Raw genomic sequence first — 456,221 nt, forward strand, 5'->3', positions numbered from 1 at the left:
GCCCTGGCCCGCCCCGACGCGGCGACGCTCGGGGTGGTCGGCTCCGGCGGGCAGGCGTGGACGCAGGTCTGGGCCGCCGCGGCGGTCCGCCCGCTGCGCGAGGTCACCGTGCACAGTCGCTCGGCCGCCCGGCGGGAGGCGTTCGCCGCCCGGGTCCGCGCCGAGCTGGGCGTGCCGGCCCGGGCCGTGGAGACCGCGCGAGCCGCCGTGGCCGGCCGCGACATCGTGGTGCTCGCCACCACCAGCCCCACGCCGGTGCTGGCCGCCGCCGACCTCGCCCCGGGCGCGCACGTCAACACCGTCGGCTTCAAGCAGGTCGACCGGCACGAGTTCGGCCCCGACCTGCTCGACGCCGCCGACGTCCTGGTCACCGACTCGCCGGCCCAGGCCGCCGCGTACGACCCGCCGATGCTCGCCGCGCTGCCTCCGTACGCCGACCGGCTGCGCGACCTGGGCGCGGTGCTGGCCGGCGCGGCGCCCGGCCGCACCCGCGCCGACCAGGTCTCGGTCTTCTGCTCCACCGGCCTGGCCGGCACGGAGGTGTTCCTGCTCGACCGCCTCGTCCGGGTCGCCGCCCGGCTCTGACCGGCGCGGGCGGCGCCCACGCCGGGCGGCGCCAACGGCGCGACGACGGCGGCCACCGCCGTTGCGGGCGGGCCCCGCCGCGCCCGGTACCCTCGGATGGTGTCTGCCACCTTCCCTCGCGACAACTCCAGCGCGGCGCGTCCGACGCCGCGCCGCGACCAGGAGCTGTCGTCCCCCGCCGCCGGCCGCCGCGTCGCCCTGCTGACCCTGGGCTGCGCCCGTAACGAGGTCGACTCGGAGGAGCTGGCCGCCCGGCTGCACGCCGACGGCTGGCAGGTGACCACCGACGGCGAGGGCGCCGACGTGGTCGTCGTCAACACCTGCGGCTTCGTGGAGAAGGCGAAGCAGGACTCGATCCAGACGCTGCTCGCCGCCGCCGACACGGGCGCCAAGGTGGTCGCGGCCGGCTGCATGGCGGAGCGGTACGGCCGGGAGCTGGCCGACAGCCTGCCCGAGGCGCAGGCCGTGCTGAGCTTCGACGACTACCCGGACATCTCGGCCCGGCTGGGCGCGGTCGTCGCCGGCGAGGAGTTCGCCGCGCACACCCCGCGCGACCGGCGGGAGCTGCTGCCGCTGACCCCGGTCGCCCGGCGGGACAGCGCCGTGTCGCTGCCCGGCCACGGCGCCGCGCGGGCGGCCGTCGAGGCCGACGAGCACACCCCCGCCCACCTGCGCCAGGTGCTGCGACACCGGCTCGACACCGGTCCGGTGGCGTCGCTCAAGCTGGCCAGCGGCTGCGACCGGCGCTGCGCGTTCTGCGCGATCCCCGCCTTCCGCGGCGCCTTCGTCTCCCGTACGCCGGACGAGCTGCTCGCCGAGGCGGAGTGGCTGGCCAAGACCGGCGTCCGCGAGCTGGTGCTGGTCAGCGAGAACTCCACGTCGTACGGCAAGGACCTGAGCGACCCCCGGGCGCTGGAGAAGCTGCTGCCCCAGCTCGCCGCGATCGACGGGATCGTCCGGGTGCGCGCCAGCTACCTCCAGCCGGCCGAGACGCGGCCCGGCCTGGTCGAGGTGATCGCCACCACGCCCGGCGTCGCGCCGTACTTCGACCTGTCGTTCCAGCACTCCAGCGAGCCGGTGTTGCGCCGGATGCGCCGCTTCGGCTCCACCGAGCGGTTCCTGGAGCTGCTGGCCTCCGCCCGCGCCCTGGCCCCGGACGCGGGCGCGCGCAGCAACTTCATCGTCGGTTTCCCCGGCGAGACCCGGCAGGACGTGGCCGAGCTGGTCCGTTTCCTGACCGAGGCCCGGCTCGACGCGATCGGCGTGTTCGACTACAGCGACGAGGACGGCACCGAGGCCGCAGGCCTGCCCGGCAAGGTCTCCGCCGCCACGGTCAAGCGCCGGTACGACAAGCTCGGCGCGCTCGCCGACGAGCTGTGCTCGCAGCGGGCCGAGGAGCGGCTCGGCTCGACGGTCGAGGTGCTGGTCGACTCGGTCGACGAGGGCGTGGTCGAGGGGCGGGCGGCCCACCAGGCACCCGAGGTCGACGGCTCGACGACCCTGGTCGCCCCGGCCGGCGGCGGGGTCGACCTGGCCGCGCTGCGCCCCGGCGACCTGGTCCGGGCCACGGTCACGGCCACGGAAGGGGTGGACCTCATCGCGGTCCCGGATGAGATGATCTCGGCCGCGCCCGGCGCGACGCGGTGACGGCGGGCTCTGAGAAGGCGGGGGAGCCACGTGGCGCGGTGTCAGGTACGCCGCGGCGGCCCGAGGAGGGCGCGGCCGTGACCGGGGCGGCGGAGCCGACGCCGGCCCCGGTGGCCGCCCGGGTGCCGGTGCTCAACGCGGCCAACGCGCTGACCCTGCTGCGGCTGGTGCTCGTGCCGGTTTTCGCGGCCTCGGTGGTCGTCTCGGAGATGACCTCCGCCGGCTGGCGGATCGCCGCCTGCCTGATCTTCGCGGTGGCGTCGGCCACCGACCTGGTCGACGGCTGGATCGCCCGCCGGTTCGGTCTGGTGACCTCCGTCGGAAAGGTCGCCGACCCGATCGCCGACAAGGCGCTCACCGGCGCCGCGCTGCTGCTGCTGTCCTGGTACGACGGCCTGCCCTGGTGGGTGACGGCGGTGATCCTCGTCCGCGAGCTGGGCATCACGGCCCTGCGGTTCTGGGTGATCCGGCACGGGGTGATCGCGGCCAGCCGGGGCGGGAAGGCCAAGACGGCGCTCCAGATCCTGGCCATCGCCTGGTACCTGTGGCCGATGCCCGCCAGCGTGGCCGTCGTGGGTCCCTGGATCATGGCCGCCGCGGTCGCCGTGACGGTCGTCACCGGCTTCGACTACCTGGCCCAGGCGTTCCGCCTCCGCCGCAGGCCGTGATCCCGCCGGCGGGGATGAGTACGTCCGGGCGGGGCTGGGAAGGGACACTCGGCATGGACACGGAGACGGACGCGAACGGGCGACGGCCGGTCGGCAACCCGGCCGCCGGGGCGGTGCACGCCCTCGCTGAGCGGCACGAGACACTGGCCACCGTCGAGTCGCTCACCGGCGGCCTGCTCTCGGCCGCGGTGGTGGAGATCGCCGGGGTGAGCGGCGTCTACCGGGGCGGCCTGGTCGTCTACGCCACGGAGCTGAAGTCGGAGCTGGCCGGCGTACCGGCGGACCTGCTGGCCGAGCGCGGGCCGGTCGACCCGGACGTGGCGCTCGCCCTGGCAGAGGGCGGGCGGCGGCGCTGCGGCGCGGACTGGGGGCTGGCCACGACGGGGGTGGCGGGGCCGCAGCCGCAGGACGGCAAGCCCGTCGGGCTGGTCTACGTCGCGGTGGCCGGGCCGGGCGGCGCCGAGGTCCGCCGACTCGACCTCGACGGCGGCCGGGACCACATCCGCTCCGCCGCGGTGATCGAGGCGTTCCGGCTGCTCACCGAGCGGATCGGCGGCGCGGCGCCGGCCCCGGGGCCCGGGACCTCGGCGCGCGCCGAGGACACCGCGTGGCCGGCCGGCACGGGGCGGCGCTGACCGGGCCGCCCAGATGGACGGGCGGGGTGGGATGTCACACGGCCCGGCAACGGGTACGGTTGCGGGAAGGTTCCGACGCGTGACGTCGGCCGGCGCGGTCCACCGCGCCCGGCACGACGGCGGCGGCGGAGAGGAGAGACCCGTCAGGGGAGGTGCGATGGTCCTGCTACGCCGGGTGATCGGTGACGCGCTGCGGGCCCGCCGGCAGGGGCAGCAACGCACCCTGCGCGAGGTCTCCTCCGCGGCGAACGTCAGCCTGGGTTACCTGTCCGAGATCGAGCGCGGCCAGAAGGAGCCCTCCAGCGAGCTGCTGGCCGCCATCTGCGACGCCCTCGGCGCCCGTCTGTCCGAGCTGCTGCGCGAGGTCAGCGACACCGTCGCGCTCGCCGAGCAGATGCCCGGCGTGCTGGTGCCGGTGCAGGGCGAGCCGGCGCAGCCGGCCGAGGCGGCCCCGGTGGCCCGGGCGGCGGTCGCCAAGAGCGCCAACCGGGGGGTCCGCCAGGTCACCTCCGGCGGTCCCGTGGCGATGACCGTCCGGCAGGACTCGCCGCTGAAGGCCACCCTGCGCAGCAAACGGGTCCGCCCCGCGGAGCGCGACGTCGTCTGCGCCGCCTGACCGCCGCCTCCGTCCCCTTTTCCGGCCCCGCGGACGAGGCCGTGGCCGGGATTTCCCGGGCCGCGTACTGTTGATCAGACGGTGGCGTGTGCCGCCCCCGGCGTACGGATGCCGGGGTGGCGCCCGGCTGCGACGATGGGCTCACTGCCGCGCGACCGCCGGCCGGACCGCCCGGCACGGTGGCGGCGGCGCGACTAGCTGAGGGGATACCGCGGAGATGGCGAACCCGTTCGTCAAGGGCTGGAAATACCTGATGGCGCTGTTCGGGGCCCGGATCGACGAGCACGCCGACCCCAAGGTGCAGATCCAGCAGGCCATCGAGGAGGCGCAGCGCCAGCACCAGTCCCTCGTCCAGCAGGCCGCCGCGGTGATCGGCAACCAGCGCCAGCTGGAGATGAAGCTGTCCCGCCAGATGTCCGAGGTCGAGCGGCTCCAGGGCAACGCCCGGCAGGCCCTCGTCCTCGCCGACCAGGCGCGGGCCCGGGGCGACGAGGCGGAGGCCGGCCGGTACGAGCAGTCGGCGCAGCTGCTGGCCACCCAGCTCGTCTCGGCCGAGCAGGCCGCCGAGGACCTGAAGACCCTGCACGACCAGGCGCTCGGCGCCGCCGCCCAGGCCCGCCGGGCCGTGGAGAACAACTCCATGATCCTCCAGCAGAAGCTGGCCGAGCGCACCAAGCTGCTCAGCCAGCTGGAGCAGGCCAAGATGCAGGAGAGCGTGGCCCGCTCGCTGGAGTCGATGTCCGCGCTCACCGCCCCCGGCACCACCCCCTCCCTGGACGAGGTGCGGGACCGGATCGAGAAGCGCTACGCCACCGCGATGGGCCGCGCCGAGCTGGCCGGCAACTCCGTCGAGGGCCGGATGCTGGAGATCCAGAAGGCGGCACTGGACTCGGCCGGCTCGTCCCGGCTGGAGCAGATCCGGGCGAGCATGGCCGGCGAGCAGCTCGCCGGCCGGCAGGACCGCTCGGCGGTCGGGCAGGGCCAGTCCGCGCCGGCCGCCGACCCGGCCGCCGCGGCCCGGCTCGACCAGCTCCGGGCCAGCCTGGGCCAGGAACGCGCGACCGGGGACAGCAGCGCCGCCGGCTGAGCGGCGGCAGACAGGAGGCAGGGGTGGCAGACGAGCGGGCACGGCACTTCCGTCGGCTGCGCCGGCTGCGGCGCTCCGCCCGCCGGTGGAGCGTCATGGCGGGCGGGCTGACCGGAACCGCCGCGGTGCTGACCCCGTACGCCGGGCTGGGCCTGCCGGACGCGGCCTGGGCCGGCGCCGCGGGCAGCGCGCTGGCGCTGGCCGCCTGGCGCTGGGTGGACCTGCGTGCCCTCGCCGCCCGCCCCGCGCCCCCGGCGCTCGACCCGGCCGAGGCCGCCGCCCGGTCCCGGGCCCGCCTCGTCGCGGCCGTCGAACGGCTCCCGGCCGGCCCCGGGGTGCTGGCCGAGCTGCGCCGGGCCCGGTCCCGGCTGGCCCTGCGCGGCACCAGCGCCGCCGAGCCGTGGGCCCGGCTGGACCGGGCCGCCCTCACCCTCGGCGGGCTGGCCGGGCGGCTGAGCGGGCTCGCCGAGCCGGCCGTGCGGGAGGCCGCCGACGCCGACCGGTCCCTGCGCGAGCTGGCCGAGCGGGTGGCCAGCGTCGAGCGGGCCCTGCGGCTCGCCCCGGCCGACGCCCGCGCCCCCCTCGCCGGGGCACACCGCGAGCTGGCCGCCCAGCTGGAGAGCGGGGTGGCCGCGTACGAGCGGCTGGTGGTCGCCGCCGCCGGGTACCTGGCCGAGGATGCCCGCCCCAGCGGCGAGCACGTCGCCGCGTCCCGGCTCGCCGAGGCCACCGACCTGCTGCACGGGGTGGCGTCGGCGCTGGCCGAGCTGCGCGCCGTCGGCGACCCGCTCCGCTCGCCCACCCGCTGACCGCGCTCAGCCGGGGGTGGTCACCGCCACCGCCCGCCCGTACGCCGAGCTGCCCACGACGTTGAACGCCCGCACCCGGTAGTGGTACGTCGCGTCCCGGGCCAGCCCCGTGTTGGTGAAACCGCGCCCGCGCACCGTGAACTCGGCGACGTCCCGGGCGAACGCCGGGTCGAGGGCGCGCTGCACCACGAAGCCGGATCCCGGGCCGCCCGGCGCGTCGGCCGCCCAGGTCAGCGCCACGGTCGCCGTGTCCGGGCCGGGCGCGCCCGCCGTGGCGGCCAGCGCCGTCGGCGGGGTCGGCCGGGGCGGGGTGGTCACCGTGGCGACCGTCGACCACGGCGACGCCGTCCCCAGGTACGTCGTCCGCACCCGGTAGTAGTACGTGGTGTCGGGCGCGACGACGGCGTCCACGTGCTGCTCGTGGACCCCGACGGCGGTGGTGGCCGGTCCGCTGGTGAACGTCGGGTTGGTGGCCCGCTGCACGTCCACGCCGGTGGCGAAGGAGCGGTTGGCCCAGCGCAGCCCCACCCGCAGCGGCGTGGCCGGCGGGATCGCGGCGGCCAGCCCGTGCGGCGCGGCGAGGCGCACCGCCGCGGGCACCCCGTTCGACCAGGCCGAGCAGCCCACCTCGTTCTCCGCCCGGATCCGGTAGTGGTACGTCACCCCGGGGGTGACGCTCGCGTCGGTGTGGCGGGTCGCGGCGGCGGCCACGGTGATCGCGGTGACTCCCTCGGTGAACGCGGCGTCGGTGGCCCGTTGCAGCAGGTGGCTGGCGGCCGGCGGGCGACCGCCGCCGCCGGTCCAGGTCAGCGCGATGGCCGGCAGCACGGTCGCCGAGCCGGGCACGGGCGTGGCGGTCAGCCCGGTCGGGGCCTTCGGGGCGACCCGCAGCACCAGCGGCCGGCTCGCGCCCTGGTCCCGGTGGCCGCCGAGCTGGCTGTGCCAGCGGTACTCCCAGCCCATGTTGACCAGGTGGTTCACCACTGACGCCGGCCGGCCGTCGACCGGGCTCACCGCCGTCGAGCCGATCCGGGCGCCGGCCGGCCGGGTCGGGTCGAGCAGCCGGACGCTGTCGCCGAGCTTGAACGGCAGGACGGGCGCGACCGGCCGCAGGGCGACGATCACGTCCTCCCGGGGGTTGACCCGGACCGTCTCCTTCCAGCCCAGCTCGTTCGGCTCGGGCGGGCGGATGCGGCCGTCCCAGCCGACCCGGTTGACCACCTGCACGTCGCAGCCGCCCACATGCACCGGGTGGGTCTGCCGGGCGTTGCCGCTGATCCGCCAGAGCTGGGTGCCGTCGGTGGGCGCGCCGACCGGCACCGACTCCTCGGCGACCACCAGCGTCTCGGTGGCCGGGTCGACCGGGCCGAGCGGCAGCGTGGCCGGGCCGAGCGGCCCCGCCTGCGGATGGGCGACGCCGAGCCGGCCGGCGACCCGTCCGTACGCCGGCTCGAAGACCTGCTGCACCGCCTTGACGTGCAGCGGCAGGGTGACCGGGACGCTCGCCCCGGCCGGGGTGAACGTGACGGTCGTGGCGTGCGCCGGCACCAGCGTCTCCCGGGCGGTCCGGGTGCCGAACGCCCGGTCGTACGCCGGCTGGGGCACGATCGGCGGGCGCTGGCTGGCCGCGTACGCCCCGGGCAGCCGCTCGGCGAGCCGGGCCACGTCGTACGGCTCGGCCGGCTCGCCGGCGACCCGGAACTGGAGCAGGGTGCGGGTGTTCGGCCCGTACCCGCCGACGGTGCCGGGCAGCCCGCCGACGCCGGTGCGGTCCGGGGCGCCCGAGTACTGGTCGTAGCGTGGGTCGAAGCGGGGCAGCGGGGCGGGGCAGTCGTTGTACAGGATGAGCGTGGCCCCGGGCGGCACGGCCGAGAAGTCGACGATCACGTCGGCCCGCTCCCCGGGGGCGAGCAGCAGGGCGTGCCCGTCGACGTTGAGCACGGTCAAGTCCTGCCGGTCGTACCGGTAGCCCACCGGGCGGCTCGGCAGCACCACGGGTGCCGGCAGCAGCCCGCACTCGTTGCCCACCTGCACGAACGCCGGCCCGGCGGCGCGCGGGTCGGGCACCCCGCCGTCGCGGCCGTCCGTCGGCCAGCCGGGAGGCCGGTCGGGGGAGCGGACGGCGTCCACCATGGGCACCTCGCCCGCGTCGGCGTCGCACAGCCGGCCGTCCGGCCCCCACATCGGCCCGTCGGAGCGGGCCCGGTAGAGCTGGAGGTTGAGGCTGCGGTCCGCGCAGGCGTTCAGGATCCGGAACCGGTACGCCTTCGGCGCCACCGTCAGGTACGGGTACGCCACGCCGTTGACCACCGGCGTGTCCCCGTACGCCTCGGGCACCGCCGACGGGTGCGGCACGCCCGGCGCGAGCGGCGGCTCGTCCGGCGCGGCGACCGGGTCGTGGTGCGGGTTCGGCACCGGCGCGGGCGTCCCCGCCTCGTCGGTCGCCGGGGGACGCACCCACGGGCCGTAGTCCCAGCGGCCGGTCGGGTTCGTGCCCGCGGCCCGGTACGGGTTCTGCCGGGGCTGGTACACGTGCGGGTGCCACAGGCTGCCCCGGGCCCCCCAGCGGTCCCGGTCCCACGTCGGGTCCTGGGCGGCGAGCTGCGTGTCGTCCGGCACGAACGTCTTGTCCTCGATCACCAGCGGGAGCTGCTCGGCGGGGAGCACCCCGTCGGCGACGAGCTGTTCCTCGGCCGGGTCGGTGAGCAGGTAGAGCGCGAGCTGACCGGAGTGGACGGTCAGCCGGGACAGGCCGAGCGTGTTGTCGTGCAGCCACATCAGCCGGCCGCTCTGCGCGTTCGGGTAGTACAGCGTGGTCGCCCCGGGCCCCGGGGACGGCATGTCCGGCACGTGCGCCAACCCCACCCCCGTCGGGTACGGGGTGATCTCCTGCGGCGGGGTGACCCACTGCCAGGGGTTGCCGGCGCTGGTCCAGCCGGTCTGCCCGCCGTACAGGTGCAGGACCGCCCGGTTCTGCGGGTATGGCGCCGGGCCGTCCAGTGGGCCGCCGCCGGCCCCGTCCACGGTCGGGTCGACCGGCAGGAACAGCTCCCCGGCCCGGCCGGTGGGCAGCTGGTTGACGAACTTGATCCGCACCGGCCGGCCGCGCCGGGCCATGATCACCGGGCCCAGGTGGTACGGCCGCTCGGGCGGGCGCACGGTGTTGTGCCCCGAGTCGTCGGTGCCGAGGTTGAGCTGCCGGTAGCCGCGCAGCCGGGTCGCCGGCAGGTCCCGGTGCAGGCGCTGGGCGTACTCCTGCAGGCCGATCTCGTAGTAGTCGCAGCCCGGCCAGGTGATCGTGTCCGGCACCGCCACCGGCAGGTACCCGCCGAGCGGGGTGCGGCCCGCCACACCGGGGCGGGGGAGCGGGTCGACGAACTTGCGGATGCCGGTGCCGGGAACGACCCCGCCCCGCCCGTCCGGCACCGGCAGCGGGCTGCCGGCGAAGTTGGGCACCGGGCCGAAGCAGCGGGGGGCCTCGGCCGGGTCCAGGCTGGCCGGCGCCCGAGCCGCGTCCTCCGCGGTCCGGGCGGTCGGCACCGTCGGACCCGCCTCCCGGCCGGTGCGGACGGCGCGGTCGGTCCAGCTGGAGCGCAGTCTGCGGAACAGGACCATGGCTCTCCCCCGGGGTCGGGGCGCCACGGCCGCCGCCCGAAGCGAGGACGGCCACGCGCCCGGAACGCTTCGACGAACGGTGAGCAGTCAACCACAGCATGCGACGACGGACGGGTGGTTAGGAATTGCCCAATCGTCCCAATCTGGGCTTCACACTGTCCGCTGACCGACAGACCGCCGGTCGACGGGGCGGCCGGGTACGTGGACGCGCGCGGTCAGGACGGTGGGGCGGGCTGGCAGGCCGGGCACCAGAAGGTGACCCGCTCGCCCAGCTCCTCCTTGCGGATCGCCGTGCCGCACCGGCGGCACGGCTGCGCCCGCCGGCCGTACACGTAGCTGGTCCGCCCCCGGTGCAGCGAGCCCGTGGTGCTCTGGGTCCACCGCCCCCGGTTGGCGGCCAGCAGCCGCTGCGCGAGGGCCACCGTGCCGGCCAGGTCGGGCGCGGCGCCAACCGGGGTCCACGGCGAGATCCCGCGCAGGAAGAGCACCTCGCACTTGTACAGGTTGCCCACCCCGGCCAGGTTGCGCTGGTCGAGCAGCGCCTCGCCGATCGGCGTCTCCGGGTGGGCGGCGAGCCGACGGACCGCCTCGGCCGGGTCCCAGTCCGCGCCGAGCAGGTCCGGCCCGAGGTGCCCGACCAGGGTGTCCTCCTCGGCCGTCGGCACCAGGGCCAGCTCGTGCAGGTGATAGCCCACGGCCACCGCGCCGGCCGTGCGCAGCACCGCCCGGATCAGGTGCGCCGGCCTGGCCGCCCAGCGCTCTCCCGGGGCGTACGCGCGCCAGGCGCCGTCCATCCTCAGGTGCGAGTGCAGCGTCCAGTCGGTGACCCCACCGGGGCCGACGGGCGCCGGCGCGGTCAGCCGGAGCAGCAGGTGCTTGCCCCGGCTGGCCGACTCCCGGACCGTCCAGCCCGTCAGGTCGGTGGCGGCCAGCCGCGGCACGCGGAAGTCCGAGCCGGTCAGCCGGGCCCCACCGAGGGCGCGCTCCAGCACGCGGGCGGTGTTCCACACGGTGTCGCCTTCGGGCACCCCGCTATTGTCCCGCCGGACCAGGGCGCCGTGGGTGGCTGACGGGCCGGGTCGGGCGGGCGACCGCCCCGCTCAGGGGCGCTCCTCGGGGCGCGGCGGGCGCACCATGTCCTGGTAACGGGGGTGGCTGGCGCCGTAGACGGCGAAGTTGAGCCGGGCGTGGGACAGGCTCAGATCGCCGTTCGGGCCGCCCCGGACCACGTCGGCGTCGGCGTCGCTCTGGCCGTCGTCCGTCCAGAAGCAGACCGGACATGTGCCGCCGCCGGTCAGGGAGAGACAACAGGGGCAGGCCGAGGGAACCCATTGATCACCCACCCGGCCAAGGATTCCACAGTCCATTGAGCGGCACGTGTCCGGCCCGGCACTGATCCGCGCCGATCGTCCCGGCCCGGCGGTCAGCCGAGCGGCGCGACCGGCACGAGGTCACCCGGGGCCACCGCGAGCACGTCGGCCGCCCGGCCCCCGTTCACCGCCACGGCGACCAGTCCGGCGGAGTCGACGTACACGACCAGCTCACCGGGCGGCGCGTCGCCGAACGTCCGCCCGTGCGCCGCCGGCCGCCCGGCCACCGCGAGCCGGGCCGGCAGCGCCGCCAGAAGGCTCCCGGACGCCGCGAGCTGGACGTTGCCGAAGTGGTCGACGGTCAGCACCTCGGCGGCGAAGCCGTCGGCGGTGGCCCGTACCACGGGCTCGGGAAGCCGGACCAGCGCGGCGGGGTCGACGGCCGGCCCGGCGTCGGCCAGCGGCGCGCCGAGGGCGAGCCGCGCCGCGACCGGGGCGAACACGTCCCGGCCGTGGAAGGTGCGGGACACCTCCGGCGCCAGCCAGGCCGGGTTGGTCAGCTCGACGGCGGCGGTGATCCCGCCGAGCGCGGCGGCGGCGTCCAGCAGCAACCCGTTGTCCGGCCCGACCAGCACGCCGCCGGGCGCGGCCACGGCGATCCCCCGCCGGCTGGTGCCGACGCCGGGGTCCACCACCGCGACGTGTACGCCCGGCGGCAGGTACGGCACGGCCTGGGCGAGCACGGCCGCGCCCCGGCGTACGTCGGCCGGCGGCACCAGGTGGGTCACGTCGATCACCCGGGCGTCCGGCGCGATGCGCCCGATCACCCCGTGGCAGGCCGCCACGAACCCGTCGGTGAGCCCATAGTCAGTCGTGAGCGAGATCCACGCCGTGGCACCCATGCCGGGCACCCTAGACCACCATCAATCCCGGCGGGTGTGGTACTGCTCCACCGCGAGACGGCCACCAACCTGCTCCCATCCGTGCCGACCAGCTCCTGCTGGCCGTAACGGACTTTCATCGACATCCGTTACACAGATCTCCCCTACGGGCCCGTCCACCGCGCCTCCTGGTCCGCTCCGGCTGGCGCCGCCCGGTGCGGTTCGGCCTCGGCTGTGCCACCCAGTCCGACGTAGACGGTGACGAGCGGCCGACCTATCTCCTTGAATCCGATCCAGCTCAGCCGGTTGCTGGCCGCCGGCAAGGCACCGCTGGCCGCGGCCGCGACCGATCGGAACGCCTCGACACCGATACCCAGTCGGGTCAACAGCTCGGTAACCCGTTTCCCGGCCACTGCGTCGTTCGGTAGGTTCGGGTCGAGGGGGCAGTACAGCGTCGTGGTCAGAGCCGTGCCGTCGGCGGCGAAGGCAAGACAGGTCATCGGCGCCTTGACCCACTGCGCCAGCGGCGCCGGATTGAGCGTTCCCAGCAGCTCGGCGTACCGGCCACCGCGATGGCCGGCCCCTAGGCGCGAAACCAGCTCGATATCGTCGATGCCTGCTTGGCTGTGCCGCAGGTACACCTTGACTCGGGCGACAGGCCGATCCACCAGATCCAGCGCGACCAGTGCCGGCTCGTAGCTTGGTGACCCCAGCCGGTCTGCGCCGAGGTGCTCCTCCACCCGCTCCCACGCGGGACCGAGGCCCAGCCTTCCCATCGCCTCCCGCACGACCGCCAAGGGCGGCCGGCCCGATGCCGCCGGGTTCAGATAGACCTTGTGCAACGGCGGCGCGGTCGCGTGCCCGGCTTCCAGCGCATGCAGGAGCAGGAACGGTGACGGATCAGCCGCCGGTCCGAGGAACAGATCGGCCACCGCTTCCAGCCGCCGGGTACCGTCGCCGAGCCGGGCGGCCAGTAGCGCGAGATGTCGCTCTAGCTCCGATCGCGTCGCGGCAGCTCCACCTGGCTCGAACAGGACCCGGGTCCGGACCCCATCGGGAGAGAAGGTGAAGGAGAACTCGACCGGGCTGCCGTCATTACCCACAAAGGACGTCTGCCGTGCCCCGGCACCGATCGGCCGATCCGCCCAGTCGCCCAGAACGCCGGAGACCTCGTCGAACAGCACCTGCAGATCGTGCTGCTGCCCCAGCCGCGCGCGAATGGACGCCAGATGCGCTTCCACAAGCTGCCGGAACGTCGTGGGCCGATGTGTCAATCCGGCCCAGGTTCGGGGTCCTGCATAGTCGGTATCAATCTGGGCCACTCAACGCTCCTATCGAGAGGGTTGTGCTTGAGGCGCGCCGACTCCGGAAAACCTTCAGCGCAGCCGACCAGGGTCCTCCTGCTCGAGCAGGTCCCAAACCTTGCGGACCGCCACAGGTGTTAGAACCCACCCCCCTCCCGCGGTCTTGGCCGAGACAGGCGCGACAACGCGATTGACTTGTTCGGCCGGCTGGTCGCGATCAGCTGCAGATCCGTCGGCCATCTGCAAGCTGAGAAAACGATGCTGGAACGGCCACGATCTATGGCCTACTAGGTAATCCGTCCAAGGGAATTCCTCTCTGCCCATCTATTTCCACGTACCTACGGTGCGCAAGGTTCACGTTGTGGTCTGGGCTACTACCGGCCGGTGCTCGCGGACCTACCGAATACGAGGCTGTGGCGCGTCGATGCCCGCACCGACTACGGCGTGCTGGACAAGACGGCGCGGTGGCCGGGTCGACCTGGACAAGAGCGCCGGCACTGGCCGCACGTGTTGCGGGTGATCGCGTCGGCGCACACCCGCAAGATCTCCGCGCACGACATGATCAGGGTGTTGCAGCATGACGGACGGCTTACCGGCCTCGGGGAGGCGGTCGCGCACTACGGCCGGATCTTCAAGACCCTGCATGTGCTGACGTTCGCCGACGACCCGGACTACTGGCGGAACCCAAAGGGGATGCGCACCTGCAGGAGGGCCGGCACAGCGTCGGCCGGCACGTCTTCCACGGCCGTTACCTGAACTACGCGCTGGACGCGCTACGCGGCCAGGGGCACCCCGCGTTGGAGGCCGACGCCGCCCACCTGTCGGCGTACCAGTACAAACACATCAACGTGCGTTCACCCCCCGCCCGACCTGGACGGCGTCCGCCGGCCGCTGCGCATCCCGCAGCGGGCGATCCGGGTGACGCCCTGGCGCCGCATCGCGAGTCGGGCTGCACGGCTCAGCGGTACAGAGGTTGTTCTTCTGCCGGGTGGGCCGGGACGACGTCCAGTTGTAAATCACCGATGAGCGTGTCGATGGCGGCCTGTTCGGCGCCGATCCCGGCCCAGTGCGGGTCGACGTCGCTGACGAAACACCAGCGGCGGTCGGCCGGCCAGACGAAGGCCGGCGGAGCGATCGGCTGACCACCACCGAGGTCGGCTTCCCAGGCGTCGATGTCGTGCAGGGCGCCGCGTAGCAGCGCATACCGGCGGTGCGGGATCTCGACGAGTGGGCCGTGCCGCACGTTCGGTGGCAGCGGGATATCCGAATACCCCTCCCACACGCAGAAGTAGCAGTCCTGCGGGGTGGAGGTGAACCGAGCGAGCAGGCGCAGCGCTCGACGTGCCTGGGTGGTGTCCGACGGATGCCCGGCGGGAATGTCGGCGTCCGCCTCGTCCTGACCGGGCGCGACGGGATCAGGGATGAAACGGAGCCTGCCGAACGCCTCGAAGCTCGCCGGGCCGAAGGTCGTCAACTGGGTGGCCGGTGTGCCGGACCGGAGGAGCCAGTCCGCCGCGGTTGTGTCTGGACAGTATGTGAGTGTCATCATCACTGCTGCTCACTGTGCCTGCTCGCCGATCGACCGTCGGCTCGGACACTACCCCCCGCCGCGTGCTGGCTCACCCCGGTCGCGACCCGCGTTGCTCAACGCCTGCCCGCCCTGACCGCCGCGATCTGGCCGAGGTGGCCCGGCTGGAGGGCCCGTACGCCGACGCGAGCGGGCGACGCGCGAGGTCAGCCGCGCAGGCGCAGGCCGCGGGGCGTCGGCCGGAACCCGGCGGCGGTCAGCGCGTCGCGCAGCGGGGAGGCCGCGACCGCCTCCCCGTCGGCCCGCTCGACCGACATCGCGCCGAGAGCGCCGGAGTGCACCGCGTCGGCGAGCGCCTTGCCGGCCGAGGCGAGGGCATCCGGGTCGGCGGAGAACGACAGGATCGTCCGCCCGCCCCGCTCGACGTAGAGCACCAGATCGCCGCCGGCCAGCACCACCAGGGCGCCCGCCTTGCGGCCGGCCCGGTGCCCGGTCGCCGGGGCCGCCCCGTCGCCGGAGTCGACCACCCGCTCCGGCCAGGGCAGCGCCCCGCCGTACGGGTTGGCGGGGTCGGTGGCGGCGAGCACCACCGTCGGCCCTCCCCGGCCCCGGCCGGCGTCGGCCGGGTCGGCGAGGGCGCGCAGGCGGTCCACCGCGCCGGGCACCGCGAACTGGGCCGCCCCCAGCCCCTCGACGAAGTAGCCGCGCCGGGCGGCGCCGCGCTCCTCCAGTGCGGCGAGCACCGGATAGACGGCGGCAAACCCGCCGCTCACCTGCTCGGCCGCGACCGCGCCCCGGGTCACCACCCCGTGCCGTTCGAGCAGCACCTCGGCGAGCGCGGCGGCCCGCCGGGTCGGGTCGAGGTCCCGCTCCGGCAGCCGGGACCAGCGGCCGGCCACGGTGGGCGGGCCGCCGCGGCTGGGCAGCGCGACCCGGCCGGGACGGCGGTAGCGGGTACGCGGCGCGGACGGCCGCGACCGGTGCGCCCCGCCACCGCCGAGCGCCGCCCGCAGCGGGGCGAGGGTGTCGTTGGTGAGGTGGCCGGCCCAGACCAGGTCCCAGATCGCGGCGGCGAGGGCGGCGTCGTCGGTCGAGGCGACCCGGTCGGCCAGCGAGCGGAAGAACAGCGCCTGCCCGTCGGCGAGCGCGTCGAGCACCGCCTCGTGCAGCGGGGTGCGGGCGAGGACGTCGTCCGGCGGCGGCAGGAGCAGCGGCGCGGCGTCCGCGTACGCGAGGGTGACCCAGCCGTCCCCGCCGGAGAGCGCCCCCGAGCCGGCCCACACCACCTCGCCGCTGGCGCACAGCTCGTCGAGCTGGGCGGGGGAGTAGTCGGCGACCCGGCCGGGCAGCACCAGGCGTTCCAGCGCGGACGCCGGCACGGCCGCGCCCTGCAACTGCTCGACGGCGGCGGCGACCGCCTCCACGCCCCGGGCCGACGAGCCGACCTGCTGCCAGCGGGGCAGGAACGTCGCCAGCGCCCGGGGCGGCACCGGCTCGATCTCCCGCCGCAGCGCGGCCAGCGAACGACGGCGCAGCAGCCGCAGCACCTCCGCGTCGCACCACTGGGTGCCGACGGTGTCGGGCGCGAACTCGCCGGAGACCACCCGCCCGGTCGCGGCGAGCCGGCGCAGCGCCTGCTCGACGACGGCCACCCCGAGCCCGAACCGGGCGGCGCAGGAGACGGCGGCGAACGGGCCGTGGGTGCGGGCGTACCGGGCGACCAGGTCGCCGAGCGGGTCGGCCACCGGCGCCAGGTACGCCTCGGCCACCCCGACGGGCAGCGCCACGCCGAGCGCGTCGCGCAGCCGGGCGGCGTCCTCGACGACGACCCAGCGCTCCTCGCCGGCGACGCGCACCCGCAGCACCCGCCGGGCGGCCGCCAGCTCGGTGAGCCAGCCGACCGGCGCGCCGCGCTCGGCCAGCTCGGCCTCCGACAGGTCGCCGAGCGTGCGCAGCAGCTCGATCACGTCCTCGGCGTCGCGGGGGCGGCGCCGCTCGGTGAGCCAGCGCAGCTGCCGCTCGGTCTCGGCGAGCACCGCCGGGTCGAGCAGCTCGCGCAGGTCGACCCGGCCGAGCAACTCGCCGAGCAGCGCCGAGTCCAGCGCCAGGGCGGCGGCCCGCCGCTCCGCGAGGGGGGCGTCGCCCTCGTAGAGGAACGCGCCGACGTACCCGAACAGCAGCGAGCGGGCGAACGGCGACGGGCGGTCGGTCTCCACCTCGACCAGGCGCACCCGCCGGGCGGCCAGGTCGCGCATCAGGCCGGCCAGCGCGGGCTGGTCGAAGACGTCCTGAAGGCACTCCCGGGCGGCCTCCAGGGTGACCGGGAAGTCGGCGTACTCGCGGGCGACGTCGAGCAGTTGGGCGGCGCGCTGGCGCTGCTGCCACAGCGGCTGGCGGCGGCGCGGGTCGCGGCGGGGCAGCAGCAGGGACCGGGCCGCGCACTCCCGGAACCGGGCGGCGAACAGCGCGGACGTGCCGACCGACTCCTCGACCAGCTGGGCGACCTCGTCGGGGTCGAAGACGATCACATCGGCGCCGGGCGGCTCCTCGGCCGTGTCCGGCAGCCGCACCACGATGCCGTCGTCGGAGGGCAACACCTGGGCGTCCACGCCGTACCGTTCGGCGAGCCGCCGGCCGATCGCCAGCGCCCACGGGGCGTTCACCCGCGCGCCGAGCACCGAGTGCACGGCGAGCCGCCAGTCGCCCAGCTCGTCGCGGAACCGCTCCACCACCACCGTCCGGTCGTCCGGCAGGGACCGGGTCGCGGCCTGCTGCTCCCGCAGGTACGCCATCAGGTTGCCGGCGGCCCAGTCGTCCAGCCCACCGGAGCGCAGCGCGGCGACCGCCGCCTCGTCGCCCTGGCGGAGCAGGCCGCGCACCCGCGCGCCGATGGCCCGGCCCAGCTCCACCGGCCGGCCGGGCTGGTCGCCCTTCCAGAACGGCATCCGGGCGGCCTGGCCGGGGGCCGGCGACACCAGCACCCGGTCGGGGGTGATGTCCTCGATCCGCCAGGACGACGAGCCGAGCAGGAAGACGTCGCCGACGCGGGACTCGTAGACCATCTCCTCGTCCAGCTCGCCGACCCGGGCGGCCCGCTCCGCGCCGGCCAGGAAGACGCCGAACAGGCCCCGGTCGGGGATGGTGCCGCCGCTGGTCACCGCGAGCCGTTGCGCGCCGGGACGCCCGGTCAGCACGTCGGTGGCGCGGTCCCACACCAGCCGGGGGCGCAGCTCGGCGAACGCGGTCGACGGGTACCGGCCGGAGAGCATGTCCAGCACGGCGTGCAGGGCGGAGTCGGGCAGCTCGGCGAACGGCGCGGCGCGGCGCACCACCGCGGCCAGGTCGCCGACCCGCCACGGCTCCAGGGCGACCATGGCGACGACCTGCTGGGCGAGGACGTCGAGCGGGTTGCGCGGGTAGCTCAGCTCCTCGATGGCGCCGTCGGCCATCCGCTCGGCGACGACCGCGCAGGAGAGCAGGTCGCCCCGGTGCTTGGGGAAGACCACGCCCCGCGAGACGGCGCCGACCTGGTGCCCGGCGCGCCCGACCCGTTGCAGGCCGGCGGCGACGCTGGGCGGCGCCTCGATCTGCACCACCAGGTCGACCGCGCCCATGTCGATGCCCAGCTCCAGGCTGGAGGTGGCCACCACGGCGGGCAGCTGCCCCGACTTCAGCGCCTCCTCGATGTGCCGGCGCTCCTCGCGGGACACGCTGCCGTGGTGGGCGCGGGCGATCACCGGCGCCGCGCCGGCCGCCGCGCCGGACTGGGCCATCAGCTCGGCCGGCGGCCGGCGCGGGGCCGGGGCCGGTGCCCCCGTCAGCTCCTCGGCGGCCAGCTCGTTGAGCCGGGCGCAGAGCCGCTCGGCGCTGCGCCGGGAGTTGGTGAAGACGATGGTCGAGCGGTGCGCCCGGACGAGCGAGTACACCCGCTCCTCGACCGCCGGCCAGATCGAGGCCCGGCGCGGGCCGTCGAGGTCGTCCCCGGGCGGCTCCTGCTCGTCGAGGCGGGTCATGTCCTCCACCGGGACCTGGACGCTGACCTCGATCGTCTTCGGGGTCGCGGGCTGGACCACGTCGACCGGGCGGGCCCCGCCGAGGAACCGGGCGCAGGCGTCGATGGGGCGGACGGTGGCGGACAGGCCGATCCGCTGCGCGGGGGCGGGCAGCAGCTCGTCGAGGCGTTCCAGGGAGAGCGCCAGGTGGGCCCCGCGCTTCGTCCCGGCCACCGCGTGGACCTCGTCGACGATCACCGTCTCCACGCCGCGCAGCGAGTCCCGTGCGGCGGACGTGAGCAGCAGGAACAGCGACTCGGGCGTGGTGATGAGGATGTCCGGCGGGGTGCGCGCGAAGGCGCGCCGCTCGTCGGCGGGAGTGTCCCCGGTACGCATGCCGACCGTGATGTCCGGCGGCGCGACGCCCAGCCGGGTGGCGGCCTGCCGGATGCCCGCGAGGGGAGCGCGCAGGTTGCGCTCGACGTCGACGGCCAGGGCCTTGAGCGGGCTGACGTAGAGCACCCGGCACCGCTGGCGGGCCTCGGCCGGCGGCGGCGCCTGGGCGAGCCGGTCCAGCGACCAGAGGAACGCGGCGAGCGTCTTGCCGGAGCCCGTGGGCGCGACGACCAGGGCGTTCCGCCCGGCCGCCACGGACCGCCAGGCGCCGGCCTGGGCGGCGGTGGGTGCGGCGAACGCCGCGCCGAACCACTCCCGCGTCGCCGCGCCGAACCCGCCCGTCACCTCCGCCATCCGTCAATCCTGCCTCGCACCTACGACACCCACCCGCCAAGAGCTCCCGGCCTGCCCCCGGTCCGTGGGCTCCGCCTCAAGCAAGGAACAAACTCACTGAAAGCGTATGTGACACGCCGAAACAGCAACATTTCCGTGAATCTGCGCCCGCCGCTGGCCGTCGGCGTCGGCGTCGGCGACTGGCGCGTACGGCCGCCCCGGTGGTCTGTCCGAATGATGAGGACCTAGGATGTAAAGAGCGCTATAACCGTTACGTCTCATCTAACAGCTTGCTTGTGGACAGCAACATAAAGTAACTTCACCCGCAGTGTGAGGTGCGGAGGAGGGGCCATGGGCGAGGAGCGAGGCCGTGGGTCCGGCACCGATGTGCTCATCCGCAAGGTCGATGGTCACCTCGCCGCGCTCCGCGCCGGCCTGCAGGGTCCCGAGTTGGAGCTCGCCGAGCGGCTCGCCTTCTGCCTGCGCGAACTGGTCCGGCAGACCGCCCACTCCAGCGCCGCCGATCGTGGTCAGGTCCGCGCCGCGGTGCACTACTTCGTCCTGCGTCGGGAGAGCCGGGGCCGGCTGCTCTCGGTGCGGTCCCTGGCCGCCGCCCAGCGCGTGGTCAACAAGGTGGTGCTCCAGCTGGGTCGCCCCGACCTGCTGGTGGAGACCCGCCGCGACCGCCAGGCGCTGCCGACCGGCGACATCCCGGTGCGCTGACCGACCCGGCTCGCCACCACGGCCCACCCAACCCCACCCCACCCCACCCCACCCCACCCCACCCCCCCCCGCGGCGAGGCGGTGACCAAGAGGTTTGTGTCGGCGCGTCCGCGAGATCCTGACGCAACTCTCTTGATCGACCGCGGGGGGTGGGGGCGACCCGGCCCCGCCCCGCGGTCTCGAGGCGGGGGAGGGGCTAGGGGAGCCGGGGGGAATTCCGGCAAACGCTCACATGTAGTGGCAAACTGGCGTCTGATCGCTCCTAGGCGCTCCCCCGGGGCGCGCACTGCTGCCACCTCGACCGGGAGCGCGGGTGCTCGTACTGCTGATCCTCCACCTCGTGGCCGCGCTCGTCGCGCCGCCGCTGGTCCGGTGGTGGGGGCCCCGCGCCTTCCTCCCGCTGGCGCTCGCGCCTGCTGCCGCGTTCGCCTGGGCCCTGGCCCGTACGCCCGCCGTGGCCGGCGGCGGCGCGGTGACGGAGACATACTCCTGGATCCCGCAGCTGCGGCTGGCGCTGGCGTTCCGGCTGACCACCCTGTCCTGGCTGCTGATCCTGCTGGTCGGCGGCGTCGGCGCGCTGGTGCTGGTCTACTGCGCCCGGTACTTCGCCCCCGGCTCGGTGGGCCTGACCCGGTTCGCCGGGGTGCTGGTCGCCTTCGCCGGCGCGATGCTCGGCCTCGTCCTCGCCGACGACCTGCTGCTGCTCTACGTCTTCTGGGAACTGACGACGATCTTCTCCTACCTGCTGATCGGGCACAGCACCGAGCGCCGGTCCAGCCGGTGGGCGGCGAGGCAGGCGCTGATCGTGACCACGCTCGGCGGGCTGGCCATGCTCGTCGGTTTCCTGATGCTCGGCCGGCACGCGGGGGAGTATCGCTGGTCGGCGCTCGCCTCGGCCGACCTGCCCGGGGGCGGGTACCTGGTCACCGCCGTCCTGCTCGTGCTGGCCGGCGCGCTGGCCAAGTCGGCGGTGCTGCCGTTCAGCTCCTGGCTGCCGGCGGCGATGGCCGCGCCCAGCCCGGTCAGCGCGTACCTGCACGCGGCGGCGATGGTGAAGGCCGGCGTGTACCTGATCGGGCTGCTCGCGCCCGTGCTGGCCGCGGTCGGCCCGTGGCGGCCGGTGGCGGTCACCGCCGGGCTGCTCACCATGCTGGCCGGCGGCTGGGCCGCCCTGCGCCAGACCGACCTGAAGCTGCTGCTGGCGTACGGCACGACCAGCCAGCTCGGCCTGCTGACGGTGGCGCTCGCCTGGGGCACCCCGGACGCCGCGCTGGCCGGGACGGCGATGCTGCTCGCCCACGGGCTGTTCAAGTCCGCGCTGTTCCTCGTCGTCGGGGCCGTCGACCACACCGCCGGCACCCGCGACCTGCGCGAGCTGTCCGGCCTGGGGCGGCGCGCCCCGCTGCTGGCCGCGACCGGGATCCTGGCCGCCGCCTCCATGGCGGGGGTGCCGCCGCTGATCGGGTTCGTGGGCAAGGAGGCGATCCTCGCCGCGTACACCGGTCAGCCGCTGCTCCTCGCCGGGCTGGTCGCCGGCACCGTGCTCACCGTCGCGTACAGCGTCCGCTTCGCCTGGGGCGCGTTCGCCACCCGGCCGGACGTCGAGCCCACCGAGCCGGGGCACGCCCCCGCCGCCCTGCTCGCGCCGCCGGCCCTGCTCGCCGTCGCGGGCTGGCCGCCGGTGTGCTCGCCGGCCCGCTCGGCCGCCTGCTGCGCCCGTACGCCGAGCTCTTCGGCCCGGTCGGGGCGGACCTCGCGCTGTGGCACGGGCCGAGCCTCGCCCTCGGCCTCTCCGCCGCGGCCCTCGCGGGCGGCGCGGCGCTGTTCGCGCTGCGCGGCCCGCTCGCCCCGGTGCTGCACCGGGTCCGCGCGCCGGTGGGCGGCGTCCGCGGGTACGAGTGGCTGACGCGCCGTTTCGACCGGGCCGCCATCGCCGTCACCAGCGTCACCCAGCGCGGCTCGCTGCCGCAGTACCTCGGCACGATCCTGCTGGTCCTGGTGCTCGTGCCCGGCGGGGCGCTGCTGGCCACCGGCCCCTGGGGGCGGCCGGTCCACCTGTGGGACACCCCGCTGCAGCTCGTGGTGGGGCTGGTGACCGCGGCGGCGGCGCTGCTCGCCGTCGGTGCCCGCCGCCGGCTCACCGCGATGCTGCTGGTCGGGGTCACCGGCTACGGCACCGCGATGATGTTCGTCCTGTACGGCGCGCCCGACCTGGCGCTGACCCAGTTCCTGGTGGAGACGGCCACCATCGCGGTGTTCGTGCTGGTGCTGCGCCGGCTGCCGGAGCGGTTCTCCGTCCGCCCCCTGCGCCGCAGCCGGTGGGTGCGCCGGTCGGTGGGCGTCGCGGTCGGCGTGGTGCTCGCCGGGCTCGGCCTGGTGGCGGCCGGTGCCCGGACCGCGCCGTCGATCTCGCGCGACTTCCCGGAGCAGGCGGTCATCCGGGCGTACGGCCGCAACGTGGTCAACGTGACCCTCGTCGACATCCGGGCCTGGGACACCATGGGGGAGCTCTCGGTGCTGGTGGCCACCGCGACCGGCGTGGCCAGCCTCGTCTTCCAGCGTTCCCGCACCGGCCCCCGCCCGCGACGCCCGCCGCGCCCCGTCGGCCGGCGTCCCCGCCCGGGCGGCCGGTGTGGCTGCGCGGCGGTCCCACCCTGCACGCCCGCCGCCGGTCGATCGTCTTCGAGGTGGTCACCCGGCTGATCTTCCACACCGTGGTGCTGCTCTCCCTGTTCCTGCTCTTCTCCGGCCACAACGCCCCCGGCGGCGGCTTCGTCGGCGGCCTGGTCGCCGGCCTCGCCCTGGCCGTGCGCTACCTCGCCGGCGGCCGGTACGAGCTGGCCGAGGCGGCCCCGGTCGGTGCCGGCACGGTGCTCGGCGCCGGCCTGGCCGTGTCGGTGGGCACCGGCGTGGCCTCCCTGCTCGCCGGCCGGTGGGTGCTGGAGAGCGCGCGGCTCGACTTCGCGCTGCCCGGCGTGGGCGAGATCCACCTGGTGACGGCCCTCTTCTTCGACATCGGCGTGTACCTGATCGTGGTCGGCCTCGTGCTGGACATCCTGCGCAGTCTCGGCGCGGAGGTCGACCGGCACATCGAGGCGGCCGGCGGCGGCGGGCGCGGGCTGGCCGTGGACGCGGGGGAGCCGCGATGACCGGGCCCAGCCTGGTGCTGGTGGCCGCCGTCGGGGTGCTTGCCGGCACCGGCGTGACCCTGCTGCTGGAACGCAGCCTGAGCCGGATCCTGCTCGGGGTCATCCTGCTCGGCAACGGGGTCAACCTGCTGATCCTGCTCGGCGGCCGGCCCGGCGCGGCGCCCGTGGTCGGCACGGCGCCGATCGACCGGATGAGCGACATGCTGCCGCAGGCGATGGTGCTCACCGCCATCGTGATCACCTTCGGGCTCACCGCGTTCCTGCTCGCCGTCGCGTACCGCGGCTGGTACCTCGAGGGCAACGACGAGGTGGAGGACGACCTGGAGGACCGCAAGGTCGCCGCGTTGGCCGCCCGCAACGAGCTGCCCGCCCCCGACCTCGGCGGCGAAGGGCCGGGCGACGACCCGGAGCAGGTGGACCCCGAGCCGTTCCCGCGCCGCCCACGCCGTCGCGGGGACACGGCGTGACCGGGTACGCGGCGCTGGTGCCGTTGCCCGTGGTGGTGCCGCTGCTCGGGGCGGCGTTCACCCTCCTGCTCGCGAACCGGCCGCGGGTGCAGCGCACGGTCAGCGTGGTCGGGCTCACCACCACGCTGACGGTCGCCGCGGTGCTGCTCGTCGAGGCGTACCGGCACGGGCCGGTCGTGGTGCGGATCGGCGGGTGGCCCCCGCCGGTGGGGATCGTGCTGGTGGCCGACCAGTTGGCCGCGTTGATGCTGGTGGTCTCGTCGGCCGTCACGCTGTGCGTGCTGCTCTACTCGATCGGCCAGGGCCGGGGCGAGATCGGCGAGGTCGCGCCGGTGACCATCTACCACCCGACGTACCTCGTGCTCACGGCCGGCGTCACCAACGCGTTCCTGGCCGGCGACCTGTTCAACCTCTTCGTCGGCTTCGAGATCCTGCTGGCGGCGAGCTTCGTGCTGATCACGCTGGGCGGGACGGAGACGCGGATCCGGACCGGCCCGACGTACGTGGTGGTGAGCATCCTGTCCTCGATGATCTTCCTGGCCGGGGTCGGCCTCGTCTACGCGGCCACCGGCACCCTCAACATGGCCCAGCTCGCCCACCGGCTCGACGCGCTGCCCGACGCCGTACGGCTCTGCCTCCAGCTGATGCTGCTGCTGGCGTTCGGGATCAAGGCGGCGGTGTTCCCGCTGTCGGCGTGGTTGCCGGACAGCTACCCGACCGCGCCCGCCCCCGTCACCGCCGTCTTCGCCGGCCTGCTCACCAAGGTCGGCGTGTACGCGATCATCCGCACCGAGACCCTGCTCTTCCCCGGCGGCGAGGTCTCCGGCCCGCTGATGGTGGTGGCCGGCCTGACGATGCTGGTCGGCATCCTCGGCGCGGTCGCCCAGCCGGACATGAAGCGGCTGTTCTCGTTCATGCTGGTCAGCCACATCGGGTACATGATCTTCGGGGTGGCGCTCGGCACCGTCGCCGGGCTGGCCGGGGCGATCTTCTACGTGGTCCACCACATCACCGTCCAGACCACCCTGTTCCTGGTCGCCGGGCTGGTCGAGGCGCGGGCCGGCAGCACCGACCTGCGCCGGCTCGGCGGGCTGGCCCGGGTGGCCCCGCTGCTCGCGGTGCTGTTCTTCGTCCCGGCCATGAACCTCGCGGGCATCCCGCCGTTCTCCGGGTTCCTCGGCAAGCTCGGCCTGCTCCAGGCCGGGGTGGCCGTCGGCGGCCCGCTGCCCCTGGCGCTGGTCGCCGCCGGCACGGCCACCAGCCTGTTGACCCTCTACGCCGCGTCCCGGGTGTGGAACGTCGCGTTCTGGCGGGCGCCCCAGCTCGCCACCGCCGAGCCGCCGCTCCGGCTGCCGGCCCTGATGGTCGGCGCCACGACGGCCCTGGTCGCGCTGGGCGTGCTGCTCACCGTCGTCGCCGGGCCGCTGTTCGGGGTCACCACCGACGCCGCGACCGACCTGCGCGCCCGCACCCCGTACGTGCGGGCGGTGCTGCCCGGCGGCGCCCCGTGACCGCCGGACCCGACCGCCCCCGGGCGGACCCGAGGCGGGCGCCGCCGATCCCGGCCGCCGGAGCCGGGTACGCGCCCACGGCCGGCGCTGGCGCGACCAACTGGTGGCCCTCGCCTGGCTGGCACTGATCTGGAACCTGCTCTGGGGACGGTTCTCCTGGGGCAACGTGCTGGCCGGGCTGCTGGTCGCCGCGGCGGTGCTGACGTTCTTCCCGCTGCCGCCGGTCACCTTCGGCGGCCGGGTCCGCCCCTGGGCGCTGCTCGCGCTGGCGGGCCGGTTCGTCGTCGAGCTGGTCGGCGCCAGCGTCCACGTGGCCTGGATCGCCGTCCGGCCCGGCTACCGGCCCCGGGGCGCGATCATCGCCGTGCCGCTGCGGGTGCGTACCGACCTCAACCTCGCGCTCACCGCCGAGGCCGTCTCGCTCGTCCCCGGCACCCTCATCCTCGAGGTCGACCGGGAGCGGGGCCTGCTCTACGTGCACGTGCTCGACGTCCGCGGGCCGCGGGACCTCACCGACAGCCGCGACCGCGTCCTCGCCACCGAGGCCCGGATCGTCCGCGCCGTCGGCTCCGCCGCCGAGCGGGAACTCCTCGCCACCCCCGCCGATCCCGTCCCGTCCGCCGACCGGAGGCCCGACCAGTGACCGCCGTCCTCGCCACCGTGCTCACCGTGCTCTTCTCCGTCACCGCGCTGCTCGCGCTGGCCCGGATGTACCGCGGCCCCTCGCTGCTGGACCGGGTGATCGCCGCCGACGTCCTGTTGAACACCATGGCCGGGGCGGTCGGGGCGGAGGCGGCGGTCAACCGGCACGCCACCACCCTGCCCGTGCTCGTGGTCCTGTCGCTGCTCGGGTTCGTCGGCGCGGTGGCCCTGGTCCGCTTCGCGGTGCAGGAGGAGGCGTGACCTGGGCGGCGGCGGCCGACTGGCTGGGCGGCGCCTGCCTGGTCGCCGGGGGACTGCTCAGCCTCGCCGCCGGGATCGGCGTGCTGCGGTTCCCGGACGTGCTGGACCGGCTGCACGCGGCCACGAAGCCGCAGGTGCTCGGCGTGCTGCTGCTGCTCGCGGGGCTGGCGTTGCGCCTGCGTACCTCGGCCGACCTCGGGATGATCCTCCTGGTGGCGGTGTTCCAGCTGGCGACCGCCCCCGTCGCCGCCCAGATGGTCGGCCGGGCGGCGTACCGGTCGGGGCGGGTCAACCGAGACCTCCTCGACGCCGACGACCTCGCCGGCCGCTGAACCTTCCCTGCTCCTTCAGCGAAAGCACAGCCAGGGCCGATAAAATGGCCGCATGATCGACTCTTCTGCCCAGGAGGGCAGCAGTAGCCAGCCGGGTCAGCCCCGGCATCCCCACGCCCCGACGACCCCGGGAGCCCTGAGCGACCCGTGCTGATCGTCGTCGGACTCGTTCTCATCATCGTTCTCACCGCCGCCACCGGTTACTTCGTGGCCCAGGAGTTCGGTTACGTCGCCGTGGACCGCGGCCGGCTCAAGCAGCTGGCCGACGCCGGCGACCAGGCCGCCGCCCGGGCCCTGGAGGTGACCGGCCGGCTCTCGTTCATGCTCTCCGGCGCGCAGCTCGGCATCACCGTGACCGCGCTGCTGGTCGGTTACGTCGCCGAGCCGTACCTCGGTGCGGGGCTGGCCCCCTGCTCGGCGGGGTCGGGGTCTCCACCGCGGTGGCCCTGCCGCTGTCGGTCGCGCTCGCCCTGGTCATCGCGACCGTCGTGCAGATGGTCCTCGGCGAACTGGCCCCGAAGAACCTGGCCATCGCCCGCGCCGAGCCGCTGGCCCGGGCGCTGGCCCGGTCCACCCTGCTCTACCTGCGGATCGCCGGGCCGGTGATCACGCTGTTCGACAAGGCCGCCGTACGCCTGCTGCGCCGGGTCGGCATCGAGCCGATCGAGGAACTGCCCAGCGGCGCCACCCCGGAGGACCTGGAGCAGATCATCGCCGAGTCCCGCGACGAGGGGCACCTCGACGCGGAGATGTCCACCCTGCTCGACCGTGGGCTCGACTTCCGGGAGCTGACCGCCGGGGAGGCCATGGTGCCCCGGGTCGACGTGCACACCGTCCGGGCGGACGAGCCGCTCAGCCGGGTGGTGGAGCTGCTCGACACCGGGCACTCCCGCTTCCCCGTACGCGGCGCCGAGGGCGTCGACGACCTCGTCGGCGTGGTCGGCATCGCCGACGTGCTGGCCGTGCCGCCGGCGCGGCGCGCGGCCACCCCGGTCAGCGCGGTGGCCGTACCCCCGTTGCTGGTGCCGGAGACCCTGCCGCTGCCGACGGTGCTGGACCGGCTCCGGGTCGGGCACCGGCAGCTCGCCTGCGTGGTCGACGAGTACGGCGGCTTCGCCGGCGTGATCACGCTGGAGGACATCGCCGAGGAGCTGGTCGGCCCGATCCGCGACGAGGACGACCCGCCGGAGCGGGCCCCCGCCCGGCAGGACGACGGATCCTGGGTGGTCCCCGCGCGCTGGCGGATCGACGAGGTCGCCGACAGCACGGGCATCGCCCTGCCCGAGGCGCCCGAGTACGACACCCTGTCCGGCCTGGTGATGCGCGAGCTCGGGCGGGTGCCCGAGGTCGGCGACCGGCTGGAGATCGCGCTGCCGGTCGACGGCGAGGCCCAGGCCGAGCCGCGCGCCCTCGTCGAGGTGCTCGCGGTGGACCGGCACGTGGCCGACTCGGTCCGGCTCCAGCTCACCGGGACCGGCGCGGGCGGGCGGCGCGTGGAGGGGGCAGCGTGAGCGCGAGGAGTGAGCCGGTTTTGCGAGCCCCGCAGTCGCGAACGGAAGGTGGGGCAGCGTGAGCCCGGGTGTGGCGCTGTTCGTGTCCGTGGTGCTGCTCGCGCTGAACGGGTTCTTCGTGGCCGCCGAGTTCGCGCTCGTGGCCAGCAAGCGGTACCGGCTGGAGCACGCCGTCACCAGCGGCGGCGGCCGGGGCGCCCGTGCGGCGCTGGACGGCGTACGCGAGCTGTCGCTGATGCTGGCCGGCGCGCAGCTCGGCATCACGCTGTGCACGCTGGGTCTGGGTGCGCTCGCCGAGCCGGCGATCGAGTACCTGCTCAGCCCGGTGCTGCACGCCGTGGGCCTGCCCGAGGCGGCCAGCCACGTCGTGGCCCTGGTGTTCGCCCTGGCCCTGGTCACCTTCCTGCACCTCGTGGTCGGCGAGATGGCCCCGAAGTCGTGGGCCATCACCGACGCGGAGCGCTCGGCGAGCCTGCTGGCGCTGCCGTTCCGGGCCTTCGCCCGGGTGGCCCGGCCGGTGTTGTCGCTGCTCAACGCGCTGGCCAACGCGATGCTGCGGCTGGTCCGGGTACGCCCGCAGGACCAGCTCGCCCAGGTGCACGGCCCCGACGAGCTGCGCATGCTGCTGGAGCAGTCGCGCGAGCACGGGCTGCTCGGCGCGGAGCAGCACCAGATGCTCACCAGCATGCTGGAGTTGCAGGGCACCACGGTCGCGCAGGTGATGGAGCCCTTCGACCGAATCGTCACGGTCCGCCGGGACGACCCGGCGGAGCGGATCGAGCAGGTGTCCCGGGACAGCGGCCGGTCCCGGCTGGCCGTCCTGGACGACGGTGACGAGGTGTGCGGGCTGGTGCACGTCCGGGAGGCGGTGCGGGCCACCACCACCGGCCGTTCCGCCACCGCGGGCGAGCTGATGAGTGCCGCGTTCACGCTGCCGGCGGCCGCCTCGGTGACCGAGGCGGTGGCCGCGATGCGCGGCCGGCAGGCCCAGCTCGCCCTGGTCCGCAACGGCGGCGGCCCGACCCGCCCGATCGGGTTCGTGGCGCTGGAGGACCTGCTGGAGGAGGTCATCGGCGAGTTCGACGACGAGACCGACCCGGTGCCGCGGGGCCGCCGGATGCGCTGACCCCGTCCCGTTCGTTGCCGCCGGTCCGCCGCCGCCCCACCCGGGCGCCGGCGGGCCGGCGGCCGTCGTTGTCGGCCGGTCAGGACTGTCCGGCCCCTCGCGGGGAACCCGCGGGCGGGAGGGAAGCGGCGTGCGGCTGACGGGGGTCTCGCCCGAGTCCGGCTGGACCGGGCTGTCGGTGCGCACCACGCTGCCCAGCCCAAGCACCTGCCCCGGCCTGCGGCTGCCCGGGCGCGTGACGCTCACCGCCGGCCCGGACGACGTGCCGGTCCGGCACATCCGGCTGGGCCTGGTCAGCCAGGTCGAGCCCGACGACCCGGCGGCGCCCCGCAAGCTCGTCCAGTTCCACCAGGTGGCGATCGCCGGGGCGTTCGTGGTGCCGGCCAACCGGCGGCGGGCGGTGGACTTCGCGTTGCCGCTGCCCTGGGAGACCCCGGTGACGATCTTCGGCGGAATGCCGCTGATGAGCCTGCGGATGGGGCTACGGACCGAGGTGGCGATCGACGTGGACCTGGCGCAGGGGCCCATGGTGCCGGTCTTCGTTCACCCGCTGCCGACCCAGCGGCACGTGCTGGCCGCGCTGGACACGCTCGGCTTCACCATGCGCCAGGCCGGCCTGGTCCAGGGGCGGCTGCCCGGGGTGGAGCAGACCCTGCCGCTGCACCAGCGGCTCGGCTGGTGGGTCGGGCCGCTGTACGCCGGGCCGATCACCGAGCTGGAAGTGATCTTCGTGGCGAACGCGGCCGGCCTGGAGGTGATCCTCTGGGCCGACCGGCGACTCGCCCTGGCCGGGGTCACCCACCAGAGCATCAGCCGGTTCCGGGTCTGGCACACCGGCGCGGACCAGGCCGACTGGGTCGCCGTGGTGGACGGCTGGCTGCGGCAGACAATCAACCGGCACGCCGACCTGGCCTCGGACGCACAGTGGTCGGCCCGGATCACCGAGTCCGCGCACGTCAGCCGCCACCCGGACGAGCCGGTCCACCCCGGGGAGGGCCTCGGCGGCACCGCCGGCGGGCCGGGCATCGGCGGCGGCTCCGGCGACGGCACCTGACCGCCGCCGCCGGTGGGCCGCGTCTACACCGAGGCGGTGGCGAGCTTGATGCTGAAGCCGAGGAAGAGCGCCGCCACGCCCGTCGTCGCGCCGGCCGCGAGCCGGTGCCGGCGGCGGAACTGGGCGGCCAGGAACGTCCCGGCGAAGATCAGCACGGTCAGGTACAGCGCGCTGGTGATCTGCGCGAGCAGCCCGAGCAGCAGGAACGACAGCGCCGGCCAGGCGTACCCGGGGTCGACGAACTGGATGAAGAACGAGATGAAGAACAGGATCGCCTTCGGGTTGAGCAGGCTGACCACCAGCGCCCGCCGGAACGGGCTGCGCAGCTCCGCCGGCTCGGCGGCGTCGATCAGACGCGGCGTCGCCGGGTCGTTGCGGGTGCGCCAGCGCCGCCACGCGCCGCGCAGCATCGTCAGCGCGATGTAGCCCAGGTACGCCGCGCCGGCGTACTTCACCAGGAGGAACAGCGGCGGGTACGCCTTGAGCAGCGACGCCACCCCGGCGGCGGAGAGGAACATCAGCACCCCGTCGCCGACGAAGACCCCGCCGGCGGCCCGGTAGCCGGCCCGTACCCCGCGCTTGGCCGCGGTGGAGAGCACGAACAGCGAGTTGGGGCCGGGGAGGAGCACGATGGCCACGGTCCCCAGCAGGTACGTCCAGATGTCGGTGATACCCAGCACGCCGGACATCATCGCTCCGCCGGGGTCGTGGAGCGAAGCCGGTCCCGGAGCCTGAGCCGTGCGCTCGGCCACTCGTCGACCGTCATCGCGTACTGGACCGTGTTCCGCCACGAGCCGTCGGGCCGCAGCCGGTGCTTGCGCAGCACCCCCTCGCGGCTGGCGCCGAGCCGCTCGATCGCCCGCTGGGAGCGCTCGTTGCGGATGTCGGTGTGCCAGACCACCCGTACGGCGCCCAGCTCGTCGAACGCGCGGGCGAGCAGCAGCAGCTTGGACTCCGTGTTGATTCCCGTCCGCCACCAGGGCAGGCCGAGCCAGGTGTACCCGATCGCGACCGACCGGCGTTCCGGGTCCACCTCGTAGTACGAGGTCATGCCCACCACCGCCCCGGTGACCGCGCAGCGCTGCACCCACGGCACCCGCTCGCCCCGGTGATGCGCGGCCAGCGCCGTCCGGACGATCTCCGCCGTCTCGGCCGGCCCGCCCGGCAGCGGGCTGCTCAGGTGCCGCCAGACCTCCGGGTCGGCGGTGGCGGCGTGCAGCTCGTCGGCGTGGGCGAGGTCGAGCGGTTCGAGGACGACGTGCTCGCCGCGCAGAGTCGCCGGCTCCAGCCACGGCGAGCGGGCCGGCCGCAGGTACGCCGGCAGCGGCGCGGTCACCCCCGCGTCCGGCTCCGGCTGCCCGGCGGTCAGCCGCAGCGGCACCACCCCGGCCCAGTACGGCAGGTCGAGGTCGCTCCCGTCGTCGCCCACGCCGTGGGCGCGGGCGCGCACCGACACCTCGCGCAGCGGCAGCGCCAGCACGGCGGTCTCGGCCAGCTCCCGGCGGCTCGGCGGCCGGCTGTCCGCGGCGCGCCCGGCGCCCACCTTCTCGACCAGGGCGGTCATCGCGGCCGACTTCTCCGCCGGGTCGGTGACCAGGTGGGCGGTGCCGTGGGCCACCACCGACCGGTAGTTGGCGCTGTGGTTGAACTGGGAGCGCGCGTAGACCAGCCCGTCGAGCAGGGTCACCGCCACGCAGACCGGCAGGCCGTCGCCGCGGGCGGCGAGCAGCGGCCGGGCGCCCGTGGAGCCGTGCAGATAGAGGGTGTCGCCGACGCGGACGTGCAGGGTGGGCAGCACGCGCGGCTCGCCGTCGACGATGAACCCGAGCGTGCAGTGGTACGCCTCGTCGAGCACCGCGTGGGCCGCCGCCCGGTCGTAGCTCATCCGGTCCCGCATGCGGGTGGCGGTGGTCCGTGGGGTGGGTGGGTACATGCGACAGGCCGCCTTTGTGCTAGTACAATCTCTGATTTGTGTCAGCACGCTATCAGCTCACCGGCGCGACGGCCGCCGCGATTTCGGCAAGCATCGAGTCGGGCGTCCGGGCCGGGGCGCTCCCGGCCGGCGCGGCCCTGCCGCCGGTCCGGGCCCTCGCCGCCGAGCTGGGCGTCAGCCCGGCCACCGTCGCCCGCGCATACCAGGAGCTGCGCCAGCGCGGCCTGCTAGCCACCGCCGGCCGGCACGGCACCCGCGTGCGACCCCGGCCGCCGGTGGCCACCCGCCGCGCCCGGCGGCCGACCCGGCGCCCGGCGCCCGGGACCTGTCCCTCGGCGGGCCCGACACCCGGCTGCTGCCGCCGCTCGGCCCGCACCTGGCCGCCCTCGCCGCCGACGCCGGCGCCCCCTCGGGTACGCCTCCGTCGGCGTCCTGCCCGAGCTGGCCGACGCCGCCCGGGAGCGGCTCGCCGCCGACGGGGTCCCGGCCGACGAGATCACCGTGACCGGAGGCACGCTGGACGGCATCGAGCGGCTGCTCGCCGCGCACCTGCGCCCCGGCGACGCGGTGGCGGTGGAGGACCCGGGCTGGGCCAACCTGCTCGACCTGGTCGCCGCGCTCGGGCTGCGCCCGATCGGGGTGCCCGTGGACGACGAGGGGCCCGCGCCGGCCGGGGTGACCGCCGCCCTCGCCGCTGGGGCGCGGGCGCTCGTGGTGACCAGCCGGGCGCAGAACCCGACCGGGGCGGCCGTCTCCGCCGACCGTGCCGCCGAGCTGCGCGCGCTCCTCGCCGGCCGGCCCGACCTGCTGCTGATCGAGGACGACCACGTCGCCGAGCTGGCCCGCGTACCGCTGCACCCGCTGGCCGGGGCGACCCCGGCGTGGGCCTTCGTCCGCTCGGTCAGCAAGCCGTACGGGCCGGACCTGCGGCTCGCCGTGCTGGCCGGCGACGAGGCCACGGTCGCCCGGGTCGCCGGCCGCGCCCGGCTCGGCGCCGGCTGGGTCTCCACCGTGCTGCAACGCCTCGTCCTGGCGCTCTGGCGCGACCCGGCCACCGCCGGCCTGGTGCGGCGGGCCGCCGAGAGCTACGACCGGCGGCGCGGGGCCCTGCTCGCCGCCCTCGCCGCGCGCGGCCTGCCCGCACACGGTCGCACCGGCATCAACATCTGGCTCCCGGTGCCGGACGAGACCGGCGCGCTCACCGCCCTGCGCGACGCCGGCTGGGCGGTCGCCCCGGGCGCGCTGTACCGGATCGCCGCCGAGCCCGGCCTGCGGATCACGGTCAGCCCGCTCGACGACGCCGACGTCGGACCCCTCGCGGACGCGGTGGCCGCCGCCGTACGCCCGGACGGCCCGCCCGGCTTCGCCGCCTGACGGCCGGTGCCGTCGGGCGCTGACGCGCGTCGATGCGCCTGGTCCGCCTGCGGCGTGAGTCCCGCGTGCCGCCGTGCGTCGCCGTGCGCCGCCGCGCCGGGCCCGCCTGCGGCGTGAGTCCCGCCGCAACGGGTAGAACATTCGCCATGGCCGAGATCGACACCGCCCCGGGCGCCCAGCAGTTCATCCCGCCGCAGGCCGATACCATCGACGACCTGCGGGCCGCCGCGGACGGCTGTCGGGGCTGCGAGCTGTACCGGGACGCCACCCAGACGGTCTTCGGCCGCGGCGGCGAGGACGCAAGGGTGGTGCTCGTCGGCGAGCAGCCCGGCGACATGGAGGACCAGAAGGGGCTGCCGTTCGTCGGCCCCGCCGGCCGGCTGCTGCGCCAGGCCGTGGACGACGCGGGGCTGAACCCGACCGAGCTGTACTTGACGAACGCCGTCAAGCACTTCCGCTTCGAGTTGCGCGGCAAGCGCCGCATCCACCAGACCCCAGACCGGGTGCACATCACCGCCTGCCGGCCCTGGCTGGTGGCCGAGTTCGCCCGGCTGCGCCCCGAGGTGGTCGTGGTGCTCGGCGCGACCGCCGCCAAGGCGCTGCTCGGCCCGTCGTTCCGGGTCACCCGGCAGCGCGGCACGCTGATGCCGTGGCCGGCGTCAGCCCAGCAGCCGGCGGACTTCGCCCGGGTTCCGGTGGACTCGGCCGGGAAGGTCGCCGACGCCCCGGCGGCCCAACTGCTGGCCACCATCCACCCGTCGGCCGTGCTGCGCGCCGACGACCGGGACACCGCGTACGCCGGCCTGGTCGCCGACCTCACCGTCGCCACCCGCGCCCTGGCCGCCTGACAGCCGCCAATCTTGGACAGTTGTCGTTCGGCCGTGACCAGAACTGTCCAAGATTCCGCAACAGGTTCGCCCCTGGGCGCAGCGGGTGAGCGGTGCCACACTCCTGGGGCATGGAGCAGCATCTCTACGAGCCCGTCCACGAAGAGTTCCGGGACCTGTGCCGACAGTTCCTGGCCCGGGAGGCCGTCCCGCACCACGCCCGGTGGGAGGCCGCCGGCCTCGTCGACCGGGAGGTCTGGCGCTCTGCCGGGGCGGCCGGCCTGCTCGGTATGGACGTCGACGCGGAGTACGGCGGCGGTGGGCAGCGCGACTTCCGGTTCAACGCGGTGCTGGCCGAGGAGATCGTCCGGGCCGGCTGCCCCGGGCTCGGCTTCAGCCTGCACAACGACGTGGTGGCGCCGTACCTGACGGAGCTGACCACCGACGACCAGCGCAAGCGGTGGCTGCCCCGATTCTGCTCCGGCGACCTGGTCACGGCGATCGCGATGAGTGAGCCCGGCGCCGGCTCCGACCTGGCCGGGGTCCGCACCGGCGCCGTACGCGACGGCGACCACTGGGTGCTCGACGGGCAGAAGACGTTCATCACCAACGGCGAGCTGGCCGACCTGGTGATCGTGGTGGTCCGCACCGACCCGGAGCGGGGCGCGCACGGCGTGAGCCTGGTCGCGGTGGAGACCGGCACCCCCGGGCTCAGCCGGGGCCGCCGGCTGGAGAAGGTGGGCCTGAAGGCCAACGACACCGCCGAGCTGTTCTTCGACGACTGCCGGGTGCCGGCGGAGAACCTGATCGGCACCGAGAACCACGGCTTCTACCACCTGATGGCCAACCTGCCCCGGGAGCGGCTGAGCATCGCGGTCTCCGCGGTCGCCGCCGCCGAGCGGCTGCTCGCCCTGACCCTCGACCACGCCCGCACCCGGGAGGCGTTCGGCCGGCCGATCGGCACCTTCCAGCACAACCGGTTCCTGCTGGCCGAGCTGGACACCGAGGTCACCATCGCGCGCGGCTGCGCAACGATGGGACGGCTCGGCGCCCCTTACCGAGCCGCCGTCGCCCCCCCGAGGAGCCCCCGATTGGCCACCGACCTGACCCTGCCGGCCCCGAGCCGGCCCGACGTCGCCCGGATCCAGCGCCGGACCGTGCGGCTGCTCGTCGCCACCCAGATCATCGGCGGGATCGGCGTCACCATCGGCTTCGCGGTGGGCCCCCTGTTCGCCGCCCGGATGGCCGGCACCGCCGTGGCCGGCCTGGCCCAGAGCGCCGGCGTGGTGGGCGCGGGGCTGCTCGCCGTACCGATCACCCGGATCATGAGCGGGCACGGCCGCCGGCCGGGGCTGGTCATGGCGTACCTGGTCGGGGCGGTCGGCGGCGTCCTGGTGGTGCTCGCCGCCGTCACCGGCCGGGTGCCGCTGCTCTTCCTCGGCATCCTCCTCTTCGGCGGCGGATCGGCGGCCAACCTCCAGGCCCGCTACACCGCCGTCGACCTCGCCGAGCCGGGCCGCCGGGGCCGGCAGCTCTCGCTGGTCGTCTGGGCCACCACGATCGGGGCGGTGGCCGCCCCGAACTTCGCCGCGCTCGCCGACCGGACCACCTCCGGCTGGGGGTTGCCGCCGCTGGCCGGCCCGTTCGCGTTCAGCGCCGCGGCGTTCGCGCTCGCCGCCGGCGTACTGCTGGTGGCCCTGCGGCCCGACCCGCTGCTCACCGCGCGCCGGCTGGCGGCGGCAGAGGCCCCGACGCCCGGCGGCGGGTCGGCCGCGACCGGCCGGCGCGGCGCCGGCCTGCGGGCCGCCTGGCGGGTGGTCCGCGAGCGCCCGGCCGCCCGGCTGGGCATCGCGGCCGTCGCGGTCGGCCACCTGGTGATGATCGCGGTGATGTCGATGACCCCGGTACGCCTCGGCGAGTACCACGACGACACCGCCGTGCTGCGCGTGGTGGGGATCGTGCTCAGCCTGCACATCGCCGGCATGTACGCGCTCTCCCCGGTGGTGGGCTGGCTCACCGACCGGGTCGGCCGGCGCCCGGTGATCCTCGGCGGCCTCGCGCTGTTGCTCGCCGCGTGCGCGGTCGCCGGCAGCGCCGGGCACCACACGCCCGGGCTGACGGTCGGCCTGGTCCTGCTCGGGCTGGGCTGGTCCGGCACGATGGTGGCCGGGTCCACCCTGCTGTCCGAGTCGGTGCCCGCCGACGTGCGGCCCGGCGTGCAGGGGCTCTCCGACCTCACCATGGGGCTGGCCGGGGCCGGAGCCGGCGCGCTCAGCGGGTTTGTCATGCAGGTGGCCGGCTATCCGGCACTCACCCTGCTGGCGGCGATCGCGACGGTGCCCCTGCTGGCGCTAGCGTTGCGTCCGGCGCCCGGGCGGGCGCCGGACGAGGAGGACTGATCACGTGCGGCTGACCGACTTCTGGGCCCGGCTGGAGGAGGCGTTCGGGCCGGGGTACGCGGCCAGCATCGCCTCGGACCAGGTGCTGCCCCAGCTCGGCGGGCGGACGATCGCCGAGGCGCTCGCGGCGGGTGAGGAGACCCACGTCGTGTGGCGGGCCGTGGTCGCCGCGTATCCCGACCGGGTGCCCGCGCGGCTACGCTGAGCAGCCTTCTCGACCCTTCCGCGTGTCGCTTGCCGGGTCGTACACCTGTTCGGCTATTGTCCACAGCGGGGTGCTCGTCCACAGCTCGCGGCCCGTCGGCTGGTTTTCTGTCGGACCCAGCGCCTAGCGTGTCCGCGTGACGCGAAGCTCAGGAAAGACGCCGGCGAAGGCAGGGGTGGCGACGATGGCGGCAGGGCCTGACCGGGAGAAGGCGCTCGACCTTGCTCTCGCTCAGATCGACAAGCAGTTCGGCAAGGGTTCGGTGATGCGGCTGGGGGAGCGGCCGGTCGTGCAGACCGCCGTGATCCCGACCAGCTCCATCGCGCTCGACGTCGCGCTCGGCGTGGGCGGCCTGCCCCGCGGCCGGGTCATCGAGATCTACGGCCCGGAGTCCAGCGGTAAGACGACGGTCGCCCTGCACGCGGTGGCCAACGCCCAGCGGGCCGGCGGCATCGCCGCGTTCATCGACGCCGAGCACGCGCTCGACCCGGAGTACGCGAAGGCCCTCGGCGTCGACACCGACGCCCTGCTGGTCTCCCAGCCCGACACGGGCGAGCAGGCGCTGGAGATCGCGGACATGCTGGTCCGCTCCGGCGCGCTCGACATCATCGTGATCGACTCGGTGGCCGCCCTGGTGCCGCGCGCCGAGATCGAGGGCGAGATGGGCGACAGCCACGTCGGCCTCCAGGCCCGGCTGATGAGCCAGGCGCTGCGGAAGATCACCGGTGTGCTCAACAACACCGGCACCACGGCGATCTTCATCAACCAGCTCCGCGAGAAGATCGGGGTCATGTTCGGATGTGGATCTTGGGACACCAAGGTCACCCTTGCGGACGGGTCCCAGGAGCTTCTCGGCAAGATTGTTGCTGAGAAGATGGATGTCGAGGTGCTTTCGTACGACGGGGATTTGGGCTGCCTCGCGCCACGCCGAGTGGTGAACTGGTTCAACAACGGCAGGACTGAGGAGTTTCTGCGCTTCAAAGTCGAACGTGCCGGGGGTGGCGCCGGCCATGGTCAAGCGGTCATGTCGATGACGCGTAATCATCTGATCATGACCCCTGGAGGCTGGCGCGAGGCTGGCGAGTTGCTTCCCGGCGATCGCGTGATGCTTGCTCAACCGCATGTGTTGAGCCCGCAGCAGTGGCAGGTCGTGCTCGGTTCGTTGATGGGCGACGGCAATCTTTCTGCTCCTGTCCGCCGCGACGGAGAGAGCGGTCGGTTCCGGATGGGACACGGCGTGAAGCAGGCGGCATATCTCGACTGGAAGGTGGCTCTGCTCGGCAACATCCGTCACAGCCGCACGTCGAACGACAAGGGAGCGGTCTTCGCCGACTTCACGCCGCTCGCCGAGCTCGGTGAGCTGCGACAGGCGGTCTACCTAGGCGACGGCAAGAAGCACCTGAGCTGGGACTACCTCAAGGAGTTGACCCCGCTGGCCCTTGCCGTCTGGTACATGGACGACGGCTGTTTCACGCTGCGATCGAAGGGGCTGCAGATGCGGACCGAGGGTGGTAGCGGTCGCATCGAGATCTGCGTTGAGGCGATGAGCGAGGGTAGCCGGCAGCGGCTCGTCGAGTATCTGCGCGACGGCTGGCGCCTCGACGTGAAGCTCACGAGCCGGGGGCAGCGTGGGATTAGCGTCCTGCAATTCACCACACCGGCTTCCGAAAGGTTCCAGGAGATCGTCGCGCCGTACATCCCCGAGTGCATGGCGTACAAGCTTCTACCGAAGTTCCATGGTCGGTGTGAGGTCAGCCCGCAGTTCACGGAACCCACGATGTACCCGCTACCCGCCCGGATCCTCGATATCGAGGTCAGGCGCGACTACAAAAACATGGACCGGTTCGATATCGAGATCGAGGGTTCGCACAACTATCTCGCCGACGGGATCCTGGTGCACAACAGCCCAGAGACCACCACCGGTGGTCGGGCGCTGAAGTTCTACGCCTCGGTCCGGCTCGACGTACGCCGCATCGAGAGCCTCAAGGACGGCACCGACGTGGTCGGCAACCGCACCCGGGTCAAGGTGGTGAAGAACAAGGTCGCGGCGCCGTTCAAGCAGGCCGAGTTCGACATCATGTACGGCAAGGGGATCTCCCGCGAGGGGTCGCTCATCGACGTGGGCGTCGAGCAGGCGATCATTCGCAAGTCCGGCGCCTGGTACACGTACGACGGCGACCAGCTCGGCCAGGGCAAGGAGAAGGCCCGCGAGTTCCTCCGGGAGAACCCGGACGTGGCCGCCGAGATCGAGAAGAAGATCCTGGAGAAGCTCGGCGTCGGGGTCGGCGCGGGCGACGCCGCCGGTGGCCCGGAGCTGCCGCCGGTCGACTTCTGACCGGTCGCTGACCCATGGCAGGACGACGCGCCCGTACGGGGCGGGGCTGGGACGCCAGCCCGCCCCGTACGGGCGGTGACACGGGCACCCCGCCCGGCCCCAGGCGCCAGCGCCGTGCCCGGCCCGACGGGGAGCGCGGCGCGGGGCCGACAGCGGGGCGCCGCCCCGGGAGGAGGCGGAGGTCGCCCGGGAGATCTGCCTGCGCCAGCTCGCCGTGCGGCCGTGTACCCGGGCCGAGCTGGCCGGGGCGCTCGCCGGGCGGGGGATCTCCGAGGAGGTCGCCGCGCAGGTCCTGGACCGGTACGACGAGGTCGGCATCATCGACGACGCCGCCTTCGCCCGCGCCTGGGTCGCCAGCCGGCACGCCGGCCGAGGGCTGGCCCGGCGGGCGCTGGCCAACGAGCTGCGCCAGCGCGGCGTGGACGGCGACGTGGCCAGCGAGGCGCTCGGCGAGCTGGACGCGGAGATCGAGGCCGAGACGGCCAGGGCGCTGGTCGAGCGGAAGCTGCGTAGTGCCCGGGGCGAGCCCGAGGCCGTCTTCCGCCGGTTGGTCGGCATGCTTGCCCGCAAGGGCTACCCGCCCGGCGTGGCGATCCGGGCGGTGAAGGACGCGCTCGCGGCGCAGAGCGCGGAGGCGGCCGAGTTCGCCGACCGGATCGACGCGGACGCGCTCACCGAGGCCGAGGCGGATCCGGACCGGGACACCCACCCGCTGACCTGACCCACCGGCCCCCCGCGCCTCCGCCTCCCACCCGCGTTGATCATGGACTTGGCGGCGATCCGGGCTCTCCACGTACCGTCAACGCAATGATCGCTGAGCGTGTGCGGGTGGGTCGGGCGAGGGCGGGTGGCGGTCGTTTCGAGGCGGAGGGATCGCCCCTTTGTCCGCTGGCGTCCGGCTTTGGTTTGGCGCTGGGTGACACGCCAACTTCTCTCCGTTCGGGGGGTTTGATCATGAGTTCTTGACCAGACGGCCCCCGGAGACCTAGCCTCGCCATACAGGCTCACATTGCCCGACCAGCGCAGGCTAAGCGCACAACATAGATCGCGTAACGGAACAGCATCACTTTGGCCGGCTCGCCCGGCCTGCGGCGTCAGTTTCGGACAGGCCGGTCCGGAGCTGGTGTGACAACTGCACCCGGCCGCCGGCGGTGTCCCCTGGGCACCGCCGGCGGAGAGAGCTACCCACGGCCAGCCGCTCAGGTCGGGCGTCTCAGAGCCGCAGCGCGTGCCCACCGGCGCGTCACTGCGGTGCCGACGTTCAGGGGAGGCGGCCATGGCGGGGCAGCACAGGTTGACCGGTGGTCCCCATGGGCCGGGTAGTCCGGCCCGGTCGGGCGCGTGGGCGCGACGAGCCCGGGCGCCCTGGCCGGGCGCCCGCCGGCCCGACCGTCGCCGCCGAGGCCCGCGAGGCCGCCGAGACCTGGTCACGGGGGCGGTCGGAGTGCGCCGGCGAGCCGGGTCGGCGGGGCCGACGGCGGCGGCGCGGCCGGTCGGGGCGGCCCGGCCATGAGCGCCTTCGACGTCGTCATCCTCGCGGTGGTGATGGTCCTCACCCTGGTCGTGGTAGGCGCGGTGCTGGTGGGCCTGCGCACCCTGCGTCGCCTCGGCGCGGCACCCCGGCCGGAGGACCCGGCCTTCATCGCGGAGAAGGACCGCCAGGAGCAGTCCCTGGCCGCCCTGCGCAGCGCCGCCGACGAGGCGAACAGCACCATCGACGTGGCCAGGTCGGCGGCCGCGGCGGCGCGGGCCGAGGCCGCGGCCGCGAAGGCGGAGGCGAAGGCGGCGCGGGCGGAGGCCCGCCGGGTGCTCGACGACGCCCGCGCCGAGGCCGACACGGTCCTGGAACGGGCGCACAAGCAGGCCGAGGCGGACGCCGAGCAGTTGCGTACGGCGGCCCGCCGCAGCGGCGAGCGCGAGGTGGCCGTGCTCGCCGCGACCACCCGGGAGCAGGCCGCCGAGGTGGAACGGCGCGCCGCCCGGATGGACGAGCGGGAGCGGCTGCACACCGAGGAGGTGGAGCGGCTGGCCGAGCGGGAGCGGCAGCTCACCGCCGCCAGCGCCGCGCTGGCCGCCCGCGAGTCCGCGCTGGCCGAGCGGGAGCAGGCGCTCGTCGAGGCGGAGGAGCAGCGGCGGCGCGAGCTGGAGCGCGTGGCCGGGCTGACCGCCGACGCAGCCCGCGCCGAGCTGATCGAGGCGATCGAGACGCAGGCCAAGCGGGAGGCCGCGCTGCTGGTCCGGGACATCGAGGCCGACGCCCGCGGCACGGCCGAGCAGCGGGCCCGGCACATCGTCGTCGACGCCATCCAGCGGGTGGCCAGCGAGCAGACCGCCGAGAGCGTGGTCAGCGTCCTGCACCTGCCCGGCGACGAGATGAAGGGGCGGATCATCGGCCGCGAGGGCCGCAACATCCGCGCCTTCGAGTCCGTCACCGGGGTCAACCTGATCATCGACGACACCCCGGAGGCGGTGCTGCTCTCCTGTTTCGACCCGGTGCGGCGCGAGGTCGGCCGGCTCACGCTGGAGAAGCTGGTGCTCGACGGGCGGATTCATCCGCACCGGATCGAGGAGGTCTACGAACTGGCCCGGCAGGAGGTGGACGCGCTCTGCCACCGGGCCGCCGAGGACGCGCTGGTCGAGGTCGGCATCACCGAGATCCACCCCGAGTTGGTCACCCTGCTCGGCCGGCTGCGCTACCGCACCTCGTACGGGCAGAACGTGCTCAAGCACCTCGTGGAGACCGCGCACATCGCCGGGATCATGGCCGCCGAGCTGCGGCTGGACGTGCCGATCATCAAACGCGCGGCGTTCCTGCACGACATCGGCAAGGCGCTCACCCACGAGGTGGAGGGCAGCCACGCCATCATCGGCGCCGACCTGGCCCGCAAGTACGGCGAGAGCGAGGACGTCGTCCACGCCATCGAGGCGCACCACAACGAGGTGCCCCCGCAGACCATCGAGGCGGTGCTCACCCAGGCGTCGGACGCGTGCTCCGGCGGGCGGCCGGGGGCGCGGCGGGAGAGCCTGGAGGCGTACGTCAAGCGGCTGGAGCGGATCGAGGAGATCGCGGCCGGGAAGGTCGGCGTGGAGAAGGTCTTCGCCATGCAGGCCGGCCGGGAGATCCGGGTGATGGTCAAGCCGGAGGACGTCGACGACATCGGCGCGGCGGTGCTGGCCCGGGACGTGGCGAAGCAGATCGAGGAGGAGCTGACGTACCCGGGGCAGATCCGGGTGACGGTGGTCCGCGAGTCCCGGGTCACCGAGATCGCCCGCTGAGCCACCGAGATCGCCCGCTGAGCCGGCCCGACACGACGACGAGGCGAGGCAGGGAAACGTCGTTCCCTGCCCCGCCTCGTCGTGCGTACGGCCGCGCCGCCGTCAGCCCTGCGGTTCCACCACCGTGGCGTCGGTGGCCGGCCGTGGGGCCCGGAAGGCGCGCCGCTGGGTACGGCCGCTCAACCAGCCGGCGAACGCCGTCAGCAGCGAGTTGATCACGATGTAGATGGCGGCGACCACGATCGCGGCGGCGACGATGTTCCCACGGTTCGCGGCGAGGTCGTTCACGCCACGCTGGAGCAGCTCGGGGTAGGCCACGATGTAGCCGAGCGCGGTGTCCTTGAGCAGGACCACGAGCTGGCTCACGATCACCGGCAGCATCGCGCGCGCGGCCTGCGGGAGCAGGATCAGCTGCATGACCTGGCTCTTGCGCATGCCGATCGCGTACGCGGCCTCGGCCTGGCCGCCGGGCACCGACCGGATGCCGGCGCGGAACGCCTCGGCGAGCACCGAGCCGTTGTAGAGGGTGAGCCCGATGACCACGGCCCAGAACGCCGGCACCGGCCCCTGGATGAGGAACGGCACGCCGTAGAAGACGAAGAAGATCATCAGCAGCAGCGGGACGGCGCGGAAGAACTCGACCACCGCGCCGGCCGGGATGCTGATCCAGCGGTGGTCGGAGAGCCGGGCGACCGCGAAGACGATGCCGAAGGCCAGCGACAGCAGCATGCCGACGGCCGCGGCCTGAAGGGTGGCGCGCAGACCGGGCCAGATGAACTGGGTCCAGGTGGCAGGCTCGGCGAAGGGCTGCCAGAGGCTCGCCTCCCACTGCCCGGCCTCGTCGAACCTGCGGTAGACCCACCACAGCAGGGCGACCAGGCCGACGCCGAAGACCAGCGTCAGGACCGCGTTGCGGGTGCGCGCCCGCGGGCCGGGGTGGTCGTAGAGGACGGAGTTGGTGCTCATCAGCGCTTCACCGCCAAGCGGTTGGCCAGCCAGCCGAAGAGGTAGCCGGTGGGGATCAGGAACGCGGCGAACGTGCCGGCGAAGACCAGGAAGATCGGGATGACCGCGTCGCCGTTGCTGTTGATCAGGTCCTTCATCACGTTGGAGGACTCCATCAGGCCGATCGTGCCGACGATTGTGGCGTTCTTGCAGAGCGCGATCAGGATGCTGCCGAGCGGCGCGACCACGGACCGGGCGGCCTGCGGCAGTACGACGATCCGCAGCGTCTGCGCGAAGGTCAGGCCGATTGCCCGGGCGGCCTCGGCCTGGCCGGCGGGGACCGTGTTGATGCCCGACCGGATCGCCTCGCAGACGAACGCGGCCGTGTAGACCGACAGGCCGATCACGCCGAGCCAGTAGTTGTTGAGGTCGAGGTCCTCGGCGAGGCTCAGCCCCAGGGTGGAGAAGAGGCCGAAGTAGCAGAAGAAGACGACCAGGGTGAGCGGGGTGTTGCGGAAGATGTTGACCCAGGCGGCGCCGAAGCCGCGCAGCACGGGCACCGGCGAGACCCGCATCGCGGCGAGCAGCACGCCGAGCAGCAGCGCGAACACCGCGGACGCGCCGGTCAGCTTGAGGATCCAGAGGAAACCCGACAGGAAGGCGTCGAAGTTCGTCGGATCAGCGAATACGTGCATTCGTCGGCTCCCGGAACGTGGTCGGCGTCGTGACAGGCCAGGGCCGGCATCCCGTGGATGCCGGCCCTGGTGCCGTTCAGCTGCAGTTGGTCAGCTTGGTGGTGTCCAGCTCGGGCGCGGCCTTGCCGCTCTTGCCCAGCGTGTTGTCCCAGGCGGCCTTGTAGCTGCCGTCGGCGGCGGCGGCCTTGAGGATCTCGTTGATCTTCTCGCAGCCGGCCTTGTCGTCCTTCTTCAGGCCGATGCCGTACGGCTCGGTGGAGAAGGGCTTGCCGACGACCTTGAACTTGCCGGCGTACTGGGACTGCGCCGCGTAGCCGGCGAGGATGATGTCGTCGGTGGTCACCGCGTCGACCTTGCCGTTCTCCAGCTGCGGCAGGCACTTCGAGTACGAGTCGAACTGCTGGAGGTGGGCCTTCGGGTAGTCGCTCTGGATCCGCTTGGCCGGGGTGGAGCCGGTCACCGAGCAGACCGTCTTGCCGTCCAGGCCCTCCGGCCCGGCGAGCGTGGAGTCGGCCTTGACCAGCAGGTCCTGGCCGGCGATGTAGTACGGGCCGGCGAAGTTGACCTTCTGCTTGCGCTCGTCGTTGATCGTGTAGGTCGCCACGACGAGGTCGACGGTGCCCTGCTGGATGAACGGCTCACGGTTGGACGACACGGTGGTCTTCCACTCGATGTTGCCGGCGTCGACGCCGAGGCCCTTCGCGATGATCTTGGCGATCTCGACGTCGAAGCCCTCGTACTGGCTGCCGGTCTGCAGGCCGAGGCCCGGCTGGTCGGCCTTCACGCCGATGACGAGCTTCTTCTGGCTCTCGGCCTTGCCGACGATGCCCTTGGCGCCCGAGCTTCCGGACTCGCTGCCGCTGTCGCCGCCACAGGCGGTCATCGCCAGGGACAGGGCGGCGACGGCGGCGACCGCCGCAACGCGCTTGATACGCATACTTTCTCCTTCTTCGACTGGAGCCCGTCGGGGGACGACGCGCTCCGCTGACGGACGCTCAGTGCGTCAGGATCTTCGACAGGAAGTCCCTGGCCCGCTCGCTGCGGGGGTTGGCGAAGAACTCGGCCGGCGGGGCGTCCTCCACGAGCTGCCCGTCGGCCATGAAGATGACCCGGTTCGCGGCGTGCCGGGCGAAGCCCATCTCGTGGGTGACCACGACCATGGTCATGCCGTCGCGGGCCAGCGAGGTCATGACCTCCAGCACCTCGCCGACCATCTCGGGGTCGAGGGCGCTGGTCGGCTCGTCGAAGAGCATCGCCTTGGGCTGCATGGCCAGCGCGCGGGCGATCGCCGCCCGCTGCTGCTGGCCGCCGGAGAGCTGGGCCGGGTACTTCTCGGCCTGGTTGGCGATGCCGACCCGGTCCAGCAGGGCCAGTGCGCGCTCCCGCGCGGCGGCCGGCTTCTCCCTGCGGACCTTGACCGGGCCGAGGGCGACGTTCTCCAGGATGGTCTTGTGCGCGAAGAGGTTGAACGACTGGAACACCATGCCGACCTCGCTGCGCAGCTTGGCCAGCGCCTTCCCCTCGGCCGGCAGCGGCCGGCCGTCGAAGGTGATGCTGCCGGAGCTGATCGGCTCCAGCCGGTTGATGGTGCGGCAGAGCGTGGACTTGCCGGAGCCGGACGGGCCGATGACCACGACCACCTCGCCCCTGCCGATGGAAAGCGAGACGTCGTCCAGCACGTGCAGCGGCCCGAACCACTTGTTGACCGAGTCCAGCACGATGAGCGGTTCGCCCGTCGTCACGTCGTCCACCGTCCCTGTCATCGCCTACGACCGCGGGTCGGATGACCCCCGGTGCGGCAACTTTAGGCGGGCCGACGTGGCAGAACGCAATCTGGTTGGTCACGGAGCTGTAACACCGGTTCCGATCGTCGTCTCGAGTCCGAAAATTCGTCGCGTCGGGGGCGATCCGGGTGGCGAGGTCAACGCAGCCCGGAGATCATGTGGGCATGACCGGACCTGTGCGCCTGACCGAGTACGCCCGGGGCGGCGGCTGCGCGTGCAAGATCCCGCCGGGCGAGTTGGAGGCCATGGTAGCCGGACTCGTCCCGGCCTGCGGCACCGCCGAGCTGCTGGTCGGGCTGGACGACGGCGACGACGCCGCGGTGGTCCGACTGGACGAGCGTACGGGGCTGGTGAGCACCGCCGACTTCTTCACCCCGGTCGTCGACGACCCGTACGACTGGGGCCGGATCGCCGCCGCCAACGCGCTCTCCGACGTGTACGCGATGGGCGGCACCCCGCTCGTGGCGCTGAACCTGCTCTGCTGGCCGCGGGAGAAGCTGCCGCTGGAGCTGGCCCGGGAGGTGCTGCGGGGCGGCCAGGACGTGGCCCGGGAGGCCGGCTGCCATCTGGCCGGCGGGCACAGCGTCGACGACGACGGCCCGAAGTACGGGCTCGCGGTCACCGGCGTCGTCCGCCCGGAGGAGCTGATCACCCTTGATGCCGGGCGGCCCGGGCTGCCGCTGTCGCTGACCAAGCCGCTCGGCGTCGGCGTGCTCAACACCCGGCACAAGGTCACCGGCGAGCGCTTCGGCGAGGCGGTGGCCTCGATGGCCGCGCTGAACCGGGACGCCGCCCGCGCGGCGGTCGCCGCCGGCGTCCGGTGCGGCACCGACGTGACCGGGTTCGGGCTGCTCGGCCACGCCTCGAAGCTGGCCCGGGCCAGTGGTCTCACGGTCGCCGTCGACGCGGCCCGGGTGCCGTACCTGCCGGGCGCGCGCGAGGCCGTCCGGGACGGCTACGTCAGCGGCGGCACCCGCCGCAACCTGGACTGGGTGACCCCGTGGACGGACTTCGGCGCGGCCGGCGAGGCCGAGCGGCTGCTGCTGGCCGACGCGCAGACCTCGGGCGGGCTGCTGGTGGCCGGCGAGCTGCCCGGGGCCACGGTGATCGGGGAACTGCTGCCGCGCGGCGAGCACCTGGTCGTGGTGCGCTGACGCGGCGCGGGTCGCGGGTGCGGCCTGTCGGGGTGTGGAAACGCGCACCATACCCGATAAACTGTCATCTTCCTGTCACTCGGAGCGATGACGCTCCAGGAAATTTTGCCCGGAATGGTCACAGACCGGTAACTTGCCCCCGCCTGGGGCCATATGCACCCCACCATCGTCAGTAAGGCCCGATCCGGAGGCCGGTGGGACGAAACGCAGCGAGGAGGCGGCATGACCGAGCTGTGGAACTGGAGAATCGATCGGGTACCCCCGGTGGAGGTCTACCCGGCGCTCGCCGAGGCGCTGGGGCGGGTGGTGATGCCGCTCGCCGTGGCCGACCCGGCGCGGCTGCCCACGTACGCGGTGATCTGCGACGTCTGGCAGGCGCCGGGCGAGTTCGGCACGGTGGTGGACTGCTACGGGGTGCCCGAGCGCCTGCCCGAGCTGCCCAGCGTCGCCGCGCTCGCCCGGCTGCTCGACCGCGGCTGCGTGCTGCGCGACGACACCCTCGACGCCGGCCGGCACCTGCTCGTCGCGCCCGACGGCACGATCCGTCCCGTGCACTTCGAGGTCACCGAGACCGACGACGGCGAGGTGCTGCGCGGGCAGCGCCTGTGCACGCTGGCCCACCCCGCCTGCCGCGGCTGGTCCCGGTGCCACCGCTCGAAGTGGGCCCCCGACTCGGTCGTCCCGGCTCGGGCCGCGGCCTGACCTGGCCGCGGCCAGGGAGAACCCGCCGCGGGGGAGGCGGCGGGCCCTCAGCTCCGGGCCGCCGGCTGCCGGCCACCGCCCCGGACCACCAACTGCTCCAGCAGGGTCGCGGTGGCCTCCGCGACGGCGGCCACCGCCGCGTCGAACGCCGCCGCGTTGTGCGGGGCGGGCGAGCGGAACCCGGAGATCTTCCGGACGTACTGCAGCGCGGCCGCCTCGATGTCGGCCTGGGTCACCTCGGGCGCGTACGGCTCACGCAGGGTCTTGATGCTTCGGCACACGGCTCCTCCTCGTTCGGTCGGACAGGCGGGGCCCGGATACGCTGTCCGGGTCATGACTACCGCAGCGGCGGGCAGCCCGCGCACCTATCAGGTGCGCACCTACGGCTGCCAGATGAACGTGCACGACTCGGAGCGCATTTCCGGCCTGCTGGAGCAGGCGGGCTACGTGCGCGCGGCCGAGGCCGACGACAGCCCCGACGTGGTGGTGTTCAACACCTGCGCGGTCCGGGAGAACGCCGACAACCGGCTCTACGGCAACCTCGGTCACCTGCGCCCCGTCAAGGACAGGCACCCGGGGATGCAGATCGCCGTCGGCGGCTGCCTCGCCCAGAAGGACCGCGGCGACATCGTCCGCAAGGCCCCCTGGGTGGACGTGGTGTTCGGCACGCACAACATCGGTTCGCTGCCGGTGCTGCTGGAGCGGGCGCGGCACAACGCCGCCGCCGAGGTGGAGATCCTCGAATCCCTCGACGTGTTCCCCTCGACGCTGCCGACCCGCCGCGAGTCGACGTACGCCGGCTGGGTGTCGATCTCGGTGGGCTGCAACAACACCTGCACGTTCTGCATCGTGCCCGCTCTGCGGGGCAAGGAGAAGGACCGCCGCCCGGGCGACATCCTGTCCGAGGTGCGCGCCCTGGTCGACGAGGGCGTGCTGGAGGTGACCCTGCTCGGGCAGAACGTCAACTCCTACGGGGTCGAGTTCGGCGACCGGTACGCCTTCGGCAAGCTGCTGCGCGCCTGCGGGGACATCGACGGGCTGGAGCGGGTCCGGTTCACCAGCCCGCACCCGAAGGACTTCACCGACGACGTGATCGCCGCGATGGCCGAGACGCCCAACGTCTGCCACTCGCTGCACATGCCGCTGCAGTCCGGCTCCGACGACGTGCTGCGGGCGATGCGCCGGTCGTACCGGTCGGACAGGTACCTGGGGATCATCGAGAAGGTCCGGGCGGCGATGCCCGACGCGGCGATCACCACCGACATCATCGTCGGGTTCCCCGGCGAGACGGAGGCGGACTTCCAGCGGACCCTCGACGTGGTGCGCGAGGCCCGGTTCGCCTCGGCCTTCACATTCCAATACTCCAAGCGCCCCGGCACCCCGGCGGCGACCATGCCGGACCAACTGCCCAAGCAGGTCGTGCAGGAGCGCTACGACCGGCTGATCGCCACGGTGGAGGAGATCACCTGGGCGGAGAACAAGAAGCTGGTCGGCGAGACCGTCGAGGTGCTGGTCGCGGTCGGCGAGGGCCGCAAGGACGAGCGCACGGGCCGGATGTCCGGCCGGGCCCGCGACGGCCGCCTCGTCCACTTCGCGACGGGCGCAGCCGGAGCGAACAGCCAGCGCGGTGCGACGGGCGCAGCCGGAGCGAACGGCGACCACGGTGCCACGGGCGCAGCCGGAGCGAACGGCGACCACGGTGCCACGGGCGCAGCCGGAGCGAACAGCCAGCGCGGCGCGACGGGCGCAGCCGGAGCGAACGGCGACCACGGCGCGACCGGGTCGTTGGCCGGGCGGATCCGCCCCGGCGACATCGTGCACACCACCATCACGTACGCGGCCCCGCACCACCTCAACGCCGACGGCGAGCCGCTGTCGCACCGGCGCACCCGGGCCGGCGACGCCGTCGAGGCGGGCCGCTCCCCGCGTACCCCGGGGGTGCTGCTCGGGCTGCCCGCGGTCGGCGCGCCGGCCGCGGCGCCCGCGTCGGCGACCGGCTGCGCCGCCCACTGACGGCGGCGGGTCCCGGGCCGGCCAGGCCGGCGGGGCGGCCTGCTCCGGCGGGTGTGGAGCTGATGGCGGGGACCAGAGCGCGCTCCACGACGCCGGAAGGCCCGGTCCCGCGGGACCGGGCCTTCCGGCGTCGTGCGTGGGCGTCGGCTCAGCCGGCCTGCTCGGCGAGCTGGAGGAACTGCCGCTTCGAGGACAGCGCCTGCTCGGCCTCCTTGATCCGCCGGGCGTCACCGGCGGCCTGGGCCCGGGCCAGCCGCTCCTCGGCCTCGGCGACCTGCGCGCGCATCTGCGCGAGCAGCGGGTTGTCCTCCTTGGTGGTTCGCCGCCACGCCGAGTCCATCACCTCGCGGACCCGCTCGTCGACCACCCGCAGCCGCCGCTCCAGGCCGGCCGCGGTCTCCCGCGGCACCCGGCCCGCCTCGTGCCACTGCGCCTGGATCTCCCGCAGCTTGGCCTGGGCGCCCTTGGGGTCGGCGTCGACGTCCAGCGTCTCCGCCTCGGCCAGCAGCGCCTGCTTGCGCTCCAGGTTGGCCCGCTGCTCGTTGTCGCGGGCCGAGAAGACCTCGCTGCGCTGGGTGAAGAAGTGGTCCTGGGCCGCCCGGAAACGCTCCCAGAGCCGCTGCTCGGCCTCCTTGGAGGCGCGCGGGGCGGCCTTCCACTGGGTCATCAGCTCCTTGAGCTGGTTGGCGGTGGCCGCCCAGTCCGTGGAGTCCTTCAGTTTCTCGGCCTCGGTGACCAGCTCCTCCTTGACCTGCTGCGCCTGCTTGCGCTGCGCGTCAAGGGAGGCGAAGTGGGCGCCCCGGCGGCGGGTGAAGCCGTCCCGCGCGGCGGCGAACCGCTTCCACAGCTCGCCGTCGGTCTTCTTGTCGACCCCGCGGATCGTCTTCCACTCGTCGAGGATCTCCTTCAGCCGGTCCCCGGCGGTCTTCCAGCCGGTCGACTCGGCGGCCAGCTTCTCGGCCTCCTCGACGAGGGACGTCTTGCGGGCCAGCGCCTCGCTCCGTGCGGCATCCCGGGCGGCGCGGGCCTCCCCGGCCTTCTCCTCGGCGACCGCGGCCAGCTTGTCCAGCCGTGCGGCCAGGGCGTCGATGTCCCCGACGACGTGGGCCTCGGCCAGCGAGGCACGGATCCGGCGGACCGTGCTCAAGGAACCGCCGGCGTCCGCCGCGCCCGAGTTGAGCCGTGCCTCGGTCAGGTCAACCTCGGTGACCAGGTCCGCGAAGCGCCGGGCGAAGTGCGCCAGGCCCTCCTCCGGCGACCCCGCCTGCCAGGAACCGACCACCCGCTCGCCCTCGGCGGTCTTGACGTACACGGTGCCGTCCGCGTCCACCCGTCCGAAGGCCGTCCAGTCGCTCATGTGCCCATCCTCGTTCTCCCGGCGTCGACGGGACAGCCCCCTCGATCGCCGCCACGGCGCAGCAAGTTACTCCCGGCATTGTCACAGGTCCGACCCGGTCCGCGTCGAGCGCCTGTCGTCGACCGTGACCATACGGTGTCCTAGGGCCCGGACGGTCGGATCGGAGCGGGGACGCACCGGCGGATACGACTACGGTGGACCCGTGCCTCTGGTTGCCGCCGCCGTCTGCCCCCACCCACCCCTGATCGTGCCCGAGTTGGCCGGCGCCGCCGCCGCTGAGCTGGACGAACTCCGCGCCGCCTGCGACGCCGCGATCGCCCGCCTCCACGCCTCCGGCGCCCGCCGCATCGTGGTGGTCGGCACGGGTGAGCGGACGGCCGACCTTGATTTGCCGTACCGGGGCACCTTCGCGCCGTGGGGACTGCCCCTGGAGGTTCGGCTCGGGCGGCACCCCGACGACGTCGTCGGCACGGATGAACTACCGCTCAGCCTGCTCGTGGGAGCCTGGCTTCTGCGGCGGGTGCGCCCGGGGGCGCCGCTCGGCTGGCGGATGGTCTCGGTCGCGCCCGACGAGTCGGCTGCGCGGTGTGCCGCCGGCGGAGCCAGGATGGGGCCGGCGAACCAGCCGTGGGCGCTGCTGGCGATGGGGGACGGGTCGGCCTGCCGGGGCCGGCAGGCGCCCGGCTACGACGATCCGCGCGCGCCCGCGTACGACGACGGGGTGGCCCGGGCCCTGGCCGACGCGGACGCCGAGGCCCTGCTCGGCCTGGACCCGGCCCTGTCGGCGGAGCTGAGGGTCGCCGGGCGGGCGCCCTGGCAGGTGCTGGCCGGCGCGGTCCGGGCGGCGGGCGGCGACTGGCGCGGCGACCTCGGCTACCACGCGGCTCCCTACGGCGTGTCCTACTTCGTCGCCAACTGGGACCGGTTGTGAGCGCGAGGAGTGAGCTTGCGAGCCCCGCGGTCGCGAACGAAGGGCGGGCTCTGTGAGCGCGAGGAGTGAGCTTGCGAGCCCCGCGGTCGCGAACGAAGGTGGGGCTCTGTGACGGGCACGGTCGTGGCGGTGGTCGGGCCGACCGCCGCCGGCAAGTCCGCGCTGAGCGTGGCGCTCGCCCACGCCCTCGGCGGGGAGGTGGTCAACGCCGACTCGATGCAGCTCTACCGGGGGATGGACATCGGCACCGCGAAGCTCACCCCGGCCGAGCGGCAGGGGGTGCCGCACCACCTGCTGGACATCTGGGAGGTCAGCGAACCGGCCAGCGTCGCCGAGTACCAGCGGCTGGCCCGGGCGGCGGTCGACGACATCCTCGCCCGGGGGAAGGTGCCGCTGCTGGTCGGCGGCTCCGGGCTGTACGTGCGGGCGGTGCTGGAGCGGTTCGAGTTCCCCGGCACCGACCCGGAGCTGCGTCAACGGCTCGAACGGGAGCTGGCGGAGGTGGGCCCGGCCCCGCTGTACGCGCGGCTGCGGGAGGCGGACCCGGCGGCGGCGGCCGGCATCCTGCCCGGCAACGGCCGGCGGATCGTGCGGGCGCTGGAGGTGATCGAGCTGACCGGTGCCCCGTTCACCGCGTCGCTGCCCGAGCCGACCCCGTACTACCCGTCGGTGCAGCTCGGGGTGGACCTGGACGCCGCGCTGCTGGACGAGCGGGTCGCGCTGCGGGTGGACCGGATGTGGGCCGACGGCCTGGTCGCCGAGACCCGGGACCTCGTCGGCCGGGGCCTGCCCGAGGGCCGGACGGCCAGCCGGGCGCTCGGCTACCAGCAGGTGCTGCGCTTCCTGGCCGGCGAGCTTACCGAGGCCGAGGCGCACGACGAGACCGTACGGGCGACCCGGCGCTTCGTGCGCCGGCAGCGCTCCTGGTTCCGCCGCGACCCGCGGATCCACTGGCTGGACTCGGCCGAGCCGGGATTTGTCGAGGCCGCCCTGCACCTGGTCACCGTGGGTGCGGAATGATGGGGGCGTGGAGTTCACCAAGGGCCACGGCACCGGCAACGACTTCGTCCTCCTGCCCGACCCGGACGGCACGCTCGACCTGACCCCCGGCCTGGTGGCCGCGCTCTGCGACCGGCGGCGCGGCCTGGGTGGGGACGGCGTGCTGCGGGTGGTGCGGGCCGCGAAGCACCCCGAGGGCGCCGGGCAGGCCGGCGACGCCGAGTGGTTCATGGACTACTGGAACTCCGACGGCTCGTTCGCCGAGATGTGCGGCAACGGCGCCCGGGTCTTCGTCCGCTACCTGGTGGCGACCGGCCTGGCGGCGCCCGTCGGCGGGCTGCTGACCGTGGCCACCCGGGCCGGCGTCGTGCGGGCGCGGGTCGAGGGGGAGGCCATCGCCGTCGAGATGCGCCGCCCCCGGCTGTACGGCACGGCGACCGCCACCCTGGGCGGGCTGACCCTGCCCGGCACCGCGGTGGACGTCGGCAACCCGCATCTGGTCTGCGCGCTGCCGGCGGGGCTGGAGTTGCCGTCGCTGGACCTCACCCGGGCCCCCGACGTCGATCCGGCGGCCTTCCCGAACGGGGTGAACGTCGAGTTCACGGCCCCCGGTGCCCCGGTGGACGGCGCGGACGGGCACGAGCTCATGCGGGTGTACGAGCGGGGCTCCGCCGAGACCCTGTCCTGCGGCACGGGCGCGTGCGCGGTGGGCGCGGTGGCGCTGCGCGACGCCGGCCTCGACACGGGCACGGTGGCGGTCGACGTTCCCGGCGGCCGGCTCACGGTCACCGTGACGCCCGACACCTGCTGGCTGTCGGGCCCGGCGATCCTGCTGGCCACCGGCCAGGTGGACCCGGCCGCCCTCCCCCCGGCGTAACCGCCCCCCCGGCCCCGCCCCGCCCGGCCCGCGCTCACTCGCCCGCCCCCGCCCCGTTGATCAAGAGGTTTGCGTCGAAATGCGGGCCCCGGATGACGCAAGCCTCTTGATCAACGGGGCGGGGCGGGCCGCGGCGCGCGGCCGGCCGGAGCGCAGGCGGCGTCAGGGGGTGGCCGACGCCTCGGCGGCGATCTCCGGGAGGTCCGCCGGGCCCGGGTCCGCGGCCGGAGGCGGGGTGGCGCCCGGGTTCTGGGCGGCGGCGCGGACGGCCGCGGCGACCGCCGGGGCGACCCGGGAGTCGAAGACGCTCGGGACGATGACCGTCGGGTTGATCTTGTCCTCGCCGACCACGTCCGCGATGGCCCGCGCGGCGGCGATCGCCATCTCCTCGGTGAACTCCTCGGCGTGCGCGTCCAGCATGCCGCGGAAGACGCCCGGGAAGGCGAGCACGTTGTTGATCTGGTTCGGCTGGTCCGAGCGGCCCGTGGCGACCACCGCGGCGTGCTTGCGGGCCTCCCGCGGGTCGACCTCCGGGTCCGGGTTGGCCAGCGCGAAGACGATCGAGTCCTTGGCCATCGTGGCGATGTCCTCGCCGGTGAGCAGGTTCGGCGCGCTCACGCCGATGAACACGTCCGCGTTCCGGACCGCCCCGGGCAGGTCCCCGGAGTAGTTCTCCTTGTTGGTGTTCTCCGCCAGCCACTGCCAGGCCGGGTTCAGGTCGGTCATCCCGCGTTGCAGGGCGCCCCGCCGGTCGTACGCGATGATGTCGCCCACGCCCTGGCGCAGCAGCAGCTTCATGATCGCGGTGCCCGCCGCGCCGGCCCCGGAGACGACCACCCGGACGTCCGCGAGCCGCTTACCCACGACGCGCAGCGCGTTGGTCAGCGCGGCCAGCACGCAGATCGCCGTCCCGTGCTGGTCGTCGTGGAACACCGGGATGTCCAGCGCCTCGCGCAGCCGGGCCTCGATCTCGAAGCAGCGCGGCGCGGCGATGTCCTCCAGGTTGATCCCGCCGTACGCGGGCGCGATCGCCTTGACGATCGCCACGATCTCGTCGGTGTCCTGGGTGTCGAGCACCACCGGCCAGGCGTCCACCCCGCCGAAGCGCTTGAACAGGGCCGCCTTGCCCTCCATCACCGGCAGCGACGCGGCCGGCCCGAGGTTGCCCAGGCCCAGCACGGCCGAGCCGTCGCTGACCACCGCGACCGTGTTGCGCTTGATGGTGAGCCGGCGGGCGTCGGCCGGGTTCTCGGCGATCGCCTGGCACACCCGGGCGACCCCCGGGGTGTACGCGCGGGACAGCTCGTCACGGGTGCGCAGCGCCACCTTCGAGCTGACCTCGATCTTGCCGCCGAGGTGCAGCAGGAACGTCCGGTCCGAGACCTTGCGGACGTCCACGCCGTCGAGCGCGGTCAGCGCCTCGACCACCTGGTCGGCGTGGTTGGCGTCGGCCGTGTCGCAGGTGAGGTCGACCAGCACGTGCGTCGGGTCGGAGTCGACGACGTCCAGCGCGGTGACGATCGCCCCGGCCTCGCCCACGGACGTGGTCAGTCGGCCGATCGAGGACGCGTCGGCGGGTACGGCGATCCGGATGGTGATCGAGAATCCCGCACTTGGAAGTCGGGTGATGGCCACTGGAGATCCCTCCGTCGACGCTGGGCGGCCGGTCGTCATGTCGCCCGCATTTGTACCCGCTCTCCGAGGTCGAGTCGCATTCGCCCCCACTTCTGGTGGCCTAGATGACGGGCATATAGCAGGTGCGTCCGGCGTTGGCACATGTCAGGATTGCTGATACGCGCCGGAAAGACCCCGGTGCGGGACGTAACGGACAGGAGACGCAGCTTGCGAGACCAGGAGACCTACGTTCACCTCGAGGACGACGAGCTCGACGCCACCACCGGCGAGTACGAGCTGTCGGAGCGGCAGGCGTTGCGGCGGGTCCCCGGCCTCTCCACCGAGCTGACGGACATCACCGAGGTCGAGTACCGCCAGCTCCGGCTGGAGCGGGTCGTCCTCGTCGGCGTCTGGACCGAGGGCACCCAGGCCGACGCCGACAACTCCCTCACGGAGCTGGCGGCGCTGGCCGAGACGGCCGGCTCGCAGGTGCTCGAGGGGCTGATCCAGCGCCGCAACCGCCCCGACCCGGCCACGTACATCGGCCGGGGCAAGGTCGACGACCTGGGCGCGGTGGTGCTCGCCACCGGGGCCGACACCGTGATCTGCGACGGCGAGTTGTCGCCGTCCCAGCTGCGCAACCTGGAGCAGCGCACCAGGGTCAAGGTGGTCGACCGCACCGCCCTGATCCTCGACATCTTCGCCCAGCACGCCAAGAGCAAGGAGGGCAAGGCGCAGGTCGAGCTGGCGCAGCTCGAATACCTGCTGCCCCGGCTGCGCGGTTGGGGTGAGACGCTGTCCCGGCAGACGGGTGGTTCCGGCCGTGGCGGCGGCGCCGGCGGCGGCGTGGGCCTGCGCGGTCCCGGTGAGACCAAGCTGGAGACCGACCGGCGCCGGATCCGGCACCGGATCGCGCGGCTGCGCCGCGAGATCAAGGCCATGACGACGGTACGGCAGACGAAGCGCGCCCGCCGTTCCCGCAACGCCGTCCCGGCGGTGGCCATCGCCGGGTACACCAACGCCGGCAAGTCCAGCCTGCTCAACCGGCTGACCGGGGCCGGGGTGCTGGTGGAGAACGCCCTGTTCGCCACCCTCGATCCGACCACCCGTCGGGCCACCGCCGCCGACGGTCGGGTCTACACGCTCTCCGACACCGTCGGGTTCGTCCGGCACCTGCCGCACCAGATCGTCGAGGCGTTCCGCTCGACGCTGGAGGAGGTCGCCGACTCCGACCTGGTGGTGCATGTCGTCGACGGCACCCACCCCGACCCTGAGGAGCAGGTCCGCGCGGTGCGCGAGGTGCTGGCCGAGGTCGGCGCGGACCGGCTGCCCGAGTTGTTGGTGATCAACAAGACCGACGCCGCCGACGAGGAGACGCTGCTGCGGCTCAAGCGGCTCTGGCCGGACGCCGTGTTCGCCTCGGCCCACTCCGGCCAGGGGATCGACGAGGTGCGGGCGGCCATCGAGCAGCGGCTGCCCAGCCCGGCGGTGGAGGTCCGCGCGGTGCTGCCGTACGACCGGGGTGACCTGGTCGCCCGGGTGCACCGGCAGGGCGAGGTGCTCAGCACCGCCCACCTGCCGGAGGGGACGCTGCTGCACGTACGGGTGGGGGAGGCACTCGCCGCCGACCTGGCCCCGTACGTGGCCGACGAACGCCTCGTCGCGCACGCCGGGTGACGCGGCCGGGGATCGGCATCCCGGCGGAGCCTCGCATTCATCCAGGCATGCGACACTGACCCCATGCGCCGTGCTGTTTCCTCGGTCACGGTTGCCCTCGGCCTGCTCGGGGCAACCGTGGCGCTTTCCGGAGCCGCCCTGGCCGCCGCCCCCGCCCCGGGGGCCGCGCCGGAGGCGGCGCCCGGCAAGAAGCGCTGCACGGTGACCGACGAGCGGCTGCGGGAGCTCTCCGGCCTGGTGGCCACGAAGAGCGGCTACATCGTCATCAACGACTCATCCCAGGACGAGGCGCGCAAGCGCGTATTCTTCCTCGACACCAAGTGCAAGCTGGCGAAGGATCCGGTCAGATACTCGGGCAACGGTCCGTTCGACACCGAGGACCTGGCGCTGTCCCCGGACGGCGAGACGCTCTGGATCGCCGACATCGGGGACAACATCACCAGCGCCCAGCGGCGCGAGCGGGTGGCCGTGTGGACCATGCCGGTTGACGGCTCGGAGCGGCCGGTGCTGCACCGCCTCTCGTACCCGGAGGGCAAGCCGCACGACGCCGAGGCGCTGCTGATCGGGGACGACAACAAGCCGTTCATCATCACCAAGGTCGTCGCCGGCAAGGCCGAGATCTTCACCCCCTCGGGAAAGCTGAAGAGCGGCGACACCGACCCGGTCCCGATGACCAAGGTCGGCGAGGTCTCGCTGCCGAAGACGAACACCCCGAACCTGCTCAACACGATCGGCCGGGTCGCCATCACCGGCGCGGCCCGCTCGCCGGATGGCGGCAGGGTGGTGCTGCGGACGTACGCGGACGCCTTCGAGTACGACGTCTCGGGCGGGGACATCGTCGGCGCGCTGACGAAGGGCAAGCCCCGGGTCACCCCGCTGGCGGACCCGTTCGGCGAGGCGATCTCGTACACGCCCGACGGCAAGACGTTCGTCACCGTCTCGGACGGCGGTGAGCTGGCCGAGGACGATCCGATCGAGATTCTCGCCTACACCCCCCTGACCACCGGGGCGGAGGCCCTGACCAGTGGCGACGGCGCCCCGCCGAAGCAGACGGCGGAGAAGTCCTGGATCGAGGGGCTGAGCCTGGACGAGATCACCTACCTGGTCGCGGCCCTCGGGGTGATCGGTGCGCTCATGGTCGGCGCGGGCATCGTCGGCATCGTGCGGGCCCGCAAGCGCCCGGTCGACGAGCCGGAGAACGGCGCCGAGCGGGACGGCCGGGGGCGGGGGGCGCATCCGGACCAGCCGGCCCGCGGCCGCCCCGCCGACGGTTCCCCGCCCGGCCGTGACGGCCAACGCGCCGGCGTCTACGGCGGTGCCGCCGCCGGCGCGGCCTCGGGCGGCATGTACGGCGGCGGGGGGCCCCCGGCGGTGGCCGGCCCCCGGCGGCGGCGGCCCCCAGGGGGCGGCCGGCCCTCGGGTGGCGGGCGTCCTCCCCAGGGCGGCGGCCGTGCCCAGGGTGGAGGCGGAGTCTACGGCGGTGGCCGGCCCGCGGGCGGCGGCGTGTACGGCGGCCAGCCGGCCGCCCGCCCTCCGGCCGATGGCCACCCCGGTCGCGGCGCGCAGCCCGGTCGGGGCGGGCAGCCGGCCCGGGGAGGGCGGCCCGGCGGGGCGGCGGGGTGTACGGCGGTGGCCGGTCCGAGCCGCCGCGCGGGGCGGCCCCCGGGAGCCGCGCCCGGGCGGCCGGGCGACGGCGGATGGGAAGACGGCCGGGGCGGCTACGGCCCACCACCGGGCCGCGGGCACCGCGGCGACCGGTTCTGACAGCCCGGCCGCGCGGGTGTCCCAACGCAATCTCAGGGAGATAGTGGCTAAAACGCGCCGGAAGGCCACAGTCTCCGCGAAAATGTGGCCTTCGGACACGGCCGGGTCGGGCGGGTCGGGGCCCGGCACGGCCCGGCACGGCCCTGCCGGGTCAGGCGAGCCGGGCGGGTCGGCAGGCCGTACCCGGGCGGTCAGATCCGGCGCAGGACGGCGACGACCCTGCCCATGATCGTGGCGTCGTCGCCGGGAATCGGGTCGAAGGCCGGGTTCTGCGGCATCAGCCAGACGTGACCGTCCCGGCGCCGGTAGGTCTTCACGGTCGCCTCGCCGTCGAGCATCGCGGCGACGATCTCGCCCGAGTCGGCGGTCGGCTGCTGCCGGACCACCACCCAGTCGCCGTCGCAGATCGCGGCGTCGAGCATCGAGTCGCCCTTGACCTGGAGCATGAAGACCTCGCCCTCGCCGACCAGCTCGCGGGGCAGGGGGAAGATGTCCTCCACCGCCTGCTCGGCCAGGATCGGCCCACCGGCGGCGATCCGGCCCAGCATCGGCACGTACGCCGGGGTGGGGCGCTGGGAGCGGCTCGCCTCGTCGTCGACGTCGCCGGGAGCCCGGACGTCCACCGCGCGCGGACGGTTGGGGTCGCGGCGCAGGAAGCCCTTCTTCTCCAGTTCCTTGAGCTGGTAGGCGACGCTGGACGGGGAGACCAGGCCGACGGCCTCGCCGATCTCGCGGACGCTCGGCGGGTAACCGTGACGCTCGACCCAGGTGCGGATGAACTCCAGGATGCGCCGCTGGCGGGCGGTCAGGTCGACCGTGGCGGGGTCGGGGTAGGTGCTGACCACCGGGGTGACCGGGCGCACGGCGGGCTGGCCCGTGCGGCTGCGGGCGGCGCGGGGACGTCGAGCGGCCGGCGGACCCGCCTCGGCGCTCTGCTGCGGGTTCTTCGGCCGGCTGGTCCGGTCCTCGGTCACGTCCGTCCTCCCTGGTCGGCGCTCGGGTGCCCCGGCGGCTCGTGGTGCGTACGAAAGGGTGTGGCGACCGTTCCGGCGGTGGCCCGCCGGCGCGGTTGTTCTTGACCGTATAGGCGGGATCGGTCATTTTCAAACATCTGTACGACGTTCGGCGGCGTGTCGGACCCGAAAAGCGGGAATCCGAACGCCTGTTCTGGTAAATGGTACGCGGTTCTCGTACACCAGTTCGAGTTCCGGTGCGTCCTGTCCGGCTCCGATTGGCGGGTCGGCGGGCGTGTCCGGGGCGAGTCGTGCCGCGTTGGGGGTTTCGGCGACGGTCCGGTGGGAGAGGAGCGGACGTGATCCTGACGACTCGCCGGACACGCCGCTCAACTTGACCTCGGTTCGCCGGACGCCTACGGTCAACCCCTAGATGTAGTAGTCACATGGGCGTAAGTCGCCTACAGGTTGGGTTCAACTACCGACCGCACTTCCCGCTGCCGCACCCGGTGGCGATCCCCGCGTGGGGTCGGCGCCGTGGTTCGGCGTGCCCGGGGGCGGTCGGATCGCCCGCCGTCGATGAGGGAGGTCTGGCGATGCGGTGCCCCTACTGCCGGCACGCCGACTCGCGGGTGGTCGACTCGCGGGAGGCCGACGACGGCCAGTTGATCCGCCGGCGACGCGCCTGCCCGGAGTGCGGCAAGCGGTTCACCACCGTCGAGGAGGCGGTGCTCGCGGTGGTCAAGCGCAGCGGGGTGACCGAGCCGTTCAGTCGCATCAAGATCATCGGCGGGGTGCGCAAGGCGTGCCAGGGGCGGCCGGTGGACGAGGACTCGATCGCCCTGCTGGCCCAGAAGGTCGAGGAGACCGTCCGGGCCAAGGGGGCGGCCGAGATCCCCAGCCACGATGTCGGGCTGGCGATCCTCGGCCCGCTGCGGGACCTGGACGAGGTGGCGTACCTGCGCTTCGCCAGCGTCTACCGCTCGTTCGACTCCCTCGCGGACTTCGAGCGCGAGATCGAGACGCTGCGGGCCGCCGCCCGCGCCCGGGAGGGCGCCGGGGCGGAGGATCACGCGGGGGCCGGGGCGGCGGGGGCCGCCGGCCGTACCAATTGATTTTCTCTGGTTTCTGACAGTTGGACGCGCGGTGGGTGACCGTGCAGACGAGGGGGCGGATGAGATGGCGGGGGACGGCGTGACAGCAAGCCGGTCGCGGGCGAAGGCCGGCGCGGGGCTCAAGGTCGAGCGGGTGTGGACGACCGAGGGGGTCCACCCGTACGACGAGGTGACGTGGGAGCGTCGCGACGTCGTGATGACGAACTGGCGGGACGGCTCGATCAACTTCGAGCAGCGCGGGGTGGAGTACCCCGAGAGCTGGAGCGTCAACGCGGCCAACATCGTGACCACGAAGTACTTCCGGGGCGCGGTGGGCACCCCGGAGCGGGAATGGTCGCTCAAGCAGCTGATCGACCGGGTGGTCGGCGCCTACCGCAAGGCCGGTGAGGAGCACGGCTACTTCGCCACCCCGGCCGACGCCGAGGTGTTCGCACACGAGCTGACCTGGATGCTGCTGCACCAGGTGTTCAGCTTCAACTCCCCGGTCTGGTTCAACGTGGGCACGCCCTCGCCGCAGCAGGTCAGCGCGTGCTTCATCCTCGCCGTCGACGATTCGATGGACTCGATCCTCGACTGGTACAAGGAGGAGGGGCTGATCTTCAAGGGCGGCTCCGGCTCCGGGGTGAACCTGTCCCGGATCCGCTCCTCCCGGGAGCTGCTCTCCTCCGGCGGCACCGCCTCCGGCCCGGTCAGCTTCATGCGCGGCGCCGACGCGAGCGCGGGGACCATAAAGTCCGGCGGGGCCACCCGGCGGGCGGCCAAGATGGTCATTCTCGACGTGGACCACCCGGACATCGAGGAGTTCGTGGTCACCAAGGCGCGCGAGGAGGACAAGATCCGCGCGCTGCGGGACGCCGGCTTCGACATGGACCTGGGCGGCGCCGACATCGTCAGCGTGCAGTACCAGAACGCCAACAACTCGGTGCGCGTCTCCGACGAGTTCATGACGGCGGTGGAGAACGGCGGCGGGTTCGACCTGCGCGGCCGGCTCGACGGGCAGACCATCGAGACGATCGACGCCAGGAACCTGTTCCGCGCCATCTCCCAGGCCGCCTGGGAGTGCGCCGACCCCGGCCTGCAGTACGACGACACCATCAACGACTGGCACACCTGCCCGGAGACCGGGCGGATCACCGCGTCGAACCCGTGCTCGGAGTACCTGCACCTGGACAACTCCTCGTGCAACCTGGCCTCGCTCAACCTGATGAAGTTCCTCCGCGCCGACGGGGGCTTCGAGGTGGAGAAGTTCGTCAGGAGCGTCGAGTTCGTCATCACCGCGATGGACATCTCGATCTGCTTCGCCGACTTCCCGACCGAGAAGATCGGCGAGACCACCCGCGCCTACCGGCAGCTCGGCATCGGGTACGCCAACCTCGGCGCGCTGCTGATGGCCTCCGGCCTGCCGTACGACTCGGACCAGGGCCGCTCGCTGGCCGCGGCGATCACCTCGCTGATGACGGGCACGGCGTACCGTCGCTCCGCCGAGCTGGCCGGCATCGTCGGCCCGTACGACGGCTACGCCCGCAACGCCGAGCCGCACAAGCGGGTCATGCGCAAGCACGCCGCCGCCAACGACGCGATCAAGCCGGCCGGCACCGTGGCCACCGCCATCCAGCGGGAGGCCACGAAGCAGTGGACGCAGGGCAACAAGCTCGGTGACAGGAACGGCTGGCGGAACTCCCAGGCCAGCGTGCTCGCCCCGACGGGCACCATCGGCCTGATGATGGACTGCGACACCACCGGCGTCGAGCCGGACCTGGCGCTGGTCAAGTTCAAGAAGCTGGTCGGCGGCGGCTCGATGCAGATCGTCAACCAGACCGTCCCGCGCGCCCTGCGCAGCCTCGGCTACCCCGAGGAGCAGGTCGAGGCGATCGTCGAGCACATCGCCGACCACGGTCACGTCGTGGACGCCCCCGGCCTCAAGCCGGAGCACTACGCGGTCTTCGACTGCGCCATGGGCGAGCGGTCCATCGCGCCGATGGGCCACGTGCGGATGATGGCGGCCGTCCAGCCGTTCATCTCCGGCGCCATCTCCAAGACGGTCAACATGCCGGAGCAGGCGACCGTCGAGGACGTCGAGAAGATCTACTTCGAGGGCTGGAAGCTCGGCCTCAAGGCGCTCGCCATCTACCGGGACAACTGCAAGGTCGGCCAGCCGCTGTCGGCGGCCAAGAAGACCAAGGCCGCCGAGACCCCGGCCGCCGAGGTGGAGAAGGTCGCCGAGAAGGTCGTCGAGTACCGGCCGGTGCGCAAGCGGCTGCCGAAGAAGCGGCCGTCGCAGACGATCTCCTTCTCCGTCGGCGGCGCCGAGGGCTACCTCACCGCCTCGTCGTACCCCGACGACGGCCTCGGCGAGGTCTTCCTCAAGATGTCCAAGCAGGGCTCGACCCTGGCGGGCGTGATGGACGCCTTCTCGGTGGCCATCTCCATCGGTCTCCAGTACGGCGTCCCGCTGGAGACGTACGTCAGCAAGTTCACCAACATGCGCTTCGAGCCGGCCGGCATGACCGACGACCCGGACGTGCGGATGGCCGCCTCGGTGATGGACTACATCTTCCGTCGCCTGGCCCTGGACTTCCTGCCGTACGAGCGCCGTGCGGAGCTGGGCATCTTCACCGCCAAGGAGCGGGCCGCCCAGCTCCAGGCCGAGGCGGAGGCGGAGGCCAACGGCGCGGACCTCGCCGCGATGGCCGCCTCCGCCCCGGTCGAGACCAGGCCGGATGAGCCGAAGGCCGCCGCGGTTGTCCAGCCGGCGCTGGAGGTGGCCAACGCCGCCGCCACCAAGCCGGCCGCCTCGGTCGGTTCCAGCACCGAGCTGCTGGAGGCCGTCCTGGGCAAGGCCGCGGACGCGCCGCTGTGCTTCACCTGCGGTACGAAGATGCGGCCGGCCGGTAGCTGCTACGTCTGTGAGGGCTGCGGCTCCACCAGCGGCTGCAGCTGACCCTCCGCACGACGGCGACCGCCCGCCTGTTTCCCCGGGTCGGGCGGTCGCCGACTTCGGCCGAGGTGTTACGAGGCGAGGCCGGACGCGGTCGATCAAGAGGTTTGCGTCAGATCAGAGATCGACTCTGACGCAAACCTCTTGATCGCAACGGAGGGCCTGAAGGTGGATGATCGGGGCATGGCGGTCAGTGCGGGGTTTGTCGAGTTCGCCAGGCGCGAGGCGCGCGGCGTCTCTCCCGCGTACGAGCGGCTGGCCCTCGCGGTCTCCCGCGACGAGGATCTGCTCGCCCTGCTCGGTACGCTTCCGCCGGCCAAGTGGCAGCCGAACCTGCTGTTCGGCGTCGTCCGGTTCCTCGGCGGCCCGGTCGACGAGCCGGACGCGTTCCGCGACTACACGATCGCCAACTGGCCGGCGGTGGAGGCGCAGCTGCGCGTCCGCGCCACGCAGACCAACGAGGCCGGGCGGTGTGCCGTACTGCTGCCGGTGCTCGCCGCGCTGCCGCAGCCGCTCGCGCTGCTGGAGGTCGGCGCATCCGCCGGCCTGTGCCTGTACCCCGACCGGTACGCGTACCGCTACGGCGATCACCTGGTCGGCACCGGCGAGCCGGTCCTCGAGTGCGCGGCGACGGGGCTGACGCCGCCGGACGGCGTACCGGAGGTGGTGTGGCGGGCCGGCCTCGACCTGAACCCGCTCGACGTGACCGATGCCGCGGACGTCGCGTGGCTCGACGCCCTCATCTGGCCCGAGCACACGCACCGCCGCGCCCGGCTGCGGGCGGCGGCGGCCGTCGCCGCGGCCGAGCCGCCGCTGCTGGTACGCGGTGACCTGGTGGACGACCTGGCGGCGCTCGCGGCGCGGGCACCGGCAGGCGCGACGCTGGTGGTGTTCCACACCTCCGTGCTGTACCTGGTGCCGGCGCCGCGGCGGCGGGCGTTCGCCTCGGTGGTACGCGACCTGCCCGGCCACTGGATCGCGAACGAGGCCCCGGAGGTGCTGCCCTACGAGGGGCTGCCCGAGCAGCCGGGGGAGGCCCTGCACAACGTTCTCGCGCTGGACGGAAGGCCGCTCGCCTGGACCCGGGGACACGGCCAGGCGATCACCTGGTTCGGGTGAGGCCCCTGCCCGGCCGCGTCGCCCGGCCGCGTCGCCCGGCCGCGTCGCCCGGCCGCGTCGATCAAGAGGTTTGCGTCAGATTGTAGATCGACTCCGACGCAAACCTCTTGATCGACAGGCGGTGGGGTGCCGGTCCGCGGGCGGGCGGTGGGTGGGGGTGCGGGCCGGCCCGGGTCAGGCGTTGACGTAGGCCGCGAGGTGCTCGCCGGTGAGGGTGGAGCGGGCGGCGACGAGGTCGGCCGGCGTGCCCTCGAAGACGATCCGGCCGCCGTCGTGGCCGGCGCCGGGGCCGAGGTCGATGATCCAGTCGGCGTGCGCCATGACCGCCTGGTGGTGTTCGATGACGATGACCGACTTGCCGGAGTCGACGAGCCGGTCGAGCAGGCCCAGCAGGTGCTCGACGTCGGCGAGGTGCAGGCCGGTGGTCGGCTCGTCGAGGACGTAGACGCCGCCCTTCTCGGCCATGTGGGTGGCCAGCTTGAGCCGCTGCCGCTCGCCGCCGGACAGTGTGGTGAGCGGCTGGCCCAGGCTCAGGTAGCCGAGCCCGACGTCGGCGAGCCGTTCGAGGATCTTGTGCGCGGCCGGCGTGCGCGCCTCGCCGGCGCCGAAGAACTCCGCGGCCTCGGTCACCGACATCGCGAGCACCTCGCTGATGTCCCGGCCGCCCAGGTGGTATTCCAGCACGGACGCCTGGAACCGCTTCCCCTCGCACTCCTCGCAGGTCGCGGCGACGCCGGCCATCATGGCCAGGTCGGTGTAGATCACTCCCGCGCCGTTGCAGCCGGGGCAGGCGCCCTCGGAGTTGGCGCTGAACAGCGCCGGCTTCACGCCGTTGGCCTTCGCGAACGCCTTGCGGATGGGGTCGAGCAGTCCCGTGTACGTCGCCGGGTTGCTCCGCCGCGAGCCGCGGATCGCGGCCTGGTCCACCGACACCACCCCGTCCCGGCCGGAGACCGAGCCGTGGATCAGCGAGCTCTTGCCGGAGCCGGCGACGCCGGTCACCACGACCAGCACGCCGAGCGGGATGTCGACGTCGACGCCGCGCAGGTTGTGGGTGTGGGCGCCGCGCACCCGCAGCACTCCCGACGGCGTCCGCACCGACGGCTTCAGGGCGGCGCGGTCGTCCAGGTGCCGCCCGGTCAGTGTGCCGCTGGCCCGCAGCCCGTCGACGGTGCCCTCGAAGACCACCTCGCCACCGGCGGTGCCGGCGCGTGGGCCGAGGTCGACGACGTGGTCGGCGACCGCGATCGCCTCCGGCTTGTGCTCCACGACGAGCACCGTGTTGCCCTTGTCGCGCAGCCGCAGCAGCAGGTCGTTCATCCGCTGGATGTCGTGGGGGTGCAGCCCGATCGTCGGCTCGTCGAAGACGTAGGTGACGTCGGTCAGCGACGAGCCGAGGTGGCGGATCATCTTGGTGCGCTGCGCCTCGCCGCCCGAGAGCGTGCCGGACGGCCGGTCGAGGCTGAGGTAGCCCAGCCCGATCTCGACGAACGAGTCGAGGCTGTCCCCCAGCCTCTTGAGCAGGGGAGCCACCGACGGCTCGTCGAGGCCGCGCACCCACGCGGCGAGATCGCTGATCTGCATCGCGCAGGCGTCGGCGATGTTGATCCCCTCGATCTTCGACGACCGGGCCTCCATGCTGAGCCGAGTGCCGTCGCAGTCGGGACAGGTCGTGAACGTCACCGCCCGCTCCACGAAGGCGCGGATGTGCGGCTGCATCGCCTCGACGTCCTTCGACAGGAACGACTTCTGGATCGTCGGGACGAGCCCCGCGTATGTCAGGTTGATCCCGTCGACCTTGATCTTGGTCGGCTCGCGGTAGAGCAGGTCGTGGAGCTCCGTCTTCGTGTACTTGCCGATCGGCTTGTCCGGGTCGAAGTAGCCGCAGCCGCGGAAGATGCGGCCGTACCAGCCGTCCATGCTGTAGCCGGGGATCGTGAGCGCGCCCTCGTTGAGCGACAAGGTGTCGTCGTACAGGGCGGACAGGTCGATGTCGGTGACCGAGCCCATGCCCTCGCAGCGCGGGCACATGCCGCCGAGCCGGTTGAACGTCGCCTTCTCGGTCTTCGTCCGGCCGGCGCCGCGCTCGACGGTGATCGCGCCGCTGGCCCGGACCGAGGGGACGTTGAACGAGTACGCGTTGGGCGGGCCGATGCGCGGCTGCCCGAGCCGGCTGAAGAGGATGCGCAGCATCGCGTTGGCGTCCGTCACGGTGCCGACCGTCGAGCGGGGGTTGGCGCCCAGCCGCTCCTGGTCGACGATGATCGCGGTGGTCAGCCCGTCGAGTACGTCGACCTCGGGCCGCGCCAGCGTCGGCATGAAGCCCTGCACGAAGGCGCTGTAGGTCTCGTTGATCATCCGCTGCGACTCGGCGGCGATCGTGCCGAACACCAGGGAGCTCTTGCCCGAGCCGGAGACGCCGGTGAACACCGTCAGCCGCCGCTTCGGGATCTCGACGCTGACGTCCTTGAGATTGTTCTCCCGGGCGCCGTGCACGCGGATCAGGTCGTGGCTGTCGGCGACGTGCAGCGGAGGCGACTGCGGGTCCGTCCTCGTGGCCGTGCTCATCGTGTCTCCATCTGTGCGGGCTTCGCCGGACGGCTCAGCGCAGCTCGTTGATGCGGATCAGGTTGCCCGCGGGATCGCGGAAGGCACAGTCGCGAACCCCGTACGGCTGTTCGGTCGGCTCCTGGACGACCTCGGCGTCACCGGCCTGCAGCCGCTCGAAGGTGCCGTCGAGGTCCCTGGTGGCCAGGGTCATCATGGCGTAGGTGCCCTTGGCCATCATCTCGGCGATGGTACGTCGCTCGTCGTCGGTGATGCCCGGGTCGGCGCCCGGCGGGTACAGGACGACGGACGTGCCGGGCTGGTCGGGAGGGCCTACCGTGAGCCAGCGCATCCCGCCGTATCCGACGTCGTTGCGGACCTCGAAGCCGAGGGTGTCGCGGTAGAAGGCCAGGGAGGCCTCCGGGTCGGTGTGCGGGAGGAAGGTCGCGTGAATCGTGATGTCCATGGCCGTCACGCTAGCTGCGGCTTCGTGCCCCGTGCTTCTCGATTCCTGATCGGTCTGGTCACCTGTTTCGCCACGCACGCCGGCATCCCCGCCGTCGCGCGCGCCGCCTCACGCCGGTAGGTGCTGGGCGGCACACCGACCAGTTCCGTGAAGCGGGTGCTGAAGGTGCCCAGCGACGAGCAGCCGACCGCGAAACAGACCTCGGTGACGCCGAGGTCGCCGCGCCGCAGCAGCGCCATCGCGCGCTCGACGCGCCGCGTCATCAGGTAGGCGTACGGCGACTCGCCATAGGCGAGCCGGAACTGGCGGCTGAGGTGCCCGGCCGACATGTTCACGGCGCGGGCGAGCGCCTCGACGTCCAGCGGCTGCGCGTACTCCCGGTCGATGCGGTCGCGGACGCGGCGCAGCCGCGCGAGGTCGCGCAGGTGCTCCTCTTCCGTGGATCTGCTGGTCACCTGCCAAATCATGCCACCCCAGCCCACCCGACTAGGGTTGCCGATCAGGGGGGAACCGAGCTGGCTGCGGGAGACCCGGGCGGCGTACGACACGGTGGCGGTCGACTACGCCCGGCTGATCGATCACGTGGAGGGAGCGGGCGGGCCGCTGGACCGGGCGGTGCTGGCCGCGTACGCCGAGACGGTCGGCGACGCCGGGCCGGTCGTCGAGGTCGGCTGCGGCACCGGGCGGATCACCGCACACCTGCGTGACCTGGGCCTCGACGTCGCCGGGATCGACCTGTCCCCGGGGATGGTCGCGGTGGCCCGCGACGCCTGGCCGGGGCTGCGCGTCGCCGTCGGCTCGATGACCGACCTGCCGCTGCCCGACGGCGGCCTCGCCGGCCTGGTCGCCTGGTACTCGATCATCCACCTGCCGCCGGAGCTGCTGCCCGGGGTCTTCGCCGAGTTCCACCGGGTGCTGGCCCCGGGCGGCGAGCTGCTGCTGGCCTTCAAGGCGGGCGACCGGCGCATCCGGCTGGAGCAGGCGTACGGGCACGTCGTCTCCTACGACGTGCACCGGCTGCCGCCGGAGCGGATCGCCGCGCAGCTGGCCGACGCCGGGTTCACGGTGCACGCGCGCCTGGTCCGCGAGCCGGAGGGCTACGAGAAGAGCCCCCAGGCGTTCCTGATGGCGCGCCGCCGGTGAGCGTCGTCCTGTTCACCCTCGGCGGCACGGCCGCGATGGCCGGCAGCGCCGAGGGCGGCCGGCCCGTACGTGTACCGCACCCAGGCGGCGTATTCCTCGCCGGTGAGCGTCGGACGCCGTGAGGTGGCGGGGTCGTAGGGCTCGCTGGTGCCGGTGTCGACGAACAGGATCCCGATGGTCACGCCGGCTCCCCGGTCAGGGCGGTGGTCAGCATCTCGCGCTGGGCGGGGAACACCGTGCCGCCGTAGGCCGTGGCCAGGTGGTCGACCAGAACGTACTACGCCATCGTGCGTGGGTTCTTCGCCCCTGGTCAACCACCCTCACCAGCCGAGCTTGACAACCGCCGCTTACGTTGGTCAGCCCAGTCGGAGGGTGGCCGTGTACATCGGAAACGTGTCGTCCTCGTCGAGGTCGCAGAGCGTCCAGCCGGTGCCTTCGGCCAGTCCGCCCAGCTCCTGGGGGGAGAGCAAGAGCAAGTCGAACCAGTCGCTGCTGACATCCTCGAAGCGGGCCCGCATCCGGTACTGACCAAACATCCGGCCGGCGGCGACGTTGCCTTCGCCGTACCGCTGGTGGGCGGCGTGGGTGAGGCGGTACGGGTTTATTCCGGTCCCGATTATCCGGGCGCCGGACCGTGCCAGCCGGGTCAGCGAGGAGAGGATGTCACGACCCGCGGCGAGGCTGCCCAACAGACCGAGGTTGCCGCCCAGCAACAGGATGGTGTCAAAGGTGCCCAGATCGGCGGGGAGCGCGCCCAGATCGGCGAGTTCGACATCAACGCCGAGGGAGTGGGCCACGGCGACCATACCGGGCGAGTTGTCGACGCCGCGGACGTCGAGTCCCCGCCGCATCAGCGCCCGCGCATGCCGCCCGGCTCCGCAACCGAGGTCGAGGACCATTCCGGTAGCCGCCAGCGGGGCACGCCGCTCGACCTCGGACCAGGTGGTGTCCTCAGACAGGTAGATCGCGGCGTCGTTGACGGTCAGCATCCCGTCGTCGCGCTCGAGCACCGCATGGGCGATCCCGGCACAGGACCCTGCGCGGTGACACGCCTGGACCGCCGCCCCGATGGCGTCACCGCCTGCGGGCGCGACCGTCGTTGTCGTCGTTGTCATGGCAACCTCTCTCAAGCCGGAGTGGAGGTGCCAGGACGCGCTCAGTCGCGCCCTGGCACCAGCGGGCCGCCACGATGCTCAGTGCCCGCACCTTGGCTCGGTTGTCGGACCGGACTCGGATGAGCCGGACTTAGCCGTCGATGAGGTCCTCGACCGAGGCGCTCACCTCGTTGGTCACGTAGTACTTGGCGATCTCCTCGACGCGCCTGTCACCGGAAAAGATCTCGTCGAGTTCGGCGTCCGAGGGCGTACCAGTCGTCTTGATCATGGATCTTCCTTTCGTAGCGGCGGCCGCCGTCCGATTCGGGGCCAACTGTTATGTGGTTACTGCGTGGTGCCGTTTTCGGTAGAACCCGTGGCGGCTGGTTCCCGGCACCAGCCGGGTGACCAGGGCCGGAGTCGTCACCTGTGCGACAGGTGCGCGCCGTGAGTGCCATCGTCGGACCGAAGGGAGGTGCCGTCGCCATACCGGAAGAAGAGGTAGTACGGCTTGGCCGCCGCGATCACGCTGTCGACGGCGCCGAGACCGCGGTCCAGGGCCGCCAGAGGCAAGTCCTCGCGCGTGGTCTCCCAGCAGGTGGCCACCATGTCGAGCACAAGATCGTCGTTGATCGCTGCGATGCTGAGACCGTCCCGCTGTGCGGTGATCCTGTCGTTGATCTCCCAGGCCCGGTCGTTGAGGTCTCCGGCGTTCGCCCAGGCGGGCTGCGTCCGAGCCCAGGCCAGCGCCGCCTCGTCCGGCAGCACTCCCGGGCCCCAGCGATAGCCACGCACCAGGAACCTGACGAGCTGTTCCCGGACGGACAGCCGGGACCTCTCCCCCGCGGTAGTCCACTCTGTGAGGAACGGCAGCTCGGCGGCGCGCCCGGGCCATCGATAGAAGCCCCGGTGCGCACCGTGCCGCAGCGCGGTCTCCGTGGTGTCGCCGGCCGGCTCGGCTCCTCGATCGCCGCACTGTGCACGACATTCTGCCTCGATCCTCTCCAGCACGAGCTCTTCGTAGCGGCGGGGATAGTCCGCCCCCATAAGCTGCATGACTCGCAGCCGGTTGATATCAGCCGTACGCGCGCCCGGGTCGCCCGCCGCGCGGCCGGCCGCGGCGATCTCCCAGACGTGCAGGTAACTCGTCCGTGCGCAGCGCTCCGGCAGCACCGGAGCGGTGGTGTCCCGCTCCGGCATCCCGGTCATAACCTTGATCAGGGCCAAGGCGTCGTCCCGCTTGGGATCCTGGCGGTGGCTTCTGCAGAACCGCATGAGCTCCTCCGCCCGCGCCGCCGGCATCCCTATCGAGGTGGCGAGCGACGGAAGCAGGCCGTAGGACCGATCCGAGAAGTGCCGCCGAGACAACGCACTGACCAGATCGTCGCACTCCGCTTGATCGCACACGCCGTCCCCGACCGCCAGTGCGAGCGTGGCCCTCATCGCCACGAGCGTCTCGGATAGCGGCCGGAAATCCTCCTCAGCCGGGCTGTGCAGGAGGCAGACCTCGTCGTCGGCCTCCAGCTCACCGTCCCGGTACGCGGCGAATATCCCGCCGATCCCGACCATCCCGAAGGGATGCAGCTCCACGGCGCGCAGGGCGCCCATGCTCGACGCGCCGAAGACACGAACGCCGCGGTCGAGCAGTAGCAGAATCTCCTTGTGCCGGACAGCACCGACCTGGTGAAAATAGCCGTCGATAATGCCTACGACGTCGCCGGCGCGCAGGTCGCTCCGGAGCAGATCGCCGGCGGCGACCGGCGGCAGCACTTTTATGCCGGTGTCGCGCAACAGATCGGCCGCGCCGGGCAGGGTAGGCCCGACATGAAGAATACGTTGCACTCTTTCCTCGTCTCCCAACGTTTCGAGACAGTTCAGTGAAGTGCCTTGTATCGCATTCCAGGGCACACCGCCAGCACCACGGGGACACCTATGTCGTCGCGGGTGAGATTCACGTAGACAGGCGGGGCGCCAGTCGAATCCAGGATTCGAGCGGTGACCTCGCGCACCTCTTCGGCGGTGTCAAGAATGCGCACAGATTCCACGGCGGTGAAATCTAGCCGGTCACTCTCGTCTGACCGTCGCGCCGCCGGCGGCGTGCCTGTCGATCGGTAAGGCTTCTTGCCAAGGTCGTCGCGCGATCCGGCTATGGCGGTCGTCCGCGATTGAGCCGCCTCCGTCAGCGCCCGGGAAAGCGCGACCGCGGCGTCGAGATGCGAACCGATCCCACGAAACGATACGGGGAGGGCATCGTCCCAGATAATCGCGTCGAAGGTCGGCACGGCAACCTGACTCGGCAGCCGGCGCACGCTGACGTTCACACCCGCGACGCCGAACAGCTCCAGCGTGGTGCGGACAGACGGCGCATCGACCGTGGACAGGTCCAGCTCTTGTGGCCGCGACCCGTCGCCGCCGAACGCCGCCCGGACGATCGCGTCGCGCTCGATCACCTCGTACATGCCGTGCAGCAGCGCTTCGTCGAGTGTGTTCCCGCTGGCCAGGCCGTTGCTGCTCGGGTAGAACAGGGGTGGCTCCCAGGTCCGGGAAACCCGTCCGTCCAGGACGAGTAGTTGCGCCGGCACATGGGTGGGAGTCCCGGTGTCCACGCTCTGGGCCGGCAGCCACGTCACGCGGCAGTCGTCGTGCAGGAAGTGCCGCTCGGCGAGGGTCAGCTCCTCCGGGTCATAACCGAGCCCCGGGCGCATTTCCCCGACAGTGGCCTCCGTGGACGGCAATGCGGGGCGCTCCGCATGCCATACCTCAATGCCCTCCATGACTGCGGAGATTCGCGCGAGCAGTGGAGTGACGCCTTTTCCCTGAGAAACCGACAGCGACCAACTGTTGGGCCGTATAGCCTGATAGACTGAAATGCCGATGGTATCCAGCCAGGTTACGTCGGAAATCCTGGTGATGCCTACTCTGGGTAGCACCGGCTTAATCCATTCCCAGGTCTCCTCGGGCGCCTGAGTCCGATGAGTTCCGTCTACTATGACCTTTTTTGTTCGCGCAGCCGGAACAAGCAAGTGGCTTCTCCCCCTAGGTCAATGCAAGAACGAAGAGGAGCCTTGCGGCAGATGCGCAAAGACTATTGGCTGCGATGCGAATCCGTCAAGGGGTGTTGCTAGCGAACGTGCGAAAAGAGGCTAAGAAGTCGATCAATGAGCTGTGGTGCGATCCGCACCGCTCTAGCCGACTTGCTCCCTAATCAGCCCGAACGGCCCGCGCCGGCCGCACCCGTTGGCGCAGGCGGTCCGCGTGGAGATCCCCGGCAAGGTCGCAGACCACCTCGCCGCCCGCGCCGACCTCGGCGAAGCCGAGCAGCACGCCCTGCGCCGAGGCCGCACGGTCCGGCGTGGCCAGGGCCACAGCCTGAGAAGGTGCCGCACCCGCGCCCACGTCTCCGTCCGGGCCCGGGCCCGGGCCCGAGCCGCAGCCACCCGCCGCAGTAGCAGGATCACCCCCCGGGCGGATCAGCCGCGACGACAGCAGATAGTCGCAGGCCAACCGGAACAACAGCTTCGGCGAGTCGTGCTCCATCGCCCGAGCGAACAGGAACTCCTCCAGGTCCTTCCACTCCGCCGGGGCGGGTTCGGGCCGGTTGGCCTGCCGGGCGAGGCACACCCGCCGCGGGGTCGTGAACACCACGGCGGTCGCGGGCACCTGCTCGCGGCCGGCGCCGACCGGGCGGCGATCGCGGCGGCCTTCGCCCGCCACGGCTGACCCGTGCCCCTCGCTCTACACTGCGGCCGTGAGTGGAGAACGGCTGCCGCTGGCGGACCGGCCGTTGACCGAGCCGCACCCGTCCCGGCTGCCGCCGGAGCAACCCGGCCGGGAGCGCGTCCTGGCCGCGCACGCCGCCGCCCTGGCCGCGGGCGAGGCCGGCTACCTCGACCCGGACACCGGGCTGTTCGTGCTCACCGCCGGCTTCCTGGCCCGTCGGGGTACGTGCTGCGGGCGCGGCTGCCGGCACTGCCCGTACGTCACCGACTGATCGCCGCCGCGCGGTTCACCGATGGCGGTGCTGTACGAGGCGCTCGCATGCCTGCTGCCACGGGCTCCGTAGCTCGCCGTCACGGCGACAGCCTAGGTGATCGACTGAGGGCTTCCGTCCACCGCGGACACCCCGTACGGTGTGCGACGGACATCCGGCGGAGAACCGCCGACGAGCGCGGAGGTTGGGCGTGCACGGGCGGATCGCTCTCGCCGGCGTGGCGGTGCTGCTGGTGACGGGTTGCGCCGAGGAGGCCGTGCAGGTGGCGGTGCCCCCCGCCCAGCCCGTGTCGGTCGACGTCCCGGCCGCCTCCGCGGGCGGCGCCTGCCGGCTGCTCCACTTCGCGGTGATCGAGGAACACACCGGGGCGCGCTTCGACGTGGCGGCGTCCAGCGAGCGCGGCGACACGCACACCTGTGTGCTGCGGGCCGAGCAGGCGCTGCTGCCCGAGCTGGCCCTCACCGTCACGGAGACGTCGATCGACGTGGCGACCTTCACGGCCGACGTCCAGCCGAGCGGGGCGCGCAAGGTCGGCAAGCTGGGCCAGGTCGCCTACCAGCGGACCACCTCCGCCAGCGGGAAACACGGGCCGGTCGCCGAGGTCGGCTGGCTGGCCAAGGAGGACCGGCTGGCCGTCCTGCGGTGGACCCTGCCGAAGGGTGAGGACCGGGCCGCCGCCGACGAGCTGGCCGGCAAGCTGGTTGCCTTGGCGAAGACGGTCGACACCCCGGCTCTCTGATCCGGCACGGCCCTGCCGAAAGGTCAGCGGGCGGCGACGAAGACCCGGGACGCGACCTCGCGGGGCAGCCGGACCCGGTCGCCGGAGCGGTCGATGGACACGCCGTCCCGCTCCTGGGCCACCGTGACCGTGGCGCCGGGGTCGACCCCGGCGGCGTGCAGCTGCCGCAACACGTCGGAGTTGGTCTGCACGCTCTCGCAGATCCGCCGCACCACCACCGGCCCGGAGAGCCCGGGGAAGGCCAGGTTGCGTTCGCCCTCGCTGCCGTCGGCCTGCTGCCCCCCGTCGCCCAGCTCCGCCAGCCCGGGGATCGGGTTGCCGTACGGGGAGCGGGTCGGGCGGTTGAGCAGCTCGTAGACCCGCTTCTCGACCGCGTCGCTCATCACGTGCTCCCAGCGGCAGGCCTCCTCGTGGGCCTCCTCGTAGGGCATCCCGATGACGTTGACCAGCAGCAGCTCGGCCAGCCGGTGCTTGCGCATCACGGAGACCGCCGTGGCGCGGCCCAGCGGGGTCAGCGCCAGGTGCCGGTCGCCCTCGACGGTGAGCAGGCCGTCGCGCTCCATCCGGGCGACGGTCTGGCTGACGGTGGGGCCGCTCTGGCGCAGCCGCTCGGCGATCCGGGCACGCAGCGGCGGCACACCCTCCTCCTCCAGTTCGAGGATTGTGCGCAGGTACATCTCGGTCGTGTCGACCAGGTCATTCACGTCAGCGACCTCCCAGAGGTCGATGGTACCCCGGCCCCCGGACGCCACCCGGCGCCGAAACGCGAGGTGCCGTACCGGATGGTGTTGACTGGGCGCCATGTCCGGTACCGAGGAACTGTTGGTCGAGGCCGACCGGCTCGCCGCCTGGCTCGACTCCGCCGATCCACCCGCCCTGCTCGACGTCCGGTGGCGGCTCGCCGGCCCGCCCGGCCGGGCGGACTACGCCGCCGGGCATGTGCCCGGCGCGGTCTTCGTCGACCTGGACACCGAGCTGTGCGGGCCGCCGGGCCCCGCCGGGCGGCACCCGCTGCCCGACCCCGCCGCCCTGCAGGCCGCGCTGCGGGCCGCCGGCGTGCGCGCCGGCCACCCCGTCGTCGTGTACGACGGCGGCGACGGGATGGCCGCCGCCCGCGCCTGGTGGACGCTGCGCTGGGCGGGCCACCGGCAGGTACGGCTGCTGCACGGCGGCTTCCCGGACTGGGTGGCCGCCGGACTGCCCGTCTCCACCGAGGCGCCGAGCCCGGCGACCGGCGACGTGACCGTCCGACCGGGGGAGTTGCCGGTGCTCGACACCGCCTCGGCCGCGGCGCTGGCCGCCGCCGGCGACGGGGTGCTGCTCGACGTGCGCGCCGCCCCGCGCTACCGGGGCGAGACCGAGCCGATCGACCCGGTAGCCGGGCACGTGCCGGGCGCGGTGAACCTGCCCGCCGGGGAGTACGTGGGCCCCGACGGCCGCTTCCCGGCCGCCGACGCGCTGCGCGAGCGGTTCGCCGCCGCCGGGGTCGCCGAGGGCGCGCCCGTCGGGGCGTACTGCGGGTCCGGCGTGACCGCCGCGCAGGCCGTGCTGGCCCTGCACCTGGCCGGCCGCCCGGACGCCGCCCTCTACGTCGGCTCCTGGAGCAACTGGGTGGCCGACCCGTCCCGCCCGGTCGCCACCGGCGGCTGACCGTCCGGCCGGGCCGCCCGGGCCGACCAGGCCCGGGGCGCCCGCACCGGGTGAGGGCTGCCAGCGGGCGTGCGACGATGGGGCGCATGTCCGAGGACACGGTGGTGGTGTGGGACGAGGCCCTGCTCGCGTACGACATGGGCGACCATCCGCTCGACCCGGTCCGGGTGGAACTGACCTTCGGGCTCGCCCGCGAACTGGGCGTCCTCGACCGGCCCGGGGTGCGGGTGGTCAAGCCGGAGCCGGCGGACGACGCCCTGCTGACCCGGGTGCACGACCCGCGCTACCTGGACGCGGTCCGGGCCGCCCCGCGCGACCCCCTGTTCGCCGGTTTCGGGCTCGGCACCTCGGACAATCCGGTGTTCGACGGGATGCACGAGTCCAGCGCGCTGATCGCCGGGGCCAGCGTCGCCGCGGCCGAGGCGGTCTGGCGGGGCGAGGCCCGGCGGGCGGTCAACGTGGCCGGCGGGCTGCACCACGCGATGCCGGCCCGGGCCGCCGGCTTCTGCGTCTACAACGACCCGGCGGTGGCCATCGCCCGGCTGCTGGACCTCGGCGCGCAGCGGGTGGCGTACGTGGACGTGGACGTGCACCACGGCGACGGGGTGCAGGACATCTTCTGGCACGACCCGCGGGTGCTCACGATCAGCCTGCACGAGACGCCGCTCGCGTTGTTCCCCGGCACCGGGTTCCCCGACGAGACCGGCGGGCCGGGGGCGGAGGGCAGCGCCGTCAACGTGCCGCTGCCGCCGGGGACGGACGACGCCGGCTGGCAGCGGGCGTTCCACGCGATCGTCCCGTCGGTGCTGCGGGCGTTCCGGCCGCAGATCCTGGTCACCCAGTGCGGCGCGGACGCCCACCGCCTCGACCCGCTCGCCGACCTGCACCTGTCGGTGGACGGGCAGCGCGCCACCTACCTGGCCCTGCGGGCGCTCGCCGACGAGCTGTGCCAGGGCCGCTGGGTCGCCACCGGCGGCGGCGGGTACGCGCTGGTCGAGGTGGTGCCGCGGGCGTGGACGCACCTGCTGGCGGTGGCCACCGGCGCCCCGCTCGACCCGGCGACGCTGACCCCGCCGGGCTGGCGGCAGCTCGCCACCACCCGCCGCCCCGGCCGGCAGGTGCCGCTGCGGTTGACCGACGACGTCCACCCTGGGTACCAGCCGTGGCAGCCGACCGGGGAGCCGAGCTCGGTGGACCGGGCGATCACGGCCACCCGCAGGTCGGTGTTCCCGCTGTTCGGGCTCGACCCGTACGACCCACGCGACTGAGCCGGCCTGGGGAGGGCCGGTGACCACGGTGGACCAGCCGCTGGACGTGCTGCTCAGCGACGGCTCGACCGTCCAACTGCGGCCGATCCGGCCGGCGGACGGGCCGGAGATCGTGGCGATGCACGCCCGCTTCTCCGAGCGCACCCGCTACCTGCGCTACTTCTCGCCGTACCCGCGCATTCCCGACCGGGACCTGGAGCGGTTCGTCAACGTCGACCACCGCGACCGGGAGGCGTTCGTGGTGCTGGCCGGCGGGCGGATCGTCGCCGTCGGCCGGTACGAGCGGCTCGGCCCGAAGGTGCCGGAGGCCGAGGTGGCGTTCGTGGTGGAGGACGCCCACCAGGGGCGGGGGATCGGGTCGGTGCTGCTGGAGCACCTGGCCGACGCCGCCCGGCGGGCCGGGATCGGGCACTTCGTCGCCGAGGTGCTCCCGGCCAACGGGGCGATGCAGCGGGTCTTCGCCGACTTCGGCTACCAGGTCCGGCGCCAGTACGCCGACGGGGTGGTGCACCTGAGCTTCCCGATCGCCCCCACCGAGGCGACGCTGGAGGTGCAGCGCGGCCGGGAGCACCGCACCGAGGCCCGCTCCATCGCCCGGCTGCTCGCCCCCCGGGGCATCGCCGTCTACGGCGCGAGCGCCACCGGGCAGGGCGTCGGCGCGGCGCTGCTCGGGCACCTGCGCGACGCCGGGTTCACCGGGGCGATCGTGCCGGTGCACCCGAGTGCGGCCACGGTGGCCGGGCTGCCGGCGTACCCGTCGGCGGCCGACGCCGGAGGGGCGATCGACCTGGCGGTCGTGGCCGTGGCGCCCGAGGCGGCCGGCGCGGTGGTGGCCGACGCGGCGGCGGCCGGGGCGCACGGCCTCGTGGTGATCTCCGCCGGTTTCGCCGAGGCGGGTCCCGAGGGCGCCGCGGCCCAGCGGGCCCTGGCCCGGGCGGCGCACGCCGCCGGCATGCGGGTGGTCGGCCCGAACTGCCTCGGCGTGGCCAACACCGGCGAGCGGGTACGCCTCAACGCCACCCTCGCGCCGGTGCTGCCGGCCCGCGGCCGGGTCGGGATCTTCAGCCAGTCCGGTGCGTTCGGCACGGCCCTGCTCGCCGAGGCGTCCCGGCGCGGCCTCGGCCTGTCCAGCTTCGTCTCCGCCGGCAACCGGGCCGACGTCTCCGGCAACGACCTGCTCCAGTACTGGCAGGACGATCCGGCCACGGACGTGATCGTGCTGTACCTGGAGACGTTCGGCAACCCGCGCAAGTTCGCCCGGCTGGCTCGGCACATCGGCCGGAGCAAGCCGGTCGTGGCGCTGGCCTCGCCGGCCCGTCCGCCGGGGCTGGGCGGCGACGGGCCCGGCCCGGACGAGGTCGCGGTCCGCGCGCTGTTCGCCCACTCCGGCGTGATCCGGGTGGACACCGTCGCCGAGCTGCTCGACGTCGGCGTGCTGCTGGCCAACCAGCCGCTGCCGCGCGGCCGGCGGGTCGGCGTCGTCGGCAACTCCTCGGCGCTGACCGGGCTGGCCGCCACCGCCTGCGCCGCCCAGGGGCTGACCGTCGCCGCCGGCTACCCGGCGGACGTGGGGCCCCGGGCGGGGGCGGCCGAGTTCGCCGCCGCGCTCGCCGCGGCCGCCGCCGACGACGGCGTGGACGCCCTGGTCGCGGTGTTCGCCCCGCCGCTGCCGGGGCAGCTCACCGACACCGAGGCCGACTTCACCGCCGCCCTGCCCCTGACGGCACGGGTGGACAAGCCGACGGTGGCCACGTTCCTCGCCGGGCGCGTGCCGGCCGGGGTGCCGGCGTACCCGAGCGTGGAGGAGGCGGTGCGGGCCCTGGGCCGGGTCGCCGCGTACGCCGACTGGCTGCGCCGTCCGCCCGGTACGCTGCCCGACCTGCCCCGGATCGACCCCGCCGCCGGGCAGGCCGCGCTGCGGAGCGACGGGACGGATCCGGCGGGGCTGCTCGCGGCGTACGGGATCGACGTGGTGCCCTCCGTGCCGGCGCGCTCCGCCGGCGAGGCGGCCGCCGCCGCGGCGACCCTCGGCTGGCCGGTGGCGCTGAAGGCCGCCGGCCCTGGGCTGCGGCACCGCCTCGACCTCGGGGCGGTACGCCTCGACCTGACCGACGAGCCGGCGCTGCGCCGGGCGTACGCGGAGATGTCGGCGGTGTTCGGCGCGGACGTCCTCGTCCAGCCGATGGTCCCGCCCGGGGTGGCCTGCGTGGTGGAGCTGGTGGAGGATCCGGCGTTCGGACCGGTGGTCGGCTTCGGACTGGGCGGCGTCGCCACCGAACTGCTCGGGGACCGGGCCTGGCGGCCGGTGCCGCTGACCGACACCGACGCCGCCGAGCTGGTCGACGAGCCGCGCGCGGCGCCGCTGCTGCGCGGGCACCGGGGCGGCATCCCGGTGGACCGGGCGGCCCTGGCCGAGCTGCTGGTGCGGGTGGGCCGGCTCGCCGACGACCAGCCCCGGGTCCGCTCGCTCACCCTCAACCCGGTGCTGGCCCGCCCGGACGGCCTGGCCGTCCTGCACGCCACCGTCCGGGTCGGGGCGGACGCGGCCCGCCCCGACACCGGCCCCCGCCGCCTGTAGGGCACCCTGCCCGGGCTCCCCGTGCCCGGCGGGAGCCGTCACGCACGCCGGAAGGCCCCGGCGAACCGCCGGGCCCTCCGGGTGTCCGCCCGCCTCAGCAGGCGTACGCCTCCAGGCGCTGCGCCCGCTCCGGGGCGCGCAGCTTGAGCAGCGTCACCTTCTCGATCTGCCGGATCCGCTCCCGGGACAGGCCGAACTCCCTGCCGACCTCGTCCAGGGTGCGCTGCCGGCCGTCGTCCAGGCCGAAGCGCAGCCGGATCACCGCCTGCTCGCGCTGCGACAGGGTGGCGAGCACGATGCGTACCTCGTTGCGCAGCTCGCCGTCGGCGGCGGCCTCGCCGGGCTCGGCGGCCGAATCCACGGCGGCCACGAAGTCACCGAGGGCGCTCTCGCCGTCCTCGCCGACGGCCTGGTCCAGGCTGACCGGCTCCCGGTCGTACGAGATCAGCTCGATGACCTGGAACTCCGGGACGTCCATCGCCTTGGCGACCTCGGCCACCGTGGGCTCCCGGCCCAGCGTGACCGCCAGCTCGCGGCGGGCGCGGACCATCCGGTTGACCTGCTCGACCATGTGCACCGGGATACGGATGGTGCGGGCCTGGTCGGCCATGGCCCGGGTGATCGCCTGCCGGATCCACCAGGTCGCGTATGTGGAGAACTTGAAACCCTTGGTGTAGTCGAACTTCTCGACCGCCCGGATCAGGCCGAGGTTGCCCTCCTGGATCAGGTCGAGGAACGCCATCCCGCGGCCCGTGTACCGCTTGGCGATGCTGACCACGAGGCGCAGGTTCGCCTCCAGCAGGTGGTCCTTGGCGGTGCGGCCCTCGGCGACGATCAGCTCCAGGTCCGACCGCAGCGCGGCGGAGACCGGCGTGCAGGTGGCGAGCTTCTCCTCGGCGAAGAGTCCCGCCTCGATCCGGCGGGCCAGCTCCACCTCCTGCGCGGCGGTGAGCAGCTTGGTGCGCCCGATGCCGTTGAGGTAGGCCCGGACCAGGTCGGTGGAGACGCCGCGCTCGTCGAAGGCGTCGAGGTCGGCCAGGGTGTCAGTGCCGGGCTCGGCGTCGATGGCGACGGCCGGGCCGAACCGGTTATCGATCATCTGCTGGACCATCTCTGTCTCTCCCCGTTTCCACGTCGGTGCCGTGTCGCCGGCCCAGTGGTGCCGGTGACACACACTCTTCCAAGCGGGACGTGAGACGGGAGTGAGGCGATCGGGGACCCGACAGCGAACAGGGGGCCCGAGTTTGCCGGACCCGGTTACCGTGCCAGCGGTCGGCCGATCCGGTCCGGCCCGCTCGGTCGGCCGCGGTAGGCCGGCCCGCTCAGTCGGCCGGCGGTAGGTCGGCCCGCTCGGTCGGCCGCTCTGCGGGCCGGCCCCGATCAGTCGGCCGAGGTAGGCCGACCCGCACGGCCGGCGCACGCCGGCCCGGACAGGCAAGTGGAGGGTGTCGTGGTCTTCAAGCGGCTCATGCAGGCGATGGGCGTGGGCGGCCCGTCGGTGGAAACGGTGCTGGCCAATCCGAACTGCCGACCGGGCGGGCAGTTGGAGGGCGTGGTCCACGTCGCCGGGGGCGACCACCCGGTGGACGTCAGCTACGTCGCGCTGGGCCTGGTCACGCGGGTCGAGGTGGAGAGCGGCGACAACGAGTACGCGACCGACCAGGAGTTCGGCCGCCGCCAGGTGACCTCGGCGTTCCGGCTGGAGCCGGGGCAGCGGTACGACGTCCCGTTCCGCTTCGACGTCCCCTGGGAGACGCCGCTCACCGAGCTGTACGGGCAGCACCTGCACGGGATGACGATGGGCCTGCGTACGGAGCTGGAGGTCGCCCGGGCCGTCGACAAGGGAGACCTGGACGCGGTGGCGGTGCACCCGCTGCCCGCGCAGGAGCAGCTGCTCGAGGCGCTGCTGCGGCTGGGCTTCCGGTTCGCGCGCGCCGACGTCGAGCGGGGGCACATCTACGGCGTACGGCAGAGCCTGCCGTTCTACCAGGAGATCGAGTTCCACCCGGCGCCCCAGTACGCCCGGGCGATCAACCAGCTGGAGGTCACCTTCGTGACCGACCCGCAGCAGGTGCAGGTGGTGCTGGAGATCGACAAGCGGGGCGGGGTGTTCACCGAGGGCCGGGACGCCTTCGGCCGCTTCACGGTGGACCACGCCATGGCGCGGAACACGGACTGGGCCGCCCAGCTCGACGCCTGGCTCCGCCAGTCCATCCAGCGCCGCGGCCTCTTCTTCTGACCCCCACCCCGCCCGGCCCCCCGCCCCACCCCCGGCCCCACCCCCGGCCCGCCCCTGCCCCCTGCCCCCGGCCCCACCCCGCCCCACCCCGTCCCCCGCCCCGGTGATCAAGAGATTTGTGTCGTGGTTCGCGTTTCCCGGCGACGCAAACTTCTTGATCACCGAAGCGGGGGGCGGGGGCGGGGGCGGGGGCGGGGCGGGGGCAGGGGGCAGGGGGGCAGGGGGACAGGGGGGGCAGGGGGGCGGGGGTCATGTAAGGAACTCCGGTGCTTGATCAGCCCGGTGGTCCTGGGATTGGATGAGCATCCCGGTTGGTCCGGTGGGTGGCGACGAGTTGGGGTCTGAGGGAGAGCCTCGTACCGCTGATTGCTACCGCTGGTCTGGCCACGGATGTCCCGGATGAGGGAAGTGGGCCGGCCCTGCGAGGCCGGGTCCGGTTGCAGCACATGAGTGGGAGCCGTCGTCGGACTGCTCTGCCTCCTTGGGACCGTGGCTGGCGTGCGGTGTTGACCTGCGCGGATCGCCGGAGCAGGTAGATGTTTATGTGCCGGGGAGGCGGTAGATGCAGCGCAGGTTGGTCGGTATCGATTTGGGGATCGCGTCGGCGCACACGGTACGGGTGCGTGACGAGGCCGGACGGGAGGTGTGCCGGCGGCGGTGCGAGCCGACGGTGGACAGCTTGTCGATGATCGAGTCCGCGGCGTTGGCCGGGGCAGCGCCGGGCACGCGGTTGGAGGTGGTGATCGAGCCGACCGGGCCGGCGTGGCTGCCGATCGCGGTGTTCTTCACCGCTCGGGGGCACCTGGTGTTCCGGGTGTCGAGTGCGAAGGCGGCGGATCTGCGCCGGTTCCTGTCGCGGCATGCGAAGTCCAACGGCATTGACGCGGACACCCTGGCCCGCTTGCCGTTGATCGACCCGGACGGGCTACGGCCCCTCGAACTGCCGGATGCGGCAGCGGCGGCGTTGGACCGGCGGGTGCGCGCGTGTGACCGGCTGACCATGGCCGCGTCCGAGCACAAGGTGCGGATCAAGGACCTGGTCCGGCAGGTGATGCCGTGCACCCCGCTGACCGGTGATCTGGGCAAGGCCGACCTGGCGGTGCTGGAACGCTACGCCGACCCGCGTGCCCTGCTGCGGCTGGGCCGGGCCCGGCTGACCGCGCTGATCGTCAAGGCGTCCCACAACCACCAGGGCGCGGCGCGCGCCGAGCAGTGGCTGGTCGCCGCCCAAGCGGCGGTCGACCTCTACGGTGATCACCCGGCGGTCGCGTTCACCGACCTGGCCGCCGAGATCGCCACCGAGGTGCGGCTACTACGCGCCATCACCACCGAGCTGGCCGCGCACGCGGCCGAACGGGAGACCTGTTACCGGTGGGTCGACCCGATGCAGCTGGCCCGTAGCCTGCCCGGCCTGGCCGAGGTCGGCGGACCGGCGATGACCGCGGTCATCGGTGACGCCACCCGGTTCCCCACCGCGGCGCACTTCAAGTCATACCTCGGGCTGGCGCCGCGCGCGTCAGAGACCGGTGACACCGACCGCAAGGGCCAGCCGATGTCCAAGGCCGGCTCCCGGCTGGCCCGGGCCACTCTGATCCGGGCCGCGGACTGGGCTCGCAAGCAGGACCCGCAGCTCGCGCGCATCTACCACCAGCAGATGGTCGAACGCGGTGCCGAACACCTCAAAGCCAGCTGTGTGGTCGCGGCCCGGCTCGCCGAACGGCTCTGGACCGTGATGCGCCGCCGCATGCCGTATGTCATCTGCGACGTCGACGGCACGCCGGTCACCCCACAGCAGGCGAAACAGATCATCGCCCAGCAGTGGACCGTGACCGAGGAGATCCGCCGCAGGCGGCGCAGCACCAAGCGCAGGGCGGGGAAGGCCCCTCACCAAGCCCTCACGGGACATGATCAAAAAGACGCTCGAAGCGTACGAACGAGGCGACCTTCCCCACCCGAATCCTCCGCGACACCGTCACGGACCGTCAAGCAACCCGCCCTCTTGACAACCGATCCTCGATAGGGAATCAGAGGTCCAGGAGGATCGTGCGGGGGCCTACGTTGACGCTCTCGACCAGCATGTGGGCGCGGAAGCGGCCCGTCTCGACCTTCGCGCCGCGCTCGCGCAGCCCCTCGACCACCGCCGTGACCAGGGGCTCCGCCGCCTCGGCGGGGGCGGCAGCCGTCCAGCTGGGCCGCCTGCCCCTGCGGGCGTCGCCGTAGAGGGTGAACTGGCTGACCACGAGGATCGGGGCGCCGGTGTCCGCCGCGCTGCGCTCGTCGTCCAGGATGCGCAGCTCGCGGATCTTGCGGGCCATGGTCCGCGCCGTCTCCGGGGTGTCGGTGTGGGTCACCCCGAGCAGCACCAGCAGGCCGTCGGCGACGGCGCCGACCACCTCGTCGTCGACCGTGACGCTGGCCCGGCCGACCGTCTGCACCACCGCCCGCATCAGTCGGCCACCGGCTCGACGATCCCGCGCTCCACCAGGTGCGCCACGATCGGCCCGGCCGCCTCGGCCAGCTCGTCGACCGCCACCTCGTGCGCCGCCGACAGCAGGGCGAGCTGGTCGCGCAGCGGCAGCCGGCCGTCGGCGCCGCCGACCAGGGCCAGCACCAGGGGGTCGATCTCCTCCGTCCAGCGCAGCCCGTGGGGCATGGCGAGGACCTGCCGGTCCACCGCCCAGCCCTCGTCGCCCATGGTGGCCTCCTGCCGCAGTTGCAGCCCCTCGGCCGCCCGGTAGCGCGCGGCGAGCAGCCCGTCGGTGTCGCGTACCCGCAGCCAGTCCTGGCGGTCGAACCAGGCGGCGATCCGGTCGCCCATCGGCGGCTCCACCCGCTGCCGCAGGTCCTCCACCCGCACCACCGGATCGGCGTGGCCGGCGTTGCGCAGCGACACGATGCCGAAGCCGATCGCCTCGACCTTGTGCGCGTCGAACCAGTCCAGCCAGGCGGCCATCCGCTGCGGGTCGGGCACCTCGCCGACATCGGTCAGCCACAGGTTCACGTACGCCATCGGGTCGGCCACCTCGCGCTGGATGACCCAGGCGTCCAGGCCCGTGCCGGCGAACCAGCCGGCCACCCGCTCGCCCCAGTCCTCGCCGGCGACGTGCACCCAGTTCGCCAGGTACTGCATGGTGCCGTCCTCGGTGAGCAGGCCCGGTGCGGCGGCGGCCAGCTCGGCGCCGATCGCGTCCCCGACCCGGCCGGAGTCGCGGTAGACGTGCGTGGTGGTGCCCGGGCCGACCACGAACGGCGGGTTGCTGACCACCAGGTCGAACCGGCGGCCGGCCACCGGGGCGACCAGGTCGCCGCGCAGCAGCTCCCAGTCCCGGCCGTTGAGCGCGGCGGTGGTGGCGGCGAAGCGCAGCGCCCGCTCGGAGACGTCGGTGGCGGTGACCCGGGTCGCGTGGGTGGACAGGTGCAGCGCCTGCACCCCGGAGCCGGTGCCGAGGTCCAGCGCCGTCTCCGCCGGGCGGCGGACCGTCGCGCCGATCAGGGTCTGCGTCGCCCCGCCGATGCCGAGGACGTGCTCGGCGTGCAGCGGCCGGCCCGGCCGCGCGCTGGCCGGCACGTCGGCGAGCACCCACCAGTCGTCCCCGTACGGCTCCAGGTCGACGCCGGCGCGCAGGCCGTCGCCGTGCCGCTCGACCAGGCCCCCGGCCAGCGCCTCGCCCACGGTCAACGGGGCGAGCGCGGCGGCCACGACGTCCTCGCGCTCGGTCTGGTCGCAGATGAACACGCGGATCAGCGTGCCGAGCGGGTCGCGGTCCTCGGTGGCGCGCAGGGCGGCCCGGAAGTCGTTGCGGGCCACCCCGCCGGTGGCCTGGGGACCGAGCCGGGCGGCGATCCCGTTGGCGGTGTACCCCGCGCCGGCCAGCGCCGTCCGCAACGCCTCGACGCCGGCGGGGGAGAGCAGCATGTCGTGTCCGTCCACGTCGCCATCCTGCCCTCCGCCGCCCGGCGCTCCGCCACCGCCGTGCCGAAATCGGCCGGGGACGCCGGCCCGTACCGGGGAGTCGGCGCGGTCGTCGGGCGGCCGGCGGGCAGGATGGACGGCATGACGCTCTCGCTGCCCATCGATCCCGAGGCCAACCGGTTGTTGGGGCGCGACCCCCTGGCCCTGCTCGTCGGCATGGTGCTCGACCAGCAGGTGCCCATGGAGAAGGCATTCTCCTCGCCGTACGTGCTGGCGGGCCGACTCGGCCACGAGCCGGACGCCCGGGAGCTGGCCGCGTTCGACCCGGAGGCGCTGGTCGAGGTCTTCGCCCGGCCGCCGGCCCTGCACCGGTTCCCAAAGGCGATGGCGGCCCGGGTGCAGGAGGTGTGCCGGGCCCTGGTGGACACCTACGACGGGGACCCCGTCCGGCTGTGGGCCGACGCCGCCGACGGCCGGGAGCTGCTGGCCCGGATCGCCGCCCTGCCCGGCTTCGGCCGGCAGAAGGCGCAGATCTTCGTGGCGCTGCTCGGCAAGCGCTTCGGCGTGACCCCGGAGGGCTGGCGGGAGGCGGCCGGCGGGTACGGCGAGGAGGGCGCGTACCGGTCGGTGGCCGACGTCACCGACCCGGAGTCGCTGCGCCGGGTGCGGGAGTACAAGCAGCGGACGAAGGCGGAGGCGAAGGCCGCCAAGGGCTGACGAGACCGGCACCGCCCGGGCCCGTCGAGCCGGCGGCGACGGCTGACCGGACGGAACTACCGATCAGCGGCCTGACGTGGCATTCTGCAACCAGAGCAGCGGGAATCGGACGACGCCGGTCCCGCCGCAACGGCGCAGCGGGTGGTCGTCCGGCACACGGCGGCACGGGCCTGCCGGCCGGGGTGCGCCCATACCGGGCGTCCCGCCGCTGGTCCCGTTCCTGACGGGCTCCGGCCCGTAGCCGCCCCCGGAGGGCACCATGGCGAACCCCGTCATCCGGTCGATCACCGCCACCCCCGGCACACTCCAGCCCGGCCAGTCGGCCCAGGTGGTCATCGACGCGTACGACCCCGACGCCCGCACCGTGACCGTCACCGGCCGGGTGACCGACGTGGGCGGGCACGTGGCGACCGCCACCACCACCCTGACCGTGGGTGACCCGCTGAAGTACGAGCTGACCAGCACCGACACGGCCGTGACGATCGTCGCCGACCCGGCCGCGCCGGGGCGCTTCTCGGTCCGGGTCTGATGGCCACCCGTACCGTGACCCTGACCGCGCGGGTACGGGACGCGGCGGGGAACGCCACCGCGAGCACGACCACCCTCACGGTCCAGGCGCCCCTGGCCCTGGGCTGGTGCCCGCCGCAGAGCTCGGCCGCGTCGGTGCAGGCGATGCTCGCCCGGTATCCCCGGCCGAGGTCGATACGGGTGTACTCGGGATCGGGCGCCGGGCTGGAGTCCTGGTCGTCGGGCGCCCTCGCCCAGGTGCCGGCCGACTGCGCCGCGCACTACAGCTTCAAGGACTGGTCGTCGGCCACCTCCCCGACCGCGGTCCGGGACTGGCTCTCCGCGCGGCCCGTCGCCCGCCGGCAGGTGGTGGACCTGCTGACCCTCGACCACGAGCCGGAGCAGCAGAACGGCGACGACCCCACCCCGGCGGCGTACCGGCAGGAGTGGCAGGAGCTGGTGGCCGCCCTGGCCGGGCACCCCCGGCGTCGGGAGGTCTGGCTGGTCCCGGTGTTCACCGAGTACTACGCCCGGCGTACCGCCACCTGGTGGGCGGACTTCGGGGTGGTGTCCGGCTACGCCGGGGTCGACGCGGTGGGCTTCGACATCTACGACGCCGGCTACGAGCGGTACCGCACGCCGGTCGAGCGCAACGACTTCGCGCTCGCGCAGGCGCGGCGGGTCGGCCGTCCGCTGGTCGTCCCCGAGTGGGGGATCAAGCGCAAGCCCACGTTGAACAGCGGCGTCGCGTACGACCCGAACGGGACGCTGTGCGCGCAGGCGATGCGGGACAACATGACCCACCTGCGGGCGCAGCCCGACCTGCCGTACGTCGAGTGGTTCTACCGGGGCGACTGCAACCTTGACGCCACGCTGACGTACCCGTCGGGGCAGACGTACGTGCGCGACGCCGAGCGGGCCGCGTTCGTGCAGTTGACGGCGTGAGGACGCCGCCGTCCGGGGGCGACCCCCGGGCGGCGGCCCGGCGCTGGGACCGGGTGACGCGGCGGCCCCCGGCGGCCCGGCGTCGAGGGCTCAGGCGGCGGTCGGGCGGGACAGGGCGGCGAGGGCGCGCCGGACGTCGGCCAGCGACACGGTCGCCGAGTCGTCCAGCTCGGCCAGGCCGGCCTCGATCCACTGCCGCATCAGGGTGGTCACCCCGATGCCCCGGGCGTCGGCGGCCGCCCGCACCCGTTCGTACGTGTCCAGGGACAGCCGGACCGAGCGGCTGACCATCGGCACGTCCGTGTCGGGGGTGGGCAGCTCCACGGGCTGGGTCTCGTCGATCAGCTCCGCGATCCGGTCGCCGCCGCTGTGGAACTGCTTCGTCGCGTCGTTACGGTGCATCGTCACCGCCTCCTCGTCGCCGAGTCCTCCGCACGGCCTCGTCGTAGCGCTTGGCCTCCACGTCGCTCAGCTCGCGGGCGGAGAGGATGTCCCAGTCGTTGTCGGTGCCGTCGACGCCGGATTTTCGCCGATCAACCGCGCGAGGTGACAGGATGGGCCTGATCCCTCTTGGAGGTCCGTGGTGAAACGTCAGGCGTACCAACCGATCCTGATCACCGACGCGGCGCGCAGCCAGGACGACCAGCTGACCAGCCGGCAGCGGCGCTACGTCCTGATGATGGGCATCCGGGTGGCCTGCCTGATCGTCGGCGCGGTCCTGGTGAGCGCGCGGCCGCCCCTGCTCTGGCTCTGGCTGTCGCTGTGCGCCCTCGGCATGGTGCTCATCCCGTGGCTCGCGGTGCTGCTGGCCAACGACCGGCCGCCGAAGGAGCGGCACCGGCTGGCCAACCGGTTCCAGCCCGGCAGCCAGGACGAGGCCCCGCCGATGAGCCTGACGGCCGAGGAGCGTCCGCACCCGGTCATCGACGCCGAGCCCTGACCGGCGGCCGGGCGGTCGCCGGGCAACCGCATACGGGCGCCGGCCGTCACCCGCTCGGACGGGCGCCCACCACCGAGACGGCGAGGGCGCCCAGGTCCCCGGCCCGGTCCAGCGCCGCGCGGGGCTCGGCACCGGCCAGCCAGGCCGTGAGCAACCCGGCGGCGAACGCGTCCCCGGCCCCCGTGACGTCCACCACCGCCACCCGCCGCGCCGGCGCGACGCTGAGCGTGGCCGCCCGGTCCGCCCAGACCGCCCCGGCCGCGCCCCGCTTGACCACCACCCGCCGGGCCGCCGCCGACAGGGCCCGAGCCTGCGCCGCCGGGTCCAGCCCGCCGGCCAGCACTGCCGCCTCGTCGGCGTTGACCAGCAGCAGGTCCACGTCGCGTACCCAGCTCAGGAACGCCGCGGCGCCGACCCGCCGCAGCGGCGCCGCGGACGCCGCGTCGACGCTGGTGGTCAGCCCGGCTCCGCGCGCCGCGGCCAGCGCCCGCAGCCCGGCCTCCCGCGACCCGGCGTCGAGCAGGGGGTACGCGGACAGGTGCAGGTGCCGGGCGTCGGGCGCCCCGGCCAGGGCGGCCTCGACGTGCCCGGCGGTCAACCGCAGGTTCGCCCCGCGCTCGGTGACCATCGTGCGCTCGCCGTCGCCCGTGAGCACGATCACGGTGCCCGTGGCGCAGCGCGAATGGCGCTCGATGGCGCAGTCGACGCCGGCCCGCTCCAGCTCGGCCACCCGGTCGCGCCCCGCGTCGTCGTCGCCGACCGCGCCGACCATCGTCACCGCCGCGCCCTGCGCGGCGAGCCAGGCGGCGGTGTTGGCCGCCTGACCCCCGCCGCTGACCCGGATCGTGGCCGGGGTGTCCGAGCCCGTGGCGAGCGGCCCACCCAGGACGGCCACCACGTCGGTGATCAGGTCGCCGACGACCAGGATCCGGGAGGCACCGGTCATGCGGCGGAGGCGGTGCGCGCCGCCGCGGCGACCGCGATCCGGGCGGCGAGGTCGGCGTTGCGCAGGATGATCCGCACGTTCACCGCGAGGCTGGCGCCCTCCGTGGCGGAGTGGAAGTGCGCCAGCACGTACGGCGTCACGGCCTTGCCGGTAACCCCGTCGCGCTCCAGCAGGGCGAGGCCCTCGGCGAGGGTCCGGTCGTGCAGGGCCGGGTCGAGCTGCTCGTCGACCGGCAGCGGGTTGGCCACGACCAGACCGCCGCCGTGCACCCCGTGGCCGGCCCGGGCGGCCAGCACCTCGGCCACCTGCTCTGGCGAGTCGACCGACCAGTCGAGGTCGAAGCCGGCGTCGGTCAGGTAGAAGCCGGGGAACCGGCGGGTGCGGTAGCCGACCACGGAGACGCCGAGGGTCTCCAGCCGCTCCAGGGTCGCCCCGACGTCGAGGATCGACTTGACCCCGGCGCACACCACCGCGATCGGGGTCCGGGCCAGGGTGACCACGTCGGCCGACTCGTCGAACGTGTGCGCCGCCTCGCGGTGCACCCCGCCGAGGCCGCCGGTGGCGAACACGCCGATGCCGGCGGCGGCGGCCACCGCGCTGGTCGCGGCGACCGTGGTCGCGCCGTCCGCGCCGATGGCGGCGGCCACCGCGAGGTCACGTACGGAGAGCTTGGCGACCTCGTCGACGGTGGCGAGCCGGGTGAGCTCCGCGTCGTCGAGCCCCACCACCAGCCGGCCGCCGACCATGCCGATGGTCGCCGGGACCGCCCCGGCGTCGCGGACGGCCTGCTCGATCTCCCGGGCGACCCGCAGGTTGTCGGGCCGGGGGAGGCCGTGCGAGACGATGGTGCTCTCCAGGGCGACGACCGGGCGCCCGTCGCGCAGGGCGTCGGCCACCTCGGTGCCGAGACGGATGGGAAAGTTGGTCACTTCCGTTACGGTACGGGCCGCCGGGGGCGGACTCGGTTGGACCCTGTTCCGCTGGCCTGCCAAACTGGCATTTTGGAGGTGTAGAAGTGAGCACACAGGTTCTCGAACGCCCGGAGCTGAAGGACGCCGACACCGGCCCCGAGATGTTCCACTACGTGCGCAAGGACAAGATCGCCGAGAGCGCCGTCATGGGCACGTTCGTCGTCGCGCTGTGCGGGGAGACCTTCCCGGTGACCAAGGCGGCGAAGCCCGGCTCCCCGGTCTGCCCCAAGTGCAAGGAGATCTACGACTCCTGGGCCGACTGACCCCCGGCGACCCCCGGGCCGCCCGCGTAACCTGCGGCGGTGACCACCTCCACCGCCCTGCTCCTCGCCGACCTGACCGGGGTGGCCGTGTTCGCCGCCTCCGGCGCCTCCGCGGCGGTGGCCAAGCGGCTCGACCTGTTCGGGGTCGTGTTCGTCGGATTCGTCGCCGCGCTCGGCGGCGGGATCGTCCGCGACCTGGTGATCGACGAGGTGCCCCCGCTGGCCTTCGCCGACTGGCGGTACGCCGTCACCGCCGCCGTCACGGCCGCCGCCGTCTTCTGGCTGCACCCCCAGTTCGCCCGGCTGCGCACCACCGTGCTCGTGCTGGACGCGGCCGGGCTGGGACTGTTCACGGTCACCGGCACGCTGAAGGCGCTCGACGCCCAGGTGCCGGCGGTCGGCGCCTGTCTCATCGGCATGCTCACCGCGATCGGCGGCGGGCTCGGCCGGGACCTGCTCACCGCCGAGATCCCGATCGTGCTGCGCCGGGAGATCTACGCGGTGGCCGCCCTGGCCGGCTCGGTCGCCGTCGCCGTGCTGGACGCGTACGGGCACGCCAACGCGGCCTGGCTGACCGTCGCCGCGGCGTTCGTCTTCGCGGTGCGCCTGGTCTCGCTGCGCCGGCGCTGGTCCGCGCCGGTCCCCGCCCTGCACCCGCCGCACCCCGGCGGCTGACCGATTCGCGGAGGGGTGGCCAGGGTACGGATGTGACCAGCGTGGCGTCGCCTGGGCCGGCCGCCCCGCGCTGGTTATGCTGAGTCGGCCTTCGCGGCACCGGATGCGCGAGGGCATTTTCATGGGCGAGATCCCGCCACCCGGGCGGCCGGCACGACGGCACCCGCGGCCCTCGGCCGGGGTCCGCCCTCGTGCGGTCGGAAAGGAGCCTGACGCGTGGCAGCCCGGACGCCGGTGCTCGAGACGTTCCCGCCCCTGCGCTCCTGGCAACGCAAGGCGCTGGTGGAGTACCTGCGGCGGCGCGCCGAGGACTTCACCGCGGTCGCGACCCCTGGGGCCGGCAAGACCACCTTCGCCCTGCGGATCGCCGCCGAGCTGCTCGCCGACGGCACGGTGGAGGCGGTCACGGTGGTCGCCCCCACCGAGCACCTCAAGACGCAGTGGGCCGAGTCGGCCGCCCGGGTCGGCATCCAGCTCGACGCCGCGTTCCGCAACGCCGACCTGCACTCCGCGGCCGACTTCCACGGCGCCGTGGTCACCTACGCCCAGGTCGGCATGGCGCCGCAGGTGCACCGCCGGCGCACCATGACCCGGCGCACCCTGGTCATCCTCGACGAGATCCACCACGCCGGCGACTCGCGTACCTGGGGCGACGGCGTGAAGGCGGCGTTCGAGCCCGCCGTACGCCGGCTGATGCTCACCGGCACCCCGTTCCGCTCCGACGACAACCCGATCCCGTTCGTCACGTACGAGCGGGGCGGCGACGGCCTGCTGCGGTCCCGCGCCGACGCGGTCTACGGGTACTCCGACGCGCTGCGCGACGGCGTGGTGCGGCCGGTGCTGTTCCTGGCGTACTCCGGGGAGACCCGGTGGCGGACCAACGCCGGCGACGAACTGGCAGCCCGGCTGGGCGAGCCGATGACGCAGGACCTGATCGCCCAGGCGTGGCGTACGGCGCTGGACCCGGCCGGTGACTGGATGCCGCAGGTGCTGCGGGCCGCCGACGCCCGCCTGAGCGTGCTGCGCGAGGCGGGCATGGTCGACGCCGGCGGCCTGGTCATCGCCAGCGACCAGCAGAACGCCCGCTCGTACGCGAAGCTGATCGAGCAGGTGACCGGCGAGAAGGCCGCCGTGGTGCTCTCGGACGACCAGGGCGCCTCCGCCCGGATCGCGGCGTTCGCGGCGTCCGAGCAGCGGTGGCTGGTCGCGGTCCGGATGGTCTCCGAGGGCGTGGACATCCCGCGGCTGGCGGTCGGCGTCTACGCCACGAGCGCCAGCACGCCGCTGTACTTCGCCCAGGCGATCGGCCGGTTCGTCCGGGCGCGCCGCCCGGGGGAGATAGCCTCGGTGTTCCTGCCGAGCGTGCCGCACCTGCTCGGCCTGGCCAGCGAGATGGAGGCCGAGCGCGACCACGTGCTCGGCAAGCCGAAGGACGACGGCTTCGAGGACGGGCTGCTGGAGCGCGCCCAGCGCGACGAGCAGGCCAGCGGCGAGCTGGAGAAGCGGTTCACCGCCCTGTCGGCCACTGCCGAGCTGGACCAGGTGATCTTCGACGGCGCGTCCTTCGGCACGGCCGCGCAGGCCGGCACGCCGGAGGAGCAGGAGTACCTGGGTCTGCCCGGCCTGCTCACCGCCGACGAGGTCTCGCTGCTGCTGAGCAAGCGGCAGGCCGAGCAGTTGGCGGCGCAGCGCCGCCGGGCCGCCCAACGGGCCGCCGAGCCGGCCGCTGCGGCCCCGGCGGCGCCGCCCGCGCCGATGAGTGCCGCGCAGCGCCGGGTGGCGCTCCGGCGCCAACTCAACGCCCTCGTGGCCGCCCGGCACCACCGCACCGGGCTGCCGCACGGCAAGATCCACGCCGAGCTGCGCCGCCTCTGCGGCGGCCCGCCGAGCGCCCAGGCCACGATCGAGCAGCTCGAGGAACGCATCGCCACGGTCCAGACCCTCTGATCCCCCGAGGGCGGCCGCCGATCTTGATCGGCTCGATGTCGGCGACATGGCGGCGCTCGGACACCCATGGCACACCGACGTCGAGGTGCCATACGCCTCGCGCGGTTCCCCGCGGGCCGGTCCGCGCCGCGATGGGGTGATCAAGAGCTTTGTGTCGACGCGGGCGGCGATTCCGACGCAAACCTCTTGATCACCGCGGGCGAGCTGCCGTGGGACCCGCGGACGAGGCCGGGAGGGTGGCCCGGGGCGGGGCGCAAAAGCCGAACGGAGGGCCCCCGTGGGAGCCCTCCGTTCGGCTATGTGTCCGGCGTGACTCAGTTCGCCATCAGGTCGGCGCCACGCCAGTTGAACTCGGGGTCCGTCGCGTACCGTACGGTGATCTTGACGAGATCCTCCGCGTACTTGTTCGCGTGGTGCCCACAGAACACCAGCTCGCTTCCGCCAGCCAGAGTGATACGGAGCTTGCCGGCAGCGTTGCAGCGGTCGCACCGTTCATCGGCGGCCGGGGGGCTCACCGTCTCGGGCGGCGGCGTGAGGGTCGGGGTCATCGCCTTCCTCCTCTGGTCGTCACCGATGAACAATCTCTTCGGTCGTTGCTCACCTATCGTGCAACACCCAACTCGGGCCCTGCCTTCCCTGTGTGCCCGCGGGGGACCGAGGTCACACATGGCAGCAACAGTGTGCCGTGCCCCAAGGGTGCCACGCCAACGATCACAATCGTGCAACCGAGTGATCGCGATGCGGTGTTGCACGCCTGGTGATCAAAGCGACACGTTTGGTTGACGAATCCGGTCAGTCCAGGTAGTCGCGGAGCACCTGCGAACGGGACGGGTGGCGCAGCTTCGACATCGTCTTCGACTCGATCTGCCGGATTCGCTCCCGGGTCACGCCGTAGACCTGGCCGATCTCGTCCAGGGTCCGCGGCTGGCCGTCGGTCAGGCCGAACCGCAGCCGGACCACCCCCGCCTCCCGCTCGGACAGCGTCTGCAGCACCTGCTGGAGCTGGTCCTGCAGCAGCGAGAACGAGACGGCGTCGACCGCGACCACGGCCTCCGAGTCCTCGATGAAGTCGCCGAGCTGGCTGTCGCCCTCGTCGCCGATGGTCTGGTCGAGCGAGATGGGCTCCCGGGCGTACTGCTGGATCTCCAGCACCTTCTCCGGTGTGATGTCCATCTCCTTGGCCAGCTCCTCCGGCGTGGGCTCGCGGCCCAGGTCCTGGAGCAGCTCGCGCTGTATCCGGCCGAGCTTGTTGATCACCTCGACCATGTGCACCGGGATACGGATGGTGCGGGCCTGGTCGGCCATGGCCCGGGTGATCGCCTGCCGGATCCACCAGGTGGCGTACGTGGAGAACTTGTAGCCCTTGGTGTAGTCGAACTTCTCGACCGCCCGGATCAGGCCGAGGTTGCCCTCCTGGATCAGGTCGAGGAACGCCATGCCGCGGCCCGTGTACCGCTTGGCCAGCGACACCACCAGCCGGAGGTTGGCCTCCAACAGGTGGTTCTTCGCCCGCTCGCCGTCCCGGGAGATCCAGAGCAGGTCGCGCTGCATCTCGCGGGTCAGCTTCTCCTCGCCCTCGTCGGCGGCGCGCAGCCGCTCGGCGGCGTAGAGGCCGGCCTCGATCCGCTTTGCCAGCTCCACCTCCTGCTCGGCGTTGAGCAGGGGGACCTTGCCGATCTGCTTCAGGTACGCCCGGACGGAGTCGGCGGACGCGGTCAGCTCGGCGTCGCGGCGCGCCTGCTTGAGCGCCTCGGACTCCTCGTCGTCCCACTCGAAGTCGTTGTCCGTGGCCGAGTTGGCGGCGTCGGCCTCGGCGGCCTGGGTCAGCTCGGCCGGCTCCTCGACCACCACGTCCTCGATCTCGGCGGCCAACTCCTCCGGGTCGATGTCACCCTCGGCGGGGTCGCCGCCCTTGGCCTTCGTGGCGGCCTTGGCGGGCTGCTTGCCCGCGGCGGCGACGGTGGCCTTGGTGGCCCGGGTGGGCTTCGTCGCCTTCGCCGGCACGGCCGCCTTGGCGACCGCGTCGGTCGTGGCCTTGCGCGGGGCGGCCTTCCGCGGCGCCGGGGTGGGAACCTCGTCGACGGCGGGGGCCTGCTTCGGGGCCGGCGGGGCGGCCTTCTTGGTGGTCTTGGCGGTGGTGGCCCGGGACGCCGGGGTTGCGGACCGGGCGGCGGCGACGCGGCGACGCGGGCTGGTCGAGCCGTCCACGACCACGGTCACCCCCGCTTCCGCGAGCGCACGCAGGATCTTCTTGGCCTGGGCCGGAGTCACCTCGGCGGACTCGACGGTGCGCGCGAGCTGAGCCGACGTGAGCTGGCCGCCGGCGCTCTGCGCGTGGGCGATCAGGGTGTCGGTGAGCGAGCGAACGTCGGCGCCGGTCTGGCGGGGTTCTGTCACGAATGACCTTCCGGAGGCGAAGAGCGAGCACGGCCGGATCGTCCGGCGCGGCGTGGGGCGCGGTGCCGGGCGATGTGGTTGAGGGACCCCCGTGTCCCGGGCCGGCCGGTCGTTGGCGGTCCGTGGCGCGTGGGCAGGGGTGAATTGTAACGCCGTCTGCGGCGATCATCCGCCGCCGCACGCGTAACGGCGGCGTGGGCCGCCGATTCGGCGCAGATGTGGACTTTGTAAGGATTATAGGCGCCGCCGCGGTCGGTGGTGGAGACGGCGCAGACGGCGCGCGAAGCGGGACCGCCCGTCCGATCCGTGCACCACGCCAGCCTCGGGCCGCGCCGCACGCCATTTTTCCCCCGCTTCGCGACGTGTGTGGCGAGTTGGAATTCGGATCCCAGCGGGGCGGACCGGCGTCCGCCGTCAGGGCGGGATGGGCAATGATGAGACGGCGGGCACGTTCGGTCAGGGCATCGCCTGACGTCGACAACCGTTGTTCTTCGGGAACCTGCCCGTGTCTCATCCACCCACGGACCGGCATGCGAAAGGGAGCGGACCGTGACCAGTTCGGTGCCGACGCCGCAGGAACTGCTCAAGATCGCGACCGACGTCGCCCGGGACGCGGCGGACACCGCGTACCGGATGCGCGCCGAGGGGGTCTTCGTCGCCGCGACCAAGACCACCGTCACCGACGTGGTCACCGCCGCCGACCGGGCGGTCGAGCGGCAGATCCTCGACGCGCTGGCGACGCTCCGCCCCGACGACTCCGTGCTCGGCGAGGAGTACGGCGGGAGCGCGGCCGGTGAGGCGGGCAGCGGGGTGCGGTGGATCGTCGACCCGATCGACGGCACCGTCAACTACCTGTACGGGCTGCCGCACTGCGCGGTCTCGGTGGCCGCCGAGGTGGACGGCGAGGTGGTCGCCGGGGTGGTGCGCAACCTGTACACCGGCGAGGAGTGGACGGCCACGGCCGGCGGCGGCGCCTGGCGCGCGGGGGAGCGGCTGCGCTGCTCGGGCGAGACCGACCTGGGTCAGGCGCTAGTCGCCACCGGGTTCGGCTACGACCCGCGGCGGCGCGCGCACCAGGCCCGGGTGGTCGCCGAGTTGATCCCGCACGTGCGGGACATCCGCCGGCTCGGCGCCGCCGCCCTGGACCTGTGCCTGGCCGCCGAGGGGCGGGTGGACGTCTACTACGAGAAGGGACTGGCCGCGTGGGACCACGCGGCCGGGGCGCTGGTGGCCACCGAGGCCGGGCTGCGGGTCGCCGGGCTGGGTGGCCTGCCGGCCGGGCCGGAGCTGCTGATCGCCGCGCCGCCGGCGCTGTTCCCGCCGCTGCACGACCGGCTCGCCGCGCTCGACGCCGCCGGCGGGCCCTGACCCGGGCCCGGCGGGGTCACTCTGCTGCGCCGGGCGGGGTCACTTCTTGGCGGGCATCGGGCAGGCGCCGGCGGGCAGGTCCGGGGAGCCCAGGTCGCCGAGGGACTGGTTGACCTCGGTGGTGGTGGCCAACTGCTGGAAGCCGTTGCCCAGCACCACGTCGACGGTGTCGTCCTTGCGTGCCGCGTCGTACACGGGGGTGGCGTTGTCGAGGAAGAAGGCGCGCAGCAGGTGCGCCGAGCCGACACCCTTCGGGCCGTACCGCAGGATGGCGACCTCGTCGACCTGCTTGGCCTCGGTGGCCGTCTTCTTCACCTGGAACTTGCGGTTGCGGAAGTCGTCCGCGACGCTGGCGGCCAGGCCCACCTGGTCGGTGGCGTTGTAGACGTTGATCTTCACGTCCTTGTACTCGCGGAGGCTGAGGTCGGCCAGGGGTGCGCCGTCGGGGCACCCGGCGGCCTGGCCGGCCACGCTCTGGGTGTCGCGGATCACGGCCACGACCACGAAGGTCAGTGCGACGACCGCCAGCAGGCCGACGACAACGAGTGCTCGCACTCGCGCAAAGCTCATCTGGACGCTCCCCGGGCGGTGGTGGGTGGCGGCGGCCGCGAGCGGTCGGGCCACCCGCCGGCCGTCGAGTACGCCGCTGAGGTTAACGGTTGTCCGGCCGTCGCGTGGAAACAGTCCGACATGCCGGCGCGCCGACCGGCAACCGGGTACTACTACCCCTATCTTCGTGTCGCCTGAGTCACATTGGGAACAACTTCGAGTGCTGGGGCGTACATCTGAGCCGCGAGGGCGGTATACATGCCTCGCCCAGAGGGGGGTAAGGTACCGCGCTCGCCGGGGGAGTTTCTCTGGCGGCCCCGGTCCGGCCGGGGTCGGGTCGGGTGACCGACACACATTGGTGGCCGGCCAGCGGAACTGAAACAGCGTCGTCCGGCGTTAAAACCGGAAGCGACCATATCGACATGGGAGAGTGAAACCGATGGCCACCGACTACGACGCCCCGCGTCGCGACGAGGTCGACCTCGGCGAGGACAGCCTGGAAGAGCTCAAGGCACGGCGCGTCGACTCACAGTCGGGTGCCGTGGACGTCGACGAGGCGGAGGTCGCCGAGAGCTTCGAGCTCCCCGGTGCCGACCTGGCCGACGAGGAGCTCACGGTCAAGGTGCTACCGATGCAGCAGGACGAGTTTCGGTGCGCCCGCTGCTTCCTGGTCCACCACCGTAGCCAGTTGGCGGTCGAGCGCAACGGCGAGCTGATCTGCCGCGAGTGCGTCTGAGCATGACGGGGGACACCGGCGGCGGCCTCCTCGGCGGGGCCGCCGCTGTCGCCACCTGCCACCGTTGACCGTCCGACCCCGCCGGCTGACCGCCGCCTCCGCGCCAGTCCGACCGCCCTGGTGGCGCGGCCTCCGCGCCGGTCTGACCGCGCCCTGCTGGCGCGGCCCTGGGGCGGCCCGTCGGCCGGTCCGTCGGCGGGCCCGCCGACGGGGACGTGGACCGCCGACTCCCCGACGGGACGCCGTGCGCCGGTGGCGGCGAACTGCTTGACTCGACTGGGCAGCTTCCACGCCGACGGGTTTCCGGGAGGGCGAGCCATGGGTGAGCGCAGCGACGCGGGCAGGGGCGGGCAGCACGGCACGGGCCCGGGGGGACCGGGCGCCGACCCCGCCCCGGCGCTCGGCGAGTCGACCCACGACGCCGAGGAACTGGGCGCCACGGTCGCCGCGCTGACCGCGGACGACATCGCGCCCGCCCGACGGCGGCAGCTGCTGACCCGGCTGGTCGGCCAGGCCCGGGCCCGTGGCATCGCCGACCTGTTCAAGCCGAGGGCCGCCCTCCGCTGGATGACGGAGACGGTGGCCGAGATCGCCCCGCACGTCCCGATCCGCGACCTGGCCACGCTGCGCCGGCACTTTCCCGGCCTCGACGACGACGCCATCGCCGACCGGCTGGTCCGCAACGCGGCCCGGACGACCGCGGGCATCGGGGCGGCCGGCGGGGGCGTGGCCGCCGTCGAGTGGACGGTCACCCCGGCGCTGCTCTCCGCGCCCGTGCTGCTGGCCGCCGAGACGGTCGCGGTGGTCGCGGTGGAGCTGAAGCTGATCGGCGAGCTGCACGAGGTGTACGGGGTCCCGCTGCCCCCCGGCGGGACCCAGCGCGCGGTGGCCCTGGTGCAGTCCTGGGCCAGCCAGCGGGGAATCAACCCGATGACGCCGGGGGTGGGCGTCGGCGCGGTACTCGGCACGGCGGCCCGCAAGGAGCTGCGCGACACCCTGCTGCGGCGGTTCGGTCGCAACGTGACCACGCTCGGCCCGCTGCTCACCGGGGCGGCCGTGGCCAGCTACCTCAACCGGCGGGCCACCCGGTCGCTGGCCGACCAGCTCCGGAAGGACCTGCGCCGGCAGCGCCGGGCCCTGCCCGGCCCCCCGCCCGCGCTGCCCTGAGTCCCCGGCTCACTCCTCGCGCTTCACGTTGGTTTCGTGGTTCGCGACTGCGGGGCTCGCAAACCCGGCTCACTCCTCGCGCTTCACGTTGCGGGCCGCCACGAGCGCTGAGGCGAGCCGCACCGGGTCGCGGCTGCTGACCACCCAGAACGGCGTCGGGTCGGCGGGGTCGTCCAGCACCACCTGCACCGCGCCGGGAATCCACGGCCGCTGCACCACGAAGGCCAGCGGGTCGGCGCCGACGCCGAGCACCTCGCGCCGGCCGGCGGCGTCCAGCGGGACCGCGTCGGCGACGAACCGCACCGGCAGCCGGGCGTCGTCCACCCGCAGCTCCCCGTCCGTCACGGCGACGCGGATCCGGCCCAGCCACCACAGGGCGGCCACGGCCGCCGGCAGCAGCACCACGAACGGCAGCCAGGCGCGGACGCCGTCCGCGCCCAGCCACAGCTCGACGGCGAGGAAGCCGCCGACGGCCACGCCGGCCAGCCACAGCCACCACGGCAGGTCGAGCCGCTCGGAGTACGCGGTGGTCGCGCCCGGGGACGCCGGCGGGGAGGACGACAGGCTCACTCCTGTCAGGGTACGGCGCGCGACGGGCGGCGGACCCGGCAGGATGGCAGGGTCACCCCGCGAACCGGACGGAAGAGGGAGACCGTGATCGACGTGCCCGTGCCCGTACGACAGTTGGACCCGGAGCTGCCGCTGCCGGCGTACGCCCATCCCGGCGACGCCGGCGCGGACCTGGTGGCCGCCGCGGACGTGGAGCTGCCTCCCGGCGGCCGGGCCCTGGTCCCGACCGGTGTGGCGATCGCCCTCCCCGAGGGGTACGTGGGCCTGGTGCACCCCCGTTCGGGGTTGGCGGCCAGGCTCGGCGTGACGGTGCTCAACGCGCCCGGTACGGTCGACGCCGGCTACCGGGGTGAGATCCTGGTCAACCTGATCAACCACGATCGGACGACATCGGCGAAGATCACCCGTGGCGATCGGATCGCGCAGCTCGTTGTCCAGCGGGTGGAGCGGGTCGATTTCCAGCCGGTGGCCGAGCTGCCGCCGTCCCGGCGGGGTGTCGGCGGGCACGGCTCGACCGGCGGGCACGCCGGGCTCGTCCCGCCGCCTGCGGAGCGGGCGAGCGGGCAGCCGGAAGAGGTGGCAGGGTGAGTGCGAACAGCGGAGGGTGGGCGCAGTGATCTTCTCCCGAAAGCGGGCCGGTGGCGGGCGGCACGCCCGTGACGAGCGGGCCGCGGAGTCCGTCGCCGGGCACGACGCCGAGGAGTCGGCGGTTTCGGCGCGCGGGCCGTACGACGTCTCCGAGGCCCCCGACGGGGTGCAGCGGCTCGACCTGGGCAGCCTGCAGATCCCGGCGGTGCCCGACGTGGAGGTGCGGGTCCAGGCCGACCCGCAGGGCGTGATCCAGCAGGTCGTGCTGGTGCACGGCCAGAGCGCGCTCCAGCTCGGCGTCTTCGCCGCGCCGCGCTCCGAGGGCATCTGGGACGAGGTGCGCGAGGAGATCCGCCAGTCGCTGTTCAACGACGGCGCGGCGGCGCAGGAGCACCAGGGCGAGTACGGCACGGAGCTGCGCGCCCGGGTGCGCACCCCGGACGGCGTGACCGACCTGCGGTTCGTCGGCGTCGACGGGCCGCGCTGGATGGTCCGCGGCGTCTACCAGGGCGAGGCGGCCGCCGACCCGGCCGCCGCCGGCCCGCTGCGCGAGGTTCTGGACGGGCTGGTCGTCGACCGCGGTCAGGAGGCGAAGCCGGTGCGCGAGCCGCTGCCGCTGCGGCTGCCCCGCGAGGTCGCCGAGCAGGCCGGCCCCGACGGCGAGGACGCCGAGGCCGCCCCGGCCCCGCGCCAGGCCTGAGCCGTACCGGCCCGGAACCGGCCCGTCGGCCCAGCGCCGGCGCGGCCGGTCTCCGGCGTGCGGCCGGCCCGGTTGCCGGGCGTGCGGCCGACCCCGCGTCCCGCGCCGCTCGGCGTACGCTGGCGGCACGGCCCCGACACGCCGGGCCGTACGGTGCCGGCGCGGCCGGCCAGCCCCAGGAGAGGGTGACGCGGAGGTCATGACGACCGACGAGGGCAGCAGGGTGTCGCTGCGGCGGCTCCTGCACCGGCTCACCGCGAGCGAGGCGGAGATCGAGGCGCAGGAGTTGCGCCGGGAGAGCGCGGAGTCCGGCGGGATGCCGGCCCGGCAGTGTACGCGCGGTCAGGTGGTCTCCGTCACCGGCCGGCTGCGCACCGTGGTCTACACTCCCAGGACCAACCTGCCCACCCTGGAGGCCGACCTGTACGACGGCAGCGACGTGGTGACGTTGGTCTGGCTCGGGCGGCGGCACATCGCCGGCATCGAGCCGGGGCGGCACCTGACCGCCCGGGGGCGGGTGGCGGTGCGGGACGACCGCAAGGTCATCTACAACCCGTACTACGAGCTGGAGTCGCCGAGGTGACGGCGCGGGCGCCGCGGACGGGAGACACGCGATGACCACGGGACAGGACCGGGCGACGGAGCCGGAGAGCGGCCCCGAGGAGGAACGCCTGCCGACGCTCGCCGAGCAGATGGCCGACCAGCTCGGGGGCTGGCGGGGCCTGGTCGAGTCGAGCATCCCCGTGGTCGTCTTCGTGGTCGCCAACATCGTCGGCGAGCTGCGTCCCGCGATCGTCGCCTCGGTGGCCACGGCGCTGCTCATCGCCGGCCTGCGGCTGGCCCAGCGCCGGCCGGTCCGGCACGCGCTCAACGGCCTGTTCGGCGTCGGCATCGGCGCGTTCATCGCGCTGCGCACGGGCGACGAGCGGGACTTCTACCTCCCCGGCATCCTGTACGGCATCGGCTACGGCCTGGTGCTGCTGCTCTCCGCGGCGATCCGGCAGCCCCTGGTGGGCTGGCTCTGGTCGGTGCTGGTGGCCAAGGGCCGCTCGGACTGGCGCGACGACCCCCGGCTGGTGCGCACCTTCACCCAGCTCACCGTGCTCTGGGGCGTGGTGTGGCTGGCCAAGGTCGGCGTGCAGGCCGGGCTCTACCTCGCCCACCAGGACACGGCGCTGGGCGTCGCCCGGCTGCTGCTCGGCTACCCGCCGTACGCGCTGCTGCTGCTGATCACCGTGTGGACGGTGCGTCGGGTCACCCGCGAGACGCCGGCACCGGAGCCGCTGCCCGGCAGCTGACCCGCTCAGCTCGCGCCGCGGGTGCGCTCCACGCTGTCCGCGCCGAGGATCACCGCGCGGACGTCGTCCTCGACCTCGGCCGTACAGACGAAGATCAGCTCGTCACCGGCCTCGATCGGGTCGTCCGGGCTGGGCACCAGCACCCGCTTGCCGCGCAGGATCGCCACGAGCGCGGCGTCCCGGGGCAGCGGCACGGCGTGGATCGGCTGTCCCACGTACGGGGCGGTGGGCGGCAGGGTGATCTCGACCAGGTTCGCCTCGCCCTGCCGGAACGTCATCAGCCGGACCAGGTCGCCGACCGTCACCGCCTCCTCGACCAGGGCCGCCATCACCCGCGGCTTGCTCACCGCGACGTCGACCCCCCACTGCTCGGTGAACAGCCACTCGTTCTCGGCGCGGTTGACCCGGGCCACCACCCGGGGCACCGCGAACTCGGTCTTGGCCAGCAGCGACACCACCAGGTTGGCCTTGTCGTCCCCGGTCGCGGCGACGACCACGTCGCAGCCGGCGAGGTTGGCCTCCTCCAGGCTGGCCAGCTCGCAGGCGTCCGCGAGCACCCAGTCGGCGGCGGGCACCCGGTCCGGCCGGAGCATCTTGGGCTGGCGTTCGATGAGCATCACCTGGTGGCCGTTGTCGATCAGTTCCTGGGCGATCGAGCGGCCCACGTTTCCGGCGCCGGCGATGGCGATCCGCATCTCTAGTGCGCTCCTTCCGGCGGGCTCCCGGCCGCCGACGTGACCGACGCCATGATGTCGTCGGTGACCAGCATGAAGACCTGGTCGCCCTCCTGCACGACGCTGGACCCGGTGGGCAGCGTGCCGATGCCGAAGCGGGTCAGGTAGGCCACCCGCGCCCCGGCCGTCTCCTCCAGCGCCCGCAGCGGGCGCCCGATCCAGTCCTTGTGTACGGGCACCTCGATGATCGAGACCGTGCTGGTCGGGTCCCGGAAGATCTCGACGTTGCCCTCCGGGACCAGGTGCCGCAGCATCCGGTCGGCGGTCCACCGCACGGTGGCGACGGTCGGGATGCCCAGCCGCTCGTAGACCTGCGCCCGGCGCTGGTCGTAGATCCGGGCGGCCACCCGGGAGACGCCGAACGTCTCGCGGGCCAGCCGGGCGGAGATGATGTTGGAGTTGTCGCCGCTGGAGACCGCGGCGAAGGCGTCCGCCCGCTCGATGCCGGCCTGCCGCAGCACCTCGCCGTCGAAGCCGGCACCGGTGACGGTGATGCCGGCGAAGTCGGGGCTGAGCCGGCGGAAGGCGTCGGCGTCCTGGTCGATCACCGCGACCGAGTGCCCCCGGGACTCCAGGCTGTGGGCGAGGGTCGAGCCGACCCGGCCGCAGCCCATGATCACGACATGCACGGTGTCCCTCCCAAGGTGCGCGCACCCGCTGCACTGCGAGCCTGCCACGTTCCGCACGCCAGCGGGGGACGACGGTACCGCGCCCGGGCCCGGCCCCCGTGATCAGCCACCCCCTCGACCACGCCCCGATGGTCGTACCCTTAGCGCTTGTGGCCAGTCCCACCTCGCTGCTGAAGCGGCTTCTCCTCGGTCGACCGTTCCGGTCCGACCGGCTCCAGCACACCCTCCTGCCGAAGCGCATCGCGCTGCCCGTCTTCGCCTCCGACGCGCTGTCCAGCGTCGCGTACGCCCCCGACGAGATCCTGCTGACGCTGTCCATCGCGGGCGCGTCGGCGTACCTGCTCTCGCCGTGGATCGCCCTGGCCGTGGTCGTGGTGATGCTCACGGTCGTCGCCAGCTACCGGCAGAACGTGCACGCCTACCCCTCCGGCGGCGGCGACTACGAGGTGGCCACGGTCAACCTGGGGCCGCGGGCCGGTGTCGCGGTGGCCAGCGCGCTGCTGGTCGACTACGTGCTCACCGTGGCTGTCTCGGTCTCCTCCGGGGTGGCCAACCTGGGCTCCGTCGTGCCGTTCGTGGCCACCCACAAGGTGCTCATCGCGGTCGTCGCGGTGGTGCTGCTCACCGCGATCAACCTGCGCGGCCTGCGCGAGTCCGGCACCGCGTTCGCCATCCCGACGTACGGCTTCGTCATCGTCATCGGCGGGATGCTGCTCACCGGCCTGGTCCGGATCTTCGTCCTCGGCCACGACCTGCGCGCCCCGAGCGCCGGGCTGGAGATCCAGGCCGAGCACAGCGTCGCCGGGTTCGCCCTGGTCTTCCTGCTGCTGCGCACGTTCTCCTCCGGGTGCGCGGCGCTCACCGGCGTGGAGGCGATCTCCAACGGCGTGCCGGCGTTCAAGGCGCCGAAGAGCCGCAACGCCGCCACCACGCTGCTGCTGCTCGGCTCCATCGCGGTGTCCATGCTGGTCGGGATCATCCTGCTGGCCCATGCCACGGGCCTGCAGTTCGTGGAGGACCCGAAGACCCAGATCGTCTCCGGCCCCGCCGGGTACGTGCAGAAGACCGTCACCACCCAGCTCGGCGAGACGGTCTTCGGCGCCGGGTCGGTGCTGCTGTACGTCGTCGCCGGGATGACCGCGCTGATCCTCTTCCTGGCCGCGAACACCGCGTTCAACGGCTTCCCGGTGCTCGGCTCGATCCTCGCCCAGGACCGCTACCTGCCCCGGCAGCTGCACACCCGGGGCGACCGGCTGGCGTTCTCCAACGGCATCGTGTTCCTCGCCGTCTTCGCGGTGGTGCTGATCGTCGGCTTCCAGGCCGAGGTGACCAGGCTGATCCAGCTCTACATCGTCGGCGTCTTCGTCTCGTTCACCCTCTCCCAGGCCGGCATGATCCGGCACTGGAACCGGCACCTGCGCACCGAGCGGGACCCGGAGGCCCGCCGTCGGATGCACCGGTCGCGGGCGATCAACGGCTTCGGCATGGCGCTCACCGGCACCGTGCTGGTGATCGTCCTGATCACCAAGTTCCTGCTCGGCGCGTGGATCGCCATCGCCGCGATGGCCGTGATCTACCTGCTGATGCTGGCCATCCGCCGGCACTACGACCGGGTCGCCGCCGAGCTGGAGCCGACCGAGGTGCGGGGCGTGCTGCCCGCCCGCAACCACGCCGTCGTGCTGGTCAGCAAGCTGCACCAGCCGACCCTGCGGGCCATCGCGTACGCCCGGGCCACCCGGCCGGACACGCTGACCGCGGTGACGGTCAACGTCGACGAGAAGGACACCCGTGACCTCCAGGACGACTGGGAACGGCGGGAGCTGCCGGTGCCGCTGACCGTGATCGACTCGCCGTACCGGGAGATCACCCGGCCGATCATCGAGTTCGTGGCCAACATCCGCCGGGAGTCGCCGCGCGACGTGGTCACCGTCTTCATCCCCGAGTACGTCGTCGGTCGCTGGTGGGAGAACCTGTTGCACAACCAGAGCGCGCTGAGGTTGAAGGGGCGGCTGCTGTTCGAGCCGGGCGTGATGGTGACCAGCGTGCCGTGGCAGCTCGCGTCGACCGCCGGCAAGGACCTGAGCCGGCTGGACGCGACGCTGAGCCGGGGACCGGCCCGGGGCCCCCGGGTCGCCCCCCGCAGCACCCTGCCGCCGCAGGTGCCGCCGATCGACTCCGCCCCGCGCCGCCGCGAGGACGGCCCGGCCGACGGCGGCCGGCCGTGACGCGCCCGCGCGGCGGGTCCGAGCCGGCGCACCGGGCCGGCGGGGCCGGGCCGGCGTCCTCTGCCGCCGACCCGCTGACGCGTCAGGCCGGCGGGGCCCGGTCGGCGCCGCCGGCCGACGGCGAGCGGCGCGGCCTGGAGGAGGCCGAGCGGGTCGAGCTGACCGTGGACGCGGTCGCCCCCGGCGGGCACTGCGTCGCCCGGGTGGACGGCCAGGTGGTCTTCGTCCGGCACGCGCTGCCGGGTGAGCGGGTGGTGGCCGAGGTGACCGAGGTGCACCGGGGGTTCGTCCGGGCCGACGCGGTCACGGTGCTCGACGCCGCGCCGCAGCGGGTCGAGCCGCCCTGCCCGTACGCGAAGCCGGGCCGCTGCGGCGGCTGCGACCTGCAGCACGTCGCCCCCGAGGCCCAGCTGGACTGGAAGGCGGCGGTGGTCCGCGAGCAGCTCACCCGGCTCGCCGGGCTCACCGAGGCGGAGGTCGACCGGCTCGGGGTCCGGGTCGCGGCGCTGCCCGGCGGCCAGCTGGGCTGGCGGTCCCGGGTCCGCTACGCCGTCGACGCCGCCGGCCGGGCCGGGCTGCTCAAGCACCGCTCGCACGAGGTGGTGCCGATCGACCGCTGCCTGATCGCCCACCCCGCGATCCAGGAGCTGCCGGTGCTTCCCCCGAGCGGGGCCCGCTGGCCCGACGCGGACGCGGTCGAGACGGTCGCCTCCACCGGCGGGGACGTCACCGTCGCCGCGCTCGCCGACGGGGTGCCGACCCCGGTCAGCGGGCCGGCCGCCGTACGCGAGGTGGCCGCCGGCCGCGAGTGGACCGTGCCCGCGTCCGGCTTCTGGCAGGTGCACCCCGCCGCGGCGGACACCCTGGTCGACGCGGTGCTCGACCTGCTCGACCCGCGGCCGGGCGAGTCGGCGTGGGACCTCTACGGCGGGGCGGGGCTGTTCGCCGCCGCGCTCGCCGGCCGGGTCGGCCCGGACGCCCGGATCACCCTGGTCGAGTCCGCCGCGGACGGCGTGGCCGCCGCCCGGGAGAACCTGCGGGACCTGCCGCGGGTCGAGGTGGTGGCGGCCCGGGTGGAGACCGCGCTGGCGCGCCGCCGGGTCACCGGCCCGGTCGACCTGGTGGTGCTGGACCCGCCGCGCACCGGGGCCGGCGCCCGGGTGGTGCGGGACCTGGTCGTGGCGTGCCCGCGCGCGGTGGCGTACGTGGCGTGCGACCCGGCCGCCTTCGCCCGGGACGTCCGGACGTTCGCCGGGGCCGGGTGGCGGCTCGCGGAGCTGCGCGGCTTCGACCTGTTCCCGATGACCCAGCACGTGGAGCTGGTCGGCCTGCTGCTGCCGCCGGCCGGCACGGGGCGGTGAGCCCGTGCGGATCGTCGGGTTGATGTCGGGGACGTCGTACGACGGGGTGGACGTCGTGGCGGCCGAGTTCGCCGTCGAGGGGGAGACGCTGCGGCTGCGGCCGCTCGGCCACGTCAGCCTGGACTACGACGACGGGCTGCGGGCGGAGATCGGGGCGCTGCTGCCGCCCAACCCCACCAGCATCGAGGCGGTCTGCCGGCTGGACAACCGCCTCGGCGAGGTGTTCGCCGAGGCGACGGCGCGCGGCGTCGTGCTGGCCGGCGGGCGGGTCGACGCGGTCGTGTCGCCGGGCCAGACCGTGTTCCACTGGGTGGAGGGCGGGCGGGCGCGGGGCACCCTCCAGCTCGGCGCGCCGGCCCGGGTGGCGGCGCGGGTGGGCGTACCGGTGCTGTCGGACCTGCGCGCGGCCGACGTCGCGGCCGGCGGGCAGGGCGCGCCGCTGGTCCCGGCGTTCGACGCGCTGCTGCTCCAGGCGGGGTCCGGGCCGCCGCGGGCGGCGCTCAACCTGGGTGGCATCGCCAACCTCACCGTGGTCGCCCCGGCCGCCCCCGTCCTCGGGTACGACGTGGGTCCCGCAAACGCGCTGCTCGACGCGGCCGCCCGGCGGTTCCTGGGCCGCCCCTGCGATCTCGACGGGGCCCGCGCGGCGGCCGGTCGGGTCCACCCGGGCCTGCTGGAGCTGCTGCTCGCCGAGCCGTACTACGCCGCGCCGCCGCCGAAGTCCACCGGGAAGGAGCTGTTCCACGCCGGCTACCTGGACGCGAAGCTCGCCGCGCTCGGCGCCCCCGTCGACCCCGACGACGTGCTGGCCACGCTCACCGAGCTGACCGCCCGGACGGTCGCCGCCGAGTGCGACCGGCACGGGGTCGCCGAGGTGGTCGCCGCGGGCGGCGGGGTGCGCAATCCCACCCTGCGGCGGCGGCTGGCCGCCCTCGGCGACGGGCGGTGGCGGCTGCGCGCCAGCGACGAGCTGGGCGTGCCCACCCAGGCCAAGGAGGCGTACGCGTTCGCCCTGCTCGGGTGGCTGTCCTGGCACGGCCTGCCGGGGGCGATCCCGTCGGTGACCGGGGCCCGGGAGGCCGCCGTGCTCGGCTCGTGGACGCCGGCCGGACCGGCCCGGTCCGCCCCGCCGGCGACCCCGCCCCGGCGGCTGGTCATAGCCGTGTGACTGTCCGCCCGATCAGGCGGCGGGAGTCACGGCCAGGCTGCGGGGTGCCGGGCGGCCGATAGACTCTTCGGTCATGAGTGTTGAAGAGGACACGGCCAACCACGGTCGGCTGCTGGCCACGGTGCGCGGTCCGCAGGACGTGAAGAGAATGTCCGGGGAACAACTGGACATCCTCGCCGCCGAGATCCGCGACTTCCTGATCGCCAAGGTCTCCCGCACCGGCGGGCACGTCGGCCCCAACCTGGGCGTGGTCGAGCTGACGCTGGCGATGCACCGGGTCTTCGAGTCGCCGCGGGACCGCTTCCTGTTCGACACCGGGCACCAGGCGTACGTGCACAAGATCATCACCGGGCGGCAGGCCGGCTTCGACCGGCTGCGCCAGCGCGGCGGCCTCTCCGGCTACCCGAGCCAGGCCGAGAGCGAGCACGACGTCATCGAGAACTCGCACGCCTCCACCGCGCTGTCCTACGCCGACGGCCTGGCCAAGGCGTACGCGCTGCGGGGCGAGCAGCGCGGCGTGGTCGCCGTCGTCGGTGACGGCGCGCTGACCGGCGGCATGTGCTGGGAGGCGCTGAACAACATCGCCACCGCCGGCAACCCCCTCGTGATCGTGGTCAACGACAACGGCCGGTCGTACGCCCCGACCATCGGCGGCCTCGCCGACCACCTCTCGGCGCTGCGGCTCAATCCCGGCTACGAGAAGGTGCTCGACACCGTCAAGGAGGCCCTCGGCTCGACCCCGCTGGTCGGCAGGCCGATGTACGAGGTGCTGCACGCGGTCAAGAAGGGCATCAAGGACGCGGTCGCCCCGCAGGCCATGTTCGAGGACCTGGGCATCAAGTACGTCGGCCCGGTCGACGGCCACGACGTGGCCGCCGTCGAGTCGGCGCTGCGCGCGGCGAAGAACTTCGGCGGCCCGGTGATCGTGCACGCCGTCACCCGCAAGGGCTACGGCTACCGCCCCGCCGAGGAGGACGAGGCGGACTGCTTCCACGGCCCCGGCGCCTTCGACATCGCCACCGGCAAGGCGACCGCCGCCCCGTCGGTGAAGTGGACGCACGTCTTCGCCGACGAGCTGGTCGCCATCGCCGACGAGCGGCCCGACGTGGTGGGCATCACCGCCGCGATGGCGGAGCCGACCGGCATCGCGAAGCTGGCCCGCAAGTACCCCAACCGGGTGTACGACGTCGGCATCGCCGAGCAGCACGCCGCCACCTCGGCGGCCGGCCTGGCCCTCGGTGGCCTGCACCCCGTCGTGGCGGTCTACGCGACGTTCCTCAACCGGGCCTTCGACCAGGTCCTGCTGGACGTGGCGATGCACAAGCTGCCGGTGACGTTCGTGCTGGACCGGGCCGGCATCACCGGCCCGGACGGGCCGAGCCACTACGGCATGTGGGACATGTCGGTGTTCGGCGTGGTGCCCGGCCTGCGCATCGCCGCCCCCCGCGACGCCGCCAGCCTCCGCGAGGAGCTGCGTGAGGCGGTCGCCGTGGACGACGGCCCCACGATCGTCCGGTTCCCGACCGGCGGCGTCGCCGCCGACCTGCCGGCCGTGCGCCGGATCGGCACGGTCGACGTGCTGGGCGAGTCGACGCGTACCGACGTGCTGCTGGTCGCGGTCGGCGCGTTCGGCCAACTCGGCATGGAGGTCGCCGCCCGGGTCGCCGAGCAGGGCTACGGCGTGACGGTGGTCGACCCGCGCTGGGTCCGCCCCGTCCCGGCCGAGCTCGTCGGGCTGGCCGCGGAGCACCGCCTCGTCGTCACGGTCGAGGACGGCGTACGCGTCGGCGGCGTCGGGGACGCCCTCGCCCAGGCCATGCGGGACGCCGACGTCCGGGTGCCGCTGCGCGACCTGGGCGTGCCGGCCGCCTGGCATCCGCACGGCACCCGCGCGCAGATCCTCGCCGACCTGCGCCTCACCGCCCAGGACGTCGCCCGCGACGTCACCGGGTGGATCTCCGGCCTGGACGCCCAGCCGGTCGAGCCGGTCCGCCTGTCCGCGGGCGACGCGAACTGAGACACGGGCCCCGTCTCGTCTCGGCGCCTTGGGGGTCGAGGCGGGGCCCGTGTCGCCGATATGGCGGGGTGCAGCCGCTCGGGATGGCCCCGTGTCGCCGACATCGTCGCCCTGGACGGGAGGCCGGCTTCCCGGGTCAGCCGGCCGTGCTGGTCAGCGACCGCCCACCGAGCGGTAGTACGTCTTCTCGGCGCCGGCCAGGCTGAACGTCGACTTGGCCGTCGGCTGCGGCACCACCACCAGCCCGGGCCGGTCCACCAGCCGGGGGGTGCCCGGCGGCACCGACAGCGAGCTGTACCGGTCGGACCGCCAGGTCAGCGCCACCAGCGGCTGGCCCGGCACCGGCAGCGCGTACGCCTGCAGCGGGTTGGCCCGGTCGGCCGGTGAGACCACCGGCGCGCCATCATCGGCCGGCCGGTAGACCACCGCTGTCATCGTGCCGGCGTCGGTCTCCCAGCTCAGCTGCTCCAGGCCGGCCGGGTCGCCGCCGCCCAGGGCCACTTCGCCGAGCGCGCGGACGCTCACCCTGCCCAACGGCCAGGACTCCGGCACGGAGCGGGGCGCGTCGCGGTCGCCGATCCGGCGGGGGATGCTGCCGAAGGGCCCCTGCTCGTCGGCGAGCACGCAGGTGTCCAGGCCGTCCAGGGCCCGCCGGCCGGAGCCGGTCTCGTCCCGGACCAGGGGATAGCGGGGGTCGATGGTGGCCGTACCGAGGTCGAGCAGGCGGTCCGCGGCCCGGCCGCGCGGCAGCGACTGGGTGGCCCGCAGCGTCGCGGTCAGCGGCACCGCCCGGCAGGCCGGCACGTCCGCCGGATCGGTCAGCCCGTCCCGGCTGGCCAGGGCCCGCCCCTTGGGCCCGAGCAGCCGCTCCACCCGCCCCGAGAGCAGGTAGCGCCGGCCCCGGTCGGTCTGCACGGGCAGCACGTCGGAGTAGACGAGGTAACCGGGGTCGGTGTACTCGACGGCCCGGCGAACCGCGTACCGGTCGCCGTCGCGGGTCAGTTGCAGCAGCCAGGAGGCGCTCTCGCCCGGAACGTCCGCGGCGACCAGGGCCAGCGGGACGCCGTCGACCTCGCCGGACCAGAGGATCCCCGACGAGGGCAGGTGGGCCCGGTCGTCGGCGGGGGAGCGCCAGGATCGTACGGCCTCGGTGACCGCCGCCGTCGCGGCCGCCTCGCCGGCCAGCCCGCCCCGGGCGGGCCACACCCGCAGCGATCCGTCCAGGCTGTCGTAGCCGACGGGCAGGACGTCCAGCTTCCGGTCGGCCACGGGGCCGCAGGCCGTCGTGGCCAGCAGCACGGCGAGCAGTGCCGTGGCCGTTCTGCCGCGCCGGCGGACTGCAGCCACCTGATCCGCCCCCGATCGCGTCGCCCGGTCGTGAATTCGCGTCCTACATGGTACGAGACCGTCGGGCGGCACCTGCCGCCGCATCGGCCGGTCGCGCGGGCGGCCGGGGCAGGCCACATAGGACTCACCGGTGGTTTTCCGGCCATTGTCCGGCTCCGGTAGACTCCGCCGACTGTGACCCATGCCGAGCCCCGTGGAGACTCCCCGCTGGTTCCCGACGCTCCCGTGGGCCCCGCGGCCCCGGCCGGCACCGCCCTCGCCGAGCCCCCGGATGTTCCGTCCGCGCCGGTCACCCTGGTCGAGCGGACGTCCCTTGTGGAACCGCCCGTGGGCGGGGCCGACGACACGACGTCCCCGGCCCGGGCCGGCCGGCGGTGGCGGTGGACGAGCCGGCGGCGTGACCTCGCCGTCTACGGCCTGTTCCTGCTCGCCGCGCTCTGGGTGACCAGCCAGATCTGGGCCGACCCGGCCGGCCGGGTCGCGTCGTTCTACAGCAGCGACCCGGCGCAGGTGCAGTTCTTCCTCGCCCACTCGGTCCGGGTGGTGCTGCACGGGGAGTTCCCGTTCTACACCGACCAGTTCAACTACCCGGACGGGGTCAACCTGATGGCCAACACGGCCATCCTGGCGCTCGGCATCCCGATGGTGCCGGTGACCCTCCTGTTCGGACCGGCCGTGTCGTTCGTGGTGCTGGTCACGCTCGGCCTCGCCGGGACGGCCGCCGCCTGGTACCGGGTGCTCTCCCGGCACGTCGTACGCACCCCGTTGGCGGCCGCCGTCGGAGGCTGGTTCTGCGGGTTCTCGCCGGCCATGCTCTCGCACGCCAGCTGGCACCCGAACATCATCTCCCAGTTCCTGCTGCCGTTCATCGTGTGGCGGGTGCTGGTCGTCACCCGGTCGCGGCGGCCCGTCCGCGACGGCGCGCTGCTGGCCCTGCTGGTCACCGCGCAGGCGTTCATCAACGAGGAGATCCTGCTCTTCACCGCGCTGGCCTGCGGGGTCTTCCTGACCGCGATGCTGGTGCAGCGGCCGGCGCTGTGGTCGGCGGCGTGGCGACCGCTGGGCGTCGCGCTGGCGGTCTGCGTCCTGCTGGCCGGGTCGCTGCTGGCGTACCCGCTGTACGTCCAGTTCGCCGGGCCGATGGCATACCACGGGCTCAGCGACGCGGTCCGTGACTACGGCAACGACATCGCCGCGTTCTTCGCCCCCGGCTCGCCGACGCTGGGCGGCCACCAGCGGGCCAACGTCAACCTGGCTCCGAACTACTCCGAGGAGAACGCCTTCTTCGGCTGGACCCTCGCGCTGCTGGCGGTCGGCATCGTGCTCTGGCTGCGCCGGGAGCCGCTGGTCCGGGCGCTCGCGGCGACCGGGGTGTTCTTCGCGGTGCTCTCCCTCGGCGAGCGGGTCTCCTGGTGGGACCGGGAGCTGTTCACCGGCCCGTGGGAGTGGCTGGTGCGGCTGCCGCTGCTCGACGCCGTGGTGCCCACCCGCTTCGGCATGATCACCGCGGTGGTGGTCGGGGTGCTGCTGGCGCTGGCGGTCGACCGGGTCTGGTCGCTGCGGCCGGCCGACGCGCGCACCGTGCGTACGCTCACGGTCGGCACCCTGGTCGCGGCCCTGCTGCCGATCGCGCCGATGCCGCTGAACGTCACCTCGCGTCCGCCGGTGCCGCACTTCATCACCGCCGACCGGTGGCGCGAGTACGTCGGGCCGGACCAGACCCTGGTGCCGATCCCGGTGCCGAGCATGGGCAACACGCACGGGATGCGTTGGGCGGCGTCCACCAACCTCGACTTCAAGATCCCCGGCGGCTACTTCCTCGCCCCGCGCAACGGCAACACCGGCGACCCGGGCCGCTTCGGCGGCCGGCCCAGCGGCCTCGGCGAGCTGCTGGACGAGGTGTCCACCACCGGCCGGACCCCGAAGCTCGACGACCGCCAGCGCCGCCGCTCGCTGGACGAGCTGCGGCACTGGCGGGCCGCCGTCCTGGTGCTCCCGGTGGGCCAGCACAACGCCGAGCCGCTGCGGCGTACGGTCGAGCAGCTCGTCGGCCCGGCGCGCCGGGAACTGGACGTCTGGGTCTGGGACGTCCGGACGTTGACCGACGCCTCCGCGTGATGGCCACCCCGGCCGTTCCCGCGCACGCCGTGGACGCCGGCCCCGCCCCGGCGCCGTCGGGGGCCGCCGGTGGGCGCGCCGGCCGGTGCGCGGCGTCGACGCGGCCGTGGTCGCCGGCTACCTCGGCCTCGCGGTGCTGCTCACGATCGGCCAGTGGGGCCGTCCGGACCGGCTGTTCCACCAGGACAACGACCAGATGCTGTTCGAGTGGATGCTGGCCTGGGCCGCGCGCGCGGTCACCGGCGCGGAGAACCCGCTGCACAGCGCCGCGCTGAACGCCCCGGACGGCGGCGTGAACCTGATGGCCAACACCTCGGTGCTGGGGCTGGGCGTCCCGCTGACCCCCGTGACGCTGGCGTTCGGCACCCAGACGGCCTTCCTGGTGGCCGTGGTCGGCTGCCTCGCCGGCACCGCCACCGCCTGGTACGTCCTGCTCGCCCGCCGGCTGGTGGGCTCCCGGGCCGCCGCGGCGGTCGGCGGGCTGTGCTGCGGGTTCGCCCCGGCATGGTCGCCCAGGCCGGCGCGCACCTGCACATGGCCGCCCAGTTCCTGGTGCCGCCGATCCTCGCGCTGGTCTTCCATCCGGGCCCCGACCGGGTACGCCGGCGCGGGGTCGCGCTCGGGCTGCTGGTGGCGTACCAGGCGTTCCTCGGCGAGGAGGTGCTGGTCTTCCTGGCGCTCGCCGCCGGCACGCTGGCCCTCGCGTACGCCCTCGCCGACCGGGCGACCGCGCGCCGGCTGGCGCCGGCGTTCCTGGGCCGGCTCGGCGTCGGCGCGCTGGTGGCGGCGCCCCTGCTGGCGTACCCGCTGTGGTTCCAGTTCTTCGGGCCGGGGCACTACCGGGGGGTGCCCTTCGACGCGCCGGGGTTCCGGCTCGACGCGGCCTCGTTCGTCGCGTCCGCCCGGCAGACGGTGCTCGGAGACGACCACCTGCCGGGGCTGTTGGCGCCGAACCCCAGCGAGGAGAACTCCTTCTTCGGGCCGGGGCTGCTCGTGCTCGTCGTGGTGATCGTGGTCTGGCTGTGGCGCCGGCCGCTGGTCCGGGCCCTGGCCGTGGTCGGGACGCTGGCCGCCCTGCTCTCGCTCGGCACCACGATCCGGGTGGACGGCACGTCGACGGGGCTGCCCGGCCCGTACCGGCTGGTGTCCGGGCTGCCGCTGCTCGACCTCGCGGTGCCGGCCCGGTTCGCGCTGATCTGCGTACCGGTGCTGGGGGTGCTCGTGGCGCTCTCGCTGGACCGGGTCCGGTCGGGCGCCGGGGCCGCCGCCGGGGCCCGCCGGTGCGGCTGCTGTGGGCGGGGCGGTGGCGGCCGCGCTGCTCCCGCTCGCCCCGACGCCGATCCGCGCGGTGCCGGCGTGGCCGGTGCCCGCGTTCGTCGCCGACGGCGGCTGGCGGCCGTACGTCCCGGCCGGGCGGACGCTGGTGCCCGTGCCCCCGGTCACCGGCGCGGGGGCGAGCCCGGCGACGTTCTGGTCGGCCCGGACCGGGCTGGCCTTCCCGGCGCCGGGCGGCTACTTCATCGGGCCCCGCTCCGCCGGCGACGCGACAGCCCGCTGGGGCGCCCCGGACCGCCCCACCTCGCTGCTGCTGCGCCGGGTGGCCGAGACCGGCGAGGTTCCGGTGGTGACGGATGCGGACCGCCGGCAGGCGGTGGCCGACCTGCGCCACTGGCGGGCCGCGGTGCTCGTCCAGGGCGGCCTGCACCGGGGCGACGCGGTCCGCCGTACGGTCGACCAGCTCGTCGGGCCCGGCCGCGAGGTCGACGGCGCGTGGGTCTGGGACGTGCGCGCCCTGGCGGGCTGACCACCAGGGCGGCGCACCCGTCGCCCCTCGTGCGAGCAGGTGCCCTCCTCACCCGAGGGGGCGGACGTCCCAGAGCCAGACGTCGTCGACCCGCTGGGGCGGTCCGAGCAGCGCGGTCATCAGCTCCCGCAGGACCCCCTCCCTCGGGTGCGCGCCGAGCACCACCACGGACGCCCGCCAGTAGCGCAGGTCGGCCACCGCCTGCCGGCGGTTCTCCTCGGTCAGCGCGGGGAGGGTGCCGGAGTCCATGGTGGAGTAGATCAGCGTGCTGGTCGGCCGGTTCGGCGCGCCGAAGGTGCCCTCGCCGAGCTCGTTCGGGCCGATGAAGTAGCCGCCGGGGACCGGGAACTCGTGCCCCGTCAGGGCGCTCCAGCGCAGGGTGGGCAGGCCGTGCACGTTGCTGGGGATCGGCACCGGCACCAGCGTCCGGCCCTCCGGCACGTACGGCCGCCAGCCGCCGGCCGTGATGAAGTGCGGCGGCGGGTCGACGTGCTGGGCCGGCAGCGGCCGGGGAACCAGCGGCAGCACGGCGAGCGCGAGGGCCGCGTACCCGACCGGGCGCAGCCAGCGGCGGGCGGGCCCGGCGGCGCGGGCCGGCGCGATCGCCGCCTCGGGGGTGCGGGGGGCCGGCACCCGCGGCGCGCCGGTGCGGGCCAGCGCGTCCCAGGCCAGGGCGAGCAGCACGCCGACGGCGGCGGCCACCACCAGGGCCAGCCGGGTGGGCATCATCATCTCGACCAGCGGCAGGTCGTCCGGGATGTGGCTCCACGGCCCGTCGACGTCGGTCTCCACCCCGTCGAACCGCACGACCGGGCCGATCGCGGCGACGCTGAAGACCACGACGAGCACGGCCACGATCCGGGCCGCCAGCGACCGGCGGACCAGCAGCACCAGGGCGACCAGCGCGACCAGCACCAGCGGCCAGCCGAACCAGGTGTTCTGCTCGGTCAGCCCGATGGTCTTCTCCACCGCCTCGTCGCCGGCGATCGTGTCCCGCGGGAACGTGACGAACGCCACCAGGTCCTCGCCCCAGCTGTGGAACACCCCGCCCTGCAGGCCCCGGTAGGACTGCGGGCCGTTGAACTGGAACCAGACCGGGTAGGCCGTCAGCAGCAGGGTGAGCCCGCCGCCGAGGCCGAGCGCGGCCAGGAAGCCCCGGGCGCGGGCCCAGGCCGCGCGCGGCCGCTGCGCCGCGTACGCCAGCACGACCACCAGGCAGGCCAGCGCCGTGAGCAGCAGCATCTCCTCGTTGACGAAGATCTGGTACGCCACCAGCAGCCCGAGCACGATGCCGTCGCGCCGCCAGCTCCGCTCCGGCTCGCCCAGCCGCAGCACCCGGGCCACGATCACCGGCAGCAGGTAGTTCGACACGAAGTTGGGCTGCCCGTTGGCGTGGTGGACGATGCCGGGCGCGAAGCCGAGGAACGCCCCGCCGAGGAACGCCGCCGCGCGCGAGCGCACCAGGTGCCGGGAGAGCATCCAGTACGAGGTGGCGGCGGTCGCGGTGAGGGCCCCGCCCAGGTAGAGGGCGTACGTCACCTGCGGTCCGAACAGGAGGGTCACCGGCGCGAGCGGGATGGTGGCCCCGAGCAGGGACGTGTTCGCCATCATGTTCACCCCGTCGGGGGCGTTCTGGCGGGTGGTGAACAGCGGGTTCTCCAGGTGCAGCACCGAGTACGCGCCGTGCGCGAAGAGCCACTCGAACCAGCTGTGGTCGGTCGGCAGGTGCGACGACACCCGGTGCTGGACGTCCCCCCAGTAGTTCAGGCACACCAGGACGCCGAGGAGCACATAGGCTCCGATGGCCAGAACGTCGGCGCGGGCCGGTCGGCGCCGGGGCGGCCGCGGAGCGGGCGCCGTGTCGGGTCCGGCCGCCGTGGCCGGCGCCGCGACGGGGGCGGGATCGGAGTTCAGCGAGGGTTCATCCACCGGCAGAGCCACGACGCGCCATCGTACAGGCGGGTGCTTGTGGACCCGGCCGGGCCGGTGCGTCCCGCTGCCGTCCGGCCGGTCGGCAGTCCACCAGGCCGCCCCGGCTACCAGTTGGGCTGGGCGGGCGGCGGGGGCAGCGGCACGTCGGGCGGCCGGATCACGTACACGATCCCGCCGCTGCCGCCCTGCCAGGCCGCCTCGAACCGGTGCCGGTCCACGGTCCGGCGGACCCCGGCGTCGTCCGGGGCGTACGGGTCGAGCACGAGCGGCACCCCGGCGGCCACGAACGCGCCCGCCTCGGCGAGCGACCGCAGCCGGGTGACGAACGCGTCCACCCCGTGCCGTGCCGCGTACGGGGTGTTGAACGCCCAGTTGCCCGCCCCGCCGAAGGCCGGGTCGTAGCAGTGCCGGGCGGCGTGCGTCACCGCCGGCCGGGGGCCGGCCGGCGTGACCCACGCGTACCGGTCGGGGGTGGGGCCGGCGCCCCAGCAGTCCAGCACCATGGCGACGCTGGTGGGGCTGCACCAGGAGTCCCCGCCGCCGCCCCAGCGGCGCTCCGGCCCGCCGTGCAGCCGCTGCGAGTACCGGGGCACGTCCAGCACGGTGCCCCAACCGGCCCGGTCCCCGGCGGCGGCGCGCGGCCCAGCTCGTACCAGCCGGTGGCCGGGGCGTCGCCGTGCCAGCCGCGCAGCTCGACCAGGATCCCGCAGCCGCATCCCGTGCCTGAAGGTTTTCTGCAACGCCCGGCGTCGGTGCCCGCCGACGACGGCCCGGTCCGGCCGGGTGGGACGCTGGTTTGGCGGCCGGCACTAGGTTGTCGGGAGGTGCGGGGCGAGGAGGTCGGGTATGCGGGTACTGGTGGTCGAGGACGAGCGCAACCTCGCGGACGCGATCGCGCGGGGGCTGCGCAAGCGCGGCATGGCGGTCGACGTCGCGTACGACGGGGACACCGGCCACGAGATGGCGTTCGTCACCCGGTACGACGTGGTGGTGCTCGACCGCGACCTGCCCGGCATGCACGGCGACCAGATCTGCGCCGAGCTGGCCACCTCCGGCACCCTGACCCGGGTGCTCATGCTCACCGCCAGCGGCACGGTCGCCGACCGGGTCGAGGGGCTGCAGCTCGGCGCGGACGACTACCTGCCCAAGCCGTTCGCGTTCGACGAGCTGGTGGCCCGGGTGCAGGCGCTCGGTCGGCGGGCCACCCCGGCCGCCCCGCCGGTGCTCGCCGTCGCCGACCTGGTGCTGGATCCGGCCCGCCGGGTGGTGACCCGCGGCGGCGCGCCCGTCGACCTGACGAACAAGGAGTTCGGGGTGCTCTGCGAGCTGCTGAAGGCACGCGGGGCGGTGGTCTCCAGCGAGGAGCTGCTGGAGCGGGTCTGGGACGCCAACACCGACCCGTTCACCACGATCGTCCGGGTCACCGTGATGACCCTGCGCAGGAAGCTCGGCGACCCGCCGCTGATCGAGACGGTCGTCGGGGCGGGCTACCGCACCGCCGAGGAATCCCGATGAGTGCGAGGCTGCGGCCCACGCTGCGGCTGCGGCTCACGCTGCTCAACGGGGTGCTGCTGGTGGGCGCCGGGGCGATCATGGTGCTGCTCGCCTGGCTGCTGGTGCGCGACGCGCTGCGCCCCACCGACGAGCTGCTCCCCGGCACCACGGTGGTGCTGGCCGACGGCCGGTCCCTGGACGCCGCGACGTGGCAGCGGCAGCTCGTCGACGCGGCCTCCCGGGAACTGCTGGCCAAGGGCCTCGTGGCGCTGGCGGCGATCAGCGTCGTCGGGGTGGCCGGCGCGTACGCGGTGGCCGGGCGGGCGCTGCGCCCCCTGCACCAGGTCACCGCGACCGCCCAGCGGCTGGGCGAGGCCACTCTCGACCAGCGGATCGGCTGGTCCGGGGCGGACGACGAGGTGGCCGAGCTGGCCAAGACGTTCGACGCCATGCTGGACCGGATCGCCGACGCGTTCGAGGCGCAGAAGCGGTTCGTCGCCAACGCCTCGCACGAGCTGCGGACGCCGCTGGCCGTGATGCGTACCGAGATCGACGTGACACTCAGCGACGACGAGGCGGACGCCGCCGAGTACCGCCGGATGGCCACCGTGGTCCGGGACGCCTCCGAGCGGGCCAACAGCCTGGTCGACGCGCTGCTGGTGCTCGCCCGCAGCGAGGCCCAGGCGGGCCGGCGGCTGGGCCGGCGCACCGAGTGCGACCTCGCCGCCGGCACCGCCAACGCCCTGTCCGCCGTGCGCCGCGAGGTGGAGCGGATCGGGCTGCGGGTGCAGACCGCGCTGGCGCCCGCCCCGGTGGTCGGCGACCCGGGCCTGCTCGACCGGCTGGCCGGCAACCTGATCGAGAACGCCGTCCGCTACAACCACCTGCAGGGCCGGATCTGGGTGCGTACCGGGTCGGACGGCCGCTCGTCCTGGCTGGTGGTCGGGAACACCGGGTTCGAGGTGAACCAGGCGGACGTGCCGGGGCTGTTCGAGCCGTTCCGGCGGGGCGGGCAGGAGCGCACCGGCGCCCGGGGGTCGGGGCTCGGGCTGTCCATCGTCCGGGCGGTCTGCGACGCGCACGGCGGCACCGTACGGGTCGTCGCCCAGCCCGGGGGTGGCCTGGAGGTCACGGTGACCCTGCCCGCCGCCGACGCGGCGCCGGCCGGGACCGCGCCGGCCCACGGCGGGCGCGGCGTGACGGACCGGTAGTTCGCCGTCACGGCAGAAAGGACCGCGCCCCTGGACGCCGGATGCTCCATGGGCGAAGGTGTGGTGGCACCACTGTGCACGACGCGCGCCCCGGGCCGGGCCGGCGGTCACGCCACCCGCGCGGGGTCGTTCCTTCTCGTCCGTATTTGCTCCGGGAGTTGCCCGTGACCCATCCCTCGGCCCAGGTCCGCCGCACGCTGGCGGGGCTCACCGCGGTCGCCCTGACCGCCGTCGGCCTCTCCGTCGCGACGGCGGCGCACGCCGCCCCCGACCACGCCACGGTGGTCTCCGCCGTCCCGTCCGCCGCGTCGCCGGACATCGTCGACGGCACCGTCTTCGCCATCCACGACGCCGGGGCCAAGATCATCGCGGCGGGCTCGTTCACCAAGGTCCAGAACCGCAACTCCGACGTGGACATCACCCGCAACTACGTGCTCGCCTTCGACAAGGCCACCGGCACGGTGGACACGGCGTTCGCGCCGGCCGTCGACGGCGAGGTGTACGACGTGGCCGCCGGCCCGACCGCCGGCACCGTCTACCTGGCCGGCAAGTTCAACACCGTCAACGGGGTCACCCGGCGCAAGGTGGCGGTGGTCGACGTCGCCACCGGCGCCACGGTCACCAGCTTCACCGGGCCCGCGTTCAACGGACTGGTCAACGACGTCGCCGTGGCCGGCAACCGGCTGCTCGTGGGCGGCATCTTCACCACCGCCGGAAACGCGAACCCGCGGGGCGGGCTCGCGTCGCTCAACGCCAGCACCGGCGCGCTCGACGGCTACCTCACCACCGCCCTCACCGAGAACCACAACTGGGACGGCGTCAGCGGGGCCAAGGCCGGCGTCGGCGCCGAGAAGCTGGCGGTCTCCCCGGACGGCACCCAGCTCGTGGTGATCGGCAACTTCCGCAAGGCCGACGGGGTGCTGCACGACCAGATCGTGCGGTTCGACCTCGGCGCGGCGTCGGCCACCGTGGCCGACTGGAACACCAGCCGGTACACCCCACGCTGCTCGTACTGGACGTTCGACACGTACATGCGCGACGTCGCCTTCGCGCCGGACGGCAGCTACTTCGTCGTGGTCACCACCGGCGCGGCGCACGGCGGCACGCTCTGCGACACCGCCACCCGCTGGGAGGCCGCGGCCACCGGCGACGGACAGGAGCCCACCTGGGCCAACTTCTCCGGGGGCGACACGTTCCTCTCCGTGGGGATCAGCGAGCAGGCCGTCTACGTCGGCGGCCACCTGCGCTGGGTCAACAACAGCTTCGGCTCGGACGCCGCGCAGGCCGGCGCGATCGGCCGGGCCAGCATCGCCGCCCTCGACCCGCGCAACGGCCTGCCGCTGTCCTGGAACCCGGGCCGGCACCCGCGCGGCTACGGCGTCGCCGAGCTGCTGGTGACCCCGCAGGGCCTCTGGCTCGGCTCCGACCAGTCCTGGATCGGCAACTTCCAGTACCGCCGCGAGCGGATCGCGTTCTTCCCGCTGACCGGCGGAAAGGCCCCGCACCCGACCACCACCGCCGGCCTGCCCGGCACGGTGTACCAGGCCGGCGTGCCGGTGCCGACGAACGTGCTGTACCGGGTCAACGCGGGCGGACCGGTGGTCGCGGCCAGCGACAACGGGCCCGACTGGAGCGCCGACGACGGCGGCAACCCCAGCCCGTACCACAACACGGGTAGCAGCGTCGCCGGGTTCGCCCCGGTCGGCAGCCTGGACGGCACCGTACCGGCCGGAACCCCGGCCGCGCTGTACAGCGACGAGCGGTACGACGGCGCAGGCGGCCCCGAGATGGAGTGGGACTTCCCGGTTCCCGCGGGCACCGAGGTCGAGGTCCGCCTCTACCTGGCCAACCGGTACGACGGCACGGCCGCCCCCGGCTCCCGCGTGTTCGACGTGACGCTGGACGGCACGCTGGTGCTCGACAACCTCGACCTGTCCGGGAGCGTCGGCCACAACGTCGGCGCGATGCGGTCGTACACGATCGTCAGCGACGGCACGGTCGACATCGATTTCGGGCACGTCGTGGAGAACCCGCTCGTCAACGCGATCGAGATCGTCAAGACCGGCCCGCCGCCGGGCGGCACCGGCGACGAGGTGCAGGCCCGGTCGTACGACGGGGCTGGCGCGGTCGGCGCGGCGACCACGGTGGCCAACCCGGACGCCACCGCCTGGTCCACGGCCAAGGGGGCGTTCTGGGTCGGCGGCACCCTGTTCTACGGGATGAACGGGGCGCTGTGGCGGCGCACCTTCGACGGGTCCGCGTTCGGCGCGCCGAGCCTCGTCGACCCGTACCACGACGCGTACTGGGACACGGTGGTGACGGACTCCGGCCCGCAGGGGCAGACGTACGTCGGCTCGACCGTCAACTTCTACCCGGAGATCCCCAACGTGACCGGCATGTTCTACACCGCCGGCCGGCTCTACTACACCCTGTCCGGTCAGGGCGGCCTGTTCTGGCGCTGGTTCACCCCGGACAGCGGCGCGGTCGGCGCCGAGCGGTTCACCGTCGCGGGGGTCACCGGCTTCGCCGACAGCGGGGGGATCCTCCTCGCCGGCGGCACTCTGTACCGGGTCAGCCGCTCGACCGGGGCGCTCGCCTCGACCGCCTGGGCCGGCGGCGCGCCCACCGGCGCGTTCACCACGGTCAGCGGTCCCGCCGTGGACGGGGTGGACTGGCGGGCGAAGGCGGTCTTCGTCGGCCCGTGACGCCCCGCCCGCACGTCCCGGCCCGGTCCCGCGTCCGCGCGGGCCGGGCCGGCTCCGTTGTGGCGCCCGCGCCGGGCCGGCACTCTTCCGGGTACGCCGGAGAAGCCATTGCCGGGCCGCCGGCGGCCTGACATGATCGCCGCGCGTCAGCCCGGCGACCGGAGGGAGGCAGCCCGACGACCTCCCCGGCGACCCCGAGGCGATGCTGCTCCCGCCCGGCGGGGCGGCGGTGCTGTTCCTCCAGGTGCCCGAGGGCAAGACGGTGAAGAACCGCGTCCACCTGTGCCTGGAGCCGGCCGACCGGAACCGGGACGCCGAGGTGGAGCGGCTGCTCGCGCTCGGCGCCACCGAGGTCGCCGACCACCGGCGGCCGGACGGCACCGGCTGGGTGGTGCTCGCCGACCCGGAGGGCAACGAGTTCTGCGTGCTGCGCAGCGCCGCCGAGCGCGCCGCGACGCCATAGGTCGCCGCGCAGATTCCCGGAGAGTGTGACTGTCCGACGCGGAACAGCCACCCTTTCCGGGAAGTGGCCGCGCCCGTCCGCCGCCGGCCCGGCGGCGGACGGGGAAGCGGGGAGGGTCAGGCGGGGAGGCTGGCCAGCCCGGCGGGCAGGAACCGCCGGCCCGTGACCCGCTCGCTGGTGCCGGTCCGGTCCAGGTACGGCGTGACGCCGCCGAGGTGGAACGGCCAGCCGGCACCGAGGATCATGCACAGGTCGATGTCCTGCGCCTCGGCCACGACGCCCTCGTCCAGCATCAGCCGGACCTCCTGCGCCAGGCCGTCGAGCGCGTTCCGGCGTACCTGCTCGGCGGTCAGCGGCTGGTCGCCGACCACGAGCAGCTTCGCCACCTCGGGGTTGATCTCGTCGTCGACCACGATCGGCTGGCCGGCGTCGGCGATCCGCCTGAGGTTCTCGCTGACGTCGAACCGGTCCGGGAACGCGGCGTGCAGCGTGCCGCCCACGTGGTACGCCACGGCCGGGCCGACGAGCTGGAGCAGGGCCAGCGGCCGCATCGGCAGGCCCAGCGGGTCCAGGGCGCTGTCGGCCACGTCCAGCGGGGTACCGGCGTCGACGGCGGCGAAGACGCTGCCGAGGAAGCGGGTCAGCAGCCGGTTGACCACGAACGCGGGCGCGTCCTTCACCAGCACCGACGACTTCTTCAGCTGCCTGCCGACGGCGAACGCGGTGGCCAGGGTGGCGTCGTCCGTCCGCTCGCCCCGGACGATCTCCAGCAGCGGCAGCACGGCGACCGGGTTGAAGAAGTGGAAACCGACCACCCGCTCCGGGTGCTCCAGCTCGGCCGCCATCGCCGTGACCGACAGGCTGGAGGTGTTCGTCGCGAGCACCGCCTCCGGGGAGACGATCTTCTCCAGCTCGGCCCAGACCTGCTTCTTGACGTTCAGGTCCTCGAACACGGCCTCGATGACGAAGTCACAGTCAGCGAACGAAGTGAGCTGGCCCGGCGCCGACGCCGCGAACGCCTCTGCCTTCGGGGAGCCGCTGATCAGGCCGTACAGCTTGGCCGCCGTGCCCTTGTCCATCCGGCCCTTGGAGACCTGCTTCTCGATCTGGGTGTGCACGTAGCCGACGCCCTTGTCGACGCGGGCCTGGTCCAGGTCGGTCAGCACGACCGGCACCTGGAGGCGGCGGGCGAACAGCAGCGCGAGCTGGCTGGCCATCAGGCCGGCGCCCACGATGCCGACCTTGGTGACCGGGCGGGCCAGGTCCTTGTCCGGCGCGCCGGCCGGCCGCTTGGCCCGCCGCTGCACCAGGTCGAACGCGTACAGGCCGCTGCGTAGCTCCGCGGAGAAGGCCAGGTCCGCGAGGGCCTCGTCCTCGGCGGCGGTGCCGGTCGCGAAGTCCGCGTCCCTGGCCGTCTCCAGCAGGTCCAGCGCCCGGTACGCGGCCGGGACCGCGCCGTGCAGCCGCTGGTCCAGGGTCTGCCGGGCGAAGTAGAGCACGCCCGCCCACATGTCCCGGTCGACCTCGGGCCGGGTCACCGTGATCTGGCCGCGCACCACGCCGGCGGCCCACTCCAGCGAGCGTTCGAGGAAGTCCGCCGGCTCCAGCAGCACGTCCGCGATGCCCATCCCCGCCGCCTGCTTCGGCTTGAGCATCCTGTTCTGCATCAGCGGGTTCTGGATGATCACCTGGGTCGCGGCCGGGATGCCGATCAGGTGCGGCAACAGCTGGGTGCCGCCCCAGCCCGGGACCAGGCCGAGGGAGACCTCGGGCAGCGCGAGCGCGGAGGCCCCGCCGGACAGGGTCCGGTAGTGGCAGTGCAGCGCCAGTTCCAGGCCGCCGCCCATCGCCGCGCCGTTGACGAACGCGAAGGTGGGGACCGGGCTGTCCTTCAGCCGGGCGAAGACCCGGTGGCCGAGCCGGCCGATCTCCAGCGCCTGCTCCCGGTCGGCGAGCTGCGGCAGGCTGGTGAGGTCCGCGCCCACGCAGAAGATGTACGGCTTGCCGGTGACCGCCACGAACGCCGGGTCCCCCGCGAGGGCGGCGGTGATCGCCTCGTCCAGGCTGGTCAGGCCGCCCGGGCCGAACGTGTTCGGCTTGGTGTGGTCGAAGCCGTTGTCCAGGGTGATCAGGGCGGCCGGGCGGTCCAGCCCGGGCACGTGCACCTGGCGCAGCAGCGCCTTCGTGACCACCTCGTTCGGTGCCGCGAGCGTGCTCACTTGTCGCCCTCCCGCTGAGCCGGCTTGCTGGACTCCGTCCAGTGTGGGTTCTCCCAGATCACGGTGCCGCCCATGCCGATGCCGACGCACATGGCGGTGAGGCCGTAGCGGACCTCGGGGTGCTCGGCGAACTGCCGGGCGAGCTGGGTCATCAGCCGCACCCCGGAGGAGGCGAGCGGGTGACCGATGGCGATCGCGCCGCCCCACGGGTTGACCCGCGGGTCGTCGTCGGCGATGCCGAAGTGGTCGAGGAAGGCCAGCACCTGCACGGCGAACGCCTCGTTCAGCTCGAACAGGCCGATGTCGTCGATGGTCAGGCCGGCGATGCGCAGCGCCTTCTCGGTCGACGGGATCGGGCCGACGCCCATCACCTCGGGCTCGACGCCGACGAAGCCGTACGAGACGAGCCGCATGGCCACCGGGAGGCCCAGCTCGCGGGCCGTGGACTCGGCGGCGATCAGGCTCGCGGTCGCGCCGTCGTTCAGGCCGGCGGAGTTGCCCGCGGTGACCCGACCGTGCGGGCGGAACGGGGTCTTCAGGGTGGCGAGCTTCTCCATCGAGGTGTCGCGGGGCGCCTCGTCCACGGTGGCCAGGCCCCAGCCGCCGTCGGAGTCGCGGGTGGCCACCGGCACCAGGTCGCCCTGGAGCTTGCCGTTGGCGTACGCCTTCGCGGTCCGCTGCTGGGAGGCGAGCGCGAACGCGTCCGCGCGCTCCTTGGTGACGTGCGGGACCCGGTCGTGCAGGTTCTCCGCCGTGGCGCCCATGACCAGGGCGGACGGGTCGACCAGCTTCTCGGCGACGATGCGCGGGTTCGGGTCGACGCCCTCGCCCATGGGGTGCCGTCCCATGTGCTCGACGCCGCCGGCGATCGCCACGTCGTACGCGCCCATGGCGATGCCGCCGGCCACGGTCGTGACGGCGGTCATCGCACCGGCGCACATCCGGTCGATGGCGAGGCCGGGCACCGTCCTGGGCAGGCCGGCCAGCAGGGCGGCGGTGCGGCCGATGGTGAGGCCCTGGTCGCCGATCTGGGTGGTGGCGGCGATGGCGACCTCCTCGACGCGCTCCGGCGGCAGCTGCGGGTTGCGGCGCAGCAGCTCGCGGATGCAGCGGATCACGAGGTCGTCGGCGCGGGTGTTGGCGTACATGCCACCCGCCTTGCCGAACGGGGTGCGGACGCCGTCGACGAAGACGACGTCCCGGACTTCACGGGGCACTTGAGCCTCCTTTTCGACCATGGTTCGGCCTTCGGCGCCGACAGGCGGCGCCGCGGACCGAACGACGGTCGCCGGCACGGGCGTGGTCCCTCGGATGCTACTCGCCGGTAACTATCGCCGTGGGTGTCCCCCTGTGTGGCGCGCCCCACATTGAGGCGGTATTTGGCGTCACATAATAGCCGCGAGCTATTATGTGACGCATGACACCGGGCGTCGGATCCGAGGGCCGCGACCGCCACACCCAACTGCTCAGAGGCGTGCTCGACATATGCATGCTGGCGCTGCTCGACCGGGAGCCCGCCCACGGCTACGAGCTGGTCCGCCGGCTGAACGCCGCCGGGCTGGACGCTGTCGGCTACGGCACGGTCTATCCGCTGCTCACCCGGATGCGCCGGCTCGGGCTGGTCGCCGACGTGGTCGAGGAGAGCCCGACCGGCCCGCCCCGCAAGGTGTACGCGCTCACCCGCGACGGGCGGCAACAGCTCGCCACCTGGAAACGGCAGTGGTGGACCTTCACCGACACGATCAACGCCACGATCACCGACGCGGGGTCCGCCGCGTCCACCACCGGGAGGTAGCCGTGCAGGACGCCGACGACGTCATCGCCACCGCCGAGCGCGAGTGGCGGGCCATGGGGGTCGTGCCCCGCGACCGGGCGGCGCTCGCCGCGGACCTGCGGCGGGAACTGGAGGCGGCCGCTGCCGACGGCATCACCCCGCGGCAGCTGCTGGGCGGCGCCGACGTCAGGGCGTTCGCCCGCCGGCTCGCCGCCGAGTCCGGCGCCGAACGTCTGACGTACGAGACGGAACGGCTGTTGCGCACCGCGCTGGCCGGGGCGGCGCCCGGGCTCGTCCTCTCCTGGCTGCTGCTCTGGGAACAGGTGCCGTTCGGGGTCGACATGCCAGGCGCCCTTCTGGTGGCCCGGCACGCGATCTGCGCCGCGGCCGTGCTCGTGGGCGCGCTGCTCGCCGTCCGGCTCAGGATGCGCGACGTGCCGGGGATCGACCGGACGGTGTGGGCGATGGCCCTGCTCGTGCCGCTGGCCGGGGCGCTGGTCACCCCGCTCACCATGGCCTTCGCCTGGACGACCGGCTACAGCACCGCCCTGCCCGTGCTGCTGTTCGAGGCGGCGATGGTGGGCGCGGCGTTGGCCGGGGCGACCCTGCTGGCCCGCTGGTGGGCGCTGACACCCGCGCTCCGCGACGCGCAGCCGGTCGCCCCCGGTCACTGAACCGCCCCAGGTCACCGAACCGCCCCCGGCCGGCGGAATCCGCCGCCGGCCGGAGCCACCGGCTCGGTCAGGAGCCGGTGGCCGGCTCCCCGAGCGCGGGGGTGAGGTCCGGGACCAGCAGGGTCAGCTGCCACTCGCGGGCACCGTGGCCGCGCAGCGTCTCGGCGACGGTGTCCTCGGTGACCTCGTCCGGCGGGGTCCAGGCGAGGCGGCGGATCGAGTCCGGCGCGATCAGATTCTCCGGCGGCAGCGTGTGCGCCCCGGCGATCCGGATCACCACCTCCCGGCACCGGGCCAGCCGGCCCGCCGCCACCGGGTCCCGCTCCGCCCACCGGTGCGGCGGGGGCGGCCCCTCCACCACCGGGGCGACCGGCAGCGCGTCGTCCGGCAGTTGCCGGGCGTCGTCCAGCGCCGCCAGCCACGTACGGGCCAGCCGGCGCACCGAGCGGCCGCCGAACCCGGGCAGGGTGAGCAGGGTCTTCTCGTCCCTCGGGTCCAGCTCGGCCGCGGCGACGATCGCCGAGTCCGGCAGCACCCGGCCCGGCGCGGCGTCACGGCGGGCGGCGATCTGGTCCCGCGCGTACCACAGGGAACGGACCCGGGCCTGGGCCCGGGCGCCGCGCACCCGGTGGATGCCGGAGGTGCGCCGCCAGGGCTCCGCCCGCACCCGGGGCGGGCGCGCGCCGGCGCGGATCAGCGCGGCGAACTCCTCCGCCGCCCACGCCGACTTGCCCTGCCGGGTCAGCTCCTCGTCGAGCGCGTCGCGCAGGTCGACCAGCAGCTCGACGTCGAGGGCGGCGTAGGTGAGCCAGGACTCCGGCAGCGGACGGCTCGACCAGTCGGCCGCCGAGTGGTGCTTCTCCAGGCTGAACCCGAGTAGCTGCTCGGTCAGCGCGGCCAGGCCGACCCGCTCGAATCCGGCCAGCCGAGCGGCCAGTTCCGTGTCGAAGAGGCGGCGCGGGCGTAGCCCCAACTCGGTCAGGCAGGGCAGGTCCTGGCTCGCGGCGTGCAGCACCCACTCGGCGTCCGCGATCGCCGCGTCGAGGGCGCTGAGGTCGGGCAGCGGGAGCGGGTCGATCAGCACGGTGCCGGCGCCGGCCCGGCGCAACTGCACCAGGTACGCGCGCTGGCTGTAGCGGTACCCCGAGGCGCGCTCGGCGTCCAGGGCGACGGGGCCGGTGCCGGCCGCGAAGCGGGCCACGACCTCGGCGAGCTCGGCCTCGGCGGCCACCGGCTGGGGGGTGCCCTCGCGTGGGGCGGTCAGCGGCACGGGCGCGCCGCCGGTCGGTTCGGGCCCCGCGCCCGCCGGCTCCAGGGTGGCCGAGGGGGCGTCGTGCGGCTCGTCTCCCGTTCGGCTCTCGGCGGCCCGACGGCGCAGGGGTGGTTCGTCGGTCACCTGACAACCCTAGTGCGCCCGGCCGACAGACGCGCGCAGCCGGGTAGGGCCGTGTCGGTGCCGGCGACTTGACGCGACATGGCAGGGTCGGACATCGGGGGAGACAAAGCGCTTTCGTGCAGGTACGTTCCTCCGGGCCGTTCGTCCGGGATCGCACCGGCGGGCGGCGCAGGCACCGGGGCGGCTACGGGGAGGGCGTTGGCCATGACGACGGCTGGGTACGGTCCGACGGGCGGGAGGCAGGTCCCGGGCGACGGGGACGGCTGGCGGGATGCCGCCGCACCTCCCGCTTCCGCTCCTCCCGCTTCGGTTCCTCCCGCTTCGGTTCCTCCCGCTGCCTCCGCCCCTCCCGCCGCGCCTGGCGCTGCCTTCGCCGCTCCCGGCGTTGCCGCCGCCCCCGGCGAGGCCCGGGACACCGGCACCCGCCCAGGCCCGCTGCCGCCGCGGATGGAGCCTCCGCGCGGCACGGCCAGCCCGTACCCGCCGCCCACCGTCCCCGGTCAGGCGACGGTCCCCGGCCAGTGGGCCGGCGGCTCGGCCCCCGCCGGCTGGCCCGCGGCCGGGCAGCACCCCGCCGCGCCCGTCGCCCCGCCGGTGGCCGGCCCGGCGCATCCGCAGGCGTCGCCCGTCAACCCGGCGCCCCCGCAGGCGTCGCCCGGCGGTCCGGCGTTCCCGCAGGCGTCCCCGGTCGTCGGCCCCACGCACGCGCACGGTCCCGCCGCGTCCGGGGCGGCGTATCCGCAGGGCGGGCCGTCCCCGGTCCCCGGGCCGGCGTGGCCGACCCAGGCCGGCGTGCCCGCCCCAGCCGCTGGCCCCGCCCGCCCGCCCCCGCGCGGGGGCGGGCGCTCGGGCTGGTCGCGCTCGGGCTGGCCGTGGTCCTGGCCGTGGCGGCGGGCGTGCAGGCGTACCAGATCAACCGGCTCTCCGACCGGCTCGCCGACACGAACCGGCGGCTGACCGCCGCGCAGGAGGGCGACAACACGCGGCTCGACGGTCTGGACCAGCGGACGCAGGCACTGGAGAAGCAGGCCGGCGCCCAGTTCAACCCGGAGGCGGTGGCCAGCGCGGTGCTGCCCAGCGTGTTCCGGGTCCGGGCCGGGCAGTTCACCGGCACCGCGTTCGCGGTCGGCAAGCCGGCCGACCGCGGCGGGACGAACCTGTTCACGAACTTCCACGTCGTCGAGTCGGTCTGGGAGGGCGGCGGCCGACAGGTTTTCCTGGAGCGCACCGACCAGCGCTTCCCGGCCACCATCGTCAAGGTCGACAAGGAGAACGACGTCGCGCACCTGCGCACGTCCGGTCGGTTCACCGGCCTCGTGACGGCGTCCACCCCGGTCAAGTCCGGGCAGCAGATCGTCGTCGTCGGCGCCCCGCTCGGGCTGGAGGACAGCGTCACGACCGGTGTGGTCAGCGCCTTCCGCGAGGCCGACCAGGGCTCCGGGCCGGTCATCCAGTTCGACGCCCCGATCAACCCCGGCAACTCGGGCGGTCCGGTCATCAACGGCCAGAAGCAGGTGGTCGGGATCGCCACCGCCAAGGCCCGCGACGCGGAGGGCATCGGCCTCGCCGTACCCATCAAGATCGCCTGCGACGGCTTCCGGATCTGCTGACCGCCGCCGCCTTCGTACCAACCGATCCGCTGGCCCCGCCGGCCGCCGGGCCCGTCACCTGGAGGAAGAAGAGACAATGACCCAGCCACCGACCGGGCCGGGGGGCCAGCCGCCGTACCCGCCGCCGGGCGGCGCCGGCTACGGCCCCGGCCAGCCCGTTCCCCAGCAGTACGGCCCGACCGGTCAGCCGAACGAGCCGACCCGGCAGTTCACCCCCGGCCAGTACGGACCCCCCCAGCCGGCCGAGCCGACGCAGCAGATGCCCACCCAGCAGATGCCGCAGTACCCGGCACCGCAGCCGGGCCAGCCGGCCGTCCCGCCGCCCGTTCCGCCCGCCGCCCCGCCCGTCCCGCCGCCGGCACCGGCCTTCGGGCAGCAGCCGCCGTCCGCGCCGCCGGCACCGCCCTTCGGGCAACAGCCGCAGTCCGCGCCGCCGTTCGGGCAGCCCGTCTCCACTCCGCCGGTCTCCGGGCCCGGGTACCCACAGCCGATGTCGGTGCCGCCGGCCTCCGGCCCGGGCTTCGGCCAGCCCATGTCGGGCCCGCCCGGCTCCGCGCCGCCCTACGGCGCGCCCGGCACCGGGGGCAAGGGCAAGCGCACCGCGCTCGTCCTGGGCCTGGTGGCGGCGCTGCTCCTCGTCCTCGGCGGGGTGATGACGGGCCTGTACGTGACCAAGAGCAGCGAGCTGAACCGTACCGAGCAGCGGCTGACCGCCCAGGTCAGCGAGCGGGACGGGACGATCGCGGCGAACAAGACCGAGATCGAGAAGCTGAAGGCCGACCTCCAGAGCGTTCGGGACAAGCTGTCCGACACCGAACAGGACCTCACGGGCACCCGCAACGACCGGGACGAGCAGGCCCGGCAGAAGAAGGTCATCGCGACCTGCCTGGACAAGCTCACCTCGGCGCTGGCCGCCGCCGCGGCGAACAACAAGGCCGCGTACGACAAGGCCACCCAGGGGATGAACAAGATCTGCGACGAGGCCGAGAACTACCTCTGACGGGTCCGCCGTACCGCGGGCCGCGCCACCGGAACCCGGCGGCGTGGCCCGCGCCGGTCCGGTCAGGCCACGCCACCGGACACCGTTGCGCTGGCGCGGCCCGCGCTGGACCGTCAGGCCGCGCCGGCCGGGCGGCGCTCCGGCAGCGCGGTCACCCCGGGCGGGGCAGCCCCGCCGTCGAGGAGAGCAGCGCGCACCAGGCGAGCAGGTGCGGGGTCAGGTCCTCCCCGAGCGGCGTCCAGGAGGCGCGGATCTCGATGTCGCCGGCGGTCGGCGGACCGGCCAGGTCGCCGAAGCGGGTCGACATGGTCTGGGTGACCGTGCCGCCGATCGCCCGGTGCCGGGCGTCCTGCGCGTCGAGGGCGTCCGTCAGCCAGGTCCAGCCGACCCCGGGCAGCAGCGGGTCGGCGGCCAGGTCGACCTCCAACTCCGCCGTCACGTAGGTGACCAGCCGCAGCGTGCCCTGCCATGCCTCGTGCCCGGCCGGGTCGTGCAGCAGGATGAGCCGCCCGGTGGCCACCTCGTCGCCGTCGCGCAGCACGGTCGCGGAGAGCGCGAACGCGTACGGCGCGAGCCGCTGCGGCGCGCCGACCTCCTCCAGGATGATCTCCGACCGGGGCGCGGCCGACCGGAGCCCGGCGACCGCGCGGGCGAAGGTCTCCGGGAGCGCGATCGGGGGGCCATGTCCGGCAGCCTATGCCGCCCGCCCGCCGGGCGCCGGAAACGGCGCGCCGACGGCCGGCCCACCCGCCCGGTACACGTCACAAAGGCGGCGGGGGCGGCGGGAGCGAGCCGGGGCGCATGGCACGATTGCCGCGATGAGCACCGACACCACGGGCACTGCCGCCCGAGACGGAGAACCCCGCCGCGGCGGGCCGGCCGACTCCCCGTTCGTCCGGGCCTGTCGTCGCCAGCAGGCCACGCACACCCCGGTCTGGTTCATGCGACAGGCGGGCCGGTCGCTGCCGGAGTACCGCGCGATCCGGGCGAACGTGGGGATGCTGGACTCCTGCCGCCGCCCCGACCTGGTCGCCGAGATCACCCTCCAGCCGGTGCGCCGGCACGGGGTCGACGCGGCGATCCTGTTCAGCGACATCGTGATCCCGGTGGCCGCCGCCGGGGTGGACCTGGACATCGTCGCGGGCACCGGGCCGGTGGTGGCCGAGCCGGTGCGCACCCTCGCCGACGTCGAGCGGATCCGCCCGATCACCCGCGAGGACGTCTCCTACGTGGACGAGGCGGTGCGGCTGCTCGTCGCCGAGCTGGGCGCCACCCCGCTGATCGGCTTCGCCGGTGCGCCGTTCACCCTGGCCAGCTACCTGGTCGAGGGCGGGCCGTCGCGCACCCACGCCAAGACCAAGGCGCTGATGTACGGCGAGCCGGAGCTGTGGCACGCGCTCTGCGCCCGGCTGGCCGAGGTGACCCTCGCCTTCCTGCGGGTGCAGATCGACGCCGGGGTGTCCGCGGTGCAGCTCTTCGACTCCTGGGCCGGCGCGCTCTCCGAGGCCGACTACCGGCGGTACGTCCTGCCGCACTCGACGACCGTGCTGTCCGGGCTGGCCGACGCGGGGGTGCCCCGCATCCACTTCGGGGTGGGCACCGCCGAGCTGCTCGGCGCGATGGGCGAGGCCGGCGCCGACGTGGTCGGCGTGGACTGGCGTACGCCGCTGGACGTGGCGACCCGGCGGATCGGCCCGGACAAGGCCGTGCAGGGCAACCTCGACCCGTCCGTGCTGCTCGCCCCCTGGCCGGTGGTCGAGGCCGAGGTGCGCCGGATCCTCGGCCAGGGCCGGGCCGCTCCCGGCCACGTGTTCAACCTCGGTCACGGCGTGCTGCCGGAGACCGACCCGGACGTGCTGACCCGGGTGGTCGCGCTGGTACACGAGGTGTCCGCGCGCCGGGCCGGGTGAGGCGGTGACCATGCGGCAGCCGTGGCGGGTGGCGGTGGTCGGGGGCGGGATCGCCGGCCTGGCCGCCGCCGTCCGGCTGCGCGACCGCGCCCCCGCCGGCACCGAGATCACCGTGTACGAGCGGTCCGGCGCGCTCGGCGGCAAGCTGCGCACCGGCGCCCTCGCGGGCCGGCAGGTGGAGTTCGGCGCGGAGTCGTTCCTGATGCGCGACCCGGCCGGCGGGGAGTCCGCCGCGGTGGCCCTGGTGCGCCGGCTCGGGCTGGGCGGCGACGTGGTCCACCCGAGTGTCGGGCAGGCCGCGCTGGCCGTCGACGGCGGGCTGCGCCCGATCCCGGGCGGGACGCTGGTGGGCGTACCCGGGGATCTGGACTCGGTGGCGGCGGTCGCCGAGCCGGCCGCGGACGCCGACCGCGACGAGGGCCGCCCGCTGCTCGCCCCCGGCGCGGACGTCGCCGTCGGGGCGCTGGTCCGGGCCCGGCTCGGCGACCAGGTGGTCGACCGGCTGGTCGACCCGATGCTCGGCGGCGTGTACGCCGGCCGGGCCGACGACCTGTCCCTGGTCACCACCATGCCGGCGCTGGCCCGCGCGGCCCGCGTCGAGCACACCCTCGTCGGCGCCGTACGCGCGGCGCAGGCCGCCGCGCCCCGCGCGCCCGGCGCGCCGGTCTTCGGGACCCTCGCGGGCGGCCTGGGCCGGCTGGTCGAGGCGGCGGCCACCGCCAGCGGGGCGACGATCCGCCGGGACGCGACCGTGCGCGAGCTGACCCCGGCGGGCGCCGGCTGGCGACTGACGGTCGGCCCGACCCGCGACCCGGAGCTGGCCGCCGCCGACGCGGTGCTGCTGGCCGTGCCGGCCCGCCCGGCCGCCCGGCTGCTCGCCGGGGTCGCGCCCGAGGCCGCCGCCACGGTCGGCGGGCTGGACTACGCCAGCGTCGCGCTGGTCAGCCTGGCCCTGCCCGAGCCGGACCTGCCGGCGCTGTCCGGGTTCCTGGTGCCGGCCACCGAGGGGCTGCTGGTCAAGGCGTCGACGTTCTTCACCACGAAGTGGGGGCACCTGGCCGGCCCGGACGGGCTCGCCCTGGTCCGTGCCTCGGTCGGCCGGTACGGCGAGGAGGCGTCCCTGCAGCTCACCGACGCCGACCTGGTCGCCGCCGTGCACCGGGAGCTGTCGGCGGTGCTGGGCGTCGCGCTGCCCGCGCCCGTCGCGAGTCACGTCCAGCGCTGGGGCGGCGCGCTGCCGCAGTACGCCCCGGGGCACCTCGACCGGGTGGCCGCCGTCCGGGCGGCGCTGCGCGGCGCGCACCCCACCCTCGCGCTGGCCGGCGCCGGCTACGACGGCGTCGGCATCCCGGTCTGCGTCCGCTCCGGCGAGACCGCGGCCGAAGAGATCATCACAGCACTGGGAGGATCGGCACGATGACCGAGCAGACCAACGCGGCCCGGCTGCGCGAGCTCAACGCCAGCATCCGCTACACCATGTGGTCGGTGTACCGGGCCACGAGCCCGCTCCCGTCGCTGCGCGAGAACGTCACCGGCGAGGTCGAGGCGCTCTTCGGGGAGCTGGCCGGCAAGGACGTGACGATCCGCGGCACGTACGACGTGGCCGGGCTGCGCGCCGACGTCGACCTGATGATCTGGTGGCACTCCTCGTCCAGCGACGCCCTCCAGGACGCGTACCTGCGGTTCCGTCGGACCACGCTCGGCCGGTCGATGACCCCGGTCTGGTCGCAGCTGGCGCTGCACCGGCCGGCGGAATTCAACAAGAGCCACATCCCGGCGTTCCTGGCGGGCGAGGAGGCGCGGCAGTACCTGTGCGTCTACCCGTTCGTCCGCTCCTACGAGTGGTACCTGCTGCCGGACGCCGAGCGGCGCGAGCTGCTGGCCGAGCACGGCCGGCTGGCCCGCGGCTACCCGGACGTGCGGGCCAACACCGTGGCCTCGTTCGCCCTCGGCGACTACGAGTGGATGCTGGCCTTCGAGGCCGACGAGCTGCACCGGATCGTCGACCTGATGCGCGACCTGCGGGCCTCGGGCGCGCGCCGGCACGTCCGGGAGGAGATCCCGTTCTACACCGGCCGCCGCCGCCCGATCGCCGACATCGTCACCTGCCTGCCGTGAGCCAGGCCTGACGCGCTCCCTGCCGTGCGTGAGCCAGGCCTGACGCGCTCCCTGCCGTGAGCCGGGGCTGACGCGCTCCCTGCCGTGAGCCGGGGCTGACGCGCTCCCTGCCGTGACGGCTGGCCGTCTCCGCCCCCGGCCCGCGCCCGGGGGCGGTCAGCCGGTGGTGGGTTCCCGGCGCATCGGGGTGTGCGGGATGCCGTCCTCCACGTACTCCGCCCCGCTGACCGTGAACCCGTGCCGGGCGTAGAAGCCGGCCAGGTGCGACTGCGCCTCCAGCACGCACGGCCGGTCGCCCACCACGGCCAGCGCCTCGGCCATCAGCCGGCCCGCGTACCCGCCGCGCCGGGCCCGCGGCGCCACCACCACCCGCCCGATCCGCGCCACGCCGCCCCGGTCGGCGAGAATCCGCAGGTACGCCACGACGTCGCCGTCGCGGGTCAGCCAGAGGTGCCGGGTGCCGGGCTCCACGTCCCGCCCGTCGAGCTCCGGATACGGGCACGCCTGCTCGACCACGAACACGTCGATGCGCAGCCTCAGCAGGTCGTGGAAGGTACGGGCGTCCAACTCGGCGAACGAGGCGATCCGGGTCACGAGGGTCTGCGCGGGCACCCGGCGATGGTAGCCGGGCGGGCTGGGCACCCAATCGGGCCACGTCGACGTCTCGGGCGTTCGGACCACGGCGGCCACTCGTGAGGCGCACCGTCGACCGCTCCTCGCCGGTGGGCGTGCGGGCCGTCCACACGCGGGCCGACAGATTGGCTGTGCGATGACGGTCCTGACCGGGGCCATGGGTCAGGACCGTCATCGCGGCTCAGTGCTGGGGATTCGGGACCGCGGTCAGGCGGCGGAGCCGCGCGAGCAGCGTCGGGCTGGGGTACTTGGAGTCGTAGACCTTGCCGACCAGCGCGGCGACGTAGTCCGGGTACAACTCGGGCGGGACGCCCTGCTCGATCATGTCGAGCATCGTGGGGCTGGGGTAGCGGTCGTCGGCCACCTTGTCGATCAGTTCCCGGTAGAAGTCGAGCCGGGTCTGCCACACATCCGATACCAGGCCGTGCAGCCATTCCCGCTCTCGGTCCTCGCGGTCCGCCTCGTCGGGGCCAGCGGAGCGATCCAACCTACGCCTACTCTCGGTCACCGTCGCCTCCTTAACCATCGGGTGCCGGTGTCGGTCGCATGTGCATACCCGCGATCAGGAGCCGGTACGCGCCCTGTGCCGGTTCGCCGCCGGTCCATCGAGCCGTCGGGCCACGTGTCGCCCGCGACCGTCCACGTGGAACGGCGGCGGCCGACGGCCATGTTGGACCGTGTGCCAGCGGACGCGGGATTCGCGAAACATGAGGCTGGGTACAGCATGGACCATGACGGCAGAACCCCAAGCGCCGGACGACCTTGTCCGTGATCAGTCCAGCTCTGGCCGCCGCAGCCTGATGGACTCGGCGCGCGTCGCCCTGCTCGAGTTCCACGAGCTGACCGGGCTCACCCCGGAAGGCATCAGCGGGGCGAGGCCGGAGGACGACGGTTGGTCATTCCTCGTCGATGTCACGGAGCTGGAGCGGATTCCGGCCAGCAGCAGCGTGATGGCGACCTACCGGGTCGACAGCGACAACGATGGGCACGTCAGGCAGTACGAGCGCCTGCGACGTTATCCGAGGAACGCGACGGACCCGACCTGACGGCCGACCCGTTCCCCAGTCGGGCTCCCGGTACGCCGTCCGCTTCCCCAGGTCCCGGTGTGCGTCGCGCACCCCGACTCCCTCGTGGGCATTTCCCGAGCGGGTTCGCGCGAGCGCCAGTTCGGGCCGGACCAAGCAGGGACCGGAGCGGCAACGACAGGTTGACCTGCGTACCGGATGACGCGCCGGTCCAGCGCGAGGCGGGCCCGCGCCAACGCGTTGACGGCCGTCGAGTGGCCACCAACTGAGAGAGGCGGTAACTATGACTGTGACATCCACTGGAGCGAACCGCGCTCCGCGCCCGAGCAGCCTCGCCGACGTCCTGGACCTGATCCTGGACAAGGGCATCGTGATCGACGCCTACGTGCGCGTGTCGCTGGTCGGCATCGAGCTCCTGACGATCGATGCTCGGGTCGTCATCGCCAGTGTCGACACGTACCTGCGTTTCGCCGAGGCGGTCAACCGGTTGGATCTGCAACCAGAGGGTCAGGTCACCGGCCTGCCCGGACTGATCCAGTCGGTGACCGAGGGCGGCGCCCGAGCCAAGACGCGCGGTGCGCTCGGCGGAGTCAGGGACACGGTTTCCGAGATCAAGCAGAAAATCCGCGGCGACGACGACGCGGAGGACGACGACGGCGGCCATCGCCGTCGCCGCCTACCGGTTGGGCGTCAGGCCAGCGGGCGGCAGCCGTCGGCCCGCTCCAACTCGGGCGACGAGGAGAGCTGACCGTGCCGGTTGTCGTCTACGGACTGGTTCGCTCCGCACATCAGGCGCCCGAGGGGCTCGCCGGCGTCGGTGAGCCCCCGGGCCCGGTGCGGCTGATCCGCAACGAGCACGTGGCCGTCGCGGTCAGCGACGTCATCGACGAGGCGTTGCGGGACGACGACGCTGTCGCCTTCCTGGACGTGCTCCGGACACTGCTGGAGGGCGGACCGGTGCTCCCCGTGCGCTTCGGCACGGTCGCCCCCGACGACGACGCGGTGGCCACCGAGATCCTGGAGCCGCTCGCGGACGAGGGCGCCGACCGTCTGGATCAACTCGACGGGCTCGTGGAGGTCCAGCTCATTCTCACCGCCGACGAGGACGCGGAGTTGCGCGAGCTGCTCGCGTCCTCGCCCGAGTTGCGCCGCATGGTCGCCGAGTCCCGACAGGGGGCTGCGGACCTCAACCTCCGGATCAGTGTCGGCGAACAGGTGAGCGAGGCACTCGGGGAGCGACGCGCGGAACTGTCCGAGGACCTGGTCGGCCGGCTGGGACCGCTCGCGGTGGACCACGGCGCGCGCGTGCGCGACGAGGTGACCACCCTGACCCAGTTCTACCTGGTTCGCGCTCAGGACCTCGGCCAGTTCGACGACGCGGTGCAGCAGCTGCGCGACGACCTGGGCGATCGCTACGACATCGAGTACGTCGGTCCTCTGCCACCGCTGGACTTCGCCAGCGGCCAAGTCCAGGTCCCCCAACCGCGGCCCAGGGAAAGTACGTCCGGCCGCTGGGGATGGTGACGAACCCTGATGAGAGGAGCGTGGATCGTGAACGATACTGCCAGGCTCGCCGCGGCCTTCGCCGGTGGATACCTGTTAGGCAGAACGAAGATGGGCAAGGTTGCCATCGGTCTGGCCCTCTTCACCGCCGGTCGAAAGTCCGGCCCGATGGGCAGCCTGCCCGGGCTGGTGTCCAAGAGTGGGGTGGGCAGGATCGCCGGCCCGCTGGTCGGCCCCCTGGCGGTGGCCGCGCAGCGCGCCGCGATCACCGTCGTGGAGTCGAAGGTGAACAATCTGGCCGACGGGCTGCAGGAGCGCACCACGCGCCTGGTCGGCGGACACAGCCGGGTCACCAAGGCCCTCGGCGGCGATAGGACGGACGAGGCCGAGGAACGGCGGAATGATTCGGCCGAGGACGCCCAGCGATCTGAGGACTCCGACGAGGAGAAGCAGAGGTCGGCTCCCGTCCGTAGCGCCCGGAAGGTCGCCAAGACGGCCAGCCGGGCGGTATCCCAGCGCGCCCCGAGCCGGACCCGTGCGTCCAGCCGCGCCGGGAAGTAGCAGGCGCGAACGAAGGAGGACAGCATGAGCGGAAATGCCGGTGCCCCCACCGGGGGCATCCTGGCCGGCATGGCTCAGACGGTTCGCGGCAACCCGGCGTTTGCGCGCTTGGGCGACGAGGCGAAAAGGTACGCGTTCGCGAAGGCAGAGCAGATGGTGGATAACCTGACCGGTCGCATCGAGGAGACCGGGAAGAGTGGGAGCCTCAGGGCAGGGCTTGTCGGAGCGAAGGCTGTGGCGGAGGGCAAGTCGCCCGCGAGGGCCAGTGTCCAGGCAGGGATGGCGATGCTCAAAGAAAAGGTCAAGTCCGTTTTCCGCCGTGGCAAGAAGGGCGGCGGCGGCAAGATCAAAGTGACAAACATCGAGGAGAACATCGATATCGGGCTCCCGGTGGACCAGGTCTACAACCACTGGACGGAGTTCGAGGAGTTCAACAAGTTCATGAAGGGTGTCGAGGGTGTGGAGCGCACCGGCGACACCGAGGCGAACTGGCGCGTGAGGGTGTTCAAGTCCCGCCGCACCTGGAAGGCGACCATCCAGGAGATGGTTCCGGACCGCCGGATCGTCTGGACCAGCGAGGGCGCCAAGGGCTCGACCAGGGGCGTGGTCACGTTCCACCCGCTGGCCGACGACCTGACCCGCGTGCTTCTGGTGATGGAGTACTACCCGGCTGGTCTGTTCGAGAAGGTCGGCAACATCTGGCGTGCCGGCGGCCGACGAGCCCGGCTCGATCTCAAGCACTTCCGCCGCCACACGATGATGGCGCAGGGCGAGCCACCTGAGGGCTGGCGCGGTGAGATCCGGAACGCCCAGCTGGTTCGGCGGTCGGACGAGGAACCTCAGGACGAGGACGCGCAGGGACAGGAGCGGCAGGGCGGCGAGGACGAGAACCCGCAGAAGCAGCAGCAGGCCCGGCGTGACGAGCGGGCGGACGAGATCCTCGACCGTGGCTCGCGGGACGACCGCGAGGACGACGAGGAACGACCCCGGGGCGACGAAGTCGAGCCGGGTGACGACTAGCCCTACGAGGTGGCAGACGAGTACCCGGAAGGCGAGTACGAGGACCGGGACGCGGAAGGCGAGTACGAGGAATCGGACCGGAGGCAGGACTTGGACGAGCCTGCGGACGACGAGACCGACCGCCCACGGCGGCGCCGAAAGCCAGTGGGTCAGCGGTAATAGCGGCGCCTCTCCGATCGTCCCGGGCAGCCGAATCTCGCTGGGCCCGCCTGCTTCGGCAGTCGGGCCCAGCAGCCTGACCGGCCCCGGTGAACGGTGCGTGTCACCGTCCTGCCCCCGCCGATGGATGTTCCGCCCCGGAGCCGACCGTGTGCCGCCCGTGCCGCTCGGCCCGGCGTCGGCGTGCTCGCGGAAGTGAGGTCTGGGGCACCCCGCCCCGCTGGTTTCACTTCTGGTCACCGCCGGGTACTGAGCGGGTTCGGTGGACCGCGGTCGGGAGATGTGAGGAGGAGAGGGTGATGCCATCGTGAGGCAGTCGTTGCAGCCACAACGCAGTCGCGAGGGGACGCTCGTACACGTGGTGGAGACGCTGCTGGACCGGGGCCTCGTCCTCAACGCGGACATCATGGTGTCGGTCGCCGGCGTGGAGCTTCTCGGCATCCGGATCCGGGCCGCGCTGGCGTCCTTCGAGACGGCGGCACGCTACGGCCTGGAGTTCCCGGCCGGTACGAACATCGACACAAGGGCCGGCCGGGAGGCGCTCGAGTCCAACGAGACCTGCCTCGGCTGCGGGAAGCGCGTTCCCACCCAGGAACTGTTGGAAAGGTCCTGCCCCTGGTGCGGCTGGCGCAGTGCGCGGTCCTTGGCGCTGGAGAAGTCGCAGGGCGAGATCGAGGCCGGCAGCACGGACCGGCGGGAACCGGCCGGCCAGGCGTCGGCGCAACCAGCGCAGGAGGTCCGCCCCGATGCGTGAGTCCGCGCCGCTGCAGCCGGTACGCGACCCGCAGGTGACGTTGCCGGATCTCCTGGCGGTGCTGCTCAACAAAGGGGTCTACCTCAACCTGGATCTGATCATCTCGGTGGCCGAGATCCCACTGATCGGCGTGAACCTCCGCGCCACCCTCGCCGGCATGGAGACGATGCTGGAGTACGGAATGATGCAGCAGTGGGACAAGCAGACCCGAGCCTCGGTGCAGCGCTCCATCGCCCGGCAGGTTCCGCTGCTGCCCGAAGAAGAAGTGGTGGCCCGGATGGCCGGCGGGGTGTACGCCGAGGAGGTCCACCGCTCCTGGCGTCCCGGCACGGTCTATCTCACCGACCGTCGCCTGCTCGTCTTCCGGCGTGATCCTGCCGAGGTGCTGTGGCAGACCCCGTGGGAGAGCATCCGTGCGGTCACCTTGCCCGACGAGCGAACCGTGGGTGGAGAGCACCGGCACCGCATGCTGGTGGAACTGGTCGATGGCTCGTCCCGTCTGCTCTCTGCTCGCGACCCGGAGCGGCTGCTGTCCCTCGTGGCGGCCCGCGTGCCGGGTGGGGGCCTCACGCAGACTCCAAGGGCGGTCGGGTCTCGTCCGGGCTCGGCGACGCTGACCGAGGCGCTGCACGCCGAGCTGTCCCCCGACGTGCTGCGGGAATCGCGCGCCTGGTACCAGGAGACGCGGTCCGGCTCGGCGCTGTGGCGCGAGGGCACCGCGCGGCTCGACAGGCGAGCGGGACTGACGTGGCGATCACCGTCGGACGCCCGCGCGGCCGTGAACCTGGTCCCGCAGGACATCGCGGGGGTGGAGGTCCGGCGGAGCAGCACGCCCAGCGGAGAGGCGGACGTCTTGGCGGTGGCAACCGGTCATGGCGTGGTCCTGCTCGCCGTGGAGGACGCGGCGAGGTGGGCTGAGCTCATCCGGAGGATCACCGAGGAATCCACGTCGCACCATGTCAGGGAGGTGGACAGTGCCGCTCACCGTTGACGAGCGGAGCCTCAAGCACGGCATCCTGACGCTCGTCGTCACCCTCGTGGAGATCATCGAGGAGGCGCTGGAGACGCAGGCCGTGCGGCGGCTGGAGGGTGGAGACCTCACCGAGGAGGAGCAGAACCGGCTGGGAGAGGCCCTCATGGAGATCGACGAGGCGATGGAGGAGATCAAGGCCGAACACGGGATCACGGAATCGGTCAGGGATCTGCGCCGCGGCCTGGACGACGTGGTTGACGACGTGATCAACAAGTTGATCAATCCGTCCCGCTGGACCGACGAGGTGGGAAGGGGACCGGCGTGATCGCTGACAGGCCCGCCGAGGGAGGCGACCGCGAAACGGTGGCGGCCAGGGCTCTGTACGTCTACGCCGTTCTACCGTGGCCCCTGGAGCTTCCCCCCGACGCGACGGGTACCGGGATCGACGCTGCCGTCCTGGACGTGGTGGATGCGGACGGGGGCGTCGCGGCGCTCGTCCATGAGACGACGGCAGGGCCCTACCAGGGAGCCGACGAGGATGCCAGACGGTGGGTCCTGGAACACAGCGCCGTCGTGGAACGTGCTTGGAAGGTTGCCGGAACCGCCCTGCCGGTGACGTTCAACGTGCTCGTCCGTGGGGACGACGAGAGCACCGCCCGCGACAGGCTCCGCGGCTGGCTGCGGGACACCGCCGAGGAGCTGCGCGCCCGGCTCGACGCCCTCAGGGACCGGGTCGAGCTTCGGGTGGACATCACGCTGGACCGGGTCCAGGCAGCGGCGGACGATCCCGAGGTGCGGAAGCTGACGGCCGAGCTGAACCACAAGCCGGCGGGTGTCCGCCGGCTGCTGGCGAAGAAGCTGCAGATGGTGGAGCGAAATGCCGCCGACACGCTGGCCGACCGGATCTACCCGGAGTACCGCCGGCGCCTGGTGAGCCTGGTAGAGGACATCTCGGAGCGCCACCGCGGCGAGCGGGAGGAGGGGCAGGTGCCGGTGCTGGCCGCCGCTGTCCTGGTGCACCGTGCCCGGATGGAGGAACTCGGTGCCGAACTGGCACGTATCCAGGACGAGCAGCCGGCGGCGCGGATCCGCTACCTGGGTCCGTGGCCCCCGTACTCCTTCAGTGAGTTGACCGTCGAGACCGGGCCAGCTCGACGCCTCGGCGACGAACCCGACCAGAAGTAGCTGTCCGGGTCGCCAACACGTTCGCTCAGGCGGGGCGGGCGCCGACCGCGTCGCGGACCTCGGCCCCCTGCTGGCCCTCCGCCGCCCTGGCGCAGTGGGCGCAGCAGAAGAAGCGCCCGGAGACCTCCACCCCGTGGCCGAGGATCTTGACCTGGCAGTGCTCGCAGATCGGCGCCAGCCGGTGCGCCGCGCACTCCAGGCTGTCGAAGGTGTGCACGTCGCCGCTGACCGTCCGTACCTCGAACGCCATCCAGTAGTCGTTGCCGCAGACCTCGCACGTCGCCATGACCGAAACCCCCCCGCAGATAAGGACGACAGTTGTCCCCCTCAGCGTGCGGCAGCGCCCGTGCCCCGGGCGGGGGAAACGGCGGATCCGCCCCGCCGCGGCGGCGCGTCGCGGTCGGTGTGTCGCGGGGTCGACCCAGGGCCCTGGTACGAATCGGCCCCTTCGAGGGGCGATTCGTACCAGGAGCGCCGGGAGTCGCGCTCAGCCCTGCGCCGGCTCCAGCCGGATGGAGACCGAGTTGACGCAGTGCCGGGCGTTCTTCGGGGTGAAGCCCTCGCCGCGGAAGACGTGGCCGAGGTGGCTGTCGCAGCGGGCGCAGCGGATCTCGGTGCGCCGCATGCCGTGGCTGTTGTCCTCGATCTCCTTCACCGTGCCGGGAATGGTGTCGTCGAAGCTCGGCCAGCCGCAGTGGGAGTCGAACTTCGCGTCGCTGCGGTACAGCTGGAGCCCGCAGGCCCGGCAGTGGTAGACGCCGGGCGTCTTCGTGTCGACGTACTCGCCCGTCCACGGGCGCTCGGTGCCCGCCTGGCGCAGCACCCGGAACTCCTCCGGGCTCAGCCGGACCCGCCACTCTTCCTCGGTGCGGGGCAGTTCGCTCTCGTCAAGACTCACCCGACAACGGTACGACGAGTGTCGGCGGGGTGGAATATGGTCGCGGGATGGGTGGTACGACGAAGGCCGCGGCCGAGATCGAGGTGGCCGGGCACACCGTCCGGCTGACCAGCCCGGATCGGGTGATCTTCCCCGAACGGGGCTTCACGAAGGCGGACGTCTTCAACTACTACCTGGCGGTCGGCGACGGGATCATGCGGGCCCTGCGGGACCGCCCGACCACGCTGCAACGCTTCCCCGAGGGCATCGGTGGGGAGATGTTCTTCCAGAAGCGGGTGCCGAGCCGGGGCGTGCCGCCGTGGGTGCGTACGGCCCGGATCAGCTTCCCCAGCGGCCGGACGGCCGACGAGCTGTGCCCGGCCGACCTCGCCCACGTGGCCTGGGCCGCCCAGATGGGCACCGTCGTGTTCCACCCCTGGCCGGTCCGCGCCGTCGACGTCGACCGCCCCGACGAGCTGCGCATCGACCTCGACCCGCAGCCCGGCACGGACTTCGTCGACGCGGTGGCCGCCGCCGGCGAGGTGCGCGCCCTGCTCGACGAGCTGGGCACGACCGGCTGGCCGAAGACGTCCGGCGGCCGGGGCGTGCACGTCTACCTGCGCATCCAGCCACGGTGGACGTTCGTCGAGGTGCGCCGCGCCACCATCGCGCTGGCCCGCGAGCTGGAGCGCCGCCGCCCGGAGCTGGTCACCACCGCCTGGTGGAAGGAGCAGCGGGGCGCCCGGGTATTCGTCGACTACAACCAGATGGCCCGCGACCGCACGATCGCCTGCGCGTACTCGCTGCGGGCCAACGCCAGGGCCACCGTCTCGGCCCCCGTCACCTGGGACGAGCTGTCCGACGTCGACCCGGACGACCTGCACCTGGGCAGCGTGCCGGCGCGGCTGGCCGAGCGGGGCGACCCGCACGCCGGCATCGACGACGCCCCGTGGGACATCACCCCGCTGCTGGAGTGGGCCGACCGGGACGCCGCGGGCGGCTCGGGTGACCTGCCGTACCCGCCGGAGTACCCGAAGATGCCGGGCGAGCCGAAGCGGGTGCAGCCCAGCCGCGCGAAGCGCCCCACCAGCTAACACGCCGGTCTGTCGGGCCCGGACGGGGGTGGCATAGCGCTGACTCGCCCGTTGATCTGCCGGGCATGTCGCCGCCCCAACTCTCTGACCTCGTTGCATCATTCCGACGATCGTTGCGCGCCGCCGGCAAGGCCGCGCGCACCCAGATCTTTCACGGACAGTCGATCCGGTCTTTCTGCGACTGGCTCACCGCCCAGGGTCGACCCACCACACTCGGCCAGCTCAACCGCCACTCGATCTCGGTGTGGCTGGCCGACCTCAGCCACAGGGGCCGCATCGGTATGTGTGGACGTAAGGCCCGGCCCTGGCACCCGTGCTTCGGGGAGGTGCTCGGCGGGCCCATCGTGCGGACCTGACTTTCCGACCCCTTGCCAGGTGTTGATCGACATTGAGTGAGTGGGAAGCCTTGGCTGAACCTGGTGACAGACTCAAGTCGCCCCTACGGGGAACTGGGTGAACGGGGCGCGACGCACGCGCGTATGTCAGATGAGGCGCCGGGAGCGACGCAGGGCCAGCTTCGCCAACCGATAGGTGTCGATCCTGAGCTGGGCGCCAGCCAGTCGAGGACAGCCGTCGTCGGTGCACTTGGAGCAGGTGTTCCGGGTGTGGAACTCGATGCAGTAGCTCGCCAGGATCACCGAGAACGGCGCCTCCTGTCGTTCGGGCGTCATTGCCGTCCCCTGCCTCTGTGTCGCTGTCCTCGGGTGAGCAGGGGCGCTTGTTGGTACTCCATCGTGGGCTCGCTTGCCCAGTAGGTCCCGCTTCGCCGCTGAGGCCGGACAGGGCCCGGGCTGCGTGCGACGTACGCCCCGGTGTGGCCGGAGTAGGCGGTCGCGGGTCGGCAGGTTGGTTCCGGTGGAGTCTTTCGGCGACGGAATGGCCACAGTCTCATGGAGTTTCTCCAGGCATGGACGGATGCGGGGACTCCGCCGCCGGTCGCTGGTTGCAGACCGGAGTTGACCGGTGACGGAGTCACCTCAAAGTTAGTGCACTAAATCGCAAGGGGCAATGGCTCCCGCAAAGATTTGATGCACTAACTGGGGTGTGGTCGACTGGGCAGCGCAGACCGGAAAGGAGGGCAGGTTCGCCATGCCCGAGACCCCCGCGTACCTGCGCATCGTCGCAGAGCTACGCGCCCAGATCACCGACGGAACGCTCGCCCCGGGAGCCAAACTCCCCACCGAGGCGCAGCTACGCCAGCGTTTCGACGTGTCGACCACCGTCGTCAAGAACGCCCTGGGCATCCTGCAGAGTGAAGGGCTCATTGAGGGCCGGCGCGGCTCCGGCAACTACGTCCGTGAGGTGCGGCGCATCACCCGAAATGTCATGGCCCGCGCGTCCCGCACCCGGTCTCCGTTCGCGCAAGACGCGGATCAGGCCGGGACGCAGCCGACATGGGAACACGACAGCCGGCACGCCGCTGCCGACCGGGCCGTAGCCGCCCGTCTGGGCATCGAGCCAGGTGACCCGGTCATGTGCACCCGTTACCGGTTCTTGGCCGACGGGGAGCCGGTGCAGTTGTCGGTGTCGTGGGAGCCGCTGGCGGTCACCGGCGGCACGGACGTGGAGTGGCCGGAGGGCGGGGCGGCGGTCGGCGTGGTACCCCGCATGGACCGCATCGGGGTCCGCATCGACGAGTTCGAGGAACGGGTGACCTCCCGGCCGGCGACGGGGGAGGAGATCGAGGCTCTGAACTTGTCGCCACGTGGCGCGTACGTGCTGGTGGTGGCCCGGACGTACCTGGCCGGGGGAACGCCCGTGGAGACGGCGGACATCGTGTTCCCGGGGCACAGGTACGAGTTCGTCTACCGGGTGCCGGTGGACTGATCCGAACGAGGTGGGGGCCTGGGCGGCGACCGTCAACCGGGCCGCGGTCATCGCCTTCACAGCCGCCTTGGCCGTCACGAGGTCCACCCCGGTCGCCTCCCGGTACGCCTTGATCGCCTTGATCTAGCGAAGGCGATCTCACGCCGCGTCAAACCTGCCCCGCCCATCCACGCGCCTCTGGATGACCCGGCCGCCCACCCGCCGCAAGATCCGGACAACTTCACGGAAACTGCTGCCTCCGACGGCACCGGAGGCCACAACTTCCGTGAAGTTGCACCTACGGCCGGGGCCACCCGCGAGGTCAGCGTGCGGGCGCGGGGCGGCGGAGCCGCCAGCGACGGGTAACGATCATGTAACGGGCGCGAACCTTTTCTCGTCCGTCGCGACTCTTCCTGGTCGTCGGCCCCGTGGGGGCCCGGGGAGGGGTCGGATGAGACTGGTGTGGAGGCGCACCCGCGAGGCACGGGGGCTGCTGCTCGCCGGGGTGGCCGCGGCGCTGGTCGCCGTCGCCCTGGTGACCGGGCTGTCCGACTACAACGGCCGGGCCGTCGACGCCGGCCAGCGGGCCATGCTGCGCGCCGCGCCGGCCGAGGAACGCAGCGTGCTGCTCAGCGGCACCGGGGGGCGGGACGCCGCCGAGTTCGCCACTCGGGACCGGGCGGTCCGGGAGCGGTTCGCCGCCGGCCTCGGCGGCGTACCGACCTGGGTGGCCGGCGCCCGGTACGGGACCGGGCGGGAGCTGACCGGCGACCTCGGCGCGGCCCGCACCGGCGAGGATCCCGTCTTCGCCAACCTGGTGGACCTCGCCGAGGTGGCCGCCCACGCCGAGCTGACCAGCGGGGCCTGGGCCGTACCCGGCGCCACCCCGACCCAGGTGACCCTGCCGGAGCGGGTCGCCACCACGCTCGGCCTGGCGGCCGGGGACCGTGTGCCGCTGCTGGACCGCGGCTCGGATCGGCGGGGCGAGGTGCTGGTGGCGGGCGTCTGGCGGCCACGGGACCCGGCCGAGGCGTACTGGCGGCTCGCCCCGGGGGCCGGCGGGGCCGACGGCGCCGCCACCTCGTACGGGCCGTTCGTGCTGGACCCCGCCGACTTCACCCGGACCTTCCCCGGCTCGGTCTCGGCGTCCTGGCTGGTGGAGCCGGACCTGGCGAGCGTTCCCCCGAGCCGGCTCGGCGCGGTGAAGCAGGCCCTGGCGGTCGCCGCCGAGCGGGTGCCGGAGGAGGCCGGCCTCGGCTCGTCCGCGCAGACCGTCACCGGCATGGACCGCCTCATCGACCGGCTGGGCCGGGCCGACCTGGTGGGCCGCTCGGCGCTGCTCACCCCGCTGCTGCTGATCCTCGTCCTCGGCGGCTACGCGCTGGTGCTGGTCGCCGCGCTGCTCAACGAGGACCGGCGGGCGCAGACGGCGCTGCTGCGGGCCCGGGGCGCGGCGCGCGGCCAGCTCGCCGGGCTGGCCGTGCGGGAGGCGACGCTGGTGGTGCTGCCGGCCGCGCTGCTCGCGCCCCCGCTGGCCGGGGAGGCGCTGCGCCGCGTCGGCGGCTCCGGCCTGCCGCTCGACGCGGGCGGCGGCCGTACGGCCTGGGCGGTGGCCCTGGCCGCGGCGCTCGGCTGCCTGCTGGCGATGGTGCTGCCGGCGCTGCGCCGGGCCGGCACCTACGTCGCCGACATGGCCGCCCGGTCCCGCCCCACCCGGGGCGCGGCGGTGCAGCGGGCCAGCGTCGACCTCGCGCTGGTGCTGCTCGCCGTGCTCGCCTGGGCGCAGCTGCGGCAGTACTCCTCGCCGCTGGCCGGCGCGGGCGGCCGGCTCGGCATCGACCCGCTGCTCGCGGCCGCGCCGATCGTCGGCGTGCTGGCGGGCGCGGTGCTGGCGCTGCGGCTGCTGCCCCCCGCCACCCGGTACGCCGAGCGGTTCGTCGACCGCAGGCCGTGGACGGCCACCATGTTCGGCATGTGGCAGGCCGGCCGCCGCCCGCACGCCGGCCCGGTGCTGCTGCTCGCACTGGCCGTCGGCGGCAGCACCCTCGCCTGGTCCCTGGTGACCACCTGGGAGCGGTCGCACGTCGACCAGGCCGACTACGCGGTCGGCGCGGACCTGCGGGCCGTCGAGCGCACCGGGGCCGCCCCGCGGGACCGGGCCGCCCGGCTCGCGGCGGTGCTCGGGCTGGCCGGGGCGCTGCCGGCCTGGCGGGACGAGGTCCGGCTCGGCCGTGACGACCTGCCGACCACCGTGGTCGCCCTGGACGCCGCCGCCGCGCCGCAGGTCGTCCGGCTCGACGAGCGGCTCGCCGACGAGCCGGTGCGCGGCCTGCTGGACCGGATGGTGGCGGCCCGCGGCGCGCCCGCCGGGGTAGCACTGTCGGCCACCGCGCGCCGGCTCACCGGCATCCTGCGCACCCCGGTCAGCGACGAGATCGCCCCGCACCGGGTCGACGTCGTCGCACTGCTGGCCGGCCCGGGCGGGCTGACCTGGCGGGTGCCGCTGGCCAGCGGTGAAAGCGACGGGCGGCCCGTCCCGTTCGGCGTCGAGCTGCCCGCCACCGCCGGCGGGCAGCTGCGGCTCGTCGGGTTCGGCGCGGACGCCGGCGACGCCCAGGGGCGGGCGTACCGGCTGGTGGTCGGCGACCTGGCGCAGGTCGACGCGGACGGCGCGAGCGGCCCCGTCCCGCTGTCCGGTCGATGGGCGCTGGCCGACACCGTCCAGCACCCCAAGCCCACCCTCGGGGTGAGCACGGCCGGCGTCGACGTCACGTACGAGGTTGATTTTCGCGCGGGCGGCCGGTTCGCGTACCAGCCGCCGGCCCGGTTCGCCGTGGTCCCGGGCGACCCGAACCCGCCGGTGCCGGCCCTGCTCACGCCGGCCGTCCGGGAGGCGTTGAGCCTCCGGCTCGGCGACACCGTCACGGTGTCGCTGTCCGGGCTGTCGGTGCCGGTCACCGTCGTCGGCGAGCTGGACGCGGTGCCCACCACCAGCGCCGCCGGCATGCTGCTCGACCTGCCCGCCGCCGCGGACTGGCTGCTCCGCCACCGGGGCGGGGACCGGCCGCCGACGGAGTGGTGGCTGCGCGCCGACGGCGGCGACCCGGCCGGGGTGGCCGACGCCGTCCGGAAGCTGCCGGGGGTGAGCGTGCTCGACCGGCGGGAGACCGCCGAGGCGGCCGCGGGCGACCCGTACTGGCTGGGCGCGCGGACCGGGCTGCTCGCCGCCGCGCTCGGCGCGGTCCTGCTCGCCCTCGTCGGCCTCGGCGTGGACGTCTGGGCCACCGCCCGGCACCGGCTCGGCGAGTTCGCCGTGCTGCACACCCTCGGCGGTTCGCCCCGGCTGCTGGCCCGGGCGCTGCTGGCCGAGCAGACGTTCCTGGCCGGCATCGGGGTGACGGTCGGGCTGCTGGTCGGGGCCGGCGTCGCGGCGACGACGGCGCCGCTGGTGATCCTCACCCCGGCCGCCGGCCGCCCGGTGCCCGAGGCCGCCTTCGTGTTGCCCTGGGCGCCGGTCGGGCTGACCGCCGTCGGCCTGCTCCTGGTCGCGCTGGCGTTCAGCGCGGCCATCGCCACCGGCCTCCGGCAGCGGGTGGCCGCCCTGCAACTGCGGATCGGGGGAGACCGGTGAACGTCGCGGAGGCCGCCCGCCGGGTGCGGGCGTACGGGGGACACTTCCTGCTGCTCGGGCTGCTGACGCTGGTCGCGGCCCTGCTGCTCACCGGGGTGCCCCGGGTCGTCGACCGGCTCGGCGGCCAGGGGCTGCGGGAGCAGGTGGCCGCCGAGCCGCCCGCGCAGCGGGACCTGCTCTACACCGCGCCGGAGGACGTGGTGCCCCAGCCGGGCCCGCACGCCCGGCTCGCGGCGGCGCGGCTGACGCAGCTGGAGGCGGCGATGCCGCCGGCCGTGCGGGACACCGTCGGCCAGCGCTGGTACGTCGCCCAGACCGCCCTCGCCCGACTCGGCGGGCCGGCCCTCGACCCCGGCAAGGGCCTGATCGACCTGACCGCCCGCACCGCGAGCGGGGTGCGGGACGCCGCGACGCTGGCCGACGGCCGGTGGCCGACCGACGCCGCGCCCGACGACGACGGGCCGGTCGAGCTGGCCCTCGCCGAGCCGGTCGCCGCCCAGCTCGGGTTGCGGGTCGGCGACCGGCTCCGGCTGACGCCACCCACCAGGCCCGGCAGCGCGCCCCCGGCAACCCGGTGGTGGTGGTCGGGGTCTTCCGGCCGAACGACCCCGCCGACGGGGTCTGGGCGCCCCTGCCGTCGGCGCTGCGGCTGGCCGAGCCCGAGGGCGACGGCGAGCCGTTCCTGACCGCCGGGGTGACCGGGGCGGGCGGCTTCGAGGCCCTCGCCGACAAGGGCTGGGACGTCAGCTTCGCCTGGCGCTACCGGGTGGACCCGCAGCGGCTCGACGCGCGGCGGCTCACCGAGACGATCGACGGGCTCGCGGCGATGGACCGCACCCGCCCGAGCGGGCTGACCCTCACCCAGGGCCTGGACATCCCGCTGCGGCAGTTCGCCGCCTCGCTTCGCGCCGCCCGTATGCTGCTCGCGGTCATCGTGGCCGGGATGCTGGCCACCCTGGCCGGCCTCGCCGTCCTCGCCGCCGGCCTGGCGGTACGCCGCCGCCGCGCCGAGTTCGTGCTGCTGCGCGCCCGGGGCGGCGCGGCGCGTACCGTGCTCGCCCGCGGGCTGGCCGAGTCGCTGCTGGTGCTGCCGGCGGCCGCCGTGCTCGGCTGGTACCTCGGCGGCCGACTGCCCGGCGCGGGCCCGGCGGGCCCGCTCGCCGCCCTGCCCGCCGCGGTGGCCGCCACGCTCGTGCTGCCCCTCGCCGTGCTGGTCGCCCAGCGGGCCGGCGGTGGCCGCCGCGACCTCGGGTCCCGGTCCCCGGCCGGTCGACTCACGGCCGAGCTGACCCTGCTGCTGCTCGCCGGGGTCGGCGCGTTCCTGCTGCGCCGGCGCGGGCTGGGTACCGGCGACGCGGTGGACCCACTGCTGGTCTCCGTGCCGGTGCTGCTCGCGGTCGCCGTGGCCGTGCTGGCGCTGCGCCTGTACCCGTGGCCGCTGCGGCTGGCCAGCCGGGTGGCCGCCCGCGCCCGGGGCAGCGTCGCGTTCCTCGGCACCGCCCGGGCCGGCCGGGCCGGGGTGGGCGCACCCCTGGTCGTGGTGGTGCTGGCCGTCGCCACCGCGGCGTTCTGCGGCGTGGTCGCCGCCGGCATCGAGGGCAGCCGGGACCGCGCCGCCACCCGGGCGGTGCCGGGCGACGCCCTGGTGACCGGCATCCGCTTCGCCCCCGACACGGCGGCCGAGCTGGCCGCGCTGGCCGGCGTGGGCGCCGTCACCCCGGTGCTGGCCGAGCCCCGGCAGCCGGTGCTCGGCGACGCCGCCGGCCGGCCCACCGACATCCGGAACGTGCACGTGCTGCTCGTCGACGGCGCTGGGCTCGCCGACGTGGCCCGCCGCGCCGGGGTCGACGTGTCCGTCCCGCCGGCGCTGGCGGGCGGCGGCACCCCGCCGACGGCCGCTGGTCCGGGAGCGCCGGCCACGGCCGCGGGTCCGGGAGCGCCGGCCACGGCCGCTGGTCCGGGAGCGCCGGCTACGGCCGCTGGTCCGGGAGCGCCGGCCACGGCCGCTGGTCCGGGAGCGCCGGCCACGGCCGCGGGTCCGGGAGCGCCGGCCACGGCCGGCCCGGGCGCCGCTGGTCCGGGCGCGCCGGGCACCGCTGGTCCGGCCGCCCCGGGCGGGGCGGCGGGCAGCCGTTGCCCGCGCTGGTCTCCCCGGCCCTCGCCGCCGACCTCGCCGCCGCCGACCTCGGTGCGGCGGCCGGGCGGCCGGCGTTCGTGGACGTGCAGGGCAACCGGCTGCCGCTGCGGGTGGCGGCGACGGTGGAGGAGTTCCCGCTGGTGGACCGGGGTACCGAGCGGTTCGTGGTGCTGCCCTGGCCGGACCTCGCCGGCGGGCCGCACCCGCTGGCGCCGACCGGCTTCGTGCTCGCCGCCGACCCGCCCGCAGCGGACGCGGACCGGGCGGCCCGGGTGGACGAGGCCGCGCTGTACCGGATCGCCGCGGAGGGACAACGCCGCTACCAGCGACAGGGGGCGGTGACCGGCGGCGAGCCCCCGCTCCCGCCACGGGTGTCCACCTGGTCGGCCCGCCGGGCGCAGCTCGGCGGCGCCGGGGTGAACGGCGTGCTGGTCTTCGGCTTCGCCACCGGGGCGGCCGGCGGTGCCGCGCTGGGCCTGCTGGCGCTGGCGTTCGTCGTGCTCGCCGGGGCCCGGGACCGGGGGCAGGCGCTGTCCCGGCTGCGCACCATGGGGCTGTCCCGCCGGCAGTGGCGGGGCCTGGTGCTGGTCGAGTTGGCGCCGCTGGTGCTGGTGTCGGTGCTCACCGGGGCGCTGGTGGGCGCGCTGCTGCCGGTGCTGCTGACCCCCGTGCTCGGCCTGGGCGCGTTCACCGGGGGTGCGCCCGTGGCCATCCGGTTCGAACCCGGCCTGGTCACCGCCGGTCTCGGACTGGCCGTGCTGGCCCTCGGCTTCGCGGTCACCGTCGAGACCCTGAACAACCGTCGGTTGCGCCTCGGTGAGGTGCTGCGGCTCGGAGAGGAGAGCTGAGATGACAGCCACCGTGGAGGCTTCCGTCGTACCGGACCTGGCCGCCCTGCAGGAGCGGGCCGCGCAGCGCGCGGCCGACCGGGCCGGCGGGCACGACCGGCTGCGCGGGCACATCGTCTGCGACGGACTGGTCCGGATCTTCAAGACCGAGGGCGTCGAGGTGGTCGCCCTGCAGGGGCTCGACCTGGTCATCGACCGGGGCGAGCTGGTCGCGATCGTGGGCGCGTCCGGGTCCGGCAAGTCGACCCTGCTGAACATCCTCTCCGGCCTGGACACCCCGACCGCCGGGATCGCCCGGGTGGCCGAGTACGACCTGCTCGCCCTCTCCGCCCGGCGCCGGCTGAGCTACCGCCGGCACCTGGTCGGCTTCGTCTGGCAGCAGACCGGGCGCAACCTGCTGCCGTACCTGACCGCGCTGGAGAACGTCGAGCTGCCGATGAAGCTGGCCGGCCGGCGCGGGCGGCGGGCGCGCCGGGAGCGGGCGCGGGAGCTGCTCGACCTGGTCGGCGTGGGGTACTGCGCCGACCGGCGGCCGGGCCAGCTCAGCGGCGGTGAGCAGCAGCGCTGCGCGGTGGCGGTGGCGGTGGCCAACGACCCGGAGGTGCTGTTCGCCGACGAGCCGACCGGCGAGCTGGACGAGGCCACCGGCGCGGAGGTCTTCGCCGCCCTGCGGCAGATCAACGCCGAGCTGGGCGTGACCGTCGTCGTGGTCACCCATGACCAGGCGGTGGCCACCCAGGTCCGCCGGACCGTCGCGATCCGCGACGGCCGGACCTCCTCCGAGGTACGCCGCACCGCGCGCGTCGGCGCGGACGGCAGCACGGAGCTGGTCAGCGAGGAGTACGCGGTGCTCGACCGCACCGGCCGGGTGCAGCTGCCGGCGTCGTTCGTCGACGCGCTGGCCCTGCGCGACCGGGTGCGCCTCAACCTGGAAACCGACCACGTCGAGGTGCGGCCGGGCGACCGGGCCGACGCCGAACGGAGCGAGAATGACTGAACAGTCGCCCGCGGGCCCCGCCGTCACCACCACCCTCGACGAGGTGGTGCGGGTGGACGGGGTCAGCCGCACCTTCGGCCGGGGCGAACACGCCGTGCACGCCGTCCGGGACGTCTCGTTCACCGCCGGGCGCGGCGAGCTGGTCGCCGTCCGGGGCCGCTCCGGCGCCGGCAAGACGACCCTGTTGAACCTGGTCGGCGGCCTGGACCGCCCCGACTCCGGCCGGGTCCGGGTGGCCGGGCACGACCTCGGCGCGGCCGGCGAGCGGGAGCTGCTGCGGCTGCGCCGGGGCACGGTCGGGTTCGTCTTCCAGACGTTCGGGCTGATCCCGATTCTGTCGGCCGCCGAGAACGTCGGGGTGCCGCTGCGGCTGGCCCGGGTGCCCGCCGCGGAGCGGGAGGAGCGGGTGGCCGTGCTGCTGGAGCTGGTCGGGTTGGGCGGGCACGCGGCGCAGCGGCCGTACGAGCTGTCGGGCGGGCAGCAGCAGCGGGTGGCGGTGGCCCGCGCCCTGGCCAACGAGCCGGACCTGCTGATCGCCGACGAGCCCACCGGCCAGCTCGACTCGGAGACCGGACGGGCGATCATGGATTTGCTGCGGGCGGTGGTGCACGCGCGCGGGATGACCGCGCTCGTCGCCACGCACGACCCGGCCCTGATCGAGCTGGCCGACCGAACCCTGACCCTGCGCGACGGCCGCCTGACCGACGCCTGACCCCCACCCCGCGCTTCCGACCCCCGCCACCTCACCCCGTCCGGCCGCCCGTCCGGCCGCCCGTCCGCCCGCCCGTCCGCCCGCCCGTCCGGCCGCCCGGCCGCCCGCCCGTCCGGCCGCCCGGCCGCCCGTCCGTCCGGCCGCCCGGCCGCCCGGCCGCCCGGCCATCCGGCCGCCCGGCCGCCCGGCCGCGTTGATCAAGAGGTTTGCGTCGGCCCGGGGCCGGATTCCGACGCAAACCTCTTGATCAACGTCCGGGACGGGGCGGCCGGGGCGGGGCGGCCGGCCTGGGCGGGGCGGCCGGGTGGGGCGGCCTCGGCGGCTCGGGGTGCCCGTCAGAGGGGGAGTTTCATGCCCTCGTGGCTGGCCACGAAGCCGAGACCCAGGTAGAAGCGGTGCGCGTCCGTCCTCGTCTTGTCCGTGGTGAGCTGCACCAGCGCGCAGCCGCGCCGGCTCGCCTGCTCGATCGCCCAGGCCATCATCTGCCGGCCCAGCCCCTGTCCCCGCAGGTCGGAGCGCACCCGCACCGACTCGATCAGCGAGCGCTCGGCCCCGTGCCGGCCCAGCCCTGGGATGTAGGTGACCTGCATGCAGCCGACCAGGGCGCCGTCCCGCTCGGCCACCACCAGGTGGTTGCGCGGGTCGGCCGTGATGTCCGAGAACGCCCGCTCGTACGCCTCGTCGACCTCGGTGCAGTCGCGGGCCTTGCCCAGCACGTCGTCGGCCAGCAGGCCGATGATTGCGGGCAGGTCGGCCCGGATCGCCTCGCGGAAGATCACGTCGCTCATGCCGGCCAGCCTGTCACAGTGGCATTGAACCTTGGGTGGGCGCGCCTCTCGCCCCCACCGTGCAGCCTGGTTCGGCATGGACGGCTGCTGCCCTCCGCAAGATCTACCGCGGGCTGGTCTGGTTAGCCAACTCACCCCGGACGCTGATCGCGTCGTACCTGCTGATGATCGTGGTGGCCGGGATCCTCTACAGCCAGGCCGAGCGCAGGAGCGCCGGTGACTCGGTGTGGTGGGCCGTGGTGACCGCCTCCACGGTCGGCTACGGGGACATCTCCCCGACCACCTGGCAGGGGAGTACCCTCGCCGCGCCGCTCGTCTCGACCATGGTGCTGCTGGTCGTCCCGCTGATCACCGCGCACTTCGCCAGGCGGCTCATCGTGGACGACGACGCCTTCGAGCACGCCGAGCAGGAGGAGCTGAAGGCTGACGTGCGGCGGATGCGGGTGCTGCTGGAGGAGTTGGCGGCCCGGCAGGGGATCGCGTTGCCGGCCGAGCTCGCCTCGGCTGCGGCGGAGGGACCGGCTGACGGGCCAGGCCGGTGGGTGGGCTGACGGGCCGGGCCGGTGGCTCAGCGGGCCGGGCAGCGCAGGCCCTCGCGCGGCACCCGCAGCGAGATCAGGTACGCGTCCACCGCGTCCGTGACGCAGGTGGTCTGCGGGTACGCCGTGTGCCCCTCGCCCTCCCATGTCAGGACCCGACCCACGCCGAGCATCGCGGCCAGCTTCGGCGTCTGCTCGTACGGCGTCGCCGGGTCGCCCGTGGTGCCCACCACCACGATCGGCGGCGCGCCGGCCGCCCTGCCGGTCGGGTACGGGTCGCTCGCGCCAGGCCACTCCTGGCAGCTCAGCATCCCGACCGCCAGCGCCGGGCCGAACAGCGGGTACTTGCGCCGCCACTCCGACTGCAGCTCGCGGATCCGCTGCACGCTCGGCTTCTCGGCCTCGTCCGTGCAGTTGACCGCGAGGTTGGCGTCGAAGAGGTTCGAGTAGCGCCCGTCGTCGCCCCGGCCGGCGTACGCGTCGGCCAGCCGGAACACCTCCGTCGGGTCGCCGCCGTCCAGCCGGTCGATCGCCCGGGCCAGCTCCTGCCAGCCCGACTCCGTGTAAAGCGAGGAGATGACCGCGTAGAAGACCCAGCCCGCCGTGGCCTCGCGGCCGCCTGAGCCGCGGGCCGGGGAGACCCGGGCCTTGTCGATCGCCGAGTTGACCGCGGCCCGGGCGTCGGGGGCGAGGGGGCAGCGCCCGGCGTTGGCCGCGCACCACCGGGTGAAGTTGTCGAAGGCGCGCTCGAAGCCCTTCGCCTGGCTCTCCGAGCTGTCGACCAGCTTCTGCGTCGGGTCGACCGCGCCGTCGAGCACCAGGGCCCGGACGCGCTGCGGGTAGAGCTGGGCGTAGGTGGCGCCGAGCAGCGTCCCGTACGAGTAGCCGAGGTAGGTCAACTTCTCGTCGCCGACCGCCGCGCGGACCGCGTCCATGTCCCGGGCGGCCTGCTCGGTGCCGTAGAGCGCGAGCTGGTCGCCGTACCTGTCGCCGCAGCCCCCGCCGATGCGCCGGTTGAGAGCCTGGTAGCCGTCGAAGGACTCCTGCGAGCGCGGGTCGGGGTCGTAGCCGAAGCTGGCGTCCAGGTCGGCGTCCGGGATGCACTTGACCGGGCTGGACCGGGAGACCCCGCGCGGGTCGAAACCCACGATGTCGAACCGCTCGGTGACCGACGGGGGCAGGCCCCCGAACGGCGGGCCGAAGGAGAGGTAGACCGCCGTGTCCACCCCGGAGCCGCCGGGGCCGCCCGGGTTGATCACCAGGGTGCCGATCCGATCCCGCTGCTTCGTCGAACGGGCCCGCAACAGGGCGATCTCGAACGTCTGCCCGGCACCCGGGCCGGCCGTCGCGCCGTTGCCGCCGCCCCAGTTGCGCGGCACGGCGATCCGCGCGCACTCGTAACGCATGTCGGGCGCGCCGCGGCCCACCAGGTCCTCGGCGACCTCCGGGCAGGCCCGCCAGGTCGGTGCGGTGCCCGGCGCCGCCGCCTCGCCGTCGCCCTCGGTGCGCGGCGCCAGGGCCGGCAGCGTGCAGCCGGCGGTGACCACCGCCGCCGCGACGAGCCCGGTCAGGGTCAGCCGGACCCGGCGGATCCGGTCGGGTAAGCGCGTCACCAGTGGGCCCCCATGATCGTGTCGACGCCCCAGGCTACGCCCGGGCCGGGCCGGGCTTCGCCGTCGCCGCCGGGTCGCCGCGCAGCACCTGGTCGACGTCGTAGCGCACCGGGCGGTCGAGCTGGTCGTAGCCGCACGAGCGCGGGTCGCGGTCCGGCCGCCAGCGGACGAACTGGGCGGTGTGCCGCAGCCGGTCGCCCTCCATCGCGTCGTACGCCACCTCGGCCACCAGCTCCGGGCGCAGCGGCTCCCACTCCAGGTTCTTCGTGCCCGTCCACCGGCTGACCCCGCCGGGGATGCGCTGCCCGCGCTCGTGGTCGCCGTGCACCCACGGGTGGTCGGGCCCGACGTCCCGGTAGGGCTCCAGCTCGTCCAGCAGCTCCTTGCGCCGCGCCGCCGTGAACGACGAGCTGACGCCGATGTGGTGCAGCACCCCGGCGTCGTCGTACAGGCCGAGCAGCAGCGAGCCCACCACCGGGCCGGACTTGTGCCAGCGGAAGCCCGCCACCACCACGTCGGCCGTGCGGGCGTGCTTGACCTTGAACATCAGCCGCTTGCCCGGCTCGTACGGCAGGTCGGCCGGCTTGACGATCAGCCCGTCGAGCCCGGCGCCCTCGAAGACGTCGAACCAGCGGCGGGCCGTGTCGGGGTCGGTGGTGACCTGGGTGACGTGCACGGGTGGGCGAACCCCGGCGAGGGCGCGCTCCAGCCGGGCCCGGCGCTGCGGGTACGGCTGGTCGGTGAGCAACTCGTCGTCGATGGCGAGCAGGTCGAACGCGACGAAGTCGGCCGGGGTGGTCTCGGCGAGCAGCCGCACCCGGGAGGCGGCGGGATGGATGCGCTGGGCGAGCAGCTCGAAGTCGAGCCGCGGCTGGCCGTCCGGGCCGTCGCGGCGGATGACGATCAGCTCACCGTCGACCGCGCAGCGCTCCGGCAGCTGCCGGAGCGCCTGCTCGACCACCTCGGGGAAGTAGCGCGTCATCGTCTTGCCGCCCCGGCTGGCCAGCTCCACCTCGTCGCCGTCGCGGAACACGATGCAGCGGAAGCCGTCCCACTTCGGCTCGTACGTCATCCCGGGCTCGGTGGGCAGCCGGGCCACGGCCTTGGCCAGCATCGGTTCGACCGGCGGGTTGATCGGCAGGTCCACGGCGACAGTCAACCAGACCCCACCGACAGCCGTGAGGCACATCACCGCCGGTGCGGGTGCGGCGTGTCCCGCCCCGTTCCCCTCGTCCCCGCCATCCGGATGGCGTAACCGCAGGTCAGAGCTACCTTCGCCGGGTGCGTGAGTGGGTCTGCGGCTGCTGTGGGCGCTGGCGGGTCAGCGTCGAGCTGATCCACGGCCGGTACCGCTACCGGTTGGTGCGCCGCTACCCGGCGCGCTTCGGCGGCGGCAAGAACGTCCTGGGCGAAGTCGCCACGGTCGCCGAGCTGGAGGACCTGCTGCGCCGCCGTACCCCGGTCACCCTCGCCGATCTCCACGAGGCCGCCTGAATCCGGCCCAGGACTGCTCGCCCCGACGGTGTCGGCGAGGCGGCGAGCGCGGGTACCGATGCCGGCGTGCTCACCCATGCCTGCCTGCTCGCCCGTGCCGGCCTGGTCGCATGCGCCGGGCGGCCTGCTCGCCCCGTGCCGGCCTGGTCGCATGCGCTGCGGCCTGGCCCTGGCACAGGATTTCGGATTCTTGGACACTTACCGTTCCGCCCGAACGACAACTGTCCAAGATCGCGGCGGGCGCGACCAGCGCGGCGCGCGACCAGCGCGGCCTGCGCGCGGCGCGCGGCCTGCGCCGGCCCGCGGCGGCCTGCGCGCCGGCCCGCGGCGGCCTGCGCGCCGCCCGCGGCGGCCTGCGCGCCGGCGCGGCGGCCACCGCGCCGGGTCGCCGGCGGCGGCGACGCCCGGCGCCGCGACGCCCGGCGGCCGCGACGCCCCGGCGGCCGCCCGCGGCCGCGACGGTGGCGACGGCGGCCCTCGGCGGGCCGGGACGGCGCCGGCACCGTTGGCGGCGTCGTTGCCGTGGGAGTGGTCCGGGCGTCCGATGGTGGGGACGCGGCCCGGTGCGCAGACTCGTCAGGGCCAGCTGACACCGGCCGCCGGGCGTGGCCGCGACGGCCCGCGGTCGGTCGGTGCGAGAGCGGGGGAGGACGAAGATGCGCTTCGAGGTGGCCACGGAGATATCCGCCGACGTCGAGCGGGTGTGGGCGGTCCTCGCCGACGTCGAGCGGTGGCCGGAGTGGACCGCCTCGGTGCGGTCGGCGCGACGGCTGGAGCCCGGGCCGCTGACCGTCGGCTCGACCGCCCGGCTGGAGCAGCCCCGGCTGCGTACCGCCGTGTGGCGGGTCGTGGCGGCCGAGCCGCCACACGGCTTCGTCTGGGTCTCCCGGGCACCGGGCGTGCGCACCCGGGGCGGTCACCGGATCGTTCCGCTGGGCGACGGCCGGGTCCGGGTCGAGCTGACCCTGGAGCAGTCCGGCCTGCTGGCGCGGCCGGTGGGCTGGCGCTACGGCGAGCTGGTGCGACGCTACCTCGGAATGGAGGCCGAGGGCCTCAGGCGCCGCTGCGAGCAGGGCTGACCGCGGCACGGCCGGCTGCGGCTGCCACGGCACCCGGCACGTCCCGGCACCCGGCACGTCTCGGCACCCGGCACGTCTCGGCACCCGGCACGTCTCGGCACCCGGCACGTCTCGGCACCCGGCACGTCTCGGCACCAGCGCCACCCACCCGGTCCGCCGCCGGTCGTACGCTCGCGTTGTGCCCCGGGCGGCGAGGAGGTGGGCGCCGACGTGTCCGAGCTGACGTACCCGGAGGTGGGCGCCACCCGGGCGGGACCGCTGCCCGCCGGCTACCACCACCTGCGCCACCGGCGCCGGCTGCCGGACGGCTGCTTCGCCGGCGCGGCGGAGGCCGTGCTGAGCTGGCGGCTGCACCGGGCGGCGGGCGTGCGGATGCGCAGCGACGCGCCCCGGGCGGCGAGCGGGGTGGCGGTCACGCCCGGCCTGGGGCTGGGGCCGCTGCGGATCTGGGGGCCGTGCGAGGTTGTCTGGGTGGAGCAGGGCGACCGGCGGGCCGGTTTCGGGTACGGCACCCTGCCCGGGCACCCGGAGCGCGGCGAGGAGGCGTTCGTGGTCTCCCGCGACGACTCCGGCGCGGTCTGGTTCGAGGTGTGCGCGTTCAGCCGGCCGGACCGCTGGTCGATGCGGGCCGCCGGGCCGATCGGCCGGGCCGTCCAGCACGGGTACGCCTGGTGGCTCGGTAGAACCCTGAGCCGGCTCTGCGCCCGGCGCTGACCCGGTCGCCACTCGATCCGAGCCCGGCGCTGACCCGGTCGCCACCCGGCCCGCGCCCGGCGCTGACCAGGTTGCCACCCGATCCGAGCCCGGCGCTGACCCGGTCGCCACCCGGCCCGCGCCCCGGGGAGTCCGGCGGGCCGGCGCCGCCGGGGTCGGGGCGGGCACCCGCGTCAGTAGCCGGCGAACGAGCGGATCGGCATCCGCGGCCCGTGCCGCGGGGCGTGCACGCCGTCGGCCTCGAGCAGCCGGCAGACCCGCCCCCGGTGTCCCCGGAACGGCTCCAGCAGCGCGAGCATCCGGGCGTCGTCGCCGCGCGGCTCGCCGGCCAGCGCCCACGCCACCGTGTTCGGTACGTGGTAGTCGCCGACGCTGACGGCGTCCGGGTCCCCGTACGCGATCCGCACCACCTCGGCGGCGGTCCACGGGCCGATCCCGGGTACGGCGGTGAGTCGGCGGGTGGCCTCGGCGGAGTCGGCGCAGCGTTCCAGCCGGTCGGCCTCGGCGGCGGCCCGGCGCAGGGTGTCGGCCCGCCGCTGCTCCACGCCGAACGGGTGGAAGACCCAGTACGGCGCGGCGGCCACCGCGGCCGGCGCGGGCGGCAGGAGCAGCCGCATCGGGCCCGGCGCGGGCTCGGCGAAGTGCCGCACCGTCGCCGCGTACGCCCGGTACGCCTCCTTGCCGGTGACCTTCTGCTCCAGGACCGCCCGCAGCACGCGCGGGAAGACCAGACCGGTCGCGGGCATCCGCAGCCCGGAGTGCCGGGCGGCCAGCTCGGCGACCAGCGGGTGCGCGGCGGCCAGCTCGGCGAACCCGGTGAGGTCGTCGCGCAGCCCGGCGACCGCGTCGGCCCGCTCGACGACCCAGCCGGCGCCCGGGCCGTACCCCTCGGCGAGCAGCTCCCCGCCGGTGGGGCGCAGCGCGAGGGTGGCCGGGCCGGCCGGGGTGCGGGTCGCCCACCAGAACTCCCCGGCGGCGATCCGGGCGCACGGGTCGTACGGGCTGAAGGTCAGCGGTCGGACCGACGCGGCCATCCGGTAGCCGGCGGGCGGGCGCAGCACCCGGCGGGCGGCGGGAGAGGTCACGCCGTCACTCTGCCAGGTGGAGGGGAGTGCCTGCGGCTCGGTGTGGCGTGCCCGCGCGAACGGCGGCGGCCGGAACGGGGGCACTCGGTCGATCCGGTGGCCGCCCCTCATCCATACAGACTCGTTTGTCGAAAGTGGATATTCTCTATTGCCTCAAATGCCGCAAAATGGTCGGGACATGGCGTGGATTGGGTGAAGGGCGGATGTTTCCGCGGTAAAGCACTGCTAATGTCTCGCCTGCCGCCCCCGTGGACACCATCAGTTTCGGCGCTGCGACATGTCGCTGCGGCGGAACCCCGGCTGCCCAGGCGGTCAACGGGGATGAAGTCAGAAGGGCTGTCAGCGATGTGTGCTGATTCGATGTGTGTCCGGACACCTGGTCCGGTCTTGCCGGCCTCGCCAGACCGGCCCTGACCCGTGGTGGGGATCGCCGATACCACCAGCACCGGCGGGCCGGTCGCATGATCGTGCTCAAGCTGTACCGCGCCCTGCCGCAGGGAGTGCGGCGCCGACTGATCGACCTGCTGCCCCGGCACCGGCGGCTCAGCCTCGTCCGCAGCCTCACCCGGCCGAACGGCGGCGACAGGGTGTACCCGGTGGGCGCCCGCGTGACGGTCGACGACGACGGCGCGCGCACCGAGGCCGAGGTGGTGACCGCGGCGACGCCGCTGGAGCTGTGGCACCGCAACCTGACCGCGGTGACCGGCGTCCTGGAGGCGGCCGGAATCGACCACCACTGCCTGCGCAACGACGACTACCTGCGCAGCTCCGTGGCGGTGCTCGAGGACCGGCGGGCGGAGGTGCTGCGCCTGGTCCGCTCCGCGCGGGCGCTCTCCGGCGCGCACGTCCGCGTCGTCGAGGTACGACCCGGACGGAACCAGCCCGGCCTGGCGCCCACCGAGGTGATCCAGGTCTGGTTCCCGGTGACCGACACACGGGCGATCGTGACCCTCGGCGCCCAGTTCGCGTGTGAGATCGAGTTCTGGACCCAGGTGGGCGACGTCGTCCGCGCCCCCCGGCACAACGCGGTGGTCGACGAGGCGCCGGCCCGGGCGGAACCGGTCCGGGTCGCCGCCGCGCTGCTCAGCCACTTCGTCCCCGAGGCGGACGACCACACGTACCGTACCCGCCGGGATCTGGCCGTCCGTGCCCCGGACCGCGTCGGCTTCGCGATCGACGCCGTCTTCACCTGGGTGGACGGCTCCGACCCGGAGTGGCAGCGGCGCAAGACGGCCGCGCTGGGCTCGCCCGAGGCGCGGCACGCCGTGGCCGCCAACTCCTCCCGCTACCACAACCGCGACGAACTGCGGTACGCGATGCGGTCGCTGCACAGCTTCGCGCCATGGCTGCGGAAGATCTTCCTGGTCACCGACGGTCAGCTGCCGAGCTGGCTGGACCCGACCCATCCCATGGTCACCGTGGTCACCCACGCCGAGCTCTTCGCGGACCTCGGCGGCCGGTCGTCCTTCAACTCGCACGCCATCGAGTCCCGGCTGCATCGGATCCCCGGGCTCGCCGAGCACTTCCTGTACTTCAACGACGACGTCTTCCTGGGCCGGCCGCTGCTGCCGACCCACTTCTTCCACGCCAACGGGATCGCCAAGTTCTTCCCCTCCCCGGCCCAGTTCGGGCTGGGCGAGGCGCGGCCGGGCGACCTGCCCGTGAACGCCGCCGGCAAGAACAACCGCCGGCACATCCAGCGGCAGTTCGGCGTGACCATCACGCAGAAGATGAAGCACACGCCGTTCGCGCTGCGGCGCAGCATCATGCACCAGATCGAGGAGGTGCTGCAGGCGGAGGTGACGGAGACGGCCGGGCACCTGTTCCGACACCAGGGCGACCTGTCGATTCCGTCGTCGCTGCACCAGTACTGGTCCTACCTGACGGGCCAGGCGGTGCCGGGCGACATCGAGTACGAGTACGCCGACCTGGGGCACCCGTCGACGCCCGCCCGTCTCGCCGAGCTGCTGGCCCGCCGGGACCGCGACGTGTTCTGCCTCAACGACACCGACTCCGACCCCGAGGCCTTCGCCGAGCAGGAGCGGATGCTGGCGGACTTCCTGCCGCGCTACCTGCCCTTCCCCGCGCCGTTCGAGCTGCCTGACGGCGTGGTCGCCGAGCGCCGGAAGATGGGTGCCAGCGCCCTGTGGCGGCAGTCGCGCGGCGCGGACCGGCACCGCCGGCAGGTGGACGCCCCGACCATGCCCGCCCTCGGCGTCGGCCGGCAGGTGGACGCGCAGACGGTGCCCGCGCTGCGCGTCGGCCCGCGGCTGGACGCGCCCACGCTGCCCTCGATGCGCATCGCGGCCGCCAGGGCGGCGGAGCAGGGCACGGTGCCGCCCGGGTGGGGCACCTATCCAGCCGATCAGCCGGGAGAGCGGCGGGATGCCTGACCAGGTGCCGCCCCGGGTCCGGCCCGGGCCGGACCTACGCTTCGACCAGTTCGTCAACGTCTTCGCGAACCCTTAGTGGAGCCCAGTGTGGTAAGCCCGTCCCCCCAGGTCACGATCATCGTCCCGGTCTTCAACGTCGCGGACTACCTACCCGAGACGCTGGAGTCGATCGCGGCCCAGACCGTCTTCGACCGGTGCCACGTCATCCTGGTGGACGACGGCAGCACAGACGGCTCCGACACGATCGCCAAGCAGTTCGCCGCCGAGCACCCCAACGTGACCGCGCTCCAGCAGGAGAACGCCGGCCCGGGCGCGGCCCGCAACCGGGCGCTGGACATGGCGGAGACGCCGTACGTCTCCTTCGTCGACTCGGACGACATCCTGCCGCCGCGCGCCGTCGAGTTGCTGCTCAAGGCGATCGTGCAGCACCAGGCGAGCATCGCCGTCGGAGACATGGACACCTTCCCCAAGCCCACCGCCTTCCTCTGGAAGAAGCCGTTCGGCAAGGGCGACCGCCTCCTGCAGAGCGTGGTCGACGCCCCCGACCTGATCTTCGACGCCGGCCCGTGCCACAAGCTGTACGACCTCGCCCAGCTCCGGCAGCACGGCCTACGCTTCCAGGAGGGCGTCCACTTCGAGGACGCCTTCCTGGCGCTGCCCATGCTGCTCAGGGCGGAACGCATCGCCCTCGTCGACGAGGTGGTCTACCAGTACCGCAAGCGGGACGCGGGCACCTCGATCATGGACAACCTGTTCACCCGGGAACAGAACTTCTGGGACCACCTGTTGCTCTGCGACACCATCGCGGCGCTCCGTCCCGAACTGGACGTGTTCCGCCGGGAGGTGCTCGACCGGTGGCTGGTGCGCAGCTACCAGGGCTTCGCCATGCGCGCGCACACCCTGTTCGAGGACGCGGACCTGTGGAAGATCTTCGAGACGTGCAGCCGCATCTACCAGGACGTCGACCCCTCGTTCATTGCCCGGTGGACGCTGGACACCCGGCACCGCGTGCCCTACCTGGCCTTCAAGTCGTACGACTTCGAGCTGTTCGCGCGTCCCTGGGAGCGGCTGCGCACGGTCGTCGCGTGCGGCGGCGAGCTGCACCTCGACTACCCGGTCACGCCGGCGTTGCTTCCGCTGACGCAGGTCACCAGCGTGGGCGCGCGGGTCGAGCAGGTGCGGCTCTCGGGCTCCGGCGACACCCTCAGGGTCTCCGGGCACATGGTGATCAACGGGCTGCCCATGCGCGCTCCGATCAGCATCTCCCTCGGGTTGCGGGTGCGCGGCAGCAGCCTGACCGTGCCGGTCACCGTGCAGCGGCGCATCGACATGAAGGCCAGTGACGAGGACCGCGAGTGGTGCGGATTCTCGGCGGAGATTCCCGTCAGCCAGCTGCGCAACGGGCAGCACAGCCTCCGGCTCGTGTTCGACACCGAGACGGGCCAGGCGTCCCGCCAGTGCCTCATCACGGCGGCGTACCTCCGGGACGCCACCATGAAGCGGAGCGGGGACGTCCGCATCCTGCCCACCCACAGCGGGCGGGAGAGCGCTGAGCTGCTGGTCCGGCGCCAGGGCGGCGTCGCCGGGCGCCGCCGGTGGCACCGGATGCTGGTGCGCAAGGATCTGCGGCATGTCGCCTCCCGGGCCCCGTTCTGGAAATGGCGACTGCTCCGGCTGCTCACCGAGCCGATCATGCGTCGCCGGAACGTGTGGCTGATCGGTGAGCGCACGGACACCGCCCAGGACAACTCCTCGCACCTGTTCCGCTACCTACGGAAGGTGGAGCGCCGGCGCAACGTCTACTACCTGCTGACCAAGGACAGCCCGGACCGCGAGCGGCTGCGCGGGCTCGGCAACGTCGTCACGTACGACTCGTTCCGGCACAGGTTTCTGATGCTGCACGCCACCAAGCTGATCAACTCGTACGACATCGACTCGTACATGCTCCCGTCCCGGTGGGAACGGTCGCGCTTCCTGAAGCACCTGAACTGGCGCATCGGTCCCGCCCGGGTATTCCTGGACCACGGGGTCATCGAGAAGGACGTCAGCGCCGGCGTGCACCGCGGTCGGGCATCCTTCGACCTCTTCGTCACCTCCGCCGACCGCGAGGCGGAGTACGTGTCGAACGACCTCGACTACGGCGACATGGTGGCGAACACCTGCCTCCCGCGCTTCGACGCCCTGGTGCCCGACCGGGGCGGGCGGCGCATCCTGTTCATGCCCACCTGGCGCACGTACCTGGTGGCCCCGTCGTACAACCCCAAGGCCCGGCCGCGGATCGCCTTCGACGGGTCGGCGTACCAGACCTTCGTGTCCGAGCTGTTCGGCAGCGAGCGGCTGCGGGAGTCGCTGCGCCGGTACGGCTACAAGCTGGAGCTGCTTCCGCACTACGAGATGCGCAAGGTGCTGGCCGGTTTCGTCCCTGAGGACGACTGCTTCGCCATGGCGGACCAGACGAAGCGGACCGTGCAGGACGCCCTGCGCCAGTGCGACCTCTTCATCACCGACTACTCCTCGACCGCCGTCGACGTCGCGTATCTGGGCACGCCGTTGATCTACGCCCAGTTCGACAGCGAGGAGTTCTGGAAGATCGGCGGATACCGGAAGGGCTACTTCGAGCACCGCGAGGACGGATTCGGCCCGGTGTGCGAGACGGCCGACGAGACCGTGGACGCCATCATCCGGTACCTGGAGAACGGGTGCGTCCGGGAGGAGGAGTACTCCCGCCGGGCGGCCGAGTTCTTCGCCTTCCAGGACCGGAACAACTGTCAGCGGGTCGCCGCCGCCATCGCTGCCCTGCCGGGCCCGCAGCGATGACGGACGGGCCGAGCCGCGACACCGCCCGGGCCGTCGCCGAGCCGTCGGTGTTCGTCGACACCTACCGCCGGGTGCTCAGCCCGCGGGCCCGTAGGGCCATCGCCAAGCGGCTCAGCCCGCACACCCGCCACCAGGTTAAGCAGTGGGTGGCCCAGATGACGGGCGGCCAGCAGCCGTCGGCGCGGCTGGCCCGCCGCCAGCCGGAGCTGCTGGCGGGCGGCGACCGGGTTCTGGTGACGGTGGAGCGCAAGACCCGGATCGCCCTGGTCCGCCCGGACGTGTCGCCCTGGTCGGCGCGCGCGGGCAACCTGGCCGCGGTCACCGAGGCGCTCACCGAGGCGGGCGTGGAGCACTTCTGCGTACGCGGGCTGTCCGACCGCAACGCGGTGGTCGCCGTCGACGCGGGCGACCGGGAGCGGGTGCACGCGGCGCTCGCCGAGGCGTGCCGCCGGGCACCCGGGTACGTCGCCGAGGTCACGGGCGGCCAGGCCCGCTCGTCGGTGCCGGGCTTCGAGCCGCAGGCGTGGCGACGGCTGCGCGACGCGAACGTGCTCCGGCTGACCTGGTACTGGACGGACCCCCGGCACCGGCTGGTGCTGGGCGTGCCGTACGGCTGCGAGGTGGAGTTCTGGAACCGGCAGGAGGACCGGCTGGTCGCCCCGCGCCGGAACCTGGTCGCCAACGAGCTGCCGGCGGCCGCCGAGGTGGTCGACGCGCCGGCCGATCTGTTCACCGCGCTGGGGCCGGCCACCCCGGCGGTGGCCGTCCGGACCCGGCCGGAGTTCGCGATCCGGCGCCCCGACGACGTGACGTTCCCGGTCGACGTCGTCTACACCTGGGTGGACGGCACGGACCCGGCGTGGCTGCGCCGGCGCGCCGAGGTCGCGGGGACGCCGTACCACGCCGAGTCGGCGAGCGCGGCACGGTTCCTCAGCCGGGACGAGCTCCGCTACTCGCTGCGGTCCCTGCACACCTACGCGCCCTGGGTGCGGACCGTGTACCTGGTCACCGACGACCAGGTGCCACCCTGGCTGGACCCTGCCGTTCCGGGGTTGCGGGTGGTCAGCCACCGGGAGATCTTCCGCGACCCGGCGGCGCTGCCGACGTTCAACTCGCACGCCATCGAGAGCCAACTGCACCACATCGACGGACTGTCGGAGCACTTCCTCTACTTCAACGACGACGTCTTCCTCGGCCGCGACGTCACTCCCCGGGACTTCTTCCTGGCCAACGGCATCACCAGGTTCTTCCCGTCGCCGGCGCTGGTGCCGCCCGGCCCGCCCGCGGCCGACGACATCCCGGCATCGGCGGCCGGCAAGAACAACCGGGCGCTGATCGCCGAGCGGTTCGGCACGGTGCTGACGCAGAAGATGAAGCACATGCCGCACGCGTTGCGACGCAGCGTGCTGTACGAGATCGAGGAGACCTTCGCGGAGCGGCACCGAAGCACCGCCGGCAGCCAGTTCCGCAGCGTCACGGACGTCTCGGTCGCCTCGTCACTGCACCACTACTACGCGTTCCACACCGGCCGGGCGGTGCCGGGCGAGCTGGAGTACAGCATCGCCGAGCTGTCCCACCCGGACACGCCCGCGCGCCTGGCGCACCTGCTCGCCAAGCGGGACCGGCACGTGTTCTGCCTCAACGACGCGTTCTCCACGGAGGAGGACCTGGCGGCCCAGGTGGCGCTCCTCACCCCGTTCCTGGACACCTACTTCCCGGTGCCCAGCCGATGGGAGAAGGGCTGACTCCCGCGGACGCGGATCCGCCCCCCCGGGCACGGTAGGCCGGCAGCGGCCGTCCCCGCCCGGGTCAGCCCCGAACCGGGCGACCGCCTCCGATGCCGGCGCCGGCGTCCGCCGTCCGGACGCTCGTGGGCGGATCAGGCGTCGGTGGGTAGACGTGGTAGTGCGCGGTCAGGATCCGGTGGTCGGAGAGTGCGGTCTGGCTCACCGTGCAGTCGAGCGGTGTGACGCCGGGCCCGCTGAACAGGTAGTCGATCTTGACCGTGCCGAACGTCGGCCGCATCCTGCCCAGGTCACAGTCGACGCCCTGGTCGTACAGCGGCGCCAGGATCGGCCGACGGCTGCCGCTGACCGTCGTGGCGGGGGTGGTGTTGAGATCGCCGCCGACGATGGTCCGGTAGCCCCGTTCGCGGCCGCGACGGGCTTCGGCGGCGAGTCGTGCAGCCTGCGCGGCCCGAACCCTCCCGTCCGGATCCTGCTGCGGGGTCGACAGGTGGGCGCCGCAGACCTGGAGCCGGGGGGCGCCCAACCGGACGCAGACCGCCAACCGCCGCTCCATCCACCTGCTGCCCACCGGCCTCGGCGACGGGAGCTCGACGAGCCACGACGCGTGGACGGCCGGCGCCCTGCCGGCGCCCGGCGCGGGAAGCGTCCGCACCGCTACCGCCTGGCCGTACCGGTCCCCGCCGGCTCCACAGGTGGCCGGGCGGGTCACCAGCGTGCCGTTCCTGACGGCAGCCGTCGAGGCTTGGCGGAAGTACACCTGCCAGCCGGCGCCGAGGCTGCTCCCCAGCGCGGGCAGCAGGCCCGCGCACATCTCCTGCAGCAGCAGCACGTCCGCCGAGGCGGTCCGTGCCGCCGCACCGATGGCGGCGGCGAGCTGCGGGTGCTGGTGGCCGGCGAGGCAGCGCAACTTGCCGTTGGCGCACACGTTCCAGGTGAGCACCGTCAGCGGAACCGGCGCGGGAGTCGGCGGGGTGGACGCCGCGGGTGGCGCCGGACCCGGCGAGGTGGACGCCGCGGGTGGCGCCGGACCCGGCGAGGTGGACTCGGCGGTCGCGGATCGGCCGATCGGGGGCCAGCCCGCGGCCGCCGTCGCACCGACGGCGGCGATGAGGCAACCGGCCAGGGCGAACGCCACCGGCAGAGGACTCCGGCTCCGCCTCGGCGGCGCGCCGCTCCGCTCCCTCATGTCGGCGTGCCGCCGACGGAGAAGATTCCCGGCGGCGGCGGGGTGGAGTCGGTGGCGTCGGCGTCGCGGACCACCCGCGCGCCCCCGGCGAAACGGTCGAGTTCCTCGCCGGCCAGCACCCGGCCGGGGAACCAGTCCCCGGCGGCCCGCCGGGTCAGCTCCGGCACCGGCGGCTCCGCCCGGCCCGCCACCAGCACCAGGTTGCCGTAGCGCCGGCCGCGCAGCACGGCCGCGTCGGCCACCAGGCAGGCCCGGGGCAGCACCGTGCGGACCGTGGCCACCTGGGCACGGGCGTGCCGCAGCGGCGGGCCGTCGGCGACGTTCGCCAGGTACCAGCCGCCGGGGCGCAGCACGCGGGCCACCTCCGCGGCGTACTCCACGCTGGTCAGCTGGGCCGGGGTGCGGGCGCCGGCGAAGACGTCGGCGACCACCACGTCGTAGGCGGCGTCCCGGCCGGCGGTCAGGGCGGCCCTGGCGTCGCCGATCCGCACCCGCAGCCGGGGGTCGACGGGCCAGGGCAGCTCCCGCCGGACCAGGTCGACCAGGGCGGCGTCCACCTCCACCACCCGCTGGGTGGAGCCGCGCCGGGTGGCCTGCACGTACCGGGGCAGCGTCAGCGCCCCGCCGCCCAGGTGCAGCACCCGCAGCGGCGCGCCGGCCGCGGCGACGAGGTCGAGGGCGGCGGCCAGCCGCCGGACGTACTCGAACTCCAGGTGGGTCGGGTCGGCGAGGTCCACGTGCGACTGCGGCGCGCCGTCGAGCAGCAGCGTCCACGAGCCCGGCCGGTCGGCGTCCGGGACCAGCTCCGCCTCGCCGGTGTCGACCCGTGCCACGATCCGGCCCGTGTCGCGTCGGCGGCCCATCAGCGGCGGTGCCCGCGGCCCGCCCGGGCCGCGGCGGTCAGCGCCCGGTGCAGCAGGCGGGCGTCGCCCAGCAGGGCCCGCAGGCGGCGCTCCAGGCCGGCGATCGGGATCAGGTTCTGCGGCGCGCGCGGGTCCTTGTACGGGGTGGACGCGAACCGGGGCAGGGTGACCAGCGACAGGTCGGCCAGCCCGATCGCCTCCGGCTCGCTCAGCTCCGCCGAGCACTCCACCCGCACGATGCCGGCCCACGGCGCGCCGCTCGCCACCGGCAGCCGCAGGTACCACGAGTATCCGCCCCAGGCCGTGCCGAGCCGGAACACCGGGCACCGCTGCCCGGCGCGCAGCCCGGTCACCACCGCGGTCAGCCTCGCGTCCAGGTACTGGCTGTGCTGCGTCTTGACGTAGCCGAGGGCGCGGGGAAGCTGGCGGCGGTTGCGCAGCGGGCCGTCGACCACCAGCAGGTCCCCGTCGATCCGGGCGGCCCCGGAGACCTCCACCTCCAGGGCGGTCAGCGGCCCCTGCACCGCCGCCTGGAGCTTGTTCAGCTCGCCGGTGCCGCCGACGCGGTGCACCGGGTAGCGGACCGTCCCGGCCCGCACGTCCCGCGCCGACGGGCTGGCCGTGAACAGGCCCCGCCCGACCTTCGCCCCGGCCAGCGCCGCCACGCCCCGCTCCAGGTCGCAGCGCACCACCCCGGCCGCGTACGAGGCGGCCACCCCCGGGTACGACCCGCCGTCCGCCTCGGCCGTCCAGACGCTGGCGTCGATCCGGCGCACCCCGTCGACGAGCAGCACCACGTCGGGTGCCCGCACCCCGCGCCGGACGTCGATCGCCCGCCAGTCCACCGCCGGCAGCTCGACGTTGGCGTCGACCTGCTGGCTGCTCGGCGCGGCCGGCCCCGCCGGGGCGGCCTCGAAGGACGCCCCGAACCCCGGGTCCCAGGCGTCGACGAACAGCTCCGGGCCCGCTACCTCCTCCGCCCCGCTCACGGGACCCGCCTTTCGTTCGCGACCGCGGGACTTCCTCGCTTCGCTCGGGCGTTCCTCGCGCTCACAGGACCCGCCTTTCGTTCGCGACTGCGGGACTTCCTCGCTTCGCTCGGGCGTTCCTCGCGCTCACAGGACCCGCCTTTCGTTCGCGACTGCGGGACTTCCTCGCTTCGCTCGGGCGTTCCTCGCGCTCACAGGACCCGCCTTTCGTTCGCGACTGCGGGACTTCCTCGCTTCGCTCGGGCGTTCCTCGCGCTCACAAGCCCGTCCGTTCCACGCGGGCCGTACGCGCGTTCTTGCGCACCTCGAACCGCACGGGGATGCGCTCGGCCAGGGCCGGCACGTGGGTGACCACGCCGACCATCCGGTCGCCCCGGGCGGCGAGGCTCTCCAGCGTGGCGGCCACCGTGTCCAGGGTGGCCGCGTCGAGCGTGCCGAAGCCCTCGTCCAGGACGATCGACTCCAGGCTCGCCGCCGTGGTCGACATGCCGGCGAGCTGCTCCGACAGCGCCAGCGCCAGCGCGAGCGACGCCTGGAACGTCTCCCCGCCCGACAGGGTGCGCACCCCGCGCCGCAGGCCCGCGTCGTGGTGGTCGACGACGAAGAACTCGCCCTTGTCGTGCACCAGGTCGTACTGGCCGCCGGAGAGCTCCCGCAGGATCCGGGACGCGCCGTCGACGAGCAGGTCCAGCGCCTCGGCCAGCAGCCAGCGCTCGAAGTTGTTGGCCCGCAGGTGCCCCGCGAGGGTCCGGGCCACCCGCGCGTCCCGTTCGTGCCCGGCCCGCTGCTCGCGCAGCTCCGCCGCCTGCTCGCGGCGCTCCAGCAGCCGGCGGTGGGCCGCCTCCGCCCGCTCCACCGCGACCGCGGCCGCGCGCACCGGCTCGTCGTCGACCGGCAGCCCGGCGCTGGCGAAGATCCCGGCGATCCGCTTGTCCACGCCCGCCGCGGCCGTCTCCGCCTCGGCGACCGTTGCGGCGAGCCCCGCCCGCTCCGCGCGCCGCCGCTGCGCCTCCCCGCCGGCCCAGCCGGTCAGCGCGGACCACGCGGCGGCGACATCCTCCCGGTCGGCGGCCGGCGGACCGAACCGCGCCAGCCCGTCCCGGATGGCGTCGAAGTCCCGCCACGCGGCCCGCAGCCGCTCCTCGGCCGCGTCCAGCGCCCCCGGGCCCGCCGGGCCGCGTCCCGGCCCGCCCGGACGGCGCCGGCCGCCTCCTCCAACTCCCGCCGCAGCCGGGCGTGCTCGGCCAGGTCGTGCCGCAGCGCCTCCGGGGCGGCGGCCCCGGCGAGCTGCCCGTCCAGCTCGGCCAGCCGCGCCGCGAGCTGGTCGTGCTCGGCGCGCGCGTGCAGCAGCACCCGCTCCAGGTCGCGCGCCGCCGCGTCGCGCTCCTGCACCACGCGCTTGGCCGCGTCGCTGGCCGTCCGGGCCGCCTTCCCGGCGGCGACGGCCTCCGTCACCGCCGAGCCGGCCGGCACCGGCGGCACCCGCGGCACCACCTGCTCGCACACCGGGCAGGCCGCGCCGTCGACCAGGTGCGCCCGCAGCGCCACCGCCTGGTCGGTGGCCTTCGCCTCCTCGTGCGCGCGGAACGCGGCCTCCAGTGCGGCATCGGCCCGCTCCGCCGCCGACCGGGCCTCGGCCAGCGCGGCCACCGCCGCGCCGTGCTCGCCCTCCGCCGCGCCCAGCGCCGCACGCACCGACTCGGCCTCGCCGGCCAGCCGATCCCGGTCCGCGTACGCCTTCAGCAGCAGCCGCAGCACGCTCTCGTCGCCCGCGCCCGCCAGCTCGCCGCGCAGCTTCTCCTCGCGCTCCTCGGCCAGCGCCACCGCCGTGGCCGCCGCGTCCGCGCCGGCCCGCGCGGCCGCCACGGCCCGGGCCACCTCCGCCACCCCGTCCGGCGGGCGCACGCCGCCCAGCACGGCCAGCTCGGCGTCCAGCGCCGTCAGCGCCGCGCGCGCGTCCCGCGCCGCCGCCCGCGCCAGCTCCCGCTCCGGTACGGCCGCCGCGACCGCCTCCGCCAGCTCGCGCGCCCGGGCCACCCCCGTCTCCGCGTCGGCCAGCGCCGCGTCGTCGACATCGGCGAGCCCGCCGAGCATCCGGTCGACCGCCTCCAGCCTCGCCTCGGCCTGCCCGGCCCGCTCGGTGGCGCGCTTCTGCACCTCCTCGTAGACACCGAGGCCGAGCAGGTTCACCAGGATCTGCTGCCGGGTCGCCGGCTTGGCGTGCAGGAAGTCCGCGAACTGCCCCTGCGGCAGCACCACGCAGCTGGTGAACTGCTCGTACGGCAGCCCCACCGCCTCCAGGACGGCGCGCTCCATCTCGGCCGGGGTGCCGGCGACCACCTCGCCGAGGTCCTCCGGGCTCAGCCCGGTGTCCAGCTTCGTCACGTCGAACCCGGCCGGCATGAGCTGCAGCCCGGCGTTCGCCGTCTTCACGTTGCCCCGGCTGTCGCGGCGCACCACCCGCGTCGCCACGTACCGGGCGCCGGCCGACTCGAAGACCAGCCGGACGCGCGCCTCGCCGGCGGACGGGGCCAGCGCGTTGGACAGCCCCCGCGCGCCGCCCCAGCGGGGCACCGTGCCGTAGAGGGCGAAGCAGATCGCGTCCAGGACCGTGGACTTGCCGGAGCCCGTCGGGCCGACCAGCGCGAAGAAGTCCGCGTCGGTGAAGTCGACGGTGGTCTCGTCGCGGAAGACGGTGAACCCCGCCATGTCGAGCCGCATCGGGCGCATCAGCCGTCGACCTCCTCGAGCAGCTCGTCGAACAGCTCCCGGACGCCGTCGTCGGCGTGCCCCCGGCTGTCCAGGTAGTCGGCGAACAGCTCACGCGGCGACCGGCCGGCCCGCTGCGCCCGTGCCCCGCCGCCCGGGGCCGGCACCAGCTCCGGATCGATCCGGATCTCCAGGGCCCGGGGGAGCAGCTCCTGCACCTCCTCGCGCAGCCCGGCCCGGGGCTGCTCGCGGACGTACACCCGCAGCCAGCCGTCGGGCGGGGCGAGCTCGGCGAGCTGGGCCAGGGTGCCCCGCACCGTGCGCAGCGGCACCGCCGCCGGCACCGGCACCTCGCGGACGCGGGCCGCGGTCGTCGCGGTCACCTCCACCACGGTCACCGACGGGACGTTCTCCTGCTCGCCGAAGTCCACCGCGAGCGGGCTGCCGCTGTACCGGATCGGGCAGGGGCCGTTCACCCGCTGCGAGCGGTGCAGGTGGCCGAGCGCCACGTAGTGGGCGGTGCCGGGGAACACGGTCGCCGGGACGGCGTACCCGAGGACGGTGTGCGCGTCCCGCTCGCCGCCGCCGGTCGCCGCGCCCACCACGGTGAGGTGGGCGGTGACCAGGTGCACCCGGTCCGGCTCGGTGAAGCCCTCGGTGAGCCGGCCGAGCAGTCGGCCCAGGTGGTCGGCGTACGTCTGGTTGGCCTCGGCGGCGGTCAGCTCGTACATCTCCACCGCGCGGACGGCGTACCGCTGGGACAGGAACGGCAGGGCCGCCAGCCGCCACCGCTCGCCGCCCGCGGTCGTCCCGTCGACGACGTGCTCGTCGGGGTTGTCGCGTACGCCGCCGCGCAGCGTGATCCCGGCGGCCTCGGCCCACGGCCGCAGCGCGTCGAGCGCCTGACCGTTGTCGTGGTTGCCGCCGATCGCCACCACGTCGGCGCCGGTGCGGCGCAGTGCCGTCAGCGCCCGGGTGACCAGCCGGGTCGCCTCGGGGGTGGGCGCGGCCGTGTCGTACAGGTCCCCGGCGACGATCACCAGGTCGGGCCGCTCGGCACGGGCGACGTCGATCACCCCGGCGAGGACCTGCTTGTGCTCGTCGGCCCGGGACTGCCCCTTGAGTACCTTGCCGACGTGCCAGTCCGAGGTGTGCAGGATCTTCACGCCTCATACACCCCCTCTCAGAACGGGATGTCGTCGTCCGCGCCGCCGGCCGAGCCGACCACGGCGAACGGGTCGGCCGCCCCGGTGATCGAGCGCAGCGTCTGCGACGGCACCCGGCCGGCCTCGGAGACCCGGGTCGCCCAGGCCGGGAACGGGAACTCCAGGCAGAGCGGCACCGGGATGTCGGGCTGGTTGACGAACATCGTGCCGGGCTTGGCCAGCAGCGCCCGCTGCCGCTGGGCCGGCGGCAGGAAGCCGTACTCGGGGCGGGACGCCTCGGCCGGGTCGAGCCGGCCGACCACCCGGATCGCCGAGTTGGTGACGATCCGCCGCTCCACCTCGCTCGCGGTCTGCTGCGCGCCGACCAGGATCACCCCGAGCGAGCGGCCCCGCTCGGCGATGTCGAGCAGCACCTCCTTGATCGGCGAGGAGCCCTCGCGGGGTGCGTACTTGTTCAGCTCGTCGAGCACCACGAACAGCAGCGGCTTGGCGGTGCCGGCCTTCTCCTTGCGCTCGAACTCGCTCTTGAGCGTCACGCCGACCACGAACCGCTGGGCGCGGTCCGGCAGGTTGTGCAGGTCGACGACGGTGACCTGGGCGCTCTCGGCGGTGTTGATGCTGTGCGGGCGGCGGGTGGCCAGGTCGCCCCGGATGAGCCGGCCCAGGTCCTTCTTGCTGCCGATCAGCCGCCGGGCGAACGCGTTGACCGTGCCCAGCCCGACCGCGCTGCCGGCCCAGTCGCCCCGGGTCTCGTCGTCGTTGAGCTGCGCGACGACGTGGTCCACCAGGTCGGCGTACGACCCCAGCCGGACCCCGTCGACGCTCACCCCGCCGTCGGCGGGCTGGGCGTACCGGGCCAGGTGGGCGGCGACCGAGTGGACCACCATCGTGTACTGCTGGCGCTCGTCGTCGGCGTCGGCGAACACGTACGGCAGCAGCCGGTCGGCGCAGAACTCGCTCAGCGTCCAGTAGAAGCTGTCCACGCCGGTGAGCCGGCTGCTCACGTCGGGCGTGCCGGAGGAGTCGCCGACCCGGGGCGGCGCGTACACCCGCACGTCGGGGAAGGCGCCCGCGTCCAGCCCGAGCCTCGCGTAACCGGCCCGGGTCGCGTCGTCCAGCCTGGCGTTCGGATGGTCGAGGAAGAGCAGGTCCTCGCCCTTGACGTTGAAGATCAGCGCCTTGGCGTTGACCGCGTCGCCGCCGAGCACCCCCGACCGGAAGACGGAGTAGAGCAGGAACGTGGCGAAGCTGGTCTTGGTGGCCACGCCGGAGATGCCGGAGATGGAGACGTGGGCGCCGCGGGTGCCGTCGAGGAAGTCGGCGTTGAGGTAGACCGGCACCCCGTCGCGGCCCATCCCCATCGGGATGCGCCGCTCCATCCGGTCGAAGTGCAGCGCCCGGGCCCGGGCGTCGCCCTCGGCCCGGTGTACGACCGCGCCGGGCGTGGGCGGCACGTAGAACTCGGGGTCGACCCGGGTGGTCGTCACCTCGGCCGCCTCCTGCACCTGGGCGGGCAGCGTGCCGTCGGCGATGGCGAACACGTCGGAGTCGAACTGGGCGCCCTCGTGCCGGGCGCGCACCTGGGTCACCACGCCGGCGATCGTCACCGGCTCCCGGTCGGGCAGCTCCCGCCGGGTCACCACCACGTCGTCGAGTTGCAGGTAGCTGCCGGGGGAGACGGCCGTCCAGAACTGCAGGGGGGTGGCGTCGGCGGTGCCGAGCACCCGGCCCACGCCCTCGCCCGGGCCGTCGAACCCGTCGTCGGCGATTCCGTCGTCGGCGATCGGCACGCTGTCGGTCATCAGCGCACTCCGGTCAGTCGGTCGTCTCGAGGGCACAACACGAGGAGCATCCTGCCCGAGGGATGCGACAGGTTGCCACGCGACGCGGCGGACGCCACCGCCCGACTGTCCCGCCGTGTCGGTCAGTGTGCGGCCGGATGCGCAGCGTCGCCGGGTCGGTCGCGGGCGTACCGGAGCATGAGCGTGCCGTCGGCGGCGGCCAGGACGTGCCGCAGCGGCAGGTGGCGGGGGGCGCTGGCGGCTCCGGCGGTGATCCGGCCGGGCCCGGCGCCGGCGAGCAGCGGCGACACCGTCAGGCAGACCTCGTCGACCAGGTCGGCGGCGGTGAGCGCGCCGAACAGGTGCGGCCCGCCCTCGCAGAGCAGTTGCCCGAGGCCGCGCCGGCGCAGCTCGGCGAGCCCGGCCGCCAGGTCCACCCGGTCGGCGCCGCAGCGCACCAGCTCGGCGACCTCCGTCAGGCCGGGCGGCGCCTCGGCGGCGGCGGAGGTGAGCACGACCGGCCGCACCGGCGCGTCCGCGAAGGCGGCCTGGGCCGGGTCCAGGTCCAGGGAGCCGGAGACCACGACCAGGATCGGGTACTCCGCCAGCCCCTGCGCGCGCCGCCAGGCGCGGCGCGGCTCGCTGAGCCGTACGGCCCGGTAGCCCTCGTGGCGCAGCGTGCCGGCGGCCACGACGAGGCCGTCGCAGAGCATCCGTAGCAGGCCGAACACCCGTTTGTCGGGCTCGCCCGACAGCCCGGCGGAGTAGCCGTCCAGGGCGACCGCGCCGTCGACGCTGGTCACGAAGTTGACCCGCAGCCGGGGACGATCCGTGCGGCCGTACAGCGCCGCCAGCTCGGTGTCGTCGAGGGGCGCGGCGGACGGGGCCGGCCAGAGCCGGGAAATCGGCGTCGTGACGCTCATTCGCCCGCCGGACCGGTGACCGGAGGGGTGGGTTCGGGGGTACGGTGCTGGCAGTCGCACCACTTCCGGCCCGGACAGTCGTCGTGCCGCCGTTCTCGGCAGGCTCGGCAGATCATTCCGGCAGCCTATGCCGTGGAGGGAGGGGACAGCACATGCCGCGTCAGATCTACCAGGTGAAGATGTCCCTCAGCGGGGTCCGCCCGCCGGTCTGGCGGCGGGTGCTCGTCCCCGGCGGATACACGCTCGACCGGCTGCACCGCGTGGTGCAGCACGCCATGGGCTGGCGGGACTGCCACCTGCACTCGTTCGAGATCGACGGCAGGCAGTACGGCGCTCCCGACCCCGACGGGGAGTTGGCCCTGCGCGACGAGCTGGACGTCCGGCTCGACGCGGTGCTCGGCAAGGGCAGCCGGTTCCAGTACGTCTACGACTTCGGCGACTGGTGGGAGCACGACCTCGTGGTCGAGGACGTCTTCGCGGCGGACCCGGACGACCGGTACCCGACCTGTCTGGCGGGGGAGCGTTCCTGCCCGCCCGAGGGCATCGGCGGCCCGCCCGGGCACCAGGTGCTGCTGGCCGCGCTGGCCGACCCGGCCCACCCGGAGCACCGCTCCATGCGCGACTGGGTGGGCGACCGGTACGACCCGGAGGTCTTCGACCCGGGCCGTGCCGCCACCCTCCTGCGTCACCTCTGCTAGAGCGCGCGCTGGCCGGGTCCCCGGTACGGGGACCCGGCCAGCGGATCGTGCTTCTGTCAGCTGTTCCAGTGCTGGGCGACCAGGTCGGCGGCCTGCTGCTCCCACTGCGCGTACGCGTCCGGGTAGGCCGACACCTGCACCGTCTGCGCGGCCTGGGTCAGCGGCATGTCCTGCCACCCGTCGACCTGCCGCAGGCCCTTCAGGAACGCGGTCGTCGAGTACTCGGGGTCGGTGATCTGCTCCGGGGTGCCCCAACCCGACGACGGGCGCTGCTGGAACAGGCCCAGCGAGTCGTGGTCGTTGGCGTCACCCAGATGGCGGAGGTTCTCCAGCTTCGACTCCTGCAGGCTGGTGGCGATCGAGATCACCGCCGCCCGCTCCGGCAGACCGGCCTTCTTCGTCGCCGCGATGATCGCCTTCGCGTTCGCGGTCTGCTCGTCGTTCAGGGCGATGTGCGACTGCTGGCCCTGCACATGCACGGTCACCGCGACGGGCTTCGCCTCGGCCGGGGCGGCGTGGGCGGCGGTGGCGTGCAGCGGACCGGCGGCCAGCCCACCGGCGAACGCCAGACCAGCAATACCGAGAACGCTCTTACGCAGCAGCATCGTCTTCATGATCAAAGCTCCATTCGGGGGTCGGCGCACACCAAGGGGGACGGCGTGCGCAAGCACCGCCAGGCGCTCGAAGGGGGAAAGTCTCTGTCCGGTGCGACCGCGGGCCGGGGGTGCCTCGTCGCGGCGGGGTGCCTCGCCGGGGCGGGGGCCCCGGCGCGGGCGGGGCTGCCTCGTCGCGGTGCCGGGAACCATGTCCAACGACCGGCGGCCCACCATCATTCCGGGCCCGGCCACCCCGCCTCCCTGAGGGCGGGTGGCCTTTCTCGGTCGTGCACCGGTGTTCAACGCCCCCGCCCCGCCGCCCATTCCGCCCCGAGAGACGCCCCACCCACCCAAAAACCGGACACCCCACCCCACACCCCCGGGGGGCGTGGGGGCACCCCCAAGATCCGGACAGATTCACGGAAACAGTGGCCTTGACGCGCCGAATGGGCACTCTTTCCGTGAACCTGCCTCGGCGAACCGCTCCCGCATCGGCGTCGGGAAGTAGCGAATTCCGGACGCGGGGCAGCGCCGCGTACCCGTGCAGGGACGGCGCAGGGCGGCGCATCCGGGCGGTGTCGGCGCACGGCGGGCCTCCGACCGCAGCCGCCCGACGGAGCGGACGCCCGACAGCAGTTGCGGGGCTACTTCGCCTGAACGTTGATGGATAATCCGACCGGGCGGTGTTACGTCGACCATGACAGCCGGGCCCGGGTTCCCAAGTCCAGCGCCAGGTGGTACGCCGAGGTGATCCGACGCAACGGTCTGGCCGCACAATAAGCCGAAGGTCAGCACGTGCCGGGCGGGCCCGGCGGCCACCCCGGGCGGGGCGTGCCGGGCCGCCCGCTGTCGGAGGAGCAGACGATGACGACGCAGCGCACCCGGTCGCTCGGGCGTCCGACCCTCGACGCGGTCGCCGCCCGCGCCGGGGTCGGCCGCGGCACGGTCTCCCGGGTGGTCAACGGGTCGCCGCAGGTGAGCCCCGAGGCCCGGGCCGCGGTGCAGCGGGCCATCGCGGAGCTGGGGTACGTGCCGAACCGGGCGGCCCGGGCGCTGGTCACCCAGCGGACCGACTCGGTGGCGCTGGTCGTCTCCGAGCCCGGGGACCGGGTCTTCGCGGAGCCGTTCTTCGCCGCGGTCGTCCGGGGCATCAGCTCGGCGCTGCTGGAGACGCCGATGCAGCTCTGGCTGGCCATGGCGCAGTCCCCCGTGCAGCGGGAGCGGGTCGAGCACCACCTGACCAGCCAGCACGTCGACGGCGTGCTGCTGTTGTCGCTGCACGACGCCGACCCGCTGCCCGCCCTGCTGGAGGAGCGCGGGCTGCCGACCGTACTCGGCGGCCGGCCGGCCCGGATGCTCCAGCCGGGCGCGCAGCCGGCGTACTTCGTGGACGTGGACAACGTCGGCGGCGCCCGGAACGCGACGCGGTACCTGTTCGACCGGGGCCGGCGGCGGGTCGCCACCATCGCCGGCACCCAGGACGTGGGCCCCGGGCTGGCACGGTTGACCGGCTACCGGGAGGCCGTCGAGGCCACGGGGGTGGGGCTCGACCCGAACCTGATCGCGTACGGCGACTTCAGCGAGGAGAGCGGGGCGGCCTGCATGCGCCACCTGCTGGAGACCAGTCCCGACCTCGACGCGGTCTTCGTCGCCTCCGACCTGATGGCGTTCGGCGCACTGCGTACGCTGCGCGGGGCCGGCCGGCGGGTGCCCGAGGACGTCGCGGTGGTCGGCTTCGACGACGCGCCGGTGGCCCGGCAGGCCGAGCCGCCGCTGACCACCGTCTTCCAGCCGATCGAGGAGATGGGCCGGCAGATGGTCCAGCTGCTCGTCGCCCGCATCCGCGGCGACGAGCTGCCCGCTCCGTGCGTCCTGCTGGACACCCGCCTGGTGCCCCGCGCCTCCACCTGACCCGCCGCCCCGCCCGCCCCGCCCGCCCCGCCCCGCCCGCCCGCCCCGCCCGCCCGCCCCGCCCCGCCCCGCCCCGCCCGCCCGCCCCGCCCGCCCGCCCGCCCCGCCCCGCCCCGCCCCGCGATCTTGCACTTTGTGCCCGGGCATGAGGGGCAAAAGCCGCGAAGTGTGGGCCGAAAGTGCAAGATCGGCGCGGAACCCGGCCCGTCGCGGGGAGGGGGGGGGACCGGCGTCGCGGGGAGGGGCGGGGTGGAATCCGGCCCGTCGCGGGGAGGGGCGGGTGGGGTCGGGGAGGGGCGGGGGGGGTCAGGGCCAGCGGGCCAGTTCGCGGCGGGCGAGGGATGCGCGGTGCACCTCGTCGGGGCCGTCGGCGAGGCGCAGCGTGCGGGCCTGCGCCCAGAGGGCGGCCAGCGGGGTGTCCTGGCTGACGCCCGCGCCGCCGTACCCCTGGACGGCCTTGTCGATCACCCACTCCGCCATCCCGGGAGTGGCGATCTTGATGGCCTGGACACGGTGTGCGCGCCCCTGTTGCCCACCGTGTCCATCAGCCAGGCGGTCTTCAGCACCATCAGCCGGGCCTGCTCGATGCGGACCCGGGACTCGGCGATCCACTCCCGGACCACGCCCTGCTCGGCGAGCGGCCGGCCGAACGCCACCCGGTCCAGCGCCCGCCGGCACAGCAGCTCCAGGGCCCGCTCGGCCATGCCGACCAGCCGCATGCAGTGGTGGATGCGCCCGGTCCGAGCCGGGCCTGGGCGATGGCGAACCCGGCGCCCTCCGCACCGACCAGGTTCTCCGCCGGCACCCGTACGTCGGTGAAGTCGATCTCGGCGTGCCCGCCGTACGGGGCGTCGGTGTAGCCGTAGACGGTCATGCCGCGGCGCACGGTCACGCCCGGCGTGTCCCGGGGCACCAGGATCATGCTCTGCTGCCGGTGCCGGTGCCGGTGCCGGTGCCGGTGCCGGTCCGCGCCGGGGTCGGTCTTGCCCATCACGATGAAGACCTCGCAGCGCGGGTCCATCGCCCCGGACGACCACCACTTGCGCCCGTTGATCACGTACGAGTCCCCGTCGCGCACGATGCGGGTGGCGATGTTGGTGGCGTCGGAGGAGGCCACCTCGGGCTCGGTCATGCAGAACGCCGAGCGGATCTCGCCGTCGAGCAGGGGCTTCAGCCAGCGCTCCCGCTGCGCCTCCGAGCCGAACTCGGCCAGCAGCTCCATGTTGCCGGTGTCCGGGGCGGCGCAGTTGATCGCCTCCGGGGCCAGGTGCGGGCTGCGGCCCGTCAGTTCGGCCAGCGGCGCGTACTGGAGGTTGGTCAGGCCGGCGCCGTAGCGCGGGTCGGGGAGGAAGAGGTTCCACAGGCCACGCCGGCGCGCCTCGGCCTTCAGCTCCGCCAGCACCGGCGGGCGGGCCCACGGGTCGCCGGCCGCGGCCACCTGCTCGGCGTGCACCGGCTCGGCCGGGTACACGCACTCGTCCAGGAACGCGGACAGCTTCTCCCGCAGCTCCTGCGTGCGGGCGTCGTACCGGAAGTCCATCACTTCTCCCTGACTGCGCGCAGACCGTGCGCGACCAGCGGCGCGACCAGGTCGCCGATCCGGTCGAACCCCCCCCGCCGAGCGTCTGCCCGAGGGTGTGCCGGTAGTGGATGCCCTCGCAGATCACCGCGAGCTTGAAGCAGCCCAGGGCGACGTGCCAGTGCAGCGGCCCGACGTCGACGTCGGCGCGCCCGGCGTACCGGGCGATCAGCTCGGGCCCGGCGGGGAAGCCGGCGCGCGCGCCGAGCCCGTCGGCGACCGGGTTGCCGGCGGCGGCGTCACTGTCGCCGAGCACGTCCCAGTACGTCAGCAGCAGCCCGAGATCGGCCAGCGGATCGCCCAGCGTGGCCATCTCCCAGTCGAGCACCGCCCGCACCGCCACCGGGTCGACGGTGGCCAGGAGGTTGTCGAGCCGGAAGTCGCCGTGCACGATCCGTCCCGCGTTCGTCCCCTCGGGCACGGAGGCGGCGAGCGCGTCGCGCAGCTCGTCGATGCCCGGCAGCGGGCGGCTGCGGGACTGGTCGAGCTGCGCGGCCCAGCGGCGGACCTGCCGGCCGAGGAAGCCGTCGGGGCGGCCGAAGTCGGCCAGCCCGACCGACGCGGGGTCGACCGCGTGCAGGGCGGCGAGCGCGTCCATCATGGCCAGGGCCAGCTCGCGGCACTGCCCGGCGGTCAGCGGGTCGGTCTGCGACCGGCTGCGGAACACCTCGCCGGTCACCCGCTCCATGAGGTAGAACGGGGCGCCGATCACGTCGGGGTCGGCGCAGTACAGCAGCGCCGCGGGCACCGGCACGGCGGTGGGGGCCAGGGCCGAGATGACCCGGTGCTCCCGGGCCATGTCGTGCGCGGTGGCCAGCACGTGCCCGAGCGGGGGGCGGCGCAGCACCACCTCGTGATCGCCGGAGCGCAGCAGGTACGTCAGGTTCGACTTGCCTCTGGCGATCAGCCGGGCCCGCAGCGGCGCGGCGGCCAGCTCCGGGCGGCGCCCGGTCAGGTACGCGGCGAGCCGGTCGAGGTCCAGCCCCCGTGGGGACGCCTCCTCCGGGCCGGGCGCGGCCGGCCGGTGCGCCTCGACGGCCGGATCGCTCATCCGAATAGTTGATGGCGCCCCCGCCGGGGTGTCAAGGCCGGTTTTCCCGGCGGGACATGCCGCGGCAACAGGGGCGAAATGGTCAACCGGCAGCCTGGACCCAGCCTGCCGGACGCCATGAGCGCCGGCCCACGGAGCGGAGGGACGATCATGTTGCTGAGAGTTCGGGTGACCCTGCCGGACCGCCCCGGCACCCTCGGCCAGGTGGCCCGCACGCTGGGCGTCGCGGGCGCCGACATCGTCCAGGTGGTCGTCCTGGAGCGGCTCGGCGGGCGGGCGGTCGACGACTTCACGGTCGTCTGGCCGGGCGCCGACCGGGTGGAGCGGCTGCTGGCCGGCCTGGCCGCCATTCCCGGCGTACGGGTCGACGGGGTCTGGCGGGCGATCGGCGCCCCGACCGCCACCGGCCAGGACGCCGAACTGCTGGCCCAGGTCGCCGGCAACCCGGCAGACGGGCTGGCCACCGTCGTCGACGCGGTCCCCGGGCTGCTCGGCGCCGACTGGGCGGTCGCGGCGGTGGTGCCGGTGGACTGGGCGTCGCGGACGGGCGGCGGCGCCGACCCCACCGTGGCGCACGCGAGCTGGCGGGCGCCCGTACCGCCCCGGCTGCCCGAGATCACCCCGCTGCGCGCCCGCGCGCTGACCGGCGCCGACGGCCGCCACTACGCGGTCGCGCCGTTCGGCCGGGCCGGGCTGGTGCTGGTGGTGGCCCGCGAGCACGACGAGCCGCTGACCGCCGCCGCGTTCCACGCCACGGAGGTGGACCGGCTCGCCCAGCTCGTCCGGGCCTGCGCCGTGATCCTCGGGGGCCGGCTGGACCTGGTCGGCCCGCCGCCGCCGGTGGTGGCCGGCGGATGAGCACGCCACCGACGCCTCACCAGCTCCCGTCCAGGTAAGACGATCACCCGAAGGGAGGGAGCGGCGTTTCTCCTCGCCTGACGGCGAGGGCGCCGACGCCGCGATTCCGATGACGCTGTGGCGGATCCGGGCCACCGTGGACGACCGGCCGGGTTACCTGTCGGTGCTCACGGCGAGCCTCGCGTTGCGCGGGGTCAACATCCTCGCCGTGCAGGTGCACACCACCGAGGCCGGCGCCGTGGACGATTTCCTGGTCGACGCGCCGGACACCCTGGACGAGGCGGAACTGGTCGCCGCCGTGGAGCGGGGCCGGGGGCGGGACTGCTGGGTGGCGCGCAGCGAGGCGCGCGGTCTGGCCGACCAGCCCACCCGGGCGCTCGGCCTGGCCACCCGGCTGGTCCGGGACCCGGAGGACACGGGCGGCGCGCTGCGGGCGCTGCTCGGCGCCGACGAGGTCGCCTGGCTGCCCACCCGGGTCGCCGGCGGTATCGACGGGACCACCATGCAGCTGCCGGACCCGGCCGGGGGGTCGTACCGGCTGCGCCGGGCCGCGCCGAGCTACACCCCCGCCGAGTACGCCCGCGCGCAGGCGCTCGTCGAGCTCGCGGCGACCGCGGCCCGCCGGGCCGCCGACCACGTCACCCTGGTCCTGCCCGACGGGGCCGAGCTGCTGGTCCGACCCGCCACCGCCGACGACCTCGCGGGCGTACGCGAGCTGCACGAGGGCTGCTCGGCGCGGACCCGGCAGCGACGCTACTTCGTCGGGGCGGCGCTGCCGTCGCCGGCGCGGCTGCGCCGGCTGCTGGAGCCGGCCGAGGGCTGACCCTGCTCGCCACGACGACCGCCGGGCCGGGCGGCCGGCCGGGCGGGTCGTGGCGATGGCGAACCTGGTCGCCGAGGGGGACGAGGCCGAGGTGGCCCTGCTGGTGCGGGACGACTGGCAGCGGCGCGGGCTCGGCACCGCCCTGCTCCGCCGCCTGCTCGGCCAGGCCGAGCGGGCCGGTGTCGCGGCCGTGCTGCTGCACGTCCAGGCGGAGAACGGCCCGATGCTGCGTACGCTGCGCCGGCTCGACCGCCCCGCGACCCTGGAGCGGGACGGCTCCGTGGTGACGGTGACGGTGCCCGTCACCCCGGCCGCCGCCCCGCCCGCGCCGCCGACCCCGTCGCCTCCGCGGCCGCGCCCCGCCCCGGCGGTCCCGGTGACCCTGCCGTGCCGAAGGCGCCGGGCAGGGGCCCTCCTTACACCGCCGGGTAGCTGTTGTAGTCGGGGAAGTTGCCGTAGAGGCGGTCGTCGCCGCCGACCGTGACGGCCTGCACCAGCAGGTCACCGCCGACGAAGGCGCCCTTCCAGGAGGCGCCCCGGCCGCCGAACGGCTCCTCCCGGTCGCCCCGGGAGCGCGGCTTGTTGATGCCCACCTTGAACGCCTGGAGGTCGACCGCGAGCTTGCCGGCCAGCTCCTCGTCGTCGCAGGCCAGCGAGGCGACCAGCGCGCCGTTGGAGGCGTTCATCTGGGCCAGCAGCTCGTCGGTGGTGTCCACCACGACGATGGTGTCGACCGGGCCGAACGGCTCGGCGTGCATGAGCCGGGACCGGCCGGGCGGGGCGAGCAGCACCGACGGGGCCACGTACGCCGAGGTGTCCTGCCCGTCGAGGAACGGCGCCCCGGCCAGCTTGCCCCGGTGCAGCGGGATGGCGCCGCCGCGTACCGCCTCCTCGACCTTGCGGCGCAGCTCGTCGGCCTTGGCCGCGCTGATCAGCGGGCCGAAGTCCAGCTCGGGCAGCGGGTCGCCGGCCTGCCAGGTCTCGTCCACCGCAAGCGGGTGGCCGAGGCGGACCGAGCGGACCACCGGCAGGTACATGTCGAGGAACTCGTCGACGAGGTCCCGCTGCACCACGAACCGCGGGTACGCGGTGCAGCGCTGCTTGCCGTACTCGAAGCCCTTCTTCAGGTGCCCGGCGAGCAGGTCCCACTGGGAGAAGTTCCAGATGCCCCAGGCGTTGAGGCCCTCCTGCTCGATGAAGTGCCGCTTGTCGGTGTCGAGCAGCGCGGCGGCCACCTTTCCGCCGTTGGACCGCCCGCCGACGAACGCCACCGCGCCGATCTCCGGGGCCCGGACCAGGACCTCGGAAAGCTCCTCGCCGCCGCCGGAGACCAGGGTCGCGGGCAGCCCGGCGCGGCGCATCAGCGCGTGCGCGACGGTGAGGCAGACCGCCCCGCCCTGGGAGGGGGTCTTCGCGATGACCGCGTTGCCGGCGAGCAGCTGCACCAGCTCGGCGTGCACCAGGACGCTCATCGGGTAGTTCCAGCTCGCGATGTTGCTGACCGGCCCGGGCAGCGGCTCCCGGCCGTCGGCGAGCATCCGGTCGATCTCCCCGACGTACCAGCGGACGCCGTCGAGGGCCCGGTCCACGTCGGCGCAGGCCAGCCGCCACGGCTTGCCGATCTCCCAGACCAGCAGCAGGGCGAGCAGGTCGCGGTGCGCGGTGAGGGCGTCGAGGGCGTCGACGACCCGGGCCTTCCGGTCGGCCAGCGGGGTCCGGGCCCACTCGCGGTGCGCCGCCGCGGCGTACGCGACGGCCGCGTGGGCGGTCTCGGCGTCCAGCCGGGGCAGGTTGACCAGCAGGGTGTTGTCGACCGGCGTGCGTACCGGGCTGGGCGAGCCGACGCTGCGCCAGTCGCCCTCGACGAGGTTGCGCAGGGTGGCCACGCCGTCGGCCTCGGGGCCGAATGCCTCGGGCGCGGCGGCCACGGCGCGGGCGAGGGTGTCGGCCCAGGCGGTGCCGTCGGCGAGTCGTAGTGCCATCGCGGATCTCCTCAGGATCGACCGGGGAGCGGCGGCGTCGATGGCACCGCTGGTGTGGGCGTACTGTCCCGCGCTGCCGCGACGGGCGGCAACAGTACGTTCGTATGTCAGGACGCGAGGCCGCCTCCTGGCCGCCCCCTCGCGCGCCCGCCGGGTGGCTCCAGTCGACGTTGACCAGCTAAGTCGTGGGCGCTATATCGGCTTGCGCCGATCATGTGATCCGCGTCGGAGCATCCGGCGCTCCCCCTGCGCCGTGCCCGGCAACGGGGAACCGGCCGCCGGAGGGGTGGCCCGGCGGCCGGTTCGGAGGCGTCGTCGGTTCAGCTGGTGAAGGTGACCCTGTCCCGACGGCGCCGCAGCAGCACCAGGGTGGCGCCGCCGCCGATCAGCGCCAAGCCGGTCAGCGCCATGCCGGTCAGCGCCATGCCGGTCAGCGCCATGCCGGTGCGGCCACGCCGGTCACTGGCAGGCCGCCCCCGCTGCCGCCGTTCTCGCTGTCGGCACCCGTGCCCGACGCGGGCGACGGCGCCGTTTCGCCGCCCGAGGCCGGCTGGGACGGGTCGGCGGACGGCGCACCCGGGATGCCGGGGTTCGGGGCGGGCGACTCGGGCTCGGTGGAGTCCGCGCAGGGCTTGAGCCAGAAGACCTTGGACTTGGTGCCCGAGGACCCGCCGCCGACCAGGTCCACGTCGAGCTTGAGGTGGTAGCCCTGCTTGTCGTGCGCCTCGACGCCGGCCAGGTCGAGGTCCCGGGCCGAGAGCCGGATGACCTCGTCGTGGTCGTTCTCGGCGCCACTGGCCGGGTCGGTGCTGATGACCCTGTTCCGAACGGACCAGACGACCTTCTTCGGCTTGCTCGGCGGCTGGCTGGTGAGTGTAGCCACACCGACCGTGTGGTGCGGCTGGCCCCTCCCCTGGCGGGGCGCTGCGCCGGGGTACGTGATGCCGGCCCGCTGGTCCGCGTCGAAGTTGAAGAACTCCAGCTCGAACTCGCAGGTGACGTGGGGCTCGTTGTCGACCGAGTCCGTGTACGACGGACCGTCGATCTTCACGGTGCCGTTGTCGCCCTTGGGGTTGTGGCCGTTGCCGGGGGCGAGCTGGTTGAGCGGCGCGCTGGCCCAGGCCGGGGCGGCGAGGGCTAGGCAGGCCGTGGCGGCGGTCGCGGTCAGGGTCGCGCGCGCCACGCGCCGAAGTTGTGGCATGAAAAGTCCTCCGGGGAAAGGGACCGAGGGGACGAGTCATGATCGCATGCGACGCGTCCCTTTTGAACCCTGGAGGGTGGTCTGAGCTGGGATGCTGGGGTGGCAAATCCCATCGCCGTAGGGGAGATGTCGGCCACTCGACGGGGTGTCCGCGTAACGTTTCTACCCCCGTTGACGCCCGCGCACCCCCGGCGTTCTTGGACAGTTGCTGTTGCGTCGCCGTGACCGGAACTGTCCAGGGTCCAACTGTTCCGGGCGCCAGCCGGCGGCGAGCAGGGCGCGGCGGAGGGTGCGTCCGCCTCGTCGACGGAAACCGCCGGCACCACATTCCCCGACCCCCGCTCCGCACACCACCCGCCCCGCCACCCGACCCCGCCCCCGACCCCGCCCCCGCCACCCGACCCCGCCACCCGACCCCGCCCCGCCCCGCCCCCGCCCCCGACCCGCCGACCGCCACCCCGGCGGCGTCCCGACCGATCTTGGACACTTGCCGTTCGCGCCGAACGGTAAGTGTCCAAGAATCGGGGCAAGCTGGGTGGGTGTTGCTGACCGTGGGGCACGGGACGGCCGACCGGGAGCGGCTGGGGGAGCTGTTGGCCGGCGCCGGCGTCGCGCTGGTGGTGGACGTGCGGCGGTACCCGGCCAGCCGGACCAACCCGGACGTGCGGCGCGCGGAGTTGGAACGCTGGCTGCCGGAGCGCGGCATCGACTACCGCTGGGAGCCTCGGCTCGGCGGCCGCCGGCGCCTCCGTGCCGGGGATCCGGAGCCCGACACCTGGTGGACGGTCGCGGCGTTCCGGGCGTACGCCGCGTACACCCGGACGGCCGAGTTCGACGAGGCGCTGGACGTGGTGCTGGCCGACGCGGCGCGACGAACCGCTGCGGTGATGTGCAGCGAGAGCGTCTGGTGGCGCTGCCACCGCCGGCTGATCGCCGACGTCGCGGCACTCGGTCGCGGGGTGCCGGTGCGGCACCTCATGCCGGACGGCCGGCTCGGTGCGCACCGGCCCGCCGAGGGTGCCCGCCGCCTGCCCGACGGGCACCTGATCTGGGACGGCTGAGTCAGCCCCGGACCTCGCCGTGCTCGACGCAGACCGCCGACCAGCCCACCGGCAGCACCTGCACCTTCATCCGACGCCGGCAGTGGGTGCAGTACCGCGGGGGCTCCAGGGCCCGGGCCGCCGCGCATGCCGCGTGTGGGCCGGCTGCGGCGTCGACGCCGCAGCGGTCGCACCACGGCCCCGGAACGGGGACGTCCACACCGTCGCCCCGTGCCCCGCCCGGCGCGGTGGGCTCGACAAGCTCGGTCCTCCACAGGGCCGTCGTCCTCCACAGGGCCGTCGTCCTCCACAGGGCCGTCGTCCTCCACAGGGCCGTCGTCCTCCACAGGGCCGTCGTCCTCCACAGGGCCGTCGTCCTCCACAGGGTCACGGAAGAGCCCACCGGCTCGCGGAGCGCTCACAGGGTCGCCGAGAGCGCCTTCACCGGCATCTTCAGGTCCTCCAGCAGCGCCAGGTCCGCCGTCGCCGGCCGCCCGAGGGTGGTGAGGTAGTTGCCGACGATGACGGCGTTGATGCCGCCGAGCAGGCCGTCCCGGGTGCCCAGGTCGCCGAGGGTGATCTCCCGGCCGCCCGCGTACCGGAGAATGGTGCGAGGCATCGCCAACCGGAACGCGGCGATGGCCCGCAGCGCGTCCCTGCCCTCGACGATCGGGCGGTCGCCGAGCGGGGTGCCGGGGCGGGGGTTGAGAAAGTTCAGCGGCACCTCGTGCGGGTCCAGCTCGGCGAGCTGCGCGGCGAACTCGGCCCGCTGCTCCACGGTCTCGCCCAGGCCGAGGATGCCGCCGCAGCAGACCTCCATGCCGGACTCGCGGACCATCCGCAGCGTCTCCCAGCGCTCCTCCCACGAGTGGGTGGTGACGACGTGGGGGAAGTAGGAGCGGCAGGTCTCCAGGTTGTGGTTGTACCGGTGTACGCCCATGTCGACCAGCTCGTCGACCTGCTCCTGGGTGAGCATGCCCAGCGAGGCGGCGACCTGGATGTCCACCTCCGCCCGGATGGCGGCGACGCCCTCGCGCAGCTGCCTCATCAGCCGGGCGTCCGGGCCGCGTACGGCCGCCACGATGCAGAACTCCGTCGCCCCGGTCGCCGCCGTCTGCTTCGCCGCCTCCACCAGGGAGGGGATGTCCAGCCAGACCGAGCGCACCGGCGACGCGAACAGGCCGGACTGGGAGCAGAAGTGGCAGTCCTCCGGGCAGCCGCCGGTCTTCAGCGAGACGATGCCCTCGACCTCGACCTCGGGGCCGCACCAGCGCATCCGTACCTCGTGGGCGAGCTGGAGGGCGGCGGGCAGGTGCTCGTCGGGCAGGTTCAGCACGGCGAGGACACCCGCCTCGTCGAGGCCGACGCCGTTCTCCAGTACCTGGGTGCGGGCCTGGTCGAGGATCTCTGGCATGGCACGTACCCTACAAGCCCCTCCGGCGACGGGAAACGGGCCGTTGACCAGCGTGATCGCGGCCGGCGGTGGCGGCGACGGCCGGGGCGGATCCCGTCGGGACCCGGCGGGCGGGTGGTAGCTTCGCCCCGCGGATCAGGTCGACCGAGGGATCCTGTCCCGCGGAGGCGGGGCCGACGAGGAGGGATCCGTCCCGCGGAGGCGGGGCCGACGAGGAGGGATCCGTCCCGCGGAGGCGGGGCCGACAAGGAGGTAGGGGCGGTGGCGGACTGGCTGGCGGCGCTGCACCGCCGCGCCGAGCTGCGGGCGAAGGCCGGGCTGACCCGCCGGCTGCGACCCCGGGCGGCCGGCGACGCGATGGTCGACCTGGCCGGCAACGACTACCTCGGCCTGGCCACCCACCCCGAGGTCACCGCCGCGGCCGCGCGGGCCCTGTCGGCGTACGGACTGGGGGCGACCGGCTCCCGGCTGGTCCGCGGGTCCACCGACGCCCACCACGGGCTGGAGGTGGCCCTCGCCGACTGGCTCGGCGCCGACGGCGCCCTGGTCTTCTCCTCCGGCTACCTGGCCAATCTCGGCGCGGTCCGGGCGCTGGTCCAGCCCCGTACGCTGCTCGTCTCCGACGCGCACAACCACGCCTCCCTGATCGACGGCTGCCGGATCTCCGGCGCCCAGACCGTGGTCACCCCGCACGCCGACGTGGCCGCGGTGGCCGACGCGCTGGCCGCCGTCCCCGGCCGCCCGGCCGTGGTGGTCACCGAGTCCGTCTTCTCCGTCGACGGCGACCTCGCCCCGCTGGCGGAGCTGCACGCGGTGGCCCGCCGGCACGGCGCGCTGCTGCTGGTCGACGACGCGCACGCGCTCGGCGTGACCGGCCCGGCCGGGGCCGGCGGGGTGGCCGCCGCCGGGCTGGCCGGCGAGCCGGACGTGGTGGTCACCGCCACCCTCTCCAAGGCGCTGGGCGGCGCGGGCGGCGTGGTCGCCGGGCCGGCCGAGTTCGTCCGGCACCTCGTAGAGACGGGCCGCACGTTCATTTTCGACACCGCCCTGCCGCCGGCGGTGGCCGCCGGGGTGCGGGCCGCCGTCGACCTGGCCCGCGCGGGCGACGACCTGCGCGCCGAGCTGACCGAACGCGCCGCCCTCGCGGTGCGCCGGCTGCGGGCCGCCGGGCTGACCGTCTCCGCGCCGGACGCCGCCGTGGTGTCGGTGACGGCCCCCGGTCCCGAGGCGGCGACCGCCTGGGCGGCCGACTGCGCCGACCGGGGGGTGACCGTGGGCTGCTTCCGTCCGCCGTCGACGCCGGACAGCCGGTCCCGGCTGCGGCTGACCCTCAGCGCGGCGGTCTCCCGGGCGGACTTCGAGCGGGCGCTGGACGTGATCGTGGAGTGCGCGCCGTGAGGCAACTGCACCGCGCCGTCGCGGGCGGCGTATCGTGCCGCCCCGTGAGTGGGGCGCGGCACGGCGGCGCGGGGCGCGGGCGGGCCCCGCGGGAACGGCGGGAGGTGGCGTGGTGAGCGCGGCGTGGACCGGACCGGTGCTGGTCACCGGCACCGACACCGAGATCGGCAAGACGGTGGCGACCGCGGCCGTGACGGCCGCCGCGCAGGCCGCCGGGCTGCGGGTCGCGGTGGTCAAGCCCGGCCAGACCGGTACGGCCACCGGCGACCCCGGCGACGTCGACACGGTGACCCGGCTGGCCGCGCCGCTCACCGGCCGGACGCTGGCCAGCTACCCCGATCCGCTCGCCCCGCTGGCCGCGGCCCGGGTGGCGCAGCTGGAGCCGCTGGAGCTGTACACCGCCGTCGACGCGATCCGCGAGGAGATCGACAAGCACGACCTGGTGCTGATCGAGGGAGCGGGCGGACTGCTCGTACCGATGGGGTTGCGCCCCTCGGGCGAGCCCTGGACGGTGGCGGACCTGGCGGTGGCGCTGGACGCGCGGGCCGTGGTCGTGGCCCGGGCCGGGCTCGGCACGCTCAACCACACCGCCCTGACCCTGGAGGCCCTCGAACGGCGCGCGGTCCCGGCCGGCGTGGTGATCGGCGCGTGGCCGGCCGAGCCCGAGCTGGTGCACTGGGCCAACCTGACCGACCTGGTGCCCAACCTGCTCGGCGCGCTGCCGGCGGGCGCCGGGTCGATGGACCCGGGGGTGTTCCGGCGGTCCGCGCCGGGCTGGCTCACCCCCACCCTGTACGGGGTGCTCGACGACTGGCGGGCCTGGGCCGAGGACGCGGGCTGACCACCTGACTTTCGTCGGTGCCCCGCCCCGGCGGGCGTCGGTAGCCTGGCCGGCGTGCGGTGGGTGCGACGGTACGGCGACGGGCGGGGCGGGCTGCTCCGCGACGGGCTGCTCTGGGCGGTGGTGGCCGCCCCGATCGGGTTTCCCCGGCTCACGCCCCCGTACGGCCGGTACGCCCTGCCGCTCGGCGCCGGCGCCCTGGCGCTGCTGGCCGTGGCGGTGTGGCTGAGCCACCGCCGGCCGCTGCCGGCGCTGGTGCTGGTGGTGCTGGGCTCGCTGGTCGACGGCAACTTCGTCTTCGCGATCCCGGTGTTCAGCTACCTGACCGGGCGGCGCAGCTCCGGCGCGGCCCCGACCGCCGTCGTCTTCGGGCTGATCGCCGCGGGCGGCACCGCGCTGAACGTCGGGCTGCTCGGCGCCGGCGCGGCCACCTGGTTCCTGCTCGCCTCGGTGCTGCTCTTCGCCGGGGTGTTCCCCTGGCTGGTGGGCCGGTACCGGCGGCAGCAGGAGGAGTTGGTCGTCGCCGGGTCACGGCACGCCGAGGCGGTCGAGCGGGAGCGGCGCGGCGCGGCGGAGCGGATCCGGCTGCGGGAGCGGGCCCGGATCGCCCAGGAGATGCACGACTCCCTCGGCCACGAGCTGAGCCTGATCGCGCTGCGCGCCGCCGCGCTGGAGCTGGCCGGCGACCTGCCCGCCCGGCACCGGGCGGCGGCCGGCGAGCTGCGGGCCAGCGTCGCCGGGGCCACCGAGCGGCTGCACGAGATCATCGGGGTGCTCCGGGAGGAGGGCGGGACGGTGTCCACACGCCCGGCCGGCGAGAGCGTCGCGGAGCTGGTGGGCCGCGCCCGGGAGGCCGGGATGGCCGTACGGCTCGACGGCGACCCCGGCGGCCTGCCCGCCATGGTGGGGCGCGCGGCGCACGGGATGGTCCGCGAGGCGCTCACCAACGCGGCCCGGTACGCCCCGGGCGCGCCGGTCACCGTGACCGTCGCCCGCGCCGGGGACCGGGTTGAGGTCGGCGTGGTCAACGCCGCGCCGCCGGCGGGCCCGCTGCCGGGTCCGCCGTCGACCGGCTCCGGCCTGCTCGCGCTGGCCGAACGGGTCCGCCTGGCCGGCGGTACGCTGCGCGCCGGGCCCCGCGACGGCGGCGGCTTCGCGGTCGGCGCCCGCCTCCCCCTGCCCTCGACGGCCGACCCGGACGCGTTGGCCCCGGGGGCGGCTCCCGACGCGCCACCCGTCGCCCCTTCCGACACGCCACCCTCCAGAGCCTTCGCCGACGGGCTCGACGGCACCCGGCCCGACGTGCCCGGCCGGCCCGGGTCGTACGCCGAGCGGTTCGTGCTTGCGGGGAAGTCTGTACGGTTGACGCAGGCGGTGGACCCGTCCGGGCTCGACCCGGACTGGGCGGACGGGCCGTCCGCCCGCCCCGCGGAGGCGGAACGGCGGCTGCGGGAGGCCCGGCGTCGGGTCCGGCGCAGCCTCGCCGCGGCCCTCGGCGCCCCGGCGATCCTGGGGCTGGTGCTGACCCTGGTCTACTACCCGTTCGCCACGGCCGGGGCGGTGCTCGACGCCCCGACGTTCGAGCGGCTGCCGCTCGGCGCCGCCCGGCAGGAACTGACCGGGCTGCCGCGCCGCCAGGCGGACCCGCCGACGACGGGGGACAGCCCCGGCTGTGAGTACTACACCGACGGCAACTTCCCGTTCGCGCAGGCGACCTGGCGGCTCTGCTTCGCGGACGGGCGACTGGTCAGCAAGGAGCGGGTAGCCGGATGACGTACGAGGGGGACGACGTGCCGCGCGGCGGCGCCGGTGGGGGAGCGGTCGACGGCCACGACCCGACGGCGCCCGGCGCCCGGCCGGTGCGCGTGGTGCTGGCCGACGACGAGGCGATGATCCGGGCCGGGGTCCGGGCGATCCTCGGCTCCGATCCCGGGATCGAGGTGGTCGGCGAGGCCGGGGACGGCGCGGCGGCCGTCGAGCTGGTCCGGGCGCACCGGCCGGACGTGGCGCTGCTGGACATCCGGATGCCCCGGCTGGACGGGCTCGCCGCGGCGGCCGAGATCCGCAGGCTCGTGCCGGAGACGGCGACGGTCATGCTCACCACGTTCGGCGAGGACGACCACGTGGCCCGGGCGCTCGGCCACGGCGCGAGCGGCTTCCTGCTCAAGGCGGGCGACCCCCGGGAGTTGATCGCCGGCGTACGGGCGGTCGCCGACGGCGGGGCGTACCTGTCGCCGCGGATCGCCCGGCGGGTGATCGAGCTGAACGGCGCCCGGCTGGCCCGGCGCCCGGCGGCGCGGGAGCGCACCGCCGGGCTGACCGAGCGCGAGCGGGAGGTGCTCGCCCTGGTCGGGGCAGGCCTGTCCAACGGCGAGATCGCCCGCCGCCTGCACCTCGTCGAGGGCACCGTGAAGAGCTACCTGACCAGCATCTTCACCCGGCTGGAGGTGCGCAACCGGGTGCAGGCCGCCATCCTCGCCCACGAGGCCGGCCTGGTCGGGATGTGAGGAAGGGCCCCCGCTGACAAGAGGCCCTTCCTCACCCGTCAGGCGTCGCGGCGGCGCAGGGCGGCGCGGCCGGCGGCCAGGGCGGCGGCGGCCCAGCCGGCGAGCAGCAGCAGGCCGACCACCGGCGGGTACGGGGCGGCGTCGCCGGCCAGGAAGTGCCCGCCGGCCACCCCGGGAAACGCGTCGGCGATCCGGGTCAGCACGGTGATGCCCGGCTCCTGGAGGGACAACGGGACGATCATCAGCACGGCGAGCAGGACGATCACCGTGAGCACCGCGCTGCGCAGCACCGCGCCGAGGCCGAGCGCCAGCACCGAGACCAGGGCCAGGTACGCGGCCGACGCCACGACGTCGCGCAGCGTCCCGCCGGCCGGCGCGGCGCCCCACTCGCCGAGCACCGGGGCGGCGACCAGCGCGCCGACCGCGCCGAGCAGCAGCCCCAGCCCGAAGGCCACCGCCGCGGTCACCGCGGCCTTGGCCAGCAGTACGCGCCCCCGCGACGGCGTGCACCGCAGGGTGGTGCGCAGCGTGCCGGTGCCGAACTCGGCGGTGATCGCGAGCAGGCCGAGCGCCAGCACGGCGTACTGGGTCAGCTCCAAAGAGTCGATCACCAGGCTGCCGAGGGTGACGATGCCCCGGTCGTCGGCCGGGTCGTCGTTGGTGTTCGCGTTGTCGGCGTAGATCGCGAGCTGACCGGCGGTGGCCGCCGTCAGCAGCACCGCGGACAGCATCGTCCACCAGGTGGACCGGACGGACCAGAGCTTGGTCCACTCGGCGGCGACCGCCCCGGCGAGGGCACCGGGGCGCGGGGCCGGGCGGGTCCCGGCGGCGGACGCGCTCACCGGGCCGTCTCCGGGGAGCCGTTGGCGGCGTACTCGACGCTGCCGCCGGTGAGCGCCATGAACGCCTGCTCCAGCGACGGCGCCACGGTGGTCAGCTCGTGCAGCCGCACGCCCAGGTCGTACGCGAGGTCGCCGACGCGCTCGGCGGTGAGCCCGGTGACGGTCAGCGCGTCCGGCCCGTCGGCCTCGACGGTGACCGCCTCGGCGGCCAGCCGGGCGGCGAGCGCGGCCAGCCCGGACGGCTGCGGGACGCGGACCCGGACCGCGGCGGCGGCGCCGCCCGCGAGCACCTCGGCGACGGGCGCGTCGGTGATCAGCCGGCCCCGGCCGATAACCACGAGCTGGTCGGCGGTCTGCTGCATCTCGCTCATCAGGTGGCTGGACACCAGCACGGTCCGCCCCTGGCCGGCGAGCGACCGGGCGAGCTGCCGGATCCAGCGCACCCCGTCCGGGTCGAGGCCGTTGACAGGTTCGTCGAACAGCAGCACCGGCGGATCGCCGAGCAGCGCCCCGGCGATGCCGAGCCGCTGGCCCATGCCGAGCGACAGCGTCCGGCCGGGCTTCGCAGCGGCCCGCTCGTCCAGGCCGACCAGGGCGAGCACCTCGTCCACGCGACGGCGCGGGATGCCGTTGCTGCGGGCGGTCGCCAGCAGGTGGGCCCGGCCGGACCGCGCCGGGTGGATCGCGCCCGCGTCCAGCAGCGCGCCGACGGTGTGCAGCGGGTGGCGCAACTCCCGGTACGGCCGCCCGTCGACCAGGGCCCGGCCGGCGGTGGGCCGGTCCAGGCCGAGGATCATCCGCATCGTGGTGGACTTGCCCGCGCCGTTCGGGCCGAGGAAGCCGGTGACCCGGCCGGGGAGGATGTCGACGGTCAGGTCGTCGACGGCGGTCGCCGGGCCGAACCGTTTGGTCAGCCCACGTAGTGTGATCATGGCTTGACGGTAGGGATCGAGCGGGGTGTGGCACCGCTGCCGATCGCCGTCGACCGGACCTGACCTTCGTCAGGTCACCGGCCCGCCCCGGGGCTCAGCGCCGCCCGCTCCGGGAGTCAGCGCCGGCCGCTCCGGGGCTCAGGGCCGCACGCTCCGGGAGTCAGCGCCGCCCGCTCCGGGGCTCAGGGCCGCCCGCTCCGGGAGTCAGCGCCGCCCGCTCCGGGATTCAGGGCCGGCCGCTCCGGCTCAGGGCCGGCCGCTCCGGCTCAGCGCCGCCCGCTCCGGCTCAGGGCCGGGCGATGACGAAGGCGTCCGGCATCCGGAAGGTGAGATTGTCGGGGCACCAGGGCGCCCGGACCACCCGTACGCCGTCGAGTAGGGGGGCGGCCTCGGCGACCACCACCGCCGCCTCCAGCCGGGCCAGTTGGGCGCCGACGCAGCGGTGCGCCCCCGCCCCGAACGCCAGGTGTCGGCGCGAGCCGCGCTGCCCGGGCGCGAACGCGGCGGGCTCCGGCACCACCTCGGGGTCCCGCCCGGCGCGGGCCAGCCAGAGCACGAGACTGGTGCCCGCCGGCACCGAGGTCCCGCCCAGCGTGGTGTCGACGGCGGCGACCCGCCGCCAGGTGACGATCGGGGGCTCCAGCCGCAGCCCCTCCTCCACCACGTCGGCGACGGAGACGCTGCCGTCCCGCAGCCCGGCGCGCACCCCGGGCTCGCCGGCGAGCCGGTGCAGCAGCAGGGTGAGGAACTGCGAGGTGGTCTCCTGGCCGGCGACCAGCAGGAAGAACAGCGCGCCGACCACCACGTCGGGGGAGTGCCCGGCGGCCCGCAGCCGGGCGGCGAGGCCGCCGCCGGTGGCGGCGAACGCCCGCAGCACCCGGTGGAACCGCCCCACCTCGGCGGCGAGCGCCCGCTGGCGTTGCTCGTCCAGCGGGGCCCAGAACAGCTCCAGCGCCGCGCGGGCGAACTCCTTCACCGCCCCGACCGGCGCGTCGGGCAGGTCGACGAGCCGAGCCAGCGCCAGCAGCGGCAGGTCGGCGGCGAGGCCGGCGTACAGGTCGACGGGTACGCCGGCGTCGAGCGCCGCGCGCAGCCGGGCGACCCGCTCGCGGACGAGGCCGGTCAGCCACGGCCGCTGGGCGGCGACCCGGTCGGGGTGCAGCGCGTCGGCGACGATGCCCCGGATCTCGGGATGGCTGGCGCCGGAGTTGTTGGCCAGGGTGGGCGGCAGTCGGAACCGGTGCCCGGCGAGCACCCGCAGGGCGGACACCGGGATCGGGGTGACCGCGTCGAGGGCGTTGTCCGGCCGGAACGTCGCCGGGTCGGCGAGCACCCGCCGGACCAGTGCGTGCCGGGTCACCACGAGGTGCCCGACGCCGACGTGGTCGACGACGGTCGCCACGTCCGGCCACCGCCCGTCGACGGCCTCCCCCCACCCCCGGAACAGCACGCCGTCACGCTAACGGGCGGCCCCCGGCGGGGCCGGGTCCAGCTCCCACACGGTGGTGTGCTTCACCCGTACGCTCTCCAGCGCCTCGGACACCGGCACGTCGTACCCGGCCAGCTCGCGGAACCGCTCCCGGGGCAGGAACGCCCGGCCCGGGTCGCCGACCAGCACCCGGGCGCCCGCCCGGGCGACCCGGAGCAGGAAGCGCAGCATCCGGCGCGCCATCGCCTCGCTGTAGAAGACGTCCCCGGCGAGCACCACCTCGGCGTCGCCCGCGTCACCGTCGAGGATGTCGCCCAGCTCGGCGTCGACGCGTACGCCGTTGGCGCCGGCGTTGAGCGCGACCGCGGCCACGGCGCGCTCGTCCACCTCGACGGCGCGGACGGCCACCGCGCCGGCGCGGGCGGCGGCGACGGCGACCAGGCCGGAGCCGGAGGCCAGGTCGAGCACCCGGCGGCCGGCGACGACCTCCGGGTGGTCCAGGACGTAGCGGGCGAGGCCCTGCCCGCCCGCCCACGCGAAGGCCCAGAACGGCGGCGGCTGGGAGCTGCGGAACTCGCCCTCGGTCAGCTCCCACAGGCCGATCGGCTCGTCGGCCTGGTGCAGCCGGACCTCGGGTACGAAGGGCACCGGGGCGAGCCGCGCGTGCAGCCGGACGAAGGCCGTGGAGAGTTCGGACACCCGGTGATTCTGCCCGCCGGGCTGTCTCGCCGCCGTGCCGACCCACCGCCGTGCCGACCCACCGCCGTGCCGACCCACCGCCGTGCCGCCGTGCCGGTCCGCCGCGGTGCCGTTGTGCCGGTCCGCCGCGGTGCCGTTGTGCCGGTCCGCCGCGGTGCCGTTGTGCCGGTCCGCCGCGGTGCCGTTGTGCCGGTCCGCCGCGGTGCCGTTGTGCCGGTCCGCCGCGGTGCCGTCGTGCCGGTCCGCCGCGGTTCCCGCCCGCCACCGTGCCGGCCCACCGCCCGTGCCGGCCCACCGCCCGTGCCGACCCACCGCCCGTGCCGGTCCGCCGCCGTGCCGGCCCGCCACCGTCCCCGCCGCCACCGTGCCGGCCCGCCGGAGTGCCGCCCCGGCACGGCGGCGACCGGGAGCCGGTCGACGTCCACCCGCCGGCCCGGGCCCGGCCGCGCGCGGCTCACTCCAGCTGGGCCGGCTCCAGCCCCAGCTCGCGGGCGGTGACGAGGCGGATCCACTCGGCGAACTGCCGGCGGGAGATGACCCGGTCGTGCACCGCCAGCTGCACGGCGAGGCCGTCCATCACCGCGTTGATCCGCCAGGCGGCGCCGGCCGGGTCGGCGCACTCGAAGGTGCCCTCGCGCACCCCGTCGGCGATCACCGCGGCGAGATCCTCCCGCCAGCGCAGGTCCAGCCGGCGGGAGAGGCGTTCCAGCTCCGGCGTGCGCAACGACTCCGACCACCCGTCGATCCACATGGACCAGGAGGTGGAGCGGCCCGAGGGGGTGTAGAGCCGGAGCAGCCGCCGGAGCTTGGCCAGGGGCGGCGCGGAGGAGCGGACCACGGCGTCGAGGCGGGCCAACTCCTGCTCGACGGCGTACCCGAAGGCCTGCGCGAGCAGCCTCTCCTTGGTGGCGAAGTGGTAGAAGACCAGGGCCTGGCTCACCCCGGCGGCCTCGGCCACGTCGGCCGTCCGGGTGTTGGACAGCCCTCGCTGGGAGATCACGTCACAGGCCGTGCGCAGCAGGGCATCCAGGCGGATCTCGGCGGCACGTCTCGTCACGCCGCTACCGTAACCTATCCGTTCGTGCACAAACAGTCACCGCTCCGGCCGATCGGGTACGTCGGAGTCGGAAGCCGGACACTTCTCGGGCCTACCTCGACCCCGCGTTCGGGGTCGGATACCGCCCTCTCGCCGACATGGCGGGATCCATGCAGCCCGGAAGCCCCCATGTCGCCGACATGGCGGCCCGACTATGTCCGGGACGCGCCGGATGAGGCCCCGATTTGGCAACCGTTCCCGGCCTCGGCTAGAGTTCTCATCCGTCACCGGGAAACGCCGGGGGCACGCGGACGTAGCGCAGCTGGTAGCGCATCACCTTGCCAAGGTGAGGGTCGCGGGTTCGAATCCCGTCGTCCGCTCGGAGATGCCGCCACGCATGTCGGGGGCAACCTCGGTGGAGTGGCCGAGAGGCGAGGCAACGGCCTGCAAAGCCGTCTACACGGGTTCAAATCCCGTCTCCACCTCGGCATTTGGCGAGGGCGATTGGCGCAGTGGGAGCGCGCTTCCTTGACACGGAAGAGGTCACTGGTTCAAACCCAGTATCGCCCACCAGGGAGAAGTAGCCCGGCACCTGACAAGGTGCCGGGCTACTTCGCGTTCGCCGCGGGAACACCGCCATCTCGGCGCGCTCGTCGTCGTGGATCCACCTCCGCCTGTACCGCGACATCGCGGCGTTGGCGGAAGCCGGACACCGCCGTATCGGCGACATCGCGGCGTTGGCGGGAGCCGGACACCGCCGCGTCGGCGACATCGCGGCATCACGACTCCGGTCGGGCCGGTCACAGCGGCGGGGCGACGTCCCGGCGTTCCTCGACCCGCCGGTACTCCACCGGCTCGCTGGTGGTCACCACCTCACGGCGGCGGCCCCAGACCAGCGTGGTCATGATGAGGCCGAGCACGCCGGCCGCCATCAGGATCCAGCCGACGACGTCGAGGTCGACGCCGCCGATGCTCGCGTCGAGCGCGAAGGTGAGGATCGCGCCGACCGCGATCAGGAAGATGCTCGTACCGATACCCACGACAGCCTCCTTCCGGGGGGTGTGGTGCTGTCGGAGAGGGTCAGTACCCAGCCGGTCACCTGCGCAACCACCGGGCCGCGGGGGGACGTGCGGGGCGATCTTGTCATCGGGTAGAGTTTCGGCGTCACCGGGGAACGCCGGGGGCACGCGGACGTAGCGCAGCTGGTAGCGCATCACCTTGCCAAGGTGAGGGTCGCGGGTTCGAATCCCGTCGTCCGCTCGCGATCCGCCCCTGTCGGGGCCGACCGTCGCCGGGAGTCGCGGCCATGCCGCCTCCGGCACCCACGGGCGATTGGCGCAGTGGGAGCGCGCTTCCTTGACACGGAAGAGGTCACTGGTTCAAACCCAGTATCGCCCACCATCGACGTACCGGTCGGCGGCCGCCGTGCCGGGCGGTGTCGGTGACGCCCCGTAGACTCCGCGGGTGACTTCCGGCACCGACATGATCGCCTCCGGCACCGACACCCTCGCCTCCGGCACCGACACCCTCGCCTCCGGCACCGACACCCTCCCCGAGACCCCCCTCGCCGTGCTGCGTCGGGTCTTCGGCTACGACGACTTCCGGGGCGAGCAGCGGGAGATCATCGAGCACGTGGTCGGCGGCGGCGACGCCCTGGTCCTGATGCCGACCGGCGGCGGCAAGTCGCTGTGCTACCAGATCCCGGCGCTGGTGCGCGACGGCGTCGCCGTGGTCGTGTCGCCGCTGATCGCACTGATGCAGGACCAGGTCGACGCGTTGACCGCCGTCGGGGTGCGCGCCGGATTCCTCAACTCCACCCTCGACTTCGACGCCCGGCGGCGGGTCGAGGCGGCGTTCCTCGGCGGCGAGCTGGACCTGCTCTACCTGGCGCCGGAGGCGTTGGGCAGCCGGGCCACCGTCGGGCTGCTCGACCGGGGGCGGATCGCCCTGTTCGCCATCGACGAGGCGCACTGCGTGGCGGAGTGGGGCCACGACTTCCGCCCGGACTACCTGGCGCTGTCGATGCTGCACGAGCGCTGGCCGGCCGTGCCGCGGATCGCGCTGACCGCCACCGCGACCGCCGAGACCGCCCGGGAGATCGCCGCCCGGCTCGACCTCACCGGGGCCCGGCACTTCGTCGCCAGCTTCGACCGGCCCAACATCCAGTACCGGATCGTGTCGAAGCGGGAGCCGCGTCGGCAACTGCTCGACCTGATCCGCACCGAGCACCCGGGCGACGCGGGGATCGTCTACTGCCTGTCCCGGGCGTCCGTGGACCGGACGGCCGAGTTCCTCGTCGCCAACGGCGTACCCGCGCTGCCTTATCACGCGGGGCTCGACGCGGCCACCCGCGCCGCCCACCAGCAGCGGTTCCTGCGGGAGGACGGCCTCGTCATGGTCGCCACCATCGCGTTCGGGATGGGCATCGACAAGCCGGACGTGCGGTTCGTCGCCCACCTCGACCTGCCCCGCTCGGTGGAGGGCTACTACCAGGAGACCGGGCGCGCCGGCCGGGACGGCCTGCCGTCGACGGCGTGGCTGGCGTACGGGCTGCAGGACGTGGTGCAGCAGCGCAAGATGATCGACTCGGGTGAGGGGGACGCGGCGCACCGGCGGGTGCTCGCGGCCCACCTCGACGCCATGCTGGCCCTCTGCGAGACCGTGGAGTGCCGCCGGGTGCGCCTGCTGAGCTACTTCGGGCAGGCCAGCGAGCCCTGCGGCAACTGCGACACGTGCCTGGAGCCGCCGGAGTCGTGGGACGGCACGATCGCCGCGCAGAAGCTGCTGTCGACGGTGCTGCGGCTGCACCGGGAGCGCAACCAGAAGTTCGGCGCGGGGCAGTGCATCGACATCCTGCTCGGCCGGCGGACGGAGAAGATCGCCCAGCACCGCCACGACTCGCTGAGCGTGTTCGGGGTCGGTACCGAGCTGAGCGAGGCCGAGTGGCGGGGCGTGGTCCGGCAGTTGCTCGCCCAGGGCCTGCTCGCGGTCGAGGGTGACTACGGCACCCTGGTCCTGACCGAGACCAGCGGCGAGGTGCTGGGCCGCCGCCGGTCGGTGCCGATGCGCCGGGAGACGACCCGGCCGGCGAAGGCGAAGGCGGCGAAGCCGGCGCGCGCGTCCGGGGCCGGCGCCGTGGAGCTGCCCCCGTCTGCCGAGCCGGTGTTCGAGCGGCTGCGCGCCTGGCGGGCGGCCACCGCCCGGGAGCAGGGGGTGCCCGCGTACGTGGTGTTCCACGACGCGACGCTGCGCCAGATCGCCGCCGACCCGCCGTCGTCGCTGGACGACCTGTCCCGGGTCAGCGGGGTGGGGGAGGCCAAGCTGGCCCGGTACGGCGAGCAGCTCCTCGCGGCCCTGGCGGAGTGAGCTTCTGCCGTCGGCAGATCCGCTGCCCGTGAACACGGTCGTCCCCGGGCCCGCCTCGGCGGCACAGTGGGATGCATGAGACTCCTGGTGCTGGGCGGTACGGGCTTCGTGGGCGGGGCCACGGTCGGCGAGGCGGTGCGTCGCGGCTGGTCGGTGACGGTGTTCAACCGGGGGCTGCACGGTAGCCCGCCGGAGGGCGTACGCCGGTTGCGGGGCGACCGGACGGCGCCCGGCGGTCTCGCGGCGCTGGCCGGCGGCGAGTGGGACCTGGTGGTCGACACCTGGGACGGGGCGCCGCGGGCGGTGCGGGACGCGGCGCGGGCCCTGGCCGGCTCGGCCGGCTGGTACGGGTACGTCTCCAGCGGCTCCGTCTACGCGCCGCCCGTCCCGCTCGGGGTGACGGAGGACGCCGCCACCGTGGCGGCCGCGCCGGACGCCGACGACGGCGTGGGCCTGGCCCCGGAGCGGGAGGCGGCGCTGCTGGCGGCGGCCGCCGCCGGGTAGCGGCTTCGGTCGCGTGGTGGGTCCGCCCGGTGCGGTCAGGCGCCGGCGCCGGGCACGGCGGAGGTGTCGACGACCTGCCCGGTGGGCAGCCGCGGGGTGTGCGGCGGTGCGGGCTGCTGCGGGTTCGCGATCCCCATCCGCAGCGCCAGGTACGGGTGCCCGAGCCCGGCGAGCAGTTGCCGCAGGGTCTGCCGGATGCCCTCCACCTCCACGACGCCGCTCAGCGGCACCATCGACACGCCCAGCCGGGTGGCGGTCAGCCACGCCGCCGAGAGCGCCTCGCCGGCCCGTAGCCAGCTGTCGGGCTCGTCCTCGTCGCCGAAGAGCAGCCCGTACGTCGCCGCGCGGTCGTGGCCCGGCCCGACCGGCAGGGTGCCGGCGCGCCCGAAGTCCCGGCCGGGACGGTGGTCTGCGGCGCCTGCGCGGGCAGCACCTCCGGCGGCAGGCCCGTGCCGGTGCCGGCCCGGCTGGTCCAGTACGCCAGCTCCTCCCGCAGTTGCGGGTCAGTCGCCTCCACCGCACCGGCGTGCCCGGCCGCCGAGGCCAGCGCCAGCACCTGGTCTGGGCCGAGGATCTGCAGCCGGGCGCCCTCCGCTGCCGCCGCCCCGGTGATCTCGTCGATCGCGGCGGGCGGCACCGGCTCGTCGCTGACCGGTCGCCGGTCGGTGTGCCGGGCCTGGACGCACTGCACGAGGCGCATCGCGTCCGGGTCCCCGCCGGAGTGCCGCATGCTGGTGAGGCGGGCCAGCAGCTCCGGCTCGGCCGGGTCGGGCAGCCGCTCGACGACGGGCGTCCAGCCCCCGGCCGCCAGCGCCGTCCGGGCGTGGTGCAGCGCCGCGCCGCAGCTCAGCGTCAGCAGCCGGCCCTCCGGGTCGGTGACGGCCAGCTTCGGGTACCGCACCATTCGCAGCTCCAGGGCGTCGGGCAGGACCCGCCAGCGCCACGGCTGCGTGTTGTGCACCGACGGGGCGCGGCCGGCCGTGGCGGCGGCCTCCGCGAGGGCGGTGGTCAGCGGGCGGTCCGTAGCTGGCGTCTCGTGGCTCATCGTCCAGACCTTTCGTCTCTGCCCATCGTGCCCCAGCCCGGCGCCGCCGCGGGCTCGGATGGTTTCCCCCGGTTGTCCTCCCGGTCCCGGCCGGCGTTGAGAGGATCCGCGGGTGGGGACGCAGCCGGAGTGCCTGCCGGAGCGGCCGGTGCGGCGGCGCCGGGCGTTCAGGCGGGAGTTCGCGCCGCTGACCGCGCTGACCGGGCTGGTGCTGGCCGGGGCGGGGCTGTGGCTGACCGGGTGGCGGGCCGCGGCGGACGCCGTGTGGGCGGTCGCCACGGTGGGTGCGCTGATCCCGGCCGCCTGGTCGGTGCTGCGTCGGCTGTGGCGCCGCCAGTTCGGGGTGGACGTGATCGCCGTCCTCGCGCTGGTCGGGGCGCTGGCCGTCGGCGAGTACCTGGCCGGCGCGGTGGTCGCGCTGATGGCGGGTACGGGCCGGTCGCTGGAGGCGTACGCCCAGCGGCGCGCGACCCGCGACCTGCGTGCCCTGCTGGAGCGGGCCCCCCGCTCGGCGCGGCGGCGCCGCCCCGACGGCGGCATCGAGGTGGTGCCGCTGGACCGGGTCGCGGCGGGCGACCGGCTGCTGGTCGGCCCCGGCGACGTGGTGCCGGTCGACGGCGCCGTCGAGGAGGCGGCCACCCTGGACGAGTCGGCGGTCACCGGCGAGTCCCGGCTCGTCGAGCGGGCGGCGGGGGAGCGGGTGGCCAGCGGCGTGGTCAACGCCGGGGCGGCCTTCGGGCTGCGCGCGACGAGGAACGCGGCGGAGAGCACGTACGCGGGGATCGTCCGGCTCGCCGAGCAGGCGACCGCGCGCAAGGCCCCGATGGTCCGGCTGGCCGACCGGTACGCCGCCGCGTTCGTGCCGTTCACCCTGGTTCTGGCGGGCCTCGGCTGGGCGCTGTCCGGTCAGTTCGTGCGGGCGGTGGCGGTGCTGGTGGTGGCCACCCCCTGCCCGCTGCTGCTGGCCACCCCGATCGCGGTCGTCTCCGGGCTGTCCCGGGCGGCCCGGCGCGGGGTGCTGGTCCGCGACGGCGGCTCGCTGGAGCTGCTCGGCCGGGCCCGCACCCTGCTGATGGACAAGACCGGCACCCTCACGGCCGGCCGGCCGCGCGCCGCCGAGACCGTCGTCGCCCCCGGCGGGGACAGGGACGAGGTGCTGCGGCTGGCCGCGTCGGTGGAGCAGTTGTCCCCGCACGTGCTGGCCGCCGCTCTCGTCGGGCAGGCGCGGGAGCGGGGCCTGGCGCTGGGCGAGCCGACCGACGTGACGGAGGAGCCGGGGCGGGGCGTCACCGGCCGGGTCGACGGGCGGCTGGTCCGGGTCGGCCAGCTCGCCGGGGAGCCGCCGGAGTGGGCGCGGCGGGCGCGGGACCGCGCCGAGCTGGCCGGCCGGTCGGTGGTGCGGGTCGCCGACGAGCGGGGGCCGCTCGGGGCGGTCATGCTGGAGGACCCGGTACGCCCGGACGCCGGCGGACCGTCCGGCGGCTGCGCGGGGCCGGGCTGACCCGGCTGGTGATGGTCACCGGGGACCTGCCGGCCACCGCGGAGCAGGTGGCCCGGGTAGTCGGCGTGGACGACCTGCTGGCCCGGTGCGCGCCGGCGGAGAAGGTGGCCCGAGTCCGCGACGAGTCCCGCCGGGCGGTCACCGTGATGGTCGGCGACGGGGTCAACGACGCCCCGGCGCTGGCCGAGGCACACGTCGGGGTGGCGATGGGCGCCACGGGGGCGAGCGCGTCCGCCGACGTCGCCGACGCGGTGCTCACCGTCGACCGCCTGGACCGGCTCGCCGACGTCGTGGAGATCGCCCGGTACGCCCGCCGGATCGCCAGCCAGAGCGCGGTGGTGGGAATGGGGCTGGCCGTGGTGGCGATGGGCTTCGCCGCGGCCGGGAGGCTGCCCCCGGTGGCCGGCGCGTTCCTGCAGGAGGGCATCGACGTGGTGGTGATCGTCAACGCGCTGCGGGCGCTGCGCGGGGGGCTACGCCGCGCGGACGTCCCGCCGGCCCAGGAAGAGGAGGCGGAGAACGAAGAGGAGGCGGAGGACGAAGAGGAGGCGGAGGACCACTACTCGCCGCGCGGGTGAGGTAGTTCGCGGACCACCGCCACCGGGCAGCGGGCGTGCTGGATGAGCTGCTGGCCGACCGAGCCGAGCAGCATGCCGCGCAGCCCGCCCCGCCCCCGGCTGCCGACCACCACCAGCCGCGCGTCCCCGCTGGCCTCCACCAGGACGGCGGCCGGGCGGCCCGGCACCACCTCGGCGGCCATCTCCACGTGCGGGAACGTGTCCCGCCACCGGGCCAGCGGCTCGTCGAGGGCGGCCCGTTCGGCCGCCGTCGCCGCGTCCGGGTCGGCGCCGCCGTCGGCCGCCGGCTCCCAGGCCCGCAGCACACGCAGGGGCGCCCGGTATCCGGCGGCGCGCTCCACGGCGAAGCCGAGGGCCAGCAGGGAGGCGTCCGAGCCGTCGACCCCGACCACGACCGGCCCGGAGCGGGCCGTGGCGGCGCCGTCGGCGCGGACCACCACCACCGGGCAGTGGGCGTGCGCGGTCACCGCCACCGCGGTCGAGCCGACGAGCAGGCCGGCGAAGCCGCCATGGCCGCGGCTGCCGAGCACCAGCAGGCCGGCCTCGGCCGAGCGCTCCTGGAGCACCAGCGCCGGCGGGCCGTCGTACACCTCGCCGCGCACCGGCACGGCGGGACGGCGGGCGGCGGCGTCGGCGGCGGCGCGGCGGACCAGCTCCTCGACCTGGCGCCGGGCGTTCTCGTCGGGCCAGATCCCGGGGGCCACGCCGGGCCCGACCCAGCCGGCGACCGTCAGCCACTCGAAGACGTACGCCAGGCGGACCGGCCGGCCGCTGCGCTCCGCCTCGTCCAGGGCCCAGTCGAGGGCCACCGCGGCGTCGGCGGAGCCGTCGTAGCCGACGATGATCTCCTCGGCGCTCACGGTGCCGCCCTTTCGTTCGCGACTGCGGGGCTCGCAAGCTCACTCCTCGCGCTCACTGTGCCGCCCTTTCGTTCGCGACTGCGGGGCTCGCAAGCTCACTCCTCGCGCTCACTGTGCCGCCCTTTCGTTCGCGACTGCGGGGCTCGCAAGCTCACTCCTCGCGCTCACGGGTTCCCGCTCCTCAGCTCGGGTTCCGTCTCGCGGACCCAGCGCCACTCCGCGACCCGGGGGTCGTCCTCGCCGAAGCGGCGGGTGTGGTCGCGGCAGGCAGCCCGGGTGTCGACCATCTCCTGACGCAGGTGGGCGGCGCGGGGCGACAGCCCGGGCACCCGGTCGATCACGTCGATGACCAGGTGGAAGCGGTCCAGGTCGTTGAGCATCACCATGTCGAACGGCGTGGTGGTGGTGCCCTCCTCCCGGTACCCGCGCACGTGCAGGTTGGGGTGGTTGGTGCGGCGGTAGCTCAACCGGTGGATCAGCCAGGGATAGCCGTGGTACGCGAAGATGATCGGCCTGTCGCGGGTGAAGATGGTGTCGAACTCCCGGTCCGGCAGGCCGTGCGGGTGCTCCGAGGGCGGCTGCAGCCGCATCAGGTCGACGACGTTGACCACCCGCACCTTCAGTTCGGGCAGGTGCCGGCGCAGCAGGTCGGCGGCGGCGAGGGTCTCCAGCGTCGGCACGTCTCCGGCGCAGGCGAGCACCACGTCCGGCTCGCTGCCGTCGTCGGTGCTGGCCCAGTCCCAGATGCCCAGGCCGCGGCGGCAGTGCTGGATCGCCTCGTCCAGGGTCAGCCAGTTCGGCGCGGGCTGCTTGCCGGCCACCACCACGTTGATGTAGTGCCGGCTGCGCAGGCAGTGGTCCATGGTGGAGAGCAGGGTGTTGCCGTCCGGCGGCAGGTAGACCCGCACCACCTCGGCCTTCTTGTTCACGACGTGGTCGATGAAGCCCGGGTCCTGGTGGGAGAAGCCGTTGTGGTCCTGCCGCCAGACGTGGCTGGACAGCAGGTAGTTCAGCGAGGCCAGCGGCTGCCGCCAGGGGATGCCCCGGGTGACCTTCAGCCACTTCGCGTGCTGGTTGACCATCGAGTCGACGATGTGGATGAACGCCTCGTAGCTGGTGAAGATGCCGTGCCGGCCGGTCAGCAGGTAGCCCTCCAGCCAGCCCTGGCACAGGTGCTCGGAGAGCACCTCCATCACCCGGCCGTCGGGCGAGAGGTGGTCGTCGCCGGACGCGGTGCCGGCGACGAACGCCCGGTCGGTGACCTCGAAGGCGGCACCGAGGCGGTTGGAGGCGACCTCGTCGGGGCCGAAGAGGCGGAACGTCTGCGGGTTCGCGGCGATCACGTCGCGTACCCAGGGGCCGAGCACGCCGGTGGCGCCGGCCATCGGCTTGCCCGGCTGCGGCACGTCGACGGCGTACCCGCGGAAGTCGGGCAGGTCCAGGTCGCGCAGCACGCGGCCGCCGTTGGCCACCGGGTTCGCGCTCATCCGCAGGTCGCCCTTCGGCGGCAGCGCGGTCAGCTCGGCGACGGGGGCGCCGGTGGCGTCGAACAGTTCCTCGGGGCGGTAGCTGCGCAGCCAGCGCTCCAGCTCGGCCAGGTGCTCCGGGTCGTCGCGTACCCGGTCGACCGGCACCTGGTGGGCGCGCCACGTCCCCTCCACCGGCTTGCCGTCGATCTCGCGGGGGCCCGTCCAGCCCTTCGGCGTGCGCAGGACGATCATCGGCCAGCGGGGGCGCTCGACGGTGCCGCCCGCGCGGGCCCGGCGCTGGATGTCGGCGATCTCGTCGAGCACCGTGTCGAGGGTGGCGGCCAGGAGTTGGTGCACGGTCGCGGGGTCGTCGCCCTCGACGAGGTACGGCCGGTGGCCGTAGCCGCGCATGAGGCCGAGCAGGTCGTCGGTGGGGATCCGGCTCAGCACCGTCGGGCCGGCGATCTTGTAGCCGTTGAGGTGCAGGATGGGCAGCACCGCGCCGTCGCGGGCGGGATTGAGGAAGACGTTGGACAGCCAGCTCCCCGCCAGCGGGCCGGTCTCCGCCTCGCCGTCGCCGATCACGCAGGCGACCAGCAGGTCGGGATTGTCGAACGCGGCGCCGTACGCGTGGCTGAGCGCGTACCCGAGCTCGCCGCCCTCGTGGATCGAGCCCGGCACCTCCGGGGCGACGTGGCTGGGGATGCCGCCGGGGAAGGAGAACTGGCGGAACAGCCGCGCCATGCCCGTCTCGTCGCGGCCGACCGAGTGGTACAGCTCGCTGTACGTGCCCTCCAGCCAGGTGTTCGCCACGACGGCGGGGCCGCCGTGCCCGGGGCCGGTGACGAAGATGGTGGACTGCCCGCGGGCGGCGACGACCCGGTTGAGGTGGGCGTAGAGCAGGTTCAGCCCGGGGCCGGTGCCCCAGTGGCCGAGCAGCCGGGGCTTGACGTGCTCGGGCCGCAGCGGTTCCCGCAGCAGCGGGTTGTCCAGCAGGTAGATCTGCCCGACGGTCAGGTAGTTTGCCGCCCGCCAGTACGCGTCCAGCCGGCGCAGCTCGTCCTCGGTCAGGGGGCCGTGCAGGTCTAGAGCGGTATCCATGCTGTCTGAGCCTCTCGCGGGTCGGGGAAGAACGCATCCGCTGTGGTCCAGCCTCGGCGGCCGCCGCGGGGCGGGCAGGGCCGGTCCCGGCGCGTCGGGGCGTCATGACCTGCCGTGCGTCGGGGCGTCATGACCCGTCCCCGGCGGCGGTGACCAGTCCACGCACGACGATGACCGGGGCCGGGGAGCGGTAGAGCAGGGACTGGCTCACCGAGCCGAGCATGCCGCGCCACGGGTCCTCGCCGAGGGCGGCGACGACGGCGAGCTGCGCCGAGCGGGAGCGGTCGACCAGGGCGGGGCCGGGGTCCCCGGCGACGGTGTCGCACCGGGCGCGTACCGCCGGGTGCCGGCGCCCGCAGCGGGCCACCGCCTCCGCCAGTTCGGCGCGCGCGGCGGCGTCGGCGTCCGCGCTGGCGGCCCCGTCGACGGGCTCGGTGACCCGGACGGCGAGCAGCGGGGCGGACCGTCGGGCGGCGCAGTCGAAGGCGAACTCCAGCGCGGCGTGGGAGCTGGGCGATCCGTCCACGCCGACCAGGATCGGGCCCCGCGGCGGCGGCTCGGGGCGGACCACCAGCACCGGGCAGCCGGCCTGGGCGGCGAGCTGCACGGCCGGGGCGTCGGCGGGGACGCAGTCGACGCAGTGCATCCCGCCGTCGCCGATGGCGACCAGGAACGCGGTCTCGGAGCGGCGGAGCAGCGCCGCGACGGCGGCGCCCTCGACGATCTCGTTGCCGACCGGAATGGCCGGCTCGACCTCGCCGGCAACTGCGGCGGCGCGTTCGAGCAGGTGCTCCGCCTCCTCGTGCGGGGCGGTCCCGGGGGGCGCCTGCGGAGCCGCCGCCCAGTTGAAGGCGTGCAGCAGGCGCAGCGGCCGGTCGTGGTCGGCGGCTTCGCGGGCGGCCAGCCGGACGACCTGGAGGGTCTGTTCCGACGGGCCGACCGCGGCCACCACCGGCGCGTCGGCGGGTGCCGTCATCGGCCTCACCTCCCGGCGCCGCCACGGCCCGACCGCAATTTCCTCACCGAGCGTAGTTGGGCCGGCGTTGCGGCGGGGCTGGATGCGGGAAGGGCCGTCAACCTTTGCGGCGGCGGCCGGGCGGCCGGCGACCCTGCCCGGCGGCGGCCGGGCGGCCGGCGACCCTGCCCGGCGGCGGCCGGGCGGCCGGCCACCCTGCCCGGCGGCGGCCGCCGGCAAACCTGATTCCGGTGCGCACAACCTCACCCGGCGCCGGGTCGCCGCCCGGTCGCCCGTGCTGCACACTGGCGCCGTGGACGGTGAGCGGGACGACAAGCCGGCCCCCGGCGGCGGGCCGCGCTCGGCGGTGGTGGTGAACCCGGTGAAGGTGGCCGATCTCGCCGGGCTGCGGGAGACCGTGAACGCCGCCCTCGCCGCCGCCGGCTGGCCCGAGCCGCTGTGGTTCGAGACCACCCCGGAGGACCCGGGGCGGGGCCAGACCCGGGCGGCGGTCGAGGCCGGCGTGGAGGTCGTCTTCGCCTGCGGCGGCGACGGCACCGTGATGTCCTGCGTCGGCGGGCTCGTCGGCACCGACGTGGCGCTCGCCGTCCTGCCCCAGGGCACCGGCAACCTGCTGGCCGCCAACCTCGGCCTCTCCGACGACCTGGCCGCCGGGCTGGAGGTGGCCGTCGAGCGCGGCCGCCGACAGCTCGACGTCGGCGCCGTCGAGGACCACCACTTCACGGTCATGGCCGGGATGGGCTTCGACGCGCAGATGCTCGCCGACACCTCCGAGGCCACCAAGGCGCGAATCGGCTGGCCCGCGTACGTGATGGGGGCCGCGCGGCACCTGCGGGACCGGCCCATGCGGGTGGTCATCCGGCTCGACGACCGGCCGCCGCTGCGCCGCCGGGCCCGCTCCGTGCTGGTCGCCAACGTCGGCCGGCTACAGGGCGGGGTCACCCTGCTCACCGACGCCGAGCCGGACGACGGTTGGCTCGACGTCGCGGTGCTCACCCCGCGTACGCTGCGGCACTGGCTGGCCATGGCGTGGGCGCTGGTGCGCCGACGCGGCAGCGTGCCCCGGATGGAGGTCTTCCGCTGCCGGCGGGTGCGGATCACCAGCAACCGGCCCCAGCCCCGGGAGCTCGACGGCGACCTCATCGAGCCGGGCCGGCAGCTCAGGGCGGAGATCCGACCCCGCGCGCTCTGGCTGTGCGTGCCGCAGCCGGAGGAGGCCCCGACCTCGCCGTCGACGCCGACGCCGCGGGGGAGCGGGGCGAGGAACTGGTCGAGGAGGCCCGCCGTGAGTAGCACCAGGATGGTCCCCGAGACGCGGCTGATGTCCGACGAGGAGCTGTCCGCCGACGACGCCTGGCACACGCTGCGCAGGCAGGGCGGCTGGTGCCTGCTGCGGGACGCCTTCGTCCGGTTCCGCTACGGCGACGGGTTCAGCCACGCGCGGGCGTTGGCCTTCCAGCTCTGCCTCGCCGTCGTCCCGTTCATGATCGCGTTCACCGGCCTGATCACCGACCTGGGCGCCGACGAGGGCGGCCGGGTGGTGGCCGACACGGTGCTCGCCCTCACCCCCGGGCAGAGCGAGCAGGTGGTGCAGGAACTGCTCGTCGACAGCGAGCGCACCGAGGACGCCGGCGAGCTGGCGCTGACCCTGGGCCTGCTGACCGGCCTGGTCGCGCTGACCATGACGATGGCCCAGATCGAGCGCGGCGCGAACCGGATCTACGGGGTGGAGCGCGACCGCCCGGCGCTGTGGAAGTACCTGCGCGCCACCGTTCTCGCGTTGACCGCCGGCGTGCCGGCGCTGGCCGGGTTCCTGATCCTGGTCGGCGGCGGCGCCATGGGCGAGTCCGTACGGCGGCACTACGCCTGGGGCCCGCTCGCCCACGGCGTGTGGGAGGTGGTCCGCTGGCCGCTGAGCCTCGGGCTGACCGTGCTCGCCGTGGCGCTGCTGTTTCGGCACGCGCCCCGGCGTCGGCAGCCCGGCCTGTCCTGGCTGCTGTTCGGCGCGGGCACCGCGACCGTGCTGTGGTGGCTGGCCAGCCTGCTGCTCGCCGGGTACGTGCGGTTCAGCGACGGCTTCGGGCAGACGTACGGGGCGCTGACCGGGATGATGGCGCTGCTGCTCTGGGCCAACCTCACCGGCGTGGCGCTCTTCGGCGGGCTGGCCTTCGCCGCCCAGCTGGAGGCGATGCGGGTCGGCGTACCCGAGCCGGCCGAACCGGACCTGTGGCAGCCCGAGGCGGAGCGCGCCGACACCCACTGACCCGCCCCCGGTGCCGTCCCCGGTGTACGCGAGAACCCGATCGGGTAAAGCGCCACGCCAGGGGACACGAGGGAGGTGCGGGGTGACTGCGGTGAAGGAGGCGGCCCGTCGCCCGCTCGGCCACTTCGCCGAGCGGAGCGTGGCCGGGCTGCTGGCCGTCGCCGGCGCGGGGGCGGGGTTCGGCCTGCTGCTGATTCTCGTCCGGTTCCACTGGAGTCCGCTGTACCACGCCGACCGCGAGGCCGCCGAGTGGTTCAACGCCCTCGTGGCGCCGCGCCACGCCCTGGTCACCGTCCTGCAGGCGGTCACCGACCTGGGTGGGCGGCCGGTGCTGATCTGGCTGGTCAGCGTCGCCGTCGTCGGCCTGCTGATCCGGCGGCAGGCCCGGCTCGCGGTCTACCTCATCGTCACCGGCGTCGGCGGGCTGGTCCTCGACCCGTCGCTGAAGGCCCTCGTCGGCCGGCTCCGCCCCGTCGTGGACGTGCCGGTAGCCAGCGCGCCCGGCAACAGCTTCCCCAGCGGTCACGCCCTCGGCTCGTTCGTCGCGTACGGGGCGCTGCTGCTGGTGTTCCTGCCGGCCATGGCGCCCCGCTGGCGCAGGCCGGCGATCGCCCTGGTCGCGCTGCTGGTGACGCTGGTCGGGCTGACCCGGATCGCGCTGGGCGTGCACTACGTCTCCGACGTGGTCGGCGGCTGGCTGCTCGGCGCGGCGTGGCTGGGCGTCACCGCGTACGCCTTCCGGCTGTGGCGGCGCGAGCGCGGCCGGCCGGTTCCCCCGCTGACCGAGGGCCTGGAACCGGAGGCGGGGCACGACATCGCCCCCGCCCCGGCCGAGGAGCACGTCCTGGAGCATCCGCGGTCCGCCGTCGCCGAGCTGCTGGTCGGCTGGGTGCTCGTGTTCGGCGCCCTGTACGCCTTCGGCGTCTACGTCACTCGGTACGCCGAGGGCACCGTGTTCGGCGCCCTGGACACCGCGGTACCGCGCTGGTTCGCCGAGCGGCACACCGCCGGCCTCGACGAGCTGAGCTGGTGGTGGAGCAAGTTCGGCGACACCCACGCCATCCTGCTCGTCTCGCTGGTCTTCTGCCCGGTCGTGCTGGCGGTGTGGCGGCGCTGGCGGCCGGTGCTGTTCGTGGCGCTGGCGATGTTCGGCGAGCTGACCCTCTTCCTCGCCGCCGCCGCCGCGGTCGACCGGCCCCGCCCATCGGTGGAGAATCTGGACGGGCCGATGCCGACCTCGTCGTTCCCGTCCGGCCACATCGCCGCCACCATCTGCCTCTGGACGGCGATCGCGCTGCTCGTGTTCCCCCGCACCGCCCGCTGGTGGCGCTGGGTGTTCGTGGCGCTGGCCGTGCTCATGCCGGTCGGCGTGGCCGTCTCCCGGATGTACCGGGGCATGCACCACCCGACCGACTTCATGGGCGCGATCCTGCTCGGCGCCCCCTGGCTGGGGCTGCTGTACTGGGCGATCCGCCCGAACGCCGACGTGCGCGCGGGCAACCGGCCCGCCATCCGGCCCGCCCAGGTGAGCGAGCTGGACGACGAGCTGGCCAAGGCCGCCCGCCCGGACTGACCCGCCGCCATGCGCCGCCCGTCGCCCGCCGGTGCCCGCCGTCCCGTGCCGCCCGCCGGTGCCCGCGGTCCCGTGCCGCCCGCCGGTGCCCGCCGCCCCGCGTCGCCCACGGACCGGGGGCGTGCCGGGCCGCGCCCGACCATCCGGAGCAGGCCGTGCTGCGCGTAATGACCTGGAACATCAAGACCGGCGGCCGGGACCGGGCCGGTCCGGGCCGGCTGGACCGGGTGGCCCGGGTCGTCGCCGCACACCGGCCGGACCTGCTCGCCGTGCAGGAGCTGCGGGGCTTCGACGCGGGCGGCGTGTCGGCCGGCTTCGCCGCCGAGCTTGGCATGCGCCCGTACCTGGCCCGGTCCTGCTTCGGCCAGCCGGTCGCCGTGCTCGTCCGCCCGCCGCTGCGGGTGCTCGCGGCGGGCCCGGTGCGCCGCCCGTTCCACCACGCCGCCCAGCGGGTGACGGTGGCCACCGACGCGGGGCCGCTCACCGTGATCGCCAGCCACCTGCACCCGTACTGCGGGCTGCGGCGCCGGGTCGAGGCCGGCTGGCTGGCCGCCGCCGTACGCCGGTCGCCCGGCCCGCTGGCCCTGGTGGCCGGGGACCTTAACACCCTCGACCCGGACACCGACCACACCGCGCGGATCGCCCGGCTGCCGCCCGCGTACCGGCGTCGCCACCTGCGCCGGGACGGCCGCACGCCGGACATCCGGGCCGTCGCCCGGCTCGCCGCCGCCGGTCTGGTCGACCTGTCCGCGCCCGCCCCCGGCGACCCGCCCGACGAGGGCCTGACCGCGCCCACCCGGTACGGCGGCGGTGCGGAGTTCTCCGGCATGCGCCTGGACTACCTGTTCGCCACCCCGGCCCTGGCCCGCCTGGTCCGTGTGCACGCCGTCGCGCGCGGTGGCGAGATCGAGTACGCCTCCGACCACTACCCGCTGCTGGCGGACCTCGACCTTAGCCCGGCCTGACCTGCTTGTCGCCTCCCGCTACCCTCTGCCGCGTGAGCGGCACCCTTGAGCAGCAGGGCGGCGTCGACGCGGCTCGCATCCGCCAACCGGAGCCACCCCCGCTGGTCGCCGCGGTCGCCCGGGGCGTGGCCCTGGTCGTGGTGCTGCCCGTCCGGCTGGCCTGGGAGTTGCTGGTCGTGACCGCCGGGTGGCTGAGACGCCGGGTGCTCGGCCCGCTCGGCCGGGTCCTGAGCGACTGGGTACTGCGCCCGCTCGGCTGGTTCCTGCACCGGGTGCTGTGGGTCCCGCTGGCCTGGGCGGCCCTGCACCTGCTCTGGCGTCCGCTGATGTGGGCAGCCGTGCACCTGCTCTGGCGTCCGCTGGTCTGGGTGGCCGTGCACCTGCTCTGGCGTCCGCTGGTCTGGGTGGCCGTGCACCTGCTCTGGCGTCCGCTGGTCTGGCTGGTCCGGGTGCTGGCGTGGCCGGCGCTGCGGTGGCTGGGGACGGCGGTGGCCTGGACGGTCCGCGTCCTGCTCGGGCTTCCGCTCCTCTGGCTGGCCCGCCACCTGTTGGTACGCCCGGCGCGCTGGCTGTGGCGGGCACTCGCCCCGGCGTTCGCCGCCGTCGGGCGCGGCCTGTGGTGGCTCGTCCGGCTGCTGGTCGGCGCGCTCGCGTACGGCTGGCGACTGGCCGGCCGTCTCCTCAACCTTTTGTACCGCGCGGTGCTGCGCCCGGTCGGCCGCGCCCTGCGCTGGGCGGCCTCCCTCCTCGTCGGCGCGACCCGCTGGGCCTGGCGGCACACGGTCGTCCCGGTGGGCAGGTCGCTGGGCTGGGCCTGGCGGCACACGGCCCTCTCCGTCGGCCGGGCGCTGCGCGCCGCCTGGCGGGCCACGGTCACCCCGGCGGCCCGGTGGGTGCGCGACTCGGTCCTCGCCCCGGCCCGCCGCACCACCCGCGACCTGCTGTCCGCCCTCTCCCCCCGTCGCTAACCCCGCGCGCCCGCCCCGCGCGCCCGCCCCGCGCGCCCGCCCCGCGCGCCCGCCCCGCGCGCCCGCCCCGCGCGCCCGCCCCGCGCGCCCGCCCCGCGCGCCCGCCCCGCGCGCCCGCCCGCGCGCCCGCCCCGCGCGCCCGCCCCGCGCGCCCGCCCCGCGCGCCCGCCCCGCGCGCCCGCCCCGCGCGCCCGCCCCGCGCGCCCGCCCCGCGCGCCCGCCCCGCGCGCCCGCCCCGCGCGCCGCCCCGCGCGCCCGCCCCCGCCCCCCCCGCCCCCGCCCCCCGCCCCCCCCGCCCCCCCGCCCCCGCGATCTGACCGGTAAATGACCTGTACCACGACGGGTTTTGGGCGCGGTGGGCTGGCCCGGTGTTGATGGCCAGCCCGGGCGGGGTGGGGGTGTGGGGTCAGGTTGTCGGTTGCAGGGTGACGGTGTGGCCGAGGGCTTCGAGTTGCCGGACCAGGCTGTTGATCTTCCGGGTGGTGTTGATACGGCGTTCGTGGAAGTCGGCGCCGAGATCGTGGTAACGGGCGGTTGGGTCGTTGAGCAGGTGCCAGATGATCACGAGGATGGAGCGGGCGACGGCGACCTTGGCCTTGCCTTTGCCTCGACGTGTGACCAGACGCCGGTAGCGTTCGGACAGGAACGTTCCCTTGCCGCGGGCGACGGTGGCTGCGGCCATACCGAGGGCGCCTTTGAGGTACGGATTGCCTTTGCCTGTCTTGCCCGCGGTGAGGCTGGTACCGGACTGGATGGTGCGCGGACACAGCTTCGCCCAGGACACCAGGTGCGCCGCGGTGGGGAACCGTGTCATGTCCAGACCGATCTCGGCGATGATCAGTTGCGCGGACTCGGTGCTGATGCCCGGGATCTCGGCCAGGCGCCGCCGGGCGTCTGGCGCCGGGGTGTCGCCGTCGCCGCCGCCCGGCTGGGACGGTGGGTCGATGTCGTCGAGTATCTGCCCGATCCGTGTGGTGAGTTTCGCGATCTCGGTGTCGAGGCGGTCGATCTGGTCGAGCAGGATCCGGGCCAACTCGCCGTGATGGTCGTCGAAGCGGCCGGTGAGTGCCTCGATGAGGGCGTTGCGTTTGCGGCGCAGCGCTCCGTGGGCCAGCGAGGCGAGGGTCGCCGGATCACGTTGACCGGCGATCAACGCCTCAACCATGTCCCGCGTCGACACCGTCCGCAGGGTGGAGGCCACCGACGACACCTTGATCAGGGCGTCTTCAAGCAGTTTCTCCAACCTCGACCAGTAGCGGGTCCGGTCCCGGACCAGATCCACCCGCATCCGGGTGTAGTCACGCAACACCCGCACCGGAGCCGCAGGCACGAACGAGGGCCGCAACAGGCCCTTCTCGGTGAGCTTGGCCAACCACACCGCGTCCAGCTTGTCGGTCTTCGGCCGCCCGGGCACGTTCTTGACGTCACGGGCGTTGACCAACTGCACGTCCAACCCGGCTGCCTCGAACAGGTAGAACCAGATCCGCCAGTAGTCCGACGTGCTTTCCACGGTGACCTTCTCCACCCCCGCCGCCACCAGATCGGCGGCAAGGTCACTGACCGCGTTCGTGGTCGCCGTCACCTGCCACACCCGGCTCACCCGCCGCCCACCCGCGGCGGGTAGCCGGGTACACACCATCCCCGACTCCTTGGCCACATCGACCGCACACACCCGCTCCCAGACCTTCTCGCTGTCAGCGTCCGGGATCTCTTCGGGTAACCCGCGCATCCGCCCGCGTCCCTCCTCACCGTGATCGACCAGTGGGTAGGTCGCCCGGGGGCCTCGGTCGGGAACCGAAAATCTGACCGGCGTGCTCGAAGCAACAGTGCGTGACCCACAAGAGTCCGGGCCCCGGCGCCAGACTTGCAGACGGCCTCAACTAGACCAAGATCGATCGGCGTCGGCGGGCGACCTGTCCACCATTTTCACGCCTGCGAGGCGTCCCGAAAAGACCGGGTGACTTGCAGTTTCGGCCCGGTCAAAGGGTGCGAAACGCCCGGATCGGGGGCCACAAGTGCAAGATCGCGGAGGTGAAGGGGGCGGGGCGGTCAGAGGTCGCGGAGGCGGGGGAGGAGCGCGTCCCGGGCCCAGTCGAGGAACATCGGCTGGGTGCCACCGCCGACCTGGACGAGCGCCACGTGGGTGAAGCCGGCGTCGACGAACTTCTTGAACGCCTCGACGTGCCGGTCGACGTCCGGGCCGCAGGAGATGCCCTGGGCCACGTCCTCCTCCCGGACGAACTGGGTGGCGGCGGCGAACGAGTCCGGCCCCGGCAGTTCGGCGTTGACCTTCCAGCCCAGGCCGAACCAGCGGAACTGGTCATGCACGATCTTGCGGCACTCCGCCTCGTCGGGGCCGTAGCAGATGGCCACCTGCCCGTACCGGGGCTGGCCGGCGCCGCCCGCGTCCTCGTACAGCCGCACGAGGTGCGCGTCCGGCTCGGTGGCGATGACGCCGTCGGCGTACTCGGCGGCGAGGGCCGCCGACTGTGGGCCGGACGCGGCGACGGCCATCGGCACCGGCCGCTCCGGGCGGTCCCAGACGTACGCGTCCGGCACGTCGAAGTGGTTGCCGGAGAAAGTCAGCGTCTCGCCGGCCAGCAGCGGCCGGATGATCTGCAACGCCTCCTCGAACATCTCGTGCCGCTGCTCCACGTGCGGCCAGCCGCCGACGACGTGCTCGTTGAGGTTCTCCCCGGCGCCGAGCCCGAGGGTGAACCGGCCGTCGGAGAGCACCCCGACCGTGCTGGCCTTCTGCGCCACCACCGCCGGGTGGTAGCGGCGGATCGGGCAGGTCACGAACGACATCAGCCCGGCCCGGCTGGTGGCGTGGGCGACCGCGCCGAGCACCGACCAGGCGTACGGGGAATGGCCCTGCGAGTCCAGCCAGGGGTAGTAGTGGTCGGAGACGACCAGGTGGTCGAAGCCGGCCGCCTCGGCGCGTACCGCGTAGTCGACCAGCTGCTTCGGGCCGGCCTGCTCGCACAACAGGGTGTAGCCGACGTTGACCATCGTGGCATCTCCTTCCTCCCGATCGTCCCCGGATACCCCGGTCGGGGCGGGTCAATCCCCTCGCGTCCGCTTCGGGCCCCGGGCCGGCCGACCCGTCGGGCCCGCCGGGGGTCCGGTCGCCTCGGGTACGCGTCGGGCGGCTCAGGCGTCCGCGTCGGCGAGGCGGGCGGCGCGCATCCGCAGGTAGTGCTGCTCCGGAAGGCTCGTCGTCCGGTCGGCGGCGGCCCGGTAGTGGGTCATGGCCCGCGGCGCGTCGCCCGCCATCTCGTACAGGTGCGCCCGCGCCGCGTGCAGCCGGTGGTGCCCGGCCAGCCGCGGGTCGGCGTCCAGCGCGGCCAGGGCGTCGAGCCCGACGGCCGGGCCGTGCGCCATCGCGGTCGCCACCGCCCGGTTCAGCGACACCACCGGGTTGGCGGACAGCTTCTCCAGCACCTCGTAGAGCGCGAGGATCTGCGGCCAGTCCGTCCGCTCGGCCGTGGGCGCCTCGTCGTGCAGGGCGGCGATGGCGGCCTGGAGCTGGTACGGGCCGACCGGGCCACGGGCTATCGCCGCCGTGACCAGCGCCGTCCCCTCGGCGATCGCCGCCGCGTCCCAGCGGTCGCGGTCCTGGTCGGCCAGCGAGATCAGCTCGCCCGACGGGCCGGTGCGCGCGGCTGCGCGGGCCTCGGTGAGCAGCATCAGCGCGAGCAGGCCGGTCACCTCGCTGTCGTGGGGCAGCAGCGCGTGCATCGCCCGGGTCAGCCGGATCGCCTCCTCGGACAGGTCCACCCGGCGCAGGTCCGCACCGAGGCTGGCGGTGTGGCCCTCGGTGAAGATCAGGTAGAGCACGTGCAGCACGGCGGCGAGCCGTTGCTCCCGCTCCGCCGGCTCCGGCATCCGGAACGGGACGCCCGAGCCGCGGATGCTCTGCTTCGCCCGGCTGATCCGCTGCGCCATGGTGGCCTCGGGCACGAGGAACGCGCGGGCGATCTCGGCCGTGCTGAGCCCGCCGACCGCCCGCAGGGTCAGCGCGATGGCGGATCCCGTCGACAGGCTGGGATGGCAGCACAGGAACAGCAGGACGAGCGTGTCGTCGCGGTCCGCGGGCAGCTCCTCGTCGGCCGCCGGGGCCGCACGACGGTGGTCCGGCTCGCGCCGGGCCGCGCGCTGCTCGCGCTCGCGGCGGGCCGTCTCGCCGCGCACCAGCTCGATCATCCGCCGGTACGCGACCTGCACCAGCCAGCCCCGCGGGTTGTCCGGCAGCCCCTCGTCGGGCCACTGGGTGGCCGCGGCCAGCAGTGCCTCCTGCACCGCGTCCTCGGCGGTGGCGAAGTCACCGAACCGACGGGCGAGCACGCCGAGGACCTGCGGCGCCAGCTCGCGCAGCAGGTCCTCGACGGTCGGCTCCCGGGCGTCCAGGGGTCACATCTCCTGCGGCGGCGCCGACATGACGGGGTGCACCTCGATCGGCATGTTCAGCGGCCGGCCGCCGGGGCCGGGCGCCGTCGAGATGTGCGCCGCGATCTTCACCGCCCGCTCCGGGCTCTCGCAGTCGACGATCCAGTACCCGGCGAGGAACTCCTTGGTCTCGGCGAACGGGCCCTCGGTGACGACCGGCGCGCCGTTGGCGCCCGCCCGCACGACCCGGGCCTGCTGCGGGCCGCCCAGCCCCTGGGCGTCCACCCACTCCCCGTCGGCGCGGAGCTTGGCGTTGACATCCTGCATGAAGCCGATGTGCGCCCGGATCTCCTCCGGCGACCAGGTGTCGATCGACGGGAAGTCGGTGTTGGCGGCGCTGAACTGCATCAACAGCATGTACTTCACGGCTGGCTCCTCACGGCTGCGCACCGATTCTCGGTGCTTTCGCCCGTAGGTAGAAGCCGCCACCCCGCCCTCGACATCCGCGGCCGGGAAATTTCCCGGAGTTCCCCACCAGCCAGCGCGGAAGGGGACGCGGCAGCCGCCGACGCGAGGTGCCGCGTCGGGCAGCACCAGGAGGCAATGGCCGCGCTCGACTCGCCGCTCCAGCGCTTCGCCGCCGACCACGCCGAACGACTGGAGGCGCTCGGCGACAGGCCGGGTGAACTGCGGCAGCAGGCCAGGACAGCGGCGGCGCGGATCGACCTCGCCGTGACGTGGCTGTAGCGGCTCAACAGCTTCACAGGCACTTCACAGCGGCTACGGTTAGGCTCCCCGGTTGAGTGGCGGCGTTCCAGGGTGGGACGCGCGCCTCCGTCAGCGGGAGTGACGATGGTCTTCAAGAAGATGTTGAGCGCGTTCGGCGTGGGCGGCCCCAGCGTGGACACGGTGCTGGCCAACCCGAACACCCGGCCCGGCCTCGCGCTCGAGGGCCAGGTCAACCTGGTCGGCGGCGACAGCCCGGCGGCCATCGAGCACATCGCCGTCAGCCTGGTCACCCGGGTCGAGATCGAGGGCGGCGACCACGAGTACGCGGGCATCATGGAGTTTTACCGGATGCCGGTCAGCGGTGCCTTCGAGCTGGCGCCGAAGCAGCAGCTGTCGATCCCGTTCCAGCTGCCGGTGCCGTGGGAGACCCCGATCACCGACGTGTACGGCCAGCGCCTGCACGGCATGACAATGGGCCTGCGGACCGAGGTGGCGGTGGCCCGGGCGGTCGACAAGAGCGACCTCGACCAGGTGGCGGTCCACCCGCTGCCGGTGCACGAGCGCATCCTGGACGCGTTCGCCCGGCTCGGCTTCCGGTTCAAGGGCGCCGACCTGGAGCGCGGCCACATCTACGGCGTGCAGCAGACGCTGCCGTTCTACCAGGAGATCGAGTACTTCGCCGCGCCGCAGTACGCGGCGCAGGGCGTCAACGAGGTCGAGCTGACCTTCGTCACCAGCCAGAGCGGCATCGACGTGGTGCTCGAGTGCGACAAGCGGGGCGGCTTCCTCACCCCCGGCCACGACGTGTTCGGCCGGTACACGGTGGCGCACGCCGACGCCGACCGCGTCGACTGGGTGCAGGTGGTCGACGGCTGGCTGCGGGAGACCACCGGGCGCTACGGGCAGCTGCGCGGCCAGGCGGGCTTCGGCGCCCCGCACGGCTACCACGCGCCGCACGGCCACCACGGCCACGGCCGGGGCCCGGGGATGGGCGGGGTCGTGGCCGGCGCCGCGCTGGGCGCGGTCGGCGGCCTGGTCGCCGGGGAGATGATCGAGGACGCCATCGAGGGCGACTTCGCCGAGGACTGGGGCTTCGGCGACGACTGACCGTCGACACACGACGGCGGCCTCCGGGAGTGCTCCCGGAGGCCGCCGTTCCGCTCGGGGCGGATCACCGCCCGGTCAGTGCCGGGCCTTGCGCTCGGTGGCGCTGCGGTAGTTGCTCCCCGCCTTGGCCAGGCCCCGGCTGCCCAGGTAGCCGATCGTCAGCAGGGTGATGAAGAACCAGGCCTGCGGCGCGCGGAAGATGTCCACGCCGACCGAGTTCTTGCCGACCAGGTACGAGGCGATCAGCACCGCCGCGACCGAGGCGGCGTAGACCCAGAACTCGGTGGTCTTGAACGCGTTCTTGGTCTCGGTGCCGGGCGCCTGCATCGCCTCCCGGTGCCCGTCGTACATCGCCGGCATCGGCCGGGTGGGCGCCTCCTGCATCGGGCGGTTCGGCGCCTCCTGCGCCGTCGGCCGGTTCATGGGCCTGGTGGATGCGGCCTGCGTGCTCATCTGGTCCTCCTCAGGATTTGATGAGTCTTACCTCGCCCCCGCCCCGCTACCGCGTGTCGGCCACGGCACGGTTCGCGTTCCCGGCGGGGGCACCCCCCGTCTACCCGGAGGCCCGGCGGGGTAACGCCCGGCGGGCCCCTGATGACAGCCGTCAGCGCAGGCCGTTGCCCAGCGACGCTCACCGGCACGTCCGGGTCCGAGTGACGACGCCGTCCCCGCCCAGTTCTATCCCGCGCTGCATGACCGTCGCGTCGCCGGCCGGGTGCGGGGCGACCTTCAGCCCGTACCGCGGCTGGAGGGTCCGCACGTCCGGTCCGTGGAGGTACGCCGGGTTCTCCCGGGATACCAGTACGGTGCGGGCGGCCGGCGGGCGAAGCCCGGATGAACCGGGGCGGGCGTCCCCCGGGCGTGGGTTTGGCCGGCGGGTCTCCGGGCACGCAGGACGATCCGGAAACCTGCGAGGTGATGGACGTGCGTGAGGACGACAGGATGCGGGAGTCCGCCCGCAAGGCCGAGGACCGGATCGCCCGCGGCGTGTACGGCGCGGGAGCGATCGACGAGGTCACCGTCCCGCCGACCGACGAGCTACGGGTCATCCAGGAGGAGGACCCGTACGACCCGGCGCATCAGCCGGTGGACCAGGGGACGCTACGCGACGGCGGGCCCACACGCGGGCAGGGCGCGGTCACCACGACCGGCGGCACGGCCGGCCCGGCGAGCACCCGGCGGCTGGCCCGGCAGCCGGAGCGGCACCGGGGGAAGGTGGCGCCGACCACCACCGGGGACGCCACGACCGGCGGCCTGAGCACGCCAGCGGGCGGCTCCACCAGCGACAAGTCGAGCACCGGCGGCCAGGTGGGCAACTTCACCGACGAGTGAGGCCCCGGCGGCGATCGTGGACCGTCCACGATCGCCGCCAGCCCCGATCGGCGCGCGGTTGGTCACCGGCGGGGCGTCGACCAAGCGGGCCGGCGGCGGCCTCAGCCGGCGCGGAGCACGCCGAGGCGCTGGGTGGCGCGGGTGAGGGCCACGTACAGATCGCTGTGCCCGCGCGGCGACTCGGCCACGATGCGTTCCGGGTCGGCCACCAGGACGGAGTCGAACTCCAGCCCCTTGGCCTGCCCGACGGTGAGCACCACCACCCGGCTCTCCAACTCGGGTTGCTCGCCGACCGCCGCCTCCGGCAGCGTCGCCACGACGGCGGCGCCCAGCTCGTCGACCCGGCCCGCCGGCACGATCACCCCGAGGCGGCCGTCGGTCAGCGCGGCGGCCTCGGCCACCGCGGCGTCGGTCAGCGCGGCGGCCAGCCGGCCGGCCGGCACCGTACGGTCCCAGGGCGGCACCCCGCTCTCCCGCACCGAGCGCGGCGGGCTCAGGTGCGGGTCGATCTCGGCCAGCACCCGGGCCGCCACCGCCATGATCTCGGCGGGGGTGCGGTAACTGACGGTCAGCTCCTCCAGCCGCCAGCGCTGCGCCACGTACGGCTCCAGCGCGTCCGCCCAGGAGCCGGTGCCCGCCAGCGCCCCGGTCTGCGCCACGTCCCCGACGATCGTCATCGACCGGCTCGGGCACCGGCGCATCAGCAGCCGCCAGGCCATCGGCGACAGCTCCTGCGCCTCGTCGACGATGACGTGCCCGAACGCCCAGCGCCGGTCGGCGGCGGCCCGCTGGGCGGTGGTCAGCCGGTCGCCCTCCTCCTGGCGTTCCAGCAGCCGGTCGGCGTCCAGCAGGTCGGTGACGCCGAGGATCTCGCCGCCGTCCGCCTCGTCCTCCACGTCGATGGAGCGGGAACCACGGGCGATCTCCAGCACGCCCTCGGCGTACTCGCGCTGGAGGGCACGGACGCGGGCCCGGCGCGCCTCGGCGGCCCGCTCGTCCTCGCCGAGCAGCTCGGCGGCCTCGTCCAGCAGCGGCACGTCGGCCGGGGTCCAGCCGCCGCCCGGCGCGCGGTGCAGCAGGGCCCGCTCGGCGTCGGTCAACCCGGGCGCGGCGACGGCGATCCGGGCCGGGTCGGCGTACAGGTCGGCGAGCAGGCGCTGCGGGGTGAGCACCGGCCAGAGCTGGTCCAGGGTGGCGCGGACCTCGGCCTCCTCGCGCAGCTCGCGGCGGATCTCCGCGCGGTCGGCCTCCTCCAGCAGGTTCTCCCCGCCCAGCGGGTCGGCGCCGATCCGCTCGGCGACCTGGTCGGCGAGCGCGTGCACGATCTCGACGTCGAACAGGGCACGGGCCAGGTTGTGCGGCCGGCCCGCGCGGCGGACCCGGTCCCGGGCCGCCCGTACGGTCTCCGGGTCCAGCCGCAGCACCTCCCGCTCGACCTCGATCTCCAGCGGCTCGTCGGGCACCCACTGCCGGTCCCGCACGGCCGCCGCCAGCACCTCGGCCAGCTCCGCCCGCCCCTTGAGGGCGGCGACCTCCGCCGGCTCCGCGCGCCGGGCGTTCACCCCGGGGAACAGGTCGCCCTGGGTACGCAGCAGCACGCCGGTCTCGGCCAGCGCCGGGAGCACCTGCGAGATGTAGCGCAGGAACGTCTCGTTCGGGCCGACCAGCAGCACGCCCCGGCTGGACAGCACCTGGCGGTGGGTGTAGAGCAGGTACGCCGCGCGGTGCAGCGCGACGGCGGTCTTCCCGGTGCCCGGGCCGCCCTGGACCACCAGCACCCCGGGCAGGTCGGCGCGGATGATGCGGTCCTGCTCGGCCTGGATGGTCTCGACGATGTCGCGCATCCGGCCGGTGCGGCCGGCGTTGAGCGCGGCGAGCAGGGACGCCTCGCCGGTCAGCTCCTCGTGCGCGGTGGGGGAGGCGGCGGCCAGGTCGAGCACCTCGTCGTTGACCGCGGTCACCTTCCGCTGCCGGGTACGCAGGTGCCGGCGCCGCCGTAGGCCCTGCGGGTTGGCGGCGGTGGCCAGGTAGAAGGCTCGGGCGGCGGGGGCCCGCCAGTCCATCAGCAGCGGGTCGTAGTCGCCGCCGGTGTCGAAGATCCCGATCCGGCCGACGTAGCGGCGGGCGCCGTCGTCGGTGTCCAGCCGGCCGAAGCAGAGCCCGTTCTCCACCGCCGAGTACTGCTCGACCTGTTCGGCGTACATCCGGACGGTGTCGTCGCGCTGGGACTGCGCCTGCCTGGTGCCGCCGGTGGCGCGCAGTTCCGCGGTGAGCCGCTCGGCGGCCTGCTCCCGCATTCCGTCGAGCCGCGCGTAGAGCATGGAGACGTACTCCTGCTCGTGGCCGATCTCGTCGTCGTGCCGCAGCTCGCCGGGACCGTCCGAGTGCCTTGACAAGCCTTCTCCCTAGTGATTAGAATTGCTTGGGAACGGCATTATTCGCCGTTCTTTTTTTGTGCCTGAATTGCAGAAGATACCGCGCGTCGACCCCTTCCACCAAGCAATCCGGGCGGGGCACGCCGCCGGGTCGGGGAACGGGGGTCGCGGGTTGCTGCTGGGTGCCGGTCAACGGATCGTCTTCATCGGGGACAGCATCACCGACTGCGGTCGCCGCGACGGCGCCGCCCCGTACGGCGACGGCTATGTCAGCCTGGTCCACGCCTTCGTCACCGCCCGGCACCCGGAGCTGGGGTTGACCTGGGTCAACCGGGGGATCAGCGGGAACACCGTCCGGGACCTGGCGGCCCGCTGGGAGTCCGACGCGATCGGCGAGCGCCCCGACTGGCTGTCCGTGATGATCGGGATCAACGACATCTGGCGGGCGTTCACCCCGGGTCGGGGGGCCGAGGCGGTGCCGATCGACGAGTACGAGCGGACGTTGCGCGTCCTGCTCCGCCGGGCCGTGGACGCGACGGGCTGCCGGTTGGTGCTCGCCGACCCGTTCCTCATCGAACCGGACGTCGACGAGCCGCAGCGCGCGCAGACCGACCGGTACGCGGCCGTGGTCGCCGCCCTGGCCAAGGACTTCGAGGCCGTGCATGTGCCCACCCAGGCGGCCTTCGACCGGGTGTTGGCGCACACCCCGCCCGGCCACTGGGCCCCAGACCGGGTCCACCCGGCCCTGCCCGGCCACGCGGTCATCGCCGACGCCTTCCTGTCCACCCTAACCCCCTAACCGCCCCCCGCCCCGCCCCGCCCCCGCCCCCCGCCCCCGCCCCCGCCCCCCGCCCCCGCCCCCCGCGCCCCCCGCCCCCCGCCCTCCCGCCCCCCGCCCCCGCGATCTTGCACTTTCGGCCCCGACAAACCGGGCGAACAGCTCATATCGAGGGCAGAAAGTGCAAGATCGCGGGGAACAGGGGCGGGGGCGGGGGGCGGGCGGTCGGTCAGCGGCGGCGGGTGCAGATCTGGTCGGTCTGGCCGACCGTGTCGACCGACCAGACGACGGCGACCGTGAAGCAGTAGTCGTCGCTGCCGTTCAGGCCGTAGACCAGGTAGCTCGTGCTGCCCGCCGGCAGGGTCTCGAACGCGCGCGGCTGCTGCCCCGACGGGCCGCCCGCGATCACCACCGGCCCGCTCGCCCCGGGCGGGTACGTCCAACGCAGCGCGATGTTGTCCCGGTTGTCCCGCAGGGTGATCCCGCCGGGAGGCGTGCCCGGCGAGGCGGCGGCCTGCGGGCTGCCTGTCGGGCCGGGATTCGGCGCCGAGCCCGACGGCCGGGGCCTGCCGGAGCGGTCGCCGACGGCCCCGGACCGGTTCGCGGGCTGTCGACCCGGGCGACCCCGGCGACCACCGCCGCCGTGCCGAGCACCACCACGGCCACGCCGCCGACCAGCACGAGCGGGGTGAGTCGGCGCGGGGGCGGCGCGGGCGGGCGGGGGACCAGCACCGGGAGCAGCCGCGACGGCTCCGGCGGAGCCGCGGACGGGCGCACGGCCCGTACCCCCGTGCGCTCCGCGGCGCCGCCGGTCGGGGGCTGCCCGCCCCTGGCGGCAAGGCCGACCACCCCGGGCGGCACCGCCCCCTCCGCGGGCCACCCGGGCCGGGACGCCCACCGGTCGTCGTCCGGCGCGTCGGGGCCATCCGGTGCGCCGTGCCGCCGCAGCCACGGGTCGCCGTCCTCGGCCGGCGCCGGGGCCTCCGGTGCGTCGTGCCGCCGCAGCCACGCGTCGTCGCCCCCGACGGCCGACGGGTCGTGCGCCGGCGGCCACGCGTCGTTGTCCCGCTCGGGCGTCGGATCGCCGGGCGTCGCCGGTGACCGCGGCCACGCCTCGTCGTCCCAGGCCGGCGCCGAGCCGTCGGGTGCCGGGTGCGACCGCGGCCACGCCTCGTCGTCCTGCCCGGTGGCCGGGTCGTCCGGGTCGGTGTGCCGCCCGAGCCGCGCGTCGTCCTCGCCGGTCCCGGGCGGGTCGTCCGCGCCGCCGTGCCCCGCCGAGGCCTCCGGGGGCAGGCGGGGCGTGGGGACTCCGGGCGGGTGCGGGTCGTCGTCCGCCGGCCACGTCGGCTGGTACGTCGGCGGTCCCTCGGCCGGCGGCGGCACCCGGGCCGCCGGCACCACGGGCGGTTCGCGCTCCGGCGGTACGGGCGGCGCCTCCGTTTCGGCCGGCCCGGGCCCGGCGCACACGTGGGCGGGGTTGGCCGCCGCCCGGGCCAGGGCCGACACCTGCACCGCGAGCGGGTCGTCCGGGGCGAGGTGCCGCCGGCACAGCTCCCGGGCCAGGGCCAGGTTGTCGTGCGCCTCGGCGAACTCGCCGCAGTCGCGCCGCATCGACCCGAGCCGGGCCAGCATCTTGATCCCGCTGGGGTGCCCGTCGCCGTACACCTCGCGGTGCAGCTCCCAGGCGTCCTGCAGGCGATCCCGGGCCACCCGGCACTGGCCCCGGGCGTACTCCACGGTGGCCAGGTCGGCGTGGGCGGCGAGCACCCGCAGCGACTCCGGCCCGTCCGACGCGGTCAGCTCGATGATGACGTCGGCGTAGAGCCGGGCGGCGCGAGCGTAGCTGCCGACCCGGTGCAGCACCGCTGCCAGGGTCGCCGCCGCCGACACCGTACGCGGGTCGGCCCGCCCGTGCAGGCGGGTCGCCGCCGCGTACGCGAAGGCGGCCCAGCCCCGTGCGGAGTGCGGCTCGCCGAGCGCGACCAGGACCCGGGCCTGGAGCCCGGCGGCGTCGGCCAGCTCGGGCGAGGCGCGCTCGGGGCGCGGGTCGGCGTCGCTGAGCGCGTCGGAGAGCAGCTGCTGCGCGCCGGCGAGGTCGCCGGCGGACACCAGGTGGCTCGCCTGGACAGTCAGATCACCGAAGCCGGAGGGCACGCCCCATCGTGGCCGTCCCGCGACGATAAGTACAAGACCCGGACGATCGCGATTCGGTCGTCAACCGGTCAGGTGGTCCACCATGGTCTCGCTGATTCGGCGCAGCTGGTCGACCTGGGCCGGGCTGAGCGCGTCGAACAGGTGCCGGCGTACCCCCTCGACGTGGCCGGGCGCGGCGGCGGCGAGCGCGGCGAAGCCGGCGTCGGTCAGTACGGCCACCTGCCCGCGCCGGTCGGTCGGACACGCCTCGCGCCGGACCCACCCGGACGCCTCCAGCCGGGTCGCCGCGTGCGAGAGCCGGCTGCGCGAGGAGCCGGTGGCGTCGGCGAGCTCGCTCATCCGCAGGCGCCGCCCGGGCGCCTCGGAGAGGCGGACCAGGACCTCGTAGTACGCGTGCGGCATCCCCGCGTCGCGCTGCAGCTCGCGGTCGAGGGTCTCCATGAGCGCACGGGTGGCGGTGAGGTACGCGCGCCAGGTGTGCTGCTCGTCGGCGTCCAGCCAGCGGGTCATGACCGCCATCATAGGACAAGTGGTTGAGCGTTCAACCAGACCACGCTAGCGTGGACGCCATGGGAATCCACCGCCTCAACCACGCCGTCCTCTACGTCGGTGACCTGGCCCGCAGCATCACCTTCTACCGTGACGTGCTCGGCTTCCGCGTGGTGCCGATGACCCCGGACGGGTTCCGCGGCGCCGCCTTCCTCCAGGCCCCCGGCTCCACCAACGACCACGACCTCGGCCTGTTCGAGGTCGGCCGGGGCGCCGGGCGCTCCACCGCCGGCCGGGCCACCGTCGGCCTCTACCACCTGGCCTGGGAGGTCGACACCCTCGACGAGCTGGCCGCCACCGCCGAGCGGCTGGCCGCTGCCGGCGCCCTGGTCGGCAGCTCCGACCACGGCACCACGAAGAGCCTCTACGGGCAGGACCCGGACGGGCTGGAGTTCGAGGTCGTCTGGCTGGTCCCCGCCGACCGGCTCGACGACGCCGCGCTGGCCGCCCGCAAGCGCATCGGCCGGCTCGACCTCGACCGCGAGCGGCAGCGCTACGGCGGCCAGACCCGCGGCGGCATCGGGATCTCCGTACCGGCCTGACCGGCACGCGCCGGCGCGGCGACCGGGGTGCGGCGACCGGGGTGCGGCGCTGGCCCGGCGGATCGGGGGTGTGGCGACCGGGGTGCGGCGCTGGCCCGGCGGATCGGGGGTGCGCCGTGCCCGGGCGCGCGCCGGTGCGGTAGAACGTCAGGATGCCGACCGACGCCGTTGTCCGCGAGCTGCTCGTCCGCCAGCTCGACGCCTGGTTGCCGGCCGCGCGGCAGCGCGCCCGGCGGGCCACCCTCGCCCTGGCGTACGCCGGCAGCGACGACGGCGGCGCGGACGCTGCGCTGCGGGCGGTGGCGGCGTACGCCGACCGGCTGCACGGGTTCCGCCTGACCGTGCTGGTGCTCGCCCAGGGCACCGAGGACCTGCCCGCCCGGCTCGGCGCGGTCGAGGCGGCCCTCCCCGCCGAGGTGGCGGTGCATGTGATGCCCGGCGATCCGGCGCGGCTGCCGGTGGCGCTCAAGGCCGCCGGGGCGGCCGCCGCGCCGCTGCTCACCGTGGCCCACGGGGCGGCCCGGTGCCGGCCCTGCTCGCCGCCGCCCGCACCGGCCGCCCGGCTGACCTGCTGCTGGTGGCCGAGCCCGGCGCACCCCTGCGGCCGCGGCTGTCGGCGGCGGGCTTCCCGCTGGTCGCCGAGGCCGACCTGGTGGTGGGCCCCGCCTCGGACGCGGTCGTGCCGGCCCCGGAAACGCACGGCGCGCCGCCCGGTGGGTCCGTGCTGCGGCTCGCGTTCGCGACCGGGTCGGACCGGAGCCTGACGGCGTTCAAGGACGCGCTCTGGGTGGCCGGCGAGGTCGCTTCGGCCCGCTACCGGGACCCGGCCGACCCGGGCGGACCCGCCGTCGAGGTCTCGGCCGAGCCGGACGCGGATCCGCTCGGCCGGGAACTGCTCGCCGAACTGGTCCGCACCGGTCCCCGTACGCTGACCGAGCTGCGCCGGCACACCCTCACCGAGACCCTCTACCGGGCGACGGACGCGACCCGGGCGGTAACCGCCCTGCTGGCCGCCGGTGCGGTGGCCCGAGACCCCGAGCACGGCCGGCTCGGCGGTGACGTGCTGATCATCGCCCGCCCGGGCGCCGGGTCAGCTGCCTGACCACGAGGGAGACGCCGGTGGTGATCACCCCGATGCTGAACACCATCTGGAGGCTGACGACCACGCGGGCGAACTGCCCGTGGGCGTACACGTCGCCGTACCCGACGGTGGTCAGGGTGGCCAGCGCGAAGTAGAGCGCGTCGACCCGGGTGGCCAGGCCCACGAACTGGCCCGGCGCGGTCTGCGCGATGACGTAGTCGGCGAGCGCGAAGGTGAGCAGCCCGGCGACCAGGGCCACGGCGAGGTGGACCAGCGCGCGGACCGGCACCGTACCCGGGATCTCGGGCGCGGCGAGCTGTCGGCGTACCTGGGCCGTGACCAGCCAGGCGACGGTGAGCACCAGCGCGGCCGTCCCCGCCGCGCGCAGCATCAGCCGCAGCCCGTTCGGGTCCGACCGCACCGGCACCGCAAAGTAGGCCACCACCAGCAGCGCGCACGCCAGCGACGCCCGGCGGCGCTCACGTCGGTAGGGCCGCTGCGGGGTCATGGGGCGATTGTGCGCCCGGCCGCCGCGGCGGGCCGGCCCTTCGGCCGACCCTGCTTGGGGCCGCCCTTCGGCGCGGGGGGAGGGGGGCGTCCGGCCCGGCCGGCCGGCGTCGGCGCGCAGGGCGCGCCAATACGTCGGGGCGGGGCCGAAGGGCCGGGGCCGGACCGTGGGGCGCGCCAATATGTCGGGGCGGGGCCGAAGGGCCGGGGCCGGACCGTGGGCGCGCCAATATGTCGGGGCGGGGCCGAAAGGCCGAGGCCGGACCGTGGGGCGGACCGTGGGGCGGGGCCGGACCGTGGGCGGGGCGGAATGGGGCGGGCCGGAACGTGGGGCGGGGCGGGTCGACCAACCGGCGCCCGCCCCACGTTCCGGGCGTCACGCCCGGGACTTGTCCTGCTTCCACGACAGCGGACCCGGCAGGTCGACGCGGTGCGCCCGGGTCCGCGAGTTCCAGGACCATCTGCCGATCTTCACGCTCCACGAGGAGAACCCGTTCTCGGTGAAGTTCAGGACGAGCGGGCCGAACTTCTGACGCTTGCGGAACATCAGGCCCATCGCCGGGCCTCCCTTCGTCACCTTTTCCCTGTCGTGTCGGGATCGGACATGCCCGGAACGGCGATTCGTGAAACTCGCGGGCGTCCGCACTGGACCGCGGCGCCGCCCAGGCCGCAGAATCCTACTTATCAGGTAGGTTTTACCGGATGCTGGGTGCTGGTGAGGTGGTTCCCGGTATCGCGCAGGGCGGTCGGTCGATCGGAGGAGCATCGGATGGACAGTCGCACGGTTGCCGGCGGCCGTAACGGTCAGCCGTGCCGGAGCGCTGACAGAGACAGCGGGGTGCGGCCAGGCCGCCCCCCGTCCCGCCGCAGCCCCGGGCGGTCCGCACCTGGAGAGGAAGACACATGACCGTGGTCGAGTTGCGCCCCGTCGACCGGGAGCTGTTTCGCGCCCTGTTGGCCCGGCAGGCGGCCACGGTCACAGTGGTCACCGCGCCGGGGTCGGCCGGCGGCCGGGGCTGGCCCCCGCTGCCCCGGTGGCGTGCACCGCCACCGCGCTGACCGCGGCGTCGCTGGAGCCGCCGCTGCTGTCGCTCTGCCTCGACCGGCAGCCGTCGAGCCGGCAGGCGATCGGACGCGCCGAGCACCTGGCGGTGCACCTGCTCCCCGCCGGGCAGCGCGGGGCGACCCGGCCCGTCGCCGCCGGTCACCTCGACCCGTTCGCCGCCGACCCGGGCTGGCAGCCGGGCCCGTTCGGCGTCCCACTGCTCGACGGGGCGCTCGCCGTGCTGCTCTGCCGGGCCGTGCAACAGGTGCCGGCGGGCGACCACACGCTGGTCCTCGCCGAGCCGCTCGCCCTCGGGACGGAGCAGAGGGAGGCGCGGGACCAGGCCTACGCCGCCGCGGTCGGCCGGTCGGACCGCTGACCGCCGCCATCCGCGGCGGCCGGGCCCGGCCGGGCGGGTCACTCGGTCATGCCGAGCGGTTTGGTGCACGGCGGGGCACCGGTCACCGGGGCTCCCAGGCGTCCGGGCGGGCGATCAGGCGGCGGATGTGCCCGGGCAGCCGGCCGCTGGCCAGCTCCGCGAGGCTCACCTCGTCGACCACCTGTCGCACCGCCGCCCGCACGGCCACCCAGAGCTGCGGCAGGTTCTCCGCCGCCCCCTCGTAGCTGGTCTCCTCGGGGCGCAGCCCGCGCACCCCGGCGAGCGGGCCGTCGACGGCACGCAGGACCGTCCCGATCGTGATCTCCCTCGGCGGTCGGGCCAGCGTGTAGCCGCCCTCGGCGCCCCGCTGCGCCCGCACGATCCCGGCCCGGCGCAGGTCAGCCAGGACCGCCTCCAGGAACTTGCGAGGCATGTCCTGCTCGCTGGCGATGGCCTGGGTGGACAGCAGTGAGGGGTACGCGGTGGCAAGGCTCAGCACTGCCCGTACCGCGTACTCGCCGCGCGCGGAGATCTGCACGCTCTCATTCTGCCCGGCGGGCCCGCTCCGGCGGATCGGCGGGAGGCCGTGGCCGTACCATCCGGGCGGCCGACCCGGCCCCCGGCCCGCCGCCGGCCCCCGGTGCCCAGCTGCGCCCGTTCTGCGTCTTCCCGGCCGGCTGCGGCTCCCGCGCCCCGTGCGCCGGCCCGGCTGCCCTGTCCCGACCGTTGTTCGCCGCCCCTGCCGCCCCTGCCGCCCCTGCCGGCCCTGCCGCCCCTGCCGCCCCTGCCCGGCGGTCCCGGGCGGCCCGGAACGCGCCCGGGCTCACCCCCACCTCCCGGGTGAAGAACCGGCCGAAGTTCGTCGGTTCCGGGAAGCCGAGCCGGCGGCCGATCCGGGCGATCGGCTCGTCGGTGGCCGCGAGCAGGCGGCGGGCCTCGAGGGCCACCCGCTCGTCGATCACCTGCTTGGCGCTGCGGCCGGTCACCGCCAGGCAGGCCCGGGTCAGGGTACGGACGGAGGAGCCCAGCCGGGCCGCGTAGTCCTCGACCCGCCGGGTGCGCTGGTAGCCGCGCTCGACCTCCCGGCACAGCCGCTCGAAGGTGTGGCTCTCAGCCCGCCGGCCGTCCCCGGGCGCGTCGGCCGGGTCGGGCGCAAGTAGCGCCAGCCGCAGCAGCAGCACGGCGAGCTGGTGGCGCAGCAGGGCGCGGGCGGCGGGCGCGTCCGGGTGCCGCCGGCAGTCCACCACCAGCTGGGTCACCTCGTTGATCATCGCGTCCTCGTCCTCGCCGGCCAGCTGCCGGTACGCCGGCAGGTCGTCCGCGTTCACCCCGAGGCCGCGCAGCGCGGCGGCCCGCCAGCGGACCACCACGGCGTCGAGCTGTGGCCCGACGCAGCGCAGCGCCTGACCGGGGCGGACCCGCAGCAGCGTGCCGGGCCGGCAGGGCAGCGGCCGGAAGTCCAGCTCGGCGGTGCCGTGGCCGCCGGTGACGAGAATCAGCAGGTCCGCGTCGAGCAGGACCGGCCGCCGCCAGCCGGCCGCCCCGGCGAGGTCGCCGAGGGCCAGGGTGTCGAGATCCGCCGACCGGCACGCCAGGTCGTCGCCCGACGGCGGCGCGGCGTGGCTCGGCCGTTCGGCGGGGGTCGCCAGGTCGGGACGGGTTGCCGGGGAGAGCTGACCGGTGGAGACCATCGTCTGCGACGGTAGCCCGGGTCCGGCGCACTCGCATTTCGGCCGAGCGGGCGGCCGGGAGCGGGCGTCTTGCGACCGCGCCTTGTGGGGCCGCCGCGACCCGGTTACGTTACCGATCGGTAGCGTCCGGGCCGGGCGGAGCGCCGCCGGCGCGGCGCGGGAGGCGGCGATGGGATGGGCATGACGGATCTGTTCTCGGTCGAAGGCAAGACGGTCCTGGTCACGGGCGGCTCGCGGGGGATCGGCCTGATGATCGCCCAGGGCTTCGTGCGGGCCGGCGCGCGCGTGATCATCTCGTCCCGCACGGCGGACGTCTGCGCCAAGGTGGCCGACGAACTGTCGGCCGAGGGTCGGTGCGAGGCGATCCCCGCCGACCTGAGCGGCGACGCCGGCGCCGAGGGCCTGGCCGCCGCCGTACGCGAGCGGGTCGACCGGCTCGACGTGCTGGTCAACAACGCGGGCGCCACGTGGGGCGCGCCGCTGGAGGCGTACCCGGAGAGCGCGTTCGACAAGCTGTGGGCGGTCAACGTCAAGGCCGCCTTCCGGCTCACCACAGCCCTGCTGCCGGCGCTGCGCGTGGCGGCCACCGCCGACGACCCGGCCCGAGTGATCAACATCGGCTCGATCGACGGCATCCGCGTGCCGTGGATGGAGGTGTACGCGTACTCGGCCACGAAGGCCGCCGTGCACATGCTCACCCGCAGCCTCGCCCACCAACTCGCCGGCGAGCAGATCACGGTCAACGCGATCGCCCCCGGCCCGTTCGAGAGCAAGATGATGGCCTTCGCGCTGGACGACCCGGCGTCCCGGGCGGCGATCGAGCAGCAGGTGCCGCTCGGCCGGATCGGGCGCCCCGAGGACATGGCCGGCACGGCGATCTACCTGTCGTCCCGCGCGGGGGCGTACCTGACCGGGGCGGTGATCCCGGTCGACGGCGGGATCACCACCCACGGCTGAGCGCGTACGGGAAGTGTGCGGGGCCGGGGCCCGCGCGGACTCGGCAGATCCGCGCGGGCCCCGGCCCGTGCCGTGTCAGCGCCCGGCGAGCAGCCGGTTCACCGCCGTGTCGACGTCCAGGTGTTCGGCCTCCCGGCCACGCGGGACGACGACGTACGTTCGCCGCAGGAAGCGCACCAGGACGCTGCGCGGCACCTCGAACAGGGCGTTGCCGTCCGGGGACGACAGCGCCAGCGCGACGAAGTCGCCGCGCGGAGTGGCCCAGGGCCACACCCGGACGTCGCCGATGCCGGCCGGCTCGTCCAGGCCGGTGACCAGCAGTTCGCGCGCGAACGACCAGCTCACCGCCTCCCCGCCGGCTGATTCGGCGTGGAACAGGACATGGACCGCATACGGGTCAGCAGGGTCGTAGCGCAGACTGGCACGCACCGGCAAGGCGGTGGCGTCAGGTGCGACGAGCCTTAGCGACGTCTCGACCTCTACGGTCGTCGGTCGGATGACACTCATGGACGTTCTCCCCCCGGCACCGCTGCGGAACGCGCGTGTCCCGCTTTTCCCATACTCAGCCGCTACTCCCGGCTACGCTCCGCCATACGCTGACTTCACCCAGTGGTGGGAAGGTGGTCGGAAACGCCGATAGAATGTGAAAATTCTTGTACGATATCCGGTTCTGCCCAGTGCTCGATCCCGCCCGGCATCGGGGTCGTTCAGACGTCGACTTACTCCGGTAACGTCCAGTGGTCCAATGGAGTGACGGGCCCGGGGCACACTGGGGGTGCAAATGGTTACGAACCGATCCTCAGTGGATCCGGTCGCTCGGCCCGGGCGTCCGAAAGTAGGGCCCCGAGCAGCCGAGAGGCGGGGGTACGCGGTGCCGATTGATCAGTACGACCGGCCCGGTCGGGGCGGGCCGGACGACCGCGCGCGCGGGGGCGGCGTGGCCGTCGCCGAGCGGCGCCGCGGGCGCTGGCGGCACCGGCTCCGCACCACCCTCGACCTGATCCGCGCCAACCCCACCGGGCGGATCGCCCTCAAGATCTTCATCTCCGTCCTCGGGGCGATCATCGTCACTGTCGGTATCGCCCTCATTCCATTGCCCGGTCCCGGCTGGCTGCTGGTGATCGCCGGGCTGGGCGTCTGGGCGGTCGAGTTCCACTGGGCCCGCCGGCTGCTCAACTTCACCCGCCGGCACGTCCAACGCTGGACCCGGTGGGCCACCAGCCGGTCCCTGCCGGTGCGGCTCGTGCTCGGCTCCGTGGGCCTGATCTTCGTCGCCGTGGTGCTCTGGCTCTCGCTCAAGTACAGCCTTGGCATCGACCTCCTGGCCCGGCTGCTGCACCACCTTGCGACGCACTGACCCCGGATTCGCCGTCCAGTCCCTCGATCGGGTAGAGTCATCGGCGCTGAGGGCGATTAGCTCAGCGGGAGAGCGCTTCGTTCACACCGAAGAGGTCACTGGTTCGATCCCAGTATCGCCCACGCAGGTCCAAGGCCACTTCCCATGATCGGGAAGTGGCCTTTCTGCTTCTGTACGGCAGCTAAGTACAGCAACCGTCAGCGGCCGAGGGAATCGCCGAGGCGCTCCAATGCGCCGCGGGTGGCCTTGGACGAGACCTGGGTGTAGATCTCCATCGTCACGGAGAAGCGGGCGTGCCGGAGCACCTGCATGGCGACTCGCGGGTGGACGTCGAGGTCGGCCAGGAGCGTGGCGCAGGTACGCCTGGCGTCGTGGACGGTGATCCCCTTGACGCCTGCTCTTTCGCACCGGGTCTACCAGGAGCGCTGAAAGTTGCGCGGTTCGATGGGTGTGCCATAGCGGTGTGCTCGACGAGCGCCAGAGTGACACCGGGTACCGACACGTCAACCCACCGTGACCCGGGAGGCTGTGGTGGGACGGCCGGCTACCGGCCGGTGTGGGAGGACTTTCTGTACGTCTATGAACCGCGCCGAACGCCCGGCGGCTGGCGCGGAGAGCGGTGAGCCCGAGCGGGCCGCAGCAGAACGAAAGACCTTTGACCGGTGAGGGGTGGGGCCGGCAGCCGGCCGGGCCGTGCAGCCAGCAGCCCGCGCGGCGTAGGGGAGGGCACGCCGGCGGCGTCGGCGAACTGGCCGCGGTCGCGAGGTTGCGGTCAGAGCGCCTCCGGCGGGGGCGCTCCGGCTCCAGGATGGCTAGGACTCCGCCGGCGGGCCACGGTCCGTGGGTGGTTGCGATAGGCCATCCCGTCTGCCATCGACCCGGGCGAGCCGAGCAGGCCACCGCCCGACCCGCCAGCGTCCGTACGAGCCGTCAAGGGCCGCTTGACGTGGTGGGCCGGGCGGCGGCCCGCTCCCCAGGAGGGGCGGGTCGAGGGCAGACGGGATGGCCTGTTCATCCTTCTCGGCTTCTCGTGTCGACATGCGCAAATTTACACCCTTCCTGCTGGCTGGCCTGCCGCGTTTTGGTGGTTTCTGAACGGGTAGGCCGTGGCGGCTCGCCAGCGAGGTCAGGAGGAGCACATGGCGATTAATACGACGCGTGACCTGTTCATCTATGAGCTAGGCATACTAGGTGAAATGGAGATATCCGGGCGGCGCATTCTCGACTTCTTGGCCCATCGAGTTAGTGGCGATCTCAGGCAAATCGTGCGGCGCAAGCAACAGGAATGCGTGCAGTGGAATCACAACATCAACTCCTGCGCCAAGGCATTCGGAACCTCCCTGCTTTCAACGCGGTCCGACACTGTTGAAGGCATGTATGGGCGATTTGAAACCTTCGTACGCACAAACCCCTCAGCGGACATGGCTGATCAATTCGCAGTCGATACTCTGATCCGGTTCCTATACCTCACCATTGCGGCACACAAGACCCTTTTTGATTGGGCGGTTCTTATGAGTGAGGGCCAGTGTGTCCAGCATCTACACACCAACCTCGTCCAGAAGCAGGAGAGTGTGGCCGAAATCGAACGGTACGGCCACGAATTGGGCGTACGACTCCTAGCTCCCGTCGCCCGGCCCGCGTGAGCTTATATCGGGCACCCACAGGGGCTATGCGGCCGACGAGGGCCAGGTCCAGGCCGTCACCAGGCCGTCGGAGGTCGATCGAGAGCGACCAACGACGAGAGATGGTGACGACGTCTGACCAGGTGGCAAGGCGTGGCCGGCGCCGATGACCAGGCCGGCCGGGGTCGCCTTACCTGTAGTTGGTAAACTGAGGGTAGGCGGAAGGGGCCTCTCAGGCTCGTATCCAGAACTGCCAGTCATCAGGCGCAGGAGGCCACGACGGATCGGGACGCCAGCCCTGGGCCGGGACCCAACCTGCGGGCGGGGGTGGCCATCCCGGCGGAACCACGAACCGCCATTGCTGCATTGGGGCAACATCGCGTCCGGGGCTCTCTGCGGTCGCCTGCTGTGCTGGCCGGGCTCCCTCAGCCGCTGGCGGCGCATCCAACCACGCATCAGTCAGCGAACTGGCCTTGCACACGTTCAGCGTGACGTCGGCCTTGACCCCGGTTGCCCTTCAGGACTGCATGGGCGGCCGTCAACATGCCGAGTTCCGAGAGGTGGGCGAGCACCGGCAGCATCTCGGCTGACGTCGCAAGGCTCAAAGTGCCAGCAGGCTCCCCGTTGACTCGAACCTCTACCAGCGTTCGCGTCGATCGGTACGGTGGGGCGGTGACGACTGACAGGGCTGGGCTGAGCAGCACCCGATCCGCTGAGGCGTAGGGCTCCGTGGTCATGACGTGCTCGACCAGGCGGGCGAACGGGACCAGCCCGGTGGAGGGCTCACAGCGGCCGAACACCCTGCCGGGGTGCACGAGATGGGCAACTTCTGACCCTGATAGCGTCGTCGGTCGTGGGTGGCGCTGATGACTTGCGACTCGCGCTCGACACGTCGGATCTGGCGGCTGACCTCGCGCTCGCTTACTTCGAGTCTGGCGTTTCCGCAACGCTGAAGGCCGACGGCACACCAGTCACGGAAGCCGACCGGGCGGTCGAACGATTGTTTCGCGAGATGTTGTCTGCGGCGGGGCCAGGGGATGGTCTCCTCGGCGAGGAACTTGGTCAACTCGGTGAGTCCGATCGGGTCTGGATCATCGACCCGGTCGACGGCACGTCGTTCTTCAGCCGGCGTGACCCGAATTGGCGAGGCCCGCGCACCGGCAAGCCCCCTCCCGCTCGTCGAGCTTGTTCGTGGTGAAATCGATGCCTTCCTGGTCGAGCGCTACCACATCTGGGATCACACGCCATGGATCCTTCTCGTCGAGGAAGCGGGCGGCCGTTTCACCGATCGAACCGGGGGACATGCGGGCGATCGGGGCGGTGGCCTGTACTCCAACGCCAACTTGCACAGTCAGTTGCTCACCGCGCTTCACTACCCGGCGCGGTCAGAGGCGGCTGTCGACCGCTCCTAGCCGGGACGAGGACAGCCGCCAGGAACATCCCGTCCGGCGGCGACGGCCGCCCGGGTTCAACCGGCGGGCCGCCGCGCGGGGACGGGGGGTGTCGATCCGTGATCAGCAGCCGGCGGTACGCGTGTAGTTCCTCGTCCCGAAGTAGAGGGCAAGGTTGCCGCTGAACCGCACCTTGATGTCGCTGCCGTTCAGCCGCTGCTCGTAGTGCAGGTGCGAGCCGGAGGAGCCGCCGCTGTTGCCCACGTATCCGATGGTGGTGCTGTAGCCGACGGACTGGCCGACCGAGACGTTGAACCCGCTGAGGTGGGCGTAGTAGGTGGTGTACCCGTTGCCGTGGTTGATCCGCACGTACCGGCCGTAGCTGGTGTCACCGAGGTTGGCGACCACGTCCACGGTGCCCGGGGCGCTGGCCTTGACCGGATCGCCGTGGTCGTCGGTCCGGTTGAAGTCGATCGCGTACTGCGGGCTGTGCGTGGTGCGGGTCTGACCGGACCACGTCTGGTTGCACGGGAACGGCGTCCGGAACGACGGCGCGGCGGCGGCGGGCGACGCTGGAACCAGGAACGCGGCGGTCGCCAGCACGGCGACGCTGAGGAAACTCGTCAGGTGGGAACGCATCCCACACCTCCACGGTCATAGTCTTCGATCTTTCCGTTGGATGATGTCAGAAGTTTCATCGATCGAATGGCATCCGCCGATCCGTCGACAGCGGAAGCGGAGGGGAGACAACCGTGGCGGTACGGCGCCCGGAGCGCGCGCAACCCTGGTGGTAGGCCCATTGGCAACTCCGGCATGACGACTCGTGACCACACCCGTACATACGCTGCCGCCTGTACTCGTCATGCGAGCGAAGGGATCCTCGATGTACGTCCGTCACCTGCTTGCCGCCGCCGGAGCCGCCCTGCTCGGGGGGTTCGGACTTGCCGCGCCGGCAGCCGCGCACGTCGCGAACCAGCCGATCGCCGCCAGTGTCTACACCATGAGCGCCGGGCGACTCGGGGCCATCGCCGCCGGCGTGCTCGGGCTGACCGGCGTGGTCATGGGTGTGCGGGCGCTGATCCGCCCCGCCAGCCGTGTCGGCACCGGCTCCGGACGCCTCGGAGCCACCGTAGCCCTGGTGGCGGGGCTGATCGGCATGTCCCTCGGTGGGCTGGTCGTGGCCACCTCCGACGGTGGTATCGGCACCGGCAACGGGCGAGGCGGTGCCTACGTGGCCCTGGTGGTGGGACTGATTGCCGTCGTCCTCGGCGGGTTGGCCCTGGTTCGCTTCCGCCGCACCGCCTGACCGGCCGAGCCGGCCATGCCGCCGGGTCGGCGGGCGTACCCGGAGGCCGGGTCAGGAGCGGGCGAGCCAGCCGGGTACGGCCAGGCCGGACTCGTACGCGAGGATCACCAACTGGGCCCGGTCCCGGACCCGGGTCTTGGTCATGATCCGGCTGACGTGCGTCTTCGCGGTGGCCGGGCTCAGCACCAGCCGCGCCGCGATCTCGTCGTTGGACAGCCCGGCGGCGACCAGCGCCATCACCTCACGCTCCCGCTCGGTGAGCACGTTCAGTCGCGGCCCTGGGTCGGGATACGCGGCGCGGGCGCCGAACTCGGATATCAGTCGGCGGGTGATCGACGGCGCGATCAGCGCGTCACCGCGGGCCACCACCCGTACCCCGTGGATCAGCTCCGCCGGCTCGGTGTCCTTCACCAGGAAACCGCTCGCGCCGGCCCGCAGCGCGCCATAGACGTAGTCGTCGAGGTCGAACGTCGTCAGGATGATCACGCGGACATCGGAACTCGCGGCGATCTGCCGGGTGGCGGCCAGGCCGTCCAGCCCGGGCATCCGGATGTCCATGAGGACGACATCCGGCCGCAGCTGCCGGGCGAGCCGCACCGCCTCGGCACCGTCGGCGGCCTCGCCGACGACCTCGATGCCGTCCTCACCGTCGAGGATGGACCGGAACCCGGCGCGTACCAGGTTCTGGTCGTCGGCGAGCAACACCCGGATCATGCTGGCACCCCCGCTTTCACCGGGCGGGGTTGGAGCGGGAGGCGGGCGCGGACCCGGAAGCCGCCGTCGGGGCCGGGGCCCGTGGTCAGCGAACCGCTCAGCGCCCGGACCCGCTCACCCATGCCGCGGATCCCGTTGCCGGGCGGGCCCGGCGCGCCACTGCCGTCGTCCTCGACCTCCACCAGCACGTCGTCGCGGTCGGGCCGAATCCGGATCACCGCCGTGGTCGCGGCGGCGTGCCGGGTCACGTTGGTGAGCGCCTCCTGGACGATCCGGTACGCCGCCAGGTCGACGTCCGGCGGCAGCGGCCGGGTTTCGGTCAGCTCGGTGCGGATCTCCAACCCGGACCGGCCGGCTGTCGTGACCAGCTCGTAGAGGCGGTTCAGCCCGGGCGGGGGAGCGGCCGGTGCCTCGTCCTCCTGCCGCAGCATGCCGAGCGTCGTACGCAACTCGCGCAGCGTCTCCTTGCTCGTCTGTTTGATCGCGGTGAGCGCCTGCGTGGACCGGGCGGGGTCCGGGCGGTGCAGTGCGGCGCTGGCCTGCACGTTGATCAGCGAGAGGTGATGGCCGAGCGCGTCGTGCAGCTCGCGGGCGATGCGCAGCCGCTCCTCCGTGGCTCGGCGCCGGGCCTCCTCCGCCGTGCGCTGCTCCGCGGCGAGCACCCGGGCCTGCGCCTCGGCGAGGTAGGCCCGGCGGTTGCGGGTCACGCCGACGATGACGGCGATGAGCCAACCGGCGTGCAGCAGGGTCGCCCCGTTCACGCTCGCGGCTGTCCGGTTGTAGCTGTCCGCGACGGCGAAGGCGACCACCGAGGCGAGACCGAGCCCGATGGCGACGGCGAGGTGCCCCTCGTCGACGACGGTGTAGAGCGCGACGACGAACACCAGCATGATCGGCCCGGGCCGGTGCAGCAACGCTCCGTAGGCGCCGACGGCCGCCAGCGCCGCCACACCCACCGGCAGCGGATGGCGACGGCGGACGTACAGCGCACCGGAGGAGGCCAGCACGGCCAGCAGCGCCGCCCATTCGGCGGCGGTGTCGATGCCGCCCGACTGCACCACGAGGCCGGCGAGGGCGACCAGGCCGACGACGAGCACCAGGGCCATGTTCGCGGCCCGGCCGTGCCATCGCCACGTCAACATGAGCCGAAGCCTAATCTCCCGCAACTCGCCGGGAGAAGGGTCGGCCGTCAGTGTGTCGGGCGAGGACGACGCCCAGGTGGGCGCGTGTGGTGGACCTCGAACGTGCCAGCTGGGCGCGCCGCACCCTCACGGCGTTCGTCGCCCTCGTCGCCGCCACCGCCCTGACAGGGTGCGGTGGCTGCTGGAGCAGCTGCTCGCCACCGACGGCAAGGAGTACTGCGACAACGACAACGGGCGCCAGGGCCTGGCGACGAAGGTGCAGTTCGACCAGGAGACCGCCGTGCGCGTCGCGCAGTGGTGGACGGACCTGGTGAAGGGCGGCTACGCGACCAACACCCTCGCTGTGGATCAACGGGGTCGGCCACAGCGCCAAGGAGAAGCGGGCCGCCTGGGAGTTCGCGAAGTTCGCCGCCGGCCCGGTCGAGCAGGCCAAGTGGCACACCGGCACGGGGTACGTGCCGATCAACGCCGTGGACCAGCTGCACGCGCCGCCGCCGTCGGTCGCGTCCGCCGGCTGCCTGCTGGGCGTGATGCCGCAGGCCCGTAAGGCGTCCGAGGACGGTCTGGAGGCGGCGATCGTCGGTAGCAAGCCGGCCGACCAGGCCATGAAGGACGCCGCGGCGAGCGTGCAGGGCGCCATCGACAGTTACAACAAGTCGGTCGGCTGACCGCCGCGCCGGCGCGAACGAGCCGGATGCCGAGAAGGGCCAGCTCCGTCGGGGCTGGCCCTTCTCCCGTGCGGACCGTCGCTGGCCGCCACCACGCCGACCGGGCGGCGCGGCGACTGCGGCCGGGTCGAAAATGGGTACGCCTGCGCCGGTTTCTCCGCGCGCCGAAGCGGCGGATGGCAGTGTGGGGCTTCGACGACGTGGCCGGACGGCGGGCGGGTTCAGCGACGATGGCAGGCGGCACTGACCTGATCAGAAGGGGTGGAAGCCCGCAGCAGGCGACCTTCCTGGAGCTCTTCTTCGATCTGGCCTTCGTCTTCGTCATCGAGCGGGTCGCGTTGCGGATCACCGACCTGCTGGCCCGTCCCGGCATCGCCGAGGGGTGGATCGCCTTCCCGGCGGTGGGCAGGACCCTGCTGCTGCTTCTGCCGCTGACCTGGGTCTGGACCCTGACGGCTTGGACCACGGCCAGGTTCGACCCACGCCGCCTCCCGGTGCAGGCCGTGGTCATCGTGACCATGTTCGGCATTCTGATCATGTCAGCCGCGCTGCCCAGCGCGTTCGACGGCGGCGGCCCGGCCTTCGTCGCGGCGTACGTCGGCATTCAGGTCGGCCGGTCCGTCGCCTTCGTCGTCATCCTGCGCGGACACGATCAGCGGCCGACCTTCGTCCGCGAGCTCGTCTGGTTCACGCTGGCCGGCGTCCTGTGGGTGGCAGGGGCGCTGACCCACGACGGGACCCGGGTCTGGCTGTGGTTCTCCGCCGCGGCCCTGGACTATCTCGCGGCCAGGTTCGGGTGGCCGGTACCCGGGCTCGGCCGGCTCCGTGTCACCGTGTGGGCGGCCGCCGGCACGCACCTGGCCGACCGCTACCGGCAGTTCCTCCTCATCGCCCTCGGTGAATCCGTACTGGCGCTCGCGGTTTCCTACACCACGGGCCTGTACGACGTGGAATCCACCGCGGCGTTCGTGATCTGCTTCGTCACGACCGTCCTGCTCTGGCGGATCTACTTCTACCGAGCCGGGCAGATCCTCACCGACGCCATCGCCGCGTCCAGGAACCCGACCCACCTCGGCCGCGTGGCCGCCTTCACCCACGGAGTCATGGTCCTCGGCATCATCATGACCGCCGTCGGCTACGAACTCGTCATCCCGCATCCACTCGGCCACACCGAGGACGCCTGGATAGTGGTCATGTTCGGCGGCCCCGCCCTGTTCACCGCCGGGCGTGCCCACTTCGAGTACGTGGTGTTCGCCCGGGTCTCCCGCCCCCGGCTGATCGGGATTCTCGTCCTCGCCCTCGCGGCCCCGCTGATGACCCTTCTGCCACCCCTCGCCGTCGCGCTCACCGTCGCACTGGTCCTGGCCGGGATCGCCGCCGCCGACGCCGCCCGGGCCAGGGGACGCCCGCTGGAAGCCCCGTCGCCACCCCGCTGAGCGTGCCCGGGACCGCCGCGGTCAGGTCCTGCTGACCGGGCCGCAGAACCGGGTCGGCGTGAAGGGCCGGCCGGGTGCCGCGGCGGGCCGCCACACCGGATTCACCCGGACCGCCAGGGCGGGCGCATGCCAGGCGTCCCCCAGCCGTTGGAGCAGGCCGAACTCGGGCTGGCGCCGGTTGATGTCGGCACCGGCGAGGAAGTCGATCAAGTCGGCGTCCGCGGCCGGCTTGCCGATGACCCCGCCGTGGAAGGTCGGCACCTCGACCACCGGGATCCTGATCGGCTGGCCGGGTGGGGCCTCGCCCGCGGTCACGGTCGGCAGGAAGGCGATCACCCGTACTCCCGGGACGGGGCAGAGCGTCTGGTAGCGGTAGAAGGGGGCGCCCTCCAGTAGCGAGCGGACGAACGGCTCGTCGGGCGTGCTGGCCGTCCTGTTGCCGATGTCCGTCACCTGGAACATCAACCGCAGCAGCCAACCGGGGGCCAGCCCCCAGCCGCTGCGGGCGTCCGGGGGCGGGTAGTACGTGCGTCCGGCGCGGACCAGCGGACTGAACATCGCCAGCGCCCGCACCGGAGAGCCGGGCCGGTCGCGCAGGTAGGTGCGCGCCACCATTACCCCCTCGCTCTGTGCCACCAGGGCGATCGGCCGGCCGGTCCGCCGGTGCACGGCCTCGACCTGCGCCGCGAGCAGGCGGGAACTGGACTCCAGTGACCGGTGGGTGGCCTCCGACCGGTACGGCAGCGGGCGGCCACCTGAGTCCAGGCCCAGATACGAGAACCGCTCCACGTTCGGGTCCGCCGCGGGTCGGCCGTCGTACGCGGAGTTGTGCCCGGCGAGCAGGAGCACCGCGTAGGGCACCTGCGGCGGCAGCGGCTGGTTGAAGATCGGCGGTGTGAAGGTGTTCGCCTGTTCGCGGGGCTGGGAGAGCGCCTGCACCGTCAGTGGAACGGCCAGGGCCAGCACCGCGACGACCGGCACGACCGGCACCCGCCGCCAGCGTGTCCGGGTCTGGAGGACGGCGGCCCGCACCGTGCGATTCCACAGCAGGCCGTTGACCGCGCCGGTGACCGCGGTGACGAGTGGCGTCCACGCTTCGGGGGTGCTCCAGACCAGCCCGCCGGCCACGGTGATCACGACGAAGTTCAGCAGCGCCCAGCCGACCATCTCGGCCGACGGCAGTCCCCGCCACAGGCTCAGACCCACCGACATCCGTTGCAGGAAGGGGGCGAGCAGCAGCATCGGGATCAGCGCGGCGAACAGGAACCAGGACAGCGAGACCGCCGACGCGCCGACCGCGTACGCGGCGAAGGGCAGGACGAGGACCGCGCCGATCGCCGCCACCCCGACGTTACGCAGCACCAGCGTCCGGTACGGCGGCCGTGGCGCGCGAGCGGGCCAGGCCAGGCTGACTATCGCCGCGCAGAGCACCCCACGCAGTGCGATCAGGACCAGCAGACCGGACCAGAACAGCCACCAGGAGTCGTGGTAGACCAGCAGCCACCGCATGTCGTGGTAGGCAGCCGGCACCGCCCCGCCCCGCTGGTCGGGGCGGGGCGGATACCTGCTCAGACGCGGGTGATGCGGATCGCGTCGGCGACGACGTACCCGGTACCGCTGGTCCACCGGCTCACGCCCACCTTGTCGCCGTCGCCGGCGGCCAGCGTGAACACGCCGAGGGACACCCACCGGCCGCCGTTGACGCGCTGGTTCACCGGAGGAGCCGCTGGAGTACATGCCGGAGAGGTAGCCGAGCGCGTGCAGTCGTTCGGTCCAGCCGGAGAGGTACGAGAGCACGGCGGCCTTGCAGGACTCGCTCGACGGGTAGTGCTCGATGTCGTTGTAGAGCCCGCTCCCGGCGGGGATGCCCAGCGCCTGGGCGGCGCTCACCGCGCTGGTGGCCCGGGTTGCGCCCTGGCTCCTGGCGGTGGCCAGCCGGGACCGCCCCGGCCGGACCCGCTGTCGGGCGCGGTCAGCAGATCCGCGGCGCCGGGTCGCACGACCGGATCGTTCCGGTCCGCAGGGGTCGCTGCGGTCGCAGTCCCGGCCCAGGTCCGACAGCGCCCGCCACACCGGTCGCGCCGATGGGTCCTGCCATCCGTTCCACAAGACGTCCTCTCCTCGAAGCCCCTCCGGGCCGCCACCACGATCCACTTCCCGCTGTCCCGACGGCAACGGGCAGGTGTCCCGACCTGGCCGGGATTCGTCCCGGGACATCGGCCGGGTCGGCGGGGCGCTCGCGCCGGCTGCTCGTCCGGCGTGGGTCGACCCCGCGTACCCCAGACCGGCGTCACCGGGGCGCGACGGCACCCGTCGCCCGCGGCGCGGCGTCGTCGCGTACCCGTCGGGTGTCGAGCCCCGCCGCGACGGCGCGCGACAGTCCGAACAGGCCGGCGGCCATGAGCACGCTTACCGCGAGCTTCGGCGCGGCGCTGGCCGAGAGGAGGTCGAGGACCTGACCGGCGGCCAGCGCGAGCGGCACCCAGACCGGCACCAGACGGGCCCGCCACGCGCCGAAGGCCAGCACCAGCAGGCCGACCAGCCAGCCCAGGATCCAGAATGCGAACGACGCGATGACCATCGGATCGCGATCGAGCGCGTCGACGACCGGCCGCACCGCCCCCGGCTCGACGCCCGCCGCCGCGAGCGCGCCGAAGAACGCGTTGTAGTGCCACAGGTGGACCGTGGCGCGGTAGAGCGCGGGCACGACGAGGAACCCGCCGATCGTGGCGACCACCGGCCGGCGCCGGCCGAGCGCGCGGCGGGCTGTCTATGTTGGACGGAGCAAGCATGGCCCTGCGTCGGTCGAAGCGTCGTCCCCCGCCACAGCGACAGCAGTCCCGCTCCCGGAAGCCCGCCCAGGGACGGTGGTGGCAGGGCTGGGGGGTCAAGGCGGCCGTCATCTCCGCGCTCGTCCCGCTCGTGATCGGCGCCGTGTGGGCGCAGGGCGTCGGATGGGTGCGCGCCTGGTCCGCCGCGGGCCCGTTTCGGACGCGCAGGCCGCCGGCACCGCCACGCCGCCGACCGAGCCGGCGGTGATCACCGCGCCCGTGCGGCGCACCGGGACGCTGGTCATGGCCGACTACACGGCGTACGACCTGGACTCGACGGCCGCCAACTGGAGCCCGACCAAGGACGACTGGGGGCCCACCCGCGACGTCGGCTACGCCTCGTGGTGGCCGGATGCCAGCAACGACGCCCTGGTCAGCCGCGAGGACCCGAGGTATGCGGCCTCGCTGCCGGGCGACGGCCCCTGGCAGCGCGCCGACTGTGTCCGTGCCGAGTACGGGAGGCCGTCCGCGCGCCCGGTCGGGGACCGGCTCCTGGAGGGGCGCGGGATCTGCGTCGCGCGCTGCTCGTGGTGACCAGGTCGGTCCAGGGGCAGTTGACCGTCCGGGTCACCGTCTGGGAGTGATGCCCGGGCCCGGGACGCCCCCCGATAGCTTCGCCGTATGGAGCACATGCTGGTCACCGGCGGTGCCGGGTTCGTCGGCGCCAACTTCGTCCGCCGCGCGCTGGCCACCCGGCCCGGTCAGCGGCTGACCGTCCTCGACGCGCTCACCTACGCCGGGAGCCGGGCCAGCCTCGCGGAGGTCGCCGACCGGATCACGTTCGTCCAGGGCGACGTCCGCGACGCGGACCTGGTCGACGCTCTGGTCTCCGACTGCGACACCGTGGTCCACTTCGCGGCCGAGTCGCACGTGGACAACTCGCTGCGCGATCCCGCCCCGTTCCTGCGCGCCAACGTGGAGGGCACCTTCGTGCTGCTGGAGGCGGTCCGCCGGCACGACCGGCGGCTGCACCACGTGTCCACGGACGAGGTGTTCGGCAGCCTCCCGTTGCACGGCGGGGGCCTGTTCACCGAGGAGAGCCGGTACGACCCGTCGAGCCCGTACGCGGCCACGAAGGCCGCCTCGGACCTGCTGGTCCGGGCCTGGGCCCGGTCGTACGGGGTGCGGGCGACGCTGTCGAACTGCGCCAACAACTACGGGCCGTACCAGAACGTGGAGAAGTTCCTGCCCCGGCAGATCACCAACGTCCTGCGCGGGCAGCGGCCGAAGCTCTACGGCAGCGGGGAGAACGTGCGGGAGTGGACGCACGTCGACGACCACAACGACGCGGTCCTGCTGATCCTCGAGGCGGGGACGGTCGGGGAGACGTACCTGATCGGCTCCGGCGCCCAGTGGAGCAACCGCGACCTGCTGGAGCTGGCCCTGTCGCTGCTCGGCCGGCCGCCCGGCGAGTTCGACAGCGTGCCGGACCGGCCGGCCCACGACCTCCGCTACGCCTGCGACAGCTCCCGGCTCCGGAAGGAGTTGGGCTGGCGCCCCCGCTACCCGGACCTGCCCGAGGGGCTGGCGGGGACCATCGACTGGTACCGGGCCAACGAGTGGTGGTGGGGGCCGCAGAAGGCCGAGACGGAGGCCCGCTACGCCGCCCTCGGTCGGTAGCCTGCGCGGCGGGCCGTATCGCCTACCGTATGTTGTACGCTAGCCTCCTCGGGAGGGAGTCACATGACAGCGGACAACCACGCGATAGTTGTCGAGGGGCTGCGCAAGCGGTACGGGGACAGGCCCGTTCTGGAGGGCTTCGACCTGCGGGTCCGCCCCGGCACGGTCTGCGGCCTGCTCGGCCCCAACGGCGCCGGCAAGACCACCGCCGTGCGGATCCTGTCCACCCTGCTGCGCTTCGACTCCGGTCGGGCCGAGGTCGCCGGCTTCGACGTGGCCCGCCGGCCCGACCAGGTGCGCCACCGCATCGGCCTGGTCGGGCAGCACGCGGCCGTGGACGAGGTGCTCAGCGGCCACCAGAACCTGGTCCTCTTCGGCCGGTTGCACCACCTGGGCGCGACGGGGGCGCGACGGCGCGCCGCCGAACTACTGGACCGGTTCGGGCTGGCCGACGCGGGCGACAAGCCAATCAAGACGTACTCGGGTGGCATGCGGCGGCCGTGGCCTGGCCGCTCGTCCTGCTGGCCGTCTTCGTGCCGCTGGCCGTCGCCCGGTACCGGGCCCTGAGCCGGTGAGCCGGCGGACGACGAGTGAATCCGGAGGCACCGTGCGACTAGAGCCGTTCGCGGCCGTCTTCCTCCCCGCCGATCCGCCCCGCAGCGGCACGGTCGGCCTCTACGACCGGTCCGGGGCGACGCTGCCGGAACAGTTGGACGGACTGGGCGAGCGCGGCGAACTGGAGCTGGCCCTGCCCGGCGACGGGGCGGTGAGGCTGCGGGCGGTCCCGGCCTGCGCCGTCCCGGTCGGCGACGCGGTCCGCCGTCTCGTCGCGCTGGCCGACGCCGACTCCGTGGACCCGGCCGCCGCGTTCTGGTCGGCGGTGGCGGTCACCGGGCTGCACCTCGTCGCCCGGGGGCGGCTCCTGCCCGGGGTCTCCCCGGGCGGGTACGACGCCTGGCGGGCGGGCCCGTTCGACGCCGCCGACGTGGAGCGCGTCCGGGCCCTGGCCGCGGCGATGCCGGCCGAGGCCCGCGCGGTACCGGTCGACCCGGGCGCCGGGCGGCTGGTGCTGCCCGACCCGGAGGCGCTGGTCCGCGCCTTCCTCGACGCGGTGGCCGACACGCTGCCGCGCACCCCGGCGGCGACCTGGCTGACCGGCGACGCCCGGTTCACCGGCCTGGCACCCGAGCCGGCGGAGGAACTGCGCGACTGGGCCGCGGCGGTCTCCGCCGGGGTCGACACGGGCCTGCGCGTGGCGCTGCGGCTGGAGGGCCGGGGCGACCTCGACACCACCCCGCTCACCGCCGTGGTACGGCTGCGCAGCCTCGCCGATCCCACGGTGGTCAGCGACGCGGCGGCGCTGTGGGAGGGCGACGAGCACGGCCTCGGCGAGGGGGCCACGTTCGAGGCGATGCTCGCCGTGCGGCGGGCCGCCGCCGTGTGGCCGCCGCTGGAGCGGCTGCTCGACGTGGCCGCACCCGTCGAGCTTGAGCTGCTCGACGAGGACCTGGCCGACCTGCTCGGTGGCGCCGAGCGCCGGCTGGCCGACGCCGGCATCGAGTTCGAGTGGCCGTCGCGGCTTTCGCGTGAGCTGACCGCCCGGGTGCTGGTCGGCTCGCCGCCCGAGCGGCCCGCGGCGGTGGCGGAGTTCTTCCGCTCGGCCGCGCCGATGCCGCTGAGCTGGCAGCTCACCCTGGCCGGCGAACCGCTGACCGACGCGGAGACGGAGCTGGTCGCGAAGTCCCGACCGATCGTCCGGCTGGGGGAGCGGTGGGTGGCGGTCGAGCCGGAGCTGGCCCGCAAGGCCCGCGAGCGGCAGCTCGCGCCGTTGCCGGCGTACGACGCGCTGGCCGCGACGCTGATCGCGAGCGTCGAGGTCGAGGGCGAGCGGGTCGAGGTGGTGGCCGACGGCTGGCTGGGCGCGCTGCGCGAGCGGGTCGCCGAGCCCGACGGCGGCCCGGAGCCGCTGGCGGCGCCGGCCGCGCTGCGCGGCACCCTGCGCGAGTACCAGCTGCGCGGGCTGCGCTGGCTGGAGCGGATGACCGCGCTCGGCTTCGGCGGCTGCCTCGCCGACGACATGGGCCTCGGCAAGACGGTCACCGTCGTCGCGCTGCACCTGCGCCGCCAGCTCGACCCGGCGACCGCGGGCACCACCCTGGTCGTCTGCCCCGCGTCCGTGCTCGGCAACTGGGAGCGGGAGATCGCCCGGTTCGCCCCCGGCACGCCGGTCCGCCGGTACCACGGCACGGCCCGCTCGCTGGACGGGGCGGCCGGCGGGTTCGTGCTGACCAGCTACGGCACCATGCGCGTCGACGCCGGCACCCTGGCCGCCCACCCGTGGGGGATGGTCGTCGCCGACGAGGCGCAGTACGTCAAGAACCGGCTCAGCGGCACCGCGAGGGCACTGCGCGACATCCCGGCCCGGGCGCGGGTGGCGCTCACCGGCACCCCCGTGGAGAACAACCTCTCCGAGCTGTGGGCGATCCTCGACTGGACCACCCCCGGCCTGCTCGACCGGGTCGGGGCCTTCCGGGCGAGGTGGGCCCGGCCGATCGAGGTGGACCGGGATTCGGCCGCCGTGGACCGGCTGTCCCGGCTGGTCCGCCCGTTCCTGCTGCGGCGCCGGAAGTCGGACCCGGGCATCGCCCCCGAGCTGCCGCCGAAGACCGTCACCGACCACCTCGTGTCGCTGACGGGCGAGCAGGTTACCCTCTACCGGCAGGTGGTCGGCGAGGTGATGGCCGAAATCCGGGCCGGCGGCGCCGGTATCGCCCGGCGCGGGCTGGTGCTCAAGCTGCTGGTCGGCCTCAAGCAGGTCTGCAACCACCCGGCGCACTACCTCGGGGAGTCGACCGGCCGGCTGGCCGGCCGGTCGGAGAAGCTCCAGCTCCTCGACGACCTGCTGGCGACGATCCTCGCCGAGGGCGGCGCCGCGCTGGTCTTCACCCAGTACGTCCGGATGGCGCGGCTGCTCCAGCGGCACCTGGCCGAGCGGGGTGTGCCGGCCCAGCTGCTGCACGGCGGCACGCCCGTGGCCCAGCGCGAGGAGATGGTGCGCCGGTTCCAGGCCGGCGAGGTGCCCGTCTTCCTGCTCTCGCTCAGGGCGGCCGGCACCGGCCTCAACCTGACCCGGGCCGATCACGTCGTCCACTACGACCGGTGGTGGAACCCGGCGGTGGAGGAGCAGGCCACCGACCGCGCGTACCGGATCGGGCAGACCAGGCCGGTGCAGGTGCACCGGCTGATCGCCCAGGGCACCCTGGAGGACCGGATCGCCGCCCTGCTGGAGGCGAAGCGGGAGCTGGCCGACGCGCTGCTGACCGGTGGCGAGACCGCGCTGACCGAACTGTCCGACGCCGAGCTGCTGCGGCTCGTGCGGCTGGACGACGAGGCATGAGGAGCCGGGACGTGGACTTCGACTTCGAGTTCGCCGACCTCGACGACGAGCCGGCCGACGACGACCGGCGGGCCCGCAGCTTCCCGGCCTTCGGCCCGGGGAGGCGGATCGGCCGGAAATTCGCCGACACCTGGTGGGGCAACGCGTGGATCGAGGCGATGGAACGCACGGCGCTCGACGCGGAGCAGCTCCGCAAGGGCCGCCGGTACGCGTTCGCCGGCCAGGTGGGGGCCATCACCGTCAGCCCCGGCCGGATCTCCGCCGGGGTCCACGACGGCGACCAGTACGCCGCGTACCGGACCGTGGTGCGCGTCGGCACCCTCACCGCCGCCGAGTGGGACCGGCTGCTCGACCGGGTCGCCGCGCGGGCCGGGCACATCGCCGCGCTGCTCGACCGGGACATGCCGCGGGAGCTGGTCGACACGGCCGACGACGCGGGGGTACGCCTGCTGCCCGGCTACGGCGACCTGGAACCGGAGTGCGACTGCCCGTCCTGGGACCACCCCTGCCGGCACGCCGCCGCCCTGTCGTACCAGGCGTCGTGGCTGCTCGACCGGGATCCGTTCGTGCTGCTGCTCATGCGCGGACGGGCCGAGGCGGAGCTGGTCGAGGAGCTGCGGCGCCGAAACACCCGCCGGTCCGTCCTCTCGACGGGGGACGACGGCCCGGCGGGTAGCCCGGCCGAGCAGGCGTACGCGAGCGCGCCGGCACCGCCGCCGGGGCCGCCCCCGCCGGTGCGGGGCGAGCCGATGGCGCTCGCCCCACTGCTCGCCGGGCACGGGGCGCCCGGCGTCGACGCCGAGGCGCTCGGGCTGCTCGCCGCCGACGCCGCGTCCCGGGCCCGGCAGCTGCTGGCCGCCACCCCGGCCGAGCTGCTGGCACCCGAGCACGACGCCTGGCGCGACGCCGTGCGGCTGGCCGCCCGGATGCCGCGCTCATCCGCCGCGCGGCGCCTCGGCGAGGCCAGCGGCCGGGCCGGCGAGCTGCCCCGGGCCGTGCGGGCCTGGCAGTACGCGGGCGCGGCGGGCGTGGACGCCGTCGACGCGGTGTTCACCCCGCAGAGGGAGGTCGCGGCCCGCGCCACGGAGGCGCTGCGCGAGGCCGGCGAGGGGGAGGTCCGCCTCTGGCGTAACCGGTGGACCGTCGGCCGCGACGTCCAGGTCCGGTACGGCCGCGACGGCCGCTGGTACCCGTTCCGGCGGCGCTCGGGCCAGTGGTGGCCGGCCGGCCCGCCCAGCCCGGACCCGGCCGACGCCCTGCTCGACCTGTCCCGCGACTGACCTAGGATGGCGGCACTATGGCGAGTGAGCGCAAGGGCAAGGTCGACCCGGCCCGCAGCCTGGCCATCCTCTGGCGCACCCGGGAGCCGGCCAGCCGCAGCGCCGGCCCGGGCCTCAGCGTCGACCGGATCGTCCGGGCGGCCATCGAGATCGCCGACGCCGAGGGGATCGACGCGCTCACCATGCGCCGGGTCGGCGAGGCGCTGGGCGTCGGAACGATGTCGGTCTACACGTACGTGCCCGGAAAGGCCGAGCTGCTCGACGTCATGGTCGACACGCTGTACGGCGAGATGCGCCGCCCGGCGGACGTCCCGGGCGGCTGGCGGGGCCGGCTGGAGCAGATCGCCCGGGAGAACCTGGCGCTCTACCAGGCGCACCCCTGGCTGCTGCGCGCCGAGACCACCCGGCCGGTGCTCGGCCCCAACCTGCTCGCCAAGTACGACTACGAGCTGGGCGCCGTGGCCGACATCGGGCTCGACGACGTGGAGATGGACGCCGTGCTCACCCTGCTCCTCGGGCACGTCAAGAGCGCGGCGCGGGCGGCTCTCGAGGTGACCGAGTTGGAGCGCGAGACCGGCATGACGGACGGCCAGTGGTGGCAGTCGCACGCCCCCTGGCTGGAGAAGTTCATGAAGTCGGGCAGCTACCCGACGGCCGCCCGGGTCGGCGCGGCCGCCGGCGAGGCGCACGGCGCCGCGTACGGCCCGGAGTACGCCTTCGAGTTCGGACTGCAGCGGGTGCTCGACGGCATCTCGGTGGTGGTCGCCGAGCGCTCGCCGGGCGCCGGGTAGCCCCGGCGCTTGAACCCGGCGGGCCCGGCGCGGATGCTGTACCGCCTGGACCGTGGACCCGGCCACCGGCCGGACCACCGTCGCGGTCGACGACGCCGTGAGCGAGAGCCTGCTGGCCGCCCTGCGCGCCAGGCTGGCCGGCACCGACGCCGTGGTCCGCCGCGAGCCCGGCCGGCTGAGCACCCTGATCGCCGGCGGCCAGGCGATCTACGCCGGCGGCGGGGGCCGCTGCTCGCTCGGCGCCAACGTGCGCAGCGGCACCACCTACTACTTCGTCACCGCCGGCCACTGCACGTCGGTCGGCAGCACCTGGTACGCCGACAGCGCCGGCACCAGCGTGCTCGGCACCCGCACCGGCAGCAGCTTCCCCGGCAACGACTTCGGCATCGTCCGCTACACCTCGTCGGTCAGTCACCCGAGCGCCGTCTACACGTACCCGGGCCTGCTGGCCATCAACGGCGCCAGCGTGACCATCCCATGAGCCGGCGGGCCGGTCGGCCTCACCCGGCGAAGTGCGGGTTTCCCGCGGTGAGCCGCAGCGTGAAGCCGTCCGGCCCCCGGTGCGACGTGACGTGGTTGCAGGACTGGTACGCGATCCACAGGCCGAGCCCGCCCACCGCGCCGTTGCCGGTCGGCAGTAGCCCCGCGAACGGGTCCGTCGGCCCCTGACCGCCGTCGCTGACCGTCACCACGATCCGGTCCGGCCCGGCCCACAGCCGCATCCGCACGGGCGGCCGGCCGTGGCGCAGCGCGTTGCTCACCGTCTCGCTGACCGCGACCACCAGATCCTGGACGTCGTCGGCGGGCAGCCGCCCCCGGGCCGCGCCCTGCACCGCGGCGCGGGCCTGCGCCGCCGTGGGGGAGGTCAGGTCCACCTGCGGCGGCGTCGCCTGGAGCGGGTCGGCCGGCGCCGGCGGGCTCTCCCGCAGGTACGTCGCCGGCTCGACGTACGTCGGGCTGGGCAGGTGCCGGCCGTCCGGGGTGGTGTGCCGGGGGTGGGTGCGGGCGACCTCGGCGAGCACGTGCGCCGGCGTCGTCCGGGTGTCGTACGCGCACATGCTCCACAGCGGGAACTCGTCGTACGCGTGGTTGACGGCCGACTCGTACCGGGCCCACCAGTCCCAGGTCACGCCCAGCGCGGCCGGCGGCAGCTCGCCGATGATCCGGATCTGTCGCGCCCCCTGCCTGACGTACGCGGCCAGCAGGTCCCGGTACGACCGGATCGCCGAGGTCGGCCGCGGGTACATCCCGTCGCCGGGCAGGAAGGTGACCCCGGAGTCGGGCGGCAGGGCGGCGCGGACCAGGGCGGCGTTGCGCGTGCCGAGGGCGACGACGGTCGGCTCGCCGGCGGCGACCCCGCCGAGCAGGAACGGCGTGGCGACGGCGAGCAGTTCGTCGTCGGAGCCATAGCAGACGGCCTCGTGGTAGTAGCCCCGGTGGCCGGCGGCGGCGCCTGTCCTCATCGCGCCCCGACGGCCGCGCACGCCCGCGGGCCGGCTTGACCGGCGGGCAGGGCGGAACGCGGACTGGTCACGCGCTCTGCCTCCATACCCGCAGTCTATTCCCGTCCCGACCGGCCGCCCGCCCCGCCCGGCCCCCCGCGTCAGCTCATCCGCCCTGGTAGAACCGGGACGCCCCGGGGTGCAGCGGCACCGGGTCGGTGTTGGTCGCACTGCCCCGGTCGAAGTTGCGCCCGGCGGGGTGCACCGCACCCAGGTCGGTCTGGTGCGCGAACAGCAGCGCTGTCAGGTCGTGCGCCAGTTTGTCCGGCATGTCCTCGTTGACCAGGAGGAGGTTCGCCACGGTGACCGTCGGCACATCCGTGCCACGGCGCCGGCTCCGGCGCGGCGCCCCCGCCGCAGCGGGCGGCCAGCAGCGCCGTCACGAGCGCGAGCACGAGCGCCACCCGACGCGGCGCGGCGCGGTCGGAGCCCGGACGAGATCCGACCGTGGCGACGGGGATTGGGAACGGATTCACGGCGGTGTCGGAGCGAGCCAACACCGCCGCGCCGCCGGCAGGGGCCGGCCGGGATCAGCGGGCGCGAAGCGTCCGCAGTGCGCCGCCCCAGGCGACCACCTGGTCGAGCATCTCGGCGACGGCCTTCGCCTGCGCCGGGGCCGGCCGGAAGTCGCGGAAGTCGACGAAGTCGGTGACCAGGGAGAGCGCCACGTGGGCGCGGACGTGGGCGACCTCGACCTGGGACAGCACCAGGCGCAGGTGCTCGGCCGCCCGGGTGCCGCCGTGCACGCCGTAGCTGCGGCCCGGGCGGGTGCTGCCGACGACGATCCCGATCCTGATCATGCTGGCTCCTCTCCAGTGGACGGTGGGGCCCGGCGTCGCCGGGCTCAGGAGGTCACGGGCCCGGACAGGGTCCGGGCCAGGGCCACCGCGCCGTGCAGCGAGGAGAGCCCGCCCAGGGCGGCGGCCCGCACGGCCGGCGCCGGACGGCCCGGCCGGGCCAGCCGGGCCACGTCCCGCTCGACGAGCCCGACGAGGCCGGGCAGCCCGGCGGCGAAACCGCCGCCCAGCACCACCACCGCAGGGTCGACCAGCTCGCCGAGGCTGACCACGGCCGCCGCGAGCGCGGTCACGCCGGGGCGTACCGCCTCGCGGGCCCACGCGACGTTCTGCCGCAGCCCGTCGCGCAGCTCCGCGAAGCCCACCTCGGCGCCCCGCGCGGCGCGGGCGCGGCGCAGCGTGGCCGGGCCGGAGGCGATGGCCTGGAGGCAGCCGGTGCGGCCGCAGTCGCAGCGCGGCCCGTCGAGGTCGATCACCATGTGGCCGATCTCGGGGGTGGCCAGGCCCGCCGCGGGCAGCGGCCGGCCGCCGAGCACCACGCCCCCGCCCACGCCCGTGCCGACCCCGAGGTAGACGACGTCCTCCGCGCCGACGTGCCGCGCCTCGGCCAGCGCCGCGAGGTCGCCGTCGTCGGCCCAGGCCGTCCGGCTGCCCGGGAACAGCCGCCGCAGCGTCTCGTCGAGCCGCAGGCCCGCCCAGCTCGGGCGGCCCGGCCAGACGGTCACCCGGCCGGCCGGGTCGGGGGTGGCGGGCATCGCCACCCCGACCGCCGCGATCGGCAGCCCGGACTCCGCGCGCAGCGCCGCGACCGCCGCGGCCAGCGCCGCCACGTCGGCGTCCGCGCCGCCGTCGCCGGGCCAGGTCAGGGTCCGCCCGCCCGCCCGCCCGCCGGCCTCCGCGACGCCGCTCCCGCCTACCGCGACCTCCTCGGCGCGCAGGCTCCCGGCTACGGCGACCTCGGCGCGCAGGGCGACCTTCGTGCCGCCGACGTCGACCCCGAGGACAGCCGCGGGCCCGGCCAGGGCGCTCAGCCGTTCAGCACGTGCAGCAGCGCGACCGCGGCGGACGCGGCCGCGAACGCCACCGGCAGGGCCACCACGTTGCCCGGGTCCTTCGCGCGCAGGTGGTAGGTCACCGCGCCGATCATCAGGATGGTGAGGCCGACCGCCGCCGCGATCCCGGCGGGCGCCCAGTACAGGCCGAGCACCAGGCCGACGACGCCGGCCAACTCCAGCGCACCGATGACCTTGGTGAGCCCCGTGGAGACGCCGAGGTGGCTCATCCGGTCGTCCATCTTGCCGAGGAGCTTGGGTACGGCCGTCGCCGCGAAGACGACGGCCAGGATGACGCTGAGGGCGATGAGGGGAACCTGCACGATATTCCTTCGGTGCCGGGGCAGCCTCGGGGGCCGCCTGGGTTTCGCGCTGTCGCTGGGCTTCGGACTGTCTCTTGTGGTGGTGACGCGTCCCTGCGTGGTGCTGCGGTCGTTTGGGGTGACCCGGTCAGGCGACGGTGGCGACCAGGGCGCGGGCGGCCAGCCGGTAGCCCAGCGAGCCGAGCCCGACGATGACCCCGCTGGCCAGCGGGGCGAGCACCGACTCGTGCCGGAAGCTCTCCCGGGCCCAGACGTTGGACAGGTGCACCTCCATCCACGGTCGCGGATAGTTTGCCAGGGCGTCCCGCAGGCTCCAACCCGCGATCATCAGGGCCCCCGGATTGACGATCGCCCCACGGTGTCGTAGTGCTCCTGCCATTGACGCTGAGCTGGGTAGCGCACGAGCGGTGGTCCGCCCGACATCTTCCGAAACTCTGCTGCGGCGGGGCGTGACGATCTTGCCACCCGGAGTACCGTCATCTGCGGCGGCCCGCCGGAGTAGCGGCCGGCGGCCCGCCGCCCAGACCGCTACCTGGGAGACGACGATGACCGATCCCCAGACCTTCGGTGCGCGCCTACGCGCCCACCGCGAACGCGCAGGGAAGACCCGCCCCGTCCTCGGTGGACTCGTCGGCCGTAGCGCCGAATGGGTCAAGGCCCTGGAGAACGGCCGTCTTCTCCCGCCCCGGCTACCCATGCTGCTCCGCCTGGCCGAGGTGCTGGACATCTCCGACCTCGCGGACCTGACCGGCGGCCAGTCCCTGCCGGTGGCATCCGTAACCCGCGCCGGCCACGCCGACGTGGACAACGTCGCCGCCTCCATGCAGCGCACCACCGTGCCCGTCGGCGAGCCGGCATCTGTCGACACCCTGCGTGGCCTGGTCGATCAGGCATGGGCGCTGTGGCATCGGTCCACCACTGAGCGCACGGCCGTCGCCGCAGTGCTTCCCGGGCTGCTGGCCGAGGCGCAACGCAGCGCCCGCCGGCTGGACGGCCTGGCCCGCCGGCAGGCGCTGGTCGAGTTGGCGCGCGTCTACCACCTCGCGCAGTTGTACGTCGCCCACCAGCCGCATCCAGAGTTGGTGTGGCTCGCCGCTGACCGGGCGATGCTTGCCGCTCAGGACGCCGACGCCCCGGCCGCGATCGCCGTAGCCGCCTGGTACTACGCCCACGTCTACCGCGGCGCGAACCAGGTAGACGCCGCCGAGCAGGTGCTCGTCGATGCCGCCGGCCTGGTTGACCCAGCCGCGGGTGGGGAGCAGTTGGCGCGGTGGGGGCAGGTGCAGCTCGGCATTGCGCTGGGGCACAGCAAGGCCGGCCGGGCTGGGCAGGCGTGGCGTGCGTGGGACGCCGCCGACGAGGCCGCGAACCGGCTCGGCAGCGGGTACGCGCACCCCTGGCTGATGTTCGGGCCGGCCGCCTGCACGGCGTACGCGGTCACCATCGAGACGGACCTGTGTCGGCCGGGTGAGGCCGTCCGGCGGGCCGATACGGCGAACTACCGGGCATTGCCCTCGCAGACGCGTCGGGCTGCCGCCCTGATCGATGCCGCTCGGGCGCACATGCTGGATCGAGGTGAGGTCGCCACGATGCATCTGCTCGGCCGCGCGCTGCGAGAGAGCGTCGACACGGTGCGGCACAACCCATACGCCCGCACGGTCGCGCTGGAACTGTCGAACCGGCCGGGCACGGTCGGAGAGGATGCGCGGGAGTTGGCGCTTGCGATCGGGGTGATGGGGTAGTCCTCCCTCGGGTACAAACTCTCCCCGCCGCTGCCCGTGACCGCTCGTAGCGTCCAGGTCACTGGCGGCGGCGGGGCTCTTCCCACGCCTGACACCCGATAGGGACCGACGAGACTTCGCCGCCGCCTCCGACGCTCAACGAGGAGGCGACCCGGTGACGATCTGGTTCAGGCTGCGCGACATTGTGCGGTGGCTGCTGCGGCGGTCCGATCCGCCCCCGCCGCCCGGGACCGGCCAGCGTCACCAGGCGGCCGAGCAGGCAGCCGCGCGGCGACGCCTGCTTGACCAGGCGCAGCGGCTGCGGGACACCCGCTGGTACTGCGAGCCGACGCAGATCGTCCCGAACGTGCCGATGACGCTGGGCCAAATCACCGCCTATGGCACGAGGGCCGAGCGGTGAGCCGGGTCGAGGACCGCCTGAACCCGAACGACGTGCTGTTCGGCGCCAGCCTCGTCGCAGGCGACCATGAGGCCGGTTGGTTCGCCGCACGGCTGTGACCTGTTCGTCTGGGCGAGGTCCCTGGTCGATTTGGCCGCCGCCGACATGGCGCAGTTCCGGGCGTTGGTGCAGGCGTGGTGATCGGGCACCCGGACCGTGGGGTTGGGCGGGTGCGGGCGCTTCCGGCCGTGCCGTCGGACACGACGCTGTCGTTGCGGGCCGGCGAGTGGGCGACCGGCGGGAACGTGGTCGGTGTGACCCAGGTTGACGTGCGGACGGTCCGCGTTGGGGGCAGCCCGGAGGGCGTGGCCGGCTGGGTCTGGGTGCGCGGCCACAACCTGGAGTGCCGGTGGCCGTGGGTCGCGTGCGCGCGGGAGTGGTGCGTCAGGGTGGCGGTGCGGGCCGAGGCCCTGTACGACGCGTTGGCGCGGTGATCGGCTGTGTCCGGGCGGGTCTCGTACGAGGAGTACCTGCTCGCCGTCGCCTTGACGCTCGCGCGGCGGCATCGGCCGGTGTGGTGCTGGTGGAGGTGGCGGCGGGTGTGCCGGTGCGGTGCCGAGCTGCCCTGCCATGTTCGGCACCGGATTCCGGTCAACCGTGGTCACTGGCCGGACGGGGCGGCGGGGTGAGCGACGGGCAGGAGCGGGTGATCCTCGCCGTACACCTGCGGGGGCTGGACGGGATGTGTACGGGGTGTCGGGTGTGGTGGGGGCGACTCACGCCGTACCCGTGCTGGCAGGTGGAGTGGGCGACCGGCCGGCAGGCGCGGGCGATCATGGCGCGCTATCTGGGGGTGCGGGCGTGACGGCCCATGGGCCGGTGCTGCCGGTTTGGAGCTGCGGCGGCTGCGGCGCGCCCTGGCCCTGCCGGACCCGCCGCCAGGAACTGCGAGCGGAGTACGCGGACGCGCCCATGTCGCTGGCGCTGTACATGGGGGCGCAGTTCGCCCGCGCCGCCGAGGACCTGACCTGGGCGCCCGCCGGCAGCCTGCACCGGCGCTTCCTGGGCTGGCTGCGGTGAGCGCCCGACTCGGCCGCGCTGCGGGCCGCGTGCGGTCGCTGCTCGACATCCTCGGGGTGCTGGGGCTGTTCGACCACGTCATCGGGTCGGACGAGGTGGCCCGCCCGAAGCCGGCGCCGGACATCGTGTTGCAGGCGCTGCGGCTGATGGACGTGCCACCGTCGCAGGCCATGATGGTCGGGGACGCGGTGACCGACCTGATGAGTGGTCGGGAGGCGGGGGCCACGACGGTGGCCACGACGTGGCACGGCGGGGATGTGGGTGCGTTGTTGGCAGCTGGGCCGGATCTGGTGGCGCATGCGCCGGGGGATCTGCTCGTGCACTGCCCGGCGGCGCTCGTCTCCTGACTTCCACTCACCTGCAGGGGACGGCCTTCACTCCGACAACCCCCGGCCGCTGACCCAAGGGGATGACAGCGAGTCACGCCGGTTTTGTGAGCGGCGGCTTCAAGGCCAGAGGGTCTTCCCTGGCGCAACCCACCAGGTTGAGGCTATGATCACATTCGTAACACACCCGTAACATTATGAACTTGTACCTCAGTGAGCTCCCATCCCATCCCACGTGATCGAGACTCTGCGCGCGTTCGCGTACGAGGTGACGATCAGAATCTCCCGGCCGACGGCGGGCCCCTCCGGGCCGCCCTCACCCATCCGACACTTCGCTGCATGAGGCGGTGATGGTTGCCATGGCGCGCGAATCCGACCGCGCAGTGATCCGCTCGGGCTCCCCCATACCCGAGGCTCCGGGGGCGTACCCCCTGGTGGGGCACGCGCCCTACCTGGCGAGGAATCCGCCGCCCTGGCTGGCTGCCTGCCGGCAGGCCGGCCCCATCGTGCGAGTTCGCCTCGGCCCACGACCCGCTTACCTCGTCTGTGCCCCGGAACTGGTGCACCGCATGCTGGTGATTGATGTCGAGGCGTTCGACAAGGGCGGCCCCATCCTGGACAACGCGCGGCCGTTCGTCGGCAACGGGCTGGTGACCTCGGCACACGCGGACCACCGAAGGCAGCGGAGAATCATGCAGTCGGCCTTCAGTCCCGACCGCATCGACGGTTACGCCTCTGTGTTCCAGCAGGAGAGCGACGCCATGATCTCGTCCTGGGCAGCAGGAAAAGAGATCGACTTTCTCGTCGAGGCCCACGCATTGGTCGCGCGGACACTCGCGCGGACCCTGCTGCCCGAAGCCGAGCTGCCCGAGTCCAGCTGGCTCGCGGACAAGATCGCTGACTTCCAGGCCGGACTGCTGATCCGCACCGCCCTGCCTCATCCCTGGATCCGCCGGCTCCCGCTCCCCGCCAACCGGCGCTTCGAGCAGGCCCGAAGCCAACTGCAGGCCTCGGCACGCCGGGCCATCGCAGCGGCTCGCACCCGGCCGACCGCGGGAAGCCTGGTGGACAACCTCATGGCAGCCCGCGATACCGACGGGGACGCCCTCAGCGACCAAGAGTTGGTCGACCAGATCATCACCCTCCTCCTCGGCGGAACGGAACCCACGGCCTGCACCCTTGCCTGGGCCGTACACCTCCTCACCCAGCACCCCGACATCCAAATGCGCCTCCAGGACGAAATGGACAGCGTCCTGAACGGGCGCGCGGTCGGCCCGGAGGACTTCAGAAAGCTCCGGCTGACCCGCAACGTGCTACAGGAGACCCTGCGGCTGTACCCCATCGTCTGGATGATGACCCGGGTCAACACACAAGAGGTCACCCTCGGCGGCCACCGCTTCCCCGCCGGGACCGATTTCCTCTTCAGCGCCTACCAGCTTCAACACGATCCCGCTCACTTTCCCCAACCCGAGCGGTTCGACCCTGACCGCTGGGACACACCCGTCAGCGCCTCCACACGGCAGGCGCACATACCCTTCGGCCAAGGGCGCCGAAAGTGCATCGGCGACACCTTCGGTATGGCAGAAGCAACCATCGCGCTGAGTACGATTTTGACCCGGTGGCATCTCCGTCCGGCGTCCAACAGCCGTGTACGCAAACGCTTCCGCTCAGATCTGAGCCCCACCGAACTACGGATCACTCCACACCCCAGGAATTCCAGGACCTGATTCTCCGGCTCGGTTCTCCGTCGTCATCAGAAGTTTCGTTGAGGGCAGCATGAAGCCGACCGGGTCAAGGAATTAAACAATGAAGACTTGACGGACTTCGACAGATTTGTGTAGCCAGCTGTATTCAGCGGCCAATTGGTGCGCGCGCTGGTGCGCATTATGGAACAGGGCGTGGCCTGCTGAGCCAAGTCCGCTCTTCATGCGAGGAGTTCGATGAGCGATCGGCTGAAGGAAGTCCCCTATCTGCCGAGGAAACTGCCGTTCCTGGGGCACCTGCCGGGAATGGCCCGCGACCCCTTCGGTTTCTTCGACAGAGCAGCTCGGCACGGCCCTCTGGTCCGCGTCAGACTCGGCCCCAAGGCCGCCTGGGTAGTAAATGACCCCGCCCTGCTACGGCACATGCTGGTCGCCGGTCACGGCGACTTCGACAAAGGGGGCGGGGTCGTCGAGGCGTTTATCAAGCTGTGGGGCGGAAACGGCGGCCTCGCGGCGTGCCCGCACGAGGCGCACCGGGTCGCAAGGCCGCTGATGCAGCCCGCTTTCCACCCCAGCCGAATACCGGGTTACAACCGGCAGATGGTGCGCAACGCGACGGAAATCGTCGGGCGGTGGCGACCGGGTCAGGTAGTCGACATCGACCGGGAAATGACGCGCCTGACCACGAAAACGCTGACGAACTCGCTGTTCACCGATCCCGTCTCGGTCCGGTGTGTCGATCAGTTCCAGCACGACCTGCCGATCATCAGCTCCGGTCTCCTTGCCAGGACGATCCTGCCGGCCTATGGCCGACTGCCGCTGCCAGCCAATCGCCGATATCGCGAGGCGCAAGCGCGGACGCGCTCGGCCATCGACTCGATGATCCGCCACCGCCGGGAGGATCCAGGTGACTACGGAGACCTGTTCAGCCTGCTTCTGGTACGTGGACCGGACGGCACCGTCGCGCTGAGCGACGAAGAGGTCCAGGGCCACATCTGGAGCTTCATGATCGGAGGCATCGACACCACGGCCGCGCTGCTGGCCTGGACCCTCAGCCTTCTGGTCCGCCATCCGCACTGGTACACCCGGGTGGAGAAGGAGATCGACACGGTGCTCGACGGAGCACCGCCCTCCCATGCCGACCTGGCACGACTGCCCCAGCTACAGCGTGTCCTGACCGAGACACTGCGTCTGTACCCACCGGGCTGGGTGGTCAGCCGGGTGACCCGCGCACGGACCGCGTTGGGCGGCTACCGGATTCCCGAGGGCGCGGAACTCTACTTCAGCATTCGTACGTTGCTCCGTGATCCGACGATCTACGCCGATCCTGACCGGTTCGACCCCGACCGTTGGCTGCAGGAGCGCTGTACACGCGAACAGCGCGAGGCGTACCTCCCCTTCGGAGCCGGAGCCCGCAAGTGCATCGGTGACACCTTTGCCCTGGCCGAGGCCGCCTCGACCCTGGCCGTGCTCTTGCAGCGCTGGCGGGTTGAACCGGTGGCCGGATCGCAGGCCACGCTGAAGGTCGGCGTGGTGCTGCATCCCAAGGGGCTGCGCCTGCGCGTCACCCCAAGAACGCCGACCCGTCCCCTTCGCTCCGAGACCGAGGATCCCGTGCCCGCGCGGGGGCAGGAGGGATCGGCCGGCACCCCGCATGAGACCGGCCAGGGCTCGTGACGCTCTCGCTGACCGAGTGCTCCAGGTGCCCTGGCGCGCGCACCATCAGAACGCTTGAGGGGACGTGAAGTGTGTTATGAGCGAGCAGAAACCGTTGGGCAGACTGCAGGGTCAGAGTTTTGATCTGCCGGAACATGTGGCCGTCATCCTCGACGGCAATCGGCGCTGGGCGCAGCGTCACGGGCTGCCCGCTGTCGAGGGGTACCGGCGGGGCGCGGTGCAAGTCGGTAACTTGTGGGACTGGTGCGAGGAGTTGGGCATCGGTTATGTGACCGTGTGGGCGTTTTCGTTGGACAATCTGCGCCGGTCCGATGAGGCGGTGCGGGCGCTTCTTGAGGTCATCGCAACTGGGCTTCGGGAACTTGCCGATCAGCGGCGTTGGCGGATCCGACCCATCGGCGCACTGGAGGCCCTGCCCGATCGCACCCAGGAACTGCTGTCCGAAATAGCGGCCGATACCGCTGACATACAAGGCGTGGTGGCGAATGTGGCAATCGCCTACGACGGACGCCAGGAGATCGCGCAGGCGGCCCGCGCCCTGATGAATGAGCACTCTTCCGGTGCCGTGTCACCGGGGAGGGCCGTGCCCGGTCCGGTGGTGGACGAATCGGGGCTGGCCCGGCACCTGTATACGGCGGGGCAGCCGGACCCCGATCTGGTCATACGCACGTCGGGGGAGCAACGGCTGTCCGGCTTCATGCCCTGGCAGACGGCGTATGCGGAATACCACTTCGTACCCGTGTGCTGGCCCGACTTCACCCGAGGGGACTTCGACGACGCTCTGTCCGTGTATGCCAAACGCCAGCGCCGCAGCGGTCTGTGACCGGCAAGGAGACTAAAATGTCCGTTCCGCCCAGCCCCGATGTCTTCGGACGCCCTTTCGTCGTACCGGAACTGCTTACCGGGCTGGAGCCGCAGTTCCACCCCCAAACCGCCGAGATGGAGCGGAGGATCGACGCGTGGACTCGCCCCTATCTGGAACGAATGGGGTTCGATGAGCAGGCGATCGCCGCATTTCTCGCGCGACGCCAGCCCTGGTGGCTGATCCTCATATACCCTCACGGCGTTCCCGACCGTCTGGTCGCCATGGCCAGGCTCATCCAGTTCATGTGTGCCTTCGACGACCTGACCGACCGGTTGGACGCCGAGGAGGTGTCGGAGCGCACCGCCAGCCTCGCAAAGCGGTTGGTCTCCCTTTCGTCCAGCTCGTCGACCCCGGACCTGGACCCCCTTACCGGGATGCTGGCCGATGCGTGGACGTCCGTCACCTCGGACATGACCGCAGGGCAGATGGCCCGGCTCACAGCCGCCCTGAAGGAGTTCGTCGAAGCCGAACTGCGCGGCATCGAAATGGCAGACGCCGGCGACATCTTCCGGTTCGAAGACTACCGACGCTTCAGACGGTTCAATGTCGGCACACCGGTCTATGTGCGAGTGGCGGATTTCGTTCTCGGGTTGCCGTTCCCGGAGGAGTTCTTCACGGACCCTGACGTCGTTGAAGCGCTGGCGCTCGTCTCGGAGCACACCGCGTTCGTCAACGACCTGCTGTCCTTCGGCAAGGAGATTGCCTGTGGCCACTGGCAGACCAACGCGCTGGCCGTGTGGCACGTGGCCGAGGGACTCGACCTCCAGGCGTCCGTGGACCAGCTTGCAGCACATCTGCGCAAGCTCCAACAGGAGTTGGCACTACGCTCGAACCGCATCCGCGAGGGGCGGTGGGCGGGCCTCGAAGGGCTGGAGAGTTACCTCACCGAACTCAGCCTGATGGTCGCCGGCGACGTCCTCTTCGAGTTCGCCACATCCCGCTACCGGGGAGACGGCTTCGTCTGGGACGGAATCACCTCCGGCATTGCGACCTACCATCGCAGCCACTTCGATATCAGAAAACTTCCGCAGGCCGAACAGCAGGATCCACTGCCCGCACGCGTACTTTGAACGGCAGTCAACCCCGTTGCGACCGTCTGAGCCAGGTCCGGGTGATCCGCCTGGTACGTCCTTCGCCGCGAGCTGCCACAACTTGCTCCGCGCCGCCGGCACGCTGACCGGCGCCTTGACCGGCCCATCCGACGACGGCGGCTTCGACGACGTCCGTGAATCCCTACGCAGCTTCGCCTCCAACTCCGCGACCCGCTGCGTCAACACCTCAATCCGCGCGTCCCGCTCGGCCAGAGCCCGCTCTCCAACCGGGCAAGCCGCTGCAGCGGCCGCACAACCGCCGGCGAGTCGGACGCGACGGCCAGGATGACTCAGGCAGCCACCAAGATCAAGCCAGGCGGCCCAAAATCGGCCGAGAAGTTGGTCTTGTGAGCAACTCCGAGGGCGGTGTACGGTGACACAGAACACAAAGGACCAAGTAGTTTAATGTCCATGACGGACGGCGACCAGATGCGTTGCTGCGCAGCGTTCGCTGACCCTCAAGTCGCTCGTTACTGCCCGCTTGTCGGTGCTGTTGGCGGCTAGTCGCCACCTCGGTGGTGCTTGGTTTGTGGTCTCTCTCCCAATGTCACTGCCGGAATTAGAATTCGCCTCTGTCTCGGGATTCTTTCTCTCATCGCGATTGAATGCACTGTCGTTCCGCCCGACGAAATGTGTCCTTCCGTGGGGAGGTCGCGGCTCGTGCGCCAACTACTACCCCTGGCCCGACTGATGCCTGATTCAACAAGTTGGGCCGAGGCGCTGTACGACATCGAAAGGAGGAGGGGGCGCGGACCAGCAAGTGCCGTGCTCTGTACCGAAGATGACGACAATGAATGATCTGGATCTGACTCCCCTGCCGTTGATGCAGCTGAGTAGTGGTTTCTCGAGCTTCAAGACCTTCGCCGCCGCAGTGGAGTTGAGTCTGTTCACCCGGCTCGCCGACGGTCGGACGATGAGCGTGTCGGAGGCGGCTGCCGAGTTCGGACTACCGCATCGTCCGGCGGATCTGCTGCTCACCGCTTGCGCCTCGCTGGGATTGCTGGAGAGGCGCGGTGACGGGTACGGAAACACCGCACTCGCCGAGAAGTTCCTGGTCGAAGGACGCCCCTACTATTTCGGTGGGTTGGTACGGTTCTACGACAAGCGCGAGTACCCGGCGTGGGATCGTGTTCTCGATGCGCTTCGGACGGACAAGCCGACCGCCTGGGACCCGGAGGTCCAAGACTCTCCGTTCGTGGCCGAGGACGCGCAGATGCTGCAGTTGTTCTGGGACGCGATGCACTGCATCTCGACATTCACCGCCCGTACTCTCGGTGAGGTCTACGACTTCGGCAGGCACTCCCGTCTGCTGGATGTTGGGGGCGGCTCCGGAGCGTTCCCGATCGAGCTGTGCCGCCATTACGCGCACCTGTCGGCGACGGTGTACGACCTGCCCCACGTGTGCCCGATCGCTGATTCGAAGATCGCCGATGCCGGACTGAGTGGACGGATCACCACGGTTGCCGGGGATTTCCTGCGCGACGCCGCGCTGCCTACGGGCTACGACGTGATCCTGTACAGCATGATCATGCACGACTGGGGCGAGGACACCGACCGGGAACTGCTGCGCCGCGCTTACGAGGCACTGGCACCCGGCGGTGTGGTCATCATCAGCGAACTGATGCTCAGTGCCGACCGCACCGGCCCCGCCGAGGCCGCCCTGATGGGTATGAACATGCTCATCGAGACCACGGCCGGCAAGAACTACTCCGAAACCGAGTACATGAACTGGCTACAGGATGCCAAGTTCTCCGACATCCGTACCCTGCCGTTCGTCGCGGCCGGCGCGAACGGGGTCGTCATCGGCGTCAAGGACTGACCGGACCGTGACGACAGTCGGGGCGGCGGGCGGCAACGGGTCGCCTGGTGCAACGCCGCCGCCCTGTTCCGCCTCGACGTCACCGGCTGAGCGCCGCGCCTCCGAAGGCGGCCTGACGTGGCAGCGTGTGTGATCGAGCGGCGTGCCGCATGGTCAGTCGGGGGGTCCAACCACGCGTTGTGAGCGACGAGGAAATCGACGCGGACATAGTCGCCACGACACGCGGGGTCGCTCATCGGGATATGCGAGGGCCCTTTCCCTGGGTGGGAAAGGGGCCCTGGTGGCCGGCGACATGGCGCAGTCCCGAATGGCGCCGGCCGGGGCCGGCGCCACGTTGGAGAGCAGCTGAACAACGGTGAGAAGGTCAGCGGCTCTCATCTACCAGTTGCAGTTGGCGGCCGGGATCCAGCCGTCCTGCCACGGCGCCTCGGCCCCGTGGCCGTAGTACCAGGTCCCAATGTCACTGCCGCCGTAAATCGAGTGCACGCGGAAGCCTCGCCCGGGGCTCAAGGTGCGTAGGACGTTGCCCCAGGGCTGGTCGCGCAGCCAGGTGGACTGGTTGGTCACGCAGATGTCACCAGGGGCATCGCTGGCAGCGGCGGGCGCGGACGCCACCGCCGATCCAGCGACGACGACGGCCATGACCGCCAGCGCGCGTACAACCTTGCGCTTCATGCACTTCCTCTCGATCGAATGCCCTACGAGCCAACCGATTATGCCCAATCGCCGCCGGCGCGGTCGTAGCCAACCTGCCGGCAGTTCGTCAGGTGTACTCCTGGCTGGACATGGTCCGCGCTGGTAACTGGCAAGCGAGCGCGAGACGCGGTGCGGGTGCTGCTGGCGGCCGAGTACGTCGGTCCGCAGTACGCCCGGTCGTCCGCGGCGGCGCGAGGAATCGCGTGTGGGCTGGTGCCTCGGGGGATCGCGTCTCACAGTTACGGGACCTGCGCGAGCGCATGGGATCTCCACGTCGAAGACGGCATGGACCTGACAGACGGGGACCGGGGAAGGCCACGTTCTGCTGTGTGGGTGCGGTGTTTTGGGGTCTGCGGATCATCACCAGCCAGTAGTACGGTCGGTGGCGGCGAGGTTGCCCCTCGTCATGCTTGAGTGCCCGCCGCTCGTACCGCTGTCGGGAGATCACTGTGCCTCGCCGAGCCATACCTGCTGACCCGTCCGTAGGTGACCGCATTAGGGCCCGCCGTGAGCTGCGCGGTTGGAGCATTCGGTACGCCGCCAGTCGCGCCGGCACCTCGCATACAACCTGGTCGCGTATCGAGCGTGGCATCCAGCGCACCGACCGGTACATGGTGGTGGACCTGGCCGCCGCACTGGAGTGCTCGGTGATCGACCTGACCGGGCAGCCATACACGCCCGCCGATCGGCAGCTTGATGGTGCGCGTAGCGACGCTGAACGGGTGTGGCGGGGCATGATGGCGCGCCCGTTCGGCTCGCCGCCGGATGTCGGGGCCGCCACTGTGGATCAGGTAGCCCGGGAATCTGCGCTGGTGCGGGATCTGTACGGCCGGTGTGACTATGCCGGCGCCCTGCATCGGCTCGTGGACCTGCTTCCCGCCCTGCACGGCGTGACCGACCAACGGGCGGCGTACCGGCTGATGGTGCCGGTGTACGGAGTGGCGATGGGCTCGTTGCTGAACGTCGGCTATCCAGCTCACGCCTGGTTGGCCGCCGAGCGGTGCGCCGAGGCGGCAAACCTGCTCGACGACCCGGTGCCGGTGGGGGTGGCGGCGGCCAACCGCGCGCGAGTTTCGGCGTACACCGGGGCCTACGGTCCCGCCCGCGACCTCTGTGACCGGGCCGGCGCGGACCTGGAGGGGAGCGGTGCAGACAAGGCGTTGGACGTGCTCGGGTTCCTGCACCTGGCCCGCGCACACCACTTTGCCGGCATGAAGGACCAGGCCGCGGCCGAGGAACACCTAGCCGAGGCGGCCCGCATCGCCGCGCACACGGGAGAGACGGCGAGCTGGGACCTGGCGTGGGGGCCGCGCAACGTGGCGTTGTGGCGGATGGCCTACCAGCTCGATACCGGGCGCCCAGAGGAAGCGCTGCGGACTGCTACCGGCGTGGTCGTAGCCGACCTGCCGGCAGTGCGCCAGGTGTACTTCTGGCTGGACATGGCCCGCGCAATGACGGCCGCCGGGCGGGAGCGAGACGCGGTACGGATGCTGCTGGCGGCCGAGCGCGTCGGCCCGCAGCACGCCCGGTCGTCCACCGCAGCGCGGGAGATTGCCCGTGGGCTACTGCGCCGGGGGATCGTGTCCACGGAGTTGCGGGGCCTGTGCGAGCGCATGGGGATCCCCGCGCAGTAGTGGTGCGTAGGTGTTCCACCACTTTCCGTGCCGTCCATAGCGTTCTCATCAGGACGCGACGGCAGGAAACAGGCACTTCGCCGCCACGTCCGAGGGTGGCGGCGGTGCTGACCCGAGCCTGACGCTGACGTCTGAGCGCCCGCCGCCACCCTCCCACGAGACAAGGGAGGCGGAACCTGTGGCGATCTGGTCCGAGCTGCGCAATCTGGTGCGGTGGCTGCTGCGGCGGTCCGATCCGCCCCCGCCGCCCGGGAGCGGCCAGCGGCACCAGGCGGCCGAGCAGGCAGCCGCGCGGCGACGCCTGCTCGACCAGGCGCAGCGGTTGCGGGACAGCCGTTGGTACTGCGAGCCGACGCAGATCGTGCCGGACGTGCCGATGACTCTGGGCCAGCTCACCGGTTACGGGACGAGGGGCGAGCGGTGAGCCGGGTCGAGGACCGCCTGAATCCGAACGACGTGCTGTTCGGCGCCAGCCTCGTCGCAGGCGACCATGAGGCCGGTTGGTTCTGCCGACAGTGCACCCCGCACGGCTGTGACCTGTTCGTCTGGGCGAGGTCCCTGGTCGATTTGGCCGCCGCCGACATGGCGCAGTTCCGGGCGTTGGTGCAGACGTGGTGATCGGGCACCCGGACCGTGGGGCTGGGCGGGTGCGGGCGCTTCCGGCCGTGCCGTCGGACACGACGCTGTCGTTGCGGGCCGGCGAGTGGGCGACCGGCGGGAACGTGGTCGGTGTGACCCAGGTTGACGTGCGGACGGTCCGCGTGGGCGGCAGCCCGGAGGGCATGGCCGGCTGGGTCTGGGTGCGCGGCCACAACCTGGAGTGCCGGTGGCCGTGGGTCGCGTGCGCCCGGGAGTGGTGCGTCAGGGTGGCGGTGCGGGCCGAGGCCCTGTACGACGCGTTGGCGCGGTGATCGGCTGTGTCCGGGCGCGTCTCGTACGAGGAGTACCTGCTCGCCGTCGCCTTGACGCTCGCGCGGTGGCATCGGCCGGTGTGGTGCTGGTGGAGGTGGCGGCGGGTGTGCCGGTGCGGTGCCGAGCTGCCCTGCCATGTTCGGCACCGGATTCCGGTCAACCGTGGTCACTGGCCGGACGGGGCGGCGGGGTGAGCGACGGGCAGGAGCGGGTGATCCTCGCCGTACACAGAAGTTACAGGCGGAGTACGCGGACGCGCCGGTGTCCCTCGCGTTGTACATGGGAGCGCAGTTCGCCCGCGCCGCCGAGGACCTGACCTGGGCGCCCGCCGGCACCCTGCACCGCCGCTTCCTGGGCTGGCTGCGATGAGCGGCGAGCGTGGCGGTGCCTTGGTCAGGCGCGCGACACACTTGGTTGTGGTCGTCGCACACACTGTTTCTGTGGCGTTCGTCAATCCGGATCAGGCAGTGCGCGCAAGGCCGACGCGCTGGCGCAGCTACGCCGCCGCCGTCTGCGTGGGTGCCCTGGTGGGCGCGGTGGGCGTCGTCGTCTTCCAGGGAGATCCAGACGAACCCCTCTCGACGGTCACCACCGTGGCCGCCATCCCGCGCGCAGCAAATTTCTATCACGGGGATGCTTCCGTTCGCTGCCCTGTTGGAGGTGGGACGGCCTTGACGTCGCAGCGAATTGGACGGAATGACCGATTCTTCCGTCACTGCTTGTGAGTGAGTCGCCACAAGGCCCTGGTCTTGGTGCGCGGGTGAGTCACTCACTGTAGGCGCCATCGAGGTGAAGATTTAGGACGGTCGGTGGTGCCACCGATACAGCCGGAGCCGTGGCGACCGTCACCGGCTCGGCGAAACGTGACCGCAACACGGTCCCGGCAGCATGCCACCATGCAGTTGGGTATCCAGCGTGCCGACTTCACCGACCCCGACCTCGGCGCGTTCCTTCAGGCGCATCTCGACGACCTCGCGCCCACAGCCCCCGCGGAGAGCCGGCATGCACTGGATCTCCGTGGGCTGCAGACGCCGGACGTTCGCCTGTGGGTCGCCTCCGCCGGCGGGCGGATCGTGGGGACCGGCGCTCTCGCCCGACTGGAGCCGGGGCACGAGGAACTCAAGAGCATGCGGACGGATCCGGAGCGACGAGGTCAGGGAATCGCCACCCGGATCCTCGATCACCTCCTCCAGGATGCGCGAGGACGCCACGTCCGCCGGATCTCCCTGGAAACCGGCAGCATGGAGTTCTTCGCCCCGGCGAGAGCGCTGTACGCCAGGGCAGGATTCTTCCCCTGCTCTCCGTTCGGTTCCTGTACGGAAGATCCCAACAGCGTTTTCATGACGAAGACCCTGTAGCGCTTCTGTCCAGGATCGGTCGGGACACCGCCGGTTGGCGGGACGGGGCAGGCGGCGGGCGGTGCGCGGGGCGAGGGTCCAGGAATGGTGCCGACGATTCCCGCCGACGAGGCGGACGAGCTGGAGTGGCTGGCGTTCGAGCAGGCGGGGGTGCTGACCACGGCGCAGGCGACCCGGCTGCTGACTCCCGGGGTCGTACGCGGGTTCGTCCGCTCCGGCCGGTGGCGGTCGATCTGCAGGGGCGTCCTGCTGTGCGGCAACGGTCGCCTCACCCGGGACCAGCAGCTGTGGGCGGCCGTGCTGGCCACCGGCCCGCGCGCCGTGCTGGCCGGTCCGACCGCCGCCGCCGAAGCCGGCGTACGAGGGCTGCGGGCCGAGCCCCTGCACGTGCTCGTACCGGCAAGCCGACGCGCGGGCCGGACGGCGCTGCGGCGGCTGCCCGTCGACATGCCGGCGGTCGTCGTGCACCGCACCGCCGTGCTACCCGCGGCGCACCTGCAACTCGCCCGGCCGCCCCGTACGACGACCGCCCGCGCGGTGGTGGACGCCGCCGGATGGGCCCGCACGGTGGACGAGGCCCAGACGGTGCTGGCCGCCTCCTGCCAGCAACGGCGGGTCCTGCCCGGCGAGGTCCTCGCGGTCGTCGACGCGCTGCCGCGGGCCCGTCGACGGCATCTCATCCGGCAGACCATGGCCGACGTCGCGGGCGGCGCACAGGCGCTGTCCGAGCTCGACTTCCTCGCGCTGTGCCGACGGCACGGCCTGCCCCGGCCCGACCTGCAGCAGCGGCGCACCGACGCGGGCGGCCGGATCCGCTGGCTGGACGCGTACTGGCGACGGTGGCGGCTGCATGTGGAGGTCGACGGGGCCCACCACATGGACGTGCGGCACTGGGCCGCCGACATGCGCCGGCAGAACGACATCTGGACGACCGGCGACCGGATCCTCCGCTTTCCCGCCTGGGTGGTCCGGGCCCGTCCCGACGAGGTCGCCGCCACCCTCCGCCGCGCCCTGCTCGCCGCCGGCTGGTGCCCGGAACGGTGAACCTTGGACAGTTGCCGTTAGTCATGAACGGCAACTGTCCAAGATTGCCTCGAGCCGGGGGGAGGTGGAGGTGGAGGTGGGGCTGTGGAGGGTGGAGGGGGAGGGGAGGTGGAGGGGGAGGGGAGGGGAGGTGGAGGTGGAGGGGGAGGGGGAGGGGAGGTGGAGGTGGAGGGGGAGGGGGAGGGGAGGTGGAGGGGGAGGGGAGGGAGGTGGAGGGGGAGGGGAGGTGGAGGGGGAGGGGGAGGGGGATGTGGAGGGGGGGTAGTTGGCCGCGAGGCGGTGCGGACGGCGGTTTCCGGTACGTCGGCGACCAGGTCCGGGCCCGTCGGGCCGTCCAGCACGAAGGACAGTCCCGACGTCGCCTTCTTGTTCCGCCGCATGAGGGCGACCAGTTCGTCGTGGTCCACTCCGGCCGGCAGGGTCGTGTCGAGGCCGTACCCGGCCACCACCGACCGGTGCTCCGCGACCCGGTCAGGGCCGATGCGGCCCAGCACCCCGGCCAGCCGGCCCGCGAACACCGTGCCGATGCCGACCGCCCGGCCCGGCCGGCCCCGCGTCGAGGGCTCCTGCGGGCAGCCCGTGGACGGCGTCGAGGTGCGGCTGGTCAGCCCCGAGACCGGGCTCGACGTGCCGGTCGGCGCCGAGGGCGAGGTCTGGGTACGCGGCCCGAGCGTCATGCTCGGCTACCACGGGCTGCCCGAGGTCACCGCCGCCGCGCTGCGCGACGGCTGTTACCGCACCGGCGACCTGGCCCGCTTCGACGCCGACGGCAACCTGTTCGTCACCGGGCGGCACCGTGAGCTGGTCATCCGGGGCGGGGAGAAGATCCACCCGGCCGAGGTGGAGGACGTGCTGCGGGCGGTGCCCGGCGTCGCCGACGTGGCGGTGACCGGCCGCCCGCACGACGTGCTCGGCGAGCTGCCGGTGGCGTTCGTCGTCCCCGGACCGGAGGGCTTCGACCCCCGGGCCGCGTACGCGGCCTGCCGGGGACCGGCTCGCGTACCACAAGGTGCCCGAGGAACTGTACGAGATCGCGGCGGTGCCCCGGACGGCGTCCGGCAAGGTGACCCGGCGGCTGCTGCTGGAGCGGCCCGCCCGGCTGCGCGCCGTCAACGGCAGCCACCACGAGGCGCTGAGCCGCGTCGCCTGGCGCCCGCTGGACGCGCCGGCCCCGGCTGAGGAAGTCGGGGCGGAGGCGCCGCGCTGGGCGGTGGTGCGCGCGGGCGGCGAGGCAGCAGCCGACGCGCTGCGGGCCGCCGGGGCGGCCGTGGAGACGTACCCGGATCTCGCCACGCTGGCGGCGGAGGCCGAGCGGCCCGACGTGACCGTGCTGGCGGTCGGGGCAGCCGAGGACGCGGCGGGCCTCGCCGAGGGGGCGCGCGGCTGGCTGGACGACGACCGCTGCGGCGGCGGCCGGCTGGTGCTGCTGACCACCGGGGCCGTGGACGCGTCCACCACCGACCGGGCCGACGACCCCGACCTCGTCCCGCCGGCCGCCGTGGCGTGGGCGGTGGGCCGCTGCCTCCAGGCCGCGTACCCGGACCGGGTGGTGCTGGTCGACGGCTGTTCGCGATCAGCCCCCGCGAGGCGCTGGCCACGGACCCGCAGCAGCGGCTGCTGCTGGAGACGTCCTGGGAGCTGTTCGAGCGGGCCGGCATCGACCCGACCTCGCTGCGCGGCAGCGCCACCGGCGTGTTCGCGCGCCCGCCGCGGCAGGAGCCGCCGGGCGGCCGCTGCCCGGGGTGGAGACCCGGGTACTGGACCGGGAGGACCGGCTGGTCCCGGCCGACGGCGAGTCGGTCGGCCTGCTGAGCATCCGGCGGCCGACGCTGTTCAGCGGGTACGTCGACGAGCCGGGCCGGGACGCGACCGCGGGGGAGTGGCACGCCACGGGCGACCTGGCGACGGTGGCGGCGGACGGCTCGTACCGGATCATCGGGCGGCGGCGGACCGACGTCGTGCACGATCGGGGCCGCTGCATCCACGCGGGCCAGGTCGAGGAGGTGCTGCTCAGCTACCCCGGGGTGCGCGACGCGGCCGTGGTGGGCACGCCCCACCGCGTCCTGGGCGAGCAGGTCACCGCGTACGTCGTCGCCGCCGAGGGGCTCACCGCCCAGGTGCTGATCGACCATGTGGGACGGTACCTGTCGGCCGGCCAGCGGCCCCGCCGGGTGCACTTCGTCGACGAGTTGCCGCGCAGCGCGCAGGGCCGGATCAGGAAGTCACTGCTGATCGCCGCCCGCTGACCGGCGGGTCAGCCCTCCACCCAGCCGTGCCCCCGGGCCAGGGCGAGGATCCGCGAGCGCACCGCGACGATCTGCGCCCCCGTGAGGTCCGGCACGCCCGTCAGCAGCGCCTCCGTGGTCTCGGCGCTGAACGCCCGCTCGGAGAGCACGTCGCACAGGCCCTCCTCGTCGTCGGGCCCACCGACCTGCCCGGGCTCGCGGCCGCGTGCCGCCGCGGGCGTGCCGACGCGCGCCGACGAACCCGCCCGCTCACCGGCGCCGAGCACCCGCACCGTCAGGGCCTTCGGGCCGCGGTCGCTGTCGACCGCCTCGTACTCCACCGGGACGCCGGGCGTCATCGCCCACTTGTCACCGTCCACCGTGTTCGCGTGCACGAACACGTCGTCGCCACCGTCGTCCGGGGTGATGAAGCCGTAGCCCCGCACCTCGTCGAACCGAACCACCCTGCCAGTCAACATCACTTTTCCCGCATCCGTCCGACCACTCCGCGCGCCCCGGCCCGCCGGGTCGGTGCACCCCTCAGCGTGGCAGCCCGACCCCGCCGCCCGGCACCCGTACGTTACCCCTATCGGCGCCGCCGGAGCGAACGGCCGCTCGGCGTCCTGCCGTCCGCCGCCTAACATCGGCGGACGTGATCGAGCAGATCCTGCCTTCCGCCGTGGCGGTGGCCGAGTCCTTCACCGACCCCGCCGGCCTGACGCCGCTTCCCGAGGAGGAGCCGCTCGTCGCGGCGGCGGTGGAGAAGCGGCGCCGGGAGTTCACGACCGTGCGGCACTGCGCCCGCCGGGCGCTGGCCGAGCTGGGCGTCGCCCCGGTGCCGATCCTCAGCGGTACGCGCGGCGCCCCGGTCTGGCCCGACGGGATCGTGGGCAGCATGACGCACTGCGACGGCTACCGGGGCGCGGTCCTGGGCCGCGCGGCGGCGTTCGCCACCCTGGGCGTGGACGCCGAGCCGCACGCGCCGCTGCCGGAGGGGGTGCTCGAGGCCATCGCCCTGCCGGCCGAGCAGGCCCGCACCGCCGCCCTGGCCGCCGGCCACCCCGGCGTGTGCTGGGACCGCCTGCTGTTCAGCGCCAAGGAGTCCGTCTACAAGGCGTGGTTCCCGCTGACCCGGCGGTGGCTGGACTTCTCCGAGGCGGACATCTCCCTCGACCCCGCCGGGACGTTCGTCGCCCGCCTGCTGGTGTCCGGCCCGGTCCTCGGCGGCGTGCCGGTCACCGCGTTCACCGGCCGGTTCCTCGTCGACGGCGGCCTGGTGCTGACCGCCATCGCCGTCCCCGCCGTCCCCGCCGTCGCCGACTGAGCCCGGCCCGCGGTCGCCCGCCCGGACCCGGCCCCGCGTACGGCCCGCCCGTCAGCCCCCGGCCAGCCGCGTCTTCTGCACCTTGCCCATCGCGTTGCGCGGCAGGGCGTCGACCAGGCGCACCTCCCGGGGGCGTTTGTGCGCCGACAACTGCCGGGCCACGAAGTCGATCAGCTCCGGCCCGTCCACCCCGTCGCCCACCACGTACGCGGTGACCTGCTGTCCGAGGTCCGGGTGCGGGGTGCCGACCACAGCCGCCTCGCGTACGCCGGGGTGCGCCAGCAGGGCGTCCTCCACCTCGCCGGCCCCGATCCGGTAGCCGCCGCTCTTGATCAGGTCGGTGGCGGCGCGCCCGACGATCCGGTGGCAGCCGTCCGGCTCGACCGTGGCGACATCCCCGGTGCGGAACCAGCCGTCCGCGGTGCGGGTCGCCGCGTCGGCGTCCGGGCGGTTCAGGTAGCCGTCGAAGAGGGTCGCGCCACACACCTGGAGTTCGCCCATGGCCGTCCCGTCGGCGGGCAGCGGGGCGCCGTGCTCGTCGACCAGCCGGGTCCGCACCCCGGGCAGCGGCACCCCGACGGTGCCCGGCCGGCGCGGTGCGTCCGCGCGGGCGCTCACGGTGATCAGGGTCTCCGTCATCCCGTACCGCTCCACGACGCGGTGACCGGTCAGGGCGGCGAGGTCGGCGAAGACCGCCGCCGGCAGGGCCGCGCTGCCCGAGACGAGCAGCCGCGCCGAGCGCAGCGCCCGCGCCGAGTCGGGGTCCGCCGCGACCCGGGACCAGACCGTGGGCACGCCGAAGTAGACCGAGCCGCGGGCGGCGGCGTACCGGTCGGGGCGCGGCCGCCCGACGTGGTGCAGCCGGCTGCCCAGGCGCAGCGGCCCGAGGACGCCCAGCACCAGGCCGTGCACGTGGAACAACGGCAGGCCGTGCACCAGCAGGTCCTCGGGCGTCCAGGCCCAGGCGTCGGCGAGCCCGTCCAGGCAGGCCGCCGCCGCCCGGCGCGAGATCACCGCGCCCTTCGGGGCCCCGGTGGTGCCGCTGGTGTACAGGATCAGGGCCGTGCGGTCCGGGTCCGGTTCGGCGTGGACGGTGTCCGAACGGCGGGCCAGGTCGACCGGGATCCTCGGCGGCCCGGCATCGGCCGGGTGCTGTTCACCCGCCGGGACGAGCAGCGCGACGGCGCCGGAGTCGCGCAGGATGTGGCCGCGCTCCATCGGCCCGGCGTCCGGCGGCACGGGCACGACCGCCGCGCCGGCCAGCAGCGCGCCGACCACGCCGACCACGGTCTCCAGGCTGGCGGTGGCCTCGACCGCGACCCGGTCCACGCCGCGCAGGTCGTCGGCCACGGCCGCGGCGAGCCGCCGCAGCTCCACCCAGGACGCCGCCCGGTCGTCCACCCGGATCGCGTCGGGGCGCTCGTCGGTCGACTCGGACAGCCAGCTCAGCAGCGGCATGATGGGGCCTCTCTCCAGCGGCTCGGACCCGGCCCCGACCGTAGCGGGGGCGCCCCCGGCCCGGCCACCCCTACCGCCGCGGCGCGGACGCCCGGCGGGTGGCACCCGCGCGGGCCGGGCCGCCCGCCCCGATCCCCGCTGGTAGGGGGTCGGTAAGGGTACTCGGCGACTGTGACGCGGATTACGTTCGAGGGGAACGGCGGCCGTCGCCGGACGGCGGGAGAGCCTCTCCCGCCGCCCGTCCCGTGCCGGTCCGTTCGGTAATCCGCGCCGCGATCAGCGACCGGCGCGTCCGGGTACGGCACCACGGGGGCTACGAGCACTTCGAGCGGGATCCCGCCGGGTCCGCCGCCGGCGCGCCCGTGGTCTTCCGCTGGACCGGCCCCGGGCATCGGCTGACGGTCAGCGAGTGGTACGAGGATCCGGAGGCGGTCGACCCGGCCGAGGGCCCGGCCGTGCTGACCATCCACCCGGCCGACCCGCAGCTGCTGCTCAGCCGGGCGCTGGCGGCCGGGGCGGAGCTGGAGCCGGCCGCCGGCGACACGCCGGCGGTGGTCCTGCGTGATCCGGCCGGGCAGCGGTGGGCGGTCGTGGGGGCCACCCGGAGCCAGTAGGAGCCGGGCGGCCCGGCCCGCCCGGCTCAGCGCCGGTCGGCGGCGAGCCGGTGGGTCAGCGCGGTGTGCCGGCGGCCGGTGCCGGCCGTGCGGACCGCGATGGCGAGCGCCCTGCGCGAACCGGCCAGCACGACCAGGCGGCGGGCCCGGGTGACCGCCGTGTAGAGCAGGTTCCGCTGCAACATCGTGTACGCGGACATGGTCACCGGGACGACCACCGCCGGATACTCGCTGCCCTGGGAGCGGTGCACCGTGATGGCGTACGCGTGCTGCAGCTCGTCCAGCTCGTGGAACTCGTAGCTGATGTCCTCGTCCTCGTCGGTGCGGACCACGAGGGTCTGCTCGTCGGGATCCAGGGCGGTGACCACGCCGACGGTGCCGTTGAACACCCCGGCCGCGCCCTTGTCGTAGTTGTTGCGGACCTGGATCACCTTGTCCCCGACCCGGAACACCCGCGCGCCGTGCCGCCGCTCCGGCGTGCCCTCGCGCTGCGGGGCGATCGCCTGCTGGAGCAGGGTGTTCAGGTTCGCCGCGCCGGCCGGGCCGCGCAGCATCGGGGTGAGCACCTGCACGTCGCGGGGCCGCAGGCCGAACCGGCGGGGGATGCGCCGGGCCACGATGTCGACGACCTGCTCGGCGGTGACCTCCGGGTCGTCGCTGGGGAAGAGGAAGAAGTCCGGGTGCTCGCCGAACAGCGGCGCCTGCCCGGCGTTGATCCGGTGCGCGTTGACCACCACGCCCGACTCCTGCGCCTGCCGGAAGATCCGGGTAAGCCGGATCCGGGGCACGCCGTCGGCCGCGAGGACGTCGCGCAGCACCTCCCCGGCGCCCACCGACGGCAACTGGTCGACGTCGCCGACCAGCAGCAGGTGCGCGCCGGGCGGCACCGCCTTGACCAGCTTGTTGGCCAGGATCAGGTCCAGCATGGACGCCTCGTCGACCACCACCAGGTCGGCGTCGACAGGATTGTCCCGGTCGAAGGTGGCGTCCCCGCCGGGACGTAGCTGAAGCAGCCGGTGCACGGTCGTCGCGGGGTGGCCGGTCAGCTCCGTCAGCCGCTTGGCCGCCCGGCCGGTCGGCGCGGCCAGCACGATCTTCGCCTTCTTCGCCGCGGCCAGCTCGACGACCGACCGCACGGTGAACGACTTGCCGCAGCCCGGGCCGCCGGTCAGCACCGCCACCCGGGAGGTCAGCGCCAGCCGTACCGCCTGTTCCTGCTCCGGCGCCAGCTCCGCGCCCGTGCGGGCCTTCAGCCAGCCCAGCGCGCGCCCCCAGTCCACGTCCGCGAACGCCGGCATCCGGTCGACCGGGTCCCGCAGCAGCCGCAGCAGGCTCGCGGCCAGCGCCGACTCGGCCCGGTGGAACGGGACCAGGTACACCGCCGGGATGACGCCACCCTCGCTGCTCGGGTTCGGCACCGCCTCGCGGACCACGCCCTCCTCCGCGGCGACCAGCTCGGCCAGTCCGGCGGCGACCAGCTCCGCCGGCACCTCCAGGATCGTCGCCGCGTCGGCGACCAGGTTCGGCTCCGGCAGGTAGCAGTGCCCGGAGTCGGCGGCCTCCGAGAGCGTGTACCGGATGCCGGCGCGCACCCGCTGCGGGCTGTCGTGCGGGATGCCGACCGCCCGGGCGATGCCGTCGGCCGTCCGGAACCCGATGCCCCACACGTCGGCGGCGAGCCGGTACGGATCCTCGCGCACCACCTTGACGGACTCGTCGCCGTACTGCTTGAAGATGCGGACCGCGTGCGAGGTCGAGACGCCGACGCCCTGGAGGAAGACCATGACCTCCTTGATGGCCTTCTGCTCCTGCCAGGCCGCGCCGATCGCCGCCGTGCGCTTCTTCCCGAGGCCGTGCACCTCGACGAGCCGGCCGGGCTCCTCCTCGATCACCCGGAGCGTGTCGACGCCGAAGGCGGCCACGATGCGGGCGGCCATCTTCGGGCCGATCCCCTTGATCAGGCCGGAGCCCAGGTAGCGTTCGATGCCCTGCACCGTCGCGGGCAGCACCGTGGTGCAGCTGTGCACCTCGAACTGCCGGCCGTACCGCGGGTGCGACCCCCACCGGCCCACCAGCCGCAGCCGCTCGCCGGGCTGGGCGCCGGGCAGCGGCCCGACCACGGTGAGCAGGTCGTCGCCGGACCGGTCGGTGGCGACCCGGGCGATCGTGTACCCGGTCTCCTCGTTGACGTACGTGACGCGTTCCAGCACCGCCTCCAGCACGGCGCCCCAGGCGGGGGCGCTCTGCGCGGCCGGCGCGGTCGGGTTCGCGGACATCGGGACGATGATGGCAGATCCCCCTGTCGCGCCCGCGTGCGGGAGGATCAGCGGCGGCCGCTGGTCACCAGGCCGCCGAACTCCGGCTCCAGCCGCCACGCCATCAGGTCGTTCCACCGGTGCGGCAGCCGCAGCCAGGTGCCGTACGTGGCGTAGTTGAGGGCGTCCTGGTCCGGGTAGCGGGACTCGTGCGCGTGCCGGGCGAGGTAGGCCAGCGACTTCCCGGTCACCTCGCACTCCTTCCACCGCGCGACGTCGATCAGCAGCACGCCGGAGTTGTAGTAGAGCGCGTACGGGTCCAGGTCATGGTACTGCGCCAGGCCCGGGATGCCGCCCATGTCCAGCAGCCGCCGGTTGAACGGGTCCCGGACGGCGCCCAGCGGCGCGCCGCCCATGTCCAGCTCGAACAGCGGTGTGAGCGAGTTCGTGCACAACGTGTCGCAGTCCAGGTAGAGCACCCGCTCCACCTCGGCCGGCAGGGCGCCGGGGACCAGCAGGCGCAGATACATGGCCGGCGACAGGTACCCCATGATGGGGTATGGAATTTGGCGGGAGAGAATGTCGAGATTCGGTGCCCGGCATTCTGGCCGCTGTCCTGGCCCGACGCAATTGACCCCAGAATCGACCCCTCAACCCAGCCCCGGCGCCGGACTTGAGGTGTGGAATCCGTTCCGTGACGGGCTGCCGACTCCCGGCTGCCCTTCCCGCCGGCAATCCGGTGGCGTTCCGGGTGGCGCCCGGGCGCCACCCGGCAGGTCTGACCCGCCGCTCAGGGCAGCGGACGGCAGATGCCCCGGGCGTGGTCCGTGACGGCCGCGCCCACCACCGTGGCCTCCAGCGGCAGCATCTCCAGGCAGCGCCGCACCGCGGCGGCCATCAGCGCGTTGGGCACCCGCATGGACAGGGTGCAGTGCGGCACCCAGCGTCCCGGCTGGTAGTGCTCGACCAGCCCGACGCCGGCCCGGGCCAGCCGGTCGTGCACGAGGGCCTGGTGGGCCAGCAGCTCGGCCGTGGGAGCCGGCCCGAGCCACAGCACCCGCCCCACGAACTGCCCGGCGTGCTGGAACGACAGCCGCAGCGGCGCCGCCACCACCGTGCCGGCCAGCGCGGCGGCGACCCGGTCGGGGTCCAGGCGCGGGGCCACCGCCAGGGAGACGTGCGGCCGGTGCCGCTGCTCCAGCAGGGACCGCATGCTCTGCACACCCTCGGACTCCAGCGCGTCCCACAGCACCCGGATCCGCCGGGTGGCGTCGGTGTCCAGATACAGCTCCAGTGCCGCGACCACGTCGATCACCCTAGGGCCCGAGGTTTGCCCGGTCGGCCCTGCGGTACTGCGGCGGGGAGAGCGACGCCAGGGAGGACCGCGTGGACGTGCACGACGTGCTGACCGAGACCTACGGCCGGCTGCCCGGGCTGGTGCGGGCGGCCGTCGAGGGGCTGTCGCCGGAGCAGCTGTGCCGCCCGCCGCTGCCCGGGGCGAACCCGGTGGGCTGGCTGGTGTGGCACCTGACCCGGATCCAGGACCAGCACGTCGCCGACCTGCTGGGCGCCGAGCAGGTCTGGGTCATCGGCGACCGGGCGGGCCGCTTCGGGCTGCCCGCCGACCCGGACGACACCGGGTACGGGCACGACCGGGAGCGGGTGGCCGCGGTGCGGCCGGAGAGCGCCGAGGCGCTGGTCGACTACTACGACGCGGTCGCGGAGCGTACCCGCGCGTTCCTGGCCGGGCTGCGGCCGGCGGACCTGGACCGGATCGTCGACGAGGCGTGGGACCCGCCGGTGACGCTGGGGGTGCGGCTGGTCAGCGTGGCCGAGGACGACCTGCAGCACGCCGGCCAGGCCGCGTACGCGCGCGGCCTGCTCGGCGCGGCCTGAAAGCGCGCCGGCCCGCCCTCGTACCCGGATTTCACCCGGTCCGGGTGAGCCCGGCCCACCCGGACCCCGGGAACGCTGCGGGGACCGAGGGGCACGCGCGGAGGAGGCGGGACATGGCGGTATCGGCGGCGGACTACCTGGCCGGTCACGTCCCGGGCCGGAAGGACGACCTGCCGGAGAACACCAGCGGCACCGTCCGGCTGGACCTCCGTGACGACGGCAGCACGGACCACTGGTACCTCACCATCCGCGACCAGCGGGTCGAGGTGACCCGCTCGGCGGCGGCGGCCGAACTGGTCGTCGCCGGGGACCGGGAGTCGTTCGACCGGCTCGCCGCCGGGCGGGCCCACATCTTCTCCGCGCTGCTGCGCAACGACATCCAGGCGCAGGGGAACCTGCGGCTGCTGATGACCCTGCGGCGGCTGTTCCCGGGGCCGCCGGACGCCCGCCATCCCCGCCAGGCCGCCCTCGAGCTGACCAGGGGCGCGGGGGCGTGGGGCGGTGATCGGCGGTGAAGCAGGAGACGGTCCACGTGATGGCCGGCAACACGTTCGCGGTCAGCGACGCGCAGGGCGACATGACGCCCGACCCGCTCACGCTGGTGGGTCTCTTCTCGTTCGACACGCGGTTCCTGTCCCGCTGGGTGCTGACCGTGGACGGGCAGCGGCTCAACTCCCTGTCGCGCGACGAGACGACCTACTTCGAGGCCAAGTTCGTGCTGGTGCCCGGGGCCGCCAGCCACTACGTCGACGCGGACGTGTCGGTGATCCGGTACCGCGCCATCTCCGAGAGCCTGTACGAGCAGGTCACCGTGCTCAACCACGCCACCGAGCCGGCCCGGCTGACCGTGCGGTTGGAGATCGCCTCCGACTTCGCCGACACCGCCGAGATCCAGCGGCCCAGGCCGCGGAACGTCCAGGTCACCCCGCTGTCCGACGAGCGGGAGCTGCGGCTGTGCTACCAGCGCGGCCGCTTCGCCCGGGAGACGATCGTGTCGTCCACCGCCCCCGTCGAGGTGGACGCGGCTGGGATGACGTTCCGGATCGAGCTACCGCCGAACGGATCCTGGTCGACCGACCTGCACGTCCGGACGCTCGTCCGGGGAGCCGGCGGCCGGGACCTGCGGGAGAGCGTGACCGCGCACCGCGAGCCGGACCTGCGGGACATGCGGGACGACCTGCGGCGCTGGCGGGAGTCCGCCCCTCGGTTGATCGCCGAGCACGACGTCCTGGCCGACGCGTACGACGCGGCCCTGGTCAACCTCCTCGCGCTGCAGTACGCGCCGCTGGCCCACAGCGAGCGGTTGCCCATCGGTGGGATGCCGTGGGCGATGACGTTGTACGGCCGGGACGCCCTGATCACCTGCCTGGAGACGCTGCCGTTCACCCCCGACGTGGCCGCGGCCACCCTGCGGACGCTGGCGTACGTGCAGGGCGGCCAGCTCGACGACCACCACGACGAGGAGCCGGGCAAGATCCTGGCCGAGTCGCGGTACGGCGAGACGGCCGTCTTCGGCGAGCTGGCGGGCTCGGTGTACTTCGGCGCGGCCGACACCACGCCGCTCTTCGTGATCCTGCTCGACGAGTACGAGCGCTGGTCCGGCGACTCCGCGCTGGTGCACGAGCTGCGCCATCCGGCCCGGATGGCGCTGGACTGGATCGACCGGTACGGCGACCTGACCGGCGACGGCTACCTGCGCTACCTGCGCCGCAGCCCCAGCGGCGTGGAGAACCAGTGCTGGAAGAACTCGCCGGGCGCGATCGTCGACCGGCACGGCCGGGTGCCGGACGCGCCCCGGGCCACCTGCGAGCTGCAGGGCTACGTGTACGACGCGAAGCTGCGCGGCGCGCGGCTGGCCCGCCAGTTCTTGGGCGACGCGGCGTACGCCGACCGGCTGGAACGGGACGCCGCGGAGCTGAAGGAACGGTTCAACCGGGACTTCTGGCTGCCGGACCGGGGCTACTACGCCCTCGCCCTCACCCCCGACGGGGAGCCGGTCGACGCGCTGGCCTCCAACATGGGCCACCTGTTGTGGAGCCACATCGTCCCGGCGGACCGCGCGGCGGCGGTGGCGGAGCACCTGATGGGGCCGAGGCTGTTCTCCGGCTGGGGGGTGCGCACCCTGGCCAAGGGGCAGCGGCCGTACAACCCGGTCGGTGCGCACGTCGGCGCGGTCTGGCCGTCGGACAACGCCATCATCGCGGCCGGGCTCCGCCGCTACGGCTACGACGAGGCGGCGGCCCGGATCGCCGCCGGCATCTACGGCGTGGTGGAGGCGATGGGCACCCCGACGCCGGAGATGATCGCCGGGTACGACCGGGACCTGACCGGCTACCCGGTGCGGCTGCCGAACGCCGGCCGGCCGCAGTCCTGGTCGTCGGGGGCGCTGCTGATGCTGCTGTCGACGATGCTCGGGCTGGGGCCGTGCGGGGACAACCTGCTGGTCGACCCGGCGCTGCCGCGCGGGTTCGGGCGGATCGAGCTGCTCGGCGTGCCGGGCCGCTGGGGACGTGCGGACGCCTACGGGCGGGACCACGCGCTGGCCGACCGGGGCCGCCGCGTCAGCCTGCGCTGAGCCGACAGCGGGTGCCGGGCCGCGCCGCGCTATGCCGCCGGGCCGGACCGGCCGAGCAGCGGCGCGTCCGCCGCGACGGGTCCCGCCGGGGCGAACGACAGCGGGGCGACTGCCGGCCGCGACGGGCGCACCGACGGCACCGGGGCGGCCGGCGTACGCCGACCGGCGTGGGTCGCGGGCGGCGCGGGCGATCGCTCGCGGGCGGCCCGGTAGGCGTCGAGCGCGGCGCTCTCGCCGCGCAGCTCCGCGGGACGGGCGGCGGCGCGCAGGGCGGCCAGCAGCCGGAGGAGCGCGCCCGCGCCGTTGCCTGAATCGACGGCGCGACCGGCGAGCAGGCGCTCGACGGCCTCCTGGTCCATCCGCTGTGCGTTCATCTCGTGTCCCTCAGCGCCGCCGTCCGTCACGACGTCACATCGGAAACCGCCCGCAGGGGGAACGCGCGGGCCGGGCGGGCCGCGCGGCCCGGTGAAACGCCCGCGTCAGCCCATCGTCTTCGCGCCGTCGATCGCCTCGCGCAGGATGTCGGCGTGCCCGGCGTGCTGGGAGGTCTCGGCGATCACGTGCAGCAGCACCCGCCGCACCGACCAGCTCGCCCCCGGCTCGAACCACGGCGCGACCGGCAGCGGGTGGGACGCGTCCAGGTCGAGCGTGGCGACCAGCTCGTCGGCCGCGGCGGCGACCCGCGCGTACTCGTCGAGGAGGCCGGCCAGCGTCTCGCCCTCGGTCATCCGGAACATGCCGGCCCAGTCGACCGGCTCCGCCTCCATCGCCTCCGCGCCGCCCACCGCGAACCGCATCCACCGCTGCTCCACGATCGTGACGTGCTTGATCAGGCCGCCGAGGCACAGCTCGCTGACCGTGCTGCGCAGGGCGGCCTGCTCGTCGGTGAGGCCGTCGACGGTCTGCCGGAGGAACCCGCGCTGCTCGCGCAGGGTCTGCAGCAGGTCGCCCCGCTCGCCGGTGAGAACAGTCGTGCTGGTCATGGCGCCCGCCCTTCGTCGTGAGTCGCGGCCAGGATAGGAGGGGGCACCGACAACGCCGGCCACTCTCCACCGTCGCGGACGGCCGGCGGGCGCTCCGGTTGCCGATCCGGCCGGGGCGCGGTCCACTGAATCACATGGGTGTGATTCGGGTGGGAACGGCCTCCTGGGCCGATCGGATGCTGCTCTCCTCCGGCTGGTACCCCCGGGCGGTCAACACCCCCGCCGGCCGGCTCGGCTACTACGCGGAGCGGTTCGGGCTGGTCGAGGTCGACACCTCGTACTACGCCGTGCCGGCGCCGGAGACGACCGCGGGGTGGGTCGACGCCACCCCGCCCGGTTTCACCTTCGACGTCAAGGCGTTCAGCCTCTTCACCGGCCACCCCACCCCGGTGGCCGCGCTGCCCAAGGACCTGCGGCCGGCCGCCGGCCCGGACCGGATCCGGTGGCGGGACCTGCCCGCCGGGGCGTACGACGAGCTGTGGGACCGGTTCCGGGCGGCGCTGGCGCCGATCGCGGCGGCCGGCCGGCTCGGCGCCGTGTTGCTGCAGTTCCCGCCGTGGCTGGCACGCGGCGCCGCCGCCGAGCGGCGCATCGTCGAACTGGCGCGCCGGCTGCGGCCGTGGCGGGTGGCCGTGGAACTGCGGCACGGCTCCTGGTTCGCCGGCGACACCGCCCTGCGCACGCTGGCGCTCCTGCGCGAGCACGGGCTCTCCTACGTCTGCGTGGACATGCCGCAGGGGTTCGCGTCGTCGGTACCGCCGATCCCGGTGGCCACCGCCGGCCTCGCCGTGGTCCGGTTCCACGGCCACAGCGACGCCTGGGAGAGCGGGGACAAGCAGGACCGTTTCCGGTACGCCTACGGCGAACGGGAGCTGCGGCACTGGGCGCAGCTGCTGGTCGAGCTGGCCGGACGCTCCGCCGAGCTGCACGTGCTGTTCAACAACTGCTGCGGCGACCAGGCGCAGCGGGACGCCGCCCGCCTCGCCGGCATCCTCGCCGAGCGGGGCGCCCCGGTCGGCGCGGCGGCAGGGTCGGCCGGCCGCCCCTGATCCGGCTCGCGGTCGCCGGCACCCGTCAGGCCGGGTGGCCGACCTCGACCACGACCGCGCCCTGCCCGAACAGCGTGCCGCGCACCGGCTCGGGGATCGCCCCGTGCCGGCGGACGTGCCGCTCGTCGTAGAAGAAGCGGGCGGCCTCCGGGCCGCGCAGCGCGACCGTCCGCAGGCCGAACAGCCGGGTGACCAGCACGTCGCCGCCGGAGCGGCGCAGCCGGTCGGGCAGCCAGGCGTACCCCCGCAGGGCCAGCGGGAGGGTGTCGTCGAGGAGGAGCCGACGGTGACCGGGCATGGCATCCTCGTGCCCCGGTCGCCGGCCGGCAAACGTCCGCGGCCGCGTCACCGGCCCGAGTCGTCGCGGCTCACACCCTCGGGGCGCATCCGGGTCGCCTCCTCCAGGGCGTTGTCGGGCAGGTCGCCGTCCGCGTCCTCGGTCGGGAAGCTCCGCCGGGCCGGCGCGGGGTCGGGCGGCGCTCCGGGGCCGGCCTCCGGCACCCGCGAGGGCTCGACCGTGCCGAAGCCGTGCCGCCCCGCCGGTGGGGTCGGCGCCGACGGCTCGCCGGCCCGCTGGTCGCCCCGGCCACCGGGCGCCACGGCGGTCTGCTCGCTGCCCTCGTCCATCGGCGAGTCCTCGCCGGCGCCCCACGGCGGACCGGCGTCGAAGTCGTCTCCGCTGGTGCCGTACGGGCCGGGGGCCTGGGGCCCGGGCGTGATCCCGCCGCTGGTCGATCCGTCCCTGCTCGTCATGGCCACCTCGCTGGTCGGGTCTGCCGTACCGGTGCTGGTTGCCCGCCCCGGCGCCGCTCATGCCCCGAACCGGGGCATGAGCGGCCCGGCGGTCAGCGGCCGGACCCGGCCATCCGGCGCTTGGCCATGCCGAGCGCCGCCACCTTTCCCATGGTCTTCGGCATGCTGGACGGGCCGCCCCTCATGGCCATGCGGCGCGTCGCCATGCTGATCGCCGCCATCTTGCCCATGGTCCTCGGCGCGCCGCCCAGCATGCCCACCCGGGCCAGCATCCCCCGGAACACCCGGCCGGGCTTCTGCTGCTCGCCCATGTACGCGGTCACCACGACCAGCGCGCCGGTGAGCACCGGTACGGCCCACTGGAGCAGCTTCATCTGCCGCTGGCAGGAGGCGACGTTCGCCGGGGTGTGGGAGTTCGGTTCCGTCGTCCCATCGACCGGCGGTCCGCCCGCCTTCTCCAGCCGCATCCCGAGCAGCCGGCTGTACCCGGTGACCGCGAGCGCGCCGAGCGTCAGGCCGGTCTTCAGCGTGCTGGCCCGGCCCACCCCGCGCTGGACGGCCATCCGGGGGCTCTCCGTGACCAGCTCGCCGACCGCGCCCGTCAGATGGGCGCCGATCGCGGCGGCGTTGACCGGGGTCCACCGGGCCCAGCCGGCCGAGGCGACCGGAAGCCGTTGGGACGGGTCGTTGACCTTGGTCGCCGCGCTGTTGACGCCCAGCGCCCCCATCAGCGAGCCGCCGAACCAGGCGGCCAGCCCGAGGTCGTGCATCGAACGCAGTGCCGTGTGCGTTTCGGACATCTGATCCCCTTCCACCGTACGGGCGGTGCCGCATACCCGCCGTACGCGTGAGTACGCGTCGCACCGCGGGGCTTCCCGCGAGTGGTCGTCGGGTCCGGGCAGGAGTCGACCGGGCCCGTGCGGGTAGGCCACGGTCGGAACGACGAGCGGGAGGAGACCGGAATGTCGGCCCGCCCGGTCAGGCCACGGCGGGTACGGGCCGGGCGACGCCCGCGACCGCCCCGTAAACGGCGCCGAGCTGCTCCGCGCAACGCTTCCAGGAGTACCGGCTGCGGATCCGGTCCAGCGCCGCCGTGGCGTACGCGAAGCGACGGACGTTGTCGCCGAGCAGGCGGCGGATCGCGGTGCCCAGCGCCCGCGGGTCGCGCGGCGGGACGAGGTCGCCGGTGAGGCCGTCGACGACGGTGTCGGCGATGCCGCCGACGTTCGTGCCGACCACCGGCACCCCGCACGCCATCGACTCCAGGGGGGCCAGGCCGAACGGCTCGTACCAGGGGGCGGCGACCAGCAGGTCGGCGGAGCGGTACCAGGCCGGCATCTCCTCGCGCGCCACCGCGCCGACCAGCCGTACCCGGTCGGCGACGCCGCACGACCGGGCGAGCGCGTCGAGCCGGCGGGCGAACGCGTCGGCGGGCAGCCGCGCGGCCGGCGGGCCGCCGACGACCACGCACTCGGCGTCCGGCACGGCGGGCAGCGCCCGGATCACGTCCGCGAAGCCCTTGCGCTCCACCATCCGGCCGACCGTCAGGAGCCTGGGGCGGTCCGGATCGCGCGGGACGGCCGGGCCGTCCGGGCGGAAGATCCGCTCGTCCACCCCGCCCGGGACCAGCGCCATCCGGGACCGGGGCACGCCGAGGCGCACCAGCTCACCCACCTCGTCCTGGCACTGCGCGACCACCCGGTCCACGGCCCGGCCCAACGCGCGCTCGTAGCCGACCCGGCCCGGCGGGCCGGCGTCCCGGCCGCCGTGGTGCCGCCGCCGCACCGCGCCCAGCCCGTGGTACGTCAGCACCACCGGCACCCCCGCGCGGCGGCCGGCGTGTACGCCGGCCAGCCCGCCCGTCCAGTAGTGGGCGTGCGCCACGTCGGGCAGCCACACCCCGTCGCGCCACTGACCGGCCAGCCACCGGCCGAACTCGCCGAGGTGGGGCAGCAGTTGGTCCACCGGCACCTGGTCCGGTGGGCCGGCGGGCACGTGCACCACCTGGTAGCCGTCCGCCGTGGACACCGTCTCCGGCAGCGCGGGGGAGTCCCGGCGGGTGTAGACCCGCACGTCGTGGCCCGCGCCGGCCAGCGCCGCCGCCAGGTCCGCCAGGTGGGTGCCGCGCGCGGCGGCGTCGTCCCCGCCTCCCACCGCGAGGGGACTGGGGTGTACTGAGATCATCCCGATCCGCATGCTTCTCCTCCTCCATCAGGCGCGGGGCACCCATCCGTCCGTACCCTCGGCTCCGCCGGCTAACCGGCGGGAGGGGAAGGGCACCTTGTCGTCGAGAGGTCACCCCTCGCACACCCCCCCGGTTCGGGAGGCCCGCCGCCCGGCCACGGCGGTCGGGATGAATCGGCGGCCCGGCGGCGTTGACGCCTTCCGTACGCGCCCTCCGGCCGCCCCGGCGGCCCGCTCCCGCCAGCGATGCGCGGCCCTGACTGCGGGGCGCCGACGTCCTGTCCCACCTGCCGGTTAGGCTCGCTGCGGCGCGCCGCGCGAGGTGATCGCGCGCCCCGGGGCGCCGCCCGCGTCCCCGGCCCGGCCGCCGGTGAGCGGCACCACACCGCCGAGACCTGGGAGTACGACCAGTTGACCGCACAGCCTGAGACCCTCTACGGGGCCGACGACCTGACGCACCTGGAGGGGCTGGACGCCGTCCGCAAGCGCCCCGGTATGTACATCGGCTCCACCGACAGCCGTGGCGTGGGTCACCTCGTCAACGAGATCCTGGACAACTCGACGGACGAGGGTGTCGCGGGTCACGCCACCCGGATCGCGGTGATTCTGCACGCCGACGGCTCGGTGCAGGTCGACGACGACGGCCGGGGCATCCCGACCGACGTGCACGCGAAGTCGGGCATCTCGGGCGTCGAGCTGGTGCTCACCCGGCTGCACGCGGGCGGCAAGTTCGGCGGCTCCGGATACAAGACCTCGGGCGGCCTGCACGGCGTCGGCGCGTCCGCCGTCAACGCGCTCTCCCGGCGCTTCGACGTGACGGTCCGCCGGGGCGGCAAGGTGCACGCGATGTCGTTCCGGCACGGCGTACCGGGAATCTTCGACGGCCCCGGCCCGGACGCCCCCTTCACCGCCGGTCCCGGCCTCCAGGTCGTGGGCGCGATGAAGCGCGGCGAGCGGACGGGCACCTCGATCCGCTACTGGCACGACGCCCGCTACTTCGAGACCGGCGCCGCGCTGGACGCCGAGGCCGTCCGGCTCAAGCTGCGCAACACGGCGTTCCTCGTCCCCGGCGTCCGCTACCTGCTGCGCGACGAGACCGGCGAGGAGCCGGCCGAGGAGACCTTCCACTTCCCCGACGGCCTGACCGACATGGTGGAGTTCCTGGCCCCGGCCGGCGACCGGCCGGTCTCCGGCACCCTGCTCGTCACCGGCGAGGGCACCTACCGGGAGAACGCCGCCGACGCCAACGGCGTCATGCAGTCCAACGTGCAGCGGCGGGCCGAGGTCGAGATCGCGTTCCGCTGGGGCACCGGCTACGAACGCACCGTCGAGTGCTTCACCAACACCATCCGCAACGCCCACGGCGGCACCCACCGCAAGGGCTTCGAGCGGGCCCTGGCCCGTACGCTGGCCGAGGCGGCCCGTAACGCGCGGGGCCTGCTGCGCCCCAAGGAGGACGCGCCCACCCTGGACGACGTCCTGGAGGGGATGACGGCCGTGGTGCACGTGCGCATCCCGGAGCCGCAGTTCACCTCCCAGACCAAGGACGAGCTGTCCACGGCCGGCATCACGAAGGTGCTCCAGGGGCTGGTCGAGGCGCACCTCAAGGCGTGGCTGGAGGACCGCCGCACCAAGGCCGAGGCGCGCACGGTGCTGCAGAAGATCGTCGACGCGGCCCGCGTCCGGCTGACCCAGAAGCAGCAGAAGGACGCCGCCCGGCGCAAGACCGCCCTGGAGGGCGCGGCCATGCCGGCCAAGCTCGTCGACTGCCGCTCGGCGGGCATCGACCGCAGCGAGCTGTTCATCGTCGAGGGCGACAGCGCCCTGGGTACGGGCCGGCTCGCCCGCTCGTCGGAGTACCAGGCCCTGCTGCCGATCCGGGGCAAGATCCTCAACGTCCAGAAGGCGACCCTCCAGCAGGTGCTGGACAATGCCGAATGCGCCGCGATCGTCCAGGTGCTCGGGGCCGGCTCCGGCCGCACCTTCGACCTGTCCGCGCTGCGGTACGGCCGGGTGCTGATCATGGCGGACGCCGACGTCGACGGCGCGCACATCCGTACGCTGCTGATCACGCTGTTCGCCCGGTACATGCGCCCGCTCATCGAGGCCGGCCGGCTCTACGCGGCGATGCCGCCCCTGCACAAGATCACGACGAAGGGGCGCAATCCGCAGACGGTCTACACGTACACGCAGGCGGAGATGGAGTCGACGGTCCGCCGCCTGGAGAAGGCCGGCAAGCAGGTCGTCACCCCGATCCCGCGGTTCAAGGGCCTCGGCGAGATGGACGCCGACGAGCTGTGGGAGACCACGATGAACCCGGCCACGCGGGCGGTCCGCCGGATCACCCTCGACGACGTCGAGGCCGCCGAGCGGATCCTGGAGCTGCTGATGGGGGAGAAGGTCGAGCCCCGCCGCAACTGGCTGATCGACTCCGCCGACCGGGTCGACCGCGAGGCGATCGACGCATGACCACGCTGACCACGCTGACCGCGCTGGCCGCGCGCCGGGAAGGACGCTGAACGATGGCACGCCGCAAGGAATCCGTTGCGAAGGTCGAGCTGTCGGCCTTCGACCAGGCCGGCGCCCGGGTCTTCGACAACCCGCTGGTCACCGAGGTCTCCGACTCCTACTTGGAGTACGCGTTCTCGGTCATCCACTCCCGCGCCCTGCCCGACGCCCGCGACGGGCTCAAGCCCGTGCACCGGCGCATCCTCTACTCGATGCACGAGTCGGGCTACCGCCCCGACCGGGCGTACGTGAAGTCGGCCCGCGTGGTCGGCGACGTGATGGGCCGCTACCACCCGCACGGCGACACCGCCATCTACGACGCCCTGGTCCGGCTCGCGCAGGACTTCTCGCTCAACGTGCCGCTCATCGACGGGCACGGCAACTTCGGCAGCCCGGACGACGGCCCGGCCGCCGCGCGCTACACCGAGTCCCGGATGTCCCGGGAGGCGATGCTGCTCGTCGGCGAGCTGGGCGAGGACACCGTCGACGTCGAGCCGAACTACGACGGCTCGCTCACCCAGCCGACGGTGCTGCCGGCCGCCTTCCCCAACCTGCTGGTCAACGGCGCGTCCGGGATCGCGGTCGGGATGGCCACCAACATGATCCCGCACAACCTGGGCGAGGTCGTCTCGGCGGCCCGCTGGCTGATCAACCACCCGGACGCCACGCTCGACAAGCTGATGGAGTTCGTGCCCGGCCCGGACCTGCCCACCGGCGGCCTGCTGCTCGGCCTCGACGAGGTGCGCCGGGCCTACGAGACCGGGCGCGGCGTGGTGCGGATGCGCGCCCGCGTGGAGATCGGCCCGCTGGAGGGCAGCCGGGGCCGGCAGGCGATCACGGTCGTGGAGCTGCCGTACGGCGTCGGCGCGGAGAAGGTCATCGCGGCGATCACCAACGAGGTCAACAAGACCAAGCGGCTCACCGGCATCGCCGACGTCAAGGACCTCACCGACCGGGAGAACGGCACCCGGCTCGTCGTCGAGTGCAAGGTCGGCGTCAACCCGCAGGCGCTGCTGGCCGACCTCTACCGGCTCACCCCGCTGGAGCAGTCCTTCGGCGTCAACAACCTGGTCCTGGTCGACGGGCAGCCGCAGACGCTCGGGCTGAAGGCGCTGCTGGAGGTCTTCCTGCGGCACCGCTACGAGGTGGTGACCCGGCGCAGCGCGTACCGGAGGCGCAAGCGCGAGGAGCGGCTGCACCTGGTCGACGGCCTGCTGATCGCGCTGCTCGACATCGACAAGGTGGTCAAGCTGATCCGGGCCAGCGAGGACGCCCAGGACGCCAGGGACGGCCTGATGCGCCGGTTCAAGCTCTCCGAGATCCAGGCCGGCTACATCCTGGACACCCCGCTGCGCCGGCTGACCAAGTACGACCGGCTGGAGCTGGAGGCCGAGCAGGAGCAGCTGCGCGCCGAGATCGCCCAGCTGTCGACGATCCTCGACGACGAGAAGGTGCTGCGGAAGGTCGTCTCGGACGAGCTGGCCTCGGTGGTGAAGCAGTTCGGCGCGCCGCGGCGCACCACGCTGGTCGACGGCGACCTCAAGGAGGTGCTGGCCGCGTCCGCGCCGGCCGGCCCGCTGGAGGTGGCCGACGACCCGTGCCAGGTGATCCTCTCCGCCACCGGCCTGGTGGCCCGCACCGCGGCCGAGTCGGAGGAGACCGCCGAGGGGCGCCGCCGCAACGGCCGGGTCCGGCACGACGCGGTACGCGCGGTCGTCCACTCCACCGCGCGTGGCCGGGTGCTGCTGGTGACCAGCGCCGGCCGGGCGTTCAAGATCGACGTACTGCCGCTGCCGGTGCTGCCCGAGCAGGCCGGCACGGTGTCGCTGCGCGGCGGCATGTCCGCCGCCGAGCTGGTGCCGCTGGAGTCCGGCGAGACGGTGGTCGGCCTGGCCCCGCTCGGCCCGACGGCCGAGGGCTCGCCCGGGCTGGCTCTGGGCACCCGGCAGGGCGTGGTGAAGGTGTGCGCCCCGGACTGGCCGGTCCGCTCGGACGAGTTCGAGGTGATCGGCCTGCGCGAGGGCGACGCGGTGGTCGGGGCGACCTGGCTCACCGACGGGAGCGAGGCCCTGGCGTTCGTCTCGTCCGAGGCGTCGCTGCTGCGCTTCGACGCGTCCCTGGTGCGGCCGCAGGGCGTCAAGGGCGGCGGGATGGCCGGCATCAACCTGCCGGCCGGGGAGCGGGTCGTCTTCTTCGGCGCGGTCCGCACCGACGCCTCGGGGCAGGGCGAGCCGATGGTGGTCACCTCGACGGGCGCGACGGTCAAGGTCACGCCGTTCGGGGCGTACCCGGCGAAGGGGCGGGCGACCGGCGGGGTGCGCGCGCAGCGGTTCCTCAAGGGCGAGACGGGCCTGGTGGTCGCCTGGGTCGGCCTGCGGCCGGTCGGCTGCACGCAGAACGGCGAGCCGGTGGAGCTGCCGCCGGCCGACCCCCGCCGCGACGGCTCCGGCTTCGCGGTCATGCTCGGCCCGACGGTGATCGGCCACCTCATCGAGCGCGACTGACCCGGATCCCTGTGTCGATCAAGAGGTTTGCGTCGCCCGAGGGCTTCCCGGCGACGCGAACCTCTTGATCGTGAGACGGTCAGAGTTCGGGTTCCGGGCCCCGGCGGGAATCCGGTGAGGTGCCGCGGAGGTGGGTGACCAGGCGCATGCCGTGGTAGATCACCAGGGCGGCGGCGGTGCCCAGGGCGATGCCGTTGAAGGAGAGGTCGCCGGCCGTCAGGGTGTAGTTCGCCGCCCCGACGATGAGCGCGACGGCTGCGGTCATCAGGTTCACCGGGTCGTGGAAGTCCACCCGGCTCTCGATCCAGATCCGCGCGCCGAGGATCGCGATGAGGCCGTACAGGGCGGTGGTCGCGCCGCCGAGCACCCCGGCCGGCACGGTCAGGATCAGCGCGCCGAACTTCGGGCTGAGCCCGAGCAGCACCGCCGCCACCCCGGCCACCCAGTACGCGGCCGTCGAGTAGACCCGGGTCGCCGCCATCACGCCGATGTTCTCCGCGTACGTGGTGGTGCCGGAGCCGCCGCCGGAGCCGGCCAGGACGGTGGCCACGCCGTCGCCGAGGAGGGCCCGCCCCATGTCCCGGTCCAGGTTGCGGCCGGTCATCGCGGCGACCGCCTTGACGTGGCCGGCGTTCTCCGCGACGAGCACCAGGATCACCGGGATGACCAGCACGACCGCCCGCACGCTGAACTGCGGCGCGTGGAACTGGGGCAGACCCACCCAGTCCGCCTCGCGCAGCCCGTCGACCGCCTTCGGGTCGAGTTGGCCGAGCACGGCGGCGAGCACCCAGCCGACCACCACGCCGAGCAGGATGGACAGCCGGGCCAGGAAGCCCCGGAACACGACCGTGGCGAGCAGGATCGCCAGCAGGGTCACCACGGCGATCAGCGGCTGGGCCCTGACGCCGGTGCCGCTGCCGCCGCCGTCCCAGGCGACCGGGGCGAGGTTCAGCCCGATCAGCGCCACGATCGCGCCGGTGACCACCGGCGGCATCAGCGCGTCGATCCAGCGGGCCCCGGCGACCTGGACGACCAGGCCGACCAGGGCCAGCGCCGCGCCGGCCACCACGATCCCGCCGAGCGCGGGACCGATGTCCCCGCCGGCCTTCGCGGCGAGCACCGGCGCGATGAACGCGAACGACGATCCGAGGTACGACGGCAGCCGGTTGCCGGTGACCAGCAGGAACAGCAGGGTGCCGAGGCCGGAGAAGAACAGCGTGGTCGCCGGCGGGAAGCCGGTGATCAGCGGCACGGTGAACGTGGCGCCGAACATCGCCACCACGTGCTGCACGCCCACCCCGAGGGTGCGCGGCCAGGAGAGCCGTTCGTCGGGGTGGACCACGTCGCCGGGATGGACGGACCGGCCGTCGCCGTGCAGGGACCACGGGGACCAGCGGGAGCGCGGCCCGGTCGGGCTCTGGGTCAAGGTGGATCGCCCTTCGCGTCGTCGTGCCAGGTGACGGGGGCGTGATCGACCCTGGGAGTCGTTTCTAGCACCAGGGCCGGGTTGGTTCGCGGCGGGCCGGACGACGGTGGCGTGCGGGCCCCTCGGCCGGCCCCGGAGCGGCGTGGCCGCTTACCCGCCGGTCAGCGCCCGGTCCCGGTCGTCGGGGCGGGGCTGTCGCACGATCGCCGGGGACGGGTGCGCCGGGCGGAGTGTCAGCAGGCTGGCGACCAGGCCGGAGAAGAGCACCACCACGCCGAGCGCGACGGCGGTGGCCGACGGCAGCACCACCCGGAGGGTGTCGTTCGGGTTCAGGTCGCCGAAGCCGTCCAGCCCCCAGTACGACACGGCGCCGACGGTGCCCGCGACACCGAGGGTGAGCAGGGCCAGGCCGACGGCGGCGCTGGTCTCCAGCCGCAGCAGCCGGATCCACCGGTCCGACGCGCGCTGCGGGACCAGCCGTTCCTGCCGGCCGTAGATCTCGGCGAGGCCGCCGAAGAGGACGAGCTGCATCCCGACGAGCGCCATCAGGCACGCGTAGGCGAGCGTGCTGACGTCGAGCCGGACCGACCCGAGACTGAGCGGGCCGGGAGTGAGCGCGCCCGCGCCGACCAGCCCGCTGAGGGCCAGCGCGGCCCCTGGCCGGACCAGGGTCTTGCCCGGGGCGAACACGAGCAGGAGGCGCAGGTGTCGCCACCCGTCCCGCCAGGTGCGCAGGTGCGGCGGGCGGGACCGGCCGTCGGGCGACAGGGTGGTGGGCACCTCGACGATGTCGTATCCGGCCAGCGCGGCACGGACCACCAGCTCGGAGGCGAACTCCATGCCGGGCATGCACAGCCCGAGAGCGCGGATCCGCTCGGCGTGGAAACCGCGCATGCCGCAGTGGAAGTCCCGCACCCGGGACAGCCCGAACAACATCCGGCCGAGCCAGCTGAGCGCCGGGTTGCCCAGGTACCGGTGCAGCGGCGGCATCGCGCCGGGCGCGATCCCGCCCCGGAACCGGTTGCCCATCACGACGTCGTGGCCGGCGCGCAGCGCCTCGACGAACGGGCCGAGGTCCGACAGCGCGTACGAGTCGTCCGCGTCGGCCATGATGACGTACCGGCCGCGGGCCTGCTCGATGCCGCCCAGCAGGGCGCCGCCGTAGCCGCGGATCGGGGCGTGCACCACTCGGGCGCCGGCCGCCTCCGCGAGCGCCTGCGACCCGTCGGTGGAGCCGTTGTCGGAGACGAGGACCTCGCCGACGACCCCGCACTCCTCCAGTGAGCGGAGCGCCTTGCGAACGCAGCTCTCCAGCGTCTCAGCCTCGTTGAGGCACGGCAACAACACCGTGACCTCGATCTCCGGTTGCTTCGTCATGCTTCCCGTTGCTTTCTGCGGTGGGCGCGAGCCGTTCCGATCCGCTGTCGACCGGCGGGGGCCGGTCCGTCCAGGCGGACCGCAGCCGCTGCCAGCCGACGGCCGCGGCGATCGGCAGGAACGCCAGGGCGGGCAGCCCGTAGCGGAGGTCGAACATCGAGGTGGCGACCGAGAAGACCATGATCCCGGCGCCGATCGCCGCGTAGAGCAGGGCGATCATGCTCAGCCGCAGCCCGCCCCGGCGCGGCCACGCCGCCCCGAGCAGGGCGATCAGCGTCGCCGCGGCCAGCACGGGGGGCGGGGTGACGGCGTACCGGCCGTACGCCTGCATGATCCGGCTCGCGGCGTTGGGCTCGACGTCCCGGGACGGGGTCGGCTGCCACCGGTAGTCGGCGCCGGCGGTGCGCGGCGTGCAGTCGTAGTCGGCCGCCCAGTTGGTCGGGGCGAGACGCGGCCGCCACAGGCTGGCCAGGCACGCCTCCGCCGGGCCCAACCGGGTCGGCCAGAAGTACCGGGCGGTGTCGGACGCCACCTTCGCCAGGTAGTCGCCGGGCTGTTGCCGGATCACCTCCCGGGCGAACTCGTCGAGGTCGGCGGGCCGCTCGGCGTTGCGGATCGGGCTGTCCCGGGTCCAGATGAACCAGTCCGGCCGCTCGGGCCGCTGGTCCAGCGGCTGCGTCGGGCAGAGCTTGCGCAGGCCGGGGCGCAGCTCCAGCCGATCGCAGTCGGCGATCTGCGCGGTCCGGCCGTAGAGGAACTTCCCGCCCTCCAGGCCGAGCGCGTCGCGGACCGTGCCGGTGCCGACGAACACCGCGCCGAAGAACGCGACGATGCCCAGCAGGTACGCCACCGGCGGCGGCCAGCCGCGCCACGGCAGCGCGAGGAACACCAGCAGCGGGGCGACGGCGACGATGCCGGTCGGCCGGGTGGCCATGCCGAGCGCGACCGCCACCCCGGCGCCGAGGCAGGTCGCCGGGCCGGGCCGTTCCCGCCGGACCAGCAGCAGGGCGGCGACGGCCACCGCCGCGGTGAACAGGGTCTCGGTGAGCAGGTAGTGCTCCAGCGTCAGCTGGGTGGCGTCGAGCAGCAGGGGCGCCGCGGCGAGTGCGGCCAGCCACGGCCCCACCCCGAGCCGGCGCAGCAGCAGGTACGCCGCGACGCCCAGGGCGAGCCCGGCGAGGTGCTGCACCGCCGCCACCGAGGCGAGCGTGCCGGTCCACTCGAACGCCTTGATCAGCCACGGGAACGGCCAGCGGGGCTCCAGCTCGGGCCACTGCTGCGACCTGCGGATGTATCCGCCCGAGTCGCCCTGGAACCAGAGCGCCGGCCGGTACGCGACCATCATCGCGACGCGCAGCGCGAGCCCTGCGGCCAGCAGCAGGACCAGTCCGAGGTGCCGACGCGGCAGGTCGGCGAGGGCGCGACCGGCCCGCCGGGCGGTCAGGCGTCCAGCAGGCACGAACGCTCCTCTAACGGACAAAACGGACGGTCTGATGCGCAGTGACCGTAACACGACGGGCGACTGGCTGTAGTCCACTCCGGAGAGCTGACCCCCCGGCGGTTCCGCGCCGCGGCGGCTGTCGGCTGTGGGGTCCGGCCCGAACGGCCGCACCGCCGCGTCGGACGCTCGCTCGCGCCGCCCCCGCGAGCCGACCGCCGCCCGCCCCCGGGCTCAGGCGACGCCGGCGGGACGGAACTGGACACTGACCCGCGGGCCCACCGCGCGGGTCGTCTTCGGGATCGCGTGCTCCCAGGTGCGCTGGCAGGAGCCGCCCAGCACGACGAGATCGCCGTGGCCGAGCGGGAAGCGCAGGCTCGGCCCGCCGCCGCGCGGGCGCAGCAGCAGCGGCCGGGGCGAACCGAACGAGACGATGGCCACCATGGTGTCGGTGTGCGCGGAGCGACCGAGAGTGTCCCCGTGCCAGGCGACGCTGTCGCGGCCGTCCCGGTACAGGCACATCCCGGCGGTCACGAACGGCTCGCCCAGCTCGGGCGCGTAGTGCGCGGTCAGCGCCGCCCGGGCCCGCGTGAGCACCGGGTGGGGCAGCGGCCGGTGGGCGGCGTACCAGCACAGCAGCCGGGGCACGTCGACCTCGGTGTCGTACATGGTGCGGCGCTCGGCCCGCCAGGGCACCTCGGCGAGCAGCGCCTCCAGCACCCGGTCGGAGCCGAGCACCCAGCCGGGGAGGTGGTCGACCCAGGCGCCCCGGCTCAGCGGGTGCCGGCGCAGGCCGGCGAGGGCGCCGAGGGACGGCTCGTCGACGGCGAGGTCGAGCATCGACGGCTGGTAGGCGGCACCGGACACGCGCCCACCCTACCGTCCGTTCGTACAGGCGTGCGACTCCTGGGGATCCGTCACCTGCCGGTCACCTGCGGCACAACTGCGCGTCGCCGCCCGTAGCCGGGACGGCCCTAGCGTGGTTCCGCTCCGTCCGGCACCGGGCGGATTCCCCGGTGCCGCGAGGAGACCGTCCGTGCAGAGCCCGCCCGCCGCCGCCCCGGTGGCCGCCCCGCCGGAGCGGGTCACGCCGCCCGCCGCGCCGCCCGCGGCTGGTCGGCTGGCTCGCCGCCCGCGGCTGGTCGGCTGGCTCGCCGCCGCGTGGCTGGGGCCCCTGCTCGCGTACGCCCTGGGGGTCGCCGCGGTGCTGCCGGTGGTGGTGCTCGGGCTGACCGCCGCCCTGCTGCGCGGCGGCCGGACGCTGCTGGACCGGCTGGTGCTGGCCGGGGCGCTGCTGCTCGGCGCGACCTGTGCCGCCGGGCTGCTCTTCTCCGCCTGGCCGTGGGGGCTGCACCCGGTACCGGTGTCCGGCACGGCGCTGACCGTCCTGCTCGGCGTCGCGGCGGCCACCGGCCGCCGGCCCCGGCTGCCCCGCCCGGCCCCGCCGACCTGCTCCCGGTCGCCGCCGCGCTGCTGGCCACCGGGGCGCTGGCCTGGCCGTACCTGCGCGCGGGCGACCTCGCGGGACGGCTCGCGTACGCGATGACCGGCGAGGACAACAGCCGGCACCTGGCCACGGTGGAGGGCATCCGCGCGGCCGGCGGGTACCTGTTCGCCGACCCGTCGGCGGCGGCCCGGATCGCGCCGGAGGGGATGGTCTGGTACCCGCAGGGCTTCCACCTCACCGCGGCGCTGCTGGACGGCTTCCTGCGCTCCTCGACCGCGCCCGCCGGCCCGGCCGGCACGCTCGACCACTACCTCGGCTGGTCGCTGGGCGCGTGGGGGCTGCTCGTGCTCGCCGTCACCTGGGCGGCGAACCGGCTCGCCGGCCGGCGCCTCGACCTGCCCCGCGCGGTCGCCCTGACCGGCGCGGTCACCGCCGCCTGCCTCGGCTCCGAACTCGCCCGCTTCGTCGTGTACGGCTACCCCGGCGAGAGCCTCGGGCTCGCCGCGACGGTGCTGCTGGTGGCGCTGACCTGCCGGCCGGTGGCGCGTACCGGCACCCAGTTGGCGGTGGTCGGTGCGCTCTGCGTCGCGGTCGGCTTCGCGTACCTGATGTTCCTGCCGGTGGTCGCGGTCCTCGCGCTGGCCTGGCTGGTGCGCGACCGGCGTCGGTTGCGCCGCCGCCCGGTGGCGCTGGCGGTGGTCGCCCTGCTGACCGCCGCCCTGACCCCGCTGCCGGCGGTCGCCGGCCTGCTGCGCACCGACCAGGTGGACAACGTGGCCACCGGCGGCGGCGTGTTCCCCCGCTACGACGCCTTCCTGGCGCTGGCGGGCCTGGTCGCCGCGGGCCTGCTCGCGGGCGGGCTGCGGCTGCCGGTCTGGCGGCGCTACGCGGGCGCGCTCGCCGCGGCGCTCGCCTTCGCCGGCGGCTTCCTGCTCTACTTCCGCGCGCTCGGCACCGACCCGCGCTACTACTACGGCAAGACCCTGCACCTGCTGCTGGTCGTGCTGCTCGTCGGCGCGGGCGCGGCGACCCTGCTGCTGCCCGCCCCGCGGCGCGCCACGGGGGAGCGGCGCGGGGGCGGGCCGGGCCGGGCGCTCGTCGCGGCGGCGGTGGTGCTGGCCTGCGCCGGGCTGGCCGGGCTGCCGCGCGGCACCGGGATCTTCGCCCAGCCGTTCGGCGAGCGCACCACGACCTGGGCGGCGGCCTGGTGGTCGGGCGCGCTGGCCCGCCCCGGCGCGGCCGACCTGACGGTCCGCGTGTTGACCCGGGCGCCGGCCGACGCGGACGCGGTGACCGTGGTGGTCAGCGGCCGCCGCCGCGAGGGCTACCTCGCCACCCTGTTCGTCGCCACCCTCCAGGACACACACGGGGCGTCCGGGCCGGCCGTGTACCAGCTTCCGCTGGCCGAGCCGGCCCGCTCCGCCGCCGTGGTGGAGAAGGTGCCCGGCCGGATCCGGTTCGTCGCCGCGGACGCGGCCGCCGCCGGGACCGTCGAGGCGCTGCTCGCCGCCCGCCCCGACCTCGCCGGACGGGTCACCCTCCAGCGCCTCGAATAGCCCCGGGTCGGCCGGGGGCCCGCGCACGTCGGCGGGGGCCGGCCGACCCGACCGGGGCAGCCGCTCAGCCGCGGGCCGGCGCGCCGACCAGGGCGAGCACCTCGTCGGCCACCCGGGCCCGGCCCCGACCGTCCACCGTCGACCAGGCCCGGGCGGCCAGGGCGGCCCGCCGCCGCGGGGACTCCAGCAGCGCGCGCAGCGTCCGCGCGGCCTCGGCCCGGGCCGCCCGGCCGGCCAGGCCGGCGGCGGCCAGCGCGGGCAGCTCGCCCAGGCCGGCCGCGACGCCCTCGGCCACCACCCGGTGGTACGACTCCCGCTGGTTGTCCACCACGCAGACCAGCGCCGCCGCCGCGCCCAGGCAGCACAGCTCCCAGGTGGACGTGCCCGCCGCGCTGACCACCAGGTCGGCGGCGGCGATCAGGGCGGGCAACTCGTCGGTGGGCGGGACGGGCCGCACGGCCTGCCCCCGGCCCGGGACCAGCGCCGCCAGCCCCGCCGCGACGTCGGGCCGGCCGACGACGACCGTGAGGTCCATCGGGTGCCCGGTGGCGAGCAGCACCCGGGCCAGCACCGGCGCCGCCCCGAACGCGTCCGTGCCGCCGAAGAAGGCGAGCACCCGGGCCGGGCGACCGCCGCCGCCGGGCGCGGCGCCGCCGGCCGCGCGGCCAGCACGGAGTCGCGCAGCAGGGGGTACGCCGTCCCGGCGAGCAGCCGCCCGGGCAGCGGCCCGTGCGCGGCGCCGAGGTTCTGGTCCAGGTAGACGTCGGCGTCCTGCCCCCGGGTGTCGCCGTCGACGACCGCGAGGGTCACCACCCCCGCCGCCCGCAGCGCCCCCGCCCCGGCAGGGTCCAGCTCGTACGAGTCGAGCACCATCATGTCCAGCCCGTGCCGATGGGCCGCGGCGACCAGCTCCTCGGGGCGCTCGGGCCCCGGGTGCAGCGGCACGCCCCGGTCGGCGAGCTGGCGGACCGCCCAGGCGACCCCCTCGACCGTGCCGAAGAACTCGACCCGGGCGCCCCGGGCGAGGAACTCCTCGGCCAGGGCGAGGCAGCGGACCAGATGGCCGACGCCGCGGGTCGGCCCGGCGTCGCAGCGCACCCCGACGCGTACCGTGCTCAGGACTCCTCCAGCCGCTTCTGCCGCACCGAGGCGTTCAGGGCGCGCAGCGCCGGCTGACCGTCCAGCCAGTCGGCGAGCGTGGCCAGCGGCACGCTGACGTCGCCGAAGTGGTCGGTCGCCGCCCGGACCAGCGCCCAGTCCTCCTCGGTGTCGAGGGTGAGCCGCAGGGCGGAACGGTCCGGCGTGAGCGTCACCCCGAGCACCCGGAACAGCTCCGGGTGGGTGTACGCGTACGACGTCACGTGCACCCGGTGGTGGTCGGTGGCGATCCGCTGCAGCGTACGCAGCGTGTCGGCCCGGATGATCTCCGCGTCCAGCCCGCGGGGCAGCGTACGCGCGATCGAGGTGCTGACGTAGTCGAGCCCCGGCACCGCCCGGTACACGTCGGCGACCAGCCGGACGATCTCCGGGTCCAGCAGCGGGCAGTCGGCGGTGAACCGCATGACCGCGTCGGCGGGGTGCCGGTCCAGCGCGCCGACGAACCGGTCGAGCACGTCGTCGACCGGTCCCCGGTGGCAGGCCACGGCGAGCCGGGCGCACTCCGCGACCACGGCGTCGTCCGCCGGGTCGGTGCTGGTGGCGACCACCAGGTCGGCGAGCACCCCGCCCTCGGCGGCGGCGCGGACCACCCGCCCGAGCACCGAGCGGCCGGCCAGCGGCCGCAGCACCTTGCCGGGCAGCCGGGACGAGCCCATCCGCGCCTGCACGACCCCGACGATCCTGGTCACTGCCGCTCCTCGCCGGCCCTGACAGGCTGATCCCCGGCCGCGCGGCGCTGCTCCAGCGCCGTCCTCGCCCGCCGCTTCGCCGCCCGGGCGCCCCGCTTCGCCAGCCGAGCCGGGGCGATGGCGAGCCGGCCGACCCGGTAGCTGAGCGAGCCGCTGAGCAGGTTGATCGTGGCCTCGGCCCGGCGCAGCGCCCGCTCCCGCGAGGTCAGCAGGTCCTCGGTCCAGCGCAGCAGGGCCGCCAGCCGGGTCAGCTCGTCCTTCTGCCGCAGCCACGCCTCGCGCAGCTGCTGGTGGCTGTCCAGCCCGGGCGGCGGCGCGGTCGGCTCGACCGCCCGCAGTTCCTCGGCGAGGGCGTGCCGCGCCGTACCGTCGAGCCCGCGCAGCGCCGCCGTGACGGCGACCTCCGCGTCGACGGCCGCCGCCACGGCCACCCGGTCCAGCTCCCGGCCGGCCGCCCCGCCGAGCACCACCGTCAGCCCGGCCACGTCCAGCGTGGACGGCCAGGGGTGGGCGTACCCGCCGGTGGTCAGGGCGGCGGCGAACCGCCACAGACCCCGGGCCAGCGCCACGTCGACCGGCCACCCGTCGGCGGCCCGCCAGCTCGGGTCGAGCACCGCGAAGACCGGCGCCGGGCCGGCGGCGTCGGCCACCACGACGTTGTCGGGCGAGGCCAGGGCCATCGCGCCGCCGAGCCGGCCGGCGTGGTCGGCGTGCCCGGCGAGCCAGTCCGCGTACCCGCGCAGCAGCCGGCGCAGGGCGTCGAGGTCCCGGCGCAGGCAGGTGTCGAGCAGCACCGTACGCAGCAGCCGTCCCTCGGGCACCGGCCCGGTCAGCGCGGACGGGTCGCGCCAGGCCGCCTCGCGGGTGGCGAACGGCGCGTCCGGCGTCGCCGTCACCGGCCCGCCGACCCGCCACCGCCAGCCCACGGCCGACGCCACCACCTCGACCACGCCGATCCCGGGCGGCCCGGTCTGCACGAGCGCCACCGGCAGCCCCGTCGCGGTCCCCGCGGGCAGCCCCTCCGGGGCGTCGTTCCCGCGCCGCGCCAGCACCAGCCACCCGGGCGCGAGCGCGGCGCCGAGGCCGGCGTGCAGCGCGTCGACCGCCAGCCGCGCCGGGTCCCGGAGCACCGGCCGGCCGGCGAAGCCGCCGGCGCACGCGCCGTGCAGCACCGCGTCGAACAGCCCCGACGTGCCGCGGCCGGCGAGCGCGGCGGCGTCCACCAGCGCCGTCGGCGCGGCCGCGCCGGGGTACGCGGCGAAGCATCCGGCCGTGGCCAGCCCTGCCCCGGCCAGCCGGTCCCGGAGCTGGTCGAGGTTGGCCGGCCGCCCCGCGTCCAGCGCCCCGCCGAGCACCCAGTCGGCGTCGTCGCGCCCGGCGTACCAGGGGGTGGCGGCGACCAGCCGGTCCAGCCCGGCGGGATTGTCCAGCCGCAGCAGCAGGGCCCCGCCCGGGGCGAGCGCGCCGGCCAGCCGCTCCAGCAGGCCGTCCCAGCCGACCCGGGTCCCCTCCACCGACTCGATCGCGTCCAGCCCGCAGGCGGCGATCACCACGTCGAAAGCCTCGCCGGCGGGCAGCCCACCGGGGCCGCCGACCACGACGGAGACCCCGCCGCCGGCCCGGTCGGCCAGGGCCACCCCGTCCGGCCAGCTGCGCAGCAGGCAGGTCACCCGCGCGTGGGCCAGCCGCTCGACCAGGGCCGGATCGTGCGGGCCGGCCAGCAGCACCCGCGCGCCCGCCGGCACCACCCGCTCGGCGAGCGCCGCGAGTGGCCCGCCGCCGGGCAGCCGCTGCTCGGGCAGGTCCGACCAGGCCAGCATCTCCCCGCCGGGCAGGGCGATCCGGGGCGCGGTCTCAGTCGTCAACTCGTTCCTCCTGGAGGTTCGCCCAGCCCAGCAGCTCCCGCAGCTCGGCCGGCACGCAGCGGTGGTCGGTGCCCAGCTCGGCGCGGGCGACCTCGACGGCGGTGGGCAGGTGCACCGACTCGCCGTGCAGCTCCGGCCACTGCCGCCGGATCCGGGCGGTGCCCCCGAACGTCGGGTCCTCGTCGGCCAGCACCATCGGGTCGCCGTAGACGGCGGGCTCGCAGCCGGCCGCGATGCCGTAGAAGATGGCGCTGGTCAACCGGTTGGAGGCCACCCGCCGGTGCCGGCGCAGCTCGGTGAGCTGCCTGTCGAGGAACAGCGGGTCGGTGTCCCTCCACCAGTGGCCCCGGTAGCCGTGGCAGATCACCCGGAATCCGGCCCGCTCGTAGCGCCGGCGCACCCGGCGCATCCCGTACTCGTGCCAGTACAGGCAGACGGTGACGGGGCCGGGCTCGGTGTCGCGGATCCGGGCGATCAGCGCGCGGTGGTCGCCGCGCACGTGCTGGCCCTCCCAGCCGTGGAACGGGTACCAGATGGTGCCCTCCCGCTCCTCGGCGGGCGGGTCGTCGGGGCGCAGCGCCAGCAGGTACGCGAACGGCGCGCCGATCACCACCACGTTGCGCCGCCCCACCGACCAGGCCCGCCGCCGGGTCTGCTCGGACCACAGCAGGCTCGGCGTCCCCGCCACGTACGGGTGGCCGGGGGCGAGGCCGTCGCCGATGTTCCAGCCGTGCTGGACGTACCCGTTGATCCGCGGTGGGTGCCCGTCGCCCAGCCCGCAGTAGCGGGCCAGCACGTGCGCGTGGCCGTAGAAGTGGTTCGCGTGGTGCATGCGTGGCCCCTCAGACGGCGGCGCGGGCCGGGGCGGCGTGCAGCGCGGCGGCCAGCGCGTCGACGACCCGCTCCTGGTCGGCGTCGGTGAGGTCGGGGAACAGCGGCAGGGAGAGCTGCTCGGCGTAGAACGCCTCGGCCACCGGGCAGGAGCCGCGCCGGTAGCCCAGGTCGGCGAAGGCGGGATGCCAGTGCGCGGGGATGTAGTTGACCTGCACCCCGATCCCGGCGGCCCGCATCGCGTCGTACACCGCGCGGCGGCGGCCCTCGTGGACCCGGATCGGGTACAGGTGCCAGGCCGGCCTCGCCCAGTCCCGCCGGCCCGGAATCGACATCCCGGGCAGGTCGGCCAGGGCCTCGTCGTACCGGGCGACCAGTTCGGCGCGGCGGGCGAGGAAGCCGCCCAGCCGGCGCAGCTGGCTGCGGCCCAGCGCGCAGAGCACGTCGGGCAGCCGGTAGTTGAGCCCGAACCCGTGCACCTCCTGGTGCCAGCCGCCCTCGTCCGGCCAGCGCTGCTCGGCGCGGTCGCGGACCAGGCCGTGGTTGCGGAACCGGCGGCCCGGCCCAGCAGCGCCGGGTCCGCGGCGGAGACCGCGCCGCCCTCGGCGGTGGTCAGGTTCTTGGTCGGGAAGAACGAGAACGTGGTCAGGTCGGCCAGCGAACCCACCGGCCGGCCGTGGTAGGTGGCGCCGATCGAGTGCGCCGCGTCGGCGAGCAGCAGCGTGTCCGTGCCGGCCAGGGCCGCGCGCAGGGCGTCGTAGTCGGCCGGGTGACCGGCGTAGTCGACCGCCGCCACCACCCGCGTCCGGTCGGTGAGCGCGGCGGACAGGGCCGCCGGGTCCAGCGTGAACGTCTCCGGCTCCACGTCGGCGAAGACCACCTTCGCGCCCAGCGCCACGGCCGTGCTGGCCGTCGCCACGAACGTCATCGGCGGCACCACCACCTCGTCGCCGGGGCCGACCCCGGCCGCCGCGTACCCGACGTGCAGCGCCGCGGTGCCGTTGGACACGGCCGCGCAGCCGGCCCCGCCGGTCCAGGCCGCGAGGTCGGTCTCGAACGCGTCGACCTGCGGGCCGGTGGTGAGCCAGTCGCTGCGCAGGGCCGCCACCACGGCGGCGACGTCGTCGTCGGTGACGGACTGCCGCCCGTACGGCAGCGGCGCCGTCACGCCGCGACCCCGAGCATGTCGCGCAGCCCCTCCACGCTGAGCCACTCGTCGTTGCTGTCCGACTGGTACGCGAACCCGTCCGGCACCGGCTCGCAGTCGGCGGGCGGCTGGTAGCCCCAGCCGGCGATCGTCGGCTGCACGATGAACCGGTCCGGCAGGCGCACGGTCCGGCGGCTGTCGTCCGGCGCGATCATCTCCTCGTGCAGCTTCTCGCCCGGCCGGATGCCGACCTCGTGGGTCGTCGCGTCCGGGGCGACCGCCGCCACCAGGTCCATGATCCGCATGCTCGGGATGCGCGGCACGAACAGCTCGCCGCCGCGCATCTGGTCGAACGAGTCGACGACGAACCGGACCGCCTGGTCGAGCGTGATCCAGAACCGGGTCATCCGCTTGTCGGTGACCGGCAGGCTGCGGCCCTCGGCGGCGAGCCGGCGGAACAACGGCACCACCGAGCCGCGGCTGCCGACGACGTTGCCGTAGCGCACCACCGCGAACCGGGTCGGGTGGTGGGCGGCGTAGTGGTTGGCCGAGACGAAGAGCTTGTCGCCGACGAGCTTCGTGGCGCCGTACAGGTTGATCGGGCTGGACGCCTTGTCGGTGGAGAGCGCGATGACCTTCCGCACGCCGGCGTCGATCGCCGCGTCGACCACGTTCTGGGAGCCGGTGATGTTGGTGGCGATGAACTCCGAGGGGTTGTACTCGGCGGTGTCCACCTGCTTGAGGGCGGCGGCGTGCACCACGTACTCGACCCCGTGCATCGCCCGGGTGAGCCGCTGCCGGTCCCGGACGTCGCCGACGAACCAGCGCAGCCGCGGGTCGTCGCCGAGCTGTTGGCGCAGCTCGTACTGCTTGAGCTCGTCCCGGGAGAACACCACCACGCGGGCCGGGTCGGCCTCGGCCAGGATGTGCCGCAGGAACGTGCGGCCGAAGGAGCCGGTTCCGCCGGTGATCAGAATGGACGACCCGTTCAACTCGCTCAACTGGTGCTCCGATGGTCGTGGTTCTCGGCCTGCCGGCCGGCGGACGGTTCGTGACGCTAGGCGGGGCGGGTTAACGGGCCCACGCCACCCGGTGAACGCGTACGACGCTCGCGGTGAACTGGGCCGAACCCCGTCAGATCAGGTCCCAGCCCAGCGGGGTGCCCCGGGGCACGTCACGGCGGAACGTGCGGCCGAGCACCCGGTCGAGGTCGGCCGGCGGCAGCCCGCCCGCCGGCCGGATCGAGCGGACGTTCTCGGCCGTCACCGGGTCGCCGGCCCGCACGTCGGCCACCACGTACAGGGAGCGGCGGAAGCGCAGTCCCTCCCGCTCGGTCGGGGTGGGGCCGACGGCCGTGGTGCCCAGCGCCGCCCAGGCCCGCTCGGACTCCACCCGCAACTCGGCCAGCTCGGCCGGCTCCAGCGAGAAGTCCGAGTCCACGCCGCCGTCGGCCCGGCGCAGCGTGACGTGCTTCTCGATCAGGCAGGCCCCGAGCGCGACCGCGGCGACCGGCACCCCGATGCCGGGGGTGTGGTCGGAGAGCCCGACCGGCACGCCGAACGCGTCGGCGAGCACCGGCAGCCGGCGCAGGTTGCTGTCCTGCGGCGGCGCCGGGTAGGAGGCCGTGCAGGCCAGCAGGACGATGCCGCCGGCGCCGCCGTCGCGCGCGGCCCGGACCGCCGCGTCGATCTCGCCGATCGTGGCCATCCCGGTGGAGACGACCAGCGGCCTGCCGGTGCTGGCCACCAGCCGGATCAGCGGCAGGTCCACCAGTTCCGACGAGGCGATCTTGTACGCCGGGACGTCCAACTCCTCCAGCAGCCGCACCGCCGTGGCGTCGAACGGCGAGGAGAAGACCGTGAGACCGTGGCGCCGGGCCCGCTCGAAGATCGGCTCGTGCCACTCGTACGGGGTGTGCGCCCGCTCGAAGAGCTGGTAGAGCCGCTCGCCGCCCCACAGTTCGTGCCCGCCGGAGATCCGGAAATCCGGCGCGTCCACGTCGATGGTGATCGTGTCCGGCGTGAACGTCTGAAGCTTGAGCGCGTGCGCCCCGCTCGCCGCGACCGCGTCCACGATCGCCAGGGCCCGGTCCAGGTCGCCGTTGTGGTTGCCCGACATCTCGGCCACCACGAAGGGCCGCTGCCCGGCGCCGACCGCGTGCGGCCCGATCCTCACTGTCGCCGTCATGGTCTCCTGCTCAGTTCCGTCCACACCACCCGGTGCGGAGTGCCGTCGACGTCCCGCTCGTAGCGCCGGACGATCTCGAATCCGAAGCGCCGGTGCAGTGCCAGCACCGGTCGGTTGGTGGCCAGCGTCTCCCCGCCGAGGGTCCGCGCGCCGAGGCTGTCGAAGGCGTACGCGATGGCCGCCCGCTCCAGCGACAGCCACGCCGGCATGAGCCGCCCGCGCGCGTCCAGCCCCTCGACGTCGAGGTAGAAGCCCCAGGTCAGCGCCTTTTCCCGGCTGGCCACCCCGGAGAAGGTGACCACTCCGCAGGGCTCGCCCCGGTGCTCGTGCACCAGCAGCCGCCGGTCCGGGTCGGCGCGTACCACCGCCCACCAGGCGGCGTGCTCGGCCGGGCTGATCTCGTGCCGGGTGAGGCTGACCTCGCGGACCCGCGGGTGGTTGCGCCAGCGCAGGATCGTCGCCAGGTCGGCGTCCCCGGCCGGGCGGAGGCGGTCGGCGGCCCGGGTCGCGGTCGCGCTCATCCCCGGCCCACCAGGGCGGTGGGCTGCTCGGCGGCGGCGGGCTCGCCGGCGGGCCCACCGTCGGGGCCGCCCCGGCGGGCGCGGGCTCGGCGGCGCGGGCGGGACGCAGCCGGCCGGCCAGCCGGTGGGCGCGCCGCAGCATGCTGTACGCGAGGTAGCTGTCCCGGGCGACCAGCCGGTGCTTCAGCCCGGCCACCCCGTCGGGGCGGGGATATCCGCCCGTCGGCAGGTACCGGCGGTAGTGTGCGGCCACCCGGCGGAAGAAGGCGCGCCGCAGCCGCGGGTGCACGCGGCCCTCGTTGCCCACCACGACGAGGTAGTGGTTGACCATCAGGGCGAACAGGTCGGTGCGGATCCACTCCTGCGTGACGTTCCGGGCCACCCACTCGTGCAGCCGCTCGTACTGGGTGAAGGCCTCGAAGTGCCGGCGGCTGCGGGTGGAGGTGATCGCGCCGAGGCGGCCCTGCCGGTAGCGGTAGCAGACCTCGTCCAGCACCGCGATGCGCTCGGCGGCGATCAGCAGCGGGTGGCTGAACGGGATGTCCTCGTACCAGCCGGGGTGGAAGCGCAGGCCCAGCTCGTCGAGGAACGCCCGCCGGATTACCTTGTTCCACGCCGTGTGCTGCACCCGGAGCAGCTCGGGCCGGTCGGCCAGCCGGACGCACCCGGCGACCCCGCGCAGCAGGTGGCTGCTCGCGTCGACCTCCAGCCGGCCGTTCTCGTGCACCCGCAGGTGGTCCAGGAGCAGCACGTCCGGCTCGTCGCGGCGCAGCCGGTCCAGCACGGCCGGCACGCTGCCCGGGGGCAGCCAGTCGTCGCTGTCGACGAACCAGACGTACCGCCCGGTCGCCAGCTCCAGCCCGGCGTTGCGGGCGAGGCCGAGCCCGACGTTGCGGGTCAGCTCGACCACCCGGACCCGGGGCCGCCCGGCCGCGTACGACCGCAGCATCTCCCCGCACCGGTCCGGGGAGGCGTCGTCGACCGCGACCAGCTCGACGTCGTCGGCCTCGGCGGCGGGCAGGCCACCCAGGACGGACTCCAGGCACTGGTACAGGTACGCCTCGACGCCGTGCACGGGCACGACGATGCTCAGCAGTGGGCTTCGCGTCGGCTCATTGACCACGCCCGACACCTTCGACCGCCCGGGTGGACGGCCTCGGAACCTGGCGTATCCGCCGGGCGTGGGGTGACTGAACAGCCGCCGGACGGAGAGTTAACGGTTGAGGATCCGGCGCACCGGACCGCCGACCGCCGCCCGCACCCGGACCCGCAGCCGCCGCCCGTCCAGCTCGGTGACGGTCTCCTTCAGTTCGTCGTTCCGGTCGCGCAGCCACTGGATGCGGGCGATCAGCTCCGCCGGGTCGGTGGCGGTCTGCGCCCGTACGGCCGGGGGATACGTCGTCGCGGCGACCTGCCGGTCGAAGCGGGTGGCGCTGTCGCCGTCGGCGAAGGAGTTGCCGAGGTCGTGCCTGGCCAGGAACTCCATCATCGTCTCGAACCGGGCCTTGTGCCCGTTGTTCAGCGCGGTGTAGTCGGCCTCGTCGTGCAACTCGATGGCGTCGACGTCGGCCGGCACCTCCTTCATGATCCGGTGCGGGATGTCGAAGTACCGGGCCAGCTCGAGGGTGCGCGAGTCGTGCGCGAACAGGTAGCCCGGGGTGCCGGCGATCAGCGCCGTGATGGTGCCGTGGATGCGGGTGCCGAAGTTGAAGTCGAACCCGGACAGGTAGTCCATCCAGGTCCACGGGTCGACGAACATCCGCACCTTGTCCTCGACGAACAGCGGGTGCGAGGTGTGGATCGGGATGGCCGCGCTCTTGCCCCGGTCCTCCGGCGCGTCGCCGAAGAGCAGCGTGCCGAGGGTCTTCAGGTCCTGCGGGATGTACCGCAGGTTCGGGTAGCGCCGGTGGTGCGAGGCGATCACCTTCGCCATCGACTTGACGTACGGGGAGATCGTCAGCGCCACCCGGTCCTCGACCGTGAGCGTGGCCTTCTTCTTCTCCACGCGCAGGTTGTCGCCGTGTAGGAACATCGACGGGCAGCCGATCACCTCGACCGCGGAGAAGCCCAGCGCACGCAGGTAGCTCTCGGTGATCTCGCCGCGCACGCCGATGGTGTGCGACCGGTCGAGCACCGCCTTGACGAATCTCTTCACCCCGTCGTCGATCGGGCGCAGGTACTCCCGGTCGCCCTTGACGTCGGTCTGCACGCCGACGCCCAGCACCACCACCGGGATCTTGAGCCGCTCGATGAGTCGGGTCATGTTGACGAGCCGGTGGGCGTAGCTGCGCCGGAACGCGTTCGCCAGCGGCACCACGAACACGTCGTACCGCTCGTTGATCTCGTCCGCGTCGTGCGGGTTGGCCCGGAACTCCGACGAGGTGATCTCCGCCGTCGCCGTCCGCAGGATCTTGTGCGCCGCGTGGCTGAACACGAGGTTGCCCGCGTTCTCGCCGATCCAGTTGCGCTCGAACGTCTCCTCCGGAGAATAGACGTCGAACGGCCCCTTCTTGGCCCGCAGCAGGATCCGCTTGTGCATCGGGGGCTTCCCTCTCGTCGTGTCCGCGCCGTCGCCGCCGGAACCGGAATAGTAGGCCATCGAAGGCGTCCGGTCGGGTAGGCAACGGCCGCCCGGTAGGGTGCCCGGCATGACCAGCGCCCCCGCCGTCCGCGCCGACGCGCCGGCCCGCCCGGCGAACCGGCTACCCTCGTTGACCGGGCTGCGCTGGGTCGCGGCCCTGCTGGTCTTCGGCTACCACGTCGGCACGATGCGGGTCGTCGCCGAGCCCGAGCACCAGGCCGTCGTCGACTGGGCGTTCACCCTCGGCCTGTCCGGGGTGGAGTTCTTCTTCATCCTCAGCGGCTTCGTGCTGGTCTGGTCGGCCCGGGACGGGGAGCGCCGACGGGACTTCTGGCGCCGCCGGCTCGCCAAGGTCTACCCCAACCACCTGCTGATGTGGGCGGTGGTGCTGTTGACCGGGGTCTGGCTGTTCGCCGAGCCGGTGAACGTCCGCGCCGCCGTGGAGAACCTGCTGCTCGTCCAGGCCTGGGACCCGACCCCGGGGTACTTCTACAGCGTCAACTCGGTGAGCTGGTCGCTCTCCTGCGAGCTGTTCTTCTACCTCTGCCTGCCGTTCGCGTTGCCGCTGGTGCGGCGGGCGCGCACCGGGGCGCTGTGGGCGGTGGTCGTCGCGGTGCCCCTGCTGATCCTGGCGCTCTGGCCCGGCCAGCGCCTGGTGCCGCAGGAGAGCACCTGGTGGTTCACCCAGATCTTCCCGGTCGTGCGCTCGCTGGAGTTCTGGATGGGCGTCGCCGCGGCCGAGCTGCTGCGCCGGGGCCGCTGGCGGGGCCCCGGGCTCACGGCGGCCAGCCTGATCTTCGCGGCCACCTGGGTCGTCGCCGCCCAGTGGGTCCGCGCCGAGCTCTGGGCGGCGCTGCTCGCCGCGGCGTACCTGCTGGTCATCACGGCCGCGGCCGACGCGGACGTGCGCGGCGCGCGGACGCCCTGGCGCACCCGCCCGATGGTCTGGCTCGGCGAGGTCTCCTTCGCCTTCTACCTGGTGCACGTCTTCGTCATGATCACCGTCCTGCGGCTCGCCGGCCGGCTCGGCGCGGGCCTGCCCGGCTGGTGGGGGCCGCTGGCCGCGGTCGGGTTCCTGCTGGTGAACCTGGGGCTGGCCGCGCTGCTGCACCGCTTCGTCGAGGTGCCCCTGACCCGCCGGCTCGGCCGGCCCCGGCGGCCCCGGCCCCCGAGCGCCGGGCCCGCGGGCCCGCCGTCGCGCCGCCGCCGGTCCCGCGCCCGCGCGAGCGCCCCCGCGAGTACGTCGCCCTCCCGGAGCGCTGACCGCCCCCGTCCCGCCGAGCGTCCACGCGTGCCGGCCCACCGACCGTCGGTGCTGTGGAGCTGCCCCGTCTGTGCGCCCGGAGACGGTTCGGCGCCCGGACGGTGCCCCCGGGGGCTGCGCCGGCCCGCCGCTGCGCCCGGGCGCTGCCCCGCTTGTGCGGGCAGCTCCATATGCGGCCGAGGTGGCCCGTCCGGGGTTGGACTGACAACCGTCGAGCCGCGACGGGCGGGACACGCCGACGCGCCCGGCGTCCGTGCGCCGCACGGTCGGCGACGGTAGCGTGGACGGGTGCTGCCCGACTCGCCGAGCTGTCCTCTGTGGTGGGTCGCGCGCTGGGCCGCCCGGATGCTGGCCAGCCTCGCGGTCGCCGTCGCCTTCTCGCTCGGGGCCGGATCGCTGCCGTTCGACGCGGTGGCCCCGTCGCCGCCCCCGTCGCCGCCCCCGCGTCCGCCGCGGCCTGGTCCCCGGCCGCCGGCCTCCCCGTCGCCGCCGTCAGCGTCGCGGAGCGCGTCGCCGCCGTCGGTCACCCCAGCGTCGGCGACCGGCCCGCCGGCCCGGCGACGGCGAGCACCGACCCCGGTGTCGCACTGCCGGCCGAGGCGCTCCCGCCGCCGAGCCGCGCCGGGCATGCCGTGACCCGGGCGACCGCGCCCGGCCGGGTGCCGCGCGGGCTCGCCCCCGCCGCGTCCGGTCCCCGCGCGCCCCCGCGCGCCTGACGCCCCGCGGGCGGAGCCCGCGCCCACCACGCTCCAGCAGCACCCGTTTCCCGCGCCGGCCCGGCCTTCGGCCGGGTCGCCGGGCCACCCGGTCCGGCGGCGCGGAACCCGCTACCGCATCCATCCCCCGTGAGGTGCCGCGATGGACATCGTCCTCTACCAGTTCCTGATCGAGGTGCCGCAGGCCGCCGCCATCTGGTTGGTTCTGCTCGCGTTGGCGCTGACCGTGCTCACCGTCCTGGTCGCCCGCCCGCATCGGGACCGGCCGGCGGAGGACCTCGTCCCGTCCGCCGCCGACCTCGCCGCCGCCGAGGAGCGCGCCGACCTGCGCCGGTACGCCGAGGAGGTGGCGGTGGCCGCCGCCGGGGCCGCCCGGACCGCCCGCCGCCGCCGTGACGCGTGGCTCGCCGCCCAGGAGGCCGTCGAGCGGGCCTGGCAGGCGTACGACGCGGCGGAGACCGTCGCCCGCCGGTTCGCGGGCGCGGGCGCCCTGCCCACGCCGCGCACCCCCCGCACCCCCGCCGAGTACGCGGCCCGCGAGCGCTGGCTGCACCATGCCGCCACGGCCGCCCACGTGCGGGGCGAGCTGTCGATCGGGCAACTCTGCGACGTCTTCGCCGGACGCGGTTGCTGGGATCCTCGACGGCACCCGGTCGAGCAGGAGGTCCTGCTGGCCCGTGCCGTACGGGACGGCAGGCGGGCCGGTTACCTGGCGGCGGCAGACCGGGAGCGGGCCGCCTGGCGCGACGCCGAGCTGGCCGCCGAGGCCGCCCGGGTGCTGGCGGCGGAGGCGTCCACCGCGGCCGAGCGGGCGCGTCCCGCCCCGGAGTTCGCCGCCCCTGCGGCGGCTGCGGCCCGGCGACCCGCCCGGGCGGCGTGGTGGCGGCCGGCCCGCGTCGGCTGACCCGCCCCCCCCTGCCCGCTCCCTGGGCCGAGCGGCCGATTCGCCGCGTGAGCCCGGTCACGTCGCCCCGGAAACGGGCGCCGGGCACCATTCGGTGCGCCCGCCGACCGCAATTCCCCGACGATCGGTACCGGTTGTCCGATTATCGACCGTCGGCGTCGGAATGGCTGCCTATCCCATTGAGTCACGTCAGTTCCCAGATGTGCCGCAAAAAAGTCGGCCGGCAAATGTTTAAGCAGGTGGGGTGGGGTTGGCAGGCCAGCGACCGGCCAGTAGTGTCGGCCCGTCCGGCGCGGTAACCGATCGCAAGAGGCGACGCCGCGCCGACCCGCTCAATCGTGATCATCACGAACCGGGGACCCAGTGCACGTGTGGGGTGAATCCACGGGCCGCGGCCCGTGGTAGGGCGATCTTCCCGCCCGAATCCGTCAGCTAACCCGGTCGGCGGTGTCGGAAGGAGTTCCATCCTCGTGCAGCACCATCACACCTCCTGGTTGTCCGTCCCGTGGAGGAACGCGTGAACGACAACCTGAAGCGGCAGCTGCGCCGTCTCGCCACCGAGCGGCCGTACCAGTTCGTCGCCGGCTCGGCCGCGGCGCTCGTGCTGGCCTCCGGCACCGGGGCCCTGCTCGCCAACGGCGACGACGCCGCCGCCCCCCGGCAGACCACGACGGCCGTCGCCGAGATCGCCCCCCGCCTCGACGACACGGCGACCCGGAGCCAGGCACGGGCCGCGGCCGAGGTGGCGCCCAGCGCCTCGCCGAGCGCCACCTCGGCCGCGCCGAACCCGGACCTGACTGCCGCGGCGGCCCCCAAGCCGACCGCGTCGAAGCCGGCCGCCCCGAAGCCGCCGTCGTCCAAGGTCCTCGACTACGACTACCAGGCGCAGACGACCTACTACAACTGCGGTCCCGCCGCCGTGCGCAACGCGCTCTCGGCCACCGGCATCGACAGCGACCAGGGCACGTTGGGCGCCAAGCTCGGCACCACCGAGATGGGCACCAACTCGGCCGAGGACACCACCCGGGTGCTCAACCAGATGGTCAAGGGCAACCCGTACAAGACCCGGATGATCCCGGGCAACGCCGCCACCCCGGCGCAGATGGACCAGCTCCAGTCCGACGTGGTCAACGCGATCTCGGCCGGGCGGGGCGTCGTGGTGAACATCGCCGGCGACGCCACCGACGTCGACGGGGGCTGGCACTCGTTCCCCGGCGGCCACTACATCGCCGTCGTCGGGTACGAGGACCAGGGCCGCACGGTGAAGATCGCCGACTCGGCCAACCCGGCCGTGCCGTCGTACTGGATCAGCACGATCGCCCTGGCGAACTGGGCCGCCACCCGCGGCTACTCGGCCTGACACCCTCCTCCCCACACCGGGCGCCGGCTCCCCCGAGCCGGCGCCCGGTGTCGTCTCCCGGTCCGGGCCCTCGCCCCCGACGACCCGGCGGTGGACGCCGGGCTGCGCCGCGAGGACGGCCGGTGGCGGCTGAGGGCGCCGGGTCAGGCCGTCGGGGACAGGGGGAGCCCTCGTGGGCGACGGACTCGGCGGCACGCGGCGCGGGCGCCGCGTTCCGCTCGCCCGGCTCCAGCTCCCGCCGGGCCGCCGCGAGGAACGCCTCGGCGTACGCCTCGGCCGGGAAGTCGCCCAGGTACCGGGCCCGCGTCGTCCACCGGGCCGCCGCCGCCGGGTCGGTGTCCAGCAGCCGCCCGAGCACCTCGTCGAGGTTGCCCGCGTCCCGGTGCAGCACGTAGCCCGCCCCGGCCAGCGGGAACCGCTCGACGAACCGGTCGCCGTCGCCGCCCATGTCCGTCACCGCGTACGGCTTGGCGGAGTAGAGGTAGTCGGAGATCACCCCGGACACGTCCGAGACGAGCGCGTCGGAGCGGTTGACGCAGTCGACCAGGGACAACCCCCGGCTGGCCGCCGCGCCCCAGACGTGCTGGCGGCCGGTCCGCGCGTGGTCGGCGGCGAGCAGCTCCTCCAGCCGGGCGAGCTGCCGGGCCGACGCCGGGTTCTGCGAGGTGTACGGGTGGGCGCGCAGGATCACCGTGGCGCCCCGGGCCAGCAGCCCCCGGACGATCGTCTCGCCGACCGGCAGCGAGCAGTAGTTCGCGTCGGCGTGGTGCCCGGTCCACGTCGGGGTGTACAGCACGATCGGGTTCGGCAGGCCGGTGGCGGGCGTCGGGCGTACCTCGATCGACTCGACCTGGGGGCGGCCGACCACGACGAACTTCTCGGCCGGGATCTCCACGCCGGCGCGGGCGTACCGGTCGACGGCGGCCGGGCCGGCCACGAAGATCCGGTCGAAGACCGCCGAGACCGGGTTGGCGCTCGGCGCCTTGTCGCTGTCGCCGTGGTGGATCTGGATGTGGGTGAGCTGGGAGAACCGGATGCAGTGGCTGTTCTTCGCCCCGTGGTTGACGTAGAACGCCACCTTCAGGCTCGGCACCAGCGCCTCGTCCATCGACTTGAGGGTCGGGCAGTAGACCACGGGGGCCGTGGTGGCCGCCGCGATCGGGGCGAGGAACTCCGGCTCCCGGACCATCACCAGGAACGGCCGACCGATCCGCTCCAGGTACGGCAGCCACATGGTGACCTGGTACTCCGAGCCGGGCGGGGCGGAGAAGTGCAGCAGGAACTCCGGCTGGTGGCGGCGCAGCGCCCGGGTCACCGCCCCGCCACCCGCCGGCGGGCGGAACCGCCGGAGGGCCAGGTTCAGGGCGACCGCCCCGGCGGCGCCGCCGACGAGCAGGGCCGCCACCAGCGGGACCACGGCGGGCAGCGTGAGCGCGGCGGCCAGGGCGGTGCCGGCGAGCAGCCCCAGCAGGACGTCGCCCAGGCGGGCGGCGACCAGCGGGGTCCACGACCGCACCGGCAGGTTGGCCGCCCGGGTCTCCAGGTTGCCGGCCTGCCGCAGCGGGCCGACGAGCAGCACGAGCCCCAGCAGGACGAGCGCGGTGACGGCCAGGGCCGGGTCGAACCCGGCGTCGAGCCGGCGGGCGTATCCGACCAGGATGCCGGCGGCGAGCAGCACGGCCTCGGCGGTGCTGTCGGCCGCCGCCCGGACCCGGCGCTCCCAGCCGGCGGCGGCGAGGGCGGCCACCGCGAGCGCCAGCCCCCAGCCGGTCGCGCCGGTGAGCGCGAGGACGAGGAACGCCAGCACCGCCAGGCCGGTGGCCGCCGCCCGGGCGGTGAGCTTCCTGACCAGGTCACCACGCATGTCGCTACCCGCTTCTCCCGCCAGAGACCCGCCAGCGGCTCAGCCGGCCGCCGCCGGGGTCGCCGGCTTGCCGGCCTGGCCGGGGATGCCCGCCGCGGGCGCCTCGCCCGGCGCCCGGCGTACGTCGATGACCTGGCCGGTGAGCTCCGAGATCAGCACGTCCAGCGACGACTGGGCGACCGTCTCGGCGGCGAGCAGGGTGTGCTCCGGCTCCTCGCCGAACGCCTTGGTGCGCATCGGGGTGGCGGTGCGCTCCGGGTTGATGCAGTTGACCCGTACGCCGTAGTCGGCCCACTCGTCGGCGAGGGCCTGGGTCAGGTTGACCAGGGCGGCCTTGGTCGCCGAGTAGAGCGCGTAGCGGGCCCGGCCCCGGGTGTACGAGCTGGAGGTGTACAGCAGCAGCTGACCCTTGGTCTGCTGCAGGTAGGGCAGGGACTGCCGGGCGATGGTGACCGGGCCCACGAAGTTGACGTTCAGGACCCGGTCCATCGTCTCCTGGTCCATCTCGGTCAGCTCGCCCTTCTCCAGGATGCCGGCGGTGACGACCACGTGGTCGATCCGGCCGGTGGCCTCGAAGGCGGATTTCAGCGCGGCCTCGACGTCCTCGGCGCGCTCGACGTGGGTGCCGGTGGTGGAGCGGCTGAACGGGAAGACCTGCGCGCCGTAGCCGCGGGCCAGCTCGGTCAGCTCGTGGCCGATGCCGTAGCTGCCGCCGAAGACGACGACGGTCCGGCCGGTCAGCTCCTCGGTGTAGGCGCGCTGGTCGGTGAGCCGGGGCGCCTGCGCGGCGGCGAGCTGGAACAGCTTGTCGGCCAGGTGCACGTCGACCGGGTGGGTGACCTTGATGTTCTCGTCCGAGCCGTCGATCACCTTGATCGGGGTGCCGGGCAGGTAGCGCAGCACCACGCCGCAGTCGTCGGTGGCGGCGAAGTCCGGGTCGCCCGCCGCGATCCGGTACGCCTCCCGGATCGTGCCCGAGCGGAACGCCTGCGGGGTCTGGCCGCGGCGCAGGGTGGAGCGCACCGGGATGTCGGTGATGCAGTCGTTCTCGTCGACCTGGATGATCGTGTCGGCCGACGGGATGGCCACGTCGACGGCCGAGTACGTCCAGAGCGCGTTGACGCACTCGCGCACGATGCGGGCGCTCACCAGTGGCCGCACGGCGTCGTGGAAGAGGATGTTGACGTCGCCCTCGCCGACGGCGTCCAGGGCGATCCGGGTGGTGGCGTTACGGGTGTCGCCGCCCTCGATGACCTTGCTGACCTTGCGGAAGCCGGCCTTGTCGACGATCTGCTGGGCCTCGTCGACGTGCCCGGCGGCCATCAGCACGATGATCTCGTCGATCTCGGGCGCCGCCTCGAAGACCGCCAGGGTGTGCTCGATGATCGGCTTGCCGGCGATCTTCAGCAGCTGCTTCGGGATGCCGAGGCCCAGCCGGGTCCCCGTGCCGCCGGCCAGCACCACCGCCACTGTGCGCGCGGGCCGCCACGGGGTCTCCGGTGCGGCGTCCGGGCCAGTGGTGTGGTCCTGCGTCATTGCCGATCCTCACTTCCAGGGATGCTCAACGGTGGGTTACGGCCGCTCGACGGCCCGGTGAACGATAACGCGTGTACCGCGCCGCCCCCAGGGACGACGCGGTGGCTCGACATCCGCACGAAACCGTACGGTTGACGCGACCCTACTTCTTGTTGGTGAAATCTTCGTAGGCGCGCAGCACCTCGTCGGTCGGGCCGTCCATCCGCAGCACGCCCGATTCCAGCCAGATCGTCCGTTCGCAGGTGTCCCGGACGGACGAGAGCTGGTGGCTGACCAGGAACACCGTCCCGGCGCTCTCCCGCAACTCGCGCACCCGCTGCTCGCTGCGCTTGCGGAAGCCCTTGTCGCCGGTCGCGAGCGCCTCGTCGATCAGCAGCACGTCGTGCTTCTTCGCCGCCGCGATCGAGAACCGCAGCCGGGCGGACATGCCGGAGGAGTACGTCCGCATCGGCAGCGAGGCGAAGTCCCCGCGCTCGTTGATGCCGGAGAACTCGATGACCTCGGGCGTGATCCGGGCGACGTCGTCGGGGTGCATGCCCATGGCCAGGCAACCCAGTGTGACGTTCCGCTCACCGGAGAGGTCGTTGAGCAGGGCGGCGTTGACGCCGAGCAGCGACGGCTGGCCCTGCGTGTAGACCGCGCCCCGGTTCACCGGCAGCAGGCCGGCGATGGCCCGCAGCAGGGTCGACTTGCCGGAGCCGTTGGTGCCGATCAGCCCGATCGCCTCGCCCCGGTACGCGGTGAAGCTGACGCCCTTGACCGCGTGCACCTCGCGGACGTTCGGCGCGGACGTGCGGGACACGATCCGCCTCAGGGCGGCCACCGGGCTGGTGCCGCCCGTGGCGCCCTTGTGCACCCGGTAGATCACGTGCGCGTCGTCGACCACCACGGTCGGGACGCGCTCGGTGATCCTCGGCAGGGTCACCGTGACGTCGTTGGACGCCTCGATGTGCTCAACCACGGCCGTACTCCTGTTCGCCCCGCCAGAAGTAGATGAAACCCCCGACGCCCATCACGACCGCCCAGCCCACCGCGTACGACCACGCCTGAAGCATCGACGAGCTGAGCAGCGGCGCGCCCTCCAGCAGCGCGTGCCGGGCCAGCTCGATGTAGACCAGCATCGGGTTCGCCTCGACCAGGCGGGTGGCCCAGCCCGGCAGCCTCTCCTCGAACAGGGCGACGCTGTAGAGCACGCCGGAGCCGTACATCCAGGTGCGCATGACGAACGGCATGACCTGCTTGAGGTCGGCGATCTTCGCGCCCATCCGGGCGACCGCCATGGTCAGCCCCGCGTTGAACACGGCCTGGAGCAGTACCGCCGGGACCAGCAGCAGCCACTCGACGGTGAGCGGCTCGCCGGTCACCAGCACGATGCCGACGAGCACCAGCAGCGAGGCCAGCAGCTGCTGGAACTGGGTGAGCATGACGGCCAGCGGCAGGCAGGCCCGGGGGAAGTGCAGCGCCCGGATCAGCCCGAGGTTGCCCGTGATCGACTGGGTGCCGTTCTGCACCGTGGTCTGGGTGAAGTTGAAGATGAACAGCCCGGTGGTGAGGTACGCGATGAAGTTCGGGATGCTCTTCTGGTCCAGTACCAGGCCGAAGATCAGGTAGTAGACCGCGGCGTTGGTCAGCGGGGTGAGCACCTGCCACAGCTGCCCGAGCCGGGCGTTGCTGAACGAGGCGACCAGCTTGGCGTTGGAGTACGCGGCGATGAAGTGCCGGTACGCCCACAGTCGGCGGGCGTACTCCGCCAGGGGCGGCCGCTCGCCGGCGACCCGCAGCCCGTACCGGGCGGCCAGCTGCGCCTGGGGCAGGCCGGCGTCGGGGTCGGCCAGCGCGGTGTTGGCCATGGGATGGGCGCTCCGATCTTGTGGGGCAACGGGATGCGCGTGAACGATATCGAGCGTGGCCGGTGCCTGGAGCGCCGCCTCGTCGCTGCGTGGAAGGTAGTCCAAAACACGTCGGGACGCAACCGTACCGTCGTTGCGCTACATTGTTCCACGTGACAGCCGAGAAGAGCCACGTGACCAGCGGGAAGCGGCGCCGGCCGGCGGGCGCGGCGGTGCTCCGGGGGGAGATCACCACGGCCATCCGGCGCGCGTTGATGCAGGAGCTCGCCGCCGTCGGCTACGGCCGGCTCTCCATCGAGGCGGTCGCCCGCCGGGCCGGGGTCGGCAAGACGGCGATCTACCGGCGGTGGAGCTCGAAGCTGGAGCTGGTGCTGGAGGTCGTGGCCGCCGCCGCCGGCAGCAAGCTGCCCGCGCTGGACACCGGCACGCTGCGCGGCGACCTCACCCTGCTGTTCCAGGTGCTGGCGCACGCCCTGCGCCACCCGCTCGCCTCGCAGATCATCCCGGACCTGCTCGCCGAGGCGGCCCGCAACCCGGAGATCGACGAGACCCTGCAGGCGCTGCTGCGCGCCAAGCAGCAGGAGATCGGCGGCTCGCTCGTCGCCCGGGCCGTCCGGCGCGGCGAGCTGCCGGCCGACACCGATCCCGACGCGGCCGTGGACCTGATCGTCGGGCCGCTGTACTGGCGGCTGGCCATCGCCCGCACCGCGCCGACCGAGGCGTACCTCGACGCGCTGGTCGAGGCGGTGGCGGCCGGGCTCGGCGCCGCCCCGACCCCGCCCCGGCAGCGCGCCGTCCTGCCCGCCGCCCCCGCCTGAGCCGGTCCGCCTCCGCGCGGCCGCGCCGCCGACCCCACCCCCGAGGGGCCCGGCCACGGCCGCCGCGCGACGTGCCCGGCCCCCGGCCCCGGCTACCGCCGGGCCGCGGGCGTCAGCGCGGCGCGTCCAGCGGCAGCCGGGAGACGATGTGCCGGGCGATCTCCAGCGAGCTGGTCGCGGCGGGGGAGGGCGCGTTGAGCACGTGCACCTGCCGGTCCGCCTCGACGATCAGGAAGTCGTCCACGAGGCCGCCGTCGGGCCGGATCGCCTGGGCGCGCACCCCCGCGCCGGCCCGGACGATGTCGTCCGTGGTCAGTTCCGGGACCAGCCGGGCCAGGCTGGCGGCGAACCGTTTCCTCGACAGCGACCGGGCCACCTCGGTCAGGCCGTACCGGTAGTGCCGGCGGCCCAGCGCCCACAGGCCCCGGTAGGTCAGCTCGTCCCAGACGTCGCGCGGGCTGAACCGCCCCCACGAGTAGCCCTCCCGGGCCGTGGCCAGCACGGCGTTCGGGCCGGCGTGCACGCTGCCGTCGATCATCTTGGTCAGGTGCACCCCGAGGAACGGGAACTGCGGATCCGGCACCGGGTAGATCAGCCCGCGCACCAGACCGCGACGCTGGGGGGTCAGCTCGTAGTACTCGCCCCGGAACGGCACGATCCGCACCGGCGTCGGCACCCCGGCCAGCCGGGAGATCCGATCGGCGTGCAGGCCCGCGCAGTTGATCAGCACGTCGCCGACCACGTCGCCGCCGGTGGTGTTCACCACCACGCCCTCGGGCCGGCTGGCGACCCCGGTCACCTCGGTGCGCGTACGCAGGTCGGCGCCCCCGGCGGCGAGCAGCCCGGCGAGCGTGCGGCAGACCGCCCCGAAGTCGACGATGCCGGTCGAGGCGACGTGCAGCGCGGCCACCGCCGCGACGTGCGGCTCGTACTCGGCGGCCTCCGCCGCCTCGATCAGCCGCACCGGCAGGCCGTTGGCCACCGCCCGTTCGTGCAGCGCGTGCAGCCGCGGCAACTCCGCCGGGTCCGTGGCCACGATCAGCTTGCCGCAGATGTCGTACGACAGCCCGTGTTCGGCGCAGAACTCGACCATCGACGCGCTGCCGGCCCTGCACAGGGTCGCCTTGAGGCTGCCCGGCTTGTAGTAGACCCCGGCGTGGATCACGCCCGAGTTGTGGCCGGTCTGGTGGGCCGCCCAGCCGGCCTCCTTCTCCAGCACGGTCACCGAGTCGCCGGGTCGGTCGGTCATCAGCCGGTGCGCCACGGCCAGGCCGACGATGCCGCCACCCACGACCACGAACCTCGTCATCTCGTCTCCCCTGCCGGCGCCGACACAGATCGTAACCGCCTCCCCGGGCACGCCCGATTCGCGCCCGTCCCATGCAGGTGGCCTAGACTGCTGCGGGTCCAATTTCCCGGGGAGACACATGTCTGAGGTCATCGCGCTCGGTCAACCCACGGTCGGTGACGCCGAACTCGCCGCCATCGCCGAGGTCTTCGCCTCCGGCTGGCTCGCGGGGTCCGGTCCCACCAGCCGCCGGTTCGAGGAGCGGTTCGCCGCCGCCGTCGGCACCCGCCACGCCCTCGCCACCAGCAACTGCGGCTCGGCGCTGCACCTCGCGCTGCTCACCCTCGGAGTCAACCCGGGTGACGAGGTGATCGTCGGGGACTACACGTTCCCCGCCACCGGCCACTCGGTGCTGTGGACGGGGGCCAAGCCCGTCTTCGCCGACGTCCGTCCGGACACCTGGACCGTCGACCCGGCCGCGGTCGAGGCGGCGGTCACCCCGCGCACGGTCGGCATCATCGCCGTGGACGCGTTCGGCCAGCCGGCCGACTACGACGAGCTGCGGGCCATCGCCGACCGGCACGGGCTGTTCCTGGTCGAGGACGCCGCCTGCTCGGCGGGCGCGACGTACAAGGGGCGCCCCGCCGGCAGCCTGGCCGACGTGGCCACGTTCAGCTTCCACGGCCGCAAGGGGATCACGGCGGGGGAGGGCGGCGCGTACGTCACGGACCGCGACGATCTCGCCGCGCACGCCCGCAAGCTGCACACCTACGGGGTGGAGGGGGCGCTCACCCGGGCCGAGCTGTCCCACCTGCCGATCCCGACCTTCACCGAGCTGGGCTACAACTACCGGCTCTCCGACGTGGCGGCGGCCATCATGATCGCGCAGCTCGACCGCCTGCCGGACCTGCTCGTGGCGAAGCGGCGCACCGCCGCCCGCTACGGCGAGCTGCTCAAGGACCACGAGCTGATCACCACGCCGTACGAGGCGCCCGACCGCGAGCACCCGTGGCAGTCGTACGTGGTCACTATCGATCCCTCGGTGGACCGCGGCGCGGTCGCCCTCGAGTTGCGTCAGCGCGGCGTGCAGTGCACCTTCGGGACGTACGCCTCGCACGTCCAGCCGCTCTACGGCCAGACGGCGCCCTGCCCGGTGTCCGCGGACCTGTTCGCCCGGCACCTGGCCATCCCGATGCACGCCAACCTCACCGACGCCCAGGTCGAGACCGTCGCCGCCACCCTGGTCGACGTCGTCAACAGCGCGGCCACCGGCCGCTGATCCCCCAGGAAGGACACTGTCCGACATGTCGAAGCAGACCGTCTTCATCACCGGAGGCGCGGGCTTCATCGGCCTGCACGTGGTGCCGTTGCTGTTGGAGAAGGGCTACCGGGTCCGCATCTTCGACAACATGTTCCGCGGCGACCGGGACCGGGTCGCCGAGCTGGTGGCCACCGGCGACGTGGAGCTGATCGACCAGGACGTCCGCTACGGCGGCGCCGTGCACGCGGCCATGAAGGGCTGCGAGTACGTCATCCACCTCGCCGCCGTCTCGATCAACAAGAGCCAGGCCGACCCGTACGAGTCGATCGACATCAACATGGTCGGCAACCACAACGTCTTCGCGGCCGCCGCCGACCACGGCGTAAAGCGGCTGGTGTTCGCGTCCTCCGCCTCGGTGTACGGCGACCCGAAGAAGCTGCCGATGCACGAGGACGACCGCCTCGACCCGCTCACCCCGTACTGCATCTCGAAGCGGGCCGGCGAGGACCTGCTCGGCTTCTACCAGCGCAGCAAGGGCCTGAACTGGATCGCCCTGCGCTTCTTCAACGTGTACGGCCCGGGCCAGAAGCCGACCGCGTACTACACCTCAGTGATCAACCACTTCGTGAAGCGGCTGAAGAACGGCGAGCCGCCGGTCATCGACGGCAAGGGCGAGCAGTCGATGGACTTCATCCACGTGCACGACATCGCGCGCTCGGTCGTCGCCGCGCTGGAGGCGGAGCAGGGCAACGTGCCGGTCAACATCGGCACGGGCATCGACACCTCCGTCGCCACCCTGGCCGAGATCCTGATCAAGGCGGTCGGGGTCGACGTCGAGCCGCAGTTCAACCCGCGTGAGGTGCTGGTCAGCCGCCGGGCGGCGGACATCACCCGGGCCCGCGAGGTGCTCGGGTGGGAGCCGACCATCGCGGTCGAGGACGGGATGACCGACCTGATCAAGACCGAGGTGGCGTGACCCAGCCGCCGTCCGCCGGGGGCCCGTCGTCGCACGGGCTCCCGGCGAACCCGTTTCTCCGGCAGGGCCGGGCCCCGCGTCGGTCACGCACGGTTGGAGCCGTTCACCGGTCGCCGCAGCGCTGAGGTAGCGTAGGCCCCCGTCGCCATCCGGCAGATCCACCGGCCTGCCCGTACGATCCAGCGGTGGGCCCGGGCCACGCCCCCACACCGACCCGACAGGAGTTACCGCTGTGCGGATCGCGGTCGTCAACAACTTCTTCCCACCACGTCCCGGTGGGAGTTCGCACCTGGCCGCCGCCCTGGCGGAGCGGTACGCCGCGGCCGGTCACGAGGTCCTCGTCCTGACCGCCGCCTACGAGGGCGCGCCGGCGGAGGAGCAGCGGAGCGGTTACCGCGTCGTCCGGCTGCCGGCCATGCCGATGCCGAAGCTGGGCCTGTCCATCGACTTCGACATGGCCTTCGCGCTGGCCCGACCCGGCAACCTGCGCCGGGTCTCCCGGCTGCTGGCCGAGTTCAGGCCCGACGTGATCCACCAGCACGGCCAGTTCTTCGACCTGAGCTGGATCTCCGGCTGGTACGCGCGTCGCCACCGGGTGCCGGTGCTGCTGTCCATCCACACCCGGCTGGAGAGCCCCGACCCGAAGTACGCCGCGCTGTTCCGGACGCTGGACCGGTTCCTGGTCAAGCCGATCATCACGCGGTTCCGCCCCCGGTATGTGATCATGGACGAGTTGGCGGCCCACTACTGCGCGGAGCGCTACGGCGCGACCACGGCGGACTTCGACTACATCCCGGTCGCCGTCGAGCCGAGCCGATTCGAGGGCACCCCGGAGACCGACGTGCGCGCCCGGCACGGCGTCGGCGACGGCCCGCTGATCGTGTCGCTGGGCCATGTGATCCCGCTGCGGGACCGGCTGGCCCTGGTCGAGGCGCTGCCGGCCGTCCTGGCGAAGCACCCGGACACCAAGGTGATGATCATCGGCCGGGTCTACTACGACGCGTTCGCCAAGCGGGCCGCGGAGCTGGGCGTCGGCCACGCGATCATCACCACCGGCGTCGTGCCGCCGGCCGACGTGCCGGCCTACTTCGCCGCCGCCGACGTGGTGGCCCACGACCTGCAGGGCGGCGGCTTCGGCACCGCCAGCCTGGAGGCGATGGCCGCCGGGCGGGCGACGATCGGCACGGTCACCGAGACGAACTTCCCGGCCGTGCGGCTGCGCAACTGGGAGAACTTCGTGCTGGTCCGGCCGAACGCCCCGGCCGACCTCGCGGACGCGGTGATCCGGCTGCTGGACGAGCCGGAGGAGCGGGAGTGGATCGCCAAGCGGCAGCGCGATCTCGTGTACTCGCACTTCACCCTCGACGTGGTCACCCGCCAGCATCTGGACGTCTTCGCCCGGATGGTGGGGGAGCGGGCGTGAGCATGTTCTCCGACGACGAGCGCAGCAACCGGCTGCGTGCCGGCATCGTGAACGACTTCGTCGGCGGCTTCCTCAACGACGTCGAGCGGGCCCGCTTCCTCGGCCTGCCCGAGACCACCCGGATCCGGGAGCGTACGAAGATCGTCAGCCCGGAGAACCTGGTCATGGGCGAGCACTGCTGGATCGGGGAGAACACCGTCCTGGACGCGAGCGGCGGCCTGGAGATCGGCGACCACACCAGCATCGGGCTGAACTGCCTGGTGTTCACGCACTCCAGCTGGCTGGCGAACATGACGCTGGAGAACTACTCCGGCAGCGACCTCATCGAGCGCAAGCCGGTCAAGATCGGCAAGGGTTGCTTCATCGGGGGCAACAGCGTGATCATGATGGGTGTCACCATCGGTGACTGCGCGACCGTCAGCCCCCTGTCGGTGGTGACCAAGGACGTTCCCGCCTACAGTCTGGTGTCGGGCAACCCCGCCCGCGTGTTCCAGCGCTACGACCAGGAGCACATCAAGGCCGAGGCGGAGCGGGTCCGCGCCGAGAACGCCGCCCGGCGGGCCGCGGCACAGGCGCGCGGAGAGGCACCCGTCTGGGGCTCGCCCGCGGTGCGCCGTGACGGGCAGTGACCATCCCTTAGCGATCAACGGAGTAAATGCGATCATGACTCTCACCGACCGCCTGCGTACCGTCTTCGTGGACGCCCTGGAGCTGCCCGAGGGCACCGACGTGGAGAGCCTCACCTACCGCGGCATCGAGCAGTGGGACTCCCTCGGCCACATGACCCTGGTCGGCGCGATCGAGGACGAGTTCGACGTCCAGCTGGAGACCGAGCAGGTCATCGACATGAGCAGCTTCAAGGTCGCCCTCGACATGCTGCGAGGTCTCGGCGTCGATGAGTGAGCTGACCGGTCGGGTGGCGCTCGTCACGGGCGGCACCCGGGGCATCGGCCTGGCCACCGCCCGCGCCCTCGTCGAGGCCGGTGCCACGGTCGTCGTCACGGGCCGCGACGCCGACCGGGCCGAGGCCGTGGCCAAGGAGTTCGGCGGGCACGGCCTGGGCCTGGAGGCGGCGGACTTCGACTCGGTCGGCGCGGCGGTCAAGCAGGTGGCCGCCGAGCACGGCGGGTTGGACGTGCTGGTCGCCAACGCGGGAATCATGGAGAGCGGTCTGCTCGGCATGGTCCGCGCGGACGACGTCCGCCGCACCCTGGACGTCAACGTGGCGGGCGCGGTCGCGGCCGTCCAGGCGGCGAGCCGGGCGATGGCCCGCAGGCGCAGGGCGGCCGACGGCACCGAGCGGCGGGGCGGCTCGATCGTGCTGCTCGCCTCGGTCGTCGGCACGTACGGCGCGGCCGGCCAGTCCGTGTACGCGGCGTCGAAGGCCGCCGTGGCCGCGCTGGCCCGCTCCGCCGCCCGCGAGCTGGGCCCCCGGGGCATCCGGGTCAACGCCGTGGCGCCCGGGGTCATCCGCACCGACCTCACCGCCGGGCTGCCGGCCGAGGTGCTGGACCGGCAGGCGGCGGCCGCCGCGCTCGGTCGTCTCGGTGACCCCGAGGAGGTGGCGGACGTGATCCGGTTCCTGGCCGGCGACGCGGCCAGGTACGTGACGGGCCAGGTGCTCGGCGTCGACGGAGGGCTGGTTCCGTGAACCTGGTGGCCCCGTCCGCCCGGCTGATCGACGCCGCCACCGGCGAGGTCCTCGGCGGCGCCGACCTGGCCGCCGAGGTGGAACGGCACGCCGCCGCGTACGGCGCGGTGCCACCCGGGGTGGTCTTCGCCCGCAGCGGTACCTCGGTGCCCGCCGTGCTGCGGTACGCCGGCGCGCTGGCCGCCGACCGCCCGGTGGCCCTGCTCGACCCGGGCCTGGAGCCGGGCGTGCTCGCCGACTTCGTGCGTCGGTTCGAGCCGGCCGTCGTGGTCGGCCTCGCCGAGGGCGGCGCCGGGGCCAGCCCGGGGGAGCGGCCGAAGCAGTACCGCGAGGTCGACGACCCGGCCCTGGGCCCGGTCTGGGTCCGCGAGCGCCCCTCGGCGGATCAGCCGCACCCGGACCTCGCGGTGCTGCTGGCCACCTCCGGCTCCACCGGCGACCCCAAGTTCGTCCGGCTCTCCCGCACGGCCGTCGGGTCGAACGCCGCCGCGATCGCGCGGGCGCTGGCCATCGGGCCGGACGAGATCGCCCCGACCAGCCTGCCGCTGTACTACAGCTTCGGCATGTCCGTGCTGAACAGCCACCTGGCCGCCGGGGCGACCGTGCTGGTGGTCGACGGCGGGGTGCTGGCCCGCGAGTTCTGGCAGGCCGTGCAGGCCCACGGCGCGACGTCGCTGGCCGGGGTGCCGTACAACTACGAGATGCTGCACCGGATCCGGTGGAGCCCGGCGAAGTACCCGTCGCTGCGCACGCTGACCCAGGCGGGCGGCAAGTTGCGCGACGAGATGGTCCTCGCCTTCCACGAGAAGATCGCCGCGGTGGGCGGCCGGTTCCACGTCATGTGGGGCTGCACCGAGGCGGCACCCCGGATGAGCACACTGCCGGCCGACGCGCTGCCCGAGCGGGTCGGCTCGGTCGGCCCGGCGCTGGACGGCGGGTCGTTCACCGTCCTCGGCCCCGACGGGGCGGAGACCGACCGTCCCGGCGTGGTCGGCGAGCTGGTCTACCGCGGCCCGAACGTGATGATGGGGTACGCCGAGAGCTCGGCCGACCTGACCCGCGGCGACGAGCAGGGCGGGGTGTTGCGCACCGGCGACCTCGGCCACCTCGACTCCGACGGCTTCGTCTGGCTGCGCGGCCGGCTCAAGCGGTTCGGCAAGATCTTCGGCATCCGGGTGAACCTGCACGACATCGAGGAGATGGCCCGCGACCAGGGGCCGGTCGTGGCGGTCTCCGGCCCGGACAGGGTCGTCGTGTTCGTCGAGGGGATCACCGACGACGACGCGAAGGCGCTCGCCGGTCGGCTGTCGGAGCGGCTCAAGCTGCACCGGTCCGGCTTCGACGTCCGTACCGTCGAGCGGTTGCCGCAGCTGCCGAACGGCAAGATCGATTACCGCTCCCTGGAGGCGCTGGTATGACCCTGTTCACCCTCGACCAGGCGGCGCGCGAGGCGAAGCTGCTGCCCGAGCTGGTCGAGCTGACGGAGCACCACCGGGCCAACAGCCCGGAGTACGCCCGGCTCCTCGCCTCCCTGGGGCACCTGCCCGGCCGCCGGTACGACCGGGTCGCCGACCTGCCCTGGCTGCCGGTGCGCCTGTTCAAGCACCATGCCCTCAAGAGCATCGGAGCCGACGAGGTCTTCAAGGTGCTCACCTCCTCGGGCACCACCGGTGACGTGAGCCGGATCTTCCTCGACAAGGAAGCCGCCGGCGTCCAGCAGAAGATGCTCTCCGCCACGCTGGGCACGGTGATCGGGTCGAAGCGGCTGCCGATGCTGCTGGTCGACACGAAGGCGCTGTTCAAGAACCGGCAGTCGTTCTCCGCGCGGGGCGCCGGGGTGCTCGGCCTGATGAACTTCGGCCGCGACCACACCTTCGTCCTCGACGAGCACGACCAGCCCGACCCGGACGCGGTGCGCGCCTTCCTCGACAAGCACGGCGACCAGCCGTTCCTGATCTTCGGCTTCACGTTCATGACCTGGCTCTACCTCTACGAGCTGGCCCGGGACCACAAGCTCGACCTGAGCAACGGCATCCTGATCCACAGCGGCGGCTGGAAGAAGCTGGTCGACCGGGCGGTGGACAACGCCGAGTTCCGCCGCCGGTTCAGCGAGGACACCGGGCTGACCCGGATCCACAACTTCTACGGGATGGTCGAGCAGATCGGCCTGACCTTCCTGGAGGGGTCCGACGGCGGCGGCCTCTACTGCCCCGACTTCTCCGACGTCATCGTCCGGGACCCGCGTACGTGGGAGGAGGTGCCGGTCGGCACCCCGGGCGTGGTGCAGGTGATCAGCACCCTGCCCCGGTCGTACCCCGGGCACATCCTGCTCACCGAGGACCGGGGCGTCATCCACGGCGTCGACGACGGCGTCTGGCCCGGCAAGCGGTTCTCCATCCTGGGCCGGCTGCCCCGGGCCGAGGCGCGCGGGTGCAGCGACACGTTCGCGGAGGCGGCGGCATGAGCGAGCGCAGCGAGCGAATCATCGGGCACAGCGCCGAGGTGGCTCATGCCGGTGCCGAGCGCAGGGAGGCGGCGGCATGAGCGGCAAGGTGATCGAGCGGTTCCCGGCGGGCGGCGCGATCGGCGTCGACGACCTGGTCGCCGCGCTGCGCGCGGCCCCGGCCGGCGGGCCGCTGACCGTCGGCGACGACCGGGTGGTGGAGTTCCTCGTGGCGTTCGCCCGGCGGCTGCTGCGGCCGGCGGTCGCCCGCCGGTACCCGGAGCTGGCCTCCCTCGGGTTCTTCCTCCGCCGGGGCGAGATCGCCAAGACGCTCGACCGGGTCGGTGACGAGCCGGGGCAGCTCCGCTTCCCCCGGGGGCTGGTCTTCCACGTCCCGCCGGCCAACGTCGACACCATCTTCGTGTACTCCTGGGCGCTGTCCGCGCTGGCCGGCAACGCCAACGTGGTCCGGATCTCGTCCCGGTCGGCCGGCGCGGCCGACGCGGTGCTGGACGCGCTCAACGACACCCTCGCCGACGCCGACGAGGCGGTGCGGCAGAGCCAGCGGCTGGTCACGTACGGCCGGGACGACGCGGTGACCGCCGCGCTGTCGGCCGCCGCCGACCTGCGGGTGATCTGGGGCGGCGACCGGTCCGTCACCGAGATCCGCCGGCACCCGCTCGCGCCGCACGCCCGGGACCTGACGTTCCCGGACCGCTCCTCGTTCACGGTGATCAGCGTGGCCGGCTGGCTGGCCGCCGACGAGCGGGACCGCGACGCCGCCGCGCTCGGCTTCTACAACGACTCGTACTGGTTCGACCAGGCGGCCTGCGCCTCGCCCCGTACGGTGTACTGGGTCGGCGACGCGGCCGCGGCCGAGACGGCCCGCGCGGACCTGATGGCCCGGCTCCGGGCGGTGCTGGACGCCAAGCGGCCCGAGATCGACGCCGCCATGGCGGTCGAGAAGCGGGTCGCCACGTACGGCCTGGCCATCGAGGGAGCGGCCACCGCCATCCACTTCGACGGCAACGACCTGGCGACGGTCGACCTGGCCGAGCCGGGCGGCATCCCGCGTCGCTGGCTCGGCGTCGGGACGTTCCCGCAGGCCCGGGTCGACACGCTCGCGGACCTCGCGCCGGTGGTGGTCCGCCGGGACCAGACCGTGACGCACTTCGGGTTCTCCGCCGACGACCTGGTGGCCTTCGCCCGCACGCTCGGCGGCCGGGGGGTGGACCGGATCGTTCCGGTCGGCGACGCGCTCAACTTCGCCGCCACCTGGGACGGGTACGACCTGATGCGCGAGTTCACCCGGATCACCACCGTGACCACCCGCTGACGGCCGCACGCGGAAGGGGCCCGGTCAAACCGACCGGGCCCCTTCCGCGTTTCCGCTACCCGGCGGCGGGGGACGCCTGGGCTCCGCCCTCCCGGCGCAGTTGCCGCAGCCCCGACAGGGCGGCCAGGCCGGCGGCGGCGACGTCGGCGATCGTGAAGATCAACCGGGACGCCAGCGCGATGCCCATCGCCGCGCCGACGCCGCCGTTGCCCTCCAGGAACGGGGCCAGCGCGGCCACCAGCACGGCCTCCCGTACGCCGAGCCCGGACGGGGAGAGGAAGGCGAACATGCCCACGGTCATCGCGATGGCGAACGAGCCGACGCTGCGCAGCAGGCCCTCCATGCCGGGGGCGGCCTGGGCGTTCGCCAGCAGCCACAGGTGCACGCCGAACAGGCCGTAGCCCAGGGCGCTCCAGCCGACCACCCGCAGCACGCCGGGCCAGGTCAGCCGGTGCTCCAGCGGCGGGCGGCGGAGCACCTTCAGGGTGAGCTGGACGAGCGCCGTGAGCACCCGCGGCAGGGCGCAGACCAGCGCGATCGGGAACAGCACCGCCACGATCCAGAGCGCCACCCGCACCGAGTCGGCGTACGTGGAGTCGTCGCCGGCCGCCGCCTCCCGCAGCGCGGGCAGGCTCAGCAGGCCCAGGCCCAGCGCGGCGGTCACACCGAGGCCGAGGGAGACCAGGGTGGCCAGGAAGGCCCGGGCGCGCGGCAGGCCCGCGCGCCTGCTCAGCTCGACCTGGAGCACGTACGCCCACACGCTGCCGGGGATGTACTTGCCCAACTGGCCGACGAGGCAGATGCGCAGGGCGGCGGTGACCGACACCCGGTGCTCCAGGTCACCCACGGCGGCCCGCCAGGCCATCGTGTTGGCGACCATCCCGAGCAGCGCCGCCAGCACCGACAGGGCCACCGACTGCCAGGCCAGGCCGAGCCACGTCGACCGGACCTGGGGCCACTGGCTGACGACGCTCCAGACCATCCCGGCGGCGATGGCGACGATGACGACCACCCGTACGCCCAGCGACAGCCACCGCCGCAGCGGGCTGGCCGGGGCCGGCGGGGCGTCGGTCGGGGCCGGCGCCGCGGCGGGGGCGGTCTTCCGCGTGGCCGTCTCTACCATGCGATACCTGCCTCCGCGTCGTGTTTCGCCCGTCGCCGGGCTGGGGTGGTCGGAGCAACGCACTACACTAGCCCAGGCCCCGCGCCCGGACGTACCCCGGCGCGCTCCGAGTGGAACCTCCCGACGGCGGACCACCCGTGTCGTCGAAGGCCGCCGCTGTTACCGTCGGCTCGCTGCCACCGACCCCCGAGGAGAGACGCTGTGATCCCCATTTCCGTGGTCAGACTCGACGAGGCGGCCGAACAGTTGGCGGTCGAGGTGATCCGCTCCGGAGTGCTGGCGCAGGGTCCGATGGTCGCGCGGCTGGAGCGGGAGTTCGCCGACCTGGTCGGGGTGGAGCACGCGGTCGCCGTCAACAACGGCACGACCGCGCTGGTCGCCGCCCTGGAGGTGCTGGACCTGCAGCCGGGCGACGAGGTCGTCACCAGTCCGTTCACGTTCGTCGCCACGCTGAACGCGATCCTCGAGGCCGGCGCGACCGCCCGGTTCGCCGACATCCGCGAGGACGACTTCTGCATCGACCCGGAGGCGCTGGCCGCCGCGGTCGGGCCGCGGACGAGGGTGGTCATGCCGGTGCACCTGTACGGCCAGCCGGCCGACATGGGCGCGATCGTCCCGCTGGTCGAGCGGCACGGGCTCGGCCTGGTGGAGGACACCGCGCAGTCGCTGGGCGCGACCGTCGACGGGCGCGGCGCCGGCAGCTTCGGCCTCGGCACGTTCTCCCTCTACGCCACCAAGAACCTCACCACGGGCGAGGGTGGCATGATCACCACCAACGACGCCGCGCTCGCCGACCGGCTGCGGGTGCTGCGCAACCAGGGCATGCGGCAGCGCTACCAGTACGAGGTCGCCGGCCACAACTACCGGCTCACCGACCTCCAGGCCGCCCTCGGCATCCCGCAGCTCGCCAGCTACCCCGACAACGTCAAGCGGCGCAAGGACAACGCGGCCCGCCTCTCCGCCGGCCTGGCCGACGTCCCCGGCCTGCGCCTGCCGACCGAGCTCCCCGGCCGCTCGCACGTCTGGCACCAGTACACGGTGCTGGTCACCGACGCCGCCCCGGTCAGCCGCGACGAGGTGATCGCCCGGCTGACCGAGCAGGGCGTCGGCTGCGGCATCTACTACCCGAAGACGGTCTACGACTACGACTGCTACCGCGAGCACCCCCGCGTGGTCGCCGACCCGGCCCCGGTGACCGACCGGGTGGTCCGGCAGTGCGTCTCCCTCCCGGTGCACCACCACCTCGCCGACGGCGACGTGGACCGGGTGGTCGAGGCCGTGCGCAAGGCGGTGGGCGCGTGACCGCCCCGGTGCGCTTCGCCCTGGTCGGCACGGGCGTGATGGGCTCCCTGCACGCCCGGGTCGTCTCCCAGTCCGACCGGGCCCGGCTGGTCCGGGTGATCGAGCCCCGCGAGTCCGTGGGCCGGGAGGTCGCCGACCGGTACGGCGCGCAGTGGGCGCCCGACCTGGCGGACCTCGCCGACGTCGACGCGGTGGTCCTCGCCGCGCCGACGGAGCTGCACCACGACCTCGCCGGTCAGGTGCTCGCGGCGGACAAGCCGCTGTTGATCGAGAAGCCGGTCTGCGGCAGCCTCGGCGAGACCGAGGACGTGGTGGCGACGGCCGAGAAGCGGGGCGTGCCGCTGCTGTGCGGGCTGCTGGAGCGGTTCAACCCGGCGGTGCTGACCGCGTTCGCGCTGGTCGACCGGCCCGTCCACCTGACCGTCACCCGGCACTCCCCGTACGCGCCGCGGATCCGTACGGGTGTGGCGTGGGATCTGCTGGTGCACGACGTCGACCTGGCGATCCAGGCGTTCGGCGGGCAGGAGCCGACCTCGGTGCGGGGGGCGCTCGGCTACTTCCACCCGGACTCGGTGCCCGGTGCCGAGGACGTCGCCGAGGCGGTGCTGACGTTCGGCAACCGGGCCCTGGCCAACGTCTCCGCGAGCCGGATCGGCCAGCGCAAGGTCCGCACGCTGGTGATCAGCGAGGTGGACCGGCTGATCGAGGCGGACCTCATCCGTCGGGACGTCACCATCTACCGGCACGTGTCGCTGGACGCGGCGACCCCGGACGGCCGTGGTTACCGGCAGCAGTCCATCATGGAGGTGCCGGAGCTGATCTCGAACCGGGAGCCGCTGGCCGCCCAGCTCGACCACTTCCTCGACATCCTCGACGGACGGGCCGACGCGGACGTGGCGCGCCAGGCGATCCTCCCGGCGCACCGGGCGGTCGGCCAGCTCTTCGCCGGCGACTCCCACTGAGTCCCGCGGGCCGGGCCCGGCCCCGTGTCGCCGGGCCGGCCCGGTGAACGCGTTCGGGTACGCTGCCGTCGTGCGGCGGGCCGGCCATCACCGGCCCGCGGCGGGGTGGGGCCCGCCCCGAGAGCGAATCTTCCCACTCGACCAAGAACAAGGACACCCTGTGTCGACCGTCGCAAACGACGCTCTGCCTGCGGAGGACCAGCGAGTGCCGGACGAGCAGCGCACCGGCGTCCACGACGCCGGGCGGCGGTTCGGGGCCCTCGTGGCGTCCCTGCCGCGCCGGATAACCGATGCGTCCGTGCTGGCCTTCGCGCTGTTCACGATCCTCTACCACGCGGCGTTCCTGGTCGCCCTGCGGCCGTCGGTGACGTTCCTGGTCTGGCTCGTCTGCTGTGCCGGGCTCGGCGTGCTGGCGCTGGTCCGCGCGCTACGGCGACGGGCGACCGCGGCCCGCCGCCCGCCGCGGTCGACCCCGCGCCGGGCGGGTCGCGCTGGTGGTGGATCGCCGGCGGTGTCGGCGTCCTCGCCGCCGGCACCGCGGCCGTGGGCGGGTGGATGCCATGGTGGGTGCCGGCTGCGCTCGGGTTGTTCGCCTCCGTGGTCGTGGTGCTGCAGGCCCGCCGGGCGTGGCTGGTCCGCGCCGACGCGGCGGAGCCGGCGGCGGGCGGCTGGCAGGCGACGTACGCGCTGCTCGTGTCCGTCGGGGTCGCCGTCTCCTCGCTGTTCATGGCCCGCAACACCAAGGACGACGTCTTCTACGTCGGTAAGTCGGTGTGGGTGGCGGAGCGGGACATCGTCCCGCTGCGGGACTTCCTGTTCACCGAGAACGTCGCCGCCCCGCTGAGCTCCCAGCCGCCGATCTCCTCGATCGAGGTGTTCGCCGGGGCGCTCGGGCGGTTCCTGGGCATCCACGCGGCCTCCGCCACGTGGTACGTGCTGCTGCCGGTGCTCGCCGTGCTCGCGGTGCTCGCCCTGTGGCGGCTGGTCCACCGGTGGGCGCCCCGCCGGCCCGTGCTGGCCTTCACGGTGGCCGTCGCCTACCTGTACCTCGTGGCCGGCTCGGACGCCGCGCTCGGCACGTTCCACCTGCCCCGGCTCTACGAGGGCAAGGGCATGTTCGTCTCGGCGGTGGTCCCGCTCATGTGGGTCTACCTGACCGACTGGTTCGAGTCGCGGTCGAGGTGGAAGCTGTTCCTGGTGGGCGCGCTCTCGGTGGTGGCGACCGGGCTGACGTCGACGTCCGCGATGATCCTGCCGCTGCTGGTCGGTGCGGCCGGCCTGGCCATGCTCCTGGTCGGCCGCTGGCGGGACGCGCTGACCGTCGGGGTCGTCGCGCTGGTCTATCCGATCGGCGCGGTGGTCGTGTCGCGGCTGGCGCTCGGGCCCGTCGCCGCCGCCGGCGAGGCTCAGTTCTTCGACGCCGAGGGCACCTACCGCCGCACCCTGCTGGTCGGCGTGCTGGGGGTCGTCGGCGGGCTCGCCCTCTGGTGTGCGCCCATGCTCGTCCGGCGGCGGACACCGAGGCTGCTCGCGGCGAGCGCGGCGGTGACGATGAGCGTCCTGTTCGTGCCCGGGGTGCTGGAGGCGCTCGGCGCGGCCAGCGGCATTTCGGCCGTTCTCTGGCGGGTGCCCTGGATCCTCGCCCTGCCCGGCCTGGTCGGGATCCTCTGCACCCTCGAGCTGCCGAGGGTGTCCCGGCTGGCCAGCGGTGCCGTCGCCGCGGCGCTGGTCGCGTCCTTCGCGTTCTTCGGCACGCCGATGTGGTCCAAGGACAGCTTCGTCGAGGTGGCGCCGCACCCGATCTGGAAGCTGCCGCAGCAGCGTCAGAAGATCGTCTTCTGGATCGACGGGCTGGACCGTCAGCCCGGCCTGCTGCTCGCCCCGTCGACCCTGATGCGCATCTCGCCGATCATCAGCAGCCGGCTGCGGGTGGTGCTGCCCCGCGACGGCTACCTGATCGAGTACGACCAGAACTCCGACTTCGTGCGGGACCGCCTCCGGCTGGCCAAGTTCGCCGACGGCACGGAGATCGCCCCGCTGCCGGAGCTGGCGGCGTCGATCGAGCGACTGGACGTCACGACCATCTGCGTCTACTCCGTCAACCGGGCCGCCCGCGACGCCGTGGTGCAGCTCGGCTTCGAGGAGTTCGCGAGACGCAAGGCCCCGGGCGCGGTGCGGTGCTTCCGGCAGAACGGATGACCGTGCCGAGCGGGACGGTGGGGGACTGACCCGCCCGCAACGGGAAGAAGCCCCCAATACCCCAATAGAACGGCCTCAGCGTCTCGCGTTAAGGTCTGAAAGCGAATGGGGCCGTGTACGACGAACGGGTGGACCCCGCTGCTAGCCGTACTGAACGTCGAGGCCGGCCCCGGTGGGGTCGGCCCCGTCGCCGATCGCGTCTGGGGAGAGTGACCGTTGTTCGGCAAGTTGATGGGACCGGCGGGAGTGGCCGCTCGCGGGGCCGTGCTGCTGCTGTTCTATTTGATCGCCCTCGTCGCGGGGGCGCTGGGCGCGGTCTGGTTGTTCGCGGTGGCCGCGGTCGTCGCCGTCGCCGGTGAGTTCACCCTGTCCCGGTGGTCGGCGCCCACCATGACGCTGCTGGAGAAGGTCGGCCTCGGCCGGGGCTACCGCCAGTTGACCCGCGACCTCTCTGCCGTCCTGCTCGTCGTCGCGACCCTCCGTCCCACTCCGGTGCAGCTGACCGCGGTCCTGCTGCTGCCCGCCGTGGTCTGGGTGATCTCGGCCTTCGCCGGCGCGCTGGACAAGATGATCGAACGGCGCAACCCGCTCTCCGCGATGGTGCGCAACATCGAGCTCGGCCGGCTGCGCTCCGCGCCCCGCCCGCCGGAGTGGGCGTCCGGCGTCGCCGGCGAGCAGCTCGCCATGGTCAACGTGCTGCTGGTGCCGGCGGTGGTGCTCGCGGCGGTGCGGGGCGACGTCGCCCCGGTGCTGGCGGCCGGCGCCGCCGCCGTGCTGTCCGCCGCGGTGACGGGCGCCATCGTCGCGCTGACCTGGCTCCGCGGGCGGGGCATGGGCCAGAGCCCCCTGCTGCCGGCGGTGCAGCGGTGGCTGGACACCTACCGGCCGGAGGTCGCCCTCTACTTCGCCGGCCCCGCGAAGGACGTCTACCAGGCCAACATGTGGCTGGCGCCGACCGAGGCCCTGGAGCGGCGGGCCGTGGTGCTGATGCGCAGTCGGGAGGCGTTCCAGGAGTTGGCCGACACGCGGCTGCCGGTGATCTGCGTGCCGGCCGGCCCGGACTTCATGAACCTGGAACTGGGCAGCGTCCGCGCCGCGCTCTACGCGGCGAACGTCGGCGCGAACATCCACATGCTCCGCGAGCCGGGCACGAAGCACGTGTTCGTCGGGCACGGCGACAGCGACAAGCAGGCCAGCGTCAACCCGTACAGCAAGGTGTACGACGAGGTCTGGGTGGCCGGGCTCGCCGGGCGCGAGCGGTACGCCCGGGCCGGCGTGGGCGTGCTGGACGCCGACATCGTCGAGATCGGACGGCCGCAGCTGGCCGGGGTGCACACGTTCGGCTCCGAGGCGGCCGACCGCCCCTTCACCGTGCTGTACGCCCCGACCTGGGAGGGCTGGCTCGACGACGACCCGTACCACACCTCCCTGGTGCTGATGGGGGAGCGGATCGTCAAGGGCCTGCTCGCCACCCGGCCGTCGCTGCGGCTGATCTACAAGCCGCACCCGCTGACCGGCACCCGCTCCAAGGCGGCCCTGGCGGTGCACCAGCGGGTGACGGAGCTGATCCGGGCGGCCGGCGGCGACACCGACGCCACCTCGCTCGACGGCCCCGGCCACCGGGTGGTCACCGGCCGGGTCCCGGCCCTGTTCGACTGCTTCAACCAGACCGACCTGCTGATCAGCGACATCTCCAGCGTCGTGTCCGACTTCGTGCAGAGCCAGCGGCCGTACGTGGTGGCGAACCCGAGCGGGCTGCCCGAGGACGAGTTCCGCCGCACCTTCCCGACCGCCCGGGCGGCGTACCTGCTCCCCGCCGACTGCGGCGAGCTGGAGAAGATCCTCGCCGTCACCCGGGCCGGCGACGACCCGATGACCGAGGCGCGCCGCGAGCTCAAGGTCTACCTGCTCGGCCCGGACGAGCCGAACCCGATGGAGCGGTTCCGCCAGGAGATCGGGCGGCTCTGCGGCTGACTCCGCGCACCCGACGCGGACAGGGGGACGGCGAGAGCCGTCCCCCTGTCGTCGTTCGACTCTCAGCCGTGCCGCGGCGGGCTGGCCACGTCCCGCGAGACGACCTCGCCCTTCTCGTCCACCCAGCCCTTCGGCCGGGCCGGGTTGCCCGCAACGAGCTGGTAGGGCGCCACGTCTCGGGTGACGACCGCACCGGCGGCGATCATGGCGTACTCGCCGACCTCGATCCCGCAGACCAGGGTGGCGTTCGCGCCGATGGAGGCGCCACGGCGGACGAGCGTCGGCGTGATGGTCCAGTCCGGGTTCTGCGCCCGGGGGCGGAAGTCGTTGGTGAAGACGGCGCAGGGGCCCACGAAAACCTCGTCCTCGATGGTCACGCCCTGGTAGACCGAGACGTTGTTCTGGATCTTCACCCGGTCGCCGACGGTCACGTTCGCGTCGACGTACACGTTGCGACCGATCACGCAGCCGGCGCCGACCTGCGCGCTGGACCGGATGTGGGCCAGGTGCCAGACCTTGGTGCCGTCGCCCACCCGGGCGCCCTCCTCCACGTCGGCGGTGGGGTGGACGAAAACCGGGACGGACCGGTCGGGGGTGTCAGTCATCCTTCAACTCGCATGGGTCGGGGCGCCTCGCGCCAACGGGAGACGCGTCGGACGCGCGGCGGGTGGGCCGTCGCCCGCGCGGGTGTGCTGCCGCGCCGCCAGCGAACCGTGACCGGCCGCCCGGACGGGCTCGGTCGAGCATAACGGTCCGTTCAGGGCAGCAGGCGCGCCACGGCGTCGGCGGCCGGGGTGTCCGCCGGCAGCGCGTGGGCCTCGACCACGGCGGCCACCGGCAGCGCCCCGTACAGGTGGGGGAAGAGGTCCCCGCCCCGCGACGGCTCCCAGCGCAGCCGCCCGCCGAGCGCGTCCGGGTCGACGGCGAGCAGGGTCAGGCCGGTGGCGCCGGCGAAGTGCCGGCGGGCGGTCTCCACGACCTGACCGGCGGCGGAGAGGTGGATGAAGCCGTCCTGGTGGTCCACCGCCGAGCCGGCGAAGTGTCCGGCGTCGCGGGCGGCGTCCCACTCGGCGGTGGTCAGCAGTTTGTAGATCACCCGGGAAGCGTACGGCGGGCCCCGCCCGGTGGTCAGGAGACCGGCCGCGGGGCCGCCGGGACGGCCCGGCGCGCGCCCGTCCCGGCGGCCGACGGCCGGGTGGCCCTCCCGCCCCGCGTCGGCTTCTGGGACGATGCGCCGGGTCGGTACGAGGAACGGGGGTCCGGGTTGCGCATCCTGCTGGTCGAGGACGACCGTCGGGTGGCCGCCGCCCTGTCGTCAGCCCTCACCCGTCGCGGCTACGAGGTGGAGCACGCGGCGACCGTCGCGGCGGCCCTCTCCGCGGCGCCCTGCGACCTGGTGCTGCTCGACCTGACCCTGCCCGACGGCGACGGCACGGACCTGTGCCGCGCCCTGCGTCGGCGCAGCGCCCAGCTCGGCATCATCGCCGTCACCGCCCGGGGCGAGGAACGCGACCGGGTCCTCGGCCTGCGGCTGGGCGCCGACGACTACGTCGTGAAGCCGTTCTCGATGGTGGAACTCCAGGCGCGGATCGAGGCGGTGCTGCGGCGCGCCGCGCACGCCGCGCCCGAGCGGAACGGCGCCGTCAACGGATCCGCCTGTTTCCGGGCTGTTACAGCTGGGTCACCACGACGTCCACCGCCCGGGGGCGGCCGGCAACCGGCGGCTGCACCAGCACCGTGTACTTGAGGTCCCGCAGTGCGGTCACCAGCCCGCCCGCGTCGCTGGGGCGGGCGCCCGCGGTGAGCAGGTCGCGGACCAGCCGCCCCTTCGTCGCCTTGTTGAAGTGGCTGACGACCGACCGGACCGGCCCCTGCGGGGTGTCCCGTTCGTGCAGCACCCGTACCGTGACCGTCCGCTCGGCCAGCTCGCCACGGGGGGTCCAGGTGGCCGCGTACGCGCCGGAGCGCAGGTCCAGCACCGGCCCGCCGCCGGCCGCGGCCTCCATGGCGGGGGCCAGCGCCCGCCGCCAGTACGCCGACAACGCCCCCACACCGGGCAGCCGCGCCCCGATGGGGCAGCGGTACGGCGGGATCCGGTCGGTGAGCCGCACCGCCCCCCACAGGCCCGAGCTGACCAGCACCGACCGGCGGGCCGCCCGTTGCGCCGCCGGGGGCAGCGAGGTCAGGTCCAGGGCCTCGTACAGCACCCCGGTGTAGATGCGGCCGGCCGGCGCGGTGGCCGCCCGCTCCAGCCGGGCGTTGCGGCGCAGCTCCCCGGCGAGCCCCGGCGTGAGCCCCAGCGCGTCGAGGGCCGCCGCCTCGTCCCCGGCCCCGCAGAGCCCGACCAGCTCGGCGAGCACCACCGACCGGGCCGGGTTCAGCTCCGGCAGGGACAGCCGGGCGAGGTCCAACCGCCGGCCGGTGCCGGACTCGGCCTTTCCCTCAGACGGCGGCAGCAGGATGAGCATCGGCGACTCCTCGGTGCGGCGGTGGCGCTCGGGCCAGCGTACGGCCCACGGTCAGCGCCACGGCCGCACGGCCGTCTCCGGGTGGTACACGCGATAGCCGCCCACCTCGGCGACCAGGGCCCGGCCGGCGCGGCCCCCGAGCAGCCCGCGCAGCCGGCGGTCGGCCGGGCCGTCCGCGGCGAACACGTACCCGGGCCGGTCGGCGCGGGCCACCTCCCGCCAGTACGGCTGGTACCGGTTCTGGCCCGGCGTCAGCTGCGTGTCGAGCACCCCGCACACCACGGCCTCGGCCGTGTCGAAGACCAGCCGGTTGCAGGTCCAGTACTCCGCGTACACGGCGCGCAGCCCCGCCCGCCGGACGGTCTCGGCCAGCTCCCGGGCGCGCTGCTCCTCGCCCCGCAGCGGCCCGATCATGGCCACGAAGTCGCCGGTGGTCACCAGCACGGCGGCGGTCAGCCCCGCCAGCGCGGCGGCGGCCGACGCACCGGCCAGCCGGCGGAAGACGCCCGCGGTGCCCCGCCAGGCGCTCGCCGCCGCCGTCCACAGTGGCCACACCACCATCGGCAGCGAGAGCTGCAGCACCGACAGGTAGCGGGCGTTGCCCAGCGGCTCGGTGGCGGCCAGCGGGCTGCGGACGTACGCCGCCAGGGTCAGCGCGGCCCCGCCGACGAGGGCGAGCTGCGCGACCGGCCCGACCCGCTCCGCGCGGCCCGCGGCCCGCCGGTACGCGACCAGCGCGAGCGCGGCGGCGGCCGCCAGCAGCAGCGGGTAGAGCAGTCCGAACCACTGCGGCCCCCGGTCGCACCCGGTCATGGGGCACAGGCCGCTGGCCAGCGGCACGCCCTGTAGCAGCCCGCCCCGCAGCCGGTCGGCCAGCGGCGGGGCCGGCCCGGTGGTCGCGCTGATCGTCCGCAGCACCGACAGCGAGTCCTGGCCGGGCGGGGCGGTCAGGTTGTACTGGATCAGCGGCGCGCCGCCGAGGGCGACCCCGCCCAGCAGCAGCGCCGCCGACCGGCCGAGCAACTCCCGGCGCAGCGCCCAGGCCAGCACCAGCCCGGCCACCGCCAGGTACGGCACGATCAGCCAGTCCGACCAGATCGCCAGCCCGGCGAGCAGGCCGGCGGCGCCGACGGCCAGCCGCCGGGCCGCGATCCGCCCGTCGGCCAGCCCCACGGCGATCAGCAGCACCAGCACCACCGCCGGCTTCGCCTCGGCCCGCCCCCCGACCGCGGTGAGGTGGTCCCGGACGACGCGCTCGGGGCCCAGCGCGAGCAGGCCCACGACGAGCGCGGCGAACCACGGCGTGCAGATCCGGCGGGTCAGCCGGTACATCGCCCAGGCGAACAGCGCCCAGAGCGGAAGCAGCGGCAGCCGCAGGACGACCCAGCTCGGCCCGGTCACGGCGAACAGCGGCGCCGCCAGGTAGGACTCCAGCATGCCCATGTAGTGCTGGCCGTACAGGAAGACCGGGCGCTCCCGACCGGCGGCGATGTGCATCGCGGCCAACCCGAAGGTGGCCTCGTCGCTGTTGGAGGCGGGCACGGTGAGCAGCGCGAGCGCCAGCCGGTAGCCGAACCCGGCCAGCCCGAGCACGAGCGCGACGAGCGCCGGCCGGTCGAGCGCCGGGCGCCACCGGCGGCGGTGTTCCACAGTTGTCGACACGACCAACGCCCCCGTCGTCGTAACGAACGGAGTGCGCCAGGCGTTCCGGGTGGTTCTTCGCAAACCAGATGGAAGTGGCCTCCGCTCGCGTGGCCGCTCCCGTCGACGTGTGGCAGGGTTGCAGCGTGCCGCCGACACCCGCTGGCCAGTTGGCCGTACCGCACCTGCACCGGGCCGCGCGGATCGAGGACGCCGTGCACAACCTGGTGGAACGCCGGCTGCGGCGCACCGGGTGGAAGATCAACATCGTCGCGTACGCCGGCTACGGCGCCCCGGGCTGGGCGCGGGTGCTGTGCCGGGTGCTGCTCGGCCGCCCCGACACCCGCGCCCGCAAGCGGCCCGAGAAGGTCCGCGGCTGGCGCAGCTTCACCACCCTGCCCGCCAAGTACGCGACGGTCACGATCGAGGCCGGCGGGGTGCGACACGAGACGCGGGCCGACCGCAGCGGGTTCGTCGACACCGTGGTCGAGGCCGACCTGACCCCCGGCTGGGCGTCGGTACGGCTGAGCGTGCCCGACGCCGAGCCGGTCGAGGCGCTGATCCGGGTGCTCGACCCGAGCGTGCGGTTCGGCATCCTCAGCGACATCGACGACACGGTCATGGTGACCGCGCTGCCCCGGCCCCTGCTGGCCGCCTGGAACACCTTCGTCCTCGACGAGCACGCCCGGGCCGCCGTGCCCGGGATGGCGGTGCTGTACGAGCGGCTGGTCACCGCCCACCCCGGCGCGCCGGTGTTCTACCTGTCCACCGGGGCCTGGAACGTGGCGCCGACCCTGACCCGGTTCCTGTCCCGGCACCTCTACCCGGCCGGGCCGCTGCTGCTCACCGACTGGGGGCCGACGAACGACCGCTGGTTCCGCAGCGGCCGCGAGCACAAGCGGGCCACCCTCGCCCGGCTGGCCCGGGAGTTCCCGCACGTCCGCTGGCTGCTGATCGGCGACGACGGCCAGCACGACCAGGAGGTCTACCGGGAGTTCGCCGCCGGCCACCCGGACAACGTCGCGGGGGTGGCCATCCGCCGGCTCTCGCCGACGCAGGCGGTGCTGGCCGGCACCCTGCCCGCCCCGGCCGGGCGTCCCTCGTCCGGCCCGGTGGGGCAGAAGTGGCTCTCCGCGCCGGACGGCGCCGGGCTGTGGAAGCTGTTGCGCGAGGCCGGCCTGGTCTGACGCGGCCGGCCCGTCCGGCCGGGCGGCGACTCACCCCGGGCGGAGCCAGAGGACGCCCAGCGGCGGCACCCGCAGCGCCGCTGACGCCGGCATCCCGTGCCGCGGCACGCCCTCGGCCTCCACCGTCCCGAGGTTGCCCACCCCGGACCCGCCGTAGTGGTGGGAGTCGGTGTTCAGCACCTCCGTCCACCTGCCGGCCGCCGGCAGCCCGATCCGGTAGCCCTCCAGCGGGACGGCGGAGAGGTTCGCCACGCAGACCAGCGTCGCGCCGTCCGGGGCGATCCGGACGAACGAGACCGTGTTGTTGGCGACGTCGTCGGCGGCGATCCAGCGGAACCCGGCCGGGTCGGTGTCCTGCGCCCACAGCGCGGGGGTGTCCCGGTAGACGCGGTTGAGGTCGCCGACGAGGCGCTGCACGCCGGCCCGCGCGGGGTCGTGCGGCAGGTACCAGTCGAGCCCGCGCTCCTCGCTCCACTCCCGGTCGTCGGCCAGCTCGCAGCCCATGAACAGCAGCTGCTTGCCGGGGTGCGCCCACATGTACGCCAGCAGCGCCCGCACGTTGGCCAGCCGCTGCCAGGTGTCCCCGGGCATCTTGCCCGCGAGCGAGCCCTTGCCGTGCACCACCTCGTCGTGGCTGATCGGCAGCACGTAGTTCTCGCTCCACGCGTACGCCAGGGAGAAGGTGAGCTGATGGTGGTGGTGCTGCCGGTAGATCGGGTCCTTCGAGACGTACAGCAGGGTGTCGTGCATCCAGCCCATGTTCCACTTGAACCCGAAGCCGAGCCCGCCCTCGGAGGTGGGCCGGGTGACGCCGGGCCAGGCGGTGGACTCCTCGGCCACCATCACCACCCCCGGGTGGTGCTTGTAGACGGTGGCGTTGACCTCCTGGAGGAGCGCGATGGCCTCCAGGTTCTCCCGGCCGCCGTGCACGTTGGGCGCCCACTGCCCCTCGGCCCGGGAGTAGTCCAGGTAGAGCATCGAGGCGACCGCGTCCACCCGCAGGCCGTCGACGTGGAACTCCTCCAGCCAGTACAGCGCGTTGGCGACCAGGAAGTTGCGCACCTCCCGCCGGCCGAAGTCGAAGACGTACGTGCCCCAGTCGGGGTGCTCGCCGCGGCGCGGGTCGGGGTGCTCGTACAGCGGGGTGCCGTCGAACCGGGCCAGGGCCCACTCGTCCTTCGGGAAGTGCGCGGGCACCCAGTCCAGGATCACCCCGACGCCCGCCGCGTGCAGCCGGTCCACCAGGTGCCGGAACCCGTCCGGGTCGCCGAACCGGGAGGTGGGGGCGTAGTAGCCGGTGACCTGGTAGCCCCAGGAGCCGCCGAACGGGTGCTCCATCACCGGCAGGAACTCCACGTGCGTGAAGCCCAGCTCCGTCACGTACGCGGTCAGCTGCTCGGCCAGCTCCCGGTAGCCGAGGCCCGGCCGCCACGAGCCGAGGTGCACCTCGTACACGCTCATCGGCTCCCGGTGCGGCGCGCGCCGCGCGCGCCGCACCAGCCAGTCGGCGTCGGACCACTCGTACGTCGAGTGGTGCACGACCGACGCGGTGGCCGGCGGCACCTCGGCGCACCTGGCCAGGGGGTCGGCCTTGTCCCGCCAGCGTTCGTCGGCGCCGAGGACCCGGTACTTGTACGTCGCCCCGGCACCGACGCCCGGAACGAACAGCTCCCACACCCCGCTGGCCCCCAGCGAGCGCATCGGCCAGCCGTCGTGCGGGCCCCAGCCGGTGAAGTCGCCGACGACCCGCACGCCGCGCGCGTTCGGCGCCCACACGGCGAACGCCACGCCGCCGTCGAGCACCCGGGCGCCCAGGGCCTCCCAGAGCCGCTCGTGCCGGCCCTCGCCGATGAGGTGCAGGTCCAGCTCGCCGAGGGTGGGCGGGTGCCGGTACGGGTCGTCGTGTACCGCGCCGTCGACCTCGACCCGGTAGTCGAGCACGGTGCCCGGCACGGTGGCCTCGAAGACGCCCACCTCGTGCACCCGCGTCGTCGGCTGCCGCTCGCCGTTCACCAGCACCGACACCTCGCCGGCGCCCCGGCGCAGCGTGCGGATCGTCGTACGGCCGTCGGCGGGGTGCGCGCCGAGCACGGCGTGCGGGTCGTGCGCCCGGCCGGCGATCAGCTCGTCCACAGTTCCTCGTCCTTTCCGGCCGGGGAGGTCGGGGCGGTGCCGCCGGAGAGGTCGGCGGGGACGTCCTCGACCGTCAGGTCGGGCGACGCCGGCACGGCCGGCGGGGCGGTGGGCGGGGGAGCCGGCCGGCGCACGGTGAACACGTGCGCGGGTTGCAGGTACGGGTCGAGCCGGACGGCGTTGCGCTGCCCCCAGTCGTAGCTGGTGCCGGTCAGCTCGTCGTGCACCGTGAACCGCTCGTGCCAGTCGAGACCCAGCGCCGGCATGTCCAGCGTGGTGTTGCCCCACTGCACCGCCCGGGAGTCGAACGAGCAGACCACGACCACCGTGTTGCCGGTGTCCGGGTCGTGCTTGGACCAGCACAGCAGCGCCGGGTTGTCGATCTCGTGGAAGACCAGGTTGCGCAGCCGGTGCAGGGCCGGATTCTCGCGCCGTACCCGGTTGAGGGTGGCGATGAACGGGGCCAGCGAGCGGCCCTGCTCCTGCGCGCCGGCCCAGTCGCGGGGCCGCAGCTCGTACTTCTCGTTGTCCAGGTACTCCTCCGCGCCGGGGCGGGCCTCGTGCTCGAACAGCTCGAAGCCGGCGTACATGCCCCAGGAGGGGGAGAGCAGGGCGGCCAGCACCGCGCGGATCTTGAACATCGGCGGGCCGCCGTGCTGGAGGGACTCGTGCAGGATGTCCGGCGTGTTGGGCCAGAAGTTCGGCCGCATGTAGTCGGCCGCGGCGACCAGCTCCTCGCAGTACGTCCGCATCTCGGCGGCGCTCGTGCGCCAGGTGAAGTACGTGTACGACTGGGTGAAGCCGATCTTGCCGAGGCCGTGCATGACGGCCGGCCGGGTGAACGCCTCCGCCAGGAACAGCACGTCCGGCTCGACCTTCTTGACCTCCCGGATCAGCCAGTGCCAGAAGTCGAGCGGCTTGGTGTGCGGGTTGTCGACCCGGAAGATCCGGATGCCCTCGCCGACCCAGTGCAGCACCACCCGCAGAATCTCCGCCCGGATGCCCTCGGGATCGTCGTCGAAGTTCAGCGGGTAGATGTCCTGGTACTTCTTCGGCGGGTTCTCCGCGTACGCGATCGTGCCGTCGGCCCGGGTGGTGAACCACTCCGGGTGCTCGGTCACCCAGGGGTGGTCCGGGGCGCACTGCAACGCCAGGTCCATCGCCACCTCCAGGCCCTGCTCGGCGGCGGCGGCGACGAAGTCCCGGAAGTCCTCCGCCGTGCCCAGGTCGGGGTGGATGGCGTCGTGGCCACCCTCGGCGGCGCCGATGGCCCAGGGCGAGCCGACGTCGTCCGGCCCGGCGCTGAGCGCGTTGTTGGGGCCCTTGCGGTTGACCCGGCCGATCGGGTGGATCGGGGGCAGGTAGAGCACGTCGAAGCCCATCGCGGCGACCCCCGGCAGCCGCTGGATCGCCGTGGCGAAGGTGCCGGAGCGCGCCGGCGCGTCGACGGTCGCCGGGATCGCCCCCTCGGAGCGGGGGAAGAACTCGTACCAGGCGGAGAAGAGCGCCCGGGGGCGGTCCACCCAGAGCCGGCGCTCCTCGCCCGTGGTGACCAGCTCGCGGACCGGGTGCTCCCAGAGCAGCCCGGCCAGGCCGAGCGCCGGGGCGACCCGCCGTTCCAACGGCTGCCGCTCGTCGCCGAGCGCGGCCACGGCCGCGCGTACCCGGTCGGCGTCGGCGGCGGGGACCAGCTCCAGGGCGGCGGTCAGCACCCGGGCGCCCTCGGCCAGGTCGTTGGCCAGCTCCGCCGGCCCCTGCCCCGCGGCGACCTTCTTCGTCACCGCGTTCTGCCAGGTCAGGTACGGGTCCTGGAACGCCTCCACGGTGAAAATCCACTCGCCGACCGCGTCGGGCCGGATGGTGGCGTGCCAGCGGTCCTGGCCGGGCTCGCCCGGGCGCATCCGGGTGAACGGCCGGGCCCCGCCGTCGGGGCCCAGCCAGACGACGTTGCAGCCCAGGGCGTCGTGCCCCTCCCGGTAGGCGCGCGCCGACACCGGCACCGGCTCGCCGACCACCGCCTTCGCGGGATAGCGACCGCACGAGACGACGGGGGTGACGTCCTCGATGGGGAAGCGACCTGTCACCGGTTCAACGTACTGCGCGAGATCGCTTCGCGCTCGGCCAAGGTTCCCCCCGACTACCCCCGGGGCCCGCCGCGCGTCGCCCGCCACTCACCGGCCAGGACGGCGAACACGAGCTGGTCGGCCCACTCTCCCCGGAACAGGTAGCTCTCGACGTGACGTGCCTCCTGACGCATGCCGAGGCGGGCCATCAGGCGGGCGGACGCCTCATTGCGGCCATGGCATCGGCCGTAGACGCGATGCAGCCCGAGATCGTCGAACCCCCAGTCGAGAAGCGCGGTGGCCGCTTCGGTGGCCAGCCCGCCACGGACTTCCTCCGTGAGGAGCTGCCGTACCCCGCGGGCTTCCTGGCGGGCAAGGCTTACGCGCGGTACCGCGCTCGAGGGGGCACCAGGCGTTCGCCGATCGCCGATCTCTACATCGGCGCGCACGCTGCGGTGTGCCGCTACCGCCTGGTCACGCGCGACAGTAGCCGCTACCGCACGTACTTCCCCACGCTGACACTGATCGCGCCCGAGGTGTAGCCGCAGCTCGACGCGCCGTCCGGCCCCCGGTGGTGCGAGGTGCTCTTCCGTGCCGGAAGCGTTGACGGGGCCCTTCCTCACGCCAGCAGCGAGCGGTAGATGTCGAGGGTTCGCGCGGCGATGGCGTCCCAGGAGAAGTGCTCGACCGCCCGGCGCCGCCCCGCCCGGCCGAACCCGGCGGCCCGCGCCGGGTCGCCCAGCAGCTCGTTGATCCGCGTCGCCAGGTCGGCCACGAAGCGCTCCGGGGCCAGCGGCCGGCCGCTGCCGTCGGTCGCCTGCTCGATCGGGACCAGCAGCCCCGTCTCGCCGTCGGCGACCACCTCGGGGATGCCGCCGGTGGCGGTGGCCACCACCGCTGTCTCGCACGCCATCGCCTCCAGGTTGACGATGCCCATCGGCTCGTAGACGGACGGGCAGACGAAGACCGTGGCGTGGGTGAGCACCTGGATCACCTCGTGCTTCGGCAGCATCTCGGCCACCCAGACCACCCCGGAGCGGTTGGCCCGCAACTCGGCCACCAGGCCCGCCACCTCGGCGGCGATCTCCGGGGTGTCTGGCGCGCCGGCCAGCAGCACGAGCTGGGCGTCGGCCGGCAGCTCCCGGGCGGCCCGCAGCAGGTACGGCAGGCCCTTCTGCCGGGTGATCCGACCCACGTACACCACGCTGGGCCGGGACGGGTCGACGCCGAGCCGGTCGAGCACGTCCGTGTCCGGGTCGGGGGCGTACTGCGCGGTGTCGATGCCGTTGTGGACGACCCGCACCCGGTCCGGGTTCACCGCCGGGTACGCCGTCAGCACGTCGTCGCGCATCCCCGCGCTCACCGCGATCACCGCGTCGGCCGCCTCCACGGCCGTGCGCTCGCACCAGGACGAGAGCGCGTACCCGCCGCCGAGCTGCTCGGCCTTCCACGGCCGCAGCGGCTCCAGGCTGTGCACCGTGACCACGTGCGGCACGCCGTGCAGCAGCTTCGCGGTGTGCCCGGCCAGGTTGGCGTACCAGGTGTGGCTGTGCACCACGTCGGTGCCGGCGCAGCCGGCGGCCATCTCCAGGTCGACACCCATCGTCCGCAGCGCGGCGTTCGCGCCGGCCAGGCCGGGCGGCTCGGCGTACGCGGTGACGCCTGGCTCGGTGCGCGGCGCGCCGAAGCAGTGCACGCGTACGTCGGCGAGCCGGCGCAGCTCCCGGGCGAGGTACTCGACGTGTACGCCGGCCCCGCCGTACACCTCCGGCGGGTACTCGCGGGTCAGCAGGTCGACGCGCAGCCGTGCGGATTCCGTCATGCCCGGGACCCTAGTGCAGAAGCCCGCCGCGCACCCGGCGCGCGACTGTGCCCGTCCGAGTGGTGAAGTCGAGGCCGGGTGGATAGCGTCTGTGCATGGCTGACAAGGTGCTCGCGATCGTCCTGGCCGGTGGGGAGGGCAAGCGCCTGATGCCGCTCACCGCGGACCGGGCCAAGCCGGCCGTCCCGTTCGGCGGCATGTACCGGATGGTCGACTTCGTGCTGTCCAACCTCGCCAACGCCGGCTTCCTGAAGATCGTGGTGCTGACCCAGTACAAGTCGCACTCGCTGGACCGGCACATCACGAAGACGTGGCGGATGTCCACGCTGCTCGGCAACTACGTCACGCCCGTGCCGGCCCAGCAGCGCCGCGGCCCCTGGTGGTTCGCCGGCTCCGCCGACGCGATCTACCAGAGCTTCAACCTGATCAACGACGAGCAGCCGGACTACGTGATCGTCTTCGGCGCCGACCACATCTACCGGATGGACCCGCGGCAGATGGTGGAGGACCACATCGCCTCCGGCGCCGGGGTGACCGTCGCGGGCATCCGGCAGCCGCTGTCGACGGCCGACCAGTTCGGCGTGATCGAGGTCGCCGAGGACGGCAAGCGCATCCGGGCGTTCCGCGAGAAGCCCACCGACGCGGTCGGCCTGCCGGACGCCCCGGACGAGATCTACGCCTCGATGGGCAACTACGTGTTCACCACGAAGGTGCTGTGCGAGGCGGTCGAGCGCGACGCGGAGGACAAGACCAGCAAACACGACATGGGTGGCAGCATCATCCCGATGCTGGTCGAGCGCGGCGAGGCCAACGTCTACGACTTCCGCGACAACGACGTGCCGGGCAGCACCGACCGGGACCGCGGCTACTGGCGGGACGTGGGGACGCTCGACTCGTTCTACGACGCGCACATGGATCTCATCAACGTGCACCCCGTGTTCAACCTCTACAACTTCGAGTGGCCCATCTACACCGGGTTGATGCCGTACCCGCCGGCCAAGTTCGTCCACCAGTGGGGCGAGCGCATCGGCCGCGCCGTCGGCTCGATGATCTCGCCCGGCGCGGTGATCTCCGGGTCGCTGGTGGAGAACTCGGTCGTCTCGCCGAAGGTCCGGGTCCACTCGTGGGCGCACGTCGACGGCGCGGTGCTCATGGAGGGCGTCGAGATCGGCCGGCACGCCGTGGTCCGCCGGGCCATCCTCGACAAGAACGTGTACGTGCCGGAGGGCGCGGAGATCGGCGTCGACCTCGAACGGGACCGGCAGCGCTTCACGGTCTCCGACAACGGCATCGTGGTGATCGGCAAGGGGCAGCGCGTGGAACGATGAGCCACGTGTGACGCCCGCGCCGGCGGGAAAGAGTGAGGGTCCGTACCGTCCTGGAGGTTGCAGCAGTGGTCCACCCCCGTGCCGGCCAGCCTGCCGAGCCCGTCGACCTGGTCGACGTGCCCCGCCTGGTGACCGCCTACTACGCCGAGCATCCCGACCCGGCCGACCCGGCGCAGCAGGTCTCCTTCGGCACGTCGGGGCACCGCGGGTCGAGCCTGCGTAACGCGTTCAACTCCGACCACATCCTCGCGGTCACCCAGGCGCTCTGCGACTACCGGCGGGAGCGGGGGCTGGACGGGCCGCTGTTCCTCGGCCGGGACACCCACGCCCTGTCCGCCCCGGCGGCCGTCGACGCGCTGGAGGTGCTCGCCGCCAACGGCGTCACCGTGCTGCTGGACAGCCGGGACGGCTACACCCCCACCCCGGCGGTGTCGCACGCCATCCTGACCCACAACCGGGGCCGCACGAGCGGGCTCGCCGACGGCATCGTGATCACCCCGTCGCACAACCCGCCCGACGACGGCGGGTTCAAGTACAACCCGACCCACGGCGGGCCGGCCGACACCGACGTCACGAGGTGGATCCAGGACCGGGCCAACGCGATCCTCGCCGCCGGCCTGACGGAGGTGCGGCGGATCCCGTACGCGCGGGCCCGCGCCGCCGACACCACCGGCGCGTACGACTTCCTCGGCCGGTACGTCGACGACCTGCCCGCCGCCCTCGACCTGGACGCGGTCCGGGCCGCCGGGGTGCGCGTCGGCGCGGACCCCCTCGGCGGGGCCAGCGTGGCGTACTGGGGGGAGATCGCCGACCGGCACCGGCTCGACCTCACCGTGATCAACCCGACCGTCGACCCGACCTGGCGCTTCATGACCCTCGACGGCGACGGCAGGATCCGGATGGACTGCTCCTCGCCGAACGCGATGGCGTCGCTGATCGCGGCCCGCGCCGACTACCAGGTCTCCACCGGCAACGACGCCGACGCCGACCGGCACGGCATCGTCACCCCCGACGGCGGCCTGATGAACCCGAACCACTACCTCGCGGTGGCCATCGCGCACCTGTTCCGCACCCGCGACCGATGGGGGCCGGCCGCCGCCGTGGGCAAGACCCTCGTCTCCAGCTCGATGATCGACCGGGTGGCCGCCGACCTCGGCCGGCCGCTGCTCGAGGTGCCGGTGGGGTTCAAGTGGTTCGTGCCGGGCCTGCTCGACGGCGCGGTCGGCTTCGGCGGCGAGGAGAGCGCGGGGGCGTCCTTCCTGCGCCGCGACGGCGGCGTCTGGACCACCGACAAGGACGGCATCCTGCTCTGCCTGCTCGCCGCCGAGATCGTCGCGACCACCGGGCGGACGCCGAGCCAGCACTGGACGGAGCTGGCCGAGCGGTTCGGCGCCCCCGCGTACGCGCGCATCGACGCCCCGGCCAGCCGGGAGGAGAAGGCCGTGCTGGGCCGCCTCTCCCCGGACCAGGTGACCGCGAGCGAGCTGGCGGGCGAGCCGATCCGGGCCACGCTGACCACGGCGCCGGGCAACGGGGCCCCGATCGGCGGGCTCAAGGTGACCACGGACTCCGGCTGGTTCGCCGCCCGCCCCTCCGGCACGGAGGACGTCTACAAGATCTACGCCGAGTCGTTCCAGGGCCCGGAGCACCTGGCCCGCATCCAGGAGGAGGCCCGGGAACTGGTGACGCAGGTGCTCAAGCAGGCCTGACCGCCAGCGGGCCCGCGGCGGCGTCGTCACCGCTCGGGGTGCCGCCGGCGGCGGTCGAACTTTTCGCGCAGCGGGCCGGGCAGCAGCTCGCGGAGCTGGTCGGGCGGCAGCGGCAGGTCCACCAGCTCACCACACCCGGCCCGCGCCGGCGGTCGGACACTGGGCACGTTCATCCCTTTTGCGTCACTTCGCTGGCGGCGCCGTCGTTGTGTCGAGGGAGTGGGTAGCGGCAACCGAGCGCGGTGCGGAGGGGTGCGTGCACGTAGTCATCATGGCCGGCGGCAGGGGCGTACGGCTGCGCCCCTACACCTCGACGCTGCCCAAGCCGCTCGTGCCGATCGGCGACAGCTACGCGATTCTGGAGATCATCCTGCACCAGCTCGCGGCCCACGGGTGCAGCCGGGTGACCCTCGCGATCAACCACCTCGGCTCGCTGATCCGGGCGTTCGTCGGGGACGGCTCGCGGTTCGGGCTGACCGTGGACTACCTGGAGGAGCGCACGCCGCTGTCGACGATCGGGCCGCTGTTCGGCATGCGCGACCGGCTGCCGGAGCAGTTCCTGGTGATGAACGGCGACGTGCTCACCGACCTCGACTACGCCGACCTGCTCGCCGTCCACTCCCGCTCGGGCGCCCCGCTGACCGTGGCCACGTACCGGCGCAGCGTGAAGATCGACTTCGGGGTGCTGGAGGCCGAGGGCGACAAGATCGTCTCCTTCGCGGAGAAGCCGGTGCTGCGCTACCGGGTGAGCATGGGGGTGTACGGGCTCTCCCGGCGGGCGATCGCGGACTACCCCGAGGGGCTCTGCTTCGGCTTCGACGAGCTGGTGCTGGACCTGCTGCGCCAGGGCGAGCCACCGGCCAGCTACGACTTCGAGGGCTTCTGGCTGGACATCGGCCGCCCGGAGGACTACGACGAGGCCAACAGCCGCTTCGGCGAGGTGGAGTCGATCCTGCTGCCGGCCGGCGTCCTCGCCCCGACATGAGGTCCGGCATGCGCCCCGACACCCGGCCGGTGTTGCTGTTCGGCGCCACCGGCTTCCTCGGCGGCCACGTCCGGGCCGCCCTGGCCGCGGAGCTGCCGCTGGTCTGCCCGTCGCGCCCCGAGTGCGACCTCGAGGGCGCCACGTCCGACGAGCTGGCCGCCCTGATCCGGGCCGTGCGGCCGGCCGCCGTGGTGAACTGCGCCGGTCGGGCGACCGGCACCGCCGAGGAGCTGCTGCGCGCCAACGCCCTGGTCGCGGCGAAGCTGGTCGACGCGGTCGCCGAGGCCGCCCCGGCGGCGCGCCTGGTCCGCCTCGGCTCGGCCGCCGAGTACGGCCGCGTACCGCTCGGGAGCGCCGTCGGCGAGGACTGTCCGGCGGACCCGGTCGCCGCGTACGGGGTCAGCCAGCTCGCCGCCACCCGGCTGGTCGAGCTGGCCGCCCGGGACCGCCGGGTCGACGCCGTGGTGCTGCGGGTGTTCAACCCGGTCGGCCCCGGGACGCCCCGGTCCACCCTGCTCGGCGGGGTCGCCGCCCAGCTCGCGCGCTGCCCGGCCGGCGGCGTGCTGCGCACCGGACCGCTGGACGTCCGCCGCGACTTCGTCGACGTCCGGGACGTCGCCGCCGCCGTCGCCGCGGCGCTGCGGGTCCCGCCGTCCGGCCCGCGCGTGTTCAACGTCGCGAGCGGGCGGGCGGTGCCGGTGCGCGACGCCGTGCGGCTGCTCGCGGACGCGGCCGGCTTCACCGGGTGGGTGCGGGAGGACGGCCGGCCGCCGGCCCGGTCGGCGACCGTCGGGTGGATGTGCGGGGACGTCCGCCGGGCCGCGGCGCACCTGGGCTGGACGCCCCGGCACGACCTGGCCGACTCGATCAAGGCCCTGTGGGCGGGGGCGTCGTCCCCGGCCCGCGCCGCGGACCCCGGCCCCGGCCCGTCCCGGCCAGCAGACGATCCGTCCGGTCCCGGCCGGGACCGGCAGACGAGGAGTGGATGACATGCGGGATTCCTCAACCGGCGACCTGGTGGCGGTGACGGGCGCGGGCGGCTTCATCGGCTCGCACCTCGTCGAGGCGCTCGTCGGCCGGGGCCACCGGGTGCGCGCGTTCGCGCACTACAACGGCGCGGGCACGTACGGCTGGCTGGACACGCTGCACGCGGACCAGCTCGCGCGGGTGGAGATCCTGGCCGGCGACATCCGGGACCGGACGATGGTGGACCGACTCGTCGAGGGCGCGTCCGTGGTGTACCACCTGGCCGCGCTCGGCGGCATCCCGTACTCGTACCTCGCACCGCAGTCGTACGTCGAGACCAACGTCGTGGGCACGCTCAACGTGCTGGAGAGCGCCCGCCGCGCCGGCACCGGCCGGGTGGTCGTGACGTCCACCAGCGAGGTGTACGGCACCGCGACGACGGTGCCCATGACGGAGGCGCACCGGCTGCGGGGGCAGTCCCCGTACGCGGCGTCGAAGATCGGCGCGGACAAGCTGGCGGAGAGCTTCCAGCTCAGCTTCGGGCTGCCCGTGGTCACGCTGCGCCCGTTCAACACGTACGGGCCCCGGCAGTCCACCCGCGCGGTCATCCCGACCATCGTCAGCCAGCTGGCGAAGGGCTCCCGCACGGTCGAGCTGGGGGCGGTGGACACCACCCGCGACCTGCTGTTCGTGGCGGACACGGTGGCGGCGTTCGTGGCCGTGGGCACCGCGCCCGCCGACCGGGTCGTCGGCCAGGTGTTCCAGGCCGCCACCGGGCGCGAGACCGCCGTCGGCGAGCTGGTGCGCCGGATCGCGGCCATCTTCGGCGTCGAGCCGGAGATCCGGGTCTCCGACGCCCGGCTGCGCCCCGAGGGCTCGGAGGTGGAACGGCTCGTCGGCGACGCCGGCCTGCTGCGGTCCGCGACGGGCTGGCAGTCGGCCGTCCCGCTCGACGACGGCCTCAAGGCGACCGTCGAGTGGTTCCTCGACCCCGCCAACCTCGGCCGCTACCGCGCCGACCGGGCCGTCTGACCGGAGGGAACAGCTGTGAAGATCGTGGTCACCGGCGGTGCCGGGTTCATCGGCTCCAACCTGGTCGGCGCGCTGGGCGAGACGCTGGGCATCAGCGAGATCGTCGTGGTGGACGACCTGTCCACCGGGTCGCTGGACAACCTCGACGGACTGCCCGCCCGGCTGCTGGTCGGCACCGTGCTGGACCCGGACCTGCTCGACGAGGCGATGGTCGGCGCTGCCAGCGTCGTGCACCTGGGCGCGCTCGGGTCCGTACCCCGCTCCATCGACGATCCGATGCGCAGCCACCACGCCAACGCCACCGGCACCCTCACCGTGCTGGAGGCGGCGCGCCGGCACCGCGTACCGCAGGTCGTGGTCGCCTCCTCCTCGTCGGTGTACGGCGCCAACCCGGTCCTGCCCCGGCGGGAGACCCTGCGGCCGATGCCGGTGAGCCCGTACGCGGTGTCCAAGCTGGCCACCGAGGCGTACGCGCTCGCGCACGCCGCCTGCTACGGCACGAACGTCCTGCCGTTGCGCTTCTTCAACGTGTACGGGCCGCGGCAGGCCGCCAACCACGCGTACGCGGCGGTGGTGCCGCGCTTCGTGACCGCGGCCCTGGAGGGCAGCCCGTTGCAGGTCTTCGGCGACGGCACGCAGAGCCGCGACTTCACCTACGTCGGCAGCGTCACCACCACGATCGTGGACGCGATCCGGCGCCGCGTCGGCGCCCCGGACGCGGTGAACCTCGCCTTCGGCGCGCGGATCTCGCTGCTCGAGCTCATCGCCGAGCTGGAACTCGTGCTGGGCCGGCGGCTGGAGGCCGAGTACCACCCGCCCCGGCCCGGCGACGTCCAGGACTCGCAGGCCGACTGCGCCCGGTTCCGGGAGCTGTTCCCGGCGGCCCGCCGGTGGCCGCTGCGCGCCGGCCTGGAGGCCACCGTCGCCTGGATGTCCGGCCGCGTTCCCGCCGGCCGCTGACCGCGGCGGTGCCGCCCGCTACGTCCGGGCCCGCTCGAGCCCCTGCTGCGGGCGGGGGACCCCGGCTGGGCGGGCGGCCGCGCGCGACCGCAGCCGGCGACGCAGGACGATCGTCGACGCGGTGGAGAGGCCGCCGTAGAGCAGGACGGACGCCCACGCCGCGCCGTACGCCCCCCACTGCCAGGCGGCCGAGCCGAACAGCAGCAGCGCGGCGACCGCCCCGGCCGCACCGACGAGTCCCGCGCTGCCCATCCAACCGCCGCCCAACAGGGCCCGGCTGGCCACCGCGAACGGCGCGAAGAGGAGCTCGGCGAGGAGCAGTACGAGGAGGAGGGGCCTGGCCTCGGCGAACGAGGCGCCGAAGACGGGCGTGATGAGGAGCCAGCCCGTCACCGCCACGGCCAGACCCGTTCCCGCCGAGGCCAGGACGGCGTACCGTTGCGCCCGCTCCACCTCCGCCGCCCCGAAGCCGAGGGTCACCTTCCGATAGGTCGTCTGGCCGATGGCCGCCGGGATCACCCGTGGCGCCTCGCTCAGCGTCGCGGCGGTCGAGTAGACGCCGACCATCGCGGCGCCGGCGACGCCGCCCAGAATGAACCGATCGGCCCGGAGCGCGAGCGCCAGGCCCATGGTGAGACCGAGGGACTGGATCCCCGAGCGCAGCAGCCAGGCCGCTTCGCGTCGGTCGGGCACGCCGAGCAGGAGCAGCCTCGCCGCACGCAGGTGGAAGGCCTGGGCGACCGCCACGGCCGTCATGCCCGCGCCCTGGCCGAGCAGCAGCCCCCAGGCGGTCGGGGTGAGCACCAGAGCGGGCAGCACCAGGCCGACCGTGCCGCCCGCGGCGACCGCCGCGGCCCAGGAGCTGCCGGCCGTGAAGCGCCCAGCCGCGTACCAGGTGTCGGGAAACTGCACCAGCGCGGTCTGCCCCAATGTCGCCACCAGGGCCGCGAGCAGGAACCTCGGCGTTGCGAGCCCCCGGTCGATCGTGCTGGCGCAGACCCAGCACGCGAGCATCGCGAGGGCGCTCGCAAGGCCCGCGGCCAGTGCCGAGACCCAGGTGTAGGTGGCGAGCAGCCGCGTACGCCCTGATTCGTCGTCGAGCGCGGGCAGCCGCGCCCTGAGGGCGTGGGAGGTCCCGAGGCCGGCCACCAGCGCGGCGATGCTGCCGCTCGTCGCCCCCAGCACCATCAGGCCCCGGTCGTGCGGCCCGAGCAGACGGCTGGCCACGACGGCGGCAAGCGCGAGGTTGCCCGCCTGCGCCAGGCTCGCCCCCGTCATCGAGGTGAGCGTCCGCCTCATCCGCGCCGGCCGCAACCCGACCGCACCCGTCGGAGCGCACTCACGGCAATTTCCTCCCGCTGCTTGCCCGCGGCGTGTCGTCTTTTCCTTCCAACGAATTGCGCGGGAAATGGATGCGGCGTGCGAGAACCCCGGACCCAGGTGAGCGTCGATCACAATTCGTGGTTTCCGCCCGAAATCCGCGAATGTTCACCGATTTCTGGTACAACAATCGTGCGATCAATCGATGAAGGGATTGGACCATGGTCCTCGCCATGCCGACGACCTCGCGAGCGGCGATCCCCCGGCACCGACGACGGAGGGCCGCGAAGGCCCCCGGCGCCATCCCGGGGCGGTCGGGCGTCGCACCGCCGGCCGCGGCGGCGGTCGCGGCAGGCCAACTGGTCGTCGTCGCCATGTCCTACCAGGCGTTGGCCGCCTCGCCGAGGCTGGCGGCGTCCGCGGCGGTGGTCGTGGCCGTCGTGAACGTCACGCTGATGATGCGGCTCCGCGGCAACCGGCAGATCTCCCTCGGTTCGATGTTTCTCGCGATCTATGCCGTGTTCCACGTGGGCCTGGCCCCCTACCTCATTGCCGGTGTCGTGCCGGACCTGTTGACGAGGGTGACCGGCGATCCGTTGACGTGGCTGATGTCGCCACAGATCACCGCCGCGGTGATGTTGGTCGTGATCAGCATGTCGACATACCTGCTCGGCTACTCACTCGTGGCGTGCTGGCGAAGGTCTGGCGGCAGAAGACGGGTCGGCCCGCCGGCGCCTGACCGACCCGCGACGTCCGTCATGGCGTCGGCGGGCCCGCTCCTGGTGCTCCTGGGCGGGCTGCTGCTCCTCGGGGTCGTCCTGTCCGAGGGGGTCGGCTCGCTCGGCGCGGACAACTACGCGTTGTTCCGGACCGAGCAGCACAAACCCCAGTTGGCCTGGGCGTTCCTGTTTCTGGGCATCGGCATGGCGGTGGTCGGCTCCGGCGGCTCACGGTGGTGGGTCCTGGCCTTCCTGCCGTTGATCGTCATCCCGCTCACCATCGGGTGGCGCAGTGGCACCATCTTTCCGTTGGCGGCCTTCCTCGTCGCCTGGAGCCGCCGACGCCAGGTGCGGGTGCGGCTGTGGCACGGCGCGGTGGTCCTCGCGCTGCTGTCGCTGGGATCGGTCGTGCGTCAGGCACGGGAAGGGGGCCCCGGCGGCTTTCGTCTGGCGGATGCCTCGCTCAACCCGCTGGACGGTCTCGCCGAACTGAGCGCGACCCTGCGTACCGTGGTCGTCGTGCGGGAGTGGCGCATGGTCGAACACCAGCCCTTCGCCGGCTGGGACGTGTACTGGGCGCCCGTGGAACGTCTTGTCGGCCGCCTCCTGGGGCTGGACGTCACGCCCGCCGCGCTGGACCAGCGGAACCTGTCGACCGCCTTCCTGGACCGTCCGGAACTCGGCGCCATCGGTGGTTCGCCCACCGCCGAGGCGTACCGGGCCGCGGGAATCGTCGGAGTGATCGTGGTCATGGCCCTGATCGGAGCGGTCATCGCCTGGCTGGACGGCACGCGGCCCGGGTCGATCTGGGAGTACGGGGTCGGAATGATCGGCTACGTGCTGCTGGTCTGGAGCCGCAACAACTTCACTCCGGTCGTGGCGCAGGCCGGGCTCTGCCTGACGATCCTGCTGGTGGCCCGATGGGTGGACACCCAACGGGCGATGCGTTCCGACCGGTCGTCACCCGCCACAGATCGCGCCACTCCCGCGTCGCGTGCTCGAGGGTGAAGGGGGACGAGCGCAGGGACAGGCTCAGTTCGCGGCGCTCGTCGGCGTCCATCTCGGCCTGCCGTAGGGCGACTGTGGCCCAGGCGTCCGCGCCGGCCGAGAGGGACACCGGCACGACCCCGCGGACGAGTGTGGCCAGTTCCCTGAGGGTGGGCAGGTCGGTTGCCACCACTGGCACGCCGGCCGCCAGGGCCTCGAGAATCACGCCGGGCAGTCCCTCCCGTACGGAGGGCAGCAGCAGGACGTCGCAGGCCGCCAGCACGGAGGCGATCTCGTCGACCTCGCCCGCCAGCACCACCCGCCCGTCCGCGCCGACCTGCGGGTGCGGGCCGGTGATGTCGTCGCTGCCGCCCGGTCCGGCCACGAGCAGTCGCGCGTCCGGCCGTAGCGCGCGGGCGGCCCGGTGTATCTCGACGAGGAAGGCGCGGTTCTTCTCCGGCGCCGCCCTGCCGAGGTAGCCGAGCACCGGCGCGTCCGGAGGCAGACCCCAGTGCCGTCGGGCGGTCTCCCGGTCCCAGCCGTCGACGCGACTGATCGCCACGCCGTTGGGCAGCACACGGTAGCGCGGGTCGCCCGGGCGTACCCCGGCGAAGTCCCGCGCCGCGGCCGTCACCCCCAGGACATCCGTGGCGACGTGCGGCAGCAGGCGCCTGAGCAGCGCCCGTTGTGCTCTGCGCCCGCGCGTGTCCGGTCGTCCGTCGCCCTCGCTCGACAGCCGCGCCACCCGCACGGGAACCCCGCCGGCCCGCGCCGCCAGCAGCACGAGAGCGCTCGTCAGACTGATGTGGGAGACCACGACGTCGGGCCGCAGCGATTGCAGGCACTGCCACATGCGCAGCGGAAAGGAACGCCTCGGTCGCACCGGGAGCTGCCGGACGGCGGCGCCGGCGGCCCGGAAGTCCGCGGCGAGGGCCCCCTCCCAGCCGGCGACGGTGACGAAGGTCTGCTGGACCTCGTCCGGTGGAATCGCGCGGCAGACGTCCAGTGCCGACGTCTCGATGCCGCCGCGGTCGAGGCAGCCCATGACGTGCACGACCCGGACGGGCCGACGCCAGGTTTCGAGGAAGTCCAATGTCCCCTGCTGGGGCGCGACGGGGCCTCCGGTGGTCATGACGCGGTGCTCCTCGGAAGTGTCGGACAGGGTCGGCCGGCGCGGCCGGGTCAGCGGGAGCGGACCAGGCCCTTGCGTGTGGTCGCGTCCCGCACGCTGCGGTAGAACGCCTCGCGCCGGGGTTGCAGGACGTCCCGGGAGTACGCCCGTGCCCGCGCCAGGTTCCGGCCCGAGGCGGCGGTCAGGCGCTCCGGGTCGCCCAGCATCGCGGCGACCGCGTCGGCCAGCGCCGCCGGGTCGCCCGGCGGTACGAGGTCCTCCGGCGCGAGCAGCTCCGGTATGCCGCCCACGCTGGTGCCCAGGGCCGGCAGCCCGCGGGCCATCGCCTCGATCAGCGCCCGGGGCAGGCCCTCGGTGCGCGACGGCATGACGAACAGGTCGGCCGCGTCCAGCCGCCGGTGCAGCGGCTCGCCGGGCGGGCACCAGCCCAGGAACGTCACCCGGTCGGCGACGCCGGCCCGCCGGGCCAGGTCCGCCAGGCGCGGCTGGTAGCGGCCGGTCCCCACGTGCGCGAGCCGCACCGGGCGGCCGGCGGCGGTCAGCCGGGCCAGCGCGTCGATCAGCACGTCCACGCCCTTGTACAGCTGGTCCATCGTGCCGACCGTGACGAGCGTGGCCTCGGTCCCCACCGGCACGGCGCCGCGCCGCGGCTGCGCGACGAAGGCGGTGGGCGGCAGGTCGATGCTGGACGCGGCCGTCGTCGGTACGCCGGGCCGGGCCGGGTAGCGCGACTGCAGATGCGCGCGGGTCACGTAGGACACCGCGACGGCGGCGGCGCACTCGTCGCGCAGCCGGGCGGCGAAGCGCCGGCGCAGCAGGGGCCGCAGCGGGTGACCGACGACCCCGGGCGCGAACACGTCGTACGGGTCGGCGACCACCTCCAGCCCGTACGGCAGGCGCCGGCGGTCGCGCCCGGCGGCCAGCAGGGTGCCGATCGCGGACGGGACGCGCAGGATCACCGCGTCCCGGTCGTCCGCGGCCTCGGCGACGGCCTCGGCGACCGCCCGCCGCGCCGCCAGGTACTGCCGCGGCCCGACGTAGTACGGCAGCGGCCACACCCCGACCCGGTCCCCGTCGACCCGGCGCGCGGTCTCGCCGGCGCGGTCGGTGTCCTGCACCCGGGCCACCACCCGCACCTCGTCGAACACGCTGAGGTAGCGGGTCCAGAACCCGTGGTCGGGCCCGTCGGGCGTCCACACCGCCCCGTCCGGGGTGCGGCGGAAGCGGGCCTCGGAGGTGACGACGACCCTCATCCGCGCCACCCGCCGGCCGCGACGTCCTCGATGATGTCCGCCACCCGGACGGCCGAGTCGCGGTTGTCGAACCGCTCCACCATCAGCCGGCGGGCCGCCCGCCCCCGCTCCGGCAGCCGGCCGGCCGTGAACTCCCGGTACGCGGCCGACAGCGCGTCGGTCAGCGCCGCCACGTCGTCCGTCGGGACGACCCAGCCGCAGCGCTCGTCGACGGTCTCGGGCAGGCCGCCGGCCTCGCTGACGATGCTCGGCACCGCCATCGCGCCCGCCTCGACGGCCGCCCCGTGGCTCTCGCCCAGCGACGGGCTCACGCTGACGTCGGCCGCGGCGTACCACGGCCGGACGTCCTCGATAGTCTCCAGCCAGGTGATGCCGGGGTCGCCGGCGACGCGGAACCGGTCGATCAGCTCGCGGCGGTGGGCCGCGCCCGCCTCGCCCCAGCCTCCGCCGACCACCAGCAGGTGCGCCCGCGGGTGCCGCTCGCGGAACCGGCGCCACGCCGGGAACAGCACGTCGTGGCCCTTGATCCCGCGGCCGGCGTTGATCAGCCGGATCGGCGGGTAGACGTAGGCGACCAGCACGGCCAGGAACGTGTCGTCGCCGATGCCCAGCTCGGCCCGGGCCTTCGCCCGCGCGTCCGCGTGCGCCCGCCGGTCGAAGTCGACGCCGTCGCCGGGTTCCGCCGGGACCGTCCAGTCCGGCCGGTGCCGGTCGGTGTTCACCCCGTACGTGGCCACCGGGCGCCGCCGGGGCGGGCAGCCCAGCTCCCCGTACCGCTCCGACGCGTGCCGGCAGCCGCAGATGACCACGTCGTCGAGGCGCCACAGCAGGCGCTCGAAGGGGCGGATCAGCGGGGACTCCAGGTACAGCGGCCCGGCGACCATGTGCACCCGGCGCAGCGCCATGCCGAGGGTGGCGAACCGGCCCGCGAACGCGGAGGCGAGCAGGTGGTAGTGCAGCACGTCCGGGGCGAGCCGGCGCAGCAGCCGCCGCAGGCCCAGCAGACCGCGCAGGCTGCCCGGGCCGACCCGGAAGTCGAACGGCGACTCCTCGACAGGTACGCCCCGCCGCCGCAACTCGGCCGTGAGCCGGCCCTCGCCGCCAGGCAGCACGACCACCACCTGGTGCCCGCGTCCGATCAGCTCCTGGACCTGCGGCAGGATCCACATTCCGCCGCTGTTGGTCTTGAGCAGCACGGCGACCCGCAGCCGCCGCGCGGCGGTGGGGCCGCCCCCGACGGCCGGCGTTCGCTCCGGCGTGGCGCGTCGTCGTGGCCGTCCTGTGGCGTCGGCGATCATCGAGCGGGTACCCCCTTCACAACGGTGTGCGGTGGGACGTCCCGGACGACGCAGGCGGCGGCGCCGACCGTGGCGTGGGCGCCGACGCGGCGGCCCTCCAGCACCACGGCCCCGGCGCCGACCAGCGCGCCGCTGTCGATGCGGCAGTTGCCCGAGACGGCGGCGAGGGGGTTGACCGAGACGAGGTCGCCGAGCACGCAGTCGTGCCCGACGGTGACGTTCTGGTTGAGGTGCACGTGCCGGCCCATGGTCACGTTCGTGGTGACCCGCGCCCCGGGGAAGACCAGCAGGCCCTCGCCGTGGCGGGCGTCGGGGCCGACCGTGGCGTCCGGGTGCACCAGGTCCGCCGCCGGCAGGCCGTACGCGTCGAGCCGCTCGACGACCGCGCGCCGGGCCGCCGGGGCCCCGATGCCCACCGCGACGTGGGTACGCGGCGGCAGCGCCGCGAGCACCGTCGTGGGGCCGAGGTACGCGTGCCCGAGCCGGGCGACCCGCTTGCGGTTGACGTCGCTGGGCGCGTCGTCGACGAAGCCGAGCACCCGCCAGGCCGGCCCGGCGGCGGACGCCCGGTTGACCGCCTCGATGATGCCGAGCACCTCCCGGCCGTGGCCGCCGCAACCGACCACGACGACGTCCGCGCTCATGCGGTACGCCCCTCGCCGGCCCCGACCCCGGCGCCGACCACGGCGGGCGCCCTGCTGCCGCGGAACTCGTGGGCCGTCACGCTGCCCGGCGCCGTGATGCCCTCCCGGCGCAGCACCACCACCACGGTCCGGGCGAGGATGCCTAGGTCCAGCAGGAAGCCGCGGTTGTCGACGTACCAGACGTCGTAGGCGAAGCGGCGGTCCCAGGTCAGCGCGTTGCGGCCGTTCACCTGCTGCAGGCCGGTCACGCCGGGGCGCACCTCGTGCCGGCGGAACTGCTGCGGGGTGTAGCGGTCGAGATAGGACGGCAGCAGCGGGCGCGGCCCGACCAGGCTCATGTCGCCGCGCAGCACGTTCCACAGGGTCGGCAGCTCGTCGAGGCTCGTCGCCCGCAGCCACGCGCCCAGCGGCGTGAGCCGGGCGGCGTCGGTGGCCGGCCCGTCGGTGTGTCCGGGAACCGTCATGGACCGGAACTTGACCAGGTCGAACAGCCGCGCGTGGCGGCCCGGGCGCGGCTGCCGAAACAGCACGGGCCGGCCCATCGTCACCATGATCGCGACGGCGACGGCGAGTATGACGGGCGTGGCCAGCACGAGGCACACGGCGGCGACGACGACGTCGAGGACGCGCTTGGCGCCCTCGTACGCGCGGCAAGCCGTCATCGGCGCCCCTCCAGGAACTCCTCGACGGCGGTGAACAGGCGGTCGGCGTCGCCGCCTGCCAACCCGGAGCCGCTGGGCAGCGAGACGCTCGTGGCGAAGAGCCGGTCGGCCGCCCCGGTGAGCGCGGCCGGCCGCCCCGCGTACACGGGCTGCCGGTGCATCGGCTTCCACATCGGACGGGTCTCGATGTCCCGGGCGGCCAGGTGCCGGCCGAGCTGCGCGGCGTCCCACCCGGCGGCGTCCGGGTCCACGACGAGCGAGGTGAGCCAGCAGTTGGAGCCGGCGTCGCCGTCGCCGAGGATCCGGGCGCCGGGCACGGCGGCGAACAGCTTCGCGTACCGCTCCCGGAGCGCGCGCCGCCGGTCGATCATCTGGTCGAGCCGGCGCAACTGGGCCCGCCCGAGCGCGGCCAGCACGTTGCTCAGCCGGTAGTTGTAGCCGACATCGCGGTGCTCGTAGTGGGCGACCGGCTCGCGGGCCTGCGAGGAGAGGTGCCGGCACCGGGCGACGAGGTCGGCGTCCTCCGAGACCACCATGCCGCCGCAGGACGTCGTCATGATCTTGTTGTGGCTGAACGAGAAGATGCCGACCCGGCCGAACGACCCCGCCGCGCGTCCCCGCCGCGTGGCGCCGAGGGCCTGCGCCGCGTCCTCCACCATCGGTACGCCGGCGTCCGCGCAGATCGGCAGCAGCCGCTCGTAGTCGGCGCACGACCCGTTGATGTCCACCGTCATGACGGCGGCGACGCGTTCACCCGCGGCGCGCAGCCGGTCGAGCAGCGCCGGCAGCAGTTCCACGTCGAGGTTGCCGGAGGCGGGCTCGCAGTCGACGAAGACCGGGCTGGCCCCCGTGTACGCCACGGCGTTGGCCGTGGCCGCGAACGTCAGGGTCGGCACCACCACGACCGTGCCCGGGCCCGCGCCCACCGCGAGGAGGGCGAGGTGCAGCGCGGCGGTTCCCGAGCTGACCGCCAGAGCGTGGGCGGTGCCGACCCGCCCGGCCACCTCCCGTTCGAAGTGCCGGATCTCCGGCCCGTCCGGGTCGAACCGTCCGGAGCGGACGGCGCGCAGCACGTATGCCTCCTCCAGAGGGCTCAGGTCGGGCGGGGACAGAAAGATGGTTCCGCTCATGTGGGGGACACCCTCCGGTCGGCGGGCCGTCGGTCTGCGGCCCGGGGACGGCAGGACCGCGACACGTTCCTGGCTCTCCGGGCTGATCGCGTGATAAATCGACAAATGGGTTCTATCAGAGGTTGAACGACCGGATGACCGTTTTGGACGCTCCTGCCTCGCGCACGCGGTCGCGTCCGGGGCGTTAGAGTGCTGCGGGCCACACCGACGACGGGCGAGGGGAGCCGGTCCGTGCTGCACCTGAGGGTGATCGCCCCGCCCGACCAGTCAGCGGCGGTGGCCGACCTGCTGGGCGCGCCGACCCGGGGGTCACCCACCTGGTGGTGCTTCCCGGCGCGGCCCGGCTACCCCGGGGCGACCTGATCCTCTGCGACGTGGTCCGCGAGCGGGCCGACAACGTGCTGCGCGGGCTGCAGGAACTGGGCGTGGAGGCGCGCGGCGGGATCGCCGCCGACGACGTGGAGCTCACCCTCTCCACCGCCGCCGAGCGGGCCGCCGAGGAGGCGCCGGGCAGCGGCGCGGACGCCGTGGTCTGGGACGAGGTCGCGGCGAAGACGGGCGAGCAGACGGAGCTGTCCGCCACCTATCTGGTGCTCATCGTGGTGGCGACCATGATCGCCGGTATCGGGGTGCTGCTCGACCAGCCCATCCTGATCGTCGGCGCCATGGTGGTCGGCCCCGAGTTCGGCCCGCTCGCCGCGCTCTGCGTGGCGCTGCTGCGGCGTAAGCCGGCGACCGTCGTCCGGTCGGTGCAGGCCCTCGTGGCGGGTTTCCTGGCCGCCATGCTCGCCACGGTGGTCAGCACCTGGGCGCTCACCGCCGCCGGCCTGGTCCACCGGGGCATGCTGCTGGCCGAGCGGCCGCTGACCGACTTCATCTGGCGCCCGGACGCGCTGTCCTGGGTGGTCGGCCTGCTGGCCGGGGTCGCCGGGATGCTCTCGCTGACCTCCAAGAAGTCCGGCGCCCTGGTCGGGGTCCTGATCTCGGTCACCACCGTGCCGGCCGCCGCGAACGTCGCCGTCGCCGCCGCGTACGGGGTGTGGCACGAGGCGGGCGGCTCGGCGGTCCAGTTGCTGATCAACCTGTGCGCGATCGTGCTCGCCGGGCTGGCCACCCTCGCGGTGCAGCAGGTCTGGTGGTGGCACGTGGGCCGGCGGGTCAGGCGCCGGGCCCCGGCCGAGGTCGCCGTGCGCTGAACTCGTCCAGCCGGCGGGCGAGCATCTCGCGCAGCGGCAGGGACTCGCCGTCCCGGCCGCCCTCGCCGACGACCAGGGGCGCGGGGCCGGGCGGCGGGTCGGCCCCGAGGACGCGGGCGCGCAGGCTGGCCGGCACGGTCAGCTGGTACCACCGGCCGGCCGTGTCCACGGCACGGGTGCGGGCCCGGTCGACGTACCAGCCCGTGAGCCTGGTGCGGTAGCGGCCGCGGCCCGCGTACGGCACGGCGGTGAGCCGGGTGGGCCGCAGCCCGCGCCGGGTCGCCTCCGCCACGAACCACGCCACGAGCCGCGCGGCCTCGGCGTGCTCGGCCGCCCGCCGCCGCTCGTCGGCCTCGGCGTGCGCCCGCACCGCCCGCCGCTGCCGCTCCCGCCACGCGGGGCCGTCGTCCGCACCCATACCCGCGACGGTACGCCCACCCGGCCCCCTCGACACCGGAGGCGAGGCACCACCGCAAGGGCGCCGCCCATGGGCCACCACGGGCAGCGACCGCGCCCGGGAGGCGCCACGGGCAGCGACCGCGCCCGGGAGGCGCCACGGGCAGCGACCGCGCCCGGGAGGCGCCACCGGCAGCGACCGCGCCCGGGAGCCGAGCGCGTCGCTGCCGGAGGACGCCGCGCCGCCGTCAGGCGAGGCCGGCGCGGCGCAGCGCGTCCGCCATCGCCCCGTTGGCCGGCGGCGGGGTTCCGCCGCCCCGGCCCGGCCGCTGCTGCGGGCCGCCCCGCGAGCCGCCGCGCGCCTGGCCGCCCCGGCCGCCGCCCCGCTCGCCGGGCTGCTCGCCGCGGGGCCGCCGCGCTCGCGCCGGCCGCCGTCGCCGCCCCGGCCGGCACCGGGCTCGGCGTCGTCCTCCAGCCGCAGGGTCAGCGAGATCCGCTTGCGCGGCACGTCGACGTCGAGCACCTTGACCCGGACCACGTCGCCGGACTTCACCACGTCGCGCGGATCCTTGACGAACGTCCGCGACATCGCCGAGACGTGGACCAGGCCGTCCTGGTGCACGCCCACGTCCACGAACGCGCCGAACGCCGCGACGTTGGTGACCACGCCCTCCAGGATCATGCCGGGGGTCAGGTCACCGATCGTCTCCACGCCCTCGACGAACGTCGCCGTCCGGAACTCCGGGCGCGGGTCGCGGCCCGGCTTCTCCAACTCGGCCAGGATGTCGGTCACGGTGGGCAGGCCGAACGTGTCGTCGACGAAGTCGGTGGCCCGCAGCCCGCGCAGGATGGCGCTCTGCCCGATCAGCGCGCGCACGTCCCGCCCGGTGTGGGCCAGGATCCGCCGCACCACCGGGTACGCCTCGGGGTGCACGCTCGACGAGTCGAGCGGGTCGTCGCCGCCGGGGATGCGCAGGAAGCCCGCGCACTGCTCGAACGCCTTCGGGCCGAGCCGGGGCACCTTGCGCAGGTCGGCCCGGGTGCGGAACGGGCCGTTGGCGTCCCGGTGCAGCACGATGTTCTCCGCCAGCCCCGCGCCGATGCCCGACACCCGGGTCAGCAGCGGCGCCGACGCCGTGTTGACGTCCACCCCGACGGCGTTCACGCAGTCCTCGACCACCGCGTCCAGTGAGCGGGAGAGCTTCACCTCGGACAGGTCGTGCTGGTACTGCCCCACGCCGATCGAGCGGGGGTCGATCTTGACCAGCTCGGCGAGCGGGTCCTGGAGCCGGCGGGCGATGGAGACCGCGCCGCGCAGCGACACGTCCAGGCCCGGCAGCTCCTGGGAGGCGTACGCGGAGGCGGAGTAGACCGAGGCGCCGGCCTCGGAGACCACCACCTTCGTCAGCTTCAGCTCCGGGTGCCGCTTGATCAGGTCGCCGGCCAGCTTGTCCGTCTCCCGGCTGGCGGTGCCGTTGCCGATGGCGACCAGCTCGACCCCGTGCGCCGCGGCCAGCCTCGCCAGCGTGCTTATCGAGGCGTCCCACTGCCGGCGCGGCTCGTGCGGGTAGATCGTGTCGGTGGCCACCACCTTGCCGGTCGCGTCGACCACGGCGACCTTGACCCCGGTACGCAGGCCCGGGTCCAGCCCCATCGTCGGCCGGGCGCCGGCCGGCGCGGCGAGCAGCAGGTCGCGCAGGTTCGTGGCGAACACCCGCACCGCCTCCTCCTCGGCCGCCTGCCACAGCCGCATCCGCAGGTCGGCGCCGAGGTGGATGAGGATGCGCGTGCGCCAGGCCCAGCGCACGGTGTCGGCCAGCCACCTGTCGGCCGGGCGGCCCTGGTCGGCGACGCCGAACCGGCCGGCGACGGCCGCCTCGTACCGGCTCGGCCCGGCGGCGACCGCGTCGGAGTCGCCCTCGGCCTCCGGGTCCATCGTCAGGTCGAGCACGCCCTCCTTCTCGCCCCGGAGCATCGCCAGGATCCGGTGCGAGGGGAGCTTCGGGTACGGCTCGGCGAAGTCGAAGTAGTCGGCGAACTTGGCCCCGGCCGACTCCTGGCCCTCGCGTACCCGCGACACCAGCCGGCCGCGCGACCACATCTGCTCGCGCAGCGTGCCGATCAGGTCGGCGTCCTCGGCGAAGCGCTCGATGAGGATCGCCCGCGCGCCGTCCAGCGCGGCGGCGGCGTCGGCCACCCCCCTGTCCGCGTCGACGTACCCGGCGGCGGCCGCCTTCGGCTCCTGCGTCGGGTCGGCCAGCAGCGCGTCGGCCAGCGGCTCCAGCCCGGCCTCGCGGGCGATCTGCGCCCGGGTCCGCCGCTTCGGCTTGTACGGCAGGTAGATGTCCTCCAGCCGGGACTTCGAGTCGGCCGCCATGATCTGCGCTTCGAGGGCCTCGTCCAGCTTGCCCTGGCTGCGGATGGACTCCAGCACCGCGGCGCGGCGTTCGTCCAGCTCGCGCAGGTAGCGCAGCCGCTCCTCGAGGGTGCGCAGCTGGGCGTCGTCGAGCAGGCCGGTGGCCTCCTTGCGATAGCGGGCGATGAACGGCACGGTGGCGCCGCCGTCGAGCAGCTCCACGGCCGCCCGGACCTGACGTTCGGCGACGCCGAGCTCGTCGGCGATCCGCTGGTGCACAGACTGGGTCACGACTTGATCCGCCTTCTCGGGTGGGTTCCGTCCTGCATTGTGCCGTCCGCCCCCGACGCCGCCGCCCTGACCCGCCCCCCGGCGCGTCGCCGCCCCGGGGCGCCGGAGACCGCGGCGAGGTCGGTCAGGGTAGCGGGTCGGCGGTTCCGAGCGGCACCCGCGGCCGGCAACGGCGCAGCCGGGCCGCCGCGAGTCGCCCGCCGACGGCCAGCCCGTACCGGTCGACGGCGGCAAGCCCGTACGCGCTGCAGGTCGGGGCGTACCGGCACTGCCCCGGCCAGCGGTGCGACAGCCAGCGGCGGTAGCCGCGGATCGCGGCGAGACCGGCCCGGTCCAGCGGTCCCGGCCGGCTGCCGGCCGTCCGCTCCGGGCTGCCGGCCGTCCGCTCCGGGCTGCCGGCCGTCCGCTCCGGGCTGCCGGGCGCTCGGCCGCCGGCGGCGCCCGCCGCGACGGCGCCGAGCGTGAGCAGGGTGGCGAAGAGCCCCAGGTCGCAGCAGCCCGGGCTGCTGCACGGGTCGTCGCCACAGGAGTCCAGGGCCCCCTTGCGGCCCTTGCAGCCGGGTCCCTGCCGACGCGCGCCGACCTCGCTGTGGCAGTGACCCGCGGCATGGCAGTGGGTCGGCTTGCGGCAGCGGCAGCGCCCCCGGCCGCCGGAGTGGCCGGCGCTGGTGATCTTCATGGTCGACATGATGCCCGGTCCGGGCCAGGCGTCCGGCCGGCCGGCGCGCTGTCAGGGAGAGATCCTAGGGTGACGGCATGGACCTTCCCGCTGACCCGCGGGCGCGGCGGCTGTTCGGCGGCAGCGCCCGGGCCCTCGGTGACCTCGCCGGCAGCCCGTTCCGCGCCGACCGGGACCGCATCGTCGCCTCGCCCTTCTTCGCCCGGCTCGGCGGGGTCACCCAGGTGGTCAGCCCCGGCGGGTCCGGCCTGCTCGTGCACAACCGGCTCACCCACAGCCTCAAGGTGGCCCAGGTGGCCCGGGCGATAGCCGAGCGGCTCACCGCCGACACGCGGTGGCGGGACCTGCTGGAGAAGCTCGGCGGCTGTGACCCGGACGTGGTGGAGGCCGCCGCGCTCGCCCACGACCTCGGGCACCCGCCGTTCGGGCACCTGGGGGAGCGGGTGCTCGACCGGCTGGCCCGGCAGCGGCTCGGCCTGGCCGACGGCTTCGAGGGCAACGCCCAGTCGTACCGGATCGTCACCAGCACGGAGATCCGCGGCGCGGCCACCACCGGGCTGGACCTGACCGCGGCGGTCCGGGCGGCCATGCTGAAGTACCCGTGGACGCGGCTGGACCACCCCGACCCCCACCCGCGCCACCTCGACCCGCCGCCGCGCGGCGCGGCCGCCCCGCCGGACGACCCCGACAGCGGCTCGGCGAAGTTCGGCGCGTACCGAACGGAGCTGACCGACCTGCGGCAGGCCCGGGAGCCGTTCGCCGGCCGGATCGCCGACTGGCAGCAGACCGTCGAGGCGTCGGTGATGGACACCGCCGACGACATCGCGTACGCCATCCACGACGTGGAGGACTTCTATCGGGTCGGGGTGCTCCAGCAGGGCGCGGTGGCCGCCGAGCTGATGGCCTGGCAGCGGGAGAACGGGCACTTCCGCGCGGTCACCGAGCCGGCCCTGGCCGGGGTCGCCCGCCGCCCCGGGGCGGCCATCGAGCGGCTGCGCCGGCAGCTGCACCGCAAGGACGGCTGGATCGCCGACGACGAGGCGTTCGCCGCCGCCGTCGAGCACGTCCGGCAGGAGCTGGTCGAGGGGCTGTTGGCGGTGCCGTTCGACGGCTCGATCGAGGCCGAGCAGTACGTGGCCCGGTTCTCCGCCCGGTGGACCACCCGGTTCGTGGACGCGATCACCGTCACCGACGCGCCGTCGGTGCGCTCCGGGCACGTGCTGCTCGCCCCGGCGCAGTGGCACGAGGTGCAGGTGCTCAAGTTCGTCCACCACCGGTTCGTGCTGGCCCGGCCGGACCTCGCCCTGCACCAGCGCGGGCAGGCCCGGCTGCTGGGCGCGCTGGTCGAGGCGCTGTGGGAGTGGCTGCTCGACCCGGAGGAGGAGTCCCGGCTGCCGCGCCGGCTGCACGACCTGGTGGAGCTGGCCGAGGCGGAGCTGCACCCGCGTACGCCGGACCGGATCGGCCGGGCGCGGGGGCGGGCGATCGTCGACTTCGTCGCCCAGCTCACCGACGGGCAGGCGGTGGCCATGCTCGACGCGCTCTCCGGTCGCTCCGGCGCGCTCTGGACGGACGCGTTCGTGCTCTGAGGAATGCTCAGGCGACCGCCTGCCACCAGCCGTCGACCGGGGGCGGGTCGTCCACCACGACCCGCTCGCCGGGGCGCGGCACGGCGAGCCGCACGTCGCGGGCCTTCGCCTCGGCCCACAGCCGGTCCACCGGCTCCGACCAGTCGTGCAGGGCCAGGTTGAACGTCGCCCAGTGCACCGGGACGAACAGACCGCCGCGCAGGTCGAGGTGGGCGGCGACGGCCTCCTCCGGGAACATGTGGATGCCCGGCCACGCGCGGTCGTACGCGCCGATCTGCATCAGCGTGACGTCGAACGGGCCGTGCTCCGCGCCGATCTCGGCGTACCCGTCGAAGTAGCCCGAGTCGCCGGTGTAGAAGACCCGCCGGTGCGGGCCGGCCACCACCCAGGAGCTCCACAGCGTGCCGTCGCGGCGCAGCCCCCGGCCGGAGAAGTGCTGGGCGGCGGTGGCGGTGATCGTCAGCCCGCCCAGCCGGTGGCTCTCCGACCAGTCCAGCTCGACGACCCGGTGCTCCGGCACGCCCCACCGGTCCAGGTGCGCCCCGACGCCCAGCGGCACCACGAAGGGCGCGGACTGCCGGGCCGTCAACTCCCGCACGGTGGCCATGTCGAGGTGGTCGTAGTGGTCGTGGGAGATCAGGATGGCATCGACGGCGGGCAGTTCGTGCAGGCCCACCGGCGGCTCGTGCAGCCGGCGCGGCCCGACCAGCGGCGACGGGGAGCACCGCTGGCTCCACACCGGGTCGAGCAGCACCCGGCGCCCCTCGATCTCGATCAGCGTGGAGGCGTGGCCGTACCAGACGACGTTGAGCTCGCGGCCGTCGTCGGCGGCGGGCGCGTCGGCCGGGCGCAGCAGCGGCACCGCCGTGCTCGGCCGGCGCTTCTGCTTGCCGAAGATCAGCTCCCGGACCAGGTCGCGGCCAGCCACGCCCGGCATCGAGCGGGAACCGGGCCGGTTGTGGAAGGTGCCGCCGCGGAACTGGGGCGAGCGGGCCGCCCGCTCGGCGCGGGCCCCGGTGAGCCGGCCGCCCAGCGCCGCCGGCACGTCCCGGGCCACCCAGGCCAGGCCGGCGACCGCGGCCAGCCCGGCCACCCCGCGCAGCCGCCGCGTGAGCGCCCGTTGCCCGCCCCGCCCCGCTGGTTCCGCCATGGTCGCGCGCCCCCTTCAGCCGGTCGTCCGCCAGTACACGGTAGGCCACCGGCGCACCCGTCGGGCCGTCCCCGCCCGGGCCGGCGTCGGGAGCCGGCCCGGGCGGGTGCGACGCGGGCCCGGGTCAGCCGCCGTTGCTGGGGCGGTGCGCCGGCGCGCGATGGGTGCGCCCCGTGCCGGCGAGCCCGTCGACCGCGGTCAGGAAGCGGCGGCCCATCCGGGCCCGGGCCTGCACGGCGGGATGGGTCGCGCCGAAGTCGTCCGCGCGGGCCTGGCCGTCGGCGAACAGGGCGTACGTGAGCACCGGCGCGCCGGCCGCGTCGAACATCACCCCGGCCTCCTGCCGGGCGCTGCCGAACCAGCCCGCCTTGGTGCCGATCCGGGCGCGCTCGGCCGAGGACATCTCGCGCCGGATGCCGTCGGTGAACGCGATGGGGGAGCGCAGCAGGTTGAGCAGGAACGACGTCGAGGCGGGCGAGAGCAGCGTGCCGGCCACCAGCGCGCGGAGCAGGTCGTGGGTCTCCCGCGGGGTGCTGGTGCCCAGATAGAACCGGTTGGGATTGGCGACCGGCTCCACCTGCGTGTTCGGGAAGCCCTTCGCCACGAGGATCTGGTTCAGCTCGGCGGCCGGGCAGACCAGGCCGCAGAGCCGCACGGCGGTGTCGTCGGAGACGGTGAGCAGGGCCGCCAGCGCGTGCCCGAGGGTGACGCTGCTCGGGTACGCGCCGTCGAGGCTGAAGATGCCGTCTCCGCCCGGCACCACGATCGAGGCCGTGACGTCGACCCGTTGGCTGAGCGTCAGCAGCCCCCGGTCCACCTTGTCCAGCACCGCCGTGGCCACCGCGACCTTGTTGACGCTGTATGCCTGGAGCACGACGTTCGACTCGTCGGCGACGGCCACCTGCGGCGGGCCCGCCGGGTCGGCGACACTGACGTACGCCCGCCAGCTGCCCCCCGCGAGCGCTGTCTCCTGGGCGTACGCGGCGGCCACCTGGTCGGCGGCCTGCCGGGGTGTGGTGGCGGTCGCGGCGGCGGACGCCGGCCCGGCGGTGCCGAGCACCGCCCCGGCCGTGGCCACCGTTCCGAATCCCAGCGCGGTCCTGCGGTTCACCCGGATGGTCAATCGTCTCTCCCGTCGATGGATGCGGATCACTGTTCCCGCCACCCTAGGCGAAGAGACTGCGGTGCGTGTGCCCCCGACCTCACGGAGCGAGCACCACCTTGACACAGCCGTCCTGCTTCTTCTGGAACATCTCGTACGCCTCCGGCGCGCGCGCCAGCGGCACCCGGTGGGTACGGAGGTCCGCCACGCCCAGCGGGTCGTCGTCGCCGGAGAGCAGCGGCATGATCTCGTCGGTCCACCGCCGCACGTGGCACTGCCCCATCCGCACCTGCACGCCCCGGTCGAACATCTCCATCAGCGGCAGCGGGTCGACCTCCCCGCCGTACACCCCGGAGATCGAGACCGTGCCGCCGCGCCGGACCGCCTTGAGCGCGGCCTTGAGCACGGTGAGCCGGTCCACCCCGGCCCTGTCGACCATCGTCTGGGCCAGCCTGTCCGGCAGCAGGCCGGCGGCGGCCTGGGCGACCTTCCCGGCGGGGGACCCGTGCGCCTCCATGCCGACCGCGTCGATCACCGCGTCCGGGCCGCGCCCGTCCACCAGGTCGAGCAGCGCGCCCGGCACGTCGTCGAGCTGACCGACGTCCAGCGTCTCGATCCCGTGCCGGCGAGCCATCTCCAGCCGCTCCGGCACCAGGTCCAGACCGATCACCCGGCCCGCGCCGAGGTGCCGGCCGATGCGGGCGCTGAACTGCCCGACCGGTCCCAGCCCGAAGACGGCGAGGGTGCCGCCCGGCGGGGTGTCGGCGTATTTCACCGCCTGCCAGGCGGTGGGGAGGATGTCGGACAGGTACAGCCACTGCTCGTCCGGGCCGGTCTCCGGGACCTTGACCGGCCCGAACTCGGCGTGCGGCACCCGCAGGTACTCGGCCTGCCCGCCCGGGACGGAGCCGTACAGCGAGGTGTAGCCGAACAGCGCCGCCCCCTTGCCCTCGGCGCGGACCTGGGTGGTCTCGCACTGGGCGTAGAGCCGCCGGTCGCACATCCAGCACGAGCCGCAGGCGATGTTGAAGGGGACCACCACCCGGTCGCCGGGCCGCAGCCGGGTCACCCCCGGGCCGACCTCCTCGACGATCCCCATCGGCTCGTGCCCGAGGACGTCGCCGGGCTTCAGGTACGGCCCGAGCACCTCGTACAGGTGCAGGTCGGAACCGCAGATCGCGGTGGAGGTGATCCGGACGATGGCGTCCGTCGGCTCCTCGATGCGCGGGTCCGGTACCTCCTCGACGCGGACGTCGCGCCTGCCCTGCCACGTCACTGCCTTCATGCCCGCACGCCCCCTCTCCGCTGCCGCCCAGACACTGCTACCCCCGAAAGACCCGCCAAACCCGCCCACCCCACCCCGCCCCACCCCCACCCCGCCTCCCGCCCCGCCCCACCCCGCCCCGCCCCGCCCGCCCCGCCCGCCCGCCCCGCCCCGCCCGCCCCGCCCCGCCCCGCCCCGCCCCCGCCCCCGCCCCCGCCCCCCGCGATCTGACCGGTAAATGACCTGTACCACGACGGGTTTTGGGCGCGGTGGGCTGGCCCGGTGTTGATGGCCAGCCCGGGCGGGGTGGGGGTGTGGGGTCAGGTTGTCGGTTGCAGGGTGACGGTGTGGCCGAGGGCTTCGAGTTGCCGGACCAGGCTGTTGATCTTCCGGGTGGTGTTGATACGGCGTTCGTGGAAGTCGGCGCCGAGATCGTGGTAACGGGCGGTTGGGTCGTTGAGCAGGTGCCAGATGATCACGAGGATGGAGCGGGCGACGGCGACCTTGGCCTTGCCTTTGCCTCGACGTGTGACCAGACGCCGGTAGCGTTCGGACAGGAACGTTCCCTTGCCGCGGGCGACGGTGGCTGCGGCCATACCGAGGGCGCCTTTGAGGTACGGATTGCCTTTGCCTGTCTTGCCCGCGGTGAGGCTGGTACCGGACTGGATGGTGCGCGGACACAGCTTCGCCCAGGACACCAGGTGCGCCGCGGTGGGGAACCGTGTCATGTCCAGACCGATCTCGGCGATGATCAGTTGCGCGGACTCGGTGCTGATGCCCGGGATCTCGGCCAGGCGCCGCCGGGCGTCTGGCGCCGGGGTGTCGCCGTCGCCGCCGCCCGGCTGGGACGGTGGGTCGATGTCGTCGAGTATCTGCCCGATCCGTGTGGTGAGTTTCGCGATCTCGGTGTCGAGGCGGTCGATCTGGTCGAGCAGGATCCGGGCCAACTCGCCGTGATGGTCGTCGAAGCGGCCGGTGAGTGCCTCGATGAGGGCGTTGCGTTTGCGGCGCAGCGCTCCGTGGGCCAGCGAGGCGAGGGTCGCCGGATCACGTTGACCGGCGATCAACGCCTCAACCATGTCCCGCGTCGACACCGTCCGCAGGGTGGAGGCCACCGACGACACCTTGATCAGGGCGTCTTCAAGCAGTTTCTCCAACCTCGACCAGTAGCGGGTCCGGTCCCGGACCAGATCCACCCGCATCCGGGTGTAGTCACGCAACACCCGCACCGGAGCCGCAGGCACGAACGAGGGCCGCAACAGGCCCTTCTCGGTGAGCTTGGCCAACCACACCGCGTCCAGCTTGTCGGTCTTCGGCCGCCCGGGCACGTTCTTGACGTCACGGGCGTTGACCAACTGCACGTCCAACCCGGCTGCCTCGAACAGGTAGAACCAGATCCGCCAGTAGTCCGACGTGCTTTCCACGGTGACCTTCTCCACCCCCGCCGCCACCAGATCGGCGGCAAGGTCACTGACCGCGTTCGTGGTCGCCGTCACCTGCCACACCCGGCTCACCCGCCGCCCACCCGCGGCGGGTAGCCGGGTACACACCATCCCCGACTCCTTGGCCACATCGACCGCACACACCCGCTCCCAGACCTTCTCGCTGTCAGCGTCCGGGATCTCTTCGGGTAACCCGCGCATCCGCCCGCGTCCCTCCTCACCGTGATCGACCAGTGGGTAGGTCGCCCGGGGGCCTCGGTCGGGAACCGAAAATCTGACCGGCGTGCTCGAAGCAACAGTGCGTGACCCACAAGAGTCCGGGCCCCGGCGCCAGACTTGCAGACGGCCTCAACTAGACCAAGATCGATCGGCGTCGGCGGGCGACCTGTCCACCATTTTCACGCCTGCGAGGCGTCCCGAAAAGACCGGGTGACTTGCAGTTACTGCCCCGGCAAAAGGGATTAACGGCGCGGATCAAGGGCCGAAAGTGCAAGATCGGCGCGGCGGTGTGGGCGCCGCGGCGCGGCGGGGCGGGGCGGTGTGAACGGGCGTGGTGTGGGCGGGGCGGTGTGGTGGGGCGGTGGGGCGGTGTGGGCGGGGCGGTCTGGTGGGGCGGTGGGGCCGCGTGGGCGGGAACGGGCGGGGCCGGCGCGGGCGGGAAAGCGGGCGGGGAAGCGGGCGGGAACGGGCGGGGCCGGCGCGGGCGGGAAAGCGGGCGGGAAGCGGGCGGGAACGGGCGGGCCGGCGCGGGCGGGAAAGCGGGCGGGAAGCGGGCGGGAACGGGCGGGGCCGGCGCGGGCGGGGAACGGGCGGGGAAGCGGGCGGGAAAGGCCGAGCGCCGCGTCCCTGGAGGGCGCGGCGCTCGGTGGCGGGACGGCGGCCGGGTCAGCTGCCCGGGGTGTCCCCGCGGACGGCCGTCGCCTTGAGATAGTCGCGGTTGAGCCGGCCGATGGTGCTCAGCGGGATGCCCTTGGGGCAGACCGCGGTGCACTCGCCGGCGTTGGTGCAGCCGCCGAAGCCGGCCTCGTCGTGCGCGTCCACCATGCCGATCACCCGCGTGTAGCGCTCGGGCTGGCCCTGCGGCAGCAGCGAGAGCTGGGTGACCTTGGCGGCGGTGAACAGCATCCCGGAGCCGTTCGGGCAGGCCGCCACGCACGCGCCGCAGCCGATGCAGGCGGCCGACTCGAAGGCGGCGTCCGCGTTGGCCTTGGCCACCGGCACCGAGTGCGCCTCGGGGGCGCTGCCGGTCGGCGCGGTGATGTACCCGCCGGCCGCGATGATCCTGTCGAACGCGCCGCGGTTGACCACCAGGTCCTTGATGACCGGGAACGCCCGGGCCCGCCACGGCTCGATGTCGATCGTGTCGCCGTCGGAGAACTGCCGCATGTGCAGCTGGCAGGCCGTGGTGCCGCGCTGCGGCCCGTGCGCCTCACCGTTGATCATCATGCCGCACATGCCGCAGATGCCCTCCCGGCAGTCGTGGTCGAACGCGACCGGCTCCTCGCCGGCGAGGATCAGCCGCTCGTTGAGCACGTCGAGCATCTCCAGGAACGACATGTCGGGGGAGACGTCGTCGACCTGGTAGGTCACCATCCGACCCTTGTCCTCAGGGCCCTTCTGGCGCCAGATGCGCAGGGTCAGATTCACTTGTAGCTCCGCTGCGTGGGGTGGACGTATTCGAACTTCAGGTCTTCCTTGTGCAGCACCGACGGCTGGCCGGTCGCGGTGAACTCCCAGGCGGCGACGTACGAGAACCGGTCGTCGTCGCGCTGCGCCTCCCCGTCCTCCGTCTGGTGCTCGGCCCGGAAGTGGCCGCCGCAGGACTCCTCGCGGTGCAGGGCGTCGATGCACATGAGCTCGGCCAGCTCGAAGAAGTCGGCCACCCGGCCGGCCTTCTCCAGCGACTGGTTGAGCCCCTCGCCGTCACCGAGCACGCGCACCCGCGTCCAGAACTGCTCGCGCAGCGCCCGGATCTCGTCGATCGCCTTGCGCAGCCCGGCGTCGGTGCGCTCCATGCCGCAGTGTTCCCACATGATCTGGCCCAGCTCGCGGTGGAACGAGTCGACCGTCCGGTCGCCGTCGACCGCCAGCAGCCGCCGGATCCGGTCCTCGACGTCGGCGCGCGCCTCGACCGCCGCCGGGTGGCTGGCGTCGACCTTCTCGAAGGGGCCGCCGGCCAGGTAGTTGGCGATGGTGTTGGGCAGCACGAAGTAGCCGTCCGCGAGGCCCTGCATGAGCGCCGAGGCGCCGAGCCGGTTCGCGCCGTGGTCGGAGAAGTTCGCCTCGCCGATCACGAACAGGCCCGGGATGGTCGACTGGAGGTCGTAGTCGACCCACAGTCCGCCCATCGTGTAGTGCACGGCGGGGTAGATCCGCATCGGGACCTCGTACGGGTCCTCGCCGGTGATCCGCTCGTACATCTCGAAGAGGTTGCCGTACTTCGCCTCGACGGCCCTGCGGCCCAGGCGCTCGATGGCGTCGGCGAAGTCGAGGTAGACGCCCAGCCCGCCCGGGCCGACGCCGCGCCCCTGGTCGCAGACGGCCTTGGCGGCCCGGGAGGCGATGTCCCGGGGCACCAGGTTGCCGAAGGAGGGGTAGATCCGCTCCAGGTAGTAGTCCCGCTCGTCCTCGGGGATGTCCTTCGGGTTGCGGTCGTCGCCCTTGGCCTTCGGCACCCACACCCGGCCGTCGTTGCGCAGCGACTCGCTCATCAGGGTCAGCTTCGACTGGTGGTCCCCGGAGACCGGGATGCAGGTCGGGTGGATCTGGGTGTAGCAGGGGTTGGCGAAGTACGCGCCCTTGCGGTGCGCCCGCCAGGTGGCGGTGACGTTGCAGCCCTTGGCGTTGGTGGAGAGGTAGAAGACGTTGCCGTAGCCGCCGGAGGCGAGCACGACGGCGTCGGCGAACTCGGTGGTGATCTCGCCGGTGACCAGGTCGCGGACCACGATGCCGCGGGCCCGGCCGTCGACCACGATCAGCTCCAGCATCTCGTGCCGGGCGTTCATCTCCACGTTGCCCAGGCCGATCTGCCGTTCGAGGGCCTGGTACGCCCCGAGCAGCAGTTGCTGGCCCGTCTGGCCCCGCGCGTAGAAGGTGCGCTGCACCTGCGCGCCGCCGAACGAGCGGGTGTCGAGCAGGCCGCCGTACTCGCGGGCGAACGGGACGCCCTGCGCCACGCACTGGTCGATGATGTTGACCGACACCTCGGCCAGCCGGTGCACGTTCGACTCCCGGGAGCGGAAGTCGCCGCCCTTGACGGTGTCGTAGAACAGCCGGTGCACCGAGTCGCCGTCGTTGCGGTAGTTCTTCGCGGCGTTGATGCCGCCCTGCGCGGCGATGGAGTGGGCCCGGCGCGGGCTGTCCTGGTAGCAGTACGACTTGACCTGGTAGCCCTGCTCGCCCAGCGTGGCCGCGGCCGAGCCGCCGGCCAGGCCGGTGCCGACCACGATCACCGTCAGCTTGCGGCGGTTGGCCGGGTTGACCAGCTTGGCGGAGAAGCGGCGGCGGTCCCAGCGGGTCTCGATCGGGCCGTCGGGAGCCTTGCTGTCGGCGATCGGGTCGCCCTCGGTGTAGAGATCCATGGTCAGGCCACCAATCCGGTGAGTACGGCGAACGGGACCACCAGGTAGCCGGCGCTGAGCGCGACGGCGAGGACCAGCGCGGCGGCGCGCGCCCGGCGCTCACCCTTCGGGGTCTGCTGGCCGAGGCTGCGGAACGCGCTGAAGGCGCCGTGGCGCAGGTGGAAGCCGAGCGCCACGATCGCCAGGGTGTAGAAGAGCGTGACGTACCAGCGCTCCGGGGCGAAGTCCGCGACCACGTTGCCGTACGGGTTGCCGGCGTCGCCCTGGGGGTTCAGGTGGCCGGTGGTCAGGTCCAGGATGTGGTAGATCACGAAGAGCAGGATGATCACCCCACCCCAGCGCATCGTGCGGGCGGCGTAGCTGCCCTTCACGGCCTTGCGGTGGGCGTACCGGACCGGCCTGGCGGCCCGGGCGCGCAGGGCGAGCGCGGTCGCCGCGCCGATGTGGGCCAGCACGGCCACGAGCAGGACCGTGCGCTGGAGCCACAGGTACCCGGCCGGGGGCAGCAGCGGACTGCCGATCTCGCGCAGCCAGTGCGCGTAGTGGTCGAACGAGGTCTCCCCCGTGAACACCTTCAGGTTGCCGAGCATGTGCGCGACGAGGAACAGCACCAGGAGGATGCCCGTCACCGCCATGACGGCCTTGAGGCCGACGCTGGAGCGGATGGGCGACCGAGTTTTCGTGATTACCACACGCCCGACGCTAGGAGCCCTTCGATCAGTCGTCCAATGCATCGACCTCGCAGCCTTGATAGCTCTAGGCTATGTAGATGCAGCTCCATCAGCTCCGGTACTTCGTTGCGGTCGCAGAAGTACGACATTTCACCCACGCGGCCGACCTCGTCGGTATCACCCAGCCCTCGTTGAGTAAGCAAATTCACGCCCTGGAGAACGATCTCGGGGCCCCGCTGTTCGAGCGGGTAAGGGGCAACATCGCCCTCACGGCCGCCGGCGAGGTGCTGCTACCGCTGGCCAAGCGGATCCTCGCCGACGTGGAGACGGCGACCCGGGAGGTGCAGGAGCTGGTCGGGCTGCGGCGCGGCAGGGTCCGCCTCGGCGCCACCCCGAGCCTGGCCACCTCGCTGGCCCCGCCGGTGCTGCGCCGGTTCCGCGATGCCCACCCGAACGTCGACCTGCGGGTCGAGGAGGGCGGCTCGCAGGACCTGGTCCGCGACCTGCTCCGGGGTGACCTCGACCTGGCCCTGATCATCATGCCCGCCCAGGGCGCCGACCCCGGGCTGCGTGCCGACCCGATCCTGCGGGAGAGCCTGGTGGTGGCCTCCCTGGACCGGCTGCCGGGCACCCTGCCGACCGGCGAGCTGCGCGTCACCGACCTGCGCGACCAGCCCCTCGTCATGTTCCGCGAGGGGTACGACCTGCGCGACGCCACGCTCCAGGCGTGCCGGGAGGCCGGCTTCGAGCCCACCGTCTCGGTGGACGGCGGCGAGATGGACGCCGTGCTCAGCTTCGTCGAGGCCGGCCTCGGGGCGGCGCTGGTGCCGGGCATCGTGATGGCCCGCCGTCCCGGCATCCGGGTCACCCGCCTGGCCTCGCCCGGGGTGCGCCGGACCATCGCGGTGGCCCGCCGCCGCGACGTCGTGCCCACCCACGCCGGGCGCGAGCTGCGGCGCATCCTCATGGAGTACGTCCTCACCGCGATCGAGCGGGACGACCTCCCTCCCGGCGTGGAGCCGCGCTGAGGCCCGTGCCCCGCTATAGCCTCGTTGGGTAAATCACCCTCAACCGGGCAGTATCGTCATCCTTGCGCCTATTTGTCCCTTATGGTGGAGCCTTGCACGGGGGCAGAACGCCCACTGCTCGCAGTGCCGCCGACGCTCGGGGGGCCTCGGCCGGCCGGTGAGCGGGCGGACCACACGGCGACGTCGTGTGGAGGAGTCGATGCGCGCTTCGCGTGGCAGGGAGGCCACCATATGAGGATCCTGGTTACCGGCGGTGCCGGCTTCATCGGGTCGCACTTCACCCGGTGCCTGCTGAACGGGCGGTACGTCGGGTTCGAGGACTGTCAAGTCACGGTGATCGACAAGCTGACCTACGCCAGCGACCGGCACAACCTGCCCGCCAGCCACCCCCGGCTGGCCTTCGTGCACGGCGACATCTGCGACCGCGAACTGCTCGCGGACCTCGTCCCCGGGCACGACGCGGTCGTGCACTTCGCGGCCGAGTCCCACGTGGACCGGTCGATCGACGACCCGGCGCCGTTCTTCGAGACGAACGTGATGGGCTCGCACCACCTGCTGGCCGCCTGCGCCCGCGCGGGCGTGGGCCGGGTGGTGCACGTCTCCACCGACGAGGTGTACGGGTCGATCACCGACGGCTCGTGGACGGAGCGCTGCCTGCTGGAGCCCAACTCCCCGTACGCGGCGTCGAAGGCGGCCAGCGACTGCGTGGTCCGCTCCTACTGGCGCACGTACGACGTCGACGTGTCGATCACCCGCTGCGCCAACAACTACGGGCCGTACCAGCACGTCGAGAAGGTCATCCCGCGCTTCGTCACCAGCCTGCTCACCGGCGGCGACATCACCCTGCACGGCGACGGCGGCGCGGTCCGCGAGTGGCTGCACGTCGACGACCACTGCCGGGCGATCTCGCTGGTGCTGGCCAAGGGACGCGCCGGTGAGGTCTACAACATCGGCGGCGACGTCGAGCTGACCAACCGGGCGTTGGCCGAGCGGATCCTGCTGGTGGCCGGCGCGGGCTGGGACCGGGTCCGGCACGTCACCGACCGCAAGGTGCAGGACCAGCGGTACTCCCTCGACTACACCAAGATCCAGGACGAGCTCGGCTTCGAGCCGCGGATCCGGTTCGCCGACGGGCTGACCGAGGTCTTCCACTGGTACCGGGAGAACCGAGCCTGGTGGGCGCACGCCTGTCCGGAGACCCGCTCCGGCACCCCGCGTACCAACTCGGTCCGGGGCCTGCCGGCCGGTCGCGGGGTGCCCGCCCCGGTGCACTGATCCGCGACCGCCCGCCGGCCCGCCCCCGTCCGCCGCCCGAGCGCAGGCGGGGGCGGGCCGGCCCGGGTTCATCCCTCGGCGTCGTCCATCGCCCGGTAGATCCGCTGCTCCGAAACCGGGTACGGAGTGCCCAGCGCCTGGGCGAACACGTTCACCCGCAGCTCCTCGATCATCCAGCGGATCTGCCGGACCGCCGCCGAGCGGCGGCGGCTCGGCGGCAGCGCGGCGAGCATGTCGTCGTACTCCCGCTGGACGGCCGCGATCCGGTCCTGCTGCTGGCGGTCCCGCTGCGGGTTGCCGGGCAGCCGGTCCAGCCGCCGCTCGATCGCCGTCAGGTAGCGCAGCAGGTCGGGCAGGCGCGCGTACCCGGCCTCGGTGACGAACCCGGCGTGCACCAGGCCGGACAGCTGCGCCCGGATGTCGGCCAGGGCGCTCACGATCGCCAGGTTCTGGGTGCGGGCGAGCCGCTGCTCGACCGCGTACGCGGCGGTGAGCACCTGGCGGACCCGGCCCATCACCTCCACCACGGTGTCCACCAGGTCGGCGCGGACGGCCTCGCGCAGCGCGGCGAAGCCCTCGGCGTCCCAGGCCGGGCCCCGGCGTCGGCGACGAGCCTGTCGATCGCCGCCCGGTCGCGTCGGAGATGAGCTGCTGCACGCCGCCGTGCGGGTTGCGGCTCAGCGCCAGCTTCGCCTCGTTGGACAGCCGCCCCTGCAGGAACTTCGCCGGCGACGGCAGGGCCAGCCGCAGCAGCCGCCGGGTGCCCGCCCAGTGGGCGGCGGCCTGCTCGGCCTCGGTGTCGAACACCTTCACCCCGACCGTGGCGCCCTCGTCCACCAGCGCCGGGTACGCGGTCACCGCGTACCCGGCGCGGACCTGCTCGAGGCTGCGCGGCAGCGCGCCGATGCTCCACTCCGTCAGGCCGCTGCGGGCCACGTCCGGCGCGGCGGCGGCCACCACCTGGCGTACCTCCTGGCGGAGCTGGCGTTGCAGCGCCGGCAGGTCCTTGCCCTCGGCGACCGGCTTGTTCTCCTCGTCGGTGACCCGGAAGGTGACCCGCAGGTGCGGCGGCAGCCGGTCCACGTCCCACGCGTCCCGGGGCACGGTCACCCCGGTCATCCGGCGCAGCTGCCGGGTGAGCGCGTCCAGCAGCGGCTCCTGGCCCGCGGGCATGGCCGCGAGCGCCGCGCGGGCGTAGTCGGGCACCGGGACGAAGTTGCGCCGGATCGCCTTGGGCAGCGACCGGATCAGCGCGACCACCAGCTCCTCGCGCAGGCCGGGCACCTGCCAGTCGAAGCTCTCCGCCGGCACCTGGTTGAGCAGCGGCAGCGGGATGTCCACGGTCACCCCGTCGGTGGGGGTGCCCGGGTCGAACGTGTACGTCAGCGGCAGCGTCACCCCGTCGGCCGACCACTCGTCCGGGTAGTCGGCCCCGTCGACCCCGCCGCGGCCCGCGTTGACCAGTAGCTCGCGGGTGAAGGTGAGCAGGTCGGGCCGCTCCCGCCGGGCCTTCTTCCACCACGCGTCGAAGTGCCGGCCCGAGACCACGTCGGCGGGGATCCGCTCGTCGTAGAACTGGAAGATCGTCTCGTCGTCGACCAGGATGTCCCGGCGCCGGGCCCGGCTCTCCAGCTCCTCGACGTCGGCGAGCAGCTTCCGGTTGTCCCGCCAGAACTGGTGGTGGGTGGACCAGTCGCCCTCCACCAGGGCGTGCCGGATGAACAGCTCCCGGGACAGCGCCGGGTCGATCCGGCCGAAGTTGACCCTGCGGGAGGTGACGATCGGAACGCCGTACAGGGTGACCTTCTCGTACGCCATCACCGCCGCCTGCTTCTTCTCCCAGTGCGGCTCGCTGTAGCTGCGTTTGACCAGGTGCTGGGCGAGCGGTTCGACCCATTCGGGCTCGATGCGCCCGTTCACCCGGCCCCAGAGCCGGGAGGTCTCCACCAGCTCGGCCGACATCACCCAGCGCGGCGGCTTCTTGAACAGCGCCGAGCCGGGGAACAGGGCGAACTTCGCGCCCCGGGCGCCCAGGTACTCGTGCTTCTGGGCGTCCTTGAGCCCGATGTGCGAGAGCAGCCCGGCCAGCAGCGACTGGTGCACCCGCGGGGTGTCGATCTCCTCCGGCAGGTCGGCGCCGCCCCGGCGGCCGTCGGCCTGCTCCGAGGTACGCAGCACCTGGCGGAGCTGGCTGACGATGTCCTGCCACTCGCGCACCCGCAGGTAGTTCAGGTACTCCGCCCGGCACATCCGCCGGAACGCGCTGGACGACAGCGCCCGCTGCTGCTCGCGCAGGTACCGCCACAGGTTGAGCAGCGCGACGAAGTCGGACTCCTTGTCGGTGAACCGGGCGTGCGCCTGGTCGGCCTGGGCCTGCTTCTCCGCCGGCCGCTCCCGCGGGTCCTGGATGGAGAGGGCGGCGGCGATCACCATCACCTCGGTGGCGCAGCCGTTGGCCTCGCCCTCGACGACCATCCGGGCCAGCCGGGGGTCGACGGGGAGCTGCGCCAGCCGCCGGCCCAGCGGGGTGAGCCGCTTCGCCGGGTCGGTCTCGGCCGGGTCGAGGGCGCCCAGCTCGTGCAGCAGGTTGACGCCGTCGGCGATGTTGCGCCGGTCCGGCGGGTCGATGAACGGGAACGCGGCGACGTCGCCCAGCCCGATCGAGGTCATCTGGAGGATGACCGAGGCCAGGTTGGTGCGCAGGACCTCCGGGTCGGTGAACTCGGGGCGGGACAGGAAGTCCTGCTCGTCGTACAGCCGGATGCAGATGCCGTCCGAGGTGCGCCCGCAGCGACCCTTGCGCTGGTTGGCCGAGGCCTGGGAGACCGGCTCGATCGGCAGCCGCTGCACCTTCAGCCGGCTGGAGTAGCGGGAGATCCGGGCGGTCCCCGGGTCCACCACGTACTTGATGCCGGGCACGGTCAGCGAGGTCTCCGCGACGTTGGTGGCGAGCACCACCCGGCGCCCGGCGTGCGGGGCGAACACCCGGTGCTGCTCGGCGGCCGACAGCCGCGCGTACAGCGGCAGGATCTCGGTGCCGCGCAGCGCCGGCTTCCGCTCCGCCAGCCTGCCCAGTGCGTCGGCGGTGTCCCGGATCTCCCGCTCGCCGCTGAGGAAGACCAGGATGTCGCCCGGCCCCTCGGCGGCCAGCTCCTCGACCGCGTCGCCGATCGCCTGGATCTGGTCGCGGACGTTCTCCTCGTCCCCGTCGTCCTCGGCCTCGACGACCTCGACGACCTCGACCAACGGCCGGTACCGCACCTCCACCGGGTACGTCCGCCCGGACACCTCGACGATCGGCGCCGGCTCGCCCGCGGCGTCGGCGAAGTGCCGCGCGAACCGCTCCGTCTCGATGGTCGCCGAGGTGATGATCACCTTCAGGTCGGGCCGGCGGGGGAGGAGCTGCCTCAGGTAGCCCAGGATGAAGTCGATGTTGAGGCTGCGCTCGTGCGCCTCGTCGATGATCAGGGTGTCGTACTGGCGCAGCATCCGGTCGGTCTGCAGCTCGGCCAGCAGGATGCCGTCGGTCATCAGCTTGACCAGGCTGCGGTCGCCGACCTGGTCGGTGAAGCGGACCTTGTAGCCGACCACGTCGCCCAGCTCCGTGCCGAGCTCCTCGGCGATCCGGTCGGCGACAGTGCGGGCGGCCAGCCGGCGGGGCTGGGTGTGCCCGATCAGCCCGTGCACCCCACGCCCCAGCTCCAGGCAGATCTTGGGCAGCTGGGTGGTCTTGCCGGAGCCGGTCTCACCGGCCACGATCACCACCTGGTGGGCGCGGATCGCCGCCGCGATGTCGTCCTTGCGCTCGCTGACCGGCAGCCCCACCGGGTACGTGATCCGCGGCACCGCCGCCCGGCGCTCCGCCAGGCGTTGCTCGCCCCGGGCGACGTCGGCGGCGATCTCGGCGAGCGCGGCCTCGCGCCGCTGCGGATCCCGCAGCCGGCGGACCCCGTCGAGGCGGCGCTGGAGCCGGCGCTGGTCGCGGAACATCAGGGCGGGCAGGCGGCGGTGCAGCTCGCGGACGGTGTCGGGCGCGGCGGGTGTGGCTGGATTCTGCATGTCGTCGCCAAGGATAGGCAGCCGCGCGCCCGGCCGCCCCCGGGTTACCGGGCGCCCGCGGACCGGGCCTACCGGGCGGTCGCGGGCCCGGCCGCCCCCGGGGCGCCGCGGTCTAGAGTTGACCGCCGACCGACACCGACCACGGGGGCCGAGGATGACCATGCGGGACACGGACCGGGCCCTGGTGCAGGCCGCGACGGCGGTCGCCAAGCTGCGCTGCCGCAGCGACAACCACACCGTCGCCGCCGCGGCCCGCACCGCCGACGGCCGCGTCTTCACCGGCGTCAACGTCTACCACTTCACCGGCGGCCCGTGCGCCGAGATCGTCGCCGTCGGAGCCGCCGCCACCCAGGGCGCGGGGGAACTGGAGACCATCGTCGCGGTGGGCGACCGGGGGCGGGGCGTGCTCCCGCCGTGCGGCCGGTGCCGGCAGGTGCTGCTGGACTACTTCCCGCCGATCCGGGTCATCGTCGGTTCAATGGACGCGCTGCGCGCGGTGCCGCTCGCCGACCTGCTGCCCGACACGTACGTCTGGGCGGACCACCAGGTGGCGGAGCCGCGCGCCGAGGCGCGTCCGGTGCCGGCGGTGCCGCGCGCCGAGGCGCGTCCGGTGCAGGCGGTGCCGCGCGCCGAGGCGCGTCCGGTGCCGGCGGTGCCGGACAGCCGCCAGGCCGCCGAGGACTGACCGCTCCCGGGAGGGGAGTCCGGCTGGTCTTGCAGCGCCTCTACAACGTTGTAATACTCGGGTCCTCCGCCGACGAGGAGGCCCGATGGCGCCGCACGCCGCCCCGGCCACCGCACACCCCGCCAGCACCGCCCCGGACGACGAGGTCCCCGTCGAGGCCCTCGGCGACCTGTACCGCGACGGCATCACCGCCTGCCGGGGCGCCTTCGGCGTGGACTGGGTCGAGCGGGTCGCCGAGGACGTCGACGCGGCGTTCCGGGAGGCCCGCGCCCGGCCCGGCGGCGCGGTCGGACGCGGCCCCGAGCGGTGGTACGTGGAGATCCACCCCGAGCAGCTGGCGTTCCTCGTCCGCCGCGCGAGGGTGGTGACGGCGTGACCGCCCCGACTCTCGTCCCCGCCGCGCCGGCCGGGCGGTCGCTGCTGCGCCTCGGGCCGGTCAGCGTGCCGGTGCGCCGCCGCCCCGTCCTGCTCGCCGCCGCCCTGGTGGTCCTGCTCGCCGCGGCGGGGGTGCTCAGCCTCTCCCTCGGCACCCCGTACGTCGCGCCGGCGGACGTGCTGCGCGCGCTCTCCGTCGCCGGCACCCCGTACGACCTGGTGGTGCTGGACCTGCGGCTGCCCCGGCTGGCGCTCGCGGCGGTGGCCGGCGCGGCGTTCGGCGTCGCCGGCACGCTGATCCAGAGCGTGGCCCGCAACCCGCTGGCCAGCCCCGACGTCATCGGCATCACCCAGGGCGCCGGGCTGGCCGCCACGGTTGCCCTGACCAGCGGCGCCGCCGCCGTCCTGGTGGCGCCGGCGGCGCTGCTCGGCGGGCTCGCCGCGGCGGCCGTGGTGCTCGCCCTCGGCGCCCGGCACGGGCTGGCCGCGCAGCGGTTCGTCCTTGCCGGGGTGGCGGTGGCCTTCGCCCTGCGGGCGCTGATCGAGGTGGTCATGCTCACCGCCGACCCGATCGACGGGCTGCGCGCGCAGGTCTGGCTCATCGGCACCCTCGCCGGCAACGGCTGGGCCGAGGCGGCGTGGATCGCCGGCACCCTGCTGGCGCTGCTGCCCGTGCTGCTCTGGGCGGGCTGGGCGCTGAACAGCAGCTCCCTCGACGACGACACCGCCCGGGGGATCGGGGCGCGCCCGGTGGCCCGGCGGGTCGGGCTGGCCGGCACCGGCGTGCTCGCCGCCGCGATGGTCACCGCCCAGGTCGGCGCCGTCGACTTCGTCGCGCTGGTCGCCCCCCAGTTGGCCCGCCGGCTGGTCCGGGCCGAGCGCCCCCCGCTGCTCTGCTCCGCCCTGGTCGGCGCGCTGCTGCTGGTCCTCGCCGACCTCGCCGGCCGCCGGCTGTTCGCGCCCACCCAGCTGCCGGCCGGGGTGCTGACCGCCGCGATCGGCGGGCCGTACCTCATGTTCCTGCTGCTGCGTGGCCGGCGACGGGCGTCCTGATGCCCGCGTCCGCCGACCCCACCACCCGAGGAGCCGCGATGCTCTCCACCCGCGACCTGGTCGTCGGCTACGACGAGCGGACCGTGCTGGACGGCCTGGACGTCGACCTGCCCGCCGACGCGTTCACCGTCATCGTCGGGCCCAACGCCTGCGGCAAGTCCACGCTGCTGCGCACCATGGCCCGCCTGCTCACCCCGCGCCGGGGCGCGGTGCTGCTCGACGGCGCCGCGATCCGTGACCTGCCGACCCGCCAGGTCGCCCAGCGGCTCGGGGTGCTGCCGCAGAGCCCGCTGGTCCCCGAGGGGGTCACCGTCGCCGACCTGGTGGGCCGGGGGCGGCAGCCGTACCAGCGGTGGTGGCGGCAGTGGTCGGCGCGGGACGCCGAGGCGGTCGCCGAGGCGATGGCCCTCGCCGACGTGGCGGAGCTCGCCGACCGCCCGGTGGACACCCTCTCCGGCGGCCAGCGGCAGCGGGTCTGGATCGCCATGACCCTCGCCCAGGACACCGAGGCGCTGCTGCTGGACGAGCCGACGACCTTCCTCGACCTGGCCCACCAGGTGGAGGTGCTGGACCTGCTGCACCGGCTGCGCGCCGAGCGGGGCCGGACGGTGGTCGCCGTGCTGCACGACCTGAACCAGGCCGCCCGGTACGCCGACCACCTGGTAGCCATGCGCGCCGGCCGGGTGGTGGCCGCCGGCCCGCCCCGCGAGATCCTCACCGCCGAACTCGTCCGCGACGTCTTCGGGCTCGACTGCGTCGTCGTGCCCTGCCCGGTGACCCGCGCGCCCCTCGTGGTGCCCGCCCTCACCTCCCCGTCCCTGACCGCCGCGCCCGCGCCGGCCGCGGCCGGCTGAGCCATCGGAGCCGCCGGCCAGCTCGGCAGCTGCACCATCGGAGTCGCCGGCCTGCTCGCCGGCTGAGCCATCGGAGTCGCCGGCCTGCTCGCCGGCTGAGCCATCGGAGTCGCCGGCCTGCTCGCCGGCTGAGCCATCGGAGCCGCCGGCCTGCTCGCCGGCTGAGCCATCGGAGCCGCCGGTCTGCTCGCCGGCTGAGCCATGGGAGCCGCCGGTCTGCTCGCCGGCTGCACCATCGGAAAGGGAACACATGCGTCGTCTCGCCGCCGCGCTCGTCGCGGCCGTCGCCCTCGGCGTCGGACTCACCGCCTGCGGTGAGAGCGACCCCGTCGCCGGCACCACCACCGGGGAGACCCGGGAGATCACCCACGCCATGGGCACCACGAGAGTGCCGGCCGACCCGAAGCGCGTCGTCGTCCTCGACACCGACAAGATCGACACGGCGCTCTCGCTCGGCGTCACGCCGGTCGGCGCGGCCACCGCCGGTGAGGCCAAGAGCTGGCCGACGTACTTCGGCGCGGACAAGCTGGCCGGGATCAAGGAGGTCGGGGTGCTCACCGAGCCCGACCTGGAGGCGATCAACGCGCTGCACCCCGACCTGATCCTCGGCAGCAAGTTCCGCCAGGAGAAGTTCTACGACGAGCTGAAGGCCATCGCCCCGACGGTCTTCACCGACAAGGTGGGCATCACCTGGAAGGAGAACTTCCTCCTCGACGGCAGGGCGCTCGGCAAGGAACAGCAGGCCAAGGACCTGCTCGCCACGTACGAGAAGCGGGCCGAGGAGTTCGGCGCGAAGCTGGGCGACGCGGCGAACCGGAAGATCTCCATCGTCCGCTTCATCCCCGGCGCGATCCGGGTGTACTGGCCGGACTCGTTCTCCGGCATCGTCGTCGGCGACACCGGGCTGGGCCGCCCCGAGCGGCAGCAGCTCGCCGGCAAGGAGGACAAGCGCTTCGATGTGGTCAGCGCCGAGCGGGTCAACGAGGTCGACGGCGACGTCATCTTCGTGACCGCGTACGGCGAGAAGGCCGCCGCGGAGCAGGTCGGCGTCACCGGCGGCACCCTGTGGAAGGGCCTGTCCGCGGTCAGGGCCGGCAGGGCGTACGTGGTCTCCGACGAGGTCTGGATGACCGGCATCGGCGTCGGCGCCGCCAACAGGATCCTCGACGACCTGGCCGAGTACCTGACCCCCGCCTGACCCGCCCGCTCCTGTGCGGGACGCTCAAGATCCGCGCAACTTCCGGGAAGATGCCCCCTCCACACCTCGTGAGGCAGCAGCTTCCGGGAAGTTGCGCGGATCTTCGCGTCAGGGCAAGCGAGCGGTGCGGGAGGACAAGGCGCGGCGGAGCTCCGTCAGGAAGCCGTCGAAGTCCTCGCGGAAGCGTTTCGCCGTGAGGTGCAGGACGATCCACTCCTCGCCGAGCAGACGGTTGAGGCGCTGCCGGTCCCGGTGGAACTGCTCGGGGTCGTGGTGCCAGAGGCCGTCGTACTCGACCGCGACCTTCAACCCCGGCCAGGCGAGATCGACCCGGGCGATGAAGCGGCCGCCCCGCTCCACGACGAACTGGGTCACCGGCCGCGGAAGGCCGGCGAGCACGAGCCGGACCCGCAGCCGCGACTCCTGCGGTGACTCGGCCCCTCCGTCGGCCAACTCGGCCACGCGGAGCATGCGCTTCCACCCCCGGACGCCCACGCGGGCCCGGGCGCGATCCCGCAGCTGACCGGGGTGGACCAGTCCATGCCGGACGAGGCAGTCCACCAGCGCCACCGCCTCCTCGACCCCGAGCCACTGCGCCAGATCCCAGCAGGTGCGCTCCGGCGTGGTCACCGGGATTCCGTCGCGCTGCCGGACGTCGCCCTCCGCCAGCGCCGCCGTGTGCACGGCGAGGCCGGCGACGGGCCCGAATCGCCGACCGGTGGGCACCAGGACGTCGAGGGGGCCGGTGGCATCGACGGTCCCCGCGCCGAACAGGGCGGCCGCGCTGCGCCCGGCAATCGCGATCCCGTCGGGGAGCAGACACCGGGCGGCGGCGACGCACCGGAGCCGGTGCGAAATCGGAACGTCCGCATCGACGTAGACGTCCTTGAACAGCGGTCGCCAGGCCCTGCTGCGCAGCTCGGACCGGGTCAGCAGCCCGCGGGCGACGACCTGTGAACCCCGGAACACGCGCCCCCGCAACTGCTCCGGCCGCCGAGGAGTAACCGCCATCCACCAACCCTGACCGCCCCCGCCCCCTCCCCGCGACCCCTGTGGATAACCCCGAAAACTGCAAGATCCGCGCAACTTCGGGGAAGATGCCGGGTCGCGGCGCCGCGAGGCAGCATGTTCACCGAAGTTGCGCGGATCTTGGGGGCGGTGGGTGGGTCAGGCGGCGGTGGACCAGATGGCGCGGAAGGCGGCCGCCTCGCCGGCCAGCCACTGCTCGATCTGCTCGGGCTTGGCGCCATCCGGCATGCGGTGGACCTCGCCGCGGCGGACGTCGACCAGGACCGGCTCGGCGTGCGGGAGCACCGCGTCCATGTGCCGGGCCATCAGATGAAGGGCGGCCAGGGTGGCCTCCTCGCTCGGCGGGGCCTCGTCGAAGTGCAGCCGGACGGCCTCCGCCCGGCCGTCGGAGTAGCGGATGCCGAAGTGTGGGTTGATCTTGACGGGCAGGTCGCCGAGCATGGCCAGGGCGTCGCGGGTCTGCGCCAGGTCGACGGCGGTCGGCTCGCCGAGGGTGTGCAGCCAGGCCGTCGCCCCGGGGGTGAGGGCCTGGTAGAGCGGGCGCCAGCGCGGCTTGACGAGGTCGGCCACCTGGGCGAGGTGGGTGCCGCCGGTGTGGAAGGCGATGTCGGCCTTGAGCGCCTTGACGAACTGGCCGTGCGGGTTGAACCCGTGCTTGCTGGCCCGCTGCCTGCGCAGGCCGCCGACGAAGCTGGCCTTGGTGGGCCCGGTGCGGTCGACGTACCGGGTGAAGCCGAGGAGGGTGGCGTAGGGCGGGAGGGTGCTGGAGGTGGGCGCGGTCACGGACGTCCTCCCAGGTCAGGACTTCGATTAGTACATACATTCTAATCGACGGGGCTGACATCGCCCAGGGAACGAAAGGGGCCGTCCGGGCATCCCGGACGGCCCCTGGAAGACCTTTTCTACAGCTGCCCGACGTCGGTGATCCGGACGACGGCGGCGCCCGCCTCGTCGGAGGCGGCGAGGTCGATCTCGGCGCTGATGCCCCAGTCGTGGTCGCCGTCCGGGTCGTCGAGGATCTGCCGGACCGTCCACCGCTGCGGGCCCTGCTCGATCATCAGCAGCGCCGGGCCGCGGGCGTCCGGGCCGGTCCCGATCCCGTCGTACGCCTCGAAGTACGGCTCCAGCGCGTCGGCCCACGCGTCGGCGTTCCAGCCCGCCTCGGCGTCCAGCTCACCGAGGAGGTCCCAGCGGCGCAGGGCGGCCAGCTCGACCCGGCGGAACAGCGCGTTGCGGACGAGGACCCGGAACGCGCGGGCGTTGCGGGTGACCGCCGGCGGCCGGTCGTCCAGGGCGGCGTGCGCCTCGGCGACGTCGGACGGGTTGCGCAGCCGCTCCCACTCGTCGATCAGGCTGGAGTCGACCTGGCGCACCAGCTCCCCGAGCCACTCGATGAGGTCGACCAGCTCGTCGGTCTTGGCGTCCTCGGGGACGGTCTGCCGCAGCGTCTTGTACGCGTCGGCGAGGTAGCGCAGCACCAGGCCCTCGGACCGGGACAGGCCGTAGAACTGCACGTACTCGGTGAAGGTCATCGCCCGCTCGTACATGTCCCGGACGACGGACTTGGGGGAGAGCTGGTGGTCGGCCACCCACGGGTGCCCCTGCCGGTACATCTCGTACGCGCCCTCCAGCAGCTCGGCGAGCGGCTTCGGCCAGGTCACCTCGTCGAGCAGTTCGAGGCGGGCCTCGTACTCGATGCCCTCGGCCTTCATCGCGGCGACCGCCTCGCCGCGGGCCTTGAACTGCTGCGCGGACAGCACCTGGCGGGGATCGTCGAGGATCGACTCGATCACGCTCAGCACGTCGAGGGCGTACGCGGGGGACTCCCGGTCCAGCAGCTCGATGGCGGCCAGGGCGAGGGGCGACAACGGCTGGTTGAGCGCGAAGTCGAGCTGGAGGTCGACGGTGAGCCGGACCCGGCGGCCGGTCTCGTCCGGCTCGGGCAGCTCCTCGACCACGCCGCCCGCCCGCAGTGCCCGGTAGATGGCGATGGCCCGGCGGATGTGCCGGCGCTGGGCGGCCCGGTCCTCGTGGTTGTCGGTGAGCAGGTGCCGCATCGCGGCGAACGCGTCGCCGGGCCGGCCGATGACGTTGAGCAGCATCGAGTGGCTGACCTGGAAGCTGGAGGTCAGCGGCTCCGGCTCGGCCTCGACGAGGCGGTCGAAGGTGGGCTTGCCCCAGCCGACCGAGCCCTCCGGCGGCTTCTTCTTGACGACCTTGCGCCGCTTCTTGGGGTCGTCGCCGGCCTTCGCCAGGGCCTTCTCGTTCTCGATGACGTGCTCGGGCGCCTGCACCACCACCCGGCCGAGGGTGTCGAAGCCGGCCCGGCCGGCGCGGCCGGCGATCTGGTGGAACTCGCGGGCCTTGAGCAGCCGGGTACGCGTGCCGTCGTACTTCGACAGGCCGGTGAACAGGACGGTGCGGATCGGCACGTTGATGCCCACGCCGAGGGTGTCGGTGCCGCAGATGACCTTGAGCAGGCCGGCCTGGGCCAGGGTCTCCACCAGGCGGCGGTACTTGGGCAGCATGCCGGCGTGGTGCACGCCGATGCCGTGCCGGACCAGCCGGGACAGCGTCTTGCCGAAGCCCGAGGTGAAGCGGAAGCCGCCGATCGCGGACGCGATCATGTCCTTCTCGGCGCGGGTGCAGACGTTCACGCTCATCAGCGCCTGCGCCCGCTCCAGCGCCGCGGCCTGGGTGAAGTGCACGACGTACACCGGGGCCTGCTTCGTCTCCAGCAGCTCCTCCAGGGTCTCGTGCAGCGGCGTCATCGCGTACGAGAAGAGGAGCGGGACCGGCCGTTCGGCCGAGCGGACGACGGCGGTCGGCCGGCCGGTGCGCCGGGTGAGGTCGTCGACGAAGCGGGTGGTGTCGCCGAGCGTGGCGGACATCAGGACGAACTGCGCCTGCGGCAGCTCGATCAGCGGCACCTGCCAGGCCCAGCCGCGGTCGGGCTCGGCGTAGAAGTGGAACTCGTCCATGATCACCTGGCCGACGTCGGCGCGGGCGCCCTCGCGCAGGGCGAGGTTCGCCAGGATCTCGGCGGTGCAGCAGATGACCGGGGCGTCCGGGTTGACGCTGGCGTCGCCGGTGAGCATGCCGACGTTGTCGGCGCCGAAGACCTCGCAGAGGGCGAAGAACTTCTCCGACACCAGGGCCTTGATCGGCGCGGTGTAGAAGGTGGTCCGGTCGTCGGCCAGGGAGGCGAAGTGCGCGGCGACGGCGACCAGGCTCTTGCCCGAGCCGGTCGGCGTGTTCATGATCACGTTCGCGCCGGAGACGATCTCGATGACCGCCTCCTCCTGGTGGGGGTAGAGGTCGAGGCCGCGCTCCGACGCCCAGCCGGCGAACGCGTCGTAGAGGGTGTCGGGATCGGCGGACGCGGGCAGCGCGGCGGTGAGGGTCATAGCGGGTCCATGGTGCCTGGATCATGCCCTTCCGCGCCAACCGGGTCACCCCCGCGCCGAATCCGGGTCACCCCCGGCGCCGTCCCCGCCTCGCACATGGACCAGATCGAAGACCGGTCGGCCGGCCGTGCGGGCGCGGCGCTCGAACCGGGTGACCGGGCGGTGGGCGGGCCGCGGGGCGTACCCGCCGTGCGGGTCGGTCAGCCTCGGGTCGGCCGTCAGCGTCTCGCGCATCGACTCGGCGTACTCGGCCCAGTCGGTGGCGCAGTGCAGGGTGCCGCCGGGCGCCAGCCGGGAGCGCAGCAGCGCGACGTGCGCCGGCTGGATGATCCGCCGCTTGTGGTGGCGCGCCTTCGGCCACGGGTCGGGGAAGAACACGTGCACCGCGTCGAGGGAGTCCTCCGGCAGGGCCCGGACCAGGTCCAGGGCGTCGCCCCGGGCCACCCGCACGTTGTGCAGGCCCCGGCGCTCCACCAGGTCGAGCAGGTTGCCGATTCCCGGCGTGTGCACCTCGACCGCCAGATAGTCTCGGTCCGGGTCGTCGGCGGCCATCGCGGCCGTCGCGTCGCCCATGCCGGAACCGATCTCCAACACGACGGGGGCCCGGCGGCCGAACAGCGACGCCAGCTCCACCGGAGCGGCGAGGCCGTCGTCGATCGTCAGGCCGTACGCCGGCCAGAGCCGGTCGAGGGCGTCGGCCTGCCGGCCGCTCATCCGGCCACGGCGGGGATGGAAGGTGCGGATCCGGGCCAGGTGGTGGGGCGCGGTTCCGGTGGGGTTCTGGTCGGTGGCAGTCACAGCGACCCGAGCGTACGCGACGGCCGCGCCGGATCGGATGTGAGGTACGACCGGGGATGAGATGATTCATCCCGTACGGCAGGCCGGGCGGCCGCCCGGCGTCGCGAACCCGCGCCGGGAGGGGTCATGGGGTCACCAGCTCGCCTCGGCGCCGCTCTGGCGGTCGCGGTCACCGCGCTCGCCGGGCCGCTCGCGGCGGGCGCACGCGCCGCCGAGGTGCCCGCCGTCGCCCCCGCCCGGGGCCAGCCCGACCCCGGCGGCGAGCAGGCCGAACCCGGCGCTCCTCCGCCGGGACGGGTCTTCGTCCAGGTCAGCCCCGGCACCGTGGAGGCCGGCTTCCTCGTCGGCGTCCGGGCGAGCTGCCGGGACAACTCCGTGCCCGCCATCGTGGTCTCCGACGCGTTCGGCCGCATCGCCGTGCAGCCCCAGTGGGGGCTGCTCACCGCGTCCCCGATGGTGCGCGAGCGCACCCGCCCGGGCAACTACCCGGTCAAGCTGGAGTGCCGGGACGGGGAGACCGCGTCCACGATGCTCCAGGTCGTCAAGCGGATGCCCACGCCGACCCACCAGCCGACCCACCGGCCCAGCCGGGGCCCCGCCACCGGATTCGGGGGCACCGCCCGGGACGCCACCGGCGGGCTGCTGCTTCCCGGCGGCCTGGCGCTGACCGTGGCCGGCGTGACGATCGGCGTGTTCGCGGCGTGCCGGCCCAGGGCCGGCAGCCGGAAGCGGTGAGGAGGGCGCCGTGGCGTCCGCGCGCGTACCCGGATCGGCCCGCCCGGCGGCGGGCCGGCGGCGCCCCTGGTCGGCGCCGGCGGCCGTGATCCTGGTGCTGGTCGGCGTCTTCGCCACCGGCGCGGGGCTCGGGCGCACAGCCGGGCCGTTCGACTGGGCCACCAGCGGCGGGACGGCCTCCGCAGACGGGGCCGCCCGGCTCACCGCCAGCCGACCGGTCAGCGTGGCCGTGCCGGCCATCCGGGTCGCGGCGCCCGTGGAGCCGGTCGGTGAGGCCCCGGACGGGTCGATCGCCGTCCCGCCGCTGAGCAAGCACGACCAGACCGGCTGGTACGACCGGGGCCCGACCCCGGGCGAGCCGGGCCGGGCGATCATCGTGGGGCACGTCGACACGAAGGCCGGCCCGGCGGTCTTCTACGACCTGGGCCGCCTGAAGGCCGGCGACCGGATCGAGGTGACCCGGGCCGACCGCACCGTGGTGGTCTTCGCGGTGGACTCCGTCGAGCACTTCGGCAAGGACGACCTGCCCGCCGACCGGGTGTACGGCGCCGACGGCCCGCCCGCGCTGCGGCTGATCACCTGCGGCGGGGACTGGGTCGGCGGGCGGACCGGCTACGCCGACAACGTCATCGCCTTCGCCTCGTTGGTCGACACGCGGCTCCCGTGACCACCGGCCGCCCTGCCGGCCGCGCGATGTCGGCCGCCCTGCCGGCCGCGCGATGTCGGCGACATTGCGGCGTCCCGTCGCGCGGAAGACCGCGATGTCGGCGACATGGCGCCCGCCCCGCCCCGGCCCGCCCCGGCCCGCCCCGCTCGGCCCGCCCGCTCGGCCGGCGGCCCGCCCGGTCGGCCCGGCGGCCCGCCCGGTCGGCCCGCCGGCCCGCCCGGTCGCGGGTCAGGCCCGGCCTGGTACCTGCTGGACGACCTCGAACTCCAGCAGGGTCGCGCCCGAGGCGACCGGGCGGCGCTGCTCGCCGCCCTCGCCGCCCGCGTGCGCGGCGCGCGCCGGCCCGGACGCCCACGCCTGATAGGCCTCCTCCGACTCCCAGCGCGTGTACACGAAGTACCGGCGCTCCCCGGCGACCGGGCGGAGCAGCTCGAAGCCGAGGAAGCCGGGAGAGTTCTCCACCGCGCCGGCGCGGGCCGCGAACCGCCGCTCCAGTTCCTCGCCCGCGCCCTCGGGGACGTCGATCGCGTTGATCTTCACGACTGCCATGGCTCCACACTAGTGGTCAGAGCGGCTCGACCGCCGGGACCAGCTCGGCGTCGACCACGATCGGCGCGTGGTCGGAGGGGCCCTTGCCCTTGCGGGCCTCCCGATCCACGTACGCGGAGCGAACCGCGCGGGCGAACGGCGCCGAGGCGTACACCAGGTCGATCCGCATGCCCTTGTTCTGGTGGAACATCCCGGCCCGGTAGTCCCAGTACGTGTACGGGTGCGGGCCCTTCATCGGGGTGGGCACCACGTCGCTGAGCCCGAGGTCGCGCAGCGCCGCCAGGGCCGCCCGTTCGGCGGGGGTGACGTGGGTGGAGGCGACGAACAGCGCCGGGTCCCAGATGTCGGCGTCGGTCGGGGCGACGTTGAAGTCACCGCAGACCGCCAGCGGCAGGGGACTGGTCAGCTCCCGCTCCAGCGCGTCGCGCAGCGCCGCGAACCAGGCGAGCTTGTACGCGTAGTGCGGGTCGCCGGGGGAGCGGCCGTTCGGCACGTACACCGACCAGACCCGCAGCCCGTCGCAGGTGGCCGAGATGGCCCGGGCCTCCGGCTCCGGGAAGCCCGGCTCGCCGGGGAAGCCCACCGCCACGTCGGCGAGGCCGACCCGGGACAGGACGGCCACCCCGTTCCACCGGCCGTCACTGTGGCTGGCCACCTCGTAGCCCAGCGCGCCGACCTCGGCCACCGGGAACGCCCCGTCGGGGCACTTCGTCTCCTGGAGGCAGACGACGTCGGGCCCGGTGGTGGCCAGCCAGTCGAGCAGCCGGGGCAGGCGGGCCTTCACCGAGTTCACGTTCCAGGTGGCCAGGCGCATGCCCCCTAGCCTGCCCCATCCCGGGCCCGCCCGCCGGATCAGCTCCCCGGGGTGTCGCCCGGCCGGCCCTGCTCGGCCAGGAACCGCTCCAGCTCGGCGCCGAGTTCGTCGGCGGTCGGCAGCGGGCCGGTCTCGGCGGCCAGCAGGTTCTTCTCGCCCCGGCCCCGGGCGAACGCGTCGTACTGCTCCTCGAGGGCCTGGACGAGCACGGCGGCCTCGTCGGTCTGGGCGACCTGCCGGTCGATCTCGACCCGGACGACCTCGGCGGCGGAGCGCAGGCCGTCGCGGGGCAGCAGCAGGCCGGTGCTGCGCGACACGGAGGCGAGCAGCACCTCCGCCGCCGCCGGGTACTCGGTCTGCGCCACGTAGTGCGGCACGTGGGCGGCGAAGCCGAGCGCGTCGCGGCCCTGCTCGCCGAGGCGGTACTCCAGCAGGTGGCCCACGCTGCCCGGAACCTGGACGCGTTGCAGCCACGGCTCGTAGCCGGCGATCAGGTCGCGCCGGGTGGCGTGCGCGGTCACCCCGGTCGGGCGGGTGTGCGGCACGGCCATCGGGATGGAGTTGAGCCCGACGGTGAGCCGGACGTCGAGGCGGGCGGCGAGCCCGGCGACGGCGGCCACGAACCGCTCCCACTGCAGGTCCGGCTCGGGCCGGTGAGCAGCAGGAACGGGGTCTCGTCGTCGTCGCGCAGCAGGTGCATCTCGAGCTGGGGGCCTCGTAGTCGGCCCAGTGGTCCTCGACGAAGGTCATCGGCGGGCGCCGCGCCCGGTAGTCGAAGAGTTGGTCGACGTCGAAGCGGGCGACCGGTCGCGGGTCGAGCGAGGTGAGCAGCTGCTCACGGGCGAGCCGGGTGGCGTTTCCGGCGTCGACGAAGCCGGTGAGGGCCTGGATGAGGACCGGCTGTCCGAGGTCGGGCAGGTCGTCGGTGAGCTCGTAGAGCTCGTGTGGGTCGAGCACCGCTGCGGAACCTCCCTGGGGATGGGCGTGCGAAAGCCGTGGCACGCACGGCTCCCGGTTCGGGGAACGTACCCGACATCCTCGTGCATTCCTCGGGTGGGCGATCCGGCGGAAGGCCCCGGGCCGCGACCTCCGGAAGGGCCGGATGGGCGAGCCGCAGCCGTCTGCATGGATGAGTCCGCGTCGTCCGAATGGTGGATGGGTGCGAGAGGGCGTGGCGCGGGGGCGGTACCTGCCCCGGGCGGCCCGCCGCTGCCGGGACGGAGGTCCGTCCGGATCGCCCGGGACGACCTCGGGTGCCCCACCGCTCCGCTGTCTGCCGGAATTATCCGACAAAAACTGTGGGAACAGCCACTCCGTGCGCCTGGGTCTCGGGCACCGGGCCTGCCTAGCCTCGTCAGATGCGTGACGACGGCACCCTCGACGACCAGTACGGCCCGAATGGCACGGCTGGCCGTTCGGACGTTACCCCCTCGTCCGAACGGCCAACCACCACCACTACCGACGGCGCGTCCCCCGACGCCCCTGGAGTTCCCTCGCTGACCTGTCCGGTACCCGCTCCGGCCCGCTCCGTAACCTCCTCTTTCCCGGTCGCCCGGGAGTCGGCCCGCGCCGGGCCGGGTGGCGCTGGCCGCCGGCGTGGTGTGCTGCCTCGGCCTGGCCGCCTTCGCCCAGTCGCAGGGCGCGGCGGTCCGGCCCGCGCCCCGGGCCGACGCCGCGGCCGACGCGGCCGACGTGGCCGAGCGTGCCGCCGGGGACGCCGCGTCCCGGTCGCTGGCCCGCACCCCGCCGCCACCCTTGCCGCCACCCCCTCCGCCTCGCCCTCCGCCGACCCGGACACCACCGGAAAGCCGACGCCCGCAAGCCCGCGCCCCGCAGGTCGCCCGCCCGCCCGCCGACCCGGCCCCGTGGCCGGCCTCACCCGGGCCCAGATGGCCAACGCGAAGACGATCGTGACGACCGGCCGGAAGATGGGCGTGCCCCGGCGCGGCCTCGTCATCGCCGTGGCGACCGCGATGCAGGAGAGCACCCTGCTCAACTACGCCAGCGGCGTGCTGCCCGAGTCGCAGAACTACCCGCACCAGGCCGTCGGCTGGGACCACGACTCCGTCGGGCTGTTCCAACAGCGGCCCAGCAGCGGGTGGGGCGAGGTGGGGCAGCTCATGGACCCGGCCTTCGCCACCCGGCAGTTCCTCACCGCGCTGCGGGATGTTCCCGGCTGGCAGGACATGGCCCTCACCGACGCGGCCCAGGCCGTGCAGGTCTCCGGGCTCCCCTGGGCGTACGCCCAGCACGAGTGGCAGGCCACCGAGGTGGTCGACGCGTTCCTCGGCGGCTGACCGGCACCGGCCCGGGCCCGCGCCCGGGCGGCCGGCGGCCCGCTATCGCCCACAGTGGAAGCGTGACGGTTGCCGGGTCCGGGTACACATGATGGGGAGCGACCGACAGGAGGGCGACATGTCACTGGTGCAGCGGATCAGCAGGTTCCTCCGATCCCCGAAGGGGCAGCAACTCGTCGAGCGGGGCCGCCGCGAGCTGGCCAAACCCGAGACCCAGCGCAAGCTGAGACAGCTCGCCACGCGGCTGTCCAGCCGCCGGCGCTGACCCGGCGCCGCGCCGTCGTGCCCGCACGTCACCGACCACCGGGAGCCTCCGTGACCGACCCCGCCCCCGCCGACGGCCAGCCCACCGCCCCCGGTCCCCAGCCGGCGCCGCAGCCGCCGGCGGTGGTCCCGGACGCCCCGGAGGGCCCGCCGGCCCCACTGTGGGACCGGATGCGCCAGGACCCGCAGTACGCCCCGGAGCACCTGGCCCTGGAGGCGGTGCGCCGGCTCGGGCCGGAGGCGGCGCAGTGGGGGCGCGGGTCCGGGCGGAACGGCCGGGCGCGTCTGCCGACGAACTGGCCGACCAGGCCGTCCGCCGGTTCGTCAACCTGGCGCGACTGTCCGGCGCGGTCTCCGGCGCCGCCGGCCTGCCCGGCGCGGTGATCGACGTCGGGGTGCTCGCCTGGACGCAGGCCCGGATGGTGCTGCACGCCGCGGCGGCGTACGGGGTCGATCCGACGCATCCCGACCGGGCCACCGACCTGCTGGTGCTCCAACGGGTGCACAGGGTCGCCGAGACCGCCCGGCTCGCGCTGGGGGTGGCCGCCGGGCGGGAGCGGGCCGGGGCGCTCTTCGGCACCGGCGGGCAGCCCGCGCTGGGCCGGGTCATGCTCCGGCTGAGCGTACGACTGGCCCGGATGGCCGGGGTGCGCGCGGCGAAGCGGGTCTTCGCCAAGATCGTGCCGGGGGCCGCGATCGTCCTCGGCACCTGGGCCAACTCGTCGGCCACCAGGGACCTCGCCGACCGGTCCCGGCAGCTCTACCGCGCGACGGGCCCGGGTGGCGTGCCGCGGCCCCGCCACCCGGAGCCCGCCGACTAGTCGAAGCCCGCGGCGCGCCAGGTCACGTCGGCGAGCCGGCCCTGCCCGGCCACGTTGGGGTGGAACCAGTCCAGGGCGTTGACCAGGTCGAGGGTGAGCCGTACCCGGTGCACCGCCCCGCCGTCGTGCCGGCACCGCGAGCCGTACGCCCGGCAGGCCGCCCTCAACTCGTCGTTGTACGCGTCGATGCGCTTGCGGACGGCGGCCCGCCGGGCCACGTCGTCCGGGGCGGTGGAGGTCGCGTCGGCCAGCAGGGCGGGGCAGACGCCGTGCCGCCACGCCCGCACGGCCCGGGAGTCGGTGTGCCCGACCTGCCACAGCCGGTACAGGTCGGGGATGCTCACCACCAGCACCCGCGCCTTCGGCCGGCCCCGGCGTAGCACCCGCAGGCCGCGGTCCACCTCGGCGCGGAACGTCGCCACCGGCGTCATCGCCTCGACGCCGCCCCGGCACACGTCGTTCGCCCCGATCAGCACGGTGACGTAGTCGGCGCGGTCGCGTACGGCCGCCTCGGCCTGCTCGGCGAGGGCGGCGGCGCGGGCGCCCGGCGCGGCGTGGTTGTACGCCTTCCCGCGGATCCGCGGGTCGCGGTCGAGCAGCCGCCGGTAGTGGCTGTCCACCCGCAGCCCGTCGCCCGTCGACCAGGAGTTGCGCTCGCAGGAGTTGAGAAAGAGGCAGGAGCCGAAGCCGGTGCTGATCGAGTCGCCGAGGGCGGCCAGCACCGCCGGGGAACCGGTCGGGGCCGGGTCGCCGGACGGGCGGGGTGAGGCGGACCCGCCGCTCTCGCAGGCGAGCGCGACGAGGGCCAGTAGGCAGGCGACGGCGGCGACCCAGCGTCGAGGCATGACTCCCCAGTCCGGCGGCGGAGGGCGGCGGCGCGGTAACCGTACGCGGCGGGAGGGGGCTGGTGGTCGCTTGCTGTCGGATTTCCGGCAAAACCGGCCGGTGGTCGTCGTAATGTGCTAAGGCCCGCGTACCGGTCGCTCCGGGACGAGCCGGTTAAGCCGGGCGAACCGGGGTAGCTCGCAGGGATGACGAGATCGCAGCCCCGGCGCGCCCGCGGCACGGTGGGCCACGCGTACAGCGCGCTCAACCTCCGCCTCGTGCTCGCCGGCTTCGGGCTGGTGACGATGGTGATCTTCGCCGTGCTGGCCTTCTGGGCCGGCCTGGCCTGGCTGGGCGTGCTCTGCGCGATCTTCGCCGCCGTCGCCGTGGTCGACCTGGTCGTCATCCAGCGCCGCCGGGCCGCGCGCCGCCGGGAGCAGCCGGGCGCGCGGCACTCGCTGTTCGAGTGACAGGAGTACGAAGATGCCCATCGCCACCACCAACCCGGCCACCGGACAGGTGCTCAAGACGTACGACCCGATGTCGGACGAGCAGCTCGACGCCGCGCTCGGGCGGGCGGACCTGGCCTTCCGGGACCTGCGACGTACCTCGATCGCCCAGCGCGGGCGGTGGCTGTCCGCGGCGGCCGACCTGCTCGACGCCGAGCGGGACGACACCGCCCGGCTGATGACCACGGAGATGGGCAAGACGTACGCGGCCGCGCGGGCCGAGGTGACCAAGTGCGCCGCCGCGTGCCGGTTCTACGCGGCGCACGCCGAGCGGATGCTGGCCGACGAGCCGGCCGACGCGCGGGCGGTCAAGGCCCGGCGGGCGTTCGTGCGGTACCAGCCGCTCGGGCCGGTGCTCGCCGTGATGCCGTGGAACTTCCCGCTCTGGCAGGTCATGCGGTTCGCCGCGCCGGCCCTGATGGCCGGCAACACCGGCCTGCTCAAGCACGCCTCCAACGTCCCGCAGACCGCCCTGTACCTGGAGGACCTGTTCCGCCGGGCCGGCTTCCCCGAGGGCGCGCTCACCACCCTGCTCGTCGGCTCGGAGGCCGTGGACCGCATCCTCGCCGACCCGCGGGTCCGCGCCGCCACCCTCACCGGCAGCGAGGGCGCCGGCCGGTCCATCGCCGCCAGCGCCGGCCGGCACCTGAAGAAGACCGTGCTGGAACTCGGCGGCAGCGACCCGTTCGTGGTGATGCCCTCAGCCGACCTGGACCGGGCCGCCGAGGTCGCCACCACCGCCCGCTGCCAGAACAACGGCCAGTCCTGCATCGCCGCGAAGCGGTTCATCGTCCACGCCGACGTGTACGACGCGTTCGCCGAGCGGTTCGTGGCGAACATGGCCGCCCTGCGGGTCGGCGACCCGATGGACGCCGCCACCGACGTCGGCCCGCTGGCCACCGAGCGGGGCCGGGGCGAGGTCGACGAGCAGGTGCGGGACGCGGTGGACAGGGGGGCGACGGTGCGCTGCGGCGGCGGGCGGCCGGCCGGGGACGGCTGGTTCTACCCGCCCACCGTCGTCACCGACCTGCGGCCGGAGATGCGGATGTGGTCGGAGGAGGTGTTCGGGCCGGTCGCCGGCCTGTTCCGGGTGTCGTCGTACGACGAGGCGGTCGAGGTGGCCAACGGCACCGCGTACGGCCTGGGCGCCAACGCCTGGACCACCGACCCGGCCGAGCAGGAGCGCTTCGCCGACGACCTGGACGCGGGCAGCGTCTTCGTCAACGGCATGACCACCTCGTTTCCCGAGCTGCCGTTCGGCGGCGTGCGCAACTCCGGGTACGGCCGCGAGTTGTCCGCGCTGGGCATGCGCGAGTTCTGCAACACCAAGACCGTCTGGGTCGGCGAGGGCGCGCCGTCGGCGGGGGCGGGCGCGCACGCCGAATAGCGGAGGCGCCGCCTGGGTACGAAGTGGCCCCATGACGGTGTTCGCCCTCCACGCCTCGCACGAGCAGATCCACCCGGGCCGGCTGTTGGAGACGGTCGTCCACGCCGAGCGCGCCGGCTTCGACGCCGCCATGTGCTCCGACCACTTCTCCCCGTGGAGCGCCCGCCAGGGTCACTCCGGGTACGCCTGGTCCTGGCTCGGGGCCGCGCTCCAGGCCACCGGGCTCCCCTTCGGCGTGGTCACCGCGCCGGGCCAGCGGTACCACCCGGCCATCGTCGCGCAGAAGATCGGCACCCTCGCCGCGATGTACCCGGGGCGGTTCTGGGCCGCCCTCGGCACCGGCGAGGCGAGCAACGAGCACATCACCGGCGACGGCTGGCCGCGCAAGGACGTCCGCGCCGCCCGGCTGCGCGAGTGCGTGGACGTGATCCGGGCGCTGCTGGCCGGCGAGGAGGTCAGCCACGACGGCCTGGTCCGGGTCGACCGGGCGCGGTTGTGGACCCGCCCCGAGCAGCCGCCCGCGCTGGTCGGCGCGGCCGTCAGCGTCGCCACCGCCCGCTGGTGCGGCGAGTGGGCCGACGGCCTGATCACCGTCAACGCCCCGGCCGCGCACCTGCGGCGGATGATCGACGCCTACCGGGGCGCCGGGGGCCGCGGGCCGCTGCACCTCCAGGTGCACCTGAGCTGGGCGCCCGACCAGGCCGAGGCCGAGGCGCTCGCGTACGACCAGTGGCGCAGCAACGTCTTCGCCCCGCCGGTCTGCTGGGACCTGGAGACGGCCGAGCTGTTCGACGCCGTCTCCGAGCAGGTGCCGATGGAGCGGGTCACCTCGGTGGTCAACGTCTCCGCCGACCTCGGCCGGCACGTCGGCTGGCTCGCGGAGTACGTGGAGCTGGGTTTCGACCAGATCGCTCTGCACCACGTCGGGCAGGAGCAGCGCGCGTTCGTCGACGCGTTCGGCGCCGAGGTGCTGCCCAGGCTGCGGGAGGCGTGAGCAGGTCGGACGGGGTGGCAGCCTAGGCTCGTACCCCATGGAGGGACTGTTCGAGGCCGTCGTCTTCCTCGCGATCGCGACGGTCGGCGCGGCGCTGGCCCGCAGGCTCGGCCTGCTCGCCCCGATCCTGCTCGTGGTGCTGGGCCTGCTGCTGTCGTTCCTGCCGGGCTTCCCCCACGTCCGGCTCGACCCGGAGCTGGTGCTGGTGGGCATCCTGCCGCCGCTGCTGTACGTGGCGGCCCTGGAGACGTCGGTGCCGGCGTTCCGGCTGAACCTGCGGCCGATCCTGCTGCTGGCCGTGGGGCTCGTGCTGTTCACCGCGTTCGTCGTCGGCACCGTGGTGCACCTGTTCCTGCCCCACCTGCCGTACGCGATCTGCCTGGCCCTCGGCGCGATCGTCGCCCCGCCCGACGCGGTCGCCGCGACGGCGGTGGCCCGGCGGGTCGGGCTGCCCCGGCGGGTGGTCACCATCCTGGAGGGCGAGAGCCTGCTCAACGACGCGACCGCGCTGGTGCTGCTGCGGGTCTCGATCGTGGCGGTCACCACGACCGGCGGCGGCGTCGGGGCCGGGGACGTGGCGCGGGAGGTGCTGGTCGCGGCCGGCGGCGGCGTCCTGATCGGCCTGCTCGGCGTGGTGGTCTTCAGCTTCCTGCACCGGCGGATCTCCGACGCGGTGCTGGACAACGCGCTGTCGCTGATCATCCCGTTCGCGGTGGTCTTCGCCGCCGAGAGCGTCCACGCCTCCGGGGTGGTGGCCGTGGTGGTCACCGGGCTGGGCATCGGCCACCGGCTGCCGCTGCTGATGTCGGCCGCCTCCCGGCTCCAGGTCGCCGCGTTCTGGCGGCTGGCCCGGTTCCTGCTGGAGGGGCTGGTCTTCCTGCTGGTCGGGCTGCAACTGCGGGAGGTGGTCCGCGACCTGGACGAGCCCCTGAGTCTGCTGGTCGGGATCACCGCGGCGGTGCTGCTGACGGTCTTCCTGACCCGGTTCGTCTGGCTGTTCCCCGCGACCTACCTGGCCCGACTCGTGCCCCGGGTGCGGCAGCGGGAGCAGACGCCGTCGGTGAAGTTCCCCGTCGTCATCGGCTGGGCCGGGATGCGGGGCGTGGTCACGCTGGCGGCCGCCCTGGCCCTCCCGCTGACGCTCGCGGGGGACCGGCCGTACCAGCGGGCGCTGCTCATCTGGCTGGCGTTCGCGGTGATCGTGGTGAGCCTGGTGGTGCAGGGCGCCACGCTGCCGATGGTCGCGCGCCGGCTGCGGCTGCCGCCCGACGACCCGGTGCAGGACGCGCTCTCCGCCGCGGGGGTGCAGCAGCAGGCCAGCCGGGCGGCCCGGGAGCGCCTGGACGAGCTGGCCGACACGGTCCCCAGGTCGGTCGCCGACCGGGCCCGGCGGGTGCTGGAGGACCGCACCAACCTGGCCTGGGAGCGGCTGGGCGGCGCCGAGCGGGAAACCCCGTCCCAGGCGTACGCGCGGCTGCGGCAGGAGATGATCGACGCGGAGCGGGAGGTGTTCCGGGCGGCCCGCGACGCCGGCCGGATTCCGGAGGAGGTGCTGGTGCGGGCGTACCGTGACCTGGACCTGGAGGAGTCGTTGCTGCGACGGGAGGTCGACGAGTGAGCTGCGAGCACCTGACGGAGGCGGGCACCGCGGAGCCGCGGACCACGGAGGAGTGCCCGGACTGCGTGGCCGTCGGCAATCCCGACTGGGTACACCTGCGCTCCTGCCTCACCTGCGGGCACGTCGGCTGCTGCGACTCGTCGCCCCAGCAGCACGCGACGCGGCACTTCGAGGCCACCGGGCACCCGGTGATGCGCTCCATCCAGCCGGGCGAGCAGTGGCGCTGGTGCTTCGTCGACGAGGAGATCGGCTGACGGGCAGGTTCCGCTCGTACCGCAACGCCGAGCGGGCGCCCCGACCCGGCCCGTCGCCGCGCTGTGGAGCTGCCCACACGGACGGGGCAGGCGGCGGGCGCGGGAAACGGATTGCGGCCACCGCGGTCGCGCTGGTGGGGTGTCGCGTGTGGATTCCGTACGGGTGCGGGCCGCCGGGCCCGACGAGCTGACGACGATTCAGCGGATCGAGGTGGCCTCGGGCGAACTGTTCCGGGGGATCGGCATGACGGCCATCGCCGACATGCCGCCGCTGCCCCTGGACGCCCTGTCCCGGTTCCAGCGCGCCGGGCGGGCGTGGGTGGCGGTCGACCCGGCCGACGCCCCGGTCGCCTTCGCCGTCGTCGACCCGCTGGACGGGGCCGCCCACGTGCAGCAGCTCAGCGTGCGCCCCGACTTCGCCCGCCGCCGCATCGGCCGGACGCTGCTCGACCACGTCGGCGCGTGGGCCGGCGGGCAGGGGCTGGCGGCGCTGACCCTCACCACGTTCCGTGAGGTGCCCTGGAACGCCCCGTACTACGCCCGCTGCGGCTTCCGTCCGTTGGCGCCGGCGGAGCTGACGCCCGGCCTGGCCGCGGTGCTGATCGCCGAGGCGGAGTTGGGTCTGCATCCCGCGTCCCGGCTGGCGATGCGCCGCCCCGCACCACCGGTGAGCTGAGGGCAGCGCCGTCACAGGGAGCGCAGGTATCCGGCGACGCTTCCCGCGTCCGCCGGGTCGGCGACCAGCCCGATGTGTCCGTCCGGTCGGACGAGGACCAGGGCGTCGCCGCCGTACGCGCGTGCCGCGTGCCCCTCGTCGTCCAGAAGGCCGCCAGGCCCGACGAGGTAGGGCTTGACGATGTCGGATTCGCCGTCGCCGAGGGCTGCGGCGCAGCGTTCGCCGAGGCCGAGCAGGGTGAAGTGCGGGCCGCGGTAAAGATCGAAGAGGCGAGTCGGCGAGCCGGTGACGGCGTCGCGCAGCGGCGCGTCCGGCGCACGGTCGCCCGCCCGGGGCCCGGTGGGTCGGCCGCCGAACGCAGGACCACCTGGATGATCGTCCGCGTCTGGGCGAGCGGCGTCGCGGGAGAGCCGGCTCCAGGGGTACGCGAGCATGAGCTGGGTGAGGTCGCGCGAGGCCGCGGCGTCCACGCCGCCGCCCGTTTCCCTGATCGCGGCGAGGACGGCGTCGAGCGCTTTCGAGGTGATGTCGAGCAGCCAACCCGCGATCGGCAGCCGTTCCTCCTCGTACGTGTCGAGCAGACCGGACGTGGCGGCGCCGCCCAACACGAGGCCCAGCTTCCAGCCGAGGTTGTAGGCGTCCTGGATCCCGGTGTTCATGCCGAGGCCACCCGCGATCGGGTGTACGTGCGCGGCGTCCCCGGCGAGGAACACGCGACCCACCCGCAGCTGGTCGACCATGCGGACGTTGACCCGGTAGCTTGAGCGCCAGGTCAGGCTGTGCAGTCGCACGCCCGGGACGCCGGCGACCCGGTCGAAGGTCTGCTGGAACCGTTCCAGCGTTGGTTCCAGCGGTGAACCGTCCCGGTCGACCTCGTGTGACGCCTGCACCTGGAAGGCGTCGGTGCCGGGGAGCGGGCACAGCATGATCGCGCCGTCGCCGGTGAACCACTGGTGCCAGGCGTCGCGGCCGAGTCCGTCGACCTCGACGTCGCCGACGGCCATGAGCTGGACGTCCGGCGTGTGGCCGCGCAGGCTCAGGCCGAGCCCCTTGCGGACGGTGCTGCGACCGCCGTCGCACCCGACCAGGTACCGCGCCCGGATCTGGGCCTCGCCGACCGTGGCGGTCACGCCGTCGGCGTGTTGGCTGAAGCGGCGTAGCTCGGCGCCCAGTTCGACGGCGACGCCGAAGTCGGCCAGTCGCTCGCGCAGGATCTGCTCCACCCGCCACTGCGGGACCAGCAGGCCGGTCGGGTACGGGACGTCCGGCGTGGGCACCCGTCCGGCCTCGGGGTCGATCTCGGCGACCACCTCCGCGCCCCGGTACTTACGGTGCGGCAGGTGCGTGACCCCGGTGGCCAGCAGTCGGCCGATCACCCCGAGGTCGTCGAACACCTCCAGGCTGCGTGGGCTCAACCCCTTGCCGCGCGAACCGGCCGGATGATCCCGCGCCCGGTCGACGACGCGCACCGCCACGCCGCGTCGGGCGAGATCACACGCGAGCGTCAAGCCGGTCGGACCGGCGCCGACCACGAGGACATCCGTCTGCGTCACGCCCTCATCAAAACGTTACCGAGTTAAAAAAGCAACCCGGTCACTAATGTTACGCTGGCCAGGTGATCGAGCCGACCGGGCTGCGGGCCCGCAAGAAGGCCCGAACCCACGACACCATCGCCGACGCCGCGATCTCGCTGTTCCTCGCGCACGGCTTCGACCGGGTCTCGGTCAACGACATCGCCGCGGCGGCCGAGGTCTCCAAGCCGACCCTCTTTCGGTACTTCGCCACCAAGGAGGACCTGGTGCTGCACCGGTTCGCGGATCACCAGGGCGAGGCCGCGCGCGTCGTGCGTGACCGCCAGCCCGGCGTCCCGCCGTTGACCGCGCTGCACCGACACTTCCGGGACGGTCTCGACCGGTACGACCCCGTCACCGGCCTCAACGACCATCCCGAGGTGGTGGCGTTCCATCGGCTGGTGTTCGGCACGCCGAGCCTGGCGGGACGGCTGACGCGGTACCTGCTCGACGACGAGGAGGCCCTGGCGGCCGCCCTCGGCCCGGGTGTCGAGGCGCGGCTGCGGGCCGCCCAGGTGCTCGCGGTCCAGCGGGTGCTCGCGCGAACCAACTGGCAGAAGATCGCCGACGGGCGAACCGCCCGCGACGTCCACCCCGAGGCTGTCGCCGACGCCGACCAGGCGTTCGCCCAGCTGCGCTCTGGCCTCGGCGCCCCCACCCAGCACTAACCCGCTCCGCTCCCGGCCCGCTCCCGCAACCCGCGATCTTGCGCTTTCGGCCCCGACAAACGGGGCGAGCCGACCATTTCGGGGGCACAAACCGCAAGATCGCCGACGGGTGTCGCGCGGCGGTCAGGCGCGGTGGGGCGGGTGGGCGACGAACGCGCGCCAGGCGGTGGGGTGGAAGGTGAGGGTGCCGGCGGCGCGGTCCTTCGAGTCGCGGACGAGGACGACGCCGGGCAGGTTGTCGGCCACCTCGACGCAGTCGCCGCCGTTGGAGCTGCTGCGGGCGCTGGTGCGCCACCGGGCCTCGGTCATCTCAGCCATTCTCGCGCCTTCAGGAACTGGATCGACTGGTCGCGCGGCAGCGCCACCGACCTCACAGTGTCCCAGACCCGCCACAGTGGGGCAACGTCCCTGGTGATCTTGCCCTCAGCCTGGTCGTCGATGTAGCCGAGGTCGGCGGCGCCGTCGCGGCTGGCGATGACGAACGCCCCGGCCTGGCCGGGGTGGAAGCCGGCGCGCAGCGGCAGCACGTGCACCATGACGCAGGGCCGCCCGGCCATGGCGATCAGGTGGTCGAGCTGCGGGTGCATCACCTCCGGGTCGCCCCGGCGCAGCGCCGCCTCGTCGACGACGAAGACGGCCAGCGGCGGGCGGGCCCGCCCGAACACGGCGGCCTGCCGCTCCAGCCGGGCCGCGACGTAGCCCTCCACCTCGTCGCCCGCGAGCGGGCCGCTGCTCAGCACCGCGTGAGCGTACTCGGGGGTCTGCAACAGCCCCGGCACGACGGACGCCTGGAACGAGCGCAGCGAGGTCGCGTCCCGCTCGGTCTGCGCCCACGGCCGGAACCAGTCCGGCTCGCGCGGACGCACCACCTCCGGCCACAGGTCGCCGACCTCCCGCCCGAGCACCCGGGCCACCGCGATCCGGTGCCGGGCGTGCGGGACGCGGCCCGGCGTCACCCACCGGCCGGCCGTCTTCGGGTCGACGCCGACCTTCCCGGCCAGCGACTCCGCCGTCTCGCCCGTCTCCGCCATCGCCACCCGGAGCAGCTCGTTTCCCGTCGCTCGTGCGTCGTGCACAGCTGCCTCCACGTAGGACGTCCGAAACGTCTGGCGACTCTATCGGCACGGAGTGTGCGCGTCTCGCGACGCGCGGAAGGCTGCCGTACATGCGGGACCGCCGCCGTGGCCCGAACCGTCGGCGGCACCGCCGGGCCGCCCCGCCAACGGCGTCGGGGCGGCCCCTCCATCGCGTACCCGAACAGGAGGTCTCCCGTGCGTTTCCGTTTCTGGCACCGCCCGTCCGACCCGGCACCCACCCCGCCGCCGGCGCGCGTCCCCCGGCCCCGACAGTCCTGGGAGAACGGGCCGACCGAGGTCTTTCCCACCCTGGACCCCGGGCGGGCCGGCAACCTCACCCGCGGGCAGCGGTGGCGGGCCGGCGGCCGGCGCAACGACCGGAGCGGCTGGTGAGAGCCGAGGGCCGGCGGTCCGCCGAGCGGAGCCGGACGGACACCCGCCGGTGCCGGACCTGGCCCCGGCGGGCGAGCCGGTGACGGCTTGCGGCGGACGGCTCGGTCGCCCGCACCTGCCGATGCGCCCGCTGTGGCGGTGCCGGGCCTGCGGCGCGGAGTGGCCCTGCCAGCCCGCGCGGCTGTCGCTGCTGGTCGAGTACCGCGACGACCGGGTCGCCCTGCTGGTCTACCTGGCCACCCTGATGAACGAGGCAGGCGACCAGCTCGCCCAGCTCACCGCCCAGCCCCGGGTGGACCTCACGGACCGCTTCCTCACCTGGGCCCGCCCGCGATGACCGACGCGCCTCGTGCACGCGCCGGAACGTGGAAGTAGTGGCCTCCCGCACCTCGGGAGGCCACTACTTCCAGGAACGTGCGCGTTCTTGTCCGACGGATGCGCGATCCCGCAGGATATGCGACCGACCCGTCCGGGAGCGGGCCGCTGGGCGGTCAGCCGGCTCCGCGTATGGCAATCGGTGCGGCTGGATGGGATCCGGGGCGGTTTCGCGGTGAGATTCGCCGCGCCACGCGGCGCGGTTGGCGATCTCCTAGAGACAACCGAGCCCTCCAACTGGCAGGCTGCGTGCCATGACCCTGAAGCTGCGTTCCGTGGGGGCGAGTGACCGCGGGCTGATCCGCAGCGGCAACCAGGACGCCCTGCACGCCGGCACCTGGCTCGTCGCCGTCGCCGACGGCATGGGCGGGATGGCCGCCGGTGACCTGGCCAGCCGGATAGCGATCGACGCGATCGGGCCCCTGGACCTGGAGACACCCGAGGACGCACTCGTCGCCGCGCTGCAGAGCGGGATCGAGCTGGCCACCGCGCGGATCCGCCAGGCGGTGCAGGAGGACCCGGAGCGGCAGGGCATGGGCACCACGCTGACCGCCCTGCTGTTCGCCCGTACCGGCAGCGTCCTCGCCCTGGCCCACATCGGAGACTCGCGCGCCTACCTCTACCGGGAGGGCGTGCTCAAGCAGATCACCCGCGACGACACCTTCGTGCAGATGCTCGTCGACCAGGGCCTGATCACCCCCGACCAGGCCGCCAGCCACCCCCGCCGGGCCGTGGTCACCCAGGCGTTGCAGGGCGACGAGGTCTCCCCGGCGTACGCCACGATGGTGCCCCGGGCCGGCGACCGGTGGCTGCTGTGCAGCGACGGCCTGTCCAACGTCGTCCGCTCCGACACCCTCGCCGAGGTGCTCGCCGGTTATCCGGACCGGGGCGAGTGCGCCCGCAAGCTGATCGACCTGGCGCTGCGCGCGGGCGGCCCCGACAACGTCACCGTGGTCATCGCCGACGTGGTCGCCGAGGGCTGACCGTCGATGGGCCGGCAATCCTGGCCGTCGGGCACCGCCATGTCGGCGACATCGGGCTGATCCCGGCCGTCGGATACCGCCATGTCGGCGACATGGCGGCCGCCCGGCCGGCCGCCGGCCCCGCGGCCGCCCGGCCGGCGGGTCAGCGGCGGCGGGCGTTCGTTCGGCGGGTCGGCTCGGCCGTCGTCGGGTCCTCCGGCCACGGGTGCCGGGGGTAGCGACCCCGCAGCTCGGCGCGGACCTGCGGGTACCCGACCCGCCAGAACGACGCCAGATCGGCGGTCACCGCCACCGGCCGCCCCGCCGGGGAGAGCAGGTGCAGCAGCACCGGCACCCGGCCGTCGGCGATCCGCGGCGCGTCGGCCCAGCCGAAGGTCTCCTGGAGCTTCACCGCGAGCACCGGGGCGGCCGGGTCGGCGTAGTCCACCCGGACCCGGGACCCGCTGGGTACGGCGAGCCGCTCCGGGGCGAGCTCGTCGAGCCGGGCCGCCTGCGGCCAGGGCAGCAGCCGGCGCAGCGCGGCGGCCACGTCGACCCGGGCCAGGTTGGCGCGGCGGCGGGCGGCGGCCAGCTCGGGGCCCAGCCAGTCGTCCACTTCGGCCAGCAGCGCCGCGTCGCCCACGTCCGGCCAGTCGGGGCCGAGCGCGTGCCGACAGAATGCCATCCGCTCGCGCAGCGCGTGCGCGGCCGGGGTCCAGGTCAGCAGCGCCAGGCCGTCGCGGCGCAGCCCGTCGCGCAGGGCCTCGGCGACCAGCGCCGGGTCGGGCCGGGTCAGGGGCCGCGAGACCAGCTCGATCGCGCCGAGCCGGACCACCTCCCGGGCCACCACGTCCCCGCCGGACCAGGCCACCTCGCGCGCGGAGCGCAGCAGCGGGCCGGCGGCCTCCCGGGCGGTCGCCTCGTCCAGCGGGCGGCGAGCCGGACCCGGGCGGTCGGCGCGCCGGGGGAGCGGTCGGCCACCGCGACCGCCAGCCACGCCGACCCGGCGAGCCCGGAGCCGGGCGCCAGCTCCGCGGCGGTCCCGCCCGTCATCAGGTACGCCGACCCGCCGGCCCGGCGCGCCCGGGCCAGCCGCTCCGGGTATGCCAGCCCGACGAGCAGCGCGGCGGCGAGATCGTCGGGCAGGTGGCCCGCGTCGTCGCGCCGCGGCTCGGCCGGTCGCCCAGGCGCGGGCGGAGGAGCCGGGGCGTGGCCCGGGGCGGCGCCCCCGCTGACCGATGCGTCGCCCCCGCTGACCGATGCGTCGCCCCCGCTGACCAGTGCGTCGCTCCACGCATCGCCCGTGCCCGGGGCGTCGTCCAGCGCCGCGCGCAGGCGGCGTACCTCGGCACGCCAGCGGGCCGTGGCCGCCGGGTCCGCGCCCGCGCGTAGCCGCCGCCACCCGGCGGTCAGGTCGTCGCCCGGCCCGGCGACGGCCTCCTCGGCCAGCAGCGCCACCACCTCGGCGGCCCGCTCGGCCCCCACCCGCCCGGCACCGTCGAGCAGCGCCCGGGCCAGCCGGGGATGCGCGCCGGCCTTCGCGATCGCCCGCCCCCGGGCGGTGATCCGGCCGTCGGCGTCGACCGCGCCGAGCCCGCGCAGGGTGTCCCGGGCGACGGTCAGCGCGGCCGCCGGCGGCGGGTCGGGCAGGGCCAGCCCCGCGCCGTCCGGGTCGCCCCAGGCGGCCAACTCCAGGGCGAACCCGGTCAGGTCGGCCGTGGCGATCTCCGGCTCCGGCTGCGCGGCGAGCCGCGCGTGGGTCGCCTCCGACCAGCACCGGTAGACGTGCCCGGGGGCCTCCCGGCCGGCGCGGCCGGCCCGCTGGGTCGCCGCGGCCCGGGACACCGGCACGGTGACCAGCGCGCCCAGCCCCCGGGCCAGGTCCACCCGGGGCACCCGGGCGAGCCCGGCGTCCACCACCACCCGTACCCCGGGCACCGTCAGGCTGCTCTCCGCCACGGCGGTGGCGAGCACCACCCGCCGCCGGTCGGCCGGGCGCAGCGCGGCGTCCTGCTCGGCGCCGCGCAGCCGGCCGTGCAGCGGCAGCAGGGCCACCTCGTCGCGCAGGTCGGCCAGCCGGCCGGCGACCGCCGCGATCTCGCCCACGCCGGGCAGGAAGACCAGCAGGTCCCCGGCGCGCTCGCGCAGCGCCCGGCGGACGGTGGCCGCCACGTGGTCCAGCAGCGCCGGGTCGACCCGGCCGGACGCGGTCACCGGGGCCGGCCGGGGCGGTGGGGACCAGATCCGGGTCACCGGGTGCAGCGCCGCCGGGGCCTGGACCACCGGGGCCGGTACGCCGTCCGCGCCGAGCAGCGCCGCGAACCGGTCCGCGTCCGGGGTCGCCGACATGGCCAGCAGCCACAGGTCGGGGCGCAGCGTGGCCCGCGCCTCCGCCGTGAACGCGAGCGCCAGGTCGGCGTCGAGTTGCCGCTCGTGGCACTCGTCGAGCAGAACCGCGCCGACGCCGGGCAGTTCCGGGTCGTGGTGCAGGCGGCGCACCAGCAGGCCGGTGGTGACCACCTCGATCCGGGTGGCGGGGCCGACGCGTCGCTCGCCGCGCACCGCGTACCCGATCCGCTCGCCGACCCGCTCGCCGAGCAGGTCGGCCATCCGGCGCGCCGCCGCGCGGGCGGCCACCCGGCGGGGCTGGGCGATCACCACCCGGCCGGGAACCTCCCCGGCCACGGCCAGCGGGGCGAGGGTGGTCTTGCCGGTGCCGGGCGGCGCGACGAGAACCCCGCCACCGGCCGCGCGCAGCGCGTCGAGCAGCGCGGGCAGGGCGGGCCGGACCGGCAGGTCGAGGGGTACGTCGGCGAGCACCGTCCTACTCTCGCACCGCGCCCCGGGGCGTCTTCTGCTGGCGTGCCGTGAGGCGTCACGCAAAGTGACGAGAAGCATCCTCCAGGCGGGCCAACGAGTCCGCCGGAGACAGCGCCATGGCGCACAGCTTCTCGTGCAACAGGCTATACCCGCGCACGTGGTCAACTTCCTCCAGTGCCAGCCCCATCGTGAGTTTATCCAGGTAAACCACGGACGCGTCGGCGACGTCGGCGAAGTTGAGGATGACGTACGGGGTGGTCATGGCCGGGTGGCCGCCGGCCGAGAACGGAAGTACCTGCACCGTCACGTTCGGTAGTTGAGGCGGCCGGAACCCCCGACCGTGCCGGACGCCGTGCTGCTCGGCCTGGTCTCCGCGGCCGGCCTGACGCACGAGCTGCTGTGGGACGCCGGCCCGCGCGCCCAGCACCGGCTCGGCCTGGTCGTGCCGGCGTTGCCCCCGCCGCTGCGGGAGCTGGTCGCCCACACCGAGGCCGCGGTCGGCGCCGCGGTCCTGTGCGGCGTCGCCTGACCGGCCCGGCGTCGCCCGCAACCCCGACCATCGGAGCCGCCCCATGCCACCCACGGCGACAACCGGAAGACCCGGCACCGTCCCGGCCGCCCTGGCGGGCGGCCTGCGCCGGGACGGCGGCGGCCCCCGGCGTCCGTCGGGACGCGGGGCCGCCGCGCGTGGTGCCGGTCAGTACGTGCCGTCGAGCTGCCCGCGCAGCTTCGTCAGCGCCCGGGCCAGCAGCCGGGAGACGTGCATCTGCGAGACGCCGATCTGCTCGGCGATCTGCGACTGGGTCAGGTTGCCGTAGAAGCGCAGGGTGAGGATCTTCTGCTCGCGCTCGTCGAGCGTGGCCAGCGCCGGGCCGAGGGCGACCCGCAGCTCGGCCAGCTCGAACTCGCCGTCCTCGCCACCGAGCATGTCGCCCAGCTCCGTCGCGCGGTCGCCGTCGCCGGTCGGCGTGGACAGCGACACCGCGTTGTACGCGCGGGCGCCCTCCAGGCCCTCCAGCACCTCCTCCTCGGTGATCTTGAGGTGGGCGGCGATGTCGGCGACCGTCGGGGAACGGCCCAGCGTCTGCAGCAGCGAGCTGTTCGCGTCCGAGATGGCCAGCCGCAGCTCCTGGAGGCGGCGGGGCACCCGGATGTCCCAGGTGCGGTCGCGGAAGTGGCGCTTCAGCTCGCCGATGATGGTCGGGATCGCGTAGCCGGCGAAGTCGACGCCGCGGGCCGGGTCGAACTTGTCGATCGCCTTGATCAGACCAACGGCGGCGGTCTGGGCGAGGTCGTCGGTCGGCTCGCCCCGCCCGCTGTAGCGGTGGGCCAGATGGTTGGCCAGCGGCAGCCAGGCCTCGATCGCCCGGTCCCGCAGCGCGGGGCGCGACGGGTGGTTGGCGGGCAGCGCGGCCATCGCGTTGAGGAGGTCGGTGGCGCTGTCGCTGAGGGCCCGCGGGTCGAGCTTCTCGGTGGTGGACGGCGCTGTGGCCGCCCGCTCGCTGATGGTGTGCGCGGTCATGGGTGGTCCTCCCTGCACCTCGTCCGCGAAGAAAGACGTGACGCTTTGGTTTAGCTTCGTATTGGCCGTTCGTGACTCACCTTAGCCCTGTCGGTCGTAGGAAATCTAGCCGAAAGTACGATGCACTTAAGGTTCTTTGGCTCACAAAACGCCTAGATCGGGCGCGAAAAGCGGAACTTGTGATCGTGATTACGGCTTCGCGTGGCCGGTCGTACCCCGCGGGAAACCCGACAGGCAAGCTCACTGTCGGCTTTCCGTCGTTGTCCCGCCGACGGGACGTTCCGTACCGTGCCTGGGTATCTCCCCAGGCCCGGAGGCATCGTGCTGGACCCAGCCGACCCGCATCTCGTGGTGCACAGCCGCATGCTCTACGTCCGCTGGCTGCCGGCCGACCCCGACGCGGTCGCCGCCCTGCTGCCGCCCGGACTGCGCGCCCGCGCCGACGGCGAGGTCTTCATGAACCAGTACGTGGTCGACGACGACGCCCAGACCTCCGGCGTCGGGGCGTACTCACTGACGTACCTCGGGGTGTCGCTGGCCGGCGCGGACGCCCCCGGCGGCGCGGTGCCCGGTGGCTGGTGGACCCACTACCTCTGCTCCGACCCGCGCGTGGGCCGGTACGCCGCCGCCCGGGGCGCCCCGGCCACCGACGGCCACACCCGGCTGACGGAGCGCGGCGGCACGCTGGTGGCGCAGACCGAGGTGAACGGCGGGCCGCTGATCCGCGCGCAGGTCCACGTCGGCGACACCGGCCACGTCGTCCTCAGCGGCCACCATCGTTACCTGACCGCCCGCGGCGAGTGCCTGGTCAGCGGCGTCTACCCGTACGTGGCCGAGCCGGTGAGCCCGTTCGAGGTCGAGGCGGTCACCTTCCTCGACCGGGACCACCCGGTCTATCCGCTCCGTCCGGCCAACCCGCTGGTCATCACGGCTGGCTTCTACTCCCCGCGCGCCTCGTTCGCGTACCCCGGCGGGGAGAGCCCCGTGGCCCCGTTGCCCGTCGGCCACCGCGCCACCGGCGGCCAGCCCGGTCACCAGGCGCCGGCCCGCCGCGCCCGCAGCGGCCGCCCGTCCGGGTCGTAGACGAGCCGGTACGCGGGCAGCGCCCACGCGCGGGTATACCAGGGCAGGCGCTCCGGGCGGTGCGGGCGCAGCCGGCCCGGCGGACGGGGCCCCGTCCGGCCCGAGTGGTGCCAGCGCTGGAGCGCCTCCGCGGCGGCCGTGACCGCCCGCACCGCCGCGACCGGGTCCAGCAGGTCGTCGTCCCCGTCGCCGTGCGGGTCCCGGTCCAGGTGTTCACGCCACAGCCGCAGCCGCAGCTCCCGGGCGAAGCGTCGGGCGCCGTCGCCCAGCCCCGCCGGGTCCCGGGGGGCCCGCCCGTCGCGCGTGTCGTCGAGCACCGCGCAGGACAGCTCGCTGTCGTGCGTCCAGGACCGGCGGTTGAAGTTGTCGCTGCCCACGGAGGCCCACACGTCGTCCACCACGCAGACCTTGGCGTGTACGTAGACCGGGTCGCCCGCGTGATTCTCCAGGTCGAAGACGTGTACCCGGTCAGGGGCGGCCCTGCCGCACAGCGCCAGCGCCTGCTCCCGGCCGACCAGGTTCGGCGGCAGCGCGAACCGGCCGTCGACGTCGGGGTGCCGGGGGACCACGGCCACCAGGTGCAGCCCCGGATTGTCGCGCAGGGCCCGGGCGAACAGGTCGGCCACCTCCGTCGACCAGAGGTACTGGTCCTCCAGGTAGATCAGCCGGCGGGCCCGGCTGATCGCCTTGGCGTACCCCCGGGCCACCGTCCGCTCGCCGTCGGGGGCGAACGGGTAGCGCGGGCGCACCGCCGGGTACGTGCGCAGCACCTGGACGTGGTGCGGCCCGCACGGCGGGGGATCGGCCGGCTGCTCGGGCAGCGGGTCGGGGCGCAGGTCCGCGCCGCGCAGCCGGTCCCGCAGATACGCCAGCGGGTTCTCCGAGTCCAGCGGCGTCGGATCGGTCCACCGCTCCCGGAACGTGGTGTCCAGCGCGCCGACCACCGGCCCGCGCAGCGCGAGCTGCACGTCGTGCCAGGGCGGGCGGTCGCCGTACCGGGGCGACATCCGCACGGCCTGCGGGTCGCCGCGGTGCTCGGCGTCGTCGCGGCGGCTGTGGCACAGGTCGATCCCGCCGGCGAAGGCGACGTCCCGCTCCGGCGCGCGGGGGTGGCGCAGCACCACCAGCTTCTGGTGGTGCGAGCCGCCCCGGCGGATCCGCTGGTCGAGCAGGACCTCGCCGCCGGCCGCGGAGACGGCCTCGCTGAGGCTGCGGTTCTCCACCTCGCTGAACGACAGGGCGTCGAGGTGGGAGCGCCAGATCAGGCCCTTGACGACCACGCCCCGCTGGGCGGCCCGGCTGAACAGCTGGGCCACGGTCGGGCCGTCGGGGCGCATCCGCTGGTCCGGGTCGCCCCGCCAGTCGGTGAAGAACAGGTGGTCGCCCGGGCCCAGCGCCTCCACCTCGTCGACGAGCCGGTCGAAGTACGCGGCGCCGTGAATCAGTGGCTCGGCGAGGTTTCCGGACGTCCAGACGGGTAACTCAGAGGCCGGGTTGGCGCGTTCCGGTGCGGTGAGAAACCAGTCCCGCATGGGCACGTTCCACCCCTCCCGAGGTCGGCAACGTCCTCACGGTATGACCCCCGCGCACGGTCCGCACGGCGGCCGGCACCTGCCGGTGACCGGGCCCACGGCCCGAGCGCGGCAGCCCACCCGACCCCGACGCGCACACCGAGGAGGCCGCACGATGCCCGCCGAGACGACCGACGCCCTGACCGAGTACCGCCAACAACCGGTCGAGAGCGAGCGCGGCGCGCTGGTGGCGGTGCTGGTGATGGTGCTGCTGGGGGTTGCCGGGATCTTCGCCGTCTCCTGACCCGACGCGCCCGGGTAGCCCGCGAGGCGAGCACGTCCTCGGCCCCGGGGCGCCCCGCCGGCAGGTCGCGCGGCGGGACGCCCGGGCCCCGGGTCGGACGGTCAGGCGGACTTGCCCTGCCCGCCGGTGTGCGGCATCCGCTCGGCCGGGATCACCCCGAGCCGGCCGGCCTGGAAGTCCTCGACCGCCTGGATCAGCTCCTCGCGGGTGTTCATCACGAACGGCCCGTAGTGGGCCACGGGCTCCCGGATCGGCTGCCCGCCCATGACGTAGAGCTCCAGGGCGGGGGCGTTCGAGTCCTGCCGCGCGTCGGCGGTGACCCGCAGCGCGTCGCCCGGGCCGTGCACCGCGAGCTGACCGGTGTGGATCGGCCGGCGGTCGGTGCCGACCGTGCCACGCCCGGCGAGCACGTAGACCAGCGCGTTGAAGTCCGGCTGCCAGGGCAGGCTCAGCTCGGCGCCGGGCTGCACCGTGACGTGGGCGATGGTGATCGGGGTGTGGGTCGAGCCCGGTCCCCGGTGCCCGGCGACCTCGCCCGCGATGACCCGGATCAGCGCGCCGCCGTCCGGCGTGGTGAGCAGCGCCGACTCCCGGCCGCGGATGTCCTGGTAACGCGGCGGCTTCATCTTCGCCGCGCGGGGCAGGTTGACCCAGAGCTGGAGGCCGTGGAACAGGCCGCCGCTGACCACGAGGTGCTCCGGCGGGGCCTCGATGTGCAGCAGGCCGCTGCCCGCCGTCATCCACTGGGTGTCGCCGTCGGTGATGGTGCCGCCCCCGCCGGTCGAGTCCTGGTGGTCCATGATCCCGTCGATCATGTAGGTGACCGTCTCGAAGCCGCGGTGCGGATGCCACGCCGTGCCCTTCGGCTCGCCCGGGGCGTAGTCGACCTCGCCCATCTGGTCGAGGTGGATGAACGGGTCCAGCTCCTGCATCGGCACGCCGGCGAACGCCCGGCGCACCGGGAAACCCTCGCCCTCGTACCCGCTCGGCGCGGTCGTCAGCCGGCGGACCGGCCGGTAGGTGGTGGACTCGTCGAGCTGGGGCAGGCGGGGCAGGACGAGGACGTCGTCGACGGTGATGGCGGGCATCTCGGGACTCCTTACTCGGGGCGGGTGGACGAGGCGTCGCGGTCGGCGCGCAGCCGCCGGCCGAGGCGTTCGAAGACCCGGGTCAGGCAGGCGACCTCGGCGTCGTCGAGGTCGTCCATCAGGTTGGCGCGCACCGACCGCAGGTGGTGCGGCGCGGCCTCGCGCAGGGCCAGCAGCCCGGCGGCGGTGAGCACCGCCTCGCTGCCGCGGCGGTCCTGCGGGCAGGACTGCCGGGCCACCAGGCCCCGCCGCTGCATCGACGAGACCTGGTACGTCAGCCGGCTGGGCGAGAAGACCAGCCGGCCGGCCAGCTCGCCCATGCGCAGCCGCTGGCCCGGCGCCTCGGAGAGCAGGACCAGCACGTGGTAGTCGGCGAAGCTGAGCTCGCTGTCGGCCCGCAGGTCGTCCTCCAGCCGGGTGAACAGCCGCTGGCTCGACTCGATGTACGCGCGCCAGCAGGCCATCCGCTCCGCGTCCAGGCTCTCGGTCACGCGGCGACAGTAGCACTTTTTCAAAATTTAACTAGTTTCCGGAGGGTGGGAGTGACCGACGCGACAGTCCTGTGACGGAGGCGGAGATTCGGATTTGAAGCACGCGACCCGGAAATCCGGGGGCGGGCCCGTCGCCGGCGTGCCACACTGCTGCCTCGTGGACCCGTTCGAGCTCGTCGCCCCCGGCCTGCTGCTGCGCCCCTGGCGGAACACGGACGCCCCCGCCGTGCTGACGGCCCTGCGCGACCCGGCGGTCGTCCGGTGGAACCCGTCGCCCGGCGGGGCCGACCTGCCCGGTGCGCGGGACTGGGTCCGCCGACGGGCCGACTGGTCCGGCGGCGACCACGTCTCGCTCGCGGCCACCGACCCGGCCGGGGACGCGCTGCTCGGCTCGGTCTCCCTGCACCGCATCCGCGCACCCGAGGGCGATGCCGCCATCGGCTACTGGACGGTCCCGGCGGCGCGCGGCCGGGGCGTCGCCACGCTGGCCGTCCGGCTGCTCACCGAGTGGGCGTTCGCGCGGCTCGGCCTGCACCGGATCGAGCTGTGCCACGCCGTGCCCAACGTGGCGTCCTGCCGGGTGGCCCTGCGCGCCGGCTACGCCACCGAGGGCACGCTGCGCGAGTCGTACCGCTACGGCGACGGCGCCCGGTACGACGAGCACCTGCACGCCCGCCTCGCCACCGACCGCTGATCCGCGCGCCGGGCGGGGCCGCCGGCCGCCGGTCCGTGGCGCAGGTACCGGCCGCTCCGCGCCGTTCGGTGACACCTGGGCGCCCTCGGCCGCGCGTGCGCCGCAGCGGCGGCCGTCAGCGGGAGGTCGCGCCGGACGGCGCCAGCCGCATCCGGCCCAGTAGCTGCCGGGCCTGGTCGGCCAGCTCGGCCTCGACGATCACGGCGTACTGGCCGGCGCGCAGGGCGCTGGCCGAGGTGAAGTCCCGCTGGCCACCGGTCATGGCGTGGGCCACGGCACCGAACACGGCGCCCCAGATCGCGCCGATCGCCAGGCCGACCAGGATCACCGCGATCCAGTTGCCGGCGGTGAAGATGCCGAAGAGCAGCCCGATGAACAGGCCGAACCAGGCCCCGGTGCCCGCTCCGATGAGGGCCGCCCGGCCCGTGGTCATCCGCCCGAGCACCGTCTCGACCAGGGTGAGGTTCGTCCCCACGATGGCGCTGCGCTCCACCGGGAACCCGTTGTCGGCGAGGAAGTCGACCACACGCTGCGCGGACGGGTAGTCCGGGTACGACCCGATCGTCACCGTGGGCGGCCCGGCCTCCGGCCCGTGACCGTCGGCGCTCGGTGGGGCCGGCTGCCCCCCAGGACCGGGCGGGAGGTTGTCGCGGCCCGGCATCCCGGGACGCCAGGCGGCGGTCTGGCTCGAGGGTCTGTCCATGAGCATCCTCCTTCGTCAGCCGCCCGGGTTCCCGGCCTCGCCGGGGCGCTAACGCACCGCCCGGACCCCGCCACCCCTCCTCCGCGCCGTCGATCAAGAGGTTTGCGTCGGACTTGATCTCCGATCTGACGTGAACCTCTTGATCGACGGCGGGTACCTCCGCGGGCCGCGTCCGGTGGATTGCGTGACCCGGGGGTCGGCGGGCGAATGCCGGTCGGCGCCGCCGGGTAGGCACACCCGTGGACAGCGGACGGATCGCCGAGCACGGCTTCCTCGCCGACGGCCGCAGCGCGGCCCTGGTGGACCGCGCCGGCTCGGTCAACTGGTGGTGCCCGGCCCGGTTCGACTCGCCGTCGGTGTTCGGGCGGCTGCTCGACGACGACGCGGGGCACTGGTCGATCCGGCCCGAGGACGACTTCGGCACCGAGCGCGCGTACCTGGACGACACGCTGGTGCTGCGTACCGTGCTCACCACCCGGACGGGGTCGGTGGCGGTGACGGACGCGCTCGCGCTGGAGCCCAACGCGCGCGGCCACGACATCGGGCTGCGCTCGCCCCGGGTCCTCGCCCGGGTGGTGGAGGGCGTCTCCGGGACGGTGCCGATGCGGCTCCGTTACCGGCCGCGCTTCTCCTACGGCCGGGTGACCGCGTACCTGGTCGACGGCGACGGCGGGATCGACGCCACGGCCGGGGCGGAGCGGCTGCGGCTGCGCGGCGACGTGCCCGTGGAGTGCGGCGACGGGGAGGCGACCGCCCGGTTCACCGTCCGGGCCGGCGAGTCGTACGGCTTCACCCTGGGCTACGCCCCGATGTACGACGCCGGCCCGCCGCAGGTCCCGGACGCGGCGCGGACGATCGCCGAGACGGCGGAGTGCTGGCGGTCGTGGGCGGGGCTGCACCCGTACCACGGCCGGTACCCGGATCCGGTGCGGCGCAGCGCGCTGGTGGTCCAGGGCATGACGTACCAGCCCAGCGGCGCGATCGTCGCGGCGGCGACCACCTCCCTGCCCGAGGAGCTGGGCGGCGACCGCAACTACGACTACCGCTTCGTCTGGGTCCGGGACTTCAGCCTCACCCTCCAGGCGCTGTGGCGGGCGGCCTGCCCCGACGAGGCCAACCGCCAGTTCGCCTGGGTGGCCCGGGCGATGGGCCGGATCGGCGACGAGCCGGTGCCGATCATGTACGGCGTCGAGGGGGAGCGTGACCTCACCGAGCACCGCCTCGACCACCTCTCCGGGTACGCCGACAGCCGGCCGGTCTTCGTCGGCAACGACGCCTGGCGGCAGCGGCAGACCGACGTGCTCGGCGAGATCCTCGACGCGGCCTGGCTGATGCGCCACTACCTCGACCCGATGGCGCCGGAGGTGCGCCAACTGCTGCGGGACCTGGCCGACCAGGCGGTGACCGACTGGCGCCGGCCCGACGCGGGCATGTGGGAGGCGCGGGACGCCGAGCGGCACTACCTGTCGTCGAAGGTGCAGTGCTGGACCGCGCTCGACCGGGCGGTGCGCTTCGGTCCGCGCATCGGCGACCCGACGGACGTGGCCCGCTGGGCGGCGGCCCGCGACGCCGTCCGCGAGGCGGTGCTGACCCGGGGCTGGAACGACCGGCTCGGCGCGTACACGGGGGCCTTCGACTCCGACGAGCTGGACGCCTCCGTCCTGATCATGCCGCTGGTCGGTTTCCTGCCGGCCGACGACCCGCGGATGCGCGCGACGATGGACGTGGTCGAGGCCGGACTGTCCCGCGACGGCCTGCTGCGCCGCTGGGACACGGACCCGGCCGGCTTCGTCATCTGCTCGTTCTGGCTGGTCGGCTGCCTGGCGCTGGCCGGCGAGCTGGAGCGCGCCGACCGCCTGTTCGGGCAGCTCGCGGCGCGGGTCAACGACCTCGGCCTGTACGCCGAGCAGATCGACCAGGCCACCGGGGAGCAACTGGGCAACTTCCCGCAGGCGTTCTCGCACATCGGACTGATCAACGCCGCCGGGCTGCTGACCGACGCGGCGGAGCGGCGACGTCAGGGCGCGGACCGTCCGCGCCGGCCCGTGCCCGCCGGCGCGGGACGAACGGAGGGAGCACAGCGATGACCGGACGGCTCGCGGGGAAGACCGCACTGATCACCGGCTCGGACTCGGGCATCGGCCAGGCGACCGCGATCGAGTTCGCCCGCGAGGGCGCCGACGTGGTGGTGCACTACCTGCACGATCACGCCGGCGCCAACCACACCCGGGACAGGGTGGCCGACGCGGGCCGGCGGGCGGTGGTCGTGCAGGGCGACATCAGCGACGAGCGGCAGGTCGAGGCGATGTTCGACGAGGCCCTGGCGGAGTTCGGCACCCTCGACGTGCTGATGAACGACGCCGGCGTGGACGCCTCCGGCATCCCCGTCGCCGACCTGGACACCGAGACCTGGGACCGGGCGATCCGCACCAACGTCTACGGCGCGTTCTTCTGCTCCCGCCGCTTCGTGCGGCACCGCCGGGACCAGGGCGGCCGGGGGAAGATCATCAACATCACGTCGATCCACCAGGAGGTGGCCCGGGCCGGCGGCGCCGACTACGACGCCAGCAAGGGGGCGCTGCTCGAGTTCGCCAAGAGCCTCGCCCTGGAGGTGGCGCCGATGCACCTCAACGTCAACAACATCGGCCCCGGGATGGTGCTCACCCCGTTCAACCAGGAGGCCATCGACAACCCGAAGTACCTGGAGGAGCAGGTGCAGAGCATCCCCTGGAAGCGGGCCGCCGAGCCGGAGGAGATCGGCAAGCTCGCCGTCTTCCTGGCCAGCGACGACGCCGACTACGTCACCGGGTCGACGTACTTCATGGACGGCGGCCTCATGCAGAACCAGGGCCAGGGCGCGTAGGTACCGTCGGCGCAGACTCACGGAAAGAGTGGCTATGCGGGGTCGAATGGCCACTCTTTCCGTGAATCAGTCTGCTCACCGCGGCCGCAGGCGCGCAGGCGCGCCGACGGCGGGCGGGTGGGCCCCGGGGCGGCCGGCGGGGGGCGAGAATGGCGGAGTGCGCCTGGTCATCACGGCCGACACCCACGTTCCGAAGCGGGCCCGCGACCTGCCCGGAGAGCTCTGGGCGGCGATCGACGCCGCCGACGTGGTGCTGCACGCCGGGGACTGGGTCGACGTCGCGCTGCTGGACGCGCTGGAGCGCCGGGCGCGCCGGCTCGTCGGGGTGTACGGCAACAACGACGGGCCCGAGTTGCGGGCCCGGCTGCCCGAGGTGGCCCGGGTGGAGCTCGCCGGCGTCCGAGTGGCGGTGGTGCACGAGACCGGCCCGAGCGCCCGCCGGGAGGAGCGCTGCGCCGCCGCGTACGGGGACTGCGACCTGCTCGTCTTCGGCCACTCGCACATCCCCTGGGACAGCGTCGCCCCGGGCGGCCTGCGCCTGCTCAACCCCGGCTCGCCGACCGACCGGCGCCGGCAGCCGTACGCCACCTACCTGACGGCGGAGGCGGCGGCGGGGCGGCTTGACCGCGTCGAGCTGCACCGCCTGCCACCGCGCCGCTGACGCACCGGCTTCGACCGCTCGCGCCCGGCCGCTAACGCCCCGGCCGCCCCGGGGCTGCTCACGCTCCGGCCGCCCGGGGCTGCTCACGCTCCGGCCGCCCCGGGGCCGCTCACGCTCCGGCCGCCCCGGGGCCGCTCACGCCCAGGGCCGCTCACGCCCAGGGCCGCTTACGCCCCGGCTGCTCACTGTCCCCGGCCGGTCTCCGCCTGGAGTTCGTCGATGCGCTTCGCCGCCTCGGCCTTGGTCAGGTCGGCGGGCACGTCCGCCCCGGCCTCCCGCGCGAGCGTGTGCAGGTACGACTCCTGCGCGGCGGTCGGCGGCTCGTCGCCCGTGACCCAGTCGTCCGGATCCTTGATGGCCCGGTTGGCGTTGCTGCTGTCGCGGTCCGTCATGCTGTCACCCCTTCCACCCCTTCTCGAACGGGTGTGCTGATACCCCGGGGCCCGCCGTCCCATGCCGGCCGCCGCCGTCCGGCTTCCGGTCGGCGCCCCTCGGCGAGGCCCGGCGCGCATACCATCGCCCGGTGGATGCGGAGCGGGCGCGCGTCGTGGTGGTCGGGGCGGGGATCGCCGGCGTGGCGTGCGCCGTCGAGCTGGTGCGGGCCGGGGTGCCCGTGGAGATCCGGGAGCGGGCCCGGGTGTCCGGTGGTCGGATGGCCAGCAGGCGGTTCGAGGGGCGCCCCGCCGACATCGGGGCGGCGTACTTCACCGTCAGCGATCCCGACTTCGCGGAGGTGGTGCGCGGCTGGGCGGACGCCGGGCTGGCCCGGGAGTGGACGGACACGTTCGTGGCGTACTCCGCGCAGGGCCGACGGGAGGTCCGGGGCCCGATGCGCTGGGCGGCGCCGCGCGGACTGCGCTCACTGGTCGAGCACCTGGCCGCTGGGCTGCCGGTCACGGTCGACCGGCTCGTGTCCGGCGTGGAGCCGGGCCCGACGGCCGACGGGGAGCCCTGCGCCGCCGTGGTACTGGCCATGCCGGGGCCCCAGGCGGCCCTGCTGCTCGACCCGTCCCTGGCGGCGGCCACCGCCGCGGTGCGGGCTCAGCGGTGGTCCCCGTCGCTCGCCGGGGTGCTGCGCTTCCCGGCCCGGCGCTGGCCCGACTTCCGGGGCGCGTTCGTCAACGACCACCCGCTGCTGAGCGTCGTGTGTGACGACGGCGACCGGCGCGGCGACCGCGCGCCCGTGCTCGTCGCGCACACCACGCCGGAGTTCGCCGCCGGGCACCTCGCCCAGCCGGCCGGGGCCGGGCCGGCGATCGAGCAGGCGGTCCGGGACCTGTTCGGCCTGCCCGAGCCGGCCGAGCACGTGCACGTGCACCGCTGGACGTACGCGAAGCCGGCCGGCGGCGGCAGCGGGACGTACCACCTCGACGCCGACGGCATCGGCCTGGCGGGCGACGCCTTCGGCGTCACCCCCCGCGTCCAGACGGCCTGGCTCTCCGGCCGAAACCTGGGCCGCGCCCTGACCAGCTCCCTCCGCGCCTGACCCGCGCCCCACCCCGGCGATCTTGCACTTGTGGCCCCTTGTTCGCGGTGTTCGCCCCGTTTGTCCGGGCCATAAGTGCAAGATCGCGGGGGTCAGGCGGGGGTGGGGGTGCGGGGGGTGGGGTGGGGGTGGGGGTGGGAGGGGTGGGAGGGGTGGGAGGGGTGGGGGTGAGGGGGTGTGGGGGGTGGGGGTGGGGGTGTCGTCCAGGAGTTGCATGACCGGGGTGGCGGCCACCCCGTGCGCCACCACCGAGACCAGCACCACCAGCCCGACGGTGGCCCAGACCAGGTCGGCCTGCGGGAAGTCCAGCCTGGTCGTCGCGTACGCCACGTAGAAGAACGAACCGACGCCCCGGATGCCGAACAGGGCGATCACCCAGTGCTCCGCCGGCCGGCCCGGCGCGCCCCGCAGCGACAGCCACGCCGTCAGGGGCCGGACCACCAGGACGAGGGCCAGCCCGACCAGCGCCGCCGGCCAGGTCAACGGCGCGAGCAGGCCGCCGACCACGGCCCCGCCGAAGAGCAGCAGCAACAGGACGGTGAGCAGCCGCTCGGTCTGCTCGGCGAAGTCGTGCAGCACGGTGTGGAACTCGTGGGTACGCTCCGCGGCCCGGATCGCCCGCGCCGCCACGAAAACGGCCAGGAAGCCGTACCCGCCGGCGACCTCGACCAGCCCGTACGCCAGGAACGTGGCGGCCAGGGCCAGGAAGCCCTCGGCGTGCCGGGCCAGCCGCAGGTCGCGGGGGGCCCGGAAGAACAGCTTGCCGAGCAGCCAGCCCACCAGCAGCCCGCCGCCGACGCCGACGGCCAGCCTGTACAGCACGTCGACGGTGAGCCACCGGCCCAGCCAGTCGGCCGGGGCGGGCCCGGCGGCGGCGAGCGCGATCGCCGCGGACACGAAGGGGAAGGCCAGGCCGTCGTTGAGGCCGGCCTCCGAGGTGAGCGCGAAACGCACCTCGTCCTCGGAGTCCTCCACGTCGGTCGGCTCGCCGACCTGCACGTCGGAGGCGAGCACCGGGTCGGTCGGGGCGAGCGCCGCGCCGAGCAGCAGCGCGGCGGCCGGGACCAGCCCGGCCCACCACCAGCCGAGCAACGCCACCGCCGCGATGCACAGCGGCATAGCGACCCCCAGCAGCCGCCAGGTGGACGACCACCGCGCCCAGCTCAGCGGCCGGTCGATCTTCAGACCCGCCCCCATCAGCGCGACGATCACGCCCACCTCGGTGAGGTGCGTGGCGAGCTCCGGGTACGCCAGCGGATCGGGCCGGGGGAGCCCGATGGGGAGCAGGAAGATCACCATGCCCAAGCCGAGGAACGCGATCGGCATCGACAACGGCCGGCGTTCGAGCACCCGGGGCAGGACCCCGGCGAGCAGGGCACCCAGGCCCACCACCGCGAACGCGACGTCTACCGGCTCCACGACACCACCCTTCGGCCTCGCCCGCGCCGCCGCGGGCAGGTGGTGACGGACCTTGCCCCGTCCGCCGTCGCGGTATGCGCCGGTGTCCGGAATCGATCTTCCGACCGGGCGCTCAGGTCAGCTTGGCGATCGGAGAGTCCTCCAGCGCGTCCAGCAGCGCGGCCGGGTCGTCGTAGACGGCCACCGCGCCGGCCCCGGCAAGCTCGCCCCGGCTGGTGCCGCCGCAGGTCAGGCCGACGCAGGGGATGTCCAGCTTGCCGGCGGCGGCGACGTCCCAGACCGAGTCGCCGACGAAGACCACCCGGGACGACTCCAGGCCGGACTGCTCCAGCGCCGCGACCAGGATGTCCGGCGCGGGCTTGCTGCGGTCCGCGTCCGCCGAGGAGGTGACCTCGTCGATCACGTCGTCGGCGGCGAGCGCCCGGCGCAGCGCGCCGACCTCGTGCTCGGCGGCGGAGGTGGCGAGCACCACCCGCAGCCCCCGGGCGGCCAGCGTCCGCAGCAGGTCGGTGGCGCGGGGCAGCGGGGTCAGCCGCTCCCAGTACTCGGCGTACAGGCAGTCGTGGGCGTCGCGCAGCCGGCCGTCGGCGCTCCGGTCCCGCTCCGGTCCGAGCAGGTGGTCGAGGAGCTTGTCCGAGCCCATGCCGACGGACCGGTGGATCAGCGCCATCGGCACCGGCTGGTTGGCCTGGCGCAGGGCCTCCCACCAGCTGACCGTGTGCAGGTAGGTGGTGTCGACGAGGGTGCCGTCGACGTCGAGGAGGACTCCGCGGGGCTTCTCCGTGCTCATGCGTCCCCTCCTACCCGGTCGGCGTCGCGGCGACGCGTGCCTACGCCGGCGGAATGAGGATCTCGAACCAGACCGTCGAGCCGCGCACGGTCGGGTCGGTACCCCAGGCGTCGCTGAGCTGCTCGATCAGGCCGAGCCCGCGGCCCCGGCTGCTCAGCGTGTCCGTCTGTGGCCGGGTCACCGTGCCCCGGGTGCCGGAGTCGGCCACGGACACCAGCAGCCGCTCCGGGCTGAGGTCGATGTCGACCCGGGCGGCCGTGCCGGCGTGCAGCAACGCGTTGGTGGTCAGCTCGCTGGTGCACAGCACGGCGGCACCCACCACCGACTCGGGCACCTGCCAGTCGGTGAGCTGCGCCGTCATCCAGTGCCGCACCCGGCTCGGTGCGGTCGGCTCCGCCGGCACCTCCATGCTCGCCGAGCGGCTGGGCATCAGCGCGTGCTCCACGGCGAGGACGGCGACGTCGTCCTCGGTCGCGCCCTCGACGGCGGCGGTGGCCACCGCGCACAGCGCCCGCGGGTCGCCGCTGGCCGCGCCGGCCACCGCGGCGGCGAGCCCGTCGAGCCCGGCGGTGAGGCCCAGCCGGCGCCGCTCCACCACCCCGTCGCTGAACAGCAGCAGCGTGTCGCCGGGGGCGAAGCGGACGGTGGCGGTGCGCGGGGCGCAGCCCAGCCCCAGGGGGGCTCCGGGCGGCACGTCGACGTACTCGGCCACCGGCTCGCCGCCGGGCGCGCACCGCCGCACCAGCGGCGCGGGATGCCCCGCGCTGGCCAGCGTGAGCAGTTCGCGGTCGGCGTCGATCACGCCGAACACCACGGTCACGAACAGCTCGTGGGTGCCGGTCTCGGTGCCGAGGCTGTCCACCAGGCGGTCGAGGCCGGCGAGTACGGCATCCGGGCGGGGGTCGGTCAGCGCCAACGCGCGCAGCGCCGCCCGGACCTGGCCCATCCGGGCGGCGGCCTGGACGTCGTGGCCGGCCACGTCGCCGAGGACGACGCCGAGCTGCCCGGTGGGCAGCAGGAACGCGTCGTAGAAGTCGCCGCCCGCGGCGTTGCCGTCGACGCCGGGATCGTACCGGGCGGCGATGCGCAGCCGGGCAGGTCGGGCAGCCGCGCCGGGAGCATGCTGCGCTGGAGCAGCTGGGCGGTGCCGTGCTGGGTCTCGAACCGGCGGGCGCGCTCGGCCGCCTGGCCGACCAGCTCGGCCGAGGCCGCCAGCAGGGCCCGCTCGGCGGCCGACCACGAATGCGTCCGGTGATGGCCGACGGTCAGCGCGCCGCGCAGCGCCGACGTGCGCAGCGGCTGGGCCGCCAGCGCCCGCACCTTCTGGTCGTGCCGGTCCGCGGCGATCTCGCGCAGCGGCTGGCCGTCACCGACGTACTGGGGCACGCCGCTGCGCGCGGCCGCGACCAGCGGGCCCGCGGCGTCGGCGGGCGACCGCCGCCACAGCGGAGGCAGCCGCTCGTCGGCCTCGTCGAGCAGCTCTCCGCGTACCCGGCGGACCATCCGCCACCCCGCGCCCTCGTCCACCCCGAAGGCGACCCGGTCGGCGTCGAACGAGGCGAGCGCGTAGCGCAGGGTCACGCGGGCGACGTCGTCGAGGGTGAGGGTGCCGGCCAGCGCGGCGGCGAACTCGCCCAGGCTCTGCAACTGCTCGGTGACCTGGCTGGTCTCGGCGGCGATGGTCAGCACCCCGACGACGCGTCCGGCGCCGTCGCGCACGGGGGAGTGACCCCGGGTGAAGGCGGCCTGCTGCCGGGCGTCGGGGCGGCGCTGGTCGTGCGGGAGGACGGCCTCCCGGTCCAGGAACGACTCGCCGTGCCGGTACGCGCGCGTGAGCACGTCGCCGACGCCCGGCTCGTGCCAGGAGTCGGCGAACACCTCCGCCGCCGGCCGGCCCATCGCCGCCGGGTGCCGGTCGCCGATCAGCGCCGCGTACCCGTCGTTGTACAGCAGCAGGAGGTCCTCGCCGTAGGCGAACGCCATCGGCACCGGGGAGGCGAGCACCAGGTCCACGACCGCGCGCACCGCCGGGTCCCAGCCCTGCCGCGGGCCGAGCGCGGTGCCGGCCCAGCCGGGACCGGGAACGACGCCGGCCGCGTCGGAGCCGGTGGCCTCCCCGGCGGGCGTGGTGGGCGTGGGGACGCGCCCGACGGTGCCTGGCATGTCCGCAGCCTAGCCGGAGCGTGCGCCGAACGGTCCGAGCGCGTCGCCGACCGGTGTGGGACGGCCACCGGCCCGGTCGGGTGCCGGTGACGCCAGGGCAGGTCAGCACCACTTTCGGAGGAGATGTCGGGAAATTCGGACGGATCGGGCCGCGTGTCGTCCGACGGGCCGGGTATGCGCCCGCCGAAGTCCATGCGACAGGAGGGACACCATGCCGACAACCCTCGCGGTCGGGCAGGTCAACATCGGGGCCGCCCTGACCGACTTCTGGAGATCAGTGCTGCTGTTCGTCCCGAGGGCCGTTGCCTTCATCGTGATCCTCGTGGTGGGCTGGCTCGTCGCCAGAGCGGTGCTCAAGATCGTGGACAAGGTGCTGGAACGGGTCGGGTTCGACCGGTGGGTGGAGCGCGGTGGCGTCAAGCGGGCGCTGGAGCGCACCAAGTACGACGCCAGCAGCATCCTGGCGCGGTTGGCGTACTACGCCGTGCTGCTGTTCACCCTGCAGTTCGCCTTCGGCGTGTGGGGTCCGAACGCGATCAGCGACCTGATCCGGGGCGTCGTCTCCTGGCTGCCGCGGGCGTTCGTCGCGATCGTCATCGTGGTGATCGCCGCCGCCATCGCCAACGCCGTACGCGACCTGGTCACCGGCGCGCTCGGCGGGCTGTCCTACGGGCGGTTCCTGGCCGACGTGACGGCGATCTTCATCCTGGCGCTCGGCATCATCGCGGCCCTGAACCAGGTGGGCATCGCCACCACCGTGACCACCCCGGTGCTGATCGCGGTGCTCGCCACGGTGGCCGGCATCCTGGTCGTCGGCGTGGGCGGCGGCCTGGTGAAGCCGATGCAGAGCAGGTGGGAGAACTGGCTGAACCGCGCCGCCGAGGAGTCCCGGGCGATCCGGGAGCGCCGGGAGGCCGAGGCCGCCGGGCGGGGCGACGTGGAGCGGCAGATGGCCGACCGGGCGGCGGCCGAGCGCGCCCGCGCCATGTCGCACCCGGAGTCGATGTCCGGGGCCCGGGGCGGCCGGGGCGAGGAGACCCAGCAGTTCCCGCGCCCGACCGGCTGAGCCGGAGCGGGAGCAGGGGAGGGTGTCCGCGCGGGGGCGCGGGCGCCCTCCCGCCGTACGGGCGGGACGGGTCGGGGACCGAGGGACCGGCGCGGGCTCGGCGGGACGGGTCGGGAACGCCGGCGGGCGACCCGCCGGTCGGCGCGGGGCTCAGCGGGGCGGCGCGGCCGGGGGACGGGCGGGCAGGGACTCCGCCAGCGCGCAGACCGCCAGCAGCCGGGTGAGCAGCCAGTCCGGCTCGGACCAGTCGGTCGGCCCCTGCGGGGCGCGCCAGCCGTGCTCCCGGGCGGCCGACCGCACGCCCTCGACGTACCCGGCGAGCGCGGCGCGGGTCAGCGGCCGGGCGTCCCCGTCGAGGCTGTCGCGTACGGCCGCCGCGTGCTGGTCGACCTCGGCGAGCAGCCCGGGGCGGGCCGCCGCGGCGGCGAGCCCGGCGGTGCCGAGGGAGGCGGCCAGCGCGGCGAGGACGGCGTCGGCGGAGTCCGTGACGGCGGGGGTCGCCACCCGGTTGAACGGCACACGCATGAGGATCGAGGCTAACCGGCCGCCGGCGGGTGCCGCCTCGGCCCTCCGGCCGGTACCGGGTCCTCCACCCATCGGTCCGACCCCCGGCCGAGGGGATTGACCCGGTCGCGGCGGGGCAGAAGGGAAACCGTGGCGCAGGAGGGGAAACGCGAACCGCGCAGCCGACACGGGTGGAGGTACGGATGGGACGGCAGGACGGACCCGACGAGCGGCACCGCCGGCCGGCGGGGGTGAGCGACGCCACGGTGACCGCCCTGGGCAAACTCAGCGAGGCGCTGGAGGCGATCGAGCGGGCGCGCGGGCACCTGTACTCGCTGCACCAACTGGTCGGCCACGCCGACCTCATGCTCGACGACGCGGTGGCACGGTTCCGCGAGGCCGGGCACGACGCGATCGCCGAGCGGATCTCGACCGACCTGCTGGGCCGCAACGTGATCGCCGGCCGGTGGACGTTCCAGATCGTCGAGGACTTCGACGACGGCTACTACGCGTTGTTCCGGGACGTCGACCGGCAGGCCCGCGAGGAGTTGGTGGGCGGCCGGCGCCACCTGTACGAGGCGGAGATGAAGGAGCGGCGGCGCACCCGGGGCCGCCCGGGCCACGAGGCGCGCCCGGGCGCGGCGGGCTGAGCCCGATCCGGGGCGCTGCCGCCGCAGGTCAGTCCGAGGAGCGCGCGCCGGCCGTGCGGCGCCGGGCGGCGTCGTCCGCGATGATCAGGGTGGCCACCATCAGGGCGACGCAGAGGCTGAACAGCCACGAGTCGTCGGAGACCAGCTTGGCGGCGATCGGCGCCTGGACGGCGGCGAGCAGGAAGCCGAGCCAGGCGAGGCGGCGCTGACGAAGGGTGAGGAAGCCGGAGCCCTGTTGCATCCCGAAAGTCTTACGCGGCGGCCCCTGATCGCCGTCAGCCCATCTGGCGATTCTGGCTGACCTGTCCGTTCTTCTGACCGTTCAGCCCGCGATTCTTGTCGTTTCGGGGAGGCGGCTATCGGGGCGGAGCCTCCTGCCAGAACTGGGGCAGGATGGTGCCCCGTGGCCCCCTCCCAGCCCTGTGCCTCCCCGCCCCGGGCCTCCCGCCCCGGGCCTCCCCGCCCGGGCCTCCCCGCCCCGGGCCTCCCCGCCCCGGGCCTCCCCGCCCCGTGCCGCCCTGCTCCTGCTCGCCTACCTCGCGTTCGCGAGCCTCGGCCTGCCCGACGGGCTGCTCGGCGTCGGCTGGCCGTCCATCCGCGCGGACCTGGGCGTGCCGATCGAGGCCGTGGGTCTGCTGCTCACCGCGGGGAGCACCGGCTACCTGACCTCCAGCGTGCTGGCCGGGTTCACCCTGGCCCGCCTCGGCGTCGGCGCGCTGCTCGCCGGCAGCACCCTGCTGACCAGCCTCGCCCTCACCGGCTACGCCACCAGCCCCGCGATGGCCGTCACGACCGGCTGCGCGCTGCTGCTCGGCCTGGGCTCCGGCGCGATCGATTCCGGACTCAACGCGTACGCGGCCGGGGCGTTCGGCGCGCGGCACATGAACTGGATGCACGCGTTCTTCGGCCTCGGCGTGGCCGCCGGCCCGCTGATCCTGACGGGGGTGCTCAACGCCGGCCTCGACTGGCGCTGGGGGTACGGCGTGGTCGCCGCCGCCCAGCTCGCCCTCGCGGCCGCGTTCGCCCGGACCGTGCGGGCCTGGCGGAACGGCCCTCTACGCCGCCCGGCTGCAGCCCGGACAGAGTGGGCAACTGCCGAGGGCGCCGTTCCTGCAGCTGCTCGTCCCGCGCGGCACCGTCACCCCCGGTGGCGCCGGGACGCTCGGCACCGGGGACGCCGTCCGCTTCCTCGCCACCGGTGGGCAGCGGGTCACCGGGCGCCGGCGGGGCCGTACGGGGACCCACCTGCACCCGCGGCCACCCCGGCCCGGGCCCGCGACACGCTGCGTCTGCCGACGGTCTGGCTGGGCGCGGTCGCCTTCGTCGTGTACGTGGCGATCGAGATCGGCACCGGACTGTGGGCGTTCCTGCTGCTCACCGAAGGGCGAGGGCTGACCGCCGGGGCGGCCGGCGTGGCCCTGTCCGGCTACTGGGCCAGCCTGTTCGTGGGGCGGGTCGTGCAGGGGATCGGGGCCGAGCGGCTCGGGCCCGGGCGGGTACTGCGCGGCAGCCTGCTCGGGATGGCCGCCGGGGCGGCGCTGGTCGCCCTGCCCGCGCCCGCCTGGGTCGCGGTGAGCGGACTGCTGGTGCTGGGCTTCGCCGCCGCCCCGGTCTACCCGCTGCTCACCCTCAACACGGCCGAGCGGGTGGGCGCCGCGCACGCGGACCGGACCATCGGCGTGCAGACCGCCGCCGCCGGGCTGGGCGGATCGGTGGTGCCCACCGGGATCGGGGTACTGCTCGGGCGCACCTCGGTCGAGGCGCTCGGGCCCGCGCTGCTGGTGCTCGCCGTGGCCCTGGTCGCCCTGCACCGGGTGGCGTCCCGCCCGCTGGCCTGAGCCCCCGGGCGTACCGCGCCTCCCGTCCGCCTGTCCGCGGGCGGACAGGTTCACACGTCCGGGCCGGTCCGTCCCGTCGTCGACGGCCGGTACGCCCGGTCGGCGTCGGTCCGCTCACGCTCCCGCTCCGGGGGCGCCGCGCCCCGGTCCACCGCCTCCGGGCCGTGCCCGAACGCCGACTCCCCGCCCGCGTCGCCGGCGGTCACGTCGTCGGCCTGCCCGTCGGGCGTCGACCGGGCGATCGCCCGGTCGAGCTGCTCCAGGGGAAGGTCGGCCTCGTCGCGCCACACGTGGCTGTCGCTGTCCGTCATGCTCTCGCGGTACCCCGGCCCGGTGATCGCAAACGGCCGGGATACCCCAGCCGGTGATCGCAACCGGCCGTCCGCCCGCCCGTGTCCGGCGCGGACGCGGCGGTGGCCGCCGGACGCCGGCGGCCACCTTCGGCTCGGGTCGGGGGGATCAGGGCTGGGGGCGGGCGACGGTGCCCCGCCAGGCGCCGGTCTCCTGACCGCGGCGCTCGATGAACTGCTTGAACCGCTCGAGGTCGCCCCTGGCCCGGCGGTCGACCAGGCCGAGCTTGTCGCCGGCCTGCTCCAGCACGCCGTGCGCCTCGAACTCCAGCTGGAGGGTGACCCGCGTGTTGCCCTCGTCGAGGCGGTGGAAGGTCACCACCCCGGCCTGCCGGGTGCCGCCGGTGGAGTGCCAGGCGACCCGTTCGTCCGGGAGCTGCTCGGTGATCTCGGCGTCGAACTCCCGCTTGACCCCGGCGATCTCGACCGTCCAGTGGGTCATCGTGTCGGTCACCTGCCGGACCTCCTGCACCCCCTCCATGAAATGCGGGAACTCCTCGAACTGGGTCCACTGGTCGTACGCCGTCCGGATCGGGACGGCCACGTCCACGTGCTCGGTGACACCGCTCATCGGCACTGCTCCCTCCTGCGTCGGTGCTCCGTTCGGGTCGGGGGCGACCCGGGTCACCAGCGCGTCGTCTCGTTCTTGTTTCCGAGCGCGGCCCACACCTCCGACACCGTCTGGTAGACCGTGTCCGGCGGCAGGCCCCGCAGGCCGGCGACCACGTCGTCCGGCGCGTCGTTGGCGAGCGCGTTCGCGACCAGCATCTCCCGGTCGCCCGGCAGGGCCGCCATCGTGATGAACCGCCCGAGCCGGCTGCGCTCCTCCACGTCCCGGGAGCTCATCCCCTTCGGGGCGCCGCTGCGCAGCTCGCCCGCCGGCGCCGTGGTGGCCTCCGGCTGGTCCTCGCCCGCCGGCTCCGGCACACGGGACTCGTCGACCCGGGAACCGCCGGTCCCCGGCCCCTGCACGAGGCCGCTGACCTCCTGGCTCATCTGCTCGTCCACCCTGGGGGCGTGCTTGCTGCTGCCACGTTCCATGCCTTCTGCGCTACCCGAGGGGGCCGCCGGTAAACCGGACCGCGAGGCCGGGCGAATGGCTGGGGAGTGGCCGGGGCCTGATCGGGATGGCGCGGCTGCCGCTGGCGGGGTGGTCAGGAGGCGGCCGGGGCCTGATCGGGATGGCGCGGCTGCCGCTGGCGGGGTGGTCAGGAGGCGGCCGGGGCCTGATCGGGATGGCGCGGCTGCCGCTGGCGGGGTGGTCAGGAGGCGGCCGGGGCTCGGGGCGGCAGCACGGGCTCCGTCGGGTCGGGGTCGCCGGCCTGGAGCGCCCGCCCCCGCTGCAGCTCGGCGTTGATCTGCACGCCGAGCATCAGCGCCGAGTTGGACAGGTAGAGCCAGACCAGGAACGCGATCACCGCGCCGAGGCTGCCGTAGGTCACGTCGTACGAGCCGAAGTTGGCCACGTACAGGCCGAAACCGAAGGAGGCGAGCGCCCAGGCGAGCAGGGCCACCGCCCCTCCGGGGGTGAGCCAGCGGAACCGCGGCTGCCGCACGTTCGGGGCGATCCAGAACAGCAGCGACAGCAGCACCATCATCACCGCGGCCAGCGCCGGCCACTTCGCGACGCTCCACGCCGTACGGGCCAGGCCCCCGGCGTGCAGCAGGTCGCCCACCGCGTCGGTGACCGGGCCGCTGACGATCAGCCCGGTGGCCACCACGGCGAGCAGCACCAGCGACACGGCGGCCAGGCCGATCTGCAGCGGCCGCAGCCGCCAGAACGGCCGGCCCTCCTCGACGCCGTAGATGGCGTTGGAGGCCCGGGTGAACGCGCCGATGAACCCGGACGCCGACCACAGCGCCCCGAGCAGGCCGAAGCTGAGCAGGGCCGACGTGCCGCCGCGCTGGTCCACCACGCCCCGCACCACGCCGACGAACGCGTCGTTGCCGACCACCGACCCGGCGCCGAGGTCCCGGGCCAGGCCGATGACGGTGTCCACCGTCCGCTCGCCGTCGGAAACCAGCCCGACCAGGGCGACCACCACGATCGCGGACGGGAAGAGCGCGAGCACCCCGTAGTAGGTGAGCGCGGCGGCCCAGTCCGCGCAGTTGTCCTTGACGAAGTTGCGCCCGCCGCGCACCAGCACGCCGCGCCAGGTGCGCCAGCTCAACTGGCGCACCCGCCGGGGGAGTCGTACCCGTGGCCCGCCGGGCGCGGTGCCCGGTTCCGTCGTCGTCGCCATGCCCGCCCCCTGAAACCCCGGTCGCCCGCTCGTCGGCGGCGCGCTCGCCCGGCCCGGCCGGTACCCGGCGGCCCAGCCGCCCGCCTCGCCTGGCCCGGCCGGTACCCGGCCCCGGAAACCGACAAACCCGCGAACGGGCCGGGGCGTCCGGTTTGCCGGTGCGGCCTGGGGGAACGGTGAATCCGAAGAGACGTCGGACGACAGGAGGAGACATGCCTGGGCGCGAGGTACTGCCCAGCACGCTGCGCCGCTCCCCGGAGAAGGCGCAGCGCACCTGGGCGAAGACGCACGACTCGGCGGTGGAGACCTACGGCGAGGGGCAGCGGGCGCACCGCACCGCGTTCGCCGCGTTGAAGCACGAGTTCGAGAAGGTGGGCGACCACTGGGAGCCCAAGGGACGCAAGGGCCCCAGCGACCGTCAGGCGGCCGGCGGCGGCCCGGCCCGGCGGGCCCCCACGGCGGCGGGCGTGGACGCCAACGCGCCGAAGGAGCACCTGATGAAGGTGGCCCGCAGGCTCGACGTCCGCGGCCGCTCGAAGATGAACAAGCCGGAGCTGGTCAAGGCCATCCAGAAGGCCAACGACCGGCAGACCCGCAAGGCCCGGGGCGACTGACCGAGGCTCGCCCGGCGCGGGGTCGTCACCAGTGACCCCCGCCGGGGGCCTCGACGTGCACCGCCTTCGTGGCGGTGAACTCGTCGAGCAGCTCCGGCCCGTAGCCGTAGCCGTGGCCGCTGGCCCGGCGCGGGTGGGCGGCCCCGCCGGGGGCCCCGCCGAACACGGCGTTGACCTTGACGGTGCCGACCGGCAGCTCCCGCCAGGCCCGCTGCGCGTGGCTCATCGAGCCGGTGAGGACCGTCGCGGCCAGCCCGTACGGGGAGTCGGCCGCGCACCGCAGCGCCTCGCTGAACGAGTCGACCACGATCACCGGGGCGACCGGCCCGAAGGTCTCCTCCCGGGCGAGGGCCATCTCGTGCCGGCACTCGGTCACCACGGTCGCCGGGTAGAACGCGCCGGGGCCGTCCGGCAGCGTGCCGCCGGTGCGGAGCCTGGCCCCCTCGGCCACCGCCGCCGTCACCTGGCCGTGCACGTGGTCGCGGTGCCGCCGGTCCACCAGCGGCCCGAGCTGCGTCTCCGGGGCCCGGCCCGGGCCCGTCCGCAGCGACTCGGCCCGCCCCACCAGCGCCGCCACGAAGTCCTCGGCCACGTCCCGGTGCGCGTAGATCCGCTCCACCGCCACGCAGATCTGCCCCGCGTTGGCGAACGCGCCCAGCGCCGCCTGCTCGGCGGCCCAGACCGGGTCCACGTCGGCGTCGACGATCAGCGGGTCGCTGCCGCCGTTCTCCAGCAGCGCCTTCGCTCCGGTGCGGGCCGCCGCCGCGGCGATCGCGCGGCCGGTCGTCGTCGAACCGACGTGCGCCACCACGTCGACCTCGCTCCCGGCGAGCGCCGCCCCCACCTCGCCGCCGCCGGTGAGCAGCGACAGCACCCCGGCGGGCAGGGCCGCGTCCAGCGCCCGGGCCAGCAGCCAGCCCGTCGCCGGAGTCCGCTCGCTCGGCTTGTACAGCACGACGTTGCCGGTGACCAGGGCCGCGCCGAGCAGCCCGCAGGAGACCGCCACCGGGTCGTTCCAGGGGGTGATGGCGGCGACCACGCCGCGCGGCTGCGGGGTCATGAAGTCGATCGCGTCGCCCGCGCCGAGCAGGGTCCGGCCGCCGCGCACCGGGGCCAGCTCGGCGTACTGGCGCAGGGTGCCGAGGCCCGCCGCGACGCCGCCCCGGGCGTCCGCGAGGGGCTTGCCCATCTCGGCGGTGACCGCCTCGGCCAGTTCCTCGGCGACGGCCGCCACCGCGTCCACGGCCCGCGCCAGGGCGGCGGCCCGCTCCGCCGGGTCCGTCGCGGCCCACTCCGCCGCCGCGTCCCGCGCGGCCTCCACCGCCTTGCCGACCTCATCCGCCGTCGCCACCGGCACGGTGCTGACCGGGGTGCCGTCGGCCGGGTCGTGTACCACCAGTTCGCCGCCCTGGCCGCCCGCGCCCCACACTCCGCCGATGAGCTGCGCCACGTTGTACATGCGGCGGGGATGCCCCGGCGTCCGCCCGGCAAACGCGTTTCGCCGGGTGACCGGCAGGGTAGCCGGATCGGATGAACTCGACCGGCGCCCCGACCGGCGCGGAGAGCGCGGACGCCGTCGTCGTCGGGGCGGGGCACAACGGGCTGGTCGCCGCCAACCTGCTGGCCGACGCCGGCTGGGACGTGCTGGTGCTGGAGGCCACGGGCGCGCCGGGCGGGGCGGTGCGCTCGGCCGAGGTGACCGCCCCCGGTTACCTCAGCGACCTGTACAGCTCCTTCTACCCCCTCGGGTACGCCTCCCCGGTGCTGGCCGCCCTGGACCTCGACCGGTACGGCCTGACCTGGACCCACGCGCCCGACGTGCTGGCCCACCTGCTGCCCGACGGGCGGGCGGCGGTGCTCAACCGGGACCCCGACGCCACCGCCGCCTCGCTGGCGGAGTTCGCCCCGGCCGACGGCGAGCACTGGCACCACGCGTACGCCGAGTGGTGCCGGGTGGCCGGGCCCCTGCTGTCGGCCGTCACCAGTCCGTTCCCGCCCGTACGGGGCGGGGTCGGCCTGCTGCGCCGGCTGCGGGTCGGCGGGGCGCTGCGGCTGGCCCGCCGGCTGCTGGTTCCGGCGCGCAGGCTCGGCGACGAACTCTTCGACGGCGAGGGCGGCCCGCTGCTGCTGGCGGGCTGCGCCCTGCACACCGACCTCTCCCCTGAGGAGGCCGGCTCCGGGGTGTACGGCTGGCTGCTGGCCATGCTCGGCCAGCAGGTCGGCTGGCCGGTGCCCGTCGGCGGGGCCCAGCGGATCACCGACGCGCTGGTGGCCCGGCTCGCCGAGCGGGGCGGGCGGATCCGGTACGGCGCGCGGGTCGAGCGGGTGCTCACCGCCCGCGGCCGGGCCATGGGCGTCCGCACCGTCGGCGGCGCCGCCTGGCGGGCCCGCAGGGCGGTGCTCGCCGACATCCCGGCGCCGGCGCTCTACCTGGACCTGGTGGGCCCGGCCGCGTTGCCGCCCCGGCTGGTGGAGGACCTGGCGCACTTCCGGTGGGACGGTTCGACGCTCAAGGTCGACTGGGCGCTGTCCGGGCCGGTGCCCTGGACGAACCCGGCGGTGGCCGGCGCCGGCACGGTGCACGTCGGTGCGGACCTCGACGGCCTGACCACGTACGCCGCCGGGCTGGCCCGTGGCGAGGTGCCGGAGCACCCGTTCCTGCTGGTGGGGCAGATGACCGTGGCGGACCCGAGCCACTCGCCGGCCGGCACCGAGTCGCTCTGGTCGTACACCCACCTGCCGTTCCGTCGCACCTGGCGGGCGGAGGAGGTCGGCGCGCACGTCGAGCGGATGGAGGAGGTGCTGGAGGCCGCCGCCCCCGGCTTCCGCGACCGGATCGTCGGGCGGCACGTCGCCGGTCCGGCCGACCTGGAACGGGGCGACCCGAGCCTGGTCGGTGGGGCGATCGGCGGCGGCACCGCCGCCGCGTACCAGCAGTTGTTCCTGCGGCCGATCCCCGGCCTGGGCCGCGCGGACACCCCGGTCGACCGGCTGTACCTCGCCAGTTCGTCGGCGCACCCGGGCGGCGGCGTGCACGGAGCGCCGGGCGCGAACGCCGCGCGGGCCGCGCTGGCCCGCGCCCGCCCCGTCACGGGCCCCCTGTACGCCCGCACGATCGCCGCCGCCCACGACGCGATCTACCGCTGACGCCACCGCGATCTTGCACTTTCCGCCCCGGCAAACCGGGCGAACAGCCCATATCGGGGGCCGAAAGTGCA

General features: G+C 74.3%; 399 protein-coding genes, 6 tRNA genes, 45 pseudogenes and 1 riboswitch (1 of these 451 only partly in view). Of the genes and pseudogenes, 249 read left to right on the forward strand and 201 right to left on the reverse strand.

Translation table 11 applies throughout. The features are described from left to right. The 7 genes from JD77_RS19585 to pspM all read left to right on the forward strand — a co-directional run. On the forward strand, positions 1 to 585 hold the 3' portion of the coding sequence (locus JD77_RS19585) for an ornithine cyclodeaminase family protein (RefSeq protein WP_145775628.1). It extends 336 nt beyond the left edge of the window; only the last 585 of its 921 coding nucleotides appear in the window; its start codon lies off the left edge, out of view; it ends in the stop codon at positions 583 to 585. Between the two features lie 165 nt (positions 586 to 750). Next, a complete protein-coding gene (gene rimO / locus JD77_RS19590) occupies positions 751 to 2,232 on the forward strand; it encodes a 30S ribosomal protein S12 methylthiotransferase RimO (RefSeq protein WP_145777670.1) in 1,482 nt (493 codons plus the stop codon). Between the two features lie 77 nt (positions 2,233 to 2,309). Next, complete coding sequence (pgsA, locus tag JD77_RS19595; protein WP_145775629.1) at positions 2,310 to 2,900, forward strand: CDP-diacylglycerol--glycerol-3-phosphate 3-phosphatidyltransferase; 591 nt, start codon at positions 2,310 to 2,312, stop codon at positions 2,898 to 2,900. 53 nt (positions 2,901 to 2,953) lie between these two features. Further along, the gene (locus JD77_RS19600; RefSeq protein WP_145775630.1) at positions 2,954 to 3,535 is read left to right on the forward strand and encodes a CinA family protein; all 582 of its coding nucleotides are present in this window, start codon (positions 2,954 to 2,956) and stop codon (positions 3,533 to 3,535) included. A 157-nt stretch (positions 3,536 to 3,692) separates the two neighbouring features. Then, positions 3,693 to 4,151, forward strand: a complete 459-nt coding sequence (locus JD77_RS19605) for a helix-turn-helix domain-containing protein (protein ID WP_145775631.1) — start codon at positions 3,693 to 3,695, stop codon at positions 4,149 to 4,151. Between the two features lie 217 nt (positions 4,152 to 4,368). Beyond that, positions 4,369 to 5,238, forward strand: coding sequence for a PspA/IM30 family protein (locus JD77_RS19610; RefSeq protein ID WP_145775632.1), 870 nt, complete (start codon positions 4,369 to 4,371; stop codon positions 5,236 to 5,238). 23 nt (positions 5,239 to 5,261) lie between these two features. Continuing rightward, complete coding sequence (gene pspM, locus JD77_RS19615; RefSeq protein WP_145775633.1) at positions 5,262 to 6,047, forward strand: phage shock envelope stress response protein PspM; 786 nt, start codon at positions 5,262 to 5,264, stop codon at positions 6,045 to 6,047. A gap of 6 nt (positions 6,048 to 6,053) precedes the next feature. Here pspM and JD77_RS19620 read toward each other — a convergent pair whose 3' ends face one another. The 5 genes from JD77_RS19620 to JD77_RS19640 all read right to left on the reverse strand — a co-directional run bounded on the left by JD77_RS19620 (position 6,054) and on the right by JD77_RS19640 (position 13,175). Next, complete coding sequence (locus JD77_RS19620; protein WP_145775634.1) at positions 6,054 to 9,662, reverse strand: multicopper oxidase domain-containing protein; 3,609 nt, start codon at positions 9,660 to 9,662, stop codon at positions 6,054 to 6,056. Positions 9,663 to 9,877: 215 nt separating this feature from the next. Further along, positions 9,878 to 10,690, reverse strand: coding sequence for a DNA-formamidopyrimidine glycosylase family protein (locus JD77_RS19625; RefSeq protein WP_145775635.1), 813 nt, complete (start codon positions 10,688 to 10,690; stop codon positions 9,878 to 9,880). 72 nt (positions 10,691 to 10,762) lie between these two features. Beyond that, positions 10,763 to 11,005 carry a CPCC family cysteine-rich protein gene (locus JD77_RS19630; RefSeq protein ID WP_145775636.1) on the reverse strand — a complete coding sequence of 81 codons (243 nt, stop codon included), beginning with the start codon at positions 11,003 to 11,005 and terminating at the stop codon, positions 10,763 to 10,765. An 80-nt stretch (positions 11,006 to 11,085) separates the two neighbouring features. After that, positions 11,086 to 11,874, reverse strand: a complete 789-nt coding sequence (locus JD77_RS19635) for an SAM hydrolase/SAM-dependent halogenase family protein (RefSeq protein ID WP_145775637.1) — start codon at positions 11,872 to 11,874, stop codon at positions 11,086 to 11,088. Positions 11,875 to 12,017: 143 nt separating this feature from the next. After that, positions 12,018 to 13,175: a tryptophan dimethylallyltransferase family protein gene (locus tag JD77_RS19640; protein ID WP_145775638.1), complete on the reverse strand. Its 1,158-nt coding sequence runs from the start codon at positions 13,173 to 13,175 to the stop codon at positions 12,018 to 12,020. A gap of 366 nt (positions 13,176 to 13,541) precedes the next feature. Here JD77_RS19640 and JD77_RS19645 point away from each other — a divergent pair, with 366 nt between their 5' ends. Continuing rightward, a complete protein-coding gene (locus JD77_RS19645; protein WP_170286484.1) occupies positions 13,542 to 13,913 on the forward strand; it encodes a Tn3 family transposase in 372 nt (123 codons plus the stop codon). 202 nt (positions 13,914 to 14,115) lie between these two features. Here JD77_RS19645 and JD77_RS19650 read toward each other — a convergent pair whose 3' ends face one another. Both JD77_RS19650 and JD77_RS19655 read right to left on the reverse strand, forming a co-directional pair. After that, on the reverse strand, positions 14,116 to 14,631 hold the full coding sequence (locus JD77_RS19650) for a hypothetical protein (RefSeq protein WP_211372610.1): 516 nt from the start codon (positions 14,629 to 14,631) through the stop codon (positions 14,116 to 14,118). A gap of 260 nt (positions 14,632 to 14,891) precedes the next feature. Beyond that, positions 14,892 to 19,427 (reverse strand): ATP-dependent helicase, encoded by a 4,536-nt coding sequence (locus tag JD77_RS19655; RefSeq protein WP_145775640.1) that lies wholly within the window; start codon positions 19,425 to 19,427, stop codon positions 14,892 to 14,894. A gap of 330 nt (positions 19,428 to 19,757) precedes the next feature. Between JD77_RS19655 and JD77_RS19660 the strand changes: the two genes are divergently transcribed. The 12 genes and pseudogenes from JD77_RS19660 to JD77_RS19705 all read left to right on the forward strand — a co-directional run bounded on the left by JD77_RS19660 (position 19,758) and on the right by JD77_RS19705 (position 30,182). Continuing rightward, complete coding sequence (locus JD77_RS19660; protein WP_145775641.1) at positions 19,758 to 20,129, forward strand: hypothetical protein; 372 nt, start codon at positions 19,758 to 19,760, stop codon at positions 20,127 to 20,129. A gap of 313 nt (positions 20,130 to 20,442) precedes the next feature. Beyond that, the gene (locus tag JD77_RS33785) at positions 20,443 to 22,035 is read left to right on the forward strand and encodes a proton-conducting transporter transmembrane domain-containing protein (protein ID WP_246140764.1); all 1,593 of its coding nucleotides are present in this window, start codon (positions 20,443 to 20,445) and stop codon (positions 22,033 to 22,035) included. Further along, on the forward strand, positions 21,981 to 22,832 hold the full coding sequence (gene mbhE, locus JD77_RS33790) for a hydrogen gas-evolving membrane-bound hydrogenase subunit E (protein ID WP_246140765.1): 852 nt from the start codon (positions 21,981 to 21,983) through the stop codon (positions 22,830 to 22,832). The genes JD77_RS33785 and mbhE overlap by 55 nt, the downstream gene beginning before the upstream one ends. Then, complete coding sequence (locus JD77_RS33795) at positions 22,817 to 23,278, forward strand: MnhB domain-containing protein (protein WP_246140766.1); 462 nt, start codon at positions 22,817 to 22,819, stop codon at positions 23,276 to 23,278. Before mbhE ends, JD77_RS33795 begins: the two co-directional genes overlap by 16 nt. Next, complete coding sequence (locus JD77_RS19670; RefSeq protein ID WP_145775642.1) at positions 23,275 to 23,745, forward strand: Na(+)/H(+) antiporter subunit C; 471 nt, start codon at positions 23,275 to 23,277, stop codon at positions 23,743 to 23,745. Before JD77_RS33795 ends, JD77_RS19670 begins: the two co-directional genes overlap by 4 nt. Then, positions 23,742 to 25,256 carry a Na+/H+ antiporter subunit D gene (locus JD77_RS19675; RefSeq protein ID WP_145775643.1) on the forward strand — a complete coding sequence of 505 codons (1,515 nt, stop codon included), beginning with the start codon at positions 23,742 to 23,744 and terminating at the stop codon, positions 25,254 to 25,256. Before JD77_RS19670 ends, JD77_RS19675 begins: the two co-directional genes overlap by 4 nt. A gap of 70 nt (positions 25,257 to 25,326) precedes the next feature. Next, positions 25,327 to 25,899 (forward strand): annotated as a pseudogene (locus tag JD77_RS19680) (Na+/H+ antiporter subunit E); the annotation flags it as partial. Continuing rightward, positions 25,896 to 26,159, forward strand: coding sequence for an MrpF/PhaF family protein (locus JD77_RS19685; RefSeq protein WP_145775645.1), 264 nt, complete (start codon positions 25,896 to 25,898; stop codon positions 26,157 to 26,159). The pseudogene JD77_RS19680 and the gene JD77_RS19685, both read left to right, overlap by 4 nt. Continuing rightward, positions 26,156 to 26,491 (forward strand): monovalent cation/H(+) antiporter subunit G, encoded by a 336-nt coding sequence (gene mnhG, locus JD77_RS19690; protein WP_145775646.1) that lies wholly within the window; start codon positions 26,156 to 26,158, stop codon positions 26,489 to 26,491. Before JD77_RS19685 ends, mnhG begins: the two co-directional genes overlap by 4 nt. 147 nt (positions 26,492 to 26,638) lie before the next feature. Beyond that, positions 26,639 to 28,002 (forward strand): annotated as a pseudogene (locus tag JD77_RS19695) (hemolysin family protein). A 58-nt stretch (positions 28,003 to 28,060) separates the two neighbouring features. Next, positions 28,061 to 29,128: a hemolysin family protein gene (locus JD77_RS19700; RefSeq protein ID WP_145775647.1), complete on the forward strand. Its 1,068-nt coding sequence runs from the start codon at positions 28,061 to 28,063 to the stop codon at positions 29,126 to 29,128. Between the two features lie 130 nt (positions 29,129 to 29,258). Continuing rightward, positions 29,259 to 30,182 carry a sporulation protein gene (locus JD77_RS19705; protein ID WP_145775648.1) on the forward strand — a complete coding sequence of 308 codons (924 nt, stop codon included), beginning with the start codon at positions 29,259 to 29,261 and terminating at the stop codon, positions 30,180 to 30,182. Positions 30,183 to 30,205: 23 nt separating this feature from the next. Here the strand turns inward: JD77_RS19705 and leuE are convergent, their stop codons facing one another. Both leuE and JD77_RS19715 read right to left on the reverse strand, forming a co-directional pair. Next, complete coding sequence (gene leuE / locus JD77_RS19710; RefSeq protein ID WP_145775649.1) at positions 30,206 to 30,874, reverse strand: leucine efflux protein LeuE; 669 nt, start codon at positions 30,872 to 30,874, stop codon at positions 30,206 to 30,208. Beyond that, a complete protein-coding gene (locus JD77_RS19715) occupies positions 30,871 to 32,115 on the reverse strand; it encodes a bifunctional pyridoxamine 5'-phosphate oxidase family protein/GNAT family N-acetyltransferase (protein WP_145775650.1) in 1,245 nt (414 codons plus the stop codon). The genes leuE and JD77_RS19715 overlap by 4 nt, the downstream gene beginning before the upstream one ends. A gap of 38 nt (positions 32,116 to 32,153) precedes the next feature. Between JD77_RS19715 and JD77_RS19720 the strand changes: the two are divergent. The 10 genes and pseudogenes from JD77_RS19720 to rny all read left to right on the forward strand — a co-directional run bounded on the left by JD77_RS19720 (position 32,154) and on the right by rny (position 42,531). Further along, a pseudogene (locus tag JD77_RS19720) lies at positions 32,154 to 33,489 on the forward strand (aminotransferase class I/II-fold pyridoxal phosphate-dependent enzyme). Between the two features lie 146 nt (positions 33,490 to 33,635). Beyond that, on the forward strand, positions 33,636 to 34,337 hold the full coding sequence (locus tag JD77_RS19725; protein ID WP_145775651.1) for a UdgX family uracil-DNA binding protein: 702 nt from the start codon (positions 33,636 to 33,638) through the stop codon (positions 34,335 to 34,337). A gap of 110 nt (positions 34,338 to 34,447) precedes the next feature. Next, positions 34,448 to 35,326, forward strand: a pseudogene (locus JD77_RS19730) (acyl-CoA dehydrogenase family protein); the annotation flags it as partial. Positions 35,327 to 35,407: 81 nt separating this feature from the next. After that, positions 35,408 to 36,715: an MFS transporter gene (locus JD77_RS19735; RefSeq protein WP_145777672.1), complete on the forward strand. Its 1,308-nt coding sequence runs from the start codon at positions 35,408 to 35,410 to the stop codon at positions 36,713 to 36,715. 4 nt (positions 36,716 to 36,719) lie between these two features. After that, positions 36,720 to 36,920: a DUF3046 domain-containing protein gene (locus JD77_RS19740; RefSeq protein ID WP_145775652.1), complete on the forward strand. Its 201-nt coding sequence runs from the start codon at positions 36,720 to 36,722 to the stop codon at positions 36,918 to 36,920. 184 nt (positions 36,921 to 37,104) lie between these two features. After that, positions 37,105 to 37,719, forward strand: a pseudogene (recA, locus tag JD77_RS34765) (recombinase RecA); the annotation flags it as partial. Positions 37,720 to 38,025: 306 nt separating this feature from the next. Beyond that, positions 38,026 to 38,583 (forward strand): annotated as a pseudogene (locus tag JD77_RS34770) (LAGLIDADG endonuclease); the annotation flags it as partial. A 171-nt stretch (positions 38,584 to 38,754) separates the two neighbouring features. After that, positions 38,755 to 39,255, forward strand: coding sequence for a hypothetical protein (locus JD77_RS34775; protein WP_387227047.1), 501 nt, complete (start codon positions 38,755 to 38,757; stop codon positions 39,253 to 39,255). Between the two features lie 214 nt (positions 39,256 to 39,469). Beyond that, a complete protein-coding gene (locus JD77_RS19750) occupies positions 39,470 to 39,976 on the forward strand; it encodes a regulatory protein RecX (RefSeq protein WP_246140768.1) in 507 nt (168 codons plus the stop codon). A gap of 788 nt (positions 39,977 to 40,764) precedes the next feature. Further along, positions 40,765 to 42,531, forward strand: a complete 1,767-nt coding sequence (gene rny / locus JD77_RS19755) for a ribonuclease Y (RefSeq protein ID WP_145775655.1) — start codon at positions 40,765 to 40,767, stop codon at positions 42,529 to 42,531. 102 nt (positions 42,532 to 42,633) lie between these two features. On the opposite strand, the gene JD77_RS19760 is transcribed toward rny, so the two are convergent. From JD77_RS19760 to JD77_RS19775, 4 genes are all read right to left on the reverse strand, one after another. Next, complete coding sequence (locus JD77_RS19760; protein ID WP_145775656.1) at positions 42,634 to 43,497, reverse strand: amino acid ABC transporter permease; 864 nt, start codon at positions 43,495 to 43,497, stop codon at positions 42,634 to 42,636. Next, complete coding sequence (locus JD77_RS19765) at positions 43,497 to 44,171, reverse strand: amino acid ABC transporter permease (RefSeq protein ID WP_145775657.1); 675 nt, start codon at positions 44,169 to 44,171, stop codon at positions 43,497 to 43,499. The genes JD77_RS19760 and JD77_RS19765 overlap by 1 nt, the downstream gene beginning before the upstream one ends. Positions 44,172 to 44,247: 76 nt before the next feature. Then, positions 44,248 to 45,108: a glutamate ABC transporter substrate-binding protein gene (locus JD77_RS19770; RefSeq protein WP_145775658.1), complete on the reverse strand. Its 861-nt coding sequence runs from the start codon at positions 45,106 to 45,108 to the stop codon at positions 44,248 to 44,250. 58 nt (positions 45,109 to 45,166) lie between these two features. Further along, positions 45,167 to 45,922 (reverse strand): amino acid ABC transporter ATP-binding protein, encoded by a 756-nt coding sequence (locus tag JD77_RS19775; RefSeq protein WP_145777673.1) that lies wholly within the window; start codon positions 45,920 to 45,922, stop codon positions 45,167 to 45,169. Between the two features lie 197 nt (positions 45,923 to 46,119). Between JD77_RS19775 and selD the strand changes: the two genes are divergently transcribed. Beyond that, on the forward strand, positions 46,120 to 47,109 hold the full coding sequence (gene selD / locus JD77_RS19780; RefSeq protein ID WP_145775659.1) for a selenide, water dikinase SelD: 990 nt from the start codon (positions 46,120 to 46,122) through the stop codon (positions 47,107 to 47,109). Between the two features lie 222 nt (positions 47,110 to 47,331). Next, positions 47,332 to 47,811, forward strand: coding sequence for a hypothetical protein (locus JD77_RS19785; RefSeq protein ID WP_145775660.1), 480 nt, complete (start codon positions 47,332 to 47,334; stop codon positions 47,809 to 47,811). Positions 47,812 to 47,858: 47 nt separating this feature from the next. On the opposite strand, the gene JD77_RS19790 is transcribed toward JD77_RS19785, so the two are convergent. Beyond that, positions 47,859 to 48,092, reverse strand: a complete 234-nt coding sequence (locus JD77_RS19790) for a DUF2277 family protein (protein WP_145775661.1) — start codon at positions 48,090 to 48,092, stop codon at positions 47,859 to 47,861. A 52-nt stretch (positions 48,093 to 48,144) separates the two neighbouring features. Between JD77_RS19790 and miaB the strand changes: the two are divergent. After that, positions 48,145 to 49,404, forward strand: a pseudogene (gene miaB, locus JD77_RS19795) (tRNA (N6-isopentenyl adenosine(37)-C2)-methylthiotransferase MiaB); the annotation flags it as partial. Between the two features lie 180 nt (positions 49,405 to 49,584). Beyond that, positions 49,585 to 49,824: pseudogene (locus JD77_RS35200) on the forward strand (tRNA (N6-isopentenyl adenosine(37)-C2)-methylthiotransferase MiaB); the annotation flags it as partial. Between the two features lie 148 nt (positions 49,825 to 49,972). Here JD77_RS35200 and JD77_RS19800 read toward each other — a convergent pair. Next, on the reverse strand, positions 49,973 to 51,181 hold the full coding sequence (locus tag JD77_RS19800) for a DUF349 domain-containing protein (protein ID WP_145775663.1): 1,209 nt from the start codon (positions 51,179 to 51,181) through the stop codon (positions 49,973 to 49,975). A 202-nt stretch (positions 51,182 to 51,383) separates the two neighbouring features. On the opposite strand from JD77_RS19800, the gene JD77_RS19805 reads away from it, so the two are divergent. The 3 genes from JD77_RS19805 to dapF all read left to right on the forward strand — a co-directional run bounded on the left by JD77_RS19805 (position 51,384) and on the right by dapF (position 53,988). Then, a complete protein-coding gene (locus JD77_RS19805) occupies positions 51,384 to 52,112 on the forward strand; it encodes a class III extradiol ring-cleavage dioxygenase family protein (protein WP_145775664.1) in 729 nt (242 codons plus the stop codon). A gap of 108 nt (positions 52,113 to 52,220) precedes the next feature. Beyond that, positions 52,221 to 53,132, forward strand: a complete 912-nt coding sequence (gene miaA / locus JD77_RS19810) for a tRNA (adenosine(37)-N6)-dimethylallyltransferase MiaA (RefSeq protein WP_246140769.1) — start codon at positions 52,221 to 52,223, stop codon at positions 53,130 to 53,132. Positions 53,133 to 53,139: 7 nt separating this feature from the next. Further along, positions 53,140 to 53,988 (forward strand): diaminopimelate epimerase, encoded by an 849-nt coding sequence (gene dapF / locus JD77_RS19815; protein WP_145775665.1) that lies wholly within the window; start codon positions 53,140 to 53,142, stop codon positions 53,986 to 53,988. A 162-nt stretch (positions 53,989 to 54,150) separates the two neighbouring features. On the opposite strand, the gene JD77_RS19820 is transcribed toward dapF, so the two are convergent. Continuing rightward, the gene (locus JD77_RS19820) at positions 54,151 to 55,662 is read right to left on the reverse strand and encodes an NAD-dependent malic enzyme (RefSeq protein ID WP_211372611.1); all 1,512 of its coding nucleotides are present in this window, start codon (positions 55,660 to 55,662) and stop codon (positions 54,151 to 54,153) included. 168 nt (positions 55,663 to 55,830) lie between these two features. On the opposite strand from JD77_RS19820, the gene hflX reads away from it, so the two are divergent. Together hflX and JD77_RS19830 are read left to right on the forward strand one after the other, a co-directional pair. Then, positions 55,831 to 57,279 carry a GTPase HflX gene (gene hflX / locus JD77_RS19825; protein ID WP_145775667.1) on the forward strand — a complete coding sequence of 483 codons (1,449 nt, stop codon included), beginning with the start codon at positions 55,831 to 55,833 and terminating at the stop codon, positions 57,277 to 57,279. Between the two features lie 63 nt (positions 57,280 to 57,342). After that, positions 57,343 to 59,043, forward strand: coding sequence for a WD40 repeat domain-containing protein (locus JD77_RS19830; protein WP_145775668.1), 1,701 nt, complete (start codon positions 57,343 to 57,345; stop codon positions 59,041 to 59,043). A 191-nt stretch (positions 59,044 to 59,234) separates the two neighbouring features. Here the strand turns inward: JD77_RS19830 and lexA are convergent, their stop codons facing one another. Beyond that, on the reverse strand, positions 59,235 to 60,017 hold the full coding sequence (gene lexA / locus JD77_RS19835; RefSeq protein ID WP_145775669.1) for a transcriptional repressor LexA: 783 nt from the start codon (positions 60,015 to 60,017) through the stop codon (positions 59,235 to 59,237). Positions 60,018 to 60,592: 575 nt separating this feature from the next. Between lexA and nrdR the strand changes: the two genes are divergently transcribed. The 3 genes from nrdR to JD77_RS19850 all read left to right on the forward strand — a co-directional run bounded on the left by nrdR (position 60,593) and on the right by JD77_RS19850 (position 65,168). Next, entirely contained in the window at positions 60,593 to 61,111 is a 519-nt protein-coding gene (nrdR, locus tag JD77_RS19840; RefSeq protein ID WP_145775670.1) for a transcriptional regulator NrdR, read from the forward strand. A gap of 64 nt (positions 61,112 to 61,175) precedes the next feature. Continuing rightward, complete coding sequence (locus JD77_RS19845) at positions 61,176 to 64,052, forward strand: vitamin B12-dependent ribonucleotide reductase (protein WP_145777675.1); 2,877 nt, start codon at positions 61,176 to 61,178, stop codon at positions 64,050 to 64,052. Between the two features lie 180 nt (positions 64,053 to 64,232). Then, positions 64,233 to 65,168, forward strand: coding sequence for a DUF2332 domain-containing protein (locus JD77_RS19850; protein ID WP_145775671.1), 936 nt, complete (start codon positions 64,233 to 64,235; stop codon positions 65,166 to 65,168). 174 nt (positions 65,169 to 65,342) lie between these two features. Here the strand turns inward: JD77_RS19850 and JD77_RS19855 are convergent, their stop codons facing one another. Genes JD77_RS19855 through JD77_RS19865 form a run of 3 tightly spaced genes read right to left on the reverse strand, consistent with a single transcriptional unit; the run spans position 65,343 to position 68,636 of the window. Then, entirely contained in the window at positions 65,343 to 67,736 is a 2,394-nt protein-coding gene (locus JD77_RS19855) for an ATP-binding cassette domain-containing protein (protein ID WP_145775672.1), read from the reverse strand. Between the two features lie 34 nt (positions 67,737 to 67,770). Then, complete coding sequence (locus tag JD77_RS19860) at positions 67,771 to 68,181, reverse strand: VOC family protein (RefSeq protein WP_145775673.1); 411 nt, start codon at positions 68,179 to 68,181, stop codon at positions 67,771 to 67,773. A 5-nt stretch (positions 68,182 to 68,186) separates the two neighbouring features. Next, positions 68,187 to 68,636, reverse strand: coding sequence for a helix-turn-helix transcriptional regulator (locus JD77_RS19865; protein ID WP_246140770.1), 450 nt, complete (start codon positions 68,634 to 68,636; stop codon positions 68,187 to 68,189). Between the two features lie 37 nt (positions 68,637 to 68,673). Between JD77_RS19865 and JD77_RS19870 the strand changes: the two genes are divergently transcribed. Then, complete coding sequence (locus JD77_RS19870) at positions 68,674 to 69,324, forward strand: class I SAM-dependent DNA methyltransferase (protein ID WP_342799654.1); 651 nt, start codon at positions 68,674 to 68,676, stop codon at positions 69,322 to 69,324. On the opposite strand, the gene JD77_RS19875 is transcribed toward JD77_RS19870, so the two are convergent. The 6 genes and pseudogenes from JD77_RS19875 to JD77_RS19895 all read right to left on the reverse strand — a co-directional run. After that, a complete protein-coding gene (locus JD77_RS19875; RefSeq protein WP_145775675.1) occupies positions 69,279 to 69,506 on the reverse strand; it encodes a hypothetical protein in 228 nt (75 codons plus the stop codon). The two genes, JD77_RS19870 and JD77_RS19875, sit on opposite strands and share 46 nt — an antisense overlap. Before the next feature lie 174 nt (positions 69,507 to 69,680). After that, complete coding sequence (locus tag JD77_RS19880) at positions 69,681 to 70,334, reverse strand: class I SAM-dependent methyltransferase (protein WP_170286486.1); 654 nt, start codon at positions 70,332 to 70,334, stop codon at positions 69,681 to 69,683. 235 nt (positions 70,335 to 70,569) lie between these two features. Next, entirely contained in the window at positions 70,570 to 70,707 is a 138-nt protein-coding gene (locus JD77_RS32250; protein ID WP_170286487.1) for a hypothetical protein, read from the reverse strand. Between the two features lie 134 nt (positions 70,708 to 70,841). Then, positions 70,842 to 72,260 (reverse strand): TfuA-like protein, encoded by a 1,419-nt coding sequence (locus JD77_RS19885; RefSeq protein ID WP_170286488.1) that lies wholly within the window; start codon positions 72,258 to 72,260, stop codon positions 70,842 to 70,844. Between the two features lie 32 nt (positions 72,261 to 72,292). Further along, complete coding sequence (locus tag JD77_RS19890; RefSeq protein ID WP_145775678.1) at positions 72,293 to 73,441, reverse strand: YcaO-like family protein; 1,149 nt, start codon at positions 73,439 to 73,441, stop codon at positions 72,293 to 72,295. Between the two features lie 348 nt (positions 73,442 to 73,789). Further along, positions 73,790 to 73,997, reverse strand: a pseudogene (locus tag JD77_RS19895) (DUF4158 domain-containing protein); the annotation flags it as partial. A 169-nt stretch (positions 73,998 to 74,166) separates the two neighbouring features. Here JD77_RS19895 and JD77_RS19900 point away from each other — a divergent pair. Together JD77_RS19900 and JD77_RS19905 are read left to right on the forward strand one after the other, a co-directional pair. Next, positions 74,167 to 74,409, forward strand: coding sequence for a C1orf53 family protein (locus JD77_RS19900; protein ID WP_145775679.1), 243 nt, complete (start codon positions 74,167 to 74,169; stop codon positions 74,407 to 74,409). Between the two features lie 190 nt (positions 74,410 to 74,599). Beyond that, positions 74,600 to 75,148, forward strand: coding sequence for a hypothetical protein (locus JD77_RS19905; protein ID WP_145775680.1), 549 nt, complete (start codon positions 74,600 to 74,602; stop codon positions 75,146 to 75,148). 23 nt (positions 75,149 to 75,171) lie between these two features. Here the strand turns inward: JD77_RS19905 and JD77_RS19910 are convergent, their stop codons facing one another. Further along, complete coding sequence (locus JD77_RS19910) at positions 75,172 to 75,852, reverse strand: iron-dependent transcriptional repressor DtxR (protein ID WP_145775681.1); 681 nt, start codon at positions 75,850 to 75,852, stop codon at positions 75,172 to 75,174. Positions 75,853 to 75,949: 97 nt separating this feature from the next. On the opposite strand from JD77_RS19910, the gene JD77_RS19915 reads away from it, so the two are divergent. The 3 genes from JD77_RS19915 (at position 75,950) to JD77_RS19925 (ending at position 80,644) form a co-directional block, all read left to right on the forward strand. Then, positions 75,950 to 76,798: a sulfurtransferase gene (locus JD77_RS19915; RefSeq protein WP_145775682.1), complete on the forward strand. Its 849-nt coding sequence runs from the start codon at positions 75,950 to 75,952 to the stop codon at positions 76,796 to 76,798. 86 nt (positions 76,799 to 76,884) lie between these two features. Beyond that, positions 76,885 to 78,066, forward strand: coding sequence for an acetoin utilization protein AcuC (locus JD77_RS19920; protein ID WP_145775683.1), 1,182 nt, complete (start codon positions 76,885 to 76,887; stop codon positions 78,064 to 78,066). Between the two features lie 19 nt (positions 78,067 to 78,085). After that, positions 78,086 to 80,644 (forward strand): bifunctional acetate--CoA ligase family protein/GNAT family N-acetyltransferase, encoded by a 2,559-nt coding sequence (locus JD77_RS19925; RefSeq protein WP_145775684.1) that lies wholly within the window; start codon positions 78,086 to 78,088, stop codon positions 80,642 to 80,644. 94 nt (positions 80,645 to 80,738) lie between these two features. Here the strand turns inward: JD77_RS19925 and sigB are convergent, their stop codons facing one another. After that, positions 80,739 to 81,755 (reverse strand): RNA polymerase sigma factor SigB, encoded by a 1,017-nt coding sequence (sigB, locus tag JD77_RS19930; RefSeq protein ID WP_387226995.1) that lies wholly within the window; start codon positions 81,753 to 81,755, stop codon positions 80,739 to 80,741. Between the two features lie 339 nt (positions 81,756 to 82,094). Between sigB and JD77_RS19935 the strand changes: the two genes are divergently transcribed. Together JD77_RS19935 and JD77_RS19945 are read left to right on the forward strand one after the other, a co-directional pair. Further along, positions 82,095 to 82,883 carry a sporulation protein gene (locus JD77_RS19935; protein ID WP_145775685.1) on the forward strand — a complete coding sequence of 263 codons (789 nt, stop codon included), beginning with the start codon at positions 82,095 to 82,097 and terminating at the stop codon, positions 82,881 to 82,883. 562 nt (positions 82,884 to 83,445) lie between these two features. After that, positions 83,446 to 84,903, forward strand: coding sequence for a transposase (locus JD77_RS19945; RefSeq protein ID WP_145773578.1), 1,458 nt, complete (start codon positions 83,446 to 83,448; stop codon positions 84,901 to 84,903). Positions 84,904 to 84,907: 4 nt separating this feature from the next. On the opposite strand, the gene dtd is transcribed toward JD77_RS19945, so the two are convergent. Both dtd and JD77_RS19955 read right to left on the reverse strand, forming a co-directional pair. Continuing rightward, entirely contained in the window at positions 84,908 to 85,330 is a 423-nt protein-coding gene (dtd, locus tag JD77_RS19950; protein ID WP_145775686.1) for a D-aminoacyl-tRNA deacylase, read from the reverse strand. Next, complete coding sequence (locus tag JD77_RS19955; RefSeq protein WP_211372612.1) at positions 85,330 to 86,814, reverse strand: DUF7782 domain-containing protein; 1,485 nt, start codon at positions 86,812 to 86,814, stop codon at positions 85,330 to 85,332. Before JD77_RS19955 ends, dtd begins: the two co-directional genes overlap by 1 nt. A gap of 114 nt (positions 86,815 to 86,928) precedes the next feature. Here JD77_RS19955 and JD77_RS19960 point away from each other — a divergent pair, with 114 nt between their 5' ends. The 3 genes from JD77_RS19960 (at position 86,929) to JD77_RS19970 (ending at position 88,965) form a co-directional block, all read left to right on the forward strand. Then, on the forward strand, positions 86,929 to 87,513 hold the full coding sequence (locus tag JD77_RS19960; RefSeq protein ID WP_145777679.1) for an HhH-GPD-type base excision DNA repair protein: 585 nt from the start codon (positions 86,929 to 86,931) through the stop codon (positions 87,511 to 87,513). 259 nt (positions 87,514 to 87,772) lie between these two features. Further along, complete coding sequence (locus JD77_RS19965; protein ID WP_145775687.1) at positions 87,773 to 88,042, forward strand: hypothetical protein; 270 nt, start codon at positions 87,773 to 87,775, stop codon at positions 88,040 to 88,042. Beyond that, positions 88,042 to 88,965: a hypothetical protein gene (locus tag JD77_RS19970; RefSeq protein WP_145775688.1), complete on the forward strand. Its 924-nt coding sequence runs from the start codon at positions 88,042 to 88,044 to the stop codon at positions 88,963 to 88,965. Before JD77_RS19965 ends, JD77_RS19970 begins: the two co-directional genes overlap by 1 nt. Positions 88,966 to 89,055: 90 nt before the next feature. On the opposite strand, the gene JD77_RS19975 is transcribed toward JD77_RS19970, so the two are convergent. Beyond that, a complete protein-coding gene (locus JD77_RS19975) occupies positions 89,056 to 89,367 on the reverse strand; it encodes a hypothetical protein (RefSeq protein WP_145777680.1) in 312 nt (103 codons plus the stop codon). Between the two features lie 181 nt (positions 89,368 to 89,548). Here JD77_RS19975 and JD77_RS19985 point away from each other — a divergent pair, with 181 nt between their 5' ends. Then, complete coding sequence (locus JD77_RS19985) at positions 89,549 to 89,905, forward strand: DUF3099 domain-containing protein (protein ID WP_145775690.1); 357 nt, start codon at positions 89,549 to 89,551, stop codon at positions 89,903 to 89,905. 46 nt (positions 89,906 to 89,951) lie between these two features. Here JD77_RS19985 and JD77_RS19990 read toward each other — a convergent pair whose 3' ends face one another. Together JD77_RS19990 and JD77_RS19995 are read right to left on the reverse strand one after the other, a co-directional pair. Next, entirely contained in the window at positions 89,952 to 90,851 is a 900-nt protein-coding gene (locus JD77_RS19990; protein WP_145775691.1) for a carbohydrate kinase family protein, read from the reverse strand. Beyond that, a complete protein-coding gene (locus JD77_RS19995) occupies positions 90,848 to 91,780 on the reverse strand; it encodes a pseudouridine-5'-phosphate glycosidase (protein WP_145775692.1) in 933 nt (310 codons plus the stop codon). The genes JD77_RS19990 and JD77_RS19995 overlap by 4 nt, the downstream gene beginning before the upstream one ends. Before the next feature lie 86 nt (positions 91,781 to 91,866). Here JD77_RS19995 and JD77_RS20000 point away from each other — a divergent pair, with 86 nt between their 5' ends. The 3 genes from JD77_RS20000 to JD77_RS20010 all read left to right on the forward strand — a co-directional run bounded on the left by JD77_RS20000 (position 91,867) and on the right by JD77_RS20010 (position 94,707). Further along, positions 91,867 to 92,085 carry a DUF3039 domain-containing protein gene (locus JD77_RS20000; RefSeq protein WP_145775693.1) on the forward strand — a complete coding sequence of 73 codons (219 nt, stop codon included), beginning with the start codon at positions 91,867 to 91,869 and terminating at the stop codon, positions 92,083 to 92,085. Between the two features lie 39 nt (positions 92,086 to 92,124). After that, positions 92,125 to 92,760 (forward strand): trimeric intracellular cation channel family protein, encoded by a 636-nt coding sequence (locus JD77_RS20005; protein ID WP_145775694.1) that lies wholly within the window; start codon positions 92,125 to 92,127, stop codon positions 92,758 to 92,760. 216 nt (positions 92,761 to 92,976) lie between these two features. Continuing rightward, a complete protein-coding gene (locus JD77_RS20010; RefSeq protein WP_145775695.1) occupies positions 92,977 to 94,707 on the forward strand; it encodes a DEAD/DEAH box helicase in 1,731 nt (576 codons plus the stop codon). Positions 94,708 to 95,021: 314 nt separating this feature from the next. Here the strand turns inward: JD77_RS20010 and JD77_RS20015 are convergent, their stop codons facing one another. Further along, entirely contained in the window at positions 95,022 to 95,255 is a 234-nt protein-coding gene (locus JD77_RS20015) for a DUF7455 domain-containing protein (RefSeq protein ID WP_145775696.1), read from the reverse strand. Between the two features lie 244 nt (positions 95,256 to 95,499). Continuing rightward, positions 95,500 to 97,104 (reverse strand): RNA polymerase sigma factor, encoded by a 1,605-nt coding sequence (locus JD77_RS20020; RefSeq protein WP_145775697.1) that lies wholly within the window; start codon positions 97,102 to 97,104, stop codon positions 95,500 to 95,502. 549 nt (positions 97,105 to 97,653) lie between these two features. On the opposite strand from JD77_RS20020, the gene JD77_RS20025 reads away from it, so the two are divergent. Beyond that, positions 97,654 to 98,472, forward strand: coding sequence for an inositol monophosphatase family protein (locus JD77_RS20025; RefSeq protein WP_145775698.1), 819 nt, complete (start codon positions 97,654 to 97,656; stop codon positions 98,470 to 98,472). A gap of 39 nt (positions 98,473 to 98,511) precedes the next feature. Here the strand turns inward: JD77_RS20025 and JD77_RS20030 are convergent, their stop codons facing one another. Continuing rightward, positions 98,512 to 99,027, reverse strand: coding sequence for a LytR C-terminal domain-containing protein (locus JD77_RS20030; RefSeq protein WP_211372829.1), 516 nt, complete (start codon positions 99,025 to 99,027; stop codon positions 98,512 to 98,514). Between the two features lie 433 nt (positions 99,028 to 99,460). Between JD77_RS20030 and JD77_RS20035 the strand changes: the two genes are divergently transcribed. Next, complete coding sequence (locus JD77_RS20035) at positions 99,461 to 99,757, forward strand: DUF4193 domain-containing protein (protein ID WP_007075406.1); 297 nt, start codon at positions 99,461 to 99,463, stop codon at positions 99,755 to 99,757. Positions 99,758 to 100,075: 318 nt separating this feature from the next. Beyond that, positions 100,076 to 100,924, forward strand: coding sequence for a hypothetical protein (locus JD77_RS20040; protein WP_246140771.1), 849 nt, complete (start codon positions 100,076 to 100,078; stop codon positions 100,922 to 100,924). A 69-nt stretch (positions 100,925 to 100,993) separates the two neighbouring features. On the opposite strand, the gene JD77_RS20045 is transcribed toward JD77_RS20040, so the two are convergent. Then, positions 100,994 to 101,494, reverse strand: coding sequence for a DUF3093 domain-containing protein (locus JD77_RS20045; protein WP_211372613.1), 501 nt, complete (start codon positions 101,492 to 101,494; stop codon positions 100,994 to 100,996). A gap of 84 nt (positions 101,495 to 101,578) precedes the next feature. On the opposite strand from JD77_RS20045, the gene dut reads away from it, so the two are divergent. From dut to JD77_RS20065, 4 genes are all read left to right on the forward strand, one after another. Beyond that, complete coding sequence (gene dut / locus JD77_RS20050) at positions 101,579 to 102,082, forward strand: dUTP diphosphatase (protein ID WP_145775701.1); 504 nt, start codon at positions 101,579 to 101,581, stop codon at positions 102,080 to 102,082. A gap of 25 nt (positions 102,083 to 102,107) precedes the next feature. Beyond that, positions 102,108 to 102,782 (forward strand): DUF3710 domain-containing protein, encoded by a 675-nt coding sequence (locus JD77_RS20055; RefSeq protein WP_145775702.1) that lies wholly within the window; start codon positions 102,108 to 102,110, stop codon positions 102,780 to 102,782. Positions 102,783 to 102,981: 199 nt separating this feature from the next. Continuing rightward, positions 102,982 to 103,365, forward strand: coding sequence for an OB-fold nucleic acid binding domain-containing protein (locus tag JD77_RS20060; RefSeq protein ID WP_145775703.1), 384 nt, complete (start codon positions 102,982 to 102,984; stop codon positions 103,363 to 103,365). 31 nt (positions 103,366 to 103,396) lie between these two features. Then, positions 103,397 to 104,080 carry a DUF3159 domain-containing protein gene (locus JD77_RS20065; RefSeq protein WP_145775704.1) on the forward strand — a complete coding sequence of 228 codons (684 nt, stop codon included), beginning with the start codon at positions 103,397 to 103,399 and terminating at the stop codon, positions 104,078 to 104,080. A gap of 5 nt (positions 104,081 to 104,085) precedes the next feature. Here the strand turns inward: JD77_RS20065 and JD77_RS20070 are convergent, their stop codons facing one another. Together JD77_RS20070 and JD77_RS20075 are read right to left on the reverse strand one after the other, a co-directional pair. Continuing rightward, positions 104,086 to 104,775, reverse strand: coding sequence for a potassium channel family protein (locus JD77_RS20070; protein ID WP_145775705.1), 690 nt, complete (start codon positions 104,773 to 104,775; stop codon positions 104,086 to 104,088). Between the two features lie 2 nt (positions 104,776 to 104,777). After that, on the reverse strand, positions 104,778 to 105,443 hold the full coding sequence (locus JD77_RS20075; RefSeq protein ID WP_145775706.1) for a potassium channel family protein: 666 nt from the start codon (positions 105,441 to 105,443) through the stop codon (positions 104,778 to 104,780). A gap of 149 nt (positions 105,444 to 105,592) precedes the next feature. On the opposite strand from JD77_RS20075, the gene JD77_RS20080 reads away from it, so the two are divergent. The 4 genes from JD77_RS20080 to dxs all read left to right on the forward strand — a co-directional run bounded on the left by JD77_RS20080 (position 105,593) and on the right by dxs (position 112,214). Next, entirely contained in the window at positions 105,593 to 107,668 is a 2,076-nt protein-coding gene (locus JD77_RS20080; protein ID WP_145775707.1) for an APC family permease, read from the forward strand. A gap of 74 nt (positions 107,669 to 107,742) precedes the next feature. Continuing rightward, positions 107,743 to 109,029: a class I SAM-dependent RNA methyltransferase gene (locus JD77_RS20085; protein ID WP_387226517.1), complete on the forward strand. Its 1,287-nt coding sequence runs from the start codon at positions 107,743 to 107,745 to the stop codon at positions 109,027 to 109,029. Between the two features lie 4 nt (positions 109,030 to 109,033). After that, a complete protein-coding gene (locus JD77_RS20090) occupies positions 109,034 to 110,197 on the forward strand; it encodes an anhydro-N-acetylmuramic acid kinase (RefSeq protein ID WP_145775708.1) in 1,164 nt (387 codons plus the stop codon). 73 nt (positions 110,198 to 110,270) lie between these two features. Continuing rightward, positions 110,271 to 112,214, forward strand: coding sequence for a 1-deoxy-D-xylulose-5-phosphate synthase (dxs, locus tag JD77_RS20095; RefSeq protein WP_145775709.1), 1,944 nt, complete (start codon positions 110,271 to 110,273; stop codon positions 112,212 to 112,214). A gap of 153 nt (positions 112,215 to 112,367) precedes the next feature. Here the strand turns inward: dxs and JD77_RS20100 are convergent, their stop codons facing one another. Then, on the reverse strand, positions 112,368 to 113,561 hold the full coding sequence (locus JD77_RS20100) for a hypothetical protein (RefSeq protein ID WP_145775710.1): 1,194 nt from the start codon (positions 113,559 to 113,561) through the stop codon (positions 112,368 to 112,370). Positions 113,562 to 113,786: 225 nt separating this feature from the next. On the opposite strand from JD77_RS20100, the gene JD77_RS20105 reads away from it, so the two are divergent. Continuing rightward, positions 113,787 to 115,679, forward strand: coding sequence for a DUF6311 domain-containing protein (locus JD77_RS20105; protein ID WP_387226482.1), 1,893 nt, complete (start codon positions 113,787 to 113,789; stop codon positions 115,677 to 115,679). A gap of 117 nt (positions 115,680 to 115,796) precedes the next feature. On the opposite strand, the gene JD77_RS33800 is transcribed toward JD77_RS20105, so the two are convergent. Continuing rightward, positions 115,797 to 116,516 carry a hypothetical protein gene (locus JD77_RS33800; protein WP_246140772.1) on the reverse strand — a complete coding sequence of 240 codons (720 nt, stop codon included), beginning with the start codon at positions 116,514 to 116,516 and terminating at the stop codon, positions 115,797 to 115,799. Continuing rightward, complete coding sequence (locus tag JD77_RS33805; RefSeq protein ID WP_246140773.1) at positions 116,516 to 116,791, reverse strand: hypothetical protein; 276 nt, start codon at positions 116,789 to 116,791, stop codon at positions 116,516 to 116,518. Before JD77_RS33805 ends, JD77_RS33800 begins: the two co-directional genes overlap by 1 nt. Before the next feature lie 179 nt (positions 116,792 to 116,970). Between JD77_RS33805 and JD77_RS33810 the strand changes: the two genes are divergently transcribed. Continuing rightward, entirely contained in the window at positions 116,971 to 117,483 is a 513-nt protein-coding gene (locus JD77_RS33810; protein WP_246140774.1) for a hypothetical protein, read from the forward strand. 48 nt (positions 117,484 to 117,531) lie between these two features. Here JD77_RS33810 and JD77_RS20115 read toward each other — a convergent pair whose 3' ends face one another. Together JD77_RS20115 and JD77_RS20120 are read right to left on the reverse strand one after the other, a co-directional pair. Further along, complete coding sequence (locus JD77_RS20115; RefSeq protein ID WP_387226514.1) at positions 117,532 to 119,397, reverse strand: hypothetical protein; 1,866 nt, start codon at positions 119,395 to 119,397, stop codon at positions 117,532 to 117,534. A 122-nt stretch (positions 119,398 to 119,519) separates the two neighbouring features. Continuing rightward, on the reverse strand, positions 119,520 to 120,008 hold the full coding sequence (locus JD77_RS20120; RefSeq protein ID WP_246140775.1) for a C39 family peptidase: 489 nt from the start codon (positions 120,006 to 120,008) through the stop codon (positions 119,520 to 119,522). 253 nt (positions 120,009 to 120,261) lie between these two features. Here JD77_RS20120 and JD77_RS20125 point away from each other — a divergent pair, with 253 nt between their 5' ends. From JD77_RS20125 to JD77_RS20140, 4 genes and pseudogenes are all read left to right on the forward strand, one after another. Continuing rightward, positions 120,262 to 120,930 (forward strand): response regulator transcription factor, encoded by a 669-nt coding sequence (locus JD77_RS20125; RefSeq protein WP_145775714.1) that lies wholly within the window; start codon positions 120,262 to 120,264, stop codon positions 120,928 to 120,930. After that, complete coding sequence (locus JD77_RS20130; RefSeq protein ID WP_211372830.1) at positions 120,921 to 122,120, forward strand: sensor histidine kinase; 1,200 nt, start codon at positions 120,921 to 120,923, stop codon at positions 122,118 to 122,120. Before JD77_RS20125 ends, JD77_RS20130 begins: the two co-directional genes overlap by 10 nt. Positions 122,121 to 122,284: 164 nt before the next feature. Next, complete coding sequence (locus tag JD77_RS20135) at positions 122,285 to 124,825, forward strand: malectin domain-containing carbohydrate-binding protein (protein WP_145775716.1); 2,541 nt, start codon at positions 122,285 to 122,287, stop codon at positions 124,823 to 124,825. Between the two features lie 175 nt (positions 124,826 to 125,000). Then, a pseudogene (locus JD77_RS20140) lies at positions 125,001 to 125,288 on the forward strand (VOC family protein); the annotation flags it as partial. A gap of 116 nt (positions 125,289 to 125,404) precedes the next feature. Here JD77_RS20140 and JD77_RS20145 read toward each other — a convergent pair. Both JD77_RS20145 and JD77_RS20150 read right to left on the reverse strand, forming a co-directional pair. Next, on the reverse strand, positions 125,405 to 127,507 hold the full coding sequence (locus JD77_RS20145; protein WP_145775717.1) for a 3-hydroxyacyl-CoA dehydrogenase NAD-binding domain-containing protein: 2,103 nt from the start codon (positions 127,505 to 127,507) through the stop codon (positions 125,405 to 125,407). Next, complete coding sequence (locus tag JD77_RS20150; RefSeq protein ID WP_145775718.1) at positions 127,504 to 128,724, reverse strand: thiolase family protein; 1,221 nt, start codon at positions 128,722 to 128,724, stop codon at positions 127,504 to 127,506. The genes JD77_RS20145 and JD77_RS20150 overlap by 4 nt, the downstream gene beginning before the upstream one ends. A gap of 200 nt (positions 128,725 to 128,924) precedes the next feature. Between JD77_RS20150 and JD77_RS20155 the strand changes: the two genes are divergently transcribed. Together JD77_RS20155 and JD77_RS20160 are read left to right on the forward strand one after the other, a co-directional pair. After that, on the forward strand, positions 128,925 to 129,302 hold the full coding sequence (locus JD77_RS20155) for a PadR family transcriptional regulator (protein ID WP_145775719.1): 378 nt from the start codon (positions 128,925 to 128,927) through the stop codon (positions 129,300 to 129,302). Positions 129,303 to 129,304: 2 nt separating this feature from the next. Beyond that, entirely contained in the window at positions 129,305 to 129,955 is a 651-nt protein-coding gene (locus tag JD77_RS20160; RefSeq protein WP_145775720.1) for a hypothetical protein, read from the forward strand. 67 nt (positions 129,956 to 130,022) lie between these two features. On the opposite strand, the gene JD77_RS20165 is transcribed toward JD77_RS20160, so the two are convergent. Further along, positions 130,023 to 131,351: a ribonuclease D gene (locus tag JD77_RS20165; RefSeq protein ID WP_145775721.1), complete on the reverse strand. Its 1,329-nt coding sequence runs from the start codon at positions 131,349 to 131,351 to the stop codon at positions 130,023 to 130,025. A gap of 773 nt (positions 131,352 to 132,124) precedes the next feature. On the opposite strand from JD77_RS20165, the gene JD77_RS33815 reads away from it, so the two are divergent. Further along, positions 132,125 to 132,961 (forward strand): S1C family serine protease, encoded by an 837-nt coding sequence (locus JD77_RS33815; protein WP_246140776.1) that lies wholly within the window; start codon positions 132,125 to 132,127, stop codon positions 132,959 to 132,961. 76 nt (positions 132,962 to 133,037) lie between these two features. Then, positions 133,038 to 133,961, forward strand: coding sequence for an intermediate filament family protein (locus tag JD77_RS32900; RefSeq protein ID WP_211372614.1), 924 nt, complete (start codon positions 133,038 to 133,040; stop codon positions 133,959 to 133,961). 113 nt (positions 133,962 to 134,074) lie between these two features. Here the strand turns inward: JD77_RS32900 and JD77_RS20185 are convergent. Continuing rightward, positions 134,075 to 134,634 (reverse strand): annotated as a pseudogene (locus JD77_RS20185) (DUF3000 domain-containing protein). 145 nt (positions 134,635 to 134,779) lie between these two features. Between JD77_RS20185 and hemE the strand changes: the two are divergent. Genes hemE through hemQ form a run of 3 tightly spaced genes read left to right on the forward strand, consistent with a single transcriptional unit; the run spans position 134,780 to position 137,989 of the window. Further along, positions 134,780 to 135,871, forward strand: coding sequence for a uroporphyrinogen decarboxylase (gene hemE, locus JD77_RS20190; RefSeq protein WP_145775724.1), 1,092 nt, complete (start codon positions 134,780 to 134,782; stop codon positions 135,869 to 135,871). 10 nt (positions 135,872 to 135,881) lie between these two features. After that, a complete protein-coding gene (gene hemG / locus JD77_RS20195) occupies positions 135,882 to 137,291 on the forward strand; it encodes a protoporphyrinogen oxidase (protein WP_145777683.1) in 1,410 nt (469 codons plus the stop codon). Next, the gene (gene hemQ / locus JD77_RS20200) at positions 137,288 to 137,989 is read left to right on the forward strand and encodes a hydrogen peroxide-dependent heme synthase (protein WP_145775725.1); all 702 of its coding nucleotides are present in this window, start codon (positions 137,288 to 137,290) and stop codon (positions 137,987 to 137,989) included. The genes hemG and hemQ overlap by 4 nt, the downstream gene beginning before the upstream one ends. 156 nt (positions 137,990 to 138,145) lie before the next feature. On the opposite strand, the gene JD77_RS20205 is transcribed toward hemQ, so the two are convergent. Together JD77_RS20205 and JD77_RS20210 are read right to left on the reverse strand one after the other, a co-directional pair. Further along, a complete protein-coding gene (locus tag JD77_RS20205; protein ID WP_211372615.1) occupies positions 138,146 to 138,601 on the reverse strand; it encodes a GNAT family N-acetyltransferase in 456 nt (151 codons plus the stop codon). 202 nt (positions 138,602 to 138,803) lie between these two features. Then, positions 138,804 to 139,130, reverse strand: a complete 327-nt coding sequence (locus JD77_RS20210) for a hypothetical protein (RefSeq protein ID WP_145775726.1) — start codon at positions 139,128 to 139,130, stop codon at positions 138,804 to 138,806. 223 nt (positions 139,131 to 139,353) lie between these two features. On the opposite strand from JD77_RS20210, the gene gvpO reads away from it, so the two are divergent. From gvpO to JD77_RS20255, 9 genes are all read left to right on the forward strand, one after another. After that, positions 139,354 to 139,668 (forward strand): gas vesicle protein GvpO, encoded by a 315-nt coding sequence (gene gvpO, locus JD77_RS20215; protein WP_145775727.1) that lies wholly within the window; start codon positions 139,354 to 139,356, stop codon positions 139,666 to 139,668. Positions 139,669 to 139,930: 262 nt separating this feature from the next. Continuing rightward, entirely contained in the window at positions 139,931 to 140,395 is a 465-nt protein-coding gene (locus JD77_RS20220) for a gas vesicle structural protein GvpA (protein WP_145775728.1), read from the forward strand. A 2-nt stretch (positions 140,396 to 140,397) separates the two neighbouring features. Beyond that, the gene (locus JD77_RS20225; RefSeq protein WP_170286490.1) at positions 140,398 to 141,171 is read left to right on the forward strand and encodes a GvpL/GvpF family gas vesicle protein; all 774 of its coding nucleotides are present in this window, start codon (positions 140,398 to 140,400) and stop codon (positions 141,169 to 141,171) included. A gap of 27 nt (positions 141,172 to 141,198) precedes the next feature. Next, the gene (locus tag JD77_RS20230; protein WP_145775729.1) at positions 141,199 to 141,711 is read left to right on the forward strand and encodes a hypothetical protein; all 513 of its coding nucleotides are present in this window, start codon (positions 141,199 to 141,201) and stop codon (positions 141,709 to 141,711) included. 24 nt (positions 141,712 to 141,735) lie between these two features. After that, positions 141,736 to 142,731: an SRPBCC family protein gene (locus tag JD77_RS20235; RefSeq protein ID WP_145775730.1), complete on the forward strand. Its 996-nt coding sequence runs from the start codon at positions 141,736 to 141,738 to the stop codon at positions 142,729 to 142,731. A 466-nt stretch (positions 142,732 to 143,197) separates the two neighbouring features. Next, a complete protein-coding gene (locus JD77_RS34780) occupies positions 143,198 to 143,644 on the forward strand; it encodes a gas vesicle protein (protein ID WP_281292105.1) in 447 nt (148 codons plus the stop codon). Then, the gene (locus JD77_RS34785; protein ID WP_145775731.1) at positions 143,637 to 144,635 is read left to right on the forward strand and encodes a gas vesicle protein; all 999 of its coding nucleotides are present in this window, start codon (positions 143,637 to 143,639) and stop codon (positions 144,633 to 144,635) included. The genes JD77_RS34780 and JD77_RS34785 overlap by 8 nt, the downstream gene beginning before the upstream one ends. Next, a complete protein-coding gene (locus JD77_RS20250) occupies positions 144,619 to 144,942 on the forward strand; it encodes a gas vesicle protein K (protein WP_145775732.1) in 324 nt (107 codons plus the stop codon). Before JD77_RS34785 ends, JD77_RS20250 begins: the two co-directional genes overlap by 17 nt. 38 nt (positions 144,943 to 144,980) lie before the next feature. After that, on the forward strand, positions 144,981 to 145,802 hold the full coding sequence (locus JD77_RS20255; protein ID WP_246141315.1) for a GvpL/GvpF family gas vesicle protein: 822 nt from the start codon (positions 144,981 to 144,983) through the stop codon (positions 145,800 to 145,802). A gap of 25 nt (positions 145,803 to 145,827) precedes the next feature. On the opposite strand, the gene JD77_RS20260 is transcribed toward JD77_RS20255, so the two are convergent. Both JD77_RS20260 and msrB read right to left on the reverse strand, forming a co-directional pair. Further along, entirely contained in the window at positions 145,828 to 146,088 is a 261-nt protein-coding gene (locus JD77_RS20260) for a Prokaryotic metallothionein (RefSeq protein ID WP_145775734.1), read from the reverse strand. Between the two features lie 201 nt (positions 146,089 to 146,289). Then, positions 146,290 to 146,700 (reverse strand): peptide-methionine (R)-S-oxide reductase MsrB, encoded by a 411-nt coding sequence (msrB, locus tag JD77_RS20265; protein WP_145775735.1) that lies wholly within the window; start codon positions 146,698 to 146,700, stop codon positions 146,290 to 146,292. A gap of 47 nt (positions 146,701 to 146,747) precedes the next feature. On the opposite strand from msrB, the gene ligD reads away from it, so the two are divergent. Beyond that, entirely contained in the window at positions 146,748 to 147,773 is a 1,026-nt protein-coding gene (ligD, locus tag JD77_RS20270) for a non-homologous end-joining DNA ligase (RefSeq protein WP_145775736.1), read from the forward strand. Positions 147,774 to 148,255: 482 nt separating this feature from the next. Here ligD and JD77_RS20275 read toward each other — a convergent pair whose 3' ends face one another. Beyond that, a complete protein-coding gene (locus JD77_RS20275; RefSeq protein ID WP_145775737.1) occupies positions 148,256 to 148,444 on the reverse strand; it encodes a hypothetical protein in 189 nt (62 codons plus the stop codon). Between the two features lie 418 nt (positions 148,445 to 148,862). Here JD77_RS20275 and JD77_RS20280 point away from each other — a divergent pair, with 418 nt between their 5' ends. From JD77_RS20280 to JD77_RS20305, 7 genes are all read left to right on the forward strand, one after another. After that, positions 148,863 to 149,600, forward strand: a complete 738-nt coding sequence (locus tag JD77_RS20280) for a GntR family transcriptional regulator (protein WP_145775738.1) — start codon at positions 148,863 to 148,865, stop codon at positions 149,598 to 149,600. 430 nt (positions 149,601 to 150,030) lie between these two features. Beyond that, positions 150,031 to 153,210 carry an FtsX-like permease family protein gene (locus JD77_RS20285; protein WP_145775739.1) on the forward strand — a complete coding sequence of 1,060 codons (3,180 nt, stop codon included), beginning with the start codon at positions 150,031 to 150,033 and terminating at the stop codon, positions 153,208 to 153,210. Then, positions 153,207 to 153,896: a hypothetical protein gene (locus JD77_RS20290; RefSeq protein WP_145775740.1), complete on the forward strand. Its 690-nt coding sequence runs from the start codon at positions 153,207 to 153,209 to the stop codon at positions 153,894 to 153,896. Before JD77_RS20285 ends, JD77_RS20290 begins: the two co-directional genes overlap by 4 nt. Next, positions 153,791 to 155,689, forward strand: a complete 1,899-nt coding sequence (locus JD77_RS33830) for a hypothetical protein (protein WP_246140777.1) — start codon at positions 153,791 to 153,793, stop codon at positions 155,687 to 155,689. The genes JD77_RS20290 and JD77_RS33830 overlap by 106 nt, the downstream gene beginning before the upstream one ends. After that, positions 155,620 to 156,195: an FtsX-like permease family protein gene (locus JD77_RS20295; protein WP_246140778.1), complete on the forward strand. Its 576-nt coding sequence runs from the start codon at positions 155,620 to 155,622 to the stop codon at positions 156,193 to 156,195. The genes JD77_RS33830 and JD77_RS20295 overlap by 70 nt, the downstream gene beginning before the upstream one ends. A 1-nt stretch (position 156,196) precedes the next feature. Next, positions 156,197 to 157,192, forward strand: coding sequence for an ABC transporter ATP-binding protein (locus JD77_RS20300; RefSeq protein ID WP_145775742.1), 996 nt, complete (start codon positions 156,197 to 156,199; stop codon positions 157,190 to 157,192). Continuing rightward, positions 157,185 to 157,904, forward strand: a complete 720-nt coding sequence (locus JD77_RS20305) for an ABC transporter ATP-binding protein (RefSeq protein ID WP_145775743.1) — start codon at positions 157,185 to 157,187, stop codon at positions 157,902 to 157,904. Before JD77_RS20300 ends, JD77_RS20305 begins: the two co-directional genes overlap by 8 nt. 335 nt (positions 157,905 to 158,239) lie before the next feature. On the opposite strand, the gene JD77_RS20315 is transcribed toward JD77_RS20305, so the two are convergent. Next, the gene (locus tag JD77_RS20315) at positions 158,240 to 158,692 is read right to left on the reverse strand and encodes a GNAT family N-acetyltransferase (protein ID WP_145775745.1); all 453 of its coding nucleotides are present in this window, start codon (positions 158,690 to 158,692) and stop codon (positions 158,240 to 158,242) included. A 59-nt stretch (positions 158,693 to 158,751) separates the two neighbouring features. Here JD77_RS20315 and JD77_RS20320 point away from each other — a divergent pair, with 59 nt between their 5' ends. After that, positions 158,752 to 159,243, forward strand: coding sequence for a potassium channel family protein (locus JD77_RS20320; protein WP_145775746.1), 492 nt, complete (start codon positions 158,752 to 158,754; stop codon positions 159,241 to 159,243). A 17-nt stretch (positions 159,244 to 159,260) separates the two neighbouring features. Here the strand turns inward: JD77_RS20320 and JD77_RS20325 are convergent, their stop codons facing one another. After that, on the reverse strand, positions 159,261 to 160,823 hold the full coding sequence (locus JD77_RS20325) for an alpha/beta hydrolase (protein ID WP_387226510.1): 1,563 nt from the start codon (positions 160,821 to 160,823) through the stop codon (positions 159,261 to 159,263). A gap of 55 nt (positions 160,824 to 160,878) precedes the next feature. Beyond that, entirely contained in the window at positions 160,879 to 161,991 is a 1,113-nt protein-coding gene (locus JD77_RS20330; protein ID WP_145777687.1) for an ATP-dependent DNA ligase, read from the reverse strand. Between the two features lie 134 nt (positions 161,992 to 162,125). Here JD77_RS20330 and JD77_RS20335 point away from each other — a divergent pair, with 134 nt between their 5' ends. The 3 genes from JD77_RS20335 (at position 162,126) to JD77_RS20345 (ending at position 164,131) form a co-directional block, all read left to right on the forward strand. Continuing rightward, the gene (locus JD77_RS20335) at positions 162,126 to 162,338 is read left to right on the forward strand and encodes a hypothetical protein (RefSeq protein WP_145775748.1); all 213 of its coding nucleotides are present in this window, start codon (positions 162,126 to 162,128) and stop codon (positions 162,336 to 162,338) included. Positions 162,339 to 162,994: 656 nt separating this feature from the next. Beyond that, complete coding sequence (locus JD77_RS20340) at positions 162,995 to 163,417, forward strand: SRPBCC family protein (protein ID WP_145775749.1); 423 nt, start codon at positions 162,995 to 162,997, stop codon at positions 163,415 to 163,417. 210 nt (positions 163,418 to 163,627) lie between these two features. Then, entirely contained in the window at positions 163,628 to 164,131 is a 504-nt protein-coding gene (locus JD77_RS20345) for a DUF1990 domain-containing protein (protein WP_145775750.1), read from the forward strand. 173 nt (positions 164,132 to 164,304) lie between these two features. Here the strand turns inward: JD77_RS20345 and JD77_RS20350 are convergent, their stop codons facing one another. Then, positions 164,305 to 165,165 (reverse strand): DNA-3-methyladenine glycosylase family protein, encoded by an 861-nt coding sequence (locus JD77_RS20350; RefSeq protein ID WP_145777688.1) that lies wholly within the window; start codon positions 165,163 to 165,165, stop codon positions 164,305 to 164,307. A 512-nt stretch (positions 165,166 to 165,677) separates the two neighbouring features. On the opposite strand from JD77_RS20350, the gene JD77_RS20355 reads away from it, so the two are divergent. The 3 genes from JD77_RS20355 to JD77_RS20365 all read left to right on the forward strand — a co-directional run bounded on the left by JD77_RS20355 (position 165,678) and on the right by JD77_RS20365 (position 172,171). Beyond that, entirely contained in the window at positions 165,678 to 167,609 is a 1,932-nt protein-coding gene (locus JD77_RS20355; protein ID WP_145775751.1) for a stealth family protein, read from the forward strand. An 87-nt stretch (positions 167,610 to 167,696) separates the two neighbouring features. Continuing rightward, the gene (locus JD77_RS20360; RefSeq protein ID WP_170286492.1) at positions 167,697 to 170,426 is read left to right on the forward strand and encodes a CDP-glycerol glycerophosphotransferase family protein; all 2,730 of its coding nucleotides are present in this window, start codon (positions 167,697 to 167,699) and stop codon (positions 170,424 to 170,426) included. Then, positions 170,423 to 172,171, forward strand: coding sequence for a stealth family protein (locus JD77_RS20365; protein ID WP_145775753.1), 1,749 nt, complete (start codon positions 170,423 to 170,425; stop codon positions 172,169 to 172,171). Before JD77_RS20360 ends, JD77_RS20365 begins: the two co-directional genes overlap by 4 nt. 64 nt (positions 172,172 to 172,235) lie before the next feature. On the opposite strand, the gene JD77_RS20370 is transcribed toward JD77_RS20365, so the two are convergent. The 7 genes and pseudogenes from JD77_RS20370 to JD77_RS20400 all read right to left on the reverse strand — a co-directional run bounded on the left by JD77_RS20370 (position 172,236) and on the right by JD77_RS20400 (position 181,791). After that, positions 172,236 to 173,309 carry an endonuclease/exonuclease/phosphatase family protein gene (locus JD77_RS20370; RefSeq protein ID WP_170286493.1) on the reverse strand — a complete coding sequence of 358 codons (1,074 nt, stop codon included), beginning with the start codon at positions 173,307 to 173,309 and terminating at the stop codon, positions 172,236 to 172,238. Positions 173,310 to 173,356: 47 nt separating this feature from the next. Continuing rightward, the gene (locus tag JD77_RS20375) at positions 173,357 to 174,223 is read right to left on the reverse strand and encodes a spermidine synthase (RefSeq protein ID WP_145775755.1); all 867 of its coding nucleotides are present in this window, start codon (positions 174,221 to 174,223) and stop codon (positions 173,357 to 173,359) included. Continuing rightward, on the reverse strand, positions 174,223 to 175,179 hold the full coding sequence (locus JD77_RS20380; protein ID WP_145777689.1) for a hypothetical protein: 957 nt from the start codon (positions 175,177 to 175,179) through the stop codon (positions 174,223 to 174,225). Before JD77_RS20380 ends, JD77_RS20375 begins: the two co-directional genes overlap by 1 nt. Positions 175,180 to 175,468: 289 nt before the next feature. After that, positions 175,469 to 177,942 (reverse strand): annotated as a pseudogene (locus tag JD77_RS20385) (AAA family ATPase). Beyond that, positions 177,942 to 179,087 (reverse strand): exonuclease SbcCD subunit D, encoded by a 1,146-nt coding sequence (locus JD77_RS20390; protein WP_145775756.1) that lies wholly within the window; start codon positions 179,085 to 179,087, stop codon positions 177,942 to 177,944. Before JD77_RS20390 ends, JD77_RS20385 begins: the two are co-directional and overlap by 1 nt. 17 nt (positions 179,088 to 179,104) lie before the next feature. Next, the gene (locus JD77_RS20395; protein ID WP_145777690.1) at positions 179,105 to 180,856 is read right to left on the reverse strand and encodes an ATP-binding protein; all 1,752 of its coding nucleotides are present in this window, start codon (positions 180,854 to 180,856) and stop codon (positions 179,105 to 179,107) included. Between the two features lie 155 nt (positions 180,857 to 181,011). After that, on the reverse strand, positions 181,012 to 181,791 hold the full coding sequence (locus JD77_RS20400; protein WP_145775757.1) for a pyrimidine reductase family protein: 780 nt from the start codon (positions 181,789 to 181,791) through the stop codon (positions 181,012 to 181,014). Positions 181,792 to 181,943: 152 nt separating this feature from the next. Between JD77_RS20400 and JD77_RS20405 the strand changes: the two genes are divergently transcribed. Continuing rightward, positions 181,944 to 182,489, forward strand: coding sequence for a plasmid pRiA4b ORF-3 family protein (locus tag JD77_RS20405; protein WP_145775758.1), 546 nt, complete (start codon positions 181,944 to 181,946; stop codon positions 182,487 to 182,489). Positions 182,490 to 182,545: 56 nt separating this feature from the next. Here JD77_RS20405 and JD77_RS20410 read toward each other — a convergent pair whose 3' ends face one another. Then, complete coding sequence (locus JD77_RS20410; RefSeq protein ID WP_145775759.1) at positions 182,546 to 183,103, reverse strand: hypothetical protein; 558 nt, start codon at positions 183,101 to 183,103, stop codon at positions 182,546 to 182,548. Between the two features lie 846 nt (positions 183,104 to 183,949). Between JD77_RS20410 and JD77_RS20420 the strand changes: the two genes are divergently transcribed. Next, complete coding sequence (locus tag JD77_RS20420) at positions 183,950 to 184,996, forward strand: LacI family DNA-binding transcriptional regulator (RefSeq protein ID WP_145775760.1); 1,047 nt, start codon at positions 183,950 to 183,952, stop codon at positions 184,994 to 184,996. Positions 184,997 to 185,302: 306 nt separating this feature from the next. Here the strand turns inward: JD77_RS20420 and JD77_RS20430 are convergent. Both JD77_RS20430 and JD77_RS20435 read right to left on the reverse strand, forming a co-directional pair. Beyond that, positions 185,303 to 186,536, reverse strand: a pseudogene (locus JD77_RS20430) (acyl-CoA dehydrogenase family protein). Beyond that, positions 186,536 to 187,626, reverse strand: a pseudogene (locus JD77_RS20435) (phosphotransferase family protein). The pseudogenes JD77_RS20430 and JD77_RS20435 overlap by 1 nt, the downstream one beginning before the upstream one ends. A gap of 150 nt (positions 187,627 to 187,776) precedes the next feature. On the opposite strand from JD77_RS20435, the gene JD77_RS20440 reads away from it, so the two are divergent. The 3 genes and pseudogenes from JD77_RS20440 to JD77_RS33840 all read left to right on the forward strand — a co-directional run. Further along, the gene (locus JD77_RS20440) at positions 187,777 to 188,484 is read left to right on the forward strand and encodes an ACT domain-containing protein (RefSeq protein ID WP_145775761.1); all 708 of its coding nucleotides are present in this window, start codon (positions 187,777 to 187,779) and stop codon (positions 188,482 to 188,484) included. Positions 188,485 to 188,593: 109 nt separating this feature from the next. Then, positions 188,594 to 188,728 (forward strand): annotated as a pseudogene (locus JD77_RS33835) (ACT domain-containing protein); the annotation flags it as partial. Positions 188,729 to 189,127: 399 nt separating this feature from the next. Beyond that, a pseudogene (locus JD77_RS33840) lies at positions 189,128 to 189,641 on the forward strand (N-acetyltransferase family protein); the annotation flags it as partial. An 82-nt stretch (positions 189,642 to 189,723) separates the two neighbouring features. Here JD77_RS33840 and JD77_RS20450 read toward each other — a convergent pair. After that, positions 189,724 to 191,289 carry an aldehyde dehydrogenase family protein gene (locus JD77_RS20450; RefSeq protein WP_145775762.1) on the reverse strand — a complete coding sequence of 522 codons (1,566 nt, stop codon included), beginning with the start codon at positions 191,287 to 191,289 and terminating at the stop codon, positions 189,724 to 189,726. Between the two features lie 430 nt (positions 191,290 to 191,719). Next, positions 191,720 to 192,472: a hypothetical protein gene (locus JD77_RS20455; protein ID WP_145775763.1), complete on the reverse strand. Its 753-nt coding sequence runs from the start codon at positions 192,470 to 192,472 to the stop codon at positions 191,720 to 191,722. A gap of 557 nt (positions 192,473 to 193,029) precedes the next feature. Between JD77_RS20455 and JD77_RS20465 the strand changes: the two genes are divergently transcribed. After that, positions 193,030 to 193,551 carry a DUF488 domain-containing protein gene (locus JD77_RS20465; RefSeq protein ID WP_145775764.1) on the forward strand — a complete coding sequence of 174 codons (522 nt, stop codon included), beginning with the start codon at positions 193,030 to 193,032 and terminating at the stop codon, positions 193,549 to 193,551. A gap of 1 nt (position 193,552) precedes the next feature. On the opposite strand, the gene bsaP is transcribed toward JD77_RS20465, so the two are convergent. Together bsaP and bioB are read right to left on the reverse strand one after the other, a co-directional pair. Then, on the reverse strand, positions 193,553 to 193,807 hold the full coding sequence (gene bsaP / locus JD77_RS20470) for a biotin synthase auxiliary protein BsaP (RefSeq protein WP_425463595.1): 255 nt from the start codon (positions 193,805 to 193,807) through the stop codon (positions 193,553 to 193,555). Positions 193,808 to 193,948: 141 nt separating this feature from the next. Then, positions 193,949 to 194,944, reverse strand: coding sequence for a biotin synthase BioB (gene bioB, locus JD77_RS20475; RefSeq protein ID WP_145775766.1), 996 nt, complete (start codon positions 194,942 to 194,944; stop codon positions 193,949 to 193,951). A 261-nt stretch (positions 194,945 to 195,205) separates the two neighbouring features. Here bioB and JD77_RS20480 point away from each other — a divergent pair, with 261 nt between their 5' ends. From JD77_RS20480 to JD77_RS20495, 4 genes are all read left to right on the forward strand, one after another. Beyond that, positions 195,206 to 196,342, forward strand: a complete 1,137-nt coding sequence (locus tag JD77_RS20480; protein ID WP_145775767.1) for an 8-amino-7-oxononanoate synthase — start codon at positions 195,206 to 195,208, stop codon at positions 196,340 to 196,342. 136 nt (positions 196,343 to 196,478) lie between these two features. Beyond that, complete coding sequence (bioD, locus tag JD77_RS20485) at positions 196,479 to 197,183, forward strand: dethiobiotin synthase (RefSeq protein WP_145777691.1); 705 nt, start codon at positions 196,479 to 196,481, stop codon at positions 197,181 to 197,183. 54 nt (positions 197,184 to 197,237) lie between these two features. Further along, entirely contained in the window at positions 197,238 to 198,956 is a 1,719-nt protein-coding gene (locus JD77_RS20490; protein ID WP_246140780.1) for a sensor histidine kinase, read from the forward strand. After that, positions 198,953 to 199,690 carry a response regulator transcription factor gene (locus JD77_RS20495; protein WP_145775768.1) on the forward strand — a complete coding sequence of 246 codons (738 nt, stop codon included), beginning with the start codon at positions 198,953 to 198,955 and terminating at the stop codon, positions 199,688 to 199,690. The genes JD77_RS20490 and JD77_RS20495 overlap by 4 nt, the downstream gene beginning before the upstream one ends. 38 nt (positions 199,691 to 199,728) lie before the next feature. On the opposite strand, the gene JD77_RS20500 is transcribed toward JD77_RS20495, so the two are convergent. The 5 genes from JD77_RS20500 to JD77_RS20520 form a co-directional block, all read right to left on the reverse strand. Continuing rightward, complete coding sequence (locus tag JD77_RS20500) at positions 199,729 to 200,532, reverse strand: ABC transporter permease (protein ID WP_145775769.1); 804 nt, start codon at positions 200,530 to 200,532, stop codon at positions 199,729 to 199,731. Further along, a complete protein-coding gene (locus tag JD77_RS20505; RefSeq protein WP_145775770.1) occupies positions 200,529 to 201,464 on the reverse strand; it encodes an ATP-binding cassette domain-containing protein in 936 nt (311 codons plus the stop codon). The genes JD77_RS20500 and JD77_RS20505 overlap by 4 nt, the downstream gene beginning before the upstream one ends. Before the next feature lie 286 nt (positions 201,465 to 201,750). Further along, positions 201,751 to 202,914 carry a cytochrome P450 gene (locus JD77_RS20510; protein WP_145775771.1) on the reverse strand — a complete coding sequence of 388 codons (1,164 nt, stop codon included), beginning with the start codon at positions 202,912 to 202,914 and terminating at the stop codon, positions 201,751 to 201,753. A 9-nt stretch (positions 202,915 to 202,923) separates the two neighbouring features. Then, a complete protein-coding gene (locus tag JD77_RS20515; protein WP_145777693.1) occupies positions 202,924 to 203,592 on the reverse strand; it encodes a class I SAM-dependent methyltransferase in 669 nt (222 codons plus the stop codon). Positions 203,593 to 204,046: 454 nt separating this feature from the next. Further along, positions 204,047 to 204,649: a TetR/AcrR family transcriptional regulator gene (locus tag JD77_RS20520; RefSeq protein WP_145775772.1), complete on the reverse strand. Its 603-nt coding sequence runs from the start codon at positions 204,647 to 204,649 to the stop codon at positions 204,047 to 204,049. A 286-nt stretch (positions 204,650 to 204,935) separates the two neighbouring features. On the opposite strand from JD77_RS20520, the gene JD77_RS20525 reads away from it, so the two are divergent. The 3 genes from JD77_RS20525 to JD77_RS20535 all read left to right on the forward strand — a co-directional run bounded on the left by JD77_RS20525 (position 204,936) and on the right by JD77_RS20535 (position 205,201). Further along, positions 204,936 to 205,008 (forward strand) — tRNA-Gly (locus JD77_RS20525). Positions 205,009 to 205,042: 34 nt separating this feature from the next. After that, positions 205,043 to 205,113: transfer RNA gene (locus JD77_RS20530), tRNA-Cys, on the forward strand. Positions 205,114 to 205,126: 13 nt separating this feature from the next. After that, a tRNA-Val gene (locus tag JD77_RS20535) sits at positions 205,127 to 205,201 on the forward strand. Between the two features lie 227 nt (positions 205,202 to 205,428). On the opposite strand, the gene JD77_RS20540 is transcribed toward JD77_RS20535, so the two are convergent. After that, the gene (locus JD77_RS20540; protein ID WP_145775773.1) at positions 205,429 to 205,668 is read right to left on the reverse strand and encodes a DUF6458 family protein; all 240 of its coding nucleotides are present in this window, start codon (positions 205,666 to 205,668) and stop codon (positions 205,429 to 205,431) included. A gap of 147 nt (positions 205,669 to 205,815) precedes the next feature. Between JD77_RS20540 and JD77_RS20545 the strand changes: the two genes are divergently transcribed. From JD77_RS20545 to JD77_RS20560, 4 genes and pseudogenes are all read left to right on the forward strand, one after another. Beyond that, a tRNA-Gly gene (locus tag JD77_RS20545) sits at positions 205,816 to 205,888 on the forward strand. Positions 205,889 to 205,954: 66 nt separating this feature from the next. Then, a tRNA-Val gene (locus JD77_RS20550) sits at positions 205,955 to 206,029 on the forward strand. An 81-nt stretch (positions 206,030 to 206,110) separates the two neighbouring features. Continuing rightward, entirely contained in the window at positions 206,111 to 207,994 is a 1,884-nt protein-coding gene (gene recQ / locus JD77_RS20555) for a DNA helicase RecQ (RefSeq protein ID WP_145777694.1), read from the forward strand. 75 nt (positions 207,995 to 208,069) lie between these two features. Beyond that, positions 208,070 to 208,432 (forward strand): annotated as a pseudogene (locus JD77_RS20560) (Rossmann-fold NAD(P)-binding domain-containing protein); the annotation flags it as partial. Positions 208,433 to 208,533: 101 nt separating this feature from the next. Here JD77_RS20560 and JD77_RS20565 read toward each other — a convergent pair. Next, a pseudogene (locus JD77_RS20565) lies at positions 208,534 to 209,543 on the reverse strand (Acg family FMN-binding oxidoreductase). Between the two features lie 112 nt (positions 209,544 to 209,655). Between JD77_RS20565 and JD77_RS35205 the strand changes: the two are divergent. Beyond that, positions 209,656 to 211,622: pseudogene (locus tag JD77_RS35205) on the forward strand (heavy metal translocating P-type ATPase). On the opposite strand, the gene JD77_RS20575 reads toward JD77_RS35205, so the two are convergent. The 3 genes from JD77_RS20575 to JD77_RS20585 form a co-directional block, all read right to left on the reverse strand. Then, the gene (locus JD77_RS20575) at positions 211,604 to 212,482 is read right to left on the reverse strand and encodes a universal stress protein (RefSeq protein WP_145775774.1); all 879 of its coding nucleotides are present in this window, start codon (positions 212,480 to 212,482) and stop codon (positions 211,604 to 211,606) included. The pseudogene JD77_RS35205 and the gene JD77_RS20575 sit on opposite strands and share 19 nt — an antisense overlap. Before the next feature lie 164 nt (positions 212,483 to 212,646). After that, positions 212,647 to 215,052, reverse strand: coding sequence for a phosphoketolase family protein (locus JD77_RS20580; RefSeq protein WP_145775775.1), 2,406 nt, complete (start codon positions 215,050 to 215,052; stop codon positions 212,647 to 212,649). A 127-nt stretch (positions 215,053 to 215,179) separates the two neighbouring features. Then, a complete protein-coding gene (locus JD77_RS20585) occupies positions 215,180 to 216,028 on the reverse strand; it encodes a universal stress protein (RefSeq protein WP_145775776.1) in 849 nt (282 codons plus the stop codon). Positions 216,029 to 216,320: 292 nt separating this feature from the next. Between JD77_RS20585 and JD77_RS32905 the strand changes: the two are divergent. The 5 genes and pseudogenes from JD77_RS32905 (at position 216,321) to JD77_RS20605 (ending at position 221,797) form a co-directional block, all read left to right on the forward strand. Beyond that, positions 216,321 to 217,321, forward strand: a pseudogene (locus JD77_RS32905) (diacylglycerol/lipid kinase family protein). Further along, entirely contained in the window at positions 217,314 to 218,291 is a 978-nt protein-coding gene (locus tag JD77_RS32910) for a YihY/virulence factor BrkB family protein (protein WP_211372616.1), read from the forward strand. Before JD77_RS32905 ends, JD77_RS32910 begins: the two are co-directional and overlap by 8 nt. An 82-nt stretch (positions 218,292 to 218,373) precedes the next feature. Beyond that, positions 218,374 to 219,864 (forward strand): phosphatase PAP2 family protein, encoded by a 1,491-nt coding sequence (locus JD77_RS20595; protein WP_145775777.1) that lies wholly within the window; start codon positions 218,374 to 218,376, stop codon positions 219,862 to 219,864. 155 nt (positions 219,865 to 220,019) lie between these two features. Further along, positions 220,020 to 220,829 (forward strand): endonuclease/exonuclease/phosphatase family protein, encoded by an 810-nt coding sequence (locus tag JD77_RS20600; RefSeq protein WP_145775778.1) that lies wholly within the window; start codon positions 220,020 to 220,022, stop codon positions 220,827 to 220,829. 32 nt (positions 220,830 to 220,861) lie between these two features. Then, a complete protein-coding gene (locus JD77_RS20605; protein ID WP_145775779.1) occupies positions 220,862 to 221,797 on the forward strand; it encodes a hypothetical protein in 936 nt (311 codons plus the stop codon). A 406-nt stretch (positions 221,798 to 222,203) separates the two neighbouring features. On the opposite strand, the gene JD77_RS20615 is transcribed toward JD77_RS20605, so the two are convergent. The 4 genes from JD77_RS20615 to JD77_RS20630 form a co-directional block, all read right to left on the reverse strand. Next, positions 222,204 to 223,526, reverse strand: coding sequence for an IS110 family RNA-guided transposase (locus tag JD77_RS20615; RefSeq protein ID WP_145773015.1), 1,323 nt, complete (start codon positions 223,524 to 223,526; stop codon positions 222,204 to 222,206). 320 nt (positions 223,527 to 223,846) lie between these two features. Continuing rightward, the gene (locus JD77_RS20620; protein ID WP_145775781.1) at positions 223,847 to 224,809 is read right to left on the reverse strand and encodes a TIGR03557 family F420-dependent LLM class oxidoreductase; all 963 of its coding nucleotides are present in this window, start codon (positions 224,807 to 224,809) and stop codon (positions 223,847 to 223,849) included. A 141-nt stretch (positions 224,810 to 224,950) separates the two neighbouring features. Beyond that, entirely contained in the window at positions 224,951 to 226,144 is a 1,194-nt protein-coding gene (locus JD77_RS20625; RefSeq protein WP_246140781.1) for an RNA polymerase sigma factor, read from the reverse strand. Between the two features lie 66 nt (positions 226,145 to 226,210). Then, positions 226,211 to 226,603 carry a YciI family protein gene (locus JD77_RS20630; protein ID WP_211372833.1) on the reverse strand — a complete coding sequence of 131 codons (393 nt, stop codon included), beginning with the start codon at positions 226,601 to 226,603 and terminating at the stop codon, positions 226,211 to 226,213. 186 nt (positions 226,604 to 226,789) lie between these two features. Here JD77_RS20630 and JD77_RS32255 point away from each other — a divergent pair, with 186 nt between their 5' ends. Both JD77_RS32255 and JD77_RS20635 read left to right on the forward strand, forming a co-directional pair. Then, positions 226,790 to 226,933 (forward strand): hypothetical protein, encoded by a 144-nt coding sequence (locus JD77_RS32255; RefSeq protein WP_170286494.1) that lies wholly within the window; start codon positions 226,790 to 226,792, stop codon positions 226,931 to 226,933. A 105-nt stretch (positions 226,934 to 227,038) separates the two neighbouring features. After that, positions 227,039 to 228,022 (forward strand): sporulation protein, encoded by a 984-nt coding sequence (locus tag JD77_RS20635; RefSeq protein ID WP_145775784.1) that lies wholly within the window; start codon positions 227,039 to 227,041, stop codon positions 228,020 to 228,022. Positions 228,023 to 228,097: 75 nt separating this feature from the next. On the opposite strand, the gene JD77_RS20640 is transcribed toward JD77_RS20635, so the two are convergent. Then, positions 228,098 to 228,475 carry a hypothetical protein gene (locus JD77_RS20640; RefSeq protein ID WP_145775785.1) on the reverse strand — a complete coding sequence of 126 codons (378 nt, stop codon included), beginning with the start codon at positions 228,473 to 228,475 and terminating at the stop codon, positions 228,098 to 228,100. Between the two features lie 178 nt (positions 228,476 to 228,653). Continuing rightward, positions 228,654 to 228,782 carry a hypothetical protein gene (locus tag JD77_RS34800; protein ID WP_281292107.1) on the reverse strand — a complete coding sequence of 43 codons (129 nt, stop codon included), beginning with the start codon at positions 228,780 to 228,782 and terminating at the stop codon, positions 228,654 to 228,656. A 164-nt stretch (positions 228,783 to 228,946) separates the two neighbouring features. On the opposite strand from JD77_RS34800, the gene JD77_RS20645 reads away from it, so the two are divergent. Then, positions 228,947 to 229,354: a hypothetical protein gene (locus tag JD77_RS20645; protein WP_145775786.1), complete on the forward strand. Its 408-nt coding sequence runs from the start codon at positions 228,947 to 228,949 to the stop codon at positions 229,352 to 229,354. Between the two features lie 101 nt (positions 229,355 to 229,455). On the opposite strand, the gene JD77_RS20650 is transcribed toward JD77_RS20645, so the two are convergent. Next, the gene (locus tag JD77_RS20650) at positions 229,456 to 231,750 is read right to left on the reverse strand and encodes a HelD family protein (protein ID WP_145775787.1); all 2,295 of its coding nucleotides are present in this window, start codon (positions 231,748 to 231,750) and stop codon (positions 229,456 to 229,458) included. Positions 231,751 to 231,901: 151 nt separating this feature from the next. On the opposite strand from JD77_RS20650, the gene JD77_RS20655 reads away from it, so the two are divergent. After that, a complete protein-coding gene (locus JD77_RS20655) occupies positions 231,902 to 232,528 on the forward strand; it encodes an SGNH/GDSL hydrolase family protein (RefSeq protein WP_145775788.1) in 627 nt (208 codons plus the stop codon). Between the two features lie 208 nt (positions 232,529 to 232,736). Here JD77_RS20655 and JD77_RS33850 read toward each other — a convergent pair whose 3' ends face one another. The 3 genes from JD77_RS33850 to JD77_RS20670 are packed head-to-tail and all read right to left on the reverse strand — an operon-like array spanning position 232,737 to position 235,180. Further along, the gene (locus JD77_RS33850) at positions 232,737 to 232,919 is read right to left on the reverse strand and encodes a hypothetical protein (protein ID WP_246140783.1); all 183 of its coding nucleotides are present in this window, start codon (positions 232,917 to 232,919) and stop codon (positions 232,737 to 232,739) included. Beyond that, positions 232,913 to 234,661: a tetratricopeptide repeat protein gene (locus JD77_RS20665; protein WP_342799655.1), complete on the reverse strand. Its 1,749-nt coding sequence runs from the start codon at positions 234,659 to 234,661 to the stop codon at positions 232,913 to 232,915. The genes JD77_RS33850 and JD77_RS20665 overlap by 7 nt, the downstream gene beginning before the upstream one ends. A 60-nt stretch (positions 234,662 to 234,721) precedes the next feature. Then, a complete protein-coding gene (locus JD77_RS20670; protein ID WP_145777696.1) occupies positions 234,722 to 235,180 on the reverse strand; it encodes a MarR family winged helix-turn-helix transcriptional regulator in 459 nt (152 codons plus the stop codon). Positions 235,181 to 235,230: 50 nt separating this feature from the next. On the opposite strand from JD77_RS20670, the gene JD77_RS20675 reads away from it, so the two are divergent. Continuing rightward, positions 235,231 to 235,752, forward strand: coding sequence for a VOC family protein (locus tag JD77_RS20675; RefSeq protein WP_145775789.1), 522 nt, complete (start codon positions 235,231 to 235,233; stop codon positions 235,750 to 235,752). A 152-nt stretch (positions 235,753 to 235,904) separates the two neighbouring features. Further along, positions 235,905 to 236,854, forward strand: a pseudogene (locus JD77_RS20680) (hypothetical protein). On the opposite strand, the gene JD77_RS20685 reads toward JD77_RS20680, so the two are convergent. Beyond that, a complete protein-coding gene (locus tag JD77_RS20685; protein ID WP_145775790.1) occupies positions 236,820 to 237,341 on the reverse strand; it encodes a potassium channel family protein in 522 nt (173 codons plus the stop codon). The pseudogene JD77_RS20680 and the gene JD77_RS20685 overlap by 35 nt on opposite strands. Positions 237,342 to 237,716: 375 nt before the next feature. Beyond that, positions 237,717 to 237,896 (reverse strand): DUF4236 domain-containing protein, encoded by a 180-nt coding sequence (locus tag JD77_RS20690; RefSeq protein ID WP_145775791.1) that lies wholly within the window; start codon positions 237,894 to 237,896, stop codon positions 237,717 to 237,719. A gap of 347 nt (positions 237,897 to 238,243) precedes the next feature. On the opposite strand from JD77_RS20690, the gene JD77_RS33855 reads away from it, so the two are divergent. Then, entirely contained in the window at positions 238,244 to 238,399 is a 156-nt protein-coding gene (locus tag JD77_RS33855) for a hypothetical protein (RefSeq protein WP_246140785.1), read from the forward strand. After that, positions 238,375 to 238,764, forward strand: a complete 390-nt coding sequence (locus JD77_RS20695) for a flavin reductase family protein (RefSeq protein WP_246140787.1) — start codon at positions 238,375 to 238,377, stop codon at positions 238,762 to 238,764. The genes JD77_RS33855 and JD77_RS20695 overlap by 25 nt, the downstream gene beginning before the upstream one ends. A gap of 82 nt (positions 238,765 to 238,846) precedes the next feature. On the opposite strand, the gene JD77_RS20700 is transcribed toward JD77_RS20695, so the two are convergent. Beyond that, positions 238,847 to 239,302, reverse strand: a complete 456-nt coding sequence (locus JD77_RS20700) for an RrF2 family transcriptional regulator (RefSeq protein WP_145775792.1) — start codon at positions 239,300 to 239,302, stop codon at positions 238,847 to 238,849. A gap of 4 nt (positions 239,303 to 239,306) precedes the next feature. Beyond that, a complete protein-coding gene (locus tag JD77_RS20705) occupies positions 239,307 to 240,455 on the reverse strand; it encodes a helix-turn-helix transcriptional regulator (RefSeq protein WP_145775793.1) in 1,149 nt (382 codons plus the stop codon). Between the two features lie 180 nt (positions 240,456 to 240,635). On the opposite strand from JD77_RS20705, the gene JD77_RS20710 reads away from it, so the two are divergent. After that, a complete protein-coding gene (locus tag JD77_RS20710; RefSeq protein WP_145775794.1) occupies positions 240,636 to 241,412 on the forward strand; it encodes an SDR family oxidoreductase in 777 nt (258 codons plus the stop codon). A 75-nt stretch (positions 241,413 to 241,487) separates the two neighbouring features. On the opposite strand, the gene JD77_RS20715 is transcribed toward JD77_RS20710, so the two are convergent. Next, positions 241,488 to 241,919, reverse strand: a complete 432-nt coding sequence (locus JD77_RS20715; protein ID WP_007457244.1) for an SsgA family sporulation/cell division regulator — start codon at positions 241,917 to 241,919, stop codon at positions 241,488 to 241,490. A gap of 295 nt (positions 241,920 to 242,214) precedes the next feature. Between JD77_RS20715 and JD77_RS20720 the strand changes: the two genes are divergently transcribed. Together JD77_RS20720 and JD77_RS20725 are read left to right on the forward strand one after the other, a co-directional pair. Further along, positions 242,215 to 242,769 carry a TIGR02611 family protein gene (locus JD77_RS20720; protein ID WP_387226245.1) on the forward strand — a complete coding sequence of 185 codons (555 nt, stop codon included), beginning with the start codon at positions 242,215 to 242,217 and terminating at the stop codon, positions 242,767 to 242,769. A gap of 50 nt (positions 242,770 to 242,819) precedes the next feature. Continuing rightward, positions 242,820 to 242,891: transfer RNA gene (locus tag JD77_RS20725), tRNA-Val, on the forward strand. A gap of 75 nt (positions 242,892 to 242,966) precedes the next feature. Here the strand turns inward: JD77_RS20725 and JD77_RS20730 are convergent. After that, positions 242,967 to 243,230: pseudogene (locus tag JD77_RS20730) on the reverse strand (tyrosine-type recombinase/integrase); the annotation flags it as partial. A 678-nt stretch (positions 243,231 to 243,908) separates the two neighbouring features. Here JD77_RS20730 and JD77_RS20735 point away from each other — a divergent pair. The 3 genes from JD77_RS20735 (at position 243,909) to JD77_RS35540 (ending at position 245,803) form a co-directional block, all read left to right on the forward strand. Then, positions 243,909 to 244,412: a DUF892 family protein gene (locus JD77_RS20735; RefSeq protein WP_145775796.1), complete on the forward strand. Its 504-nt coding sequence runs from the start codon at positions 243,909 to 243,911 to the stop codon at positions 244,410 to 244,412. Positions 244,413 to 245,244: 832 nt separating this feature from the next. Continuing rightward, positions 245,245 to 245,589: an inositol monophosphatase family protein gene (locus tag JD77_RS34805; protein WP_281292108.1), complete on the forward strand. Its 345-nt coding sequence runs from the start codon at positions 245,245 to 245,247 to the stop codon at positions 245,587 to 245,589. Next, complete coding sequence (locus JD77_RS35540) at positions 245,522 to 245,803, forward strand: inositol monophosphatase family protein (protein WP_170286495.1); 282 nt, start codon at positions 245,522 to 245,524, stop codon at positions 245,801 to 245,803. Before JD77_RS34805 ends, JD77_RS35540 begins: the two co-directional genes overlap by 68 nt. 102 nt (positions 245,804 to 245,905) lie before the next feature. Here the strand turns inward: JD77_RS35540 and JD77_RS20755 are convergent, their stop codons facing one another. Next, positions 245,906 to 246,421: a M23 family metallopeptidase gene (locus JD77_RS20755; protein WP_145775798.1), complete on the reverse strand. Its 516-nt coding sequence runs from the start codon at positions 246,419 to 246,421 to the stop codon at positions 245,906 to 245,908. Between the two features lie 244 nt (positions 246,422 to 246,665). Between JD77_RS20755 and JD77_RS20760 the strand changes: the two genes are divergently transcribed. Continuing rightward, the gene (locus tag JD77_RS20760; protein WP_145775799.1) at positions 246,666 to 247,088 is read left to right on the forward strand and encodes a DUF6223 family protein; all 423 of its coding nucleotides are present in this window, start codon (positions 246,666 to 246,668) and stop codon (positions 247,086 to 247,088) included. A gap of 51 nt (positions 247,089 to 247,139) precedes the next feature. On the opposite strand, the gene JD77_RS20765 is transcribed toward JD77_RS20760, so the two are convergent. Next, entirely contained in the window at positions 247,140 to 247,802 is a 663-nt protein-coding gene (locus JD77_RS20765) for a response regulator (protein ID WP_145775800.1), read from the reverse strand. Continuing rightward, complete coding sequence (locus JD77_RS20770) at positions 247,799 to 248,944, reverse strand: sensor histidine kinase (RefSeq protein WP_145775801.1); 1,146 nt, start codon at positions 248,942 to 248,944, stop codon at positions 247,799 to 247,801. The genes JD77_RS20765 and JD77_RS20770 overlap by 4 nt, the downstream gene beginning before the upstream one ends. Before the next feature lie 347 nt (positions 248,945 to 249,291). Between JD77_RS20770 and JD77_RS35545 the strand changes: the two are divergent. From JD77_RS35545 to JD77_RS20780, 3 genes and pseudogenes are all read left to right on the forward strand, one after another. Continuing rightward, positions 249,292 to 249,405 (forward strand): annotated as a pseudogene (locus JD77_RS35545) (extracellular solute-binding protein); the annotation flags it as partial. A 9-nt stretch (positions 249,406 to 249,414) separates the two neighbouring features. Further along, positions 249,415 to 249,612: a hypothetical protein gene (locus JD77_RS33865; RefSeq protein ID WP_246140789.1), complete on the forward strand. Its 198-nt coding sequence runs from the start codon at positions 249,415 to 249,417 to the stop codon at positions 249,610 to 249,612. A 230-nt stretch (positions 249,613 to 249,842) separates the two neighbouring features. Continuing rightward, positions 249,843 to 251,048: a low temperature requirement protein A gene (locus JD77_RS20780; protein WP_145775802.1), complete on the forward strand. Its 1,206-nt coding sequence runs from the start codon at positions 249,843 to 249,845 to the stop codon at positions 251,046 to 251,048. Positions 251,049 to 251,069: 21 nt separating this feature from the next. Here the strand turns inward: JD77_RS20780 and JD77_RS20785 are convergent, their stop codons facing one another. The 4 genes and pseudogenes from JD77_RS20785 to JD77_RS20795 form a co-directional block, all read right to left on the reverse strand. Continuing rightward, the gene (locus JD77_RS20785) at positions 251,070 to 252,578 is read right to left on the reverse strand and encodes a lipase family protein (protein WP_145775803.1); all 1,509 of its coding nucleotides are present in this window, start codon (positions 252,576 to 252,578) and stop codon (positions 251,070 to 251,072) included. A gap of 38 nt (positions 252,579 to 252,616) precedes the next feature. Further along, positions 252,617 to 252,763 (reverse strand): golvesin C-terminal-like domain-containing protein, encoded by a 147-nt coding sequence (locus JD77_RS33870; protein ID WP_246141377.1) that lies wholly within the window; start codon positions 252,761 to 252,763, stop codon positions 252,617 to 252,619. A gap of 61 nt (positions 252,764 to 252,824) precedes the next feature. Further along, positions 252,825 to 253,265: pseudogene (locus tag JD77_RS33875) on the reverse strand (glycoside hydrolase domain-containing protein); the annotation flags it as partial. 73 nt (positions 253,266 to 253,338) lie between these two features. Beyond that, positions 253,339 to 253,785 (reverse strand): hypothetical protein, encoded by a 447-nt coding sequence (locus JD77_RS20795; RefSeq protein ID WP_145775804.1) that lies wholly within the window; start codon positions 253,783 to 253,785, stop codon positions 253,339 to 253,341. 217 nt (positions 253,786 to 254,002) lie between these two features. Between JD77_RS20795 and JD77_RS20800 the strand changes: the two genes are divergently transcribed. The 7 genes and pseudogenes from JD77_RS20800 (at position 254,003) to JD77_RS20830 (ending at position 261,448) form a co-directional block, all read left to right on the forward strand. Beyond that, on the forward strand, positions 254,003 to 254,413 hold the full coding sequence (locus tag JD77_RS20800; RefSeq protein ID WP_145775805.1) for a hypothetical protein: 411 nt from the start codon (positions 254,003 to 254,005) through the stop codon (positions 254,411 to 254,413). A gap of 96 nt (positions 254,414 to 254,509) precedes the next feature. Continuing rightward, positions 254,510 to 255,499, forward strand: coding sequence for a dTDP-glucose 4,6-dehydratase (gene rfbB / locus JD77_RS20805; protein ID WP_145777698.1), 990 nt, complete (start codon positions 254,510 to 254,512; stop codon positions 255,497 to 255,499). Between the two features lie 63 nt (positions 255,500 to 255,562). Beyond that, positions 255,563 to 255,997, forward strand: a pseudogene (locus JD77_RS20810) (ABC transporter ATP-binding protein); the annotation flags it as partial. A gap of 109 nt (positions 255,998 to 256,106) precedes the next feature. After that, positions 256,107 to 258,896 carry a DEAD/DEAH box helicase gene (locus JD77_RS20815; RefSeq protein WP_145775806.1) on the forward strand — a complete coding sequence of 930 codons (2,790 nt, stop codon included), beginning with the start codon at positions 256,107 to 256,109 and terminating at the stop codon, positions 258,894 to 258,896. Between the two features lie 11 nt (positions 258,897 to 258,907). Next, positions 258,908 to 260,176, forward strand: coding sequence for an SWIM zinc finger family protein (locus tag JD77_RS20820; protein ID WP_170286497.1), 1,269 nt, complete (start codon positions 258,908 to 258,910; stop codon positions 260,174 to 260,176). A 17-nt stretch (positions 260,177 to 260,193) separates the two neighbouring features. Then, positions 260,194 to 260,967 carry a TetR/AcrR family transcriptional regulator gene (locus JD77_RS20825; protein ID WP_145775808.1) on the forward strand — a complete coding sequence of 258 codons (774 nt, stop codon included), beginning with the start codon at positions 260,194 to 260,196 and terminating at the stop codon, positions 260,965 to 260,967. 52 nt (positions 260,968 to 261,019) lie between these two features. Further along, positions 261,020 to 261,448 carry a chymotrypsin family serine protease gene (locus tag JD77_RS20830; RefSeq protein WP_342799656.1) on the forward strand — a complete coding sequence of 143 codons (429 nt, stop codon included), beginning with the start codon at positions 261,020 to 261,022 and terminating at the stop codon, positions 261,446 to 261,448. A 19-nt stretch (positions 261,449 to 261,467) separates the two neighbouring features. Here JD77_RS20830 and JD77_RS20835 read toward each other — a convergent pair whose 3' ends face one another. The 6 genes and pseudogenes from JD77_RS20835 to JD77_RS20860 form a co-directional block, all read right to left on the reverse strand. After that, positions 261,468 to 262,430: a sensor histidine kinase gene (locus JD77_RS20835; RefSeq protein WP_145775809.1), complete on the reverse strand. Its 963-nt coding sequence runs from the start codon at positions 262,428 to 262,430 to the stop codon at positions 261,468 to 261,470. 145 nt (positions 262,431 to 262,575) lie between these two features. Then, a complete protein-coding gene (locus tag JD77_RS20840; protein ID WP_145775810.1) occupies positions 262,576 to 262,785 on the reverse strand; it encodes a TAXI family TRAP transporter solute-binding subunit in 210 nt (69 codons plus the stop codon). Positions 262,786 to 262,999: 214 nt separating this feature from the next. Further along, entirely contained in the window at positions 263,000 to 263,269 is a 270-nt protein-coding gene (locus JD77_RS20845; RefSeq protein WP_246140791.1) for a hypothetical protein, read from the reverse strand. A 44-nt stretch (positions 263,270 to 263,313) separates the two neighbouring features. Next, a complete protein-coding gene (locus tag JD77_RS20850; protein ID WP_145775811.1) occupies positions 263,314 to 264,288 on the reverse strand; it encodes an ROK family protein in 975 nt (324 codons plus the stop codon). Positions 264,289 to 264,293: 5 nt separating this feature from the next. Next, positions 264,294 to 264,641, reverse strand: coding sequence for a DoxX family protein (locus JD77_RS20855; RefSeq protein WP_145775812.1), 348 nt, complete (start codon positions 264,639 to 264,641; stop codon positions 264,294 to 264,296). 127 nt (positions 264,642 to 264,768) lie between these two features. Next, a pseudogene (locus JD77_RS20860) lies at positions 264,769 to 264,996 on the reverse strand (type II 3-dehydroquinate dehydratase); the annotation flags it as partial. A 190-nt stretch (positions 264,997 to 265,186) separates the two neighbouring features. On the opposite strand from JD77_RS20860, the gene JD77_RS20865 reads away from it, so the two are divergent. The 10 genes from JD77_RS20865 to JD77_RS32260 all read left to right on the forward strand — a co-directional run bounded on the left by JD77_RS20865 (position 265,187) and on the right by JD77_RS32260 (position 273,483). Then, positions 265,187 to 266,383, forward strand: coding sequence for a helix-turn-helix domain-containing protein (locus tag JD77_RS20865; RefSeq protein WP_145775813.1), 1,197 nt, complete (start codon positions 265,187 to 265,189; stop codon positions 266,381 to 266,383). A gap of 154 nt (positions 266,384 to 266,537) precedes the next feature. Next, entirely contained in the window at positions 266,538 to 266,783 is a 246-nt protein-coding gene (locus tag JD77_RS20870) for a hypothetical protein (RefSeq protein ID WP_145775814.1), read from the forward strand. A 209-nt stretch (positions 266,784 to 266,992) separates the two neighbouring features. Next, entirely contained in the window at positions 266,993 to 267,256 is a 264-nt protein-coding gene (locus JD77_RS20875; protein ID WP_145775815.1) for a hypothetical protein, read from the forward strand. Positions 267,257 to 267,447: 191 nt separating this feature from the next. Further along, positions 267,448 to 267,627, forward strand: a complete 180-nt coding sequence (locus JD77_RS35550) for a hypothetical protein (RefSeq protein ID WP_246140795.1) — start codon at positions 267,448 to 267,450, stop codon at positions 267,625 to 267,627. Continuing rightward, a complete protein-coding gene (locus JD77_RS20885) occupies positions 267,624 to 267,842 on the forward strand; it encodes a hypothetical protein (protein ID WP_145775816.1) in 219 nt (72 codons plus the stop codon). Before JD77_RS35550 ends, JD77_RS20885 begins: the two co-directional genes overlap by 4 nt. Next, positions 267,839 to 268,189 (forward strand): HAD-IA family hydrolase, encoded by a 351-nt coding sequence (locus tag JD77_RS20890; RefSeq protein ID WP_246140796.1) that lies wholly within the window; start codon positions 267,839 to 267,841, stop codon positions 268,187 to 268,189. The genes JD77_RS20885 and JD77_RS20890 overlap by 4 nt, the downstream gene beginning before the upstream one ends. A gap of 338 nt (positions 268,190 to 268,527) precedes the next feature. Then, a complete protein-coding gene (locus JD77_RS20895) occupies positions 268,528 to 269,895 on the forward strand; it encodes a cytochrome P450 (RefSeq protein WP_145777700.1) in 1,368 nt (455 codons plus the stop codon). 213 nt (positions 269,896 to 270,108) lie between these two features. Continuing rightward, positions 270,109 to 271,548: a cytochrome P450 gene (locus tag JD77_RS20900; protein WP_145775817.1), complete on the forward strand. Its 1,440-nt coding sequence runs from the start codon at positions 270,109 to 270,111 to the stop codon at positions 271,546 to 271,548. Between the two features lie 76 nt (positions 271,549 to 271,624). Continuing rightward, positions 271,625 to 272,371, forward strand: a complete 747-nt coding sequence (gene uppS, locus JD77_RS20905; RefSeq protein WP_145775818.1) for a polyprenyl diphosphate synthase — start codon at positions 271,625 to 271,627, stop codon at positions 272,369 to 272,371. Between the two features lie 17 nt (positions 272,372 to 272,388). Further along, positions 272,389 to 273,483: a terpene synthase family protein gene (locus JD77_RS32260; protein ID WP_170286499.1), complete on the forward strand. Its 1,095-nt coding sequence runs from the start codon at positions 272,389 to 272,391 to the stop codon at positions 273,481 to 273,483. A gap of 120 nt (positions 273,484 to 273,603) precedes the next feature. Here JD77_RS32260 and JD77_RS35555 read toward each other — a convergent pair. Then, positions 273,604 to 273,891: pseudogene (locus JD77_RS35555) on the reverse strand (DUF6444 domain-containing protein); the annotation flags it as partial. A 403-nt stretch (positions 273,892 to 274,294) separates the two neighbouring features. Between JD77_RS35555 and JD77_RS20915 the strand changes: the two are divergent. Next, positions 274,295 to 275,323, forward strand: coding sequence for an acetylserotonin O-methyltransferase (locus JD77_RS20915; RefSeq protein WP_246140799.1), 1,029 nt, complete (start codon positions 274,295 to 274,297; stop codon positions 275,321 to 275,323). Positions 275,324 to 275,701: 378 nt separating this feature from the next. Here JD77_RS20915 and JD77_RS20920 read toward each other — a convergent pair whose 3' ends face one another. Continuing rightward, entirely contained in the window at positions 275,702 to 275,998 is a 297-nt protein-coding gene (locus JD77_RS20920; RefSeq protein ID WP_145775820.1) for a hypothetical protein, read from the reverse strand. A gap of 485 nt (positions 275,999 to 276,483) precedes the next feature. On the opposite strand from JD77_RS20920, the gene JD77_RS20925 reads away from it, so the two are divergent. The 7 genes from JD77_RS20925 to JD77_RS32265 all read left to right on the forward strand — a co-directional run bounded on the left by JD77_RS20925 (position 276,484) and on the right by JD77_RS32265 (position 281,232). Then, positions 276,484 to 277,653, forward strand: coding sequence for a helix-turn-helix domain-containing protein (locus JD77_RS20925; RefSeq protein WP_246141318.1), 1,170 nt, complete (start codon positions 276,484 to 276,486; stop codon positions 277,651 to 277,653). Positions 277,654 to 277,831: 178 nt separating this feature from the next. After that, positions 277,832 to 278,077 carry a hypothetical protein gene (locus JD77_RS20930; RefSeq protein WP_246140802.1) on the forward strand — a complete coding sequence of 82 codons (246 nt, stop codon included), beginning with the start codon at positions 277,832 to 277,834 and terminating at the stop codon, positions 278,075 to 278,077. After that, complete coding sequence (locus JD77_RS20935) at positions 278,074 to 278,271, forward strand: hypothetical protein (protein WP_145775821.1); 198 nt, start codon at positions 278,074 to 278,076, stop codon at positions 278,269 to 278,271. The genes JD77_RS20930 and JD77_RS20935 overlap by 4 nt, the downstream gene beginning before the upstream one ends. 29 nt (positions 278,272 to 278,300) lie before the next feature. Further along, positions 278,301 to 278,564 (forward strand): hypothetical protein, encoded by a 264-nt coding sequence (locus JD77_RS20940; protein ID WP_145775822.1) that lies wholly within the window; start codon positions 278,301 to 278,303, stop codon positions 278,562 to 278,564. A gap of 897 nt (positions 278,565 to 279,461) precedes the next feature. Next, a complete protein-coding gene (locus tag JD77_RS20955; protein WP_145775825.1) occupies positions 279,462 to 279,923 on the forward strand; it encodes a GNAT family N-acetyltransferase in 462 nt (153 codons plus the stop codon). Positions 279,924 to 280,007: 84 nt separating this feature from the next. Continuing rightward, entirely contained in the window at positions 280,008 to 280,967 is a 960-nt protein-coding gene (locus JD77_RS20960) for a PDDEXK family nuclease (RefSeq protein ID WP_170286500.1), read from the forward strand. 64 nt (positions 280,968 to 281,031) lie between these two features. Then, a complete protein-coding gene (locus JD77_RS32265) occupies positions 281,032 to 281,232 on the forward strand; it encodes a hypothetical protein (protein WP_170286501.1) in 201 nt (66 codons plus the stop codon). 10 nt (positions 281,233 to 281,242) lie between these two features. Here the strand turns inward: JD77_RS32265 and JD77_RS35215 are convergent. Then, positions 281,243 to 281,515, reverse strand: a pseudogene (locus JD77_RS35215) (3-dehydroquinate synthase); the annotation flags it as partial. Between JD77_RS35215 and JD77_RS20965 the strand changes: the two are divergent. The 3 genes and pseudogenes from JD77_RS20965 (at position 281,493) to JD77_RS20975 (ending at position 283,213) form a co-directional block, all read left to right on the forward strand. Continuing rightward, positions 281,493 to 282,146, forward strand: a complete 654-nt coding sequence (locus tag JD77_RS20965) for a class I adenylate-forming enzyme family protein (protein WP_342799658.1) — start codon at positions 281,493 to 281,495, stop codon at positions 282,144 to 282,146. The pseudogene JD77_RS35215 and the gene JD77_RS20965 sit on opposite strands and share 23 nt — an antisense overlap. Positions 282,147 to 282,530: 384 nt before the next feature. Continuing rightward, positions 282,531 to 282,665 (forward strand): annotated as a pseudogene (locus JD77_RS35560) (beta-ketoacyl synthase N-terminal-like domain-containing protein); the annotation flags it as partial. A gap of 44 nt (positions 282,666 to 282,709) precedes the next feature. Next, positions 282,710 to 283,213 carry an AMP-binding enzyme gene (locus JD77_RS20975; protein WP_246140809.1) on the forward strand — a complete coding sequence of 168 codons (504 nt, stop codon included), beginning with the start codon at positions 282,710 to 282,712 and terminating at the stop codon, positions 283,211 to 283,213. A gap of 8 nt (positions 283,214 to 283,221) precedes the next feature. Here JD77_RS20975 and JD77_RS20980 read toward each other — a convergent pair whose 3' ends face one another. Further along, the gene (locus JD77_RS20980; RefSeq protein WP_145775826.1) at positions 283,222 to 283,671 is read right to left on the reverse strand and encodes a cold-shock protein; all 450 of its coding nucleotides are present in this window, start codon (positions 283,669 to 283,671) and stop codon (positions 283,222 to 283,224) included. 173 nt (positions 283,672 to 283,844) lie between these two features. On the opposite strand from JD77_RS20980, the gene JD77_RS20985 reads away from it, so the two are divergent. After that, positions 283,845 to 284,516 carry a 4'-phosphopantetheinyl transferase family protein gene (locus tag JD77_RS20985; protein WP_145775827.1) on the forward strand — a complete coding sequence of 224 codons (672 nt, stop codon included), beginning with the start codon at positions 283,845 to 283,847 and terminating at the stop codon, positions 284,514 to 284,516. Positions 284,517 to 284,567: 51 nt separating this feature from the next. On the opposite strand, the gene JD77_RS20990 is transcribed toward JD77_RS20985, so the two are convergent. Then, positions 284,568 to 285,974, reverse strand: coding sequence for an acyl-CoA synthetase (locus JD77_RS20990; RefSeq protein WP_145775828.1), 1,407 nt, complete (start codon positions 285,972 to 285,974; stop codon positions 284,568 to 284,570). Between the two features lie 245 nt (positions 285,975 to 286,219). Here JD77_RS20990 and JD77_RS20995 point away from each other — a divergent pair, with 245 nt between their 5' ends. Beyond that, positions 286,220 to 286,588, forward strand: coding sequence for a DUF5988 family protein (locus JD77_RS20995; protein WP_145775829.1), 369 nt, complete (start codon positions 286,220 to 286,222; stop codon positions 286,586 to 286,588). A 26-nt stretch (positions 286,589 to 286,614) separates the two neighbouring features. Here the strand turns inward: JD77_RS20995 and recD2 are convergent, their stop codons facing one another. The 3 genes from recD2 to JD77_RS21010 all read right to left on the reverse strand — a co-directional run bounded on the left by recD2 (position 286,615) and on the right by JD77_RS21010 (position 290,149). Next, positions 286,615 to 288,864: an SF1B family DNA helicase RecD2 gene (gene recD2, locus JD77_RS21000; RefSeq protein WP_145775830.1), complete on the reverse strand. Its 2,250-nt coding sequence runs from the start codon at positions 288,862 to 288,864 to the stop codon at positions 286,615 to 286,617. Positions 288,865 to 288,911: 47 nt separating this feature from the next. After that, a complete protein-coding gene (locus JD77_RS21005; protein WP_145775831.1) occupies positions 288,912 to 289,394 on the reverse strand; it encodes a glycosyltransferase family 8 protein in 483 nt (160 codons plus the stop codon). Positions 289,395 to 289,633: 239 nt separating this feature from the next. Next, positions 289,634 to 290,149: a 2'-5' RNA ligase family protein gene (locus JD77_RS21010; protein WP_145775832.1), complete on the reverse strand. Its 516-nt coding sequence runs from the start codon at positions 290,147 to 290,149 to the stop codon at positions 289,634 to 289,636. Positions 290,150 to 290,229: 80 nt separating this feature from the next. Between JD77_RS21010 and JD77_RS21015 the strand changes: the two genes are divergently transcribed. The 3 genes from JD77_RS21015 to JD77_RS21025 all read left to right on the forward strand — a co-directional run bounded on the left by JD77_RS21015 (position 290,230) and on the right by JD77_RS21025 (position 293,314). Then, a complete protein-coding gene (locus tag JD77_RS21015) occupies positions 290,230 to 290,739 on the forward strand; it encodes a mycothiol transferase (protein ID WP_145775833.1) in 510 nt (169 codons plus the stop codon). 113 nt (positions 290,740 to 290,852) lie between these two features. Beyond that, positions 290,853 to 291,254: an SCP2 sterol-binding domain-containing protein gene (locus tag JD77_RS21020; RefSeq protein ID WP_145775834.1), complete on the forward strand. Its 402-nt coding sequence runs from the start codon at positions 290,853 to 290,855 to the stop codon at positions 291,252 to 291,254. Beyond that, entirely contained in the window at positions 291,251 to 293,314 is a 2,064-nt protein-coding gene (locus tag JD77_RS21025) for an amylo-alpha-1,6-glucosidase (RefSeq protein WP_145775835.1), read from the forward strand. Before JD77_RS21020 ends, JD77_RS21025 begins: the two co-directional genes overlap by 4 nt. A 29-nt stretch (positions 293,315 to 293,343) precedes the next feature. On the opposite strand, the gene JD77_RS21030 is transcribed toward JD77_RS21025, so the two are convergent. Then, positions 293,344 to 293,688 carry a hypothetical protein gene (locus tag JD77_RS21030; RefSeq protein WP_145775836.1) on the reverse strand — a complete coding sequence of 115 codons (345 nt, stop codon included), beginning with the start codon at positions 293,686 to 293,688 and terminating at the stop codon, positions 293,344 to 293,346. A gap of 105 nt (positions 293,689 to 293,793) precedes the next feature. Continuing rightward, a complete protein-coding gene (locus JD77_RS21035) occupies positions 293,794 to 294,297 on the reverse strand; it encodes a DinB family protein (protein ID WP_145775837.1) in 504 nt (167 codons plus the stop codon). A 134-nt stretch (positions 294,298 to 294,431) separates the two neighbouring features. Between JD77_RS21035 and JD77_RS21040 the strand changes: the two genes are divergently transcribed. Further along, positions 294,432 to 295,346, forward strand: coding sequence for a DUF72 domain-containing protein (locus tag JD77_RS21040; protein ID WP_145775838.1), 915 nt, complete (start codon positions 294,432 to 294,434; stop codon positions 295,344 to 295,346). Positions 295,347 to 295,371: 25 nt separating this feature from the next. On the opposite strand, the gene JD77_RS21045 is transcribed toward JD77_RS21040, so the two are convergent. From JD77_RS21045 to JD77_RS21060, 4 genes are all read right to left on the reverse strand, one after another. Then, entirely contained in the window at positions 295,372 to 295,644 is a 273-nt protein-coding gene (locus JD77_RS21045) for a hypothetical protein (RefSeq protein WP_211372619.1), read from the reverse strand. 47 nt (positions 295,645 to 295,691) lie between these two features. Further along, complete coding sequence (locus tag JD77_RS21050; RefSeq protein ID WP_145775839.1) at positions 295,692 to 296,099, reverse strand: hypothetical protein; 408 nt, start codon at positions 296,097 to 296,099, stop codon at positions 295,692 to 295,694. Between the two features lie 92 nt (positions 296,100 to 296,191). Then, on the reverse strand, positions 296,192 to 296,899 hold the full coding sequence (locus JD77_RS21055; RefSeq protein WP_246140812.1) for a hypothetical protein: 708 nt from the start codon (positions 296,897 to 296,899) through the stop codon (positions 296,192 to 296,194). Positions 296,900 to 297,077: 178 nt separating this feature from the next. Then, on the reverse strand, positions 297,078 to 298,295 hold the full coding sequence (locus tag JD77_RS21060) for a glycosyltransferase (protein WP_145775840.1): 1,218 nt from the start codon (positions 298,293 to 298,295) through the stop codon (positions 297,078 to 297,080). A gap of 399 nt (positions 298,296 to 298,694) precedes the next feature. Between JD77_RS21060 and JD77_RS21065 the strand changes: the two genes are divergently transcribed. Further along, entirely contained in the window at positions 298,695 to 300,752 is a 2,058-nt protein-coding gene (locus JD77_RS21065) for a DNA gyrase/topoisomerase IV subunit B (RefSeq protein WP_145775841.1), read from the forward strand. Positions 300,753 to 300,805: 53 nt separating this feature from the next. Then, complete coding sequence (locus JD77_RS21070) at positions 300,806 to 303,295, forward strand: DNA gyrase/topoisomerase IV subunit A (protein WP_145775842.1); 2,490 nt, start codon at positions 300,806 to 300,808, stop codon at positions 303,293 to 303,295. Between the two features lie 79 nt (positions 303,296 to 303,374). Here JD77_RS21070 and JD77_RS21075 read toward each other — a convergent pair whose 3' ends face one another. From JD77_RS21075 to JD77_RS21090, 4 genes are all read right to left on the reverse strand, one after another. Then, entirely contained in the window at positions 303,375 to 304,721 is a 1,347-nt protein-coding gene (locus tag JD77_RS21075; protein WP_145775843.1) for a uracil-xanthine permease family protein, read from the reverse strand. A 150-nt stretch (positions 304,722 to 304,871) separates the two neighbouring features. Next, positions 304,872 to 306,098 carry a glycosyltransferase family 2 protein gene (locus tag JD77_RS21080; RefSeq protein WP_145775844.1) on the reverse strand — a complete coding sequence of 409 codons (1,227 nt, stop codon included), beginning with the start codon at positions 306,096 to 306,098 and terminating at the stop codon, positions 304,872 to 304,874. After that, positions 306,040 to 307,557 (reverse strand): glycosyltransferase family 39 protein, encoded by a 1,518-nt coding sequence (locus JD77_RS21085; RefSeq protein ID WP_145775845.1) that lies wholly within the window; start codon positions 307,555 to 307,557, stop codon positions 306,040 to 306,042. Before JD77_RS21085 ends, JD77_RS21080 begins: the two co-directional genes overlap by 59 nt. A gap of 213 nt (positions 307,558 to 307,770) precedes the next feature. Continuing rightward, positions 307,771 to 308,376, reverse strand: a complete 606-nt coding sequence (locus JD77_RS21090) for an alpha-ketoglutarate-dependent dioxygenase AlkB (RefSeq protein WP_145777704.1) — start codon at positions 308,374 to 308,376, stop codon at positions 307,771 to 307,773. Positions 308,377 to 308,572: 196 nt separating this feature from the next. Here JD77_RS21090 and JD77_RS32270 point away from each other — a divergent pair, with 196 nt between their 5' ends. Beyond that, the gene (locus tag JD77_RS32270; RefSeq protein WP_170286502.1) at positions 308,573 to 309,082 is read left to right on the forward strand and encodes a hypothetical protein; all 510 of its coding nucleotides are present in this window, start codon (positions 308,573 to 308,575) and stop codon (positions 309,080 to 309,082) included. Further along, entirely contained in the window at positions 309,079 to 310,539 is a 1,461-nt protein-coding gene (locus tag JD77_RS21095; protein WP_170286503.1) for a hypothetical protein, read from the forward strand. Before JD77_RS32270 ends, JD77_RS21095 begins: the two co-directional genes overlap by 4 nt. Positions 310,540 to 310,603: 64 nt before the next feature. On the opposite strand, the pseudogene JD77_RS21100 reads toward JD77_RS21095, so the two are convergent. From JD77_RS21100 to JD77_RS21145, 10 genes and pseudogenes are all read right to left on the reverse strand, one after another. Next, positions 310,604 to 311,658 (reverse strand): annotated as a pseudogene (locus tag JD77_RS21100) (PseG/SpsG family protein). Further along, complete coding sequence (locus tag JD77_RS21105; RefSeq protein WP_145775847.1) at positions 311,655 to 312,386, reverse strand: cytidylyltransferase domain-containing protein; 732 nt, start codon at positions 312,384 to 312,386, stop codon at positions 311,655 to 311,657. Before JD77_RS21105 ends, JD77_RS21100 begins: the two are co-directional and overlap by 4 nt. After that, positions 312,383 to 314,251 (reverse strand): class I SAM-dependent methyltransferase, encoded by a 1,869-nt coding sequence (locus JD77_RS21110; protein WP_145775848.1) that lies wholly within the window; start codon positions 314,249 to 314,251, stop codon positions 312,383 to 312,385. The genes JD77_RS21105 and JD77_RS21110 overlap by 4 nt, the downstream gene beginning before the upstream one ends. Beyond that, positions 314,241 to 315,083: a hypothetical protein gene (locus tag JD77_RS21115; protein ID WP_145775849.1), complete on the reverse strand. Its 843-nt coding sequence runs from the start codon at positions 315,081 to 315,083 to the stop codon at positions 314,241 to 314,243. The genes JD77_RS21110 and JD77_RS21115 overlap by 11 nt, the downstream gene beginning before the upstream one ends. Positions 315,084 to 315,093: 10 nt before the next feature. After that, positions 315,094 to 316,250: pseudogene (locus tag JD77_RS21120) on the reverse strand (DegT/DnrJ/EryC1/StrS family aminotransferase). Continuing rightward, complete coding sequence (pseB, locus tag JD77_RS21125) at positions 316,247 to 317,230, reverse strand: UDP-N-acetylglucosamine 4,6-dehydratase (inverting) (RefSeq protein WP_145775850.1); 984 nt, start codon at positions 317,228 to 317,230, stop codon at positions 316,247 to 316,249. The pseudogene JD77_RS21120 and the gene pseB overlap by 4 nt, the downstream one beginning before the upstream one ends. A gap of 133 nt (positions 317,231 to 317,363) precedes the next feature. Continuing rightward, the gene (gene pseI, locus JD77_RS21130) at positions 317,364 to 318,416 is read right to left on the reverse strand and encodes a pseudaminic acid synthase (protein ID WP_145777705.1); all 1,053 of its coding nucleotides are present in this window, start codon (positions 318,414 to 318,416) and stop codon (positions 317,364 to 317,366) included. Further along, complete coding sequence (locus tag JD77_RS21135; protein ID WP_145777706.1) at positions 318,413 to 318,937, reverse strand: GNAT family N-acetyltransferase; 525 nt, start codon at positions 318,935 to 318,937, stop codon at positions 318,413 to 318,415. Before JD77_RS21135 ends, pseI begins: the two co-directional genes overlap by 4 nt. Positions 318,938 to 319,037: 100 nt before the next feature. Then, positions 319,038 to 320,060, reverse strand: a pseudogene (locus tag JD77_RS21140) (glycosyltransferase family 2 protein); the annotation flags it as partial. A 90-nt stretch (positions 320,061 to 320,150) separates the two neighbouring features. Next, positions 320,151 to 321,476: a polysaccharide pyruvyl transferase family protein gene (locus JD77_RS21145; RefSeq protein WP_145775851.1), complete on the reverse strand. Its 1,326-nt coding sequence runs from the start codon at positions 321,474 to 321,476 to the stop codon at positions 320,151 to 320,153. Positions 321,477 to 321,585: 109 nt separating this feature from the next. On the opposite strand from JD77_RS21145, the gene JD77_RS21150 reads away from it, so the two are divergent. The 3 genes from JD77_RS21150 to JD77_RS21165 all read left to right on the forward strand — a co-directional run bounded on the left by JD77_RS21150 (position 321,586) and on the right by JD77_RS21165 (position 325,762). Continuing rightward, the gene (locus JD77_RS21150; protein WP_246140816.1) at positions 321,586 to 323,061 is read left to right on the forward strand and encodes an acyltransferase family protein; all 1,476 of its coding nucleotides are present in this window, start codon (positions 321,586 to 321,588) and stop codon (positions 323,059 to 323,061) included. A gap of 579 nt (positions 323,062 to 323,640) precedes the next feature. Next, positions 323,641 to 324,402, forward strand: a complete 762-nt coding sequence (locus JD77_RS21160; RefSeq protein ID WP_145775852.1) for a hypothetical protein — start codon at positions 323,641 to 323,643, stop codon at positions 324,400 to 324,402. Positions 324,403 to 324,721: 319 nt separating this feature from the next. Continuing rightward, positions 324,722 to 324,864, forward strand: a riboswitch (cyclic di-AMP (ydaO/yuaA leader). A 43-nt stretch (positions 324,865 to 324,907) separates the two neighbouring features. Then, positions 324,908 to 325,762 carry a C39 family peptidase gene (locus JD77_RS21165; protein WP_211372620.1) on the forward strand — a complete coding sequence of 285 codons (855 nt, stop codon included), beginning with the start codon at positions 324,908 to 324,910 and terminating at the stop codon, positions 325,760 to 325,762. 175 nt (positions 325,763 to 325,937) lie between these two features. Here JD77_RS21165 and JD77_RS21170 read toward each other — a convergent pair. The 4 genes and pseudogenes from JD77_RS21170 to JD77_RS21185 all read right to left on the reverse strand — a co-directional run. Further along, a pseudogene (locus tag JD77_RS21170) lies at positions 325,938 to 327,626 on the reverse strand (CDP-glycerol glycerophosphotransferase family protein); the annotation flags it as partial. Between the two features lie 39 nt (positions 327,627 to 327,665). Then, on the reverse strand, positions 327,666 to 329,162 hold the full coding sequence (locus JD77_RS21175) for a bifunctional cytidylyltransferase/SDR family oxidoreductase (protein ID WP_145775854.1): 1,497 nt from the start codon (positions 329,160 to 329,162) through the stop codon (positions 327,666 to 327,668). Between the two features lie 142 nt (positions 329,163 to 329,304). Further along, the gene (locus tag JD77_RS21180) at positions 329,305 to 330,123 is read right to left on the reverse strand and encodes an ABC transporter ATP-binding protein (protein WP_211372621.1); all 819 of its coding nucleotides are present in this window, start codon (positions 330,121 to 330,123) and stop codon (positions 329,305 to 329,307) included. Next, entirely contained in the window at positions 330,116 to 331,012 is an 897-nt protein-coding gene (locus tag JD77_RS21185) for an ABC transporter permease (RefSeq protein WP_145775855.1), read from the reverse strand. The genes JD77_RS21180 and JD77_RS21185 overlap by 8 nt, the downstream gene beginning before the upstream one ends. 212 nt (positions 331,013 to 331,224) lie before the next feature. Here JD77_RS21185 and JD77_RS21190 point away from each other — a divergent pair, with 212 nt between their 5' ends. Next, positions 331,225 to 331,830: a TetR/AcrR family transcriptional regulator gene (locus tag JD77_RS21190; RefSeq protein WP_145777708.1), complete on the forward strand. Its 606-nt coding sequence runs from the start codon at positions 331,225 to 331,227 to the stop codon at positions 331,828 to 331,830. Positions 331,831 to 331,942: 112 nt separating this feature from the next. On the opposite strand, the gene lhgO is transcribed toward JD77_RS21190, so the two are convergent. Further along, complete coding sequence (gene lhgO, locus JD77_RS21195) at positions 331,943 to 333,139, reverse strand: L-2-hydroxyglutarate oxidase (RefSeq protein WP_145775856.1); 1,197 nt, start codon at positions 333,137 to 333,139, stop codon at positions 331,943 to 331,945. Positions 333,140 to 333,257: 118 nt separating this feature from the next. Between lhgO and JD77_RS21200 the strand changes: the two genes are divergently transcribed. The 9 genes from JD77_RS21200 (at position 333,258) to JD77_RS21240 (ending at position 342,208) form a co-directional block, all read left to right on the forward strand. After that, positions 333,258 to 334,397, forward strand: a complete 1,140-nt coding sequence (locus JD77_RS21200; RefSeq protein WP_145775857.1) for a DegT/DnrJ/EryC1/StrS family aminotransferase — start codon at positions 333,258 to 333,260, stop codon at positions 334,395 to 334,397. A gap of 25 nt (positions 334,398 to 334,422) precedes the next feature. Next, positions 334,423 to 335,355, forward strand: a complete 933-nt coding sequence (locus tag JD77_RS21205) for an NAD-dependent epimerase/dehydratase family protein (RefSeq protein ID WP_145775858.1) — start codon at positions 334,423 to 334,425, stop codon at positions 335,353 to 335,355. Between the two features lie 232 nt (positions 335,356 to 335,587). Further along, the gene (locus JD77_RS21210) at positions 335,588 to 336,778 is read left to right on the forward strand and encodes a glycosyltransferase family 4 protein (RefSeq protein ID WP_145775859.1); all 1,191 of its coding nucleotides are present in this window, start codon (positions 335,588 to 335,590) and stop codon (positions 336,776 to 336,778) included. Between the two features lie 2 nt (positions 336,779 to 336,780). Then, positions 336,781 to 337,407: an acyltransferase gene (locus JD77_RS21215; protein ID WP_145777709.1), complete on the forward strand. Its 627-nt coding sequence runs from the start codon at positions 336,781 to 336,783 to the stop codon at positions 337,405 to 337,407. A 34-nt stretch (positions 337,408 to 337,441) separates the two neighbouring features. Next, positions 337,442 to 337,681: an acyl carrier protein gene (locus JD77_RS21220; RefSeq protein ID WP_145775860.1), complete on the forward strand. Its 240-nt coding sequence runs from the start codon at positions 337,442 to 337,444 to the stop codon at positions 337,679 to 337,681. Then, complete coding sequence (locus tag JD77_RS21225; protein WP_145775861.1) at positions 337,674 to 338,429, forward strand: SDR family NAD(P)-dependent oxidoreductase; 756 nt, start codon at positions 337,674 to 337,676, stop codon at positions 338,427 to 338,429. The genes JD77_RS21220 and JD77_RS21225 overlap by 8 nt, the downstream gene beginning before the upstream one ends. After that, positions 338,426 to 339,847, forward strand: a complete 1,422-nt coding sequence (locus JD77_RS21230; protein ID WP_145775862.1) for an AMP-binding protein — start codon at positions 338,426 to 338,428, stop codon at positions 339,845 to 339,847. The genes JD77_RS21225 and JD77_RS21230 overlap by 4 nt, the downstream gene beginning before the upstream one ends. Then, complete coding sequence (locus JD77_RS21235) at positions 339,844 to 340,893, forward strand: LuxE/PaaK family acyltransferase (protein ID WP_145775863.1); 1,050 nt, start codon at positions 339,844 to 339,846, stop codon at positions 340,891 to 340,893. The genes JD77_RS21230 and JD77_RS21235 overlap by 4 nt, the downstream gene beginning before the upstream one ends. Positions 340,894 to 340,969: 76 nt before the next feature. Further along, on the forward strand, positions 340,970 to 342,208 hold the full coding sequence (locus tag JD77_RS21240) for an acyl-CoA reductase (RefSeq protein WP_145775864.1): 1,239 nt from the start codon (positions 340,970 to 340,972) through the stop codon (positions 342,206 to 342,208). 55 nt (positions 342,209 to 342,263) lie between these two features. Here JD77_RS21240 and JD77_RS21245 read toward each other — a convergent pair whose 3' ends face one another. Beyond that, the gene (locus tag JD77_RS21245) at positions 342,264 to 343,331 is read right to left on the reverse strand and encodes a lysylphosphatidylglycerol synthase domain-containing protein (RefSeq protein WP_145775865.1); all 1,068 of its coding nucleotides are present in this window, start codon (positions 343,329 to 343,331) and stop codon (positions 342,264 to 342,266) included. A gap of 201 nt (positions 343,332 to 343,532) precedes the next feature. On the opposite strand from JD77_RS21245, the gene JD77_RS21250 reads away from it, so the two are divergent. The 4 genes from JD77_RS21250 (at position 343,533) to JD77_RS21265 (ending at position 349,768) form a co-directional block, all read left to right on the forward strand. After that, entirely contained in the window at positions 343,533 to 344,633 is a 1,101-nt protein-coding gene (locus JD77_RS21250) for a DegT/DnrJ/EryC1/StrS family aminotransferase (protein ID WP_145775866.1), read from the forward strand. Next, positions 344,630 to 345,595 carry a Gfo/Idh/MocA family protein gene (locus tag JD77_RS21255; protein ID WP_145775867.1) on the forward strand — a complete coding sequence of 322 codons (966 nt, stop codon included), beginning with the start codon at positions 344,630 to 344,632 and terminating at the stop codon, positions 345,593 to 345,595. The genes JD77_RS21250 and JD77_RS21255 overlap by 4 nt, the downstream gene beginning before the upstream one ends. Positions 345,596 to 346,162: 567 nt before the next feature. Continuing rightward, the gene (locus JD77_RS21260) at positions 346,163 to 347,794 is read left to right on the forward strand and encodes a DUF6077 domain-containing protein (protein WP_145775868.1); all 1,632 of its coding nucleotides are present in this window, start codon (positions 346,163 to 346,165) and stop codon (positions 347,792 to 347,794) included. Positions 347,795 to 348,010: 216 nt separating this feature from the next. Next, positions 348,011 to 349,768: a CDP-glycerol glycerophosphotransferase family protein gene (locus tag JD77_RS21265; RefSeq protein WP_211372623.1), complete on the forward strand. Its 1,758-nt coding sequence runs from the start codon at positions 348,011 to 348,013 to the stop codon at positions 349,766 to 349,768. A gap of 62 nt (positions 349,769 to 349,830) precedes the next feature. Here the strand turns inward: JD77_RS21265 and JD77_RS21270 are convergent, their stop codons facing one another. After that, the gene (locus tag JD77_RS21270; protein ID WP_145775869.1) at positions 349,831 to 350,373 is read right to left on the reverse strand and encodes an acyltransferase; all 543 of its coding nucleotides are present in this window, start codon (positions 350,371 to 350,373) and stop codon (positions 349,831 to 349,833) included. A 152-nt stretch (positions 350,374 to 350,525) separates the two neighbouring features. Beyond that, the gene (locus JD77_RS21275; protein ID WP_145775870.1) at positions 350,526 to 350,864 is read right to left on the reverse strand and encodes a DUF952 domain-containing protein; all 339 of its coding nucleotides are present in this window, start codon (positions 350,862 to 350,864) and stop codon (positions 350,526 to 350,528) included. Positions 350,865 to 351,032: 168 nt separating this feature from the next. Between JD77_RS21275 and JD77_RS21280 the strand changes: the two are divergent. After that, a pseudogene (locus tag JD77_RS21280) lies at positions 351,033 to 351,404 on the forward strand (response regulator transcription factor); the annotation flags it as partial. 34 nt (positions 351,405 to 351,438) lie between these two features. Here the strand turns inward: JD77_RS21280 and yaaA are convergent. Together yaaA and JD77_RS21290 are read right to left on the reverse strand one after the other, a co-directional pair. Continuing rightward, positions 351,439 to 352,236, reverse strand: coding sequence for a peroxide stress protein YaaA (gene yaaA, locus JD77_RS21285; protein WP_145775871.1), 798 nt, complete (start codon positions 352,234 to 352,236; stop codon positions 351,439 to 351,441). A 51-nt stretch (positions 352,237 to 352,287) separates the two neighbouring features. Further along, positions 352,288 to 353,898, reverse strand: a complete 1,611-nt coding sequence (locus JD77_RS21290) for a hypothetical protein (protein ID WP_387226183.1) — start codon at positions 353,896 to 353,898, stop codon at positions 352,288 to 352,290. A gap of 125 nt (positions 353,899 to 354,023) precedes the next feature. Between JD77_RS21290 and JD77_RS21295 the strand changes: the two genes are divergently transcribed. After that, on the forward strand, positions 354,024 to 355,064 hold the full coding sequence (locus JD77_RS21295) for an App1 family protein phosphatidate phosphatase (RefSeq protein ID WP_246141319.1): 1,041 nt from the start codon (positions 354,024 to 354,026) through the stop codon (positions 355,062 to 355,064). A 30-nt stretch (positions 355,065 to 355,094) separates the two neighbouring features. On the opposite strand, the gene glgB is transcribed toward JD77_RS21295, so the two are convergent. From glgB to JD77_RS33900, 3 genes are read right to left on the reverse strand one after another with little or no spacing between them, the layout of a single operon-like run. Then, a complete protein-coding gene (gene glgB / locus JD77_RS21300) occupies positions 355,095 to 357,197 on the reverse strand; it encodes a 1,4-alpha-glucan branching protein GlgB (protein WP_145775873.1) in 2,103 nt (700 codons plus the stop codon). Then, positions 357,185 to 359,281: an alpha-1,4-glucan--maltose-1-phosphate maltosyltransferase gene (locus tag JD77_RS21305; RefSeq protein WP_145775874.1), complete on the reverse strand. Its 2,097-nt coding sequence runs from the start codon at positions 359,279 to 359,281 to the stop codon at positions 357,185 to 357,187. Before JD77_RS21305 ends, glgB begins: the two co-directional genes overlap by 13 nt. A gap of 53 nt (positions 359,282 to 359,334) precedes the next feature. Beyond that, positions 359,335 to 359,577, reverse strand: coding sequence for a GNAT family N-acetyltransferase (locus JD77_RS33900; RefSeq protein ID WP_246141320.1), 243 nt, complete (start codon positions 359,575 to 359,577; stop codon positions 359,335 to 359,337). Between JD77_RS33900 and JD77_RS33905 the strand changes: the two genes are divergently transcribed. Further along, positions 359,518 to 359,802 (forward strand): type II toxin-antitoxin system VapC family toxin, encoded by a 285-nt coding sequence (locus tag JD77_RS33905; RefSeq protein WP_246141378.1) that lies wholly within the window; start codon positions 359,518 to 359,520, stop codon positions 359,800 to 359,802. The genes JD77_RS33900 and JD77_RS33905 overlap by 60 nt on opposite strands. Before the next feature lie 77 nt (positions 359,803 to 359,879). Here JD77_RS33905 and glgA read toward each other — a convergent pair whose 3' ends face one another. Next, on the reverse strand, positions 359,880 to 361,082 hold the full coding sequence (gene glgA / locus JD77_RS21315) for a glycogen synthase (protein WP_145775876.1): 1,203 nt from the start codon (positions 361,080 to 361,082) through the stop codon (positions 359,880 to 359,882). Between the two features lie 95 nt (positions 361,083 to 361,177). Here glgA and glgC point away from each other — a divergent pair, with 95 nt between their 5' ends. After that, positions 361,178 to 362,410, forward strand: a complete 1,233-nt coding sequence (glgC, locus tag JD77_RS21320) for a glucose-1-phosphate adenylyltransferase (RefSeq protein WP_145775877.1) — start codon at positions 361,178 to 361,180, stop codon at positions 362,408 to 362,410. A gap of 65 nt (positions 362,411 to 362,475) precedes the next feature. Continuing rightward, positions 362,476 to 364,119 carry a phosphoglucomutase (alpha-D-glucose-1,6-bisphosphate-dependent) gene (gene pgm, locus JD77_RS21325; RefSeq protein ID WP_145775878.1) on the forward strand — a complete coding sequence of 548 codons (1,644 nt, stop codon included), beginning with the start codon at positions 362,476 to 362,478 and terminating at the stop codon, positions 364,117 to 364,119. A 26-nt stretch (positions 364,120 to 364,145) separates the two neighbouring features. Here pgm and JD77_RS21330 read toward each other — a convergent pair whose 3' ends face one another. Further along, positions 364,146 to 364,286 (reverse strand): hypothetical protein, encoded by a 141-nt coding sequence (locus JD77_RS21330; protein ID WP_211372625.1) that lies wholly within the window; start codon positions 364,284 to 364,286, stop codon positions 364,146 to 364,148. Between the two features lie 89 nt (positions 364,287 to 364,375). Between JD77_RS21330 and JD77_RS21335 the strand changes: the two genes are divergently transcribed. The 4 genes from JD77_RS21335 to JD77_RS21350 are packed head-to-tail and all read left to right on the forward strand — an operon-like array spanning position 364,376 to position 368,062. Continuing rightward, positions 364,376 to 365,104 (forward strand): sugar phosphate nucleotidyltransferase, encoded by a 729-nt coding sequence (locus JD77_RS21335; RefSeq protein ID WP_145775879.1) that lies wholly within the window; start codon positions 364,376 to 364,378, stop codon positions 365,102 to 365,104. 8 nt (positions 365,105 to 365,112) lie between these two features. Continuing rightward, positions 365,113 to 366,093: an NAD-dependent epimerase/dehydratase family protein gene (locus JD77_RS21340; protein WP_145775880.1), complete on the forward strand. Its 981-nt coding sequence runs from the start codon at positions 365,113 to 365,115 to the stop codon at positions 366,091 to 366,093. Position 366,094: 1 nt separating this feature from the next. Further along, entirely contained in the window at positions 366,095 to 367,102 is a 1,008-nt protein-coding gene (locus JD77_RS21345) for an SDR family NAD(P)-dependent oxidoreductase (protein ID WP_145775881.1), read from the forward strand. A gap of 15 nt (positions 367,103 to 367,117) precedes the next feature. Then, positions 367,118 to 368,062, forward strand: a complete 945-nt coding sequence (locus JD77_RS21350) for an NAD-dependent epimerase/dehydratase family protein (protein WP_145775882.1) — start codon at positions 367,118 to 367,120, stop codon at positions 368,060 to 368,062. A gap of 18 nt (positions 368,063 to 368,080) precedes the next feature. Here JD77_RS21350 and JD77_RS21355 read toward each other — a convergent pair whose 3' ends face one another. Continuing rightward, the gene (locus tag JD77_RS21355) at positions 368,081 to 369,340 is read right to left on the reverse strand and encodes a lipopolysaccharide biosynthesis protein (protein ID WP_170286504.1); all 1,260 of its coding nucleotides are present in this window, start codon (positions 369,338 to 369,340) and stop codon (positions 368,081 to 368,083) included. A gap of 275 nt (positions 369,341 to 369,615) precedes the next feature. On the opposite strand from JD77_RS21355, the gene wzy reads away from it, so the two are divergent. Further along, a complete protein-coding gene (gene wzy / locus JD77_RS35220; protein ID WP_170286505.1) occupies positions 369,616 to 371,109 on the forward strand; it encodes an O-antigen polysaccharide polymerase Wzy in 1,494 nt (497 codons plus the stop codon). 145 nt (positions 371,110 to 371,254) lie between these two features. On the opposite strand, the pseudogene JD77_RS33915 reads toward wzy, so the two are convergent. From JD77_RS33915 to JD77_RS21390, 6 genes and pseudogenes are all read right to left on the reverse strand, one after another. Then, positions 371,255 to 372,220: pseudogene (locus JD77_RS33915) on the reverse strand (glycosyltransferase); the annotation flags it as partial. A gap of 50 nt (positions 372,221 to 372,270) precedes the next feature. Beyond that, a complete protein-coding gene (locus JD77_RS21370; protein ID WP_145775886.1) occupies positions 372,271 to 373,473 on the reverse strand; it encodes a glycosyltransferase in 1,203 nt (400 codons plus the stop codon). Continuing rightward, positions 373,470 to 374,771 (reverse strand): glycosyltransferase, encoded by a 1,302-nt coding sequence (locus tag JD77_RS21375; protein WP_145775887.1) that lies wholly within the window; start codon positions 374,769 to 374,771, stop codon positions 373,470 to 373,472. Before JD77_RS21375 ends, JD77_RS21370 begins: the two co-directional genes overlap by 4 nt. Continuing rightward, positions 374,768 to 375,415 (reverse strand): NeuD/PglB/VioB family sugar acetyltransferase, encoded by a 648-nt coding sequence (locus JD77_RS21380; RefSeq protein WP_145775888.1) that lies wholly within the window; start codon positions 375,413 to 375,415, stop codon positions 374,768 to 374,770. The genes JD77_RS21375 and JD77_RS21380 overlap by 4 nt, the downstream gene beginning before the upstream one ends. Beyond that, a complete protein-coding gene (locus tag JD77_RS21385) occupies positions 375,412 to 376,077 on the reverse strand; it encodes a sugar transferase (protein ID WP_145775889.1) in 666 nt (221 codons plus the stop codon). The genes JD77_RS21380 and JD77_RS21385 overlap by 4 nt, the downstream gene beginning before the upstream one ends. Next, positions 376,074 to 377,207: a DegT/DnrJ/EryC1/StrS family aminotransferase gene (locus JD77_RS21390; RefSeq protein WP_145775890.1), complete on the reverse strand. Its 1,134-nt coding sequence runs from the start codon at positions 377,205 to 377,207 to the stop codon at positions 376,074 to 376,076. Before JD77_RS21390 ends, JD77_RS21385 begins: the two co-directional genes overlap by 4 nt. Before the next feature lie 231 nt (positions 377,208 to 377,438). Here JD77_RS21390 and JD77_RS34810 point away from each other — a divergent pair, with 231 nt between their 5' ends. Together JD77_RS34810 and JD77_RS21395 are read left to right on the forward strand one after the other, a co-directional pair. Further along, the gene (locus tag JD77_RS34810) at positions 377,439 to 377,570 is read left to right on the forward strand and encodes a hypothetical protein (RefSeq protein WP_281292109.1); all 132 of its coding nucleotides are present in this window, start codon (positions 377,439 to 377,441) and stop codon (positions 377,568 to 377,570) included. After that, positions 377,528 to 378,403, forward strand: coding sequence for a DUF389 domain-containing protein (locus tag JD77_RS21395; protein WP_246140819.1), 876 nt, complete (start codon positions 377,528 to 377,530; stop codon positions 378,401 to 378,403). The genes JD77_RS34810 and JD77_RS21395 overlap by 43 nt, the downstream gene beginning before the upstream one ends. Here the strand turns inward: JD77_RS21395 and JD77_RS32275 are convergent. The 3 genes and pseudogenes from JD77_RS32275 to yidD form a co-directional block, all read right to left on the reverse strand. Next, the gene (locus JD77_RS32275) at positions 378,366 to 378,821 is read right to left on the reverse strand and encodes a hypothetical protein (RefSeq protein ID WP_170286506.1); all 456 of its coding nucleotides are present in this window, start codon (positions 378,819 to 378,821) and stop codon (positions 378,366 to 378,368) included. The two genes, JD77_RS21395 and JD77_RS32275, sit on opposite strands and share 38 nt — an antisense overlap. A gap of 226 nt (positions 378,822 to 379,047) precedes the next feature. Further along, positions 379,048 to 381,446: pseudogene (locus tag JD77_RS21400) on the reverse strand (Tex family protein). Positions 381,447 to 381,570: 124 nt separating this feature from the next. Next, positions 381,571 to 382,125, reverse strand: coding sequence for a membrane protein insertion efficiency factor YidD (gene yidD / locus JD77_RS21405; protein ID WP_145775891.1), 555 nt, complete (start codon positions 382,123 to 382,125; stop codon positions 381,571 to 381,573). A 77-nt stretch (positions 382,126 to 382,202) separates the two neighbouring features. On the opposite strand from yidD, the gene JD77_RS21410 reads away from it, so the two are divergent. After that, entirely contained in the window at positions 382,203 to 383,714 is a 1,512-nt protein-coding gene (locus JD77_RS21410) for a deoxyguanosinetriphosphate triphosphohydrolase family protein (protein WP_145775892.1), read from the forward strand. A 7-nt stretch (positions 383,715 to 383,721) separates the two neighbouring features. Here the strand turns inward: JD77_RS21410 and JD77_RS21415 are convergent, their stop codons facing one another. From JD77_RS21415 to JD77_RS21450, 7 genes are all read right to left on the reverse strand, one after another. After that, on the reverse strand, positions 383,722 to 384,864 hold the full coding sequence (locus tag JD77_RS21415) for an MBL fold metallo-hydrolase (protein ID WP_145775893.1): 1,143 nt from the start codon (positions 384,862 to 384,864) through the stop codon (positions 383,722 to 383,724). A gap of 124 nt (positions 384,865 to 384,988) precedes the next feature. Next, entirely contained in the window at positions 384,989 to 385,987 is a 999-nt protein-coding gene (locus JD77_RS21420; protein ID WP_145775894.1) for a serine hydrolase, read from the reverse strand. A 79-nt stretch (positions 385,988 to 386,066) separates the two neighbouring features. Next, entirely contained in the window at positions 386,067 to 387,251 is a 1,185-nt protein-coding gene (locus tag JD77_RS21425) for a zinc-dependent alcohol dehydrogenase (protein WP_145775895.1), read from the reverse strand. A gap of 299 nt (positions 387,252 to 387,550) precedes the next feature. Beyond that, on the reverse strand, positions 387,551 to 388,873 hold the full coding sequence (locus JD77_RS21435; RefSeq protein WP_145773015.1) for an IS110 family RNA-guided transposase: 1,323 nt from the start codon (positions 388,871 to 388,873) through the stop codon (positions 387,551 to 387,553). Between the two features lie 684 nt (positions 388,874 to 389,557). Then, positions 389,558 to 390,319, reverse strand: coding sequence for a succinate dehydrogenase/fumarate reductase iron-sulfur subunit (locus JD77_RS21440; protein ID WP_145775897.1), 762 nt, complete (start codon positions 390,317 to 390,319; stop codon positions 389,558 to 389,560). Next, a complete protein-coding gene (locus JD77_RS21445; protein WP_145775898.1) occupies positions 390,316 to 392,253 on the reverse strand; it encodes a fumarate reductase/succinate dehydrogenase flavoprotein subunit in 1,938 nt (645 codons plus the stop codon). Before JD77_RS21445 ends, JD77_RS21440 begins: the two co-directional genes overlap by 4 nt. A gap of 2 nt (positions 392,254 to 392,255) precedes the next feature. After that, positions 392,256 to 392,939 carry a succinate dehydrogenase cytochrome b subunit gene (locus JD77_RS21450; protein WP_281292182.1) on the reverse strand — a complete coding sequence of 228 codons (684 nt, stop codon included), beginning with the start codon at positions 392,937 to 392,939 and terminating at the stop codon, positions 392,256 to 392,258. Between the two features lie 83 nt (positions 392,940 to 393,022). Between JD77_RS21450 and JD77_RS21455 the strand changes: the two genes are divergently transcribed. Continuing rightward, the gene (locus JD77_RS21455) at positions 393,023 to 393,952 is read left to right on the forward strand and encodes a LysR family transcriptional regulator (protein WP_145775900.1); all 930 of its coding nucleotides are present in this window, start codon (positions 393,023 to 393,025) and stop codon (positions 393,950 to 393,952) included. 231 nt (positions 393,953 to 394,183) lie between these two features. After that, positions 394,184 to 395,227 carry a dTDP-glucose 4,6-dehydratase gene (gene rfbB, locus JD77_RS21460; protein ID WP_145775901.1) on the forward strand — a complete coding sequence of 348 codons (1,044 nt, stop codon included), beginning with the start codon at positions 394,184 to 394,186 and terminating at the stop codon, positions 395,225 to 395,227. A gap of 68 nt (positions 395,228 to 395,295) precedes the next feature. Here the strand turns inward: rfbB (JD77_RS21460) and hrpA are convergent. Further along, positions 395,296 to 399,286 (reverse strand): annotated as a pseudogene (gene hrpA / locus JD77_RS21465) (ATP-dependent RNA helicase HrpA). 160 nt (positions 399,287 to 399,446) lie between these two features. On the opposite strand from hrpA, the gene JD77_RS21470 reads away from it, so the two are divergent. The 5 genes from JD77_RS21470 to JD77_RS21490 all read left to right on the forward strand — a co-directional run bounded on the left by JD77_RS21470 (position 399,447) and on the right by JD77_RS21490 (position 403,451). Next, entirely contained in the window at positions 399,447 to 399,971 is a 525-nt protein-coding gene (locus JD77_RS21470; protein ID WP_246140821.1) for a cytidine deaminase family protein, read from the forward strand. 85 nt (positions 399,972 to 400,056) lie between these two features. Beyond that, positions 400,057 to 400,347 carry a hypothetical protein gene (locus JD77_RS32920; RefSeq protein ID WP_211372626.1) on the forward strand — a complete coding sequence of 97 codons (291 nt, stop codon included), beginning with the start codon at positions 400,057 to 400,059 and terminating at the stop codon, positions 400,345 to 400,347. Next, positions 400,344 to 401,399 carry a FecCD family ABC transporter permease gene (locus JD77_RS21480; protein ID WP_246140823.1) on the forward strand — a complete coding sequence of 352 codons (1,056 nt, stop codon included), beginning with the start codon at positions 400,344 to 400,346 and terminating at the stop codon, positions 401,397 to 401,399. The genes JD77_RS32920 and JD77_RS21480 overlap by 4 nt, the downstream gene beginning before the upstream one ends. Positions 401,400 to 401,437: 38 nt before the next feature. Continuing rightward, positions 401,438 to 402,253 (forward strand): ABC transporter ATP-binding protein, encoded by an 816-nt coding sequence (locus tag JD77_RS21485; RefSeq protein ID WP_145775903.1) that lies wholly within the window; start codon positions 401,438 to 401,440, stop codon positions 402,251 to 402,253. Between the two features lie 250 nt (positions 402,254 to 402,503). Further along, a complete protein-coding gene (locus tag JD77_RS21490) occupies positions 402,504 to 403,451 on the forward strand; it encodes an ABC transporter substrate-binding protein (RefSeq protein ID WP_145775904.1) in 948 nt (315 codons plus the stop codon). Between the two features lie 108 nt (positions 403,452 to 403,559). Here the strand turns inward: JD77_RS21490 and JD77_RS21495 are convergent, their stop codons facing one another. The 4 genes from JD77_RS21495 to trmB form a co-directional block, all read right to left on the reverse strand. Further along, the gene (locus JD77_RS21495) at positions 403,560 to 404,462 is read right to left on the reverse strand and encodes a PDDEXK family nuclease (protein ID WP_145775905.1); all 903 of its coding nucleotides are present in this window, start codon (positions 404,460 to 404,462) and stop codon (positions 403,560 to 403,562) included. A gap of 156 nt (positions 404,463 to 404,618) precedes the next feature. Beyond that, complete coding sequence (locus tag JD77_RS21500) at positions 404,619 to 405,263, reverse strand: hypothetical protein (RefSeq protein WP_145775906.1); 645 nt, start codon at positions 405,261 to 405,263, stop codon at positions 404,619 to 404,621. 119 nt (positions 405,264 to 405,382) lie between these two features. After that, positions 405,383 to 407,887: a DEAD/DEAH box helicase gene (locus JD77_RS21505; protein WP_145775907.1), complete on the reverse strand. Its 2,505-nt coding sequence runs from the start codon at positions 407,885 to 407,887 to the stop codon at positions 405,383 to 405,385. 45 nt (positions 407,888 to 407,932) lie between these two features. Further along, the gene (gene trmB, locus JD77_RS21510) at positions 407,933 to 408,685 is read right to left on the reverse strand and encodes a tRNA (guanosine(46)-N7)-methyltransferase TrmB (RefSeq protein WP_145775908.1); all 753 of its coding nucleotides are present in this window, start codon (positions 408,683 to 408,685) and stop codon (positions 407,933 to 407,935) included. Positions 408,686 to 408,811: 126 nt separating this feature from the next. Here trmB and JD77_RS21515 point away from each other — a divergent pair, with 126 nt between their 5' ends. After that, the gene (locus tag JD77_RS21515) at positions 408,812 to 409,420 is read left to right on the forward strand and encodes a hypothetical protein (protein WP_145775909.1); all 609 of its coding nucleotides are present in this window, start codon (positions 408,812 to 408,814) and stop codon (positions 409,418 to 409,420) included. 10 nt (positions 409,421 to 409,430) lie between these two features. Further along, the gene (locus JD77_RS21520) at positions 409,431 to 410,087 is read left to right on the forward strand and encodes a class F sortase (RefSeq protein ID WP_145775910.1); all 657 of its coding nucleotides are present in this window, start codon (positions 409,431 to 409,433) and stop codon (positions 410,085 to 410,087) included. 228 nt (positions 410,088 to 410,315) lie between these two features. On the opposite strand, the gene JD77_RS21525 is transcribed toward JD77_RS21520, so the two are convergent. The 3 genes and pseudogenes from JD77_RS21525 to JD77_RS21535 form a co-directional block, all read right to left on the reverse strand. Beyond that, positions 410,316 to 410,636, reverse strand: a complete 321-nt coding sequence (locus tag JD77_RS21525; protein WP_145775911.1) for an antibiotic biosynthesis monooxygenase family protein — start codon at positions 410,634 to 410,636, stop codon at positions 410,316 to 410,318. A gap of 16 nt (positions 410,637 to 410,652) precedes the next feature. After that, positions 410,653 to 411,450 (reverse strand): exodeoxyribonuclease III, encoded by a 798-nt coding sequence (locus JD77_RS21530; RefSeq protein ID WP_145775912.1) that lies wholly within the window; start codon positions 411,448 to 411,450, stop codon positions 410,653 to 410,655. A gap of 38 nt (positions 411,451 to 411,488) precedes the next feature. Next, positions 411,489 to 412,407, reverse strand: a pseudogene (locus JD77_RS21535) (proteasome assembly chaperone family protein). A 932-nt stretch (positions 412,408 to 413,339) separates the two neighbouring features. On the opposite strand from JD77_RS21535, the gene JD77_RS33920 reads away from it, so the two are divergent. The 3 genes and pseudogenes from JD77_RS33920 to JD77_RS21545 all read left to right on the forward strand — a co-directional run bounded on the left by JD77_RS33920 (position 413,340) and on the right by JD77_RS21545 (position 414,832). Then, positions 413,340 to 413,747 (forward strand): hypothetical protein, encoded by a 408-nt coding sequence (locus JD77_RS33920; RefSeq protein ID WP_246140824.1) that lies wholly within the window; start codon positions 413,340 to 413,342, stop codon positions 413,745 to 413,747. Positions 413,748 to 413,865: 118 nt separating this feature from the next. Further along, positions 413,866 to 414,012 (forward strand): hypothetical protein, encoded by a 147-nt coding sequence (locus tag JD77_RS32280; RefSeq protein WP_170286507.1) that lies wholly within the window; start codon positions 413,866 to 413,868, stop codon positions 414,010 to 414,012. Positions 414,013 to 414,062: 50 nt separating this feature from the next. Beyond that, positions 414,063 to 414,832: pseudogene (locus tag JD77_RS21545) on the forward strand (EcsC family protein). Here JD77_RS21545 and JD77_RS21550 read toward each other — a convergent pair. After that, positions 414,829 to 415,677: a GDSL-type esterase/lipase family protein gene (locus tag JD77_RS21550; RefSeq protein ID WP_145775913.1), complete on the reverse strand. Its 849-nt coding sequence runs from the start codon at positions 415,675 to 415,677 to the stop codon at positions 414,829 to 414,831. The pseudogene JD77_RS21545 and the gene JD77_RS21550 overlap by 4 nt on opposite strands. A 186-nt stretch (positions 415,678 to 415,863) precedes the next feature. Here JD77_RS21550 and JD77_RS21555 point away from each other — a divergent pair, with 186 nt between their 5' ends. The 6 genes from JD77_RS21555 to JD77_RS21580 all read left to right on the forward strand — a co-directional run bounded on the left by JD77_RS21555 (position 415,864) and on the right by JD77_RS21580 (position 421,095). Further along, positions 415,864 to 416,127 carry a DUF6343 family protein gene (locus JD77_RS21555; protein WP_145775914.1) on the forward strand — a complete coding sequence of 88 codons (264 nt, stop codon included), beginning with the start codon at positions 415,864 to 415,866 and terminating at the stop codon, positions 416,125 to 416,127. A 13-nt stretch (positions 416,128 to 416,140) separates the two neighbouring features. Further along, complete coding sequence (locus JD77_RS21560) at positions 416,141 to 417,553, forward strand: NADP-dependent succinic semialdehyde dehydrogenase (RefSeq protein ID WP_145775915.1); 1,413 nt, start codon at positions 416,141 to 416,143, stop codon at positions 417,551 to 417,553. A 31-nt stretch (positions 417,554 to 417,584) separates the two neighbouring features. After that, the gene (locus JD77_RS21565; RefSeq protein WP_145775916.1) at positions 417,585 to 418,547 is read left to right on the forward strand and encodes a TIGR03885 family FMN-dependent LLM class oxidoreductase; all 963 of its coding nucleotides are present in this window, start codon (positions 417,585 to 417,587) and stop codon (positions 418,545 to 418,547) included. A 37-nt stretch (positions 418,548 to 418,584) separates the two neighbouring features. Then, on the forward strand, positions 418,585 to 420,165 hold the full coding sequence (locus tag JD77_RS21570; RefSeq protein ID WP_145775917.1) for a Na+/H+ antiporter: 1,581 nt from the start codon (positions 418,585 to 418,587) through the stop codon (positions 420,163 to 420,165). Then, positions 420,162 to 420,419, forward strand: coding sequence for a UBP-type zinc finger domain-containing protein (locus JD77_RS21575; protein WP_145775918.1), 258 nt, complete (start codon positions 420,162 to 420,164; stop codon positions 420,417 to 420,419). The genes JD77_RS21570 and JD77_RS21575 overlap by 4 nt, the downstream gene beginning before the upstream one ends. A 148-nt stretch (positions 420,420 to 420,567) precedes the next feature. After that, positions 420,568 to 421,095 (forward strand): GNAT family N-acetyltransferase, encoded by a 528-nt coding sequence (locus tag JD77_RS21580; protein WP_246140825.1) that lies wholly within the window; start codon positions 420,568 to 420,570, stop codon positions 421,093 to 421,095. Positions 421,096 to 421,106: 11 nt separating this feature from the next. Here JD77_RS21580 and JD77_RS21585 read toward each other — a convergent pair whose 3' ends face one another. Next, positions 421,107 to 422,648 (reverse strand): FAD-dependent monooxygenase, encoded by a 1,542-nt coding sequence (locus JD77_RS21585; RefSeq protein WP_145775919.1) that lies wholly within the window; start codon positions 422,646 to 422,648, stop codon positions 421,107 to 421,109. 62 nt (positions 422,649 to 422,710) lie between these two features. Here JD77_RS21585 and JD77_RS21590 point away from each other — a divergent pair, with 62 nt between their 5' ends. Further along, positions 422,711 to 423,334, forward strand: a complete 624-nt coding sequence (locus tag JD77_RS21590; protein ID WP_145775920.1) for a TetR/AcrR family transcriptional regulator — start codon at positions 422,711 to 422,713, stop codon at positions 423,332 to 423,334. Between the two features lie 123 nt (positions 423,335 to 423,457). Here the strand turns inward: JD77_RS21590 and JD77_RS21595 are convergent, their stop codons facing one another. Then, positions 423,458 to 423,643: a DUF397 domain-containing protein gene (locus JD77_RS21595; RefSeq protein ID WP_145777714.1), complete on the reverse strand. Its 186-nt coding sequence runs from the start codon at positions 423,641 to 423,643 to the stop codon at positions 423,458 to 423,460. Further along, the gene (locus tag JD77_RS21600) at positions 423,640 to 424,365 is read right to left on the reverse strand and encodes a DUF5753 domain-containing protein (protein ID WP_145777715.1); all 726 of its coding nucleotides are present in this window, start codon (positions 424,363 to 424,365) and stop codon (positions 423,640 to 423,642) included. Before JD77_RS21600 ends, JD77_RS21595 begins: the two co-directional genes overlap by 4 nt. Before the next feature lie 240 nt (positions 424,366 to 424,605). Here JD77_RS21600 and JD77_RS21605 point away from each other — a divergent pair, with 240 nt between their 5' ends. The 3 genes from JD77_RS21605 (at position 424,606) to JD77_RS21615 (ending at position 426,161) form a co-directional block, all read left to right on the forward strand. Beyond that, positions 424,606 to 424,803, forward strand: coding sequence for a hypothetical protein (locus tag JD77_RS21605; protein WP_145775921.1), 198 nt, complete (start codon positions 424,606 to 424,608; stop codon positions 424,801 to 424,803). 49 nt (positions 424,804 to 424,852) lie between these two features. Further along, the gene (locus JD77_RS21610; protein WP_342799659.1) at positions 424,853 to 425,140 is read left to right on the forward strand and encodes a flavin reductase; all 288 of its coding nucleotides are present in this window, start codon (positions 424,853 to 424,855) and stop codon (positions 425,138 to 425,140) included. 292 nt (positions 425,141 to 425,432) lie between these two features. Continuing rightward, on the forward strand, positions 425,433 to 426,161 hold the full coding sequence (locus JD77_RS21615; protein WP_145775922.1) for a PP2C family protein-serine/threonine phosphatase: 729 nt from the start codon (positions 425,433 to 425,435) through the stop codon (positions 426,159 to 426,161). Between the two features lie 142 nt (positions 426,162 to 426,303). Here the strand turns inward: JD77_RS21615 and JD77_RS35565 are convergent. The 3 pseudogenes from JD77_RS35565 to JD77_RS21625 form a co-directional block, all read right to left on the reverse strand. Next, a pseudogene (locus tag JD77_RS35565) lies at positions 426,304 to 427,337 on the reverse strand (ATP-dependent helicase C-terminal domain-containing protein); the annotation flags it as partial. Positions 427,338 to 427,460: 123 nt separating this feature from the next. Further along, positions 427,461 to 428,960, reverse strand: a pseudogene (locus tag JD77_RS35570) (helicase-related protein); the annotation flags it as partial. Between the two features lie 55 nt (positions 428,961 to 429,015). After that, positions 429,016 to 429,279: pseudogene (locus tag JD77_RS21625) on the reverse strand (Scr1 family TA system antitoxin-like transcriptional regulator); the annotation flags it as partial. On the opposite strand from JD77_RS21625, the pseudogene JD77_RS21630 reads away from it, so the two are divergent. Continuing rightward, positions 429,280 to 429,489: pseudogene (locus JD77_RS21630) on the forward strand (GOLPH3/VPS74 family protein); the annotation flags it as partial. 168 nt (positions 429,490 to 429,657) lie between these two features. Here the strand turns inward: JD77_RS21630 and JD77_RS21635 are convergent. Then, the gene (locus tag JD77_RS21635) at positions 429,658 to 430,482 is read right to left on the reverse strand and encodes a SigB/SigF/SigG family RNA polymerase sigma factor (RefSeq protein WP_145775923.1); all 825 of its coding nucleotides are present in this window, start codon (positions 430,480 to 430,482) and stop codon (positions 429,658 to 429,660) included. Between the two features lie 321 nt (positions 430,483 to 430,803). Here JD77_RS21635 and JD77_RS21640 point away from each other — a divergent pair, with 321 nt between their 5' ends. Beyond that, on the forward strand, positions 430,804 to 431,565 hold the full coding sequence (locus tag JD77_RS21640) for an acetoacetate decarboxylase family protein (protein ID WP_145775924.1): 762 nt from the start codon (positions 430,804 to 430,806) through the stop codon (positions 431,563 to 431,565). On the opposite strand, the gene JD77_RS21645 is transcribed toward JD77_RS21640, so the two are convergent. Beyond that, positions 431,514 to 433,103 (reverse strand): phospholipase D family protein, encoded by a 1,590-nt coding sequence (locus JD77_RS21645; protein WP_145775925.1) that lies wholly within the window; start codon positions 433,101 to 433,103, stop codon positions 431,514 to 431,516. The two genes, JD77_RS21640 and JD77_RS21645, sit on opposite strands and share 52 nt — an antisense overlap. A 148-nt stretch (positions 433,104 to 433,251) precedes the next feature. Between JD77_RS21645 and JD77_RS34815 the strand changes: the two genes are divergently transcribed. Then, complete coding sequence (locus JD77_RS34815) at positions 433,252 to 433,380, forward strand: hypothetical protein (RefSeq protein WP_281292110.1); 129 nt, start codon at positions 433,252 to 433,254, stop codon at positions 433,378 to 433,380. Positions 433,381 to 433,481: 101 nt separating this feature from the next. On the opposite strand, the gene JD77_RS21650 is transcribed toward JD77_RS34815, so the two are convergent. Together JD77_RS21650 and JD77_RS21655 are read right to left on the reverse strand one after the other, a co-directional pair. Beyond that, positions 433,482 to 434,468 carry a pirin family protein gene (locus JD77_RS21650; protein ID WP_145775926.1) on the reverse strand — a complete coding sequence of 329 codons (987 nt, stop codon included), beginning with the start codon at positions 434,466 to 434,468 and terminating at the stop codon, positions 433,482 to 433,484. Positions 434,469 to 434,479: 11 nt separating this feature from the next. Further along, complete coding sequence (locus JD77_RS21655) at positions 434,480 to 434,959, reverse strand: MarR family winged helix-turn-helix transcriptional regulator (protein WP_145775927.1); 480 nt, start codon at positions 434,957 to 434,959, stop codon at positions 434,480 to 434,482. A 157-nt stretch (positions 434,960 to 435,116) separates the two neighbouring features. Between JD77_RS21655 and JD77_RS21660 the strand changes: the two genes are divergently transcribed. Continuing rightward, on the forward strand, positions 435,117 to 435,653 hold the full coding sequence (locus JD77_RS21660) for a GNAT family N-acetyltransferase (protein ID WP_145775928.1): 537 nt from the start codon (positions 435,117 to 435,119) through the stop codon (positions 435,651 to 435,653). A 115-nt stretch (positions 435,654 to 435,768) separates the two neighbouring features. Here JD77_RS21660 and JD77_RS21665 read toward each other — a convergent pair whose 3' ends face one another. Continuing rightward, positions 435,769 to 436,356 carry a general stress protein gene (locus JD77_RS21665; protein WP_145775929.1) on the reverse strand — a complete coding sequence of 196 codons (588 nt, stop codon included), beginning with the start codon at positions 436,354 to 436,356 and terminating at the stop codon, positions 435,769 to 435,771. Between the two features lie 239 nt (positions 436,357 to 436,595). Between JD77_RS21665 and JD77_RS21670 the strand changes: the two genes are divergently transcribed. From JD77_RS21670 to JD77_RS21680, 3 genes are all read left to right on the forward strand, one after another. Further along, positions 436,596 to 438,443 carry a glycoside hydrolase family 15 protein gene (locus JD77_RS21670; protein WP_145775930.1) on the forward strand — a complete coding sequence of 616 codons (1,848 nt, stop codon included), beginning with the start codon at positions 436,596 to 436,598 and terminating at the stop codon, positions 438,441 to 438,443. Continuing rightward, positions 438,440 to 439,219: a glucose 1-dehydrogenase gene (locus tag JD77_RS21675; protein ID WP_145775931.1), complete on the forward strand. Its 780-nt coding sequence runs from the start codon at positions 438,440 to 438,442 to the stop codon at positions 439,217 to 439,219. The genes JD77_RS21670 and JD77_RS21675 overlap by 4 nt, the downstream gene beginning before the upstream one ends. Before the next feature lie 157 nt (positions 439,220 to 439,376). After that, entirely contained in the window at positions 439,377 to 439,880 is a 504-nt protein-coding gene (locus JD77_RS21680; protein WP_145775932.1) for a metallophosphoesterase family protein, read from the forward strand. A gap of 182 nt (positions 439,881 to 440,062) precedes the next feature. Here the strand turns inward: JD77_RS21680 and JD77_RS21685 are convergent, their stop codons facing one another. Beyond that, the gene (locus tag JD77_RS21685) at positions 440,063 to 440,272 is read right to left on the reverse strand and encodes a DUF3072 domain-containing protein (RefSeq protein WP_145775933.1); all 210 of its coding nucleotides are present in this window, start codon (positions 440,270 to 440,272) and stop codon (positions 440,063 to 440,065) included. A gap of 131 nt (positions 440,273 to 440,403) precedes the next feature. On the opposite strand from JD77_RS21685, the gene JD77_RS21690 reads away from it, so the two are divergent. Beyond that, complete coding sequence (locus JD77_RS21690; protein WP_145775934.1) at positions 440,404 to 441,366, forward strand: NAD(P)/FAD-dependent oxidoreductase; 963 nt, start codon at positions 440,404 to 440,406, stop codon at positions 441,364 to 441,366. A gap of 222 nt (positions 441,367 to 441,588) precedes the next feature. Here JD77_RS21690 and JD77_RS21695 read toward each other — a convergent pair. From JD77_RS21695 to JD77_RS21705, 3 genes and pseudogenes are all read right to left on the reverse strand, one after another. Next, a pseudogene (locus JD77_RS21695) lies at positions 441,589 to 442,785 on the reverse strand (cation:proton antiporter domain-containing protein); the annotation flags it as partial. Between the two features lie 112 nt (positions 442,786 to 442,897). Then, complete coding sequence (locus JD77_RS21700) at positions 442,898 to 443,575, reverse strand: HAD family hydrolase (protein WP_145775935.1); 678 nt, start codon at positions 443,573 to 443,575, stop codon at positions 442,898 to 442,900. 40 nt (positions 443,576 to 443,615) lie between these two features. Further along, positions 443,616 to 445,738: pseudogene (locus JD77_RS21705) on the reverse strand (ATP-binding SpoIIE family protein phosphatase). Between the two features lie 211 nt (positions 445,739 to 445,949). Between JD77_RS21705 and JD77_RS21710 the strand changes: the two are divergent. Continuing rightward, entirely contained in the window at positions 445,950 to 446,804 is an 855-nt protein-coding gene (locus tag JD77_RS21710) for a mechanosensitive ion channel family protein (protein WP_145775936.1), read from the forward strand. 150 nt (positions 446,805 to 446,954) lie between these two features. On the opposite strand, the gene JD77_RS21715 is transcribed toward JD77_RS21710, so the two are convergent. Beyond that, positions 446,955 to 447,329 (reverse strand): DUF6401 family natural product biosynthesis protein, encoded by a 375-nt coding sequence (locus JD77_RS21715; protein ID WP_145775937.1) that lies wholly within the window; start codon positions 447,327 to 447,329, stop codon positions 446,955 to 446,957. Between the two features lie 182 nt (positions 447,330 to 447,511). Here JD77_RS21715 and JD77_RS21720 point away from each other — a divergent pair, with 182 nt between their 5' ends. Beyond that, positions 447,512 to 447,958: a hypothetical protein gene (locus JD77_RS21720; RefSeq protein ID WP_145775938.1), complete on the forward strand. Its 447-nt coding sequence runs from the start codon at positions 447,512 to 447,514 to the stop codon at positions 447,956 to 447,958. A 28-nt stretch (positions 447,959 to 447,986) separates the two neighbouring features. Here JD77_RS21720 and JD77_RS21725 read toward each other — a convergent pair whose 3' ends face one another. Then, positions 447,987 to 448,199 carry a hypothetical protein gene (locus JD77_RS21725; RefSeq protein WP_145775939.1) on the reverse strand — a complete coding sequence of 71 codons (213 nt, stop codon included), beginning with the start codon at positions 448,197 to 448,199 and terminating at the stop codon, positions 447,987 to 447,989. 181 nt (positions 448,200 to 448,380) lie between these two features. On the opposite strand from JD77_RS21725, the gene JD77_RS21730 reads away from it, so the two are divergent. After that, positions 448,381 to 449,796: an MFS transporter gene (locus JD77_RS21730; RefSeq protein ID WP_211372627.1), complete on the forward strand. Its 1,416-nt coding sequence runs from the start codon at positions 448,381 to 448,383 to the stop codon at positions 449,794 to 449,796. A gap of 50 nt (positions 449,797 to 449,846) precedes the next feature. Here JD77_RS21730 and JD77_RS21735 read toward each other — a convergent pair whose 3' ends face one another. From JD77_RS21735 to JD77_RS21750, 4 genes are all read right to left on the reverse strand, one after another. After that, a complete protein-coding gene (locus JD77_RS21735) occupies positions 449,847 to 450,107 on the reverse strand; it encodes a hypothetical protein (RefSeq protein ID WP_145775940.1) in 261 nt (86 codons plus the stop codon). A 148-nt stretch (positions 450,108 to 450,255) separates the two neighbouring features. Beyond that, on the reverse strand, positions 450,256 to 450,717 hold the full coding sequence (locus tag JD77_RS21740; protein WP_145775941.1) for an SRPBCC family protein: 462 nt from the start codon (positions 450,715 to 450,717) through the stop codon (positions 450,256 to 450,258). 53 nt (positions 450,718 to 450,770) lie between these two features. Further along, the gene (locus tag JD77_RS21745; protein WP_145775942.1) at positions 450,771 to 451,187 is read right to left on the reverse strand and encodes a DUF2795 domain-containing protein; all 417 of its coding nucleotides are present in this window, start codon (positions 451,185 to 451,187) and stop codon (positions 450,771 to 450,773) included. A gap of 221 nt (positions 451,188 to 451,408) precedes the next feature. Next, complete coding sequence (locus JD77_RS21750) at positions 451,409 to 452,389, reverse strand: YihY/virulence factor BrkB family protein (RefSeq protein ID WP_145775943.1); 981 nt, start codon at positions 452,387 to 452,389, stop codon at positions 451,409 to 451,411. A gap of 212 nt (positions 452,390 to 452,601) precedes the next feature. Between JD77_RS21750 and JD77_RS21755 the strand changes: the two genes are divergently transcribed. Beyond that, positions 452,602 to 453,003: a ChaB family protein gene (locus tag JD77_RS21755; RefSeq protein ID WP_145775944.1), complete on the forward strand. Its 402-nt coding sequence runs from the start codon at positions 452,602 to 452,604 to the stop codon at positions 453,001 to 453,003. A 25-nt stretch (positions 453,004 to 453,028) separates the two neighbouring features. On the opposite strand, the gene JD77_RS21760 is transcribed toward JD77_RS21755, so the two are convergent. Further along, the gene (locus tag JD77_RS21760) at positions 453,029 to 454,462 is read right to left on the reverse strand and encodes an aldehyde dehydrogenase family protein (RefSeq protein ID WP_145775945.1); all 1,434 of its coding nucleotides are present in this window, start codon (positions 454,460 to 454,462) and stop codon (positions 453,029 to 453,031) included. A gap of 71 nt (positions 454,463 to 454,533) precedes the next feature. Between JD77_RS21760 and JD77_RS21765 the strand changes: the two genes are divergently transcribed. Next, entirely contained in the window at positions 454,534 to 456,150 is a 1,617-nt protein-coding gene (locus JD77_RS21765; RefSeq protein ID WP_145775946.1) for a phytoene desaturase family protein, read from the forward strand. Positions 456,151 to 456,221 lie beyond the last annotated feature (71 nt).

This window comes from Micromonospora olivasterospora, assembly GCF_007830265.1.
GTDB lineage: Bacteria > Actinomycetota > Actinomycetes > Mycobacteriales > Micromonosporaceae > Micromonospora > Micromonospora olivasterospora.

Bases quoted from the DNA above. Each gene is read 5' to 3' on its own strand.
- JD77_RS20715 (WP_007457244.1), bottom strand. From the start codon at position 241,919: ATGAGTGTCATCCGACCGACGACCGTAGAGGTCGAGACGTCGCTAAGG.
- JD77_RS21665 (WP_145775929.1), bottom strand. From the start codon at position 436,356: ATGGACAGACCCTCGAGCCAGACCGCCGCCTGGCGTCCCGGGATGCCG.
- JD77_RS19990 (WP_145775691.1), bottom strand. From the start codon at position 90,851: ATGACCGGTGCCTCCCGGATCCTGGTCGTCGGCGACCTGATCACCGAC.
- JD77_RS20305 (WP_145775743.1), top strand. From the start codon at position 157,185: ATGACTGAACAGTCGCCCGCGGGCCCCGCCGTCACCACCACCCTCGAC.
- JD77_RS21220 (WP_145775860.1), top strand. From the start codon at position 337,442: ATGACTCTCACCGACCGCCTGCGTACCGTCTTCGTGGACGCCCTGGAG.
- JD77_RS20965 (WP_342799658.1), top strand. From the start codon at position 281,493: ATGCCGACCGCCCGGCCCGGCCGGCCCCGCGTCGAGGGCTCCTGCGGG.
- JD77_RS20280 (WP_145775738.1), top strand. From the start codon at position 148,863: ATGCCCGAGACCCCCGCGTACCTGCGCATCGTCGCAGAGCTACGCGCC.
- JD77_RS21715 (WP_145775937.1), bottom strand. From the start codon at position 447,329: ATGCGTGTGCCGTTCAACCGGGTGGCGACCCCCGCCGTCACGGACTCC.
- JD77_RS20635 (WP_145775784.1), top strand. From the start codon at position 227,039: ATGGTCTTCAAGAAGATGTTGAGCGCGTTCGGCGTGGGCGGCCCCAGC.
- uppS (WP_145775818.1), top strand. From the start codon at position 271,625: ATGAGCGAGCAGAAACCGTTGGGCAGACTGCAGGGTCAGAGTTTTGAT.
- JD77_RS21060 (WP_145775840.1), bottom strand. From the start codon at position 298,295: ATGCGGATCGGGATGATCTCAGTACACCCCAGTCCCCTCGCGGTGGGA.
- selD (WP_145775659.1), top strand. From the start codon at position 46,120: ATGACCGGACCTGTGCGCCTGACCGAGTACGCCCGGGGCGGCGGCTGC.
- JD77_RS21020 (WP_145775834.1), top strand. From the start codon at position 290,853: ATGGCGGTATCGGCGGCGGACTACCTGGCCGGTCACGTCCCGGGCCGG.
- JD77_RS34785 (WP_145775731.1), top strand. From the start codon at position 143,637: ATGCGTGAGTCCGCGCCGCTGCAGCCGGTACGCGACCCGCAGGTGACG.
- JD77_RS21710 (WP_145775936.1), top strand. From the start codon at position 445,950: ATGCCGACAACCCTCGCGGTCGGGCAGGTCAACATCGGGGCCGCCCTG.
- JD77_RS20040 (WP_246140771.1), top strand. From the start codon at position 100,076: ATGGGTGAGCGCAGCGACGCGGGCAGGGGCGGGCAGCACGGCACGGGC.
- JD77_RS21205 (WP_145775858.1), top strand. From the start codon at position 334,423: ATGTCGAAGCAGACCGTCTTCATCACCGGAGGCGCGGGCTTCATCGGC.
- JD77_RS20580 (WP_145775775.1), bottom strand. From the start codon at position 215,052: ATGGATACCGCTCTAGACCTGCACGGCCCCCTGACCGAGGACGAGCTG.
- JD77_RS19920 (WP_145775683.1), top strand. From the start codon at position 76,885: ATGTCCGAGGACACGGTGGTGGTGTGGGACGAGGCCCTGCTCGCGTAC.
- JD77_RS21240 (WP_145775864.1), top strand. From the start codon at position 340,970: ATGAGCGGCAAGGTGATCGAGCGGTTCCCGGCGGGCGGCGCGATCGGC.
- JD77_RS20015 (WP_145775696.1), bottom strand. From the start codon at position 95,255: ATGACCCCGACCCTCACGCCGCCGCCCGAGACGGTGAGCCCCCCGGCC.
- JD77_RS20900 (WP_145775817.1), top strand. From the start codon at position 270,109: ATGAGCGATCGGCTGAAGGAAGTCCCCTATCTGCCGAGGAAACTGCCG.
- hemQ (WP_145775725.1), top strand. From the start codon at position 137,288: ATGACCGAGCAGACCAACGCGGCCCGGCTGCGCGAGCTCAACGCCAGC.
- glgA (WP_145775876.1), bottom strand. From the start codon at position 361,082: ATGACGGAATCCGCACGGCTGCGCGTCGACCTGCTGACCCGCGAGTAC.
- lhgO (WP_145775856.1), bottom strand. From the start codon at position 333,139: ATGACGAGGTTCGTGGTCGTGGGTGGCGGCATCGTCGGCCTGGCCGTG.
- JD77_RS20375 (WP_145775755.1), bottom strand. From the start codon at position 174,223: ATGGGCCGCCGACGCGACACGGGCCGGATCGTGGCACGGGTCGACACC.
- JD77_RS20915 (WP_246140799.1), top strand. From the start codon at position 274,295: ATGAATGATCTGGATCTGACTCCCCTGCCGTTGATGCAGCTGAGTAGT.
- JD77_RS21410 (WP_145775892.1), top strand. From the start codon at position 382,203: ATGGACCTTCCCGCTGACCCGCGGGCGCGGCGGCTGTTCGGCGGCAGC.
- JD77_RS32920 (WP_211372626.1), top strand. From the start codon at position 400,057: ATGGCGCCGCACGCCGCCCCGGCCACCGCACACCCCGCCAGCACCGCC.
- JD77_RS32255 (WP_170286494.1), top strand. From the start codon at position 226,790: ATGGCCGCGCTCGACTCGCCGCTCCAGCGCTTCGCCGCCGACCACGCC.
- JD77_RS20615 (WP_145773015.1), bottom strand. From the start codon at position 223,526: ATGCGCGGGTTACCCGAAGAGATCCCGGACGCTGACAGCGAGAAGGTC.
- JD77_RS19860 (WP_145775673.1), bottom strand. From the start codon at position 68,181: ATGGACATCACGATTCACGCGACCTTCCTCCCGCACACCGACCCGGAG.
- JD77_RS19830 (WP_145775668.1), top strand. From the start codon at position 57,343: ATGCGCCGTGCTGTTTCCTCGGTCACGGTTGCCCTCGGCCTGCTCGGG.
- leuE (WP_145775649.1), bottom strand. From the start codon at position 30,874: ATGATGTCCGGCGTGCTGGGTATCACCGACATCTGGACGTACCTGCTG.
- JD77_RS21040 (WP_145775838.1), top strand. From the start codon at position 294,432: ATGGGTGTGATTCGGGTGGGAACGGCCTCCTGGGCCGATCGGATGCTG.
- JD77_RS21530 (WP_145775912.1), bottom strand. From the start codon at position 411,450: ATGCGCCTGGCCACCTGGAACGTGAACTCGGTGAAGGCCCGCCTGCCC.
- JD77_RS21080 (WP_145775844.1), bottom strand. From the start codon at position 306,098: ATGACGAAGCAACCGGAGATCGAGGTCACGGTGTTGTTGCCGTGCCTC.
- JD77_RS19975 (WP_145777680.1), bottom strand. From the start codon at position 89,367: ATGCACCGTAACGACGCGACGAAGCAGTTCCACAGCGGCGGCGACCGG.
- JD77_RS20450 (WP_145775762.1), bottom strand. From the start codon at position 191,289: ATGGCACTACGACTCGCCGACGGCACCGCCTGGGCCGACACCCTCGCC.
- JD77_RS20675 (WP_145775789.1), top strand. From the start codon at position 235,231: ATGGGAATCCACCGCCTCAACCACGCCGTCCTCTACGTCGGTGACCTG.
- JD77_RS21490 (WP_145775904.1), top strand. From the start codon at position 402,504: ATGCGTCGTCTCGCCGCCGCGCTCGTCGCGGCCGTCGCCCTCGGCGTC.
- JD77_RS21200 (WP_145775857.1), top strand. From the start codon at position 333,258: ATGTCTGAGGTCATCGCGCTCGGTCAACCCACGGTCGGTGACGCCGAA.
- JD77_RS21380 (WP_145775888.1), bottom strand. From the start codon at position 375,415: ATGAGCGCGGACGTCGTCGTGGTCGGTTGCGGCGGCCACGGCCGGGAG.
- JD77_RS21750 (WP_145775943.1), bottom strand. From the start codon at position 452,389: ATGGCGACGACGACGGAACCGGGCACCGCGCCCGGCGGGCCACGGGTA.
- JD77_RS20705 (WP_145775793.1), bottom strand. From the start codon at position 240,455: ATGGTCTCCACCGGTCAGCTCTCCCCGGCAACCCGTCCCGACCTGGCG.
- JD77_RS21050 (WP_145775839.1), bottom strand. From the start codon at position 296,099: ATGACGAGCAGGGACGGATCGACCAGCGGCGGGATCACGCCCGGGCCC.
- JD77_RS21735 (WP_145775940.1), bottom strand. From the start codon at position 450,107: ATGACGGACAGCGACAGCCACGTGTGGCGCGACGAGGCCGACCTTCCC.
- JD77_RS20585 (WP_145775776.1), bottom strand. From the start codon at position 216,028: ATGACGGCACCCGCCGACGCGCCGGTGGTGGCCGCGGTCGGCCCGTCG.
- JD77_RS19635 (WP_145775637.1), bottom strand. From the start codon at position 11,874: ATGGGTGCCACGGCGTGGATCTCGCTCACGACTGACTATGGGCTCACC.
- JD77_RS21755 (WP_145775944.1), top strand. From the start codon at position 452,602: ATGCCTGGGCGCGAGGTACTGCCCAGCACGCTGCGCCGCTCCCCGGAG.
- JD77_RS20990 (WP_145775828.1), bottom strand. From the start codon at position 285,974: ATGCCGCTGCTGAGCTGGCTGTCCGAGTCGACCGACGAGCGCCCCGAC.
- JD77_RS21390 (WP_145775890.1), bottom strand. From the start codon at position 377,207: ATGAGCGGAACCATCTTTCTGTCCCCGCCCGACCTGAGCCCTCTGGAG.
- JD77_RS20400 (WP_145775757.1), bottom strand. From the start codon at position 181,791: ATGAGCGTCACGACGCCGATTTCCCGGCTCTGGCCGGCCCCGTCCGCC.
- JD77_RS21215 (WP_145777709.1), top strand. From the start codon at position 336,781: ATGTTCTCCGACGACGAGCGCAGCAACCGGCTGCGTGCCGGCATCGTG.
- JD77_RS21700 (WP_145775935.1), bottom strand. From the start codon at position 443,575: ATGAGCACGGAGAAGCCCCGCGGAGTCCTCCTCGACGTCGACGGCACC.
- ligD (WP_145775736.1), top strand. From the start codon at position 146,748: ATGGGTGGTACGACGAAGGCCGCGGCCGAGATCGAGGTGGCCGGGCAC.
- JD77_RS21135 (WP_145777706.1), bottom strand. From the start codon at position 318,937: ATGAGCGCGACCGCGACCCGGGCCGCCGACCGCCTCCGCCCGGCCGGG.
- JD77_RS21515 (WP_145775909.1), top strand. From the start codon at position 408,812: ATGGGGTCACCAGCTCGCCTCGGCGCCGCTCTGGCGGTCGCGGTCACC.
- recD2 (WP_145775830.1), bottom strand. From the start codon at position 288,864: ATGTCCGCGAACCCGACCGCGCCGGCCGCGCAGAGCGCCCCCGCCTGG.
- JD77_RS21635 (WP_145775923.1), bottom strand. From the start codon at position 430,482: ATGACCGCGCACACCATCAGCGAGCGGGCGGCCACAGCGCCGTCCACC.
- JD77_RS20285 (WP_145775739.1), top strand. From the start codon at position 150,031: ATGAGACTGGTGTGGAGGCGCACCCGCGAGGCACGGGGGCTGCTGCTC.
- JD77_RS20760 (WP_145775799.1), top strand. From the start codon at position 246,666: ATGTACGTCCGTCACCTGCTTGCCGCCGCCGGAGCCGCCCTGCTCGGG.
- JD77_RS21485 (WP_145775903.1), top strand. From the start codon at position 401,438: ATGCTCTCCACCCGCGACCTGGTCGTCGGCTACGACGAGCGGACCGTG.
- JD77_RS32275 (WP_170286506.1), bottom strand. From the start codon at position 378,821: ATGGGTGCGGACGACGGCCCCGCGTGGCGGGAGCGGCAGCGGCGGGCG.
- JD77_RS20355 (WP_145775751.1), top strand. From the start codon at position 165,678: ATGATCGTGCTCAAGCTGTACCGCGCCCTGCCGCAGGGAGTGCGGCGC.
- JD77_RS21675 (WP_145775931.1), top strand. From the start codon at position 438,440: ATGACCGGACGGCTCGCGGGGAAGACCGCACTGATCACCGGCTCGGAC.
- JD77_RS20770 (WP_145775801.1), bottom strand. From the start codon at position 248,944: ATGTTGACGTGGCGATGGCACGGCCGGGCCGCGAACATGGCCCTGGTG.
- JD77_RS21740 (WP_145775941.1), bottom strand. From the start codon at position 450,717: ATGAGCGGTGTCACCGAGCACGTGGACGTGGCCGTCCCGATCCGGACG.
- rfbB (WP_145777698.1), top strand. From the start codon at position 254,510: ATGCTGGTCACCGGCGGTGCCGGGTTCGTCGGCGCCAACTTCGTCCGC.
- JD77_RS19600 (WP_145775630.1), top strand. From the start codon at position 2,954: ATGGACACGGAGACGGACGCGAACGGGCGACGGCCGGTCGGCAACCCG.
- JD77_RS20410 (WP_145775759.1), bottom strand. From the start codon at position 183,103: ATGAAGACGATGCTGCTGCGTAAGAGCGTTCTCGGTATTGCTGGTCTG.
- JD77_RS20960 (WP_170286500.1), top strand. From the start codon at position 280,008: ATGGTGCCGACGATTCCCGCCGACGAGGCGGACGAGCTGGAGTGGCTG.
- JD77_RS21145 (WP_145775851.1), bottom strand. From the start codon at position 321,476: ATGCACAAGCGGATCCTGCTGCGGGCCAAGAAGGGGCCGTTCGACGTC.
- JD77_RS19660 (WP_145775641.1), top strand. From the start codon at position 19,758: ATGGGCGAGGAGCGAGGCCGTGGGTCCGGCACCGATGTGCTCATCCGC.
- JD77_RS19765 (WP_145775657.1), bottom strand. From the start codon at position 44,171: ATGCACGTATTCGCTGATCCGACGAACTTCGACGCCTTCCTGTCGGGT.
- JD77_RS32900 (WP_211372614.1), top strand. From the start codon at position 133,038: ATGACCCAGCCACCGACCGGGCCGGGGGGCCAGCCGCCGTACCCGCCG.
- JD77_RS20155 (WP_145775719.1), top strand. From the start codon at position 128,925: ATGACACCGGGCGTCGGATCCGAGGGCCGCGACCGCCACACCCAACTG.
- JD77_RS20920 (WP_145775820.1), bottom strand. From the start codon at position 275,998: ATGAAGCGCAAGGTTGTACGCGCGCTGGCGGTCATGGCCGTCGTCGTC.
- JD77_RS33855 (WP_246140785.1), top strand. From the start codon at position 238,244: ATGACCGTGGTCGAGTTGCGCCCCGTCGACCGGGAGCTGTTTCGCGCC.
- JD77_RS19855 (WP_145775672.1), bottom strand. From the start codon at position 67,736: ATGAGCACGGCCACGAGGACGGACCCGCAGTCGCCTCCGCTGCACGTC.
- JD77_RS21600 (WP_145777715.1), bottom strand. From the start codon at position 424,365: ATGGCGGAGACGGGCGAGACGGCGGAGTCGCTGGCCGGGAAGGTCGGC.
- JD77_RS21370 (WP_145775886.1), bottom strand. From the start codon at position 373,473: ATGAGGGTCGTCGTCACCTCCGAGGCCCGCTTCCGCCGCACCCCGGAC.
- JD77_RS21235 (WP_145775863.1), top strand. From the start codon at position 339,844: ATGACCCTGTTCACCCTCGACCAGGCGGCGCGCGAGGCGAAGCTGCTG.
- dtd (WP_145775686.1), bottom strand. From the start codon at position 85,330: ATGCGGGCGGTGGTGCAGACGGTCGGCCGGGCCAGCGTCACGGTCGAC.
- JD77_RS21340 (WP_145775880.1), top strand. From the start codon at position 365,113: ATGCGCCCCGACACCCGGCCGGTGTTGCTGTTCGGCGCCACCGGCTTC.
- JD77_RS21045 (WP_211372619.1), bottom strand. From the start codon at position 295,644: ATGCCCGGTCACCGTCGGCTCCTCCTCGACGACACCCTCCCGCTGGCC.
- JD77_RS21090 (WP_145777704.1), bottom strand. From the start codon at position 308,376: ATGCTCGACCTCGCCGTCGACGAGCCGTCCCTCGGCGCCCTCGCCGGC.
- JD77_RS21685 (WP_145775933.1), bottom strand. From the start codon at position 440,272: ATGACGGACCGCGACAGCAGCAACGCCAACCGGGCCATCAAGGATCCG.
- JD77_RS20340 (WP_145775749.1), top strand. From the start codon at position 162,995: ATGCGCTTCGAGGTGGCCACGGAGATATCCGCCGACGTCGAGCGGGTG.
- JD77_RS20640 (WP_145775785.1), bottom strand. From the start codon at position 228,475: ATGAGCACGCAGGCCGCATCCACCAGGCCCATGAACCGGCCGACGGCG.
- JD77_RS21505 (WP_145775907.1), bottom strand. From the start codon at position 407,887: ATGACCCTCACCGCCGCGCTGCCCGCGTCCGCCGATCCCGACACCCTC.
- JD77_RS20235 (WP_145775730.1), top strand. From the start codon at position 141,736: ATGAGCGGAAATGCCGGTGCCCCCACCGGGGGCATCCTGGCCGGCATG.
- JD77_RS19970 (WP_145775688.1), top strand. From the start codon at position 88,042: ATGGCCACCCGTACCGTGACCCTGACCGCGCGGGTACGGGACGCGGCG.
- JD77_RS20980 (WP_145775826.1), bottom strand. From the start codon at position 283,671: ATGTTGACTGGCAGGGTGGTTCGGTTCGACGAGGTGCGGGGCTACGGC.
- JD77_RS20035 (WP_007075406.1), top strand. From the start codon at position 99,461: ATGGCCACCGACTACGACGCCCCGCGTCGCGACGAGGTCGACCTCGGC.
- JD77_RS20780 (WP_145775802.1), top strand. From the start codon at position 249,843: ATGGCAGGCGGCACTGACCTGATCAGAAGGGGTGGAAGCCCGCAGCAG.
- JD77_RS21525 (WP_145775911.1), bottom strand. From the start codon at position 410,636: ATGGCAGTCGTGAAGATCAACGCGATCGACGTCCCCGAGGGCGCGGGC.
- bioB (WP_145775766.1), bottom strand. From the start codon at position 194,944: ATGCCAGAGATCCTCGACCAGGCCCGCACCCAGGTACTGGAGAACGGC.
- JD77_RS19965 (WP_145775687.1), top strand. From the start codon at position 87,773: ATGGCGAACCCCGTCATCCGGTCGATCACCGCCACCCCCGGCACACTC.
- JD77_RS21415 (WP_145775893.1), bottom strand. From the start codon at position 384,864: ATGGCGGAACCAGCGGGGCGGGGCGGGCAACGGGCGCTCACGCGGCGG.
- JD77_RS19850 (WP_145775671.1), top strand. From the start codon at position 64,233: ATGGCGGTCAGTGCGGGGTTTGTCGAGTTCGCCAGGCGCGAGGCGCGC.
- JD77_RS21070 (WP_145775842.1), top strand. From the start codon at position 300,806: ATGGCACGCCGCAAGGAATCCGTTGCGAAGGTCGAGCTGTCGGCCTTC.
- JD77_RS19715 (WP_145775650.1), bottom strand. From the start codon at position 32,115: ATGTACCCACCCACCCCACGGACCACCGCCACCCGCATGCGGGACCGG.
- JD77_RS21030 (WP_145775836.1), bottom strand. From the start codon at position 293,688: ATGAACGCACAGCGGATGGACCAGGAGGCCGTCGAGCGCCTGCTCGCC.
- JD77_RS21355 (WP_170286504.1), bottom strand. From the start codon at position 369,340: ATGACGGGGGCGAGCCTGGCGCAGGCGGGCAACCTCGCGCTTGCCGCC.
- yaaA (WP_145775871.1), bottom strand. From the start codon at position 352,236: ATGCTCATCCTGCTGCCGCCGTCTGAGGGAAAGGCCGAGTCCGGCACC.
- yidD (WP_145775891.1), bottom strand. From the start codon at position 382,125: ATGAAGATCACCAGCGCCGGCCACTCCGGCGGCCGGGGGCGCTGCCGC.
- JD77_RS21565 (WP_145775916.1), top strand. From the start codon at position 417,585: ATGACGGTGTTCGCCCTCCACGCCTCGCACGAGCAGATCCACCCGGGC.
- JD77_RS32260 (WP_170286499.1), top strand. From the start codon at position 272,389: ATGTCCGTTCCGCCCAGCCCCGATGTCTTCGGACGCCCTTTCGTCGTA.
- JD77_RS19605 (WP_145775631.1), top strand. From the start codon at position 3,693: ATGGTCCTGCTACGCCGGGTGATCGGTGACGCGCTGCGGGCCCGCCGG.
- JD77_RS19610 (WP_145775632.1), top strand. From the start codon at position 4,369: ATGGCGAACCCGTTCGTCAAGGGCTGGAAATACCTGATGGCGCTGTTC.
- JD77_RS21445 (WP_145775898.1), bottom strand. From the start codon at position 392,253: ATGGATCTCTACACCGAGGGCGACCCGATCGCCGACAGCAAGGCTCCC.
- JD77_RS20220 (WP_145775728.1), top strand. From the start codon at position 139,931: ATGACTGTGACATCCACTGGAGCGAACCGCGCTCCGCGCCCGAGCAGC.
- JD77_RS21055 (WP_246140812.1), bottom strand. From the start codon at position 296,899: ATGTCCGAAACGCACACGGCACTGCGTTCGATGCACGACCTCGGGCTG.
- JD77_RS21160 (WP_145775852.1), top strand. From the start codon at position 323,641: ATGGACATCGTCCTCTACCAGTTCCTGATCGAGGTGCCGCAGGCCGCC.
- JD77_RS20765 (WP_145775800.1), bottom strand. From the start codon at position 247,802: ATGATCCGGGTGTTGCTCGCCGACGACCAGAACCTGGTACGCGCCGGG.
- JD77_RS33905 (WP_246141378.1), top strand. From the start codon at position 359,518: ATGCAGCCCGAGATCGTCGAACCCCCAGTCGAGAAGCGCGGTGGCCGC.
- JD77_RS20895 (WP_145777700.1), top strand. From the start codon at position 268,528: ATGGCGCGCGAATCCGACCGCGCAGTGATCCGCTCGGGCTCCCCCATA.
- dxs (WP_145775709.1), top strand. From the start codon at position 110,271: ATGAGTGTTGAAGAGGACACGGCCAACCACGGTCGGCTGCTGGCCACG.
- JD77_RS20420 (WP_145775760.1), top strand. From the start codon at position 183,950: ATGACGACGCAGCGCACCCGGTCGCTCGGGCGTCCGACCCTCGACGCG.
- JD77_RS21245 (WP_145775865.1), bottom strand. From the start codon at position 343,331: ATGGTAGAGACGGCCACGCGGAAGACCGCCCCCGCCGCGGCGCCGGCC.
- JD77_RS20365 (WP_145775753.1), top strand. From the start codon at position 170,423: ATGACGGACGGGCCGAGCCGCGACACCGCCCGGGCCGTCGCCGAGCCG.
- JD77_RS20300 (WP_145775742.1), top strand. From the start codon at position 156,197: ATGACAGCCACCGTGGAGGCTTCCGTCGTACCGGACCTGGCCGCCCTG.
- rfbB (WP_145775901.1), top strand. From the start codon at position 394,184: ATGAGGATCCTGGTTACCGGCGGTGCCGGCTTCATCGGGTCGCACTTC.
- JD77_RS21615 (WP_145775922.1), top strand. From the start codon at position 425,433: ATGACCCTGAAGCTGCGTTCCGTGGGGGCGAGTGACCGCGGGCTGATC.
- gvpO (WP_145775727.1), top strand. From the start codon at position 139,354: ATGACGGCAGAACCCCAAGCGCCGGACGACCTTGTCCGTGATCAGTCC.
- JD77_RS21035 (WP_145775837.1), bottom strand. From the start codon at position 294,297: ATGACCAGCACGACTGTTCTCACCGGCGAGCGGGGCGACCTGCTGCAG.
- sigB (WP_387226995.1), bottom strand. From the start codon at position 81,755: ATGGTCCAGCAGATGATCGATAACCGGTTCGGCCCGGCCGTCGCCATC.
- JD77_RS34775 (WP_387227047.1), top strand. From the start codon at position 38,755: ATGGACCGGTTCGATATCGAGATCGAGGGTTCGCACAACTATCTCGCC.
- JD77_RS20865 (WP_145775813.1), top strand. From the start codon at position 265,187: ATGACCGATCCCCAGACCTTCGGTGCGCGCCTACGCGCCCACCGCGAA.
- JD77_RS21095 (WP_170286503.1), top strand. From the start codon at position 309,079: ATGACCGGCGAGGACAACAGCCGGCACCTGGCCACGGTGGAGGGCATC.
- JD77_RS20315 (WP_145775745.1), bottom strand. From the start codon at position 158,692: ATGAGCGACGTGATCTTCCGCGAGGCGATCCGGGCCGACCTGCCCGCA.
- JD77_RS21745 (WP_145775942.1), bottom strand. From the start codon at position 451,187: ATGGAACGTGGCAGCAGCAAGCACGCCCCCAGGGTGGACGAGCAGATG.
- JD77_RS21150 (WP_246140816.1), top strand. From the start codon at position 321,586: ATGACCAGCGCCCCCGCCGTCCGCGCCGACGCGCCGGCCCGCCCGGCG.
- JD77_RS21175 (WP_145775854.1), bottom strand. From the start codon at position 329,162: ATGACGCAGGACCACACCACTGGCCCGGACGCCGCACCGGAGACCCCG.
- JD77_RS33920 (WP_246140824.1), top strand. From the start codon at position 413,340: ATGGCCAACGCGAAGACGATCGTGACGACCGGCCGGAAGATGGGCGTG.
- JD77_RS21435 (WP_145773015.1), bottom strand. From the start codon at position 388,873: ATGCGCGGGTTACCCGAAGAGATCCCGGACGCTGACAGCGAGAAGGTC.
- JD77_RS20670 (WP_145777696.1), bottom strand. From the start codon at position 235,180: ATGGCGGTCATGACCCGCTGGCTGGACGCCGACGAGCAGCACACCTGG.
- JD77_RS19770 (WP_145775658.1), bottom strand. From the start codon at position 45,108: ATGCGTATCAAGCGCGTTGCGGCGGTCGCCGCCGTCGCCGCCCTGTCC.
- JD77_RS20505 (WP_145775770.1), bottom strand. From the start codon at position 201,464: ATGATCACACTACGTGGGCTGACCAAACGGTTCGGCCCGGCGACCGCC.
- JD77_RS20125 (WP_145775714.1), top strand. From the start codon at position 120,262: ATGCGGGTACTGGTGGTCGAGGACGAGCGCAACCTCGCGGACGCGATC.
- JD77_RS19945 (WP_145773578.1), top strand. From the start codon at position 83,446: ATGCAGCGCAGGTTGGTCGGTATCGATTTGGGGATCGCGTCGGCGCAC.
- JD77_RS21495 (WP_145775905.1), bottom strand. From the start codon at position 404,462: ATGGCGGTTACTCCTCGGCGGCCGGAGCAGTTGCGGGGGCGCGTGTTC.
- JD77_RS21455 (WP_145775900.1), top strand. From the start codon at position 393,023: ATGCAGCTCCATCAGCTCCGGTACTTCGTTGCGGTCGCAGAAGTACGA.
- JD77_RS20060 (WP_145775703.1), top strand. From the start codon at position 102,982: ATGACGACCGACGAGGGCAGCAGGGTGTCGCTGCGGCGGCTCCTGCAC.
- JD77_RS20825 (WP_145775808.1), top strand. From the start codon at position 260,194: ATGGCGAGTGAGCGCAAGGGCAAGGTCGACCCGGCCCGCAGCCTGGCC.
- JD77_RS20800 (WP_145775805.1), top strand. From the start codon at position 254,003: ATGGGTGCGCGCCTGGTCCGCCGCGGGCCCGTTTCGGACGCGCAGGCC.
- JD77_RS21760 (WP_145775945.1), bottom strand. From the start codon at position 454,462: ATGTACAACGTGGCGCAGCTCATCGGCGGAGTGTGGGGCGCGGGCGGC.
- nrdR (WP_145775670.1), top strand. From the start codon at position 60,593: ATGCGGTGCCCCTACTGCCGGCACGCCGACTCGCGGGTGGTCGACTCG.
- JD77_RS21005 (WP_145775831.1), bottom strand. From the start codon at position 289,394: ATGGGGTACCTGTCGCCGGCCATGTATCTGCGCCTGCTGGTCCCCGGC.
- glgC (WP_145775877.1), top strand. From the start codon at position 361,178: ATGGCTGACAAGGTGCTCGCGATCGTCCTGGCCGGTGGGGAGGGCAAG.
- JD77_RS19845 (WP_145777675.1), top strand. From the start codon at position 61,176: ATGGCGGGGGACGGCGTGACAGCAAGCCGGTCGCGGGCGAAGGCCGGC.
- JD77_RS19800 (WP_145775663.1), bottom strand. From the start codon at position 51,181: ATGAGCGACTGGACGGCCTTCGGACGGGTGGACGCGGACGGCACCGTG.
- JD77_RS34815 (WP_281292110.1), top strand. From the start codon at position 433,252: ATGCCCGCCGAGACGACCGACGCCCTGACCGAGTACCGCCAACAACCG.
- JD77_RS21570 (WP_145775917.1), top strand. From the start codon at position 418,585: ATGGAGGGACTGTTCGAGGCCGTCGTCTTCCTCGCGATCGCGACGGTC.
- JD77_RS20260 (WP_145775734.1), bottom strand. From the start codon at position 146,088: ATGGCGACGTGCGAGGTCTGCGGCAACGACTACTGGATGGCGTTCGAG.
- JD77_RS21425 (WP_145775895.1), bottom strand. From the start codon at position 387,251: ATGAAGGCAGTGACGTGGCAGGGCAGGCGCGACGTCCGCGTCGAGGAG.
- JD77_RS21385 (WP_145775889.1), bottom strand. From the start codon at position 376,077: ATGACGGCTTGCCGCGCGTACGAGGGCGCCAAGCGCGTCCTCGACGTC.
- JD77_RS21375 (WP_145775887.1), bottom strand. From the start codon at position 374,771: ATGATCGCCGACGCCACAGGACGGCCACGACGACGCGCCACGCCGGAG.
- hemE (WP_145775724.1), top strand. From the start codon at position 134,780: ATGAGCACCGACACCACGGGCACTGCCGCCCGAGACGGAGAACCCCGC.
- JD77_RS20350 (WP_145777688.1), bottom strand. From the start codon at position 165,165: ATGGCCGCGTCGGTCCGACCGCTGACCTTCAGCCCGTACGACCCGTGC.
- JD77_RS21345 (WP_145775881.1), top strand. From the start codon at position 366,095: ATGCGGGATTCCTCAACCGGCGACCTGGTGGCGGTGACGGGCGCGGGC.
- recQ (WP_145777694.1), top strand. From the start codon at position 206,111: ATGATCGCCTCCGGCACCGACACCCTCGCCTCCGGCACCGACACCCTC.
- JD77_RS21555 (WP_145775914.1), top strand. From the start codon at position 415,864: ATGACGAGATCGCAGCCCCGGCGCGCCCGCGGCACGGTGGGCCACGCG.
- JD77_RS20495 (WP_145775768.1), top strand. From the start codon at position 198,953: ATGACGTACGAGGGGGACGACGTGCCGCGCGGCGGCGCCGGTGGGGGA.
- JD77_RS19655 (WP_145775640.1), bottom strand. From the start codon at position 19,427: ATGGCGGAGGTGACGGGCGGGTTCGGCGCGGCGACGCGGGAGTGGTTC.
- JD77_RS21115 (WP_145775849.1), bottom strand. From the start codon at position 315,083: ATGCACCACGCGAACCACTTCTACGGCCACGCGCACGTGCTGGCCCGC.
- JD77_RS19785 (WP_145775660.1), top strand. From the start codon at position 47,332: ATGACCGAGCTGTGGAACTGGAGAATCGATCGGGTACCCCCGGTGGAG.
- JD77_RS20070 (WP_145775705.1), bottom strand. From the start codon at position 104,775: ATGCGGATCGCCATCGCCGGCGCCGGAAACGTGGGCCGCTCGATCGCC.
- hemG (WP_145777683.1), top strand. From the start codon at position 135,882: ATGCGGCAGCCGTGGCGGGTGGCGGTGGTCGGGGGCGGGATCGCCGGC.
- JD77_RS21650 (WP_145775926.1), bottom strand. From the start codon at position 434,468: ATGCCCGCCATCACCGTCGACGACGTCCTCGTCCTGCCCCGCCTGCCC.
- JD77_RS20440 (WP_145775761.1), top strand. From the start codon at position 187,777: ATGTTGCTGAGAGTTCGGGTGACCCTGCCGGACCGCCCCGGCACCCTC.
- JD77_RS19915 (WP_145775682.1), top strand. From the start codon at position 75,950: ATGTCCGGTACCGAGGAACTGTTGGTCGAGGCCGACCGGCTCGCCGCC.
- JD77_RS19820 (WP_211372611.1), bottom strand. From the start codon at position 55,662: ATGACGACCGGCCGCCCAGCGTCGACGGAGGGATCTCCAGTGGCCATC.
- JD77_RS21470 (WP_246140821.1), top strand. From the start codon at position 399,447: ATGCGGGACACGGACCGGGCCCTGGTGCAGGCCGCGACGGCGGTCGCC.
- JD77_RS20405 (WP_145775758.1), top strand. From the start codon at position 181,944: ATGCCGCGTCAGATCTACCAGGTGAAGATGTCCCTCAGCGGGGTCCGC.
- JD77_RS20275 (WP_145775737.1), bottom strand. From the start codon at position 148,444: ATGACGCCCGAACGACAGGAGGCGCCGTTCTCGGTGATCCTGGCGAGC.
- JD77_RS20620 (WP_145775781.1), bottom strand. From the start codon at position 224,809: ATGGTCAACGTCGGCTACACCCTGTTGTGCGAGCAGGCCGGCCCGAAG.
- JD77_RS19725 (WP_145775651.1), top strand. From the start codon at position 33,636: ATGGCCGAGATCGACACCGCCCCGGGCGCCCAGCAGTTCATCCCGCCG.
- JD77_RS21595 (WP_145777714.1), bottom strand. From the start codon at position 423,643: ATGACCGAGGCCCGGTGGCGCACCAGCGCCCGCAGCAGCTCCAACGGC.
- JD77_RS20955 (WP_145775825.1), top strand. From the start codon at position 279,462: ATGCAGTTGGGTATCCAGCGTGCCGACTTCACCGACCCCGACCTCGGC.
- JD77_RS20065 (WP_145775704.1), top strand. From the start codon at position 103,397: ATGACCACGGGACAGGACCGGGCGACGGAGCCGGAGAGCGGCCCCGAG.
- JD77_RS19670 (WP_145775642.1), top strand. From the start codon at position 23,275: ATGACCGGGCCCAGCCTGGTGCTGGTGGCCGCCGTCGGGGTGCTTGCC.
- JD77_RS20755 (WP_145775798.1), bottom strand. From the start codon at position 246,421: ATGCGTTCCCACCTGACGAGTTTCCTCAGCGTCGCCGTGCTGGCGACC.
- wzy (WP_170286505.1), top strand. From the start codon at position 369,616: ATGCCGACGACCTCGCGAGCGGCGATCCCCCGGCACCGACGACGGAGG.
- JD77_RS20685 (WP_145775790.1), bottom strand. From the start codon at position 237,341: ATGACCCCGCAGCGGCCCTACCGACGTGAGCGCCGCCGGGCGTCGCTG.
- JD77_RS21225 (WP_145775861.1), top strand. From the start codon at position 337,674: ATGAGTGAGCTGACCGGTCGGGTGGCGCTCGTCACGGGCGGCACCCGG.
- JD77_RS21560 (WP_145775915.1), top strand. From the start codon at position 416,141: ATGCCCATCGCCACCACCAACCCGGCCACCGGACAGGTGCTCAAGACG.
- JD77_RS32280 (WP_170286507.1), top strand. From the start codon at position 413,866: ATGTCACTGGTGCAGCGGATCAGCAGGTTCCTCCGATCCCCGAAGGGG.
- JD77_RS20710 (WP_145775794.1), top strand. From the start codon at position 240,636: ATGACGGATCTGTTCTCGGTCGAAGGCAAGACGGTCCTGGTCACGGGC.
- JD77_RS19620 (WP_145775634.1), bottom strand. From the start codon at position 9,662: ATGGTCCTGTTCCGCAGACTGCGCTCCAGCTGGACCGACCGCGCCGTC.
- JD77_RS21270 (WP_145775869.1), bottom strand. From the start codon at position 350,373: ATGACTGACACCCCCGACCGGTCCGTCCCGGTTTTCGTCCACCCCACC.
- JD77_RS21765 (WP_145775946.1), top strand. From the start codon at position 454,534: ATGAACTCGACCGGCGCCCCGACCGGCGCGGAGAGCGCGGACGCCGTC.
- JD77_RS20690 (WP_145775791.1), bottom strand. From the start codon at position 237,896: ATGGGCCTGATGTTCCGCAAGCGTCAGAAGTTCGGCCCGCTCGTCCTG.
- JD77_RS20845 (WP_246140791.1), bottom strand. From the start codon at position 263,269: ATGATCAGGATCGGGATCGTCGTCGGCAGCACCCGCCCGGGCCGCAGC.
- JD77_RS20735 (WP_145775796.1), top strand. From the start codon at position 243,909: ATGGCGATTAATACGACGCGTGACCTGTTCATCTATGAGCTAGGCATA.
- JD77_RS19960 (WP_145777679.1), top strand. From the start codon at position 86,929: ATGGACGGCATGACGCTCTCGCTGCCCATCGATCCCGAGGCCAACCGG.
- JD77_RS20835 (WP_145775809.1), bottom strand. From the start codon at position 262,430: ATGAGGACAGGCGCCGCCGCCGGCCACCGGGGCTACTACCACGAGGCC.
- JD77_RS21720 (WP_145775938.1), top strand. From the start codon at position 447,512: ATGGGACGGCAGGACGGACCCGACGAGCGGCACCGCCGGCCGGCGGGG.
- JD77_RS21185 (WP_145775855.1), bottom strand. From the start codon at position 331,012: ATGGCCAACACCGCGCTGGCCGACCCCGACGCCGGCCTGCCCCAGGCG.
- rny (WP_145775655.1), top strand. From the start codon at position 40,765: ATGAGCGCCTTCGACGTCGTCATCCTCGCGGTGGTGATGGTCCTCACC.
- JD77_RS20630 (WP_211372833.1), bottom strand. From the start codon at position 226,603: ATGCTGTTGATGCAGTTCAGCGCCGCCAACACCGACTTCCCGTCGATC.
- JD77_RS21725 (WP_145775939.1), bottom strand. From the start codon at position 448,199: ATGCAACAGGGCTCCGGCTTCCTCACCCTTCGTCAGCGCCGCCTCGCC.
- JD77_RS32250 (WP_170286487.1), bottom strand. From the start codon at position 70,707: ATGATCAAGACGACTGGTACGCCCTCGGACGCCGAACTCGACGAGATC.
- JD77_RS19760 (WP_145775656.1), bottom strand. From the start codon at position 43,497: ATGAGCACCAACTCCGTCCTCTACGACCACCCCGGCCCGCGGGCGCGC.
- pseI (WP_145777705.1), bottom strand. From the start codon at position 318,416: ATGACGGCGACAGTGAGGATCGGGCCGCACGCGGTCGGCGCCGGGCAG.
- JD77_RS21550 (WP_145775913.1), bottom strand. From the start codon at position 415,677: ATGCCTCGACGCTGGGTCGCCGCCGTCGCCTGCCTACTGGCCCTCGTC.